General features: G+C 65.3%; 311 protein-coding genes, 4 tRNA genes, 1 other RNA gene, 7 pseudogenes and 2 riboswitches. Of the genes and pseudogenes, 135 read left to right on the top strand and 188 right to left on the bottom strand.

What is annotated here, in order from left to right; translation table 11 throughout:
* From AC5RUM_RS12080 to argS, 4 genes and pseudogenes are all read right to left on the bottom strand, one after another.
* Positions 1 to 154 (bottom strand): annotated as a pseudogene (locus AC5RUM_RS12080) (threonine synthase); the annotation flags it as partial.
* Positions 155 to 1,471, bottom strand: coding sequence for a homoserine dehydrogenase (locus AC5RUM_RS12075; protein ID WP_494035142.1), 1,317 nt, complete (start codon positions 1,469 to 1,471; stop codon positions 155 to 157).
* Positions 1,472 to 2,938, bottom strand: coding sequence for a diaminopimelate decarboxylase (gene lysA, locus AC5RUM_RS12070; protein ID WP_494035141.1), 1,467 nt, complete (start codon positions 2,936 to 2,938; stop codon positions 1,472 to 1,474).
* Between the two features lie 5 nt (positions 2,939 to 2,943).
* Positions 2,944 to 4,593 (bottom strand): arginine--tRNA ligase, encoded by a 1,650-nt coding sequence (gene argS, locus AC5RUM_RS12065; protein WP_494035140.1) that lies wholly within the window; start codon positions 4,591 to 4,593, stop codon positions 2,944 to 2,946.
* A 187-nt stretch (positions 4,594 to 4,780) separates the two neighbouring features.
* Here argS and AC5RUM_RS12060 point away from each other — a divergent pair, with 187 nt between their 5' ends.
* The 6 genes from AC5RUM_RS12060 to AC5RUM_RS12035 all read left to right on the top strand — a co-directional run bounded on the left by AC5RUM_RS12060 (position 4,781) and on the right by AC5RUM_RS12035 (position 9,425).
* Positions 4,781 to 5,245, top strand: coding sequence for an FMN-binding protein (locus AC5RUM_RS12060; protein ID WP_494035139.1), 465 nt, complete (start codon positions 4,781 to 4,783; stop codon positions 5,243 to 5,245).
* Between the two features lie 50 nt (positions 5,246 to 5,295).
* On the top strand, positions 5,296 to 6,168 hold the full coding sequence (locus AC5RUM_RS12055) for an FAD:protein FMN transferase (protein WP_494035138.1): 873 nt from the start codon (positions 5,296 to 5,298) through the stop codon (positions 6,166 to 6,168).
* A 10-nt stretch (positions 6,169 to 6,178) separates the two neighbouring features.
* On the top strand, positions 6,179 to 7,738 hold the full coding sequence (locus tag AC5RUM_RS12050) for an oxidoreductase (protein WP_494035137.1): 1,560 nt from the start codon (positions 6,179 to 6,181) through the stop codon (positions 7,736 to 7,738).
* 105 nt (positions 7,739 to 7,843) lie between these two features.
* Positions 7,844 to 7,916, top strand: a tRNA-Arg gene (locus tag AC5RUM_RS12045).
* A gap of 278 nt (positions 7,917 to 8,194) precedes the next feature.
* Positions 8,195 to 9,070 carry a M4 family metallopeptidase gene (locus tag AC5RUM_RS12040; protein WP_494035136.1) on the top strand — a complete coding sequence of 292 codons (876 nt, stop codon included), beginning with the start codon at positions 8,195 to 8,197 and terminating at the stop codon, positions 9,068 to 9,070.
* A 61-nt stretch (positions 9,071 to 9,131) separates the two neighbouring features.
* Positions 9,132 to 9,425 (top strand): protealysin inhibitor emfourin, encoded by a 294-nt coding sequence (locus AC5RUM_RS12035; RefSeq protein WP_494035135.1) that lies wholly within the window; start codon positions 9,132 to 9,134, stop codon positions 9,423 to 9,425.
* On the opposite strand, the gene AC5RUM_RS12030 is transcribed toward AC5RUM_RS12035, so the two are convergent.
* The 6 genes from AC5RUM_RS12030 to AC5RUM_RS12005 form a co-directional block, all read right to left on the bottom strand.
* Positions 9,422 to 9,841: an arsenate-mycothiol transferase ArsC gene (locus AC5RUM_RS12030; protein ID WP_494035134.1), complete on the bottom strand. Its 420-nt coding sequence runs from the start codon at positions 9,839 to 9,841 to the stop codon at positions 9,422 to 9,424. The genes AC5RUM_RS12035 and AC5RUM_RS12030 overlap by 4 nt on opposite strands.
* A complete protein-coding gene (locus AC5RUM_RS12025) occupies positions 9,838 to 10,509 on the bottom strand; it encodes an arsenate reductase ArsC (protein WP_494035133.1) in 672 nt (223 codons plus the stop codon). Before AC5RUM_RS12025 ends, AC5RUM_RS12030 begins: the two co-directional genes overlap by 4 nt.
* 36 nt (positions 10,510 to 10,545) lie before the next feature.
* Positions 10,546 to 11,937, bottom strand: a complete 1,392-nt coding sequence (locus AC5RUM_RS12020) for an FAD-dependent oxidoreductase (RefSeq protein ID WP_494035132.1) — start codon at positions 11,935 to 11,937, stop codon at positions 10,546 to 10,548.
* A 175-nt stretch (positions 11,938 to 12,112) separates the two neighbouring features.
* Positions 12,113 to 13,090, bottom strand: a complete 978-nt coding sequence (gene trxB / locus AC5RUM_RS12015; RefSeq protein ID WP_494035131.1) for a thioredoxin-disulfide reductase — start codon at positions 13,088 to 13,090, stop codon at positions 12,113 to 12,115.
* Positions 13,091 to 13,114: 24 nt separating this feature from the next.
* A complete protein-coding gene (locus AC5RUM_RS12010; protein ID WP_494035130.1) occupies positions 13,115 to 13,537 on the bottom strand; it encodes an arsenate reductase ArsC in 423 nt (140 codons plus the stop codon).
* 159 nt (positions 13,538 to 13,696) lie between these two features.
* Positions 13,697 to 14,371 carry a metalloregulator ArsR/SmtB family transcription factor gene (locus tag AC5RUM_RS12005; RefSeq protein WP_494035129.1) on the bottom strand — a complete coding sequence of 225 codons (675 nt, stop codon included), beginning with the start codon at positions 14,369 to 14,371 and terminating at the stop codon, positions 13,697 to 13,699.
* A 45-nt stretch (positions 14,372 to 14,416) separates the two neighbouring features.
* On the opposite strand from AC5RUM_RS12005, the gene AC5RUM_RS12000 reads away from it, so the two are divergent.
* Positions 14,417 to 15,157 (top strand): aquaporin, encoded by a 741-nt coding sequence (locus AC5RUM_RS12000; RefSeq protein WP_494035128.1) that lies wholly within the window; start codon positions 14,417 to 14,419, stop codon positions 15,155 to 15,157.
* A gap of 58 nt (positions 15,158 to 15,215) precedes the next feature.
* On the top strand, positions 15,216 to 15,563 hold the full coding sequence (locus tag AC5RUM_RS11995) for an ArsR/SmtB family transcription factor (RefSeq protein WP_494035127.1): 348 nt from the start codon (positions 15,216 to 15,218) through the stop codon (positions 15,561 to 15,563).
* Here the strand turns inward: AC5RUM_RS11995 and AC5RUM_RS11990 are convergent.
* Positions 15,506 to 15,855: pseudogene (locus AC5RUM_RS11990) on the bottom strand (HNH endonuclease); the annotation flags it as partial. The gene AC5RUM_RS11995 and the pseudogene AC5RUM_RS11990 sit on opposite strands and share 58 nt — an antisense overlap.
* A gap of 109 nt (positions 15,856 to 15,964) precedes the next feature.
* Here AC5RUM_RS11990 and AC5RUM_RS11985 point away from each other — a divergent pair.
* On the top strand, positions 15,965 to 16,288 hold the full coding sequence (locus AC5RUM_RS11985; RefSeq protein WP_494035126.1) for an SDR family oxidoreductase: 324 nt from the start codon (positions 15,965 to 15,967) through the stop codon (positions 16,286 to 16,288).
* 25 nt (positions 16,289 to 16,313) lie between these two features.
* Here the strand turns inward: AC5RUM_RS11985 and AC5RUM_RS11980 are convergent, their stop codons facing one another.
* On the bottom strand, positions 16,314 to 17,282 hold the full coding sequence (locus AC5RUM_RS11980) for a helix-turn-helix domain-containing protein (RefSeq protein ID WP_494035125.1): 969 nt from the start codon (positions 17,280 to 17,282) through the stop codon (positions 16,314 to 16,316).
* 81 nt (positions 17,283 to 17,363) lie between these two features.
* On the opposite strand from AC5RUM_RS11980, the gene AC5RUM_RS11975 reads away from it, so the two are divergent.
* Together AC5RUM_RS11975 and hrpA are read left to right on the top strand one after the other, a co-directional pair.
* Positions 17,364 to 17,531 (top strand): hypothetical protein, encoded by a 168-nt coding sequence (locus tag AC5RUM_RS11975; RefSeq protein WP_309986925.1) that lies wholly within the window; start codon positions 17,364 to 17,366, stop codon positions 17,529 to 17,531.
* A gap of 214 nt (positions 17,532 to 17,745) precedes the next feature.
* Complete coding sequence (gene hrpA / locus AC5RUM_RS11970; protein ID WP_494035124.1) at positions 17,746 to 21,717, top strand: ATP-dependent RNA helicase HrpA; 3,972 nt, start codon at positions 17,746 to 17,748, stop codon at positions 21,715 to 21,717.
* Between the two features lie 23 nt (positions 21,718 to 21,740).
* Here the strand turns inward: hrpA and AC5RUM_RS11965 are convergent, their stop codons facing one another.
* Genes AC5RUM_RS11965 through AC5RUM_RS11955 form a run of 3 tightly spaced genes read right to left on the bottom strand, consistent with a single transcriptional unit; the run spans position 21,741 to position 24,231 of the window.
* A complete protein-coding gene (locus AC5RUM_RS11965) occupies positions 21,741 to 22,169 on the bottom strand; it encodes an HIT family protein (protein WP_494035123.1) in 429 nt (142 codons plus the stop codon).
* Positions 22,166 to 23,347 carry an NAD(P)-dependent alcohol dehydrogenase gene (locus tag AC5RUM_RS11960; RefSeq protein WP_494035122.1) on the bottom strand — a complete coding sequence of 394 codons (1,182 nt, stop codon included), beginning with the start codon at positions 23,345 to 23,347 and terminating at the stop codon, positions 22,166 to 22,168. The genes AC5RUM_RS11965 and AC5RUM_RS11960 overlap by 4 nt, the downstream gene beginning before the upstream one ends.
* Positions 23,344 to 24,231, bottom strand: a complete 888-nt coding sequence (locus tag AC5RUM_RS11955; RefSeq protein WP_494035121.1) for a sulfurtransferase — start codon at positions 24,229 to 24,231, stop codon at positions 23,344 to 23,346. The genes AC5RUM_RS11960 and AC5RUM_RS11955 overlap by 4 nt, the downstream gene beginning before the upstream one ends.
* Before the next feature lie 89 nt (positions 24,232 to 24,320).
* Between AC5RUM_RS11955 and AC5RUM_RS11950 the strand changes: the two genes are divergently transcribed.
* The gene (locus AC5RUM_RS11950; RefSeq protein ID WP_494035120.1) at positions 24,321 to 25,403 is read left to right on the top strand and encodes a PLP-dependent cysteine synthase family protein; all 1,083 of its coding nucleotides are present in this window, start codon (positions 24,321 to 24,323) and stop codon (positions 25,401 to 25,403) included.
* Here the strand turns inward: AC5RUM_RS11950 and AC5RUM_RS11945 are convergent.
* Positions 25,400 to 26,056, bottom strand: coding sequence for an MBL fold metallo-hydrolase (locus tag AC5RUM_RS11945; protein ID WP_494035119.1), 657 nt, complete (start codon positions 26,054 to 26,056; stop codon positions 25,400 to 25,402). The genes AC5RUM_RS11950 and AC5RUM_RS11945 overlap by 4 nt on opposite strands.
* A gap of 94 nt (positions 26,057 to 26,150) precedes the next feature.
* Here AC5RUM_RS11945 and AC5RUM_RS11940 point away from each other — a divergent pair, with 94 nt between their 5' ends.
* The gene (locus AC5RUM_RS11940; protein WP_494035118.1) at positions 26,151 to 26,636 is read left to right on the top strand and encodes a Fur family transcriptional regulator; all 486 of its coding nucleotides are present in this window, start codon (positions 26,151 to 26,153) and stop codon (positions 26,634 to 26,636) included.
* A gap of 52 nt (positions 26,637 to 26,688) precedes the next feature.
* On the opposite strand, the gene AC5RUM_RS11935 is transcribed toward AC5RUM_RS11940, so the two are convergent.
* The 5 genes from AC5RUM_RS11935 to AC5RUM_RS11915 form a co-directional block, all read right to left on the bottom strand.
* Positions 26,689 to 27,564 carry a metal ABC transporter permease gene (locus AC5RUM_RS11935; RefSeq protein ID WP_494035117.1) on the bottom strand — a complete coding sequence of 292 codons (876 nt, stop codon included), beginning with the start codon at positions 27,562 to 27,564 and terminating at the stop codon, positions 26,689 to 26,691.
* Positions 27,564 to 28,379 carry a metal ABC transporter ATP-binding protein gene (locus AC5RUM_RS11930; protein WP_494035116.1) on the bottom strand — a complete coding sequence of 272 codons (816 nt, stop codon included), beginning with the start codon at positions 28,377 to 28,379 and terminating at the stop codon, positions 27,564 to 27,566. The genes AC5RUM_RS11935 and AC5RUM_RS11930 overlap by 1 nt, the downstream gene beginning before the upstream one ends.
* Entirely contained in the window at positions 28,376 to 29,302 is a 927-nt protein-coding gene (locus AC5RUM_RS11925) for a metal ABC transporter solute-binding protein, Zn/Mn family (protein WP_494035153.1), read from the bottom strand. Before AC5RUM_RS11925 ends, AC5RUM_RS11930 begins: the two co-directional genes overlap by 4 nt.
* Positions 29,303 to 29,477: 175 nt before the next feature.
* Positions 29,478 to 30,548: a hemolysin family protein gene (locus AC5RUM_RS11920; RefSeq protein ID WP_494035115.1), complete on the bottom strand. Its 1,071-nt coding sequence runs from the start codon at positions 30,546 to 30,548 to the stop codon at positions 29,478 to 29,480.
* Entirely contained in the window at positions 30,545 to 31,954 is a 1,410-nt protein-coding gene (locus tag AC5RUM_RS11915; RefSeq protein ID WP_494035114.1) for a hemolysin family protein, read from the bottom strand. Before AC5RUM_RS11915 ends, AC5RUM_RS11920 begins: the two co-directional genes overlap by 4 nt.
* Before the next feature lie 562 nt (positions 31,955 to 32,516).
* Here AC5RUM_RS11915 and AC5RUM_RS11910 point away from each other — a divergent pair.
* The 5 genes from AC5RUM_RS11910 (at position 32,517) to AC5RUM_RS11890 (ending at position 38,815) form a co-directional block, all read left to right on the top strand.
* Positions 32,517 to 36,326, top strand: coding sequence for a multifunctional oxoglutarate decarboxylase/oxoglutarate dehydrogenase thiamine pyrophosphate-binding subunit/dihydrolipoyllysine-residue succinyltransferase subunit (locus tag AC5RUM_RS11910; protein WP_494035113.1), 3,810 nt, complete (start codon positions 32,517 to 32,519; stop codon positions 36,324 to 36,326).
* 172 nt (positions 36,327 to 36,498) lie between these two features.
* Complete coding sequence (locus tag AC5RUM_RS11905) at positions 36,499 to 37,098, top strand: GDSL-type esterase/lipase family protein (protein ID WP_494035112.1); 600 nt, start codon at positions 36,499 to 36,501, stop codon at positions 37,096 to 37,098.
* An 88-nt stretch (positions 37,099 to 37,186) separates the two neighbouring features.
* Positions 37,187 to 38,014, top strand: a complete 828-nt coding sequence (locus AC5RUM_RS11900) for a DUF4097 family beta strand repeat-containing protein (RefSeq protein WP_494035111.1) — start codon at positions 37,187 to 37,189, stop codon at positions 38,012 to 38,014.
* Entirely contained in the window at positions 38,014 to 38,631 is a 618-nt protein-coding gene (locus tag AC5RUM_RS11895; protein WP_494035110.1) for a PadR family transcriptional regulator, read from the top strand. The genes AC5RUM_RS11900 and AC5RUM_RS11895 overlap by 1 nt, the downstream gene beginning before the upstream one ends.
* Before the next feature lie 109 nt (positions 38,632 to 38,740).
* Entirely contained in the window at positions 38,741 to 38,815 is a 75-nt protein-coding gene (locus AC5RUM_RS11890) for a 50S ribosomal protein bL37 (RefSeq protein ID WP_369299106.1), read from the top strand.
* Between the two features lie 92 nt (positions 38,816 to 38,907).
* Here the strand turns inward: AC5RUM_RS11890 and rsrA are convergent, their stop codons facing one another.
* Together rsrA and AC5RUM_RS11880 are read right to left on the bottom strand one after the other, a co-directional pair.
* Positions 38,908 to 39,168 carry a mycothiol system anti-sigma-R factor gene (rsrA, locus tag AC5RUM_RS11885; protein WP_205655327.1) on the bottom strand — a complete coding sequence of 87 codons (261 nt, stop codon included), beginning with the start codon at positions 39,166 to 39,168 and terminating at the stop codon, positions 38,908 to 38,910.
* On the bottom strand, positions 39,165 to 39,992 hold the full coding sequence (locus tag AC5RUM_RS11880) for a sigma-70 family RNA polymerase sigma factor (RefSeq protein ID WP_494035152.1): 828 nt from the start codon (positions 39,990 to 39,992) through the stop codon (positions 39,165 to 39,167). Before AC5RUM_RS11880 ends, rsrA begins: the two co-directional genes overlap by 4 nt.
* 378 nt (positions 39,993 to 40,370) lie before the next feature.
* On the opposite strand from AC5RUM_RS11880, the gene AC5RUM_RS11875 reads away from it, so the two are divergent.
* From AC5RUM_RS11875 to AC5RUM_RS11825, 11 genes are all read left to right on the top strand, one after another.
* Entirely contained in the window at positions 40,371 to 40,919 is a 549-nt protein-coding gene (locus AC5RUM_RS11875; RefSeq protein WP_494035109.1) for a DoxX family protein, read from the top strand.
* 6 nt (positions 40,920 to 40,925) lie between these two features.
* Entirely contained in the window at positions 40,926 to 42,320 is a 1,395-nt protein-coding gene (gene aroA / locus AC5RUM_RS11870) for a 3-phosphoshikimate 1-carboxyvinyltransferase (protein WP_494035108.1), read from the top strand.
* A complete protein-coding gene (gene rsgA, locus AC5RUM_RS11865) occupies positions 42,304 to 43,419 on the top strand; it encodes a ribosome small subunit-dependent GTPase A (RefSeq protein ID WP_494035107.1) in 1,116 nt (371 codons plus the stop codon). The genes aroA and rsgA (AC5RUM_RS11865) overlap by 17 nt, the downstream gene beginning before the upstream one ends.
* 66 nt (positions 43,420 to 43,485) lie before the next feature.
* Positions 43,486 to 44,298 (top strand): histidinol-phosphatase, encoded by an 813-nt coding sequence (gene hisN / locus AC5RUM_RS11860; RefSeq protein ID WP_494035106.1) that lies wholly within the window; start codon positions 43,486 to 43,488, stop codon positions 44,296 to 44,298.
* Between the two features lie 169 nt (positions 44,299 to 44,467).
* A riboswitch (SAM riboswitch) is annotated at positions 44,468 to 44,581 on the top strand.
* 34 nt (positions 44,582 to 44,615) lie between these two features.
* Positions 44,616 to 46,025: an aminotransferase class V-fold PLP-dependent enzyme gene (locus tag AC5RUM_RS11855; protein ID WP_494035105.1), complete on the top strand. Its 1,410-nt coding sequence runs from the start codon at positions 44,616 to 44,618 to the stop codon at positions 46,023 to 46,025.
* 93 nt (positions 46,026 to 46,118) lie between these two features.
* The gene (locus AC5RUM_RS11850; RefSeq protein WP_494035104.1) at positions 46,119 to 46,877 is read left to right on the top strand and encodes a class I SAM-dependent methyltransferase; all 759 of its coding nucleotides are present in this window, start codon (positions 46,119 to 46,121) and stop codon (positions 46,875 to 46,877) included.
* Between the two features lie 31 nt (positions 46,878 to 46,908).
* Positions 46,909 to 47,631 carry a metal-dependent transcriptional regulator gene (locus AC5RUM_RS11845; protein WP_494035103.1) on the top strand — a complete coding sequence of 241 codons (723 nt, stop codon included), beginning with the start codon at positions 46,909 to 46,911 and terminating at the stop codon, positions 47,629 to 47,631.
* Positions 47,632 to 47,674: 43 nt separating this feature from the next.
* Positions 47,675 to 48,124, top strand: a complete 450-nt coding sequence (locus AC5RUM_RS11840; protein ID WP_494035102.1) for a fluoride efflux transporter FluC — start codon at positions 47,675 to 47,677, stop codon at positions 48,122 to 48,124.
* Positions 48,121 to 48,501 carry a fluoride efflux transporter FluC gene (locus AC5RUM_RS11835; RefSeq protein ID WP_400578525.1) on the top strand — a complete coding sequence of 127 codons (381 nt, stop codon included), beginning with the start codon at positions 48,121 to 48,123 and terminating at the stop codon, positions 48,499 to 48,501. Before AC5RUM_RS11840 ends, AC5RUM_RS11835 begins: the two co-directional genes overlap by 4 nt.
* A gap of 37 nt (positions 48,502 to 48,538) precedes the next feature.
* Positions 48,539 to 48,901: a hypothetical protein gene (locus tag AC5RUM_RS11830; RefSeq protein WP_400578527.1), complete on the top strand. Its 363-nt coding sequence runs from the start codon at positions 48,539 to 48,541 to the stop codon at positions 48,899 to 48,901.
* Between the two features lie 112 nt (positions 48,902 to 49,013).
* The gene (locus tag AC5RUM_RS11825) at positions 49,014 to 49,151 is read left to right on the top strand and encodes a hypothetical protein (protein ID WP_494035101.1); all 138 of its coding nucleotides are present in this window, start codon (positions 49,014 to 49,016) and stop codon (positions 49,149 to 49,151) included.
* A gap of 104 nt (positions 49,152 to 49,255) precedes the next feature.
* Here AC5RUM_RS11825 and AC5RUM_RS11820 read toward each other — a convergent pair whose 3' ends face one another.
* The 14 genes and pseudogenes from AC5RUM_RS11820 to AC5RUM_RS11755 all read right to left on the bottom strand — a co-directional run.
* Positions 49,256 to 50,239, bottom strand: a complete 984-nt coding sequence (locus tag AC5RUM_RS11820) for a S1C family serine protease (RefSeq protein WP_494035100.1) — start codon at positions 50,237 to 50,239, stop codon at positions 49,256 to 49,258.
* A gap of 184 nt (positions 50,240 to 50,423) precedes the next feature.
* Positions 50,424 to 50,792: a transfer-messenger RNA gene (ssrA, locus tag AC5RUM_RS11815) on the bottom strand.
* Positions 50,793 to 50,869: 77 nt separating this feature from the next.
* Entirely contained in the window at positions 50,870 to 51,340 is a 471-nt protein-coding gene (smpB, locus tag AC5RUM_RS11810) for an SsrA-binding protein SmpB (RefSeq protein ID WP_494035099.1), read from the bottom strand.
* Positions 51,341 to 51,445: 105 nt separating this feature from the next.
* Positions 51,446 to 52,882, bottom strand: coding sequence for a peptidoglycan DD-metalloendopeptidase family protein (locus AC5RUM_RS11805; RefSeq protein ID WP_494035098.1), 1,437 nt, complete (start codon positions 52,880 to 52,882; stop codon positions 51,446 to 51,448).
* Positions 52,883 to 52,906: 24 nt separating this feature from the next.
* Entirely contained in the window at positions 52,907 to 53,821 is a 915-nt protein-coding gene (gene ftsX / locus AC5RUM_RS11800; RefSeq protein ID WP_400578534.1) for a permease-like cell division protein FtsX, read from the bottom strand.
* On the bottom strand, positions 53,818 to 54,576 hold the full coding sequence (gene ftsE / locus AC5RUM_RS11795; protein WP_494035097.1) for a cell division ATP-binding protein FtsE: 759 nt from the start codon (positions 54,574 to 54,576) through the stop codon (positions 53,818 to 53,820). Before ftsE ends, ftsX begins: the two co-directional genes overlap by 4 nt.
* 186 nt (positions 54,577 to 54,762) lie before the next feature.
* Positions 54,763 to 55,878, bottom strand: a complete 1,116-nt coding sequence (gene prfB, locus AC5RUM_RS11790) for a peptide chain release factor 2 (protein ID WP_494035096.1) — start codon at positions 55,876 to 55,878, stop codon at positions 54,763 to 54,765.
* A 79-nt stretch (positions 55,879 to 55,957) separates the two neighbouring features.
* Entirely contained in the window at positions 55,958 to 56,371 is a 414-nt protein-coding gene (locus AC5RUM_RS11785; protein WP_494035151.1) for a pilus assembly protein TadG-related protein, read from the bottom strand.
* A 65-nt stretch (positions 56,372 to 56,436) separates the two neighbouring features.
* The gene (locus AC5RUM_RS11780) at positions 56,437 to 56,883 is read right to left on the bottom strand and encodes a hypothetical protein (protein WP_494035150.1); all 447 of its coding nucleotides are present in this window, start codon (positions 56,881 to 56,883) and stop codon (positions 56,437 to 56,439) included.
* Positions 56,884 to 56,941: 58 nt separating this feature from the next.
* The gene (locus AC5RUM_RS11775; RefSeq protein WP_494035095.1) at positions 56,942 to 57,337 is read right to left on the bottom strand and encodes a TadE family protein; all 396 of its coding nucleotides are present in this window, start codon (positions 57,335 to 57,337) and stop codon (positions 56,942 to 56,944) included.
* A gap of 3 nt (positions 57,338 to 57,340) precedes the next feature.
* Positions 57,341 to 57,583, bottom strand: a complete 243-nt coding sequence (locus AC5RUM_RS11770) for a hypothetical protein (RefSeq protein WP_494035094.1) — start codon at positions 57,581 to 57,583, stop codon at positions 57,341 to 57,343.
* A 102-nt stretch (positions 57,584 to 57,685) separates the two neighbouring features.
* Complete coding sequence (locus AC5RUM_RS11765) at positions 57,686 to 58,627, bottom strand: type II secretion system F family protein (RefSeq protein WP_494035093.1); 942 nt, start codon at positions 58,625 to 58,627, stop codon at positions 57,686 to 57,688.
* On the bottom strand, positions 58,624 to 59,478 hold the full coding sequence (locus AC5RUM_RS11760) for a type II secretion system F family protein (RefSeq protein ID WP_494035092.1): 855 nt from the start codon (positions 59,476 to 59,478) through the stop codon (positions 58,624 to 58,626). Before AC5RUM_RS11760 ends, AC5RUM_RS11765 begins: the two co-directional genes overlap by 4 nt.
* Positions 59,478 to 59,732, bottom strand: a pseudogene (locus AC5RUM_RS11755) (CpaF family protein); the annotation flags it as partial. The pseudogene AC5RUM_RS11755 and the gene AC5RUM_RS11760, both read right to left, overlap by 1 nt.
* Before the next feature lie 40 nt (positions 59,733 to 59,772).
* Here AC5RUM_RS11755 and AC5RUM_RS11750 point away from each other — a divergent pair.
* From AC5RUM_RS11750 to AC5RUM_RS11705, 10 genes are all read left to right on the top strand, one after another.
* Positions 59,773 to 61,176: a recombinase family protein gene (locus AC5RUM_RS11750; RefSeq protein ID WP_494035091.1), complete on the top strand. Its 1,404-nt coding sequence runs from the start codon at positions 59,773 to 59,775 to the stop codon at positions 61,174 to 61,176.
* 524 nt (positions 61,177 to 61,700) lie between these two features.
* Positions 61,701 to 62,021 carry a hypothetical protein gene (locus AC5RUM_RS11745; RefSeq protein WP_494035090.1) on the top strand — a complete coding sequence of 107 codons (321 nt, stop codon included), beginning with the start codon at positions 61,701 to 61,703 and terminating at the stop codon, positions 62,019 to 62,021.
* Between the two features lie 176 nt (positions 62,022 to 62,197).
* Positions 62,198 to 63,157: an AAA family ATPase gene (locus AC5RUM_RS11740; protein WP_494035089.1), complete on the top strand. Its 960-nt coding sequence runs from the start codon at positions 62,198 to 62,200 to the stop codon at positions 63,155 to 63,157.
* Positions 63,158 to 63,281: 124 nt separating this feature from the next.
* The gene (locus AC5RUM_RS11735; RefSeq protein WP_494035088.1) at positions 63,282 to 63,464 is read left to right on the top strand and encodes a hypothetical protein; all 183 of its coding nucleotides are present in this window, start codon (positions 63,282 to 63,284) and stop codon (positions 63,462 to 63,464) included.
* Positions 63,461 to 63,607 (top strand): hypothetical protein, encoded by a 147-nt coding sequence (locus AC5RUM_RS11730; protein ID WP_494035087.1) that lies wholly within the window; start codon positions 63,461 to 63,463, stop codon positions 63,605 to 63,607. Before AC5RUM_RS11735 ends, AC5RUM_RS11730 begins: the two co-directional genes overlap by 4 nt.
* A gap of 190 nt (positions 63,608 to 63,797) precedes the next feature.
* Positions 63,798 to 63,968, top strand: coding sequence for a hypothetical protein (locus tag AC5RUM_RS11725; protein WP_494035086.1), 171 nt, complete (start codon positions 63,798 to 63,800; stop codon positions 63,966 to 63,968).
* A complete protein-coding gene (locus AC5RUM_RS11720) occupies positions 63,965 to 64,195 on the top strand; it encodes a hypothetical protein (RefSeq protein WP_494035085.1) in 231 nt (76 codons plus the stop codon). The genes AC5RUM_RS11725 and AC5RUM_RS11720 overlap by 4 nt, the downstream gene beginning before the upstream one ends.
* Positions 64,192 to 64,431, top strand: coding sequence for a hypothetical protein (locus AC5RUM_RS11715; protein ID WP_494035084.1), 240 nt, complete (start codon positions 64,192 to 64,194; stop codon positions 64,429 to 64,431). The genes AC5RUM_RS11720 and AC5RUM_RS11715 overlap by 4 nt, the downstream gene beginning before the upstream one ends.
* Positions 64,428 to 64,850, top strand: a complete 423-nt coding sequence (locus AC5RUM_RS11710) for a helix-turn-helix domain-containing protein (protein WP_494035083.1) — start codon at positions 64,428 to 64,430, stop codon at positions 64,848 to 64,850. The genes AC5RUM_RS11715 and AC5RUM_RS11710 overlap by 4 nt, the downstream gene beginning before the upstream one ends.
* Positions 64,851 to 64,861: 11 nt before the next feature.
* Complete coding sequence (locus AC5RUM_RS11705) at positions 64,862 to 65,473, top strand: hypothetical protein (protein ID WP_494035082.1); 612 nt, start codon at positions 64,862 to 64,864, stop codon at positions 65,471 to 65,473.
* Between the two features lie 33 nt (positions 65,474 to 65,506).
* Here AC5RUM_RS11705 and AC5RUM_RS11700 read toward each other — a convergent pair whose 3' ends face one another.
* Entirely contained in the window at positions 65,507 to 66,040 is a 534-nt protein-coding gene (locus AC5RUM_RS11700; protein ID WP_494035081.1) for a hypothetical protein, read from the bottom strand.
* 112 nt (positions 66,041 to 66,152) lie between these two features.
* On the opposite strand from AC5RUM_RS11700, the gene AC5RUM_RS11695 reads away from it, so the two are divergent.
* Positions 66,153 to 67,922 carry a right-handed parallel beta-helix repeat-containing protein gene (locus tag AC5RUM_RS11695; protein WP_494035080.1) on the top strand — a complete coding sequence of 590 codons (1,770 nt, stop codon included), beginning with the start codon at positions 66,153 to 66,155 and terminating at the stop codon, positions 67,920 to 67,922.
* A gap of 151 nt (positions 67,923 to 68,073) precedes the next feature.
* Here AC5RUM_RS11695 and AC5RUM_RS11690 read toward each other — a convergent pair whose 3' ends face one another.
* Positions 68,074 to 68,703: a DUF4760 domain-containing protein gene (locus tag AC5RUM_RS11690; RefSeq protein WP_494035079.1), complete on the bottom strand. Its 630-nt coding sequence runs from the start codon at positions 68,701 to 68,703 to the stop codon at positions 68,074 to 68,076.
* A 300-nt stretch (positions 68,704 to 69,003) separates the two neighbouring features.
* Here AC5RUM_RS11690 and AC5RUM_RS11685 point away from each other — a divergent pair, with 300 nt between their 5' ends.
* The 4 genes from AC5RUM_RS11685 (at position 69,004) to AC5RUM_RS11670 (ending at position 72,997) form a co-directional block, all read left to right on the top strand.
* Entirely contained in the window at positions 69,004 to 69,291 is a 288-nt protein-coding gene (locus AC5RUM_RS11685) for a terminase (RefSeq protein ID WP_494035078.1), read from the top strand.
* A 507-nt stretch (positions 69,292 to 69,798) separates the two neighbouring features.
* On the top strand, positions 69,799 to 71,223 hold the full coding sequence (locus AC5RUM_RS11680; protein ID WP_494035077.1) for a terminase large subunit domain-containing protein: 1,425 nt from the start codon (positions 69,799 to 69,801) through the stop codon (positions 71,221 to 71,223).
* Positions 71,224 to 71,486: 263 nt separating this feature from the next.
* Entirely contained in the window at positions 71,487 to 72,005 is a 519-nt protein-coding gene (locus tag AC5RUM_RS11675) for a DUF3761 domain-containing protein (protein WP_494035076.1), read from the top strand.
* Positions 72,006 to 72,271: 266 nt separating this feature from the next.
* Positions 72,272 to 72,997, top strand: a complete 726-nt coding sequence (locus AC5RUM_RS11670; protein WP_494035075.1) for a hypothetical protein — start codon at positions 72,272 to 72,274, stop codon at positions 72,995 to 72,997.
* Positions 72,998 to 73,010: 13 nt separating this feature from the next.
* On the opposite strand, the gene AC5RUM_RS11665 is transcribed toward AC5RUM_RS11670, so the two are convergent.
* The gene (locus AC5RUM_RS11665; RefSeq protein WP_494035074.1) at positions 73,011 to 73,523 is read right to left on the bottom strand and encodes a hypothetical protein; all 513 of its coding nucleotides are present in this window, start codon (positions 73,521 to 73,523) and stop codon (positions 73,011 to 73,013) included.
* Between the two features lie 135 nt (positions 73,524 to 73,658).
* Here AC5RUM_RS11665 and AC5RUM_RS11660 point away from each other — a divergent pair, with 135 nt between their 5' ends.
* Together AC5RUM_RS11660 and AC5RUM_RS11655 are read left to right on the top strand one after the other, a co-directional pair.
* Positions 73,659 to 74,015, top strand: a complete 357-nt coding sequence (locus tag AC5RUM_RS11660; RefSeq protein WP_494035073.1) for a hypothetical protein — start codon at positions 73,659 to 73,661, stop codon at positions 74,013 to 74,015.
* Between the two features lie 188 nt (positions 74,016 to 74,203).
* A complete protein-coding gene (locus AC5RUM_RS11655) occupies positions 74,204 to 74,575 on the top strand; it encodes a helix-turn-helix transcriptional regulator (protein WP_494035072.1) in 372 nt (123 codons plus the stop codon).
* A 59-nt stretch (positions 74,576 to 74,634) separates the two neighbouring features.
* Here the strand turns inward: AC5RUM_RS11655 and AC5RUM_RS11650 are convergent, their stop codons facing one another.
* From AC5RUM_RS11650 to galE, 4 genes and pseudogenes are all read right to left on the bottom strand, one after another.
* Positions 74,635 to 74,886, bottom strand: coding sequence for a hypothetical protein (locus AC5RUM_RS11650; RefSeq protein WP_494035071.1), 252 nt, complete (start codon positions 74,884 to 74,886; stop codon positions 74,635 to 74,637).
* A gap of 114 nt (positions 74,887 to 75,000) precedes the next feature.
* A complete protein-coding gene (locus AC5RUM_RS11645) occupies positions 75,001 to 75,240 on the bottom strand; it encodes a hypothetical protein (RefSeq protein WP_494035070.1) in 240 nt (79 codons plus the stop codon).
* Positions 75,241 to 75,295: 55 nt separating this feature from the next.
* Positions 75,296 to 76,288: pseudogene (locus AC5RUM_RS11640) on the bottom strand (TadA family conjugal transfer-associated ATPase); the annotation flags it as partial.
* A gap of 128 nt (positions 76,289 to 76,416) precedes the next feature.
* Complete coding sequence (gene galE, locus AC5RUM_RS11635) at positions 76,417 to 77,436, bottom strand: UDP-glucose 4-epimerase GalE (RefSeq protein ID WP_494035069.1); 1,020 nt, start codon at positions 77,434 to 77,436, stop codon at positions 76,417 to 76,419.
* A gap of 280 nt (positions 77,437 to 77,716) precedes the next feature.
* Between galE and AC5RUM_RS11630 the strand changes: the two genes are divergently transcribed.
* Positions 77,717 to 81,049 (top strand): GH25 family lysozyme, encoded by a 3,333-nt coding sequence (locus AC5RUM_RS11630; RefSeq protein ID WP_494035068.1) that lies wholly within the window; start codon positions 77,717 to 77,719, stop codon positions 81,047 to 81,049.
* Between the two features lie 45 nt (positions 81,050 to 81,094).
* Here AC5RUM_RS11630 and AC5RUM_RS11625 read toward each other — a convergent pair whose 3' ends face one another.
* The 11 genes from AC5RUM_RS11625 to AC5RUM_RS11575 form a co-directional block, all read right to left on the bottom strand.
* On the bottom strand, positions 81,095 to 81,616 hold the full coding sequence (locus AC5RUM_RS11625) for a hypothetical protein (protein ID WP_494035067.1): 522 nt from the start codon (positions 81,614 to 81,616) through the stop codon (positions 81,095 to 81,097).
* Positions 81,617 to 81,695: 79 nt separating this feature from the next.
* Positions 81,696 to 83,816 (bottom strand): acyltransferase family protein, encoded by a 2,121-nt coding sequence (locus AC5RUM_RS11620; protein ID WP_494035066.1) that lies wholly within the window; start codon positions 83,814 to 83,816, stop codon positions 81,696 to 81,698.
* 121 nt (positions 83,817 to 83,937) lie between these two features.
* Positions 83,938 to 85,173 (bottom strand): acyltransferase family protein, encoded by a 1,236-nt coding sequence (locus AC5RUM_RS11615; protein ID WP_494035065.1) that lies wholly within the window; start codon positions 85,171 to 85,173, stop codon positions 83,938 to 83,940.
* A complete protein-coding gene (locus tag AC5RUM_RS11610; protein ID WP_494035064.1) occupies positions 85,170 to 86,555 on the bottom strand; it encodes a lipopolysaccharide biosynthesis protein in 1,386 nt (461 codons plus the stop codon). Before AC5RUM_RS11610 ends, AC5RUM_RS11615 begins: the two co-directional genes overlap by 4 nt.
* Before the next feature lie 43 nt (positions 86,556 to 86,598).
* The gene (locus AC5RUM_RS11605) at positions 86,599 to 87,753 is read right to left on the bottom strand and encodes an aminotransferase class I/II-fold pyridoxal phosphate-dependent enzyme (RefSeq protein WP_400578557.1); all 1,155 of its coding nucleotides are present in this window, start codon (positions 87,751 to 87,753) and stop codon (positions 86,599 to 86,601) included.
* Between the two features lie 21 nt (positions 87,754 to 87,774).
* Positions 87,775 to 88,791 carry an SDR family NAD(P)-dependent oxidoreductase gene (locus AC5RUM_RS11600; protein ID WP_400578558.1) on the bottom strand — a complete coding sequence of 339 codons (1,017 nt, stop codon included), beginning with the start codon at positions 88,789 to 88,791 and terminating at the stop codon, positions 87,775 to 87,777.
* Entirely contained in the window at positions 88,788 to 89,846 is a 1,059-nt protein-coding gene (locus AC5RUM_RS11595) for a sugar phosphate nucleotidyltransferase (protein WP_494035063.1), read from the bottom strand. The genes AC5RUM_RS11600 and AC5RUM_RS11595 overlap by 4 nt, the downstream gene beginning before the upstream one ends.
* A gap of 5 nt (positions 89,847 to 89,851) precedes the next feature.
* A complete protein-coding gene (gene neuC / locus AC5RUM_RS11590) occupies positions 89,852 to 91,006 on the bottom strand; it encodes a UDP-N-acetylglucosamine 2-epimerase (protein ID WP_494035062.1) in 1,155 nt (384 codons plus the stop codon).
* 1 nt (position 91,007) lies between these two features.
* The gene (locus tag AC5RUM_RS11585) at positions 91,008 to 92,060 is read right to left on the bottom strand and encodes an N-acetylneuraminate synthase family protein (protein WP_494035061.1); all 1,053 of its coding nucleotides are present in this window, start codon (positions 92,058 to 92,060) and stop codon (positions 91,008 to 91,010) included.
* Entirely contained in the window at positions 92,057 to 92,758 is a 702-nt protein-coding gene (locus AC5RUM_RS11580) for a PglD-related sugar-binding protein (RefSeq protein ID WP_494035060.1), read from the bottom strand. The genes AC5RUM_RS11585 and AC5RUM_RS11580 overlap by 4 nt, the downstream gene beginning before the upstream one ends.
* 2 nt (positions 92,759 to 92,760) lie before the next feature.
* Positions 92,761 to 93,753 carry a hypothetical protein gene (locus AC5RUM_RS11575; protein WP_494035059.1) on the bottom strand — a complete coding sequence of 331 codons (993 nt, stop codon included), beginning with the start codon at positions 93,751 to 93,753 and terminating at the stop codon, positions 92,761 to 92,763.
* A gap of 94 nt (positions 93,754 to 93,847) precedes the next feature.
* Here AC5RUM_RS11575 and AC5RUM_RS11570 point away from each other — a divergent pair, with 94 nt between their 5' ends.
* From AC5RUM_RS11570 to AC5RUM_RS11560, 3 genes are all read left to right on the top strand, one after another.
* Positions 93,848 to 94,933 carry a Gfo/Idh/MocA family protein gene (locus AC5RUM_RS11570; RefSeq protein WP_494035058.1) on the top strand — a complete coding sequence of 362 codons (1,086 nt, stop codon included), beginning with the start codon at positions 93,848 to 93,850 and terminating at the stop codon, positions 94,931 to 94,933.
* Between the two features lie 72 nt (positions 94,934 to 95,005).
* Entirely contained in the window at positions 95,006 to 95,797 is a 792-nt protein-coding gene (locus AC5RUM_RS11565; protein WP_494035057.1) for an acylneuraminate cytidylyltransferase family protein, read from the top strand.
* Positions 95,794 to 96,588, top strand: a complete 795-nt coding sequence (locus AC5RUM_RS11560) for an SDR family oxidoreductase (protein WP_494035056.1) — start codon at positions 95,794 to 95,796, stop codon at positions 96,586 to 96,588. The genes AC5RUM_RS11565 and AC5RUM_RS11560 overlap by 4 nt, the downstream gene beginning before the upstream one ends.
* 61 nt (positions 96,589 to 96,649) lie before the next feature.
* Here AC5RUM_RS11560 and AC5RUM_RS11555 read toward each other — a convergent pair whose 3' ends face one another.
* Genes AC5RUM_RS11555 through AC5RUM_RS11545 form a run of 3 tightly spaced genes read right to left on the bottom strand, consistent with a single transcriptional unit; the run spans position 96,650 to position 98,516 of the window.
* Entirely contained in the window at positions 96,650 to 97,474 is an 825-nt protein-coding gene (locus tag AC5RUM_RS11555) for a glycosyltransferase (RefSeq protein WP_494035055.1), read from the bottom strand.
* A gap of 1 nt (position 97,475) precedes the next feature.
* Entirely contained in the window at positions 97,476 to 97,829 is a 354-nt protein-coding gene (locus AC5RUM_RS11550) for a DUF2304 domain-containing protein (RefSeq protein WP_205655362.1), read from the bottom strand.
* A gap of 3 nt (positions 97,830 to 97,832) precedes the next feature.
* Entirely contained in the window at positions 97,833 to 98,516 is a 684-nt protein-coding gene (locus AC5RUM_RS11545; RefSeq protein WP_494035054.1) for a glycosyltransferase family 2 protein, read from the bottom strand.
* A 95-nt stretch (positions 98,517 to 98,611) separates the two neighbouring features.
* Here AC5RUM_RS11545 and AC5RUM_RS11540 point away from each other — a divergent pair, with 95 nt between their 5' ends.
* Positions 98,612 to 100,675 (top strand): DUF6541 family protein, encoded by a 2,064-nt coding sequence (locus tag AC5RUM_RS11540; protein ID WP_494035053.1) that lies wholly within the window; start codon positions 98,612 to 98,614, stop codon positions 100,673 to 100,675.
* Between the two features lie 102 nt (positions 100,676 to 100,777).
* On the opposite strand, the gene AC5RUM_RS11535 is transcribed toward AC5RUM_RS11540, so the two are convergent.
* The 4 genes from AC5RUM_RS11535 to glf are packed head-to-tail and all read right to left on the bottom strand — an operon-like array spanning position 100,778 to position 105,566.
* Entirely contained in the window at positions 100,778 to 101,503 is a 726-nt protein-coding gene (locus AC5RUM_RS11535; RefSeq protein WP_309986771.1) for an ABC transporter ATP-binding protein, read from the bottom strand.
* A gap of 1 nt (position 101,504) precedes the next feature.
* On the bottom strand, positions 101,505 to 102,380 hold the full coding sequence (locus AC5RUM_RS11530) for an ABC transporter permease (RefSeq protein ID WP_400578582.1): 876 nt from the start codon (positions 102,378 to 102,380) through the stop codon (positions 101,505 to 101,507).
* Positions 102,370 to 104,382 carry a glycosyltransferase gene (locus tag AC5RUM_RS11525; RefSeq protein ID WP_494035052.1) on the bottom strand — a complete coding sequence of 671 codons (2,013 nt, stop codon included), beginning with the start codon at positions 104,380 to 104,382 and terminating at the stop codon, positions 102,370 to 102,372. The genes AC5RUM_RS11530 and AC5RUM_RS11525 overlap by 11 nt, the downstream gene beginning before the upstream one ends.
* Positions 104,379 to 105,566: a UDP-galactopyranose mutase gene (gene glf / locus AC5RUM_RS11520; RefSeq protein ID WP_494035051.1), complete on the bottom strand. Its 1,188-nt coding sequence runs from the start codon at positions 105,564 to 105,566 to the stop codon at positions 104,379 to 104,381. The genes AC5RUM_RS11525 and glf overlap by 4 nt, the downstream gene beginning before the upstream one ends.
* Before the next feature lie 159 nt (positions 105,567 to 105,725).
* On the opposite strand from glf, the gene AC5RUM_RS11515 reads away from it, so the two are divergent.
* Positions 105,726 to 109,862, top strand: a complete 4,137-nt coding sequence (locus AC5RUM_RS11515) for an FtsK/SpoIIIE domain-containing protein (RefSeq protein ID WP_494035050.1) — start codon at positions 105,726 to 105,728, stop codon at positions 109,860 to 109,862.
* Positions 109,863 to 109,890: 28 nt separating this feature from the next.
* Here the strand turns inward: AC5RUM_RS11515 and AC5RUM_RS11510 are convergent, their stop codons facing one another.
* Positions 109,891 to 110,388: a hypothetical protein gene (locus AC5RUM_RS11510; protein WP_494035049.1), complete on the bottom strand. Its 498-nt coding sequence runs from the start codon at positions 110,386 to 110,388 to the stop codon at positions 109,891 to 109,893.
* A gap of 235 nt (positions 110,389 to 110,623) precedes the next feature.
* Here AC5RUM_RS11510 and AC5RUM_RS11505 point away from each other — a divergent pair, with 235 nt between their 5' ends.
* The gene (locus AC5RUM_RS11505; RefSeq protein WP_003804966.1) at positions 110,624 to 110,872 is read left to right on the top strand and encodes a WhiB family transcriptional regulator; all 249 of its coding nucleotides are present in this window, start codon (positions 110,624 to 110,626) and stop codon (positions 110,870 to 110,872) included.
* 95 nt (positions 110,873 to 110,967) lie between these two features.
* Here the strand turns inward: AC5RUM_RS11505 and AC5RUM_RS11500 are convergent, their stop codons facing one another.
* The 4 genes from AC5RUM_RS11500 to AC5RUM_RS11485 are packed head-to-tail and all read right to left on the bottom strand — an operon-like array spanning position 110,968 to position 119,335.
* Positions 110,968 to 112,437, bottom strand: coding sequence for a sensor histidine kinase (locus tag AC5RUM_RS11500; protein ID WP_494035048.1), 1,470 nt, complete (start codon positions 112,435 to 112,437; stop codon positions 110,968 to 110,970).
* Between the two features lie 32 nt (positions 112,438 to 112,469).
* Positions 112,470 to 117,323 carry an NAD-glutamate dehydrogenase gene (locus AC5RUM_RS11495; RefSeq protein ID WP_494035047.1) on the bottom strand — a complete coding sequence of 1,618 codons (4,854 nt, stop codon included), beginning with the start codon at positions 117,321 to 117,323 and terminating at the stop codon, positions 112,470 to 112,472.
* Between the two features lie 57 nt (positions 117,324 to 117,380).
* Positions 117,381 to 118,694: a CpaE/TadZ family protein gene (locus AC5RUM_RS11490; protein ID WP_494035046.1), complete on the bottom strand. Its 1,314-nt coding sequence runs from the start codon at positions 118,692 to 118,694 to the stop codon at positions 117,381 to 117,383.
* Entirely contained in the window at positions 118,691 to 119,335 is a 645-nt protein-coding gene (locus tag AC5RUM_RS11485; protein ID WP_494035045.1) for a hypothetical protein, read from the bottom strand. Before AC5RUM_RS11485 ends, AC5RUM_RS11490 begins: the two co-directional genes overlap by 4 nt.
* 156 nt (positions 119,336 to 119,491) lie before the next feature.
* On the opposite strand from AC5RUM_RS11485, the gene AC5RUM_RS11480 reads away from it, so the two are divergent.
* The gene (locus AC5RUM_RS11480) at positions 119,492 to 119,707 is read left to right on the top strand and encodes a helix-turn-helix domain-containing protein (RefSeq protein ID WP_400578601.1); all 216 of its coding nucleotides are present in this window, start codon (positions 119,492 to 119,494) and stop codon (positions 119,705 to 119,707) included.
* 26 nt (positions 119,708 to 119,733) lie between these two features.
* Here the strand turns inward: AC5RUM_RS11480 and AC5RUM_RS11475 are convergent, their stop codons facing one another.
* Positions 119,734 to 120,306, bottom strand: coding sequence for a hypothetical protein (locus AC5RUM_RS11475; RefSeq protein ID WP_494035044.1), 573 nt, complete (start codon positions 120,304 to 120,306; stop codon positions 119,734 to 119,736).
* A 163-nt stretch (positions 120,307 to 120,469) separates the two neighbouring features.
* On the opposite strand from AC5RUM_RS11475, the gene AC5RUM_RS11470 reads away from it, so the two are divergent.
* Both AC5RUM_RS11470 and AC5RUM_RS11465 read left to right on the top strand, forming a co-directional pair.
* Positions 120,470 to 121,282: a LysM peptidoglycan-binding domain-containing protein gene (locus AC5RUM_RS11470; protein WP_494035043.1), complete on the top strand. Its 813-nt coding sequence runs from the start codon at positions 120,470 to 120,472 to the stop codon at positions 121,280 to 121,282.
* Positions 121,283 to 121,383: 101 nt separating this feature from the next.
* A complete protein-coding gene (locus AC5RUM_RS11465; protein WP_494035042.1) occupies positions 121,384 to 121,812 on the top strand; it encodes an Rv3235 family protein in 429 nt (142 codons plus the stop codon).
* A gap of 85 nt (positions 121,813 to 121,897) precedes the next feature.
* On the opposite strand, the gene secA is transcribed toward AC5RUM_RS11465, so the two are convergent.
* From secA to mtrA, 7 genes are all read right to left on the bottom strand, one after another.
* Positions 121,898 to 124,627 (bottom strand): preprotein translocase subunit SecA, encoded by a 2,730-nt coding sequence (gene secA / locus AC5RUM_RS11460; protein ID WP_494035041.1) that lies wholly within the window; start codon positions 124,625 to 124,627, stop codon positions 121,898 to 121,900.
* Between the two features lie 83 nt (positions 124,628 to 124,710).
* Positions 124,711 to 125,937 (bottom strand): winged helix-turn-helix domain-containing protein, encoded by a 1,227-nt coding sequence (locus AC5RUM_RS11455; protein ID WP_494035040.1) that lies wholly within the window; start codon positions 125,935 to 125,937, stop codon positions 124,711 to 124,713.
* Positions 125,938 to 125,966: 29 nt separating this feature from the next.
* Positions 125,967 to 126,692 carry a ribosome hibernation-promoting factor, HPF/YfiA family gene (gene hpf, locus AC5RUM_RS11450; protein ID WP_494035039.1) on the bottom strand — a complete coding sequence of 242 codons (726 nt, stop codon included), beginning with the start codon at positions 126,690 to 126,692 and terminating at the stop codon, positions 125,967 to 125,969.
* Positions 126,693 to 126,835: 143 nt separating this feature from the next.
* Entirely contained in the window at positions 126,836 to 127,792 is a 957-nt protein-coding gene (locus AC5RUM_RS11445) for a ComF family protein (RefSeq protein WP_494035038.1), read from the bottom strand.
* A gap of 130 nt (positions 127,793 to 127,922) precedes the next feature.
* The gene (locus AC5RUM_RS11440; protein WP_494035037.1) at positions 127,923 to 129,638 is read right to left on the bottom strand and encodes an LpqB family beta-propeller domain-containing protein; all 1,716 of its coding nucleotides are present in this window, start codon (positions 129,636 to 129,638) and stop codon (positions 127,923 to 127,925) included.
* Complete coding sequence (gene mtrB, locus AC5RUM_RS11435; RefSeq protein ID WP_494035036.1) at positions 129,635 to 131,731, bottom strand: MtrAB system histidine kinase MtrB; 2,097 nt, start codon at positions 131,729 to 131,731, stop codon at positions 129,635 to 129,637. Before mtrB ends, AC5RUM_RS11440 begins: the two co-directional genes overlap by 4 nt.
* Positions 131,703 to 132,377, bottom strand: coding sequence for an MtrAB system response regulator MtrA (gene mtrA, locus AC5RUM_RS11430; RefSeq protein WP_494035035.1), 675 nt, complete (start codon positions 132,375 to 132,377; stop codon positions 131,703 to 131,705). Before mtrA ends, mtrB begins: the two co-directional genes overlap by 29 nt.
* A gap of 111 nt (positions 132,378 to 132,488) precedes the next feature.
* On the opposite strand from mtrA, the gene AC5RUM_RS11425 reads away from it, so the two are divergent.
* Positions 132,489 to 133,235 (top strand): DUF4166 domain-containing protein, encoded by a 747-nt coding sequence (locus AC5RUM_RS11425; protein WP_494035034.1) that lies wholly within the window; start codon positions 132,489 to 132,491, stop codon positions 133,233 to 133,235.
* A gap of 59 nt (positions 133,236 to 133,294) precedes the next feature.
* On the opposite strand, the gene AC5RUM_RS11420 is transcribed toward AC5RUM_RS11425, so the two are convergent.
* Both AC5RUM_RS11420 and AC5RUM_RS11415 read right to left on the bottom strand, forming a co-directional pair.
* Positions 133,295 to 134,338 carry a uroporphyrinogen decarboxylase/cobalamine-independent methonine synthase family protein gene (locus tag AC5RUM_RS11420; RefSeq protein WP_494035033.1) on the bottom strand — a complete coding sequence of 348 codons (1,044 nt, stop codon included), beginning with the start codon at positions 134,336 to 134,338 and terminating at the stop codon, positions 133,295 to 133,297.
* Between the two features lie 3 nt (positions 134,339 to 134,341).
* Positions 134,342 to 134,794, bottom strand: a complete 453-nt coding sequence (locus AC5RUM_RS11415; protein WP_494035032.1) for a chorismate mutase — start codon at positions 134,792 to 134,794, stop codon at positions 134,342 to 134,344.
* 113 nt (positions 134,795 to 134,907) lie between these two features.
* Between AC5RUM_RS11415 and AC5RUM_RS11410 the strand changes: the two genes are divergently transcribed.
* On the top strand, positions 134,908 to 135,567 hold the full coding sequence (locus AC5RUM_RS11410; RefSeq protein ID WP_494035031.1) for an NADPH-dependent F420 reductase: 660 nt from the start codon (positions 134,908 to 134,910) through the stop codon (positions 135,565 to 135,567).
* Between the two features lie 25 nt (positions 135,568 to 135,592).
* Here AC5RUM_RS11410 and AC5RUM_RS11405 read toward each other — a convergent pair whose 3' ends face one another.
* The 5 genes from AC5RUM_RS11405 to mnmA all read right to left on the bottom strand — a co-directional run bounded on the left by AC5RUM_RS11405 (position 135,593) and on the right by mnmA (position 142,555).
* Positions 135,593 to 137,302, bottom strand: a complete 1,710-nt coding sequence (locus AC5RUM_RS11405) for an ABC transporter ATP-binding protein (RefSeq protein ID WP_494035030.1) — start codon at positions 137,300 to 137,302, stop codon at positions 135,593 to 135,595.
* Entirely contained in the window at positions 137,299 to 138,318 is a 1,020-nt protein-coding gene (locus AC5RUM_RS11400; protein WP_494035029.1) for an ABC transporter permease, read from the bottom strand. Before AC5RUM_RS11400 ends, AC5RUM_RS11405 begins: the two co-directional genes overlap by 4 nt.
* 7 nt (positions 138,319 to 138,325) lie before the next feature.
* Positions 138,326 to 139,417, bottom strand: a complete 1,092-nt coding sequence (locus AC5RUM_RS11395) for an ABC transporter permease (RefSeq protein ID WP_494035028.1) — start codon at positions 139,415 to 139,417, stop codon at positions 138,326 to 138,328.
* Positions 139,418 to 139,539: 122 nt separating this feature from the next.
* The gene (locus AC5RUM_RS11390) at positions 139,540 to 141,171 is read right to left on the bottom strand and encodes an ABC transporter substrate-binding protein (protein WP_494035027.1); all 1,632 of its coding nucleotides are present in this window, start codon (positions 141,169 to 141,171) and stop codon (positions 139,540 to 139,542) included.
* A 241-nt stretch (positions 141,172 to 141,412) separates the two neighbouring features.
* On the bottom strand, positions 141,413 to 142,555 hold the full coding sequence (mnmA, locus tag AC5RUM_RS11385) for a tRNA 2-thiouridine(34) synthase MnmA (protein WP_494035026.1): 1,143 nt from the start codon (positions 142,553 to 142,555) through the stop codon (positions 141,413 to 141,415).
* Between the two features lie 220 nt (positions 142,556 to 142,775).
* Here mnmA and AC5RUM_RS11380 point away from each other — a divergent pair, with 220 nt between their 5' ends.
* The gene (locus tag AC5RUM_RS11380; RefSeq protein WP_494035025.1) at positions 142,776 to 144,029 is read left to right on the top strand and encodes an NAD(P)/FAD-dependent oxidoreductase; all 1,254 of its coding nucleotides are present in this window, start codon (positions 142,776 to 142,778) and stop codon (positions 144,027 to 144,029) included.
* Here the strand turns inward: AC5RUM_RS11380 and AC5RUM_RS11375 are convergent.
* The gene (locus AC5RUM_RS11375) at positions 144,008 to 145,237 is read right to left on the bottom strand and encodes a cysteine desulfurase family protein (RefSeq protein WP_494035024.1); all 1,230 of its coding nucleotides are present in this window, start codon (positions 145,235 to 145,237) and stop codon (positions 144,008 to 144,010) included. The two genes, AC5RUM_RS11380 and AC5RUM_RS11375, sit on opposite strands and share 22 nt — an antisense overlap.
* A 38-nt stretch (positions 145,238 to 145,275) precedes the next feature.
* Entirely contained in the window at positions 145,276 to 145,950 is a 675-nt protein-coding gene (locus tag AC5RUM_RS11370; RefSeq protein ID WP_494035023.1) for a helix-turn-helix transcriptional regulator, read from the bottom strand.
* A 90-nt stretch (positions 145,951 to 146,040) separates the two neighbouring features.
* Here AC5RUM_RS11370 and AC5RUM_RS11365 point away from each other — a divergent pair, with 90 nt between their 5' ends.
* Positions 146,041 to 146,457, top strand: coding sequence for a hypothetical protein (locus AC5RUM_RS11365; RefSeq protein ID WP_494035022.1), 417 nt, complete (start codon positions 146,041 to 146,043; stop codon positions 146,455 to 146,457).
* A gap of 8 nt (positions 146,458 to 146,465) precedes the next feature.
* On the opposite strand, the gene AC5RUM_RS11360 is transcribed toward AC5RUM_RS11365, so the two are convergent.
* Positions 146,466 to 147,185 carry a hypothetical protein gene (locus AC5RUM_RS11360; RefSeq protein ID WP_494035021.1) on the bottom strand — a complete coding sequence of 240 codons (720 nt, stop codon included), beginning with the start codon at positions 147,183 to 147,185 and terminating at the stop codon, positions 146,466 to 146,468.
* A gap of 217 nt (positions 147,186 to 147,402) precedes the next feature.
* On the opposite strand from AC5RUM_RS11360, the gene AC5RUM_RS11355 reads away from it, so the two are divergent.
* The 4 genes from AC5RUM_RS11355 to AC5RUM_RS11340 all read left to right on the top strand — a co-directional run bounded on the left by AC5RUM_RS11355 (position 147,403) and on the right by AC5RUM_RS11340 (position 150,521).
* A complete protein-coding gene (locus tag AC5RUM_RS11355; RefSeq protein WP_494035020.1) occupies positions 147,403 to 148,350 on the top strand; it encodes a J domain-containing protein in 948 nt (315 codons plus the stop codon).
* A 42-nt stretch (positions 148,351 to 148,392) separates the two neighbouring features.
* Positions 148,393 to 148,860 (top strand): tRNA (cytidine(34)-2'-O)-methyltransferase, encoded by a 468-nt coding sequence (locus AC5RUM_RS11350; protein WP_494035019.1) that lies wholly within the window; start codon positions 148,393 to 148,395, stop codon positions 148,858 to 148,860.
* 217 nt (positions 148,861 to 149,077) lie between these two features.
* Positions 149,078 to 149,683, top strand: a complete 606-nt coding sequence (locus AC5RUM_RS11345) for a sigma-70 family RNA polymerase sigma factor (RefSeq protein WP_494035018.1) — start codon at positions 149,078 to 149,080, stop codon at positions 149,681 to 149,683.
* Between the two features lies 1 nt (position 149,684).
* Positions 149,685 to 150,521 carry an anti-sigma factor gene (locus AC5RUM_RS11340; RefSeq protein ID WP_494035017.1) on the top strand — a complete coding sequence of 279 codons (837 nt, stop codon included), beginning with the start codon at positions 149,685 to 149,687 and terminating at the stop codon, positions 150,519 to 150,521.
* Between the two features lie 45 nt (positions 150,522 to 150,566).
* On the opposite strand, the gene AC5RUM_RS11335 is transcribed toward AC5RUM_RS11340, so the two are convergent.
* The 4 genes from AC5RUM_RS11335 to AC5RUM_RS11320 form a co-directional block, all read right to left on the bottom strand.
* Complete coding sequence (locus tag AC5RUM_RS11335; RefSeq protein WP_494035016.1) at positions 150,567 to 151,343, bottom strand: PIG-L deacetylase family protein; 777 nt, start codon at positions 151,341 to 151,343, stop codon at positions 150,567 to 150,569.
* 4 nt (positions 151,344 to 151,347) lie between these two features.
* Positions 151,348 to 152,301, bottom strand: a complete 954-nt coding sequence (locus tag AC5RUM_RS11330) for an electron transfer flavoprotein subunit alpha/FixB family protein (RefSeq protein WP_400578653.1) — start codon at positions 152,299 to 152,301, stop codon at positions 151,348 to 151,350.
* A 15-nt stretch (positions 152,302 to 152,316) separates the two neighbouring features.
* Complete coding sequence (locus AC5RUM_RS11325) at positions 152,317 to 153,117, bottom strand: electron transfer flavoprotein subunit beta/FixA family protein (protein WP_494035149.1); 801 nt, start codon at positions 153,115 to 153,117, stop codon at positions 152,317 to 152,319.
* Between the two features lie 236 nt (positions 153,118 to 153,353).
* A complete protein-coding gene (locus tag AC5RUM_RS11320) occupies positions 153,354 to 154,982 on the bottom strand; it encodes a S1C family serine protease (protein WP_494035015.1) in 1,629 nt (542 codons plus the stop codon).
* A 297-nt stretch (positions 154,983 to 155,279) separates the two neighbouring features.
* Here AC5RUM_RS11320 and AC5RUM_RS11315 point away from each other — a divergent pair, with 297 nt between their 5' ends.
* The 3 genes from AC5RUM_RS11315 (at position 155,280) to AC5RUM_RS11305 (ending at position 159,771) form a co-directional block, all read left to right on the top strand.
* Positions 155,280 to 157,331: a TPM domain-containing protein gene (locus AC5RUM_RS11315; RefSeq protein WP_494035014.1), complete on the top strand. Its 2,052-nt coding sequence runs from the start codon at positions 155,280 to 155,282 to the stop codon at positions 157,329 to 157,331.
* A 110-nt stretch (positions 157,332 to 157,441) separates the two neighbouring features.
* Positions 157,442 to 158,242, top strand: a complete 801-nt coding sequence (locus AC5RUM_RS11310; protein WP_494035013.1) for a PspA/IM30 family protein — start codon at positions 157,442 to 157,444, stop codon at positions 158,240 to 158,242.
* A 104-nt stretch (positions 158,243 to 158,346) separates the two neighbouring features.
* A complete protein-coding gene (locus AC5RUM_RS11305) occupies positions 158,347 to 159,771 on the top strand; it encodes a cryptochrome/photolyase family protein (protein ID WP_494035012.1) in 1,425 nt (474 codons plus the stop codon).
* A 22-nt stretch (positions 159,772 to 159,793) separates the two neighbouring features.
* Here the strand turns inward: AC5RUM_RS11305 and AC5RUM_RS11300 are convergent, their stop codons facing one another.
* The 5 genes from AC5RUM_RS11300 to AC5RUM_RS11280 form a co-directional block, all read right to left on the bottom strand.
* Complete coding sequence (locus AC5RUM_RS11300) at positions 159,794 to 160,729, bottom strand: cytochrome b/b6 domain-containing protein (protein ID WP_494035011.1); 936 nt, start codon at positions 160,727 to 160,729, stop codon at positions 159,794 to 159,796.
* 160 nt (positions 160,730 to 160,889) lie between these two features.
* Positions 160,890 to 160,966: transfer RNA gene (locus tag AC5RUM_RS11295), tRNA-Met, on the bottom strand.
* 144 nt (positions 160,967 to 161,110) lie between these two features.
* A tRNA-Met gene (locus AC5RUM_RS11290) sits at positions 161,111 to 161,184 on the bottom strand.
* Positions 161,185 to 161,422: 238 nt separating this feature from the next.
* The gene (locus AC5RUM_RS11285) at positions 161,423 to 164,410 is read right to left on the bottom strand and encodes a UPF0182 family membrane protein (protein ID WP_494035010.1); all 2,988 of its coding nucleotides are present in this window, start codon (positions 164,408 to 164,410) and stop codon (positions 161,423 to 161,425) included.
* Between the two features lie 171 nt (positions 164,411 to 164,581).
* Positions 164,582 to 165,730 carry a YlbL family protein gene (locus tag AC5RUM_RS11280; protein WP_494035009.1) on the bottom strand — a complete coding sequence of 383 codons (1,149 nt, stop codon included), beginning with the start codon at positions 165,728 to 165,730 and terminating at the stop codon, positions 164,582 to 164,584.
* Between the two features lie 221 nt (positions 165,731 to 165,951).
* On the opposite strand from AC5RUM_RS11280, the gene AC5RUM_RS11275 reads away from it, so the two are divergent.
* The gene (locus AC5RUM_RS11275; RefSeq protein WP_494035008.1) at positions 165,952 to 167,475 is read left to right on the top strand and encodes a zinc-dependent metalloprotease; all 1,524 of its coding nucleotides are present in this window, start codon (positions 165,952 to 165,954) and stop codon (positions 167,473 to 167,475) included.
* A 104-nt stretch (positions 167,476 to 167,579) separates the two neighbouring features.
* Here AC5RUM_RS11275 and AC5RUM_RS11270 read toward each other — a convergent pair whose 3' ends face one another.
* The 3 genes from AC5RUM_RS11270 to nudC all read right to left on the bottom strand — a co-directional run bounded on the left by AC5RUM_RS11270 (position 167,580) and on the right by nudC (position 171,436).
* The gene (locus tag AC5RUM_RS11270; RefSeq protein WP_494035007.1) at positions 167,580 to 168,155 is read right to left on the bottom strand and encodes a M48 metallopeptidase family protein; all 576 of its coding nucleotides are present in this window, start codon (positions 168,153 to 168,155) and stop codon (positions 167,580 to 167,582) included.
* Positions 168,155 to 170,287 carry an ATP-dependent DNA helicase UvrD2 gene (locus AC5RUM_RS11265; RefSeq protein ID WP_494035006.1) on the bottom strand — a complete coding sequence of 711 codons (2,133 nt, stop codon included), beginning with the start codon at positions 170,285 to 170,287 and terminating at the stop codon, positions 168,155 to 168,157. Before AC5RUM_RS11265 ends, AC5RUM_RS11270 begins: the two co-directional genes overlap by 1 nt.
* 96 nt (positions 170,288 to 170,383) lie before the next feature.
* Positions 170,384 to 171,436, bottom strand: a complete 1,053-nt coding sequence (gene nudC / locus AC5RUM_RS11260) for an NAD(+) diphosphatase (RefSeq protein WP_494035005.1) — start codon at positions 171,434 to 171,436, stop codon at positions 170,384 to 170,386.
* Between the two features lie 153 nt (positions 171,437 to 171,589).
* Here nudC and AC5RUM_RS11255 point away from each other — a divergent pair, with 153 nt between their 5' ends.
* Positions 171,590 to 172,921 (top strand): macrolide 2'-phosphotransferase, encoded by a 1,332-nt coding sequence (locus tag AC5RUM_RS11255; RefSeq protein ID WP_494035004.1) that lies wholly within the window; start codon positions 171,590 to 171,592, stop codon positions 172,919 to 172,921.
* A gap of 90 nt (positions 172,922 to 173,011) precedes the next feature.
* Here the strand turns inward: AC5RUM_RS11255 and AC5RUM_RS11250 are convergent, their stop codons facing one another.
* The 3 genes from AC5RUM_RS11250 to AC5RUM_RS11240 form a co-directional block, all read right to left on the bottom strand.
* On the bottom strand, positions 173,012 to 176,536 hold the full coding sequence (locus AC5RUM_RS11250) for an ATP-dependent helicase (RefSeq protein WP_494035003.1): 3,525 nt from the start codon (positions 176,534 to 176,536) through the stop codon (positions 173,012 to 173,014).
* Positions 176,533 to 179,808, bottom strand: a complete 3,276-nt coding sequence (locus tag AC5RUM_RS11245) for an ATP-dependent helicase (protein ID WP_494035148.1) — start codon at positions 179,806 to 179,808, stop codon at positions 176,533 to 176,535. The genes AC5RUM_RS11250 and AC5RUM_RS11245 overlap by 4 nt, the downstream gene beginning before the upstream one ends.
* Positions 179,809 to 179,918: 110 nt before the next feature.
* Complete coding sequence (locus AC5RUM_RS11240) at positions 179,919 to 180,335, bottom strand: MGMT family protein (RefSeq protein WP_494035002.1); 417 nt, start codon at positions 180,333 to 180,335, stop codon at positions 179,919 to 179,921.
* 119 nt (positions 180,336 to 180,454) lie between these two features.
* Between AC5RUM_RS11240 and AC5RUM_RS11235 the strand changes: the two genes are divergently transcribed.
* The 4 genes from AC5RUM_RS11235 (at position 180,455) to AC5RUM_RS11220 (ending at position 184,177) form a co-directional block, all read left to right on the top strand.
* On the top strand, positions 180,455 to 181,165 hold the full coding sequence (locus tag AC5RUM_RS11235) for a 3'-5' exonuclease (protein WP_494035001.1): 711 nt from the start codon (positions 180,455 to 180,457) through the stop codon (positions 181,163 to 181,165).
* A 303-nt stretch (positions 181,166 to 181,468) separates the two neighbouring features.
* A complete protein-coding gene (locus tag AC5RUM_RS11230) occupies positions 181,469 to 182,536 on the top strand; it encodes a methionine ABC transporter ATP-binding protein (RefSeq protein WP_494035000.1) in 1,068 nt (355 codons plus the stop codon).
* Entirely contained in the window at positions 182,533 to 183,204 is a 672-nt protein-coding gene (locus AC5RUM_RS11225) for a methionine ABC transporter permease (RefSeq protein ID WP_494034999.1), read from the top strand. Before AC5RUM_RS11230 ends, AC5RUM_RS11225 begins: the two co-directional genes overlap by 4 nt.
* 130 nt (positions 183,205 to 183,334) lie before the next feature.
* Entirely contained in the window at positions 183,335 to 184,177 is an 843-nt protein-coding gene (locus tag AC5RUM_RS11220) for a MetQ/NlpA family ABC transporter substrate-binding protein (protein ID WP_494034998.1), read from the top strand.
* Between the two features lie 116 nt (positions 184,178 to 184,293).
* On the opposite strand, the gene hemL is transcribed toward AC5RUM_RS11220, so the two are convergent.
* Genes hemL through hemQ form a run of 7 tightly spaced genes read right to left on the bottom strand, consistent with a single transcriptional unit; the run spans position 184,294 to position 191,701 of the window.
* Positions 184,294 to 185,628 carry a glutamate-1-semialdehyde 2,1-aminomutase gene (hemL, locus tag AC5RUM_RS11215; RefSeq protein ID WP_494034997.1) on the bottom strand — a complete coding sequence of 445 codons (1,335 nt, stop codon included), beginning with the start codon at positions 185,626 to 185,628 and terminating at the stop codon, positions 184,294 to 184,296.
* 5 nt (positions 185,629 to 185,633) lie between these two features.
* A complete protein-coding gene (locus AC5RUM_RS11210) occupies positions 185,634 to 186,737 on the bottom strand; it encodes an LLM class flavin-dependent oxidoreductase (protein WP_494034996.1) in 1,104 nt (367 codons plus the stop codon).
* Entirely contained in the window at positions 186,737 to 187,717 is a 981-nt protein-coding gene (hemB, locus tag AC5RUM_RS11205; protein WP_494034995.1) for a porphobilinogen synthase, read from the bottom strand. The genes AC5RUM_RS11210 and hemB overlap by 1 nt, the downstream gene beginning before the upstream one ends.
* A gap of 10 nt (positions 187,718 to 187,727) precedes the next feature.
* Positions 187,728 to 188,744 carry a uroporphyrinogen-III synthase gene (locus AC5RUM_RS11200; protein WP_494034994.1) on the bottom strand — a complete coding sequence of 339 codons (1,017 nt, stop codon included), beginning with the start codon at positions 188,742 to 188,744 and terminating at the stop codon, positions 187,728 to 187,730.
* A gap of 22 nt (positions 188,745 to 188,766) precedes the next feature.
* A complete protein-coding gene (gene hemC / locus AC5RUM_RS11195; RefSeq protein WP_494034993.1) occupies positions 188,767 to 189,765 on the bottom strand; it encodes a hydroxymethylbilane synthase in 999 nt (332 codons plus the stop codon).
* The gene (locus AC5RUM_RS11190) at positions 189,762 to 191,003 is read right to left on the bottom strand and encodes a ferrochelatase (protein WP_494034992.1); all 1,242 of its coding nucleotides are present in this window, start codon (positions 191,001 to 191,003) and stop codon (positions 189,762 to 189,764) included. The genes hemC and AC5RUM_RS11190 overlap by 4 nt, the downstream gene beginning before the upstream one ends.
* The gene (hemQ, locus tag AC5RUM_RS11185) at positions 191,000 to 191,701 is read right to left on the bottom strand and encodes a hydrogen peroxide-dependent heme synthase (RefSeq protein WP_494034991.1); all 702 of its coding nucleotides are present in this window, start codon (positions 191,699 to 191,701) and stop codon (positions 191,000 to 191,002) included. The genes AC5RUM_RS11190 and hemQ overlap by 4 nt, the downstream gene beginning before the upstream one ends.
* A 158-nt stretch (positions 191,702 to 191,859) precedes the next feature.
* Here hemQ and AC5RUM_RS11180 point away from each other — a divergent pair, with 158 nt between their 5' ends.
* Positions 191,860 to 192,768 carry a hypothetical protein gene (locus tag AC5RUM_RS11180; protein ID WP_494034990.1) on the top strand — a complete coding sequence of 303 codons (909 nt, stop codon included), beginning with the start codon at positions 191,860 to 191,862 and terminating at the stop codon, positions 192,766 to 192,768.
* 121 nt (positions 192,769 to 192,889) lie between these two features.
* Here the strand turns inward: AC5RUM_RS11180 and AC5RUM_RS11175 are convergent, their stop codons facing one another.
* Positions 192,890 to 194,428, bottom strand: a complete 1,539-nt coding sequence (locus AC5RUM_RS11175) for a protoporphyrinogen/coproporphyrinogen oxidase (RefSeq protein WP_494034989.1) — start codon at positions 194,426 to 194,428, stop codon at positions 192,890 to 192,892.
* A 3-nt stretch (positions 194,429 to 194,431) separates the two neighbouring features.
* Positions 194,432 to 195,526: a uroporphyrinogen decarboxylase gene (gene hemE, locus AC5RUM_RS11170; protein WP_494034988.1), complete on the bottom strand. Its 1,095-nt coding sequence runs from the start codon at positions 195,524 to 195,526 to the stop codon at positions 194,432 to 194,434.
* Between the two features lie 157 nt (positions 195,527 to 195,683).
* On the opposite strand from hemE, the gene AC5RUM_RS11165 reads away from it, so the two are divergent.
* Positions 195,684 to 197,030: a glutamyl-tRNA reductase gene (locus AC5RUM_RS11165; RefSeq protein WP_494034987.1), complete on the top strand. Its 1,347-nt coding sequence runs from the start codon at positions 195,684 to 195,686 to the stop codon at positions 197,028 to 197,030.
* 179 nt (positions 197,031 to 197,209) lie between these two features.
* Positions 197,210 to 197,908: a DUF4352 domain-containing protein gene (locus AC5RUM_RS11160; RefSeq protein WP_494034986.1), complete on the top strand. Its 699-nt coding sequence runs from the start codon at positions 197,210 to 197,212 to the stop codon at positions 197,906 to 197,908.
* A gap of 44 nt (positions 197,909 to 197,952) precedes the next feature.
* On the opposite strand, the gene moeB is transcribed toward AC5RUM_RS11160, so the two are convergent.
* Complete coding sequence (moeB, locus tag AC5RUM_RS11155) at positions 197,953 to 199,152, bottom strand: molybdopterin-synthase adenylyltransferase MoeB (protein ID WP_494034985.1); 1,200 nt, start codon at positions 199,150 to 199,152, stop codon at positions 197,953 to 197,955.
* Between the two features lie 84 nt (positions 199,153 to 199,236).
* Between moeB and AC5RUM_RS11150 the strand changes: the two genes are divergently transcribed.
* The 3 genes from AC5RUM_RS11150 (at position 199,237) to AC5RUM_RS11140 (ending at position 200,518) form a co-directional block, all read left to right on the top strand.
* Positions 199,237 to 199,905: a TetR/AcrR family transcriptional regulator gene (locus AC5RUM_RS11150; RefSeq protein WP_494034984.1), complete on the top strand. Its 669-nt coding sequence runs from the start codon at positions 199,237 to 199,239 to the stop codon at positions 199,903 to 199,905.
* A gap of 77 nt (positions 199,906 to 199,982) precedes the next feature.
* The gene (locus AC5RUM_RS11145; RefSeq protein WP_205655431.1) at positions 199,983 to 200,207 is read left to right on the top strand and encodes a DUF3107 domain-containing protein; all 225 of its coding nucleotides are present in this window, start codon (positions 199,983 to 199,985) and stop codon (positions 200,205 to 200,207) included.
* An 8-nt stretch (positions 200,208 to 200,215) separates the two neighbouring features.
* Positions 200,216 to 200,518: a hypothetical protein gene (locus tag AC5RUM_RS11140; RefSeq protein WP_494034983.1), complete on the top strand. Its 303-nt coding sequence runs from the start codon at positions 200,216 to 200,218 to the stop codon at positions 200,516 to 200,518.
* A gap of 18 nt (positions 200,519 to 200,536) precedes the next feature.
* Here AC5RUM_RS11140 and AC5RUM_RS11135 read toward each other — a convergent pair whose 3' ends face one another.
* From AC5RUM_RS11135 to AC5RUM_RS11120, 4 genes are all read right to left on the bottom strand, one after another.
* Complete coding sequence (locus AC5RUM_RS11135) at positions 200,537 to 201,208, bottom strand: 4a-hydroxytetrahydrobiopterin dehydratase (RefSeq protein ID WP_494034982.1); 672 nt, start codon at positions 201,206 to 201,208, stop codon at positions 200,537 to 200,539.
* Positions 201,209 to 201,274: 66 nt separating this feature from the next.
* Positions 201,275 to 202,108 (bottom strand): thiazole synthase, encoded by an 834-nt coding sequence (locus tag AC5RUM_RS11130; protein WP_494034981.1) that lies wholly within the window; start codon positions 202,106 to 202,108, stop codon positions 201,275 to 201,277.
* A gap of 5 nt (positions 202,109 to 202,113) precedes the next feature.
* On the bottom strand, positions 202,114 to 202,350 hold the full coding sequence (thiS, locus tag AC5RUM_RS11125; RefSeq protein WP_494034980.1) for a sulfur carrier protein ThiS: 237 nt from the start codon (positions 202,348 to 202,350) through the stop codon (positions 202,114 to 202,116).
* Positions 202,347 to 203,750, bottom strand: a complete 1,404-nt coding sequence (locus tag AC5RUM_RS11120; protein WP_494034979.1) for an FAD-dependent oxidoreductase — start codon at positions 203,748 to 203,750, stop codon at positions 202,347 to 202,349. Before AC5RUM_RS11120 ends, thiS begins: the two co-directional genes overlap by 4 nt.
* Positions 203,743 to 203,863, bottom strand: a riboswitch (TPP riboswitch). (Overlaps the previous gene by 8 nt.)
* 27 nt (positions 203,864 to 203,890) lie before the next feature.
* Between AC5RUM_RS11120 and thiE the strand changes: the two genes are divergently transcribed.
* Positions 203,891 to 204,625 (top strand): thiamine phosphate synthase, encoded by a 735-nt coding sequence (gene thiE / locus AC5RUM_RS11115; protein WP_494034978.1) that lies wholly within the window; start codon positions 203,891 to 203,893, stop codon positions 204,623 to 204,625.
* 27 nt (positions 204,626 to 204,652) lie between these two features.
* On the opposite strand, the gene AC5RUM_RS11110 is transcribed toward thiE, so the two are convergent.
* On the bottom strand, positions 204,653 to 206,299 hold the full coding sequence (locus AC5RUM_RS11110) for an HNH endonuclease signature motif containing protein (protein ID WP_494034977.1): 1,647 nt from the start codon (positions 206,297 to 206,299) through the stop codon (positions 204,653 to 204,655).
* Positions 206,300 to 206,394: 95 nt separating this feature from the next.
* Positions 206,395 to 207,081 (bottom strand): ferritin-like fold-containing protein, encoded by a 687-nt coding sequence (locus tag AC5RUM_RS11105; RefSeq protein ID WP_494034976.1) that lies wholly within the window; start codon positions 207,079 to 207,081, stop codon positions 206,395 to 206,397.
* Positions 207,082 to 207,122: 41 nt separating this feature from the next.
* Between AC5RUM_RS11105 and AC5RUM_RS11100 the strand changes: the two genes are divergently transcribed.
* From AC5RUM_RS11100 to AC5RUM_RS11090, 3 genes are all read left to right on the top strand, one after another.
* Positions 207,123 to 208,622, top strand: a complete 1,500-nt coding sequence (locus AC5RUM_RS11100; protein ID WP_494034975.1) for an RNB domain-containing ribonuclease — start codon at positions 207,123 to 207,125, stop codon at positions 208,620 to 208,622.
* A 252-nt stretch (positions 208,623 to 208,874) separates the two neighbouring features.
* Positions 208,875 to 210,560 (top strand): DEAD/DEAH box helicase, encoded by a 1,686-nt coding sequence (locus AC5RUM_RS11095; protein WP_494034974.1) that lies wholly within the window; start codon positions 208,875 to 208,877, stop codon positions 210,558 to 210,560.
* 8 nt (positions 210,561 to 210,568) lie between these two features.
* A complete protein-coding gene (locus tag AC5RUM_RS11090; RefSeq protein WP_494034973.1) occupies positions 210,569 to 211,441 on the top strand; it encodes a DNA-methyltransferase in 873 nt (290 codons plus the stop codon).
* A 15-nt stretch (positions 211,442 to 211,456) separates the two neighbouring features.
* Here AC5RUM_RS11090 and AC5RUM_RS11085 read toward each other — a convergent pair whose 3' ends face one another.
* Positions 211,457 to 212,302: a PHP domain-containing protein gene (locus tag AC5RUM_RS11085; protein ID WP_494034972.1), complete on the bottom strand. Its 846-nt coding sequence runs from the start codon at positions 212,300 to 212,302 to the stop codon at positions 211,457 to 211,459.
* Between the two features lie 160 nt (positions 212,303 to 212,462).
* Here AC5RUM_RS11085 and AC5RUM_RS11080 point away from each other — a divergent pair, with 160 nt between their 5' ends.
* Positions 212,463 to 214,052 carry an aminopeptidase P family protein gene (locus tag AC5RUM_RS11080; protein ID WP_494034971.1) on the top strand — a complete coding sequence of 530 codons (1,590 nt, stop codon included), beginning with the start codon at positions 212,463 to 212,465 and terminating at the stop codon, positions 214,050 to 214,052.
* A 105-nt stretch (positions 214,053 to 214,157) separates the two neighbouring features.
* Here the strand turns inward: AC5RUM_RS11080 and AC5RUM_RS11075 are convergent, their stop codons facing one another.
* Complete coding sequence (locus tag AC5RUM_RS11075; RefSeq protein ID WP_494034970.1) at positions 214,158 to 215,153, bottom strand: YflT domain-containing protein; 996 nt, start codon at positions 215,151 to 215,153, stop codon at positions 214,158 to 214,160.
* Between the two features lie 76 nt (positions 215,154 to 215,229).
* Here AC5RUM_RS11075 and AC5RUM_RS11070 point away from each other — a divergent pair, with 76 nt between their 5' ends.
* The 3 genes from AC5RUM_RS11070 to AC5RUM_RS11060 are packed head-to-tail and all read left to right on the top strand — an operon-like array spanning position 215,230 to position 218,358.
* Complete coding sequence (locus tag AC5RUM_RS11070; RefSeq protein WP_078028204.1) at positions 215,230 to 216,513, top strand: magnesium transporter MgtE N-terminal domain-containing protein; 1,284 nt, start codon at positions 215,230 to 215,232, stop codon at positions 216,511 to 216,513.
* Positions 216,467 to 217,219, top strand: a complete 753-nt coding sequence (locus tag AC5RUM_RS11065) for a DUF1003 domain-containing protein (RefSeq protein ID WP_494034969.1) — start codon at positions 216,467 to 216,469, stop codon at positions 217,217 to 217,219. The genes AC5RUM_RS11070 and AC5RUM_RS11065 overlap by 47 nt, the downstream gene beginning before the upstream one ends.
* Before the next feature lie 11 nt (positions 217,220 to 217,230).
* The gene (locus tag AC5RUM_RS11060) at positions 217,231 to 218,358 is read left to right on the top strand and encodes an Mrp/NBP35 family ATP-binding protein (RefSeq protein WP_494034968.1); all 1,128 of its coding nucleotides are present in this window, start codon (positions 217,231 to 217,233) and stop codon (positions 218,356 to 218,358) included.
* A 57-nt stretch (positions 218,359 to 218,415) separates the two neighbouring features.
* Here AC5RUM_RS11060 and AC5RUM_RS11055 read toward each other — a convergent pair whose 3' ends face one another.
* The 3 genes from AC5RUM_RS11055 to sigE form a co-directional block, all read right to left on the bottom strand.
* Positions 218,416 to 218,823, bottom strand: a complete 408-nt coding sequence (locus AC5RUM_RS11055) for a twin-arginine translocase TatA/TatE family subunit (protein WP_494034967.1) — start codon at positions 218,821 to 218,823, stop codon at positions 218,416 to 218,418.
* Between the two features lie 69 nt (positions 218,824 to 218,892).
* Positions 218,893 to 219,957: an anti-sigma factor gene (locus AC5RUM_RS11050; RefSeq protein WP_494034966.1), complete on the bottom strand. Its 1,065-nt coding sequence runs from the start codon at positions 219,955 to 219,957 to the stop codon at positions 218,893 to 218,895.
* A gap of 8 nt (positions 219,958 to 219,965) precedes the next feature.
* Entirely contained in the window at positions 219,966 to 220,583 is a 618-nt protein-coding gene (gene sigE / locus AC5RUM_RS11045; RefSeq protein WP_494034965.1) for an RNA polymerase sigma factor SigE, read from the bottom strand.
* A gap of 309 nt (positions 220,584 to 220,892) precedes the next feature.
* Between sigE and AC5RUM_RS11040 the strand changes: the two genes are divergently transcribed.
* Complete coding sequence (locus AC5RUM_RS11040; protein ID WP_205655450.1) at positions 220,893 to 221,525, top strand: O-methyltransferase; 633 nt, start codon at positions 220,893 to 220,895, stop codon at positions 221,523 to 221,525.
* A gap of 137 nt (positions 221,526 to 221,662) precedes the next feature.
* On the opposite strand, the gene AC5RUM_RS11035 is transcribed toward AC5RUM_RS11040, so the two are convergent.
* From AC5RUM_RS11035 to AC5RUM_RS11020, 4 genes are all read right to left on the bottom strand, one after another.
* The gene (locus tag AC5RUM_RS11035) at positions 221,663 to 221,830 is read right to left on the bottom strand and encodes a DUF3117 domain-containing protein (protein WP_009357720.1); all 168 of its coding nucleotides are present in this window, start codon (positions 221,828 to 221,830) and stop codon (positions 221,663 to 221,665) included.
* Between the two features lie 231 nt (positions 221,831 to 222,061).
* Positions 222,062 to 223,309 (bottom strand): hypothetical protein, encoded by a 1,248-nt coding sequence (locus AC5RUM_RS11030; protein ID WP_494035147.1) that lies wholly within the window; start codon positions 223,307 to 223,309, stop codon positions 222,062 to 222,064.
* Positions 223,310 to 223,434: 125 nt separating this feature from the next.
* Positions 223,435 to 223,878: a DivIVA domain-containing protein gene (locus AC5RUM_RS11025; protein WP_494034964.1), complete on the bottom strand. Its 444-nt coding sequence runs from the start codon at positions 223,876 to 223,878 to the stop codon at positions 223,435 to 223,437.
* A gap of 32 nt (positions 223,879 to 223,910) precedes the next feature.
* On the bottom strand, positions 223,911 to 224,696 hold the full coding sequence (locus AC5RUM_RS11020) for an LOG family protein (RefSeq protein WP_494034963.1): 786 nt from the start codon (positions 224,694 to 224,696) through the stop codon (positions 223,911 to 223,913).
* Between the two features lie 105 nt (positions 224,697 to 224,801).
* Between AC5RUM_RS11020 and AC5RUM_RS11015 the strand changes: the two genes are divergently transcribed.
* The 4 genes from AC5RUM_RS11015 (at position 224,802) to AC5RUM_RS11000 (ending at position 228,079) form a co-directional block, all read left to right on the top strand.
* On the top strand, positions 224,802 to 225,557 hold the full coding sequence (locus tag AC5RUM_RS11015; protein ID WP_494034962.1) for an amino acid ABC transporter ATP-binding protein: 756 nt from the start codon (positions 224,802 to 224,804) through the stop codon (positions 225,555 to 225,557).
* 51 nt (positions 225,558 to 225,608) lie between these two features.
* Positions 225,609 to 226,493: a glutamate ABC transporter substrate-binding protein gene (locus tag AC5RUM_RS11010; protein WP_494034961.1), complete on the top strand. Its 885-nt coding sequence runs from the start codon at positions 225,609 to 225,611 to the stop codon at positions 226,491 to 226,493.
* 99 nt (positions 226,494 to 226,592) lie between these two features.
* Positions 226,593 to 227,243 carry an amino acid ABC transporter permease gene (locus AC5RUM_RS11005; protein ID WP_494034960.1) on the top strand — a complete coding sequence of 217 codons (651 nt, stop codon included), beginning with the start codon at positions 226,593 to 226,595 and terminating at the stop codon, positions 227,241 to 227,243.
* Complete coding sequence (locus tag AC5RUM_RS11000) at positions 227,240 to 228,079, top strand: amino acid ABC transporter permease (protein ID WP_494034959.1); 840 nt, start codon at positions 227,240 to 227,242, stop codon at positions 228,077 to 228,079. The genes AC5RUM_RS11005 and AC5RUM_RS11000 overlap by 4 nt, the downstream gene beginning before the upstream one ends.
* Positions 228,080 to 228,169: 90 nt before the next feature.
* Here the strand turns inward: AC5RUM_RS11000 and dapE are convergent, their stop codons facing one another.
* On the bottom strand, positions 228,170 to 229,294 hold the full coding sequence (gene dapE, locus AC5RUM_RS10995; protein ID WP_494034958.1) for a succinyl-diaminopimelate desuccinylase: 1,125 nt from the start codon (positions 229,292 to 229,294) through the stop codon (positions 228,170 to 228,172).
* Between the two features lie 59 nt (positions 229,295 to 229,353).
* On the opposite strand from dapE, the gene dapD reads away from it, so the two are divergent.
* Both dapD and AC5RUM_RS10985 read left to right on the top strand, forming a co-directional pair.
* Positions 229,354 to 230,382, top strand: coding sequence for a 2,3,4,5-tetrahydropyridine-2,6-dicarboxylate N-succinyltransferase (gene dapD, locus AC5RUM_RS10990; protein ID WP_494034957.1), 1,029 nt, complete (start codon positions 229,354 to 229,356; stop codon positions 230,380 to 230,382).
* A gap of 58 nt (positions 230,383 to 230,440) precedes the next feature.
* A complete protein-coding gene (locus AC5RUM_RS10985; RefSeq protein WP_494034956.1) occupies positions 230,441 to 231,295 on the top strand; it encodes a hypothetical protein in 855 nt (284 codons plus the stop codon).
* A gap of 8 nt (positions 231,296 to 231,303) precedes the next feature.
* Here AC5RUM_RS10985 and AC5RUM_RS10980 read toward each other — a convergent pair whose 3' ends face one another.
* From AC5RUM_RS10980 to fdxA, 5 genes are all read right to left on the bottom strand, one after another.
* Complete coding sequence (locus AC5RUM_RS10980) at positions 231,304 to 231,915, bottom strand: hypothetical protein (RefSeq protein WP_494034955.1); 612 nt, start codon at positions 231,913 to 231,915, stop codon at positions 231,304 to 231,306.
* 90 nt (positions 231,916 to 232,005) lie between these two features.
* Positions 232,006 to 232,635 (bottom strand): TetR/AcrR family transcriptional regulator, encoded by a 630-nt coding sequence (locus AC5RUM_RS10975; protein ID WP_494034954.1) that lies wholly within the window; start codon positions 232,633 to 232,635, stop codon positions 232,006 to 232,008.
* A gap of 114 nt (positions 232,636 to 232,749) precedes the next feature.
* Positions 232,750 to 234,033 (bottom strand): citrate synthase, encoded by a 1,284-nt coding sequence (locus AC5RUM_RS10970; RefSeq protein WP_400578770.1) that lies wholly within the window; start codon positions 234,031 to 234,033, stop codon positions 232,750 to 232,752.
* Between the two features lie 298 nt (positions 234,034 to 234,331).
* Positions 234,332 to 235,480 carry a succinyldiaminopimelate transaminase gene (gene dapC, locus AC5RUM_RS10965; RefSeq protein ID WP_494034953.1) on the bottom strand — a complete coding sequence of 383 codons (1,149 nt, stop codon included), beginning with the start codon at positions 235,478 to 235,480 and terminating at the stop codon, positions 234,332 to 234,334.
* A 9-nt stretch (positions 235,481 to 235,489) separates the two neighbouring features.
* Complete coding sequence (fdxA, locus tag AC5RUM_RS10960; protein ID WP_028269445.1) at positions 235,490 to 235,816, bottom strand: ferredoxin; 327 nt, start codon at positions 235,814 to 235,816, stop codon at positions 235,490 to 235,492.
* Positions 235,817 to 235,968: 152 nt separating this feature from the next.
* On the opposite strand from fdxA, the gene AC5RUM_RS10955 reads away from it, so the two are divergent.
* The gene (locus AC5RUM_RS10955) at positions 235,969 to 236,214 is read left to right on the top strand and encodes a putative acetyltransferase (protein ID WP_400578775.1); all 246 of its coding nucleotides are present in this window, start codon (positions 235,969 to 235,971) and stop codon (positions 236,212 to 236,214) included.
* Between the two features lie 18 nt (positions 236,215 to 236,232).
* Here the strand turns inward: AC5RUM_RS10955 and AC5RUM_RS10950 are convergent, their stop codons facing one another.
* Positions 236,233 to 237,513 (bottom strand): MFS transporter, encoded by a 1,281-nt coding sequence (locus AC5RUM_RS10950; protein ID WP_494034952.1) that lies wholly within the window; start codon positions 237,511 to 237,513, stop codon positions 236,233 to 236,235.
* 62 nt (positions 237,514 to 237,575) lie between these two features.
* Here AC5RUM_RS10950 and AC5RUM_RS10945 point away from each other — a divergent pair, with 62 nt between their 5' ends.
* A complete protein-coding gene (locus AC5RUM_RS10945; RefSeq protein WP_494034951.1) occupies positions 237,576 to 238,085 on the top strand; it encodes an ArsR/SmtB family transcription factor in 510 nt (169 codons plus the stop codon).
* A 2-nt stretch (positions 238,086 to 238,087) separates the two neighbouring features.
* On the opposite strand, the gene AC5RUM_RS10940 is transcribed toward AC5RUM_RS10945, so the two are convergent.
* Both AC5RUM_RS10940 and typA read right to left on the bottom strand, forming a co-directional pair.
* Positions 238,088 to 238,513 (bottom strand): hypothetical protein, encoded by a 426-nt coding sequence (locus AC5RUM_RS10940; protein WP_494034950.1) that lies wholly within the window; start codon positions 238,511 to 238,513, stop codon positions 238,088 to 238,090.
* 30 nt (positions 238,514 to 238,543) lie between these two features.
* Positions 238,544 to 240,472 carry a translational GTPase TypA gene (gene typA, locus AC5RUM_RS10935; RefSeq protein ID WP_494034949.1) on the bottom strand — a complete coding sequence of 643 codons (1,929 nt, stop codon included), beginning with the start codon at positions 240,470 to 240,472 and terminating at the stop codon, positions 238,544 to 238,546.
* Between the two features lie 271 nt (positions 240,473 to 240,743).
* On the opposite strand from typA, the gene AC5RUM_RS10930 reads away from it, so the two are divergent.
* Positions 240,744 to 241,589: an SGNH/GDSL hydrolase family protein gene (locus AC5RUM_RS10930; protein ID WP_494034948.1), complete on the top strand. Its 846-nt coding sequence runs from the start codon at positions 240,744 to 240,746 to the stop codon at positions 241,587 to 241,589.
* A 10-nt stretch (positions 241,590 to 241,599) separates the two neighbouring features.
* Here the strand turns inward: AC5RUM_RS10930 and AC5RUM_RS10925 are convergent, their stop codons facing one another.
* Positions 241,600 to 243,432 carry an ABC transporter ATP-binding protein gene (locus AC5RUM_RS10925; protein WP_494034947.1) on the bottom strand — a complete coding sequence of 611 codons (1,833 nt, stop codon included), beginning with the start codon at positions 243,430 to 243,432 and terminating at the stop codon, positions 241,600 to 241,602.
* Between the two features lie 79 nt (positions 243,433 to 243,511).
* On the opposite strand from AC5RUM_RS10925, the gene AC5RUM_RS10920 reads away from it, so the two are divergent.
* A complete protein-coding gene (locus AC5RUM_RS10920; protein WP_494034946.1) occupies positions 243,512 to 244,141 on the top strand; it encodes a PH domain-containing protein in 630 nt (209 codons plus the stop codon).
* A gap of 13 nt (positions 244,142 to 244,154) precedes the next feature.
* Here the strand turns inward: AC5RUM_RS10920 and AC5RUM_RS10915 are convergent, their stop codons facing one another.
* From AC5RUM_RS10915 to AC5RUM_RS10905, 3 genes are all read right to left on the bottom strand, one after another.
* Entirely contained in the window at positions 244,155 to 245,309 is a 1,155-nt protein-coding gene (locus AC5RUM_RS10915) for an ABC transporter permease (RefSeq protein WP_494034945.1), read from the bottom strand.
* Positions 245,306 to 246,847: an ABC transporter permease gene (locus AC5RUM_RS10910; RefSeq protein WP_494034944.1), complete on the bottom strand. Its 1,542-nt coding sequence runs from the start codon at positions 246,845 to 246,847 to the stop codon at positions 245,306 to 245,308. Before AC5RUM_RS10910 ends, AC5RUM_RS10915 begins: the two co-directional genes overlap by 4 nt.
* Before the next feature lie 168 nt (positions 246,848 to 247,015).
* A complete protein-coding gene (locus AC5RUM_RS10905) occupies positions 247,016 to 248,794 on the bottom strand; it encodes an ABC transporter family substrate-binding protein (RefSeq protein WP_494034943.1) in 1,779 nt (592 codons plus the stop codon).
* A 427-nt stretch (positions 248,795 to 249,221) separates the two neighbouring features.
* On the opposite strand from AC5RUM_RS10905, the gene AC5RUM_RS10900 reads away from it, so the two are divergent.
* The 3 genes from AC5RUM_RS10900 to AC5RUM_RS10890 all read left to right on the top strand — a co-directional run bounded on the left by AC5RUM_RS10900 (position 249,222) and on the right by AC5RUM_RS10890 (position 250,177).
* Positions 249,222 to 249,500, top strand: a complete 279-nt coding sequence (locus AC5RUM_RS10900; RefSeq protein ID WP_494034942.1) for a hypothetical protein — start codon at positions 249,222 to 249,224, stop codon at positions 249,498 to 249,500.
* A 27-nt stretch (positions 249,501 to 249,527) separates the two neighbouring features.
* Positions 249,528 to 249,737: a hypothetical protein gene (locus AC5RUM_RS10895; protein WP_494034941.1), complete on the top strand. Its 210-nt coding sequence runs from the start codon at positions 249,528 to 249,530 to the stop codon at positions 249,735 to 249,737.
* A 158-nt stretch (positions 249,738 to 249,895) separates the two neighbouring features.
* The gene (locus AC5RUM_RS10890; protein ID WP_494034940.1) at positions 249,896 to 250,177 is read left to right on the top strand and encodes a hypothetical protein; all 282 of its coding nucleotides are present in this window, start codon (positions 249,896 to 249,898) and stop codon (positions 250,175 to 250,177) included.
* 62 nt (positions 250,178 to 250,239) lie between these two features.
* Here the strand turns inward: AC5RUM_RS10890 and AC5RUM_RS10885 are convergent, their stop codons facing one another.
* Positions 250,240 to 250,734 (bottom strand): helix-turn-helix transcriptional regulator, encoded by a 495-nt coding sequence (locus AC5RUM_RS10885; protein WP_494034939.1) that lies wholly within the window; start codon positions 250,732 to 250,734, stop codon positions 250,240 to 250,242.
* Positions 250,735 to 250,753: 19 nt separating this feature from the next.
* Between AC5RUM_RS10885 and AC5RUM_RS10880 the strand changes: the two genes are divergently transcribed.
* On the top strand, positions 250,754 to 251,014 hold the full coding sequence (locus AC5RUM_RS10880) for a hypothetical protein (RefSeq protein WP_494034938.1): 261 nt from the start codon (positions 250,754 to 250,756) through the stop codon (positions 251,012 to 251,014).
* Between the two features lie 365 nt (positions 251,015 to 251,379).
* On the opposite strand, the gene AC5RUM_RS10875 is transcribed toward AC5RUM_RS10880, so the two are convergent.
* Together AC5RUM_RS10875 and AC5RUM_RS10870 are read right to left on the bottom strand one after the other, a co-directional pair.
* Entirely contained in the window at positions 251,380 to 251,799 is a 420-nt protein-coding gene (locus AC5RUM_RS10875; protein ID WP_494034937.1) for a hypothetical protein, read from the bottom strand.
* A 77-nt stretch (positions 251,800 to 251,876) separates the two neighbouring features.
* Positions 251,877 to 252,530, bottom strand: a complete 654-nt coding sequence (locus tag AC5RUM_RS10870) for a hypothetical protein (protein WP_494034936.1) — start codon at positions 252,528 to 252,530, stop codon at positions 251,877 to 251,879.
* Positions 252,531 to 252,606: 76 nt separating this feature from the next.
* Here AC5RUM_RS10870 and AC5RUM_RS10865 point away from each other — a divergent pair, with 76 nt between their 5' ends.
* Positions 252,607 to 253,236: a site-specific integrase gene (locus AC5RUM_RS10865; RefSeq protein WP_494034935.1), complete on the top strand. Its 630-nt coding sequence runs from the start codon at positions 252,607 to 252,609 to the stop codon at positions 253,234 to 253,236.
* A 31-nt stretch (positions 253,237 to 253,267) separates the two neighbouring features.
* On the opposite strand, the gene ychF is transcribed toward AC5RUM_RS10865, so the two are convergent.
* Positions 253,268 to 254,353: a redox-regulated ATPase YchF gene (ychF, locus tag AC5RUM_RS10860; protein WP_400578803.1), complete on the bottom strand. Its 1,086-nt coding sequence runs from the start codon at positions 254,351 to 254,353 to the stop codon at positions 253,268 to 253,270.
* A 157-nt stretch (positions 254,354 to 254,510) separates the two neighbouring features.
* Between ychF and AC5RUM_RS10855 the strand changes: the two genes are divergently transcribed.
* Positions 254,511 to 255,752, top strand: a complete 1,242-nt coding sequence (locus AC5RUM_RS10855) for a DNA recombination protein RmuC (RefSeq protein ID WP_494034934.1) — start codon at positions 254,511 to 254,513, stop codon at positions 255,750 to 255,752.
* Positions 255,753 to 255,772: 20 nt separating this feature from the next.
* Here the strand turns inward: AC5RUM_RS10855 and AC5RUM_RS10850 are convergent, their stop codons facing one another.
* Together AC5RUM_RS10850 and AC5RUM_RS10845 are read right to left on the bottom strand one after the other, a co-directional pair.
* Positions 255,773 to 256,849, bottom strand: a complete 1,077-nt coding sequence (locus tag AC5RUM_RS10850) for a 4-hydroxy-3-methylbut-2-enyl diphosphate reductase (RefSeq protein WP_494034933.1) — start codon at positions 256,847 to 256,849, stop codon at positions 255,773 to 255,775.
* Positions 256,850 to 256,938: 89 nt separating this feature from the next.
* Entirely contained in the window at positions 256,939 to 257,781 is an 843-nt protein-coding gene (locus AC5RUM_RS10845) for a hypothetical protein (protein ID WP_494034932.1), read from the bottom strand.
* Between the two features lie 185 nt (positions 257,782 to 257,966).
* Between AC5RUM_RS10845 and xseA the strand changes: the two genes are divergently transcribed.
* Positions 257,967 to 259,259 carry an exodeoxyribonuclease VII large subunit gene (gene xseA, locus AC5RUM_RS10840; RefSeq protein WP_494034931.1) on the top strand — a complete coding sequence of 431 codons (1,293 nt, stop codon included), beginning with the start codon at positions 257,967 to 257,969 and terminating at the stop codon, positions 259,257 to 259,259.
* A gap of 51 nt (positions 259,260 to 259,310) precedes the next feature.
* Positions 259,311 to 259,562 (top strand): exodeoxyribonuclease VII small subunit, encoded by a 252-nt coding sequence (locus tag AC5RUM_RS10835; RefSeq protein WP_494034930.1) that lies wholly within the window; start codon positions 259,311 to 259,313, stop codon positions 259,560 to 259,562.
* Positions 259,563 to 259,592: 30 nt separating this feature from the next.
* On the opposite strand, the gene AC5RUM_RS10830 is transcribed toward AC5RUM_RS10835, so the two are convergent.
* From AC5RUM_RS10830 to AC5RUM_RS10790, 9 genes are all read right to left on the bottom strand, one after another.
* A complete protein-coding gene (locus tag AC5RUM_RS10830) occupies positions 259,593 to 260,447 on the bottom strand; it encodes a PPK2 family polyphosphate kinase (RefSeq protein ID WP_494034929.1) in 855 nt (284 codons plus the stop codon).
* Positions 260,448 to 260,482: 35 nt separating this feature from the next.
* Complete coding sequence (locus AC5RUM_RS10825) at positions 260,483 to 261,703, bottom strand: pyridoxal phosphate-dependent aminotransferase (protein WP_494034928.1); 1,221 nt, start codon at positions 261,701 to 261,703, stop codon at positions 260,483 to 260,485.
* Positions 261,704 to 261,833: 130 nt separating this feature from the next.
* On the bottom strand, positions 261,834 to 262,790 hold the full coding sequence (locus tag AC5RUM_RS10820; RefSeq protein ID WP_494034927.1) for an ABC transporter substrate-binding protein: 957 nt from the start codon (positions 262,788 to 262,790) through the stop codon (positions 261,834 to 261,836).
* Positions 262,787 to 263,530: an ABC transporter permease gene (locus AC5RUM_RS10815; RefSeq protein WP_400578821.1), complete on the bottom strand. Its 744-nt coding sequence runs from the start codon at positions 263,528 to 263,530 to the stop codon at positions 262,787 to 262,789. Before AC5RUM_RS10815 ends, AC5RUM_RS10820 begins: the two co-directional genes overlap by 4 nt.
* The gene (locus AC5RUM_RS10810) at positions 263,527 to 264,240 is read right to left on the bottom strand and encodes an ABC transporter permease (RefSeq protein ID WP_494034926.1); all 714 of its coding nucleotides are present in this window, start codon (positions 264,238 to 264,240) and stop codon (positions 263,527 to 263,529) included. Before AC5RUM_RS10810 ends, AC5RUM_RS10815 begins: the two co-directional genes overlap by 4 nt.
* On the bottom strand, positions 264,240 to 265,340 hold the full coding sequence (locus AC5RUM_RS10805; RefSeq protein ID WP_494034925.1) for an ABC transporter ATP-binding protein: 1,101 nt from the start codon (positions 265,338 to 265,340) through the stop codon (positions 264,240 to 264,242). Before AC5RUM_RS10805 ends, AC5RUM_RS10810 begins: the two co-directional genes overlap by 1 nt.
* 191 nt (positions 265,341 to 265,531) lie before the next feature.
* Positions 265,532 to 266,683: a ribosome small subunit-dependent GTPase A gene (rsgA, locus tag AC5RUM_RS10800; protein WP_494034924.1), complete on the bottom strand. Its 1,152-nt coding sequence runs from the start codon at positions 266,681 to 266,683 to the stop codon at positions 265,532 to 265,534.
* A gap of 284 nt (positions 266,684 to 266,967) precedes the next feature.
* Positions 266,968 to 267,420: an NUDIX hydrolase gene (locus AC5RUM_RS10795; protein WP_494034923.1), complete on the bottom strand. Its 453-nt coding sequence runs from the start codon at positions 267,418 to 267,420 to the stop codon at positions 266,968 to 266,970.
* Between the two features lie 92 nt (positions 267,421 to 267,512).
* Positions 267,513 to 268,385, bottom strand: a complete 873-nt coding sequence (locus AC5RUM_RS10790) for an N-acetylglucosamine kinase (protein WP_494035146.1) — start codon at positions 268,383 to 268,385, stop codon at positions 267,513 to 267,515.
* A gap of 169 nt (positions 268,386 to 268,554) precedes the next feature.
* Here AC5RUM_RS10790 and AC5RUM_RS10785 point away from each other — a divergent pair, with 169 nt between their 5' ends.
* Entirely contained in the window at positions 268,555 to 269,613 is a 1,059-nt protein-coding gene (locus AC5RUM_RS10785) for a nitronate monooxygenase (protein WP_494034922.1), read from the top strand.
* Between the two features lie 9 nt (positions 269,614 to 269,622).
* On the opposite strand, the gene AC5RUM_RS10780 is transcribed toward AC5RUM_RS10785, so the two are convergent.
* Positions 269,623 to 270,636 carry a LysR family transcriptional regulator gene (locus AC5RUM_RS10780; protein ID WP_494034921.1) on the bottom strand — a complete coding sequence of 338 codons (1,014 nt, stop codon included), beginning with the start codon at positions 270,634 to 270,636 and terminating at the stop codon, positions 269,623 to 269,625.
* A 115-nt stretch (positions 270,637 to 270,751) separates the two neighbouring features.
* Here AC5RUM_RS10780 and AC5RUM_RS10775 point away from each other — a divergent pair, with 115 nt between their 5' ends.
* The gene (locus AC5RUM_RS10775; RefSeq protein WP_494034920.1) at positions 270,752 to 272,035 is read left to right on the top strand and encodes an MFS transporter; all 1,284 of its coding nucleotides are present in this window, start codon (positions 270,752 to 270,754) and stop codon (positions 272,033 to 272,035) included.
* Here AC5RUM_RS10775 and AC5RUM_RS10770 read toward each other — a convergent pair.
* On the bottom strand, positions 272,032 to 273,195 hold the full coding sequence (locus AC5RUM_RS10770) for a trans-sulfuration enzyme family protein (protein WP_494034919.1): 1,164 nt from the start codon (positions 273,193 to 273,195) through the stop codon (positions 272,032 to 272,034). The genes AC5RUM_RS10775 and AC5RUM_RS10770 overlap by 4 nt on opposite strands.
* 133 nt (positions 273,196 to 273,328) lie before the next feature.
* On the opposite strand from AC5RUM_RS10770, the gene AC5RUM_RS10765 reads away from it, so the two are divergent.
* A complete protein-coding gene (locus tag AC5RUM_RS10765) occupies positions 273,329 to 273,841 on the top strand; it encodes an Lrp/AsnC family transcriptional regulator (protein ID WP_494034918.1) in 513 nt (170 codons plus the stop codon).
* Positions 273,842 to 273,876: 35 nt separating this feature from the next.
* Here AC5RUM_RS10765 and AC5RUM_RS10760 read toward each other — a convergent pair whose 3' ends face one another.
* On the bottom strand, positions 273,877 to 275,115 hold the full coding sequence (locus tag AC5RUM_RS10760) for an MFS transporter (protein WP_494034917.1): 1,239 nt from the start codon (positions 275,113 to 275,115) through the stop codon (positions 273,877 to 273,879).
* Positions 275,116 to 275,257: 142 nt separating this feature from the next.
* Here AC5RUM_RS10760 and AC5RUM_RS10755 point away from each other — a divergent pair, with 142 nt between their 5' ends.
* The 4 genes from AC5RUM_RS10755 to zapE are packed head-to-tail and all read left to right on the top strand — an operon-like array spanning position 275,258 to position 277,779.
* Positions 275,258 to 275,785, top strand: a complete 528-nt coding sequence (locus AC5RUM_RS10755) for an Lrp/AsnC family transcriptional regulator (protein WP_494034916.1) — start codon at positions 275,258 to 275,260, stop codon at positions 275,783 to 275,785.
* A 9-nt stretch (positions 275,786 to 275,794) separates the two neighbouring features.
* Positions 275,795 to 276,220, top strand: coding sequence for a DUF1761 domain-containing protein (locus tag AC5RUM_RS10750; RefSeq protein ID WP_494034915.1), 426 nt, complete (start codon positions 275,795 to 275,797; stop codon positions 276,218 to 276,220).
* A gap of 25 nt (positions 276,221 to 276,245) precedes the next feature.
* The gene (corA, locus tag AC5RUM_RS10745; RefSeq protein ID WP_494034914.1) at positions 276,246 to 277,241 is read left to right on the top strand and encodes a magnesium/cobalt transporter CorA; all 996 of its coding nucleotides are present in this window, start codon (positions 276,246 to 276,248) and stop codon (positions 277,239 to 277,241) included.
* Between the two features lie 4 nt (positions 277,242 to 277,245).
* Positions 277,246 to 277,779, top strand: a complete 534-nt coding sequence (zapE, locus tag AC5RUM_RS10740; protein ID WP_494034913.1) for an AFG1/ZapE family ATPase — start codon at positions 277,246 to 277,248, stop codon at positions 277,777 to 277,779.
* 28 nt (positions 277,780 to 277,807) lie between these two features.
* On the opposite strand, the gene AC5RUM_RS10735 is transcribed toward zapE, so the two are convergent.
* Positions 277,808 to 279,823, bottom strand: a complete 2,016-nt coding sequence (locus AC5RUM_RS10735) for a glycogen debranching N-terminal domain-containing protein (protein ID WP_494034912.1) — start codon at positions 279,821 to 279,823, stop codon at positions 277,808 to 277,810.
* Positions 279,824 to 280,005: 182 nt separating this feature from the next.
* On the opposite strand from AC5RUM_RS10735, the gene AC5RUM_RS10730 reads away from it, so the two are divergent.
* The 5 genes from AC5RUM_RS10730 to AC5RUM_RS10710 all read left to right on the top strand — a co-directional run bounded on the left by AC5RUM_RS10730 (position 280,006) and on the right by AC5RUM_RS10710 (position 285,194).
* Positions 280,006 to 281,067, top strand: coding sequence for a LacI family DNA-binding transcriptional regulator (locus tag AC5RUM_RS10730; protein WP_494034911.1), 1,062 nt, complete (start codon positions 280,006 to 280,008; stop codon positions 281,065 to 281,067).
* A 477-nt stretch (positions 281,068 to 281,544) separates the two neighbouring features.
* Entirely contained in the window at positions 281,545 to 281,754 is a 210-nt protein-coding gene (locus tag AC5RUM_RS10725) for a hypothetical protein (protein ID WP_494034910.1), read from the top strand.
* A gap of 471 nt (positions 281,755 to 282,225) precedes the next feature.
* Entirely contained in the window at positions 282,226 to 283,425 is a 1,200-nt protein-coding gene (locus AC5RUM_RS10720; protein ID WP_494034909.1) for a pyridoxal phosphate-dependent aminotransferase, read from the top strand.
* Positions 283,422 to 284,381 (top strand): 2-hydroxyacid dehydrogenase, encoded by a 960-nt coding sequence (locus tag AC5RUM_RS10715; protein ID WP_494034908.1) that lies wholly within the window; start codon positions 283,422 to 283,424, stop codon positions 284,379 to 284,381. Before AC5RUM_RS10720 ends, AC5RUM_RS10715 begins: the two co-directional genes overlap by 4 nt.
* A gap of 450 nt (positions 284,382 to 284,831) precedes the next feature.
* On the top strand, positions 284,832 to 285,194 hold the full coding sequence (locus AC5RUM_RS10710; protein WP_494034907.1) for a hypothetical protein: 363 nt from the start codon (positions 284,832 to 284,834) through the stop codon (positions 285,192 to 285,194).
* A 323-nt stretch (positions 285,195 to 285,517) separates the two neighbouring features.
* On the opposite strand, the gene AC5RUM_RS10705 is transcribed toward AC5RUM_RS10710, so the two are convergent.
* The 5 genes from AC5RUM_RS10705 to galU form a co-directional block, all read right to left on the bottom strand.
* Positions 285,518 to 285,590: transfer RNA gene (locus AC5RUM_RS10705), tRNA-Ala, on the bottom strand.
* 46 nt (positions 285,591 to 285,636) lie between these two features.
* Positions 285,637 to 286,437: an SDR family oxidoreductase gene (locus AC5RUM_RS10700; RefSeq protein ID WP_494034906.1), complete on the bottom strand. Its 801-nt coding sequence runs from the start codon at positions 286,435 to 286,437 to the stop codon at positions 285,637 to 285,639.
* A 32-nt stretch (positions 286,438 to 286,469) separates the two neighbouring features.
* Positions 286,470 to 287,444: a hypothetical protein gene (locus tag AC5RUM_RS10695; protein ID WP_494034905.1), complete on the bottom strand. Its 975-nt coding sequence runs from the start codon at positions 287,442 to 287,444 to the stop codon at positions 286,470 to 286,472.
* Positions 287,445 to 287,555: 111 nt separating this feature from the next.
* Complete coding sequence (locus AC5RUM_RS10690; protein WP_494034904.1) at positions 287,556 to 288,176, bottom strand: GNAT family N-acetyltransferase; 621 nt, start codon at positions 288,174 to 288,176, stop codon at positions 287,556 to 287,558.
* A 6-nt stretch (positions 288,177 to 288,182) separates the two neighbouring features.
* A complete protein-coding gene (galU, locus tag AC5RUM_RS10685; protein WP_494034903.1) occupies positions 288,183 to 289,088 on the bottom strand; it encodes a UTP--glucose-1-phosphate uridylyltransferase GalU in 906 nt (301 codons plus the stop codon).
* An 89-nt stretch (positions 289,089 to 289,177) separates the two neighbouring features.
* On the opposite strand from galU, the gene AC5RUM_RS10680 reads away from it, so the two are divergent.
* From AC5RUM_RS10680 to AC5RUM_RS10670, 3 genes are all read left to right on the top strand, one after another.
* Entirely contained in the window at positions 289,178 to 289,789 is a 612-nt protein-coding gene (locus AC5RUM_RS10680) for a 5-formyltetrahydrofolate cyclo-ligase (RefSeq protein WP_494034902.1), read from the top strand.
* Positions 289,790 to 289,936: 147 nt separating this feature from the next.
* Positions 289,937 to 290,200 (top strand): FmdB family zinc ribbon protein, encoded by a 264-nt coding sequence (locus AC5RUM_RS10675; protein WP_494034901.1) that lies wholly within the window; start codon positions 289,937 to 289,939, stop codon positions 290,198 to 290,200.
* Positions 290,201 to 290,330: 130 nt separating this feature from the next.
* Positions 290,331 to 291,071 carry an RcpC/CpaB family pilus assembly protein gene (locus tag AC5RUM_RS10670; protein ID WP_494034900.1) on the top strand — a complete coding sequence of 247 codons (741 nt, stop codon included), beginning with the start codon at positions 290,331 to 290,333 and terminating at the stop codon, positions 291,069 to 291,071.
* A gap of 19 nt (positions 291,072 to 291,090) precedes the next feature.
* Here AC5RUM_RS10670 and AC5RUM_RS10665 read toward each other — a convergent pair whose 3' ends face one another.
* From AC5RUM_RS10665 to AC5RUM_RS10600, 14 genes are all read right to left on the bottom strand, one after another.
* Positions 291,091 to 291,306 carry a hypothetical protein gene (locus AC5RUM_RS10665; RefSeq protein ID WP_494035154.1) on the bottom strand — a complete coding sequence of 72 codons (216 nt, stop codon included), beginning with the start codon at positions 291,304 to 291,306 and terminating at the stop codon, positions 291,091 to 291,093.
* Entirely contained in the window at positions 291,303 to 295,286 is a 3,984-nt protein-coding gene (locus AC5RUM_RS10660) for an AAA family ATPase (RefSeq protein ID WP_494034899.1), read from the bottom strand. The genes AC5RUM_RS10665 and AC5RUM_RS10660 overlap by 4 nt, the downstream gene beginning before the upstream one ends.
* Positions 295,287 to 295,481: 195 nt before the next feature.
* Positions 295,482 to 297,071 carry a glutamine-hydrolyzing GMP synthase gene (gene guaA / locus AC5RUM_RS10655; protein ID WP_494034898.1) on the bottom strand — a complete coding sequence of 530 codons (1,590 nt, stop codon included), beginning with the start codon at positions 297,069 to 297,071 and terminating at the stop codon, positions 295,482 to 295,484.
* A gap of 79 nt (positions 297,072 to 297,150) precedes the next feature.
* Complete coding sequence (locus AC5RUM_RS10650) at positions 297,151 to 297,654, bottom strand: DUF3817 domain-containing protein (RefSeq protein WP_494034897.1); 504 nt, start codon at positions 297,652 to 297,654, stop codon at positions 297,151 to 297,153.
* The gene (locus AC5RUM_RS10645) at positions 297,651 to 298,493 is read right to left on the bottom strand and encodes an SURF1 family protein (protein WP_494034896.1); all 843 of its coding nucleotides are present in this window, start codon (positions 298,491 to 298,493) and stop codon (positions 297,651 to 297,653) included. Before AC5RUM_RS10645 ends, AC5RUM_RS10650 begins: the two co-directional genes overlap by 4 nt.
* Before the next feature lie 60 nt (positions 298,494 to 298,553).
* Positions 298,554 to 299,042, bottom strand: a complete 489-nt coding sequence (locus AC5RUM_RS10640; protein ID WP_400578872.1) for a PTS sugar transporter subunit IIA — start codon at positions 299,040 to 299,042, stop codon at positions 298,554 to 298,556.
* 50 nt (positions 299,043 to 299,092) lie between these two features.
* Complete coding sequence (locus AC5RUM_RS10635; protein ID WP_494034895.1) at positions 299,093 to 300,844, bottom strand: glycerol-3-phosphate dehydrogenase/oxidase; 1,752 nt, start codon at positions 300,842 to 300,844, stop codon at positions 299,093 to 299,095.
* Positions 300,845 to 300,933: 89 nt separating this feature from the next.
* Positions 300,934 to 302,070 carry a GuaB3 family IMP dehydrogenase-related protein gene (locus AC5RUM_RS10630; RefSeq protein WP_494034894.1) on the bottom strand — a complete coding sequence of 379 codons (1,137 nt, stop codon included), beginning with the start codon at positions 302,068 to 302,070 and terminating at the stop codon, positions 300,934 to 300,936.
* Positions 302,054 to 303,940, bottom strand: coding sequence for an ABC transporter ATP-binding protein (locus tag AC5RUM_RS10625; RefSeq protein WP_494034893.1), 1,887 nt, complete (start codon positions 303,938 to 303,940; stop codon positions 302,054 to 302,056). Before AC5RUM_RS10625 ends, AC5RUM_RS10630 begins: the two co-directional genes overlap by 17 nt.
* A 145-nt stretch (positions 303,941 to 304,085) precedes the next feature.
* Positions 304,086 to 305,597: an IMP dehydrogenase gene (guaB, locus tag AC5RUM_RS10620; protein ID WP_494034892.1), complete on the bottom strand. Its 1,512-nt coding sequence runs from the start codon at positions 305,595 to 305,597 to the stop codon at positions 304,086 to 304,088.
* Positions 305,598 to 305,791: 194 nt separating this feature from the next.
* Complete coding sequence (locus AC5RUM_RS10615; RefSeq protein ID WP_494035145.1) at positions 305,792 to 307,867, bottom strand: acyltransferase family protein; 2,076 nt, start codon at positions 307,865 to 307,867, stop codon at positions 305,792 to 305,794.
* 240 nt (positions 307,868 to 308,107) lie between these two features.
* The gene (gene groL / locus AC5RUM_RS10610) at positions 308,108 to 309,718 is read right to left on the bottom strand and encodes a chaperonin GroEL (RefSeq protein WP_494034891.1); all 1,611 of its coding nucleotides are present in this window, start codon (positions 309,716 to 309,718) and stop codon (positions 308,108 to 308,110) included.
* A gap of 84 nt (positions 309,719 to 309,802) precedes the next feature.
* Positions 309,803 to 310,096 carry a co-chaperone GroES gene (gene groES, locus AC5RUM_RS10605; RefSeq protein ID WP_214837451.1) on the bottom strand — a complete coding sequence of 98 codons (294 nt, stop codon included), beginning with the start codon at positions 310,094 to 310,096 and terminating at the stop codon, positions 309,803 to 309,805.
* Between the two features lie 229 nt (positions 310,097 to 310,325).
* Complete coding sequence (locus tag AC5RUM_RS10600; protein ID WP_494034890.1) at positions 310,326 to 310,736, bottom strand: hypothetical protein; 411 nt, start codon at positions 310,734 to 310,736, stop codon at positions 310,326 to 310,328.
* Positions 310,737 to 310,788: 52 nt separating this feature from the next.
* Here AC5RUM_RS10600 and AC5RUM_RS10595 point away from each other — a divergent pair, with 52 nt between their 5' ends.
* On the top strand, positions 310,789 to 312,018 hold the full coding sequence (locus AC5RUM_RS10595; RefSeq protein ID WP_494034889.1) for a THUMP-like domain-containing protein: 1,230 nt from the start codon (positions 310,789 to 310,791) through the stop codon (positions 312,016 to 312,018).
* A gap of 17 nt (positions 312,019 to 312,035) precedes the next feature.
* On the opposite strand, the gene AC5RUM_RS10590 is transcribed toward AC5RUM_RS10595, so the two are convergent.
* Both AC5RUM_RS10590 and AC5RUM_RS10585 read right to left on the bottom strand, forming a co-directional pair.
* Positions 312,036 to 312,854 (bottom strand): shikimate 5-dehydrogenase, encoded by an 819-nt coding sequence (locus tag AC5RUM_RS10590; RefSeq protein ID WP_494034888.1) that lies wholly within the window; start codon positions 312,852 to 312,854, stop codon positions 312,036 to 312,038.
* Positions 312,855 to 312,919: 65 nt separating this feature from the next.
* Complete coding sequence (locus AC5RUM_RS10585) at positions 312,920 to 314,356, bottom strand: glycoside hydrolase family 3 N-terminal domain-containing protein (RefSeq protein ID WP_494035144.1); 1,437 nt, start codon at positions 314,354 to 314,356, stop codon at positions 312,920 to 312,922.
* 448 nt (positions 314,357 to 314,804) lie between these two features.
* Between AC5RUM_RS10585 and AC5RUM_RS10580 the strand changes: the two genes are divergently transcribed.
* Complete coding sequence (locus tag AC5RUM_RS10580) at positions 314,805 to 315,956, top strand: glutamate--cysteine ligase (protein ID WP_494034887.1); 1,152 nt, start codon at positions 314,805 to 314,807, stop codon at positions 315,954 to 315,956.
* Positions 315,957 to 315,992: 36 nt separating this feature from the next.
* Here the strand turns inward: AC5RUM_RS10580 and AC5RUM_RS10575 are convergent.
* The 7 genes and pseudogenes from AC5RUM_RS10575 to AC5RUM_RS10545 all read right to left on the bottom strand — a co-directional run bounded on the left by AC5RUM_RS10575 (position 315,993) and on the right by AC5RUM_RS10545 (position 322,736).
* Positions 315,993 to 317,239 (bottom strand): annotated as a pseudogene (locus AC5RUM_RS10575) (HNH endonuclease).
* A gap of 133 nt (positions 317,240 to 317,372) precedes the next feature.
* A complete protein-coding gene (gene tsaD / locus AC5RUM_RS10570; RefSeq protein WP_494034886.1) occupies positions 317,373 to 318,485 on the bottom strand; it encodes a tRNA (adenosine(37)-N6)-threonylcarbamoyltransferase complex transferase subunit TsaD in 1,113 nt (370 codons plus the stop codon).
* Between the two features lie 146 nt (positions 318,486 to 318,631).
* Positions 318,632 to 319,060: pseudogene (rimI, locus tag AC5RUM_RS10565) on the bottom strand (ribosomal protein S18-alanine N-acetyltransferase); the annotation flags it as partial.
* A 44-nt stretch (positions 319,061 to 319,104) separates the two neighbouring features.
* On the bottom strand, positions 319,105 to 319,776 hold the full coding sequence (gene tsaB / locus AC5RUM_RS10560) for a tRNA (adenosine(37)-N6)-threonylcarbamoyltransferase complex dimerization subunit type 1 TsaB (RefSeq protein WP_400578894.1): 672 nt from the start codon (positions 319,774 to 319,776) through the stop codon (positions 319,105 to 319,107).
* Entirely contained in the window at positions 319,776 to 320,321 is a 546-nt protein-coding gene (gene tsaE / locus AC5RUM_RS10555) for a tRNA (adenosine(37)-N6)-threonylcarbamoyltransferase complex ATPase subunit type 1 TsaE (protein WP_494034885.1), read from the bottom strand. Before tsaE ends, tsaB begins: the two co-directional genes overlap by 1 nt.
* Before the next feature lie 41 nt (positions 320,322 to 320,362).
* Positions 320,363 to 321,583, bottom strand: coding sequence for an alanine racemase (gene alr / locus AC5RUM_RS10550; protein ID WP_494034884.1), 1,221 nt, complete (start codon positions 321,581 to 321,583; stop codon positions 320,363 to 320,365).
* A 58-nt stretch (positions 321,584 to 321,641) separates the two neighbouring features.
* Positions 321,642 to 322,736, bottom strand: a complete 1,095-nt coding sequence (locus tag AC5RUM_RS10545; protein WP_494034883.1) for a carbohydrate kinase family protein — start codon at positions 322,734 to 322,736, stop codon at positions 321,642 to 321,644.
* A gap of 141 nt (positions 322,737 to 322,877) precedes the next feature.
* On the opposite strand from AC5RUM_RS10545, the gene AC5RUM_RS10540 reads away from it, so the two are divergent.
* On the top strand, positions 322,878 to 324,335 hold the full coding sequence (locus AC5RUM_RS10540; protein ID WP_494034882.1) for a family 4 glycosyl hydrolase: 1,458 nt from the start codon (positions 322,878 to 322,880) through the stop codon (positions 324,333 to 324,335).
* On the opposite strand, the gene AC5RUM_RS10535 is transcribed toward AC5RUM_RS10540, so the two are convergent.
* Positions 324,332 to 324,730, bottom strand: coding sequence for a winged helix-turn-helix transcriptional regulator (locus AC5RUM_RS10535; protein WP_494034881.1), 399 nt, complete (start codon positions 324,728 to 324,730; stop codon positions 324,332 to 324,334). The genes AC5RUM_RS10540 and AC5RUM_RS10535 overlap by 4 nt on opposite strands.
* Before the next feature lie 99 nt (positions 324,731 to 324,829).
* Here AC5RUM_RS10535 and AC5RUM_RS10530 point away from each other — a divergent pair, with 99 nt between their 5' ends.
* The 10 genes from AC5RUM_RS10530 to AC5RUM_RS10485 all read left to right on the top strand — a co-directional run bounded on the left by AC5RUM_RS10530 (position 324,830) and on the right by AC5RUM_RS10485 (position 337,288).
* Positions 324,830 to 325,702 carry an SDR family oxidoreductase gene (locus AC5RUM_RS10530; protein ID WP_494034880.1) on the top strand — a complete coding sequence of 291 codons (873 nt, stop codon included), beginning with the start codon at positions 324,830 to 324,832 and terminating at the stop codon, positions 325,700 to 325,702.
* A 162-nt stretch (positions 325,703 to 325,864) separates the two neighbouring features.
* Positions 325,865 to 327,142 (top strand): D-inositol-3-phosphate glycosyltransferase, encoded by a 1,278-nt coding sequence (gene mshA / locus AC5RUM_RS10525; RefSeq protein WP_494034879.1) that lies wholly within the window; start codon positions 325,865 to 325,867, stop codon positions 327,140 to 327,142.
* A 46-nt stretch (positions 327,143 to 327,188) separates the two neighbouring features.
* A complete protein-coding gene (locus AC5RUM_RS10520; protein WP_494034878.1) occupies positions 327,189 to 328,868 on the top strand; it encodes a formate--tetrahydrofolate ligase in 1,680 nt (559 codons plus the stop codon).
* A 52-nt stretch (positions 328,869 to 328,920) separates the two neighbouring features.
* On the top strand, positions 328,921 to 330,012 hold the full coding sequence (locus AC5RUM_RS10515) for a LacI family DNA-binding transcriptional regulator (RefSeq protein ID WP_494034877.1): 1,092 nt from the start codon (positions 328,921 to 328,923) through the stop codon (positions 330,010 to 330,012).
* Positions 330,013 to 330,187: 175 nt separating this feature from the next.
* On the top strand, positions 330,188 to 331,474 hold the full coding sequence (locus AC5RUM_RS10510; RefSeq protein WP_494034876.1) for an extracellular solute-binding protein: 1,287 nt from the start codon (positions 330,188 to 330,190) through the stop codon (positions 331,472 to 331,474).
* A gap of 38 nt (positions 331,475 to 331,512) precedes the next feature.
* Positions 331,513 to 332,433, top strand: a complete 921-nt coding sequence (locus tag AC5RUM_RS10505; protein WP_494035143.1) for a carbohydrate ABC transporter permease — start codon at positions 331,513 to 331,515, stop codon at positions 332,431 to 332,433.
* 11 nt (positions 332,434 to 332,444) lie between these two features.
* Positions 332,445 to 333,344 carry a carbohydrate ABC transporter permease gene (locus tag AC5RUM_RS10500; protein ID WP_494034875.1) on the top strand — a complete coding sequence of 300 codons (900 nt, stop codon included), beginning with the start codon at positions 332,445 to 332,447 and terminating at the stop codon, positions 333,342 to 333,344.
* A gap of 34 nt (positions 333,345 to 333,378) precedes the next feature.
* Positions 333,379 to 335,358, top strand: coding sequence for a discoidin domain-containing protein (locus AC5RUM_RS10495; RefSeq protein WP_494034874.1), 1,980 nt, complete (start codon positions 333,379 to 333,381; stop codon positions 335,356 to 335,358).
* Positions 335,359 to 335,408: 50 nt separating this feature from the next.
* Positions 335,409 to 336,173, top strand: coding sequence for a sugar phosphate isomerase/epimerase family protein (locus tag AC5RUM_RS10490; protein ID WP_494034873.1), 765 nt, complete (start codon positions 335,409 to 335,411; stop codon positions 336,171 to 336,173).
* Positions 336,170 to 337,288, top strand: a complete 1,119-nt coding sequence (locus tag AC5RUM_RS10485) for a Gfo/Idh/MocA family protein (protein WP_494034872.1) — start codon at positions 336,170 to 336,172, stop codon at positions 337,286 to 337,288. The genes AC5RUM_RS10490 and AC5RUM_RS10485 overlap by 4 nt, the downstream gene beginning before the upstream one ends.
* 23 nt (positions 337,289 to 337,311) lie before the next feature.
* On the opposite strand, the gene AC5RUM_RS10480 is transcribed toward AC5RUM_RS10485, so the two are convergent.
* Positions 337,312 to 337,866, bottom strand: coding sequence for a DUF2306 domain-containing protein (locus AC5RUM_RS10480; RefSeq protein ID WP_494034871.1), 555 nt, complete (start codon positions 337,864 to 337,866; stop codon positions 337,312 to 337,314).
* An 88-nt stretch (positions 337,867 to 337,954) separates the two neighbouring features.
* On the opposite strand from AC5RUM_RS10480, the gene AC5RUM_RS10475 reads away from it, so the two are divergent.
* A complete protein-coding gene (locus AC5RUM_RS10475) occupies positions 337,955 to 338,605 on the top strand; it encodes a MerR family transcriptional regulator (protein WP_494034870.1) in 651 nt (216 codons plus the stop codon).
* 69 nt (positions 338,606 to 338,674) lie between these two features.
* On the opposite strand, the pseudogene AC5RUM_RS10470 reads toward AC5RUM_RS10475, so the two are convergent.
* A pseudogene (locus AC5RUM_RS10470) lies at positions 338,675 to 338,814 on the bottom strand (inositol-3-phosphate synthase); the annotation flags it as partial.

Here is a 338,814-nt window from a genome sequence, read left to right as displayed (position 1 = left end):
CCTTGAGGTACACCTCTGAGCCGGTCAGCTCCGAGAGCTTCTGCGCGTGGACGAGCGGCGTGCCGCCCTCACCGAGGGTAATGACCCTGGTTTTCTCCGTTACGGGCAAACGATCAGCGTATTCGCGGATGACTCCGCGCCATTGGTGAGCCACTTAGACTCCTTCTACCCGAAGTACGGATGTAACTGAATTGATGACGTCCAGGCCCTTCACTGCCTCGACGGTTGCTGCCAGGGCAGCTTCGCTTGCCCGGTGCGTGACGATCCGCAGTTCGGCCGATTCCACGTTGGATTCTGCGTCACGGTGGATGGTCTGGCGCATGGTCTCGATGGAAACGCCATGCTCGGCGAACAGCTGGGCGATCTTCGCCAAGACGCCGGGCTGGTCGGCAACGTCCAACCCGATGTAGTAGCTGGTGTTGACGGCGTCGATGGGCAGTGCCGGAACGTGGCCCGTGGTGGATTCGATGCGGCCCGGGCCGCCCAGGACGATCCTGCGGGCTGCCGAGACGAGGTCGCCCAGCACGGCCGACGCGGTCGGCGTTCCGCCGGCGCCCTGGCCGTAGAACATCAGTTCACCGGCGTTCTCCGCCTCAACGAAGACCGCGTTGAAGGCTCCGCGGACGGCAGCCAGGGGGTGTTCCCGGGGAAGCAGCGTGGGGTGCACGCGCACCGAGACGCCGTCGCCGCCGTCGGAATCTGTCAGCTGCTCGGCGATAGCCAGCAGCTTGATGACGAACCCGGCTTCTTTGGCCGCGGCGATGTCGGCAGCGGTGACACCGGTAATGCCCTCGCAGTGGACGTTCGCAAGGTCGAACCGCGTGTGGAAGGAGAGCGACGCGAGGATGGCAGCCTTTGCTGCCGCGTCCAGGCCTTCGATGTCGGCGGTGGGGTCGGCCTCGGCATAGCCCAGCCGCTGGGCCTCGGCGAGGGCGTCGGCGAACTGGGCGCCCGTGCTGTCCATCTGGTCAAGGATGAAGTTGGTGGTGCCGTTCACGATGCCCAGGACGCGGGTGATGCGGTCCCCGGACAGGCTGTCGCGGATGGGACGCAGGATCGGGATGGCGCCTGCCACGGCCGCCTCGTAGGACAGCTCGACGCCGGCCTTGTCCGCCTCTTCGTACAGGGCGGGGCCGTCGGCGGCAAGCAGGGCCTTGTTGCCCGTGACGACGCTGGCGCCGTTCTGGAGGGCCGCAACGATCAGGGAGCGGGCCGGCTCAAGGCCGCCCATCAGCTCGATGACGAGGTCGGCGTCCTTGACCAGGGTTTCGGCATCCGTGGTGAACAGTTCGCGCGGAAGGTCCACCTCACGCTCGGCGTCGATGTTGCGCACGGCGATGCCCGTGAGCTGCAGGTGGGCACCCGTGCGGGGGGCCAGGGTGTCGGCGTCGTCCATGAGAATCCGCGCCACCTGAGCCCCGACGTTGCCACAGCCCAGCAGGGCCACTTTCAGGGTTCGCAATTCAGTCATTCAGGCTCCCATGTCGCGGTTCAGCAGATCTTCTTCGGTTTCCCCGCGGACAATCAGCCGGGGAGACCCGTCGCGCACAGCGACAACGCCCGGCCGGGCCAGATAGTTGTAGTTGCTTGACAGGGCCCAGCAGTAGGCGCCGGTCCCCGGTACAGCGAGCAGATCACCGGCTGCCACGTCCTCGGGCAGATATACATCTCTAACAACTATGTCGCCGCTCTCGCAATGTTTGCCCACTACTCGGGACAGCTGCGGAGCTGCTGCGGAGGTTCTCGAGGCGAGGATCGCGGAATAATCCGCGTCGTAGAGCACCGGGCGGGCGTTGTCGCTCATGCCTCCGTCCACCGACACATAACGGCGGGCGTGCGTAACGTTTTTTCCGGCGGCTTCGGCGCCACCGGTGGCCGGGGCGTCCACGCGGACGGTCTTCCGGGTGCCCACTTCGTACAGCGTGAAGGTGCTGGGGCCCACGATGGCACGTCCCGGTTCGATCGAGATCCGCGGTGCTGAAATGCCCAGTCCAGCGCATTCGGAGCGGACGACGGCGGCCATCGCCTGCGCGATGTCGGCCGGCGGGCGCGGGGTGTCCACCGGCGTGTAGGCGATGCCGTAGCCGCCGCCGAGATCGAGCTCGGGAAGGCGGATCGAGTACTTTTCCTGCATCTGCGCCAGGAAGCCCAGGAGCTTCACCGCGGCCAGGGCGAAGCCGTCGGGTTCGAAGATCTGGGAACCGATGTGGCAGTGCAGGCCGAGCAGTTCGATGCCTGAGTAGCTTGTTGCCGCGGCAACGGCTTCCTCGGCCGCAGAGAGGCCGGCCTGGTCAGTGGAGTCTCCGGCCATGGACAGGCCGAACTTCTGGTCCTCGTGGGCTGTGGCGATGAATTCGTGGGTGTGGGCGTGCACGCCCGGGGTCAGGCGCAGCATGACCTTGGCCGTTTCGCCCCGTTCGGACGCTATTTTGGCCACTCGCTCCAGCTCGTCCAGGCTGTCCACCACGATGCGGCCGAGCTTCATGTCCAGTGCACGGTTGATCTCGGCGTCGGACTTGTTGTTGCCGTGCAGGCTGAGGGCGGCACCGTCAATGCCCGCTCGCGCGGCCACGGCAAGTTCACCGCCGGAACAGGTGTCCAGGCGCAGGCCCTCCTCGGCCACCCACCGGGCCACAGCGGAGCAGAGGAAGGACTTGCCTGCGTAGTAGACATCCACTCCCCCGCAGACGTCGGCGAAGGCCTCGTCAAAGGCATCCTTGAAGGAGCGGGCGCGGGCGCGGAAGTCCGATTCGCTCATGACAAACAGCGGCGTCCCGAACTGCTCCTGAAGCGTGCTGACGGGAATTCCGTCAACAGCCAGTTCGCCGTCGGAATTCCGCCCGACTCCGGCGGCCCACATGGGCTCGTGGAGCGCGTTCAGGTCCTCCGGCACGGCCAGCCAGTCCGGGGCGAGGGGGGAAGAGGCGTTTGCAGTCATTCCACTCACATCCGTTCCGGCGCCGATACGCCGAGCAGGTCAAGTCCGTTGGCAAGCACCTGGCTGGTGGCGTCGTTGAGCCACAGGCGGGTGCGGTTGAGATCCGTGACGGCTTCCTCGCCCAGCGGGGCAATGCGGCAGGCGTCGTACCAGCGGTGGTAGGCGCCGGCGATGAGCTCAAGATGGCGGGCCACCCGGTGGGGTTCCCGCAGTTCCGCGGCCTTGGCCACGATGGAGGGGTAGCTGCCCAGGTAGGAGAGCAGCTCGTTCTCGGTCGCATGATGCAGCAGCGAGGCGTCGAAGGCGCTGCGGTCCACGCCTGCCGCAACCGCATTGCGCGCGGCGCCGCGGGACCTGGCGTGGGCGTATTGCACGTAGAACACCGGGTTTTCGTTGCTGTGCTTCTTGAGCAGCTCCGGGTCCAGGGTGAGCGGCGAATCCGCCGGGAACCGTGCCAGCGAGTAGCGCACGGCGTCCTTGCCAAGCCAAGAGATCAGGTCCTTGAGCTCGATGATGTTGCCGGCACGCTTGGACAGCTTGGCACCGTTGACCGAGACGAGCTGACCGATCAGCACCTCGATGTTGACCTCCGGGTCATCGCCGGCGGCGGCGGCTATGGCCTTGAGCCGGTTGATGTAGCCGTGGTGGTCGGCGCCCAGCAGGTAGATCTTTTCGGTGTAGCCGCGGTCCTTCTTGGACAGGTAGTAGGCGGCGTCGGCGGCGAAGTACGTGGGCTCGCCGTTTGCGCGGATCATGACGCGGTCCTTGTCGTCGCCAAAGTCCGTGGTGCGCAGCCAGACGGCACCGCCGTCGTCAAACACGTGGCCCTGCTCGCGCAGGCGGGCTACGGCGCTTTCGATGGCGCCGGCGTCGTGAAGCTCCTGCTCGGAGAAGAACACGTCGAAGGAAACGCCGAAGTCGGCCAGGGTGTCCTTGATGTCCTTCAGCTGCGCCTGGTAGGCCGCGGCCCGGATCACGGGAAGGGCCGCCACGTCGGTGAGCTCGCGGATGTCCGGGTGCTGGGTCAGCACTTCATGGCCAAGGTCCCGGATGTACTCGCCCGGATAGCCGCCCTCGGGCACGTCACGGCCGTGAAGGCGTGCCAGCACAGAGTTGGCGAACACGTTCATCTGCGAGCCGGCGTCGTTGATGTAATACTCCGCGGTGACTTTCGCCCCGGAGGCACGCAGCACACGGGCGATCGAGTCACCGAGGGCAGCCCAGCGCGTGTGGCCGATGTGCAGCGGACCGGTGGGGTTGGCGGAGACGAATTCCATGTTGACCGTGTGGCCGGCGAGCGCCGAGTTGGTGCCGTACTCCGGCCCCGCTTCCACGATTGCCTTGGCAAGGGCACCGGCGGCGGCCGCGTCCACGGTGATGTTCAGGAAGCCCGGCCCGGCGGTCTCGACGGCGGACACGCCGTCGATCTCCTGCAGTCGGGCGCTGAGGACTGTTGCGAAGGCACGCGGGTTGGTTCCGGCCTTCTTTGCCAGCTGAAGGGCGATGTTCGTGGCCCAGTCTCCGTGCTCCCGGTTCTTGGGACGCTCCACCAGGACGGCATCCGGGACGTCCGCCTCGGACAGGGCGATCTCGCCGGCGGCAACGGCATCTTGCAGGCAGGCGGATATGGCGAGGGAGAGTTCTTCGGGAGTCACCTTCCTAGACTACCGGGGGGCCCGCCCTGCAGCGGAATCCGGGGGACTCGTGGCCCCCGCGATGGCCGCCTCGCCGACACAGGAAATACTAAGGACATTCACAGTTTGAACCTTTAGCCTGATTTCGGCGTCGTCCACGTCGTCCATCAGGTAAGTGCCCGTACCCGTACTAACGAAACGAGACACCGTGCAGCCTTCAATCCGCAAAACTGTATTCGCCGGAATCGCCGGCCTGTCCCTTGCCGGCATGGTGGCCGGCTGCGCGCCGTCGGCACAGCAGCCAGCCGCCCAGGAAACACCGTCCTCCACGTCGGGGACCGCAGCATCCGGTTCGTCAGCGCTCGCGACATCCGGCACCGGCTACAAGGACGGCACGTACAGTGCGGACGGCAACTACAAGTCGCCCAACGGAACCGAGACCGTGGGCGTGCAGCTGACGCTGGCCAACGGAACGGTTTCTGCTGTCGAGATCACCGAGCATCCGTCCAACCCGAACACCCGGAAGTTCCAAGGGCAGTTCGCCGGGGGAATCGCAGCACAGGTAGTGGGCAAGAGCCTCGACGAAATCAAGGTCTCCAAGGTGGCCGGCTCGTCCCTGACCAGCGGCGGCTTCAACCAGGCCGTTGAGGCGATCAAGGCCCAGGCCGTCTAGGCGGGCGCGGCGGCATGGACTCCACGACGGACAGCAGCAAAGGAGAGTCCATGCCGCACGCCGGCTGGCACGATTTCCGTTTTGACGGCATCGGAACAAGCTGGGAGATCTCCACTCCCGTGCCGTTGGATGCCGGACTGCGCAACCGAATACTTGCCGAGGTGGAGCGCTACGACTCAACATGGTCCAGGTTCCGCGGCGACTCGCTGATCAGCCAGGTATCCGCGCGGCCGGGACGCCTTGAGCTGCCCCCTGAATCCTCCGGCCTCGCAGACCTTTATCGGAACCTGTACTCGCTCAGCGGCGGGGCCATGACGCCGCTGATCGGCGAAAGCCTGGAACAGCTGGGCTACGATGCCGGCTATTCCCTGCAGCCACGCGGAGCAGCGGCACCGCCGCCGGCCTGGGACGACGTCCTTGAGTGGCGCGGGACATCGTTGAGCAACAGCGCCCCCGTGGTGCTGGACATCGGAGCTGCCGGCAAGGGCCAGCTCGCGGACCTCCTCGCGGGAGTGCTGCGGGACGGGGGGCTCACAGAGTTCTTTGTCGATGCCAGCGGCGACCTTTTGAACGGTGGAGAGACGCCCGTGACGGTGGCGCTGGAGCATCCCTATGATTCCAGCAAGGCGATTGGCACCGTGCCCCTCGGCCGAGGGGCATTGTGTGCCTCGGCCTCCAACCGAAGGGCCTGGGGCGACGGACTCCACCACGTCCTGGACGGCACCACCGGCACGCCGGTCCGGACCGTGGTGGCCACGTGGACCAGAGCCGAAACCGCCATGGAGGCAGATGCCTTGGCCACGGCACTGTTCATGCTCCCCGCCGCGGCACTGGAGCCCCACTACCGGTTCTCCTGGCTTAAGGTTTTTTCCAACGGCAGTGCGGAATACTCCGCGGACTTCGAAGGGATGCTGTTCACATGAGGCTGTTCACATGAGTGCCACCACCACCGGGTTGCGGACCTCGCCCGCCACGGCGCTGGACGCCTTCCTCGGCCGCTTCACGATGTACCGGCTGGTCTCCCTTGTCCTTGCCGCACTGGCGGCCTATAGCCTGCTGCTCGACGGCCTGGGCTGGCTGACGTTCGGCATTCCCAACATGATCGCCCACCTGGCGCTGTGCCTCGGACTGACCTACGCCTCCAACCGCGCCCTGGCGGCATTGTTTCGCGTCCGCCCGCATGCGGAGTCGTCAGTGATCACGGGGCTTTTGCTCTACTTCCTGTTTTGGCCCAGCCAACTGGGGCCGGGCTTCGCTCCGGTCGACCTGGCCGGCGTCGCCCTTGCATGCATCCTCGCCTCGGCGTCCAAGTACGCCCTGGCCTGGCGCGGACGCCACGTGTTCAACCCCGCGGCCGCCGGCGCCTTCATTACCGGTCTGACCGGGCTGAACATCGCGACCTGGTGGGCAGGCACACCAGCCATGCTGTGGCTGGTCGTTCCCGGAGTCCTGCTGGTGCTCTACCGGACCAGGAAAATGCTGCTGGCCGCAGTCTTCATTGTTGTGGCCACGTCCATCTCGGCCGGCGATCTGCTGCAATCCGGCGTGGACCCGGGCGGGGCGGTGTGGCAGCCCCTGGCCCAAAGCCCTGTGCTTTTCTTCGTCGGATTCATGCTCACCGAGCCGCTGACGCTGCCTCCGCGACGCTGGCAGCAAGTGGTGCTGGCCGCCGTCGTCGGACTGCTTTTTGCGATGCCCTTCAACTTCGGTTTCGTGGCGAACTCCCCCGAACTGGCCCTGCTTGCGGGGAACCTGCTCGCCTTCCTGGCCGGACAGCGGGGAAGCGTCCGGTTGTTGTTCAGCCACTCACGCAGGCTCACGCCGACGACGACCGAGTTCGTCTTCACGCCGCGCCGCCCTGTCCGCCACGAGCCGGGCCAGTATGTGGAACTGGACCTCCCCCTGGAGAAGCCTGACGGCAAGGGCCGGCGCCGGGTGTTCAGCCTGACGAATTCCCCGGACGCGGCCCACGTGAAAATCGGCGTCGGCACTGCGGCCCCCGTCTCGGCCGCCAAACGCAAGCTCCTGGCGCTCAAGCCCGGGGAGGAACTCACGGCCACCACGGTGGCCGGAGACTTCGTCCTGCCCAAGGGTTCGAACGGGCCGGTCCTGCTCATCGCTGCGGGTATTGGCATCACGCCGTATCTGGCGCATCTTTCCAGCGGGTTGGCCAGCCAGCGGGACACAGTGCTGCTTTATCTCGCCAGGAACGCGTCCGAACTCGCATATGCGGCTGAGCTGAAGGAATCCGGCGCCACTGTTCTTGCCCGGCTGGCCGACGGCTCCGCTCCCCCTGACTTCATCGAAGACGCCGGCGCAAGGCTGGACCCCGGTGCCCGGCTTGACGGTCCTTCCCTGAAGCTGCTCGTCCCCGACATCGCCCAGCGCAGGGTGTTTATCTCGGGTTCACCGGCCAGCGTGGGGTCGCTGCGGCGTGCCGCACGGCAGGCCGGCGCCCGTCGTATCCATGTCGATTCGTTTGCCGGATACTAGAAATGTGCAGCGCTCTGCCGGAAAGCACGGTGCCGGTTTTCCATTCGGCCCCACCTTCCTGCTAAGCTCTAGGACGTCCCGCCGGAAACGGCAGGATCCCTGACTGCCCTCGTAGCTCAGGGGATAGAGCGTCTGCCTCCGGAGCAGAAGGCCGTAGGTTCGAATCCTATCGAGGGCACAGACAAAACCCCGCCACTTCCTTGGAGTGGCGGGGTTTTCTGCATTCCAGAACGGCGCGGGCCAGTGCGCCTCCAGAGATTGTCGGGGGCCACTCGTAGGCTCATTTGCATGATCTGTTCAATCATTCCGCCGTACATGTTGAAGCGTCTTGCCGCGCAGGATTCTCCGCGGTTTACGGCCGTTCGCAGGGCCGCAAAAGAGGCCCTACTGCACGTGAAAGCCGTGCAGGCGGCAAGGACTGCCCCTGCGCCCGTAACGCCGCCAGCTTTGAGGCAAGTGCGGCCGGCTCCCCCGAACAGGTCCGTCTATGATGCCAAGTCGTCTGAGTCGCTCCCCGGCCAACTCGTCCGGAAGGAAGGCGAAGCCCCTGTCGGCGATCCCGCCGCCGACGAAGCCTATGACGGCCTGGGCCACACCCACAGCCTTTACGCCGACGTTTTCGGCCGGAACTCCATTGACGGCCAGGGCATGCCGCTCAATGCCACCGTCCATTTCGGCAGACTCTACGACAACGCCTTCTGGGACGGCCAGCAGATGGTGTTCGGCGACGGTGACGGTGAGATCTTTGAACGGTTCACCCGCTCCCTGAGCGTGATCGGGCACGAACTGGCCCACGGAGTGACGCAGTTCTCGGCCGGGCTCGCTTACCGGAACCAAGCCGGCGCCATCAACGAGTCCATCTCGGATGTCTTCGGCGCCCTGGTGGAACAGTACTTCCGGAACCAGTCCACCGCCGACGCCAGCTGGCTGATCGGCGAGGGCCTCTTCACCCCCCAGGTTGAAGGCTCGGCGCTGCGCTCCATGAAGGCCCCCGGAACCGCATACGACGACGACGTCCTGGGCAAGGACCCGCAGCCGGACTCGATGGACTCGTACGTCCGCACCAGCGCGGACAATGGCGGCGTCCACATTAATTCGGGCATTCCCAACCGTGCCTTCTGCCTTGTTGCCCAGTCGATAGGCGGCAACGCGTGGGAGGCCCCGGGACAGATCTGGTACGAGACTCTGACGGGCGGATCGCTGCCACCGACAGCCACGTTCAGCGTCTTTGCCAGGGCAACGGCGGCGTCTGCAAGGGAACTGTTTGGCGAGGAGTCTGCGGAGCATGACGCCGTGCGCGAGGCGTGGGAAACTGTGAAGGTAAAGCACTAACCCCACGCCGGGGCGCGGCCGCTCCGCGCGGCCGGCAGCCTCGTAGCACCAGGACCCTGCCATGAAAATCACAGTTGAGCGCAGCGGAGGGATTGCTGCACTGACGCGCACCTGGACAGTTCAGGCCACGACATCCAGCGACAAGAACCACTGGCAGCCCATCGTCGAAGCCTGCCCGTGGGACGCCGTCCCGGACTCCCGGAATGCCGGGGAGGGGCAGCCGGACAGGTTCATGTATTCCATCCGGGCCGGTCAGCACCGGGCCACGTTGCCGGAACGGGCGGTGACCGGACCGTGGCGGGTCCTCGTGGACACGGCCAGAGCCGCGGCAGAGCAAGCGCCCCACCAACGCTAGTTCCCGGCAAGCTCCGTGTAGAGCGTCTGGACCCGGGCCTTGATGTCATCCCGCACCAGGCGCATGCGTTCCATGCCCTCGATGCCGCGTTCGGAAGGCTCGTCCGTGTCCCAGACCTCGAAGCGCTTCCCCTCGATCGGTTCAAGCTTGGCCTCGGTGCCGAGGACGATGACGGCATCGACCGTGTCCAGGACCTCGTCGGTGACCGGTTTGGGGTGTTCGCCGGTGATGTCGATGCCGAGCTCGGTCAGGGACTCCACGGCCTGGGGGTTCAGGGACTTGCCGGGTTTGGTGCCGGCGGAGTAGACAGCAATGGCGTCACCCGCAAGGTGGTGCATGAGTCCTGCGGCGAGCTGGGATTTGCCGCCGTTCTTGCTGCAGACGAACAGCACGGCCGGAGTCTTTTCGTTGGTCATGAGTGCGTTGTTTCCTTTGGGAGGGAGGCGGTGAGCGAGTCGACGAGGGTTTTGACCCGATCGTGGATCTGGTCGCGGATGTCCCGGACTGTTTCGAGGGGCTGGTCAGCGGGGTCGGGCAGGTCCCAGTCTTCGTAACGCTTGCCCGGGTAGATCGGGCAGGAATCCCCGCAGCCCATCGTAATCACCACATCGGAAGCGCGGACGACGTCGTCGGTGAGGGGCTTGGGGTAGTTCCGGGTGAGGTCCAAACCCATCTCGGACATAGCCGTCACTACGGTCGGATCCAGCTCCGCGGCCGGCAAGGACCCGGCGGACCGGACGTGGATCCTGCCCTTGGCTTCGACGGTGAGCAGGGCAGCGGCCATTTGGGACCGTCCGGCGTTCTGCACGCAGACGAACAGGACATCGGGAACCTCGGACGCGACTGCTCTTTTGGATTTGGCAAGGGCGGCCAGCCGGTCGTTGGCGAAGTGTTCTGTGGTGGCGGCCAGGTAGGTGGTGATTTTTGCGGTGCGGGCCAGTGCAGTGTAGGACTCGAAGACGTAGCGTTCGACGGTTTCGGCGGCGAAGATCCCGGCGAACCTGTCGGCGAGCCGTTCACTGATGCGGTGCATGAGGTCGGTGTTGTCCTGCAGGCCAAGGCCGGTTTCGCGGTTTTCAGTCATGACAGCTCTCCAGGGGGTGGATTCGTTGAGCGGGGTTTAGTCGTTGCTGCCGGAACGGCCGTGGGCCAGACCCGTCGGGAACCCCACCAGCACCGGTTCGGGCGCGGCGCAGCAACCGGACGCTGAAGAGGCGGAGACGTTGACTGGCAGTGCCGTGGCGGGGACGTCGCAGCTTGTGCCGGCGTCGGTGGAGCAGACCCCGGTTTCGGGGAGCTCGAGGTGGACGGTGTCGGCTGATTCCTGGTCGCCGGCGAGGGCGGCGGCAACGGAGCGGACCTGCTCGTAACCCGTGGCCAGCAGGAAGGTGGGTGCGCGGCCGTAGGACTTCATGCCGACGATGTAGAAGTCCTTGTCCGGGTGGGCGAGGAGTTTCGCGCCGTGAGGCGGGACGGTGCCGCAGGAGTGGAATTCGGGGTCGATCAGCGGGCCAAGTTCCACTGGCGCTTCGACGGCGGGGTCCAGGTTGAGCCGAAGTTCGCGCAGGATGTCCAGGTCCGGGCGGAAACCGGTGCACGGGACGATGATGTCGGCCTCCAGCGTGCGGCCGTCGACAGCTTCGACACTTACCCCCGACTCGAGAGTCTTCAGCGAACTGATCCCGAAGCGGGTGTGCAATTGGATTTTTCCGGCCTCCACGAGCCGGCGCACCCGGCCGCCGAGCTGGCCGCGTGCGGGCAGCCCGTCGAGGTCGCCTCCGCCGTACACTTTCGCGGCCGAGTCGCCCCGGATGGCCCACAGAATCCGGGTGTCCGGCTCGTCCCTGGCGAGGTCAGCAAGGCTGATGAGGGTGTTGGCGGCCGAGTGCCCGGCGCCAACAACGAGGACGCGGCGCCCGGCGAAGGCAGCGCGTTCCCGTCCGGTGACGTCGGGAAGCGGCGCGGAGATCCGGTCCTGCGCTGCATCCTCACCGATGGCGAGAAGGCCGGAGGTACCCAGCGGGTTGCGCGTGGACCAGGTCCCGGAGGCGTCGATGACTGCTGCCACGGTGTGATCTCGGGTTTCGCCGTCCGTGTGGTCGGCCCGGACCACGAACGGGGCGGTGTCGCGGTGCCGGATGTGCGTCTTGTCCAGTCCCTGCCGGGTGACGGCGATGACGCGGGCCCCCGTCTGCAGGCGCGTGGAGATCTGGGGAAGCGCAGCCAGCGGCGCAAGGTAGTTGTCGATCAGCTCGCCGCCGTAGGGCAGTGCCGTGGGTCGGGGTGACTCCCAGCCGGTGGCTTCCAGGAGGCGGACGGCGGCGGCGTCGATGTTGAACCGCCACGGTGAAAAAAGACGGATGTGGCGCCACTGCTCAATGGCCGCCCCCGGCGAGGTGCCGGCTTCGAAGATCAGCGGTTCGATGCCCCGTTCGAGCAGGTGGGCCGCGGCGGCCAGGCCGACAGGGCCGGCACCGATCACGGCGACCGGGAGGTTCTTCGCTGAATCCATGCTGTCCTCTTTCATCCGTAGTGTAGTGCGCGTGTGTTCGGTTGGCACCCGCCGGCCAGGTAGGGCCGGCAGGTGCTGGGATAGGGCGGTCAGCAGCAGTCCTCGTCGTCGCAGCAACCGGAGTCGCCGCAGCATCCGTTCGTCATTGAGCTCACCCCCTCCCCTGTTCCGGGTTTCAGGCGTGGGTAGGTTCTTCCACCAGCGCGGTGGCGATGCTGTCCGCATCCTCAAGCGCGGCGAGGTAGCGCTCGGCGTCCAGGGCCGCAGCACAACCGGTTCCGGCGGCCGTGATGGCCTGGCGGTAGCGGTGGTCCACGGCGTCGCCGCATGCGAAGACGCCGGTCAGGTTGGTGACGGTGGTGGGTGAGTCGACCTTGATGTAGCCCTCGGCGTCCAGTTCGACCTGCCCGGCCACCAGTTCGGTTCGTGGCACGTGACCGATCGCGACGAAGATCCCGGTGGCGGACTGCTGCCGGGTTTCGCCGGTGCGGGTGTCCGTCAGGGTGACGCCGCTGACCTTGCCGTCGCCGTGGATGGCGGTGACGGCCGAGTTCCAGGCGAAGCTGATTTTCGGGTTGTCCTTGGCCCGCTGGGCCATGATGCGGGAGGCACGCAGTTCGCCCTTGCGGACGACGACGGTCACGGTCTTTCCGAAGCGGGTCAGGAAGGTGGCTTCCTCCATGGCGGAGTCCCCGCCGCCGACGACGACGATGTCCTGGTCGCGGAAGAAGAACCCGTCGCAGGTGGCGCACCAGGAGACGCCGTGGCCGCTGAACTTCTTTTCCTCCGCCAAACCGAGTTCCTTGTACGCCGAGCCGGTGGCCAGGATGACCGCGGGGGCCTCGTGCGTCTCGCCGCCGCCGGTGACCACCCGCTTGAGGTGCCCCGTGAGCCGGACGTCCGTGGCGTCGTCGAACACCACCTTGGCGCCGAAGCGCTCGGCCTGCTGCTGCAGCCCGTCCATGAGTTCGGGGCCCTGGATGCCGGCCGGGAAGCCGGGGAAGTTTTCCACCTCGGTGGTGTTCATCAGGGCACCGCCGGCGGTGACCGAGCCGGCCAGCACGAGTGGTTCCAGGCCGGCCCGGGCAGCGTAGATGGCAGCCGTGTAACCTGCCGGTCCCGACCCGATGATGATCAGCTGTTCGTTGCTCATGCCGCGCTCCTCAGGGGTCCCGGTCTACTTGGCGGCCGGGATCAGGGAGTCAATCAGACCCTCAATGCGGGTCTTGATCTCATCCCGGATGGGGCGGACGGATTCGACGCCCTTGCCTGCCGGATCCTCCAAGACCCAGTCCTCGTAGCGCTTGCCGGGGAAGTACGGGCATTCGTCGCCGCAGCCCATGGTGATCACCACGTCGGATTCCTTGACGGCCTCGGTGGTGAGGACCTTGGGGACCTCGGCGGACATGTCGATGCCGAGTTCGGCCATGGCCTCGACGGCGGAGGGGTTGATTTTGTCGGCCGGCTGGGATCCTGCGGAGCGGACCTCGATCTGGCCCCTGCCGAGGGTGGTGAGGAACGCAGCCGCCATCTGGGAGCGGCCGGCGTTGTGGACGCAGACGAACAGGACAGAGGGCTTCTTGGCGGTTTCGGTGCTCACGGGTTTCTCCTGGAATCGGTTGGGGTTGGTGGTGCGGTCTACGTGTAACGGCCTTAGCGAAGCTCCCAAAGTGAACATTGATGATGATCGATATAGAGAGTATCCGGCGGTAAATCGATGAATGTCAATATTCGGTCTGGTGAAGCTGTTCGGCCCTGGTCAGGCAGCGCTGACGCGGGGCGCGAGGTCGGTAATACGGTGGGCAATGTCATCAAAGGCCTTATCGAAGGCTTCCCTGGTGCCCAGGCGTAGGGGGTCGGGGACGGACCAGTGAATCCCGCCTATCCAGGGCAGTTCCTCGTGGGCGCTGTCGCAAACGGTCACGACAAAGTCCGCCTCCCCCGCGACATCATCCAGGGAGCGGGGTGCAACGTTGGGAAGGTCCAGGCCGCGGCGCCGGGCGGCATCGACGGCCCCGGGGGCGATGCGGTCCGCGGGATGCGTTCCTGCAGAGGCTGAAGGAACGCTGCTCGCTTGCCGCCAGAGAGCTGCGGCCAGTTGAGAGCGGGCACTGTTGCGCGTACAGACAAACAGGACGCGGCGGGCGCCATGAACCGCCCCGGGCACCAGTCCATCCAGGGCTCCGGCCGCCAGCCGGAGGTAGCTCCGACGCTTGTCCGCTTCCGAGCGGTGCCGGGTTGCCAGTCCGGCCTCTTCCAGCGTTCTGAGGTGATGCGAGAGCAGGTTTGAGGACATGCCCAGCTCCGCCTGCAGTTCCGTGGGAGAGAAGTCCCCCAGCGTCAGAAGGTCAACGATGCGCAGGCGTGCAGGGTCAGCGAGGGCCGCATGCTTGGCCACCCGCGCCTGAAATGTGTCAACTGCCTCAATATCCATTGATTCAATTTTGACTGAGTTAATTCTTTGCGTCAAGCTGGTGCCATGACTTCAAACCAGCCGCCTCTATGGCGCCGCGCTGTCGCTGAACTGCTCGGCACCGCCCTGCTCGTTGCCATCGTCGTCGGTTCCGGGATCGCCGCACAGCAGCTCTCCCCCGGTGATGTGGGCCTGCAGTTGCTCCAAAACAGCACCGCCACCGTTCTGGGCCTGACCGTGCTGATCCTGGTGTTTGGACCGGTGAGCGGAGCGCATTTCAACCCCGTGGTTTCTTTGGCCGACTGGTTCTTGGGCCGGCGCAGCGGCTCCGGACTGACTCTGCAGGACGTTGGCGCCTACATTGCAGCCCAAATTGCAGGCGGTATTGGTGGCAGCGTGCTTGCCAACGCCATGTTCGAAGTCGGGACGTCCATTTCCACAAAGGACCGGGCAACCGCAGGGCACCTGCTGGGTGAGGTCGTCGCTACCGCTGGGCTCATCTTGCTGATCTTCGCCCTGGCCGCGACCAACCGCGGTGCCCTCGCAGCACCCGCAGTCGGCGCATACATCGGCGCCGCTTACTGGTTCACCTCCTCCACCTCCTTCGCCAATCCCGCGGTGACCGTCGGCCGGATCTTCAGCGACACCTTCGCTGGCATCGCACCGGGCTCCGTGCCCGCCTTCAGCATCGCCCAGCTGCTCGGCGCAGCCATCGGCCTAGGCCTGCTGCTCCTTCTGTTCCCGACCGCTGCCCGCGCCGCGGACGACGTCGTCATCCCGCACGGTAGCCAGACAATCAAGCCTTAGACGCCGGCACGTCGCACTCATATATTGATGGATGTCAATATCGAGGGATAATGGGTAGATGACCTCACTGCCCCTGCTTGAACCAGCCACGGACACCGCCTGCTGCCCGCCGGCAGTGCCCACGCTGGGCGCTGCCGAAGCGCAAAACAGGGCGGCGGTGTTCAAGGCCCTGGCCGACCCCAACCGGCTGCGGCTGCTGTCCATCGTCAAGAGCGCCGAGAGCGGAGAGTCCTGCGTCTGCGACCTCACCGAGCCGCTGGACCTTGGCCAGCCCACCGTGTCCCACCATCTGAAGATCCTCGTCGACGCCGGGCTGCTGCACCGTGAAAAGCGCGGAACCTGGGCCTACTACTCGCTCGTTCCCGGCGCCCTTGAGCGCACGGCAGGGCTGCTGGAGAGCCTGTGACTCGAGCGGGCTGTCAGCGATGACAACCCGTTCCGCGCGTCAACCACCACGCTGGTTCCGGGGAGCGGCGGTGCCGTGGAGTGGTAACTGTGGCCGGTGGGTGTCCGGAGTTTGATGGTGTGCCGGGGGCCTGGCCGTGGGATCGCTTTCCAGCCAGGTTTTCTTTGGTGTGGTTGCAGGCTTCGCACAGGCCGGCCCCGTTGGCCAGGCTCGTGGTCCCGCCCTCGTGCCACGGAACAACATGGTCGTCGTGGCGGATCGGCGCGTCGCAGTACGGCGTGCGGCAGGTGTCCACCGCTACGGCGACCAAGGAGCTACCGGCGGCATGGGGATAGCAACGGCAAGACTCATGGGTCACGACCACCGGATCGTGCTGGCAGACTTGGACCGGACGCGCCTCGATGATGCGGGGCGCGTGCTGGCCATGGCCGGAGTTGAAGCAATCGTTCATTGCGGCCAGGTTCGGCGAGCGGGGAGCGCGGGTCGTGTCTGTCTCTCCAGGCAGCTTCGATACTGCGATGGGGCGTCTGGAGGAGAATCACGGAGCCGGCGACCTAGTGAAGTGGGCAGCAATCAAGCGATTCGGCAAGCCCGAGGAGATCGCAGCTGTTAGCGCGTTCTGCGCAAGTGAAGCGCCCGGCTACCTGACTGGGGTCGACATCTTGGTCGATGGGGGCACCAAGGCTGGGCAAGAGTCTGCAACGGCTCAGAAAAGGGCTCTGTAACATCCGCGCCGATATGGCGGCAGCCCTAGCCGGCCGTAGTCAACTGGCCGCGGAACGCCCTGCGGTAGGACTGCGGGCTGGTGTCCAGCACTTTGGCGAAGTGGTGGCGCAGCAGCACGGGGTGGCCGAACCCGGCCTGCCGGGCCACTTCATCGATGTTCAGTTCAGTGGATTCAAGCAATTCCTGGGCCCTCAATACTCGTTGGGAATTCAGCCATGCCGCCGGCGTGGCGCCCGTCTCGGCACGGAAGCGACGGGCGAACGTCCGGGGTGACATATGCACCCTGGCGGCAAGTTCGTGGACGGGGTGCTCCTCGTCCAGGTTCTGCACCATCCACCGCAGGAGTTCCTCCATCGGCTGCGATCCGCATTCCGGCATGGGACGGTCAATGAACTGGGCCTGTCCGCCGTCGCGGTGTGGTGGCACCACCATGTCCCGGGCTATGGCTGCCGCCACGGCTGCGCCGAGTTCCACACGGACCAGATGCAGGCAGGCGTCTATCCCTGCCGCGGTTCCGGCGCTGGTAATAATCCGGCCGTCCTGGACGTAGAGGACATTTTCGTCCACTTGGACGTTGGGAAACTTCGCTGCCAACTCGCCGGAGTAATGCCAGTGAGTGGTTGAGCGCCGCCCGTCCAGCAGCCCCGCACGGGCCAGGGCAAACGCGCCGGAGCAAATGGACATGACCCATGCACCCCGCGCATGCGCCGCCCGAAGGACCTCGAGCACTTCCTCGGGGACGTCTTCATCCCGGCCGTAGGGCGTCATGATCACAAGGTCCGCGTCCGCTGCGGCCTCGAGACCCAGGCTGACGTGCATGGTCAGACCGGATTTGAGGGGGATGTCCCCCGGCTCCGGCGCGCAGACTCGGAAATCGAATTTCGGGACGCCGGTGCCCCGGTCCGAACGGTCGATGCCGAACACCTCAAAGGCGGTGCTGAACTCGAAGATGGAGAAGTTGGGAACCACGATGACTGCCACTGACTTGAGCATGAATCCAGTATGGCAGAAATTTGTCCTTTATAGTCATTTCTGCCACTTTTTTCCTTACCCCTACAGGAGAACCATGGAGCTATGGAAATCTTCGGAATCGCCCTCGTTGTCCTGATCCTCATCTCAGTGGTTGCTTCCCTTACCGCCGTCGTGCGGGACGGTCGCGGACACACCCCGCCGGAATACTCGATCCGGGACTGGTCCGCACTCGACCTGCCCAGCCGCAACTACACGGTGCGCAACTTCTAGGTGCACACGCTCCCAATACCCGCCGCCAACAGCAAAGGACCCGGCTCATGCCGGGTCCTTTGCTGTTGCAGGGTGTTGCTGTTAGCCGAGGGCGATATCCGAGGGGTGGACCGCAGGGGGCGTTATGTCCATCGTCATGTAAGCCAGGCATGGGCGGCGACCCCGCCGGACGGTCCGTGAAGCCCGCGCCGGCCGCAGTAGACTGGTTCCAGCCATGACTTTTCATATCTCCTACCCCGCCGAGCTGCCGGTCTCCGAGCGCCGCGAGGACCTGATGGCCGCCATCGCTGCCAATCAGGTGACCATCATTGCCGGCGAGACCGGCTCGGGGAAAACCACCCAGATCCCCAAGATGTGCCTTGAACTGGGACTCGGTGAGAACGGCCTGATCGGCCACACGCAGCCGCGGCGGCTGGCCGCCAGGACAGTGGCCGAGCGCATAGCCTCCGAACTGGGGGTGGAGATCGGCCAGGAAGTCGGCTTCCAGGTCCGTTTCACCGGAGAGGTCAGCCGCTCCACGAAGGTCAAGCTCATGACCGACGGCATCCTGCTGGCCGAGATCCAGCGGGACAAGCTGCTCCGTAAGTACAACGCCATCATCATCGATGAAGCCCACGAGCGCAGCCTCAACATAGACTTCATCCTCGGATACCTCAAACGGATCCAGCCGCAGCGGCCCGACCTGAAGGTGATCATCACCTCGGCCACCATCGATCCCGAACGCTTCGCGAAGCATTTCGGCTCCGACGACGCGGCCGCCCCGATCGTGGAAGTCTCGGGGCGCACGTACCCCGTGGAGATCCGCTACCGGCCGCTGTCGCAGCCGTCCGGCGGCGCTGACGACGAGAACGCTTCCGACGACGAGCTCGAGGAGGACCGGGACCCGCTGGATGCGGTGTGCGATGCCGTCGACGAGCTCGCGCTCGAAGCACCCGGCGACATCCTGATCTTCTTCTCCGGCGAGCGCGAAATCCGGGACGCAGCGGAGGCACTGAACGCCAGGATCCAATCCAACCGGCGCCTCGCCGCCACCGAAGTGCTCCCGCTCTTCGCGCGGCTGAGCCTGCAGGAGCAGCACCGCGTCTTCAACCCAGGCAGCAAGCGGCGGATCGTGCTCGCGACGAACGTCGCCGAGACCTCCCTGACCGTTCCAGGCATCAAGTACGTCATCGATACGGGTACCGCCCGCATCTCGCGCTACTCCCACCGCACCAAGGTCCAGCGCCTGCCGATCGAACGGGTTTCGCAGGCCTCGGCAAACCAGCGCTCCGGCCGCTGCGGCCGTGTGTCGGACGGCATTGCCATCCGGCTCTACTCCGAAGAGGACTTCGAATCCCGGCCGCTGTACACGGACCCGGAAATCCTGCGTACCAACCTGGCCGCGGTAATCCTGCAGATGACAGCCATGGGTGTGGCACGCGGACCCAAGGACATCGAAAGCTTTCCGTTCGTTGAGCCTCCGGATTCCCGTGCCATCAACGACGGCGTCACCCTGCTCCGGGAGCTCGGCGCCCTGCGCACACCAACAGCGGGTACGCCAACAGCGGGCACGCCCAAGACAGGCGCAACCGCCGGCAACGGTTCCGACCGCAACACCGGCGGCCTGACCGCCGTCGGGCAGAAACTGGCTCAGCTGCCGGTGGACCCGCGGCTGGGCCGCATGATCGTAGAAGCCGGAAAACGCGGCTGTGTCCGCGAAGTCATGATCCTGGCGGCGGCTCTGACGATCCAGGACCCCCGCGAGCGCCCGACCGACAAGCAGCAACTGGCCGCGGAAAAGCATGCCCGCTTCCGCGATGAGAATTCCGACTTCACCGGCTTCCTGAACCTGTGGAACTACATCCAGGAAAAGCAGCAGGAGCTTTCTTCCACCCAGTTCCGACGGCTCTGCCGCAATGAGTTCATCAACTACCTCCGTGTCCGCGAATGGCAGGATCTGTTCGCCCAGCTGCGCCAGCTGGCCCGGCCCCTAGGCATCAGCCTGGACAACAAGCGGCAGGCCGACCCCGTCGGCAATCACGAGGGCGTCCACATCAGCCTGCTGTCCGGGCTGCTGAGCCATATCGGCATCCTCGATGAGCGCAAGCGGGAATACGCGGGGGCGCGCGGCAGCCGCTTCGCCATCTTCCCGGGTTCGGCCCTGTTCAAGAAGTCCCCCACGTTCGTCATGGCCGCGGAGCTGGTGGAGACCAGCCGACTGTGGGCCCGCGTCGCGGCGAAGTTTGAGCCGGCATGGGCCGAACAGGTGGCCCCGGACCTGGTCAAGCGCAGCTACAGCGAGCCGCACTGGTCCACGAAAATGGGCTCCGTCATGGCCTACGAGAAGGTCACGCTGTATGGCGTGCCCATCATCGCCCAGCGTCGGATCAACTACGGCAAGGTTGACCCCGTTCTGGCCCGCGAGCTTTTCATCCGGCACGCGCTGGTCGAGGGCGACTGGAAAACCCACCACAAGTTCTTCCACCGGAACCGTGCCCTGCTCCAGGAAGTCGAGGAACTCGAAGCGAGGATGCGCCGCCGTGACCTGCTGGTGGACGACGAAACGCTCTTTGAGTTCTACGACGCCCGCGTGGGCAAGGATGTTGTCTCGGAACGGCACTTCGACCGCTGGTGGAAGGAAGCCCGGCAGCAATACCCGTCCCTCCTTGACTTCGACCAATCGCTGCTTCTCAGCGAAGACGCCGATGCCCTGGACGAATCCGCCTATCCGAAGACGTGGCTGCACAAAGGCTTCGAACTGCCACTGAGCTACGAATTCCACCCGGTGGCGCCCGGATCGCCGCCCAACCCCTCCGACGGCGTCACCGCCGAGGTGCCGGTCCTGTTCCTGAACCAGCTCGAGGACGCACCCTTCCGCTGGCTGATTCCCGGCCAGCGGGTGGAGCTGGTCACCGCGCTGATCAAGTCGCTGCCGAAGCAGGTCCGGAAGAACTTTGTTCCCGCTCCGGATGTGGCGCGGCGGGCGGTGGCGGCCCTGGAAGCCGATTTCGATCCTGCCGAGGACGATCTTGAGTCAGCGCTCGAACTGGTGCTGCGGCGGCTGCGGGGGCACATCATCCCGCCGGGTTCCTGGAACTGGGAGGCTGTTCCGCAGCATCTGCGCGTGAGCTTCAAAGTGGTGGACAGCCACGGCAAGGTGCTGGACGAGGGCAAGGACCTTGAAGCGCTGCAGGAGCGGCTTGCACCAGCCACACGGCGTGCCATCGCAGAATCACTGGGAGCCACACCTGCCACCGCGGGGCCGCGCACCGCCAAGAAGGGCCCGCAGGCTTCAGCCCCGCCGGCCCGTGACGGCCGCCCGCAATCAGCGCACGGTTTCACGGAACAGTCCGGCCTGACCGAGTGGTCCTTCGGCACTGTGCAGCGCGAAGTCAGCGTGACGGTCAAGGGGCATACTGTGACGGGCTACCCCGGGCTCGTGGACGAAGGGAAGTCCGTGGCACTGCGGGTGTTCCAGTCCGCGTCCGAGCAGCAGGAGGCCATGCGCGGCGGCGTCATCCGCCTGCTGGCCCTCAGGGTGCCCTCGCCGGACCGCTATGTCCTGGAGCACCTCAACAACACGGAGAAGCTGACCTTCAGCCAGAACCCGCACGGGTCGGTGTCAGCCTTGATCGCCGACTGCGCGCTCGCGGCGATCGACAAGCTCACCCCGGCGGAATTGCCCTGGGACCAGGCCTCCTTTGATGCACTGTATGAGCACGTCCGCGCGGAACTGATCGACACCGTCTTCAGCGTTACCGCCGTCGTGGAGCGCGTTCTCGCCAGCACGCGGCGGATCGAAAAGCAGCTCAAGGGCACCACCAGCCTGGCGCTCATCAGCGCGCTCAACGACATCAAGAGCCAACTGGAGCAGCTGGTGTTTCCCGGGTTCGTTGCCCGGACAGGCTACGCCCAGCTGAGCCAGCTGCCGCGCTACCTCGCCGCCATCGAAAAGCGCCTCGAAAAACTGCCCGGCAATGTGCAGCGCGATGCCCTCAGCATGGCAGCGGTGCAGCGTCTGGAGGATGAGTACGACGACGCCGTGTCAGCCCTGCTGCCGGGCCGCCGGGCAGGGGCTGAACTCACGCAGGTGCGCTGGATGATCGAGGAACTGCGGGTAAGCCTGTTCGCCGTCGAACTTGGCACCGCCTACTCCGTCTCGGAGAAGCGGATCCGTGCCGTGCTGAACAAGGCCCTCGCAGCTTAGGTCGCTGTTCGGGCGTCGTTGTCCTAGGCGTCCGGCACGAACTCGCTGTAACCGGCATCGCGCAGCCCGGCACGGAGCTTTTCGGCGTTGGCGTCGAGCCGGGCAGGGTCCGGATTGTGGTCCGCTGTGCTGAAATCAAACTCCGCCATGCTGTTGGACGGCCAGACGTGCACGTGCATGTGGTTGATCTCGTAGCCCGCCACGATGAGGCCTGCCCGGGCTGCCCCGAACGTCTCCACCTGGACCGCGCCGATACGGCGGGCCACCTCCATGACCTTGGCCAGGGTCTCCGGTGATGCGTCCGTCCAGCGGTCCACCTCCTCAGTGGGCACCACGAGGGTGTGGCCGTCGGCGAGCGGGCCCATTGTCAGGAACGCCGAGACGTCCGGCTCGCGCCAGACAAAACGTCCCGGGATTTCCCCGTTGAGAATCTTGGTGAACAGCGTGCTCATGCGTCAGCCCTTTCCGACGGTTCCTGCAGGGTGGTTGTATCCAGGACAAAACGGTACTTGACGTCGCCCGCGACCATCCGGTCATACGCGTCATTGAGCTGGTCGGCCCCGACAATCTCGACGTCCGACACCACTCCGTGCTCTGCGCAGAAGTCCAGCATCTCCTGTGTTTCGGCGATGCCGCCGATCAGTGAGCCGGCATACGCAATGCGGCGCCTGATGAGTGCGCCGGGGTTCACGGGCGGCATGGCCTCGGAGGGCAGCCCCAGCTGGAACAGCGCCCCGTCCCGGCGCAGGGTGCGGAAGAACGGATTCAGGTCATGCGGTGCCGCGACGGTGTCGATGATGAGGTCGATGCTGCGGTTCGCTGCCGCCATGGCGTCCGCATCGCTGGAAAGGATGACGCCGTCGGCACCGAGCTCCAGGGCCGCGGAAACCTTGGACTCCGACGTGGTGAAGACCTTCACTTCGGCGCCCATGGCTTTGGCCAGCTTGACGGCCATGTGGCCCAAGCCGCCGAGGCCTACGACGCCCACCACATCGCCCTCCTCGACGCCGAAGTGGCGAAGCGGCGAGAACGTGGTGATGCCGGCGCACAGCAGCGGCGCCACCGCCGCGGTGTCGAGGTTCTCCGGGACCCGCAGGACGTAGCGGCGGTCCACCACCACGGATGATGCATAGCCTCCCTGGGTGACGGCATCGCCGTTGCGGGCATCCTTGGCCCCGTAAGTGCCGGTCATGCCCCGCTCGCAATACTGCTCGAGTCCGTCGAGGCAGCTATCACATTCGCGGCAGGAGTCGACCATGCAGCCCACGCCCACGAGGTCGCCGGGGGCAAAATCGTCCACATCCGAACCCACACGGCTGACCCTGCCCACAATTTCATGCCCGGGCACCAGCGGATAGTTCTGCGTACCCCACTCACCGCGCGTGGCATGCACGTCCGAGTGGCACAGGCCGCAGAACTCAATGGCAATTTCGACGTCGTCAGCCTTCGGTGCACGCCGGGCCACCGTGAGCGGCACCAGGCCGCCGGTGCTGGAGACGGCACCGCGGGCGGCCGCCAGGCGTCCCTGCCGGGGGTCCGCCGCTTCGTCGGGAGCCGCGTCCGGGGAAATCCCGTCGGCGCGCGGAATGTGCAGGGCAAGCGGAGGCGGTACGGGGCGTCCAGGAGTCATACTGCGACGCTACCCTCCGCAGACGGAACAGTGCCAGCCGGACCTGTGCCAGCCGGGGCACCGGTCTCGACGGGCAGGGAAGGATCGTTGGACCACTCCGAAAAGGACCCGGGAAACAGTGCTGCGGTGATCCCTGCGATTTCAAGTGCCGCGATCTGGTGGGCGGCGGTGACACCGGAGCCGCAGTAAACCGCCGTCGGCGTTTCCGCATCCGCGCCCAGCCGGGCGAACCGCTGCCGGAGGTCGCGTGCCGGAAGGAAGCGCCCGGCGTCGTCGAGGTTTTCGGTTGTGGGGGCACTGACAGCGCCGGGGATGTGGCCGGCGCGCGGATCCACCGGCTCCACCTCGCCGCGGTACCGTTCACCGGCACGTGCATCGAGCAGCACGCCCTGGTTGGCCCAGTCCGCCGCCTGCGCCCGGTCGATAACGGGCATGGCGCCGTCGGTGAGCGTCACATCGCCTGGGCCTGCTTCCTCCGGCCCGCCCTTCAGCGGCAAGCCGGCCCGACGCCAGGCGGCCAGGCCGCCGTCGAGCAGGCAGACGCTTCGGAAACCGGCGTTGCGGAGCATCCACCAGGCGCGGGCCGCGGACGTGTTGCCGGCGTCGTCATAGGCAACCACCACGTCACCTGTGCGGATGCCCCAGCGGCGGGCGGCAGCCTGAAGGGTGGGCAGCGGAGGCAGCGGGTGCCGGCCGCGGGCGGGCTCTGCAGGTTCGGCCAGTTCGGTGGGAAGGTCCACGTACACCGCACCCGGTATGTGGGCGTCGAGGTAGTGCCGGCGGCCGTCCGGATCGCCCAGCTTCCACCGGACGTCCAGCAGTACAGTGCGCTGGCCCGATGCAAGCCGTGCGTTCAGCGCAGGCACGTCCATGAGGGTTTCCACCAGGTCTCCTTCCGATTGGACCGGCACTTTGCCGGCAGGCAGCACCAACTCTAGCCGCCGATCAATCCGGCCGCCGGTAGGCTGATGCGGTGAGCAAAGTACCCAGCGGCGCCCGGGCATGGGCTGACGAGGCCGTCCGTAAAATCAATGCTGAGAACAACCGCTCGGCGGACACGCACCTTTATTCCGTGCCGCTGCCGGAGCACTGGGGTGTCCAGCTGTACCTCAAGGACGAATCCACGCACCGCTCCGGAAGCCTGAAGCACCGGCTGGCCCGGTCCCTGTTCCTGTTCGGCCTGGTGAACGGCTGGATCACGGAAGGGACCACCATTGTGGAGGCGTCCAGCGGCAGCACCGCAGTCTCCGAGGCCTACTTCGCGCAGATGTTGGGGCTGCCGTTCATAGCCGTCATGACGCGCACCACCAGCCCCGAAAAGATTGAACTGATAGAGCAGTTCGGCGGCGCCTGCCTGCTGGTGGATCATGCCTCCGAGGTCTATGCGGCCGCCGCGGAAGTGGCAGCGACCAGCAACGGCCATTACATGGACCAGTTCACCTACGCCGAGCGGGCCACAGACTGGCGGGGTAACAACAACATCGCCGAATCCATCTTCGGGCAGCTCGCGCTGGAAGAGCATCCTGTCCCCCGTTGGATCGTGGTGGGCGCCGGAACGGGCGGCACCAGCGCAACCATAGGCCGATACCTCCGCTACCACCGGCATGACACGGGGCTGACAGTGGTGGACCCCGAGAACTCGGCGTTCTACCCGGGCTGGCGCAGCGGAGCCGCAGACTTCAGTACCGGCCGCCCCTCGCGGATCGAGGGCATCGGACGGCCACGGATGGAGCCCAGCTTCGTGCCGGCAGTGATCGACCGCATGATCCAGGTGCCCGATGCCGCGTCCGTCGCGGCCATGCGCCACCTCCACGGGCTGGCGGGGCTCCATGCGGGACCCTCCACGGGAACCAACCTCTGGGGAGTCTGGCAGCTGATAGCAGAGATGATCGCCGATGGGCAGCGCGGCAGCATTGTTTCGCTCATGTGCGACGGCGGCGACCGCTATGCGGGTAACTACTACAGCCCGGCGTGGCTCGCCGCGCAGGGGCTGGACCCTGAGCCGCATGAGCGAACCATCCGGGAGTTTTTCGATTCCGGGGTCTGGAACGCTTAGACGTCCACCGATTCCCGGGCGGAGAGATGGGTAAACTCCGTGCCGTATTTGGCACCCAGCCGCTTGACGTGGCCTTCCACGAGCTCCAGGCCCGCGCCGTTGAGCAGCGCGTCATGGACCGGAAACGCCCGCGGCGCGCGTACTCCAATGACGAAGTCCACCACCTCGCTGACCTTATTCCACGGCGCATGGACCGGAACCAGGAGAGTCTTGACGCTGATGCCGTCCGGGATGATGAAGGAGTCGCCGGGGTGGTACACGTTTTCGTCCACGAGGTAGCCGATGTTGGCCACTATGGGAACGTGCGGATGAATCAGTGCATGCTGCCCGCCGAAGCTCCTGATCCCGAACCCCGCGGCGTCGAAGGACGTTCCGGGATCGACCGTGTGGATGCGGGACACGGCATCGCGTGCTTCCTTTCGGAGGTTTTGGGCCACACCGCCCGGTGCGAACAGCTCCAGCTCGCGGTTGTCCTTAAGCGCCGAGGTCACCGCGGCCACATCGACATGGTCCGGATGCTCGTGGGTGATGAGGACGGCGTGGGCGCCGTCGAGCGCTTCGGCGGATTCGGAATACCCGCCGGGATCGATGACCAGGACGTGTCCGTCTTTTTCCAGACGGACACAGGCGTGCGTGAATTTGGTCAGCTTCATCCGGCCAGCCTAGGGAACCGGCCGATAAGTGTCCACGGGCCTCCGGCTGGTAATCTTGAACACGCAAGTATCCCTTAGCGAAGCGAGTCCATTCATGCCACACGGCGCCAGCGCTGAAGGCAGGCCGCTGACCCCTCTGGTTGCGGCTGGCGGGAAAGAGCAACGGGTCACGAAGCAACGACTGGCGGTAAGTGCCGCACTGGATGAGCTGCATGACTTCGTGAGTACCCAGGAGCTGTACCGGATCCTGCAGAACCAAGGAGTCTCGGTCTCCCTGGCCACCGCCTACCGTATCCTGCAGTCCCTTGCCGACGAAGGCCTCGTGGACGTGCTCCGCAACGGAGACGGTGAGGCCGTCTACCGCCGGTGTGCCGTCACCGAGCACCACCACCATCTCCTCTGCAGGAGCTGCGGCAAGGCCGTGGAAGTGGAAGCGCCTGCCGTGGAGACCTGGGCCGCCAAGACAGCCCAGGAGCACGGCTTCACCGAGATGGCCCACACCGTCGAGATCTACGGCCTCTGCCCCGCCTGCTCGGCGCGGAAGGCCGACACCACGCAGAGCGAGAAACAGGCCGAATAACAGGGCGCTCAGCAGCTGGACGAGGGCTTACTGGACGCAGGCTTACTGGCCGTCAGGCAGTCCGCAGGACCCTGCCGTTGAGCCCGCGTTTCGCGCGGACGCTGCCGATGACCCGGCACACGACGTAGATCACGAAAGACAGCGTTGTCACGTAGGGGCTGATGGGAATGCGGCCGCCCAAGGCGAGGAGGATGCCGCCTACTGTCGCGACCATGGCGAACACCACGCTGAGGATCACTACCAGCCGCGGTGAGGACGTGACACGCAGGGCAGCCGCGGCGGGCGTAATCAGCAGGGCCAGTACGAGAAGCGCCCCCACGATCTGGATCGACAGCGCCACGCTCACGCCCAGAAGGACCATGAACACCAGGGCAAGCAAGCGGACGGGCACGCCGCGCGCCTCCGCCAGTTCAGGATCGACGCTCGCGAAGCTCAGCGGCCGCCAAATAGCGATCAGGCCTGCCATCACCACCATGGCGGTGCCGGCCAGGGCCTGCAGCTGCACCGTATCCACCGAGACAATCTGCCCCGTAAGCAGGCCGAATTTGTTCGCCGCCCGCCCTTCGTACAGGGAAAGGAACAGGATGCCCAGTCCCAGCCCGAAGGGCATGATTACGCCGATGATCGAATTCTTGTCGCGTGCCCTGACGCCCATGAACCCGAGCAGCAGCGCTGCCGCCACGGAACCGATCAGGGAGCCGAATACGACATCGGCCCCGATGAGCAGCGCGAAGGCCGCCCCGGCAAAGGACAGCTCTGAGATGCCGTGGACGGCGAAGGCGAGGTCGCGCTTCATCACGAACGTGCCCACCAGGCCCCCGAGCAGGCCGAGTACCGCTCCGGCCCAGAGGGAGTTCTGGACGAGAACCAGCAGCTCGCCGTAGTTTTCGAAGTTGAAGACCGACTGCAGAATGCTTTCCAGATCCATCAGACGCCATCCCCCGCCGCGGCGCGGGCATCGTCATGGTGGTGCGTAGTGGCGTCCGGCAATCCGACAACGACGATCCGTCCGTTCGCGTGGATCACGTCGACGTGGCTGTCGTACAGCTCCGACAGGACGTCGGTGGTCATCACCTCGTGGGGCGTCCCTACGCTGAACCGGCCGCCGGCGAGGTAAAGGATCCTGTCGACATAGTCGATGATCGGGTTGATTTCGTGGGTCACGAACACCACGGCGCTCTCTTGCTCGTGGCATTGGTCATTGATGAGCGCACTGACGGCCTGCTGGTGATGCAGGTCCAGTGAAAGGAGCGGCTCATCGCAGAGCAGCACTTTCGGGTCGGTGGCGAGGGCCTGCGCCACCCGCAGCCGTTGCTGCTCTCCCCCCGAGAGTTGCCCCACCGGGACCTTGCCATATTCGGCGGCCCCCACGAGCTCCAGCAGTTCATCAATCCGGCGGTCCGCCTTGGCGTTTCCGAGCCGGATCCCCCACCTGTGGCCGTCGACGCCCAGCCCCACAAGGTCCCTCGCCCGCATGGGCGTGTCCGGAGGAAAAGGCTTCTGCTGCGGGATGTAGCCAATAAGGTGGCTCCCCCGTTCCACCGGATGCCCGCCAAGGAAAGCAGTGCCGGAGTGCAGTTCCTGAAGCCCGAGCAGCACTTTGAGGAAGCTGGTTTTTCCGCTCCCGTTAGGCCCCAGAACCGCGAAGAACTCCCCCGGGTGGATGTCCAGGTTCAGGTCTTCCCAGAGTGCCCGCCTGCCAAACTTCAGGGAAGCTTCCCGCAGGCTGATCACTGGATTCAACGTTTCTTCGTCTCCAAGGCTTTATCGATGTTCTGAACATTGTCCGTCATCCACTCCAGGTAGGTCTTGCCGTCGGGCAAGGTTTCGCTGAACTGAACGACCGGGACACCGGCTTTTTCGGCCGCATTTTTCAGGGCCTCTGTTTGCGGGCCTTCGGTTTGTTCGTTGTAGGCGAGGAAGCTTACCTCCGGCGAAGCCGCCAGCTGCGTCGCGGCCCGCAGCACCGCCGGGGGCACATCGCTGCCCTCTTCGATGGCGGCCGTATATTCTTCCGGGGTGCGGTTTTCCAGGCCGGCCGCTTCCAGCAGATAGAGCGGGACAGGTTCCGTTACCGCGACGCGGGAGGCGCCGTGGGCAGCCTTGACCGCGGCGAGCTTGCCCTCCAGGTCGCTCAGCCGCGACTTGAAGGCAGCGGCATTCGCTGTGAATTCTGCTGACGAACCGGGCGCGAGCGTTGCGAGCCTGGTGGCGACGGCATCGGCCAGCCGGCCCATGGCCGGCACGCTGTACCAGACGTGTTCATTGAACTCGCCGTGCTCGTGTGCGTGGCTGTCTTTGCTGCTTTCCGAGTGCCCGCCGGCTTCCTCCGGCGCGAGGCCTGAAACTTCCACGGCACTGACAATGTTCTCGTGCGGGATCTTGCTGTCGTCCGCCATCTTGTGGATGAAATCGTCGTAGCCGCCGCCATTCTCCACGATGAGGTCCGCCTTGGAGATTGCGAGCCTGTCCTGGGCGTTGGCCTCATACGAGTGGGGGTCCTGGCTCGATTTCGTGATGATGGCCCTGACGTCTACCTTGTCGCCGCCAATGGCCTGGACGATGTCGCCGTACACATCCGTAGACGTGACAACGGAGACGCCATCCTCAGCCGGCGCCGAGGAGTTGGGAGAGGATGCTGCCGGGGAGCCGCAGGCTGTCAGCATCAGGCCGGCACAGGCTACGGCTGCGGTCAGGGAGGTACGGAGGACACGTCGGGTACGGCGCAAGGGAAAACCTCGGTTCTGGGTACGGCTTTGCGGGATCTGCAACCCCACAAGTCTAGCCCCTAAATAGGAATGATTCCTATTTAGGGGAGACCGAAGGAAACTTCCGCTCCTGCTATTCACCATCGGGCTGCCCCAGACGGCGTATGCCCTTAGCCTGGGTGGCGTCGCGGATCTCGCCCACCAGTTGCTCGATGACGTCCTCCAGGAACAGCACCCCCTCTGTCTGGCCGTCGGGGCCGATCACGCGGGCCAGGTGCGAGCCCGTACGCTGCATGACGGACATGGCTGTCTCAATCTCCGCGTCGCGCGGGAGGTTGGCCAACGACCGGATCCGGCTTTCGGCAATGGGATGCTGATAGCCGGATTCAGGGATCGAGAGCACATCCTTGATGTGCAGGTAACCGGACAGCATGTCGTCTTCGTCCACCATCGGGAACCTCGAGAACCCGGTACGGCTCACGGCCTTCTCAAACTCGCACGGCGTCGCCGAGGTTTTCAGCATGACCAGACGCTCCAGGGGAACCATGACATCCGCGGCAGTGTATTCCGAAAACTCGAGCGCGCCGGTAATGAGGCCCGCATCATCATCCACCAGTCCATGACGGGTTGACTCCTGCACGATGGACTGGACTTCCTCCAAGGTAAAAGAGGAGTTGACCTCGTCCCTGGGCTGGATCCGCATTAGCTTCAGGACGTGGTTCGCCGACCAGTTCAGCGTAACGATCACAGGGTTCACTATCCGGGCGATGAACATGAGCGGCGGGGCCAGGAGCAGGGCGGCCTTGTCGGCCACGGAGACAGAAATGTTCTTCGGCACCATCTCCCCGAACGTTACGTGCAGGAATGTCACCGCCATCAGGGCAACGCCAAAGGCGGCGACGTCGGCAAGTTCCTTGGGCACGCCGAGTGCCTCCAGTGGAACAGCCAGCAGGTGGTGGATGGCCGGTTCCGCCACCAGCAGGATCAGCAGGGAGCAGACCGTGATGCCCAGCTGTGCACAGGCCAGCATCAGCGAGACGTTCTCCATGGCCCGCAAGGTGGTGTGGGCACGCATCGAGCCGGCGTCAGCCAGCGGCTCGATCTGGCTGCGCCGTGCAGACATAACCGCAAACTCGGCCGCCACGAAGAAAGCGTTGCCGAACAGCAGCAGGACCAGCCAGAGAATTCCAACCCAGTCGCTCATACCGCTCCGCCATTCCTTGAGGGGCTGTGCCTGGACGAACCATTCCTGACCGAGCCCTTGCCGGAATGGCCGGTCTCCGCGGACGCGTCGACGGCGGAGCCCTCGCTGGGCTCGCGGTCCGGCTTGAAGCAGATGCGGTCGATCCGGCGGCCGTCCATGCGGGTGACGCTGAGGGTTCCACCGCCCACCGTGACCGTATCCCCCACTGAGGCTATGCGGCCAAGCTCGCTCATGACGTAGCCGCCCACCGTTTCATAGGCTGCTTCGTCCGGAACACTGAGTCCGGGAATCTGTTCAGACAGTTCATCCGGCCGCATCAGGCCGGGGAAGTACCAGTCTCCCGAAGCGCTCTGCAGCAGACCCGGCCGAACCTTGTCATGCTCGTCAGCCACTTCCCCCACAATTTCCTCGACGAGGTCCTCCAAGGTAGCGATGCCTGCAGTTCCGCCGTACTCGTCCAGCACCACCGCAAGCTGCAGGTTGCCTTCCTTCAGCTCTGCCAGCAGGGCGTCGAGGTGGATGGTTTCCGGGACGCGGAGAACGTCTGTCATGATCGCGCCGGCCTCCAGGTTCTGCCGGCGTTCGGAGGGCACCGCAATCGCTTTCTTCACATGGACCAGTCCGCGGATGTCGTCTGCGGAATCGCCGATGACCGGGAAGCGCGAGTATCCGGTGCGGCGTGCGGCGTCGACGATATCCGAGACGGGCTGGTCGGCGTCGATGGTTTCGACGCGGATGCGGGGGGTCATCACATCGGCCGCTGTCCGGCCCGAGAAGTTCAAGGTCCGGGCCACAAAGTTTGCGGTACCCGGATCCAGGGTCCCCATGGCCGCCGACCTGCGGACCAGGGAGGCAAGCTCCGCGGGCGTCCGCGCCCCTGAGATCTCCTCTTTCGCTTCAAGTCCGAAGACATGCAGCACCTTATTGGAGAATCCGTTAAGGAGAAGGATGGCCGGCTTGAAGATGGCGGTAAACATCAGCTGTGGCCGCGCCAATGCCCGTCCAATACGGAACGACAGGGCGATCGCCATGTTCTTCGGAACAAGCTCGCCAAGCAGCATGGAAAGCAGCGTGGCGATCACCATGGCGAGTACAAGGGAGACAGATTTGGCCACCGCTTCCGGGAGACCCAGCACAGCCAGCGGCGCATGCAGCAGCGCCCCGACCGACGGTTCCATGACATAGCCCGTCAATAGGGTGGTCATGGTGATGCCGAGCTGGCAGCTGGACAGTTGCGTGGACAGCGATTTCAGGCATTTAAGGAGCGGGACTGCCGCGACGTCGCCGGCGTCCACGGCGCGCTGCACCGTGGGCTGGTCAAGCGCTATGAGAGAGAATTCGACGGCGACGAAGAAGCCGGTGCCGAAAATCAGCAGGAAACCCGCTGCGAGAAGAAGCCACTCCATTTAGCAGCCTGCCTGGGCCGGCACGGCGCTGCGGCTCCGGGAGCCGGGGCGGCACTCAGGGCGCTTCGAACGGCCAGGCGGAGGATGGTCGGCCGAGGCCTGCGCTGCTTTCAGGGAGGTCCCGGCCAAGTGCAGCGACTGACTTTGACGGGATCGTGAACGGGGTTTGCCGGCACTGCGGGTGGGCTGTGCGGGAGCGCTGATGTTGCTCCGCTGACAGCCCCCAGGCCGGCACCTAGATTTACTGTCCATAAGAATTGCAGTCTACAGGAGCACAGGCGGGCTCGGCGGTGCGAACGGACCCCGGCCCGGCCCGCTGGCGGGATTCCGGAACAGCATCCACGGCCACTGCCAACGCACAGTTTCGGCCGGATTTTTGCCGGACCCACGCCACAAATCAGCGACAACATGATTTGGGTCACGCTTATTGGCGGTTAACCATCGAACGTAACTAGACTGGCAGAGGTCTGGGTTCATAGGACACAGAAACTGGTTCGATTGTTGTGCCGTGGCACCTTGGCAACCAGAGGGAATTCAAACTCATGGAAGAGGCGTATTTCAAGTGCCAGAGCAGCCTAGCCACCGTCTACCAGAGGAATTTGGCGGAAATGAGTGGCTCGTTGACGAACTGTACGAGCGTTACCAGCAGGACAAGAATACGGTCGATGCAAAATGGTGGCCCCTGTTCGAATCCTTCGACAGCAGCAACGGCCCGACGTCCAACGGCGCCCCCGGCGCGGCAGTGCCGCCGGCCCACCCAGCTACGCGCGAAATGCCGGTTGTAGCGCCCCCGGCTCCGGCCAAGGCCCCGGCTTCCGCAACTCCTGCTCCCCAAGCACCTGCAGCCGCGCCGGCAACGTCGCCGGCCGCACCTGCGAAGAAGGCCCCGGCGACGGTGGCCCGCGACGGCGCCAAGAAGGCCGAGGCGGGCACGGGCGCCCAGCCCATTCCGGCGCAGCTCCCCAAGAACGTGAAGGCGCCAACCGCGCCGGAGGAAGACGTTGTCTCCGTCCTTCGCGGTCCAGCCAAGGCCATTGCAACCAACATGGTCACCAGCCTCGAGGTGCCCACCGCCACATCCGTCCGGGCGATTCCGGCCAAGCTGCTGATCGACAACCGCGTCGTCATCAACTCCAACCTGGCCCGCGCACGCGGCGGCAAGGTCTCCTTCACCCACCTGATCGGTTACGCGGTCATCCGGGCGCTCCGCCAGTTCCCCTCGATGAACGTGTACTACGACGAAGTGGATGGCAAGCCCGTAGCCGTCCAGCCGGCCCACGTGAACTTCGGCATCGCCATCGACATGCCGAAGCCTGACGGCACACGCCTGCTTATGGTGCCGAACATCAAAAAGGCTGAGACCCTCAACTTCTCGGAGTTCTGGCACACCTACGAGGACCTCATCAAGCGTGCCCGCAACGGCAAGCTGACCGCTGAGGACCACCAGGGCACCACGGTCTCGCTGACCAACCCGGGCGGCATCGGCACCGTGCACTCTGTTCCCCGCCTGTCCAAGGGCCAGGCCGCCATCATCGGCGTCGGCGCCCTTGACTACCCTGCCGAGTTCCAGGGTGCCAGCGAGAAGATCATTGCGCACAACGCCATCAGCAAGGTCCTGACGCTGACGTCCACCTATGACCACCGGGTCATCCAGGGCGCAGGCAGCGGCGAGTTCCTCAAGCTGGTCCACCAGCTCCTCCTCGGTGCCCAGAACTTCTACGACGAGATTTTCGAATCCCTGCGCATCCCCTATGAGCCGGTGCGCTGGAGCCCCGACCTCCAGGTGGACCCGTCGGACCAGATCAACAAGGTTGCCCGGATCCAGCAGCTGATCCACTCCTACCGCGTGCGCGGTCACCTCATGGCGGACACCGATCCGCTCGAGTACGTCCAGCGCAAGCACCCGGACCTCGACGTCCTCACCTACGGCCTCACGCTGTGGGACCTGGACCGCGAATGGCCCACCGGCGGCTTCGGCGGCAAACCGCAGCTGACATTCCGCGACATCCTCGGCGTGCTCCGCGACGCGTACTGCCGCACCACGGGCATCGAGTACATGCACATCCAGGAGCCTGCCGAGCGCAAGTGGTTCCAGGACCAGCTGGAGCACCCGTACTCCAAGCCGAGCCGTGAAGAGCAGCTGCGCATCGTTTCCAAGCTCAACGCCGCAGAGGCCTTCGAGACGTTCCTGCAGACCAAGTTCGTCGGCCAGAAGCGCTTCTCCCTCGAGGGCGGCGAGTCCCTGATTCCGCTGCTTGACGCCATCATCTCCGATGCGGCCGACGACGGACTGGACGAGGTTGCCATCGGCATGGCCCACCGCGGCCGGCTCAACGTGCTCACCAACATCGCCGGCAAGACCTACGCTCAGGTCTTCCGCGAGTTCGAGGGCACCCAGGATCCCCGCTCCGTGCAGGGTTCCGGCGACGTCAAGTACCACCTGGGCACCGAGGGCACGTTCACGTCGGACAGCGGCAACGAGACCAAGGTCTACCTGGCCGCCAACCCGTCCCACCTCGAGGCCGTGGACTCCGTGCTGGAAGGCATCGTCCGCGCCAAGCAGGACCGTCTGGACCAGGGCGAGGCCTTCCCCGTGCTGCCCATCATGGTCCACGGTGACGCTGCCTTCGCGGGCCAGGGAGTCGTGGCTGAAACCCTCAACCTCTCCCAGCTGCGCGGCTACCGCACCGGCGGAACCATCCACGTCGTGGTAAACAACCAGGTCGGCTTCACCACCGCCCCGTCCGCGTCCCGCTCCTCCACCTACTCCACGGACGTCGCCAAGATGATCCAGGCACCGGTGTTCCACGTGAACGGCGACGATCCCGAGGCTGTGGTCCGCATCGGCCAGCTCGCCTACGAGTTCCGCCAGAAGTTCCACAAGGATGTTGTCATCGACATGGTCTGCTACCGGCGGCGTGGCCACAACGAGGGCGACGACCCCTCGATGACCCAGCCGCTGATGTACAACCTCATCGAAGCCAAGCGTTCGGTCCGCAAGCTCTACACCGAATCCCTGATCGGCCGCGGTGACATTACCGAGGAAGAGGCAGAGCAGCTGCTTCGCGACTACCAGGAGCGGCTCGAGCGGGTCTTCGCCGAAACCCATGCGGCGCAGACTTCTCCGATCCCGATCATCACGGCGGATTCCGCCGCTGTGTCGGACATCGAGCGGCCCCAGGCCCAGCAGTCGGACTTCGGCACCAACGCCCCTGCGTCCACGGCGATTTCGGCCGACACGCTGGCCCGGATCGGCAAGGCACACCTGGAAATCCCCGAGGGCTTCACCGTCCACGCGAAGCTCAAGCAGCTGCTGGAGAAGCGCGAGCAGATGTCCCGCGAAGGCGGCATCGACTGGGGCTTCGGCGAGATCGCTGCCTTCGGCTCGCTCATCATGGAGGGCGTGCCTGTACGGCTCGCCGGCCAGGACTCGCGCCGCGGCACCTTCGTTCAGCGCCACGCCGTCTTCCACGACCGCGCCAACGGCAACGAGTGGCTGCCTCTGGGCAACCTCTCCGATGACCAGGCCAAGCTGTGGATCTATGACTCCCTGCTGTCCGAATACGCGGCCATGGGCTTCGAATACGGCTACTCCGTGGAGCGGCCCGATGCCCTGGTGCTCTGGGAAGCGCAGTTCGGTGACTTCGTCAACGGTGCGCAGACCATCATCGATGAGTTCATCTCGTCCGCCGAGCAGAAGTGGGGCCAGCGCTCATCACTGGTGCTGATGCTTCCGCATGGCTACGAGGGCCAGGGGCCGGACCACTCCTCCGCCCGCATCGAGCGCTTCCTGCAGCTGTGCGCCGAGGAAAACATGATCGTGGCCAACCCCACGACGGCCGCCTCGCACTTCCACCTGCTGCGCCGCCAGGCCTACAGCCGTCCGCGCAAGCCGCTCATCATCTTCACGCCAAAGCAGCTGCTGCGCCTCAAGGCTGCCGCTTCGGCCGTGGAGGACTTCACCACCGGCGGCTTCCAGCCGGTCATCGGTGAGCATGAACAGCTGCAGGCGGACGCCGTCGAACGCGTCCTCCTCGTCTCGGGCCGCCTGTACTACGACCTGCTCTCCACGCGGCAGAAGACGGACGACAAGACGACCGCCATCGTCCGCGTGGAACAGCTCTACCCGCTGCCGCACGCGGAAATCGAAGCGGAACTGGCCAAGTACCCCAACGCCGAAGTCGTCTGGGCGCAGGACGAACCCGCGAACCAGGGTCCGTGGCCGTTTATGGGCCTGAACCTGCCGCAGGCACTGGACCGCAAGATCCGCCTGGTCTCACGCCCGGCGTCGGCGTCCACGGCCGCCGGTTCCATGAAGCGGCACGCTGCCGAGCAGGATTCGCTCCTGAAGCAGGCATTCGCGCGCAAGTAGCAGTACAGCTGCCCGGCCGGACGGTGACATACCGTTCCAGCCGGGCAGTTCTGTTTAATCGGCATGAGTTAATGGACACAGCCGGGGAAGCCCGAACAGTATCCGGATCAGGCCGTCGAGCAGGGATGCCCGGCACTCAGGGCAAGCCCTCAATATAAGTGAAGAGGTAGTAGTGGAAGACAGGAAGCTGCGCATCGCAGCTGTTGGAGATGAACTGCTGGCCGGCCTCGGGGATCCCCGCGCGCTGGGCTGGCTGGGCCGCGTCCTTGCCCGCACTCCACAGGACGGCATGATTCTTGAGAGCTACGCCCTCCCCTGTCCGCAGGAAGGCACCGAGGGCCTGGCGGCCCGCTGGCTGGAGGAAGCCGGCCGCCGGTTCAGCGACCTGCATGAGAACCGCCTGGTCATTGGCCTGTCGGGGCGCGATGTGGAGTTCGGCCTGTCCACTGCGCGGAGCAGGCTGAATCTGGCCAACATCCTTGATTCCGCAACCCAGAAGCGGCTTGAGGTTTTTGTCGTAGGACCGCCGCCCACCCTGGACCCTGCCCAAAACCGCCGGCTCGGAGAACTCAACACCGCGTTCTCGGATGTCACCACCCGGCGCAAGCATCTCTACGTGGACACCTTCACGCCGCTGCTCAACCATGAACAGTGGCGCCAGGACCTGGCCGCAAACGGCGGCACTCCCGGTCAGGCCGGTTACGGCCTGATGGCCTGGCTTGTTCTCCACCGGGGCTGGTTCCAGTGGCTGCGAGTGGACACTCCGGACTAAGGAGCCCCACTTGCGATATATCTTGATCGCGGCACGGGACGGATGTATGGTTGGCGCATAGTCACGATATATCGCAACTGGAGGAGTCATGGCAGACAGTTCCTGGACCGTCACCGGCCCGCAAACCATCGACGTCGACGGCGTCTCGTCGCTGAAGCTCGGTATTGTCCGCGGCCGGTTCGACATCGTCACCCATGCGGAAAACGTGGCCCGGATTGAGGTGTCGGACGTTCACGGTGACCCGCTGGCGGTGTCGGTGACAAATGGCCGGCTGGAGGTCAGGCACCAGCTGCATGGCCCGCAGGGCTGGTTCAAGAACCTGATGGGCGCCGTCAACAACAGCAGCGACAACTCGGTGGTGGTCAGCATCGCCCTGCCCGCCGGCGTCGACGTCGAGGCCGGAACCGTCAGCGGCGACGGACTGGTTTCGGGAATTAGCGGCCACACCAGGCTCAACACCGTCTCGGGCTCCGTCATGTCGGACGGCACGTCCGGTGACCTCCACGTCAACACAGTCAGCGGCGAAGTCATAGCCCGGAACCACCGGGGCGTGCTGACGGCGAAGAGCGTCTCGGGCGAGGTCACGGCGTCGGGCCGGTTCACCAACATCCGGGCCCACACCGTCAGCGGCGACATGAGCTTTGACCTTCAGGACTTCACCCACGATTTCGGGGCCAACTCGGTTTCCGGCGACCTCACCATTCGGCTTCCGCACGACGTCGGCGTCGACATCGTGGCCAAATCGGCCAGCGGGGCGGTAGTGATCGACAACCAAAATTACGTCCTGCCCGGAGGTACGGTGCAGACCATCACCGGTCCCGACGCGAAACTGATGCTGGTTAGGACCAACTCGGTATCCGGGAAGACGTCCATCTTCCACAGCCCGGCTCCGGCGGATGCAGAAACGGGGCTCTGATGCCACCGGTCTTTGCCCACGGGGCTCTGCGACTCTATCTGCTCGCCCTCCTGGAGTCCGGCCCCAAGCACGGCTATGAACTGATCAAGGCGCTCAGCGAGCGGTTTGGCGGCACATACTCCCCCAGCGCCGGCACCATCTATCCGCGGCTGGGAAAGCTGGAGGAAGAGGGACTGGTAGCCACGCAGTCGGAGGGCAGGCGCACCAACTACCGCATCACAGCCGCCGGCCTGGCCGAGCTCAACAGCCGGAGGGACGAGCTCGCTGGCGTGGAAAAGAACATTTCGGCCTCGGTACGCAGGCTGGCGGACGACCTCCGCGCTGACATCCGCAGTAATATGCGTGGCCTGCGGGCAGATCTGGCCGCCTCCGCGGAAGCCGCCCGGTCGGGAGCCGCGCCGGCCGGCGCCCGCGCGTCCGCCGCATCCCGGCACTCCCCTGATGCCCAGCGAATGCTCATGGAAGCGGAAATGCTGCTTCAGGCCTTCAGGGACGACCTGCGCGTGGAACTCCGCACGCAGGCAGTCACCCAGCCCATCACACCGGTGACGCTCGAGACCGTCAGGACGGTCCTCGACCAGGCACGTATCTCGATCCGGAATTCCCTCAAGGAATAAGCTTGCCCGGCGCCCCCACGTCCCATAATGCCGCCGGTTCGCGGCCCGTCCCCTGATGTGGGAGACTTGAGGGCAGCTCTTTCGAGTACCGATATTAAGGAGGCCAGCTATGAGCAAGCGTGCACGTAAACGTCGTGACCGTAAGCGTGGCGGCGCTAACCACGGGAAGCGCCCCAACACCTAAGCCACGGCTTGAACCGAAGCTTAAACGCAGTGCCCCCGCAACCTGCCGGTTGCGGGGGCACTGTGTTTAAGAAATTAGGGACCGGGCCTGCGTTAGGCGTCCACTGGCCGGATGTTGTGGATTCTGTCCAGGATCGCGTTTTTCAGATTCGCCGGAGCGGCTTCGGTGCACGACCTTTTGACCATGTTGCGGATGACGCACTCAAGGTCATACTGCTCCGTGCATTCCGGACACTCATCAAGATGATGCTTGATCTCCGCAATGTCACTGCGGGTCAGGGCACCATCCAGATACTCGTAGATACGTTGCATCCGGGCGTCGTCGCAATCGCCCAATCCCTGGCAGTCGCTCATTTCCTGTTCTCCTGTTTGTTGCTTTCTGCTGCTGCATTGGGGTCGGCAGCAGCTTTGAATCCCCGTTCGGCGGCGTAGTCAGCCAGCATGTCGCGCAACATCTTTCGGCCGCGGTGGAGCCGCGACATGACAGTGCCGATGGGAGTGTTCATAATGTCTGAGATTTCCTTGTACGCGAAGCCCTCGACGTCCGCGAAGTAGACGGCCAGCCGGAACTCCTCCGGGATCTCCTGCAGCGCGCGCTTGACATCGGAATCAGGCAGGTGGTCCAGGGCCTCGGCCTCCGCGGAACGGAGCCCGCTCGACGTGTGCGACTCGGCCCGGGCGAGCTGCCAGTCCTCGATGGTGTCCGAATTGGACTGCAGCGGCTCACGCTGACGCTTCCGGTAAAGATTGATGTACGTGTTGGTCAGGATCCGGTACAGCCATGCCTTCAAATTGGTGCCCGGCTTGTACTGGTGGAACGCAGAAAAGGCCTTGGTGTAGGCCTCCTGGACGAGGTCCTCCGCGTCGGACGGGTTTCGTGCCATCCGCATCGCCGCCGAGTACAGCTGGTCAACATACTGCATGGCGTCGCGCTCAAACCGGACCCGGCGTTCTTCCGGGCTTTCGGCGGCGACATCAATTTCCTCCGCCGGCGCCGCGGCCTGCGGGGTGCTGATGTCCTCGGCGCCGTTCCCGGCGTCCTCTTGCGTGGCCTCTACGGCCGGATCCACGGTGCTCATTGCCTTCAAGTCTACTGTCACCCGCCGGACCGGCCCGGAGCCGCTTCCGGAAAGGGATCCGGCGCCATAGGAAACAGCGGCTGACTCCCCCTGCGGCATGCCGAACTCACGCACCTCAAAGTCGGCCACGTCGATTGGTCCCCGCAAACCCACAGCGTCTTTCACCAAAGTCAAAGCTCCATCTCCACTTCACGTGTTCTGCATGGCCAGCGCAATCCTGCGTTCCGGACTCCGCAGCCGTCCGGCCCGGCGAAGCCGTTCCACTACCGCGGCGCGGTTTCACATTCCGCCGTACAGGGGCTACCCGGAAGGCACCCAGCCATGCTTTTCATCCCGGGAACAGCCTGGGACTGTCGTCCCGGCCATTTCGGACCTGCACAGCACAACGGTGTCCGGCGGGCAAATATTCCGCAAAAGTGCAAGACTAGAACCGACTCCGCCGCAGTCACCGCGGCTCGTCCATCCAGGAGGAAATTCATGTCCTTAGTCCGTTTTCTCGCCCGCCCTATGCTGGCTTCAAGTTTCGTCCTCGCCGGCGTGGACAAGCTCAGGAATGCGGACGACACTGTGGAACAGTTGTCCCCCCTGCTGCGGCGCGCTGCCGATGCACTTCCCTTCCAGACCAGCGAGGCTGTCCTTGCCCGGGTCATCGGCGGAACCCAGGTAGGCGCAGGCGTCCTGTTCGCGACAGGCAAGGCTGCCCGGTTGTCGGCCGGCCTCCTGGCCGTCATCTCAGCCCTGAACGCGTTCGTTGAATGGCGCAGCGCCGATATCAGCAGCAAGGAAGGCCGTGACGCCCGCCGCACCCAGCTGCTCAAGAACGTCACCCTGACCGGCGGCGTGCTGCTGGCCTCCGTGGACACCGCCGGCAAGCCGAGCCTGGCCTGGCGCGCCGAGCACCTCGCCGCTGATGCCCGGAAGACCGCGAGCCATCTGGCCTCGGACGCGCGCAAGACCACCGGGAAGAAGCTGCACAAGGCCGACAAAGCCGTCCGCAGGGCAGTCGACCATGCAGTGGGGGCATAGGCAGGAATGACTGGATCCATCACGGACCCGACCGCCGGCCACACCGGCGATGCTGAGCTCTGGCCCGCGCCCTTTGCGGAGCGGCCCGTTGACGCCACAGTGCGCGTCCCCGGCTCGAAGTCACTGACCAACAGGTATCTCGTCCTGGCAGCCCTGGCGGACGGGCCATCCCGCCTGCGGGCGCCGCTGCACTCACGGGACTCCGCCCTGATGATCGGGGCGCTGCGCCAGTTGGGAGCTGACATCCGTGAGGTGCCGGGCGACAGCCCCTTCGGTCCAGACCTCGAAGTGACGCCCATCCCGTCAGGTTCCGGTGCAGTGGACGCCGTCATCGACTGCGGCCTTGCCGGCACGGTCATGCGCTTCGTGCCGCCGATGGCGGCACTCCGCAAGGGTGTCTCCGTTTTCGACGGCGACCCGCACGCGCGCGAACGCCCCATGGGCGCCATCATCGACGCGCTGGCGGCGCTTGGTGTCACCGTCCTCGGCGAAGCCGGCGAAACGCCGTCGTCACTGCCTTTCCGGGTTGAGGGGACGGGAGAGGTCAGGGGTGGCCACCTCGTGATCGACGCGAGCGCGTCATCGCAGTTCGTTTCCGCGCTGCTGCTGGTCGGTGCACGTTTCTCCGAGGGCCTGCACCTGGAACACTCGGGCGACTCCGTGCCGAGCCTGGACCACATCAACATGACCGTGGCTGTGCTGCGCGGCGTGGGGGTGGAGGTGGACGACTCAACACCGAACCACTGGATTGTCAGTCCGGGCCCGATCCGCGCCTTTGACGAACGCATCGAACAGGACCTGTCCAATGCCGGGCCCTTCCTCGCGGCAGCCGTGGCGTCGGGCGGCACGGTGCGCATTCCGGACTGGCCTGCGCCCACCACCCAGGTCGGTGACCAGTGGCGGAGCATCCTCCCGAAGATGGGTGCCACCGTGACGCTGGAAGCCGGAACGCTGACCGTCACGGGCGGCAGGGAGATCCGCGGCGCGGACTTCGCCGACACCAGCGAGCTCGCCCCTACCGTCGCGGCGCTCTGCGCCCTGGCCACCGGCCCCTCCCGGCTCAGCGGCATCGCGCACCTTCGGGGACACGAGACGGACCGCCTGGCCGCGCTGGCGGCGGAAATCAACGGCCTTGGCGGCGATGTCCAGGAGACAGACGACGGGCTGGTGATCCGGCCCGCTAAGCTCCACGGCGGCGTGGTCCGCAGCTACGCTGACCACCGGATGGCCACCGCGGGCGCCATCCTCGGACTGGCTGTCAGGGGCGTCGAGGTCCAGGACATCGGCACCACCGCCAAAACCATGCCGGACTTCCCGCAACTGTGGGCGGACATGATCGCGCAAGGCAGCCACAGCTGGCACGGCAACGCTGCAGGGACCACCGGTGGCACGCAGTACTGAGTCCTGGGACGAATCCGACGTCCGCATCCGGCCCAACAAGAAAGGCACCCGGCCCCGCACCAAAGACCGGCCCAGCCATGACGACGCCGTGACGGGACGCATCATCACCGTTGACCGCGGCCGCTACACAGCGGTTGTCGGCGAGGACTCCGGCGACGAACGCACCGTCATTGCCGCCCGGGCCCGCGAGCTCCGCCGCTCCCCCGTGGTGGCGGGGGACTTCGTGTCCCTCGTGGGAGATGTGTCCGGAGCTCCGGACACACTGGCCCGGCTCGTGAAGATCCAGGACCGGAAGACGCTGCTGCGCCGCAGCGCCGACGATACTGACCCGGTAGAACGGGCGGTGGTGGCCAACGCTGACCAGCTGGTGGTTGTTGTGGCGGCAGCGAACCCGGAGCCCCGGACCGGTTTCATCGACCGTGCGCTGGTGGCCGCCTACGACGCCGGCATCGAGCCGCTGCTGCTCGTCACCAAGGCCGACGTCAAGGACCCCTCGGAACTCCTGGATAACTACCGCCACCTCGATTTCCCGGTCATCATCAGCCGCACCGCCGACTCGGCCGCCTCCGGCATTGACGCCCGCTCCGACGACGGACTGTCCGCCCGCCTCGACATAAACGCCGTCTCCGAGCTGCGCGCCCATCTGGACGGCAAAGTCACCGTCATGCTGGGCCACTCCGGCGTCGGCAAATCCACCATGGTGAACGCGCTGACCGGCGCGGAACGTGCCACCGGGGGCGTCAACGCCGTCACCGGACGCGGGCGACACACGTCGTCGTCGGCTCTTGCACTCAAGCTGGCGGATGCTCCCTCCGGGAGCTGGATCATTGACACCCCGGGCATCCGTTCGTTCGGCCTGGCCCATGTGGATCCGGACCGGATCCTGCATTCGTTCCCCGATCTGGAGCCCGGCACGGAGGCCTGCGAGCGGGGCTGCAAGCACGATGCCTCCGCTGTGAACTGCGGTGTGGACGCCTGGGTGGAGGCCGGCAATGCAGGACCCTCCGGGCCCGCCCGCCTTGCCTCCCTGCGCCGGCTGCTGGGCACCGATCCGCGCATGGAAGCCCAGGAAACAAAGGAACTCGGAAGCGTCAGCTGAGCCGCACGGCGCCTCCGGCCAGCGGACATCCCCGCCCCGCCGGTTCTTTGACGGTAGTTTGGAACCATGACCCAACCCGCTTCGAGCTATAACGACGACCTGCGCCTGGCCCATGTACTGGCGGATTCCGTGGACGACCAGACCATGAGCCGGTTCAAGGCGCTTGATCTTCAGATCGAAACCAAGCCTGACCTGACACCGGTGACGGATGCCGACAAAGCCGCCGAGGAATCCATCCGCGGACAGCTGTCCCGTTCCCGCCCCCGCGATGCCGTCCTCGGCGAGGAGTTCGGCAGTTCCGGCCACGGCTCCCGGCGCTGGATCATTGACCCCATCGACGGAACCAAGAACTTCGTCCGCGGAGTCCCTGTCTGGGCAACGCTGATCGCGCTCGTTGATGAAGGTGAGCCCGTGGTGGGCCTGGTGAGTGCGCCCGCACTCGGAAAGCGCTGGTGGGCGGCCAAGGGCGCCGGCGCCTATATGGGCCGTTCGCTGGCCGCTGCCACCCGGCTCAGAGTCTCCAACGTCTCAAAGCTCTCGGACGCTTCGCTGTCCTACTCCAGCCTTGGCGGCTGGAAGGAGCGGGGAAACCTGGATGATTTCCTTGCCCTCACTGAGGACGTGTGGCGCACCCGTGCCTTCGGGGATTTTTGGTCCTACTGCATGGTGGCTGAAGGCTGCGTTGACATTGCCTGCGAACCCGAACTGAACCTGTACGACATGGCTGCGCTGGTGCCCATCGTCACGGAGGCGGGCGGCCGTTTCACCTCCCTGGAGGGAACCGACGGCCCCTTCGGCGGCAACGCCCTGGCCACCAACTCGATCCTTCATTCCGAGGTTCTCAAGCGCCTCAACCCGCAGTTGGACGATCTGCTGTAGTTCGGCCCAGCGCGCTTTCGGGGAATATTCGACGTCGGACTCCGCCCTCAAGGTGGAGTCCGACGTCGTATGTTCGGCCACCTGCCCGAATTTGGGACGGCTGTAACAAACGGCTTAACAATTGCATCGGCTTTTTCATCGGCGGGCCGGTGTTCTACGCTTTTCTACAGGTCACGAGTGCCAGCGTAAAACCCCGGTTTGCTGGCCGGCAACCCTCCATTCGCGGTGGGGTGCCCCGGGTGACGACCAGGCCGGTCCGGAACGGACCCGGCAAGCGCGGATCCCCGTCACAAGGGGTCCTTTCACAGCGAGGTCCCATGACTACTGCAACCTTCTCCTCCAACACCGCTGCCGGCCTGCTCGACGATCGGTTTGCCGCTGCCGGACGGCCGCTGGCGGCAGTGACCGGCGCTGAGATCCAGGCCCCGCTCATCCAGGGCGGCCACGTGCGCTATGCCAACCTCGACTATGGAGCGTCGGCCCCTGCACTCTCCGTAGTCTCCGCCTACCTCAACGAGATCCTGCCGTTCTACGCCAGCGTGCACCGCGGGGCCGGCTACGCCTCGCAGATCAGCACCTCTGTCTACGAAAACGCCCGGAACATCGTCCGCGAGTTTGTGGGCGGCCGCCCGGACGACTCCGTGATCTTCACGCGGAACACCACGGATTCGCTGAACCTGCTGGCCGGCTGCCTCCCCGTCGAGGACCACGGCTACACCGGGGAAGTCCTGTACCTGGACATCGAGCACCACGCCAACCTGCTGCCGTGGCAGGGTGTGCCCCACCGCAGCGTGGTGGCGTCCGAGACCCTTGAGGCCACCATCGGCAGCCTTCGGGCTGAACTCGAGCAGGGCGACATCAGCCTGCTTGCCGTGACCGGCGCCTCCAACGTCACCGGTGAGATCCTGCCGATCCGCCGCCTCGCCGCCCTGGCGCACGAATTCGGCGCCCGGATCGTGGTGGACGCGGCGCAGCTCGCGCCGCACCGCCGCATCAACATCGCCGCGGACGACGTCGACTACCTCGCCTTCTCCGGCCACAAGCTGTACGCGCCTTTCGGCTCCGGCGTCCTGGTGGGGCGCACCGACTGGCTCGACGCCGGGTCACCGCACCTTGCCGGGGGCGGCGCAGTCAGTGAAGCCCGGCTCGACGGCGTCAGCTGGACCACCGGCCCCGCGCGGCACGAAGGCGGCTCGCCCAACGTCCTGGGCGCAGCCACCCTCGCCCGGGCGGCCCAGGTGATCGCCGCCCTGGACCAGGAGCAATGGCACACGCACGAGGCCGCCATCCGCTCCTTCCTCGTCGAGGGCCTGCAGAAGATCGACGGCGTCACTGTCCACCAGATCTTCTCGGACACCAACCCCGACACTGACACCATTGGCGTGGTCAACTTTTCGGTGGAGGGCTACGACGCCGGACTGGTGGCTGCCTACCTGTCTGCCGAGCACGGCGTCGGGCTGCGCGACGGCCGCTTCTGCGCCCACCCGCTCCTCAAGCGCCTGGGCCTGCCCTCGGGTTCCCTGCGCGCCAGCTTCGGCGTCGGGTCACGGCTTGAGGACGTCCAGCGCCTCCTCGCCGGCATCGAGGAGCTGCGCCGCAGCGGCCTCGGCTGGGACTACGTGGTGGACTCCGGGCGCTGGGTTCCGTCCAACGACACCCGCACCTACCCGCATTGGGCACCGAACACACCCGGTACCGCAGGCGCTGCGCCCTGCACTCTGGACTGAGCGGCACCCTCGACTGACGGCCGCCAGACGGCGCAGTCACAAATGCGGTAAATTCGAAGGGTCAATTTTTACCCTGCCCTAAGGAGACGGCGCGTGGCACGCGGTGGCCCTAAACTCGACCACGGGCGGCGGCAGGAGCTCGGTCAAAGCTTCCAGGACGGCGGCGAGCACTACCACCGTGTTCGGCCCGGCTATCCGGCTGAGTCCGCGGATTGGCTGGTCCCTTCCGGCGCACGGACGGCGGCCGATCTCGGCGCAGGAACCGGCAAGTACACGGAGCTGCTCGTGGCACGCGGCCTGCGTGTCAGCGCGGTTGACCCCTCCCCGGACATGCTTGAGCAGCTCCGTAACGCCTACCCTGCGGTGGAGGCGCTGGAGGGAACCGCTGAGGACACAGGACTTCCCGGATCGGCGTTCGACGTCGTCACTGTGGCGCAGGCATGGCACTGGTGCGACCCCCTGCGTGCCAGCACCGAGATCGCCAGGATCCTGCGGCCCGGCGGCGTGCTTGGCTTGGTCTGGAACCAGCTGGACACATCCGTGCCCTGGGTCCACAGGCTCTCGCGCATCATGCACGCCGGTGACGTGCACAAGCCGCACTTCCGGCCCCCGCTGGGTCCGGAATTCGCAGGGCTGGAAAGCCACCTCACCCGCTGGGAGGACCCGGTCACCACCGCCGACCTCCTTGAACTGGCGAAGTCGCGCAGCTACTACCTCAAAGCTAACGCGGCCAGCCGGGCAAGGGTCACCGCAAACCTGGACTGGTACCTGCATGAGCATCTGGGGCATACCGAAGGCGAGCTGCTGCGCCTTCCCTACCTCACTCAGACGTGGCGGGCTGTCAGGGCATGATGTCGTCCATGCAGCGGGTAGGCTTGGATCCGTGAAGACCAGTACGCCATCCTCCTCGATCGAGGACTACGTCAAGGTCATCTACTCTTTCACTGAGTGGCAGGACAAGCCGATTACGTCAACCCAGCTGGCACAGCGCCTTGGCGTGGCGAATTCGTCGGTCTCGGAGATGGTGCGCAAACTCAAGGACCAGGGGCTGGTGCTGCACAAGCCGTACAGCGCCATCACACTGACTCCGGAGGGAGTCCGCCTCGCCCTGGCTATGGTTCGGCGGCACCGGCTCATCGAGACCTACCTCGTCCAGGACCTCGGGTACAGCTGGGATGAAGTGCATGACGAAGCCGAACTCCTCGAGCATGCGGTGTCCGATACCTTCATCGAGCGGATGGCCGCCAAGCTCGGCAACCCGTCCCGGGACCCCCACGGTGATCCCATCCCCTCCGCGGACGGCACCGTGCAGGTACCGCTTGCCCACCGCATGAGTGAACTCGACGAGGGACACACCGGCCGGATCACCCGCATCAGCGACGAGAATCCGGAGCTGCTGCGCTACCTCGCCTCCGAGAAGATCAACTTGGATGCCGACGTCGAAGTCAGGGGCCGCCGGCCGTTCGGCGGCGCGCTCGTAGTGCGCATCGGCTCCTCGGGGCCGGGAGCAATCCGCGAGGTTGACCTTGCGGATGAAGTCGCCTCCGCCCTGTGGGTGCACAGCGACGACGTGCACCCGGGATGCCGGATGGCCGGCGCCCGATGAGCGGGCACTCCCTCGCCGGGGACCCGGTGGCGGACACTTCCGCATGAAGGCCCATGCCGCCGCGAGTCAGCGCGCGGCGACGGGCACCGGCCGCCACGGCTGGAGGGTCTGGGCCGCCGTCGCTGCGGGAGGACTGGCGGGCACCGAGCTGCGCTTCGGGCTCGGCGTGCTGTTTCCTGAGCAGTACGGCACGGTGCCCTGGACCACTCTGGGCATCAATATCGCCGGAAGCTTTGTCCTTGGCATGCTCACGACCATCTGGATCGCCCGGCCGCAGACTGCCTTCTGGCTCCGTGCCGGCATAGGACCGGGACTGCTCGGATCCTTCACCACCTTCTCGGCACTCGTCGCAGCGGTGGACCAGTTGGCACGCGGCGGGCTTCACACAGTGTGGCTTGCCTATCTTGCACTCTCTGTACTGCTGGGACTTGGCGCCGCAGCGGCCGGCTGGAAGGCCGGCAAGGCAATCGCCGGGAACGGTGGCCATCCGTGACCGCTGCCCTCGCTGTGCCCCTGCTGGTGGGGATCTTCGGCACCGCCGGTGCCCTCATACGGTTTACGGTGGACGGCTGGCTGGCGGGCCGTCCGTCACGCCGTCGCCACTGGCCGTGGGCCACGTTGCTGGTCAATATCGCGGGATCCTTCGTCATCGGAGTATCCCTTGGCCTGAGCAGCAGGCTCGGAGCTGAATGGCATGCGGCGCTGGCCACCGGCCTGGCCGGTGGACTAACGACTTTCAGTTCCTGGACCACTGCCACAGTCCGGCTGGTCAGCGAAGGCCGCCATGCCGCCGCAGCCCTGAACATCGGCAGCAATCTGCTGGCCGGTCTCGCGGCCGCCGCAGCGGGAATTGCGCTCGCTGGCGGGTAGGCCCCGCCGGTCATGGCTTACCGTATCGTGGACTGTGATGATAAGCAGACGCGATGCGGCAATTGCCCTTGATGTACCACTGGAAATGGCCCAGCGCCACGGCATTCCCAGCCGGATGACCGAGGCCGAGCTGGCCGAAATTCTCGACAATCCCCCGCAGTGGCTGCTCCAGTCCAGGGCAAACCGGACGGGGAAACGTCCGGTCTGGGTGCATCTGCGTTGCGATGTGTGCGGTTACACCGAGGCCGCCAGGCCAAAGAAATGGTGGCCCGAGTTCACGTACGTCAGCTGTAACCATCACAGTCCGGCTGATATCCCGGCGCCCGCCCCCGGGTGCGTGAGGAGCGAGTTCGACGGCGTGGGCAGCCGTTTCGTGGGAATCTCCGACGTTCAGGTGTAAGCCTCAGGCTTCAACCTCCACCGCCCTCTACGGGGCATTACATTCGGCATGAAACAGGCGTAATTTTACGTAGGAGGGGCTCACTCCTGCCCCTCGTACGAGGGAGCACGCCATGCCGGACAAGTCACCACACACGCATCAGCAGAAAAAAGCGGGCAAGACCATCAAGCAAAAACGCGCGGACAAGAAAGCGAAGGGGCCCATCGAGGGTCCCCCGGATCCTGTTGCGCACCTGAAGAAACGGTCATAGCCGACCATCATGCAATAGAAGAGCGGGACCGGATTCCGGTCCCGCTCTTCTGTGTCCCAGCCTCTTTGTGTCCCAGCCTCTTTCTGCCCCAGCCTTTTTGTGTCCTAGCCGGTTTCGGCCATTTCCGCCGGCACTGCTGTTATCTCCAGCTCGTGGCCGTCACGGAGGACCACGAGGGTCATGGGTGCGCCGATGGCGTCGGCAAAGAGGAGCTTCTGGAGGCTTTCGGCGTTACTCACCGGACGGGTGGATGCCCGCAGCAGCACGTCCCCGACCCTGAGCCCGGCTTTCTCTGCAGGGGAACCCGGCAGCACTTCGACCACCCGCAGGCCCTCGCGCTGCCCGGTGCGGACTACCTCATTGGGGCCGAGCCTGATGGGGGTGCTAACAACGCCAAGGTAGGCACGGCGCACCCGTCCATCCGCCAGGAGAGCGGAGATAATCCGGCGGGTGGTCTTGTTGATCGGTACGGCAAGTCCCAGCCCGGCGCCGGCAACCGCCGTGTTGATTCCGACGATCCTGCTGCGGGCATCCGCCAAGGCACCGCCGGAGCTGCCGGCGTTGAGGGCGGCGTCGGTCTGGATGACGTCCTCAATGACGCGACGATTACGGCCGGCCCAGACGGGAATCGCGCGGCCCAGACCGCTGACCACCCCAGCGGTCACAGAGCCCGCGAGGCCGAGGGGATTGCCCACAGCGACAACGAGCTGCCCCACGCGGAGGGATTCCGCGTCCCCGAATTCTGCCGGTGCAACCCGCGGCGCACGGCCGCGGACCACGGCCAGGTCGGACAGGGGGTCCGCTCCCACCATCTCAAGATCGGTACCGGAGCCGTCGGCGAAGACGGCGCGGCCCTTCTGGGTCCCGGCCACAACGTGGGCGTTTGTCAGCAGGTATCCGTCCTCGGTGAAGAGCACGGCGGAACCTGCTCCCACGCGGAAGCGACCGCTGCGCCGGGTTCCCGTCATTTCAATGGCCGCGACATGCGGTGTGACGGTACTGGCGACCCGGATCACCGTTTCGGAGTAGGAATCCAGGGCGTCGTCGCCCCTTTCAGGACCTGATGCCTTTGCCGGCGCCGTAGACATGGCGCGCCTCCCTTGCAGGTAGCTCTTGAGGATTAAGTGCTACTTCTCACAACTCCCCCGGCCACCGGGCTAGTCCCCGGAAGGCTACGCCCTCGGTGAACAGCCAGCGGAGGGGCCATCGGGCGGATGATTAAACAGCTACAGCCCGGACCGAAGTCCGGGCTGTAGCTGTTCGGTACTGAAACAGTGGAGATGGGGGGAATTGAACCCCCGTCCGATGTCGTGTTGTCAGGGCTTCTCCGGGCGCAGTTTGCGTCGGATTTTCTCGGCCCCAGCCGTCCTGCAAACAGGCGGCTGATCCGGGCCCAGTCATCTAAGAGTCCCGTTTACCCCGATGACGGGGGCAAACAGCAGTGGCTATCTAAATGACGCCAGGATCCGGGGCGATAGCAACCTCGGGCTGACGGACTGTCTTACTGCTTAGGCAGCAAGAGCGAAGTCAGTGCGCTTAGATTCGGCACTTATTGGTTTGCAGAAAGCGTTTACGAGATAATTCTGCATCCTCGGCCCGCTTCACCTGTCGCGACTAACATCGTCGAAACCGATCATCCCCGTATTTTGTTACCAAACCGGCGGGAACGGATTCCTACCGGACTACCTATCATAACGCATCCCCGCTGCTGATAATTCCTAGCGGCGGTTGCGTTCCCGCATCACCCGGAGGGCCTCGCGCTTGTCCTGCTGCTCACGGAGCGCCTGGCGCTTGTCGTAGTCCTTCTTGCCGCGGGCAATGCCGATCTCGACCTTGGCGCGGCCGTCGAGGAAATACAGCTGGAGCGGCACCACTGTGAAGCCCGATTCCCTGATCTTGTGGGAAATCTTGATGAGCTCCTCGCGGTGCAGCAGCAGTTTCCGACGGCGCCGGGCGGCGTGGTTGGTCCAGCTTCCCTGGTTGTACTCAGGGATGTGGATGCCCTCCATCCACAGCTCGTCATTGTAGAACGTGCAGAAGCCGTCGACCATGGAGGCGTGGCCTTCCCGGAGGGACTTCACCTCGGTGCCCATCAGGGCTATGCCTGCCTCATAGGTATCCAGGACATGGTAGTCATGCCGGGCCTTCCGGTTGGTGGCCACTACCTTACGGCCACTTTCTTTCGGCACGGTAGAACTCCTCAGATCTTAGAAATTTGGCTGCCCGGGTGACCCAGCGGACAGTCATTCCAGTGTACGGCAGTGGGCCAGGGCTGCGGATGCCCTGCCCGGCGGTCAGAGCAGGCGCATGGGGTCGACCGCTTCACCGTTCAACCACGTCTCGAAGTGCGAATGGCAGCCGGTGGAGTTGCCGGTGGTACCCGAGTACGCGATCAGCTGGCCCTGGCTGACCTGCTGCCCCACCGACACCACAACGCTCGAGTTGTGGTAGTAGATGGTAGTGAGTGAGTTGCCCTGGACCACGCCGTGGGAGATCTTCACGTTGTTACCGCCGCCGTCATCGCCCCATCCTGCGGAGAACACGGTGCCCGCCGCCGGCGCATAAACCGGCGTGCCGCAGGCCGCACCGAAGTCGATGCCGGTGTGCATGTAGCCCCCGGAGCCGTAAAAATCCACAGTGCCTGGCGGCGTTGCCCGCCAGCCGAATCCCGACGTGATCGGAACGCCGTCCGAGAACGGGTGGCGGAGGCCAAAGGCCGATGGCGGACCTGCCACGGGCGGCACGTACGGCTGTATGATCCGGGCACGCGCAGCGGCTTCGGCATCACCGCGGGCACGGGCTTCAGCTTCGGCGCGGGCACGGGCGGCAGCAGCCGCAGCTTCGGCGATGCGCCGCTGTTCAGCCAGCCAGGCTTCGCGCAGCTTCCGGTCCCGCTCGACGATTTCGGCCGCCACGGCCTGCTGCCGGGCCTTGACGGTTGCCAGTTTCTTCTGGATTCCGGGCTTGGCAGCTTCAAGCTCTTTGTTGAGGCGTGCTGTGTCCGCGATGAGCTTATCCACCTTGGCCTTCTTGGCGGCTGCCTCGTCGCGGGCGACCTTTTCCCTGGCCAGCGCCGCATCGGCTTTGGCTTTCAGGTCCTTGATCTCCGCTTCGACGGCCTCCAGGCGGGCCTGCGAATTCACGTTCGTGGCGTTCTGCTGTGTCAGCTTGTCCATGGCGGAGTTCTGGCTGCGCATGGCCTGGTCCGCCAGGTCAATCGTGTCGGTGAGGCTGCCCGTGTTGTTCGAACCGAAGAAAAGGGTCAGGTTCGACGGGACGCCGCCTGATTTGTAGGCCTGCGTTGCGATCTGGCCGATCAGCTTCCTGGTGTTGGCGATCTTCTGCTTGTCCGCGTCGAGCTGCTGGGTGATCTTCGCCTTGTTCTGCTGGGCAAGATCAACGCGGGCAGCCAGGGCCTCCACTTCCTTCACGGCGCTCGCCACGCGTCCCTGGGCCTCGAGCAGTGCCTGCTGGGCGCCGGGCAGCTGGCCACGGAACATCACGAGATCCGCAGCGGCTTTGGAGATCTTGGCATCCACGAACTCGAGGGACTGCTGGACGCGGGATGCTTCGGCCCTGAGGGCGTCCTGCTGGTCTTCCAGGTCACCCGCGAATGCCGGGGCTGAGGCTCCGAGCCCGGCAGCGAGCACTATCGCGAGGGCGGCGCTGATGAACCTGCGTTGGCTCCCCGCAGGGATGCTCGGCAGGGACCGGCCGGGCTTCGCGATCATGGGGATTCCTTTTAAGTTCATGTACTACACCCTCAAGTATCGGCGGAGTGTCAAGAGCGACGAAGTGCCGGCCAGAACCACGCCAAGTCCGACGAGGGCAGGGGCGAGCAACAGCGTCTGGGCCGGGGAAATGAACGCCGTGTCGGGGTACTGCTTGGACATGTATTCGCCCAGGAAGAAATGGGCCACCGCCCACAGGGTGCCCGATGCCAACGCTGCTCCAATCACCGCAGCGATGACGCCCTCCAGGATGAAGGGCAGCTGGATCACCGTCTTCGACGCGCCCACGAGCCTCATGATGCCCGTCTCGCGTCGTCGGCTGAACGCCGAGAGCCGGATTGTGGTGGCAATCAGCAGGATGGCGCAAACCGTCATGACACCCGCGATGATAACTGCAACGAGTGAGGCTGCGTTCATGACCGAAAACAGCCGCTCCAGGACCTGCCGCTGGTCGATCACGGTTTCCACACCCGGCTGGGAGGAGAAGGTCTCACTGATGATCTGGTACTTTTCCGGATCCTTCATGTTGATCCGGAAGGAGGCGGGAAGCTGGTCCGGGGTGACGGAGTCGACGATGGGAGAGTTCGAGAACTGTTCCTTGAAGTGCTTGTAGGCATCTTCCTTGGACTCAAACTGGAAGTCGTTGATGTACTGGGACACCGCCGGTGACTCAAGGAGCGTCCGTAGATTGTCCTGCTGCTCGGGTGTCGCTGATCCGGAAGCGCAACCGGCCGCCGTCGAACCTTCACCACAGAGGAAGATGGCCACCTGGACTTTGTCGTACCAGTAGCCCTTCATCTGGGTGATCTGCAGCTGGAGCATGCCCGCGGCGCCGACGAACGTCAGTGAGACGAAGGTGACCAGGATGACCGAAACCACCATCGACAGGTTCCGCCGCAGGCCGCTGCCGATTTCTCCGAGGATGAACTGGAGCCTCACAGCCTGCCCTCCCCCGCCTCGTCGCGTCCACTGGCATCCTTGAGCCTGCGGGACTGTCCGACCACGGGAATCATGGACGTATAGAGGGCACGGGCCTCGTCACGGATGACCACACCGTTCTGGAGTTCCACGACGCGCTTGCGCATCTCGTTGACTATGTCGTCATCGTGGGTCGCCATGACCACGGTGGTGCCATTCTGGTTGATCTTGTCCAGCACGCCCATGATGCCCATGGACGTGGTGGGGTCCAGGTTGCCGGTGGGCTCGTCGGCCAGCAGGATGCCGGGCCGGTTGACCACGGCGCGGGCGATTGCGACGCGCTGCTGCTCGCCGCCGGAAAGCTCGTGCGGCATGCGCTTCTCTTTGCCTTCCAGGCCGACGGTCTTGAGGACCTCGGGGACGGTGTCCCGGATGACGCTGCGGCTCTTGCCGATGACCTGCATGGCGAAGGCGACGTTCGCGAACACGTTCTTCTGCGGAAGCAGGCGGAAGTCCTGGAACACGACGCCGATACCGCGGCGGAGCCTCGGCACCCGCCAGCTCGAGATGTTGGCGACGTTCTGCCCCGCGACGTACACGGCGCCGGACGTGGCGCGGTCTTCCTTGAGCACCAGGCGCAGGAACGTCGACTTGCCGGATCCGGATGCGCCGACGAGGAAGGCGAATTCACCACGGTCTATCTCAAGGGTGACCGAGTCCAGCGCGGGCCGGGTTGTCTGGTCGTAGACCTTGGTGACATTTTCGAAACGGATCATGATCCTATGAACCCTGCAGGGCCTTGATGGCCTGGTCTGCAACCGGTGCGGGGGCTTTCGCTTGGGGAAGGAGAGCTCCGGCTTCTCGACTATACCTACGGGCAAAGGCGCTCCCGGGGGACTCCGGAGGGCGTGTCGCGGTATTGGGGCCGAATGTCCGCGGCGGAGCCGCGGGGTCAATGGAGCTTACTTTTCGGCGTTGCGGTTGTCGGTGCGCCAGCGGATGCCGGCTTCGATGAAGTCGTCGATCGCGCCATCGAACACTGCCGAGGTGTTGCCGACTTCGTGCTCGGTCCGCAGGTCCTTCACCATTTGATAGGGATTCAGGACGTAGGAACGCATCTGGTCGCCCCACGACGCCTTGACGTCACCGGCGAACGCCTTCTTCTCGGCGTCCTCCTGCTCCTTTTTGAGCAGCAGCAGCCTGGACTGCAGCACGCGGAGGGCGGCGGCACGGTTCTGCAGCTGGGACTTTTCGTTCTGCATGGACACCACGGTGCCTGTTGGGATGTGGGTCAGGCGGACCGCGGAGTCCGTGGTGTTGACGGACTGGCCGCCGGGGCCCGAGGACCTGAAGACGTCCACGCGGATCTCGTTGTCCGGGATTTCGATGGAGTCGGTCTGCTCGATGAGCGGGATGACCTCCACGGCGGCGAAGGACGTCTGGCGGCGGCCCTGGTTGTCGAAGGGGCTGATGCGGACCAGCCGGTGGGTGCCGGCTTCAACGCTCAGGGTCCCGAAGGCGTACGGCGCGTTGACTTCGAAGGTCGCGGACTTGAGCCCGGCCTCCTCAGCGTAGGACGTATCCATGACCGTGGTGGGATAGCCGTGGCGCTCGGCCCAGCGCAGGTACATCCGGAGCAGCATTTCGGCGAAGTCGGCGGCATCCACGCCGCCTGCCCCGGCGCGGATGGTCACCACGGCCTCGCGTTCGTCGTATTCACCGGAGAGCAGCGTGACGACTTCCAGTTCCTCCAGTGATTTGCGGATCGACTCGAGTTCCGCCGCGGCCTCACCCATGGAATCGGCGTCGTCCTCGTCCTGGCCCAGTTCCACCAGGACCTCGAGGTCGTCGATGCGCGAGGCCAGCCTGGTCAATCGCTCGAGTTCGGACTGGCGGTGCGAGAGGCGCGACGTGATTGTCTGAGCGGCTGCGGGGTCGTCCCAAAGATTCGGTTCGCCGGCGCGCTCGCTCAGTTCTGCAATGTCTTCCCTCAGCGCCTCGACATTGGTGACGTTTTCAATGGAGGTGTAGGTGGCGCGCAATGCGCGGATCTCTGCAGAAAAATCAATTTGAGCCATGGTGGTTTAAGCCTACGCTATCCGCCTCCTCCGGCCCGACGGTGCACGTACGCCTCTCCCTGCGGTGCGGCACTTGCCTTCAGCGCGTGAGCCTGGACCGCGCAGTGGACGACGCTTCGATCCTTATCCCGTCCGGCACGAGGAAATTCACCACCGGCGGATGGACTGCGGCGCTGAGAACCACGACGGCGGTGGAGCCGTCCGGCGAGCCCGTCGCCGGAGCCACGGAAAGCCCGGAATGCCGCGCAAAGGCGCCATTCCGGTTGAGGTAGTCGCTGGCCACGTTCCTGACGCGGTCTCCACTCAGTGCGGCGCTGGGAGTACCGCCGGCCGTTTCCACCTCGCCCAGGGTGAAGCTGCCCGCAGCAGCAACGGATGCGCCGTCGGCCAAGGACAGGAGCTTCTTGTGCTCGATGTAGAGACTGGATGCGGCCATCACCACGGTGCTGACCAGGAGTGACAGCATGACAAAGCCAATGACGAGCACGGTTATCTGCCCGTCCTCGGCGACCGCCTTTCCGGACGGGCCCGGGGATGGCGGGCGGCGTGCGCGGCATATCAACGGAATCTGCCCACGATCTGGGTTGCCGTGGCATTTAGTTGGCTGGCATTGAGATGGAATGCGTCAGTGAAGGGGACAAACGGCAGGGGCACACTGAGGTGCACGGTGACGGTCACTGCAGAGCCCGCGGCCATGCAGTCGCCACGGTCGCACCTCACTTCAACGCGGGCGTTTTCGGCAACATGGCCGTAGTCGGCGAGGGCCATCACGGCCGCCTGCTCTGCTGCTGCCCTGCCGGACGATTCGTCGGGCTGGGCCACGAATACCTTGGCCGCCTGGTCTGCTGCCCCGACCACGGCAAACGAACCTCCCTGTATCTGGCCGACGGTGATGATGAAGTACACGACCGGCACCATGAGGAGCAGCCCCAGAAAGGTGAACTCCACGACTGCACTCCCGCGCTCGCCTTGGTCGTCAGCCGGCGATGCCGTCTCAACGCCCAGTCCTTCGCCGGCTCTGTTCTCAGTTGGCTGCGCCACGGGAAGAGGCAAGAGCCGGGGCTCAGTTGTTGATCGCTGCATGTCCACTTACTTCCAGCAAACCGCGCGGACCGATCAACCCGATCACTGGCATTGGCGCCCTGACGGTCACTTCCAGGGCGCGCAGCCCCTGGAACGTGACCTCGCGTGTCTGAATGTCCTGGGCGAAGTCGGCGTTGAGTGCCGTGTGGATGAGCTCACCGGTGCGTTTGCGCGCGTCGGTGACGCTGCGGTCGGCCAACGTCCCGTACCGGGCGCCCGACGCCGCAGCATCGATCAGTGTATTCCGGACGTGCAACACGAGCGCGAGCTGGATGATGGCGAGAAAGAACATCGTGAGCAGCCCACCCACCAGGACAAAGTCGACGACCGCAGAACCTCTTTCGCGCTCGGAGCGGGCGGCGGCGACCGGCAACATCGCCTATTTTCCGACCGTGTCCATTGCCTGAGTGAACATGGCCTCAAGCGCCGGTCCGGCGAGTGCGAGCAGAGCCGCCACCAGCACCGCCGACATGAGGGTGATCATGACCCATCCAGGAACGTCTCCCCGCTCGGCGTGATCACCGCTGTGGGGCTCATCGTGGCGGTACTTCCGGACCAAGGCCGCAGCTCCCCCGACGCGCAGCCCCAGCGCGCGCACTAATGCAATTCCATGCCTGGCCATGTGTGTCATTTTGATTCCCGTTTCTTTCTTTGAGATGGCGAGTACTGGCTAAGGACAAGCGGATTTCCGCAACGGTCAGGGCTAACGGGCCCGCGGACCACGTCACAGGTTCAAACTCAGGGCGGCCAGGCCCGGGAACACCGCGAAGACCACGGTGAGCGGCAACACGCCGAAGACAAGGGGAACCATCATCGCGATCTCTTTCTTTCCGGCGGACTCCATCAGGTCGCGTTTTGCGGTGTCCCTGACGTCCTGGGCCTGGGCCCTGAGCACGTCGGCCAAGGGCGTGCCCCTCTCCACTGCGACGATGATTCCGTCCACGAAACGGACGAGCGGCCCGAGATCGGTCCGGGAGGAGAACTCCTGCAGGGCCTCCACGAGGGGTTTTCCCGCACGCGTTTCAGCGAGCACTTTCTCAAACTCCCTGGAGAGTTCCCCGCGGGCGCTTCTGCAAACCCTGTCCAAAGCACCGGTGGCGCTCTCCCCCGCGCCAACGGCGAGCGCCATCAGCTCAGCAAGGCTCGGAAACTCAGCCATCATCCGGCCCTCCCGTTTCCTGATCTGCACTCCCAGCCAATAGTCGCGGAACAGGAACCCGCCCGCCGCGCTTCCTGCCGCAATAACGACTGCCAGCACTGGGCTGAATCTCCCCGCCATGGCACCGAGAGCTATCATCCCGACGGTGGCCACGAAGGCACCCACGGCCCAGAGAAGCTGTTCGGCGCGAAAATGAACCGGCGATTTGCTGATTCCTGCCTGCGCCAGCCTGCGGGCCAGGGCTGAGGACCCCAGGTTCAACTTGCCCAGCTTTGCCAACCCGTCCCTGATCAGGGGACGCACGATGCGCTCGAGCGGCCCGAAGGGCGTGAGATTGTGGTCAGCTGCCCGAAGCAGCCTGGATTCCATGTTCTGGGCTTTGAGCTGCGGCTCTATCCGCTCCGCAAAGGAGACGGGCCGCATGAACGGAAGGCGGACCAGAAGTAGCCAAAGGCCGGCGCCGAGGAGCAGGCCGCACGCGATTTCGGCTGCAGGGAGGGTCGTCATCGCAGGACCCTCTCCTCTGCGGGAAGCGCCCCAATCCGCAGCATGATCGAGTAGCACACCAGGGAAACCACCAGCCCTCCGAGCAGAACTGCCGCACCTATGGGCGTGTTGTAGGCGGCCACTGCCTCCGGGCGGCTCACCAGCAGCACCATGACCAACCAAGGAGCCGCGACGGCGAGCCGGGCTGCGTTGACTGTCCAGGACTGCCGGGCTTCCAGTTCGCTCCGGGTTCTGGCACTTTCCCTGAGGAACTCGGCAAGTGTCCCCAGCAGCCTGCCGAGGTCTGAACCGCCCACTTCCCTCGTGAGCCTCAGCGCTTCGATGATGCGATCTGCCACTGGATCAGCAAGACGCTCCTTGAGCTTGTTCAGTGAAGCATCGAACTGGCCACCAGCCCGGTAGTCGGAGCCGAAATCACGAAAGACGTGACGAAGTTCCTCCGGCCCTTTCTCGCCCAACTGGATGAGGGCCTCCGGCAGCGATAGGCCCGCCCGGATCGCGGATCTAAGGTGATCAACAACGTCCGGCCACAGCCGCCGCAAAACCGCAGTCCGCCGTCGGGCGCGCCACCTGACCGCCACGATGGGAAGCCAGGCTCCGAACAGACCGAAACAACATGAAACCGGCCATGACTTGCTGACGGCAAAGAAGGCCAGCATCACGAAAAGCCCAAGCCCGAGGCAACTGCCGACGAGGCCGGCGCCCGTCACTTTTTCAACCCCGGCCGCAAGCAGCAGGTCGTGGAGGCGGCTGGTCCGCGGTTCCTGCCTGACGCTTTCCGGTTGTTCCCAGGCCGACCACCAGATGAGAAAGAGGCCCGCCCCTGCCAGCACGCCAAGCAGCGGGGCCATCAGCGCGACTCCAGCAGTGCCGCAACGTCGTAACCCGACCGGGCGAACTTTTCCGGCGCGGGCATCGAGCTGGCTTTCGGCTGCAGCTGTCCGTCGACGAGGGAAAAGACCATGGACGATTCGATGACGCCGTTCTCGACCCTCCTTCCCAGCGACAGGATCTCAGTCACCCGCCTCCGGCCGTTCACCTGCCGGCTGCAATGGACCACAAGGTCGATGCAGGAGGCGACGGTGGGCACAACGAACGCACTGGCGCTCTATGTCAAAGCACTACAAGGGAACTATGCTGACCACATGACTACTCGAGCAGCCATCTATTGCCGTATCTCCAAGGACCGCGAAGGCGCCGGCCTAGGTGTACAGCGCCAGGAACAGGACTGCCGCGAGGTTGCCCAAAGGCTCGGCTGGGAAGTCGCTTGTGTGCTTGTAGACAACGACATCAGCGCCTACAGCGGCAAGATGCGGCCCAAGTACCGGGAACTGCTGGAAGTCATGAAGTCCGGCGCCGTTAAAGGGGTCATCGCATGGCACACGGACCGGCTGCACCGGTCCCCCCTTGAACTCGAGGAATACATCGACGTATCCGAATCTCAGGGCATCACAACGCAGAGCGTCAAGGCCGGGGAAATTGACCTCAGCACCGCGTCAGGCCGGGCCGTGGCCCGCACGTTGGGCGCATGGGCTCGCTATGAATCGGAACACAAGTCCGACAGGATCACTAGGAAGAAACTTCAGCTCGCGCAGGCAGGCGCATTCACTGGCGGGCCTGTCCCCTACGGCTGGGAAATGGTCAACGGCGCCCCTGTGATTGTGGATTCCGACGCGAAAGAGATTAGGCAGGCCATCACGGCGACTATCGCGGGGGCAAGTATCGGCTCCATCGTCCGCGACATGAACGACCGCGGCGTTTTGACCCGCCGGGGGCAGAAATGGACATCAACGGCGGTTAGGAACATGCTCCTGCGTCCGACTAACGCAGGCCTGTCAGCGTATCGCGGGGAAATCGTTGGGCAGTCCACGTTCCCGGCGATCATCACAGAGGACCAATGGCGGACGGTTACGGCCATCATCACGAACCCGGACCGTAGGACCCAGACCGATTCTCGAGTCAGGCACGTACTAGCCGGCCTGCTTCGCTGCGGTGGTTGTGGTGCGCCCATGAAAACATCCTCACGCGCTGCCGGTAGCGGGCCACGCAGCTCGAGGTTCTACTACAAGTGCCCAACCCGCGGCACTGGGCACGCATTTCAGACAGCCGACCCTGTGGAGAATCTTGTATCAAGGATGGTAGTCGCCTGGCTTGAGGAGCCCGGCAATATTGCACGCGTTTCAGGCCCGCAGAACCAGGACAGGCAGCATGAATTGCAGAGCGAGGCTGTAGCCCTCCGGGGCCGTATGGATGAGGCCGCGAACAGCTTTGCAGACGGCCTCATCACGGCTAAGCAGATGGAATCCATCACGAGCCGAGTCAAGGTCAAATTGGGAGAAGTTGACAGGGACCTTGCTGCCGCGGCACGGGCTTCTGTAGTGCCAGCGTTGGCCGCGGAGAATGTGCGGGCATGGTGGGAGTCCGCCGGAATAGAGCGCCAGCGCACTGTTATTGACGCGCTGATGATCCCTTACGTTGAGCCGGTGAAGAAGTCGGCCCCGCGCTTTTTTGATCCCAACCGGATCCGCATCGAGTGGAAACACGACTGAGCGCGACGTAACAAAGAGAATATACATCGTAACATTGGAGAATAGAGGCGCCTTCCAGTGTGATCTTTGTCACACTTTATTGACTCTCCTCCTGTGGATTATGCCGGGAAAATGTTACTTCGTGATACCCTCCCAGACGCCGCCTAACATGCGCTTTTCTTGCCTGGGGTATGCGGGATCCAATCCCCCTATCCCCCCGATAAACCGCGCCAATTAAAGGGGCGGGCTTAATTCTGTGTTGACGGGAGGCCTTTTTACATGCCCCGACACGCCCAAATCCGGGCAAGTCGACACGCCGTGAACCGAGTATCCCCTAGTAACAATCCCGCCTGTGGATAGCGGCTTGCGGCCGCCTCGGAATGGGCCGCAAGGGGGGTGTTAAAAAGCGGAGGCCCGTGGGAATCTTGAATTAGCCGGAGGACACAAAAGAAACCCGCAACTCCTGCGAAGAGTCTGCGGGTTCGTCACGTCTGGCCAACACTGTTAACTGCCTTGCTCATAAGGCATGACCATAAGGTGCATAATTGGCTCACGCTACCCCGGAACCGGGCTCATACGGATCCGAAGATGAAATCACAGTACCGTCAAACCAGCCTAGCAAGCAAGCGGCGACACGTGAAGCAGAAATCGATGCCTACGTCGCCCGCGTTGTCAGCGAAGCTCCCAAGCGATCAGACGAGTTTCTAGACCGTATCGCTGTATTGCTCCGGCCACAGGCGCAACGCGCCAACGCAACCCCGTGGATCACCGAAAAGCAGTACCAGTCGCTCGAATACCGCCGCTACCTGGACAACGAAACCCCCGGGAAATTCGGATACTTCACTGCTGATGGTGAGGCTGCATGACGGCGGACCACGCAGAGCCCCCCGCCGGATACTGGGCAGAACGGCAAGCACAAGAAGCCGGGACCGTCCACGAATACACGCCCCCGTCTTGGAAGCCACTAGACCTCACCGCATACCTCAACGGAACGCACAAGGCCTTACAGCCGTCCCTCATGGCTCGCGCAGACGGACAATGCATGCTCTACGCCGGAATGGTTCACGCATTCAACGGTGAATCCGAATCCTGCAAAAGCATGATGGCCCAACACGAAACAGTGCGACAGATAAAAGCCGGCAAACGCTGCATGTATATCGACTTCGAATCAGACGCCGCATCAGTCACCAGTCGACTCCTAATGATGGGCGCCAGCCCGGAAGACATCAGCGAGAACCTGGATTACGTCAGGCCCGATGTTGATCCCGTGTCTTTTGCCGATGAAAACGCCGAATGGCACCACATTCTGCAAAACAAATACGCGCTTGTTGTTATCGACGGAGTAACAGAGGCTTTCGCCGTTTTTGGAGTGAAGTCCATTGACAATGACGAAGTGACGGCGTGGGGACGCAAGGTGCCCCGTCAGATCGCCGCAAAGACCGGTGCCGCCGTAGTCGTAGTCGATCACGTTACGAAGTCCTCGGAGGGCCGTGGACGGTTCGCTATCGGCGCGCAGGCCAAGATGTCTTACCTGACAGGCGCGGCCTACATGGTGGAGATCATCAGCCCGGTCGGTGTAGGGATGGTCGGCAAGGTCGCTATGAGAGTCGGCAAGGACCGTCCTGGACAAGTTAGGCCAGTGTCCGGCGAATGGCGCAAAAGTGACCGAACGCAGGAAACCGCAATCGTCACCGTCGATTCAACGATCCCCAATCGGATCCTCTGCACAGTCGATCCGCCCCGGAAATCGACTGACAGCAACGGCCTACCGCTGGAACTCATGGAAGCAATATCCAAGGCCATCGAAGACGCGCCGGCGCCACTCAGCTTCAGACGGATCAATGCGTTGGTTTCCGGCAAGGACGAGAGTAAGCGGGCGGCGATAGCGCTGCTTGAAGCAGACGGATTCATCAGCATCATTCCCGGCGCTCGAAACGCTCACGAACACCACTCCCTCAGACCGTTCAGAGCCTCCCCAGAACCTGAACTGCTCGCAGCGTGAGTGTCAGTGTGTCCCGTTCTAAAGAAACGGGACGGGACACACACACTCAAACACTTCCCAGTGTCTCGGGACACGGTTGGGACACAGTCGGACACGGTCACACACTCGGCGGAAAGAACCCGAATTGAACATCAACGAAAAACACACACTTGCAGAGTGGCGGAACCTCGCAGGCACACGCCAAGGACTCATCAACAAACTCGACAAGAAGGTACGCAGGCTTGAAGCAGAGCTAGCAGCCGTCAAGGCATCACGGGAAGCCGACGCCGCAAGGCTCGCCATGTACGACAGGCGGGAGGCCGCGTGAAGCTCACCAAGGCCGACCTCGAGCAGCTCTGTGACGCCCTAAAGGCCAAAGCCTTACACGAGCAGATGGAACGGCGCCGCTGGCAGCAAAGGGCTATAGAAGCCGAATCACGGCTCGCCATCTACGAAGGGGCACCCGAGTGACGCGCTCCGCAGATAGTTACGAGTCAGAAATCCGGTACTGGCGGGACATGGCCCAACGCCTCCACCAACAGCTACAAGCCGCCAACAACATCCCCGAACAGCACGACGGGGGCCGCGGACTACACCGCGACCCCACCGGCAACAGGGCATCCGCCCGGGCCGACCGCCACCGCAGAGGAAAGAGCTAACAATGCCTTACGATCCGTACCGCGAATCCGTAACTGACTCCTGGGACTGGGCGGCGCAATGCGCCCTATGGCGGTCCCGGGCCATCCACCAGGCCGAAAGAGCCGCACACTTCAAGGCCCTAGCTGAAGCACTCCGCAACGGCACCACCATCAAGCCCAAGGAAAACGCATGACCTATCGAAACGAGATCTTCCGCTCCCGCCCGGACATGTGGGAGAAGAACCATGAGAGGGGCGAAAACCTCCGTGTCGTACAAGCGGAACTCGCCAACCCGGACGGGATGCAACACGGTGTCGCCATATTCGCCGGGCACTACCTCATGGCAGCACTAACCGCAGAGCACGCCTGGAAGCTCGCAGACAGGCTCGCAGACGTGATCGACGGGCTGGATGCTGCGTGACGGCTGCTACCGGCAGGGCGGTTGACGCGGCACGCACCCTCATCACCGCCATAGCCGAGGACGAAACTAGGTCAGCATCGCTGGCCCTGAAACGGATCAAGCGCCAGCAGCTCGGCCCGCGCGTGCTGATCGTGTTGGCGATCATCGCAGCCGGCGCCCTGAAAGACGCCCACGGCGACGGGTGGAAGGACCACGTCACGGACTTCCCGGACAACCTGAACCAGGAGGACGTATGACCACGCCCCAAAGGCCCCCGACGGCTTACGTGCACGGTGTTGACGCTCCGGTCGTTGTCATCCCGGCAAGGGTTTGTGCGTGGCTCGAGCGGTACGCCCGTCTCAACGAGGTGCGGATCCGTGAACGCGGTGCTGACCCCGAGGTGGACGCCGTTCTCGTCGCCGTCAGGCTCGCTGCACTCACCTGGCGGACTACCGCAACCGGAACCTCAGTAGCGGCAAAACCGGAAGCCCCCACAGACTTAAATCAATGGCTCAGCACCACACAAGCTGCTGACATCCTCTACATCACAGACAGAGCAGTACGCCTCGCCATCAGCGAAAAGCGCCTGCCCGCGACGCTCGTCAACGGTCGCTGGCGCATCACCCGAGAAGACATCCAACACTTCGCCGCGGCCAAAGCCGCCCAAGCAGCATAGGAACAAGCACAATGTCCTACGACCTCTCCCGCACCCCGCAAGGCCAGAAGGCCGAAACCATCCAGTCCACCTTCCGCCAGCAGTCCGAATACGTCCGGGGCAACAAGAAGCTCACCGACGCTGGAAAGCGGCAGCAGCTCGCGCAGGTCTACCTGGAGGCGAAACGGCAGCTCGACGCACTCGCAGCCAACGTGCAGCAGCAACGTGAAACCCGCGTTTCTGCGCTTCGCCGTGACCTGTTCGGCGCGGCCGGCACCTCCGACCCGCAGCGGGCCATCAGCTTCCGCGACGCCCAAGAACGAGTCAACGCACTACAACACGGCGACTCAGCCAAGGCAGCCAAGCTGCTCGATCAGGCCGAGCTGTCCGGCGACGATGTCATGGTCAAAGCCGTCATCCAGCGGTCGCTCGAGATGTCATGGGCCGACGTAGCGAACCAGTACATCGAGAAGCACCCCTACTACGGCCAGAAGCTAGAAGAACTCTGGGGTCTGTCAGAACCGACGGACGGCATCGACACCGTTGGCCTCCTGAACGCGATGGTCTTCCGCGTCAGCAAGCCCGGCGAACTCGCACACCTCTGGGACGACAACCAGCTCGAAGCCGTAGCCAACGGCGACTAGCACCCGTCTTACGTGAAGCCAGCTCCGTCGGAACTATTCGACGGGAGGCAGTTGCGTGTATTCCCGATGCTGATGCTGGTTGTGGGGCTGTGCCGGGTATGCCGTGGTGCCCTGCGGGAACTGCTGGTGGGTTTGCTGCGGGGCAGGAGTTGGCTGCTGAGGCTGACCCTGCCCCAGAGTGAAGCTCCGAAACGCCGCGGGCAGCGAATCAATAATCCGCAAAGCACGGCTAGCGCCGATGCACATCATGATCAAACCAGCCACTGAGGCAGCGAAGCTAACGAACCCCAACCCGGCAGCGCCGGCGCCTGCACTGGAAGACGCCGAACCAGATATTCCCACTGCCATCCCTGCAAGAAGTGCACCGACGACAGACGTGACGAGGCCAGCAACGAAGATCCCGGCTGATGGTTTGAACTGCATGTTTCCCCCTAATTCCAAATGAACACCAGGCGCCAGAATATGGCACACGGCCCGTTCTTCAGAACAAGTCAAGTCAATAAGACCCAAGGACTCCCGCAGCCCGCTCATGGCGGGCTTTTTTATGCCCAAAAGAAGGACAACCAATGCCGCTTTATGCGTACGGCACCATGCCGCCCAACTCGCCAAACCCGCCCGAGCCCGTAACTGAAAACCAGTGCGAGGCAACCGAAACGAACGAACCAGAGGACGACAACTAATGGCCTTTACCTTTGAGCAGCTTTTCGCTGCTGACCCCACAAACCCGTCCAACGTGGCATCGAATACTTCAGTTCTGATCTTCGAACCGGGCGACGCCACTCAAACCCCGTTGGCGATTACCGACCCCACAGGCGGGCCATTGACCAACCCGATTCAGGTGAACGCCAACGGATTTGGGCCAGCCTTTGTACATGAAACCCTTGACCGGGTCGCGTGGGCAGGCGCCGGATTCACCGGCTTCGTAACTTCGTACGAGGGCATGAAGCAGGTCGCGGTTGACGCGCAGACCGCCGCCGAACAGGCCGCGGCCACTGCTGGGACTGACGCCGCCGCTGTCGCCACCGCCGCTATCGGGACCGCCACGAACGACGCGGAAGCAGCCGCAGCCAGCGCCGCAGTCGCAGCAACCGCAGCATCACAGGCAGCCGCACTGGTCGGCGCACCTGCTGACACCGCGATTGCCGCCGCTATCAGCGGAACCGGCACGTCGACAAAGACAGCGCTGACGACTGTGATCACGGCTCACGCTGACCCGGTTTACGAGAAGCTGGCGGTCACGGGCTCATCGCTGCCGGCTGCTGCCCAGCGTGCGGCCCGCCGCCGTGACCGTGGCATCGACGCGGCGGCAGAGTTCGGAGTTCCTATCGCGGCGGACACCGCATCAGCCGTGGACGCCTACAACGCTGGCCTAGCCTCAGCAGTGGCGGCAGTGCCCACGGGCGGCGGTGACTTGTTCCTCCGCCGTGGCGTGACAAAGACCGGGACCAGGTTGTTCACGAAGCAGGGCACCGTCCTTCGCGGTGAAGGTGTGGACGCCACAACGCTCTACATCACGGCTGCGGGGTTCAATGCCAACGTTTCGGATGTGCTCGTGAAGGACATGACCATCATGGGCGACAACGCTTCCGCACGCCAGGTCTTCCAGGCCATCGCTTCCAGCGGCGCGAAGAACTGGCGGTTCGAGAACGTGAAGTTCGTCAACATCGGCCTGACCATGGGCCGCATCGGTGCAGTGAAACCGGACGGCGTAGCGCTCACTACCGGCTGCGGCATCGACGAACACATAGAGTTCGATCACTGCGAGTTCCAGGGCTGGCTCGAGGATGGCATGGTGTGGTCGCAGGGCGTCAACCACGTCACGGTCAACCGCTCCCGGATCCACAACATCGGCACCAGCACATCCAAGGGTGACGCGGTGAAGTACTCCTACGGCGCGAAGCATGGCAGGGTCACAGACAATGACTTCTACGACCTCGCACGGGATGCTGTGGACCTCTACGACGCTTACAGCGTGGATGTCATCGGCAACAAGATGAAGAACACAGCCGTGTGCGCCGTCGAGGCCAAGTTTGAGAACGCCGCGCCGAACTCGACCTTCCGGATCCGGATCCATGACAACACCGCCACAAACTGCGGCACGTCGTTCAACAACCTCGCCCCGGTGTTCCAGCTCGCTGTGTCAGACCTAAGCGCGCGCGGCAACATCGTGGACGGCACACCTGGCATGGGCTTCCGCGTTGGGCCGGCAATGTCCACCTCATCAGCACGGGCCACTGACGGGGTATGGATGGACAACCGGGCCTACGGCTGCGGCGGTCACGGGTTCGCCCTCGCCGGCACCGACCGGCACATGATCCGCGGCAACGTCTCTAAGGGCAACGCGGGCAGCGGCTTCTATGTGCCCGCGTCCCTCAACTCAGCACCCATCGGAAACGCCACAGACAACGTCTCCACAGGCAACAGCTTCTCTGACACTTGGATGGCCTAGGCCGATTTGAAAAGCTAAGTATGCTGACGGTACTTTAGTCCGAGTGCCTCCGCGTCCCCCCATTCGCGGAGGCACCGACCTAGAAGAACCCCGCACTGCCCCACGGTGCGGGGTTCTTTGCCTCATTCGGATCCCGTAAGGCGATGTATCGTCAGAGGCCCTGGCGGACACGCTTAAACTCAGCCGCTGCCGCTCGGACGGATTTGAACAAGCTTGGCCTAGGCTGCCCTGCGATCTTGGCGTCAAGACTTAGCGCGTCAAAGTTGGACCAGTTGGTGGGGACGCCCAACTTCTTCCTGTGCGCAATGAAGTGTTTCCCAGGCTCCCTTGCCTTAGCGAGGTTAGGGCCCCACTCATCCAGGACCATCCGCTTGTCGACATACCGGCGCTGAACATACAGCCCCAGAACGTCGTACATCGCAAGTGCGCTGTTGATCTTCTTGTAGGTCCTAGGCTGTTTCTCTCGGAGAAGATCCACATCCTCCACGCTGTGGATCTTCTCAAACATCAAGCGCCTGCCATCCTGCAAATCAGGAGTGATAAGCCGCTCATGCAGTTGGAGGAACAGTTCGCGCCTAGTCTTCCGACGCGTGTGAATGAGCGTGCCGGCTGACACAACCAAGGCGAGCACGCCTATCAAGACGATCGCAAGGTCTTTCAACGTAGTCGAACTGACACCATCAGTCAGCCTGGCAAGCAACTGAATGTCATAGGCAAGAAAGACAACAATGCCACCAAACAACAGGCCGACGGCAAACACCGTCCACTTAATGGCCCTCACTATGAGCGACCAAACAAGAAGGTGCAACGCCTACCGACCGGCAGGGAATGATCTGGACCAATAAGTTTCACCGGATCACTTTATCCGGCTCGCGGCATGGTGGGGGCCAGACCCCGCCGCCGGGGGCCTGGATACCCCGGGGCATAGTCGGTCTGGCTCTGCCCACGCGCTGGTGAATCGGCTTTGTACGGGCCTCTGTGGCGCTCTACGCCCCTGTTTACAGGGAAACCGGCGGGATTCCACCCCTGATTTTTGATTTGATTTGTGGCCTTTCTGAGGCCTTTTGAAAGGACTTTATTTATGACACAGAGAACCCCGAACGGACTAGGTTCCGCGGGTAAGAAGCTGTGGTCTACGGTCACTGACGCTTTTGACCTTGGTGAGCATGAGCTTTTGGTGCTGCTCGAGGCGTGCCGGACGGCGGACACGCTGAATGAATTGGAGGAGGACCGGAAAACGCACGGCAGCGTCATTGATTCTCCGCATGGGAAGAAGGCTAACCCGGCGGTGGTGGAGGCCCGGCAGCAGCGGCTGGTGTTCGCGAAGCTCCTGGCTTCCCTGGCGATCCCTGCGGAGGTGGCGGAGTGATCCCCAAACGGAAGGCGGTCACGGATGTCCCGGCGATCCTTGCTGTTTTTGATCCTCAGCAGTGGGGATCTGTCTTGGAGTGGGTGGTTGCCCGCCGGGCTCACCTGGCGGGCTTGGCGGTGTCGGATCCTGGGCGGTGGGTGGAGTTGACGGCTGAGTCGCATCGAGTGTTGGCCGCGGTTCTGCGGCGTGGAGAACTGGTTTAGAGGGGTTCGTGATGGCAACAAATTCAAGAAATGACCGGCATTACCGGGAGTTGCGGGACAGGTTGAAGCGTAAGAGCGCCCGTGAGGGCGCGTCGTGCCATCTGTGTGGGCACCCGATTGATTATCTGCTGGAGTACCCGTCACCGATGGCGTTCCAAGCGGACCATGTGGAGGCTATCGGCGCCGGCGGGCACCTGTACGGGGAGCTGGCCCCGAGCCATGCGGCCTGTAACGGGCGGCGGCAGGCGAAGCCGCTGGATGAGGTGAAGAAGACGTTTGGGAAATTGAAGACTTCGAGGGAATGGTGAGCGTGAGGATAGGTTCTCAGAGGCCGCGCATTGAGCTGGTTCCGGACTCGGCGTATGACGCCGGGGTGGAGGCGGTGGAGCTTGCCCGTGTGGCTGGTTTGCATCTGGATCCGTGGCAGCAGCATGTCCTGAAGGGCTCCCTCGGGGTGAGGGATGACGGGAAGTGGGCCGCATCCACGGTCGGGGTAGTGCTCCCGAGGCAGCTGGGGAAATCTGTGGTGCTGGATGCCCGGCAGCTTGCCGGGTTGTTCATCCTGAACGAGCGGCTGGCGCTGTCAACCGCTCAGGAGTTCAAGACGACTTCTGAGAGTTTCCGCCGGATCATGGCCCTTATCGAGAACACTCCGGAGTTGGACGCCAAAGTCGCCAAGGTCTTCACGAGCCACGGCTCCGAGGGCATCGAGTTGAAGAACGGGAACCGGCTTCGGTTCATCGCCCGCAGCGCCGGATCGGGTAGGGGGTTCTCCGCCCAGGCCATCTATCTTGACGAGGCGTACGCCCTTACACAGGCTCAGATGGCTGCAATGTTGCCGACGCTGGCGGCTCAGACGATGACGGGAAACGTGCAGCTTTGGTTTGCGAGTAGCGCCGGCATGGAGAACAGCGAAGTGCTGGCGTCCTTGCGTGAGCGGGGGCGTAATCCGCTGTCTGAAGGCCTTGCCTATTTCGAGTGGTCGGCGCCGGATGATGCTGCCTCGGATGACCCAGAGGCTTGGTATCAGGCGAACCCTGGCCTTGGTGTGCGCATTTCGGAGGATCATGTGCGGACGGAGATGGCCACCCTTGGGGACGATGAGTTCCGTAGGGAAAGGCTAGGAGTCTGGATGAAGCTCGGTGGCGAGTCTGTCATCCCTGCCGGGGTGTGGGCTGCGGCTGCGGATGAGTCTTCAAGGCCGGGTAAGGCTGTTGCGTTCGCTGTGGACGTTCCACCAGGCCGCGAGTCTGCCACTATCTGCTCTGCGTCGTACCTGGAGGATGGCAGGATCCATTTTGAAGTTGTGGACCGCCGTGAGGGCACGTCCTGGGTTGCTACCCGACTGGCTGAACTCAAGGAGAAGTGGAAGCCCGTAGCCGTGGTGGTTGATGCCGGTTCGGCGGCTGGTGCGTTGCTTCCGGATTTGCAGCGGGCCCGTGTGCGCACGAAGCAGATCAGCCTCCGCGACTACTCGCAGGCTTGTGGCGCGTTCTACGACACGGTCATGCATGGCAAGGCCAGCCATATTGGGGAGCCGGTGCTTGATGAGGCTGTGGACGCTGCACGGCAGAAGCACATTGGCGAGACCGCGTTTTACTGGACCCGGAAGAACGTCGTCTCGGACATTTCCCCTCTGGTGGGCTGCACAAACGCCCTACACGGCCTACAGTCCAAGGCCCGTCGAACGGGTGAGCCCCGGGGCGGTCGCGTCCTCGTGTTGTAAACGTTCGTAATGTTTGATTCCGGCTACTCACGTACAGCTTCCATGATTCATTCTTAGTTGATTCGAGAGGGACGTGCATGGCAAAAAAAGTATGTGGGTTGCTGGTTTCGTTGGTGCTTGCGCTCACGGCTTGCAGTCAGCCGCAGATAATTACAGCGGCGACGGGTTCCCCAAGCAACGAACTCACAATCCCGTCGGCTGCTCCGGTAATACGACCAACGCCTCCTCCACGACCTCCCTTGCCGGACAGGCCGGTGACGTCGATGGCCGAGATAGTGGAGGGCGCGGTCATCGCGCGTTCTCAGCAACGCGGCGTCGAGATAACACCCGGCGAATGGCAAGGTCTAAGAGACTACATCTGCAACGACCTTGCATCGGGCGGAAGCGGCAGGTGGTTGAATGACGCGGGAAAGGTCGCTTCGGCAGAGATCCAGCAGGAACTAGCTGACTTGAATCTTGACGGCGCTACTATCTCTCAATGTCCCGATCTAAAGCCCGAACTGCCGCCGGGAGTTTATTCGACATCGAACATCAGCGACGACCTGGCCCGGCTCACCCGCCTGGCCTTAATGATGGACGACTATGAGTACGAAAAGCTTTTGTCGAAGTACACGGAGGACCTCGTTGCGTACGGGGAACTCTATGGTGTCGACGTTACGGGATATCTCGAAGTCCTTACTGAGCGGGGCGGGAGCGGCTACAGAACTTTGTGTGCGGATGGATGGGTGTCCTCGAGCGGAGGTGAGCAGGGAGCCTGCTCACACCATGGGGGCCTACGATGAGGGACGCGCTGTAACTATCCGTGGGCGTCTAAGGTGCGGGGACGGCCTCGACAGGGTCGTAGGCGCCAGCCGGGTACACCGTGACGCCGGTGAACTCGGCAGGTACCGCAGGCCCGGTGAGGACGAAGTCCTTCACACTCAATAGAAGGCCAGCATATTGCCTGATCCGATCAATTAAAAGTCCGTGCATGGAGGACATATGAGGGCCGATTGAGTGGCGCTCGTTAGGACGGCCCGGGCAAAACTCAGCGGGCTATAGTCAAGGAATGCAACAGCCCAACGAGGATCCTGCTGGCAGCTCCCTGGTCGAGTCCATGCCTGCTTCCAGCACAGCCGAAGACATAACTGCTGCCGGTTTCAATGCTGCCCTGAACGCCCTGCCAGTTTTCGGTGGGGTGATGTCGTCTATATTCGCGAGTGGTCTGGCGGCGTCAGATAAGAGGCGGCAAGAGGCCTGGTTCCGGCAGTTGGCGAGCGCTGTCGATGCCCTCCGGAGCCGTGAAAACCTGACTATGGACCAGGTTGTCTCCGATGAAAAGTTTGTGACGGCAGTCGTTAGGGGCGTACGCATAGTGCGCGAGACAGAAAATGCCGAGAAGCTTCGTATCGTTACCAATGCGGTCTGCAATAGCGGTAGTTGGGCCTCAAACGACGAGGCCGTACAGACGTTCTTTTTGCGCCTGCTGGAGCGGTACGAGCGAGAGCACATCTTCCTTCTCCAAGCTTTTGATGACCCGAAGAGCTTCCTACAGGCTAACGGCGTTCCTGCTGAAGATGGTCAGATGCATTGGATCTTCGCCAACATCGTTTACCAAGGGATCGCGCACTGGGAACCCCTGGCAGAGATGATTCTTCAGGACCTAGGTAACGACCGCCTTCTACAGCAGGGAGGGATCGGCCTCGGCTATCCGATAGGTGAGGCAGACCGTCGCCTCACCTCTCCTATGGGGCATGAATTTCTCATGTTCTGCTCAGAACCATCCGAAACATAACGGCGGCGTCGGCCTACAGGCCTTGCAGGGTATCGACAACCTTTTGGGAAACTTTCGATCGCGCCTTCCCGTGGCCGCTCGTTACTTCAATTTGCAACGTGGTCTTGGCGAGGCCTGACGATCGGAGTTTTTCACCCACGTCACCCGCCCCCAGATAACAGTGCGCTGTTTCGCCGGGCCCTACAGCCTTCGGAAATTGACTGTCCATCGGTGTCGGCGAAACGCTCGCCAGACCCCGCCCATCGCTCATCCTGAGCCCGATGTTCTGCACGACCGTGGATCCGGTGCGGCCTACGTTCGTAGCCTCTAGATGCAGGTACAGTCGCTTGTCGTCCCCGGATCCCAGCACGTACCCCAGCGAGGCCGACAGCTGTAGTCGGGCGTCATCCCTGAATTTGAGCCATAGGGTAACGCCGAGGGACGCCAAGGAGATGACGATCGCCAAAATTGGGAGTGCCGCACTCCACCAAGATTGCCCTGTCAGTTCGACTTTTATCACCTGGAATGCGACGTCCGACGAGTACATTGCCCAGCCTTTTCGATGGAGATAAGCGCTTTGTCAGCGTCCGAGTCTATCGTTCACTGCATGGTGAAGCAGGATCTGGCAGCGCTGGATGTTTTGCTCGAGAACAGCGGCAGGCGGCGCGGATATATTAGGGCCATGCCCACTTTCACCCTTGCCGGCGTCGCGTATGACTATCTCGCGCCAGAGTTTGAGGGCGACCCGGCAGACGTGCACTCCTGGGAGTACGGTAAATGGCCGAGGGTTGAGGCCGCGGTTCCACTCAAGGACGGCGGAACCGTGAGCGTCTACGGCGAAGCGATGCGCTGGACTCACGCGCTCATCCTCATCCGATGGCTTGACGACGAGGGCCACACTCACATGGCATGGCTCCCCAAAGACAACGCCCGCCGCCTCACCCCGTCGGAGTGGGACATCATCGAATACCACCACACCCCGCCCGAGCGGCGCCCTATCCGATGGGGCAAACGGCTCCCCGGATTCCTGCCCGAGTAGGGAAGCGGTGGCCCGCCCCGATGGGGTTTTAGGACGGGGCCACCTACCGGCGCCGCAGAAGGCGTGCGTCGTTGCGGCGGCGGATGCTCAGAGCGTAGGGACTGCAAATCAAGAAACGATCAACATTACGCTGTTGCTTCTTCCTGGCACTGGGTAGAGGCTGCGACCGGCCCGATACCATCGGTGGCATGAACGATGAGCCCATGCCGACCCCGTCTGAAGACAAGCCAGAACGGGTCAAGAACGACGACCGGCGGGCTAAGTACCCTGAGCACCTGTTGCTGTGGACCCTAGAGGATGTTGCGGCCATGTGCGGCATCAGCCGCAGCACCGCGTACCGGCACCTGAAAGAGAAACCGTGGCCGTATCATCACCGCATCGGCACCGAGCTGAGGTTCTCCGAAGCGGACATACAGGCAATACAAGCCATGTATCGCCAAGCCGCCAGTCCACCAGACAAGCGGGCCAGAAGCACGAGGATCGGGTCGGAAGCAGCCCGACGCAGAGCGCACGCCTACAACATCAGGAACGGACTCAAAGAGCCGCCAGCGCCTCGCTAAGGGGCAAAGAATAACCCCACCAGCCAGGGCCGCAAGGGTTCTTTGGCTCTTGAGGGGTTCTAGTCGTTGCTCTGCTTCAGAGCCATACCTGTTATCACCATCACGAGTCCTATGACCCCCAGTATTAAGGAGAAGATCGTAGGCATGAGGAGCGTCTCTACGCACGTGAGGTTTGATGACCCCCGAAACCAGGCAGTACCGCAGTAGGGTAAGAATTCTCCGTATGCGTAGACGGGAAGGACGCCGAGCACGAAAGCGACGGCGATAAAAGCAACTCCAACTTTCAATAGGAACTTAATTCGCGGCGTCATTGACATATCTTCGCATCCCACGCCTTTCATGTCAGCCGCGTATCCTGCCTTAAATCGAGCGCGCATAAAAGAACACCGCCTGCATTTGCAGGCGGTGTTCCCTTTTTGCGGCGTCTATGCGGCGTCTAGCGCCCGTACCTCTGCCCGCTTCTGCTCAATCAGGGCCAGCCGTGCGAGCTGCTCATCCGGACCCGCGTTCATCAGCCGGTTAATCTCCGCAACGTGGTCGGCGGTGAACCGGATACTGTCCGCGGTCGTGCCGTGGTGCGGCCAAGATGCCAGTTCCCGGTACGCCTTGCAGCTCGTAATCCCGAAGTGGCGTGCAACGTCGGACATGCTGAAAGTAGTGCTCATAATGTGTCCCCCCTGGACATTTGTTTTTGTACAGCTACGCCGCGACGGCTTGCTGTGTCCTCACACTAAACGCACTGGAAATGTTGTCCCCCGCCAGCAGCGGCAGGGTGCAGATCTTCGTCACGGCATCATGGGCCGAATTCGCATGGACCGTGCACATTCCGGGAAGGCCCGAATTCAAGGCGATGAGCATGTCGAGGCTTTCGGCTTCCCGCACCTCTCCGACCACCAGGCGGTCCGGGCGCATCCGCAACGCCTCCTTGACCAGCCGGCGCAACGGAATCTCCCCCTCGCCTTCGAGGTTGGGCTGGCGACATTGAAGTCCCACCACGTCACGCAGCGGAAACTGCAGCTCAAAGATTTCCTCCACCGTGATGACCCGCTCGCGGCTGCCGATGCTGGCGGCAAGGCAGTTCAGCATGGTGGTCTTGCCTGCCTGGGTGGCGCCCGAAACCAGGATGTTGAGTCCGCTGGCCACCGCGGCTCCGAGGAACCGGGCAGACTGCGGTGTCAGGGTTCCGAGGTCGACGAGGTGCTCGAGACGGCTCGCCTTGACGACGAACTTGCGGATGTTTATGGCCCAGTGCCGCTTGGTCACGTCAGGGATGACCACGTGCAGCCGGGAGCCGTCCGGCAGCGCTGCGTCGACAAACGGCGAGGACATGTCGAGGCGCCGTCCCGAGCTTTTGAGCATCCGCTCCACCAGGTCGCGCACCTGTTGGTCGGTGAGGCTGAGCGACGTGAGTTCGGATTCGCCGTTGCGGGCCACGTAGACCTCGTTTGGCGCGTTGATCCAGATTTCCTCGATGCCCGGGTCGTCGAGCAGAGGCTGGAGAACGCCAAATCCTGCCACGGCGTCAAAGACAAACCTTCGCGCGGTGTCAGCCGAGCCAAGCGGAGGCAGCGGACCCATCAGGGCGCGCTCGTCATAATCGCTGACAGCCGCGTCAACGAGCCGCCGGACCTCCCCGGCCTGCCGGAGCGGATCCAGGCCCCGCCGACGGATAAGCTCCCGAACTTCGTCCTCGACTATCCGCACAGCATCCATCAGGCCCCCCGTACCCCTGCCACCCCCAGCGGAGGCAGTGCAATTGGGTTAAAGCTAAGGGATCGGGATCACGAGGCATAGTCAAACAGCCAAGTTGTGGATAAGTCAGGGCGCGCCCCGGGCGGGGACTACTCTTCCCCGGCGTAGCCGAAGGGGTTGGAGCTTTGCCAGCGCCAGTGGTCCTCACACATCTGCGCGAGATCCCGGTGCGCGGACCAGCCCAGGTCTGCGAGGGCGGCGGAGGCATCGGCGTAGCTGACAGCTGCATCCCCCGGCCGCCGCGGTGCGAACTCGTACGGAATCGGGTGCCCGGCCGCAGCCCCGAACGCTTCGATGACTTCCAGCACGGACGAGCCGCGGCCGGTGCCGAGGTTCCAACGGAAGGACCCCGTCTTGGTCTCGAGGTAGCGAAGGGCGGCGAGGTGGCCAGCGGCGAGGTCCATCACGTGGATGTAGTCGCGGACGCCCGTGCCGTCCGGCGTGGGGTAGTCGTTGCCGAACACCATGACCTTCTCCCGCCGGCCCACAGCCACCTGGGCAACGAACGGCAGCAAGTTGTTGGGGATGCCGCGCGGGTCTTCCCCGATGCGTCCCGACTCGTGCGCGCCGACGGGGTTGAAATAACGGAGCAACGCGATGCTCCACCGCGGATCCGCGTCGCTCAGGTCAGAGAGGATGTCCTCTATCTGTTCCTTGGTGCGGCCGTAGGGGTTGGTGGCGTCCAGGGGTGACTTTTCAATCAGGGGAACGTGCTCTGAGGCGCCGTATACCGTGGCGGACGAACTGAACACCAGCCGGCGCACACCGGCCTTCTCCATGCTCTCCAGCAGGTTGAGCGTGCCGACGACGTTGTTCTTGTAGTACCACAGCGGCTTCTCAACCGATTCCCCCACCGCCTTCAGCCCGGCGAAGTGGATGACGGCGTCGAAGCCGCCTTCTGCAAAAACGGCGTCGACAGCGTTGGCGTCCAACAGGTCGCCTTCCCGGAATGCCGCTTTCTTGCCCGTGAGCTCTTCCACACGATGTACGGCCTCGACACTGGAATTCATAAGGTTGTCCAGCACCACAACCTCATGCCCGTCCTCGAGCAGACAAAGTACGGTGTGCGATCCGATGTACCCGGCTCCGCCGGTGACCAAAACCTTCATGGCCCCCAGTCTAGGACAGCCAGCTACTGCCGCTTGTCTATGACGGGGTGCCGGGGGCACAGATCGGGCGTTTCGCCGGCGCCTCAAACACGATCACATGTCACAGGACAACCAAGCGTCACAAAACGATCAGCTGCCACAACATACCCATTCGTCACTTCATTACCACAAATGCTAGGATTGATGCGAACATCGCTGCAGGTGTGAAGAGGGCTCAGCTCGGGGGAAGTCCAGCATCTGGGGCCACTTCGGCCCGCAGCTTCAGGCTGGGGGTAGAACAATGAACCGTTCCACGAAATGCAAGGAGTCCGCAGGCCTTGCGGGAGCCAGACGCTTGGGCCGCTTAGGCATCTCCACGCTGCTGTGCGCAATGCTGGGCATCGGCGGTGTCCTCCCCGCCCAAGCCGCCCCGGCCCCGGAAGCCGAACCCTCGAGCGGCGGCACCACTGCTGCCGGCGCGGGGACTGAGGGCACCACCGCATCTGCTGGCACCACCGCACCGGCCGAAGAACCCGGGGCCCCAGCTATAGACATGGATTCGCTCCGGGCTGAAATGGGACAACACGGCTCCTACATGGGCCAGGGCGCCAAGACCCGTGCTGCCAGCTACGAGAGGCAGCACGGAACAAGGTCGGCAGATACTCTGTCCACGCAGGCAACCAACACCTGGATGGCGCCGGGCATTCAGGGCCTGGACGTCAGCAGCCACCAGCCGACGGTCAACTGGGCAGCCCAGTACAACATGGGTGCCCGGTTTGCGTACGTCAAGGCGACTGAGGGAACTACCTACCGCAACCCGGTGTTCGGGTCCCAGTATGCGGGTGCGTCAAGTGCGAGGCTGATCCGCGGCGCCTACCACTTCGCCCTCCCCAACGTTTCCAGCGCAGCGGAGCAGGCAAACTACTTCGTCAACAACGGCGGCGGCTGGACCCCGGATGGCAAAACCATGCCGCCCCTCCTCGACATCGAATACAACCCGTATGCATCGCTCGGCAATTCCTGCTACAACATGAGCCAGGCGGCGATGGTCAGCTGGATCAAAGCCTTCTCCAATCAGGTTCTGGCACGAACCGGGCGCCTTCCGATGATCTACACCACCACGGACTGGTGGCAGACATGTACGGGAAACTCGTCGGCATTCTCCCGGCAACCGCTGCATCTTGCCGCATACTCCCGGTACGTGGGCGCCATGCCCAACGGCTGGGCGACATACAGCGTCTGGCAGTACAGCGCCACGGGTCCATTCGCCGGCGATTCCAATGCCTGGAACGGCACGCTGGCCACGCTGCAGAAATTCGCCTCGACAGCGGATGGCGCAATACCCGCTCCCTCCATAACATCGCTCGGGGACGTTGTGGCCGTGGACAGTTCGGGAATCCTCTGGGATTACCCCGCCACGGGAAACGGCACGCTCAAGCCCAGGAGGCAGATCGGAAGAGGCTGGACAGATGTCCGGTCCGTCAACGCGATCGACTGGAACGCAGACGGCGTCCTTGACCTAGTTGCCCAGTGGACGTCCGGCCGGGTCAATGTCTACCTCGGCGTGGCTGCAGGCGGATTTGCCACGGGCCCCGTTCTCGCGGCATCCGGCTGGAGCAAGTACCAACTGACCATCGGCTATTGGCTCCGGGGCAGCTACTTCCCCCACATCATTACCCGCGACGACTCCGGCGTCCTGAGACTCTGGCGGAACAGCTCAGGTTCCGGACTCGGCGCAGCAACCACGATCGGCAATGGTTGGAGCAACATCAACCTGACAATGATCGACTATGACGGCGACGGCAATCAGGACATCCTGGGCCAGGACCCGGCCGGAACCCTGCGCCTGTACCGTTCTGGCGGAAACGGCGCCTTCGTGGCGGAGCCGCGAAAGATACTGGGCGGCGGCTGGCACAAGATGACGAGCGTCACCGTCACCACCAATTTCAAGGGTTCCGGGACAAACGGCCTCATGGCGAGGAGCTCCGCGGGCCAGCTTACCTACTATCCTGTTCCGGGCAACTCCGCCTGGGGAGCGCCGGCGTCCATCGGTTCAGGGTGGACCGGCTACCTCATCGCAGGCGGCGAGAACATCAACCTCGAGGTCGCCCCGCCACCCGCCCAGCCGACGCCATCGATCCAGGCCTCCACCGACGTCGTCACGGTCACTGCAGCGGGTGACCTCTACCGGCACCCGACCGGCACGGGCACCGTCGGTGCCGAAACCAAGATCGGTGCAGGGTTTACGGGTCTCTCCTCCACCCACGTTACCGACTGGAACGCAGACGGGCTCCACGACCTGGCAACAGTCAGCACCGGCGGGGACCTGAGTATCCATTTCGCCCTGCCGGCCGGAGGCTTCGAAGCCCCGGTCCAGGTGCTCTCCGGGCTGGCAGGTGCCGTCGTCACCATCGGGCCTTGGCAACGGGCAGCAAAATACCCCGGCGTCATAGTCCGCGGGGAAAGTGGCACACTCCAGTACTATCCCAACGATGCCGGCAGAATGCTTGGCCAGCCAAGCATTGCCGGGTCAGGCTTCGTCCGCATGCACATTGTGATGACAGATGCGGACGGTGACGGCAACCAGGACATCGCTGCCGTGGACCACGCTGGGGTGATGCGGATTTACCGCTCCAACGGGACAGGCTCCGTCATCGATGAGGCCCGGACCGTCATGGGTTCCGGCTGGAACACCATGAGCAGTATCAGCCCGGCCCGGGCCTTTGCCTCGGCTACATCCAATGGCCTGCTCGCCCGGGACCGCTCAGGGCAGCTGTTTTACTATCCACTTGTTGCAGCCAAGTTCGGGACGCGGAGTTCTCAGGCCGGTAACTGGAACGACCGCTTGATATCCGGAAGCGCCAACCTCGTCGCCAAGCCCTCGCTGAACGGCACCTCTGACATCCTCACGATAGATGCCCAAGGAAAGCTCTGGAACAATCCGGCACGCGGCAGTGGGTCGGCGGCCAGCGCCTATCTGATCGGCGCCGGCTGGTCCGGTATCAAATCCCTGCACGTAGTCGACTGGAACTCCGACGGCGTCGCAGATGTGCTTGCGCAACGCGCTTCGGGTTCCTTGGCTGTCTACATTGGCGGGGCGTCTGGCGGGTTCGCTGGCCCTCAAACGCTCGCGGCCGGCGGCTTTGCCCAGACGAACATCGTTGTGGGTCCCTGGTTGAAATCCGGCACCTACCCGGGGCTGGTGGGCTATGGAGCTGACGGGGTCCTGCACTACTGGGGCAACAGGTCTGGCACCGTCCTTGATGCACCTGTAAGGATCGGCCGCGGCTGGAACTCACTGACGTTGGCCATGATTGACCTCGACGCCGACGGCAACCAGGACCTGCTGGCCGTCGACCCGTCCGGGGCCATGCGGCTGTACCGCTCCAACGGTCAGCAGGCCTTCATTGCGGAACCCCGGAGGGTGGTCGGGGCGGGCTGGCAGTCCTTCCGGCAGTACTCCGGAACGACGGGCCTTGGCGGCAGCGGGACTACGGGACTGGTCGCGGTTCAACCTTCGGGACTCACGTATTACTACCCTGTGTTGCCCGGAGGCACCTGGGGCGCCCGCACGCAGTCAGCGGTGCTCGGCCAAGCCACGACCGTGTCGATGACAACGCCCTCCAAAAGGTAGCTCCGACAGGTAGCCCCGAAAGCGGCAGCCCCCGGCAGCTGACGGCTACCCAGTTGGCAGTGACAGGACGACCGGGCCGGCTGTTGCCGGCCCGCCGCACTGTGCACTTCCTCCGACGCGGGTCCATGCAAGGTCCACGTCGCGTTCGGCAAGGAGCTCTCCGCCGGCGGACAACGCGCGTACGGTGGCCTGTTTCGGGGCGGTCATGACGGCGCTGAACTGCCACGTGCGGTCATCGACTTTCCTGCCGACATAAGGTGTGTATTTTGATGTTGCGGCAGGTGTCCCCGGTGTTGCAGGCGCACCGCCGTCTGCCTGCCCCGGGGCCAGGGGTGCCTCCGGGGTGACGGTCGTCTTCGGAGCGGTGGTCGGCTTTGGAGCAGGTATGGAGCAACTTCCGTCTGCGCAGAATTCGACAGAGCCCACGGTTTCTACCGGACCTTCGAGGATCACGGTGGCCGAGTTGCTCCATCCGATGGCCGGGCAGGGGGTGCTGGAAACGGAGCAGCCTGCTGTTCCGGAGGTGACCATCAGGATCAACGGGACGCGGAACAGCACGCTCTTCATGGACTCATGATGGCAGGTCCGGCGAAGGGGGTGCCGGCCTCCGCCAGTTTTCAAACATGACGGAGGCCCGCACCGTTCCCTATCGAAGGGAACGCTCGATGGCATCCTTCAAATACGGGGCCAGCGTCCGCGCGTAGGTCGACGTCATGTGATGGCCGTCGAAATAGACCACGACGTTGCCGATGACGCTCTGGCAGCGCCCGCTGGAACAGAAGTATTTGTCCATGTTCGCGGTGGCGATGGTTGGAAGTTTCAGTTTGGACGCAGCTTGGGTGAGAGGGTCGGGCTGGTGCCACTGCCCGACGGATCCGGAGCAGGCCGCGTAGTCAGGCTCATGGAGTGAGAGGCAGTCCGGCACAGAGCCTGTGGTGGCCTGGGGGTTGGGAGTGTCCTTGAGGACCAGTACGCGGGTGCCCGCCGCGGCCCACTTCTTCAGGTAGCTTTCATACCCTGCGGCGGCCGCTGCGAGGTTACCGGCACCACCGGGTGCCCCGTCCACCGGCCGGGCGACCCGTTCTGAAGTTACGACGAGATCGTAGGCGTCACCGGACGTCTCCCGAAGAACCCATTTTCCCCACTCCGCACAACCGGCCCCTGCCTCAGCCGTCGAGAACTTCAATTTGGCGTCGGTGGCGTTGCAGGCAGAAGCAAGATAGGTCGTAATCGTCCAGCCACGCTCATCTGCGAGGGCCTGAAGGGCCGGCAGCCAGTGGCCCGCGTGCGAGTTTCCAACCAGTGCCACACGCGTCGGTCCTGATCCGTAGGTGCATACCGGATGTTCTTCGAAAGTCGGTTCGAAGGACCAGCAATTGTCAGCGTAAGCGTCAGACTTATCGTTGATGGCGGCTTCAGGAGCCGGAGTGACCGGTCCGCTGGGTTCGGCCGAACAGCCCGCTGCGGTGTTTGCCAGGGCTGCTGCACCGAAGCATTGGTTTCCTTCTTGTGAAAGAGCTGCCACCTGGCCGGCCGATACGTCGCTGCGGTGCCGGACTTCAGCTATCTGTGCGGCCCCCAGCAGAACAACAACTGCCATGCCAGCCGCTGCCGCGAGAAAAGTGGTGCTGAGCTTCTGGCCGCGCGGGGCAGTACGGAAGCGATCCTCAACGAACTTCTTGGTCAGCCAGGACAAAACCAGTGTGAGGGCCAGGATGAGGCACTTGTCCCACAGGCTGAGGCTTCCTCCGCTGACATAGGGGACCAAAATGATCAGCGGCCAGTGCCACAGGTAAACCGAGTAGGACAGATCGCCCAGCACCCGAACCGGCGGCTGCTGAAGGATCACGGTTGGGGAATGCCGCTGCTGGGCATCAGCCCAGATGACAGCCGCCGTTCCAGCCACCGGAAGAAGGGCGGTGTAGCCAGGAAATGGCGTGCTGCCGGTATACAGGACTCCGGCGGCCACGATGGCCGCGATGCCGGCCCAGGCCACCAGCGAGTCCCGGGAGCGGGCGTCCCTCGCCGTCCGCGAGGCGGCGAACGTTGCGACGAGGCCGCCGGCGGCCAGTTCCCACATGCGCGTGGGGGTGACGAAGTAGGCGCTGGCCGGCGTGGCGGCGGTGGCATAGATGGAGTAGGCCAGGGAAATGGCGAAGACTCCGCCAACAAGTATTTGTGCCGAGGTTGTCCTGCTCCACCGCAGCCGGGCGGCGAGCCAGAAGGCTGCAAAAAACAGGATGGGCCAGACCAGGTAGAACTGTTCCTCTACCGACAGGGACCAGAAATGCTGTACCGAAGAGGCGGCGTTTTCCGCAGCAAGATAGTCCACGGAACCGGCGGCCAGGGTCCAGTTCTGGACATACAGTGCTGAGGAGATGATTTGGGTGGCGGTGTCTTCCCAGCGCGACGAAGGCGCAACGACCCGGGTTGCAACGGCCGACACCGCCAAGACGAGCAACGACGCGGGAAGCAGGCGTCGCACGCGGCGCCGCCAGAAAGCTACCAGGTCACGTCCACTCAAGGGGGGACTTGAGAGGATATGCGAGGTGATCAGGAAGCCCGAAATAACAAAGAAGACATCCACACCCACGAAGCCGCCCGTCAACCGGTTCGGCCACAGGTGGTAGAGGACAACCATGCCCACCGCCAAGGCCCTGAGTCCCTGGATATCAGCGCGGATTCGTCCCGGGGAGCCCGCGGCCTTACCGGACTTGGAACCCGCTGCAGGATCGGCTCGCTGGAGCGTTGCGGGATCTGCGGTCACGTGGGAAGCTCCTACTTTTGGGGTCGGGGTGGCTGTTTTCGGCCAAGGCAATCCCGTCTACGATACCCGGTGAGACCCTGCCCTCGCATTTCCGGGGCTGGCGCCGGCACCCAGGAACCCGTTATTTCTGCAGCGGCGCGGCATCCTTGCTGCGCGGGAGGAAGTGCCGCTTCAGCCATTTGCCGACCTTGTGGAAATGGCGCTCGACCAGCAGATAGTAAGCGTAAGCGAGGATGTTGCAGATGATCAGCGACAGAAGAATCAGCTGCCACGCCGACAGCACGGAATGCAGGTAGAACCAGATGTACGTAATCACGGAGAAGTGCACGAGGTACAGGGAGTAACTGAAGCTGGAAAGGAAGATACTGCCGGAGACGAACCACCTGCCGGCGGATGTCCGGAACGAACCGCGGGCAGGACTGTCCCCGCTGTCAGCAGTGCGCGCGGCCCTTCCTTCCAGCGCGAAGAACAGGTGGCAGAACGCCACCGCGGACGCCGCCACCGTCACGGCAGCATGGAGGTTTTGCCCGGTGTAGTGCAGTCCTGCCACGAACACGGCGGAAGCAAGGCCAAAGAGCCACAGGTGCGCTGATATGCGCATCCGGCGCAGGGAAGGGGCTGCGATGGCGTACAGCATGCCGATGATCCAGGCCAGCGATTCATAGGATCCGTGGGCCATGTAACCGACAGGGACCGCGATGGCGAACAGCAGAAGGGCAACCCGCAGGAACCCCATCCGCTTCCCGCTCAGCACAATGAGTGCCAGGATCCCGAACGCCACATAGATCCACCATTCCGCGACCACGGACCAAAGGGGCGCACCGGTCCCCACGGGACCGACGTCGATCCAGGACGTCGAGGTCCTGGCGGCAACCTCCTGGAGCACCGGGTGGTTGAACAGCATCGTAAAGCTGCCGGCAATCGCCTGGGGGCTGAGATCGATACTAATGAAGGGCAGCCGCCTGGAGCCGTGGAACACGAGGAAATCAAAGGCAACTATCAGTGCAACGGCAGGCAGAAGAGGGTAAACAACCCGCGCGACCCGGTCCATCAGGTAGTTCCCGAAGGTAAACCCCGCGTGGCTGCGTTTCTTGAGCAATGCACTGGTGATCAGATAGCCCGAGAGGACGAAGAAAATGACCACGGCGAAAGACTGGATGTAAAAGACACGCTGTCCGGGGACCATAAAAATGCCCGGCACGAAGATGTTGAGGGCGTGACCCAGCACGACGGCCTGGGCCGAAATGCCGCGGGCGAAGTCAAAGAAGACAATGGTGCGCGGGGCCGGCTTGGCCGCCGCATGTTCCGTGGCCGACTTCGGCGGAGCCGCAGTTTCCAGGCTGCTGGTGCCAGTCATTGTGAAGCCTTTCCCGTCCGCTTTGCCCTGCGCTGGTGCCATAGTGCCAGTCCGCACCCTGATGCCACGGCCAACACGCCTGCCGTGATGATGCCGGACACGATGTCCCGCGGCACCATCAAGAGCACCACGACATACCCCACCGCGGCAAGACAGCACAGCGCATAGGTGCGCATCGGCCACCCGCCGGGGGCCCGCCGTCGTGCGACCAGAAAGTAGACGCCGCCCAGCAGGAAAAACGAGCCGGCAGAAGTCGCCGCCATCAGCACCAGGTTGCCGCTGGAGGCCGGCCAGAGGGCCGCCAGGGCCGAAACGACCAGCACAGACGGCGTCACGACCGCCAGAATCCAGGTCATCTTGTCGGCGAACAGCAGAGAGGACGCGTTCAGGTACAGCAGGTAACCCAAGGCAATCAGGGGCATTATCTGCGCCACGGGAATGAGGTCTTCCCGCCCGACAGCCATGACATGGGTGACCACGTTGGCTCCGCCGCTCGCCACGACGACGATCGCAAGCCCGGCGAAACTGGCGGTCTTCATCACCGAGCGCACGCGCTCCGGCCTTTCACCGGGCTTGGCCGACATGATCGCAGGCACCCAGGCGTTGTTCAAAGCCCCCAGCAGCGTCACGGTGCCCAGGACAAAGATCTGCACCTTGCCGTAGTCGCCGGAGACGCCCTCGGCTGCCACGGCTGCCAGCAGGAACGCCGCGCCCTGAGTCAGCAGCATCATGGAACCGGTGTGTGGCAGGACCGGAAGGCCAATGAGCAGCGCCTCTTTGGCAGCGCCGTGAACAGAGAACGGCGGCGCCGGCGGCGCCACAAACAGTGACGCGACGGCTGTCAGGAAGACCGCGGCCCCGAAGCCGACCATGAATACACTGGCGGAAGCACCCACCAGGAGCATCGCAATCAGGCCCACGCCATAGGCGGCCACGGATGAACCGAGGCTCAGCAGGACAAACGCCACCGGGCGGCCCTGCGCCCTCAGCAGCGCCTGGGCGGCCAGCACTGTGGCAAGCAGGCCCATGGTCAGCAGCGCGATGGTGAAGCTGAACGCGCCGTCGCTGCCTCGCGCCAGCCCCCAGTAGGCAGCCGCCGCGAGGACGCCCACCACCGCGCCGAACAGGCTCAGGAAGCCGCTGATCGAGCGGGCTTTGGCTGCGCCGTTGTGATCGAACCACGTCTTGGTGATTGCCAGCGGAAGCCCCGCGGCTCCGAGCACCACGCCGACCTGGATGACGGAGACGGCCAGGAAGAGTTCCTGCCACTCGGCATCGTCGTTGAGCACACGGAGGGCGAACGGCTGCACCAGGAAGATGCCCAGCCCCTGCATGAGCGCACCGGCCAGATACAGGACGGAGTTCCTGCCGGTTCGTTCCATGGCGCTGCTGTTCCCGGACTCGGCAACATCTGCCCGCCCGGAGCTACTCACCGCTGAGTTTGAGCCACTCGTGGACCCGTTCGATCACGCGGGACTGATCGTCTTCCGTGAGATCGGTGGAGCACGGCAGTGAAAGGCCCCGGGCGAACAGGTCCTCGCCGATGGCGCCGTCAAGGGTCAACTCATGACTCAGCGGCGGCTGCATATGCAGCGGACGCCACAGGGAGCGTGATTCGATGTTGACCTCCGCCAGGAAGTCCTGCAGTTCGTCCCTGGCCCCGGCACCGCGCGATGCCGGAACGAGCACCGAGTACAGCCAGTACGTGGATTCCTGCCCCGGGAGCCTCGGCGGGGTTTCGATCTCAGTGCCGTCGAAGGCATCCGCGTAGCGTGCGGCGATTTCACGTTTCTTCGCGACAAACCCGTCCAGCCGTTCGAGCTGTGCCACTCCAAGAGCCGCGGCGATGTTCGTCAGCCGGTAGTTGAAGCCGATTTCGTCATGCAGGTAGCCGCGGTCCGGAAGCCTGGCCTGCGTCGACAGGTGCTTGGCCTTCGCCGCCAGTTCGGGATCATCGGTGGTGAACATGCCGCCGCCGCCGGTGGTCATGATCTTGTTTCCGTTGAACGAGAACGCACCCATGTGCCCGACGGTCCCGACGTGGCGGCCTTCCAGCGGCCCCTCGGTCCACATCGCGCCGAGAGCCTCCGCGGCATCCTCGATCAGGATGATGCCGTATTCATCCGCAAGTTCCCGCGCGGCCTGGGCGTCGGCGGGCTGGCCCAGGATGTGCACGATCTCGATGGCCTTGGGCAGCTTCTCCCCCGCCGCCGTCCTGCGCTCGATCTCCCGGCGCAGGCTTGCAACGTCCATGCACCAGGACTCGGCCAGCGAGTCCACGAGCAGCAGGTCGGCGAACTGGTAGGACGCCGCGTTGGAACTTGCCATGAAGGTGAAGTCCGACACGGCGACCAGGTCCCCGGGCTGAACGTCGGCCAGGCGCATCGCGATGTGCAGGGCCGCGGTTCCCGACGCGCATGCCACGGCGTGCTTGGCGCCGACGTAGTCAGCGAACTTCTGCTCGAATTCGGAGACGAACTGCCCCACGGAAGAGACAAACCCGCTGGCGACGGCTTCGTTCACGAGTTCGGCTTCACGCTCACCGATATTGGGTACAGCTAGGGGGATACGGCTCGCCACAATTGACCTTTCTGGCAAAAACTATCGGGAGTATCGTGCGGCAGCGGAAAGGTCCACGCCGCGGGCCTTGATCCATTCGGCGGATTCGCGCAGGCCCTCTTCGAGGCTGACCTGCGGTGCCCAGCCGAGTTCGGCCAGCGCCTGCGACGGGTCCGAAAGAAGGTGCATGACTTCGCTGGCTTCCGGGCGGACGCGCTCGTCCTGGGTGATGATTTCCGCCGTCGATCCGGTGACCTTGCGGGCCATTTCAACGAGTTCCCCGATGGAGACGTCATAGCCGGTGCCGAGCTGGATGACCTGGCCCTCCAGCGGGATGTCCGCGCTGGCTGCCTTCACGAATCCGTCGGCGGTGTCTGTGACATAAGTGAAGTCGCGGCGGGGGGTCAGCGATCCGAGGTGGATCTTGTCGGCGCCGGCCACCATCTGCTGCAGCACTGTGGGAATAACCGCACGTGCGGACTGCCGGGGACCGTAGGTGTTGAACGGACGCAGCACCACAACGGGAGTCTCGAACGAGCTCGCCCACGCCTCGCAGAGCTTGTCGGCGGCGATTTTCGTCGCGCTGTACGGGGACTGGCCGCGGAGCTCGTTTTCGATGGTGATCGGCACGGTCTTCGGGGTGCCGTAGACCTCGGACGTGGAGGTGTTCACCAGCCTCGGCACGTTGTGGCGGCGCACGCCCTCGAGGACGTTCAGCGTGCCAACGACGTTCGTCTCCACGTACGAGCGGGGTGCCTCGTAGGAGTAGGGAATCGCGATAAGGGCCGCGAGGTGGAGGACGACGTCCGAACCGGCAACGAGGTCGGAGACGTACTCCGCGTCGCGGATGTCGCCGAGGCGCAGGTCCACTGAGTCACGCTCTTCCGGGCTCAGGTCATCAAGCCACCCGTACGAACCGTTGGAGTTGTAGACGCAAAGGGCACGCACGTTGGCGCCCTGGGCGATCAGCCGCTGGGTGACGTGGCTTCCGATGAAGCCGTCCGCACCCGTAACAACCACGGTCTTGCCCGTAAGGTTCTGCTGATTCAAGGTGATCACTGGCCTTTCGCTGTTGCTAGGTCTTTGGGTGTTCCGACGTCGATCCAGTCGGATTCGATCGGCCATGCGGCCACCGTCTTGGACTGCTCAATGCAGGCCTGGACGAGGTCCGGCATGGAAAAAGGTTCAAGGTATGGCACCAGCGCGAGCGCCTCCGGCGATACGGCGTAAATCCCCGTGCTGATTTCGAATTCAATGCTCGGCTTCTCGACCACAGCGGAGATTGAGCGGTTCTCGCCGATGTCCAGGACGCCGAAGGGCACCTGGTGGACATACGGCCGGGCGGCAACGGTCACGCTGGCGTTCTTGGAAGCGTGGAAAGCGAGAAGCTCCGCAGCCGAGTAGCGCACCATGAGATCCGCGTTGGTGACCAGCACCGGCTCGGAGATGTCCGGCCGTTCGTGGTAGAGCAGCCCCAGGGCACCGGCGGTGTTGAGGGGCTTGGCCGGGTCCTCGTGCAGGTACTTGATCGTGCAGCCGAGCCGGGAGCCGTCGCCGAGGTGGTCCATGATCTTTTCCGCCAGGTACGCCACGGAGACGTAGATGTTCGTGACGCCAGATTCCACCAGCCCCAGGATGATCCACTCGATGATGGTCCGGTCGGCGACGGTCATCAGCGGCTTCGGGGTGTCCTTGGTCAGCGCGCCCAGGCGCGTGCCCTTGCCACCGGCCATGATGACGGCGATATTGCTCAGGGACGTCCGCCCCACAATGTCGTTCAGGGTGTGCAGTCCGACGAGTTTGCCGGAGTCGTCAACGACCGGAACTTCGCTTATCCGCAGGCTGCGCATCAGGTCCAGCACCGAGGCGCGCGTGGCATCGGGCCCAACGACGTGCGGTGCCCGGTTGGCGTACTCGTGGACGAGTCCGTCGAGTTCGGCCCCCTTCAGCAGGCCGCGGCGGATGTCGCCGTCGGTCAGCACTCCCTGGAGCTTGCCCGCCTCGTCGGTGACGAGGGCGATCGCGGACGCACCGCGGTCGATAGTCTCCAGCGCCTGCCTAACGGTGGCGTCCTGCCCGATGCAGACGTTGCCGAGGGGCCCGTCAATACTCATACGTGTCATTCTCCAGCGCCGATGTCAATGAAGGCCTTGGTCAGCGGCGTCCGTCCGCTGCCAACCACCACGCGTTCGATCCGTTCTGACGAATGCGAGTCCCCATACGGATTGACCACCTGACGGGACAATTCCTGGAACTCCGCGCTCAAAGCCTTTTCAATACTAGCGTGGATCCCCGGACGCTCGTCGCGGCAGTGGATGACGTTGGCGCCGCATTCGCGGCCCTTTTGCCGATCCCCGACGTTGACGACCGGCACCGAAAAGGTCGCAGCCTCAAGAATGCCCGAGGAGGAATTCCCCACCAGGGCATCGATGGTGGCCATGACGCGGGGATAGAGCGGCCCCAGGCTCTCACGGACAATCGCGGTTCCGGCGGCGGCAATGTCCTCCAGTTCGGCAACGATTTCGTTGCGTCCGGCGTCAAAGCCCGGATACGTCAGAATCACCGTGCCCGCCGCGGCAATGGCTTCGTCGAATACCTGCCGCGCCAAGGCACCGGCGTTTCCGGACATCTCGGCCGTGGGCGGGTGGTACGTGACCATCAGCAGCGGTCGGACCAGGGGCCGGCCAAACTCTGCGCGGAACTCTTCCTCGGTCAGGGGATCCGGCTTCCTGAAGCGGTCGAGCCCGGGGGCGCCTGTCTGGTGAATCCGATCCGGCGATTCGCCAAGCTGGGCCACGCGGCGCGCGGCCCCCGCCGTGCTCACGCAGTGCTGGTCCGCCAGTTTGGTCACCGCGTGGCGGACGCGCTCATCGAGCGCCCCTTCCGTGACTTCCCCGCCATGGAGATGCACGAGCCGCACGCCTGAGATGACAACTGCCGGCACCACGTACAGGAGTTCCCACCGGTCGCCAAGAACAACGACGGCGTCTGGCCGGTTCTGCTGCAGCAGTTCAGCCATGCTCGCGGACAGTTTCGGACCCAGTGCAAGCTGGCCCAGCGCGGACGCGTCGTCCAAGTGGAGCCCCAGGTCATGGTGCACGAACGCACCATCCTGCAGCCCTGCTTCCCGGAGCCGGCCCGCTGCTGTCCCGGCCGGGAACCCCACGGCCGTTGCCACGTGCAACTCCACGTCAGGATTTCCGGCCAGCTGCACCAGGACGGGGGCGAGTGGGAAGAGATCCGCCCGCGTCCCTACGAAACCCAGCACCCGCATGTCAGGCAAGGTCCTCTGCGGTCATCGGTGTTCCGGCTTTGATGGCACGGCCAGCGGAACGGCCCACGACGTGGGCAGATGGACGGAGCCCGCCCTCCGGACGGAGGATGGCGACGTCGGCCTCCGTGATCACTGCGCCTGCCGCGATGTCCCGTACGGCGTGGAACGAGCGCCGCACCAGTCCGGCGTTGGCTTCCTCACTGGGCATTCTGCGCTTGTTGCCGTCGCCAAGCGCCCGGTAGACGTCACGGACGGAGCGAACATAGTCCTCGAACTCGGCCCGCTCAAGTGAGGCGGAGTGGTCTGGACCGTTGCGCGTCTTGTCAGTGGTGATGTGCTTTTCCAGCAGCGTCGAGCCCAGAGCCGTGGCAGCGATGGCCGTCAGCGAGCCCGGCGTGTGGTCCGACCAGCCGACCTCGACGCCGAATTCCTTCCGCATCGCGGGAATGGCGAGCAGGTTGGCCTCATCCAGAGGCGCGGGGTAGGCAGAGACGCAGTGCAGCAGGACGGTCGCGGGTGCCTTGGCTGTCGCCTCGAGCGCCGCGGCGATCTCCTCCCTGGTCCCCATTCCCGTGGAGACGATCATCGGAATGCCAAATTCCGCAATGGCGGCGAGATAGGGAGTGTTCGTCAGTTCCCCGGAACCGATCTTCAGCCCCGGAACGCCAATGTCCGCGAGCATCCGCGCGCTGTCGTAGTCGAAGGGTGTGGAGAGGAAGGTGATCCCCCGCTCGGAGCAGTGGTCCCGCAGCTCAACCCAGGCAGTCTCGGGCAGCGTCAGGCGCCTCAGCATCTCGGACTGGGACTCCGCGAACCCGGCCTTTTTCTGGTAGGGCGTGGTATCTGCAGCTTCCGTGACCAGGGATTCAGGCTTGAACGTCTGGAACTTCACCGCGTTGGCACCCGTGTCGGCTGCCATGTCAATCAGTTCATGGGCAACTGCCACGTCACCGTCGTGGTTCACTCCCGCCTCGGCAATGATGAAGACTTCCTCGTCGGGGCCGATGCGGTGCGGACCGAACGTCACATGCTGGGCTTTGGATTCGATGGTCACAGGGTTGCGCCTTTCTTGGATGTCAGTTTCCGGGCCGGAACACCGATGTAGGTTGCTCCCCCGGCGAGATCACGCGTCACGACAGCGCCCGCACCGATGACAGACAGTCCTCCCACCGTGCAGCCGGGAAGGACACGGGCGCCTGACCCAACAAATACTCTATTGCCCACGAACGAGGCCCCCAAAAGGACTGAACCGGGGGCCAGGTGCGTTCCGGATCCGACCCCGGCCTCGTGTTCGACAATTGCCCCGGTGTTGACGATGACGGCTGAGCCGATATCCGCCAACGGGCCCACGTGGGCGTGCTCACAGACCTGCGAAAGAGCCCCGAGGCGGGCGGTCGGATCAACGGTGGCACTTGCCGCGACCAACGGAACGGTGAGATGGACCAGCTCCGGCGAAGCGATGATCGATTCCGCGACGCGGTTCCGCACGCCGTTGTCCCCAATGCCGACGGCGATCGACAGGGACTTTTCGGCGGCGAACCTCAGCGCCTCGTCGTCGTCGAAAAACACGGCCGGGGGGCGGCCGTCGGCCGCGGCGAACGGGCTGAGGCTCCGCTCAGATACTGCGGAGTCGCTGGCCGTTCCAGCCAGCCCGGCGTCAGAAACGGCGGCCACGTAGTCTCCGCGGCCGTTCACGATCGAGGCAAGGCTGCGTGCGTGCCCGGAGGCCCCGAGGATCAGCCAGGCGCCCACCCCTAGAGCCGGCCCGACTCTTTGAGCCTGACCGCCTCGACGGCTACCGCCGGCGTGAGCTTCGGCAGCGGGGACGGCAGGTGCTTGAGCGGGTGCCGGAGGAAATGGATCGGGGACAGGCCCGCTTCGCCGCTGTGGGCACCTTCGGGGCGTTTCCGCAGCCCGAGGACAGCCTGGGCCTTTTCCAGCGGACCACTGGCCCAGTAATCCCAGAACGCGCCGAAGGAGGGGCTGTTCCAGCCGAGCAGGCTTTTCAGTTCGTCCGGCGACTTCATGTCCTGCACACCGAGTTCCAGGTCTGCTATGCGCTTGAGCTCGGCGTTGTCCGGTGATGTCTCATAGAATTCCGGCCACAGCTCACGCATCCGAAGGCCGGGATCGGTTTCTGCGTTCTGGCCGAGCTGGAAGTCCGGCCCGTAGATCTCGACGTCAGCGCCGGCAGCGGCGGCGTAGAGAAGTGCCGTGGACATGCGGTTCGAGACCACTTTCTGCGCGGAAGCCATCATCCAGAGAATCCGCCCCAAAAACTGCGGGTCCCTGCGGTCGCCGGCGCTGATGACGTGGTGCCCTGCGTCCGTCCAGGCACTGTAGATTTCCGGATGCTCGAGGTCTTCGATGTGGAGGCACACCGTGGCAGGCCCGTCACGGCGAAGGACCTCCTGCGCGAACCCGTCGTGGTCGCCGCTGACTTTTACCAGTGCCGTGCCGTGGAGGGGCAGCACCAGGGGCCCCAGCGTGCGGTCCGGCAGCCCGCCCTTGTCCTGCACCGCTTTCTGGAGGTACAGGAACGGCGCTCCGACGGCGGTGATCATGCTGGATCCGTCCGGGAACAGGTTCTCTGGCCCTTCGGGCGAGTATCCCCGTGACGCCGAGGTCCAGACCAGCCGTTTCCGGTTGGCACCGCGGTCATTGAAGTCTGCAAACTGAGCCAGGACAGGCGACTTGACCGTCCATCCGTGCTGCACCAAGCCCGGAATGTGGTGGATCCTGTTCATCCCGCAATGGTGCGCGAATGCCGCAGAGTGACCGTAATAGTGATTCTGGATATCCATTTAGAGTAGCGGCGCCTTGAGCAATAGAGTTGAGCAGATGACGCTCACATCATACTTGGATGTCTCTCCGGCCCTGGCTCCGGTGCCTTCCGCACGGCTGGCCGGGCAGCGGGAGGGGGGCCGCAGAACCTCGGCTCTTGTGAGGGGCACGGGCTCCATCGGTGCCCGGCATTTGCGGGTGCTCGAAGAGATGGGTGTTGATGACATCTTCGCTCTCCCCGTCCGTCCGACCCCAAGCCTGGCCGCGAGGAGCGATATTCCCGCCTCCGTCACATTGCTCACCTCGTACCCTGAAACCGAGGTGGACGTGGTGATCATCGCCACCGACACAGCGCGGCACGTCGATGACGCTTTGGAAGCCCTTGACCACAGCCCCAAAGCGCTCCTGCTGGAGAAGCCGGTCAGCCAGGATGCGGCGAGTGCCCGCACCCTCTCTGCGCACCCGAGGGCGGACACCATCTCCGTGAGCGCGCCGCTGCGGTTCCACCAGGGACTTGCGGTCATGGCGGACCTGCTCCCGAACATGGGGCAGGTCACCAGCGCCCAGGTCCGTTCCCAGTCCTGGCTGCCGTCCTGGCGCCCCACCCGCGACTACCGCGACAGCTATTCCGCCCGCGCGGCGGAGGGCGGGGCCCTGCGCGACCTCGTCCATGACATCGACTACCCCGTCATGCTGCTCGGAGCGCCTTCCTCCCTCCAGGCAACGCTGGGGCACGGCGTGCTCGGCATCGAGGCCGAAGAATCGGCCGACCTGCTATGGGGCGACCACGGAGCGGTCCACATCCGGCTTGACTACGTCAGCCCCGTCAAGACCCGCAGCATCCGCGTCAGCACCACGGAGGGCGCGCTGGTCTGGGACGTCGTTTCGAACGAGGTCGCCGTCGAAATCGCGGCAGCGTCAGGCGTCCAACGCAGTTCCAAACGCTTTCCGGATGATGCCTCCGTCGATGTCGTCCTCGCCCGCCAGACGCTCTCCGTTCTGGAGCGCTCGGGCGTGTCCGCGGGCAACCTGATGGAGCGCTTTGTTCCGGCATCGCTAACGGACGGAATCCGCGCTGTTGCCATCTGCGACGCTGCCAGGGCGGCCCACTCCTCCGGTGGGAAAGAACCGATAGTGTTGTAATCAGCTTCAGCTGCAGCCAACTTCAGCGTCCGATCCGGAACGTTGTGCACGACTCCCGAGGGCAACAAAACCATGACTGATACTTCCATCCGCCCCCGCGTTCTGGCGGTCATCCCGGCACGGGGAGGATCCAAAGGCCTACCCGGCAAGAACATCCGCCCCCTGATGGGCAAGCCGCTGCTGGCCCACTCCGTTGCGCTGGCAGGGTTGCTGGGCGATTCTGTGCGCTGCATCGTGTCAACGGATGACGAGACCATCGCCGAAGCCGCCCGTGCTGCCGGCGCCGAGGTCCCGTTCCTGCGTCCCGCCGAGCTTGCGTCGGATACGGCACCCATGAGCGTGGTGCTACGCCACGCCCTGGCCGCCATGGAGGAAATCGACTCGGTGGCCTACGACATGGTGCTGCTGCTGGATCCGACAAGCCCGACGCGCACGCCCGAACGGGTGCGCGAGGCCATCGACACCCTCGTGGCCACGCCGGAGCTGGACGGCGTGGTGGCCGTCTCCGAACCCTTCTTCAACCCGACCTGGGTGGGCGTGCGGCCTGAAGCCGATGGCCCCGGCCTGGTGAGGTACTTCGAGGAAGGCACAGGAGTCGTCCGCCGCCAGGACGTGCCGCGGTACATGCGCATCAATGGAAGCTTCTACGTCTGGCGGGCAGATTTCATCCGCCGGCTGGAAACCAGCTGGTTCGACGAGGGCCGCCACGGGTTCGTGGAGATACCGGAGACGCATGCGTTCAGCATCGACGACGAACACGAGTTCCGCCTGGTCGAAGCGGTGGTCGGAGCCGGACTGGCCCCACTGCCGGGCTACACGCCTGCCGATATGTCCGGCGAACCCACCACGGAGCCCGCCAAGTGACCGGGCTGGACAGCCTCTTCAGTCTTGAAGGGCGCCGTGCACTGGTTACCGGAGGGGCCGGGCCGCTGGGACGGGTGCTGGCCGGGACCCTCGCTGCCCAAGGCGCCGACGTCGTCATATCCGACGTCGCCGCGGACGCCTGCGAAGAAGTCGCGGAGCAGCTCGCCCGCGAGCACGGCGTGCAGGCCACGGCGGTGGCCGTCAACCTCCTCGAAGACGGCGGAACGACTGAACTGGCCAGGGCCATCGACGGGCCGCTGGACATTCTGGTGAACAATGCCGCCTTCACCGGCACCTCGGGGATCCCCGGCTACGCCGTCCCCTTCGCGGAACAGACGGACGAGGCCTTTGAGCTGGCGTCGAAGCTGAACCTCCGCGTACCGTTTTCCCTCGCCCGCGAGCTCGCGCCAAAGCTCTCGGCGGATGGACGCGGCTCAATCATCAACGTGTCCTCAATCTACGGGATCGTCGGGCCAAACATGGGCCTTTACGAGGGCACCGTCATGGGCAACCCCGCCGCCTACGGCGCCACGAAGGGCGGCATCGTCCAGCTCACGAGGTATCTTTCCACGGTCATGGCCCCTGCCGTGCGCGTCAATGCCTTCGCGCCCGGAGGAATCGCCCGGGGCCAGGCCGCGGCGTTCACCGAGCGGTACGAAAAGCTGACCCCGCTGCAGCGGATGGCCACGGAGGACGACTTCCGCGGCGTTGTCGCCTGGCTTTCCTCGGACGCTTCCCGGTATGTCACCGGCCAGACCATTGCCGTCGACGGCGGCTGGAGCGCCTGGTAGGCCTACCTATGGGGTGGCCGCCCCAGCGCCCATGTGGACTGCAGGAGGCGCTTGCGGCGGACTAGCGGGAGGCCGCTGTGCGGATGCGGCGGATCAGGCCCGGCGGCAGGTAGTACATCATGTACAGCGCCGCACGGAACGCTGTGTTGCGAACCAGTTGGCTGCCCGCTGACTTCCCCAGCAGCTGGGCGAGGTTCTTGCGCCCGGCATAAACCGTCTTGACGTAGGACGCACGGGGATGGACCCCCCGGCTGGTTTGGTTGGGGTGGATGCGGTACTCCACGACGTCGGCATCGAGGACCGCCATGCGTCCGCGCAGGGCGAGCCGCAGCCAGAGGTCGTAATCTTCCATCTGCCTCATCGGGTTATACCCGCCTACCGCCCGATAGTCAGCCGCCCGGAACATGATCGCCGACTGGACCAGCACGTTCTGCTCCAGCAGTTTTCCGCGGACGTCAGCTCCTGATGCGTGTCCGAAGGCTCCGATTCGAACGCCTTCCTCATCAATCCACGGTGCCTGGCCGGTGACCGCCACCGTGTCAGGATGCTCACGCAGGTACGCCACCTGCCGGGCAAAACGGCCGGGCAGTGCGACGTCGTCGGAGTCCAGCCGGGCAATGAACTCGCCCCGCGCGTGCTTGCACGCCTCGCGCAGGGCATGCCCTACACCTTGGGAATTCGTGCCGTGGACCAGCCGCACACGCGGGTCGGAGGCCCATTCCTTGTCCGGGGCCAGCTCCACCCCGTCAAGGTAGAGGATCAGCTCGAAGCTGGCGCCCTCCTGCTCCAAAACCGACTTAACAGCCCGGTCCAGCCATCTGTGCATGCTGTTGGTCGGGATGATCAGCGAGACATCCACCGTGGGTTCTGCCGGTCCTGCGGCCATCCTATTTGCCGTCCGTTTCCCAGACTCTCGGAGTCTCGTCGATGGCGATCCGCCGCGACAGCTTGGTCAGCGAAATCTCTGTCTGGCGGAACCGCTGGTACGTGGTGGCCATGAAGATCAGCAGCCATACAACCACGCCGTATAGCACAAGGTCGGTGCCACGGCCGATCCCGAACCAGCCCGCGACGGTGGTCAGCAGCTGCGGAAAGAAAATGGACAGGGCGGCCACGAAGGTGAAGACCATCAGCATGAGGCGGCGAATCGCCAGATGCCTTGCGTTGGACCCGCCCCGCATCAGGATCATCGCGACGAGGACGACAGCGAGGACCAGGATGACCTGGATGACAATTAGCATTTATTACCTCAAAAACAGTTCCGCGAGAATGTTGACCGAGTTCAGCAGGGACTGGCCCTTGGCCTTCGAATAATCCGTGTAGATGATCTCCACGGGGTGTTCCACATAACGCGGCTTCAACGTGGCCAGCCTGTTCACGAGTTCCGAGGCGTGAGCCATGCGGTTCTGCGTCAGGTTGATGTTGCGGGCAACATACGGGTTGAAAGCCCGCAGCCCGTTGTGGGCGTCGGTCAGGTCCATGCCGGTGGAAAGCTTGGATTGCAGCGCGGCCGTTTTAAGCACGATCCGCTTCATGGGCGACAGCTTCGTCCGGTCATCCAGGAACCGGGAGCCGAGCACGATGTCGGCCTCATCGTTAAGGACGCGGTTCGCCATCGCGAGTGCGTCAGAAACTTTGTGCTGCCCGTCGGCATCGAAAGTCACAATGCACCCGAGCTCCGGATCCTGCAGCGCATACTCGATGCCGGTCTGGAGCGCGGCCCCCTGGCCGAGGTTGATGGGGTGCTGCACCACCACGGCACCGGCCTCACGGGCGATCTGCGCCGAATTGTCCGAGCTGCCATCATCAACGCACACCACGTACGGGAAAACGGGCAGGAGACCTCGGATTACATCGGCGACAACGGTGCCTTCGTTGTACATAGGAATGACAATCCACGTTCGATTCACTGGAATAGTCTCCCACATTGAGGAGAGGGGCCGGGGACGGCGCTGAGCACCCTGGCTGCTTACAGTATTGTTGGCCACTGGCCATATTTCCCTGAAACCGTCGAGGAGCGACCATGCCCTGGGTGACATTCGTGCCCGTTCTACTGCTTGCCGCAGTGATCTTCCTGGGGCCTGGGCTGCTGGTCATGCGTGCGGCAGGTGTAAGGGGTCTTCCGCTCTTCGCGGTCTCCGGTCCGACGACGGTCACTCTCGCCAGCGCCGTTGCCGTGGCGGCTCCGTACGCCGGCATCCGCTACGGGATCATCCCCGTCGCCGCTTGTGCGCTGATCCTCACTGTCACCGCTCTCGTGCTGCGCTACGTCTTGGCCATCCGCGGCCTTGTATTCGGGGCGCAGCCCCGTAAGTCGTTCAACAGGAGCGCGGAGAACAATGGCGCCACGGGGCCGACCCTTACGTCAGCACAGGAGTGGGTCAGGCGCGGTGCCATCGTTGCCGCCTTCGCCATACCGGCGGTCATCATCACGGTGCGGTTTGCGCGGATCATCGGCGCCCCCGGCAACATCTCGCAAACCTATGACAATATCTTCCATCTGAACGCCATCGGTCATATCTTGATCACCGGCTCGGGCTCGTCCCTGACGCTGGGAAACCTGACCGAAGCATCTGCGGCGTTCTACCCCGCTGCATGGCACGACCTGATCGCACTCGTCGCCTCAACAGCGTCAGTCTCAGTCCCGGAAGCCATCAGCGCCGGCAATATCGTCATTGCCGGGGCCATGTGGCCACTCGGAATGATGTACCTGATCAGCCGGATCTCCAGTGGACACGTCCTGCCCATGCTGCTGACGGGGGCTCTCGCCGCGGGTTTCAGCTCCTTTCCGTACCTCATGATTGACTTCGGGGTTCTGTACCCCAACCTGTTGGCGATCGCGATCATGCCCGTGGCACTGGCACTGACCATTGACCTTCTGGGCCTCAACCCAACCAAGCGGCGGATCGTGCCTGTGCTCTGTCAGGGGGCTCTCATCCTGCCCGGCCTTGCCCTGGCCCATCCGAGTTTCGTCGTGGCCCTGTTTGGGCTGGCCCTCCCGCTGCTGCTGACGAAACTGGTCCGCCTCGCCGCCGGCTTCAGGCGTAGAGAGACCACCGGCCGGCAGCTGATCGGCTTTGCCGTCCTGACAGCCGTATTCATTCCGCTCGTCTTCATCGTGTGGGACATGGCCGGCCAGAGCCTCACGTCTTCACGGTGGAAGCCTTATCAGACCGTTTCCCAGGCCATCGGTGAGGTTCTCGGCGCCGGCCCCCAGGGAAGGCATGTTTCCCTGGTGATGTTCGTGATGCTCGTCGCGGGACTTGTCGCCTCCATCGCACGGCGAAAGCTCGTCTGGGCGCTGGGCATGGCCTTTGTTGCTGCCGGACTCTTCATCGTGGCGTCCGCGCTTCCTCCGAGCGAGACCCGGCACTTCCTGACCGGAGTCTGGTACAACGACTCATACCGCCTCGCCGCGATGCTGCCCGTCGTCCTGCTCCCCCTGGCCGTGCTGGGCGGCGAAAGCATTCTCCGTGGAACTGCCGCTGCGGCCACGAGGCACCGGGTGGGCGAGACGGCCAGCAGGATACTGCGCCTTCCCGGCGCCACCGCCCTGGACAAGATTGCGCCCGCCGCCGTTCTGCTCGTGGGAGTCTTCGCCATTGCCGTGGGTGCGCAGTTCGGTGCCGTTGGAAAGGAACAGGTCCTTGCCTCAGCCAACTACAGGACAGGCCCGCATGTCCCGCTGGTGTCCAGTGACGAGCGGGCGCTCCTGGACCGCCTGCCCAGCCACGTTCCAGCCGGGGCCACCGTCTACGGCGATCCCTGGACGGGGGCGTCCCTTACGGAGGGACTGTCGCTCCGCCGCTCTGTATCGCCGCATATCGTCGGCCGCCGCACACCGGAAGAACTTGTCATCCTGAGCCGGCTCGACGAGGCAGGCGTCAACCCGGTGGTCTGCCCGGCAGTGAAGGCATTGAACGTGCAGTACGCCCTCATTTTCGACGACCACGAGGTCCACGGCGGAGCCCACCCCAACACCGCCATGGACAAGGCTGAAAGCGCCCCGGGCCTGAAGCTCGTTGATCAGCAAGGACCGGCCAGGCTCTACCAGGTGACCGGTTGCGGCCCGCTGGGCAATCCGTAGGAGTTCTACCGGCAGGAAAAGCCCCGTGCGTCCGATGGACGCACGGGGCTTTTCTTTGCTACCGCCCGGCCGGCCATGCTCCCAGGAGGGATGTGACCTTTATTAGGCCCGCAACGTGGCAACCGCTTGTTCGATCGGGCCGTCAAACGTGACGTTGCCCCGGTCGAGCAGGATCCCCCTGTCGCAAATCCGCGACACGAGATCCAAATCATGGCTCACCACGACCAGGGTTTTGCCTTCCGCGGCGAGCTCCTGGATCTTCGCGATGCACTTCCTCTGGAACGGCTCGTCGCCGACCGCCAGGATTTCGTCCACCAGGAACACCTCGGGATCGGTATGGACGGCCACTGAAAATGCGAGCCGCAGGTACATGCCCGACGAGTAGAACTTCACCTCGGTGTCAATGAACTTGCCGATTTCGGCAAATTCAACGATGGAGTCGAAGCGCTCCTTAATCTGTTCCTCGGTCATGCCAAGGATGGCCCCGTTGAGGTAGACGTTGTCCCGGCCTGACAGGTCATGGTGGAAACCCGCACCGACCTCAATCAGCCCCGCCACCCGGCCACGCGTCCGCACGGTCCCGTTGTCGGGCACCATGACGCCTGAAATGTGTTTCAGCAGAGTCGACTTGCCGGAACCGTTGAAACCAAGGAGGGCCACGGCCTCCCCCTGGCCGATTTCCAGTGAGACGTCATGGAGTGCGTGGAACTTCTCCGAAAGATCGCCTTTGCGGCCCTTGGCAAGCCAGACGATGGCTTCCTTGATGGACCTGGTGTGGCGCAGGACGAACTGCTTGTTGATGTTCTTGACTTCGATGGCGGTGGTCACGTTAGAGCTCCTGTGCAAAACGGCCCTCAAGCCGGCGGAAAGTCAGCTGGCCGATGAGCAGGATGCCAGCGGAGACAAGCAGCGCAACCGGCAGCCAGACAGACAGCAGGTGCGGAGGCAGCGGAGCGCTGCCGTCCGTCGTCGGAAGCCAAAAAGCGTAGTGGAATGATTCCACGCCCACCGTAATGGGATTGAACTGGTACACCGTGAACCAGAACTCCCCCAACTTGTCCGCAACCATCGTCCAGGCGTACATCACGGGCGAAGCCCAGGTCGCGACCATGAGGAGCATGTCGACAAAGTTCTCCGAGTCGCGAAAGTAGACGTTGACTGCGCCGAACAGCAGGCCGAGGCCTGTTGCGAGCAGGCCGACGATCGCGAAGCCGCCCAGTGCGGCGGCCAACTGCAGGAAGGAGGGGTGCCATCCTGCGTAGAGGCATGCGCCGACGAGAATGACGAGCTGCGGAAAGAAGTGCACGGCAGAGACCCATACCGAGGCGACCGGGAACAGCTCCCGCGGAAGATAGATCTTCTTGATGAGCCCACCGTTGTTCACGATGGAGCGGGAGGCGTTCCCCAGTGCCTCGTTGAAAAAGTTGATCAGCACGATTCCGGAGAACAGATAGATCGCATAGTTGGGAAGGCCGTCCGGGTTCCTGGGACTGTTCTCAAGTCCCAGGAACACACCGAGCGCAATGTAAAACACGATGAACTGCACACCGGGCTTCACGTAGGACCAGAGCAGCCCAAGCACGGACCCCCGGTACCTGACCTTCAGTTCCTTGCGGACCAGAAGCTTCAGCAGGAACCTCGTGCGAAAGACTTCAGCGAGCCCGCCGCCGACACCGGGGCGGGCCAGCTCCGTGCTAACGCTCATCTACGCGTTCACTATGTGCGTCAAAGGTCTTCTTCCACGTGTCAATCGACGTAATCTCAGGCAGCGCAGCCTTGTACTCGGCACTGAGCTTTTTCCAATCCTTCAGCAGCAGTGAGTGCAGGCGCGCACTCTCGGCAAGCATGGAACGGAGCTGCTTCGGGTCACGTTTGTACCATGCGGAGCCAGTGCCTTCGGCGTTTGTGACAACGGCGGAATCGTACTGGGACATGCGCCACCAACGGTTGTCCTGGTGAGCCACATTCGCCTGGGGACGGACCCTGCTCGACGGCGTAACGGGCTTCACCAGCTGGCGCAGCACGGTCTTAGCGGCGATGGGGATCAGGCCCAGTTTGTTTGGCTCGCGGACACCGTGCCCGTGCTTCGGGGGCTTGTCCAGTTTCGCGGCAGGGAAGGTATCCGGATCAGTCGCGATCACCGAGTCCGGGTAGTTCTTCATCATGTCCCGGATTTCAGGCAGCTTTTTGGCCAATTGCCCGTGAAGCTGCCCGGGTCCCCGCAGGAGGTCCCGCAGCGCCATGTTGCGCCCGCGTGCGGTGGCGTACTGCATGGACACCAGGTGCTTGATGTCTGCATAGTGCGACTCGCGGACGATCCGGCCGCCGAACTCGTAGGGGCTGTGAATCAGCGCCGCAATGAACCTGTTGCGGGCGTGGAAGTATGCCTGCCACCCCACGAGGTCGTCCTTGTCGATCCAGGAAACATGCCAGACCGCTGCGCCGGGCATGGAAACGGTCGGATAACCATGTTCCTTGGCCCGGAGGGAGTATTCGGCGTCATCCCATTTGATGAACACCGGAAGGGCAAGGCCGATTTCACGGAGGATCCGCGTGGGGATCAGCGACATCCACCAGCCGTTGAAGTCCACATCGGCCCGGCGGTGGAGCCAGCTGGTCTGACGGAGGTTGGTGGACTGGAAGTCGTGGCCCAGCAGCATGTCCTCACGGGACTGTTCCCAGAGGAAGCGCCAGGGGTTCACAACCTCACCGAAGGTGTGCAGCACCGTGCGGTTGTACAGGTCAAACATGTGCCCGCCGACGATGGTCGGGGTCTTGCACAGGTCTGCGAAGGTGAGCATCCTTGAGATGCTCTCGGGTTCCACTACGACGTCGTCGTCCATCAGCAGCACATAGTCGCTGCCGTTCTCGACTGCTTCGTACATGCCGCGTGCGAATCCGCCGGAACCGCCCAGGTTGTCCTGGTTGATGATCCTCAGCTTGCCGTCCAGCGCCGCGGCCACCTCGGCGAAACCGTCAGCATCGGACACTTTCTGCGTCCCCTGATCGACAACCACGAGCTCCTTGACGTGCTCCAGGGCATCCGGGTTTTCGGACAGCAGCTTGAGGTTGTTGATGCAGAATTCGGTCTTGTTGAGGGTGGTGATCTGCAGCGTCACACTTCCCTGCTGGCTGTCGTCGCCTTCCGTCAGCCACTCAGCATTCCGGAGGACCAGGGGCTCGGACCCGGCCACCAGGTCGAACCAGTACCAGCCGCCGTCGCCGAACGGGGCGAGGGTCAGGTCAAAGGTGCTGACCGAGCCGCCTTCGACCTTACGGGAATCAACGCGCTGGAGCGCACCGCGGGCGTTCGACTTGTAGACGATAACGGAGCCGGAACCGGAAGTGGAAACCGACAGCCGGACACTCTTGACGGTGGTCCAGCGCCGCCAGTAGCTCGCGGCGAACGCGTTGAAGTAGCTGCCGAACGAGACACGCTCACCCGGGCGGACCGACGTCGAATGACGTGTCAGGAAGTCTTCCACGTGCGCTTCCTTGCTCGGAGCGCTGACGGTCTGGGTCTTGGTCCTGCTGTTCGCCTCAAGGTTCGACGTCGGCAGCTGCACACCGGTGGCGGTTCCGGTGTCAAGGTACAGAGGCACAGTGTCCATCTGACTCTGGCTCGGCAGAATAACCCGCTGCAGGACCCGCCAGGACTGGCCTTCCTCGTTCATGTGCAAGGCCTCGGTCTTGGTAGCTGTGCTCATGCGTCCACGCCTCCGCTTTCAAGTTTTGTTCCGCTTTCGAAATGCGGACGGATCTTGTTGTCGAACATCGTCAGGGCCGATCCGATGGCCATGTGCATGTCGAGGTACTTGTAGGTGCCGAGGCGTCCGCCGAACAGGACATCCTTCTCGGCCGCTGCCAGGTCGCGGTACTTCAGCAGCCGCTCCCGGTCCGCGGGGGTGTTGATTGGGTAGTAGGGCTCGTCGCCCTTCTCTGCGGAGCGGGAGAATTCCCGCATGATGACGGTCTTCTCACTCTGGTAGTCCCGCTCCGGGTGGAAGTGCCGTGGTTCGATGATGCGGGTGAAGGCGACGTCCTCGTCGTTGTAGTTGACCACAGAGGTCCCCTGGAAATCGCCGACGTCGAGAACTTCCTCTTCGAAGTCGATGGTCCGCCAGGAGAGGTCGCCCTCGGCGAAGTCGAAGTAGCGGTCCACGGGCCCCGTGTAGATGACCGGGATGTTTCCGACGACCTTGTCCTTGCTGTACTCGTGGGAATCGTCGAAGAAGTCGGTGTTCAGCCGTACTTCGATGTTCGGGTGTTCCGCCATCTTTTCGATCCATGCCGTGTACCCGTTGGTCGGCAGGCCTTCATACTTGTCGTTGAAGTACCGGTTGTCGTAGTTGTAGCGGACCGGAAGCCGGGAAATGATGCCGGCCGGGAGATCCTTGGGATCCGTCTGCCACTGCTTGCCGGTGTAGTGCTTGATGAACGCTTCGTAGAGCGGCCGTCCGATGAGCTGGATGCCCTTGTCGTTCAGGTTCTGGGGATCCGTCCCCGCGAGTTCGCCGGCCTGCTCCTGAATCAGGGCCTTTGCCTGTCCCGGGGTCAGGTTGGCGCGGAAGAACTGGTTGATCGTGGCCAGGTTAATGGGCAGCGAATAGACCTCGCCCTTGTGGACGCCATAGACCTTGTGGACGTAGTTCGTGAAGGTCGTGAAGCGGTTCACATACTCCCAGACCCGCTCGTTGGAGGTGTGGAAGAGATGCGCACCGTAGCGGTGGACCTCGATTCCCGTCTGTTCTTCTTTTTCGCTGTAGGCGTTGCCGCCGATGTGGTGGCGGCGGTCGAGGACGACGACCTTCAAGCCCAGCTCAGTGGCGGCCTGTTCTGCGATTGTCAGACCGAAAAAGCCTGATCCTACGATGACGAGGTCAGCAGTCACTAAATCTCCTGGTTCGAATTCGGGCAGGCCAATGTTGTGCATTACCTGCTGCACTAGCCTACCCGAGTCTGGTCGCCTGGCCGTTTTGGAGGCCGCGGGAGCGGTTATCCACATAGGCCATTGCACCCGCACACCTGCGGCGTCTCCGGCGTTAGCGTGGTGCCTGAATTTCCCTCAGGAACGGAGGCCCGGCAGGTGGATCTGCACTTCACCCTGGTTCGCGGCCCCGGCTCCGGCGAGGCCGCCGCGCCGGAAGAGCTGACGGCGGCGGTCCCTGAGGGGTCTTCGGGAACAGTGCTGGACCGGGAGCTCGCCCTCCGCTTCCGGACCCGGCGGCTGACCGTGAATGGCCTGCCGCTTCCTTCCTTGACCGTGGGGCTGGCACCGCTGGTCACCGGCGCAGTCCTTGTGGACGGCGGGCACCACCCGGAAGGGCGCCGCAGCCGGTCTGCGCGCGTTGCCCCCGCCAGCCTGCTGCTGGCTGTCCACAGCGGCCCTGCCGCCGGAACGGTGCTGCCGCTGCGCCGCGGGAGCTACCTGATCGGACGCACCAACGCTGACCTGACAGTTCCTGACCCGGACCTGTCACGAGAACACGCACGTATCGAGGTGTCAGATACAGCCTTGACCATTGAGGATCTCGGCAGCGCCAACGGCACCGAAGTGGACGGCAAGGTTGTCCGGAATGCTGCCCTCTCCACCACCTCCCTCATCCGCTGCGGGCGGTCCACCCTGTCCGTTGTTGTGGCCGGACCGCGCGGTTCCCGGAACTCGTTCCTCGGTTCCGCCGGTCAGTCCGTAGCCGAACCGTTGACGGTACCGCGGCAGGCGGGGCAGGAAAACCGGGGACTGCTGTTGCTCAGCGCTGCGCTCCCAGTTGCTGTCGGGGTGGGCCTGGCGCTGCTGACCGGAATGTGGATGTTTCTGGCATTCACGGCAGTATCCGTGGTGATGCTCCTGACGCCGCTCCTAACGGGCCGCCGGCAGCGCCGCAGGGTGCGATCGGCAGTTGCCGAGGCGGCGGCCAAAGATCGGGAACGACGACGGCGGTCGGCGCCCTCGGCTGCACAGCTGGCCCTGGACGTCGCGGGGACGCTGATAACCGCCGACGCCCCGCCTGACGTCTCGGGCATCTGGCTCCGCCTCGGGCTGGCGGAGCAGGATGCGAATGTCCGGGTAGACCCACCGGATGCGGAGTTTCGGCCGCCGCCGCTGGGGTCAATTCCGCTGCTGCTGGACCCGCGGCTGCCCGTCGTCACCGTGCGGGGGATTGAAACCGAAGTGTCTGGACTGATGCGTTCGTTTCTCATGCAGCTCACGGGATATCCGATGGCCCGCGGAACGCGGGTCATCGTCTGCGGACCTGTGTCGTCGCTGCCACTGGCCGCGAGATACCTTCCCAGCGTCACTCTGCACGCTGCCCCCTGGGACGTTGAGAGTACCCTCGCCTGCGCTTCGGACGGGGACGGCGACGGCGACGCCGGAGCCTTCCTGCTCTCCTCCCCCGCAGGAACGGGCTGGCCTGACCAGCTGGTTGAAACGGCACGGCGGCACAGGTGGCGCGTCATCAGGTTCACAGATTGCGGTCCGGAGGCTTCGGCTGCGGCGACCCCAGCTGCCCAGGGACCGCCGGAGACGGGTATCGAGCTGGTCGGGCAACAGGCTGTTTTTCGCTCCGCCGCCAGCACTCAGGGTTTCATCCCCGACCTCGTACCTCCGGAGGTCTTTGACCGGTACTGCCGGCAGGCCAGCCAAACCAGACCCGCAACTGATGAGCACTCCATGCCCGCAGCATGCCCGCTCAGTGACATTCTTGACCTGTCAGCAGAGGCGGCCGACGTCAGATGGTCGAGGGGACGCCTTGCACCCGGGTTGGCCATACCCATTGGCCATGATGCAGATGGTCCGCGCATCCTGGATCTTGAGGCCGACGGCCCGCACGTCCTCGTTGCCGGCACTACCGGCTCCGGAAAGTCGGAGCTCCTGCGAAGCCTGACCGTTGCCTTGGCGCTCAGCTATCCCCCGGACCGGGTCAACCTCCTGTTCTTCGATTTCAAGGGCGGGTCCGGGCTTGGTCCGCTGACGCCGCTCCCGCACTGCGTGGGCATGCTGACGGACCTCTTAAGGAGCGAACTGGACCGGACGATGACATCACTGCGTGCGGAGGTCCGCCGCCGGGAGCACCTCCTCGCGGAGGTTCAGGCACCGGACCTCGCGGCCTACCGCCTGTCTAAGGCCCATGACTTGCCTCCTCTCCCGCAACTGATCCTCGTCATCGATGAATTCCGGATGCTGGTGGACGACGCTCCCGCGTCCCTACACGAGCTGATGAGAATTGCCACCATCGGCCGCTCGCTGGGAATCCACCTGATCATGGCTACGCAGCGTCCGCAGGGCGCACTCAACGCCGATATCAGGGCCAACGTCACCACCAGCATCGCCCTCCGGGTCCAGTCCGCCCATGAATCGGCCGACATTATCGGCAACGACGCCGCAGCCGCGATCAGGGTGGAAACGCCCGGCCGGGCTTATCTTGCCAGGGGGACGCAAGAAGCGGAGGAGTTCCAGGCTGCTGCGCTCTCGATCGCGGCCCCCGAGCCCGGGCACGGCACCGCCACTGTCCGCCGCACGACCGACGCCCTCCTCCTGGCCCCGACCCCGGCAGCGGAGGGGGTCGCCCCGCCCACACCCGCCGCGGCCGCCAATCCCTTGGTCGAGGTGGCGGCGGCATTATGGGCAGCCCGGGGCGGCGCTCCTGTCAGAAGCCCTGTCGCCCCGCCGCTGCCGGCCGTTCCGACGTTTCCCGGCAGAGCAGATGACCCCAGCGCCCCCTCTGCAGGCACCCGCCCTGCCTCCTCCGCACTGCCCGGAACCACCGCTTCTTCCAGCGGAGGCTGCTGCGTGGAGCTCGGCTGGCTCGACTTGCCGCAGCACCAGGAGATTACCCGGCTCTTCTGGCGCCCTGTCATCGATGGGCATCTTGCCCTGGTGGGCGGCACAGCCGGTGATGCCGCCCGCGCGTTGTCGCTGGCTCTGAACCAGTTAGCGGTGCATCCGGAGGAGTCCCATCTCTACGTCCTGGATGCCGACGGCTCGCTGGCCGGAATGAAGGCGTCGACGCGGACCGGTGCCGTGGTGGGGCTGCACGAATTGCGGCGGGGAGTGCGGGTGCTGGAAAGGCTCCGCCAGGAGATGTCCGAGCGGCTGGGTGGTGCGGGACCGGCTGAGGCCACTCCCCTGATTCTGGCCATCTCGGGGTGGGGATCGTGGGTCTCCGCCCTGCGGGCTTGTCCTTTGATGTGGGCTGAAGACCTGGTCCACGACATCGTCCGCGACGGATGCCGTGCCGGTATCGCTGTGGTCATGACGGGCGAGCGCGAATTGGCCATGTCGCGGTTCCTTTCCGCCATACCAAGCCGGGTCTACTTTCCCAGGGGCGCAAGTGATGAGAGCCGGTTTACATGGCCCAAGATGCCTGAGATCCCGGATGTCCCCGGACGTGCCGTGGCCTTTGGATCAATATCCGGCGGCGCTCCGGCAGTCTGCCAGTTCCACGCCGACGGCGGGCTGCTGCACCATCGCTCAGGGAAGCAGCCGGACCCGCAGGCCGCGCCTTTCCGGGTGGAAGCATTGCCTTCGCGCCTTCCGGTGGACAAGCTGCTGGCCCTGATCGGCAGTGGCACCAGCCCGGCTGCCGCGGAGACGGCCCGCCGACGGGAAGGCTCTCTGAAAAGTTTCAGCCGGTCCCGGCAGCTGTACATCGGTGTGGGCGGCGACGATCTTCGCCCTGCAGCTGTGCGGCTCCCATCCGGCGGCGCCCTCGCCGTCCTGGGCGGGCCGGGGTCGGGAAAAAGCACGTTGCTCGATGCTATTCCCGTCCTTAACCATTCAGCGGCGGCCTGGCTGTATCCCGACGCCGAGTCCAGCCCCGCCGAATACTGGGCGGAAATCCACCGCGAGGCACTCGCAGGACGGCTGGCCCGGGATGCTGTGCTGCTCGTTGACGACGCCGACCAGCTGCCCTCCTCCGTCAACCACCAGTTGCTTGACGTTAACGCCCTCGGCTGGGCCGTCATCCTGTCCGCGGGCTTCAGTCAGACTCTGGTGCAGCGGGTTCCCCTGGCCATCACCGCCCGCAGTTCCGGCAGCGGGATACTGATTGCTCCAAGAAGTCCCCTGGACGGAGACCTCTTCGGGCTGAGGTTCGAACTGGAACCCAATCCGCCTCCGGGACGGGCGGTCCTTCTCTCGGACGGCAGGGCGGTGCCGGTTCAACTGGCCGCTCCGCCCGACTGATCCGCCCCTGCGAGGTACCGGCCAGTGATCAGAGCGCGGGAGGCGAGCCTGCGGACCGGGAGGCGAACCGGATGACCCGCTTATCGAACAGCAGCACGATGACAACAACGGCGGGAAGGAGCATGGCTAGGCCCGCCAGCGGATAGCCGCCGGTAAGGGTCGGGAATCCTATGGTGAGCACGAACAATTGCGCCACCAGGGCACCTGCCCGTGGCCAGCGGAAGCCCCTGAACAGGAACACGGCAACGGCATACAGCCACGATGCGAAAGCCAGCAGTAAAGCAAGGGTAAAGACGGCGCCCCAGAACGACAGAACAGGGGCGGCGGTCAGAAGCTGGAGTCCGTACCAGCCGGCAGCGGCCAGCAGGGCGGTGGCTTCGGCCGCGACAACCGCAGAGATTACGGCGATCGGACGGGGACGCCCGCCGAAGGACGATGGCGGCTCCGGCGTCCGCTGATGTTGGAAGCCCCCGTTATCACCGGGCTCGGGGGACGGGTCGGAAGGGCTGGCTGGGGGTCTTGACACACTGGCACCCTACCGGACATAGTCGACACTCGGTGGGGGCGCTTGCCCGGTGTGATGCATCGCTCACGTTTCGGAGGCATTTCGTGGACCACTACCCCTTGTTTACACAGCGTTAACATGAAACGCTTGATCCAGATGACCAAGGGGGCCCCTCAGGGCCCCTTTCCTATGTAGGCCCTAGTGAATATTTTCACAAGTGGCGATTGACTTCCCAGGAATGGAGTGACTGATCAGCATGGATTGGCGTAACCGCGCAGCGTGCCTCGACAAGGACCCGGAGCTTTTCTTCCCGGTAGGAAACACGGGCCCAGCCCTGCTTCAGATCGAGGAAGCCAAGAGCGTGTGCCGCCGGTGCCCCGTGGTCGACACGTGCCTGCAGTGGGCGCTCGAGTCCGGCCAGGATGCCGGCGTCTGGGGCGGCATGAGTGAAGACGAGCGCCGTGCGCTCAAGCGCAGGGCAGCCCGCGCGCGCCGGGCCTCCTAGCTCGCCAGTTTCGGCCAAAGGCCGCGGACCTAGCGTCCGCGGCCTTTGCTGTTGCCCAAGGGCTTCCAGTGGTGCGTTGCCGTGCCCGTCTGCCGCTACCGGTTTGCCAGGCTCAGCACGATCTGGACAGCAGTACCGCCGCCCTCCCGGGGCTTCCACTGGATGGTTCCGCCCAGTTCGCTGGTAACGAGGGTCCGGACGATCTGAAGCCCAAGGCCCTCCACGTGGGGGCTGTCCGGAAGTCCCACGCCGTCGTCTGCCACGGTCACCGTGAGCAGCTCAGCTCCGTCGTCCCCCTCAGACCTGTCGGCCAGCAGCCAGACTGTTCCGGTCCGGCCTTCCAGCCCGTGCTCGACGGCGTTCGTCACCAGTTCATTGATCACCAGCGCGAGCGGGGTGGCAAAGTCGCTGGGGAGTTCGCCAAACTGACCCGATCTCTGGGTTTTCACCTGCTGGGAGGGCGACGCAACCTCGGCCGAAAGCCGGAACTGCCGTCCGATCAGCTCATCGAAGTCAACGCTCTGCGTGAGCCCCTGCGAAAGCGTCTCGTGGACCAGGGCAATCGTGGCAACGCGCCGCATGGCCTGTTCCAGTCCCTGTTTTGCTTCGTCGCTGACCATGCGGCGTGACTGCATCCTCAGCAGCGCGGCCACTGTCTGCAGATTGTTCTTGACCCGGTGGTGGATTTCACGAATGGTAGCGTCCTTTGTGACGAGCTCCATTTCCCGGCGCCGCAGCTCTGACACATCGCGGCATAACACCAGTGCGCCGAACCGCTGCTGTTCGTCGCGGAGTGGAATCGCCCGCAGGGACAGGCTGACGCCCCTGGACTCGATCTCGCTGCGCCACGGCATGCGTCCGGTGACAACCAGGGGCAGCGTTTCATCGACCATGCGGCGGTCCCTAAGCAGGCCGGCCGTGACTTCCGCGAGGGAACGCCCCTCCAGCGACTCGCCGTCTCCGAGCCTGCGGAACGCGGAGACACCGTTCGGGCTCGCATACTGCACGATGCCCTCGGCGTCGAGCCGGATGAGTCCGTCACCGACACGGGGCGCCCCACGCCGGGAGCCCGTGGGCGAGGCAAAGTCAGGCCAGAGGCCCAGCGTACCCATGCGCAGGAGGTCGTAGGCGCACTGGCGGTAGGTCAGCTCAAGCCGGGACGGCATGCGCGAACTTGAGAGATCCATGTGGGACGTAACCACAGCAAGGGTTCGCCCGTTCCTGACCATCGGCACGGCTTCCACCCGGAGCGCCATCTCACTGCTCCAGTTGGTTTCGCTGGAACGCTCGATCGTGCGGCTTGCCCACGCCTTGTCCACGAGAACCTGAAGGTCGGACCGGATGCCCTCCCCGACGAAGTCGGCATGGAATACCGTATGCGTCGTGGAGGGCCGCACGTGGGCAAGCGCCACGTAGCCATAGTCCGGGTGCGGAAACCAGAGGGCGAGGTCGGCAAAGGCGAGATCGGCCACCATCTGCCAGTCGCCCACCAGGAGGTGCAGCCACTCGGCATCCCCCGGCCCAAAATCAGCATGTTCCCTGATGGGGTCCGTAAAGATTGCCACTGCACCTCCAGATTTCGACGCGGACCGATGTCCTAGCGCCGGACGATTGACCTCAAGAGCCTCAATGCTACCGACAGCGAGGCCATGTCGTCCGCTTCGAGGGCGTTGACCTCATCGAACATGCTCTTCGCACGCCCCAGTTGCTCGGCATTGAGTGCCTCCCAGGCCTTGAGCCGATCCTCTGCCGGTGCCCCTGCATCAGTCGACTCCAGCACGGCCGTCGTCATGTCTGAAACGGTCGAGTAAAGATCGTCTCGCAAGGCAGCGCGGGCGAGTGCCTGCCACCTGTCCTGGCGCGGCAGCGAACTGATCCGTTCGAGCAGGGAGTCCGCATGGAAGCGGTTGAACACGGTGTAGTAGACGTGGGCGATTTCGCCCACGGGCTCCGTGCGGCTGTGGGTGATCTTCGCGATGTCCAGCAGGACGAAGCTCTCAAAGAGCTCAGCCCAGCGGTGGGCAATATCTTCAGGCAATCCCCAGGACCGTGCCTTTTCAAGCCACTCAGCCACCCGCTCGCGGTCATCGCCGCGCAGGTAATCCAAAAGGCGGGCACGCATGGGATCCATGAGCGGCTTGAATTCTGCAACGATGTCCGCGATGGGTCGGGAGGTGTTCCCCTGTCCAAGGACCCAGCGCACCGCCCGGTCCAGGAGCCTCCTGATGTCGAGGTGAACCGTGCTCCAGTGCTCCGTGGGGAACGACGCCGGAAGGTCGTTGAGTTCGGACACCATGTTGTCCAGCTCGTAAACCTCGCGGAGCGCCACGAACGCTTTGGCCACCGCCACTTCGCTCGCGGATGTTTCTTCCATGGTCCGGAAGACGAAGGTGATGCCGCCCATGTTGATCATGTCATTCGCGACCACGGTTGCGATGATTTCGCGGCGCAGCGGATGGGTGTCCAGCTCGGCATCGAACCGTTCCCGCAGCTGCTTGGGGAAATACTCGCGCAGCGTCTGCCGGAACCAGGGGTCGTCAGCAAGGTCGCTGTCACGCAGCGCCGTAGCCAGCTCGATCTTGGCATAGGCTGCGAGCACTGACAGCTCGGGCGAGGTCAGGCCCTGCCCTTGCTCCAGCCGTTCATGAAGGACAGCGGTGGATGGCAGAGCCTCCAGGTCACGGTTGAGGTCCGCGGCCTTTTCCAGCCAGTCCATCAGCCGCTCGTAGCTGGGACTCCACTCGGCTACACGTTGACGGTCGTTGAGCAGCAGGATGTTCTGGTCGATGTTGTCCTCCAGGACAAGCCGGCCCACTTCGTCGGTCATCGATGACAGGAACTCTGCCCGCTCTTCCGGATCGAGCTTCCCCGCAGCAACCATCCGGTCGACGAAGATCTTGATGTTGACCTCGTGGTCCGAGCAGTCGACGCCTGCCGAGTTGTCGATGGCGTCCGTGTTAAGGATGACGCCCTGAAGTGCAGCCTCGATGCGGCCGCGTTGTGTCATACCCAGGTTTCCACCCTCGCCCACCACTTTTACGCGGAGGTCGCGTCCGTCGACCCGGATGCCGTCGTTGGCCTTGTCCCCCACCATCGCATGGGACTCGGTGCTCGCCTTGACATACGTGCCGATGCCTCCGTTGTACAGCAGGTCCGCCGGCGCCAGCAGGATGGCCCGCAGCAGTTCGGGCGGGCTCAGCTGGGTGGTTGACTCCGGCAGGCCGAGAGCCGCCCGCACCTGGGGAGAGACGGCAATGGACTTGGCCTGCCGCGGGTAGACACCGCCTCCTTCACTGATGAGGCTCTTGTCGTAGTCGTCCCACGAGGACCGCGGCAATTCGAAGAGCCGCTGGCGCTCTGCGTAGGACTTTTCCTCGTCGGGGTTCGGGTCCAGGAATATGTGGCGGTGATCGAAGGCAGCGAGCAGCCGGATGTGCTTTGACAGCAGCATCCCGTTTCCGAAGACGTCACCGGACATGTCGCCGACGCCGACTACAGTGAACGGTTCCGACTGCGTGTCGAGGTCCAGCTCGCTGAAGTGGCGTTTGACCGACTCCCACGCGCCTCTGGCCGTGATGCCCATGGCCTTGTGGTCGTATCCAACAGAACCGCCGGAGGCGAAGGCGTCGCCCAGCCAGAAGCCATACTCTGCCGCAAGCGCGTTTGCGATGTCGGAAAATGTCGCAGTGCCCTTGTCCGCTGCCACCACGAGGTATGAGTCGTCGTCATCGTGCCTCACAACGTTTTCGGGCGCAACGAGCCGCTCACCGTCAGGGCCGGTTACAAGGTTGTCAGTGATATCGAGCAGTCCGCGGATGAACGTCTTGTAGCTTTCGATGCCCTCCGCCATCCATGCAGCCCTGTCCACAGCGGGATCGGGCAGCCGCTTAGCGAAGAAACCGCCCTTGGCGCCGGTGGGAACAATGACGGCGTTCTTCACGGTCTGGGCCTTGACCAGCCCCAGGATTTCCGTACGGAAGTCTTCCCGCCGGTCGGACCAGCGAAGACCGCCGCGGGCGACCTTGCCGAACCGCAGGTGGACGCCCTCGACCCGTGGCGAGTAAACCCAGATTTCGAACTGCGGCCGCGGGAACGGCAGGCCCTCGATGCCTGCGGGGTGCAGCTTGAAGCTCAGGTAGGGCTTCTCCTGGTAGAAGTTTGTGCGCAGCGTTGACTCGATCAGGTTCGTGAAGGTCCTGAGGGCGCGGTCGGCGTCGAGGGTCGCGACAGTTTCAATGGATGCGGCCAGCTCGGCACGGACCTTTGCCTGCCGTTCATCGCGTTCCAGCTCTGTCAGTGCCGGATCGAAGCGGGCTTCGAACAGCGCGCTGAGACCCTTGGTGACCTCGGGGTTGGCCAGCAGGGTATCGGCCAGGAACTCGAAGGAGTTTGTGTTGCCCATCTGGCGCATGTACTTGGCGTAGGCCCGCAGCACAACCACCTGTCGCCAGTTCATGCCTTCGCGCAGCACGAGGCGGTCAAAGCTGTCCGATTCCGCGGCTCCCGTCACTGCAGCACCGAAGGAATCAGCGAGCAGCTGGCCGGTGGATAGCGGGTCCACCCCGGCAGGGAATTTCAGCCCCAGGTCGTAGAGGAAAAAGTCGCGGTTGTCGGCCGTTTCGATTTCGAAAGGCCGCTCGTCCAGGACCTCAAGCCCGAGGTTATGGAAGTAGGGAAGGATCTGGCTGAGGCTCTTGGGCTCGAGCATGTAGAGCTTGACACGTGCATCCTCTTCGAGCGTTGCCCCCGCCCCCGCTGGAAGGTAGACATGCACGCCCGGGCGCTCCTGCTTCGCTCCTTCGCTTCGTTCGGCCGCTGCCCCGTACTTTTCAAACCTCTCAATGTCTTCCAGGGCGTCTTCCACCTCGTAGTCCACGCGGTAGCTCGCGGGAAAGGCCTCAGCCCAGAGCTCTGCAAGTTCTTTGGAGCCCTCGCCGTCGCCCCGGTCGCGCAGGACTTCGCTGATGCCTTCGCCCCATGACCGCGCTGCTCGGACGAGCCGCCTCTCCAGGTCCTCGGTGTTGACATTGCTGACGTCGGCGCCCTTGGGCAGCCGGATCCGGAAGAACAGCCGGGCCAGGGCTGACTCCGTCATCCTCGCCTCGTAGTCGATGGACTGGGCATGGAAGGTTTCGCGCAGTTCCTGTTCGATCCGGAGACGGACGTTGGTCGTGTACCGGTCCCGTGGCAGGTACACGACGGCGGACATGAACCGGCCGTAGATGTCCGGCCGCAAGAACAGCCGAGTGCGGCGGCGTTCCTGCAGCCTTTGGATGCCGGTGGCCGTCGCAGCCAGGTCGGGGATTTCGATCTGGAAGAGTTCGTCCCGGGGGTACGTTTCGAGGATGCCGAGCAGGTCCTTGCCCGAGTGCGAATCGGGCGGGAACCCAGCGCCCCGGAGGACGGCTTCCACCTTTTCCCGGACGATGGGGATGTTCCGGACTGAACCGGTGTAGGCGCTGGTCGCAAAGAGTCCGATGAAGCGCTGTTCCCCATTGACGTTGCCGGCCGCGTCAAAGCTTTTCACACCGATGTAGTCGAGGTACGCCGGGCGGTGCACCGTCGAGCGCGAGTTGGCCTTGGTGATGACCAGGGCCTTTTTCTCGCGCGCCTTCCGCCTGCCGGCGTCCGTGAGGTGCTGGACATGGGGCGTGTCACGGTGGGCGCGCAACAACCCGAGCCCGCTGTCCTCCCGGAGTTCCAGGACGTCTTCCCCTGCCTCGTTGATGAGGTCATACTCGCGGTAGCCAAGGAACGTGAAGTTGCCTTCGTCCAGCCACCGAAGCAGGTCCTGGGCCTGGCGCAGTTCGGCGATTTGAGAGGGATTGGCAACTTTGTCGAGGGATTCGGCTATTTGCCTCGCCTTGTTGCGCATTTTCGGCCAGTCTTCAACCGCTGCCCGGACGTCCCCCAGAACCCGTTCGAGGCCTTCCTTCAGGCGAGGCTTTGCCTCCTCGTCGGCGCGGCCAATCTCCACCGCGATCCACGATTCCATATGGGTTGTGTTGTCACCCTCGGCAATCAAGTGGGACAGGCTAGGGAGTGCAGCGGTGTCGCCGCTGGAAATGCCGACGCTGGACGGCACCCTGTTCACTTTGACAAGCTCATGGGTCTGGCGGTTGCGGGTGACGACGAACATGGGGTGGACAACGAGGTGGATGGCCGAGTTCTGGCGGACCAACTCTGCGTTCACGGAATCCACCAGGAAGGGCATGTCATCCGTAACGATGTACACGACGCTGCGGTCCGATTCATCAACAATTGAGATGTTGGCGGTGCCCGGCTCCCTGCTCGCCGCGACCTTCTTGTGCGTCTCGGCCCGCTGACTCAGGACGTCGTTCGGATAAGCACGAAAGTCCTCCTCTGCGAGGTGCTCATAGTAGTCCGCAAAGAAGCCCTCTTCGGCTCCGATCGGACGGGACTGATCCTCCACGCTGGACCCAGACGACATTGATAAACGCCTCCATCACAAGTTCATGGCCGCACCGTTGCAGCCCTAATCGTGAGCCTAGCCCCTCAGCCAACGCTTTGTTGTGGAAGAAAATACAGAGGATCGTCGGTTTTGCTGGCCAGGTGCACAAACCAGCGCTGCTATGCCGGAGCGAAGGGGCGAATCCGGAGCTGCCTCGAGCAGCAAAGACCCCGACAGCAGCGCCGTGTCACACGCCCCTGGATCGGATGGAAGGAACGCCTTGATGCCGGTTGCCGGGCCATAGCGCTCCCACGCTTCGCGGAGTTGCCGTTCAGGTGAGCGCCCCACCGCTGCGGCGCGCACCTTGTTCATAACAACTTCCGGCCGCAAGCCCGGCACTGCCGTATCCAGTTCGGCGAGACCCCGGACCAGCCGGGGAACCCCGATGGAATCCGCGGCCCCTACGGCGAAGACCGTGTCGGCCAGTTCCAGGCTCCTGAGCGTGGCCGCGTTCCGGCGGGGCGCCATGGTGTCAAAGCTGAGCTCCTCGTCAGCCTCAAGGCAGAATCCGGTGTCAACGACAACAACGTCTGCGACGTCTTTGGCCCGCTCAAGGACACGTGCCAGCGCGGTGGCCCGAAGTTCCGTCCAACGGTCTGCCCGGGTTATGCCGGTCAGGACACGCAGGCTTCCCCATTTCATGGAAACTGGCACTGCCACCCGAAGCAGTGATGCTGTGTCGAGCAGCCCCTGGTCCGCTAGCCGGCAGGCCTGTGCAAGGCCGGCCGCCTCGTCCAGGAGCCCGAGAACCGCGCCGACGCTGGCCCCATAGCTATCAGCGTCAACGAGCAGGACCGATTTTCCCTCCGCGGCAAGTTCGCCGGCAATGTTCACAGCGAGCAGGGTCCGTCCGGGCGATCCGGCAGGACCCCATACTGCGATGATCTGGCCGGTTCCAGGCGCGGCCGAAGGGTTTCCGGCGTCGTCGGTGTCGGGCCGCAAGACAGCCCCCGCATCTGCCAAACCGTGCTCCCCTGTTTCCATGGCGGCATTGACCCGGCCCGGGAACTGGTCAACTGCCTCGGAGATACGCTCGGCCAGTGCTGCGGATTCCACAGTCGAAAGGACAGCGGACACGCCAATGCCGCGCAATCGGGAGGACTCTTCCTCGCTGTCCGTCAGGGCGACGATGGCAACACCCACCGCGGCGAGCCTGTCGACCAGGGAGGCAGTCAGTTCCTCGCTCCCCTTTGCCACGACAGCGGCCCGGGCGAGCCCGCTTTGGCACGCAGCCAGCAGCTCCGTCAACTCAGTGCACCGCCGCACGACAGTGACGGGTCCATGAAGCCTCTCGAGGCCGCCGACCAGATCTTCCTGGGCCTGCCCGACGGTGACGACGGGAATGCTCATTTGGCGGCACCGCCGGGATTCCACACCACGGAAATCTTGGCATCGTTCGCCTGCGCCCCCAGGAGGGAAGGCATATGCTCATCGCCCACCAAGACCATCAGGACGGTGGATTTCGAGGATCCAAGAGCTGACGAACCGGGTGAGACCTGGGCGATTTCCGCGCCCGGAAGCAGGAGTTTCGGCTGGGCAAATCCGTTCCGCGCATCGGGCATGGACACCCAAACGTCAACACGGGTGCCGGCCACTGCCTGGTCGGGCAGCGCTTCCTGCACCGTAACGGCCACCGGCTTCCTGTCCAGCACGTCGACATTTCCCAGGCTTTCCCGGGGCAACAGTTGGTCCTTTCCGATGCGCTGGACAGCCACCGCGCCGTCTGGCATCCCGGACTCCGCCGTTATGTAGCGGGACTCCACGTCCCCCAGCCGCACTTTGACGCGGCTGACGTTATCGGGGGTGAGTTTCTCTCCGACTCCTATCGCTTCGCGGGCGGCGAAGACTTCAGTGGTCTTATCCGCGCTGCCGAGGAGTGAAATCACGCCCACCACCGAGGCGAGGATCAGCAGCACCCCCACAAGGAGCCTTGGATCCTTCCACGAAGGTTTCTTCAGACGGGCCCCTGTGGCTGCGGCGCTGGAAATCATGCGTACGTGCTCCCCCTTGACGCGTCAGGCGCGATTGGCTGCGCCAGTCATGATTATTGATACGGCATCCTTGGCCAATCGGGAAGTCCCGGGTCCAAACATCATCAAACTGTGGATAACGGCACCATCTGCATCCACTGGTGGCAGAATTGGGCTATGCCCCGTTTCCTCACCCTTGCAGATGTAGCCGAGCAGCTCCAGATCAATTCGCCTGCTGCCTATGCACTTGTGCGTAGCGGCGAACTGAAGGCCATTCAGGTGGGTGGTCGCGGTCAGTGGCGCGTCGAGGAGAAGATGCTCGAACAGTACATTGAAGAGCGTTATGCCGAGGCAAGCCGGATGATCGAAGAGTCAAAGTCCAAGTCGGACTGATCGTTCCTCCTCCTCCGACCGAAACGCTACAGTTCCCCGGAGCGCATTGAACGAAGTGCAAGCAAAGACCCAAAGGGAACGGTTGCAACGTCCACGACGTTCGATGCCCTGCGCGCTTCACCCGGCGGCGTCACAGCGAGGTCCAGAAAGTCCCGCCCCACGCGGTCGATGACGCCGGAAATCCGTACCTCGCCAGCCCTGCCTGTGGCCAGCAAGACCGTGAGCGGCACCCTGTCCCGGGCCAGGCTCCGAAGCGCGTTGGCCAAACCCAGCTTTCTCCGTACTGCCGATGGCTCACCCACGGCATAGCGGCCCATCCCCCTGTAATGGGACACCGCAGCGTAGGGAATCAGGACCTGGTGCGCTTCCTCATCGATGACCAGGCTTTCTGCACCCGCATGACTCAGGGTTCCCATGAAGTCCGTACCGGAGACCAAGTGAACGCCAACGCTCCGGCCAAGCGATCCGCGGAGCCGATCGGCCATGCCAATAGACGCCATGTCAACCCGTGACCGCTCCGATACTTCGGACTCCCGGCCCAAGACCGCGGCCTCCGCTATCTGCGCCTCGAGGTCTTCAAACAGGGCATTCCATCGCATGGCGCAACCCTAAGCGCGCTGGCAGCAACGGTCAATTCAATTGAAGGCAAATCAACTCTGGACAGTAGGCACCAAAATGGCGCAAACTGACTGGGTCAGTATCGAACCACATCAAACTGCATCAAATTACATCAAATTACATCAAACACTAGGAAGAGCAGCTATGGATTCCTCCAGCTCGAAGATCGTCCCCTCAGATGCAGCTTTGGCCTTTGTCATCCTGGGGCTAGGGTCCTTTCTGGCCTTCACGGGGGTAGGTCTCATGGGACGGTGGCAGCACTCCTCGTCCCGGCGGCAATCCATCGCCTTCGAGGATCTCCTGGGCTTCGTAGCGGTAGCTGCCGGGCTGGTCATCGTCGCCTGGTGGGTGCTGTCCCTCATGGCTGCGTTTGCGGCAGCCGTGTTGGCACAGGCCGGACGAAAGCACGCCGCGGCACTCGCCGGACGCTTCAGCCCGGCATTCATGCGCCGGCTCGCCCTGGGGGCACTGGGAATGCAGTTGATTGGGACACCCCTCGCCCACGCAGATGCGTCGCAGGGGCCGGGGCTGGTCCCAAACTACACGGTGGCAGTGGCTGCTGCGTGGGCACCCACCCAAGATCAGCGTGCAGACAGTCCGCTGCGGTCCTCTGTAAGCTTGGCGTTCGCCGCCGAGCCGGCGCAAGAAAATCTCACCGGCCCGCGGGTACCGCCCACGTCGGATGTACGGCCCCAGTGGCAACCCCACCCGCCAGTTTCAGCGCCCAAGTTTGTCACCTCAACGCCGGCCAGGGCCATGAACAACCAGCCACACCTCCCCCAGGTAGTGGTCAGGGCTGGTGACTCACTGTGGACGATCGCTGCCACACACCTAGGTCCGGAAGCCACCGACATCGAAATCGCCAGGGAGTGGCCCCGATGGTTTAGAGCAAACATCGCGACAATCGGCAGCAATCCGGATGTCCTCCTGCCGGGCCAGATTCTCAGGGCTCCGTGAGCACGGCGGGCACTACGGCGAGCCTCAGCATTCCCGCATTACAGCGTGCCTGGCATTCCCTGGCGTGCCCGCGCTTCCGTTCAAGCCCAAAGGACCGAGTCATGACTGCAGCACCCACCATCCGGAGCGCGGGCATCCCAGCGCCACAGGCCGTCCAGTCGATGGGGCTGGGCGCGACTGAAGAAATGCGGGAGATTTGCGCCATCACCATGTCCACCGTCCAGGCGGCCATAGAAGTCCTTGCCGGCACCAGGCCGATCAACCAGCTGGCGCGGCGGCTGGACCAAAGGTGCCTGCTGGCGCTTCAGCATCGCGCTAGCCTGACGCGGCGGGAGGCTGCCCGTGCACCCCGGAAACTGGGGCGCCTCCACCGGAACCCGACCGTACGCTCCGTCCGGGCATGCGAAATTACTCCGGACATTTTTGAAGCCAGCGCTGTCGTGATCGACGAACTGAGGGCCCGTGCGGTTGCCGTGCGACTCGAGCGAAGCAAACAGGTCTGGCGGGTCACGGCATTGGAAATCGGCTGAGCATCAGAGAGCGCAAGGACCAAGCACAGCAAGGGACCGGGCGGTTGCCCGGGTCCCTTGCTGCAGGTTGTCAGTGCGCTCGGCTCTAGCGCTTCTTCTTGCCGTCGCGGCGGTTCTGCGAAGCGGCCTTGGCCGGGTTCCCCGAGCGTCCTGCCGCCCGGCCCTCGACGCGGGTTTGGGTTCCGCCGCCCTCAGCGGGCGCCGTGTATTGCAGCTGCGCCGGCTTTTCCGGCGCTTCCAGGCCTGCGGCGCGGATCTGCGGCTCATGGTGCTCGGTGTGACCGCCGGCAGCATCGGCCACCACAACATCCTCGGCGGGGGTGACCTCAACCTCAAGGTTGAAGAGGAACCCGACGCTTTCCTCACGGATGGCCTCCATCATGGACTGGAACATGATGAAGCCTTCGCGCTGGTATTCGACCAGCGGGTCACGCTGCGCCATGGCACGCAGTCCAATGCCCTCCTTGAGGTAATCCATCTCATAGAGGTGCTCCTGCCACTTCCGTCCGATGACGGAAAGAACAACGCGCCGTTCAAGTTCGCGCATGCTTTCGGAACCGATGGCTTCCTCGCGGGCCTGGTACACCAGCTTCGCGTCCGAAAGGATCTCTTCCTTCAGGAACTCGACGGTAATGCGCGATTTTCCGCCCGCCTCGTCGATCACATCGTGCGGGGTCACCGTGACGGGGTAGAGCGTCTTGAGGTTCGTCCAAAGCTGGTCGAAGTCCCAGTCGTCTCCGTTGCCTTCGGCCGTGGCCTCGTCGATAAAGGCATTAATGGTGTCTTCGAGGAAGAACTGCACTTTTTCGTGCAGGTCGTCACCCTCGAGGATCCGGCGGCGGTCACCGTAGATGGCCTCGCGCTGGCGGTTGAGGACGTCGTCGTATTTCAGGACATTTTTGCGCTGCTCCGCATTTCTGCCTTCCACCTGGCCCTGGGCCGAGGCGATGGCCCGGGACACCAGCTTGGATTCGAGCGCCACATCATCTGGCACTGAGCTGTTCATCAGGCGCTCAGCAGCCCCGGAGTTGAACAGCCGCATGAGGTCATCGGTCAGCGAGAGGTAGAAGCGCGATTCGCCGGGGTCGCCCTGACGTCCCGAACGGCCACGGAGCTGGTTGTCGATCCGGCGTGACTCGTGCCGCTCGGTGCCCAGCACGTAGAGGCCACCCAGGTTCAGCACTTCCTCGTGCTCTTCCTTGACGGCCTGCTTGGCGGCGTCAAGCGCCTGCGGCCACGCGGCCTCGTACTCCTCGGAGTTCTCCTCCGGATCCAGCCCCTGCCGGGCGAGTTCAGCGATTGCTGTGAACTCGGCATTTCCGCCCAGCATGATGTCCGTACCGCGGCCGGCCATGTTGGTGGCCACGGTCACTGCGCCCTTGCGGCCGGCCTGTGCAACGATCGCCGCTTCCCGCGCATGGTTCTTGGCGTTCAGCACCTCGTGCCGGATGCCTTCCTTGGCCAGCAGCCGCGACAGGTACTCGCTCTTCTCGACGCTGGTGGTGCCGACCAGAACGGGCTGGCCCTGTTCATGGCGCTCGGCGATGTCCTTGACCACCGCATCGAACTTGACGGTTTCGTTCTTGTAGACCAGGTCCGACCGGTCGATCCGCTGCATGTCCCGGTTGGTCGGGATGGCGACTACCCCGAGCTTGTACGTACTCATGAACTCGGCGGCTTCGGTCTCGGCCGTACCGGTCATGCCAGACAGCTTCCCGTACATGCGGAAGTAGTTCTGCAGAGTAACGGTGGCGAGGGTCTGGTTTTCGGCCTTGATCTCGACGCCTTCTTTGGCCTCAATCGCCTGGTGCATGCCCTCGTTGTACCGCCGGCCGGCGAGGATGCGGCCCGTGTGCTCGTCGACGATCAGGACTTCCCCGTCAAGGATGACGTAGTCCTTGTCGCGCTTGAACAGTTCCTTGGCCTTGATGGCGTTGTTCAGGAAACCGATCAGCGGAGTGTTGGCGGATTCGTAGAGGTTCTGGATGCCCAGGTAGTCCTCGACCTTTTCAATACCGCTTTCGAGGACGCCGACGGTGCGCTTCTTCTCGTCGACCTCATAGTCCTTCTCGGGCTGCAGCCGCAGCACCACCTTGGCGAATTCGCTGTACCAGCGGTTCGTGTCCCCCTGTGCCGGACCGGAGATGATGAGCGGGGTCCGGGCCTCGTCAATGAGGATGGAGTCGACTTCATCGACAATCGCGAAGTGGTGCCCGCGCTGGACCAGCTCCGACTTGTCCCAGGCCATGTTGTCACGCAGGTAATCGAAGCCAAATTCGTTGTTGGTTCCGTAGGTGATGTCCGCGGCGTACTGCTGCCGGCGGACGGCCGGGTCCTGGTTGGCAAGGATGCAGCCGCTGGTGAGTCCGAGGAACCGGTAGACCCGGCCCATGAGTTCGGACTGGTACTCGGCGAGGTAGTCGTTGACCGTGACGACGTGCACGCCTTTGCCGGCGAGGGCATTGAGGTAGGCCGGTGCCGTGGCGACGAGCGTCTTACCTTCACCGGTTTTCATTTCGGCGATGTTCCCAAGGTGGAGTGCAGCACCACCCATGAGCTGGACGTCGAAGTGGCGCAGGCCAAGGGTGCGGGACGAGGCCTCGCGGACCGCGGCGAAAGCCTCGGGCAGGAGATCATCCAGTGTCTCGCCATCCAGGTGGCGCTCCCGGAGCCGGCCCGTTTCTTCACGGAGCTCGGCGTCGGAGAACGTTTTGAATGAGTCTTCAAGGGCGTTAATGGAATCGGCATAGTTCCGCAGTTGCTTCAGGGTTTTCTTATCACCTGTGCGGAGAAGTTTTTCGATTAGTGATGCCACGTGAAGTTGCTCCCAGTCTCATGCTGCCGAATTCTGGCGTGTTCAGTCTACGGGAGAGACGCGAAGCGGGTAGCCCTGTTCCCTCAGAGCGGATACCTGCTGTCGGCGCCGCTGATGGCTGCGCCCACCGCCGCGGCAAGGTCCCCTGACGGCGATACAACCACCTCCGCGAGCCCAAGCCAGTCGGCCATCAGCCGCAGTTCCGCGGCGAGTTCGACGGCGGTGTCCGCCGGGGCGTCCGGCTCGCCGAAGCAAGCCTTGGCCAGCAGTCTGCCGCCCGCGCGGTCGGTCTTCAGGTCAACCCTGGCCACGATTCGGTCCCGCAGCAGAAAAGGCAGGACGTAATAACCGTACCGGCGCTTCGACTGAGGGGTGTAGATCTCGATCCGGTAATGGAACCCGAAGAGCTCCTCCAGCCTCCGGCGCTCGAAAACCAGGGAGTCGAACGGGCTGAGCAGTGCCCTGCCCGTTGCGGTCCGCGGCAGCCGGGCCTCGACGTGGCGGAACAGTTTCCGCTCCCAGCCGCGGACAGTGACCGGCTCAAGCCTGCCGCTGTCCACAAGATGTTGGACAGACACAGCCGCCGCCTTCATCGGTGTCCTGAAATAGTCGGCAAAGCACCGCACTGCCCCGATGCCGTGTGCCTGCGCCGCAGCCTCGATGAGCCTGTCCATGGCCGACTGGGGATCTTGAGGCGCCTCCAAGTCCAGGGCCGGGAGGACGTGCCTCGTTAGCGCGTACCGGCGTTCGAACTGGTCGGTCCTCGATGCGCAGGAGACAACGCCCTCTTCAAACAGATGTTCCAGGACACGCTTGACCGCGTTCCAGTTCCATCCCCAGTTCACGTGTTTGCGGTCCTCTACATGGCCGATGGCCGCCGTAAGTTCGGCGGCGGTCATGGGTTTTCCGGCAGCCAGGGCGTCCAGCACGAGGCGCGTCACGCCTGAGCGCAGCGCTGGATCCATGGCTGACGCTCCCACCCAGGTGCGGTTCTGCCACGTCACGAGGTCCTGGAAATGCTCTGGCCGGATGAAACTCGCCTCATGGGCCCAGTACTCGAGCATCCGCCGGGGATGCCTGCCCGCCATCTGTTGCAGGATCGTTCGGTCGTAATTGCCCAGCCTGGAGAAGAAGGGGAGGAAATGGCTCCGCGCCAGGACATTGACGGAGTCGATTTGGACCAGTTGGATCCGGGCAAAGGTCCGGCCCACCGTCCGTGAAGTCACGGGGCCGGCGGGCCGTCCTTTGTCCAGTCCCTGGGCTGCCAGGGCGATCCGCCGGGCCTGTGAAAGGCTCAGCGTTGCAACCATGTCAGCCCTTTCGTTGTGAGGGCACTATCCTAGGCTGTTGCGGCCGCATCGTCGGAGCGGTACGCGTGGATCTTCTCCTCCAGGGTGTTCTCGCCGGGCTCGCAGTAGTGGTCCAGGGTGATGACGCCGTAGGTCCAGCCGCGGCGCCGGTACACCACTGACGGCGCGTTCGTGGCCTTGTCCACGAAGAGGTAAAAGTCGTGGCCGATAAGTTCCATGTTGTCCACGGCGTCATCCAGCGTGAGGGACGCCGCCGGAAAGATCTTGCGGCGGATCAAAACCGGAGAGTCTCCGGCAGGAATGTCATTGTCGACGTCGTAGCGCGACTTCTCCGCCGGCTCCTGCGCAGGCTCGTCGCGGTTGCTCGCCTCGACGTAGATGGGCTGGTTGGTGCTGGCGGGCTCCAGGGATGCGGTCGCCTCGCGTACGGCTTTGGGAGTGTGCCGCCCGTGGTGCACCTTCTTGCGGTCCTTCGCCCTGCGGAGCCGCTCCAGCAGCTTGTTGTAGGCGAGATCGAATGCGGCGAACTTGTCTGCGGCGCTTGCTTCGGCACGGATTACGGGGCCCCTGCCCAGGACGGTCACTTCAACTGTGAGCTGGTCGCCGGTCTGGCGTGCGTTCGTTTCCTTGGAAACCTTCGCATCCACCCGCTGGACCTTGTCCCCAAGCGATTCGATCTTAGAGATCTTCTCGCCGGCGTATTCGCGGAATCGGTCCGAGACCGTCAGATTTCGTCCGCTAATCATGAACTCCATGGTGCCCTCCAAATGACTTCGGTGACACGACAGCGGCACTTCATGGGGACGATCTGACTGACAGTCGAGCCCCTTTCCGAGCCGCTATCGAAAGGTACAACTGATCTTGGTACCCATAACCGACGTTAGTTCATAGCAACGAGTTATTCATCCTTTCGCCCTTTATTTTTTTCTATGACTCCTGTAGCCGGCGGGGCTGCCCCCGGAGGGGCCGGGGAGGAGCCGGGGAGGGGCTGCGGAGCTGCTGCGTCGGGCGCGCGGGTGGCTGCCAGGACTACGGCACCGCGGACCACGGCCCCGGCCTGGTGCAATGCCCGGGCGGCCTCCGCGAGCGTCGCACCGGTGGTGAGGACGTCGTCGACAATGATGCACGGGCGCCCTGCCAGCCCCCTTTCCCCCGCCTTCCAGGCAACCCGCATGGAGCCGCGCACCCTCCCGGCCCGAGCCCCTCGGCTCAGCCCCTTCTGTCCGCCGGACGTCGCCGTACCCGCGGCCACCGTGGGCGACCTGATCTTCCGAAGGACGTCATGGCACTCCAGGCCGCCCAGGATGCCGTGGCGGCGGAGATAGCGGACCAAGAGGTGTACCGGCGTGAATCCGCGTTTCCGGTACGCACCGCTGCTGCTGGGCACAGGCACCAGCCAGATGTCCCGGTCGGTGCCCACGGCGGCAAGGATCGCCCGTCCCAGAGCCTTTCCCAGCGATGCGGTCAGGGGTCCCTGGCCATGGCGTTTGAAGGAGAGTACAGACTGTGCCAGCTCCTCGCGGTAGATGCCGGCCGCCACCACAGGCAGAAGGACGGAGCCGTCCGTGCCCATCAGGGCGGGAGCTGCAGACTCGGCCCGGAACGGCCTCCGGGTCAGCAACCGGACCTGCCGCTCACAGCCGGAGCAAATGGCCTTGTCTTCGTTGCCGCAGCACACGCACTCGACGGGCACTGCCAGCGCCATGACCTCGGCCGTTGCGTCAGCCAACAGGTCCGCAGCCCGCAGCAGCCGCCGCCGGTATTCACTGCGGTGCTTCGCCCGTCTGAGCAGGTGGGGCAGCAGGTCAGGGTCCCCGGCAGCGCCGTGGACGGGTTGCGGGTGTCGGGTCTCCACGCAGCAAGCATCGCCCGGACGCGGCGACGGCGGAAGAGGCTCCCGTGCCGCTGTGGAAAACGCCGCCGCGAAAACGCCGTTATAAAGAACGCCCTGTGGAAAACGCCGCCGCCGAAAAAGCCAGGCGCAATCAGCCGGGGAATGAGGGATCCAAGGGCCCCTTCAGCTGTGGCGACCAGCCGTTCCCCAGCCTTTGGAAGATGCCGTCCGCGGACTGGGCGTAGATTTCCTCGGATCCGTTGCCGGCGCTGAGTGCTACCAGGCCGCGCCACGGCGCGAGCTTCTGCGGCTGGGTGGAAGTGAGGGAGAGCAGTTCCGGGGCGACGTTCGCCGAGGCCGCGCCCTTCATCACCGCTACCGTTGTGTCGGTGACCCAGACTCCTTGGTTCGGGCTGGCGCCCGACTGCAGGGTGATCGGCGAGGTCAGCTCCTTCGGGGTGCCGTCGGCGCTGCGGATGATGCCGGTCACCTGGACCCGGGTCACTCCGTTCTGTTCGGAAATAACCAGCGCCCGCACGCCCTCGCGGGAAACGCGGAAATCCTTGACAGTGCGTCCCGCCAGCCAAGACGGGGTCAGCGTCACGGCCGGCACCGTGGCTCCTTGCGCTACCCCGGTGGGGCGGAATGCGGTGACCTCGGTGACGCCCTGCGCACCTGGCCCCGCGGTCCAGACCCAGTCATGCAGGCTAAAGGACGGGCGGGAGAGCGTGCTCCGGGTGATCAGGGCACGCGGGGCCTGCCCCGGAACCATGGAGTACAGAGTGCTCCGGGTGCTGTCGAGAAATGCCACCGTCTGTGAGACGGGCGATTCAGCCGGCGCACGCGGCTTCAGCCCCGCAACGGACTGCATGTCGGGCAGCGGGGAAATTCTGTTGTTCTCATAGCGCACCAGCTCGTTGTTGCTGACGGCGATCTGGCGGGCCGGAACATTTCTGTTCTGCACGGGCGGCAGCACCGATCCGTTGTCCTCAACACGCACCAGATCCTGGTTGGCCCTAAGCTCCACGTTGATGACATCGGGCTGGCTGCGGAACGTCAGGGCCAGCTGAGTCTGCATCCTCAGCCTGTCTTCCGTAGAAGCTTCGGTGAGTTCCTTGGCGGACAGATCCACCTGGGCAGCTCCGGAAACCACCGGCACGGATTCCCGTGCCAGCTTCATCCCGGACGGGAACGCGCTGACGACGGCGCCCTTGAGATACGGAGCCGGCCCACCAAGCAGGGCGCTCGTCATCGACTTGACGGTCTTCTTCTTGATGAACCAGCGCACGTCGGGCACGGCGTAGGTGAACGTGGGGTCGTAGAAGTAAATGGGATAGGCGCCGTAGATCACCTTGAACGTCTCTTCAGGAATGGCGGTGCCGTCCGGAAGTTTGGATATCCGCCACTCCCCGTCCACCTGGGTCAGCGTGACGGGGATGCTCTCCTTGGTGCCCTCCGGCATCTGGGTGGCAACGCCGTCGGCATCCACGGAATACGCGACATCCAGTTCGTAGTTGAAAACCCCCTCGACGCCCGTCCGGACCACCCGCTCGGACCGGAAAACCAGCGTGCGCTGATCGGGCTTCCACGCAACGGACGATGCCTGGGTGAGGTACTGGCGCGCCACGGCGTAGTCATCCTCATAGCCGCTGCCCGCCAGATAGAAATCCTCGATGACGGCTTCAGGGCTGGACCCCGTGCGGGGCGCGACGGGGAAGAAAACCGGAGCATTGGGATTTCCCGCGCTCTCGTCGGTGCTCTTTCCCACCGGCCCGGACCGGGGAATCTGGGCGCACGCGGCCACCAACAGAAGTACGACGGCGATGAGCGCCGCCGCAGCGCGTCCCACCACCGGCCGCCTTCTCATGATCTCTCCCCCGTGGCGGCTGTTTCCGGTGCAACGTCACTTTCCGATGCAACGTCGCCCTCAGGCGCAGCTTCGGTTCCGCGAGGCTCTGCCGTTTCATGCGGGGCCGGCGTGGCCCCGTCCGCTTCCTGGTTCCCCAGAACGAGGACGGTGCGGTCGCCGGCAGCGGGAAGGGCTACGTCCGCAGGTTCAAGCTGCAGCGGTGACTTTGTGATCGTGCCGCCCTGTTTCAGGGGAAGGGTCAGCCGGAAGTTGGAGCCCACGCCCTTGTTTCCCCAGGCCTGGAGCCACCCGTTGTGGAGCTTGGTGTCCTCGGTGGCGATCGACAGGCCCAGGCCGCTGCCTCCTGTCGTCCTCGCCCGTGCAGGGTCGGCGCGCCAGAAACGGTCGAAGACCCTGGCTGCTTCGGCGGGGCTCATTCCTATTCCGTGGTCACGGACGGTGATGGCAACGGCCGTCGCATTGGACGCCACCGAAATGTTCACGGGCCTCCCCTCACCGTGTTCCAAAGCGTTCAGTACGAGGTTCCTGAGGATCCGGTCAATCCGGCGGGCGTCCATCTCCACCACGATGCTTCCCTCCGGGGCGTTCAGCGTCATGGCCGAACCGTACTCCTCGGCCACGGGCGCGGCGCCTTCCATGACGTGGGACACGAGCTGGACGATGTCCGTGGGCTCCGCATCCAGCATGGCAACGCCGGCGTCAAAGCGGGAGATCTCGAGCAGGTCAGCCAGCAGGGACTGGAAGCGTTCAACCTGGTTGTAAAGCAGCTCCGCGGACCTCTTGTTAATGGGGTCGAAATCGTCACGGGCGTCGTACAGCACCTCAGCTGCCATTCGCACGGTGGTCAGCGGGGTCCGCAGCTCGTGGGAAACGTCGGAGACGAAGCGCTGCTGCATCTGCGAGAGGGTGGCGAGCTGGGTGATCTGCTCTTGGAGGCTGGCGGCCATGTGGTTGAAGGATGCCCCGAGCCGGGCCACTTCGTCCTCGCCCTTGACCACCATCCGCTCCTGCAACTGCCCGGCAGCGAGCTTTTCGGACACCACAGCAGCATGGCTGACGGGGCTGACCACATTCCGGGTGACGTACCAGGCAATAGCACCAATCATGATGATCAGTGCCGCGCCGCCGGCCCACAGGACGTTTTGGATCTCGTCCAGGGTCTGCTGGGCCGTGTCCAGGTCGTAGATCAGGTAGAGCTCGTAGACGGTGCCGTTGAACGTCACCTTGTTGCCGACGGCGATGCCCGGACGGTCTTCGGTGCCTACGGGAAACTCCATGGACGCCCAGAACTGGTCTTTGCCGGAATCCTGGACAGCGGCCCTGAGCTCCTTGGGAATGACGCTGACGGTCAACTGGTCCGAAGCCCGGGACTCGACCCAGCGGTTCCGGGGCTTGGTTTGCTCGGGCATCGCTTCAAAGACGTAGCGCCGCTGGATTACGGATCCCCTGCCTTCGACCGCATTCAAGGTGTCGTAGACGAGGGTGATGACGCTGGACTGATCGGTGACCTGGGCGCCATCGAACGTATCCTGCACCTGCTTGACGTTGTACCGGGTCTCTGACTCCGCCTGCGTCAGCCGTTCCTGGAAGAGATTGTTGGCGATCTGGTTGGACAGGTACGCCCCCACGATCGCAAAGGAACTTATGGACAGCAGCAGGGTGGTCAGGACCGTCCTGAATTGCAGGGAACGGCGCCACCTGCGCTGGACGGAGTGCAGCAGGAACCGGATGCCGGGAAAGACCCTGTCCAGGCCGGTGCGCACGAGCCGCAGGACGCGCAGTGAAACGATCAGGGCGCGCCGTCTCCAGATCCGCGCCCGCAGCGGCAGCCGGACATATCCGCCCGAGAAGGCGTCGGTGTGCTCCGGAGCAGGGTGGGCGGCCGGCCCGTGCGGGCCATCGGTCCCGGGCGATACGCCGTGCACCACCCGCGGGCCGCCGGGGACAGTGTGGACGTCTACCTGTTGTGAATCGGGCGCTGGATCCGGCGCCGCCGCACCCGGCATGGGGGCGCCGACCGCCGGCCCTTTAGGGGCTTCGGAGGGATTCTGGCCCTGGGGTTCAGGAACCTGCTTTATAGCCGACACCACGGACCGTCAATACTACTTCCGGTGCTTCCGGATCACGTTCAATTTTCGACCTCAGTCGCTGGACATGGACATTGACCAGCCGGGTGTCCGCTGCATGGCGGTAGCCCCAGACCTGCTCGAGCAGCAGTTCACGGGTAAAAACCTGCCAAGGTTTGCGCGCCAGAGCGACCAGAAGGTCAAACTCCAGCGGTGTCAGTGAGATCCGCTCGCCGCCGCGGCTCACGGCGTGGCCCGCGACGTCGATGGTTACGTCTGCAATCCGGAGCGTCTCCGGTGCCTTCTGATCGCCTGGGCGAAGCCTGGCCCGCACGCGGGCGACCAGTTCGGCGGGTTTGAAGGGTTTCGGCACGTAGTCGTCGGCGCCGGATTCCAGCCCCCGGACGACGTCGGACGTGTCCGATTTGGCAGTCAGCATGACGATCGGAACATCGGACTCCGACCGGATCTGGCGGCAGACCTCGATGCCGTCCGTCCCGGGGAGCATCAAATCCAGCAGCACAAGGTCCGGTTTTGAAGAGCGGAAGATATCCAAGGCCTGCCCGCCATCCGCGCAAAAGACTGGCTCAAAACCATCATTGCGCAAAACAATGCCGATCATTTCAGCCAATGCCTCGTCATCGTCCACTACCAGAATGCGTGCCTTCATAGTTATATATTCCCTTATTGCCCTTGCTTTGTCCTATTGACGGCATTCTCGGCATGGCGGGCAGCCCGCTAGGATGCAGCAGGACAGCCCACGCCCTTCAGGAGGATCCAAATGACCATGCCGATTTACCAACAGGCTATGGGAGCAGGGTTCACCCGGTTGCAGCCTGAGCTCCAGGAGTACTTTTCGCTCGCACCGGGTTCAGGCATGTATGGGGTGGGCGAAGGCACCTTTGACGTCGCCGGGTGCCGGCAATCCTGGCTGCGGCCGCTGCTCCGGATGACGGCAGGCGAACAGGCATTTTTCCCTGAATACGGTGAAAGCGTGCCGTTCCGGATCGAAAACCATGCCCATCTGGATCCGTTCGGCCGTTCCAGCCTGACAGCCCGGCGGGAGATCTTCTTTCCCGGCCGTACCAGGATCTTTCAGGACACCACCAGTGTGTCTTCGGCGACGCACCGTGTTTCCGAAGGGTCTGATGGCTCCGGCGGACACGCCAGGCTCGTTGACTACGTGGGCAGATACCGCAGACTGGTCACCGACCTTAATCTGAGCGCCACCCCTGAGGGCAGGCTCCGTGGGGTCTCCGAAGCGTCCCGGCTGTTCCTGGGCCCGGTGCGACTGCCGCTGCCCGCTTCACTCGATGCAAAGGCCTACGCCGAGCAGTGGTGGGAGCCATCAGACGGGGACCGTGGCCGTCACCGCATCCAGGTGAAAGTGATCCAGCCGCAGATCGGATTGGTACTGGTCTATGCCGGGCATTTTGACTATCGGCTTGAGTCGTATGCGGAGGGCACTTCGACGCCGGGATTCCTCCCCGAGTACGCCGCCCCCGATCGCTGGGAACAGCGGAGCTGACGCTGCCCTTCAGCGCTTTCGGTGCCCGGTGAATCTTGCTGGGCCAGTTCCGGCAGTACTCAGCCCAGCGCCAACTGGTTCAGTGCGTCGGCAACGTGGGTCAGCCGCGTGAGCACCGCGGTGGCGCCGGAGGGGGTAAACCCGTCGAGCCCGCCTGTGGGGGTAATCCTGAGCGTACGCAGCTCTGTGGCAGGCAGACCGAGCTGTCGCCAGGGACGCCACACCGCGTCGGCAGCCTCACCCGCCTTGGCCAGCTCTGCCTCGGGGTTGTCCACTGCCAGGGCACCTGCCCACAGCCGTTTGCCAGCCTCTACGGCCTCAGCCAGCTGCTCCCACTGGCGTGACGTGAGCGCTTTGAGGGGAACGGCGATGCCGTCGGCGCCGGCCGCGAGGATCCGCTCAAAGGGCGCCTCGATTTCGGGCACCGAAATGACGACTTCGGCGGCGCCGGCAGCGTGGAGGGCGTCAACCACCACGCGCCAAAGCTCGGACACTTCCTGCCCGGGAACCGAACGCAGGGTCCGGTAGCCGCTGGCTGTTGGAATCGTGCCGGCAAGCACGGAAGCAATGTCCGGTTCGTCGACCTGCGCGACCAGCCGGGCGCCGGGAACGGCGCCCCCCACGCGGGCCAGGTGCTCCCCCAGTCCGGCGGCGAGGGAAGCGGCGATATCGCGCCGGGCGCCGTAGTCAATCAACGCCCGCTCACCGTTGTGCAGGTGCAGTCCGGCGGCCAGGCTCAATGGACCCCGCAGCTGCACCTTGAATTCCGATGCCGGGCTGTCTTCTTCCCCGGCAACGTCCGCGAGCACGTTGATGTCAGTGGAGAGCGCCGATTTAGCCCTGATCAGGTCCCGCCCGGGACGGTCCACCAGGCGCCAGCCGTGCGGCTGCACGTCCACAGCCATCTCAACGAGGAGGGATGCGGTGCGGCCTATGGCGTCGGCGCCCACTCCGCGGCCGGGCAGCTCGGCCAGGTACGGCAGGTGGGGGTCTCCGAGTTCACCGCGGATGCTGCGTATGGCCTCCAGCGGATCCTGCCCGGGCCATGGTCCCAGGGCCGTGGCCGTCACCTGGCCCTGCTGCGCCTCTTCTGCTGCGGTCACGGCTTAGGCGCTGAGCTGCGTGGTCGGTCCTGCGGCAGGGCTGGCCGGCCCGCCGCCACTTTGACTGCCGGGCCCCCTGCCGGCGCCGTTGTGGTGGTCCTCCGCGATGGCCTCGTGGTGGCGGATGACCTCGCCGATGATGAAGTTCAGGAACTTTTCCGCGAAGGCAGGATCAAGCTGGGCATCCTCGGCGAGCCGCCGCAGCCGGGCGATCTGGGCCGTTTCCCGGCCAGGGTCCCCGGCAGGGAGCCTGTGCGTGGCCTTCAGGAAACCCACCTTCTGCGTTGCTTTGAAGCGTTCCGCCAGGAGATAAACAAGGGTCGCATCGATGTTGTCGATGCTGGACCGGATCGACAACAGCTCCGCCATCACCGCGGGATCCACATGCCCGGCCAGCGAACTTGCGGCGGGATTGTAGGACTCACTGTCAGGCAGATCATGGTTTAGCTCGGTCATGATTCCAGTCTATGGGCACGGCCGGAATGTCCGCCGGTGTTAAGCTGCCGCACGCGCCGACAGCGGACGGACAATGTAAGTGTTCCGGAAAAGACCGACGGCGGAGGGTGACCATGAGGATCGCAGTGCTGGGTACGGGCGTCGCGGGCAGGACCCTGGCGGGAAAGCTCGTGGAGGTCGGGCACGCCGTCACCATGGGGTCCCGGACGGCCACGAACGAGGCGGCCGCGCAATGGGCTGCCGGCGCCGGCCCGCTGGCCAGGGCCGCCACCTTCTTCGATGCGGCTGCGGACGGGGAGGTGGTGATCAACGCAACACCGGGCACGGTGTCCCTTGACGTGTTGGCGGCCGCCAGCACCAGGAACCTCGACGGCAAGGTGCTGATCGACGTCGCAAATCCGCTCGATCATTCGGCGGGCTTCCCGCCGTCGCTCTCCATCGCGAATACAGACAGCCTGGCGGAAGCCATCCAGCGGGCCTTTCCCACCGCCAAGGTGGTCAAGGCCCTGAACACCATGCGCGCCGACGTCATGGTGGCTCCGGAGCGGCTGGCCGGCGGCGACCACGACGCCTTTCTGGCTGGCGACGATGCGGACGCCAAGGCTGTGGTGAAGGGGCTGCTCGCGGAATTCGGCTGGCGGCCGGAACACATCCGGGACCTGGGATCGCTCGATGCCGCCCGCGGAATGGAGATGTGGCTGCCGCTGTGGCTGCGGATCTTCCTCACCCAGGGCAACAAGGACCCGTTCAACATCAAGGTGGTTTCGGCTTAGGACCGCACGAACCCGCACGAACCCGCTAGATACCCAGCAGGGCCCGGTGGTCCTCCCTGCGCCTGGCCTGCTCGGCGGGATCCGGCACCGGGAGCGAGGCGATGAGCCGCTTCGTGTAGTCATGCCGCGGTGCGCCCATCACCTGGTGGCCGATCCCCTGCTCCACCAGCTTGCCCTTGTAGAGCACGCCCACCCAGTGCGACAGCATGTCCACGACGGCAAGGTCATGGCTGATGAACAGCGCCGCGAACCCGAACTCCTGCTGGATGTCCTTGAACAGCTCAAGGACTTTCGCCTGCACCGAAACGTCGAGGGCCGACGTCGGCTCGTCCGCGATCAGCAGCTTGGGGTTCAGGATCAGTGCCCGGGCCAGTGACGCCCTTTGGCGCTGTCCGCCGGACAGCTCGTGCGGAAAGCGGTCGGCGTACGACGCCGGCAACTGGACTGATTCGAGCAACTCCCCTACGCGTCTGCGCGCCTGGGCGGGGGTCGGGTTTGCGTGGATGATGAGCGGCTCCGCCACACAGTCCCCGATGGTCAGCTGGGGATTGAAGGATGCGGCGGGGTCCTGGAACACGAAACCGATTTCCTTGCGGAGCGGCTTGAACGTCCTCTCCTTGAGGTGCAGCATTTCGTAGCCCAGCACGTTCAGGCTGCCGCCGGTAGTGCGGTTCAGGCCCGCGATGGCCCGGCCGATGGTGGTTTTGCCGGAGCCGGACTCACCCACGAGACCAAAAACTTCCCCCTCAGAGACAGTGAAGCTGACACCGTCCACCGCCTTGAAGGCGGGAGTGCCGAGGCGGCCGGGATACTCGATGGTCAGGCCGCTGGCCTCAACCAGGATCTTCCCGCCCTGACGGGCCCGCTCCACCATCCCTTCCGAGGCCGAATGACGGCCCAAGTGGGGAACGGCTGCCAGCAGCTTCTTGGTGTAGTCCTGCCGGGGTTCGGCGAAGAGTGACTTTGCCGGTGCCTCCTCCACGACGTCGCCCTGGTACATCACCACGACGCGGTCGGCCAGATCAGCCACGACGCCCATATTATGCGTGATGAGCACTATGGACGTCCCGTACTTGTCCCGCAGATCCCTCAAAAGCTCCAGGATCTCCGCCTGAACGGTGACGTCCAGTGCGGTGGTGGGCTCATCCGCCACGATCAGGCCGGGGTTCAGGGCAAGCGCCGCGGCGATGACCACGCGCTGTTTCTGCCCGCCCGAGAACTGGTGGGGATAGTAGTTGACGCGTTGCTCCGGATCGGGGATCCCCACCTTCCGGAGGGCGTCGATGGCCCTGGCCTTCGCTTCCCTGGCGGAGACACGTTTGCCGCCGGCCGCGTGGGCACGGATGCCCTCGGCGATCTGCCAGCCAACAGTGAAGACTGGGTTCAGCGCCGTTGACGGTTCCTGGAAGACCATCGCCACGTCGCGTCCCCGGATCTGCCGAAGCGTGGCGGCGCTGACGCTGATGACGTTGTTGCCGTTGATCAGCACGGCGCCGCCGCTCGTGGCAGTCTCCGGCAACAGGCCGAGGATCGCTTTTGCGGTGACGGTCTTGCCGGAGCCGGATTCACCGACGATGGCGAGTACCTCACCGGCCCTGACCTCGAGGCTGACGTCCTTGACCGCATGGACGTCGCCGGCGTCGGTGGCGAACGTGACCTTGAGGTTGTCAATGTCGAGGACGGGCCGCCCCGCCGGCTTGGGTTGGTCCGTAAAGGGATCCAGGTTGATGGTCAAAGTACTCTCGATTCTGCTTGCAGGGCCGCCTGGGCGCCTGCGGTCGAGTCCCGGCCGCCGGTCCCGGAAGCTGCCTTCCTGCGGCCGCGCAGGCGGGGATCGTTCAGGTCATTGATGCTCTCCCCGACGAGCGTGAGGCCCAGCACCGTCCAGACGATCGCGAGGCCGGGGAACACGCCGGTCCACCAGATGCCGGAGGTCGTGTCCGCGAGCGCCTGTTTCAGGTCGAAACCCCATTCAGCGGCCGAGCTGGGCTCGATGCCGAAACCCAGGAAGCCAAGCCCCGCCAGCGTCAGGATCGCTTCGGAGGCGTTGAGCGTGAAAATCAGGGGCAAGGTCCGCGTGGCATTCCGGTAGATGTGCCTGCCCATGATGCGGATGTTGGAAGCACCCACCACCTTGGCAGACTCGACGAAGGGCTCCGCCTTGAGCCGGATGGTTTCCGCCCTGATGACACGGAAGTACTGCGGAATGAACACCACCGTGATGGAGATGGCCGCCGCGAGCACGCCGCCGAACAGGCTCGACTGGCCGCCGCTGATGACGATGGCCATGACGATGGCCACGAGCAGCGACGGAAACGCGTAGATGGCGTCCGCGACAACCACGAGGACGCGGTCCAGCCAGCCGCCGAGGTAACCGCTCACCAGGCCCAGGATGACGCCGGCAAAGATGGACAGGACCACGGCCACCACGATGACGAGCACAGCGGTCTGGGAGCCCCACACAACACGGGAAAAGACGTCGTAGCCGCCGACAGTCGTGCCGAGGAAATGCTTCCCGCCGGGTGCCTGCTGCGCAGGAAAACTGCCGGCGGCGTCGGACAGCTGCGAGTAGCCGTAAGGAGCGATAAGCGGAGCGAAGAGGGCTGTCAGGAGGAAAGCTCCGGTCAGGACGAGACCAGTGACGAGCATGCCGCGCTGCAGTCCCACGCTCTTGTTGTAGTGCGAAATGACGGGAAGCCTCTTGATCAGGGGAGCCCTGCGGTCAACGGTGGCTTGCACGGAAGGATTCATGCCCATCTCAGTACCTCACGCGGGGATCGATGAGCGCGGCCACAACGTCCACGATGAAATTGGTGACGGCCACGATGACGGCCAGGAGCACCACGATGCCCTGTACCGCCACAAAATCCCGGGCTGTCAGGTAGTTGACCAGCTGGAACCCCAGGCCTTTCCATTCAAAGGTGGTTTCCGTGAGCACCGCGCCTCCAAGGAGCACGGCGATCTGCAGCCCCATCACCGTGATGATCGGGATGAGGGCAGGCTTGAAGGCGTGCCTGGTGACGAGCCGGTATTCGCTGACGCCGCGCGACCGCCCGGCTTCGATATAGTCCTTGCTGAGCGTGCCTATCACGTTGGTGCGGACGAGCCGCAGGAAGATGCCTGCCGTCAGCAGGCCCAGGGCGACGGCTGGCAGGACTGCATGGGCCATGACGTCAGCCAAGGCGGCCATGTTCCCGCTGCGTATGGCGTCCAGCCAGTAGATCCCGGTGGGCGCCTGCAGCCCGGTGAGGGCCAGTTCACTGGATGTCTTGGCACGCCCTGCCACCGGAAGCCAGCCAAGCCACACCGAAAAAGTGAGCTTGAGCAGCAGCCCCGCAAAGAACACCGGGGTTGCATAGCAGAGGATGGCGAAGACGCGCAGCACCGCGTCGGGGGCGTGGTCCCGGCGATGCGCAGCAACCATGCCCAGAGGAATGCCGACGAGCAGCGCGACAACGAGCGCGTTGATGGTCAGTTCCAGTGTGGCCGAACCATAGGTGGCCAGCATCTCAGTGACCCGGCGGTTGTCCGAGAGCGTGGTTCCGAAATTGCCTGTGGCGAGCTGGCCAAGATACTCAAAATACTGGATGGCGAGGGGACGGTCATAGCCCGCGGCGGAAATGCGCTCCTGCAGTTGGTCCGGAGGCAGCCGGCCACCCAGTGCCGCCGTGATGGGATCGCCGGTGATCCGCATCAGGAAGAACACCATGGTGACCAGGATGAAAATCGTGGGGATGATCAGGAGGAACCTGATCATCATGTACTGCCCGAGTCCCCCGCCGGCAGTTTTCTTTTTTGACGGCAGCAGTCCGTCGGCGTCGCTGGGCGGCGCCTCAATGAGAGTTGTCATACTTCCCTAGGTCGTGAGCCTCTGTGGCCGCCGGCCGGGCGGCCATGTGTGCAGTGGCTGCAAGGCGGGACACCGGATTGGCGTCCCGCCTCGCTGGTTGACTGAATCCCGAAGGGACGGACCTACTTGGAGATCACGCCGAGGCGGGTCTTGAAGGACGCATCGAGCGTCTGCTCGACGCCCTTGACGTCAGCCCCGGCAACCATCAGCTGGGCGCCTTGGAGGAGCGGCAGAGTGGAGAGGTCCCTGGCCACAGCCGTCTGGGCTTCACCGAGGATCTTTTCGCGTTCGGCCTTGTCCACAGTGGTGAGCTGCTTCTTCACCAGATCCGTGACAGCCGGGTTCTCATAGTGGTTCTTGAGGAAGTTGCCCGGTACGAAGAACGGGGTGAGGTAGTTGTCGGCGTCGGAGTAGTCGGGGAACCAGCCCAACTGGTACACCGGGTAGGCGTCCGCCGTGCGGGCCTTGGAGTACGTGACCCACTCCGTGGACTGCAGGTCAACCTTGAACAGTCCGGACTTCTCCAGCTGTTCCTTGATCATGGCGTACTCGTCTCCGGAGGACTTGCCATAGTGGTCCGGGTTGTACTGGAGCTTGATGTTGACGGTGCCCGGAATCCCCGCATCGGCCAAAACCTGCTTGGCCTTGTCCAGGCTGGGCTTTCCGGTGCCGTCCCCGTACATCTCCTTCAGCGGCTGGACCGCTCCGGCGAATCCTTCCGGCACAACCGAATAGGCCGGCAGGTAGGTGCCCTTGTAGACCTGTGTGGCAATGGCTTCACGATCTACGATGTGCGCCATGGCCTGGCGCACCGCGAGGGCCTTCTTGGGATCGGCATCGGCGGTCTTGGCACCGAAGGGCATGGTGTCGAAATTGAACACGATATAGCGCAGCTCCCCGCCCGGGCCCTTGTGTACCTTGACCTTGGAGTCCTTTTCCAGGTCGGCCGCGTCCGTAGCCGTGAGACTACGGCCGGCAACGTCGATGTTGCCCTGTTGCACGTCCAGCTTCAGGTTGTTCGAGTCGGCATAGTACTTGATGTTGGCGCCGTCGTTTGCGGGCTTGCCCAGCAGGCCCTTGTAGTCCGGGTTGGCCTTGAGGCTGACGAGTTCGTTCTTCTTGTAGCTCTCGATGGTGTACTGGCCAGCGAACGGCCTGGCCTTGACGATCTCGTCATCGCCCATCACCTTGTCCGCCGGAAAGACTTCTTCGTCGACGATCGGTCCGGAGTTGGCGGCGAGAACGCCCGGGAAGACCTGGTCGTTGCCTGCCTTGAGCGTGAAGACCACTGTGGAATCATCCGTGGCCGCAACAGACTTCAGATTCCCCAGGAGGGAAGCGGGCCCATTTGGGTCGGCGATCTTGACCACCCGGTCGATGGAGAATTTGACGTCCGAGGACGTGAGGGCGTGGCCGTTGGCGAACTTGAGATCCGGCTTGAGCTTGACGGTGTATTCCGTGGGGCTCGTGAAGGAGGCCGATTCGGCGATATCAGGGGATGCATCGGCGCTTCCCGGCTTGGCATTCAGGAGGAACGGGTAGATCTGGTTCATCACCATGAAGGATCCGGCATCGTAGGAGCCGGCCGGATCGAGGGTGACGACTTTGTCGGTAGTGCCGTAGGTGATGGTGCCGCCGCCAGCCTCGCCGGTGGATGTGCCACCACCCGAGGGGCCCGTGCAGGCAGTCAGTGCGAAAGCGGACACGCCTGCGAGCGCGATAGCGCTCCGCACGGCCTTGTTGTTCATTGCCATCTGTGAACTTTCTGTTCGATGAAGACACGCGGAGCCTGCAGGATTGGTGCGGGCGGCGCGTTGGCCTGATGCCTTGATTGAATCAGACGGTTGCCCGGTGAAACGATGCATCTTGTGAGATGAGACACAAAATTTACCATAGCCAGACTCAAAACCTACTCGCGGGTACGAAAGACGGCCGGCGGAAAATCCGCCGGCCGTCCTGTGGTCCGAAAATCGGGTTTGGCTACGTCAAGATTGGCTACTTCAGTTCAGCGCGCTGCAGCGAGCGGGCGGCATCGATGGTGGCCTGGCCAAGGACCCGGCTGCCCTGGTACAGCACCACTGTCTGACCGGGCGCAACGCCCCTCAGGGGATCCGTCAGCGTCACCACGAGGCTGTCCCGTTCCACGCCGCTGTCATCAGCAGCGCGCTCAACCCGGGCACGTGCGGGCACGGGGTCGCCGTGCGCACGGACCTGCGCGTGGCAGTCGAAGTCGGCGCCTGTGCCCACCTCGCCGATGGGCAGCCCCGCCCAGGAGACCTTGATGCCGCGGATCTCGTCGATGGCCAGGAGAGCCTCCGGCCCGACCACCACCTTGTTCTCCTTGGGCCGGATTTCGAGGACGAACCTGGGCTTGCCGTCGGCAGCCGGCCGTCCGAGCTTCAGGCCGCGGCGCTGCCCCACGGTGAACGCGTTGGCCCCGGGGTGCTCGCCTACCTTGGATCCGGTCTCGTCCACGATATCCCCGGTGGTCATCTCGATCTTCTCCGCCAGCCAGCCGGCTGTGTCGCCGTCCGGGATGAAGCAGATGTCATGGCTGTCCGGCTTGTTTGCCACGGACAGCCCGCGCCGTTCGGCTTCTGCCCGCACTTCGGCCTTGGACGGAGTGTCCGCGAGCGGGAACATCGAGTGCTTGAGCTGCTCATGTGTCAGCACCCCGAGGACGTAGCTCTGGTCCTTTGCCCAGTCAGCGGCGCGGTGCAGCTCCGGGTTTCCGTCGGCGTCGTTGATCACCTTCGCGTAATGCCCCGTGCACACGGCATCGAAACCCAGGGCGATTGCCTTCTCCAGCAGGGCGGCGAACTTGATGCGCTCATTGCACCGCATGCAGGGATTCGGCGTGCGGCCCGCGGCGTATTCGTCGATGAAGTCTTGGACCACGTCCTCCTTGAACCGCTCGGAGAAGTCCCACACGTAGTACGGGATGCCCAGAACGTCGCAGGCGCGCCAGGCGTCGCGGGAATCCTCGATGGTGCAGCAGCCCCTGCTTCCCGTGCGCAGGGTGCCGGGCATGCGGGACAGCGCCAGGTGAACCCCGACGACGTCGTGCCCAGCCTCGACGGCGCGGGCGGCGGCAACGGCGGAGTCAACTCCGCCGCTCATGGCTGCTAGAACTCGCATGTAAGCTTTCTGTGGGCTGGTGTGTGGTGTCGGCAGGGTATCCCCGCCGGTCCGTGGGAGCAGGCGACCGAACCTGAAGTTGCACTGCCTGCGTCACTATTCTATCGCCCGGTGGAATCTGACTTAAATTGCCTTGACGGCCGCGCCGCACTCTTCTAACGTCAAAAGAACTGGTTTTAGAGTGCAGACCGCTTGGCCTGCCTGACGAATCGAGCGGACAATGTCCCCTGAGAGCATCGTTATTGCTGGCGCGGGACTGGCCGGGGCCACAGCAGCACGCACGCTGCGCACCGAAGGATTCCTCGGCCGGATCACCATCGCTGGAGCGGAATCGCACCACCCCTACATCAGACCGCCCCTGTCCAAGGAGTATCTGCTCGGCAAGGCCGCCGAGGATGCCGTGGAGGTCGTGCCGGAGAACTGGTACACGGAAAACAACGTCACGCTCCGACTGGGCGTTCCGGTGACCGAGGTGGACCCTGCCGGACACGCTGTCCGCTACGCCGACGGCAATTCCGAGGGCTACGACGCCCTGCTGCTAGCCACCGGCGCACTCCCGCGGCCCCTCAAACTGCCCGGCAGCGGACTCGACGGCGTCACCACATTCCGGACGCTCGACGACAGCCGGCGCCTGCGGGAGCAGCTCTCGGACGGGGGCCGCAATGTGGTCATGATCGGATCCGGCTGGATTGGCATGGAGCTGGCGGCCGCGGCCAGCAGCTACGGAAACCAGGTCACCCTCCTGGGACGGGAGGAGGTGCCGCTCGCAAGTGCCATTGGGCCCGACCTTGGCCGCTTCTTCCGGGCCCTGCATGAAGGCAACGGCGTGCGGTTCCTGCTGCCTTCCTCTGCGCGCGAGATCACCGGCCATGCGGGCAAGGCCACCGGGGTCCTCACCGATTCCGGCGAGCAGCTGCCCGCGGACATCGTGGTAATCGCCGTGGGCGTGGTGCCCGATACGGCCTTGGCCGGCGCGGCCGGCCTGGAGCTCCGGAACGGAATCCTCACCGACGCCTCGCTGAGGACGAGCGCACCGGACATCTTCGCTGCCGGTGACGTTGCAAACGCCCTGCACCCGTTCACGGGAGAACCTGACCGCAGCGAGCACTGGGCCAACGCCCTGAACGGCGGCAAGGTGGCGGGCAAAGCCATGCTCGGCCAGGACGCCGTCCTGGACGCCATCCCGTACTTCTACACGGACCAGTACGACGTCAGCATGGAGTATTCCGGCTTTCCCGCACTCACGGCAGGTGTCGCGCCGGTCATCCGCGGGTCCCTCGAATCGAAGGAATTTGTCGCCTTCTGGCAGCAGCAGGGACGGGTAGTGGCCGGAATGAGCGTCAACTGGCCCCGCTCCAGCAAGCCGAGCGCACAGAAGACCATCAAGGCCCTTATCTCGGCCCGCTCGGCCGTGCCCGCTGCAGCCCTGTCCGACCCGGCGGTGCCCTTTGATCAGCTGATGCCGGACGCCTGACGCGCCACGGTGCCGGCCGTCTGGATCGATGATTCATGGCCGGCCATGCCGGCCTGCCGGGCGCGGGCGTAGGCATCAGGCAGCGCGGCCAGGAGCGCGTCCACGTCCGCTTCGGTCGAGGGATGGCCAAGCGTGAACCGCTGGGCGCCGCGGGCAGTTGCTTCGTCCAGCCCCATGGCAAGCAGCACATGGGAGGGGCGGGGCACACCCGCGGTGCAGGCCGAGCCGGTGGATGATTCGACGCCGGCAAGGTCCAGCAGGAAAAGCAGTGAGTCGCCTTCGCAGCCCGGGAAGGTGAAGTGTGCGTTTCCGGGCAGCCTGCCCGGCCCGGGCGCCCCGCGCAGGACGGCTGCAGGGACGGCGTCGCGGACGCCTGCAATCAGCCGGTCCCTCAACCCGGTGATCCGCACGGACTCCGCGGCCAGGTTCCTCGTTGCGGCCTGGGCGGCGGCGGCAAATGCCGCGATGGAGGCCGTATCCAGGGTGCCGGAGCGGACGTCCCGCTCCTGACCGCCGCCATGCTGAACAGGCGTGAGTTTCACCGCCCGTCCCAGAAGCAGGGCGCCAACCCCCACCGGTCCGCCGATCTTGTGGCCGGAGATGGACATGGCGTCCAGGCCGGACTCCTTGAAATCCACGGGAATGGAACCGAACGCCTGAACGGCATCGGAATGGACAGGGACCCCTGCACGGTGCGACAGCTCGACGATTCGCCGCACCGGCTGAATGGTGCCCACCTCGTTGTTTGCCCACATGACGGTCACGAGGGCGATCGACTGAGGATCACGGCGGAGTTCGGCTTCAAGGACGCCGAGGTCCAGCACCCCGTTCGAGTCCACGGGCAGCCAGGTGACGTCGGCACTTTCGTGCCGCTCCAGCCACTCGACTGTGTCCATAACGGCGTGATGCTCGACGGCGGAGCAGAGGATCCGCCGTCGCGCCGGGTCTTCGGCGCGCCTGGACCAGTAAAGTCCCTTGACGGCGAGGTTGTCGGCCTCGGTTCCGCCCGAGGTAAAGATGACCTCCGACGGATGGGCGCCTGCGGCTGCGGCAATGATTTCCCGGGCGTCCTCCACGGAGCGGCGGGCCCGTCGTCCCGCTCCATGCAGCGATGACGGGTTTCCGGTCCGGGCCAGCTCGCGGGTCAGCGCGGCCAACGCCTCGGCGGCTATGGGTGTGGTGGCGGCATGATCCAGGTAGGCAGGCACGGGTTAATTCTACCTGCGGGGCATGGCACGGCCCGGCGTTATGGCCTGATCCTGGCGCAGCAGCGCCCGGCGGACCGGTCCTCTTGCACCTTCTCTTCGGGCACGCCGCAGGCGGAAGCGGCGCCGCTGAGAAAAGCGCCGTTCATCGCGCACACCACGTCCGTGTGGCCCTCAGCCAACCGATGGAACGGACAGTTCAAGAGGACGATTCCTCCCTGCCCATCGGGAGCGGGGCGGTATCCGACCTGGGTTAGCAGTTGCTCCAGTGGCCCTCCCCCGCCCGCGGCAGCCTGCCCGCGGGAGTATGCCGTGGCGAGGAGAGCCTCGCGGACGGAAGCACCCCCCGACATCGACGACTCGATCGCTGACGCCAGGAGTTCCGCCGCGAGATCGTAACTCCGGTCCGGGACGGACGCACCCACTTCCGCAAGTGCGGGACGGTACAGCTTGGCCGGGCGGCCGGAGCCAGGTCCGCCCTTGGCACCGAGCTTCCTGAATTCGACGGCGAGGAGACCATCGCGCACCAAGCGGTCAAGGTGGAAGGACGCCGTGCTTCGCGGGAGATCCAGAGCTCCTGCGGCATCGTCACGGCCCACGGCCGAGGGCGCCGAGGCGACGTACTCGAAGAGGCGCCGCCGGGTCGCATCCCCCAGCGACGCGAGCGCAGCCAACCGCTCCCCCCACGACAGCTTCGTATTTGATTCACGGGTCATGACTCCAGCGTATCTCTAAAAACAAGATTCATTGCTAAACCGTCTCAGGAGATCTAAAATCAAACTACCTACTTTTAGAAGGAGAGTGTCATGAAAACATCAGCATTGATCGGAAAGGCCCCCACCGGAACGTTGGTGCAGGAGCCGGCTCGCCAAGCATTCCTGCTGCTCCGAACCGTCTTCACCGTGGCACCGATCCTCTTTGGCCTGGACAAATTCCTCAACCTGCTCACCGACTGGACGATCTATCTCGCTCCTGTTGCGACGTCGGTAATCCCGGTGTCTGGGCAGACCTTCATGTATGCCGTGGGGGTCGTAGAAGTCCTCGCAGGGCTGCTGGTCGCATTCCGTCCCCGGATCGGCTCGCTCGTGGTGGCAGCCTGGCTGTTGGGGATCATCGTGAACCTGCTCATCCTGGGCAACTTCTATGACGTTGCCCTGCGCGACTTCGGCCTCTTCGTGGGTGCAGTCGCCCTGAACCGGCTTGCCGTGGCCTCGGGAAAGTAGCCCGGCAGCTACTCAGCAGGCGGCTCAACCGCCAGCCAGCGTCCAACATCCGCCCGGGCGGCGGCGAGAGCGGGAGCCGATGGGCATGCAAGCGTGACGAAAACGGATGAACCCGCCTGGCCGAAGACCCTGGCAAGCATGGCGGCCCTGCCCCTGGGCAGGGCCGCACGCTCAAAGACCAGCACATCAACGGTCGGTCCCGGCTTGCCAGCCTCCCCGCCCCAGCGCAGGACGTCCGCCTTCAAATACTTCGGCAGGATGGTGGGATCAAGATAGGCGAAAAGCCTTTCCGTCGATTCCCGGTCGTTGCCTGCCACAAGCGGCCACTGGTTGGTCCGGACCTTGGCCGCAGCCAGGCAGCCGTCGGATTTCCTGTACTCGCTGGCGCCTCCGGCCGGGGTCCCGGTCCGCCGCCAGCCAGGCGCTTCCGCCAGGCCCTCCGACACCTGCACGGGAACGCCACGGGCCAACGTGGAGCCGGCGGAAAACGGCATGCTGCGCGCGGCGACGGCGGCGGCGTCGTGACCGGGTGTAACGGTGGGGGCGGCCGGCTGCCGGCTGGCAGGCGCAGTCTCCCGGGCACCGGGATCGGGGACCCCCACGCTGCAGGCGCCCAGCACAGTGGCGGCCACCGCGGCCAGCACTGCCCGCGTGGAAAGCGCCAGTCCCCTCTGGACGGACCGCCCGCCCGCCGGGCCACTGCGGCGCGGATCGCTAAGCCCGGCCATCAACACCTCACAATTTCCTCCGCGAATGGGCGTCCGGCAGAAGCCCGGGCGCCATGGTCCTTCGAAGAGTCTAAACGCCGCCGGCCGGCCCTCATGGCCGGCCGGGAACCCGGGATACAGGCATGGACGTTGTCTGACTAGTCCGGCATTACCGGCCGATATGCTTGGCAGACCGGGCGGCGTGCGTGCGCTGGCAACATCAACCGAAGGACCGTGCTTGACCGAGGGAAACAGCTCCCACTACGAGGTACTCCGCGTCCCCGTGACCGCAACGGACAAAGAGATCAAGGTGGCCTACCGCAGGGCAGCACGGGTCTCGCATCCTGACCACGGCGGTGATGCCGCCGCCTTCCGGCAGGTCACCCTTGCCTATGAAACGCTGATCGACCCCCGGCGACGGGCTGCCTACGACCGCTCCTACGCGACAGGAGCCAGGCACCGGAGCAGGGAGGGAGCGGAAGAGGCCCATTTTGATGCGCCGGCCGCAGGAAGCCATGCCTCTGCGACGATCCACCGGCCCGGCACTCCGCGGAACACATCCGGTGACGATCCGGTCTACGTGCCTCCGTTTGATTCGCCCGGTGCTGCCCCGCTGATCCCCTTCGACGTGGCCAGCCGGCAGGTCCACGGGATGCCAAGGAAGCGTGGCATCTTCGGGGCCGAAGCCCGGATCCAGCGGGAAATGCGCACTGTCCAGCTCATCAGCCGGCAGGTTCTCCCGGCCATGCCGGCAGCCCGGCTGATCAACGGGCTGCAGTCTCCCGCGGACAACAGCCACATCGATCACGCAGTACTCTCGGGCTACCGGCTGGCCCTGATCGGGTCCATGCTCCTGCCCAAAGGCGCCTACGCCTGGGACGGGGCCACGCTGAGGCATGGCAGCCGGTCCATCGCTCCCCCGCAGCTGACCCATGTTGTCTGGGCGATGCAGGACATCTTCCCCGAACTGAACGTAACCGGCTGGACAGTGGTCCACAGCCCCGACGGCAACCTACACGAACCGGTCATCGACCACCACCGCCGGTCCCGCGCTTCCTCCGACGTGGTGCAGGTGGTCAACGCCGCAGGGCTCGCCAGGGGTCTCAAGCAATTCCTCGCTTCCGGCCCGGCCCCCAATACTGTCAACGTCCCGGTGTTGGCCAGGCTGCTGAGGGGGATGCACTGAACCAAAAACGGCCCAAGACTCACCCGGTACTAGGATTGAACAGTGTTCCGCATCCTCTTCCATACCCCTGAAATCCCCGGCAATACCGGCAACGCGATACGCCTTGCCGCCATTACCGGGGCCGAACTCCACCTCGTTGAGCCGCTGGGCTTCGATTTCTCGGATGCCAAGCTGCGCCGGGCGGGGCTCGACTACCACGACCTTGCAGTCGTGACCGTTCATCCGGACCTCGAGTCTGCATGGCAGGCCCTGCAGCCGGAGCGGGTCTTTGCCTTCACCTCCGACGGCGAAAAATCGTATACGGACATCGCCTACCGGCCAGGCGACGTGCTGCTGTTCGGCCCGGAGTCGGTGGGCCTGCCGGAACATGTGAAGAACGATCCCCACGTGACCTCGAGGGTGCGGCTGCCCATGCTGCCCTCCCTGCGGTCACTGAATTTGGCCAACGCCGCATCCATCGCGGTGTACGAGGCGTGGCGCCAGCAGGGCTTCGCCGGCGCCAAGGTCTGACGGGCCAGGTCTGACTCGGCCGCTCTGACAACGCCCAGGCGCACCCATCCGGTGCGCCACCCGCACCGAATCACTGCTGAGGTCAGATCCCAGGGATGAGGAGCGGCAGGTGAAAACATTACGTGCGGGCAGGCCAACACCGGGTTTTGCCCGCAACAGTGCTGCCGTCTCCGGGCGGGACCCACAGGGGACGTCCGGAGACCTATGCTTGACAGTGATGGAAACTCCGAACGCGCCGAACCTTGGCGCCCCAGCGCCGCCAGGCAGCGCCGTCGACCTGAACGGCCAGCTGGCGGCAATGCTGGAGCGCATCGCCACCGGCGACCAGCAGGCCTTCGCCGAGTTCTACCGGCTGACCTCCCGCCGGGTATACGGCATGGCCAGGCGCGTCCTGATCGATCCGGAGCTCAGCGAAGACACCACGCAAGAGGTTTTTCTGCAGGTCTGGCAAAACGCCGCCAAATTCGACTCCGCCAGCGGAAGTCCCCTGGCATGGCTCATGACCATCTCCCACCGGCGTGCCGTGGACAAGGTGCGGTCATCGCAGTCTTCCAGTGACCGTGAGGCCAGGTACGGCGCCAGCAGCCAGGACATCGACCACGATTCCGTGGCTGATGAGGTGGACAGCAGACTGGAAGCCGAAGCCGTGGCGCGGTGCCTGGGAACGCTGACGGAAACGCAGCAGGAATCCGTGCGGCTGGCCTACTACGGCGGACTGACCTACCGGGAAGTTGCGGAAAAGCTCGACGCTGCCATACCTACCATCAAGTCCCGCATCCGCGACGGACTGATCCGACTAAAGAACTGCTTGGGGGTGAGTTGAAATGAGCGAAACGAACGATACGAACGGCCGCCGGTTGCCTCGGGGGTTCGCTGCCGACATTTCCACTGACCTGACCGCCGGCCGCGCGGTGGAACTCGCCGAAGCTTATGCCCTGGATGCCGTGAGTGACGCGGAGCGGCGGGCCATCGAAGAGTACGTCAGAACTGCTCCGGAGTCCGAGCGCGAGTCCTTCAATGAACGGGTCCGCCAGGCCAGGGAAACACTGGCCATGGCGTTCACCGCAGAGGAGGAACCTCCGGCAGACCTGTTCGGCCGGATAGTCGCCCAGCTTCCGGTGCAGCCTGCCGCGGAGCACGCTGAGGCACCGGCCGCACAGCCACCTGCGGCGGATGATCTTGCTGCCGCCCGGGAACGCCGCAACGTCCGGCGCCGGCCCTCCGGTATGCGGGCCTGGCTCATTGGCGTTGCTGCCGCCGCCGTCATCGCCCTGGGCGGCGTGGGCGTCGGCGCGTACATGGCCAACCAGAGTGATCCGCTGACCCAGGTACTCCAGGCGCAGGACGTGCGCCAGGCGACCGTCGAGGTCAGCGGCGGCGGCACGGCCACCGTGTCCATATCGTCGTCGAAGGACGCTTTGGTCGTACGGATGAAGGACGTACCCGCGCCCCCGCCCGGCAAGGTGTACCAGATGTGGCTGATTCCAAAGGACGGATCCACTCCGGTTTCCCAGGGGCTCATGGACGAGGAAGCACTGTCAAAGCCTGCAGTGGTCAAGGGCATCAGTTTCGCTGCCGCGCTCGGCATCACCGTTGAACCGGCCGGCGGCTCAGCTGCCCCGACATCGCCCACGGTCGCTGACGCACCGCTCAACGCCTGAGCGGCGCGTCAGCATCCGGCAACGCCCCGGTGTTGGCGCCTTGGCCTAAAAGCCGGCGATCGTTCCCGGGCCGTTGATGGCTACGACGTGGAATGCCTCGGCGCTGCGCCCTTCGGGCAGGCCGGCACGCTGCGCGTTCAGCACCATGCCGTTCCGCACCGTGTTCTCCATGGCGGTGGCATCGGGATGCTGGCTGACGTGGACGTGGAGGGCGGCCAGTTTGCTCTCCACATGCTCAGTGACGTCAACGAAATGGTTTTCCCGCTCCTCCGGCCCGGCAAACAGCCAAAGCCACGGGACCTTGTAGGCGTCCAGCCCGGACTCCGCGAGTTCTGGATACGCGTGGGGGTTTTCCACGGCGGGGTAGATCGCCCGCGTCACCGCCTCGCCCACTGCCAGGTGATCGGGGTGGCTCTTCTGGATGCGGTTCCAGTTGCGCTCGGGATGCAGGGACAGCACGACGTCGGGACGGATTTCACGGATGAGCTTCACCACTCCCCACATCACCAGATGGTTCGGTTCGAGGAACCCGTCCCTCTCGTGGAGGTAGTGGATGTCGGTGACCCCGACGAGCGCTGCCGCACGCTCCTGCTCGGCCGCCCGCAGGGCAACGATTTCTTCCCGGTGGGCCGGGTCGAACCCGCCCGCGTCGCCGTCGGTCATGATGCAGTAGCTGACCTCGACGCCGGCGGCGGTCCAGGCAGCGATGGTGCCTGCGGCACCAAAGTCGATGTCGTCAGGATGGGCCGCGAAACAGAGCACCCGTTCAACCCGGTGCTTGTCCGGGTTGAACGGGCTCTGTGCTGGAGCTTGGGCGGTCAAGGAATCAGCCCTTGCGCTTCTTGATTTCTTCAGTGGCCTGCGGGAGTACCTTGAAGAGGTCGCCGACGATGCCGAAGTCCGCGATTTCGAACACCGGCGACTCAGCGTCCTTGTTCACGGCAACGATGACCTTGGCCGTCTGCATGCCGGCCTTCTGCTGGATGGCACCGGAGATTCCCGCTGAGATGTAGAGCTGCGGGGAGACGACCTTGCCGGTCTGGCCCACCTGGGCGTCGTGGCTGATCCAGCCGGCATCGGTGGCCGCGCGGGATGCTCCCACTGCAGCGCCGAGGGCGTCAGCCAGTTCCTCGACAGGGGTGAAGTCCCCGTCCAGGCCGCGGCCGCCGGCCACTACGATCCGTGCATCCGTGAGGTCCGGGCGTCCGCTCGCGACCTTCTGCTCGCGGGCGGTGATCCGGGCAGCCGTGGCGGCCGCATCGGCGGGAACGTCAACCGTCACGGTTTCGGGCGTTGCCGGCGCGGCAGCCGGCTCGGGGTTCACGCTGTTGGCCTTGACCGAGAACACGCTGACAGGCGTGGTAGCCTTCGCCGCGGTGGCGTAGGACCCTGCCAGCACAGACTTGTGGGCGGTGCCGTCGGCGTCGATTGCGACGACGTCGGTGATCACACCGGCGCTCAAGCGGATCCCGAGCCGCGCCGCGATTTCCTTGCCTTCGGGAGAGTTTTCCAGCAGCACCCTTGTGGCGCCGGACTTGTCGACCGATGCCGCCACGAACGCCGCTTTGGCGGCCACGAGGTAGTCGTCCAGGTCCTGCGCGGACGGCCGGTAGACGGCGGCGGCACCGTAGGCAGCCAGGGTGGCAGCGGCGTCGTCGTGCAGTTCGCCGTTGACGGCGACGGCGGTCTCCCCGAGGGAACGGGCGATGGTCAGGAGTTCCAGGGTGCTCTTCTTGAGGGCCTGGCCCGGGTTGTCAATGAATACAAGTGCGTTTGCCATGTGATGTGATCCCTCTCAGAGCAGCTTCTGGGCGGCCAGGAAGTCCACCAGCTTGATGCCGGCGTCGCCTTCGTCCGTGATGATGGTGCCGGCCGTGCGCGGCGGGCGTTCCTCGGCCGACGTCACCGTCGTCCACGATCCGGCGTGGCCCACCTGTGACGGATCGACTCCGATGTCAGCCAGCGAAAGCGTGGTGATGCTCTTGCGCTTGGCGGCGATGATGCCCTTGAAGTTGGGATAGCGGGGTTCGTTGATCTGGTCCGTCACCGACACCACAGCGGGCAGGGACGCCTCCACGGTTTCGGAGTGGGTGTCCGCGTCACGGCGCGCGCTGACCCGTCCGCCGTCGACCTCGAGGGAGGAAGCGAAGGTCACCTGGGGCAGTCCGAGGCGCTCGGCGAGCTGGGCCGGCACGAGGGATGTTTCACCGTCGGTGGAGGCCATGCCGGTGAGGACGAGGTCCACGGGGGTGTCAGCGCCGAGGTGCCGGACTGCTGCCGCGAGTGCGAGGGACGTCGCAGCGGCGTCCGAACCGGTGAGTGCTTCGTCCGTGAGGTGAACGCCCTCCGTGGCTCCGATCTGCAGGGACTTCTTGATGGCGTTCACGGCGCCTGCCGGCCCCATGCTGAGGGCGATCACCTTGTTGCCGGCCTTGCTTCCGCCGCGCGCCTCGATCAGCTGCAGCGCGGCCTCCAGGGCGTATTCGTCCAGCTCGGACAGGATGCTCTCGTCGCGGTCTGTCGTGTGGCCCTCGCCAGTGAGGTGCCGGTCAAACTGGGCGTCCGGCACATGCTTGACCAGGACGATGATCTTCAATGTCTCTTCCACTGTATTTACAGCAGCCTTCCATGCTTGTGGATAGCCAGCCGGGTGAGGTCATGGCCGCGGAACGCCCGGGGTACGGGTAGCTCCTAGCTAACCATATAGGGGCGTGCCGATGCCGCCCCGTGTTAACGCCTGTGTCAACCTGGCGCCCGGCTTGACGCACAACGACGGCGGGACCCACCTTTCCGGTGAGTCCCGCCGTCGGTAGCGCTTCTGCTGGGGTTACCCTACTGTTCCGCTGCGGCTCCCAGTGTCACGTCGAGCTGCTGCTCGCGGCCGTTGCGCTGAATGGTGATCTTGACGGAGGCACCTGCGGGTTGCTCGCGGACTGCCGCGGTGAGCTGGTTTGGGTCACTGATAGCAAGGTCATTGAAGCGTGTGACGACGTCGCCGACCCTGATGCCTGCCTTGGCAGCCGCGGAATTCGCCTCCACCGTGGCGACATCCGCCCCAATGGAGAAGCCGGTGCTCGAATCTGTGGAGGACTTCTCCTTGACGCTGACTCCGAGCTGGCCGTGGGTGGCCTTGCCATTTTCGATGATTTCCTGGGCCACGCGCTTGGCGTGGTTAATCGGGATGCTGAAACCGACGCCGATATTGCCCGTCCCGGTCGCCGCCGAGCTGCCGCCGGCCGATGCGATAGCCACGTTGACGCCGATGATCTCACCCTTGCTGTTCACCAGTGCACCGCCGGAGTTGCCCGGATTGATGGCGGCATCTGTCTGGATCACGTTGATGGCGATTGAGCCCTTGTTCGCCGAACTCTGGCCCTGTCCCTGGCCCGGAGGCGCGAACTCGAAGCCCTGGTCACCGCCCTGGGAGTTGTCCTGACCGCCCTTGGGCGCTGCCGACGAAGCGACGCTGATGGTCCGGTTGAGGGTGGAAACGATGCCGTCGGTGACTGTGCCGTTGAGGCCAAGCGGCGAGCCGATCGCCACCGCGGTATCGCCGACGTTCAGTTTGCTCGAATCGCCCAGCGTGGCGGGGGTAAGACCTGAGGGGTTGTCCACCTTGATCACGGCGAGGTCGGACAGCGGATCAGTTCCAACGAGCTTTGCAGACAGCACCCGGCCCTCGCTGGTCCGTATTTCTATGTCCGCGTTGGCGACGGTGCCGTCCAGCGTCACCACATGGGTGTTCGTCAGGATATGCCCCTGGTCGTCGATGATGACGCCCGAGCCGGTGCCGCCTTCGCTGCCGCTCGTGGCCTTGATGGTGACAACGCTCGGCGTTGCCTTGGTGGCCGCCGCCGTGATGGCGTTGACGTCATCCTTGTTGTTGACGATGACAGTCCCGGGCTGGCTACCCGTGCTGACCGTCGGCGCGGTCCCGCCGTCGAACAGATTTCCGGCGCCTACCGTTGCCACGCCGCCGCCCACGAGGCCTGCGGCGAGGATGCTGGCAACCAGGGTGCCCACGCCAAAGGTGGCCTTGCGTTTGGGGGCGTTGGCGCGGTTGTCCTGGAACGCGGAGTGGGCGGCGTACTGGGCGAGCACGGGCTGGTGGCCGTGCGCATCGGTGTGCTGGGGGGCATGCTGCGGCGCAGAAGCGAACTGCTGGGTCGCAGGACCGGAGTGCTGGCCATAGAAGGGAGCATGCTGCGGGTATTCGGGATGCGGTCCGGTGCTGGGCTGGTGCTGCCCGTTGCCAGGCTCGTGGGGTCCGTGGCTCCGGTTGTCCCCGGCTTCTTCCGGCCGGTCCAGCCGCAAGGTGGGGTTCTCCTGGCTGTCCTGGCTTTCCTGGTTTTCCCCCTGCTGGAGACCCTCCGGGCGCGCCGGCCGAGCCGTCTGATCAGCGGGCCGCCCTGCAGGATCTCGGTTCTCAGGAGCTGACCCCGGTATTGGGTTCTCAGTCATTGGACTTCCTTTCATCCTCGTCTGTATTAACTATGGACGATCTGACTGAAACTAGGGCGGACGTTTGCTGAGAGCTTCCTGAGCGCGCACACCCCCTGCGATTTTGGCGGTTTCCTAAGCGTGAAAGCGCTTTTCGCTGGTGGCATATTCCCGGCCGTGGACGGTCCCCTTGGTGCACCATAGAATCAAGAAGAATTGCCACAGCGACCTGCGGCTTTACACCCGGCGTGGGGGCGCTGCTGCATTCTGAGACGGCTGTTTCATCCTGAACCAGTCGCGGCGTGCTGAAGGGTTGCCATGCGGTCAATGTTGAAACGTGTATTCGCCGTGATCGGCCTGACTGGAATGCTGGCGCTTCCTGCCACAGCAGCCTGGGCCGAGAATCCGGTCACACTCGATCCTGTCACCAAAATTGTCGATACCGCCGGTGTACTCGGCGGCAAGAAGGCCGACGTCGAAACGGCCATCAAGAAGCTCGGCACGGACCACGCCATGACACTGCATGTCGTGTACGTCAAGAAATTCGAGAACCCGACGGACGGGACTGCCTGGACCGCCCAAGTGGCCCAGAAGGCAAATCTGCGCTCAAACGCGATGGTTCTGGCTGTTGCCACAGACCCAAGCGTCAGGCAATATCAGCTGAGCAAGCCCAGTGGCAGCAAGATCACCGACGCACAGCGTGACACGATCGTAAAGAGCGCCGTGGATCCGCAGCTCCGCAACGGTGACTACGCCCAAGCCGCCATCGACACTGCCGCTGCCATCGGCGACGCAGCCGGCGGCGGAAGCGGCAACGTTCCGTCGGGCGACGGTGCCGGCACAGCTGTGCTGGTTGGCGTGGGCGTTGTGGCCGCCGGCGGCGCCGGAACGTACCTGTACCTCCGCAACCGGCGCAAGAAGGCCGCCCAGGCCTCCAGTGCCAGCTACGGTCCGCAGGGCGCCGAGCTCGATCCCCTTGCTTCGCTGAGCATCGAGGAACTCCGCCGCAAGAGCGGTTCGCTGCTGATCGAAGCCGACGACGCCATCAAGTCGAGCGAGCAGGAACTTGGCTTCGCCGAAGCGCAGTACGGCGAGGCCGCCGTCGGAAACTTCACGAAGGCGCTCGAGGAGGCCAAAGCCCACATGTCCGAATCGTTCAAGCTGCAGCAGCAGTTGGACGACCACATCCCGGACACCGAGGAGCAGCAGCGCACCTGGCTGGGCGAGATCATCCGCCGCTCGGAAGCTGCCCTGGCGTCACTGCAGGAGCAGAAGGCGGACTTCGATTCGCTCCGCGAGCTCGAAAAGAATGCGCCACAGGCGCTGGCCGCCGTTGATTCCGGGGCGGCCGCTGCCGACGCGAAGATCACCACCGCTGAGCGCACGCTCGCGGAGCTGCGGGGCAAGTACGCCGAGAGCGCACTCGTCCAGGTGGCGGACAACATCACGCAGGCCAAGGAACGGCTCGCCTTCGTGCAGAACGCCAGCAGCACCGCGCGCGAGAAGCTGGATGCCGGCGAGGGAAGCCTGGCCGCTGTGGCCGTCCGCGCCGCTGAGGAAAGCCTGCACCAGACCAACGTGCTCCTCGACGCCATTTCGAAGGTGTCCGGCAGCCTGGACGATGCCCGGAAGGGGCTCGAGGCCGCCGTTGTGGACACCTCCCAGGACCTGGCCCAGGCAAAGGCACTGATCCAGTCCGGTGCACACCCGGAGCTTGCCGGTCCCGTGGCAGGCGTCGAGGCGGCACTCGCCCAGGTGAAAACCGAGATCCAGGGTGGCCGGATTGACCCGATCGCCACACTTGAACGGGTGGAAGCCGCCCACCAGTCGCTGGACCGTTCGCTGAGCGGCATACGCGACCAGCAGGAGCAGGCACGCCGTGCGCAGGCCTCGCTGCAGCAGACCATCATGTCCGCGCAGGCGCAGATCAGCGCCACCTCGGACTACATCACCGCACGGCGCGGCGGCGTGGGGACGGAAGCCAGGACCCGCCTGGCCGAAGCACAGCGGAACCTCGACTACGCTCTGTCCATTTCACGCAATGACCCCGTCACGGCTCTGACTTACGCCCAGCAGGCCCACGCCCTGGCTGCGCAGGCGGCGCACGTGGCTCAATCCGACGTCGACAACTTTGGCGGTTACGCCAACCAGGGCTACGGCCGCGGGGGCATGTTCGGCGGTGGCGGAGGCGGAGGCCTCGGCGGCGCCATCCTCGGCGGTATCCTCATCAACTCCATCCTGAACGGCGGAGGCGGAGCGGGCTGGGGCGGCGGCCACAGCGACGGCGGAGGCGGTGATGCCGGCGGCTTCGGAGGCGGAGACGGCGGCGGAGACTGGGGCGGCGACTTCGGCGGAGGCGGGGACTTCTAGCCGGCAGAGAGACTCCGCCGAACCGGGACCTTCCGGACGGCGGGTAGAAGCGGTATATCAACTGATCACTGGATTCAGTGGGAAAACTGAGCAGGACGAAAGGTAACACCATGGTTAAGCAGTCCATTTTTGGCCGCATGGCGCAGCTCGCAAAGGCGAACATCAATTCCTTGCTCGATCAGGCCGAGGACCCGCAGAAGATGCTGGACCAGATGGTGCGGGACTACACCAACAACATCGCCGAAGCCGAGTCGGCAGTGGCGCAGACCATCGGTAACCTTCGGATGCTGCAGCAGGACTACAACGAGGATGTGAAGAACGCCCAGGACTGGGGCAACAAGGCTCTGGCGGCGTCGCGCAAGGCCGATGAGTACCGCAGCGCCGGCGACACCGTTGACGCCCAGAAGTTCGACAACCTGGCCAAGGTGGCGCTGCAGCGACAGATCGCCTCTGAGAACGAGGCCAAGGCCGCCGAGCCCAGCATCGCGTCGCAGGCGGAAGTTGTGGAGCGCCTCAAGACCGGGCTGGACCAGATGAAGGGCAAGCTGAACCAGCTCACCAGCAAGCGCAACGAACTGGTGGCCCGCTCCAAGACTGCCGCCGCCCAGTCCCAGGTGCACGACGCCCTCAAGAGCATTGACATCATGGACCCCACCAGCGAAGTGGGCCGCTTTGAAGAAAAAATCCGCCGCGAAGAAGCAAAAGTCCTCGGCCAGCAGGAGCTCGCCGCGTCGAGCCTCGATGCCCAGTTCAACCAGCTTGAAGACCTTGGCGAGCAGACCGAGATTGAGGCCCGCCTGGCTGCGCTGAAGTCCGGCGGGGCCAAGCCTGCCATCGGCGCCGGGGGTGCGGCGTCCGATTCGGCAGCCGTCGGATCGACCGTCGACGAGGCCGACTTCGACAAGCTGTAGGAACCAAGAACAGCCTGGAACCCTGAGCAGGATAGTTGGTACGGAGAAGGCCGGGATCTGAGGATCCCGGCCTTCTCCGTTCCCGCGGCATGTAGCGTGGGGCCATGGCTTCAACGATTGTCTGGCTCCGGGACGACCTTCGCCTCGACGACAACCCGGCCCTTTCCGCCGCAGCCTCACGCCCGGACCGGACGACTGTGGTCTACATCCTTGATGAGGACTCCCCCGGCATCCGTCCGCTGGGCGGAGCGGCGAAATGGTGGCTCCACCATTCGCTGGCCCGGCTTTCCGCAGAACTGGAATCCAAAGGCTCCAGCCTGCTGCTCCGCCGCGGTGCCGCCCCCGCCGTGCTCCGTAGCCTGGCCGAGGAGACAGAAGCAGGGACGCTGCTGTGGAACAGACGCTACGGTCCAGGCGAACGGACCGTGGACGCCGGCATCAAGGAATGGGCCGCCGGGCAGGGCATCACTGCCACCAGCTTCCAGGCGAATCTCCTCTTCGAACCATGGACTGTCCGAACAGGAACGGGCGGGCCGTACAAGGTGTTCACACCGTTTTGGCGGTCCTGCCTGGCGGCTGCGGAGCCACGGAGGCCGGTGGACGCCCCCACGCGTCTCCCCGAACCGGCACATGGTGCCGGCGGTTCCCTGCCGGGCAGCGACAGTCTCGACAGCTGGGGGCTGCTCCCCCGGCGGCCCGACTGGAGCCGCGGGCTCGCCCAAACCTGGACGCCGGGGGAACGTGGCGGGCGCCTGCGGCTGGAGGAATTCCTGGACGGACCCGTCGAGGAGTACGGCACCGGACGTGATCTGCCCGCAGTGGAAGGCACCAGCCGGCTCTCCCCGCACCTGCGCTTTGGCGAAATCAGCCCGTTCCGGGTCTGGCAGGCGCTCCGCCAGCGCTTCCCACGGAACGCTCCTGCCGACGTCGGCATCTTCCGAAGCGAGCTTGGCTGGCGGGAATTCTGCTGGCACCTGCTTTATGAAAACCCCGGCCTCGCCACGGACAACTACCGCCGCGAGTTTGACCGCTTTGCCTGGCAAACACCGTCCGCCGCCGAGCTCGCAGCGTGGCATCAGGGGCGCACCGGCTATCCGCTCGTTGATGCCGGCATGCGTCAGCTGTGGCAGACGGGGTGGATGCACAACCGCGTCCGCATGGCCGCCGCGTCTTTCCTGGTGAAGAACCTGCTGGCCGACTGGCGCCTGGGGGAAGCGTGGTTCTGGGACACACTTGTTGACGCCGATGCCGCAAGCAACCCCGCCAACTGGCAATGGGTGGCCGGCTCCGGGGCGGATGCCTCGCCGTATTTCAGGATCTTCAACCCCGTCACCCAGAGCAAGAAGTTTGATTCCCGGGGCCGATACCTGCGCAGGTTCATCCCCGAGCTCGCCGGTTTGGACGACAAAGCCGTCCATGAGCCGTGGAAGAACGCCACAGCTGCCGGAGGCTATCCTGCACCGCTCGTGGGGCTGCAGGAGTCACGCGCACGGGCGCTGGACGCCTACCAGCAGCTAAAGGACGGCTAAGAGGCGCTTGCGGCGTCTGCGGTCAGCGGCTGGTAACCTTGCCCATCAGAGAAGCAATGGGGCGCAGGAACAGCGGCCTGGCCAGGAACCATGCCGCGACCATGACTGCGACTGACGCCGCGAAGATCCAGAAGCCGGCCCAGCCGGCGTCGTCGCTGGCGGCATACATGTGGTTCAGATTCCTCAGCGCGCCGGTCGCCAGCACGAGGAACACGTGCACCACTATGAACGCGACGAAGTAGACCATCACGGGGAAATGGATGGCGCGCGCCGCTTCGATCGGGAAGGCCCTGTTCAGCCCGGCCGCCTTCTTGGGCCAGGCCGCTGACATGCGCAGACCGGTGATGAAGGACAGCGGGGCCGCGATGAAGACCGTAGCAAAGTATGCCAGCAGCTGCAGGGCGTTGTAGTTCACCCAGCCGTTCTCGGTGGGCCAGTCCAGCGAGGCATACTGCAGTGCAGCCGACAGCGCGTTCGGGAAGACGTCCCAGCTGGTGGGCACGATGCGCATCCACTGGCCTGTGGCGAAGAGCAGGACCGCGAAAACGAGGCCGTTGAGGATCCACAGAACGTCGAGGGTCAGGTGGAACCAGAGCTCCAGGGAGATCTTCGTGGGTGCAGTCTTAGTCCGGATGAGGCCCTTGTTGTTCCGCGTCCAGTAGCCGCCCGGACGGGTGGTGGTCCGTACCTGCCAGCCCGTGCGGATGATGAGCAGCAGCAGGAAGGCGTTGAGGAAGTGCTGCCATCCGAGCCAGGCCGGGAAGCCGACCGGTGCGCCGCCGGGAAGTTCGGAATGTCCCGGGTAGTCCGACAGGAAGGACTGAACGCCGGAAAGGCCCGTGGCCCACTTTGCGAGCAGAACCACCAGCACTGCGGCCACGAGGACCGCCGGCACCGTCCAGTAGAGCCTGGACCGCTTGCCTTTCGCCGTGCCGGACTTGTTCTTCGTTGTGGACATCGAAACTACATTCCTCTCGAGAATGACTGAGACGGGCAACTGCCCCGGCCGAAACACTCCGGGCCCTGCGAAGAGAATACTAGGAAGTGCCAGAACGTGAACAAAAGCTACCGGGAAACGAAAAGCCCCGGCCGGTTCACACCGGCCAGGGCTTCGTCATTGGTTGCGGGGACAGGATTTGAACCTGTGACCTCTGGGTTATGAGCCCAGCGAGCTACCGAACTGCTCCACCCCGCGTCGCTTGATCAACTCTACCCTACTTTCGCGGCCGCCGACGCCACCCCCGGACCGCCCCCTGGCTGCGCCCCGGCACTCTTCAGCCAGTCCCCAGAGACAGCAAAAGACCCAGACCACCTGATGGTGATCCGGGCCTTCTCTCAGTTGCGGGGACAGGATTTGAACCTGTGACCTCTGGGTTATGAGCCCAGCGAGCTACCGAACTGCTCCACCCCGCGTCGCAAGAACAACTCTACCGGCCGGTGAACAGCAGGCCAAATCGAGGCGACGTGATCTGCGTCTCGGGCCGCTGCCCCTTCTACGGCAGGCAGACTTCAGGCCAACAGGAAAGGCCCGCCGCCGCTCCCTCACGGGAGCCGGCGGCGGGCCTTCACTACTGGTGACTCAGTTCAGCGTCCTGGCACCTGGCCGGCTGCCAGCCGGTCCAGATTCCCACTAGCTCAGCTGCCCACCTGCTCAGCTGCTGGGGGTCGGGGCGGGGGTGGCGGACGGGGACTGCTCCGAGGCCGGAGTGGTGGCGGCAATCTTCGCCTCGGCGTCGATGGCCTTCTGCAGTGCCGCGTTCAGCTTCTTCTGCTGCTCGCCGTAGGCCGCGAAGTCGCCCTTGGCCAGTGCTTCCTGCCCGGCCTTGATGGCTGCGTTGGCCTCTCCCAAGGCGGCCTTCAGTTCGGCGCGGGCGTCGGTTGTTCCCGGGGCAGGAGTCCCTCCTCCGCCCGGCGCCGGAGGAGTCTGCCCGTTGTTGGCCGAGTCACCGGCCGCGGCTCCGGAGTCACCGCCGAAGAGCTGGTTGAGGGCCTCGTCCAGGGTGGGGGCAAAGCCGATCTTGTCGCCGAAGGCAACCAGCACGCGCTGCAGTGTCGGGTAGGACGTTTCACCGGTGGAGCGTAGGTACACCGGCTGGACGTACAGCAGGCCTCCGCCGGCAGGAAGCGTGAGGAGGTTGCCGTTCAAGACATCCGAGGCGCCCTGGCGGAGCAGGTTAAGGGCCTGCGAAACGGTCGGATCGGAGTTGAACTTGTTCTGCGCCTGGCCCGGTCCGGGCACCTGTGCTTCCGGCGGCACCTGGAGGAGCCTGAGCTTTCCGTATGACTCTGCCTTCACGCCCTTCTGGCCGCCGGCATCCGAGTCGGCCGCCAGGAAGCCGTACAGGACGTTCCTCGCGTTGCCGTCAACCACTTGGGGAATGAAGGACGACGTCAGCTGGAATGCGGGCTTCTCCTGGCCGGGCATCTGCAGGGACATGTAGAACGGCGGCTGCTTTACGTCCTCCGAAACCGTGGGGTCGTTCGGAACGCTCCAGGCGTCGTCGTTCTTGTAGAAGCTGACCGGGTCGGTCACGTGGTAGCGGCCCAGCAGTTCGCGCTGCACCTTGAACAGATCCTCCGGGTACCGGACGTGGCTCATGACGGCGGCAGACATCTCGGAGTACGGCTTCAGTGACGTCGGGAAAACCTTCTGCCAGGCCTTCAGCAGCGGGTCCTTGTCGTCCCATGCGTACAGGGTGACCGAGCCGTCGTACGCGTCGACGGTGGCCTTCACCGAGTTCCTGATGTAGTTCACCGAGCTGTTGGGCAGGGCCACTGTGCGTCCCGCCGTGGTCTGCGAGTCGGTGGTGGCATCCGACAGCTGTTCCTGCTGGGAGTACGGGTAGTACTGGCTGGTGGTGTAGCCGTCCACGATCCACTTGACGCGGCCGTCAACGACGGCGGGATAGGCGTTCCCGTCGACCGTCAGGTACGGCGCCACCTTCTGCACGCGCTCGCGGGGATTGCGTTCGTAGAGGATCTGCGAGGCCGGGTTCACACCATCGGACAGCAGGAGGTCGGAGGACTGGAACTTGATCGAGTAGAGCACGCGGTTGAGGAAGCTGCCGACGTTCGGGCCGCCGTTGCCGGTGAATGTGTATTGGGTCTCGCCGCCCGTGTCCTTGCCAGAGGGACGGTCCTGCTCGCGGTGCGGTGCCCCTTCCGGGGCGCCCACGATCGAATATTCCGGCGAGTCCTCGCCAAAGTAGATCCGGGGCTCGTACGTTTCGTCCGTACCAAGGACACCCGTGGACGGAATGCCTGACTGCAGGAACTCCGGCTTGCCGTCGGCGGTGAACTTGTTGCCCTTCGCCGCCACCACACCATAGCCATGCGTGTAAACGACGTGGGTGTTCAGCCAGGACTGCTGGTCTGGGCTCAATCCCTCGGGGTTGAGTTCGCGCACGGCGATGACAGTGTCCTGGACCTTGCCATCAACCAGGTACCGGTCTACGTTCAGCGCGTTCGGGAACTGGTAGTACGGCCGGTACTGCTCGAGCTGAGAGAACGCATCCGAAATGAGGTTCGGGTCCAGCAGCCGGATATTGGCGGTGGTCTGCGCGTCCTTTGCCAGCGCACCGGAGGCGGCGTTGGTGGTGGCGTTGTAACGCTCCACCTGCACCTGGTCGAGGCCGTAGGCCGCCCTGGTCATGCCGATGTTGCGTTTGATGTACTCGTTTTCGAGGGTCTGCTCCGACGGGCGGACCTGGAATTGCTGGATGACCCAGGGATAGACACCGCCGGCGAGGATGGAGGTGATTACCAGCATCGCCGTTCCGATGAGCGGCAGCCGCCACCTGCCGATGACAGCGGCAACAATGAACAGGATGGCAACGAGGATGGCAGCAACAGCCAGGATCGCCTTGGTGGGAATGACGGCGTTGACGTCTGTGTAGAGCGCACCGGCCCACCTGCCGCTGTTGTTCTGGACGGCGGCGTAGCGGTCGAGCCAGAAGTTGATGCCCAGGAGCACCAGGAACGATGCGCCCGTCACGGCAAGGTGGATCTGCGCGGCGCGGCTGGTGAAGATCCCGCGTTCCATGATCCGGATGCTGCCGTACAGGTAATGGGTCAGGATGCCGGCGATGCCGGCAACGACCGCAACGCTGATGAGGAACCCGACGATGAAGCCCAGGAACGGCAGCGTCATGAGGTAGAAGCTGATATCCAGCCCGAATTCCGGGTCATTCTGCCCGAAGGACTCCTGGTTGAAGAACAGCAGCACCTTCTGCCACTGGCTCGAGGCGGCGCTTCCGGCGAAGAGTCCGAACAGCACCGGAAGGCCGACCATGACCACCCGCCGCACTGGTTCAAGCTGGGCCTGGTAGCGGTTGAGGTTGTCCCGGATTTCGGAATCCGGGGCGTACACCGGCCGTGAATGGTACGCGATCCGGATGGCGTAGAAAACGCCGGCGAACATGACCGCGAAACCCGCGGCAAAGATGGTGATTCTTGCCACGTTTTCCGTCAGGAAGACTTCAAAGAAGCCCAACTGCTGGTACCAGAGGACGTCCGTCCACACGTTGGCGAAGAAGATGAAGCCGACGACAACCAGCGCAACGACAATGAGCGTCGGCGTCAAGGCACCGCGCTTTGGCTGGAGTCTTCCGGGCGGGGTGGGGCTGGCAGGACGGGACAAACTCTGTACCTCATAGCTTTGTCATATTTTTGAGTTTCCGGGGACCAGCATGCATGGTGCGTTGCACCGTGGGCGCAGAGCACGTGTCAGCTTGCTCGGCCCTCCACACACCCGACAGCGGCTGTTATTTATTGCCACGAGCGGCGAGGGGCCTTAGTTCCTGCCTTTAGTCTAGTTGTTTGCGCAGGCGGGAAGACCCGATGTGTCCCCGCCTCTTGCGGCCAATTCCACAGCGCGCTTCGCCTCGTCCAGATTCTCGACTTTAACCACCTGCAGGCCCTCTGGAACATTCCCTGAAACTTCGGAGCAGTTTGCTGCCGGTGCGAGGAACATCGTGGCACCGTCGGCCCGGGCGCCGTGCATCTTGACCGCCACTCCGCCGATGGGTCCTACTACTCCGTCCGGCGTGATGGTTCCGGTTCCGGCGATGTGCTTGCCGCCCGTGAGGTCGCCGGGGGTCACGGTATCGATGATGCCCAGGGCAAACATCAAGCCGGCGCTCGGTCCTCCCACCTTTTCCAATGAGATCTTGACGTCGAACGGGAAGGTGAAGCGGTATTTGAGGAGGACCCCCAGGATGAACCTGCCGGAATCGCTCCGGGCGGGGGTTACCGTTTCCGTGATGGTCTTACCCTCGCGCTCTACGACGACGACGACGGGCTTGCCCGCTCCGGCAGCCAGTTCGTCCTGGACAACGGCGAGTGCGCTGATCGGTTTGCCATTGATCGAGGTGAAGACATCGCCGGGCTTCAGCTTCCCCTGCGAGGCGGAGCCCTCCGACAGGTCGGCGACCTCCAGCTTCTGCCCGAAGGGTATGTTGAGTTCCTTCAGCGCCGAGGCCACGGCATTCTCCTGCGAGGTGGTCATGGCCACTGCGCTCTCCTGCTGGGACTGCTCCTTGGTCAGGCCCGTGGGGAAGATGAGCTCCTGCGGATAGACGGCCTTTGAACCGTCGAGCCAGGCTGAGAAGGCTTCGAATACGCTGACCGGTCCGTTAGGGCCGCCGTCGACGTAGACGGTGGTGAGATTCAGGTTCCCCTCGGCAGGATAGGTGTCGCGCCCGGTGATGCTGATGACCGGCTTGCCGTTGTCCTTTCCCAGCGTGTTAAACGTGGGTCCCGGCGACTCGACGACGTACGGGACCGGCAGCACGGCGGAGGTGACTCCGAGGACGAGCGCAATGAGCCCTGACAGCATCATGGCGGAAACCCGGGGATCGCGCGCCGTAGAAGGGCCCGATCCGGCGGTACCCGCCGATTCGCTGCCCGCGGCAGGAGCCGCGGACTCGTCTGAGGGCTGATCGCCCTTGGTTATCGTCACTGAAGGACCTCTCCGCGCCAGAGTCAACGTCCGCGGCGCTGGGGCTGCAACAAGCGGACGGCCCGGTGCAGCCTGCAAACATTCCGACTACTAACACTACGCGTCCGGGCGCGGCTAAAGCTCTTTGCCTACAGCGAACGGACCGTCTTTCGGCAGACAGCCGCTCTCGCGCAGGGGTAGCGTGAAGGTGATCAATAGTCACACCGACGATCGGCGGGATCATGACCTCCAACCCACTCAATCCGTCCAACGGCGACGACAATCCCAAGGATCCGCTGGCGGAAATGCTGCAGAACCTCATGGGCGGCAAGGGCATGGGCGACATCGACCCCTCCGAACTGGCCAAGGCCGCGGGGCTGCCCGATGACCCCAACCTCCTGGCCCAGATGTTCTCGCAGGTCCAGGCCATGATGAGCGCGCCCTCCGAGGGGCCCGTGAACTGGAAGCTTGCCCATGACAATGCCCGGCGGGTGGCTGCCAGCAGCACCGACCCGTCCGTGACCCAGGCCCAGTCCAGGGAGGTGGATGAGGCCCTCCGGCTGGCCGAGCTCTGGCTGGACCAGGTGACGGATCTGCCGGCCACCGGCCTGATCGGCAAGGCCTGGTCCCGTGCGGAGTGGGTCGAGGAGACGCTCGGGACGTGGAAGCGCCTCACCGAGCCGGTGGCCAACAGCGTCGCCAACGCGCTGTCCAGCGCCATGACCGAGCAGATGCCCGAGGAAATGAAGTCCATGATGGGCGGCGCTTCCTCCATGCTCCAGAACATGGGCGGCGCCATTTTCGGCATGCAGCTGGGACAGGCCATCGGTGCGCTCTCCGCGGAGGTAGTCAGTTCCACGGACATCGGCGTCCCCCTCGCGGACCTGGAAATGGCACTTCTTCCCGGCAACGTGGCCAAATTCGGAGAGGGCCTCAGCCTGCCGGAAAATGACATCCGCCTGTTCCTTGCGGTCCGCGAAGCGGCCCACGCCCGCCTCTTCGTCCAGGTCCCCTGGCTGCGGGGGCACCTCTTGGGCGCGATTGAGGCCTACGCCCGCGGCATCCACATCGACACGTCCCGGATCGAGGAGCTGGCCCGGGACCTGGACCCCAGCAACCCCGAGGGCATCCAGGAGGCGCTGTCGCAGGGCGTCTTCATGCCCAAGCGGACTCCGGCGCAGGAGCAGGCCCTCCAGAAGCTGGAAACCGCGCTGGCGCTCGTTGAGGGCTGGGTTGATGAACTCACCGCGGCGGCCACGGAGAAGGTCCTCCCCTCCGCCGGCGCTCTCCGCGAAACGGTCCGGCGCCGCCGTGCCACCGGTGGTCCGGCCGAACATGCCTTCGCCTCGCTGGTGGGTCTCGAGCTGCGTCCCCGCAGGCTCCGGGAAGCGGCAACGCTGTGGGCCTCGCTCAAGCAGGAACGCGGCATCGAGGGCCGCGACGCCATCTGGAAGCACCCTGACCTGCTGCCCACCGCCGAGGATCTGGACGACCCCAAGGGCTTCAGTGGACGCCGCCAGCTGGCAGAGGCCAGCGACAGCGAAGTGGATGATGCCCTGATGAAGCTCCTGGATGGCGGCTTCGACACTCCCGAGGCGGGCGCTGCGGACGACGGCGGCGCGGCCGGCGGCGCGGCCGGCGGCGCGGCTGGCGGCGCGGAACAAGGCACGAAAGACGACGGCGGTACGGCGGACAGCGCCGGTACAAAGGACGCCGACGGTACACAGGACGCCGACGGGACGAAGAAGGACGACGGCGGCCAGTAAGTCGGCCGCTGCGTCCTCGCCTCGGGGGGGCCGGCCTCGGAGGTCCGGCCCGGGAGGGCCAGGGCGCGCCCGCCCCTCCGGGGCAGGACAGCACTGCTGACGGGTCAGTCCCCCGGGACAGCCCCGTCGGCAGTTATTCCCCGTGAGGTCGCAAAAGAGACACCTTCCAGGAAGGCCTTGGCCCGCGCGGTTTCGGGGTATGCCTCCAGGAGCCGCCAGAAGGACGCGTTGTGTCCGGCCACCAGCAGGTGCGCCAGTTCATGGAGCAGCACGTAATCGATGACCCACTGCGGCATGGGCCGGAGCTTGTCCGACAGCCGGATGGACCCGTCAGCAGGGGTTGCCGACCCCCACCGCGAGTTCTGGTTGCTGACCCAGCGCACCGACGTCGGCACGGCCCTTCCCCCGAGATACCGTGCCGAGAGATCAGCCGCGTGGCTGGCAAGGGCGGAATCGGTGGCGGGACGCCGCCCGCCTTTGGACTGCCGGTCCCCCTGGACCCTGAGTTTGTCCAGCATCCGGCGCACCCATTCGGCTTCCTGTGCCCTGCTGAAGTTTGCCGGGATGGCGACGACGGCGGTTCCGTTCTCCCAAAACGCGGCTACTGTACGGCGCCTCCTGGCCGACCGGCGGACGACGACGGGCGCGCCGTCGTGCGTTCTGAGCTGCACGTCCGCCATCAGAGGGCGTCGCTTTCGGCAAGGACTGTCAGGACTGCTTCGCCGTAGCGCTCCAATTTGGACGGGCCCACCCCTGCCAGCCGTGCCAGCTCTTCCAGGGATGATGGCCGTGCCTCGGCGATGGCGGTAAGGGTCGCATCGGTAAAGACGACGAAGGCCGGCACATCAGCAGACTGTGCAACGTCGCGCCGCCATTCGCGGAGGGCGGTGAAGGTCTGCTCCTCGTATGTTGGCGGGCACTGGCTGCAGCGACCCACCTTCCGCTCTGCTCCGGTGGACAGCATGCTGCCGCAGACCCGGCAGGACGCGGGAACAGCGGCCTTGCGGCGCGGCGCAGGACCTTTGCCCCTTGCGGCGGAGGTTGCCACGGAATCCGGCCGCAGTCCGTCCAGGAACCGGGAGGGTTTGCGGTTGGCCCGGCCTCCCGGCGTCCGCGCCGTGGACCATGACAGTGACAGGTGCTCTCGGGCCCGGGTGATGCCGACGTAAAGGAGCCGGCGCTCTTCATCCACTGCCTCCGGAGTATCCGCGAAGGAAATGGGCATCAGTCCTTCGCAGAGGCCCACCAGGAAAACCGCATCCCATTCGAGGCCCTTAGCTGCGTGCAGCGAAGCCAGCGTGACGCCCTGCACGGTGGGCGCGTGCTGGGCGAGCGACCGTTCCTGCAGTTCGTTGACGAAGTCCGCGAGGCTGAACGCGGTTCCCCTGCTCAGAACAAGCTCATCGGCCAGGGCCACCAGGGCCGCCAGCGATTCCCAGCGCTCCCGGAGCGCGCCGCCGCTGTGCGGGGCGGAGTCCGTGTAGCCGAGGGACGCCACGATGTCCCGGACGATCTGGCCCAGGGGCTGCGGCGACGATTCCGCCACTGCACGTGTGGCGGCCCGCAGCTGCAGGATGGCGTCGCGCACTTCCTTGCGCGCGAAGAAGCGCTCGCCGCCGCGCAGCTGGTAGCCGATGCCTGCTGATGCAAGGGCCTGTTCATACGCTTCCGACTGCCCGTTGGTGCGGAACAGAACCGCGATTTCACTCGCCGGAACACCGGAATCCAACAGGGCCCGGATCTTCTGCGCCACGGTTGCCGCCTCGGCTTCGTCATCCGAGCACTCGGTGAACTGCGGCAAGGGGCCTGCCTCCCGCTGGGCAACCAGCTTCAGCGGCGCGGCCCAGGCGGCATCGGCAACCGGCCCACCACTGCGGCGACCCGCGAGGAGGTCATTAGCCAACTGGACCACCTGCGGCGTCGAGCGGTAATCGCGGATCAGCTTCACCACGTTGGCGTTGGGGTAGATGGCCTTGAAGCCCAGCAGGTGCTTGGGCGATGCGCCCGTGAAGGAATAGATGGTCTGGCTCGCATCGCCCACCACACACAGCTCATCCCGGCCGCCGAGCCACAGTTCGAGGAGCCGCTGCTGCAGCGGGGAGACGTCCTGGTATTCGTCAACCACGAAGTGCCGGTACTGTTCCCGGACCGTGGCGGCCACCTTGGGATCCTCCTGCAGGATGCCGACGGTGATCAGGAGGACGTCTTCGAAGTCGATCACGTTGCGGTCGGTTTTGACGTCCTCGTAGGACTGGAACACCCGTGCCACGGCGGTGAGGTCGAAGCCGCCCGGGTTTCCCCGGTCCTGCGCGTTCTCGAGATAGTTGGCCGGCGTGAGCATCGAAACCTTGGCCCACTCGATCTCCGAGGCCAGGTCCCGGATGGAAGCACGGTCCGTACTCAGCCGGAGCCGGCGGGCTGCCTCTGCGATCATCTGCGCCTTGTGGTCCAGCAGGTTCGGCAGCGTCCCGCCAACCGCCTGCGGCCAGAAGAACTGAAGCTGGCGCAGCGCCGCGGCATGGAAGGTGCGGGCCTGGACGTTGCCTGCCCCGAGGTCGCGCAGCCTGCTGCGCATTTCCGCCGCCGCCCGGGCGGTGAAGGTCACAGCCAGCAGCCGCTGCGGACTGTAGACCCCGGAGTGCACGCCGTAGGCGATCCTGTGCGTGATGGCACGGGTCTTGCCGGTGCCGGCCCCGGCAAGGACGCACAGGGGTCCGGTCAGGGTGCTGGCGACTTCACGTTGCTCGGCGTCGAGGCCGCCAAGGATGCGGTCCTCCAGGGAGGCATTGCCGTCAGGAATTTCTGTAGTCAATTCTGCTGCTCAGTCGAAAGGAGGGATGGTGTACCGTACCCGCACAGGGCGACGGCGATAGCGGGCAGGCAAGCTGCCCTGACGCTGCACGCAGCGTCATTCGTCTGCGGGCCGGTCCTGGATAACTCCGCCGTACCAGTGCTCAATGAGCGACCGGGCGATGGACAATCTGCTGGAAATCACGATCTCCCCGCTCAGCACGGCCGCCTGGAGTTCTTCCCGGCTGAACCAGCGCGCACGGGTGACCTCGACGCCGTCGGGCCTTGCCTCGGTGTCATCCGTAGCAGCCGTGAAGCCGAGCATGAGGGAGGCGGGGAACGGCCACGACTGGGAGCCCAGGTACTGGCACGCCTTGACCCGCACGCCCACTTCCTCGTGGATTTCGCGGACCACCGCCTGTTCAAGGGCCTCCCCCGGTTCCACGAACCCCGCCAGCGTGGAGTAGTTCTTGGCGTCAAGGGGCCCTCCCCCGCCGAGCAGCAGCCGGCCGTCCGGGCCCACCACGGTGACGATGATCGCGGGATCGGTCCGGGGGTAGTGTTCGGAGTTGTCAGCGGGGCAGCGCCTGACCCAGCCGCCCGCCTCGACGACGGTGGGCGTGCCGCACCTGGGGCAATGCGTATGGGAGGCATGCCAGTTGGCAATGGCGCTCGCCTCGACGAAGAGCGCCGTATGGGTGGGGTCCAGCCGGGCGGCGACGTCCCGGAAGCCTTCCCATGAGCCATCCGCGGGCAGTCCGGCGGAGCCGGGATCCACCGGTTCGGGCAGGATGAAAAGAAGAATCGGAGTGCCTTCCGGCAGCGCACTGGAGCTGAGGGCGGAGCCCAGGTAGACGACCAGTGCTGGCCCCGAGTCGACGTCCTGCAGCCGTCCCCGCAGCTCCGCAGCATCCGCCAGCACCAGCGCATCGTCCCGGACCAGGGCCTGCCGGCCGGAGAGCACCATTGCCCGTGCGTGGCCTGCTGCCATCAGTTCGTCGACAAAGCCCGGTTTCATCCGCTCCACGGATCCGCGGTTCAAGAGGGCCGGACGCACGGGAAGCACGGTGTCGAACAAGTGGTTCGCCGGCAGATCACCCGCGGGGAGGTGATTTTCCCGCCGCCCGCCGGATGGCTGAATGACCGGCGCAGCGGCCTCCGCATGACTCATGTATCCACCGTACTGACTCGGGGTGACAATTCACATTTCCCCGGCCCGGTCCCGGGAACTGCACCGTCTCCGGAACGCTGTTATTTCCGCCGGATCTCAAGACTCGCCGCGGCACATCGTTGTCTTGGACGTGAGTCAATCTACCGTGGAAGCGTGAGAAGAGAACCGATCGAACTGGCAGCTGTGGCAACCGCGGCAGTCCCCGGACTGAGCCCGACCGCAGTGAGTTCCGCCCCGGACGACCCCGCGGACTTCGACTCGGCACTCCTCCTCGATTCTGAAGGCAAGCGCTGGCGGGTCCGCTCGCCCCGGCATGCAGAGGCCAGCACCCGGCTTGAGACGGAGTTCCTGGTACTCCGGGCCTTTGCCCCGGCCATCCGGGCCGAACTGCCTTTTCTGATGCCAACCGTCGCCGGGACGGTACGGCAGGAGAACCTGACCACGTTTGTGTATTCCCACCTGAACGGTGCCACGCGCACGGTCGAGGAGCTCACTGCCGGCCCGCAGGAGCTCGCGAAGGAGATCGGCACCGCACTGGCCGCCATCCATGATCTTCCCCGCGCGCTGGTCAGCAATGCTGATCTGCCCAGTTACACGCCGAATGAGTTCCGGCAGCGCAGGCTCAATGAGCTCGACATGGCGGCAACCACCGGAAAAATCCCTCCGCTGCTGCTCCGCCGCTGGGAACACGCCATGGAAGACGTCTCGCTGTGGCGTTTCAATCCCTGTGTGGTCCATGGCGACCTTCACGAAGACAACCTGCTGGTTGAAGAGGACCGGGTCACGGCCGTCACCGGCTGGACCGACCTGCGGATCGGCGACCCTGCCGATGACCTTGCGTGGCTTGTTGCCTCCAACGAGCAGGACTTCGTGGACGCGGTGGTGCGCCACTACAGCGAGCACCGGCGGGACGCCCCGGACAACCACCTGCTCCGGCGGGCGGCGCTCTCGGCGGAATTCGCCCTGGCCCAATACCTCGTCAAGGGGATTGCGGCCAACGATCGCAGCATGATCGTCGAAGCGGAATCCATGCTGGCCACCCTGGCGGACGATATCGCCGAGCATGGCGGACAGCCAATCAGCGTGGAGCCCCTGCCGCAGCCGTCGGCACCGCCTGTGCCGGCAGCTCCCCGGGCAGTCCCTGCCGGGCAGGCGGCGGACGGCCCGGCAACGGCGGGACGCGGCGCGGTCACGGTCGAACCCATCCCGGCACCGGCTCTGGCCGCCGTGCATGTCACGCCCATCCCCGTGGAAGAGTCCGGCCAGCAGACCGTGGTGCCCGACAGCCCGGGCACACAGGACCTGCAGGAAGAACAGGACAGCCCTGGCCCTCAGGAAGGGCAGGACAACCTGGGCACGCGGAACCACGATCCAGAGCGGGACAACGATCCAGGGCGGGACAAGGGGGAAGCGTCCCGGCCCGTGCTTTCGGCGGACGACACGTCCACCACCGCCCTGACGGTCGTCGACGCCAAGACCAACTGATTGGCAGAGCCGGGAGTCCCCGGCTCTGCCGTGTCGGGGGTACCTCCCATGGGCGCACCTCTTGGGATCGGCCTTTGCTTCCGGATCGGCCTACGCCTCCGGATCTGCCTGTGTTTCCGGATCGGCCAGGGCGGCTGTCACGATGGCTTCCAGTTCGTCGCCGGAAGCGAGATCGTGCGGGCGCACCACCTGGTTGTCTGCGACGTAGTAGAAAGCGGCCCGCACCTGTTCAACCGGAACGTCCTTGAGGCGGGCCCAGGCGAGCCGATACACCGCGAGCTGGACGCTCTTGGTTTTGAGCTGACCCGCTGAGGGTCGGCGCCCGGTCTTCCAGTCGACAAGATCCCAGCCGCCGTCGGCGTCCCGGAACACGGCGTCAATGCGGCCGCGGACCACGACGTCGCCGATCCGGGTTTCGACCGGCACTTCGATGTGGGCCGGCGACCGGTGCGCCCATTCGGATGCCTTGAACGTGGCAACCATGTCCTCGAGGCCATAGGCCTCGTCAATGTGGTCATCGGATCCGGGGGCTTCATCAATGTCCAGCATGCCGGACGTCCCGAAGTACTCCTCCACCCAGGCGTGGAACGCCGTGCCTTTTCGGGCGGACATGCCGGGTTCCCGAGGGACTGGCCTCCTGAGCCGCTGCAGTACTGCCGCGGAGTCCTCATCAAGGGCAACCAGAGTGGAAGCGGAAATGTGTCCCGGCAGGTGCACGTCACGGCTGCTTGCGCGTCGGGCCCGCCGCTCGAGCAGCAGGCCGGCTTCCCGTGACCAGCCAGCAGCCCAGGGCCGGAGTACGCGGCTGTTGCCAGTTTCGGGCTCCAAAGCGGGTGCGCCGGAGACCGCCTGCGTCCCCTGCCGGTCGACTTCCTGCAGCACACGGGCAGCGGCGCGGTCCATAGCGGCCCGCCGCCCCGGGACAAGCCGGAGCCGCTTCCCGGTTCGGGGGTCAGCAGGTCCTTCCAGCGGATCGTACGGCCAGATGGCCACCTCGAGGTCCTGGGTCAACGGGCTTTCCTGCGGCAGGGAAACCTCGTCCACCGAGTCGGGATGGATTTCCGCCACCCTGCCGCCAGCTGTGACTGAGCCGGCTGCCTCGCCAATGCCCGCCAAGGGTCCGAGTTCAGCAAGGAACGGCGACATCTCCGCCATTCCGCCGCGGGCACCGACCCAGGCGGCGCTGGAAATCCACAGGACATGCTTTGCCCGCGTGTACGCCACATAGGCGAGCCGCCGTTCTTCAGCTTCGCCGTGTGCCTGGACGGCGGCCTTGAAGTCCTTCTCAGCGTCGAGCCACCCTTTCTGGTCCGGCTGGTCCAAATCCCACTGGGGCAGGTCAGCTCGGTCACCGCGGAGCGGCCAGGGCAGCGCCGCCGAACCGCTGCTCCACCGGGAGTCACGGCTGCTCGGGAAGGACCCGGAGTTCAGGCCCGGCACAAACACGACATCCCACTCGAGTCCCTTGGAGGCGTGGACTGTGAGCAGCTGGACGGCTTCGTGGTTCACGTCAGGCGGCGGCACATCCAAGCCGCCCTCCTCTGCCGCCGCCGCCTCGAGCCACGCCAGGAAGGCGAGGATGTCCACGCGGTGCGACGTCTGAAGGAAGCCCGCGGCAGCGTCCTGGAAGGCGTCGAGGTTCCGCCGGGCCTGATGGATGCTGAGCCCGGGCCGGGCTGCGACCTCAATATCCAGCAGCATGGCGCGTTCCACCTCGCCGAGGAGAGTTGTGAGGTCGTCCCCGATGAGTCCGCGCAGATGCCGCAGCTCGGTAGCCAGCCGGCGCAGGCGTTCCAGGGCAGCTGCCGTCAGGGTCCGTCCGTGCGCGGAAGTCCAGCCGTCCCTGGGCAACCAATCCAGGGCTTCCACCAGGCTCGCCGCGTCTGTCAGGTCCCCTTCGATGACAACGTCGGCGGCGGAAGCTGGCTCCTCGTCCGCGATGGCCGCATCGGCTGCATTCTGGCCACGCCGGCGCGCGAGGTAGGACGACCAGTCACGGAACGCCATGAGGTCTGCCGGGCCGATCCGCCATCTTGCGCCGGCCAGCAGCCGCATCAGGGAATCTGACCGCCCGGGATCAGCAAGGACACGCAGCGTAGAGACGAGGTCGACGATTTCCGGAGTGTCCAGCAGGCCGCCCAGTCCCATGATTTCGTAGGGAATCCCGTTGGCCTCGAGTTCCCGTCGGATGCACTCCATCTGGGCCCGCCGGCGGCACAGCACTGCCATCGCGGGCGGGACCGGCGCGCCGGCTGACTGCTTTTCAAAGTCCGTAACCCGGAATTTCAGGAGATCGCGCGCAATCGCTGCCGCTTCATTTTCGTCAGTGTCAAACCGTCCCATGACCACCCGCCCTTGGGATGCGGCCGGGCTCGGCTGCAGGGGCGGCACTTCGACGGCGGCCGCCGACGTCCGCTGGCCGGCGGGTCCAGCCGCTGCGGCCGCAGCGCTCAGCGGCGCGGAAATGACGTTGGCCGCGGCGAGGATATTACGCCCGTTCCGCCATGCCGTGGTCAGGTAGGAGACGGGGGCCGGACTGAACCGGGCAGCTCCCGATGCCTGACCCGCAACCTTGACCGGGAACTCGCTCACGAAGTGGAACAGCTGGCCGGCTGAAGCGCCGCGGAATCCGTAGATGGACTGGTTGGGGTCGCCCACGGCGGTGACTGCATGCCCGTCGCCAAAGAGACGCGAGAAGAGCACCAGCTGCGCGTGCGAAGTGTCCTGGAACTCGTCCAGCAGCACCACCCTGTACCGCTGCCGTTCCGTGTCCGCGGCGAGCGGGACCTGCCGGGACACCTTCGCGGCCAGGGCGACGAGGTCGCCAAAGTCCAGTGCTCCCCGCGCCCTCTTGGCCTCGGAGTATCGGCCCACGAGTTCGGCCACACTGGCCCGCGTCCGGAGCATCGCGCCGAGCTCGCCGGCGGCCTGGGTGGGGTTCTTCTTCGCGCCGGCCACGTACGGGAGACCTTCGAAGTCGGCCAGCCGCTCCATCAGCCAGTCCTGGACCTCGGCTGGCTCGCGGAGGTGCTCAGCGCACTCACCCGCGAGCTGGATGACTGCTTTTACGAGCGTGGACTTGGCCGCCCGGAAGTGGGCGTACTCGCCGTCGTACGACTCGACGACTTCGCTTGCCAGCTGCCAGGCCTGGGCGCCGCCCAGCAGGACGACGTCGCGCTCGATGCCGAGCCGAAGGCCATAGTCGGACACGATACCGCTGGCAAAAGAGTGATACGTGGATACCTTCGGCTCGAGGGCGTCGGCGCTGAGAAGGCCCTCGGGAAAGAGTGAGCGGCCGGTGTCGGCGGCCGCGATGCGCTGCAGGGCCCCAAGCTTGGCCCGGATACGGCTGGCCAGTTCGCCGGCTGCCTTCCTGGTAAAGGTGACACCGAGGACTTCCTCAGGTTTGACCCAGCCGTTGGCTACCAGCCAGACAACACGGTCCGCCATGGTGGCGGTCTTGCCCGACCCTGCGCCGGCAATAACCAGCCGCGGGGTCAGCGCCGAAGAGATGATGGCCGATTGTTCCGCCGTAGGCAGGTTCTTCTCCCCCAGCAGGACCGAGAGTTCCTCGGGGCTGAACCTGGGCGCAGGGAGTTCGGGGAGGGCGGTCATTCTGTAACCTGCTTTCCCCGTGCACAAAGGGGGCAGACTTCCGGAAGCCTGCAGCCGTGGCCGCCGAAGCCGCCCTTCGAGGGATCGTGCCGAGCTTCGAATTCACGGCCGGACATGACGCCGGCGGCTTCCTTCACCATGTCCATCGCCCAGTTGTCCCCCGGATCCAGTGGATCCTGATGCTGGACTCCCGGGCTCTTCGCCGTGGTGCCCAGCTGCGCCAGCACGGCCCCTCCCGGCTGCGCGCCGGGAGGAAGATCCTGACGGTCGAAGCCCCCCGCGAGGACCGCCGCCTGGTAGGCGCCGAGCTGAGGGTGCCTGCCGAGCTCGGCTTTTCCCGGCTGCCGCTTGCCGGTCTTGAGGTCAACGATCACCAGACGTCCCTGGGAGTCGATTTCCAGCCGGTCCACCTGGCCGCGCAGGACGGCGGAACGGGCTTCCGGGCCAGCATCCGGCCCGTCCGCATCCAGTGTCAGCTGGACCTCAAAGTCCTGCTCCACACCGGCCAACCGCCTGCCTTCGCTGCGCATGACCAGTATGTACTGCGCAAGCTTGCGGACCATGGATTCAGCCCGCTGGAAGTCCAGTTTCCCTTCCCAGTTGTCCTTCATTCCCAGGGCGGGCCACCGCCGGACGAGTTCGGCGAGGTATTCGGCTCCCGAACCCTCAGGGATGTCCTGCGCGATGGAGTGCACCAATGTGCCCAGGCTTCTGGCGAAGTCGGTGGCTGCCTCGCCGCCGGCAGCCTGGACGAACCAGTCCAGGGGCGATTTCTGCACGGACTCCACCTTTGAGGGCGACACGTAGACGGTGCCGCCGGGCGGCACAATGCGTTCATCGGAAGTCAGCGGCGCCAGCCCCCACCAGCTGTGGGGGTGTGCCCCCGGAACGGGAGGATCGGCAGTAGCGAGGCGAGCAAGGACCCTGACGGCCTCGTCAGATTCAGCGTCGAACCTTCCGTCCAGCTGGGCGTACTGGCGCAGCTCCGCCACCAGTGCCCTGAGCGTCAGCGGCCGCTCCACGGAGGTGAATCCCCTTGCGTCCTGATCCGGCTGCAGCGGAGCGACGTAATCAAGGAATGAGGACGGCTGTTCATCTTCCGAAGCCACGGCTGTACAGATCAGCACATCCCTGGCGCGGGACACCGCCGTCGAGAAACTGCGAAGTTCGTCGTACCTGATCTCCCGGAGGCGGCTCAGCGGGCCACGCTGGAGCGCGTACTCCACCCCATGCTCCACGGCATCGGCGAACAGTGTGCTCCCCAACAGCTCGCCGCGCAGCCGGGTATTCGGCCAGACGCCTTCCTGAAGTCCTGCCACGATGACCACCGGCCACTCCCTCCCGGCGGCGCTGGCGGGAGTCATCAGTTCCACGGCATCATCAACCTGTGCACGCGCCGCCAGCGTGTCCATGGGCAGCTCCTGGCTCAGCAGGTACTCAAGGAACTGCACCGGACCGGAACCGGGCATCTGGTCGACGTAGCGTTCCGCAGTGTGGAACAGCGCCATCATGGCATCCAGGTCACGGTCCGCCCGCGCCCCCACAAGCCCTCCGGACAGTGCCGCCGCCGTCCAGGCCCCCGCCAGGCCGGTGGAATTCCACAGCGCCCACAGCACGGTCTCGGCGTTCGCGCCGGGCTCGGCCGCTGCACGGCGCCCCGCATCGATCATCCTCGCGACCCGCCGCGCCGACCGGCCTTCAATTCCCAAGGAGGCGAGCGCGCCGGGCTCGGTGAGCGCCTCCACAAGCAGGGAGTCGCTGGAGCGCCCGCCGCCGCCGAGGATTTCCTCCCGGCGCAGCGACTGACGGAGCCTGCGGAGTTCCAGGGAAGTTGCCCCGCCGATCCGCGAAGTCAACAGCGACACCGCGGATTCCGGCGTCAGCAGGTCAGGGTCAAGGGCCACGGCAAAGGCGTCGAGCAGCGGACGCACGGCAACTTCATCCCGGACAGCGGACTCCGCCACGGGAATCCGCACCGGAATGCCCTGGCCGGACAGATAGCGTTGCAGCTGGCTGAGTTGGCCGCCGTTGCGGACAATCACGGCCATGTCCGCGAAGTCGCGGCCACCATTAATCTGGGCTTCCAGTATCCGCTGGGCAACGTACCGCAGCTCATGAACGGCCGAGGGCAGCAGGTGTGCCTCGACAGTTCCGCCGCTATCCCGGCGTGCCTGCCCCGCCGCCTCCTCACCGCGGCGCTGGTCGGCGTCGGGTTCGTCGAGACGCCGGGCGAGCTGTCCTCCTGCGCGCAGCGAGATCCGGCTGGCTACGCCCAGCCAGGCCTGCGCCACCGCCGGCTGGTGCCTGTGGGCGTACCGGAGCGGCCGCTCCACAACTCCCCCGCCGCCGTTACCGCCCAGAAGGCTCGGCAGCTCTGCGACGAGGTCAGGCCGTGCCCCCCTGAATCCCTGGACGACAGTGTCCGGGGAGGACGTGACATAGACATCCTTGCCCCCGGCGATGTCTGCCAGCAGCTCAAAGACAGCAGGATTGGCTTCATGGATATCGTCGACGAGGATCAGCTGGAGGCGTTCCCGCTCCGCCGCCAGAAAATCGGGTGCGTCCTGGAACAGCTGCCGTGCAGCCGTGATGATGCCGGCCGGATCAAAAGCCTCAGGCATGCGGAGGTCCAGGACATCCCGGTACTCGGCATACAGGGCGGCGGCTGCAATCCAGTCGGGCCTGCCGCACTCATGCCCAAGCTTTTCCAGGTCCCGCGGCGTTCGGCCGGATTCAATGATCCGGTCGAACAGCTGCCGCACTTCCTGCCGGAATCCCCGGGTGGGCAGGGCGGCGGTCAGGTCCGCCGGCCAAGGCAGCCCCAGTCCGGGCAGGGCGTGGCCGTCCAGCAACTCCTTGATGATGAGGTCCTGTTCCGGGCCGGACAGCAGGCGCGGCGCCCGCGGCAGCGGCAGGATCCCTTCTGCTTTGGCCCGCCGGATCAGGTCGAAGGCGTAGGCGGCCCAGGTCCGTGCGGGGGTGGTGCTCAGGCTGCGGTTCAGCCGGGCCGTAAAGCGGTCACGAAGGGTGTCCGCCGCCAGTCTGCCAGGGGCAAGAATCAGGATTCGCTCCGGATCCGCGGCATCCATCTCCACCCGCCGGACTGCCGCTTCTATGATGACGGTCGACTTTCCCGTTCCCGGCGCCCCGGGGACCAGCACGGGACCCGAACCCTGCGGCACCTCCACGGCCGCGACTTGGTCCTCGGTCAGCAGCGGAACGGCGCTGTGGACCTGGCGCGGAGGCAAGAGACGGAGACCGGTCCCGGGCAGCGGCTGGGATCCTGCAAAGGGTTCCTGGTGCTCCGCCGCTTCGCCGAACGGCGCCTCAATGAATGGTGCAGCGGTGGTGAATGGTGCAGCGGTCTGCTGGATAGTTGCGGTCACTCAGACATTCCATCATTTGCCGCTGACAATTTACGCCGCGACGCTTCCAGCCGCTCGGCTATGGCGTCCAGCGTGTCGAAGTCAGCATCGGAGGGCGCCCACCGGGCTGCTGCCAAGTCAATCCGCCAGCGGCCCTCGCCCGTCCTGGCAAAGAGCAGGAAGTCCCCGTGCAACGGCGTGCCCTCCCGCATGTAGTACTGCAGCGCTTCCGCGGCCAACCCTTCCGGGGCCTGGCCACTTGCCCTGAGCACGCGCCACCAGGGCACGCCGCTTCCATAGTGGCTCATGACCGAACCCACCTGCCGCGGGCCCCCTGACCCGATCAGTTCTGCGACGTCCCCGTATGCAACGGCCGAGCCGGCCGGGATGAGCTCCACAACAGCCAGCACTGCCTCGACATACTCCGTCCGCATGGCTCCAGACTATCGGTGGGTGCCCCGTGCCGAAGGTCACGGAGCACCCGGCAGCCGGCGCCGGCGGACACGCACGACACCTGCAATAAACTGTCGGTGCCACCCGGTAGCGTGATCACATGAGCACTTGGAACACCCTCCCGCGGGCCGCCTTCGACCTTGAAACCACGGGCCGGAATTCCCGCGCCGCCCGGATCGTGACGGCATCGGTGACCGTGGTGGATGCTGCCGGGAGTGTCATCCAGGAACATGAGTGGCTGGCGGATCCGGGGGTCGAGATTCCGACGGAAGCCAGTGACATTCACGGGATCACCACCGAGCATGCCCGCAGCAATGGCCGGCCGGCCGCGGAGGTTACCCGGGAAGTCGCCGCGGTACTGCAGCAACTCTTCGACACGGGCGTGCCGGTGATCGCCTTCAACGCCAGCTACGACTTCACCGTCCTGGCGGCCGAATCAGCCCGTTACGGCGTTCCCCAGCTCAGCAGGTTTCCCGTTCTTGATCCCTACATCATGAACAAGCAGGTGGACCGCTACCGCAAGGGCAAACGCACGCTGACGGCACTGTGCGAAGAGTACGGCGTTGACCTCGAAAATGCCCACACGTCCGCCGCCGATGCACTGGCCACACTCCGGGTGCTGGATGCGATGGCCGGCAAGTTCCCGAAGCTGAAGCTGCCAGCCGCCCAACTTCATCAGCTGCAGGTCGATTGGGCCGTCAGCCAGGCAGCGGACTTCCAGCAATACCTCCGCAAGACCAAACCGGCCGCAGTCATCGAGGGCGACTGGCCCGTCCTGCCTCCGGAAGACGCCAGCCGAGGCGACTTCTAGCCTCACACCGCCCCGGGGGCTGGGAATAGCCCCGGGGACTGGGAAAAAGGGGCGCTGCTGCGACTAAGATCACAGCAGACCGGCCCTAAGCGGGCCACAGGCCACCCGGCTGCGATTCAGAGAGCCGCGGATATCTTGTGCATCCCACGGTCGCGTCGGTGGATCGCTTGCACTTATGCGTGAAAATACGCGGGCAGCCGAAGAACCTTCGGAAGTGGCTGCCATATCCTGGCGCTGACATAATTTAGTTCAGAAGCGGGCTTGTGCTATGCCCTGCCCCGTCCCCCTACCGCCTGAGGATACATGATCACAGTTACAGACCTGCGCAAGGTCTACCGTCAGGGGAAAAAGGAAGTAGTGGCCCTCGACGGGGTCTCACTTTCCGTCCCCAAAGGCTCCATCCACGGCATCATCGGCCACTCGGGAGCCGGCAAGTCCACGCTGGTCCGGTGCCTGACCCTGTTGGACCGCCCAACGTCCGGATCTGTGAACATCGACGGCACGGAGCTCAGCTCGGTCAAGGACTCCGAAATCCGTGCAGCCCGACGCCGGATCGGCATGGTGTTCCAGCACGCCAACCTGATGGATTCCCGGACGGCGGCAGCCAACGTCGCGCATCCGCTGGAACTCGTCAAGACTCCCAAGGACACGGTCCGCACGAAGGTGGCGGAGCTCCTAAAGCTGGTGGGACTTGAGGGTTTCGAAAACGCGTATCCCTCGCAGCTGTCCGGCGGCCAGCGCCAGCGCGTGGGCATCGCCCGGGCACTCGCCTCCGACCCCGACGTCCTGCTGTGCGATGAGCCGACGTCAGCGCTGGACCCGGCCACGACCGATGAAATCCTGGACCTCATCCAGGACCTGACCCGGCGGCTGCAGCTCACCGTGCTGATCATCACCCATGAGATGCACGTGGTGAAGCGTGTCTGCGGATCGGTATCACTTCTGGCCAAGGGCCGCGTGGTCGAGGACGGCGAACTGGCCGAGGTTGCTGCTGAACTCGACAGCAAACTGGCCCGGGCGCTCCTGCCCCTGCCGGCCTCGGAACCGATCCGGGGAGCCCTGCAGACCGGCCCCGTGCTGGAGATCCTGTTTTCCGGCGAAAGCGCCAAAGAGCCGGTGCTGACGAGCGTCGCGCGGCATTTCGACATCGACCTGAACGTACTCGCCGGAAGCGTAGAGACGCTCGGCGGGCAGCAGTTCGGGCATCTGCGGGTCCAGCTGGCCGACCATGCGGACTACGACGCTGTCCTTGGGTACCTCCGCGACCGGGGCATCAGCGCCAAGCTGGCAGACGCCGCCGTCCGGTCCGACGAGCCGGACTTCGCCTCTGACACGGCCGACTTCGCCCCCGAGACGGGAGACCTCAAGTGAACGACATCTTCAGCAACCCCGTCCTGGCCAAGGCACTGCCCGAAGCGATCATGGAAACCCTCCAGATGGTGGGAATCTCTGGCTTCTTCACCGTGCTGGTGGGGCTGCCGCTGGGCGTTTTCCTGCACACCACCACACCGGGCGGGCTCCGCCCCATGCCTGTGGTGAACCGGATCGTCAGCGACATCGTCGTAAACATCACGCGCTCCATCCCCTTCGCCATCCTGATGGTGGCCCTGATCCCGCTGGCCCGGCTGCTGGTGGGCACCAGCCTCGGACCTGTTGCGGCGTCCGTTTCGCTCTCCATCGGGACCATTCCGTTCTTTGCGCGCCTCGTTGAGGCCTGCCTGCGGGATGTCCACCACGGCAAGATTGATGCCGCCCAGGTCATGGGCTCCACGAGGATGCAGGTCATCAGCAAGGTGATGCTGCCCGAATCCCTTCCGGCCCTTGTCGCGGCCGCAACCACCACGGTTGTGACCCTGGTGGGGTACAGCGCCATGGCCGGCCTTGTCGGCGGCGGCGGCCTGGGGAAACTCGCCTACAACTATGGGTTCCAGCGGTTCGACGTCACGGTCATGCTCGTCACCATTGTGCTCATCATCGTGCTGGTCCAGGTCATCCAGCTGACGGGTGAATGGATCTCCCGGAGCCTCGACCACCGCTAAACCGGGACCACCCGCCAAATGGCGGGCACCCACCACATCTTCTCAGCAGCGAGTAGCCGCTCACTGCATCTGAACCGGATCCCTCCGCTCCGCCGTCGGGCTCCAGGCTATTTCGAAAGGAACGCATCCGATGCGTAAATCACTCACCCTCCTGGCGACGGGCATTGTCACCGCCCTGACGCTGACCGCATGCGGCGGTTCGTCCGCACCGAGCGCCGAGACCCAGACCCTGGACCCGGCCAAGCCCGCGACGCTCAGCGTCGGAGCCAGCCCGGTGCCGCAGGCCAAGATCCTCGAGTTCATCAACCAGGACCTCGCCCCGAAGGCCGGCCTCAAGCTGGACATCAAGGAGATCGAGGACTACCAGACGCCCAACACCGCGCTGAGCGACGGCTCGCTGGACACCAACTACTACCAGCACAAGCCGTGGTTCGACGACCAGGTCAAGACCAAGGGCTACAAGTTCGGCCATGGCGAAGGCGTCCACATCGAGCCTTACGCCGCCTTCTCCGAGAAGGTCAAGGACATCAGCGAGATCAAGGACGGCGCGAAGATCGCCATCACCAACGATCCCTCCAACCAGGTCCGTGCCCTCCGTGTCCTCGAAAAGGCCGGCCTGGTCAAGGACATCAAGGATGACACCTCGGTGATCTCGCTGACCGACGAGCAGAACCCCAAGAAGCTCAAGTTCTCCGAGAACCAGCCGGAACTGCTGATCAACGACCTCAAGGACCCGTCCGTGGACCTTGCGCTCATCAACGGCAACTTCATCCTCAAGGCAGGCCTTAGCACCAAGGATGCCTTGGCTGTGGAGTCCACCGAAAACAACCCGTACGCCAACTTCCTGGCCTGGCGGGAAGAGTCGAAGGATGATGCCCGCATCAAGAAGCTCGACGAGCTCCTCCACTCCCCCGAGGTCAAGGCCTTCATCGAGAAGGAATGGCCCAACGGTGATGTGACCCCGGCCTTCTAGCAAGGCCCGTCTCCGCCGGGAGACGACAAAAAACTCCGGATCCGCTGTCGCGGGTCCGGAGTTTTTTGTTGCCGCACTGCCCCGTTGTGCCTAAGCACCGGGACGGACGACGGCGGTCAGGCCTTCGAAGCGGCGGCAGCCGCCTCCGCTGCGGCCGGCAACGCATCGAAGATACGGTTCATGGCCGCGTCATCGTGGGCTGCGGACAGGAACCAGGCCTCGAACACGGACGGCGGGAGGTAGACGCCGGAATCCAGCATGGAGTGGAAGAAGGGGGCGTACCGGTAGGCCTCCTGCTTCTGTGCGTCGCTGTAGTTGTGGACTCCGTGCTCCGAGGTACCGAACGCCACCGAGAACAGGTTTCCGGCGCGCTGGATGGAGTGGTCGACGCCGGCGGCGTCCAGTGCCGAGGACAGGGCCGAGGACAATTCAATCGACCGCGCATCGATGAAGGAGTAGACGTCGCGGGTGGCATGCGTGAGGGTTGCAACGCCGGCCGCCATGGCCACCGGGTTGCCGGACAGCGTCCCGGCCTGGTAAACGGGCCCGGTCGGAGCGAGGCAGTCCATGACGTCGGCGCGTCCGCCGAGGGCCGCCGTCGGCATGCCCCCGCCGATCACCTTTCCGAACGTGAGCAGGTCCGGGGTCCACTGTTCGGCAGAATCCGCGGCGCCGCCGGTAAGGCCCCAGTAGCCGGCGTAGCCGGTACGGAAGCCCGTGAGGACCTCGTCCAGGATCAGCAGCGCGCCGTGGGCCGCCGTGATGCGGGACAACCCGGCGTTGAAGCCCTCGCCCGGGGTGACGACGCCCATGTTGGCGGGTGCCGCTTCCGTGATCACGGCAGCGATGTTGGGGCCGTGCTCGGCGAAGGCGGCTTCGACGGCGCCGAGGTCGTTGTACGGGAGGACCAGTGTTTCGGCGGCGGTCGCCGCTGTCACCCCGGCGGATCCGGGCAGGGCGAGAGTGGCAACACCGGAGCCGGCGGAGGCGAGCAGGCCGTCCAGGTGGCCGTGGTAGCAACCGGCGAACTTGATGATGAGGTTGCGGCCGGTGAAGCCCCGGGCCAGCCGGACAGCCGTCATGGTGGCCTCCGTGCCGGTGGAGACCATCCGGATCCGCTCCACGGCCGATACGCGTTCCTTGACGATTGACGCCAGGTTGGCCTCGTCCGGCGTGGAGGCGCCGAACGACAGCCCGCGGTCCACTGCGGCGTGGACGGCGTCGAGGACGGCAGGATGGGCATGGCCAAGCAGGGCCGGGCCCCAGGAGCAGACCAAGTCAACGTACTCGTTGCCGTCGGCGTCCGTCAGGTAGGGTCCTTTGGCGGAGACCATGAAGCGCGGGGTTCCGCCCACGGAGCCGAATGCACGGACCGGGGAGTTGACGCCGCCGGGCATGAGCTGGCGGGCGCGGTCGAAGAGTTCCTCGTTGTGAGGCATGCTGGAAGTCATGCGTCCTATTCTTTCAGGAGTTCGTTGACGCGGGGTGCCACGGCCATCCCGAACAGCTCAATGGAGCGCATCATGGCGGGATGCGGCAGTGACCCGCTGCTGTACTTAAGGTCGAAACGGTCCACGCCGAGGTTTTGTTTAAGCCGGACGATCTTCTGCGCCACAGTTTCGGGCGAGCCGACGTACAGGGCCCCTTCAGGCGTGCACATTGCGTCGAACTCACCCCGGCCGGCGGGACCCCAGCCGCGTTCGGCACCGATCCTGTTCCGAAGTTCGAGCCAGTGCGGGAAGTATTCCTCCCGTGCTTCCTCATCGGTGGCGGCCACGTGTCCGGGCGAGTGTGTGGCCATCTGCTGCATGGGATGCCCGTACTTCGCCATGGCTTCCCGGTAGAGATTGGCCAGCGGCGCGAAGGACCTCGGCTGTCCGCCGATGATCGCGAAGATGATGGGGTAACCGTACTCGGCGCAGCGCAGCACCGACTCGGGCGTGCCGCCCACGCCGATCCAGGCCGGTAGGAGATGGTGTTCGAGATGCGGATAGACGCTCAGTCCCTTCAGGGCCGGCCGGGTGCGGCCCTCCCAGTGCACGGGCTTCTGAGCGCGGACCCTGTGGAACAGCTCAAGCTTTTCCTCGAAGAGGACCTCGTAGTCCGCCAGGTCAAAGCCGAACAGCGGGAAGGATTCGACGAACGAGCCCCGGCCCAGCATCACCTCGGCCCTCCCGCCGGAGAGCGCATCCAGAGTCGAGAAGCGCTGGAAGACCCGGATGGGATCGTCGGAGCTCAGCACGGTGACGGCCGAGCCGAGCCGGATCTGCTCGGTCCGTGCGGCGGCGGCCGCGAGGAAGACCTCGGGTGCGGAGACCGCAAAATCCCGGCGGTGGTGCTCCCCCACCGCGAAGGCGTGAAGTCCGACGGCGTCAGCCAGCTCCGCCTGTTCGAGCAACTGCCGCAGGACCTGGGCGTGCGGCACCGGGCCTCCGTCTGCCCCTGCTCCAACGTCTCCGAAGGTGTTGAGCCCCAGGAGGATCCGGCCAGGCCCGACAGGATCAGTGGGGCCGGCCTGGGTGCCCGTCCGGGTGGACGAACTCTCCGGCGTTTCGCTCATCAGGATTCCTTCAGCCAGCCGGCCAGCTCGCTCGCCCAGTAAGTGAGGATCATGTTGGCACCTGCGCGGCGGATGCCCAGGACCGACTCCGTGATGGCTGCCCGGCGGTCGATCCAGCCGTTCCCCGCCGCCGCCTCGATCATGGCGTACTCCCCCGAGATCTGGTACGCGGCCACGGGGACGGGGCTCATCTCGGCAACGTCCCTCAGGATGTCGAGGTAGCTCATGGCGGGCTTCACCATGACCATGTCAGCCCCTTCGGCGAGGTCCAATTCCACTTCCTGGATGGCCTCGCGCCGGTTGGCGGCGTCCATCTGGTAGGTCCGGCGGTCCCCCTTCAACTGGGAGTCCACCGCTTCCCGGAACGGTCCGTAGAACGCTGACGCGTATTTGGCCGCGTAGGCAATCACCGCGGTGTTGACGTGCCCGGCGTCTTCGAGTGCCTGCCGGATGACGCCGATCTGGCCGTCCATCATGCCGGAGGGGCCCAGCACGTGGGCCCCGGCGTCGGCCTGGGCCACTGCCATCTTGGCGTAGATGTCCAGCGTGGCATCATTGTCGACGTAACCGTCGCCGTCCAGGACGCCGCAGTGGCCGTGGTCGGTGAATTCGTCCAGGCACACGTCGCTCATGACCACCAGGTCGTCGCCCACCTCGGCCCGGACGTCGCGGATGGCCTTGTTCAGGACGCCTTCCGGATCCAGGGACGCGCTTCCCTCGGCGTCTCGTTTCGCCGGAATGCCGAACAGCATGATGCCGCCCACGCCCAGTTCAACGGCTTCCGCTGCGGCACGTTTCAGGGTCTCGGTGGTGTGCTGCACAACGCCGGGCATGGAGGTGATCGGGTTGGGCTCGGAAAGGTCTTCGCGGATGAAGGCAGGGAGGATCAACTCCGCGGGGGCGAGCCGGTTCTCTGCAGTGAGCCTGCGCATCGCCGGAGTGGTGCGGAGCCGCCGCGGGCGGTGGTTCGGAAAACTCATGTCCTGTCCTTCACTGGGTGCCTGATGCTGTCGAATGGATGTCGGGGTTGCGTACGGCGTCGGGATGAACGGCGCGGATGACGGCAGCCACAAGGCCCTCAGGCGTGGCTTCGGTTGCCGTTGCGGCAACCGTCAGGCCGAGCGCTTCCGCTTCGGCGGCCGTTGTCCTGCCGATGGCGACAAACCGGCAGGCTCCCAGCGGGGCAAGCATCGTGCTGATGCTGCGGGCAGCGCTCGGTGAAGCGGCGACGACGGCGGCCAGCCCGCCGTCGGATATCCAGGCTTTGGCTTCCGCCGGCGTGAGGGACTTCGCCTCCGCGCCAGCCGCCGTCTCCTCGCCAGCGGGCACTCCCTGACCGGGCATTCCCTGCGCGGCGAGGCGCCGGCCCGGCTCCGCCGGGTAGTCCACCGTGTGATACGCCACGACTGTCCTCACGTCCGCCCCCTTGGCTCTCAGGCCAAGGGCGAGGGCGGGGGCCGCAATGTCCGCCTGGGGCAGCAGCACCGTGGCGGGGCTCTCGGGCCACTCCCCGGCAAGACCGGCGGCGGAATGGTCGTGGTGTGGTACCAGGTGCACTGCCAGTCCGGCGGCGTCAAGGGCTTTCGCGGTGGACGGGCCTACAGCAGCGACGCGCGTCGCTGCCGGAACCCACTGGTGCAGCGCCACCTCCCGCTCGGCGGCCTTGACCTGCAGCGCCAGGACCGTGGTGGCGCTGCTGACCACGAGCCAGGCAAAGTGCCCCGAGCCGAGGGCGTCGAAGGCCTCGTCAAGGGCTGCCTGGTCCAATGCACGTTCGAAGTCCTTGAGCGGAAGCAGGAGCGGATCCGCGCCGGCGAGACGCAGCTGCGTCACGAACGGTCCGGCACGGTCAGGGCTGCGGGTGACCAGGATACGGTCGCCCTCGAGAGGGCGCCCGCCCTGCGGCTCCGGCACCCTGGTGGCCGGCGCTCCGGAGTCCACCGCTCCGGAATCCGGCACTCCGGGGTCCGGCACTCCGCTGGCCGAACCGTCGCCCCTCAGTCCCATGACGTCGTTCCCTGCAAACCTCTCAGGACGCCGTCAGGTCCGCGATGTCGGCAGCCCCGGCAGCCAAAAGGACCTCGGCCAGCTCAATGCCCAGCAGAGTGGCTCCGACTTCAGTCAGGCCGTCCGTGGCCCGCTTGTCGCGCACCATCGCCGTGCCGTCGACAGCGCAGACCACGGCTTCGAGGTGCAGCAGGCTGCCCTTGCGGTAGGCGTAGGCGCCCACAGGGGCTGCACAGCCGGCTTCGAGCCGGGCAAGCAGTGCCCGCTCTGCGGTAATCGCCAGCCGGGTGTCCTGGTCATCAACGGCCGCAAGGGCCTGCGCGAGGGCGCCCTGCGACGCCTCGGCGGAGCCTGCCTGGCGGGGGGCCTCAGCCGTGCGGCATTCGATGGCCAGGGATCCCTGACCGGCGGCCGGCAGCATGATATCGGTTTCCAGGTATTCGGTGACGGTGTCCAGCCGGCCGATGCGCTCCAGGCCGGCAGCGGCCAGGACAACGGCATCCAGGTCACACGACTTTCCGGCCACGACTGCCTCGGTGGCGTTGCCCGGCAGTCCCGGGACGCGCCCCAGACGGGTGTCCACATTGCCGCGGATGTCCACGATGTCCAGGTCGGGACGGACAGCCCGGAGCTGCGCGGCGCGCCTGGGTGAACCCGTGCCCACCCGTGCGCCTTTGGGAAGGTCCGCCAGTTTGAGGCCGTCGCGGGCGCACAGGACATCGCGGACATCCACGCGCGGCGGAGTCGCGGCAAGGGTCAGCCCGGCAGCCGGTCCCGTGGGGAGGTCCTTCAGGGAGTGCACGGCGACGTCGCATTCATTGCGCAGCAGGGCGTCGCGGAGCGCGGCCACGAAGACGCCCGTGCCTCCCATTTGCGATAGCGAGCCCTTGAGGACGTCCCCCTCGGTCCTGATGTGCACGAGCTCGACGGGGAAGCCCCCGACGGCGGCCAGCAGGTCGGCGGTCTGCTGCGTCTGGGTGAGGGCGAGCTTGCTGGCCCGAGTGCCGATCCGGACGGTCACTGCGTGTCCTGACTTGATGAAGGATAGGGGCCGTGGCCGGTGCCCACGGTGGTGTCGGCGCCCGCAATGGTCGGCTTTTCGCCGCGGAAGTTGGCGCAGCAGCCGGGGCGGCAGATGTCGTACCAGGGACCCAGCTCTGTGGCTGCCGGGCGGTCCTTGATGTTGTTCGCCACGGTGCGTTCGCAGATCAGGTCCACCAGTCCATTGACGAAACGGCGGTGGGTGCCCGGCGTCGGAACGCGGGTGGCTGCGAGCCCAAGGTTCGCGCACGTCTCCAGCGCTTCCGTATCAAGGTCCCAGACCACTTCCATGTGGTCGCTGACGAAGCCCAGCGGAACAATCACGATGCCCTTGACGCCCTGCTTGGAAAGGTCCTCGATGGCGTCGTTGATGTCGGGCTCGAGCCAGGGCACGTGCGGGGCACCTGAGCGCGACTGGTACACGAGGGACCATGGGGCGGAAAGGCCGGATTCCTCTTCCACCCTGCGCATGACTTCGGTGCCCGTTGCCAGATGCTGCGCAACGTAGGCTGAGCCCTCGGCGAAATCGCGGGGCTCATCGGGGGACTTTCCGGCAGCGTCGGCGTCGCGCGTGGGGATGGAGTGGGTGGCAAAGAGAACGTGGATGGGGGCGTCCGGCGTTCCGGCTGCGGCGAGCTGGGCTCGGACGTCGGCGATACCGGCGGCCGTGCCTTCGATGAAGGGCTCGACGAAACCGGGGTGGTCGAAGTACTGCCGCACTTTGTCCACCTCGAGTTTGCCGTCGAGGCCTGTTTCTGTCAGCGCCATGCCGATGTCCTCGCGGTACTGGCGGCAGCTGGAGTAACAGGAGTAGGCACTCGTGGTGAGCATAAGCAGCTTGCGGTGGCCGGCGTCGTAGGCGTCCTGAAGGGTCTGCGGGATGTACGGATCCCAGTTCCGGTTGCCCCACAGCACCGGCATGTCGATGCCCCGGCGGGCCAGCTCCCCTTCCAGAGCGGCTTTTAGTTCGCGATTCTGCTGGTTGATCGGGCTGATGCCGCCGTTGGCACGGTAGTGGTGGGACACCTCTTCGAGCCGCTCATCCGGGATGCCGCGGCCGCGCGTGACATTGCGCAGGAAGGGAATGACATCGTCCTGCCCCTCCGGACCACCGAAGGATGCGAGAAGAACGGCATCGTACTCCTTGGGCGCCATCCGGCCAGCCTCGGTCACCGGGTTTACCGCAACGGCAGACTCCTGGGGATCCAACGGGCTCATGCCAGCACCTCGGCAATCTCCCCGGCGGTGATGCGCCGTCCGGTGTAGAAGGGAATTTCCTCGCGCACGTGGTTGCGGGCCTCCGTGGAACGCAGGTGGCGCATCAGGTCCACCAGGTCGACGAGCTCTGGGGCTTCCAACCCCAGGATCCACTCCCAGTCGCCGAGCGCAAACGAGGAGACGGTGTTCGAGATGACCTGGGGGAAGTCGCGGCCAAGCAGGCCGTGGTCCCGGAGCATCTTGCCGCGCTCTTCTTCGGGCAGCAGGTACCACTCGTAGGACCGGACGAAGGGGTAAACACAAAGCCATTCGGCCGGTTCCACACCGCGGGAAAAGGCCGGCGTGTGGTTCTTGGCAAATTCCGCTTCGCGGTGCACGCCCATGGCGGACCACACCAGTTCGGTTCCGGCGAAGAGCTTGCTGCGGCGGATATCGCGGATGGCCTGCTGCAGCGCCTCGGGCTTGGGCCCGTGCAGCCAGACCATGACGTCAGCATCGGCACGCATGGCGGAGACGTCGTAGCTTCCGCGGTGGGTCACCCCGCCCTCGGCCAGGCGCGCAATCAGGGCATCGAAATCGTCGGCAGCGTCTGCGCTGCGGAGGATGTCTGCGGAGCGCTTGAAGACGGTCCAGAGGGTGAAGAACTGCTCGGCTGATTCTTCGGTTTTGGTGACAGATTCGGCAGGAGTGTGGCTCATGGGTACAAGTCTGCCCGTTCCGTGCGTCCAAGTCGAAAAACCCCACTTCTACAGAACGTAGAAGTGGGGTATTTCACAGCACAGGCTTCTGGTGGACTGTTCGTTACAGAGCCCTGCGGATTTTGTATGCCACGAGTCCGGCAGCCCCGGCGAGCACGATGAGCCCGGCCCCGACCCAGACCATCGGCGAAACGGAGCCGGCCGGTGACGAACCGAGGACTGCGCTGCTTGGCCTGCTCACGGAGTACCGGGAATCGATTGTTCCCATGTTCATCGGGCCGACGGAACGGGACGAGCCCCACGCCCCGGAGGAAATACTCAGGGTTCCGCCCATCCTGCGATCCGCTGCGGAACTCCCGGCCGCAGCGGCCACCGGGCTTTCGGCTGACGGGCCGCTGGCCGGTGCTGCTGGCGCTGCCGGTGCGGGCTGTACTGCCGGTGCGGGCTGTACTGCCGGTGCCGGCTGGGCAGCCGCGCCGGGCTGGGTTACAGTTCCGGGCTGGGCTGCCGGCGGGTTCTGGACGGCAGGCGCGGGAGCCGTGGCCGCCGGTGAGAAGCCAGGCTTCGACGCGGTGGGCGCAGGCGACGACGCCTGGGACGGGCCGGACGTGGATGTGCTGGAAGGTGCGGGTGCCGGCGCTGTCGTCGGAAGAGGTGTTCCAGGCAGCGTCGGCACGGGAATACTGGGGACGGGGGTGGCGGAGGGTGAGAACGAGGGCCTCGTGGATGAATCCGTCGGCGCGGGCGAGGCTGACGAATCTTCGTCGTCGTCCTCGTCATTGCCCAGGACCGCACCTGCCCAGGCCTCGAGGCTGAGGGTGTCGGACACTGCCGTCCTGACCTGCAGTACGGACTGGTCAGCGTCGGCGGCCGGCTCCGTCGCGGTGTTCGCGTCGGTGCTTGACGGGGTGACGTCCCCCGCGTCCGCCAGCAATGTCGAGGCTGCAGCGTTGGATGCAGGGACGCCTGCGGATAAGACCAGTACCGCTCCGAGCGCAACTGCTGCCGTGCCGCGTCGAAGTCCCCCATGGTTACCGGTCAGCGTACGAAAGTTTTCGGACTTCTGATCGACCATAGTTACCGACCCTAGACACAAAACGCCGGGAAGAAAAACTTGCGGACGGCAGGGCGAGCGGGTATGAACGGCGCTGATTCCAAGGACCGTACTGTCCGTGCCGGAGCCTGGGATTACTGCAGAAAACCGCGCAGTTGCTTCCTGGTGTCTGCCACCACGGCAGCCAGTCCGTTTCCGGCGAGCCAGCCGCCCACCAGCATGAGTCTGTCGCTGTCCCCGCAGATCCGGCGGACGTCGGCAACCCGTTGGCGGTGCCCGACTGCGGCAAACGGGAGGGCCCCGCCCCACGAGACGACATCCCAGCCCACCAGGCTGTCCGCCGTCACAGGCACTGTGAGCAGGGCGGACGCGTCCTGCAGGGCGAGGGCCAGCAAGTCCGAGTCCTCCGGCAATGCGGTGGCGTTGTGCGATGCCCGGTCCGCCCCGTCGGGCACGCTGCCGTCGCGGCGGCCGTACGAAAGCCGCACAACATGCCGCCCCGGCCCCGCTTCCGTAGCCAGCCAGTCCCACTTGGCCGTCGCGTGGGTGAGTGCCTTGGCCCGGATTCCGGGAGTCTGGGGAGCCACCAGGATGCCCGTTCCGCGCGGGCGCCGGTCCAGTTCCGGGAGGTCGACGACGAGCGTCACCAGTTTCACTTCCGGCCCGGGGCCGGGCCGGTGGCCGGCCAAGGCCGGCACCGCGTCCTCAAGCAGTCCGATGGCTGCGGGTCCGTCGAGCGCAACCACCAGCAGGCCGGCGTCGTACGTCGTGGCCGCCGGGCCGTCGGGGTGGCTGCCTGTTTCATTACCAATTGTTGCGGCGTCCGCGACGATCCGCCAGCCATCCTGGGTCCGCGTGGCCGAACGGGCCCGGCTGCCGGTGACCATCTCCACGCCGCGCCGGCGGAGGTCCGCCACGAGCGCCGACACCAGGGTGTGCATGCCGCCTTTCAGCCCGGCGACCGCAGAGCCCGCCTTGGCGCCGCCGGTGGTTGGGGCGTCGGCGGCTTGGGCGCCGGCAGCCGGGGCGGGGGCGCGGCGCTGCGCTGCAACAGCGGCCGCCAGCGAACCGTGCCGGACGATTCCGGCGCGGAGGCCCGGCGCCACCATGTCCACGTCCAGGAGAGCAGGGTCGGCCGAGTGCACACCGCCAACCACCGGCTCGACCAGCCGCGTGAGGACGCGCCGCCCCATCCTGGCCAGGACCAGGGCAGAGACACTTGTGACGTCGGCAGCGGTCCCCACGGAAGCGGGCAGGATCCTGTCCAGCGACGCACGGAGCGATCCGGCGATCCCCAGCGAGCGGCGCGCCTCCGGGTCCCAGGGGTTTGCCGGTATCCCGAGGACGCCGGTCTTGGGAAGTTCGCGCGGCCCTTCCGGCAGCTGCACCCAGGCACCGCCCGGGTGGGGTGCCACGATGGCATCGCCGAGGCCCAGCTCGCGGGCGAGATCGGCCACCGCGCTCGAGCGCGTGGCGAACGATTCGGCGCCGCTGTCCAGGGCGAGCCCGGCAACCTCATGCCGGCCGACGCAGCCGCCCCACGAGCCCGTGGCTTCGAGCAGCGTGACAGCCACTCCGGCCTGCGCGAGTTCCCGCGCTGCAAGCAGCCCCGAAATGCCGCCGCCCACCACCAGGGCGGTCTGTCCGGGCGCCGGAGGGCTTCCCGCCTCCATGCCTTACTCCGGGGAGATGGAGTGGATCAGCGTTACGACGCGCGTCAGCACGTCCGGGTCCGTTTCCGGCGGGACGCCGTGGCCGAGGTTCAGGACGTGGCCAGGTGCCGAGGCACCGGATGCGATGACCTCCCGGACATGGGCTTCCAGCACCTCCCATGGTGCGGACAGGAGGGCCGGGTCGATGTTTCCCTGCAGGGGCACCGTCCCGCCCAGCCGGCGGTTCGCCTCCTCCAGTGGCAGCCGGTAGTCCACGCCGACGACGTCGACGCCGACATCGCGCATCGCGACCAGGAGCTCGGACGTTCCCGTGCCGAAGTGGATCAGCGGCGCGCCGAGATGCCGGACGTGGTCCAGCGCCCGCGCCGAGGCCGGCGCAACGAAGCGGGTGTAGTCGGCCAGGCCGAGGGACCCGGCCCAGGAGTCGAAGAGCTGCCCTGCCGAGGCTCCCGCTTCCAGCTGGGCCCGCAGGAACAGCCCCGAGGCGTCGGCGGCCCAGTTGGCCAGGGCCGTCCATGTTTCCGGGTCCGCGTGCATCATGGTGCGCGGGCCGAGGTGGTCGCGGGACGGTTTGCCCTCGACCATGTACGCGGCAAGGGTGAAAGGTGCTCCGGCGAAACCAATGAGCGGCGTCTTGCCCAGCTGAGCCACCGTCAGGCGGACGGCTTCGCGGATCGGTTCCAGCGCCTCCCAGGTGAGCGTGGGCAGGGCAGCGACGTCGGCGGCGGTGCGCACCGGCTTGCTGAGAACGGGGCCCACGCCCGGCACGATGTCCACGCCGACACCGGCCAGTTTGAGCGGAATGACGATGTCCGAAAAAAAGATGGCCGCGTCAACGTCGTGGCGGCGCACGGGCTGGAGAGTGATCTCCGAGGCGAGTTCCGGCCGCAGGCACGAGTCCAGCATGGCCACGCCCTCGCGCACCTTCAGGTATTCGGGCAGGGACCGGCCGGCCTGGCGCATAAACCACACGGGCCTCCGGCTGGGCTTGCCGCCACGGTATGCAGTAATAAGCGGCGAGTCGGCAGTGCGCCCGTCCATGAGCGGATGGCCTGCATCAAGAACCGTGCCATCTGATGTTGCAGCGCTAGAAGTCATCCTTTGATTGTGCCGAAAATCGCCTCCAAAAGATAACGACAGACTGTCATCCCGCTGCCCAGGCGACGCGGCGTGGCGGGAATCACAGGCGACCGGGCACGCCATCCCGGCCAAGGGTTGTTCTACGTCGCTGCGAAAAAGCTATGATTGTCCTGCTGTGGTTCTTTTTTCATTGGTGGCAACACACGCCGACATCGACCTCGAAACCGTCGCTCAACTTAGCAACGGTTCCTCAGGCATCGCTACATCCGCCCTCGCCGGATCGCCGGCAGTGACGGGTGCCGTTGTCCTTGCCACCTGCAACCGCTACGAAGTTTACGGCGAGGCGGCGCATGCGGACGACGTCGAAGCCGCCCGCGCCGCGCTGGTCGGGCAGATCAGCGAGATGAGCGGCCTCAGCGAACAGCTCGTATCGCGGTCCTTTAGTACGCGGACCGGCCCCGAGGTCAGCCACCACCTGTTCGCGGTCAGCTCCGGGCTGGACTCCGCTGTCGTCGGTGAACGCGAAATCGCCGGACAGGTGCGGCGTGCCCTGATCACGGCGCAGCACGAAGGCACGGCCAGCTCCGGACTGATCCGGCTCTTCCAGGCCGCGTCCAAGACGGCCAAGGACGTCGGCGCGCAGACCGCCCTCGGATCCCGCGGCCTGTCCATCGTCTCGGTGGCCCTTGACCTCGCCACAGATCTCTCCGAAGATCCCGACTGGAGCACTAAGAAAGTTGTGGTCTTCGGCACCGGCGCCTACGCAGGCGCCACCATGGCCCTCCTGCGGGAGCGCGGCTGCCGCGACATCTCCGTCTTTTCGTCCTCCGGCCGCGCGGCCACCTTCGTGGCAACGCGCGGCGGAACGGCGCTCGACGGCGACACCCTCCACCCAGCCGTTGCCGCCGCGGACGTCATGATCGGCTGCAGCGGATCGGACACCAGGGTTGAGGCAGCGGAACTGGCCGAGGTGCGTGCCGGATCCACCCGTCCCCTGATCGCCATTGACCTGGCACTCACGCATGATTTTGATCCTGCGGTCGGAGAGCTCGACGGCGTTGAGCTCCTCACGCTGGAATCTGTCCGCCTCGCCGCTCCCGAGGAGCAGGCCGAATCCCTGGCCCAGGCCAGCAGCATAGTCTCCAGCGCCGCGTCGGCTTTTGAACAGGAGCGCGAGGCACGGTCCGTGGACTCGGCCATCGTGGCACTCCGCCGCCACACCATGAATGTGCTGGACGCGGAGATGGAGAAGGTGCGCGCCCGTCACGGCTGCACCGCCGCGGCCGAAGAAGTTGAGTTCGCCTTGCGCCGCATGGTGAAGCAGCTGCTCCACGTGCCCACTGTCCGGGCGAGGGAGCTGGCCGCCAACGGCCAGCAGGACGACTATGTGGCCGCCTTGGAAACCCTGTACGGCATCACCGTGGAACAGCCCGCCGCCGCACCCAAGGCCGAGTGCCCGGTTGACCACATCCAGCTTGCCGCCGGGCTTCCCGAAGCTGAGGCCCAAAGGAACTCGGCCTAAACGGGGGGCCTCACCTCCATAGTCCGGCCCCTCCAGAATCCGCACTTCCCGGTGCCGGCTTCTCGCGCTGCCGCCGGTCTGCTGCTGCGCTGCCACGGCTTCCAAGGATCCTGCAAGGTTTCCACAGGCTCCATGCGGAGCATGGAAGTCACTTGTGAAACCTATTGGGGGTGCGAGCAGTGAATCCTGATTCCCGCACGATTTCCATCCCGGTCCTGAGCCGCCGCCAGTTCGGACTCATCGTCGGAGGCGGTGCCGTCCTGCTGATGGCCGGCGGGACCTACGGCGCGGTGTCCCGCAGCTCCCCCCTTGCAGCCACGCGCATGGACACAGCCTTTGGTTCCCTGTCCATCACCCGCGCGGGCCGCCTCGCCCGCCTGGATGCGCAGGGTCACCGGGCGTTCCGCTCCGTGGAGGCAGCCGCTGCCCGGCTCAGCGGGCCGGGTGCTCGGGCCGGGAGTGCAGCGGTGGCAGCGGGTGCCTTTCAGCCCGCCGCGAGCGTGACAGACGTCTCTGCGGACCCTCACGGCCACGACGGCGGAGCCCCGGCGGGCCCGCGGTGGCCACAGCCGGTGAACCTGACGTGGGGCGACGTGGTCCTGGTTGAGGTGGAGCTGGGTAACTCGAGTCCGGAGCCGGTGTTGTTCAGCCCCGGCCAGCTCCGGCTGAAACTGGCCCCGTCCGCCACCACTGTCACCCCCCAGGACGCCGGCCGCAACTCCGGGACGATCGCCCCGGGCGCAACGGAGCACCACTGGATCAGCTATCTGGCCCCCTCCGGCTCCACCGGCATGGAGCTGGAATACACCGATCCGTGGCAGGGCCGAACACAGGTGCTGTCGCTGCCGCCGCTGGCAAGCGGCGTGCAGCGGCCGTGAGCGTTTCTCCCCTGCCTGCCGCTCCCGTCAGTAAACGGGTTTCGTCAGTAAACGGGCTTCTGGGGCTCCACGTCCCTGACCCAGGCGAGGATGCCGCCGTCGAGATGGCTCACACGCCGGTAGCCGGCCTTCCTGGCCGCGGACAGCACCGCGGAGGACCGCGCCCCCGACTTGCAGTGGAAGACAATGTCCCTGTCCTGCGGCAGCTCTCCCCACGCCTCGCCGGACAGGATCCTGCCCTGCGGGATGAGGACGGAGCCGTTGATCCGGACGATGTCGAACTCCCCCGCCTCCCGGACGTCAACGAGCTCGAAGTCCTTCAGTCCCGCCTCGCGGGAGGCGAGCATCGTGGCCAGCTGCGTGGCCGTAACGGTGTGTTCCGTGTCGGTGGCTTCCGGCGGGGTGATTCCACAAAATGCCTCGTAGTCCGTCAGCTCGGTGATCGGAGGGGCTGCCGGGTCCTTCGCCACCCTGATTTCGCGCCAGCTGCCCCCCAGAGCGTCGTAGAGAGCCACGCGGCCGAGCAGGGAACGCCCGACGCCGGTGATCAGCTTGACTGCCTCCGTCACCATCAGGGATCCGACCGCAGCGCACAGCATCCCAAACACTCCGCCCTCGCCGCAGGACGGCACCGAACCCGCCGGCGGCGCCTCCGGATACAGGTCCCGGTAAGTGGGGCCGTGCTTTTCCCAGAACACGCTGACCTGGCCGTCGAAACGGAAGATCGAACCCCAGACATAGGGCTTCCCGAGGATGGCCGCAGCATCATTGACCAGGTAGCGGGTGGCGAAGTTGTCTGCCCCGTCAAGGATGAGGTCGTAGCCGGAGAACAGCTCCAGGGCGTTGGAGGAATCCAGCCTGACGTCGTGCAGGCGAACATCCACCAGCGGGTTCAGAGCCGCGATGGCATCGCGCGCCGACTCGATTTTGGGCCGCCCTACATCTGCGACGCCGTGGATGATCTGGCGCTGCAGGTTGCTCAGGTCAACGTCGTCGTCGTCGATGATCCCGATGGTCCCCACGCCGGCAGCGGCAAGGTAGAGCAGGGCCGGCGAGCCGAGTCCGCCGGCCCCGATCACCAGCACGCGCGCGTTCTTCAGGCGGCGTTGGCCGAGTGCGCCGATCTCGGGAATGATGAGATGCCGGGAGTACCGCTCCACCTCATCTGGCGAAAGGCCGGGCGCCGGTTCGACGAGGGGAGCCGGTAGGGTGCGGGTTGCATTTGCAGTGGACGGAGAAGCCATACTTCAATGTATGCCTGAAGATACCGCTGGGTCATATTACCTCCGGGTAAAGTGAAGTTAACTGAAACGGAAAGAAGGCCCACAGTGATTCACGATGCACCGGTTGACCGACCCCAGGGTACGCAGTCCCCTGCAGGCGCAACCCGCGCCGCCGGGCAGCGGTCAGCCAGGCTGCCCCGCGATGAACGCCGTGCCCAGCTGCTGAATGCAGCCCAGGAGGTCTTCGTTGCCAACGGCTACCACGGTGCCGCCATGGATGAGATCGCGGAAACGGCCCATGTGAGCAAACCGGTGCTCTACCAGCACTTTCCCTCCAAGCGCGAGCTGTACCTGGCACTCCTGGACAGCCACCTCGGTGTCCTCACCGACCTCATGATGGGGGCACTGAACTCCACCACCGATAACAAGGAGCGGGTCCAGGCCGTCATGCGGGCCTATTACCGCTTCATCGACAGCGACGACCAGGCGCATCGGCTCGTCTTCGAATCGGACCTGATCAACGATCCGGACGTCAGCTCCCGCCTGGAGACCTTCAACAAGACCTTTGCCGACGCCATCGCGCACGTCATCGCCGAAGACACCAAGCTGCCGCACCTGGAAGCGCAGCTGCTGGGCCGGGCACTGGCCGGAATGGCCCAGGTGAGCGCGCGCTACTGGCTCGAAACCGACGGGAACCTGGACATCGATGTGGCCAGCGACCTGATCTACCGTTTAGCTTGGCGCGGAATCTCTCGCTTCCCCAAGGAGACCTAGACTACAAAGGGAGAACTACCCTTTGGAATTGCATCAATTGGAATTGCATCAACCTTGATTGGCTGGGAGGCCTTGCTGTGGAAGTAAAGATCGGCATTCAGAACATCGGCCGCGAAATTGTGCTGGAATCGGCCCAGGATGCTGACGCTGTGGCCAAGGTCGTAGCAGAATCCCTCGCCAAGGGCACCGAGCTGCGCCTGAGCGACGAGAAGGGCCGCCAGATCATTGTGCCGGCCAACGTGCTGGGCTACGTCGAGATCGGCGCGGAAGAAGTCCGCCGGGTCGGCTTCGGCGCACTCTAGGACAGGACGTGCTGTCCCTCGTTATCGTCGTACTGGTCACCGTGGCTGCGGGCTTCATCGTCTGGGCCAATGACAGGCGCCACGCCAAATACGGCATGTTCCTGCCGGCCGGCGTGGCCACGGCAGTGGGGATGCTTGCGTGGATCATTTGCATGGCCGCCGGCCTTGGCTACCAGCCGGGCCTCACCTGGATTCCGTGGATTCTTCCGATGGTGGCTGGCGCAGCTGCGGCCGTGGTGGTGGCTGGCTACCTGGGCAGGGTGCGCGCAAAACGGGACACGCAACGGCTCACGGCAGCGCTTAAGAAGTAGCGGCTTGGGCCCCGGCGGTCACTCCCCGAGGTCCGGTCCGTGGCCTTCCTCGGTGCAGAGGCACAACTGGTTTCCTTGAGCATCAGTGACCACCACCCGATGCGGTGCGTGGTCACTGTTCGTTGAGGCGCCGGTCGCCGCCACCTTCTCCAGGACAGGGCCGGATTCGGCCTTGGACCGGTGGATGTCCACGTAGAGGCGGTTACCGTCCGGCGTCGGCCCCTGCCGGAACGACACTCCGGGGCCACGGCCGTACGGGTCCACGAGGTGCCCGAACCGGCCCTTGCGGTAGCCGAGCGCGACGCGCCAGACCTCAGAGATCTCGCCTGGGTCCGCCGTCTCGATGCCGATGTCCACCGTCCGGTACAGGCCCGGCTGGGCCTCCGCGCCTGCCGCAGCGGCAGCTTGACTGACCGACGCCGCGGCCCCGGTGTCTCGCGCCGTTACCTCGCCTCCGACGTCGTGGGAGCTGAACCGAATGAACACCCGGTTGTAGCGCCAGTCCAGGTCGGGATGGTGGTCACTTTCCTCGGCAAGGCGCCCGACGTCGGCAATCAGCCCAAGCGCGCCGGCCGCCGTGGGCGTTTTAAAGGCAGTCACCAGGCCGCCGAGGCGGTAACGCCAGTCCGGCAGGTCCGCGAGTGCCGCGTCGATCTGGGGGCGGGTGAGGATGTCGTCCCTGGCGGCCACGGCTGCCTCCTTGGCGCGGGTTCGTGGGGTGAGCCTGCCGTGCCGCGCGGCCTCCGGGTGTCCGGACTAGAGGAACTCTGCCCGGCCTTCCATGGCCGATGACGCCAGTGCATGCTCGCGGCGCGGGATCCGCCCGGCCGCTTTCGCCAGCCTACCGGCGATAACGGCGTGTTTGAAGGCTTCGCCCATGAGTGCCGGGTTCTGCGCCCGTGTCACGGCGGTGGCGAGGAGCACGGCATCGCAGCCCAGCTCCATGGCCAGGGCCGCATCCGATGCGGTGCCTATACCGGCGTCCAGGACTACCGGGACGGAGGCACGCGAGACGATCAGTTCAATGTTGTGGGGATTGAGGATTCCCAGACCGGTCCCGATGGGCGAGCCCAGGGGCATCACTGCCGCAGCGCCCAGGTTTTCAAGACGCAACGCCAGGACGGGATCGTCATTGGTGTAGGCGAAAACCTTGAACCCGCGGTTGACCAGCTGTTCGGTAGCGTCCACGAGTTCCACCGCGTCCGGCAGGAGCGTGTGTTCATCGGCGATGACTTCCAGCTTGACCCAATCAGTCTCCAAGGCCTCGCGGGCGAGCTCTGCCGTCATGACGGCGTCGCGGGCTGTAAAACAGCCCGCGGTGTTCGGGAGCACGCGGATGTTGTGGTCCAGGAGCAGCTGGAACAGGGACCCTGTTTCGGCCGGCGAATAGCGCCGCATGGCCACGGTGGTCAGTTCGGTGCCGGATGCCAGGAGCGCCGCCCCCAGTCCGTCCAGGCTCGGGGCGCCGCCCGTGCCCATGATGAGCCGCGAGGTCAGTTCGACGCCGTCTATGACGAGGCGGTCAGCTGCGTCCGCTGCCGTTCCGGGCTGATCTTCCGTTCCCGGCGGTGTTGCCTTTGTTTCAGTCATGGTCCTTATCCTCCCTGAACTGCCGTCACAAGCTCGATCTCATCGCCCTCGGCGAGTGACGTGCTGTGCCACAGGCTGCGGGGCACTACCTCCGCGTTGCGTGCCACTGCCACCCCGAGCCGCTGGCCGTCGGTGGCGTGCCCGTTTGCGGCCAGGTCCCGCCCGGTGACCTCGCTGACAAGCGTGGTGACGGAGGCGCCTGCCCCCACGGCGTGGGCGTTGCCGTTCAGTGTGATGTTCATGCGGGTTCCTTCTCCTGGTCAAATGTGACTGTGTTCGAGGCGGCGGTGCCCGGCGGGGCGCTGCCGACTGGGGCGGTCCGTTCGGTGGAGAACCGACCGGGACGGAAGGCCTCCCAGCGGCTGTCCTCCACGCCGTCCATCAGCTCCCGGCAGATGACGGCGGCGGCGGGCGTCAGCAGGACCCCGTGCCGGAAGAACCCGGTGGCGATGATCAGCCCGGGCACCGTTGTCCCGGGCCTCTGATCGCCGCCGGACGCTTCGGAGCCGGCCGCGGGTTTGGAGCCGGCGGCCACGCGGCCCAGCAGGGGGGCGTTGTCCGGCGTGCCGGGCCGCGCCCGGGCCGTCGCCTCAATGAGCTCCAGTTCGGCCACCGCGGGCACCAGCACTTGGGCATCCCTGAGCAGCTGATAGACCCCGCCGGCGCTGGGCGCGGCCTGTCCGTCTTCCCGCTGGGTGGCGCCGATAACCACAGTGCCGTCCTGCCGCGGAACAAGGTAGACGGGGATTCCGCGGACCATGCCCCGAACGGTAGCGGTCAGCAGCGGACGGAGCCGGTCCGGAACCTTGAGCCTGAGAATATCGCCGTACACCGGTCGCAGAGGCAGCTTCAGTCCCTCCGGCAGCCCGTCCAACGAGGCGGCCCCGAGACCGTTAGCCACCACCGTCTCAGTGGCCAGCACGGCGCCGCCGCCTGCAAGCCGGACACCCGTGACCCGTCCGCCGTGCTGTCCGTCGCTTTGGCCCCTGTCGTCCTGTCCGTCGTCCTGGCCCCTGTCCCAGAGGAGACCTGCCGCGTTGTCACGGACCGCGTAGCCGTTCTCGGCGCCGGCCACGGCAGTCCGCGAGCCGGGTTCATGACAGGCCAGGGCAGCTGCAATACTCGCCAGCAGCTTCCGCGGATCGACCTGATGGTCCGCCGGGATGTCCAGCGCGCAGGAAATGCCGGGGCTCAGCAGCGGCTCCCGCAGCCTCGCCTCACGGATGGTCAGCGGGTCGACTGCCAAGCCGGCGGCCAGCTGAACTTCACGCAGGTCCATCAGTGCGCGGCGGTCGGCAGGGTCCGCGCCCACGGCGATGGTCGGCGTCGCCAGATACCCGGTGTTGCGGCCGGCACCGTCACCGGTGAGCGCCGCTGCAAAGTCGGGCCACCGGGCCGAGGATTCGAGCATGAGCTCCAGGAGGTCCTCCTCCTGGTAATGCAGCTCGCTGACAGGTGCCAGCATCCCCGCGGCAGCCCAGCTCGCGCCTGTCCCGGGCTCCTTGTCGATGAGGACCACGGACCGTCCGGAGCGTCTCGCCTCCCAGGCGATCCCGTGGCCGATCACGCCGCCGCCAATCACGGCCACATCGGCGTGGATCAGCGATAAGGCAGAATTGTTGCCGCCGGTTCCAAGGTTCATGGAAATCCTTCCCTACGCCGGTACTAACCGGATCAGGTCAAGCGGTCGGCTCTTACGCCCTCTCAGCCCTGCGCCTTTTGTGACAGCTGCAGCGGGCTCCCGCGGTACCAGCCCAGTTTAGAGGAACTAGGCTGGTTGCCATGACCGTGCCTGACATCCATGAAGCCCGCCTGTACCTTTGCACCGATGCCCGTAAGGAGCGCGGCGACTTCGCCGATTTCGTCGATGCGGCCTTCGCCGGTGGAGTGGACATCATCCAGCTGAGGGACAAAACCATCGAGGCGGCCGAGGAACTCGAACTCCTGGCAGTACTGCGCCAGGCCGCTTCCCGGCATAACCGGCTATGGGCCGTCAATGACCGGGCGGACATCGCATCGCTGGCGGAGGCTCCTGTCTTTCACATCGGCCAGAAGGACCTGCCGCTGCCCTCGGCACGGAAGCTGCTGGACGACTCCGCGGCGATCGGGCTCTCCACCCACTCCCCCGACCAGATTGATGCCGCCATCGCGGCGGCACAGGCACCGGGCGGCCTCAACTACTTCTGCGTCGGCCCAGTGTGGGCCACCCCCACCAAACCCGGGCGGGCCGCCGTCGGACTTGATCTCGTCCGATATGCGGCCGGGGCTGTCGGCAGTGCCGACGCGGAAAGCCGCCGGCGTCTTCCGTGGTTCGCCATTGGCGGGATCGATCACAGCAACGTGGAACAGGTGGTCGCGGCGGGCGCAGAGCGCATCGTGGTGGTCCGGGCCATCACTGAGGCGCCGGACCCGGCGGCTGCCGCGGCGGAACTGATTGCTGCCCTGGACGCCGGAACGGCCGGTACTTTCGGAGCGGACGGCATGGACCGCCAGTCGTCGTCCTCTGCGCGGTCATGATCTGGTTAGGCCACTAGAAGGGTCGCTCTAGGCGGCCGTGAACTGTGCCCAGTCGGGAAAGGGATCCGCGGGCAAAGGTGGGTCGAGGCTGGCTGGGTTGTCTGGCTCTGGGTTGTCTGGCTCGGGGTTGCCGGGCTCGAGGTTGCCGGGCTCGGGGTTGCCGGGCTCGAGGTTGCCGGGCTCGGTGTTGCCTGGTCCCTCGGTGGTGTGGGGCCAGTGTGGTGGTTCCCAGTCCTGTTCTTCGCTGGCATAGGTCCGTCCCGTGGGTGAGATCCAGCCGGGCGGACTGTTCCGGGTCGCCGCGACCGGCCGCCAGGGCGCGGTGTGTTTCAGGCGGTGGTGCTTCCGGCACGGCTGGCCAAGGTTGCTGATACCGGTCCCGCCGCCCGCGGACCAGGCCAGCAGATGATCCGCCTCGTTATCCAAAGACTGGTTGCTGCAGCCAGGAAACGGGCACCGTCCGTCCCGCAGCCGCAGCCATTGCCGCATCGGCTTCGGCACCCGGTAACTGCTCCGGCCGATCTCCAGCGGCGCCCCGTCGCGCGGATCGATCAGCACCCGCAAAAACGACCCGGCCCCGTTCGCGACAAGCCTGCGGGCCATGGACGCCGGGATCGGCCCGTACCCGTCCAGCACCGCCGGTTCCTCACCTGCCCCCAGCAGCGAGAACACCGGCACCGTGACCAGGACCTGCGCCGCCGGCGACGGGATACCGTCCGCCACACCGCCCAGCAGCCAGGACGCGGCGACGTCCGCGCGCAGCTGTGCCAGGGTCCGGGATTCCCCAGGACCCTGCAGGGCGCGCCCAGCCTCGGTGGCCCGGGCCCAGATGCCCGCCGCGGTGGCCGCGGGCAAGTAGACCGACAGCCATGCCATGCCGTCCCGGTCCGGGACGAACTCCACGCGCCGGTCCCGGACACTCCTGCGGTGGCGTGCCTCGAGGCCCACCGGGTGGTGCCGCTCCCGCCAGGCGCGTGCCCTGGCCCGGAATCTGCCCGGCACCAACTCCCCGGCCAGGCAACCCCGTGCACGACCGGGCACGGGTTTGCCCGAAAGATCAGGATCCAGGAGGCCCCTGCCTAGGGTGCCCGGCCCCAGGGAGTCCGGGCCCAGGAAATGGGCTTCCAGGGCCGCCACGGCGGCAGGCTCCAGCCCGGAGGTTTCATCACACAGCACCCTGGCGTGCTGCCAGGAAATGCTCCCTGACTGCAGCGCGGCCAGCGTCAACGGCAGCCCGGTGGTCAGGGCGCGGGCCTCGGACAGCAGCGCACCGGCGCTGCGTTCGCCCACCGTCAGCACACACGCGACCTCAGCGGTCACCGCCATCTCCTGGGCGGTGCGCTCCTGCGGGGAACCGGCCGGCACCGCCAGCACCTCGGCAGCAGCGGCGTACCCGGCCGCGAACTGAACCTTCAACGCGGCCACCCGGGCTTCCAACCTGCCCACCTCCGCCAGACCATCCAGACACACCTCCGCCCGGTCCCGCACAGGATCAGCGCCCGCAAACGCGTCAGCACCGGCAAACGGGTCAGCACCGGCAAACGGGTCAGCACAGGCAATCGGGTCAGCACCGGTCGAGGCCACGGTGCCGGCGCCGCGACCTACGACAGCAGTCAGCGCAGCGACAGAGGCCTCGATGCCCTCCAACGTCTCCACCACTGCCCTGTCATCCATACCCACAGCATGACAGCAGGCACCGACAAAATCGCCGCGATGGAATGCATCGACAGATAACGCGTGGTGCTCCTGCCGGAGCACCCAATCACGCCTTAGCCGCTCAGCCCGAGCTGCACCATCCGCTTGGAATGGTTTTCCGCGAGTTCCCTGGTGAGTCGTTGCACCAGCTCCCTGGCCGCGGCATCGTCCGCGCCGCTGTCCGCTGCCGTGATCAGCTCGGTCAGGAACGCGTGTTCGTAGCCCACGCGCTGGGCCTGGGTGAGCGCTTCGCCCAGGAGCCGGCGGCCCCATAACGCCAGGCGGGAGGCCAGCCGGGGGTCATCGGCAAGGGCCACCCGCAACCGCTCCCTCAGCACGGCTGTTGCTTCCTCGGTCGCCTGGATCTGCTGGATCAGTTCCCGGGTCCCGGGATCCACATAGCGGGCCACGGCCTGGTAGAAATCGGCCGAGACTGTATCCACCACGTAGGCCTTCATCAGGGACTCGTACCAGTCGGCAGGCCGGGTCCGCTCATGAAAGTGGTCCACGGCGGCCTGGAACGGCACCATCGCGTCCTCGACGTCCACGCCCATGTCCGCCAGCTTTTTGCTTACCAGTTCGTAATGCTGGAACTCGATGACGGCAATCCGGCCGAGCACGGCGCGGTCATGGAGTGTCGGGGAGTAGCGGGCGTCTGACGAGAGCCGTTCGAAGGCGGAAAGCTCCCCGTACGCCATCACACCGAACAGGTCAGCGACGAAACGATCGTAGTGAGCGGTGTCAGCCGAGGATGTGCCCATAACCCAAGACTAACTGCGGAAATCGGACTAACCTGATTTTCGTGCCACATCATCGCCTGTCCCCCAGCGTCCACGAACAGACCAACGCCCTGGCCGCGGCCCTGAGCGCGCTGCGGACGGAGCTGGAGCTTCCCGGGGAGTTCGCCGACCACGTACTGCGGGAGGCCGAGGCGGCCGTGGCGCGGCGGCGGCTCCCGGAGCTGGACCTGACCGGCGTCGAATTCCTGACCATCGATCCGCCGTCGTCCACGGACCTCGACCAGGCACTCTTCATTGAGCGGTCCGCAGACGGCTACCGGATCCTTTACGCCATCGCTGACGTGCCGTCCTTCGTAGCTCCCGGCGGTGCCCTCGACGCCGAAACCCGCCGGCGCGGCCAGACTTTCTACGCTCCGGACGGCCGCATCCCCCTGCACCCGGAGGTGATCAGCGAGAACGCGGGCAGCCTGCTCGCCGGCCAGCTGTGTTCGGCGTTCGTCTGGGAGTTCAAACTCGATACGGAGGCCGAGGTTGTCTCCGTGCTGGTGCGGCGGGCCAGGGTCCGCAGCCGTGCCAAGCTCAACTACAAGGGTGTCCAGGCAGAACTGGATGCCGGGACTGCCTCGCCCGTGCTCCAGCTCCTGCGTGAAGTAGGGCTCAAACGCGTGGAGCTGGAACGGGCCCGCGGCGGCGCCAGCCTGAATATGCCGGAGCAGGAGATCGTGCAGCTTCCCGACGGCGGCTACCGGATTGTGGCGGCGCCGCAGCTTCCGGTGGAGGACTGGAACGCCCAGATTTCCCTGATGACGGGCATGGCCGCCGCCTCGCTGATGCTCGACGGCAAGGTGGGCATCCTCCGCACCATGCCGGCGCCGGACGAACGGTCCCTCGGCCACTTCCGGCGCCAGACGGCCGCACTGGGGAAGCCGTGGGACGGAACGGTCAGCTACGGGGAGTACCTGCGCACCCTAGATCCCACCGACCACCGGCAGTTGGCCATCATGCATTCGGCCGGAATGCTCTTCCGCGGGGCCGGCTACACATACTTCGACGGAACGGTGCCCGACGACGCCGTCCAGTCCGCCATCGGCACGGCCTACGCCCACACCACGGCACCCCTGCGGCGGCTGATCGACCGCTTCGTCCTGGTCATCTGCGAGGCGCTGAGCAACAACCGCCCCGTGCCGGCGTGGGCGCGGGAAGCACTGCCGTCCCTGCCGGAGATCATGGCCGCCTCCGACCAACTGGCCGCCAAGATGGAGCGTCTGGCACTGGACACGGTGGAGGCGGCGCTCCTCATCAACCACATCGGCCAGGAGTTCGACGCCGTGGTGATCTCCGGGTCCAAACCCACCAAGAACAACGGCTCCGGCGGCACCAACAACGGCAACGGGAACGGCAAAGGCCCCAACGGCGGTGGCCCGTCCGGCATCGTCCAAATCGCCGAGCCCGCGGTCACCGCCCGCTGCGCCGGCGAAATGGAACCCGGCACCCGGGTACGGGTCCGACTGCTTTCCTCGGACATCGCCACACGGGACGTGCATCTCGAGCTGGTCGGCTGAGTCTTGGGGCACAGGCTAGACTGAAGAGGTAGAAATGGATGCCCGGTCGTTGATTTCGTTTATTTTGAATCAACAAGCCCGCCCCTACGCGATCTTGAGACAGACCCGTTGGTCCCCAGTGCCAGCAATTAGATAGCCCGCGATCGGCTTCCACTGGAATTGCTTGCGCGCCTGAGTGTGCTCCGGATCGGCCCATCCGGCCGGCCGTTGAGCATGCGGCGCCAATGCCCAAATGAATAAGGAAACTCCACTGTGAGTGAATTGCATACCCACCAGCTGCTCTCCGATGACTCCGGAACCGAGACCATCGAGCCGGAAGAGACCATCATCTCGGACGAGAAACCGCACGAGATCGCAGAGAAGTCCTTCTCGGACTTCAACGTGCGCGCCGACATCGTCGAGTCCCTCGCCGACGCCGGCATCACCCATCCCTTCCCCATTCAGGCGATGACCCTGCCCGTGGCCCTGTCCGGCCACGACATCATCGGCCAGGCCAAGACCGGCACCGGCAAGACCCTCGGCTTCGGCATTCCCGCCCTGCAGCGCGTCGTGGGCCAGGACGACCCGGGCTTCGAGAAGCTGCCGGCCCAGGGCGCCCCGCAGGCGCTCGTCATCGTGCCGACCCGCGAACTCGCGGTCCAGGTCGCCAACGATTTGCAGACCGCTTCCCGGAAGCGCAACGCCCGCATCGCAACCATCTATGGCGGCCGTGCCTACGAGCCGCAGATCGAGGCGCTGCAGAAGGGCGTGGAAGTCGTCGTGGGTACGCCCGGACGCCTGATCGACCTCTACAAGCAGCGCCACCTGGTGCTGAAGAACGTCAAGATGGTCGTGCTGGACGAAGCCGATGAAATGCTGGACCTTGGCTTCCTGCCCGACGTCGAGACCCTGATCGCCGGCACGCCCCCGGTCCGCCAGACACTGCTGTTCTCGGCAACGATGCCCGGCCCCGTGATCGCCATGGCCCGGCGGTACATGACCCAGCCGACGCACATCCGGGCTGCCGATCCGGACGATGAAGGCCTCACCAAGCGCGACATCCGCCAGCTCATCTACCGTGCGCACAGCATGGACAAGACCGAAGTCGTCTCCCGCATCCTCCAGGCCCGCGGACGCGGACGCACCATCATCTTCACGAAGACCAAGCGCACCGCCGCCAAGGTGGCAGAGGAACTCGTTGACCGCGGTTTCGCCGCGGCGGCCATCCACGGCGACCTCGGCCAGGGTGCCCGCGAACAGGCACTCCGCGCCTTCCGCAACAACAAGGTGGACGTCCTGGTCGCCACCGACGTCGCAGCCCGCGGCATCGACGTCGACGACGTCACGCACGTCATCAACTACCAGTGCGTCGAGGACGAGAAGATCTACCTGCACCGGGTGGGCCGCACCGGCCGCGCCGGCAACAAGGGCACCGCCGTGACGTTCGTGGACTGGGACGACATGCCGCGCTGGGGGCTCATCAACAAGGCGCTGGGCCTGAGCGTTCCCGAGCCCATCGAAACGTACTCCTCCTCGCCGCACCTTTTCGAGGACCTGGACATTCCGGAAGGCACCAAGGGCCGTCTCCCGCGCAGCAAGCGCACGCTTGCCGGCGTGGACGCGGAAGTCCTGGAGGACCTCGGCGAGACCGGCAAGAAGGTCTCCCGCGGCGGACGCGACAGCAGCCGCTCCGGTGGCCGTGAGACGGCACGCTCCGGCGGACGACGCAGCGGCGAAACGGGCGGACGGTCGGGGGACCGCCGTCGTCGTTCCTCTGACGCGGCTGACGCCGGCACCGCACCTGCCGCGGCGGCAACCGCCACGGCAGCCGGAACGGGTGCCGAGCAGCCCACCCGCGCCCGGCGCACCCGCACGCGTACCCGCCGCCGCAACGGCGAGGTCGTGGCTGGCAGCGAGTCCACGTCAACCGGCTCACAGCCGGGCAGCACCGAGGCCTAACAGCCTCAATGACTGAACCTGTCTGGGCGCCGGACGGCAGCAACCTGGTGGTTCACGCGGACAACGCGGAATTCCTCCCCACGCTGCCGGACGGCGCCTTCACACTCATTTACGTGGATCCGCCGTTCAACACCGGCCGGGCCCAGCAGCGCCAGGAGACCAAAATGGTGCTGAACGCCGACGGCGACGGCGACCGGGTCGGCTTCAAGGGCCGATCCTACGACACCATCAAAGGCGCACTGCACCGCTACGATGACGCGTTCAGCGACTACTGGTCCTTCCTCGAACCCCGGCTGGTGGAGGCTTGGCGCCTGCTTGCCGACGACGGCACCCTGTACCTGCACCTGGACTACCGCGAGGTGCACTACGCCAAGGTCATGCTGGACGCCATCTTCGGCCGGGAGTGCTTCCTCAACGAGATCATCTGGGCCTACGACTACGGCGCGCGCGCCAAATACCGCTGGCCTACCAAGCACGACAACATCCTCGTCTACGTCAAGAACCCGGCGAAGTACCACTTCGACAGCGCCGAAGTGGACCGGGAACCGTACATGGCCCCGGGGCTGGTGACACCCGCGAAGCGTGAGCTGGGCAAGCTGCCCACCGACGTCTGGTGGCACACCATCGTCTCGCCCACGGGCAAGGAGAAGACAGGCTACCCCACGCAGAAACCCGAAGGCCTGGTGCGGCGGGTCGTCGCCGCCTCCAGCCGCCCCGGCGACTGGTGCCTGGACTTCTTTGCCGGATCCGGCACCCTCGGCGCAGTGGCCGCGAAGATGGGACGCCGGTTCGTATGCGTGGACCAGAACCAGCCAGCCATCGACGTCATGGCCAAACGGCTTGGCACGCACGCCGAGTTCAAGTCCTACCCACGTAACTAGCTGTATGGGGTGCGGTCAGCGGATGACTGCAGTGCCGGTACCGAGCTCCTCGATCCGCCCAAACACCTCGGGTGACGTGAGGTTCTCCCCCAGCCGGTTCGGTTTGCCGGCGCCGTGGTAGTCCGATGAGCCCGTAATGAGCAATCCGTGCCTGGCCGCGAGGCCGCGCAGAAACTCGCGGCCTTCCTCAGAATTGTCACGGTGGTCCACCTCGAGGCCTGCGAGTCCGGCGTCGATCATGTCCTGGTAGGTGCGCTCCCCCACGACGCGCCCGCGTGAGGACGCCACCGGATGGGCAAAGACCGGGACGCCTCCGGCTGCACGGACAAGCTCGACGGCGAGCGCTGGCTCAGGCGCGTAGTGCTGCACAAAGTACCGCGAATGCGAGGTCAGGATGGACGTGAAGGCTTCGGACCTGTCCGCCACCACTCCGGCGGCCACGAGCGCATCGGCGATGTGCGGCCGTCCCAAGGTTGCCCCTGGCGCAACATGGTGAATCACGTCATCCCAGCTCAACGGGTAGTCCTCGGCGAGCAGCGTCACCATGCGTTCGGCCCGCGTCTGCCGCGCATCCTTGGCCTTGGTGATCTCATCCAGCAGCCCGGTGTGGGTGGGGTCGTGTAAATAGCTGAGGAGGTGCACGCTGATTCCCTGCTCGGTCCGGCAGGAGATCTCCATGCCGGGGACCAGCGCCACGCCGTATTCGAGCGCCGCGCTGGAGGCCTCGGCCCAGCCGTCAGTGGAATCGTGGTCGGTCAGTGCGATGACGTCCAGCCCCGCCGCCGCGGCGGCAGCCATGACCTCGGCCGGCGCCTCCGTGCCGTCGGAAACATTTGAGTGGGCGTGCAGATCTATCCTCACCTGCCCAGCCTAGTAGATGGCGGGCCTTCCCCGGCCTGGACAGGCCGGTTCCCCCTCCGTTATGGCTGCGGTTCCCACGCCGTTCCCCCAGTTCTCGGTGTGGTTCTCCCTGCGGGGACGACGTTGGCCTCAGCTGCGGAGCTGGTGAGACGATGGGACGGTGAACGATGCAGAAGACACCTACAACGGTGAAAATACAGCCTCCCAGCCTCTCGAGGAGCGGGTCAACAACCGCTCGCAGCGGCCCAGTTCCGAGGCCTTCAAGGCCTTCATGGCCAGCAACTGGGCCCCGTCCCCGCAGGTGACCCCTGAGCGTGACGCCGTGGCTGACCACGCCGCCCGCCGCCGGCGCGTCATCTCCGGCCAGTTCAAAGGCGAACGCCTGGTGGTGCCGGCCGGTCCGCTCAAGGTCCGCTCCAACGACTGCGACTACCGCTTCCGGCCACACTCTGGCTTCGCGCACCTGACAGGCCTGGGCCTGGACCATGAGCCTGACGCCGCGCTCATTTTCGAACCGGTCGAGGAAGGCACCGGGGACGACGGCGGCAACCACCGCGTCACGCTCTACTTCCGCCCGCTGGCCGGACGGGACACCGAGCAGTTCTACGCCGATTCACGGTCCGGCGAGTTCTGGATCGGCGCACGGCCCACTCTGGCGGAGTTCGAAGCCCGCCTCGGCCTGCCGACGGCACACATCGACGAGCTCGAAATGGCCATCACCAAAAACGTGGGTGCCCCGGAAATCGGCGGCATCTCCATCCGTCTGGTGCGCAAGGTGGACGAGAACATCGACGCCCTCGTGGACACGGCCCGCTACAACACCGCCAAGGATCCGGACAACCTGGACCTGGGCGTGCTGGACGCCCTCGACGAGAAACTGTCCGAGGCCCTCTCCGAGCTCCGCCTGATCAAGGACGAATGGGAAGTGGGGCAGCTGCAGACCGCCGTGGCCGCTACGGTGGAAGGCTTCGTCGAAGTGGTCAAGGCCCTTCCCCGGGCACTGACCCATTTCCGCGGCGAGCGCGTTGTGGAGGGAGCTTTCTTTGCCCGCGCCCGCGAGGAAGGCAACGAGCTCGGCTACGACACGATCGCCGCGTCCGGCAACAACGCCACGGTGCTGCACTGGACCCGGAACACAGGCAAGATCCATGCCGGTGACCTCCTTCTCGTGGATGCCGGGGTCGAGGCCGATTCCCTGTACACCGCGGACATCACCCGCACCCTGCCCGCCACCGGTACGTTCTCTGACATCCAGCGCAAGATCTACGAAGCCGTTCTCGACGCCGCCGACGCCGGATTCGCTGCCGCGCAGATCGGCACCCGCTTCCGGGACATCCACACTGCGGCCACCACCGTCCTTGCGGAACGCCTTGCCGAATGGGGGCTCCTTCCGGTTTCCGTCCAAGAGGCCATCAGCGACCAGGGGCAACAGCACCGGCGCTGGATGCCGCACGGCACCAGCCACCACCTGGGCCTTGACGTTCACGACTGCGCGCAGGCCAAGCGGGAGCTCTACCTGGACGGGGTGCTCGCCGAAGGTATGGTCTTCACCATCGAACCGGGCCTGTACTTCAAGAACGAGGACCTCGGCATCCCGGAGGAATACCGCGGAATTGGCATCCGGATCGAGGACGACGTCCTGATGACCGCCGAGGGCCCCGTCAATCTCAGCGCCGCGCTCCCGCGCACTGCCGACGACGTCGAAGCCTGGATGGCGGGCATCTGGCAGGAGGCCAACGGCAAGGGTTAGCCCCGCCGGGTTTGCGGCCAGCCAGCCTCTACAAGCGAAAAGGGAGGGGCACCGGATTTCTCCGGTGCCCCTCCCTTTCGGTCTCACCTGTCGGCTCGCCAAGCGCTAACGCTTCTCGTCATCGCCCTGCGCCGGCTGGTTGGCGTCGGTGACGCGCACGCCGTACTGCGGCCGGCCATCAGGCAGGTCGGGGTAGCGAACAGCCGCTGGACGCTGGCCAGCGCGCTGCCCGGCGTCCGGGCCCTCGACGCCTTCCGGCGCACGGCCGGTCTGGCCGGCCTGGCCCTCGACGGCCCCGTACTGGGGTGCACCCGGAACCGGTGCGCCCTGCGCCTGGGAACCGGGAGCCTGGGAACCCTGGGGGTCATGCCCCTGGGCATCCTGGGTCCGCTGGCCGTACGGGTCGTTCCAGCCGGCGGGCCGTTGGGGCGCCTGGCCCTGGTGCCGGCCGGGCTGATCAGGCTGACCGGGCTGCTGGTACGGCTGGTTGTGGTAGTCACTCTGGGTGTAGTTGGAAGGCCCTGTGTAGTTGGAAGGCCCCGTGTAGTTGGAAGGCCCTGTGTAGTGCGACGGCCCTGCGCCGGCGGTGGCGTCGGACGGCGTCATCGGCAGCTGCTGCAGCAGCCGGCGGGCCTCGTGTGCGGCCTCGAAGGAGACCACGACGTCATAGCTGGTCGCCACCACCTGGCTCGTCGACGTAAAGTCACGCTTTCCTCGCTGCATCGCGTATGTGACGATCCCGAACAGCATGAAGAACGCCGCGCCCATGAGGACTGAGCTGATAATCGAGAACGTCCCGCCGGCCGGTGTGAAGAACGACAGCATGACACCGACGAAGAGGCCAAACCACATGCCGCTCAGGGCACCCGAGAGGGCCACTCGAGGGTAGCTGAGCCTTCCCGTCACCCGTTCCACCATCTTCAGGTCATTGCCCACGATGGACACCATGTGCACCGGGAACTGCTGATCGGCGAGGTAGTCGACAGCCTTCTGGGCGTCCAGGTAGGAGGTATACGTGCCGACGGTGTCCCCCGTGGGGACTGTCCGGGATTCGTCGGAGCCGTTCGGGACGCCCTTGGGACCACCAAAAATGTTTGACATACACCCATTCTTGCCCATAAGGATGTGTGCGAGCTGAAATTCAGCTAAAAGAGAGCAGACTCGGTAGCCTGTAGGGGTGAGCACAAATCCTACACGCGTCTTCGTGGCGCGACTTCTGGGACTGGACGTCTTCGACCCCCTGGGCGATCGCCTGGGGCGGCTTCGCGACGTCGTCGTGCTCTCCCGCGGAACCCGCGGTGCACCGCATGTGGTGGGCATCGTCGTCGAAGTGCCCGGCAAGAAGCGGGTCTTCGTTCCCATGACCCGGATTACGTCCATCGACCAGACGCAGATCATCTGCACCGGACTGGTCAACCTGCGCCGCTTCGAACAGCGCGGCGCCGAGACCCTCGTGGTCGCCGAGATGTTCGACCGGCGCGTGACGCTGCGTGACGGCAGCGGTGACGCCACCATCGAGGACATCGCCATGGACCAGCACCGTTCAGGCGACTGGTTCGTCAGCAAGCTGTTCGTCCGGCGCGGCCATTCGCTCGCCCCCCTGAGCAGGCTCCGGCGCAACGAAACCATGATCATCGACTGGGCGGACGCGCACCAGGGTGCCAAGACCGAGCCGCAGGCCGCCACCCAGTTCGTCGCCAACCACGAGGACCTCAAGCCTGCCGACTTCGCCGAGGCACTGCAGGAGATGAGCGACAAGCGGCGGTTCGAAGTGGCCAGCGAACTCCAGGATGAACGGCTTGCCGACGTCCTGCAGGAGCTGCCGGAGGACGACCAGGTGGAAATCCTCTCCGCGCTCGACGTCCAGCGCGCGGCCGATGTCCTGGAGGAAATGGACCCCGACGACGCCGCCGACCTCCTCGGTGAACTGCCGTCCGCACAGGCCGAAGAGCTGCTGCAGCTAATGGAGCCGGAAGGTGCAGAGGACGTGCGCCGCCTCCTCGAATACGACGAAGACACCGCCGGCGGTCTGATGACCCCCGTTCCCGTCATCCTGCCGCCCGAGGCCACGGTGGCCGAAGCCCTCGCCCACGTCCGCCGCGAGGAATTGTCCCCTGCCCTCGCCTCCTCTATCTTCATTGCCCGGCCGCCGCTGGAAACCCCCACGGGCAGGTTCCTGGGAGTGGTCCACATCCAGCAGCTGCTGCGGTTTCCGCCGTTCGAACCGCTGGGCAACCTGGTTGACAAGAACCTGGAACCGCTCTCTGACCAGGCCCACATCAGCGAAGTTGCCCGCACCCTGGCCACCTACAATTTGAACTCCCTTCCGGTGGTCAACCAGGCCGGCCGTCTGGTGGGCGCAGTCACCGTCGACGACGTCCTTGACCACCTGCTTCCGGATGACTGGCGGGCAAATGACGGCGAGGCCCCGATCAGAAGGCTTGGAGGCCGCATTGGCTGACATCACTCCAAAAGGCGCAAGCTCGCGGGGACGGGACAAGGCCGCCGGCAAAGGCAGCCTGGACACGCCCCTGAGCGGGCGTCAGCGCATCCTGCCGAAATTCTCGCCGGACCCGGACGCCTTCGGCCACGCCACGGAGGGCTTCGCCCGTTTCATGGGCACGCCGCAGTTCCTGCTCTACATGACGGTCTTCTGCCTGTTCTGGCTCGCCTGGAACACCTTCGCACCCACCGACTGGCAGTTCGACAGAGTGGAGCTCGGCTTCACGCTCCTGACGCTCATGCTCTCGCTGCAGGCCTCCTACGCGGCCCCGCTGCTGCTGCTGGCGCAGAACCGCCAGGATGACCGCGACCGCGTCTCCCTCCAGCAGGACCGCCAGCGTGCCGAACGCAATTTGTCCGATACCGAGTACCTAACCCGGGAGCTGGCGTCCCTGCGGATCGCGCTGCGGGAAGTGGCCACCCGCGATTACGTCCGGGCCGAGCTGCGCAGCCTTCTGGAGGACCTGGTTGAGGCGCAGGAGGAACTCCGCAGCCACGATGGGTCCGGGCAGGGCAGCCACGAGTCGCCGCGGGAGCTGGTCCGGGAGAAACTCAAGGAAAAGCGGCAGCGGAATCCGCGGACCCAGCAGATCCCCAAGATCAAGCCTGACAAGCCACGCCAGAGCCGGTCAGCCGAGCCGCGCCCCACCACCCCCGAAAGCTGAGTATCCACAGCATGAGCACGTCCCTCGCCCCGGCAGTAAACGCTGCCCTGGCTACCGTTATCGACCCCGAGCTGCGCCGTCCCATCACGGAGCTCGGCATGGTTGATTCCGTGGACATTTCCGACGACGGCGCGGTGCGCCTTTCCGTGCTGCTCACCATCGCCGGCTGCCCCCTGCGGGACACGATCACGAAGGATTCGGAGGCCGCCTTGCTGGGCGTTCCCGGTGTCACCGCCGTCGAGGTCGAACTCAAGGTGATGACGCAGGCCCAGCGCGATGCCCTCAAAGAGCAGCTTCGGGGCCCGGGCGGCCAGCGGGGCATTCCGTTCAACCAGCCGGGATCGCTGACCAAGGTGTTTGCCGTGGCCAGCGGCAAGGGCGGCGTCGGCAAATCATCGGTGACAGTGAACCTGGCCTGCTCGCAGGCCGCCCAGGGCCTGCGTGTGGGGATCGTGGACGCGGACGTCTACGGCTTCTCCGTACCGGGCCTGATGGGCATCACCCAGGCCCCCACCCGGGTGGACGACATGATCCTTCCCCCGGTGGCGTACGGCGTAAAGGTCATCTCAATTGGCATGTTCGTCGCCGGCAACCAGCCGGTGGCGTGGCGGGGTCCCATGCTGCACCGCGCACTGGAGCAGTTCCTTACCGACGTCTACTTCGGCGACCTCGACGTGCTGTTCCTCGACCTGCCGCCGGGCACCGGCGACATCGCGATCTCGGTTGCCCAGCTGCTTCCCAAGGCCGAAATCCTCGTGGTCACCACCCCGCAGCCTGCCGCCGCCGACGTCGCCGAGCGTGCCGGGGCCATTGCCACCCAGACCGGGCAGACAGTGGCCGGCGTCATCGAGAACATGTCCCACCTCGAAATGCCCGACGGCGGGCGGATGGAGCTGTTCGGAAGCGGCGGCGGGCAGCTGCTCACCGAACGGCTAAGTGCCACGACGGGCACGCCGGTACCGCTTCTCGGACAGATCCCGCTGGACATACTGTTGCGGGAGGGCGGGGATTCGGGCCAGCCGATCGTCCTCGGCCGCCCGGAAACACCTGCCGCGGCGGCGCTGTCCGCCATTGCCGGCAAACTGGCGTCAAGGCCGCGTGGCCTGACGGGAATGAAGCTGGACGTCCAGCCCCGGTAACGGGAGGCCAAATCCGGCTCCAGTGACTGGCCGTCGAAATCCAGGCCGGATGAGCCCCTAGGTGGCTTCCGTGTCGAACGGCGCGGCCTCGCCGTCGGGCAACCGTTCGACGGTTCGGCCCGGCCGCGGAACAGCGGCATGGTCCACGGCCCCGGACACGGCCGCGCCGGCGGCGGCAACTGCGGGCCCGCCGGGGCTGACCGCCTTCGTGGTGTCTTCGAGCAGGGCTTCCTTGATGATGCGGCGGGGATCGTACTGACGGGGATCGTACTTCCTCCAGTCGACATCATCGATGTCTATGCCGACTTCTTCCTTGATCTGTTCCCGCGCACCGGATGCCATCCGCCGCAGTTCCCGAACGAGGTTTGTCAGTTTCTGGGTGTATTCGGGCAGGCGCTGGGGGCCGATCACCAGAATGCCGATGAGCAGCAGAAGGAGAAACTCCGGGCCGTTGATTCCAAACACTTTAGGAAGATTACCCTCTCCGGAGAGGCGCTGACGATTTCGCCGCCGTCACGGCGGCGCAGCACCGCGTCACCGCGCCAGGTGCCCGGTCATCTTGTCCAGGTGCAGGGCGAGTCTGCGCAGCCCGCGTTCCAGTCTTTCCACGACTGATTCATCGCCTGAACCTCGCGTCTCCGGGCCGGAGTCTGCCGCCACGCCATGGTCCAAACCGACCTGGCTTACAGGGCGTCCGGCCGCAGCCAAGGCTGCGACGGCATCGTCAGCAGCGTCCGCGGGCAGGTCCGATACGTAGGTGAATGTTCTCTTGCCGGCCTGGTAAATGGCGCTCCACGGGGCGGTGGCCTTGATCCAGAGCCGTCCCGCCCCTGCGTCACCGGCCGTATTGACGGCAACGAACCCATCGCTGCTCGCGGGGTGCCCCGTCAGTGGGTTGACCGGCACAGGCGTCTGGGCGGACCCCGCGGGCAGCTCCGGGTTGCCGGCTGCCGGCGCGGAGCGCTGTTCGAGGACAGTTGCCGTATGCTGTCCGTCCGAGAGGCGCAACTCCACGGCCGGCCGCCCGGCGTAGACCTTTGACATGGCAGACACGACGTGGAAGCCCATGGCCTGGAGATCGGGGCAGGCCCAGCCGTGCGAACGCAGAACTGCCACGTTCGAGTTGCCTGACGGATCCGCGGACACATCCGCGCCGGAGCTGCCCCCGGCCTCCGTTCCGCCGCTGCCGGCAGCGTCCGCGGAACGCTCCGCCTGTCCCGAGAAAGCAGCGGCCGCATACTGCCGCGGTTCCCCGGCGGCGATGTACGCGCCCGCCATGACGGCACCCGCAGCCACAATGGCAACGCCGCCGGCGGCCAGGCCTGCCAGCCTGAACGGGTGTGCCTGCGGGGCCGGAGCGGCCGGAGCCATGGCCAGTTCCCGGGTGTTGAGCAGCAGCCGCGCTGTCAGCTCGTCGCTGGCCGCCGGGACAGCTGCTTGCCGAAGCCGTTCAAGATACTCGCGCTGGCGGCGAAGGGCAGCGGCGCAATCGGCGCACCGGCTGACGTGGTCAGGGGTGCCCGGATGCCGAGACCCTGCCAGGGGCAGGGATGCGGCCGATTTCTTGGCGTTATGCAGAAAGCGGTTCAGTTGATGCATGGCGCCGATCAGAGAACGCTGGCGATGCGGGGCAGCTTGAGCCGCGGCTTGCGGGCCTGCTGCGGCCTCGGATCGCGATGGGCAAGCTTTTCACGCAACATGGTGCGGCCGCGGTGAATGCGCGAGCGCACCGTACCGAGCTTCACGCCCAGCGCTTCGGCAACCTCGTCGTAGGACAGTCCCTCCAGGTCGCACAGCACAACCGCCGCCCGGAAGTCCGGGGGAAGCTCCTCCAGCGCAGCCTGGACGTCCAGGTCCAAATTGTTGAGCTCGAAACTCTGCTCGGGTCCAGGCTCGCGCCCCGGAAGGCGGGACTCGGCATCCTCCGCCAGCGCGTCGAAGCGGATCCGGCTCTTGCGCCGGGCCTGATCGAGGAACAGGTTGGTGGTGATGCGGTGGAGCCAGCCGTCGAGCGTTCCGGGCTTGAAATTCTCCAGGGAACGGAAGACGCGGACGAACACCTCCTGGGTGAGGTCCTCGGCGTCGTACTTGTTGCCGGTGAGACGATACGCAAGCCGGTAGACCTTTGCCGAGTGGTTGGTCACAACCTCTTCCCAGGTGGGCATGACCCAGTCGGCCCCGGACTCTTCAACTGCAGGGACAGGTGCCACAACTGATCCTGACATCGTCCACTCCCCTCGTGGATGTACTAACGCCTGATGCGGTTTACATCATTGGTTCGGCGCCGATCACCACTTGGATGAGCGGATAATTATCATTTCAAACTTCGCTGGGAATTTCCTGACTGTGGGGCCCCCTTTAGCCGTAGGCGCAACCGAAACAGAGCCGGCGCGCGTCCCGGGCACCGGACGGCTGCGGCCGGGCGCCCGTGGTATCCGGCATCACAGCCTGTCCCGCCGTCACCTTCCCGCGCCATGCCGCCGGACACAGTACTCTGTTAGAAACATCCACCTGCCGCCCAGAAAGCGAAACCCATGAGCGCCGATAAGTCCACGAGCTGGTCCTACGCAGAAGATCTGCCTGCCGAGGATGAGGTCCTGCTGCGCGCCCGGGAACGTTCGTTCGAACTGGGCGTCACGCCCATCGGGCGCGGGGTCGGGGCCGTGCTGACGGTTCTGGCCGCAGCGTCAAAGGCCCAGACGGCCGTCGAAATTGGCACCGGCGCCGGGGTGTCCGGCGTCTGCCTCCTTCGCGGCCTGGGTCCGCAGGCGGTGCTGACCACCATCGATGTGGATGTCGAGCACCTCAAAGCAGCACGCGAGGCCTTCCAGGAAGCGGGCAGCCCCGCGAACCGGACGCGCACCATTTCCGGCCGTGCTGGTGACGTCCTGCCCAGGCTGACAGACGCCGCATACGATCTGGTGTTTGTCGACGGGGACAAGCCCAACTTCCCGCGCTACGTGGACCAGGCCGTACGCCTGCTCAAATCCGGCGGCCTCCTGATCGTCAACGATGCCCTGGACAAGGACCGCGTCTCCAACCCTGCGGCCCGCGACGCCACCACGGTGGTGCTGCGGCAGGTGGGCAAGGCCGTCCGCGACGACGACCGGCTCGCGTCCGCGATGCTGCCCACCGGGGACGGCCTGCTGGTAGCGGTCAAGAAGTAAGGCCGCGGTTAAGAAGCAGGGCCGCGGTTAAGAAGCAGGGCCGCGGTTAAGAAGCAGGGCCGCGCTTAAGAAGTAAGGCAGCGTTTAAGAAGTAAGGCAGGGCGCGCACCTTTCCGGTGCAGGCCCTGCCTGGCAAGCTATTCCGTAACGCCTACGAGGCATTCCTTGAGGTTGGCCGCCTCGGCGGCATTGAGTTCAACCACCAGCCGCCCCCCACCTTCGAGCGGCACACGCATGATCAGGCTGCGGCCCTCCTTGGTTACTTCCATAGGGCCGTCGCCGGTGCGTGGTTTCATAGCCGCCATGAGGAATATCCCCTCCAGTAGTCCCAGGACTGAGCAGCCCGGATGGGCTGAGTCCGCATGGTCAAACAAGCCCTATGGCGGCCGGTTCGGCAGCCGCCATGACTGAACTCTTCGAATGCTTTTTGTCCTTGCTTAGCTCCTATTATCCTGTAATTACCCGTCTGTAGCTAATCGATGGATATTCGACGGGGCAAGGATTCACACGGCGGCGGCGCAGGTATGGCCAGGGCATCAGGGCGGATAGTCTCCGCCGCCGGGCAGCTCAGCCCAGGCCCACAGCCAGACCACCCAGACGATCTGAAGCAGGACGAACATGGTCAGGACGGCTCCGCGGTAGGCCCTCGACCGCGAGACCAAAGCCGCCCCCAGGGCCAGCGGAAACAGCGGCAGCAGCATGCGGAAGGTGCTGGTCTGCGGGTGCAGGAACACCAGCAGGTATCCCATGTAGCAGGCGCACCACAGCCGCAGCTCCACACCCAGCTGCAGCACAGGGCGCGAGAGCATGAGCAGGGCGAACACGGCAACAAAAACGAACGGCGCCACGATGCCCAGCACCGGGCCGAACAGGAGCACACCGGTATCGAACCAAGGTTTGAACGGCACAAGGTCGTGCCCGCGCCACACGGTTTCGGTCTTGGTATAAGCCTCCATGTCGCCGGTTGCTGCCCACGCGATGGCCGGCCACAGGACCGCTGCTGCCCCGCAGGCTGCGGTCAGCCCGGCCAGCGACCAGAGTTCCCGCGGACTGTGGGCCGCCGTTTGTGCTTGAAGACCGGCGGCAGTCTTCTCCCGGCCGCCCCGCCACGCCTCCCAGAGGCGGTAAAGGAAGAGGATCCCGGCCATGGCTGCGAACGGAACACCCGTGGGCCTGGACAAACACATCAGCACGGCCACAGGGATCGCCGCAAGGTAGTGCCGGCGGAGTACCAGCAGGAGCGCCGACGCCAGCAGGAGGATGTTCAGGGACTCGGCGTACGGAACCTGAAGTATCGGCGAGACGGGAAAGCAGGCAAAGAACGCCACGGCCCACAGCGACGGCACATGAGCCGCCCGGTGCCGGAACAAGGCGTAGACCACGAGGGACGCAGCGAGGCCTGCCAGCATTGCGATGAGCGTGAGGGCGACTCCCGGGTCCATGCCCGTGGCCGCCGAGAGGGTCCGCCCCAGCAGCGGGAAGAGCGGATAGAAAGCCCAGGCGTTTTCCTGGACGTTCCCCGCTTCGTCGACCGGAAGCTCTGAGGGATAGCCATTGGCTATGACCTCGCCATACCAGCGGGCGTCCCAGATGTTTATGAAGTGCCAGTAATCGGGCTTGGCCGGGAACCAGGGATTGACGCCCTGGTGCAGCGCAGCGGACATGAAGATGCACGCACTGACCAGCCTGGCCGCCGCGTAAATCACCACGACCTGGAGCCACCACGGCCATTGTGCAGCCGCCGCCCACAGACGTGCCACGGCTGCGCTCAACGCACCCGTCACTGCAGAGGGCCTGCGCACCTCGGGAGCGCCGGACGCTGTCCATTCATTGCTGTCTGTGGCTGGACGGGAGCCTGGCCCGCCGGATGCTCCGGCGGCCTGCGGGCCGTGACCGGAGGCGGAACCGGTCAAGACTGCTCCTCTGCCACACGCCGGTCTGCCTGCATGGGCGGCTCCGCCGTTGCCGCATGGTTCGTTGCTGGATGGTCCGGTGCCGCAGACTGCTCCGCGGGGACAACCCCGAAGCCCTGGCCTCGAAGATGGGCGCGCAGCCCGGCGATTTCGGCATCTTTGGAGGCAAGCTGGTCCCTCAGCTCGTCAAGCACCTGGTCTACCTGATCCATCCGGTACCCTCGCAGCCCCAGGGAAAACCGGACACGGTCGACGTCGGCCGGCTTGGCCTCAGCCGGCAGCAGGACCGGCGGCAGCGAGGCCGCAGGCTCCTCGAAGCCGTCGTCGAACACCATGCCGGTGGGGCGTTTTCTTCGGAGGATTCGAGCCCCGAGGTCTGTCCCGATGACAGCCGTGACCCCGATCAGGACGATCGCAAGGAAGACAAGGAAGAAACTCACATCACCCATGGTGCCAGACCCCGGCGCCGCCGCTACTCAGGCCGCTGGTCCCCGTTGGTCGACGGCGGGCGGACATGTCCGTGGAGGACCAGGCTGACGGCTTCTTCCGCGGTATCCACCACCTGGATCAGGTCCAGGTCCTTCTCGGACACCATGCCTTCGGCCACCAGGGTGCCCTTGATCCACTCGATCATGGGCCCCCAGAACGAGGTGCTCAGAAGAACGATGGGGAACGAAGTCACCTTCTGCGTCTGGACCAGGACCATTGCTTCGAACAGCTCGTCAAGCGTGCCGAGGCCGCCGGGAAGGACGATGAAGCCCTGCGCGTACTTGACGAACATGGTCTTCCGCGCGAAGAAGTAACGGAAGTTGATGCCCAGGTCCACCCACTGGTTCAGGCCCTGTTCGAACGGGAGCTCAATGCCGAGACCGACGGAGACGCCATTGCCTTCCACGGCTCCCCTGTTGGCGGCCTCCATGGATCCCGGACCGCCACCCGTGATGACGGCAACCCCCGCCTCCGCCAGCTTGCGTCCCACGTCGACGCCCATTTCGTAGTACATGCTGCCCGGTTTCGTGCGCGCCGAACCGAAGACACTGACGGCCTGGCCGAGGTCGGACAGCGCTCCGAAGCCTTCCACGAATTCACTTTGGATCCGCATGACACGCCATGGATCGGTGTGGATGAAGTGGCCCGGGCCTTTGGTGTCAAGCAGCCGTTGGTCCGACATCTCCACCGCAGCCTGCTTGCGGCGCAGCTCGAGGGGCCCTTTGCGGCGGGGCTGGGCGGATTTAGACGGATCTGCGTTGATGCTCATCGTCCAAGGCTAACCTGCTGACGTGCAGGTATCTCTTGAATTACGATCAGCAGGAAGTCGGAGTGATTGCGGTCATAAGTGCGTGATGTTCGATAGATTCTTTCCATGACTACTCAAGTGCCCGACAATGCGCTCGTCTCCCTGAATGCCGTGAACAAGCATTACGGCCAGCTGCATGTTCTGAAGGACATCAATCTCCAGGTCCGCAAGGGCGAGGTCGTTGTGGTCATCGGGCCTTCGGGCTCGGGCAAGTCCACGCTGTGCCGAGCCATCAACCGTCTTGAAACGATTGACGACGGCGATATTTCGATTGACGGGAAGCTGCTGCCCGAGGAAGGCAAGGAGCTCGCGCGCCTCCGCGCCGACGTCGGAATGGTCTTCCAGTCGTTCAACCTTTTCGCCCACAAAACCATCCTTGAAAACGTCACCCTCGGGCCCATCAAGGTCAAGGGCATGTCCAAGGCGGAAGCGGACAAGGAAGCCATGGCCCTGCTCGAGCGCGTCGGAGTGGGCCACCAGGCTCCGAAGCTCCCGGCCCAGCTTTCCGGCGGCCAGCAGCAGCGCGTGGCCATCGCCCGCGCACTCGCCATGAAGCCGAAGGTCATGCTCTTTGACGAGCCCACGTCGGCCCTGGACCCCGAAATGATCAACGAGGTCCTGGACGTCATGATCCAGCTGGCGAAGGAAGGCATGACCATGATCGTCGTGACGCACGAGATGGGATTCGCCCGCAAGGCTGCGGACCGCGTCGTGTTCATGGCGGACGGCCAGATCGTGGAGGATGCCACGCCCGAAGAATTCTTCACCAATCCCCAGAGCAGCCGGGCCAAGGATTTCCTGTCCAAGCTCCTCACTCACTGAACCCCCCGGGTTCGCCCTGGCCGCTATCGGCCGCCCAATGAAAGGAATGTCATGAAGGCATTTTTGACCCGAAGGAAATCCCTTCTCGTAGCAGCATCCGCAGCCCTGGCGCTGACTCTGAGCGCTTGCGGCGGCGGCGGCGGCACCGGCACCAACCCTTCGCCCGCGGAGAAACCGAGTTTTGCTGCAGGCTCCACCATGGAGAAGCTCTCTTCAGCCGGCAAGGTGACGATCGGCACTAAGTTTGACCAGCCCCTGTTCGGCCAGAAGGGCTTGGACGGCAAGCCGGTGGGCTTTGACGTGGAAATCGGCAAGCTCATCGCAGCCAAGCTGGGAATCCCGGCTGACAAGATCGAATGGGTCGAAACCGTCTCCGCCAACCGCGAGCAGTTCATCAAGCAGGGCAGGGTGGACCTGATCGTCGCCACCTACACGATCAACGACAAGCGCAAGACCGAGGTCGACTTCGCCGGTCCTTACTACGAGGCCGGACAGGCCCTCATGGTGAACAAGGACAACACGTCCATCACCAAGCCTGAGGACGTCAAGGGCAAGAACGTCTGCTCCGTGACCGGTTCCACACCTGCCGGCACGATCGTGGAGAAGTACGGCGCCGTCCTGGTTCCGGCAGCCACCTACTCGGCCTGCCTTGAGCCGCTGCGCAACAAGCAGGTGGAAGCCATCACCACCGACAACGTGATCCTGGCCGGCTTCGTCAACAAGGAGCCGGATGCCTTCAAGCTCGCGTCGGACGAGACCTTCACCAAGGAGCCCTACGGCATCGGCCTGAAGAAGGACGACACCGTATTCCGCAACTGGATCAACGACCAGCTTGAGGAATTCGCCAAGGACGGGTCCTACAAGAAGGCCTGGGAGGACACAGCCGGTGCGGTCATCAAGACGGCACCTGAACTTCCCGCCATCGACCGCTACTAGAGCAGGCGTGGCGGTCACCGGCGGCCGGGCATCCCCGGCACCGGTGACCGCCGCTCCTTTTTTCCGAACAATTTCCCCCAAACGCAGCTGAAGGACCCTATGGACGTCATCATTGAAAGCCTCCCGCAGTATTGGGACGGCTTTCTCAGAACCCTGTTCCTGGCCGTCGTTTCCGGCATCATTGCCCTCGTGGCGGGCACACTGCTGGCAGCAGCCCGCGTATCCCCCGTGGCAGCGCTCCGCGGATTCAGCATGGCCTATGTGGAGGTGGTGCGTAACACCCCGCTGACCATCGCCTTCTTCTTCGCCGCCATTGTCCTGCCCCGGCTTGGTGTCACGTTCCAGCAGTTCGAAATCGCCGCCATCATCGCACTCAGCGCCTATACGGCCGCCTTTATTGCCGAGGCAGTGCGCTCGGGCGTCAACAGCGTTCCTCTGGGCCAGGCTGAGGCTGCGCGCAGCATCGGCATGACGTTCGGCCAGGTGCTGTCCCTGATCATCCTGCCCCAGGCCCTGCGCACGGTGATTCCGCCCATGATCAACATCCTCATCGCGCTCGTCAAGAACTCCTCCGTGGCCGGCGCATTCTTCGTGCTGGAACTGTTCGGCTACGGCAAGCAGCTGGCCAATGACCACGGCGACGCCGTCATGTGGGTCCTCGCGGGCGTTGCATTCTTCTATCTCCTCATCACTGTGCCGCTGGGCTACATCGCTCACCAGGTCGAACGAAAGGTGGCGATCGCGCGATGACTTCCGTTCTCTACGACGTCCCGGGGCCCAAAGCCCGCAGAATCTCGCTGATCGGCTCGGTCGTCGGTGTCGTCCTCATTGCCGGCCTCCTCGCACTTGCCCTTTTCACGCTCGCCCAGCAGGGAATCTTCGAGGCGCGGAGATGGGCTATCTTTGGGCAGGCGGATGTCTGGACGCTGATCTTCGACGGCATCGGCGCCACATTGAGTGCTGCCGCCATCGCAGCGGTGATCGCGTTCCCGCTGGGGCTCCTGCTTTGCCTCATGCGCATCTCGGACGTTGCATGGATCCGGGTTCCCACCCGGATCGTGCTGGAATTTTTCCGCGGCATGCCCGTGGTGCTGATGATGCTGTTTGTCCTGCTGGTGTTCGCCACCAGTCCCTTCATCGCGGTCGTGGCCGGGCTGGTCCTGTACAACGCGGCGATCTTCGCCGAGATCATCCGTGCGGGTATCCAGTCCCTTCCGAAGGGGCAGCGCGAGGCCGGCCTGGCGATCGGCCTGACCAGCTTCCAGTCACGGCTCAGCGTCGAACTGCCGCAGGCCATCCGCCGCATGCTTCCGTCCCTGGTGGCCCAGCTCGTGGTCCTTCTGAAGGACACCTCACTGGGCTACATCGTCGCGTATGGCGAGCTCCTGCGTGCCGTACAGGTCATGGCTGACTTCCTGGGCCCGCAGTTCCTGTTCCCCGTGTTCTTCGTGGCTGCGGCGATCTACATCGCCATCAACCTGGCTGTGTCGCGCCTCGCCATCTGGATTGAGCGCCACGGCTCCAAGAAAGCAGCAGGCGGTGTGGCGAAGGCACCCACCGCCGGCGTGACCACCGTGATCAAGTAAATCGGCCGGTAATCCATCCGGGAGCTCCTACGAAACGAAGGCCCGCAACCACCAGGTTGCGGGCCTTCGTTTCGCAATGATGTGCCGGCGTCAGGCCAGCCACTTCTGCAGCGCCCGCAGGCAGGCACGCACGGCTTCGGCCTCGACGTGTTCGTTGTCCTTGTGCGCAAGCAAAGCGTCGCCCGGCCCGAAGTTCACCGCCGGCACGCCCAGTTCACTGAAACGCGCGACGTCGGTCCAGCCGTATTTGGGTTTGGGTTCGGCGCCCACGGCGGCCACGAACGAGGCGGCGGCCGGGTGGTTCAGTCCGGGCCGGGCTCCGGCCGCGCTGTCGGTGCGGACGACGTCGAACCCCTCAAGCAGTTCCCGCACATGGGCCTCGGCCTGGTCAGGCGTTTTGTCCGGCGCGAAGCGGTAGTTGATCTCGACGACGCAGCGGTCCGGTATGACATTGCCCGCCGTGCCTCCCTGGATCTTCACGGCGTTGAGGCTTTCGCGGTAATCCAGGCCGTCCACGTTGATGGTCTCCGGCTGGTAGGCCGCGAGCCGTTCGAGGATGGGCGCGGCGGCGTGGATGGCGTTTCGTCCCATCCAGGCGCGCGCTGAGTGCGCGGCCTCGCCCTGCGTAGTGGCCTGGAGCCGCATGGTGCCGTTGCAGCCTCCTTCCACGGTGCCGTCCGTTGGCTCCAGGAGGATGGCGAAGTCTCCTTCGAGAAGCGGTCCGTGGTTGCGCACCAGCCTTCCGAGGCCGCTCTTCACGGCCTCGACCTCCTCGTGGTCGTAGAAAACGAAGGTGACGTCCTTGGACGGCTCGGCACCGCCGTCAAACAGGGACGCCGCCAAGGCCAGCTGGACGGCTACGCCGCCCTTCATGTCGGTGGCACCCCGGCCGTACAGGACGCCGTCGCCGGCAACACCGGACGGCCAGGTGGACGGCACCGTCCCCAGCGACTCCCCGGTGACCGGCAGCGGAACTGTGTCCAGATGGCCGGCGAGGATGACGCGCTCGGACCGTCCGAGGGATGTGCGGGCGATGACGGCGTCCCCGTCGCGCAGCAGGTTAAGGCCGGGGAGCTGCCGAAGGGCCACCTCCACAGCGTCAGCAAGCTCCGTTTCGTTGCCCGACACACTGTTGATGTCGATCAGCGCGGCTGTCAGCAGCGCCACGTCCTGGCGGAGGTCGAGGGTTATGGGTGCGGTTTCGGCAATCACCATCCAACTCTATCCCCGGGGCGCGTTTCGGCGGGTGCACGTCGGCTCGATAGACTTGGGCCATGACTGAAACCGCTTCTTCCGCCGTGCCCGCTGCCCAGACACTGTCCGACGATTCCCGTTCGGCCTATGGATTCGGGGTGGCCACCATCGCCACCCGCAATGGGGACGCCACGGTGCTCGACGTCTGGTTCCCGGCGCCCGCCCTGGGCGTGGCCGCCGAAGCACTCCGCGCAATCGAGAACGCCGATGAGACGCTCGCCGACATCGCCGCCGCCGGCACCGACGCCGACCGCGGCACGGAACAGAAAGTGGTGTTCGTCCAGATCAACCTGGATGAAGCACCGGCCGACACGGCAGACGCCTACCTGCGCCTGCACCTGCTCTCACACCGCCTGGTCCGCCCCAACACCATCAACCTCGACGGCATCTTCGGCAAGCTCCCGAACGTCGTGTGGACCAACTTCGGACCGTGCGCCGTGGACGGCTTCGAGCTGACCCGCGCCAAGCTGCGCAAGCGCGGAGCCGTGACCGTATTCGGCGTTGACAAGTTCCCGCGCATGGTGGACTACGTTGTACCGGCCGGCGTCCGCATTGCCGACGCCGACCGCGTCCGCCTCGGCGCCCACCTCGCCGAGGGCACCACGGTCATGCACGAGGGATTCGTTAACTTCAATGCCGGAACACTGGGCACGTCCATGGTCGAGGGCCGCATCTCCGCCGGTGTCGTGGCGGGCGACGGCACTGACGTCGGCGGCGGCGCATCAATCATGGGCACGCTTTCCGGCGGCGGCAAGGAAAAGATTGCCCTCGGCCGGCGGGTGCTCCTGGGCGCGAACTCGGGCGTGGGCATCAGCATCGGTGACGACTCCGTAGTGGAGGCCGGGCTCTACATCACTGCCGGCACCCGCGTGCGCGTCGTCGGTGCCAAGGACGCCGACGGCGAGGACACCAGCCGGATCATCAAGGCCGTGGAACTCTCGGGTGTCCCGAACCTGCTGTTCCGCCGCAACTCCACCACCGGCGAAGTGGAAGTGCTTCCCCGCAAAGGCCAGACGGTGGAGCTGAACGACGCCCTGCATGCCAACTGACCGTCCAGAGTCGGCCGGCACTGCTGCCGGCCTACTCCGGTCTTAAGGGAGTACCCACGTGACACGCCGACGCAAGGTGCGCGGAGCGATCGTTGCGGCGCTCTCCGTCGCGCTTGTGGGCGGGGGCGTTTACACCGCCGCGGCCCTGCTGCAGAGATCGGAGCGGCTGATCACGGAAGGGTGCGTGGCCGCCGTCGGATCCCAGCAGGCGGAACTGGCCACCGACCAGGCAGCAAACGCCGCACTCGTCACCGCCATCTCTGTGCGGCGCGGACTGCCACCGCGAGCCGCCAGCATTGCCCTGGCCACCGCCATGCAGGAGTCCAAGCTGCGGAACATCGACCACGGCGACCTCGCAGGACCGGACTCCCGCGGTCTTTTCCAGCAGCGCCCGTCCCAGGGCTGGGGCACCACGGAACAGGTCATGGATCCGCACTACGCGACCAATGCCTTTTACGACGCACTGGTGAAGGTTCAGGGCTACGAAGACATGGATGTCACCGAAGCTGCGCAGCGTGTGCAGCGCTCGGCGTATCCGCGCGCGTACGCCCAGCACGAGGCGATGGGCCGCTCCTTCGCCTCGGCCCTGACCGGCCAGACGCACGCCGCGCTGGACTGCACCCTCCGCTCCCCTGAGCAGGCGGGCGATCCCGCGGCGTTCCTCGGCGAACTGCAGGCACAGTACGGGAGCCTTCCTGCCTCTGCCTCCGGCCAGACGTTGGTACTGGAGGCCGCAGATGACCTGGCATGGTCACTTGCGCATTGGGCAGTGGCAAACGCCAAGGAATTTGCCGTGGTGCAGGTCGATGTCGACGGAATGAGCTGGAACCGGCAGGCACGCAACGGGTGGCAGGAGTCGGCTGGCGGCGGCGGCACCGTAACGGTGACCTTTGCCGAGGCTCCGGCGGGATAAAGTCCCGCCTACACCAGCATTTCAACAACCGGCTGGACGTAGCTCCGGAACACTTCCGGTTGCTGCAGCAGGTCATGGCTCATGATGATTTTGTCCGGCTCCAGGAACCATGCCCGCTGCTCGTCGAGGGGCAGTTCGATGATGGTCAGGTCGAAGTCCCGCGAGTTCCTGCCCACTTCCAGCAGGCGGTCCTCCACGATGTCTTCCAACAGGTGCCCCGAGCCGCCGGCCACTCGCTCAGCCTCCAGCTCGGCATACTCACTGCGGCGTTCGCGCGCCCACGTCAGGGCGGCGCCGAAGTGAGCCTGCAGGACCCTCCGCAGGGCCGGGGAATTGGCAAAGGACCTGAAACCCGGCGGCGACAACTCCGGGGACATCTGCGGGTGCGCCTTCAGCAGCTGTTCCCACCAGGCTTCCCATTCGGTTTTCAGGGCGCTGATCCCGCCGACCTCTGCGGTCAAATGCGAATGGTCCGCATGCCTGATTTTCGGAGCTGCATGGGACAGCGCAGGGAAGCCCGCACCGTCCAACCCGGCGACATCTCGTATGTAAAGGGCGATGAGCATGGGCCCCGACGTGTCCATGGTGATCCGCCAGCCTGGACCGCCTGTGTGCTGCATCCGTATGCCTCCTTGGCTTCTTGATGTTCGCCCCGCTTGCCAACGGTTACCCGCTCTCCGGCTCCAGTCTATTCCCCCAGCCCGGGGACGTTAATGGCTGGCGGCTGCGGTCCTTTCCAGCCCCGCCACATGGGACTCCAGCACGTCCCGACACATTTCCAGCGTCATCCATCCCGGCTGCAGGAGCGCATGCATCGTCAGGCCGTCCAGCGTGGCAAGCAGCCGTTCCGCTTCGATGACCAGCCGCTGCCGGTCCCCGCCTTCTTCGTCCACCAGCCGGGTGATCAGCTGCCCGACGACGGCGGCCACCGTCCGGTGGCTTCTGTCCGCCTCCGCAGCCAGGAAAGGCCGGATCCTGGCGGCGTTTTTGAAGGCCAGCCAAGCGCAGGCGTCCAGTGCCCTCTCCTCGTCCAGCGGCAGGAATTCACCCAGCAGGGTTAAAACGGCCGCAAGGTGTTCTTCACTGCCGGCGGGAGTCTCGGCTACACGCGCGTACGCGCGGTCCAGACGTGCCACGATGCGGTCCACGACGGCCGCGAAGGAGAATGTCAGCAGCTCCTCGCTGCTCGCGAAGTAGTGGCGCACCGAGCCGACAGCGAGCCCCGCCTCGTCCGCGACCTCACGGAGGGAAGCCCGCTCCAGCCCGTCAGAACCAATGATCCGGCAGACAGCATCAACGATCTCCCGGCGACGGACGGCGGCATCTACAATTTTCGGCACTCCTCGTTTTAGCACGCTTGTGCTGGAGGCACCGGCAGGCCCGCCGGACACAAAAGCAGCGGCCGCCCACCTAAGGGTGGGCGGCCGCCGTCGTTCGTTGTATTGTCCGGGCCGTTAGCTGGCCGGGTAGTCGCGCTCCGGCGATCCTGTGTAGAGCTGACGCGGGCGGCCGATCTTTGTCGTGGGATCGCTGATCATCTCGCGCCACTGTGCGATCCAGCCGGGCAGGCGTCCGATCGCGAACAGCACGGTGAACATCTTCTCCGGGAAGCCCATGGCCTTGTAGATCAGGCCGGTGTAGAAGTCCACGTTCGGGTAGAGCTTGCGCTGGATGAAGTAGTCGTCGTTCAGGGCCTTCTCTTCGAGGCGCATGGCGATGTCCAGCAATTCGTCGTTGCCGCCGAGCTTGCCGAGGATCTCGTGTGCCGTGGCCTTGACGATCTTGGCACGCGGATCGTAGTTCTTGTAGACGCGGTGCCCGAAGCCCATGAGGCGGACGCCGTCTTCCTTGTTCTTGACCTTCTCCATGTAGTCCTCGGGCTTGGTGCCGTCGGCCTGGATCTGGCGGAGCATCTTCAGGACAGCCTCGTTGGCGCCGCCGTGCGCGGGGCCGAACAGGGCGTTGATGCCTGCGGACACGGATGCGAACAGGTTGGCGTTCGATGAACCCACCAGGCGCACCGTGGAGGTGGAGCAGTTCTGCTCGTGGTCGGCGTGCAGGATCAGGAGCAGGTCGAGGGCCTTGACGACCACCGGGTCCAGCTCGTACTGCTCGGCAGGCAGGCCGAAGCTCAGGCGCAGGAAGTTCTCCACGAGGTTCATGGAGTTGTCCGGGTACAGCATCGGCTGCCCGATTGACTTCTTGTGGGCGTAAGCGGCGATGACCGGGAGCTTGGCCATGAGGCGGATGGTGGAGACTTCCACCTGCTCGGCGTTGAACGGATCCAGGGAGTCCTGGTAGAACGTGGACAGCGCGGAGACGGCCGAGGACAGCACGGGCATGGGATGTGCGTCCCGCGGGAAGCCGCCGAAGAAGCCCTTCAGCTCCTCGTGCAGCAGCGTGTGGCGGCGGATCCGCTGGTCGAAGTCCTCCAGCTCGGCGGGAGTCGGCAGGTTCCCGTAGATCAGCAGGTAGGAGACTTCGAGGAAGCTGGAGTGCTGTGCGAGCTGCTCGATCGGGTAACCGCGGTACCGCAGGATCCCTGCGTCCCCATCAATGTAGGTGATCGCGGACGTTGTGGCTGCGGTGTTCATGAAGCCGGGGTCAAAGGCAACGGCGCCGGTCTGCTTCAGCAGTTTGGAAACGTCGTAGCCTTCGTTTCCCTCGACAACCTTGATGCGCGGGAGTTCGAGTTCGCCGCCTGCGTGGCGCAAGGTTGCGCTGGTGGTCTCAGTCATGGAGTCCCCTTCATGAGGCTTCTAGGCCTCTGTAGAAAGCTTGATCCAACATCAGGTGAGCCGCGCAGGGACCCCCGCACCGGCGGGACGTCCAACGGCCGTGCTGCCTTCTTGTAGAAAGCCACCATTGATAGTCAGTTAAAAAGTACCGCCACTTTCACCCTGCCACTAATCCGCGGGGCCCTGATGCCCCCTAAAACACCCCACTTGTGGCGCGTGTCACATGTATTGTTACGCGGCCATGGACGCCGGACCGGCTTTGCCTGCGGCCTTCATAGAACGCCCGGACCGGCGCCGGTCAGGCCGTTTCAGCCAGCCGGGCCACGGCGGCATCGATCCGTTCGTCGGAACCGGTCAGCGCCACCCTCACGTAGCCGTTTCCGGCCTCCCCGTAAAACACGCCCGGCCCGGCAACGATGCCGCGCTCAGCCAGCCGGGAGATCGTGTCCCAGGTGGCTTCCCCGGCCGTTGACCAGAGGTAGAGCCCGGCATGCGATTCATGGATTTTCAGCCCGAAGGTTTCAAGGGCCGGCACCAGGCGCTCACGGCGGCCGCGGTACAGGTCCTTCTGCGCCTGCACGTGCGCATCATCCCCGAGGGCAACCCGCATGGCTTCCTGAACCGGGTACGGCACGATCATGCCGGCGTGCTTCCGGCTGTTCACGAGACCGGCCATGATGGCAGGGTCACCGGCGACAAACGCGGCACGGTAGCCGGCGAGGTTGGACTGCTTGCTCAGCGAGTACACAGCGAGGAGCCCTTCATGCGAACCGCCTGAGACGCGCGGGTCGAGGACGCTGGGTACGGCTTCTCCGCCCCGCTGAAGGTCCCATTCGCCCCAGCCAAGCTCCGCGTAACATTCGTCCGAGGCCACCAGGGCGCCGATTTCGCGGGCCTGGTCGACGATATTCCGGAGCGACCGCGCGTCCCGGACGCTTCCCGTCGGATTGCCCGGGGAATTGACCCAGACCAGACGGACTTTCGCGCGGGTGGCGGCGTCCAGTTCGTCGAGATCGTCAGCCGCTACGGCGGTGGCGCCGGCGAAGGTGGCTCCGATGTCATAGGTCGGATAGGCGACCGTGGGGCGGACCACGACGTCGCCCGGCCGCAGTGCCAGCAGGAACGGCAGCCACGCCACCAGTTCCTTGGAACCGACCGTCGGCATGACATCGTGCGGGTCAAGGTCTTCCACACCGCGACGCCGAGCGAACCAGGCCGCGATGGCTTCCCGGAGCGCCGCCGTCCCGTGGACAGTGGGGTAGCCGGGAGCGTCCGCCGCGGCGCGGAGTGCATCCTGGATCACGGCAGGCGTGGGATCCACGGGCGTCCCGATGGACAGGTTGACCAGCCCGCCCGGGTGTTCGGCCGCCTTGGCGACATACGGCGCCATGGCCTCCCATGGGTAGTCGGGCAGGCTCAGGCCGAAACTGCGCACAGCTGTAGTCACTTACGCGCCTCAGTGATCCTGGTTCTGCGGGGGCAGCGCTGCAATCATGGGGTGGTCCGTGTGGGTGTTGCCGACCTTGGCGGCACCGCCCGGCGAGCCCAGGTCATCGAAGAACTCGACGTTGGCCTTGTAGTAGTCAGCCCATTCCTCCGGGGTGTCATCCTCGTAGTAGATGGCTTCAACGGGGCAGACAGGCTCGCAGGCCCCGCAGTCGACGCACTCATCCGGATGGATGTAGAGGGAACGCTCGCCTTCATAGATGCAATCGACGGGGCACTCCTCAATACATGCCTTGTCCTTGACATCTACACACGGCTGCGCGATTACGTACGTCACGTCCCTTGCCTCTCCACGTTGGTACCGGCGGCTGGCCGGCTGGTGCTTCCGGCCTGCATGCCGGTCTATCGACTTCAGAGCCTATTATCTCCCAGCCACGCTCCGCGAACGAAGCGGCGCGTCACACTCCGGACGCGGCATACGATGAACCCGTGAGTGTGACACCGCCTTCAGCCCGTGAATTCCTCGCCGCCGCGTCCCCCGGAACCCGGGTGGTGGTCCGCTACCGGATCGACGGCGGGTTCACGGACGCCCTCGGAGACCTTCTGGAGTGCGGCGTCACCGACTGTACAGTGCGCACCCGCACTGCCGACGTCGTTATCCACCTCGACCGGGTGGTCGCCGCCAAGCAGGTGCCGCCCCCGCCTGCGCGGCGCAGCCCGCGCACCGCCGGCTAAGACGCTGCGCGCGTCAGGTCAAGTGCCCTCGACCTGGCTGGGCAGGGTGCGCATTCCCAACAAGGGCGAGAACACCACCGGGGCCGCCGCGAGGAAACTGCCGGCCGTACCGATCCAGATCACCGCGATGAGGCCGAGATGCTCGGCGAGGAACCCGGACGCCAGGGCGGCCAGAGGCATCACCCCCCAGACAACAAACCGGATGGACGCGTTCATCCTGCCCAGCAGGCGGGGCGGACACACGCGCTGGCGCATGCTGAGCTGCATGATGTTGTAGATCAGGACAACAAACCCGAAACAGAGCTCCGACAGGAGCAGCAGTGCCAGCGAAACTCCCGGCTCGGAGGCCATGGCGGCCAGCGGCAGGGGCACCAGGAAAACCGAGCTGGCAACCGCGCAGAGCGGTATGACCGTGCCTTCGCCAATTCTGGCCGCCACCCGAGGTGCCGCCACCGCCCCGAGCACTCCACCGGCCGCGCCCACGGCCATGACAAGTCCCATCCCCTGCGGCCCGAATCCAAGGTTCCGCAGGATCAGCACCGGCATCATGGTGAAGATCACCATGCCGAAGAAATTCATGGCTGCCGTGCAGGCCGCTATCCGGCTGATGAGGGGATGCCGGATCACGAAGGCGAGCCCTTCTTTGATCTCGACGCGCAGCGGACGGCGTTCCCCCCGGGCGGCGGCCACCTCCCGGTCACGGGTGCGCGCGAGGAAGGTGGCGGACAGGAGGTAGCCGACGGCTTCGCCCACGAACAGCACAGGTGCCGTGACCACCGCCAGCAGCAGGCCACCCACGGCCGGTCCGCCGATCCTGGCGACCTGGGCCGTGCCTTCCAGTTTGGAGTTGGCCTGGTTGACCTGGCCGGGCGCGACGAGGACCGGGACGTAGCTCTGATATGAAACGTCGAAGAACACCGTGGCAGTGCCAACGATCGCCGCGATGACATAGAGGTGCCAGATCTCCAGCATCCCTCCCCACCACAGCAGCGGAACCGCTGCCATCGCGGCCATCCGGGTGAGGTCGGCCTGGATCATGGTCGGGCGCTTCAGCCAGCGGTCCACCCAGGCGCCGGCCGGGAGTCCCAGAATGAGGAATGCCGCGAGGCCCGCGGCATTCAGCACGCCAACCTCGAATTCCGAGGCGTGCAGCATGGACACGGCGAGGACCGGAAACGCCAGTTGCCCCAGCTGGGCACCGAACTGGCTCATGGCCTGCCCGGCCCAAAAAGTGGTGAAGTTACGGTCCAGCAACAGCGATCTGGATGCTTGACCTGTGGCGGTCCGGTCGGCTGTCACCGACTCAGTTTCCAGTGGTGATTGATATATGTCAATCACTTTTTGCTGGCTAGACTGGCGCTATGACACCCGCCCCGGAAAGCGATGATGCGGACCTGGTGGCGAAGGGCCGTGCGCTCAGCTCCCCGATCAGGCTCCGGATCCTCCGGCTGTGCCTCCACCAGGCACGCACCAACAAGGAAATCGCCGAATTGCTGGGCATCAACCCGGCTTCCAGCCTTCATCATGTTCGCACGCTGGTGCGGACCGGCTTCCTGCTGGCAGAGGAACGCCGGAAGGGGCGGCGGGGCGCAGCTGAGGTGCCCTACATAGCCAGCCGCAAGTCCTGGAGCACATCCGTGGATAACGTGGCCCCCATCCTCATTGAGACGTTCGTGCAGGAAACCCGGGACCTTCCGCCGGAGGACATTGAGGTGTGGCGGCTGGGCGTGAAATTCAACGCGGCCCGGCGGCAGGAGATGCTGGGTAAGCTCCGCGCGGTGCTGGACGAGTACATGGCCCTTCCGGCCGACGACGACGGCGAGGCCACGTCGCTGATGATCGCCCACCACCGGGATCCAACGGCAGACTAGCCCTATTCTTCCGTTGCCGCCGCCCGGACGGGCCCGACGGGGGTCTGCGCTGCCGGGCTCCGCCGGCGGTACCGCCGGCACCATGCCAGCATCAGCACGGTGACAACAGCGATCCCGTACACCCACATGTTTCCGGCCGGGTCCCCCGCGATCAGGCGCTTCCCGGCCGGCATGGTGGACCACCAGCCCGCCAGGACGTAGCAGAGGACCCCTGTGGCCGCCGTCGGCACCAGAGAACGGAAGGCCGCCCCCACCAGCAGCTGGAGGGATCCCAGCAGTACCAGCGCCGCTAACGCGCCCAGCGGGAGCACGACGTCGGCGGCCGCCAACTGCTGCCGGTGCAGGGCTGTACCGGCGAAGGCAGCAAAAAGAGCTGCCGGCACGGCGGCGGCCAGACCGCCTGCCATGCCGGCAGCTCTCTTATTCACGCGGTATCCGTACTTGCCGGATGGCTGCGGTTATGCCTTGGCGCGGGCGCGGTTGGCCTTGGCACGCTCGTTGGTGTCCAGGATGACCTTGCGGATGCGGATGTCCTCCGGGGTGACCTCCACACACTCGTCCTCGCGGGCGAATTCCAGCGACTCTTCCAAGGTCAGCTCGCGCGGCGGCGTCAGGTTCTCGAAGGAGTCCGACGAAGCGGCACGCATGTTGGTGAGCTTCTTCTCCTTGGTGATGTTGACGTCCATGTCGTCGGCGCGGGAGTTCTCGCCGACGATCATGCCCTCGTAGACCTCGGACGTGGGCTTCACGAAGAAGGAACCGCGCTCCTGCAGGTTGATCATGGCGAACGGGGTCACCACGCCGGCGCGGTCGGCAACCATGGAACCGTTGGTGCGGTACTCGATCGGGCCGGCCCAGGGCTCGTAGCCTTCGGAGATCGAGGATGCGATGCCTGCACCGCGGGTGTCGGTGAGGAACTTGGTGCGGAACCCGATGAGGCCGCGGGCCGGGACGATGAACTCCATGCGGCACCATCCGGTGCCGTGGTTGGCCATGTTGGTCATGCGACCCTTGCGCGCGGCCATGAGCTGCGTGACGGCACCCAGGTACTCTTCCGGCACGTCGATGGTCATGTGCTCCATCGGCTCGTGGATCTTGCCGTCGATGGTCCGGGTAACAACCTGCGGCTTGCCGACCGTGAGTTCGAAGCCTTCGCGGCGCATCTGCTCCACGAGGATGGCCAGCGCGAGCTCACCACGGCCCTGGACTTCCCAGGCGTCGGGACGCTCGGTGGGGAGAACCTTGATGGAGACGTTACCGATCAGTTCCTTGTCCAGGCGGTCCTTGACCTGGCGGGCCGTGACCTTGGCGCCCTTGACCTTGCCGGCCAGCGGGGAGGTGTTGATACCGATGGTCATGGAGATCGCGGGATCGTCCACGGTGATCAGCGGCAGCGGCTGCGGGTTCTCGGCGTCGGTCAGGGTTTCACCGATGGTGATCTCCTCGATGCCGGCGACAGCCACGATCTCACCGGGGCCTGCGGATTCAGCCGGAACGCGGTCCAGTGCCTTGGTGGCCAGCAGTTCGGTGATCTTCACGGTCTTCAGCTCGCCGTTGGCGCGGGCCCAGGCAACCTGCTGTCCCTTGCGCAGCGTGCCGTTGTAGATGCGCAGCAGGGCAAGGCGGCCCAGGAACGGGGAAGCGTCCAGGTTGGTGACGTGCGCCTGCAGGACACCGTCGGGGTTGTACGTCGGCGCCGGGATGTGTTCGATGATGGTCTTGAACAGCGGTTCCAGGTCCTCGTTGTCCGGGGCGGAGCCATTGGCCGGCTGCTCGAGGGACGCGCGGCCAACCTTGGCGGCGGCGTAAACGACGGGAACTTCAAGAACCTTGTCCAGGTCCAGGTCCGGAACTTCGTCCGCGAGGTCCGAGGCCAGGCCCAGGAGCAGGTCCATGGACTCGTGGACAACTTCGTCGATGCGGGCGTCGGGACGGTCGGTCTTGTTGACCAGCAGGATGACCGGCAGGTGCGCGGCGAGGGCCTTGCGGAGCACGAAGCGGGTCTGCGGCAGCGGGCCCTCGGAAGAATCGACCAGCAGCACGACGCCGTCAACCATGGACAGACCGCGCTCCACCTCGCCGCCGAAGTCGGCGTGGCCGGGGGTGTCGATGACGTTGATGGTGATGGTCTCGCCGTTGGAGGACGGACCGTTGTAGGCCACCGTGGTGTTCTTGGCCAGGATGGTGATGCCCTTTTCGCGCTCCAGGTCACCCGAGTCCATCACACGGTCTTCGAGGTGGTTGTGCTCGGCAAAGGAATTGGTCTGCTTGAGCATGGCGTCAACCAGGGTGGTCTTGCCGTGGTCAACGTGGGCCACAATCGCGACGTTGCGCAGGTCACTGCGCGATGCAGTGGCTACCGCAGTGTTGGTGGTGGTTTCAGACATGCGTTATTGCTCGATTCAGTGGTGAAGTCAGCTGTTGTATCGCGACATTTCCAACCGGAACGCACGACGGATTAGACCCTTTACACAGGGCACCTACTCCAAGTCTAAACGCTCCGCCATTTATTGGCCTAAAGCCGCAAAAAACCGCGGCCCTGCCGCGTTACCAAATCGTGAGTCGGCAAGCCGCGTCACGTGGGCAGGATCGCTGGCTTTTCCGGAACTGATCCATCACTATTGCCTGAACGCTATGCAACAGGCCAGGAGTCCACGGATGCTACAAGCCTCAACGCGGGCTGTCCTGATTGCCCCCGGCATTGCCGCATGCCTGGCGTTGGGCGCGTGCGGCTTGCCCTTTCAGCCCGATGCCGGGACAGGCGGCCCATCGGTTTCCCGGGCTGCTGCGGTGCCCGCGGCAGCGCCCGGCGAGGCAGTCGCCGCCGGCTCGCCGGCCACCGGCGAGTTCACGGCGGTGGATCCTTCCAGCCTGCCGGCGGGTGCCCTGTTCCGCAATCCTGCCAACGGCCGGGACGAAGTCATTACCGATAACATTGGCCGCACGGCGCTGCTGATCGGCGATTCACAGTCCGAGCCGGCGGCAAGCTGGCCGCGCCGTGCACTGGCCGGACTGGGCTACGACGTCTTCTTCTGCGGCAGGGGAGGAACGGGCTTTGTGGCCTCCAACGGGACCACAGGAAACTACGTCGATGCCCTGCAGCGGGGGCACTGGCACCTTCCCTACGGCTTCCCCCCGCTCGTCGTCATCGAGGGCGGCGGAAACGACGCCAAGCAGGGAGCCACCGACGCACAGATTGCCGCCAACGCCGGGAGCCTAATCACCACCCTGAAACAGCGCTACCCCGGCGCCAAGCTGGTAATGGTGGGAACTCTGGGCAAGGGCGCAGGAAACGGCGGCGGGCGGCGCGCCGAAGTGGATGCGCTGCTGGGCACCGTGGCGGCCGAGCGCGGCATCCCGTTCGTCAGTGTCGGCGACTGGCTCACCCGCTACGGGCTTGAGGACCAGCTCGCCGACTCAGTCCACATGAACGACGACGGCCACCGCGCCCTGGGAGTACTGCTGGGCGGCCGGCTTTCGGCCCTCGGCCTCGACGCCGGCTAGCGCCGGGACGTCAGTCCAGGCCGGCCGCGAGCAGCTGGGCGCGCAGTTCCCGGCGCTCACGCTGACGTTCAGGGTCCGGCAGCGGGACGGCCGCCAGCAGCCTTTGCGTGTACGGCTCCTGTGGGTTCCGGAGGATCTGGTCACGGGTCCCTTGCTCGACGATGCGTCCCCGTTGCATCACGCAGATCCTGTCGGCCAGCACGTCCACCACCGCCAGGTCGTGGGTCACGAAGAGGCAAGCGAAACCCAGCTCGCGCTGCAGGTTTTGGAACAGTTCGAGCACCTTTGCCTGGACGGACACGTCGAGCGCGGACGTCGGCTCGTCCGCCACCATCAGCTTCGGCTTCAGCGAGAGGGCACGCGCTATGCCCACGCGCTGCTTCTGCCCGCCGGACAGCTCGTGCGGGTATCTGTTGCGGTACGCGCGGGGCAGTTCCACCTGGTCCAGCAACGCCTCGATCCGCTTCTGCAGGTCCGCGCCCTTCGCAACGCCGGCAAGGTACATGGGTTCGCCGATGCTTTCGCCGATGGGCAGGCGCGGGTTCAGCGAGGACGACGGATCCTGGAAGACCATTCCGATGTGGCGCCGCACGCTGTGCAGCTGCCTGCCGTTCTTCTTCGCCGCGGAAATGTCCTGGCCAACCACGCGCATGGTGCCGGCCGCGACGGGCAGCAGGCCCACGGCTGCCCGTCCGACGGTGGTCTTCCCGGAGCCGGACTCCCCCACGAGCCCCACGACCTGCCCCGGGTAGATGGTCAGGTTGGCGCCTTCCACGGCTCGGAAAGCAGGCACGCGGCCCTGCTTGGGGTACTCGATGGCCACATCCGTGAGTTCAAGGACGGGCTCACCGGTGGGCCTGGCGGCCGCGGCGGCGGCCAGCGCGGCGGCATTCTCGCGCTCCCGCCGGACCAGTTCCTCGTGATCCACGGATTCGAGTTCAGCATGCGTGGCGGCCGCCAGCGCGGCAGTCACGTCCACGTCCGTCTCTGCCCCTTCACCGCCGCCCTGCCCAAGGTGCGGCACGGCGGCAAGGAGGGCCTGCGTGTAGGGGTGCTGCGGATTGTGGAAGATCTGCTCCGCGGTGCCCGTTTCGACGATCAGCCCCCGGCGCATGACCGCGATCCGGTCCGCGAGGTCGGCCACGACGCCCATGTCGTGGGTAATGAGGACGATCGCGCTGTCCAGCTTGTTTCGGAGGTTTCTCATGAGGTCGAGGATTTCGGCCTGCACCGTGACGTCGAGGGCCGTGGTGGGTTCGTCCGCGATCAGCAGTTTGGGGTCGCAGGAGAGGGACTGCGCGATCATGGCGCGCTGCCGCTGCCCGCCGGACAGCTGGTGCGGGTAAGACTTGAACGCCTTCTCCGGATCAGGCAGTTCCACGAGATCCAGCATCTGCAGTGCGCGTTCACGGGCCTGGTCCGGTGAGACCTCGTTGTGCAGCCGTATGGTTTCCACGATTTGCGCGCCCACGGTGTAGACGGGGTTCAGCGCGGTCATGGGTTCCTGGAAAATGACGGCCACATCCTTGCCGCGGACGCTGCGGATGTTGGATTCATCCGCCCCCAGCAGCTCCTTTCCGGACAGCTTCACGCTGCCGGAGACGCGGCTGTTGCTGGGCAGCAGTCCCAGCAGGGCCATGGAGCTCGCGCTCTTGCCCGACCCGGATTCGCCAACGATGGCCAGCACCTCGCCGGCGCGGACCTCATAGTCGAGGCCGACGGCGGCGGGCACCCACGTCTTCTCCACCCCGAAGTCGACGCTCAGGTTCCGCACCTCAAGGACCACCGGGCCTTTGTTGCCGGAACGGGTCGTGGCGGGGCCGGTGCTGATGTAGTCAGACATTTTGGGATTTTCCTTCCACCCGGGCCGGTGGCACAGCTGTAATTAGTGCCGCGGCTCGGAATCCTGAATTATGGGGGGCATGAGCACTGCGCCGCACGCCGAAAACGCTGCGATTTTCAAGGCCCGCACCAACAAATGGTTCGCCGGGCTGGCCTGGCTGATAGCGGGGATCGGACTCGCCAGCACAGCCCTGACGGGCGGAGCAGAAGCGGTGCCCGGCATCGGGCCGCTGCTGCTCATCGCGTACCTCGGCTGGCTCCTGTTCTGGCGCCCGTCCGTGGTGGTCCACGACGCCGGCGTCAGGCTCGAGAACCCGTTCCGGTCCGTGACCGTACCGTGGGCGGCCCTTGTCCAGGTGGACACGCGCTATGCCCTGACGCTGATCACGCCGTCCCGAAGCTACGGTGCGTGGGCGGCGCCCGCACCGGGGATCTGGGGCGGACGCAATGCCCGCCCCGAGGACCTCCAGGGCCTGCCGGGCAGCACCTATGGACCCGGGCTCTCCGTCCGGCCCGGTGACCTGAAAAGCACGGACTCGGGTCAGGCGGCCCAGCTGGTGCGCGCCCGCTGGCAGCAGCAGGTCGAATCCGGGGCCGTCGACGCCGGAAACGCCGGGGAGACGCCCGTGACAGTGACGGTGCGCTGGCTGGAGCTGGGCGCGACTGCAGCGCTCGTCGCGTTCAGCATCTGGGGCGTGGCCCTGCTGTAGGGCGCGGTTCACGTCAGGCTCCCCGGGTATCGCCGGGTGCCGGGCCGTCCCCGGCGGCCCTGTCCCCCGTGCCGGCATCCTGGGCGGTGACTGGAGACTTCTCCGGCACCATCGGGCTTCCCGCATCCCGGGCTTTCTTGGGATTGAACTTTTTCTGGCGGGGATCAAACGCGTCCCGCAGCCCGTCGCCGATGAAGTTGATGCTCAGGCAGATGAGGACGATGAACAGTCCGGGGAACCAGAACAGCCACGGACGGGTCGTGAAGGCCTCCTGGTTCTGTGAGATGAGCAGGCCAAGGGAGGTGTCCGGTGACTTCACGCCCACGCCGAGGTAGCTCAGTGCGGTCTCGGTAAGGATCGCCGCGGACATGGTCAGCGTGACGTTGACGATCAGGACACCGACGGCGTTGGGCAGGATGTGCTTGAAGATGATCCTCGCGTTGCTGGCCCCGGATATCCGCGCGGCGTCGACAAATTCACGTTCCCGCAAGGTCAGGAACTCACCCCGCATCAGCCTGGCCAGGCCCACCCAGCTGATGAGCCCAAGGAAGATGCCCAGCGCCAGCACGCCGTTGGTGCTCGCAAACGAGGCAAACCAGCTCCCTTCGTCCCTCCGGCCCGCGAACTGGGCCATGACGGCTGCCAGAAGCAGCGCCGGAATGATGATGATGATGTCGGTGAGGCGCATGAGAATGGCCTCGGTCCAGCCACGGAAGTAACCGGCCAGCGCGCCCACGGCCACGCCGATCAGGCCGGCAATGAGGCCGATGACCACCATGATCGTGATGGACTGCTGCGCTCCGCGCATGGTCATGGCGAACAGGTCCCGGCCGATGCGGTCCTGGCCGAAGGGATGTTCTCCCCAGGCCAGCGGCCACAGAGAAGCCGTCGGGGCGCCGTCGTTGACGAGCGGCGAAACGGCCACGTGCGTGTATTTCCACCATCCCGGGATTCCCGCATATCCCACGGACGTGAAGGCCGTAAGGAAGATGATGGCAAAGACAACCAGGCCCACAATCGCACCGGAATGGCCGAGGAACCGCTTGCGGACAATCTGTCCCTGGCTGAGTCCTTTGGCCTCGATAACCGGCTCGATGCCGGCGGCCTGCTGCCCTTTCAGGCCGGCCTGTTCAGCTACGATTTCGTCCTGCTGGCTCGGCTGGCTCATGATTTCACCCTTACTCGTGGATCCAGTGCGGAGTAGGCAAGGTCTGCGATGAGGTTGAACACCATCGCCGTGATGGCGACGCAGATAAAGACGCCCATGACGGGGTTCGGGTCCACATGCAGGATGCCGTCGAGGAACAGGAATCCCATGCCGCGAACCGAGAACACCGTCTCTGTGATGACGGCACCGCCGATGAGCCCGCCGATGTCGAAGGCGACGATCGTGGCCACCGGGATGAGGGCATTGCGGAAAGCGTGCCGCATGACCACGGTCCGTTCGGAGAGGCCTTTGGCCCGCGCGGTCCGGATGTAGTCCATGTTCATGATCTCCAGCATGGAAGCGCGGGTGAATCTGGTGTAGCCGGCCAGGGAGATCAGGATAAGTGCCGTGGTGGGCAGAATCAGGTGGGTGAACGAGTCGAGCCCAAGGATCCAGAAGTCACCCTCGATGTTCGGAGTGCCGGCGCCGATGGTGGCAATGGGGCGCCCTCGGACCCTGCTGTTGTTGAAATACGCCGGCCAGGCCTGCATAAAGCGGTCCAGGACGATGAGGATTCCCAGCAGGAAGGACGTGATCGCCGCGGCGCGCATGGATTGGCCGCGGTCGTACCCGCCCACCAGGTAGCCGATACCCATCCCGATGAGGACAGCGGCCACCGCAAGCAGCATGATCATGAGGAAGGTGGCCTGGTTGAGCAGTGGCTGGACGGCGAAGTAGGCAACAACGCCCGCGCCTGCGGCAATGAGCGCCGACTGCAGCGCTTTCCTGTTCCTCAGCCCTGCGGTCAGCAGCGTCACGGCAAAGGCCAGCCCCACTCCCGCGATGGCGATGACCACGGGGCCGAGCCCGGGCGTCTTGAACCAGAGGGTGACCGAAAAGTATATGAGCACGGCAGTTACAGCCGCGAAAACCGTACCGCCGATTACTGCCCGGCGCCTGGCATCACCTCCCGCGACGATGAGCGCCACCAGGCCGAACACCGCGCCGACGCCTATGGCCACAGGAACAGGTATCTCGGGATTCCTGAGGAAGTTGTTGAAACCGATGGCGCCAAATTCCTTCAGCAGCACGGCGACCCAGAAGATAGGCAGGGAAAAGAAAAGGAAAGCCATGAAGGTCACACCGTAATCCAGGCTGCTGTACTGCCGCAGAGCGGTAATGATGCCGAGGGTGATCCCGATGAGTATCGCCAGGATGGTGGCCGCGGTAACGAGCGTGAGGGTCTGGACCAGGGCGTGCCCCAGCGCGTCCGTGATGGGCTGGCCCGCGATGTTCTTGCCCAGGTCACAGGTGCCGGCAAAGGGTACGAGGCATTGGGCGGCACCGCCGAGCCACTTGAAGTACCGGAGCGGCGCCGGTGTCTCCAAGTCCAGGAGCGCGGCGCGCGAATCCATCAGTTGCTGTTTATTGGGGGCGCTGCTGGCCCGGAACTCTGCGAGCGGATCGCCGGACGCCGCGGTGAGCAGATACACCAGAAAGGATGCGCCCAGAAGAATGAGTGCAGCGGTGACTAGCCGCCGGACAATGTAGGTCACCATCGTGATAGAACCTCAGTATTCGGGCCCGGGGATTGCCCGGACCGGTCGCAGGTTTGGCCGTGCCCGCCTGTGTTGCCGGCACCGGCGGTGGATATCGCCACGAGGCGCCGGGACCATGGTGCTTGATCCCGGCGCCTCAGTTAGCTTGTTGCTGTTGTGGTCATCGGCTTACTTTTCGGCCCACTCCCAGAAGTTCCACCAGACACCCGTCTGGTTGGGCATGAACTTTACGCCGGTGATGCGGTCGCTGTACGCGTCCACGCCAATCGACTGGAACAGCGGAAGACCGTAGGCGGAGGCCCAGATCTTCTGGTCAATCTGCCTCGTGAGCTCGTCCTGCTTGCCGCGGTCCGTCGTGACAATCAGTTCGTCCATCAGCTTGTCGGCCTCCGGATCGGAGAACTTGTTGAAGTTGGAACCGTTGCCCGTGCGGAAGATCTGCGGTACGCCGGAGACGCCGACGCCCGGGTTGATCCAGCCGAAGATGGCGGCGTCGTAGCCGCCCTTGCCGAGCGCCTTGCCCCAGTCGGAGGCACCAAGTCCGCCGTCGACGATCTTGAAGCCTGCCTTGGTCGCGGATTCACGGATCAGCGAGAAGGCGTCCACGCGGTTCGGGTTGTCCTTGTTGTACATGATGCGGATTTCCGGAGTCTTGCCAGCGAGCAGCTGCTTGGCGCCGTCAATGTCCACATCCTGGTAGGCAGCCGAACCGTTTTCCTTCACAGAGTCGGCGTAGGAGGGCTGCGCGGGAACGAAGAGCTGTGAATCCAGCGGCTTTGCTTCCGGTTCCAGCTTCTTGATGATCTTGTCCACGATGTCCTTGCGGGGAACCGTCTTCATGAACGCTTCGCGCACATTCTTTTCCGCGAAGACGCCATAGAAGTTCAGGTCGACGTGGTCGTAGGAAAGCTGGTTGCCCTGCTCCACTGTTACGCCTTGGCTCTCGAGCGCCTTGAGCTGTTCAAGGGTGTCGGCGGACGCCTGCGGGGCGATGATGTCCGCCTCGCCGTTCTTCAGCGCCTGGACCTGTGCCGGTGCGGAGCCGATGTAGCGGACGGTGATCTCGTCGAGCTTGGCTTCAGGGCCCCAGTTGTAGTCCTTGTTCTTGACCATGGTCAGGGACTGGTCCTGGTTCACGCTTTTGACGATGAACGGACCGTTGGAGAGGAACAGGCTCGGGTCGCTCGGCAGGGTCTTGGAGTCGAATCCGGTGTTCCAGAGGTCGGCCATGGCCTTCAGCTTGCTGTCTACAGGCTTCGGCGCCTTGGCGTCACCGCGGGGCATGCCCTTGAGGTGGTCGATGAACTCCTGCGTGTCGGCCATGCCGGCCTTCTTCGCCAGAACGTGGGCGGGGATGTCGATCCCGGGGCCACCGAGGGCGATCTCCCAGTCGGCGAACGGCTTGGAGTACTTCAGAGTCATGGAACGGTTGTTGTCACCAATTTCCGGGAAGTCGGTGAGTGCGAGGCCCGTCGGGTCGCCGGCGTACGAGAAGTAAGACGTTCCCGCCTTGCCTTCCGCGTCGGCGTCGTTGTAGTACCCCGAGAAAGCGGCCCACTGCAGGAGCAGGTCCGCTGCGGTGACCGGTGTGCCGTCAGACCACTTGACGCCTTCGTTGATGGTGTATTTGACCGTGAGGGGGTCGTCAGAGGTCTTTTCCATCTTGCCGAACTTCTCATTGCGGACAACGTTGAGCTGGTTGTCGATGTAATAGAAGCCGGAGTGGGTCGCGTAGCTGACCTTGGAGTTGATGTCAGTATTGCCGTCCGCCGTGTTGGGGTTGAACGTGTTGAATGCGTTCACCTCGACAACGGTGGCGGTTCCCCCCTGCTTGCCCGCTGCGTTGCTGGTCGGGGTTGTCCCGGTGTTGGTGTTTGCGCAGGCGCTGAGTGCCAGCGCCGCAGCCGCGGCGACGCCTACTGCTTTGGAAATACGACCGAATCGCATTCCGCCTCCTATGTCTGTTTAGTGTGGAAAAGACCGCCGCTGTGTAGACGCCGGCCAAAACGCCACATCCCCCCAGTGAGTATGTGGCATGTCTCACATGGGAAGTAGCCTAGACCCGAAGGCATGGCTGGCGGTCAGAAAGTTGTCCCTCAGTAAAGGTTGTTATCGAGATGCAACCTAGCAGGAACTCCGGGGCGTTCCGCGGCAGTCTTTGCCAGGTTGGTTTGGGCACCGAGTTATCCATGCCAATCGCAACGAAAGCCCCAAGCCAAGGGATCAGGGCTTTTGATTGTTAATCCTCAATCACTGAAGAGCAGACCGGCCACCTTGATTTCCAAGCGGAATGCGCGCTCTTTTTGGTCCGAGGTCCCCTAGGCTGAGGACATCGGAACGGGATCCGGCAGCGTGTTACTGGAAGGCTCGCACAATGACCGACTCTTATCTCTCCCGGTTACGGGAACGGGCCGCCAATGGCGACCGTGACGCCGTCGGACAACTCATCGAACTCGCAGCAGAACGAGAGGATTTCGACGAGCTCCGCCGTCTCGCCGACAGCGGCAGCAATGATGCTGCTGATCAACTTGTGGAACTCGCCAGCGAAAAAGGTGCCCTGGACGAACTCCGCCGTCTGGCAGCCGCCGGCAACAGCGATGCTGCCGATATTCTGGCGGAACTGAATAACGAGGATGGCAGGGACGGCATGTGACACTCCCTGTTCATCCTGGTCCTGCTCGTGGTGCGCACGGACCTCGTCGGCAAGCTCGTACGTGTTTGTCCTGTTTCCGTCGTCACCATGGGGCTGGCGGCATGGCTCATCGAAGAGCCGGTGACCCTGCCTGCCGTCCTGGGCGCCGCGCTCGTCATGACGGGCGTCTGGTTCGGCGCCCTGTCAGGGACCACGCTAAGTGGAACCGCCCCCTCGACACGCAGCCAGTCACCGTAGCCCCGGGAGTGCACGTCTTCCGGATCGCCCTCAAACTCTGGCAGGACGTAGCCAAACCGGATAGGCGGATCCGCCTGAGTAGGCGAGTGCCCGCGCCGGGGAAAGACAAGTACTGAGTACTGATGTCTTGGTCTCCACCCCTCATTTACATTCGGGCTATGGGTGAAGACCGAGAAGACCGCGGAAGTGCCGGCATTCCTGTGCCTGTCGTGATGGGCTGCCGAGGAATGCTGCCGGCGGCGATGTTCGGTTTCAAGGACGGTGTGGCCTGGGTGGCTGATGACGTGTTCGTGACTCGTTGTAAAGGCGGGATCCTGCTGGTCGAGCGATGGGATGGGCGGAGTGTGAGGTCTGCCGTACTCCGTCCAGACAGCGAGGGTTTCCTCCGCGCACTGTGGGTGGCGCTCAACGCAGTTGCAGTGAACGGGTCTACCGAATAACCAGTAGAAGGGAACCTGGCCAGACTTAGGGTCCCTACACGTTGAAGCGGAACGTACCTTATCTACCAGGCAGGTGTTGAGGATGGTTGTATCCCTTGATTCCTAGGGGTTTTAAGTACTGGGAGCGATAGGTCATTTTGGTCCGTTTGCGGACTTTTTGCGGACTCGACGTTCCAAATCGAGCAGAGGCTCTCATCTCCGCGGCGGCTCTTTGAATCCGTTCCTGATGTTGTAGGCAGGGCCCTGCGTCGGGCCGCTTCGGACCCGATCCTGGTGCTCCTGGCCCGCTTTTCTGGTGGACTGGCGGCTTGGCGATACGTTGCTTGTATTGCTTGGATGTCCGCCTCTGAGAACCTAAGCTCGGTGCCGATGCGGTGATGATACGGCCACGGTTTCTCTTTCAGGTGCCGGTATGCCGTGCTTCTGCTAATACCGCACATAGCCGCGACATCCTCAAGGGTCCACAGCAGCAGGTGCCCGGGATACTTGGCGCGCCGGTCGTCGGACTTCAATAGGTCAGGAGTGGTTACTGAATCCACGGTTGGGTTTTCCGTCATGGGCGTAGATCGTAACGCCATGACCACAGATCAGAGATTGCAACTCCCCTTGGCAGCAGCAGCCAGACCCAGCTTCAACCGGACCTTCTGTGATGCAACATGGGCAGGGCTTACCGATGCGGGATCCGTCCATGCACTAGAGATGGCCCAACAGGGGGCGCCCCCCAAAGAGATCTCAAAGTTCAACAACAGTAAGAGCTACAACATCTGGATCAAGGGAATAGCAGTCTTCGCGATCCTGAACATTGGCATCTTCCTCGTGGCGCTAGATCTACCTTGAAGAACAGGGCACCGACATCATGAAAGACGGAGGCATCCCGATCAAGATGCTTCAGAAAGATGAATCCGGAGAAACCGCCATCCACAAGGATGCAGGTAACTACTTCCTTGACGTGAAATCAGCAAACTTCCAGTCTTGGACGATCACCGTCGAGGAAAAGAAGTAGTACCGCTGTAGTCCCTTAAAAGAACCCCCGCCGCCGCAAGGGCTGACGGGGGTTCTTTTTGTGTCTGGCCGTGCATGGGGGGACACGAGCGGACCCCCCAATGTTACTGGTAAGTAGGCTTAGCTTCAAAATCATGCAAGCAGCTTCGTGAGTGCGGCCTCAAAGAGCGGATGGCACTTGCCGCCGGCTGCGAGTGTTGTTAGAGGATCAGCACGCGGCCACCGCGGGCTGTCCCGTCACGCCGGGCCTTGACTGCAAGCCGTGCAGGGCGTTGGTGCAGCCCACCAACGGCGAAATGTCCCGCGATGACGCTCTTCCGCGTCCAGTAGAACGCCGTCTCCCCAATGTGCTTCTGCCGGGCCGCGTCCACAGCCTCATCAAGCACTGGCTCGCCGATGTGGCTGGCCTTGCCATGCATGACCGTGTCGTAGAACGCCCCGCACGCCTGCGCATAGTCGCGGAGGCTGATCTGCTTGGTACGGACGCGGGCGCGCTGCAAATCAGGCAACAGGGCACCAGCGGCGGACCCGGCGTCAACCACGATCGCTACCGGCTTCCACTTCTTCTTGAGTTCAGCGAGGCGGGTAGCAACCCAAGACGTGCCCTCACGCCGGTCCACAACCTCAAAATGGGTCCGGCCATCCTCGAGATAAGAGGCAGAGCAGATAGTCGCTGACTCGCGCCCTGGAGGGACATCTACAGCGAACGCAACTGAGGAGCCGGGCTTTGCGTTCTCGTTCTCCTCTTCTGCCCAAACGCCAGCGGGGATGACTGACTCGCCACCGAGCTTCGCCCAAACGGACAGCCTTTCCCGCCGAAATTCTTCATCCCCCAGCGTCGCCAGTTCCGTCCTGACGTGATCCTCCGAGATGCGCACCCCAAGGGCGGGATTCGCGTGATACCAAGCGTCCAGATCATCCGAGGCAACATCATCCGGCCAGACCACTCAAAGTAAGCCAGCCCCTCAGACAACGGGTTCTTGCCCCGCTCCCGCAACTGGGACAGCACCTCACTGTTCGGCATACCGGCGCTACTGGCGAACCACAGTTGCACATTCCCCGACATCGTCTGAGCCGCCATGCTCGGCAACAATGCACTCATCTGCCCCTGTGTGAGGGCGTAAGCCTCGTCCAGGTAAATAGCAGAGGCGGAAAATCCTCGTACAGAGTTCGCGGAACGGGCAATGAACCGCAGCCGGTTGCCGTTCTTCAGCTCGATACCCTCCGAACCGTGGCTCGTGAACACCTTGGAGACTTTCGCGTCCAGCTCGGGCGTGCCCTCGATGAGACCCATAATCCGGCGGAATGATTCGCTGGTGGTCTTGAACTCCTGGCTGCTCGAGATCGCCAAGCGCTCGTTCAGGATGCTCGCTACGGAGCCGGCTGATGGCGTAACACTGCCTCGTGCGCGGAAGAATGAGCACGCAATGGTCATCCCATCCCCCAGCGACGTGGGGCAGCTCCTGACGGCGGCTGAGGACTGGTTCCGTCCGTTCATAGCCATGTGCGCGTTTGCCGGCCTGAGGCTCGGTGAAGGTGCCGCGGTCCAGTTGAATGACGTTGATTTCCTACGTCGGACACTGAAGGTTCAGAGGCAAATCCAAAGAGCGGGCAAGGGCCAGGTGTCGATCACCGCCCCGAAGTATGGTTCGGAGCGTCTGGTGCATATCCCTGACGGCTTGGTGCAGATGCTTGCCCGCCACGTGGAACACGTCGGAGTGCACAGTGAGGAGCAATGGCTATTCCTTGGCGATGGCGGATTGCCGCCGCATCAGAACACCATCGGTTACTGGTGGCGGAAGACGCTCAAGGATGCCGGGCTACAGGACGTGCAACTCCATGACCTGAGGCATTTCTACGCTTCCGGTCTGATCGCTGCCGGGTGCGACGTAGTTACCGTACAGCGCGCCCTGGGTCACTCTAAGGCCACAACGACGTTTAACACGTGCGCGCACCTCTGGCCCACCGCGGAAGACCGCACAAGGGCCGCTGCCGGCGCCATGATGGATGACGCACTCAGCATTCTTGCGGACCCTGTGCGGACTGGCCTCGCCTGATCCCTTTGTCTGCAAGGGAAAACAGGCCACACTACACGTTGAAGCGGAACTCCACGACGTCGCCGTCGGCCATCACATATTCCTTGCCTTCGATGCGGACCTTGCCGCGGGACTTCGCCTCGGCCATGGACCCCGCGTCGATGAGGTCTTCGAAGGAGACGACTTCGGCCTTGATGAAACCACGTTGGAAGTCGGAGTGGATTACTCCTGCCGCCTGCGGGGCGGTGTCCCCCCGGTGGATGGTCCAGGCCCTGGCCTCTTTGGGACCTGCCGTCAGGTACGTCTGCAGCCCCAGCGTGTGGAAGCCGACCCGCGCCAGCTGATCGAGTCCCGACTCGTCCTGGCCGTTCATCTCAAGCATTTCGCGGGCCTCGGCCTCGTCCAGCTCCACGAGGTCAGACTCCAGCTTGGCGTCAAGGAAGATGCAGTCAGCGGGCGCAACCATGGCCCGCAGCTCCGCCTGCTTCTCAGGGCTGCCGAGGATGGCTTCGTCGGCGTTGAAGACGTATATAAAGGGCTTGGCCGTAAGGAGGCCAAGCTCCTTGAGGTGCTCCATCTCCAGCTTGTCGCTCTTGATGGAGGAGTAAATGGTGTCGCCGCGCTCCAGGACCGCCTGCGCGGCCTTGATGGCAGCGAGCTCAGCGGCCTCCCGCTTCTTGATCTTGACCTCTTTTTCGATCCGGGGAATGGCCTTCTCGATGGTCTGCAGGTCTGCAAGGATCAGTTCGGTGTTGATGGTTTCCATGTCCGAACGGGGGTCGACTTTGCCGTCGACGTGGATGACGTCGGGGTCGTCGAAGACACGCACCACTTCGGCGATGGCTTCCGCTTCGCGGATGTTGGCGAGGAACTGGTTGCCCAGCCCTTCTCCCTCGGATGCGCCCTTGACGATGCCGGCGATGTCTACGAAGGAGACGGCTGCGGGCAGCACGCGCTGGGATCCGAAGATCCCGGCGAGCTTCTGGAGCCGCGGGTCGGGCAGGTTCACGACGCCGATGTTCGGTTCGATGGTGGCGAACGGATAGTTCGCCGCCAGCACCTGGTTGCGGGTCAGTGCGTTGAAAAGAGTTGATTTGCCGACGTTGGGCAGTCCGACGATGCCAATAGTAAGAGCCACGGACATTGATTCTACCCGTTGCGCCGGCGCCGGCTGCTACGGGCCCGGCCGCGAGGCGTCACTCCCCTGCACGCGGCCCGGTTCTGTCAAGGCCCCGGCCGGCCACGGCGCCGCCGCCTTCGGCAAAAATGTCACACCTGCATGCCACAGTGAAGGCATGGATTCTTTTGCAGTCATTTTGGCCCTCCTGATGCTGTTGCTCGGCGCCCTCGCGGGGGCGGCGTTCGCCTACATGGTCTTGCGCCGCCGCACCGCGGCGCTGGAAGCGGATTTCGACGGCGTTTCGGCGCGGCTCTCGGCGGTCACCGCCCAGTATGCTGCTGCCGAAGCCGAGCGCAAGCTGCTTGCCGTGCAGAACCGGGAACTGGGCGAGTCACGCCAGCAGGACGGCAGTGTCCTGCGGGCTCTGGCGCCGGTCGCCGAAAAGCTGACGGCCGTTCAGCAGCAGGTTTCCCTGCTGGAACGTGACCGGCTGGAGCAGTACGGGCAACTGGCGCAGCAGCTGCAGGAGGCCAGGCTTTCGGATGAACAGCTGATGAGGTCCACGCATGCTCTCGAAGCGGCGCTGCGATCGAACAGCGCCCGCGGCCAGTGGGGTGAAGTCCAGTTGCGCCGGGTCGTTGAAGCCTCCGGGATGCTGCGCCATGTCGATTTCCACGAGCAGCTTCACAGCGCGGGAGCTGACGCATCGGTCCGCCCGGACCTCGTGGTGCAGCTGCCCGGTGACAAGCAGCTGGTGGTCGACGCCAAAGTGCCGCTGTCCGCGTACCTTGAGGCCCAGGATCTTGGCCACACCGACAGGGACACCGGCGGGAGCCGGTCAAACCAACAGGTCCTGCTGGCTGCGCACGCAAAGGCGCTCAAGTCCCATGTTGATGCCCTCAGCAACAAGAAGTACTGGGACATATCCGGCAACTCCCCGGAGCTGGTCATTTGCTTCCTGCCGGCCGAGTCCATCCTCGCGGCCGCGCTCTCTGCCGACCCCGGGCTCCTGGACCATGCGCTCTCCAGGAACGTGGTTCTGGCCTCGCCCGGCACGCTGCTGGCCGTCCTCAAATCCGTCGCGTTCACCTGGCGGCAGGACGTGCTGACCGACAGTGCCCGCGAACTGTTCGAACTGGCCCGGCAGCTCTATGAACGGATGGGAACCCTCGGGGAAAATGTCAGCAAGCTGGGGTCCTCGCTGAAAACCTCGGTGGACCGGTACAACTCCATGGTGGGCACGTTGGAGGCCCGGGTCCTCCCCACGGCGCGGAAGCTCAATGCCCTCGACGCCACCGGGCTTGCCACGCCGTCCGCGGTCCAGGTCACCGCCCGCGCCGTATCCGCTCCCGAGCTGCAGGCACGGGAACGGTCAGTGGCAGCACCGGAGGAGGCACCTGAAGAGGACGCCGCGTAGGCCTCACCCTTCCCTGCCGGCTAGTTTGAGCGTCTGCCGCCGAGGGCCCGGGAAACGTCGCCGGCTTCCTTGAGGGTTGCGCGGAGTTCCTTGGGCAACGAGAAGAGCAGGTCCTCTTCGGCGGTGACGACTTCCTCGACGGTGCCGTAGCCGTAGTCGGCCAGCAGGCGGAGAACGTCCTTGACCAGCACCTCGGGAACGGAGGCACCGGACGTGACGCCGACAGTGGCCACGCCTTCGAACCAGGCCTCGTCCACCTCGTTGGCGAAGTCGACGCGGTAGGAAGCCTTTGCCCCATACTCGAGCGCGACCTCAACCAGGCGCACCGAGTTGGAGGAGTTGGCCGAACCGACCACAATCACGAGGTCCGCCTGGGGCGCGATCTTCTTGATGGCCACCTGCCGGTTCGTGGTGGCATAGCAGATGTCGTCGCTGGGCGGGTCCTGCAGCGTCGGGAAGCGCTCCTTGAGCAGCCGGACGGTTTCCATGGTTTCGTCAACGCTCAGTGTGGTCTGCGACAGCCAGATGACTTTTTCCGGATCCCGGACGGTCACTTTGTCCACCTCATGGGGACCGTTGATGATCTGGATGTGCTCCGGTGCTTCCCCGGCGGTGCCCTCCACTTCCTCATGGCCGTCATGGCCGATCAGGAGGATGTCGAAGTCGTCCTTCGCGAAACGGACGGCTTCCTTGTGGACCTTGGTCACCAGGGGGCAGGTGGCATCGATCGTGCGCAGGCCGCGGTCGCCCGCGGACTGGACGACGGCCGGTGACACGCCGTGGGCCGAGAAGATGACCAGCGCGCCTTCGGGCACCTCATCGGTTTCGTCCACGAAGATGGCGCCCTGCTCTTCAAGGGAGCTCACGACGTGCACGTTGTGCACAATCTGCTTGCGGACGTACACCGGAGGCCCATAATGCTCCAGCGCCTTCTCCACCGCGATGACGGCACGGTCTACACCCGCGCAATACCCGCGGGGGGCCGCCAGCAGGACCTTTTTGGGGGCGGATACCGGTGCGGCTGCCGACACGTCCTCGGGCGAACGCCGCCGGCGCGGGACAGTTGGCATCGAAAGGGAGACTGCTGAGGAGGTCATTTCTCCATGCTACCGGGTGTGGCAGTGCGTCCCGGCAGCCCGGCCGGCCGGCCGAAAACCTCCGGACCGGGCATGGTCCCCGGAGGGCTTCAGCGCTTTCGGGCAGCGCCGCCAAGAAGACCGAACACGAGGCCCGCGCCCAGCAGCACGGCCCCGGTGACCGCGCCGGCCTGGATCCAGGACCCGAATCCGTTTGCCGAGGCTGCCACGAATTCCCGCTTAAACAGGTCTGCCACCTCGTTGCCGCTCGCTGTGCCCATGACCGCGTCGGTTGCCCAGCGGGCCCCCAGGCTCCACAGGCCGGCCAGCCCGAGGGCTCCGATCCCCGTGCCCACCAGCACTGACCACCGCCGCCGGGCCGCCACAAGGGCAAGGAGGAAGGCGATGCCTGCCCCGATGGCCAGGCTGTATCCAACCGGAGCGTAGGCGGCGACCTGCTCGATGAGCTGGCGCTGGCTGGACTGGCCAGCGGTCAGCAGAGTCTGCTCCGGGGCTTCCAGCGGCACGCCGAGACGCTCGGAGATCTGCTTGGCCGCGAGGGCCACAAGCGGCGCCACATCCAGGGTGATGGAGGTCGCAGTTTCGGAGGAGCCGCCACCCGCCGCGGCAAAGTTGAGCCGGTGGCTCTTCCGCAAGGTTTCTTCCCAGGCAGCGGGGTAGCCCGGGAGTCCGGTGAGCGACGCGGCAGCCGATTCCAGCAATGGCCGGACGGCCTCGGCCAAGGGGCCGGGTACCGCTCCCCCGGTGTCGATTCCGCCCACGGCGGCGGAGGCAAGCCGGTTCTGAAATGTAGGATCCTTGCCCAAAGGAGCGGCCAAGGCAACAAAGCCGTCCTCCTGCACGATGTTGCGGTCCGCCCACATGGCCGGGACGGCAAACGCGGCCAGCAGCAGGCCAAGGACAACGGCCAAGGCCGAAACAAAAGAACGCAAGGGATTCCTAGCTGGTTGGGGGGTTCCTGGCGGGTAGATGGGACACAGCCATCCTAGGGGCGGGGCCGCATGAGCAAAAAATGTCGCCGCCCGGTGATAAAGCTATGGATAGAGTTGATTAACCCACCGCGACGGCAAAGGACAGCCACTCATGCAACAGGGCAACGCCTCCACCCGGGCTGCACATGGCTGAAAATGCCACCGTGCCGGCCGCCGGGCGCACAACGGTGCCTCCCACCGCCGCAGACACCAGCCCGGACAACCCGTGGCCGCTGCAGTTGCTGTCCCAGAAACTCAAGGCCCATATCGAACGGGCTCCGGCGGCGTGGGTCGAAGGCCAGGTCATCGAACTGAACCGGCGTGGCACCAGCGCCTTCCTGACGCTCAGGGACGTAGACGCGGAGATTTCACTGCCGGCGTCCGTCTGGTCGAAGATCCTGGACCGCCAGGAGACCCCGCTCGAGCGCGGCAGCCGCGTGGTTGCCCTGCTCAAGGCCGAATTCTGGCTGAAGACCGGCCGGCTGAACATGTCCGTCAAGGACATCCGCCCGGTAGGCCTGGGCGACCTCCTCGCCCGGATCGAGAGGCTGCGCCACGCCCTCGCCGCCGAAGGCCTCTTCGCCGAAGGCCGGAAGAAACGGCTGCCGCTGCTGCCCCACCGCATCGGCCTCATCACCGGCCGGGACTCCGACGCCAAGAAGGACGTCCTCCGCAACGCAGCGTTGCGGTGGCCCGCCGTCGAGTTCGAAATCCGGGAGGTGGCCGTTCAGGGAAACACCGCGGTGAGCCAAATTGTCGGGGCGTTGAAGGAACTCGACTTCCGCCCCGACGTCGACGTCATTGTCATTGCACGCGGAGGGGGCGCGCTGGAGGACCTCCTGCCCTTCAGCAACGAGGAACTGATCCGTGCCGTCGCCGGTGCCGTTACCCCGGTGGTGAGTGCCATCGGGCACGAGGCGGACCGGCCCATCCTGGACGACGTCGCCGACCTTCGCGCTTCCACACCCACGGACGCCGCCAAGCGGATCGTTCCGGAAGTCTCGGAGGAGCTCGCCCGGGTCCGACAGGCCGAAGCGCAGCTGCACCGCTCGGTCTCCCAGCTTGTCGCCAGGGAATCTGACCGCCTCGCCGCCCTGCGTTCCCGACCGGCCCTCGCCTCACCGGAAGGCATGGTCACTGCGCGGGAGGAGGATGTGGAACGACTTTCCCGCCGCTCCACTGCGGCGATCAGCGCGGCTGTCACCAGGGCAGCGGACCAGCTCGCCCACCTCCAGGCCCAGGTCAGGGCCCTGTCCCCGCAACAAACCCTGGACCGCGGCTACGCCGTGGTCCAGCTCGCCGAAGCCAGCGGGGCGGCAGCAGGGACAGTCGTGCGCCACCCCTCGCAGGTTCCGCCCGCCACGGAACTTTCCGTCCGGGTTGCGGGCGGGCGGTTCGGTGCGACATCGACCGGTACCCGCCAGCCCGCCGGCGCCTGATGCATGACCGAGAAACCACCCAGTTCAACAAACACGACAGGTGAAACTGACATGACCGACCACACCAACGACGCCGCACCCGAAACTGCAGCGCAGGCACCCCTGCCGGCAGACATCGAGGCGCTGAGCTACGAGGAAGCACGGGAGCAACTGGTGGGCGTGGTATCCCGGCTCGAAGCCGGCGGGACAAGCCTTGAAGATTCACTCGCCCTCTGGGAGCGGGGCGAAGCCCTCGCCCGCCGCTGCGAAGAATGGCTGGAGGGCGCACGGAAGAGGCTGGCGGCCGCCCGCAAGGTCAGCTGAGGCAGCAGTAAATAGCGGCGGTTCCGTCCGTTAGGACCTTTCAACGAGGCGGCGTTCGGCGTCCACGTCGAACTCGGCTTTGGGCCACTCGAGATGCAGCTCTCCGAGCGCCTCCAGAAGCAACTGCTGCACGGCGATCCGCGCGTACCATTTCTTGTTGGCAGGCACGACGTACCACGGGGCATGCTCCGAGTTGGCGGCATCGAATGCCGCCTGGTACGCAGCCATGTAGTCTTCCCAGAATGCGCGTTGCTTCAGGTCTCCGGTGTTGTACTTCCAATGCTTGGCGGGATTATTCAGCCGGGCCAGGAGGCGCTCCTTCTGCTCCGCGTTGCTGATGTGAAGCATGACCTTGATGACCTTCGTGCCCACGGCAACCTGCCTGGCTTCGAACTCGTTGATGGCCGCGTAGCGGCGTTCAAGCTCCTTCGGGTCGGCCCAGCGGTGAACTCGGTGGATCAGGACGTCCTCGTAGTGAGACCGGTCAAAGACGCCCAGCATGCCGGCGGCGGGGACTTCCTTTTCGATGCGCCAGAGGAAGTCGTAGGCCTTTTCCTCGGGTGTCGGTGCCTTGAAGGACTTGAACTGGACGCCCTGCGGATCCATGGCGCCCAATACGTGCTTGACGATTCCGCCCTTGCCGGCGGTATCCATTCCCTGCAGGATCAGCAGGACCCGCTTATTGCCGCCAAATTTCGACTCGGCAAACAGCTTCTCCTGAAGTTCCGCGAGCTTGTCGTCGAGGTCCTTAAGGAGGGTTCCGCCGTCGGCCTTGTTCCCGGGATAGCCCGGGGTGGTATTAGGGTCAACATCCGCCAGCTTGAAGCCCTTGCCGACCCTCAGGGATCCGGAGGGGAACTTCGTGAAATCCACGACGCCGGTCATGTTGGCCTCTTTCCACAGTTGTGTGTGGGAACAGGCTAGTTCCCCTGATACCTGCTGAGGAAGTCTCCCATCCGGCCAATTGCTTCTTCGATGTCCTTCACGTTTGGCAGGGTGACCATCCTGAAATGGTCGGGCCGCACCCAGTTGAACGCCCGGCCGTGGGATACGAGGATTTTTTGTTCCCTGAGCAGGTCCAGGACGAACTTCTCGTCATCGCGGATGTGGAAAACCTCGGGATCCAGCTTGGGGAACAGGTACAGGGCTCCCCTGGCCTGCTGCGTGCTGACACCCGGGATGGCGTTGAGCATGTCATACGCTTTGTTTCGCTGCTCCAGCAGGCGTCCGCCAGGCAGGATGAGGTCGTTGATGCTCTGGTAGCCGCCCAGCGCAGTCTGGATGGCATGCTGCGCCGGCACATTGGCGCAGAGCCTCATGTTGGCGAGCAGGTTGATGCCTTCGAGATAGTCGGAGGCATCCTTCTTCGGACCAGAGATGGCCATCCACCCTGCCCGGTAGCCGCACACGCGGTACGCCTTGGACAGTCCGCTGAAGGTCAGGCACAGGACGTCGTCGCCGGTGAGCCCGGCCATGTTCACGTGGACGGCGTCCTCGTACAGGATCTTTTCGTAGATCTCGTCGGCGAAGAGCACCAGCCCATGCTTCTCCGCCAGGGCCACGATTTTCCGGAGCGTGCTTTCCGGGTAGACGGCACCTGTCGGGTTGTTCGGGTTGATGACCACGATGCCTTTGGTGCGCGGGGTGATCTTGGCTTCCAGGTCATCCAGGTCCGGCTGCCAGCCCGATTCCTCGTCGCAAAGGTAGTGGACCGGACGTCCACCGGCGAGGGCCACCGAAGCCGTCCACAGCGGGTAGTCGGGCGTGGGGATCAGGATCTCATCGCCCTCTTCGAGCAGAGCCATGAGCGACATGGTGATGAGCTCACTCACGCCGTTGCCCAGATAGATGTCGTCCACGTCGATGTTCTGGATGCCGCGGGTCTGGTAGTACTGCGAAACCGCCGTGCGGGCCGAGAAGATGCCACGGGAGTCGCTGTAGCCCTGGGCATGCGGCAGGTGGCGGATCATGTCCACCAGGATCGCGTCCGGCGCTTCAAAGCCGAAGGGGGCCGGGTTTCCGATGTTCAGTTTGAGGATGCGGTGTCCCTCTGCCTCCATCTGCTGGGCGGCCTGAAGAATCGGTCCACGGATGTCGTAAAGGACATTATGAAGCTTGGTGGACTGCTTGAATTCTGCCATCCATCAAATATGCCATATGCGGGATGTACTTCCGGGGAGACGTGGCTCACATGCGACGGCGGCTGCCGGCTTCGCAGGGAAGTCCGGCAGCCGCCGTCGTGGTTCAGTTCTTGAGTGTGGGTGGCTTGCCCTACTTGACGATGCCCTTGTCCTTGAGCCAGGCCGCGGCCGCATCTTTGGCATTCTGCTTCTGGGTGCCGCTGACTGCACGGTTGAGGTTGATGAGGTCTTCGGTCGTCAGGATCCGGGACACGCCGTTCAGGGCCTCCTTGGCCTTGTCCGTCATCTTGGCGCTGTTGTACAGGGGCAGCACCTGCTGGGCCTTGAAGTTGTTCTTGGGGTCTTCCAGGACCACAAGGTCGTTGTCGGCGATCGAAGGGGTTGTGGTGTAGATGTCGGCCACCTGGACTTCATCCGTCAGGAGTGCCTGCAGGGTCAGGTTGCCGCCACCGTCGTTGAACGGTTTGAGCGCCTTGAGTTCGCAGTTGTAGTTTTTCTTCAGCCCTGGGAACCCGTAGGCGCGCGTTTCGAACGTGGCCGGTGCGGCCATCGTGAAGTCCTTGCAGACCTTGGCCAGGTCCTCGATGGATTTCAGCTGGTGCTTCTCGGCCGTCGCCTTGGTCACGACCATGGCATCCTTGGACTCGGCCTTGGCCGCTTCCAGCACTCCGAGGCCCTCCGGCAGCTTCTCGGGCAGGGCCTTGTAGACGTCCTCCGCGGCGACTTCCGGAGCCTCGGCGTCCACGTGCGAGAGCAAGTTCCCCGAGTAGTCCGGCACGACGTCCACGGAGCCGTCCTGCACAGCCTTGAAGTAGATCTCGCGGGAGCCGATGTTGGGCTTGGTGGTGGTTGTGATGCCGGCCGCGTTCAGGGCCCCGGCGTAGATTTCGGCAATGACCTGGCTTTCGGGAAAGTCGGCAGAACCGACAACCAGGGAGCCGCCACCCGTCGCACCGCCTGCGGTGGTGGTCGGTGACGTCAGCGGATCGCCGCCGCCGCAGGCCGAGAGCGCCAGGGCCATGCCAACACCTGCGGCAAGGCCGCCCAGGCCGCGGCGGGTGACGGTCGTGCGGATGGGGTGCTTCATGGGGTACCTCCTTGAACAGCGGCCGTCGCGGGTGCGGCAGCCGAGCGTGTGGTGGCGGCCTTGCGGCCGCCCTTGGGACCGGTGGCCAGTCCGGGGGAAACCAGCAGCCTCTGCGCCGCTGCAAGCACGAGGTCGACGGCGATCGCCAGGCCGGCGATCAGCAGCGAACCGGCCAGCATCCGGGGGAAGTCCTGGAGGACCAGGCCGTCGAAGAGGTACCGTCCGAGTCCCCCGAGAGGCAGATACGCCACGACGGATACGGTGGCGATCACCTGCAGCACGGCCGTCCTGATGCCCCCGAACATCACCTGGAGACCGTTGGGCAGCTCCACCCGGAAGAGGATCTGCAGTTCCTTCATGCCCATGGCGCGCGCGGCATCCACAACTGCCGGGTCGACGCTGGAGATCCCGGCGTACGTGCCTGCCAGCAGCGGCGGGACCGTGAGGATCACCAGCGCCCACACCGGCGGCATGAGGCCGCTGCCGGCGATGAGCGCGAAGAGCACCAGCAGGCCCAGCGTGGGCAGGGCCCGCAGCGCTCCTGCCACGGCCACTGCCGCGACCCTCCCCCGCCCGGTGTGGCCGATGTAGAGCCCGACCGGCACGGCGATCGCCGCGGCGATGGCCAGGACGAGGCCGCTGTACTGCAGGTGCTCGAGCAGCCTGTTGGCGATGCCTGAGGTCCCCGTCCAGTGGCTTGGATCGGCGAGCCAGGCAAAAGTTTCGGTGAAGATACTCATGGCCGGGCCCCCGCATGGATCTGCGTCTCGGCAATGTACTCCGCACCCGTCACCGGCTCCGCGCGCGAGGGCGCAGCCGATACCCGGGTCCACGGCGTGAGCAGCCGCTCCAGGAGGACCAGGACGGCATCCATCAGGAGTGCCAGCAGGAGAATCGCAACGATCCCCACCACCACCTCCGTGACGAAGGTCCGCTGCAGCCCGTCCGTGAAGAGGATCCCCAGGTTTCCCACGCCCAGCAGTGCGGCAACGCTCACCAGCGAAATGTTGCTGACGGACACCACCCGCAGTCCGGCGAACAGGACAGGAAGGGAGAGGGGCAGATCGATGGACAGGAAGCGTGCCATGGGTTTGTAGCCCATCGCCACGGCCGCCTGCCGCAGGTCGTCATCGACCGAATCGAAGGCGTCCATGGCAGCCCGCACCAGCAACGCCACGGCGTAGATCGTGAGGGCAACGATGACGTTCAGCGGGTCCAGGATCCTCGTGCCCAGCAGGGGCGGCAGGATGATGAAGAGTGCCAGCGACGGGATCGTGTACAGCAGCGACGTCAGGGTGGTCACAAGGGACCTGAGCACAGGGTGGCGCCGCGAGACCTGGGCCAGCGGAATGGAAATCAGCAGCCCCAAAACCATGGGCACCAGGGCAAGGACCAGGTGCTGGCCTGCCCGCTCGAAGACGATGCCGCTGTTCGCCAGAAACCAGTCCATCAGAGGGCATCCTGGCGGACCCGGCGGGCGGATTCGATGACAGCGAGCACTTCCGCCGCCTCGATCACGCCCGCGACCTTCCCCTCGCTGTCCACCGCCACGCCCAGGCCCGACGGCGACGACAGGGCGGAATCCAGCGCGCGGCGCAGCGTATCCCCGGGCCGGAACAGCGAGCCTCCCGGGATGAGTTCGGAACCGGAGCCGGGGCCTTCCCAGCCCAGGGGGCGGGACTCCGCGTCCACGACGAGGCGCCAGTCACGGGCGTTTCCCGTCATGCCGGCGTCGGCGTCTCCGCCGCGGGTGACAGTCGCCACCGGCCGGATGGTCACGCCGTCGGCCGCCGTAAACCCAAGGTGCCGGAACCCGCGGTCGCGCCCCACGAAGGACGCCACGAACTCACTGGCCGGTGCGCGGAGGATTTCCTCCGGGGTGGCGTACTGGGCGAGCTTGCCGCCGACGGCGAAGACCGCCACCTTGTCACCCAGCACGGTGGCCTCGTCGATGTCATGCGTGACAAAGACAATCGTCTTGGCCAGATCGCGCTGCAGCCGCAGCAGTTCCCGCTGGAGCTCGTCGCGGACCACGGGATCCACTGCGCTGAAGGGTTCATCCATGAGCAGCACCGGCGGATCGGCAGCCAGGGCACGGGCCACGCCCACCCGCTGCTGCTGCCCTCCGGAGAGCTGGGACGGGTAGCGCTTCCCAAGCGCGGCAGCCAGCCCGACGACGTCGAGCAGTTCTTCGGCGCGCCTCCGTGCGTCCGCCTTGGAGACGCCGTTCAGGCGCGGCACCGTAGCGATGTTGTCCAGCACCGAGCGGTGCGGCATGAGGCCGGAGGACTGCATGACATAGCCCATGGACCGCCGAAGCTCGGCCGCCGGCACCGACGTGACATCCTTGCCGTCCACAGTGATGGTGCCGCTGGTGGGCTCAACCATCCTGTTGATCATGCGCAGGGAGGTGGTCTTTCCGCATCCTGATGGTCCGACGAACACCGTGATGGAGCCTTTGTCGATGGTCATGCTCAGGTTGTCCACCGCCGGCTGTCCACCCTGGTACTGCTTGGTGACGCTATCGAACTCAATCATGGCTTCGGCCATTCCCGGGCTTACCTAACTGTTGTCAGCAACATCGGACAAGCGAGCTGATCATAAGCACGCTGAATTTTGGGTGTAAAGCGCGCTTTGACAAAGCGTAACCAGTGCCTGCGGGAAAGTAACCGCAGACGCCCATACCGTAACCATTCGGAGACAACCGCCGGCAGGATGGGTTCCCGACCGAAAACGCCGGCCTAGCCGTTTCTGTACCGTTCCGCCGCGCGCTGGGTCCTTCCCGCGACCGCCACTTTCTGGTGCCATTCGCGCTGGTAGGCCCGCCGGGCCGCAGCGTCGTGACGCCGGTTCAGGGCGGCAAGTTCGCGCTGCAGCTTGAGATAGCTGGCCCACCGCCTGGTGTCCAGGGTTTCGTCGGCGAGCGCAGCCTGGACGGCACAGCCCGGTTCGCGGTCGTGGGCGCAGTCGGAGAACCGGCACTGCCGGAACAGCTCCTCAAGATCGCCGAACATTTCGCCCATGCCCTCGTCGGCGTCGAACAGCCCAAAGCCGCGCACTCCGGGCGTGTCCATGAGCACCGCGCCGCCCGGCAGTGGCACCAGCTCCCGGGACGTGGTGGTGTGCCGTCCCCTGCCGTCAGCTGCCCGTACCTCTCCCGTGGACTGGACCTCCCTGCCGGCGAGTGCGTTGATGAGCGTGGACTTGCCGGCGCCGGAGGGCCCCAGCAGCACGAGGGTTCCTCCGCTGGGCACGTGGGCGAGCACCTCGTCCAGGCCGTCCCCCTGCTCTGCTGATGTGGTCACCACGTCGACTCCGGCCGCCTGCAGGATGACCTTCCCGACGACGTCATCCGCGAGGTTGGCGAGGTCGGCTTTCGTGATGATCACCAACGGTGTGGCGCCTGAATCCCAGGCCGCAACGAGGGTCCGTTCCAGCCGGTTGTGGGTCAGCGGCCGGTCGACCGGAACCACCACGCCCACCACGTCGATGTTGGCGCCCAGAACCTGCGCCTCGGAGGACGCGTCGAACGCCCGTTTGCGGCTCAGCTCGGACGTGCGCGGAAGCACGGCGACGACGGCCGGCTCACCGGCGGCGTTGTGCCCGAGCCAGACCCAGTCGCCGCTGGCAGGCACGGGCGGCGAGGCCGGATACGGCACGTGCGCCAGGCCATCCGCCGTGGCGACGAGAAGGCGGTTGCGGTCAACCCGGACGACCCGGCCAGGCATTTGCCCGCCGGTTACCGGGTGGGCCGCGAAATGCGCGGCCACGGAGGCCGTGAAACCGTACTCGGCTGGTCCCCGCAGGTGTGCGGTGCCGGGCTTGTGGCTGGACTGGTTGTTTTCAGCTATTGCGTTGTTTTCGGCCATTGCAGGGCCGGAAGGATTGTTCACTGTGGACCTCTGGGTGGGGCCCCTGGGCACCACGCTTGCCATCCCCTACGAGCATGTATCGGGGCGGCGGCTGAGGATTAGGCGGTGCCGAATCGCGGGGCAGGATTAATGAAGGAGTCTTTGCTTATGCGCTCCGGGCGCAGGAAAGCTGCAATCATCAGGTCCACCTCCCCGCTGCGTCTCATGCCGGATGCCCTATCCGGTCGCTCCCAACAGGATAGCCAGCGGGTCTTTGCTTGGCTAGGAAATTCCGGGCTCAGCTAGGAAATTCCGGGGCAAAAAGCTCAGTCGAGCTTGCCGTTAACGGGCCGCTCCCTGAACAGCCGCAGCGCCGCATCCACCAGTGAGACGCGGTTCAGGGAGCCAACTTCATCCAGCGGGATCCAGGCAGCGTGGGTGGTAGTGCCGTCCACCTCATGGGTGAGTTCCCCGCCGGTGATCCTTGCCTCGTACACGAGCCGGAGCGCCTGGAAGTCCCGGTCGATGCCGTCCAGCCGTGATCCTGAGGGCCAGTGGCCGACGTCGATCCCCAGCATGGCACCGATCTCGGCGTGGTAGCCCGTTTCCTCGAAGATCTCCCGGACGCATCCGTCCACCGGATGTTCTGCGAGGTCCAGGCCGCCCCCGGGAAGCGTCCAGCCCTCCTTGCCGTCCTGTTTCCAGTACGCCAGAAGAATGGCGTCGTCGCGGAGGATCACGGCGTAGGCGGCGGGACGGGTGTCGAAGAGAACGCTCATGAATCCAGCCTAGCCCGGGCACCCCCGAGGAAGCCTCGGCAGCAGCGGCCCCGGGCCGGGGCTGCCCGCGGTCTGCCGCTAGTGCCGTTCGCCTAGTGCTGTTCGCCCACGAGCTGCAAAACCCCAAAGACGGGCTCCCGGTCAAGGACCCGCACGTCGGTGACGCCGGCCGCGCCGAGGTGGTTCCTGAAGGAGTCCTGCAGGCGGACAACGTTCATGCCCAGGCCGCTGCCCAGGATCACCGGGCCCTCCAGCCCAAGCTGCCGGAGAACCTGCGCGGCCATGCCGGCCAGGTCCTTGCCCGCCTGGTCGAGGAGCTCCTGGCTGACCCGGTGGCCGGCGTCTGCCGCCTCCACCACAAGTCTGGCCTGCTGGGCCCAGTAGCGCCGTCCCGTGCTCGGGGAATGGAACAGGGCGATCAGCTTGTTGGGGTCCTCAATGCTGCAGGAGGCCAGCAGGGCACTCGTGAGGTCATCGGGCTCCAGCCCCTGGTTCATGCGGCGGAGGCTGTGGCGGACGGCCTCCCGCCCAAGCCAGTAGCCGCTGCCTTCGTCCCCCAGAAGGTAGCCCCAGCCGCCGGCCCGGGCCTCTTGCCCCTGCCCGTTCCGGCCCCAGGCAGCCGATCCGGTGCCCGCGATGACAGCCACGCCGCTGGCCGCGCCGCCGGCCGCCAGCAGCAAGCGCGAATCATGGACCACGGTGACCGTTGCGCCGGGTACGTGGGGCCTGATGAGCGCCGCCAGCGCGGCGGCGTCCTCCTCGGTATCAATCCCTCCGGCGCCGGCATAGACGTGGGCCACGGGACCCTGGCCGATCTTTGCAAACAGTTCCGCCAGATGCGCCGCCGCTTCGTCGCGGGTGACGTTCTGGACGTTGGAACTGCCGACGGTTTCGTCGGCCACGGGCCGGTCGTTCTCGAAACGGACGCCCCGCGTCTTGGTGCCGCCGATGTCCAGGCCGATCACGGTGCCTGCAGCAGGAACAGCACGGGCCGGGCGGGCGTCCTCCGGGGGAAGGGCGGCGTCCGTTTGAGGCGAAGGGGCAGCCTTGCCGGCAGGAACAGCCGGGGCATCGGATAGGTTGTCAGAGTCAGTCACCCCACCAGACTACTGAAGTGCATCAAAGGAGCGAGCAATGTCCACAGGTCTGTTTGGCACCCGGGTCATCGCAGCGCCCATGGCCGGAGGAACGTCGACCACCCGCTTCGTTGAGGCTGTTCACCACTCGGGCGGCCTTGGTTTTCTCGCCGCCGGCTATAAGACCGTCGGCGCGATGAGGGATGAGGTGCAGGCCGCCAAAGCGGCCGGCATCAGGTTCGGGATGAACGTCTTTGTGCCGGATATGCGGCAGCTGCAGCCGTCCGCCGAGGCCTTGGCCGGCCTGGAACGGTATCGCCAGAGTCTGCTCAGGGACGCGTCCCGCTATGGCGTCGATGTTCCGCCGCTGACCGTGGATGACGATGATGCCTGGCAGGGCAAGATTGAGGAACTCCTGCTCGATCCGGTGGAGCTGGTCAGTTTCACCTTCGGCCTGCCAGGGGCGGACGTGGTGGGGAAGCTCCGCCGGGCGGGTTCAATGGTGTTGGCCACAGTTACGAACAGCGCCGAGGCAGGATTCGCCGCGGAACGCGGTGTGGACGCCCTCGTCGTGCAGCACGGCAGCGCGGGCGCGCACAGCGGCGCGTTCCTGGCCGCCGAAGCGCCGGCCGTCGGCCGGCCCGGTTCCCCCTCCGGCGCCCCGTCCACGACGGCGGAGCTGGTGCGGGAGGTGCGCGCCGCCGTCGGCCTTCCGCTGATAGCGGCCGGAGCGTTGTCCGACGCAGCCGCGGTGCAGTCGGTGCTCGCTGCCGGAGCCGAGGCGGCACAGGTGGGGACTGCCCTGCTGCGTACAGAGGAAAGCGGCGCCCGCCAGCTGCACAAGGATGCCCTGGGCTCAGACCGGTTCACGGAGACGCGGCCGACCCGGGCCTTCACCGGACGCTACGCCCGCGCCCTGGTCAACGAGTTCGTGCGGGACCATGACGACGCACCGCAAGGCTACCCGGCCATCCACCACCTCACGGCGCCCATTCGCGCCGCTGCGGCCGCCGCAGGGGACGCCGACCGCCTCAACCTGTGGGCGGGGACGGGATGGAGGTCGGCCCGCACCGGACCCGTCGCCGAGGTGATGGGGGGTCTCCTCGCCGGGGGCTGAGCCGTCCGGTCAGCTCCCGGAGCGCGCACGGACCAGGCCGGCCAGCAGCGCAGGTCCTTCCCCCAGCACGAGTTCGCGGAAAAGACGCACCGGCTCCGGTTCCGGCCCGCTGCGCTCACGCCACGCCAGGCCGATCTCCCGATAGGCCAGTGCCGACTCCAGCGGCACCTCCACCCACCCCAGATCCCCGCTGCGCGCGGCCCCGGCAGGCTGTGGGTTGGCGCCGGCCGGATGTGGGCTGGCGCCGGGGGGCTGTGGGCTGGCGCCGGGCGGCAGGATGCTCACTCCCAGGCCCGCCGAAACCAGGCCACGGACGGTATGGGAGTCCTGGCTCTCAAAGGCGATCCGGGGCCGGAACCCGGCCTCCCGGAACAGTGCGTCGGTGAGGGACCGGAGCCCATATCCTGGCCCCAGCGCAACGAACGGCTCCCCTTTGATGTCTGCCAGGGCGGCGGAGCGGCGTCCTGCGATCCGGTGTGCGTGATGCACCACGAGCCGCAGTGGTTCCCGGTAGAGGGCGGCCGATCCGATGGTCCGGCTGGCCGCCGCCACGGGGGCAGTCAGTGCAAGGTCGGCCGCGCCGGACGCCAACTCCGCAAGGCAGGTGTCCCTCGCTCCCTGGCTGAGCTGGAACTCGGTCTGCGGGTGGCGGTGCCGGAAGGCGCCGATCAGCAGCGGCAGCGTGGCCTCCCCGAACGTGTGCTGGAAGGCCACGGCAACCCGGCCACGGACCACCTCGGATTCATGGCGCACCAGGTCAAGGCCGGCGCGGAACTCCGCGAGCGCGGACTCGATGTAGGGCAGAAGCGCCTTGGCCGCCGGCGAGAGGCGGACGCCCCGGCCCTCACGGATGAGCAGTTCCGTGCCCACCACGGCACTGGCGCGGGCCAGCGCCCGGCTCACCGTCGACTGCGGAACACCCAGGAGTTCGGCAGTTTCCGTGATGTGCTGTGTGCGCCCCAGCTCAGCGAGCAGCGGCAGGATGGGCAGCAGCTGAACGAGCTGCCGATGCTCGATGTCCATTGATTCCCCGCCATTCCCTGCTGCCGCAGATACGGACGCTTTCCATCCATCAATGCATGATTCACTGCTGAATCATGCATTGGATACTAAATTACGGCAGTCCTACGCTGAAAGCATGCCAACGCCCGCCGTTCCCGGCTCCCACAGCCAGCCAGGCCCCGGCCTTCCCTGCTCCCGACCTCCTGAGGAGACGGGATGGGAGGGTCATGCGAAGGGATCGGCCGCCTACGGCAAGATCCTCGCGGGCCTGGCTTTCGCGGGCGTGGCGACTTTTGCTCAGCTCTACTCCACCCAGGCTGTGCTGCCCCTGATGTCCTCGGAACTCAAGGTCACGGCAGCCGAGGCAGCGCTGACCATTTCGCTGGCAACGGTGGGACTCGCCGTCACCGTCATCCCGTGGTCGTTCCTGGCCGACAGGATCGGACGTGTCAGGGCGATGACCTGGGGCATCTCGGCCGCCACCGTGCTGGGGCTGCTGGTTCCGCTCGCCACCTCGTTTCCTTTGCTGCTGGGACTCAGGATGCTCGAAGGCATGGCATTGGGCGGCATCCCCGCCATCGCCATTGCCTACCTGAACGAGGAGATCAACAAGGCGCATGCCGCAATGGCCGCCGGGAGTTACGTAGCCGGGACCACCCTGGGTGGACTGGCCGGACGGCTGGTGGCCGGGCCGGTGGGCGAACTCTGGGGCTGGCGTGCCGCCGCCCTCGCCGTCTCCATTCTCGCAACACTTGCGGCCGTGTTGTTCCTGGTGCTGGTACCGAGGGCCAGGGGGTTCAAACCCTCCCCGGCGAAGGGCCTTCGCGGCGCACTCCGGACACTGGGCTGCCATGTCCGCAATGCACGCCTGCTGGCCCTCTACATCCAGGCCTTCCTGCTCATGGGAGGCTTCGTTGCCGTTTACAACTACCTCGGTTTCCGGCTCTCCGGCGCACCGTTCAGCCTGCCGGCCACACTGATCAGCCTGATCTTCCTGGCCTATCTGTCCGGGACGGTGACCTCCAGATGGGCAGGCGGCCTCACCCAGCGGTTTGGCCGGCGGACCGTGTTGCTGGCGGGCATCCTGCTGATGACGGCCGGCCTCGCGCTCACGCTCACCCACCTGCTGGCGCTGATCCTGGTGGGGCTCCTTGTGTTTACGGGCGGGTTCTTCGCCGCGCACAGCATCGGGGCAGGCTGGACGGGCACCATCGCCTCCACGGGGAGGGCACAGGCCGCGTCGCTGTACAACCTCGCCTACTACCTTGGATCCAGTGTGATCGGCTGGGCGGGCGGCCTGGTGTTCCAGTCGCTGGGCTGGACGGCGCTCGCCGTCACCGTGATCGTGCTGGGATGCACGACGGCGGTGATCGCCGCCGTCGTGCATCCCGCCGGGGCGGAGGTTCCCCGTCGAGGTTAGAAAGTCCCCTCGATGGCCTGGACGAGGTCTCCAAGAATGTCCGTGGCGTCTTCCAGCCCCACTGAAACCCTGAGGAGGCTGGCATGCGGCTTCGCTTCAGCTGCCACCGGGCGGTGGGTGAGGCCGGCAGGATGCTGAATCAGGGTGTCCACTCCGCCGAGGGACACGGCATGGGTGATCATCCGGACGGCGGCCGGGACGCGCTCAGCGTGTTCTGCGCTGCGCAGTTCAAAAGCGATCAGGGAACCCGGCCCCGCCATCTGCGTGCCGACCAGCCCGTGCGGGTCGCATTCCGGAAGGCCCGGGTAGCGGACCGTTCGCACCAGTTCATGTCCGGCCAGTCCGGCGGCCACCTTGTGGGCGGTGGACTGCTGGGCCCGGACCCGGACGGGAAGGGTGGCAAGTCCGCGGTGGAGGAGGTAGGCCGGCCAGGGCGTGAGGATACCGCCCGTGATGGCCCGAACCTGCCGCAGACGGACGGCCCACTGCGGCGACGCCGCCACCACCCCACCCATCGCGTCGCTGTGGCCGCCCATAAACTTGGTCGCGCTGTGCAGCACGAGGGCGGCTCCGTGGTCCAGCGGCCGCTGCAGCACCGGGGTGGCAAAAGTGTTGTCCACGAGGACGGGAACGCCGTCCGCGGCCGCCACGAGAAGGGCTATGTCCACGAGGTCCAGGCTGGGGTTGGCAGGGGTTTCGACGACGACCAGTCCCGTGTCCGGCCGGAGCGCGGCGTGGACGCCATCCGGCGCCGTGAAGGTCACCTCGGTTCCCAGCACACCCGATGCGAGCACGTGGTCGCTGCCGCCATAGAGCGGCCGGACCGCCACGACGTGCTTCTTGCCTCCGGCCACTGCCGCAAGGAGCACGGCGCTCAGGGCCGCCATTCCTGTAGCGAAGGCCACCGCTTCCGGCGCCCCTTCCAGCACGGCAACGCCGGCTTCGAACCGCGCCACGGTGGGGTTCCAGAGCCGCTGGTAGACGGTGCTTTGCCCCTCCAGGCGGGGGCCGCCACTCGCCATCTGCTCGTAGGCGAGGCCGCCGTCCTCCACCGAGGGCAGCGGTGCCGTTGTGGAAAGGTCGACGGGGAGTGCGTGGACACCCTGGCCGGTGAGCCCGTCGCGGCCGGCATGGACTGCCATCGAGTCTCGAGAAAGCATGATGCTCCTTGTGAATTATTCGCCATTGAACGCCGCAAGTATCTGGCAAATATTCGGAGATCGACAGGTCAAATGAATGTTATGGGCGGAAAGTCGCGACTATGATGAATGGAGAACACCCCAAGGAGGATCCGTGAGCACCAACGCGAAGAATATTCGGCCCATGTCCGGACATGCCGAGCCGCTGGATGCGATCGACGAGCGGCTGCTGGCGGCGCTCGTCGACGACGCCCGGATCTCCAACAAGCAGCTTGCAGAACTCGTTGGCATCGCCCCTTCCACGGCACTGATGCGCACCCGCGCCCTGTCCGAACGCGGCATCATTCAGGGTTTCGAAGCCAAACTGAGCCTCTCGGCCATCGGACGCTCCGTCCAAGCGCTCATTGCCGTGCGGCTCCGCGCCCACGACCGCGAGCAGATCGACCGGTTCACTTCCCGCGTTCCCAAGCTGCCTGCGGTGCTGTCCACTTTCCATACCTCCGGCTCAGTGGACTACCTGCTGCACATCGCGGTGGCCACCACCGAAGACCTCCGGGACTGGGTGCTCGACAACCTGGCTACGGACCCGGTGGTGGGCCACACCGAAACCACGCTGGTGTTCGAGCACATGCCGGGCAACCACGGGCCGTTGCACGAGCAGGACTGACTGCGGCTGCCGCTCAAGGCGGGGCTGCGGTCCGCTCAGGCGGACCGCAGCGACCGGCGCAGCGCCACCATCGCGAGCGCCCCGGCGGCGATGCCACAAAGCACGAGGAATCCGGTAGCCGTCCCCTCAAGTCCATACACCGCTGCCGCTAGGCCCAGTCCGATCACCGGGACGGCGCTCCCCAGGTACGTGATCACATAGACCGTGCTGATGATCTGCGCATGGCGGGAGGCTTCCACCTTGCCAGCCACATCGTTGAAGGCGGTGCGGAACGCGATGCCCTGCCCGACGCCGGCGGCCAGGCTGGCAGCGACCAGCAGCCAGGGGCTGGAGTAGGCTGCGGCCGCGGCGATCAGGGTCATAGAGATGCCCAGCAGCGCCAGCCCGGCGGGAACGGCGAACCGGCTGCGGACACCAATGAGCTGGCTCAGGGCCGAGGCAGCAAGAGTAAGGCCGGCGAGGACCCCGATGAGCGGCCTGGAATCGACGCCTACGATCGGTGCGAAGTAGCCCGGAGCCAGGGACAGGCAGAAACCAAAGACGGTGAAGCTCAGGAACCCGACGGCGGCGGCCAGCCAGAAGGCGCCCCGTGCCGCGTGCGATACCGAGGGCCGCCGGGGCGCCAATGCCCTGAGCGGCCGCGGACCGTGGGCCGGCTGGATGGCCGGACGGGCGCGGAGCAGGTACAGCGGCACCAGAAGTGCCGCCAGGACCATCGAGTGGATGACGTAGGGCGTGGACGTGGGGTGGGGCAGCAGCGAGAGCACTCCCCCGATGGCCGGGCCGGCCGCCACCCCGCCGGCGGACGCCAGCAGGGTGAAGCGCGAGGCCCATTCCGGCCGCTCGGGAAGCAGCTCCCTGAGGGCGGCCGAGCTGGCGCCGGTAGCCAGGGCCACCGCGATCCCCTGCAGCGCGCGCCCCGCCGACAGCACGGCAAGGCTCTCCGCGTGGGCGAAAACGAAACCGCCCGCCAAGCCCGCCAGCACGGCCAGGAGCAGCGCCGCGCGCCGCCCAATGTGGTCCGACCAGTGGCCCGCGACCATGAGTGTGGACATGAGCGCCAGGACATAGGCCGAGAATGCCAGCGACACGTCAAGAGAGGTGAGGCCCAGCTCCGCCTGCAGCAATGGGTACAGGGGCGTCGCGAGATTGGCCCCCACCAGGAGCGTGAAGATCACCACGCCCGCCATTGCCAGCCGCGCGGTGTTGGAAGCGTCCCAACCCCTGCTGCCGGCCGTCGCCGGCCGCATCCGAAGTTCGCTGAAGACGGTCATGCCCGTACCCTTGCCTGCCCGGCAGCCCCCGCTCCTTGTGGGAGCTTCGACTGCAGATGAAGATTGATACCTCCAGAATGGGCCAGGTGTGACCAAGGAGGTTCTGTTTCGTGGAAATATTGATCAAAACAGTCAATCCTCGATGCCAGACGTGAACCGGAGTGATCATTTGAACAGCCTGGACCCCACCGACCTCCGCATCCTGCTGGAACTGGTCCGTGATCCGCGGATCCAGATCGGCGAACTGAGCGAGAAACTCGGGATCGCCAGGAACACGGCGCAGTCTCGCATGCGCCGGATGCTGCGTTCCGGCGTCCTCCGCGATGGCGGCCGGGAAATCGACCTGGAGTCGGTGGGGTACGACGTCGTGGCTTTCGTGACGATCGAAGTGACCCACCGCGAGCTCGACGGCGTCGTGGGCGCCTTGCGCCTTCTCCCCCAGGTCCTGGAGGTGCACGAGATTTCCGGGCGGGGCGACGTGTGGTGCCGGGTGGTGGCCACCGATACGCATAACCTGCAGGCCGCCCTCCGCTCAATCCTCCGGATCAAGGGAGTCATCCGGACGGAAACCGTGCTTGCGCTCCACACGCACATCCCGTACCGGACGGAGCCGCTCATCAGCCGGCTGGTGCAGGGCGCGTCAGTCCAGGCACCTGCCCGTGGGGAATAGGATTCAAAGATGGATTGGCTCTCGTACATCTCCCAGCTCAACTGGCTCGCCGTGCTGCTTGCCTTTATCGCCAGCATGGCCATCGGCTTCGTCTGGTACCTTCCGGCGGTGTTGGGCACGCGCTGGATGGAGGCCATCGGCAAGACGGAAGAGGACCTGAAGAACGCGGAGGGCGGTGCCGGGATCTGGTTGCCCATGATGGTCTATGCCGCGCTGACGGCCATCCTGCTCGCAGCGCTGATTGCCAGGCTGGGCATCGACAACGCGCTGGCCGGCGGCCTGTTTGCCCTGGTCCTGGCTGTGGTGTTCCGCGCCGGAGGCCATGTCATCCACAACGGCTTCGCCGGACGCGGGACAGCCGTGACCCTGATCGATTCCGGCCACGACGTGCTCGCCATGACCGCAGCCGGCGTCATCATCGGCGCGATGTCCTGAACGGCCACGCAGGGAACCGCACACCGTGACCATCATCGACAACGCCGTCTACGTTGACGGGATCCGCAGCGCCGAACCGGGAAACCTCGAGCAGACCTTCGAGACGCTGGCCGAGCACGGGGGCATGGCCTGGATTGGGCTCTACCGGCCGACCGAATCCGAAATGGCTGCCGTGGCCGCGGAATTCGGGCTGCATGAACTCGCCGTCGAGGACGCCATTTCAGCCCACCAGCGGCCCAAGCTGGAGCGCTACGGCGACAACCTGTTCACCGTGCTGAGGCCTGCCCGCTACCTCGACGACACCGAGACCGTGGAGTTCGGAGAACTGCACATCTTCACGGGCAGGAACTTCGTGGTGACAGTGCGGCACGCCGAGATGTCCGGGGTGGGGCAGGTCCGGCGCCGTCTGGAGTCGCGGCCCGACCTGCTTCGCCACGGTCCCGAGGCCGTGCTCTATGCCCTGCTGGACAAGGTGGTGGATGACTACGCGCCGGTGGTTGCCGGACTGGAAAACGACATCGACGAGATCGAGGACCAGCTGTTCTCCGGCGACTCCACCGTGTCCCGCCGCATCTATGAACTGGCCCGCGAGGTCATCCAGTTCCAGCGTGCCATCCATCCCCTGCCGGGAATGATGCAGCAGCTGAAGCGCGGCTTCGAAAAGTACGTCGTGGACACCGACCTGCAGCACAGCCTGCGGGACGTGGAGGACCATGTGGAGCGGGTCATATCCCGGGCAAACTCCTTCCGCGACCTCCTGCAGAACGCGCTCACCCTGGACGGCACGCTGACCGCCAACCGGCAGAATGAGGCCAGCGCGCAACAGAACGAACAGGTCAAGAAAATCTCCTCCTGGGCCGCCATCTTCTTCGCCCCGTCCTTCGTGGCAGGTGTGTACGGGATGAACTTCGACCACATGCCCGAGCTGCACTGGTCCTTCGGGTATCCCATGTCCATCGGGCTGATGGCGGGCACGGCGGTCCTGATGTACGTCATCTTCAAACGCAAGGGCTGGCTGTAGGGGCATGTCCAGGTTCGAGCGCGGCATCATCATCACGCCGGGCACCGACCGGCAGCTGGGCGCCTATGGCCTCTTTCGACCGGCGGCCTCCCAGCAGCGGGTCCTGGAACTGCCGTCACACACCCTGACGGTGAAGAGCGCCGATCCCGATCTCCTCTGGGTGGGGTTCGACGCACTGTGCGGCGGTCAGCTCGGGCAGGCCGACTACTTGACACTGGCGGGCATGTTCCCTGCCTGGGTGGTCGACGGCGTCCCGCCCCCGGGCGTGGAGCCCGCAGGGCACGCCGCCGCCGGTGCCGCCGCCCGTGCCGCGGCGGCGTGGCTCCGGTTCCTCCACGTGCTGGACATGCTCCGCGACCGGGACATCATGCTCGTTCTCATCAGCCGGAGCCCCCTCGATTGGGACGCCGCGTCACGGCCCGCTGTGCCGCCGTCGCCGGACGCTGCCGCGCTCGCCGGGATTGCGGACAGGCTTGCAGTGCTGCGCCGGGTCGAATCGGACGAGCAACTGCAGGACGAACAAACCAGCGGCTGCTGAGGCGGCGCTGGACTGCGTCAGCGCCGACTCAGCGCGCCGACACCAACAGCCCGTCGCGGGCGCTTGCCGTCCCGCCGGCCGGCCCTGGACCGTCCGGCCCTGGACCGTCCGGCTTTGGACCCAGGGCGGCGGCGATCACGACGGAGCTCGCCGAGGCCCACGCCTGTGGGCGGCAGCTGGCCGGGAACGGCACCGGAACACGCATGGTGTCCGAGCCGTGGCCGCCGAACAGCTCCGGCAGCCGCCAGTCATTGGCCTCCGCCACCTTCAGCAGCCCCGACGCCAGCTCTGCCGCCTCATCGGGGAAGCCGTCGGCCAGCATGCCGCTGATAATCAGGGCGGTGTCGTGGCTCCAGACGGCTCCGGCGTGGTAGCGGGTGGGCCAGTAGCCGCCGTTGGTGGTGGACAGCGTGCGCACGCCGTAACCCGAGAACATGGTCGGATCCATGATGCGTCTGACCACGATCTCCTGCTCCTTCTCGTTGAGGATCCCCGTACCCAGCAGGTGCCCCATATTGGACGTGACGCCGTCGACCGCTTTTTTGTCCGCGTCGAGCGCCAGCGCGGGATAAAGACCCAGCTCATCCTCACACCAGAACTGCGAACGGAACCTCTCCGCCATTCCTGCCGCGTAGTCCCGCCATTCCTGGGCGCCGGGGCGCCCGAACGCATCCAGGAGCTCAGCCCCGACCGTAGCTGCCTCAAAGGCATAGGCCTGCACTTCGGCCAACGCGATGGGACCCGTTGCCAATGAGCCGTCGTGCCACCGGATTGCGTCACCGGAATCCTTCCAGCCCTGGTTGACGAGCCCGTGCCCTGAGGTGTCGAGGTATTCCAGGAAGCCGTCCCCGTCCAGGTCGCCGTGATCCCGAAGCCATTCGAGGGCGTCCAGGAGGTTGGGAAGCAGCTCTTCAACCTCGGCGTCGGGCATTCCGGCCTTCCAGGCGTCGTGAAGGAGGCAGATCCAGAGCGGTGTGGCGTCGATTGTGCCGTAATAGACCGGCGGCAGCCGCAGGGCCTGGCCGCTCTCGGCCATGGTCAGGACTGTCCGCCGGACTTCGTGCAGGATTTTTCCGGGCTGCACCGCGGCGGTGTGGTCCGTTTCGGTTCCCTGCCGTCCGGCCAGCGCCCGCAGGGTGCCGCGGGCGATGGCCGTGTTGATCGGCAGCAGCATCCGGGCGGCAATGATGGAATCCCGGCCGAACATGGTGAAAAACCATGGCGCACCGGCGGCAAGGAAGGTGTCATCCGGGTGCGAGGAATGGGCGAGCCGCAGGCTGTTGAGATCGCTGGTTGAGCGCTGCAGGAGGTTCCTGAGGCGCGGATCCGCGAACATCGGGGCCTCGATGGGCGAGCCCTTGCCGGCGAGCATCGGCGAATCAGCGTCAGTCAGGTCCACGGCCCACTCGAGGACGACGGCGGCTCCTGGCTGCACCTCCACCGCCCAGTCGATGGTGACCGTGGTTCCCTTAAAGCCGACGGAGCCCGGCCCCGTCCCGCCGCTGGACCCCGTGGTGAGGCGCAGCTCCGTATCGGCGTCACGCCAGGCCCATGTGCAGGCAGCAGGCACAACCGGCCGGTGGGAGCGTTCTCCCTGCTTGATCTGCTCCATGGTGGTGTTGTCGGCAGCCAGGGTCAGGCGGACGTTGAGGGTGACGGGCTCGCGGAACGCCGACTCAATCGTCAGGGTCTCTGCCACGCGGCCGGTGCATCCGGTTAGGGATTCGCTGTCCTCTCCCGGCCGGATCCTGCCCGATTCAGCAGTGCGGGTCCGCACTAGCGAGAGCAGCGGGTCAGCCACCTCAGCGTCAGCACGGACGAAGTAGATGTAGTCAGTCTCCTTGGACGAGCGCAGCTGGGTTGATACCCACTCTGGCTCGCGGCCGTCCACGGTCAGCACAGCCCCGTTCAGCACGCGGTCATCGCCGCAGTAGATTCCCTGGGCACCCGCCCCGCGGATCTGCCCATGGGCGTCTGCCCATGCCTGGATCGGGGCGCTGAAGACGCCGGAAAGGTTATGCAGGTACGGCTGCTCAGAGGCCACGGAAAACTCCTCGAATTTAGGTGGGGCGGAGACCGGAAGAGTGCTGCGGAAATAGTGCTGCCAAATCAACGGAGCACGTTCCAGCAGGAATTTGATCGATCAAATTTATGGCGTTAAGATCGTCTCACAACAACCGTCAGAAGGAAAAGCCCCGCAGATCCTTCCCGCACTGAGGAGCATTCGTGGCCCGGCCCACCCTCGCAAGCCTTGCCGCTGAGCTAGGCGTGTCGAGGCAGACCATCTCCAACGTGCTCAACGCCCCGCACCGGGTGAAGCCGGCAACTCTGGAACGCGTCCGGGCGGCCATCGAAGCCGCCGGTTACCGGCCCAGCGCAGCAGCCCGGCAATTGCGAACCCGGCGCTCCATGAATCTCGGCATGAGGCTGATGCCGGTGACGGACGGTATTAACGGCTCCATCCTCGACCGCTTTCTGCATGCCCTCACCGAGGCTGCCCAGGGCGCGGGGTACCGGCTGACTCTCTTCTGCGCCGACTCGCACGAGGATGAAGTCCTCCAGTACGGGGAACTGCTCCATGTCGCGGGAATCGACGGCTTCATCCTCACTTCCAGCAGCCGCGACGACGTCCGCACGAAATGGCTGCAGGACAACGGCACGCCATTCGCCGTCTTTGGGCGGCCGTGGGAGGACGCTTCGGCGCAGCATCCGTGGGTGGACATTGACGGGGCGGCCGGCACTGCGGAAGCCGTCACCATACTCGCCGGGCAGGGCCACACCCGCATCGCGTTCCTGGGCTGGAAGGACGGCGGCCCGGTGGGAGATGACCGCCAGTCCGGGTGGGAGCGGGCCATGGGGGGTTTGGGCCACCGCGAGGATGGTTCCGGGCTCTGCATATCAGCCACCGACACTGTAGCCGGAGGCATTTCCGGCGGCCGGGAACTCATCGAGAGAGGCGCGACGGCGATTGTCTGCGCGAGCGACTCGCTGGCGATCGGGGCCGCGGAAATTCTTCGCGAGCTCCGCCCGGAACAGTTCCTGCCCGGGCAGCCCGCCGGCCCGGGACTCCGGGCTGCAGTGGTGGGGTTTGATGACACTCCCGTGGCCGCGGCGTTGGGTCTGTCCAGCGTGGCCCAGCCGGTGGAGGACGCCGCCCGGCACATCGTGCGCCTGCTGACATTCGAACTGGCGGACCTGCCCGGAGAGGGCATCGCCCCCGAGCAGCATGTGCTGCTTGCGCCCCACGTCGTAGAAAGGGTTCCCTTGCCGCTGGCGGCTCCGCACTGAGGCCCGCTCCGCATTTCCCAAGCATGCGGCTGTATCATCCGTCTACCGTTGCCGTAACGGGTCTCGAAGATCTACGGCTCCGGTAGGTGGCCCGCTCTGGTTCACGGGGAATGAGCGGGCCACCGCCCCCGCGTGCCCTACAGCGCCCGCCCCGCGTTGCTTCGTAGCCTGAACGGCGCCCGGCGGGCGCGCCTATGCTGCCCTGGCCCGGCGGCATGTAAAGTCTCGACAAAACACCTGACCGGAATGGGGACCGATGAGGCTTGAGGGCTGGCACGTTATGGTGCTGTTGTCGACGGTAGTTATGGCAGCGGCCGTCGTCGTTGCGGCCACACTCCTGGTCATGTGGACTGTGCGCAGGGCCAGGAACCGCAATACGGAGGATGGCCCGGCGGGGAATCCATAAGCCGGCTTTGATGTCTGGCGCTTTCGGTCCCCTACGGTAAGACTGGTCCGGGACGTGAAGGGAGACCCCGCATGGAACCTGGCATTCACTTCGCTGCGTCCACCTGCATGGTTCTCGCGGTAACGTGCTTCGCCGTCGGTGCGCTCATCTCCCGCCACCCACGACAACTGCGGATCGGGAATGGCCAGGGGACGGCCGCCGAGCATCTTCGGTTCGCCATTCTTGCCGGGACGGCCTTCAGCCTGACCGGGGCCGTGCTCATCATCAGAACACTCACCTGACGCCATGATGATGACAAGCGTCGCGCCCCGAACCAGGCAAGAGGGCGGGCCACCTGAATCATTGGTATTGCCCCGGAGAGCCATGCGCCCAACACGGCCAGCGCACTGATTCAGGTTGTTCTCTGCCGTTTCCGGCCCGCCACGTCTGGATGGAAGGTTGAACCTGAGGAGTTAAGGGGTTTTGAACCCTTGACTTCTTCGATGAGAACTCAGGATAACGCCGGTTCGCGCATTTTTCACTGAATCCTGTTCAGACCAGCCCGGATACGCGGAGCAAGGTTCTTGGCGCCTCGAACTGATCGACAGGTGATCAGCCATTGCTTCATGCTCCGCTCGACAGGTCCCGATTTCGCGACGATGGTTCCTTCAGAATTCGTAGGCATATTAGATTGCCCGAGTTGATATATTAGTCCTATACTGGGACCTGAACTGCACGGAACCGATCGTAAACTCGATGAGGAGTGGAACAGCATGCAGCAACTCGCGCACCGGCTCGAACGGCTGGGCACCGAAACCGCCTTCAGCGTCGCGCAAGCCGCGGCCGCCTGGAAGGCCAAGGGGAACATGGTCTACCCCTTCCACCTGGGCGACATCAACATCCCCACTGCCCCCAACATCGTGGAAGCGATGAACAAGGCGATCGCCGACGGCTACACGGGCTACTGCCCCGGCCCCGGCATTCCACAGCTTCGTGAAGCACTCGCCGACGACATCGGCTCGCGCCGCGGGATAGAGTTCTCCCCCGACAACGTGGTCGTGATGACCGGTGGCAAGCCCGTCATTACCAAGTTCCTGCAGGCGGTCATGAACCCCGGCCAGGAAGTGCTCTATCCGAACCCCGGCTTCCCGATCTACGAGTCGCAGATCGAGTACCTCGGCGGCACGGCCGTGCCGTACCGCTACGTGCCCACGAGCACGGGCTTCGCGATCGACCTCGAGCAGATCCGTTCGTCGATCACCCCAAACACGGTCGCAATCATCTACAACGACCTGCAGAACCCCATTTCAGCCGAGTCGACTGCAGCCGAACGCGAGGCCATCGCACAGCTCGCGATAGAACACGACCTCTGGGTACTCTCCGACGAGGCGTACTTCGAGACTCGCTATGAGGGAGTCTCGAGCTCGATCACATCAATTCCCGGCATGGCCGAGCGTACCGTCATCCTCTACACGTTCAGCAAGAAGTTCGCCATGACCGGCTCACGCCTCGGCTGCGCCGTCGCCCCGCGCGAGATCGCCCAGGTGCTCAGCACGCTAAACACAAATGATGAGTCCTGCACGACGCACTACGTGCAGTGGGCCGGCGTCGAAGCGCTCCGCGGCCCCCAGGATTCTGTGCAGCAGATGCTTGACGTCCTGCAGAAGCGTCGGGACACCGCATGCGAGCTCGTGAATTCCATCCCCGGCATGCACGTCGCCGTCCCGCAGTCGACCTTCTACCTGTTCCCCGACGTCACCGAGGCCATGGAGCGTATGGGGTATACGGCAGTCGGTGACTTCGCCTCTGATGCCCTGTACAAGACGGGCGTCTCCTTCTGCACGCGCGAGCACTTCGGCCGCCGCCTGCCCGGCGAGGAACGGCAGTACATCCGGCTCGCCTACTCGGGCATTGAGGTGCCAGACATCCTCGACGGCCTCGGACGCCTGCGCCAGTGGATCGAGACGGCATGAGCCGGGTCGTCGTCACAGGACGCATTCCTGACGCCGCACTCGAAAAGCTTCGTGCCGAGCACGAGGTCGATGCATGGACCGGTCCGGAGTCGATTGGCCGCGAGGAGCTCCTGCGCCGCGTGGCCGGCGCCGATGCGATCCTGAGCCTGCTTACCGAACGCGTCGACGGCGAGTTGCTCGACGCCGCGGGCCCCCAGCTCAAGGTCGTCTCCAATGTCGCCGTCGGCTATGACAACATCGACGTGCCGGCCTGCACCGCGCGGGGCATCGTCGCCACCAACACACCCGGCGTGCTCACCGAGGCTACGGCCGACATCGCGTTCGGGCTCATCCTCATGGCAACCCGCCGGCTGGGTGAGGGCGAACGGCTAATCCGCGCCGGACAGCCGTGGAAGTGGGGCATGTTCTTCCTGCTTGGCAGCAGCCTGCAGGGCAAGACGCTCGGCGTCGTCGGCATGGGCGGCATCGGACAGGCGACGGCACGCCGGGCGAAGGCCTTCGGCATGGACATCGTCTACCAGTCGCGCAGCGAGATCGACCCCGCGATCGGCGCGGAACTGGGCGCCCGCCGGGTCGATCTTGACGAGCTCCTGACTGTTTCCGATGTCATTTCGCTGCACTGCCCTTACGGACCGGCAACGCACCATTTGATCGGCGCGGAGCAGCTTTCAGCAATGAAGAGCTCCACGTACCTCGTCAACACGGCACGCGGACCGATCGTCGACGAGGCGGCCCTCGCCGCCGCGCTGCGCGAGGGCGTCATCGCCGGGGCCGGGCTGGACGTCTTCGAGAAAGAGCCGCAGGTCCACCCCGAGTTGCTGGACCTGGAGAATGTGGCACTCGTGCCGCACCTCGGCTCGGCCACCGTGGAGACGCGCACCGCTATGGCGGTACTCGCCGCAGACAACACGCTCGCCGTGCTCCGCGGCGAGCAGCCGCCCACTCCGATCGGTTAGTCAACGACACGACCCACGCAGAAACGAGTACGAGCCCCGTCCCGAAGGACGGGGCTCGTACTCGTTTATGTTCTTCACGCCGGCTTCAGGTGCCTGCTCAAACCACGAATGATGGCCCCTCGCCTCCGAGGAGGCGGTGACGGCGGCAGGGGACGACGAGGGCGGCCCAGCCGTCCGCGCGACCGTTGCCGCCCTCGACCGGGTGGGAAGCCAGGAACCTTACCTCGACCGGGACGAATCCCCTATGGCTGGGTTCAAGGAGTCGGAATACGCCTCGGTCCGATACCTGGAAGTCGGTCATAACCGGTCCCTGGGACAATATATTGGTAGCCAGCCAAAGGTCTGAACCCTGGCGACGTGGTCAGAATCAACGTGAAGTAGGAAACATGATTGAAGTTGAATTCAACCTGTTTACGGATTTTAACCAGTTCGTCGTTTTTGACTCCTCTCGTGCCAATTGGGGCAACGATCTCCTGGACTGATCAGGAACTCGAGGCCATGTTCATCCAGGGCGATGGGTATATCACCGTAGGCACGAGACGCAGGTTCTCCGCTCCTGTCACAGTCCGGGTTCTCGAAGGCGATGCTCCCGCCGTCAAGGCGGACAAAACTCAGCGAGGAACCCTTTCCATCCCCAGCGGAGTGCTTGAAGTCTCTGGAGTTTCGGATAACGGGCTCAGCGGCGGGAAGCTGACGGTAGAACCGGGAGAGTACAGCGTAAGGGTTGACTACCTGAACCTGGACTCCTTGGATGAGGACGAAATCGAAGGCGACGACCGGTACATTGTCACCTTGCAGCTACTTAACTCCTGATTCCGCTGCTGGTTAGCTGATTAGCTATGGGCCCGGCTGGCCATCGTCTGCTGCTGAACCGTCGGGGTCCCGAGAACCAGCCGTCGGTACCCACGCGGCAAGTGAGTGGCGGACCAAGCCGGCGAGGACAATGAGGCCGTCGAGCAGCTTCGCGATGCGCCGGTACTGGCCGTTGCGCTGCTCGGGAGTGGTGGATGAATCCTGAATGATGTCCAGGCGACACGAGCAGGAACTGGGCGATGCCGGAACTGACTCGGAACTCCGCGAGCCAGAAAGTCGGGCCCTTTCGGGGGACCCGAAGAGGCACAATCCCCTACGAATTGTGGAGCTAAGGGGATTCGAACCCCTGACCTCTTCGATGCGAACGAAGCGCTCTACCAACTGAGCTATAACCCCGGGGACGCTGCCCTCTGGGAGGAACCGCAACGCCGGTTTCCCTAGGCTACAAATTTTCCGGCCGGTTTGCCAACCAGGCCCCGAATGTCATCCTGCCGTAGGGCTCTCCGGGGGCCAGGTTGCGGCCCGCGCGCAGGAACTTTCCCATCGGGCCAGGCAGCGGCAGCGTGACTATCAGCCCGTTTGAACCTGTCGCCTGCTTCCACGTGTGCGCCATGGCCGCCATATCCGTGACGTCGGGGCCCCCGATTGTCCAGAGCCGGTCGCTCTCCTCTGACGGCGCCTCCAGTGCCGCTTCAAGCAAAGCGGCAGCAACCTCGTCAGGTGCGATCGTTTGGAACCGCGCCCCACGGATCGCCGGAACCAGCCCTACTTGGGCCCCCGCGGCGAAGATCCCGGCCAGGAGGCTGTGGAATTGCGTGGCACGCACGATCACGGTCTCCAGCTCCGAGCGTGCGTATACCCGTTCCTTGTCCGCTTTCGACCGATAGTAGCCATAGGTGCTTTGATCGCAGTTCACGATGGACAGCAGGACCGCTTTCGGCACTCCGGCCTCCAGGGCTGCGCCGAGCAGAATCGCGCCGCCGGCGGCAAACTGCTTGAGCGCCTTGCCGGTTTGCCCCTCCAGGCAGTCAATGACGACGTCGGCCCCCGCCAGCGCATCCGGCAGGCCTTCGCCGGTGGTGGCGTCCCCCCGGAAGTATGTGGCTCCGTCGTGCTGCCCGTGAGCACCCTCCTTAGGCGGGTTCCGGCTGAGAACCGCGACTGCGTGCCCTTGGCTCAGGGCCTGGCGCACAACTTCCCGGCCAATCTGGCCCGTACCTCCGGCAACGCAGATGCGGCTCATGCTTCGCAGCTACACTCGGGCGTCAAAAGAGGCTACGCGCGGCGGCGCTGCAGGACGTCGTCGAGGTTGCTAAGGGCGCTCTGCGCCTTGCCCTGCGGGCGCCCGGCGTTCGGCGAAGCGACAGCTGGCGCGGCCGCAGTGCCCTGTTTGAGCGACGGCTTGCCGGCGGCTTTGGGGGCCTCCGGAAGGTCGAGCGGTTCGGGGGCAGGGCGTTCCGCCTTGGCGGCCTCGACATAGGTGGGCTTGGGGACCTGGACAGGCTCCCAGCTGGCGGATTCCTCTTTTGCCGGGGCGGCAGCATCCTGCGTCGTCGATGCCAAGCCGCTCCTGTCACCCGCCGCGAGAGCCACCGCCAAGGCGGCCTCACGCAGTTCGACGGCGGTCAGCGGCTTAGGCTGGGAGGCTGCGGCTTCGGCGTCGAAAAGGGTGCTTTCGCGAAGTGTGGCCGTTTCCTCAGCGGCCTCTGGAACGGCAGGATGGGCCGCGGGGCGGGGACGATTCGCAGGCGCACCCATGGCCGCTGAGAAGGCAGCGTTTACCTTCCTGCGGCGGTCACGCACGGCGAGCCTGCGGAGAAGAACGACGGAGGCGGCACCAGCCAGAAATGACAGAGACGGAAGCCAGCCGGTTCCCACTCCAAAGACCGCCAGCACTCCGGATATCAGGGCACTGGCGAAGGACAGGAGCCCGGCCAGTGCGATGGCAAGACGCCCATAGCGGATGCGGAAGGCGCCTCCGTCCTTCGCGGCGGACTTGCCGGCGGGCGTGGAGCGTGCTCCGGATGCGCTGCTCTTCCTGGTGTCCATGGGATTCTCCTGCTGGACGGTCATGCGAAGGACCGTTCCGGCTTGCGGGTTTGCAGATTCGTGGTCAACGCTCTCCATCATCAGATCGCCGGCCGCCTGAAACTGGTGGCGGCCGCTTCGGAGCAGGTACGGCGCAACCCAAACAATCCAGAGCGCGACAGCGACCACAAGGATGACTGAGCTGCTGAGAGGGAAGTCCACACACAAAACCGTATGACAATCGGCGACCTGTTGTGGCATTCGTCTCGGTGTGTCGCTCCGCGCCTCTCAAATCATTGGACTTAACGCCGATAAGTCCCCGGCGGGCCCCGCTCAGGCCGGCCTCGAACGCAGCCACCTGTTGAGAAGTCCTTCCGGAACTTCCTCAGCCGTCAGGGCAAAAGTCCGGTGGTCCGCCCACTCCCCATTGATGTGCAGGAACCGTGGCCGGTAGCCCTCGTCCCGGAATCCGAGCTTTTCCACGACCCGCAGGCTGGGTCGGTTTTCCGGGCGGATGTTGATTTCCATCCGGTGCAGGCCCAAGGACTGAAAGCAATGGTCGGTGGCCATGGCGACGGCCGTCGGCGCGATCCCCTGGCCTGCCCGCGCCTCATCCACCCAGTAGCCCAGAGTGGCCATCATGGCAGAGCCCCAAATAATGGAGGACACCGTTAACTGGCCCACGATGACAGGATCCCGGAACCCCGGTGTCCACGCAGTAATGAGGAAAGGGAGGGCCGTGCCCTGGGCTGCCTGGGCGTTCAGCGACCGCACCATTTGCCGATAGTCGGGAAGGGCTCCGCCCGGGGCCGGATTGGAAGCCTCCCACGGGGCCAGCCAGTCGCTGTTGCGCGACCGGACCGCAGTCCATTCCTTGCGGTCCCGGTATCTGATGGGACGCAGGACGATGTCACCACACTCCAGTGTGACCGGCCAGATGTGGCTGACCCTCATGGGGAATTAGTGGGTCAGGCCGGCAGCGAACTTCGGCAGCCACTCGCGAAGGCCAGGTCCCAGGTCATCGCTGTCAACGGCCAGCTGGACGCACGCCTTGAGATAGCTGAGCTTGTCCCCCGTGTCGTAACGCCGGCCGCGGAAGACGACGCCGAACACACCGCCGCCTTCACCGTCCCTGCTGGCGAGTTCCTGCAGGGCATCCGTCAGCTGGATTTCGCCCCCGCGGCCCGGTTCCGTCCGTTCCAGGACATCGAAGACAGCGGGGTGAAGGACGTAGCGCCCGATGACGGCCAGATTGGAGGGGGCATCCGCGACATCCGGCTTTTCCACGAGCTTGTTGATCCGGACGAAGCCTTCGCCGTCGATCTCCGAGATGTCGGCGCAGCCATAGGCGCTGATCTGGGAGGGTTCCACCTCGATGAGGGCCACAACCGAGCCGCCGGTCTTTGCCTGGACCTCGATCATGATGCTCAGGAGTTCGTCGCGGGCGTCGATCAGGTCATCGCCAAGCAGCACAGCGAAAGGTTCGTGGCCGACGTGCTGGCGCGCGCGCAGCACTGCGTGGCCCAGGCCCTTGGGATCGCCCTGGCGGACGTAATGGATGTCGCCAAGGTTGCTGGCGGCTTGGATTGACTCGAGCTTGGCGGTGTCGCCCTTGGCTTCCAGCGTTGCTTCCAGCGCCGGAACCCGGTCGAAATGGTCCTCGAGGGCACGCTTGTTTCGCCCGGTAATCATCAGGACATCGCTCAGGCCCACCTGTACAGCTTCTTCGACTACGTACTGGATGGCCGGCTTGTCCACCACCGGGAGCATTTCCTTGGGCATGGCCTTGGTGGCAGGCAGGAACCTGGTGCCGAGTCCCGCTGCGGGGATGACGGCCTTGCGGACTGAAGGATTAGTGGAAGTCACTCGACTAATGTAACGGAGGGAACATTCATACAGTAAATGCTTCCGGCAGTGGCTTGGCCGGGATTCCGTGCAACAAAGGATGGCACACCATGTCGCAAACGACCCGGCAATCAAAGGATGAGATCCGTTCCCGGCACCGGAAAATCCGTCTGGGCCTGCAGCCTGAGGCCATGTCGGCAGCCGCCTCAGGGATAGCCAGCAACGGCCTGTCCTGGGCCGCCACCGTCGCGGACGGCAGGCCGGCGACGTTTACCGCATATCTGGGCGTGGCCCACGAGCCGCCCACCCTCGCGCTGATAACGGCGCTTCATGAATCGGGCCACAAAGTACTGCTGCCGGTGTGCGAGCCGGACCGCGGGCTGAGCTGGGTGTTGTGGAATCCGGACAGCGAGTTTGTCCGGAGCCGGTATGCGCCCATCAAGGAACCGGCCGGAGAACGCCACGGCTTGGAGGCCATCCGGGACGTGGCAGGACTCTTCCTGCCGGCGACGGCCGTGGACATGAGCGGAAACAGGATAGGCCAGGGCGGCGGGTATTACGACAAATTCCTGGCGGACGCCGAGGCCGCGGGTCTGCAGGCCCCAAGGGCTGCGGTCATTTACGACTCCGAGCTCCTGCCTGCGTCGAGCATTCCTGTTGAGGGGTTTGACCGTCCCGTTGATGCGGTACTGACGCCATCGGGCCTGGTCCAACTTTCCTGATGCAATCTGCGGGAAGATGCTAGAATTGGCACTCAGGCCCTGCGACTGCTAATGGAGCTGTTTCTGCACGGAGATCCCGCAAGGAATTCCGCGTGGTGGCACCCCGGCAGCACGGGACCTGTCGTTTGTCCAAGAGGAGGATCTTCAGTGCCCACGTATGCCTATGCCTGCAAGGATTGCAGCCATGCCTTTGACATCGTGCAGTCATTCACTGACAGCACTCTGACGGCCTGCCCCGAATGCGAGGGAACCCTGCGCAAGAAGTTCAACAGCGTAGGCGTGGTCTTCAAGGGCTCTGGCTTTTACCGGACGGACTCCCGGGACACGAAGGGCAGCTCGGTATCACCGTCCCCTGCCGCTTCCTCTCCGGCGCCGGCCCCTGCAGCCGCACCGGCCGCTGTCGCCAGCTAGACGTTCCCGTCCATTCCCACGGCTGACCGCCACGTTGCGGTTATCCACATACGGGCGTTTTGGCGGGCCACTTTCCACATAGGGCCGGCTTACACTGCCGCCCGGGGGCCGGGTTCCATAGCGTGGCAGCATGCCAGCTCTCGGACTGCCTCCCGTCAGAACCTCACGCCCTGCTGCCCGCCCCCGCAGGGGCACTTCGGCGTCCGGACCTCCCGAACGCCGCGGGCCGAGCCGTCTGCGGGGCTGGCTGAACCGCAACCGGCGCCTTGCCGTAGCGCTGCTGCTGTGTGCGGCGGCCGGTGTCACGGTCCATCAGCTGACCCCGGCACCGGCCCACACATCCCCGGCCCTGGCCGCAGCACGGGACTTGGCGGCCGGAGCCACTCTGGGGAGTAGTGACGTGGTAGCAGTTGATGTCCCGCCCCACATGCTCTCCACCGGCACGCTCACCGACGCAGCACAACTCAGCGGAAAGCAGCTGGCCGCACCGCTCCGGAAAGGACAGCTGCTGTCCGAGACCCAGCTTGTGGGGCCCGGCCTCCTGACTGGGTCGCCGCCGGGATCAGCCGCCGTCCCGCTGCGCATGGCGGACCCCTCATCCATCCAGCTCGTCTCCCCCGGCATGCTCATCGACGTCGTCCTGACCAGCGGGCCGGGCCTCGACCAGCAGTCCCCGTCCAAGGTCCTGGCCAAGGCGGTCCCGGTGCTCTGGACCTCGGCGCGGGAGGGGCAGGGCGGCCAATGGCTTGCCGCCGGGGATTCCGACGGCCTGATGGTGGTTGCTGCCACACCGGCGCAGGCAAGCGCTCTGGCGGGAGCTTCAACCCAGGGAAAACTATTCTTCGTCCTCGTGGGCTCCAAGGGCCGGTGACGCTGCCGGGCTGGGGCGGCTAGCCCCAGTGCGGGGGCTTCTGCTCCTTGAGCCAGGCGTCGTGGTCGTTGTCGGATTCCGGGTCACCCCAGGCCCGGGGATCGTCCTCGGAGGCCTTGTTGGGCACTGCACCGCCCGGCGTCACCGGAGCTGGGGTCTTGGCCGGCGGGGTGCTTTCTCCGCGAGCCGGGCCGTCGCCTGTGCGGGCATCATGGTCTGCTGCATCCGGGCTCACTGCGCGTTTTCCTTCCTGTCCGGCAGGGCGGCGTCGTAATCGTCCTCGCCGTCCTCGTCCTGGTCCCCATCCTGGTCCTGGCCATCCTCAACGCTGCGGTCTTCGAACAGGCCGTCGTCGAACTGGCCGTCCTCCTCCGGAGCTGGCCCGTAGGAGTCGTCGTCCAGGCCCGTGACATCCTCGTCGAAGAAGCCCGGTGAGGCCACGGCCGGGACGGGGCGGGCAGGCTTCTCGAGTCCGAGGTATCCACCGATCCGGTCGGCACAGGCCGAAGGATCCGTGAACACCTCAATTGTCCACAGGGGCATGTAGCGCCAGCCGAGACGCTCCAGAAGCTGCGGGCGGAGCCTGCTTCGTTCGCGGACGGTCATCTGGCGGTACTGCTCGGTGCCGTCGGACTCGATGGCCACGGGCCGGGGAATCTCGGCTTCGTCCTGGCCCATCGTGCTCAACGGGTCGGCCGCGGCCACGACGTCAATGACGCCGTCGTACTGGTGCCAGACGCGTGCACCGCGTGCCCTGAGCCGGTCTCCCAGGTCAGCCACGAGCGGATCCGCACCCAGCGCCTGCTCACTTGCCGCTGCCCGGGAAGCCGGCGTGCCGAGGTCGGTGTTGCCCGAGATCTCGCGGTCCAGCAGCTCGAAAAGGTCAACGGCGCCATGGGCCAGCCGGTTCCTGTCCAGGTCCTCCGGCTTGAAGCAGGTCAGAACATGCAGGGACTGCCGGGCGCGGGTCATGGCCAGGGCAAACTTGGCGCGGCCACCCTCGGCAGAGAGCGGACCAAAGTTGTGCAGGGCCCGTCCATGGGGCGTCCGGCCGTAACCGGGGGAGAAAATGACGTGGTCCCGGACCAGCCCCTGGGCCCGTTCCAGATCCACCACGCGGAATGATTCCTCGCCGGCCGTGAAGAATCCCGAGAGCCCCGGATAATTGGGAAGCTGCAGGCGGATTGCCTCGCCGATCCTCGCGGCATGCCGCAGGCTGGCAGTGACGACGGCCAGGGACGTGCGCGGACGGAGGCGGGCGTGCTCGAACACCAGCTCCACGACGCGGTTGACCTCAGCCACAACTGACTCCACGCCTTCGTGGTCGGCGCTGGGCAGCCCGGTGCCGTCCGGCAGGTACTCAACCAGCAGGGCGCGGTCCAGGCCCGTGGCGGACTGGCCCTCGGGCAGGCGGCGGAGACCGCCGTCGTAAAAGCCCTTGCTCAGCTGCAGCACCAGGTCTTCGTCCACCGCGCGGTAGACGGAGTGCAGCCGCCACGTCGGAAGGACCTCTGACAGGGCACTGAAGGCGCTCTCAACACTCTGGTGCGTCGGTTCGCCTGCAGCGAGCCGCTCCACCGCCACCGTGAACGTACGGGGGCTGGCGATCTTGTCGTCACCAAAGGCAATAACCTGTTTGGCGCGGGCCACGGCAGGCAGGACAGCTTGGAGCGAGGTCGCTTCGGCGTCCAGAATCACCACAGCGTCGAACTTCTGTTCGGCCGGGAGGAGCCCGGTCATCAGGTAGGGGCTCACCGACCAGACAGGCACCAGCATGGGGACCAGCGCGGGAGCCTGGGCTGTCAGCGCCGCAAGAGTGACGCGCCCGTCCTTGAGGAGGCTCCGGAGAAGGTCCGCTTGGCGCGGGTTCTCCGCGATCCCGGCACGCCAGCGCTCGGCCAGCTGCCACCGCAGGCGTCCGGCGCCGCTGGCGATGTGTGCGTTGTCCGCGAGCCGGTACTCGGCTTCGAGCTGGCGCAGGGCGTCGCCGTCGGACATCGCGAGGTAGTCATCGCCGCTGATCATCGCTTCGAGCGCTGACTGCCACCAGGCCAGGTCGAGCTCGGCGGCGACGGACTCGGCCGGAACCTCCCGTTCGGACAGGTCGGCGAGCAACTCGCCAAGGCCGTGCTCGCGCATGTTCTCGATGAGGAGTGTGCGCTCCGGCAGTGTCTTGAGGGTCTGGGAGTCGGCCACGAGCCGCTCGAGCCGCTCCATCAGTTCCGGATAGGCGGTTTTTTCGAGCGCCCCGCCGGCTGCCGTGTGCCGCAGCGCGTCCCCGAGCAGCTTCAGTTCCCGGGTGAGGCCGCGGTACATGATGCTGAGCTCGGCAAGGCCCGACGGCACCGCCGGATGCCGCTGCGTCGTGGCGTAGTCGGACCACAGCGCGCGCTGCTCCTGAACCAGCACCAGCGAGCTGTGAAGGTCGGAGATGTGCACGCCCGGGCGAACGTACTCCTTGGCCACCCGCCGCAGGCGCGACCGCTGCATGGAGGGCATGTCGATGCCGTGTTCCCGGCGCCAGGCCGAGGAGGCGGTGGCGGAGATGAGGTCATGGACGGGCCGGTCGAAGATGTCCGGGGTGAACTTGTCCAGGCTTTCGCGGACGGCCACGAGCAACCGGAGCTGGGCGCCCCACTCGGCGAAGTTCGTGCCAAGCCGGATCTCGGCGTGGTCCGCCACCTCCTTCATGCGGCCGTGCAGCACAGGCAGCTTTTTCTCCACCGCGCGCGCCAGGTCCTGGGCTTCTTCGGTCTCCTTTCGCGTCACGAGACGGGCGCCGTGCCACGGGCTCGACGTCGAGGACTTGCTGAAGCTGCCGAGTTCGGCAGCGCGCTTCAGCCTGCCGGCGAGTTCCTCGCGGTCCCGGATGCTGTCCAGCACGCTGCGCTTCAGGCGCACGGTCGTGGCCGGGGCGGGCTGGATGGATGTCAGCTCCGCGAGGGACTGCATCGCCTGGTAGGGCGAGCAGCCCCACCGTTCGCGGACGTTGTGCAGCGACGCCACGTGGTCCATCAGGGCGTGGCGGTGCTCCGTGAGGGTCCTGTGCAGGTTGCCCAGGTGCGGCTCGGCTGACTTCTCGTTCCGCATGATGGCCCGGACCAGCTGCCCCTTGAGCTGCTGCGGCGTTGCGCTGCCCGAGAGCTGGAACAGCACGGATTCCAGGCCCAGGCCTTCGAACTTCGCGGCCACTTCGTTGAGGCTGGCGCGCCGGTCCCCCACCACGAGGACGGTTTTGCCTTCGTCCACCAGCGCGCCGATGGTGTTGATGGCGGTCTGGGTCTGGCCGGTGCCCGGCGGGCTGCTGACCAGCAGCGAGTCCCCTGCCCGCACCGCGTCGATCACGTACTGCTGGTCGGCGTCGGCGTCGAGCAGCAGCAGTTCGTCGGCGGGATCCCGCTCGTCCACGCTCGGGAAGCGCCCCGGCTGCAGCTCAGGCACCTCCTGCACCTCGCCGGAAGCCGCCCGGGCCAGGGAGGCCACGAGGGCATTCTGCTGGTTGATCCAGGGGTCGTCCAGGTTGCCCGCAAGGTCCGCGAACGTGGACACCAGCAGGTTGTGCTCCACCTCCGCGCCGTGGATGGGTTTGACGAGCGTGCTGAGTCTGTCCAGCACCGGCTGGGGATCGAAGCGTGCCGTGCTGTAGGCCATCCTGGTGACGGCGTTGACGTCGAAAACGATGCCGTGGATGGTCTTCAGGTGACGGATGAGCGCCGGGTTAATGCGGGCCTGCTCGGTGAGCTGCAGTTCGTAGTCATCTTCCCCGGGCCTGATGGTCAGTGAGATGGCGGTCAGCATGACCGGCGCCGAGACGCGCTGCGGCTTGCCCCCGACGGCGGATGTCCACACCACCGTACCGGCGGACAGGTATCCGGCTTCGATGCCGCGGTCGTTGGCCAGCTCGAAAATCTTGGAGCGAAGGTTCCTGGACGCGCGGGCGGCAACGACGTACTGCTGCTGGTCGCGGATCAGCGTAGACAGCCTGGTGCGGCGTCCAGCCATGAGCTGGGCAAGGCCAGAGGGGTGGGCGTGCGTCAGGTCGATGGAACCCTCGGGGGTTTTGGTGAAGCGCAGCATCGTGTCCGCCCCGGTGACGGGCTTGAGCCCGGAGAGCCACTTTTTGAGCTCTTCCGAACCTTCAAGGTCGGCCTGACCAACTGACACTACTGCCTTCTTTTCTGCGCTTGCACGTGACGCCATGGACCATACGGGCATAGTTTCGAGCGTAGCCGGAAACCGCCGCCCGTGAGAGACCGCAACACTGGAACGGGCTAAGTTGCGGCGCATTTCACCCAGTGCTGGCCGTGGGCGGCAAGCGCGGGGTCGACAGCGGCCACATGGCACGGTCCCACGGCGTGGTCTCAAAAGCGGAGCGGCCGGCCTCCTTTCGGAGGCCGGCCGCTCAGACTGCTATTCCCACTCGATGGTTCCCGGCGGCTTGCTGGTGACGTCCAGCACCACGCGGTTGACGCCGTCCACCTCATTCGTGATCCGGTTGGAGATCCGGGCCAGCAGGTCGTACGGGAGGCGTGACCAGTCGGCCGTCATGGCGTCCTCGGAGGACACCGGGCGCAGCACGATCGGGTGGCCGTAGGTCCGTCCGTCACCCATGACGCCAACGCTGCGGACATCCGCGAGCAGCACGACGGGCATCTGCCAGACGTCGTTGTCGAGGCCTGAGGCAGTCAGCTCGGCGCGGGCGATGGCGTCCGCCTTGCGCAGCAGGTCCAGGCGTTCCTTGGTGACCTCACCGACGATCCGGATCCCGAGACCGGGGCCGGGGAACGGCTGGCGGCCCACGATTTCCTGCGGCAGTCCGAGCTGGGCGCCGACGGCGCGCACCTCGTCCTTGAACAGGGCACGCAGCGGTTCGACCAGCTCAAACTGCAGGTCCTCCGGCAGCCCGCCCACATTGTGGTGGCTCTTGATGTTCGCAGCGCCCTCGCCGCCGCCGGATTCGACGACGTCCGGGTACAGGGTGCCCTGCACCAGGAACTTGATCTTCTCGCCGTGGGCCGCGGCCTCGGCGATGATGGCCAGCTCGGCTTCTTCGAAGGCGCGGATGAATTCGCGGCCGATGATCTTGCGCTTGGTCTCGGGATCGCTGACTCCGGCAAGGGCAGCCTGGAAGCGCTCCTGCTCGTTGGCCACGTACAGCTTGACGCCGGTGGCGGCGACGAAGTCGCGTTCGACCTGCTCGGCCTCGCCCTCACGCAGCAGGCCGTGGTCCACGAAGACACAGGTCAGCTGGTCCCCGACAGCGCGCTGGACCAGCGCGGCGGCGACGGCGGAGTCCACTCCGCCGGACAGGCCGCAGATGACCCGGGCGTCACCGATCTGCTTGCGGATCCGTTCGACCTGCTCTTCAAGGATGTTGCCGGTGGTCCAGTTCGGTTCCAGCTTGGCGCCCTTGAACAGGAAGTTCTCCAGGACCTGCTGGCCGTAGGCCGAGTGCTTGACCTCCGGGTGCCACTGCACGCCGTACAGGCACTTCTCTTCATTGGCGAACGCCGCAACTTCAGCGCCCGCCGTCGTCGCGAGTACTTCGAAGCCCTCCGGGGCTTCGTGCACGGAGTCGCCGTGGCTCATCCACGTGTTCTGGTGCTGGGGCATCCCCTCCAGCACGGACCGGCCTTCGCCAAGGATGGTGGTCTGCGTCGACCCGTATTCCCGCAGGCCGGTTTTGTCCACCTTGCCACCCAGGGCATTGGCCATCGCCTGGAAGCCGTAGCAGATGCCGAAGACCGGGACGCCCGCCTCGAAGAGGTCAGCCCCGACGCTCGGAGCGCCGTCGGCGTAGACACTGGAGGGTCCGCCCGAGAGGATGATAGCGGCAGGGTTCTTGGCCAGGAGCTGCTCGGTGGTGTAGGTATGCGGAACCACTTCCGAATACACATTTGCTTCCCGGACGCGGCGGGCAATCAGCTGCGCGTACTGGGCACCGTAGTCAACAACCAGCACCGGCTTCTGGGAAGTCTGGGATGCAGTGGGAGTAGTCACCGTCCTAGACTACTTTGCGCCGTTGCCCCGACGCACCTTGAGAGGCCCCGCTGTGACGCACGAAACGTCACCCGCCGGCCTAGTAGCGGCTGGCCGCCTCCGGGTTGGCTGCGAGCTCGGCCTCCACCTCGGCGTGGAATTTCTTCTCCACGATGAAGGACAGGAACGGCACCACGCCGCCGAGCGCCAGCAGGATCATCTTAACGAAGGGCCAGCGCATGAGGGTCCACAGCCGGAAGTTCGACATGAGGTACACCACGTACATCCAGCCGTGGACGATCAGCACGGTCACGGACAGGTTCACGCCGCCGAGGACGCCCTTGGGTTCGGCGTCGGCAAATCCAAACCCGAACGGCTGGCCGGTCACGGCGTTGGTTCCGCCGGCGAACAGGTACTGGCCGAAGCCGTAGCGTGCCACCAGCTCCGCACAGAGCAGCAGCAGCATGGCACCGGTGAGGTAGGCCATGACCTTGTAGAACTTCAGGGCAGAGCGGATCTGCGCCTGCGTGCCGCCGAAGCGGCGCTTCTTCGCTCCCGCTCCCGTTGAGTTCGACGGCTGCACGGCAGGCTTGGGTTCAATCATGGCTGTACCTTTTGTTGGGTCTCGTTTGGTTGGGTGGGTTCCGGTCCGGCATGGCCGTGGTCCTCGTGCTCCTCGAGGCTGCGCTGGTAGTCGTCCTTGACCAGCCGCCACCAGATGAAGAGGGCGAAACCGGCGAAGACGATCCATTCCACGGAATAGAAGAGGTTGAGCCAGTTGACCTTTGCCGGCGGAGGCTGGGCGCCGATGTTGAGCGGTTCGAGGCCACCCGCTACGGCGGCAGCACCGACGTCGGATGTTCCGGAAATCTCGGCCGTGGCGGAAACGAAGGCAGGGTAGCTGCTGACGTTCCAGACGTTGATGAGCTCGGCCACGGAAACGGCGGATGCCTGTCCCTGCGCGGGGGCCTTCCCGGGAACAGGCGCCTCGGACGGCAGGAGCCGTCCGGTCAGGCGGATAGTGCCCGACGGCGGGTCTTCGGCTTCGGCTGGGTCAGCCACCCAACCGCGGGCCACCGGTATCCAGGTTTTCGAGGACACTGCCGCGCCCTTGAGTGCCGGGGCGCCGTCGACGGCGAAGGCCGACACAACCCAGTAGCCGGTCTTCCCGCTATGGAGCCGGCCCGGAATGATCACCTGCTTGGCGGCGTCATAGCTGCCCGTGGCCGTGACCATCTGATCGGCGACGGAGCCACGGAAGAATTCCCCGGGCTGCAGCAGCCCCGTGAGCTCCTTGACTTCCTCGGTGGTCGGGCTGACCGGCACCTCGGGCTGCGTGGATCTGCCGAACTGCCACTGGCTGAGCAGCACGAACACACCGGAGACGACGATCGCAAAGACCAGGCCTGCGATCCACCGGGGCTGGAGGGCTGTTTTCCACACCCCTTAACCGTACTTCGTCTCTGTGTAGAACAACGAAACGGCTGGTGGGGACTGGGACGCTCAGTGGTCGAAGAACACCAGGCTCGAGTTGATCAGCTCCGCGATCACTTCTGCGTCGTAGGCCCTGCGCAGCGAGTCCCGGAAGGATTCCTTGGAGAGGGACCTGGCGAGCGTGGCCAGCACTTCCAGATGGTCAGAGAACGAGCTCGCGGGCGTGGCGATGAGCAGCACCACGTCGGCCGGACCGTCGGCGGCGCCGAAATCGAGGGCCCTTCCGTACTTGGCAATGCCAATGGCGATGGACGTCCGCGAGACAAATTCGCTGCGGGCGTGGGGCAGCCCCACTCCCCCGGGAAGGCCCGTGGCCAGCTGGTGCTCGCGGGCGTTGACGTGCTCCAGGAAGCCTGCAAGGTCCGAGATCCGGCCGGCGTCGTAGAGTCGGCGGGCAAGCTGCTGTGACGCATCCAGCTTGTCCGTCGCGTCCATCTCCAGAATCACCATGTCCGGTGTGGTGAGCTCCGCATCGTAACGGTCCAGTGCTTCCGCCAAGTGGTGTCCCTTCGGTGAGGCGTGGGCCCCTTGCGCGGCGGATAGCGAAATCAGCGCAGCGGCACGATGTCCTCTACACCCAGGCGGGCAGCGTCTGCCGACTCGTCGTCCGGCTGCTGCTGGCTGAGTCTTTCGGCTTCCACCCGCGCAAGGTAATGCTTGATTTCGCTTTCCCGCTGCGCATCGCTCCAGCCAAGAATTTCTCCCATAAGTTTAGCGACTACCGGCGCAGCAGAAACACCACGGTCCCAGGACTCGATGGAAATGCGGGTTCTCCGGGTCAACACGTCCTGCACATGCCTGGCACCTTCATGGCTGGCCGCATAGACAGCCTCGGCCTGCAGGTAGTCGTCTGCTCCGGGCAACGGCTCCGCGAGGTCCGGGTTGTCGTGGATGAGTGCCAGCACTTCCGGCGTCATGGCCCCGTACCGGTTGAGCAGGTGTTCCACGCGCGCCACATGGACGCCGGTTTCCTCGGCGGTCCTGTTGCGCCGGTTCCACGCCGCCTTGAAGCCGCTGGCGCCCAGGAGAGGAATGGTCTCCGTGCAGCTCGGCGGCACGCGTTCGTCCATGCTCCGTGTGGCCTCGTCCACGGCGTCCTTGGCCATGACGCGGTAGGTGGTCCACTTGCCGCCGGCCACCACGACGAGGCCGGGCAAGGGATGGGCCACGACATGCTCGCGGGACAGTTTGGCCGTGGAGTCATTCTCCCCCGCCAGCAGCGGCCGCAGGCCCGCGTAGACGCCCTCCACGTCCTCGCGTGTCAGCGGTCGCTTGAGGACGGCATTCACGTGCTCGAGCAGGTAGTCGATGTCCTTGCTGGACGCCGCCGGGTGTGCCTTGTCCAAGTGCCAGTCGGTGTCCGTGGTGCCGATGATCCAGTGCCTTCCCCAGGGGATGACGAACAGCACGGACTTCTCGGTGCGCAGGATGAGGCCGACGGTGGACTGGAACCGGTCCCGCGGAACCACCAGATGGATGCCCTTGGAGGCACGGACCTTGAGCTGGCCGCGCTCGGTGATCATGGCCTGGGTTTCATCCGTCCAGACGCCGGTGGCGTTGATGACCTGCTTGGCCCGGATTTTGAAGCTGGAGCCGTCCTCATGGTTGACCACCTTGGCGCCCACCACGCGTTCGCCTTCGCGGAGGAAGTCGACGACGGCCATCTGGTTTACGGCATGGGCACCGTAATGGGCGGCCGTGCGGACGAGGTTGGCCACGTATCTGGCGTCGTCCACCTGCCCGTCGTAATACCGGATGGACCCCACGAAGGCGTCGTCCTTGAGACTCGGCGCCGCCCGCAGGGTGCCGCGCCGCGTCAGGTGCTTGTGGAACGGGACGCCGCGCTTGTGGCCTCCGGAGATGGACATGATGTCGTAGAGGGCGATGCCCGCCCCGACATAGGGCCGCTCCAGGAACGGCTTGGTCAGCGGATAGAGGAACGGCACCGGGCGGGCGAGGTGCGGCGCCAGCTCCGACAGGAGCAGCCCGCGTTCCTGCAGCGCCTCCTTGACGAGCCCAAAGTCCAGCATCTCCAGATACCGGAGCCCGCCATGAATGAGCTTGGAGGAGCGAGAGGAGGTGCCCGCCGCCCAGTCGCTGGCTTCCACGATGCCGACACTGAGACCCCGTGTGATCGCGTCGAGGGCAGCGCCGCAACCGACGATACCGCCGCCGACGATGAGGATGTCGAGTTCCTTGCCAGGCTGCGTCGTGGCCTTGAGTGCCGCGACGGAAGCTTCCCTGGCCTCCGGCCCCAGGGCTCCCCTGGGTGCGGTCGAACCGCCGGCGAAACTGGTCATGATGCGCCTCCTACCTCATCGAACGTCGTAGTTCACCAGACTACTTGTTACCCCTGCCGATGGGCAGGGCGCGCCGAGGGCCGGAGGGGTCACAACCCCGCGTAGGGCGACACAACGACGTCGACCCGCTGGAACTCCTTGAGGTCCGAATAGCCGGTGGTCGCCATGGACCGCCGCAGCGCCCCGATCAGGTTCGACGTGCCGTTGGTGTGGTGGCCGGGGCCGAAGAGTACCTCTTCGAGGGGACCCACGGTACCGACGTTGACGCGGTCGCCGCGTGGCGATTCGAGGTGGTGGGCCTCCTGGCCCCAGTGCCAGCCCCTGCCCGGTGCTTCGTCGGCCCGGGCCAGTGCGGTGCCGAGCATGACGGCGTCGGCGCCCATGGCGATCGCCTTGACGATGGCGCCGGAACTGCCCATTCCGCCGTCGGCAATCACGTGGACGTACCGTCCGCCTGATTCATCCATGTAGTCCCGGCGCGCGGCCGTGACGTCCGAAATGGCGGAAGCCATGGGCGAGTGGATCCCCAAGGCCCGACGGGTGGTGCTGGTGGCGCCGCCGCCAAAACCGACGAGGACACCGGCAGCACCGGTGCGCATGAGGTGCAAAGCGGGCGTGTAGCCCGCCGCGCCGCCCACAATCACGGGCACGTCGAGTTCGTAGATGAACTGCTTGAGGTTCAGCGGTTCGTGGTCTTTGGACACGTGCTCGGCGGAGACCGTGGTTCCGCGGATGACAAAGATGTCGACGCCGGCGGCCACCACGGTTTTGTAGTGTTCCTGTGTGCGCTGGGGCGTCAGCGATCCGGCGACCGTAACGCCTGCGGCCCGGATTTCTGCCAGCCGGGACGTGATCAGGTCAGGCTGGATCGGCGCCCGGTACAGCTCCTGCATCTTTCGGGTGACGGCGGGGCTGTTCCTTTCGTCGTCGAGCTCGGCGATCTGGTCCAGAACCGCTTGCGGGTCCTCGTACCGGGTCCAGAGCCCTTCGAGGTCCAGGACTCCCAGTCCGCCGAGCCGGCCGAGGGCGATGGCCGTCGCGGGCGACATGGCGGAGTCCATCGGAGCGGCGATGACCGGCATATCGAACTGGTAGGCATCAATCTGCCACGAGACGGAAACGTCCTTGGGATCACGCGTACGACGGTTGGGGACGATCGCGATGTCATCCAGGGAGTAGGCACGACGCCCACGCTTGCCACGGCCAATCTCAATCTCGTAAGTCACGTGACCACTTTACTTGACCGGTGCCGACTCCCTGGCTCAGCTGCGATTCGAACATCCTGAAGTAGCGTCCGTGCAGCGCCACGAGTTCCTTGTGCGTGCCCTGCTCCACGATCCGGCCGTCCTCCAGCATGTAGACGATGTCCGCTTTCTCGATGGTGGCAAGGCGGTGGCTGATGGCGATGATGGTGCTGCTCCGGTCCGAGAAGAGCCGGGTGAAAATGCGGTGCTCGGCCAGGGCGTCGATCGCGGAGGTCGGCTCGTCCATCACCATGAAGGAGGCGTTCCGGTAGAAGTTGCGGGCCATCGCCAGCCGTTGCCACTGCCCGCCGGAGAGGCCGCTCCCCTTCCGTCCCCGCGGATCCTCCATCCAGTTGCTGACGTGGTTGTCCAGGCCGTTGGGAAGCTTGTTGATGAAGTCGAGCGCTTCGGCGTCCGCGGCGGCCTGGCGGATCCGGGCGTCGTCGCGGGGTGAGTCGACATCGCCGAAGAAGATGTTCTCCGCTGCGGTGGCAAACTCATACTTCAGGAACTCCTGGCTCAGGACCGCCAGATGGCGGTGCCATGAGGTGACGTCGACGGCGGCGAGGTCAACGCCGTCGAGCAGCACCTGTCCCGAATCGGGCCGGTAGAGCCCCGCCAGGATCCTGATCAGGGTGGACTTGCCGGCGCCGTTTTCCCCCACGATCGCGATGTGCTGCCCCTCCCTGATCGTCAGGGAGATGCCCTTGATGACTTCCAGCTCACTGCCGGTGTAGGTGAACCGGATATCGCGCAGTTCAACTTTTTCCGGCGCGTTGAGGAGCGGCGGCGAATGGTCGGAGTGCACCGGCAGCGCCATGAACAGCTCATAGTCCTTGAGGTTGGCGAGGTCCTCGTCGATGGAGCTGAGGGAGGAGACCAGGCTATTGGCGGTGGACAGCGCACGGCTGACGATCTGCTGCACGTACAGAAACTGCCCCACCGGCTGGGCCCGGGCGATGATCTGGCCCACCACCCAGATCAGGGACACCACTTCCGCGCCGTACTGCAGGGCGTCCGCCGCCAGCTGTTTCGGGATGTAGCGCTTCTGGAAATCAAGCCGGCGCCGCTCGTCCGCGTCGCGCAGCCGGGAGCGCAAGTCCATGAGGTAGCCCACTATCCCGTACAGCCGCATTTCGGCGATGTGCTGCGGGCGCAGGAGGTTGGTCTCGATCATCCTGCGCTGGCGGCGGGAATCCACCTGGGTGTTCCAGTGGGCAATCTGCTCGCGGGACAGTTTGAACTGCAGGTAGACACTGGGCACGATGGCGACCAGGACGATCACGGCGATCCACCAGCTGACCAGCAGGAGGGCGCCCACCGCCAGGATCACGGAAACCAGCTGCGTGAAGATCGCGGCGATCCGGTCCAGGACCCTGGCATACGAATCAGAGAACCTCTTGGCGCGGTCGTAAAGGTCCACGGTTTCTTTGTCGTCGTAGCGCCAGAACTCCAGGGCCAGGAAGCGCTCATACATGAGGTCGCCCACGATGGCGCCCACCCTGAAGCTCATGAGCTGCTGGATGTAGCGGTCCACGCTGCTGAAGCCGCCCCAGAACAGGCCCAGGGCCGCCGTGATGATGACATAGACGACGGCCTGCTGGCCCGCGGCCGCGTCGCCGGAATACGCCGCGGCCAACGCCGTGGTGGTCAGGGCTGCGAAGTATGTTGTGACGAGGGGCAGCGTCGCGGAAATCAGCGAGCCCGCGACTTTCATCACGACCGCCGCCGGCGACGCCCGGAAACTGACCCGCAGCACCTGAGCCACGGCGCGGGCGTAGGGCCTTACCGCCAGCTTGCGCCGGGGCTCCCGTTTGGGGTTGAGTTCGGCGGGATGGCGTGGTGCGGACATGGCTTCAGCCTAGTCCGCACCACGGGTGGGCCCACGGCGCCCGGGTTCCCTGGCCGCAGCGAAGCAAGATCAGGGAGGCGCCGGTGGGCCCACGGCGCCCGGGTTCCCTGGCCGCAGCGAAGCAAGGTCAGGGAGGCGCCGGGGATTAGCGTGAGCCGTAGTTCGGCGCCTCGACGGTCATCTGGATGTCGTGCGGGTGGGATTCCTTCAGGCCTGCCGGGGTGATCCGGACGAACTTGCCGCGCGCCTTCAGTTCCGCGATGGACGGGGAGCCCACATAGAACATGGTCTGGCGGAGGCCGCCCACGAGCTGGTAGGCGACAGAGGCCAGCGGCCCGCGGTAGGCCACGCGGCCTTCGATGCCCTCGGGGATGAGCTTGTCGTCACCGGAGACGTCAGCCTGGAAGTAGCGGTCCTTCGAGTACGACGTGTTCTTGCCGCGGGACTGCATGGCGCCCAGCGAGCCCATGCCGCGGTAGCTCTTGAACTGTTTGCCGTTGACGAAGATCAGCTCGCCCGGTGACTCGTCACAGCCGGCCAGCAGGGAACCGAGCATCACGGTGTCGGCACCGGCGACCAGCGCCTTGCCGATGTCGCCCGAGTACTGGAGGCCGCCGTCGGCGATCAGCGGAACGCCGGCCGGAATGGCAGCCTTGGCGGACTCGTAGATGGCGGTGATCTGGGGAACGCCCACACCGGCCACTACACGGGTGGTGCAGATGGAGCCCGGGCCGACGCCCACCTTGATGCCGTCGGCTCCGGCGTCGATGAGCGCCTGGGCGCCTTCGCGCGTGGCTGCCTGGCCGCCGATGATGTCCACGTGTGCCGCGACGGGGTCCGACTTGAGCCGGCGGATCATGTCCAGCACGCCCTGGGAGTGGCCGTTGGCAGTGTCCACGAAGAGGGCGTCCACGCCGGCGTCGACGAGCTTCATGGCCCGCTCCCAGCCGTCGCCGAAGAAGCCGATGGCGGCACCGACGCGCAGCCGGCCCTCGTCATCCTTCGTGGCCAGCGGGTACTGCTCGGCCTTCGTGAAGTCCTTGGTGGTGATGAGGCCCTTGAGGCGGCCCTGCTCATCAACGAGCGGCAGCTTCTCGATCTTGTTGGTTGCCAGCTTGTGCGACGCTTCATCGCGGCTGATCCCCACGTGGCCGGTGACCAGCGGCATCTTCGTCATGACGTCGCTGACGAGTCGGATCGGGTAGTCCGATTCCGGCACGAAGCGGGTGTCCCGGTTCGTGACGATGCCGAGCAGCCGGTTGCCCTCGTCGACCACCGGCAGACCGGAAACGCGGTACTGGGAGCAGAGATCGTCGAGCTCCTGCAGCGTGGCCTCGGGGCGGATGGTCAGCGGGTTGGTGATCATGCCCGACTCGCTGCGCTTGACGCGGTCCACCTGGTCGGCCTGGTCATCGATGGACAGGTTGCGGTGCACCACGCCCAGGCCTCCCTGGCGTGCCATGGCGATGGCCATGCGAGACTCGGTGACGGTGTCCATCGCGGCGGACAGCAGCGGAGTCTGCACCGTGATCCGCTTGGAGATCCGGGAGGACGTGTCGGCATCGGACGGGATGACGTCGGTGTGGCCGGGAAGCAGCAGGACGTCGTCGTAGGTCAGGCCAATGAAGCCGAAGGGGTCATGCTCGGGCTGGGTCATGAGTGCGCCTCTTACCTTGGGTATGGGTTCACGGGTAGGGGTTGCAGCTGATGACCAGCCCGTCATTACGGGACTGGCCTGTGCAGAAGTGTTGAATAAATTCTAGAACCTCCGCGGCGATCCCCATATTCCGGAACGGCTTTGTGAGCAATGGCACGCTGCGGTGGTGGCCGCCGCCGGTTTCTCGGAGCCTGCTATTTCCAGCCCGTGGCGGCCAGCAGCCGCTTCTCGAACATCGGGATCATGGACTGCACGTACGTCTTGGTGAGGTGGTTGTCATCCTTGTAGACGTAGACGTTGCCGACCACCGCCGGGCAGGTGCCGTCGGCGCAGATGAAGTCGCTCATGTCCATCAGGTGGAGCCCGTCCACCTTGCCCCGGTAGTCATCCAGGGGTGATGACAATGCGAGGGACTCGGCGAGCGGGGCGTTGCACTCGGGCGCCTGGGCTCCATGCTTTTGGACGCATTCCGGCATGTTGATGGGGAAGCGGGGGTTGTCCCGGATGCCCACAACGTCGATGCCGGCGTCAGTGAACGGCTTGATGCCCTCCACGTAGCCGGGCACTTCGGTTTCGAACGGCGCCTCCTTGTGGGTCAGCGACGCCACCGTGAACACGGCATCCGGCCTGTGTTCCATCACGTAGGCGGCACTGGCCCGGTTGAACGCGTTGCACTCGGCATCGCGCTCCGGCGATTCCGCACCGAAACGGCAGTTGCCTTTCAGCAGCGTGACCACTTCCCAGCCGTGGTCCCGGGCGATCGGCCCCAGCGCGGCCATGTACTGCTGGGCGTGGGAATCCCCCAGCACCACAATGCGCTTCTTCACGTGCTCCGGCCGGCTGTTCTGCAGGCATCCCGAGAGGAGCGGGTCGGTGGGGACGTTTCCATCCGTGCACAGGCCGTCGATGTCGGCCCATTCGTTTTTCATGGCCGCGGGGGCAGGAATAACTGTGGCTTTCGGGGTGGGCTTCCCGGCGTTTTCGGGCGCGAGAGCGGCGGCGCCGGGGGTCAGTTCGCGCGGCTGCGCTGCGGCAGCCGCTTCGTCCGCCGTCAGCCTGGTCTGCCAGACGGCAACGGGGCCGGCCAGCAAGGCGCCGCAGGCAACGATCACGACGGCGGTCCGCCAGGCCCGCAACTGCGGCCAGTGCCATTCCCTCAGCGGCTTTTCCACGAAGCGGGTGGTGAGCACGGCAAGGACCACGGAGGCGGCCACGATGGCCAGGCCCTGCACCAGGTTGGGCTTGTCGATTCCAGTGCCGGCCAGCGCCAAAACCAGGAGCGGCCAGTGCCAGAGATACAGCGCGTACGAGTTATCCCCGAGTGCAACCAGCGGCCTGGAGCTCAGGACCCGGTCCACGCCGAACCGGCTGCCGCTCTGGCCCGCGACGATGATGGCTGCGGCCGCCAGCGTGGGCCACAGGGCGATGAAGCCTGGAAAGGACCGGTCCACGGTCAGCACCAGGCCGCAGGAGATCATGGCCGCCAGCCCGGCCCAGCCCAGCACCACGCGCATTGCCTTGCCCGGCTTCAGATATGGCAGGGACAGCGCCAGCAGCGAGCCGAGCGCGAACTCCCAGAGCCTGGTCCGGGTGTCGAAGTAGGCGTAGGCCTGGTTGGTGGCGGTCTGCTCGATGGAGAAGATCAGGGACGCGATGAAGATGCCGGCGAAGGCCACGAGCAGGATGAGCCGGTAGCTGATGTCCCGCCGGCGCCTGAGCAGACGCCACACGAGGGCGGCCCCGGCGAAGATAAGCGGCCACAGAATGAACACCTGGCCCTGGATGGACAGGGACCAAAAATGCTGCAGCGGGCTGGCCCCCGCGTGGTTCTGCGCGTAGTAGTCCACCGCGGTGTCCGCGAGCAGCCAGTTCTGCCGGTACAGCAGTGAGGCCCAGGCCTCGTTGAGGACGTCCGGCCAGCGGCTCTGCGGAATGACCAGCCACGTGCCCGCCAGGACACCGAGAATCACCACGACGGCGGCAGGAATCAGCCGCTTAAAGAGGTGCAGCCAGTGGCTGACCAGGCGCAGTGGCCTGCCGCTTTCGACTTTGCGGACAAAGGACAGCGTGAGCAGGAAGGCTGAGATCAGCAGGAAGATATCCACGCCGCCGGAGACGCGTCCCAGCCATACGTGGTAGGTGACCACCATGAGGACGGCGAGGGCGCGGAGCCCCTGGACCTCGGGGCGGTAGCCCTGCTTGGCCTTGACCTGAGCGGAGCGCGGAACCTCACCGGCATGATGGCGTGACTCGTTCCCCCGCCGGCCCATCATTCTCGCTACTGGCACAGACAACCCCTCAAAGCCGGTGGCACAAAACATCTATGTTACCAATTCGTGATCTTTGCGGCCAAACCGGCAGCTGCGTGCGGCGTGTCCCTCGCCGGGGCCGGCCGCAGAATCACCCTGAAGGACCGGGATTTCCACAGCAGGGATTTCCACAGCAAAAGAGCCGGCCCAGCGATGCTGGACCGGCTCTTTCCTGGCGTTGCCGCCGTGCGGGGCTGCAGCCTAGTGGCTGTGGCCTGCGTGCTCGTCTTCCTCGGCAGGCTTCTCGGCAACAAGGGTCTCGGTGGTGAGAACCAGCGCGGCAATGGAAGCCGCGTTGCGGAGGGCTGCACGGGTGACCTTGACGGGGTCGATAACGCCCGCTGCGATCAGGTCCTCGTACTCGCCGGACTTGGCGTTGAAGCCGTTGTTGGTTTCGAGTTCGGCAACCTTCGCCGTGACAACGTAGCCGTCGTGGCCGGCGTTCTGGGCGATCCAGCGCAGCGGCTGGACCAGGGCGCGGCGGACGATTCCAACGGCAGCTGCCGCGTCACCTTCAAGGGCCGTCACTGCCGGGTCCTCGTCGAGTGCCTTCAGGGCGTGGATCAGCGCGGAACCGCCACCGGCCACGATGCCTTCTTCGAGGGCGGCGCGGGTGGAGGACACGGCATCTTCGATGCGGTGCTTCTTTTCCTTCAGCTCAACCTCGGTGGCAGCGCCAACCTTGATTACGCCGATGCCGCCGGCCAGCTTGGCCAGCCGCTCCTGCAGCTTTTCCTTGTCCCAGTCGGAGTCGGTGCGGGTCAGTTCGGCACGCAGCTGGGCAACGCGTGCCTCTACGTCCTCGGCCGAACCGGCGCCGTCAACGATGGTGGTGTTGTCCTTGGTGACCGTGATGCGGCGGGCGGTACCCAGCACCTCAAGGCCGACGGAGTCCAGGCTGAGGCCCAGCTCCGGGGAGACAACCTGTGCACCCGTGAGGGTGGCGATGTCCTGCAGCATGGCCTTGCGGCGGTCACCGAAGCCCGGAGCCTTGACGGCAACGACGTTCAACGTGCCGCGGATGCGGTTGACGATCAGCGTGGACAGGGCCTCGCCCTCGATGTCCTCGGCAATGATGAACAGCGGCTTGGAGCTCTGCAGAGCCTTTTCGAGCAGCGGCAGGAATTCCTGCACAGCAGAGATCTTGCCCTGGTTGATCAGGATCAGGGCGTCCTCGAGGACAGCCTCCTGGCGCTCCGCGTCGGTGACGAAGTACGGGGACAGGTAACCCTTGTCGAACTGCATGCCCTCGGTGAGGACCAACTCGGTCTGGGTCGTGGAGGACTCCTCGATGGTGATCACACCATCCTTGCCGACCTTGCCGAACGCTTCGGCCAGCAGCTCGCCGACCTCGTCGCTCTGCGCGGAGATCGCTGCCACGTTGGCCACCTGGGTGCCCTCGACGGGACGGGCGTTCTCGAGCAGGCGTGCAGCAACGGCTTCGACGGAAACCTCGATGCCGCGCTTGATCTGGCCCGGAGCGGCACCTGCAGCAACGTTGCGCAGGCCTTCCTTGACCAGGGCCTGCGCGAGCACGGTAGCCGTCGTGGTGCCGTCGCCGGCCACGTCGTTTGTCTTGGTTGCTACTTCCTTGGCCAGCTGGGCGCCAAGGTTTTCGTAGGGGTCATCCAGTTCGACTTCACGGGCGATGGTCACGCCGTCGTTGGTGATCGTGGGAGCGCCCCACTTCTTGTCCAGCACGACGTTGCGGCCGCGGGGACCAAGCGTCACCTTGACCGTGTTGGCGAGCTTGTCGATGCCGGCTTCAAGAGACCGGCGGGCAGCGTCGTTGAACGCAAGCTGCTTTGCCATGGTTTGTCCTTTCAAGACAGAACCCCGTGCTGCCGACCGGTCTGATGAAAACAGACAGGATCAGCGGCACGGGGATCCAGAGAGTTACTTAACGACGATCGCCAGAACGTCGCGGGCAGACAGCACGAGGTACTCTTCGCCGCCGGTCTTGACTTCAGTTCCGCCGTACTTGGAGTAGATAACGACGTCGCCGATGGCTACGTCGACCGGAACGCGGTTGCCGTCTTCGAAGCGGCCGGGGCCTACTGCGACAACTTCGCCTTCCTGCGGCTTCTCCTGCGCGGAGTCCGGGATGACCAGGCCGGAAGCCGTGGTCTGCTCGGCTTCGAGCGGGCGGACAACAATACGATCCTCAAGAGGCTTAATAGAGACCGACACTCGGACCTCTCCTTTTCGTCAGCAAATTCATGGGCAGTAAAACTGTGGTGCCTTGACAGCAGACCGTCGTCGCGGTGCCGGCAGCAGCCAGGCTGGCAGTTCTTCTTGTGTTAGCACCCTCCTAGGGAGAGTGCTAATGATGACTCTATGTAAGGGGTTAGCACTCGGTCAAGGTGAGTGCCAGATGTTCATCTGCGGTGAACACGCCAAAGCGCCGAAAAGCCGCTGTTCACCGGCCGGCGAGGGCGTCGAACCCGACATCCTCTCCGCCGTCGTCGTCGCTTTTTGGCGAATTCTTACGCTGGCGGACCAGTACGACGGCGGCCCCCGCTGCGGTCAGGGCCGAGGCCACCAGGACCACCACGCCTCCGACGCGTGCGCCCGAATACAGGTCCCGGATCTGGCGGGCTTCGTCGGTCGCATCGTGGATGTCCTTGCCGCCCACCGAGTAGACGGTGGAGTTGAACGAATCCAGCAGGAAGATGATCACCAGCAGCACGAGGCAGACGATGGCCACAGCCACCCCGGCAATCAGCGCCGGGCGCGCATACCGGAACAGTTGCTGGTAGCGGGCGACATCGGCGGGGCTAGCGGGAGAACCGGCAGGCTGACCTTGGCTGGGAGTTGCACTGAAATCCATTCAGTCCACCCTATCGGGCAAGCGCGCCGGTCCCTCCACTAGGCTTGAAGGCATGTCTGACGCACCGCAGGACCAGATCGCACAGCTCCTCACCGAAGAAGGATGGCAGCTGCTGGCCTCGCTGGGGCCCTACCGCGAGGATGAGTCCTTCGCCCTTAATTCCAGCCTCCGGAAGGAGGGGCACTCCCCCGATCTGGTGTCGGCTGTGCTCACCCAGTCCAGGCTGCGGACCAGGGCCGAAGCCAAATTCGGCGAATTCGCCCGCCAGATGCTCTTCACCCAGGCCGGCCTCGAGCAGGCAACCAGGCTCAATGTGGCGGCCAGGCATGCCCAGCGCTTCGCTGAGGCGGGTATACGCCACGTGGCCGACCTCGGGTGCGGCCTGGGCGCGGATGCCATGGCGCTGGCGTCGCTGGATATCGCCGTCACAGCCGTGGAGGTCGACGAAACAACGGCGGCGTGCGCCACCATCAACCTCATTCCGTTTCCGCACGCCACAGTGGTGCATTCGGATGCGACTTCCGTTCCCCTCGGTGACGCCGACGGCGTGTGGCTGGATCCGGCCCGGCGCACCACATCCACGTCCGGGACCAAGAGGATCTGGGACCCGGAGGCCTTCTCGCCGCCGCTGTCGTTCGTGGAATCACTCGCGGCGTCCGGACTTCCTGTGGGCGTCAAGATGGGGCCGGGCATGCCGCATGATTCCATCCCGGCCGGCTGCGAGGCCCAGTGGGTTTCGGTGGGCGGCGACGTCACCGAGGTAGCGCTCTGGTTCAACGCCGTTGCCCGGCCGGGGATCCGGAGGGCCGCCCTGCTGCTCGGTCCCCAGGGTGCCGCCGAATTCACCAGTGCGGAGGATTTCGACGGCGGCCCTGCGGCGCCGGTCGGGCCGGTCCAGGGATACATCTACGAGCCCGACGGCGCCGTGATCCGAGCGGGTCTCGTGGCCGACCTGGCCGTGCAGTTGGGCGGGCACCTCGTGGACGAGCACATCGCGTACATCTGCGCGCCGGCAGCAGTGGACACCCCCTTCGCCCGCGCCTACAAGGTCCTGGAGGTCATGCCGTACAGCGTGAAGGGGCTCAAGGCCTGGGTGAAGGAGAACGGCATCGGCGTGCTGGACATCAAGAAGCGCGGCACGTCCGTCACCCCCGAGGAGCTCCGGAAGCAGCTCCTCCCGGCGGGCAAGGGCAGTGGAAAGAAGGCCGGCAAAAAGACAGCCACCCTGGTCCTCACCAGGATCGGTGACGAGCGGGTGGCCGTCTCCGTGGAACCGGTCTAGGGCTGCGGCGCCCGGTGCTACTGGGCGCGAACGAACGCCTCGGCGTCCCGCACCTGCTGGTCGGTGGGGCGGATACCGGTGTACAGGACGAACTGCTCGAGCGCCTGGATGGTGGCCACTTCCGCGCCCGTGATGACCTGCTTGCCAGCTTCCCGGCCGGCCTTGATCAGCGGCGTCTCTGGCGGCAGGGCCACGACGTCGAAGACGACCTTCGCGGCTTGGACGGCTTCGATGGGGAATGACAGCGAGCCGGCCTCGGCACCGCCGGCCATGCCAATCGGCGTGACGTTGATGATCATGTCGGCCGTGGCGTCGCCCAGCTCGGCACGCCACTGGAATCCGTAGAGGTCCGCGAGCGCCCGGCCCGCAGCCTCGTTCCGGGCGACGATCGTGACATTTTTGAAGCCGGCGTCCCGCAGGGCGGCTGCGGTGGCCTTGGCCATGCCTCCCGCGCCCCTGAGCAGCACCGAGGATTCGCTGGGAACGGCGTTGCGCTCCAGCAGCTGCTCGATCGCCGTGTAGTCCGTGTTGTAGGCGGTGAGGCGGCCGCCGTCGTTCACTATGGTGTTCACCGAGTCGATGGCCTTCGCTGACGGGTCCATGGCATCGACGAGGGCGATCACGTCTTCCTTGTAGGGCATCGAGACGGCGCAGCCCCGGATGCCGAGGCCGCGGACGCCGGCGATCGCCTGAGCGAGGTCGGTGGGCGCGAAAGCTTTGTAGATCCAGTTCAGTCCGAGCTGGTCATACAGGTAGTTGTGGAAGCGGGTCCCGTTGTTGCTCGGCCGGGCCGAGAGCGAGATACACAGGGTCATGTCTTTGTTCAGAATCGGCACCCCTCCATTAAACGGGCATTCGCCCCGGCGGGCGGGACGGTGAGGGAATCGCTGAGTGTCGCGTGTCAGCGGCAGCCGGTGCCCTGGCGGTAGCGCCCGACGGCGGCCGGCAGATTGCCGGGGGCCGTCGCCTTGCCGGCCAGCACGGCCAGCAGCGCCTTGAAGGCCCCCGGCGTCCGTCCGAAGAGTGCCACCTTCGTGGGCGCGGTTGAGCGGGCCAGCGGCCAGGGAGCATCGAGGGCCACGGCGATGTCTCCGCCCGCCGGGGCGCCGCCGTAACCGATGAGGCTCACCAGCGGGCCGGCACCAAGCGTGATGCCTGCCTCCCTAGCGGCCGCGGCAAAGTGTGCCCGGTCCTGGGCGGTGCCGCCGGACAGGCGGAGCCGGCCGGGCACCAGCGGCCCCCGGCACGGGCCCGAAAGAACGGTGACGGCAGCGGCAGATACCTTTGCCGAAACGCCCTCCGCGCTGCCCGGGGCGGCCCCGTGCTGCCGGGGAGCGGTGCGGGCGCGCCAGATCATCATGGTCACCACCCGGCGGGCGGCTTCCTCCAGCCGGGGCTGCGGAAGCCTGCCAGCCCCGACGGCGTTCACGATGGCGGAGTGGGCCGCGCTCACGTCGGCCGGCATCAGCAGGAGGTCCGCGCCGGCGGCAAGTGCTGCCGGGGCTTCGGATCCGCGGGGATACCGGGCGCTCACCGCCTTCATGTTCAGGGCGTCCGTGACGGCCACTCCTTTGAAACCCATCCCCCGCAGGGCTGCATAGCTTGCCTTGGACAGGGACGCCGGAACGCCCGGCTCAAGGGCGGGGACGGCGATGTGTCCGGTCATGATCATCGGGGAGCCGGCCGCGATGGCAGCCTGGAAGGGCCTCCAGTCCCGGGCCTTCAGCTGTGCCGTCGTCGCTGTCTGGACCGGCAGGTCCTTATGGGAATCGACGGTCACGGAACCATGACCGGGAAAATGCTTGACGGAGGACAGCACGCCGGTTGCCAGCATGCCTCGGGAGAAGCCGATGCTCAGGTTGCCCGCCGCCGTCGGATCGGACGACATGGAACGGGCGCCGATCGTGGGGTCGGCCGGACCGAGGGTGGTGTCCGCGGTCGGAGCGAAGTCCACGGTGAACCCAAGGCCGGCGAGTTCTCCGGCCAGGGCCTTGCCCGCCTCGGTCGCCAGCGGCACGCTTCCGGCTGCCCCGTAGCTCATGGGCGCCGGCCATCGGGTGAGAGGGACACCCAGCCTGGACACCATTCCCCCTTCCTGGTCCACGGCAATCAGCCCGGGCCACGTCCTGCCGCCGGATCGGGATGCCTCGCCCAGCCTCCGGGTGGCGGCCATCATGCCCCGCACGTCAACGTGCCCAGCGGCAGTGAGGGGCACGTTGTCGCCCATGATGATGGAGCCGGCAAGATGCAGCCGCTCCACGGTGGCGGCCTGGGTTTCGTGGTTGAGACCTGAGTAGAACGGCAGGAGCACCTGCCCGGCCTTCTCGCTCAGCGTCATTCGGCTCACGGCTGCCGCCGCCGCATCCTGATCACGTTGCTGCGGCCCCCAGCCCAGGGGCGCAGAACCCTTCCCGGCCGCAGTCTTCGGCGGGGCTGCCGGCCGCGGGGGTGCCGCCGTCGTCTGCTGTTGCCGGAAACTGGGCGTTGCCGGCGAACTGGGCGTCGCGGTGGAACCGGACGTTTCCGTTGGAGGCGACGGCGGTGCGGACGTGCAGGATGCCGACGCGAGCAGTACCGCCACAGCTGCTGCAGCCGCGGCTGGCCTGTTATTGGGTCTGTTGTTGGAGGGGTTGACGGAAGACGCTCTGTGAAAACTGTCACGCGCACTCTGTAGCCAGGCCATCATTCCGATGCTACCCCTGCACTAGACTTGAAAGACCGTTCGCCTGCCAGCCGTTCTGCCAGAAGCGGCCAGCAACCGGACAGCAGAAGAGCGAGAGGAACACATGAAGATTGATTTCGCTTCATCCCGGCAATCAACTCTTGGTGTGGAATGGGAACTCGCGCTGGTTGATGCGCAGACCGGTGAACTTGCCTCCGTGGCGAACCAGGTCCTGCGGGGAGTCGCTGCGAAGCACCCGGAACTGAACGAGGACGACGAGCACCCGCACATCAAGCAGGAACTGCTGCTGAACACGGTGGAACTGGTCACTGGGATCTGCGAAACCGCCGGCGAAGCGAAGGAGGACCTGAACAGGTCCCTTGCCGCCGTCCGTGAAGTCACGGACCCCATGGGCGTTGAGGTGTTCTCCGCAGGAAGCCACCCCTTCAGCCCTCCGCAGCTGCAGACGGTCACGGACAAGGAACGGTACGCCAAGCTGATCGACCGCACCCAGTGGTGGGGCCGCCAGATGGTGATCTACGGCGTCCACGTCCACGTGGGGATCGACCGGCGGGACAAGGTGCTCCCGGTCCTCGACGGCCTGGTCAACTACTTTCCGCACTTCCAGGCGCTGTCCGCATCGAGCCCGTTTTGGGGCGGCGAGGACACCGGCTATGCCTCCCAGCGAGCCCTCATGTTCCAGCAGCTGCCCACGGCCGGATTGCCCTTTCAGTTCCCCAGCTGGGAAGAGTACGAATCCTACGTCCAGGACATGTTTACCACCGGCGTGATCGACACACTTTCCGAGATCCGCTGGGACATCCGGCCGGTGCCGAACCTGGGCACCATTGAGATGCGCATCTGCGACGGCCTTGCGACCTTGGAGGAAGTGGGCGCCGTGGCCGCCCTCACCCAGTGCCTGGTCCACGAATTCTCCACCACGCTGGACAGCGGAGGCACCATTCCCACTATGCCTCCATGGCACGTCCAGGAAAACAAATGGCGTGCCGCGCGGTACGGGATGGAGGCCATCATCATCCTGGACGCGCAAGGCAACGAGCAGCTCGTCACCGACCACGTGCTCGAAACACTGAACCGGCTCGAACCCATCGCGGCAAAGCTCGGCTGCCCGGATGAGCTCGCCGACGTCGAGAAGATCATTAAACGCGGGGCCGGGTATCAGCGCCAGCGCCGTGTGGCCGCCGAAAACGGCGGGAACCTCCAGGCCGTGGTGCTGGACCTGGTGAAGCAGATGCGGAACGGCCCCACCGCCTAGCCAGGTCGTTACAGCTAAGCGGCGCCTCGCCCTAATTTAGGAGGCGCGAGGCAGCCGTTCTGATTGGCTGCTTCCCGGCAGCGGCGGTGCCGTGGAGTAGTAACTGTGCCCGGTGGGTGTCTGCACTTTGATCATGTGCCGCGGACCGGGCCGGGGCTGAGAGCTCCAGCCCGGGCTTTCTTTAGTGTGGTTGCACGCTTCGCACAGACCTGCGCCGTTGGCGAGAGTGGTCGTCCCGCCGCCGTGCCAGGGGAGGATGTGGTCGTGATGCCGGATCGGGGCGTCGCAGTGCGGGGTGCGGCAGGTGTCATCGCGGGCCTGAATGAACCGCCGCAGCCCGACTGGGAACAGCCGCGCCCGGGAGTCCATCGCGACCAGTTCCCCGTTCCGGGGGCGGTGTAGAGGCGGCGGAGCCAGACCGTGTGATCTCCTCCGGATCCGGATTTGCCCTTGTTGGACTCCTGCCCGCCCGCCAAGTCTCCTGCCTGGATCAGGGAGCGGGCCCAGCCCTGCGCGCCAGGCAGCAACGCGGTCAGATACGTCATCGTGTCCGGGGCCGGACGCAGGCTCACACACCGCTCCGCACTCGCGTGCCTGGCCCGCTGGGTCACCGAGCGGGGATCCCGCCGCTATGAGGCGGCCTGGGCCGCGGCCGCGATCGCCCGGTCCCCGACGCCATCAAAGGTTCCGGCGTCGGCGGCCAGTTCCTCATCGACCTCGCACCGGTCAGCCGCCGACAGGCAGGCCGTTTCCTTCACCAGCAGCGTGGCGCGCCATTCGTTCAGCCAGCCCGCCTCCAAGGCAGCCAGGGTGTGGTGCATCTCGGTCACCAAGGCTTTCGCCAGGCCCAGCAGCCGGGAGCCGCGGGCGGCCGGTGATTCGTGCCGTGCAAGCGCGATTTGCGCGGCCACGTCCTGGCCCCGCTCCGCTGCCGGGACCCCGGCGTCGGCCTGCGCGCGGCGCTGGGCAGCGTCGAAGGCGACAGCGATCCTCGCCTGCAAACCGGCGACCGCCGACTTCAGCTCTTCCAGCCCGCGCAACTGGTCGATCAGCCCGGCGCCGTCGGCCGCCAGCGGCACCGACCCCACCCCGGCAACCAGGTCCTCGACACTCAGACAAGAATCAGCGGCACCTTCGGCAGCGGCACGTTCAGCGGCACAGGACACGGCGGCACTGGGGAGAGGGGCAATCCGGTAAGTCGCAGCTGGAACGGCGGCACCGGGAAGGGCGCCACCACGTGGCGCCGCGGCCAGCTTCAACCGGGCTTCCCGATTGTCGTCCATAGACACAGTGTTCCAGCGACCCCTGACATTAAAGGGGGCCCGACATTCAAGACAACACCAGATACTCAGCGTGGACGGCGGGGACGGGCGCGACCTGGTCGTGGTCGGCGCTCCGTTCCCAACTGCTCCGGTGCTAGGCCCGGGCAACCGTTCTGACAGGCTCGGACGCCGGCGCTGACACGGTGGTCACAGGCATGGATGAATCCGGGGCGAAGGCGATGCCGCTGGGCTCAATCCCTGCCATCACCAGCTGCGCACCGAGGGCCGCCACCATCGCTCCGTTGTCCGTGCAGAGATCCAGCGGAGGGACGTGCAGCGTGATGCCTGCGGCGGAGCAGCGCTGTTCCGTGAGCTGGCGGAGCCGCGAATTGGCTGCCACGCCGCCACCCAGCAGGACGTTGGTGATGCCCTGCTCACGGCAGGCAAGGACGGCCTTGGACGTGATGACATCAACCACAGCTTCCTGGAACGCCGCCGCTATGTCCGCCACGGGGACGGGTTCGCCTTGCGCCTCGAACTGCTCCACACAGCGGGCGACGGCCGTCTTCAACCCGCTGAAGGACCAGTCGTAGCGGTGGGGGCCGGGCTCCTCGGCGGTGCCCATGTACTTGGGCTGGGTGAGTCCCCGCGGGAAGCGGATAGCCTTCGCGTTGCCCTCACGGGCGATCCGGTCAATGGCGGGACCGCCTGGGTACCCCAGGCCAAGGATCCTTGCCACCTTGTCGTAGGCTTCGCCGGCGGCGTCGTCAATCGTGGAACCGAGCATTTCGACGTCGTTAGTGATGCGTCCGATCCGCAGGATTTCGGTGTGGCCGCCGGAGACGAGCAGGGCGCCGAGATTCCCGGGCAGTCGGGCTCCGGCTTTGGCGTCCAGCAGGCCCACGCCCACGTGGGCCACGAGGTGGTTGATGGCGTACAGCGGCTTTCCCGTGGCCACGGACAGTGCCTTCGCCGCGCACACGCCCACCATCAGGGCGCCCGCCAGTCCGGGACCGGAGGTGACGGCGATGGCGTCGATATCGGCCAGGGTCACGTTGGCTTCGGCGAGCGCTGCCTGGAGCGTGGGCACGAAAGCATCGAGGTGGGCGCGGGAGGCGATCTCCGGGATGACTCCGCCGAACCTGACGTGTTCGTCCATGGAGGAGGACACAGTGTTGGTCAGGAGATCCGTTCCCCTGACGATCCCGACGCCTGTTTCGTCGCAGGAGGACTCAATGCCGAGCACGAGCGGCTGGGAACGGTTCATTGCTTGTCTGCCTCCGTGGGGGTGGTCTGGGCGTGCTGCCCGGCGTCAGGCTGTCCGGAGCCGGATTGGCTGGCCTCCCCGCGAACCGGGTCCTGGTGCACCGTGTCCTGGTGCACGATGTCCTGGTGCACGGCGAGGACATCGGCCAGCTCGAGCCTCATGATCAGGGCGTCGACGCCGTCGCGGTAGTACCTCCGCCGGACGTGGATCTGCTCAAATCCGAACCGCCGGTAAAGCTGCTGCGCACGGGGGTTGTCGGCCCGCACCTCAAGCAGCACGTCCGCTGCGCCGCGCCGCCGGCCCTCGCTGATGAGTTCCGTGAGCAGGGCGGTTCCGATACCCCTGCCTTCGTATTCCGGGACGACGGCGATGGTCTGGACGTCCGCGATCGGCTCGATGCACATCAGGCCGGCGTAGCCGACGATGCCGTCCGCTGCCTCTGCCACCAGGTAGCGTCGGGTCTCGGGCTGGGACAGCTCGTTCACGAACATCTCCAGCGGCCACGCGTCCACGGGAAAGAGCCGCACCTCCAGCGCATGGACTGCCGGAATATCGGCGGGCACCATGTCCCGCATCGATATGCCCGGGCCGATCAGCGGCTCCTGTCCGGACTGGCCGCTCACAGGGCACGCTTCCGCGGGCCGGGTACCTGTGCATCGGATTCACGGAGGTAGAGGGGCGTGGAGTCAGGGAGTTCCTCCCCTCCCGCCAGGCGCACCAGGGCGAACTGCCCCAGGTACAGCGCATCCGGCTGCTCCGCGCTGAAATCCGGGTCCGCCCGCAGGACGTCGGCGTAGAGGCCGGCACCGGCCCCGTAGGCAGGGAGGTCGGGAAGGTCCGAGGCGAAGCCCACGTGCGGTCCGTCCACAAGCCTGGGGAGCTGCCCCTCCTGCAGCGTGTACCGTGCCCAGTACACCTCTTTGCGCCGGGCGTCGGTGGCCACCAGGAACTCCCCCGGGGCGTCGGTGGACTCGGCCACTTCCAGGGCAACGGCGTCCAGGCTCATCAGCCCGTGCAGCGGCTTGCCCCAGGCAAAGGCAAGGGTCCTGGCGGTGGCGATCCCTGAGCGGAGCCCGGTGAAGGGACCAGGCCCGACGCCGACGACGATGGCGTCGATGTCCGCGCCCGTGACGTCGGCCTCGGCCAGCAGTTTCTCGATGCCCGGGGCGAGCACCTCGGCATGGCTGCGCGTGTCTTCGGTGGAAAAGCTGCCCACCACTCCTTCGAGTGCATCGTCGGAAACCAGTGCGGCACTCGCCACGGCGGAGGTATCGATCGCAAGGATGAGCATCAGGAGATCCCTTCGGATGCCAGGTTCAGGACCGGCTGGTCGGCCCAGCGGGGGCCGAAGCCGCGGATGATGATGGTGCGGGGCTCGTCGTCGTCCTCGGCGTCGAAGTCCAAAACGCCGTCCGTCTCCGGCGCCCCGACTGCCCCGTTTCCGGTTGAACGGTGAAGTTCCACCTCAAGGCGGCTGTCGCTCAGGTGCTCCACCCGGTCGCGCCCCCACTCCACCACGGTCACAGATGAGTCCAGCGTGTTTTCGAGGTCGATGTCATCAATTTCCGACGCCGATCCCAGCCGGTAGGCGTCCACATGGACCAGGTCGGGACCACCGGGATTCGGACCGTCGGGAAGGTTGGGATGGATCCTCACCAGCACGAATGTGGGCGAAATGATGCCCTCCCGCACGCCCAGCCCTTCGCCAAGGCCCTGGGTGAACGTCGTCTTCCCGGCGCCCAGCTCGCCGGTGAGGACCAGCAGGTCCCCCGCCCGAAGCACCTCCGCGAGGGCCGCGCCGAGCGCGTGGGTCTGCTCCGCCGTCGTAACTTTCATGTTCCGGACCCAGCGAGGCGGGTCAGAGGCTGCCGGCACGCTCACAGCGCCGGCGTTTCGTTGATGAACGTGCGGGGCACGCGGGGACTGATCCGGGTGACGATCTCGTAGTTGATGGTGCCCGCGGCGCGTGCCCAGTCGTCGGCGGTGGGGCCGCCGTCAGCACCGTCGCCAAAAAGCTGTGCCTCGGCTCCAAGGACACTGTGCCCGCCAGCGGAGACGTGCCGCGGACCGAGGTCGATCACCATCTGGTCCATGGCAATCCTGCCCACCACCGGGTAGGTCACGCCCTCCACGCGCACCGGGCCGCCGGTCGCCACGCGGGGCACGCCGTCCGCATAGCCGAGGGGGATGAGTCCCAGCGTGCTGGCACCGGAGGTGTGGTAGTTGAAGCCATAAGAAACGCCCTGGCCAGCGGGGACGTCCTTGCAGTGGGACACCACAGTGCGCAAGGTCATGGCCGGGCGGAGCCCCAGTTCGGCGGACGTCTGCCCCTCGAAGGGTGAGAGTCCGTAGATGCCCAGGCCCACACGGACGAGGTCAAAGTGCGTGTCCGGCCGGGACAGCGTGGCCGGGGTGTTCGCCAGGTGCCGGACTTCCGGGTCCACTCCGGCGTCCTCGGCGATGGCGAGTACCTCGCGGAAGGCCGCAAGCTGGTCGTCGGTTTCCGGCCGCTCGGGTTCATCGGCCACGGCGAGGTGCGAGAAGATGCCCACCACGCGCAGCAGGCCCTGGTCCTGGTATTCCACGGCTTCGCCCACGAGGCGGTCCCACACCTCCACGGGGGCGCCGTTCCGGCCAAGGCCGGTGTCCACTTTCAGGTGGACGCGCGCCGGGCGCTCCTGCTCCCGGGCGGCGGCAACGATCCGGTCCAGCTCCCAGCCCGAGCACCCAATGTCGACGCCGGCGGCCACGGCAGCGCCGAAGTTGCTTTCCGGCGTGTGCAGCCAGGCAAGCAGCGGCGCGTCGATGCCGGCCGCGCGGAGGGCGAGCGCCTCGGAGATGTGGGCAACGCCCAGCCAGCGGGCTCCCGCTTCAAGGGCGGCCCGGGCCACCGGTACGGCACCGTGGCCGTACGCGTCGGCCTTGACCACAGCCATGACGTTCGCAGGGGACGCGGCAGCGGCCAGCCTCCGGACGTTGTGCCGGATGGCCTCCAGATCCACGATGGCGGACCGTTCCTGGGAGGACCGCTCCTGGGAGAGCGGCGGCACCGGCCCTGCTGCCGGGGGGAGGTCTCCTGTTGCTGCGGGGTAATTCACTCTAGTGATTCTAGTGCTGGCGTCCGGGGCCGGATAATTCCTGCCCTGGGCGGCGGGGCTAGGCGTCGGACAGGTGCGCGATCGTGGCTGCCGCCCGCCGTTGGGCTTCCGGGGGCACATCCCGGACGATGTCGGACAGGAAGGCATAGCGGCGGAGCCACTGGCTGCCGCGGCGTTCCGGCCGGGCGTTCGCACGTTTCCACCAGTCGGCGATGTCACCCCAGCCCGGCGCGGCGAGCGAGCCGCCCACCTCCTGCACGGCGAGCGCGGCGCACAGGTTGGCGAAACGCAGCCGGTCCCCCAGCGGCCACCCCGCCAGGCAGCCGACGACGAACGCCGCGCCAAAGCAGTCCCCCGCACCGGTGGGGTCATACGCGGTCACCGGCAGTGACGGCACCCATTCCTCCTCGCCGCTCTCCGAGTCCACAGCCATGGCTCCCTGCTGCCCGAGCGTCACCACGGCCACGGGCACACGGTCCGCCAGTGAATACAGCGCGGCCCAGGGATTCTCCTTGCCGGTGAAGGCCATGGCCTCTCGCTGGTTGGGCATGAAGGCGTGGAAGTACTGCAGGTTTTCCAGGCGCGCCTGCGACCACTCGCCGCTGGGATCCCAGCCCACATCGCCGAAGAGCTTCACGCCCTCGGAGCGGGCCGCGAGCGCCCACGGTTCCATTTCGTGGCCCAGGTCCGCCACGGCCGCCAGCGCGGGTGGCGGCTGCTGCCCGATCAGCTCGGACGGCGTCACGGGAGCAGGGTGGCCGTGCGTCACCATGGAGCGGTCATGGTCCACGCTGAGGGAAACCGTCACCGGGGAGTGCCAGCCGGCAACGCGCCGGGACAGCGACAGGTCGACATGCTCCTGCCCGGCGAGGATCTTCCAGTTGTAGTCCCCGTAGCCGTCGTCGCCGAAGGCGGCCGCGAGCCCGGTCCGCAGGCCCAGCCGGGCCGCTGCGATGGCCTGGTTCGCCACGCCGCCGGGGCAGCTTCCCATTCCCTCGCTCCAGATTTCGGTCCCCGGCTGCGGCGCGTGCGGCAGCCCCGTGAAAATGATGTCCTGGAACACGGTGCCGGCCAGCAGCAGGTCAAAGCGACCGTCCGAGGGTGATCGGACGGCGGCGAGCGGATCGAAGCGGCCTGCGGGAATCGCATCCATGTTCGGCACACTACGCCGTGTGCTCCGGGGTTGGAACCCCGAAATCCGGGGGTACGGGGAGGGCCGGAACCGGCTGCCACACTCTCGGATTCCGGGGGTGGCCGAATTGCGTTGCCCGTGGCTGCGCATAGACTCCATTCCATGCGGCTCATGATCGCCGGCGGCGGCGGATTCCGGGTTCCCCTCGTGTACCGTGCGCTATGCTCCGGCCCTTACGCCGGGCTGGTCCGGGAACTGGTGCTGTTCGACGTCGACCCCGGCCGCCTCGCGGCCATCACCGCGGTGCTGCGCTCCATGCCCACGGCGGGCTCACATCGCTCCGCGGCGGACGGCAGCGCCGCCGTCGGGCATCCCCCCGCTGTCACCGCCACCACGTCGCTCCGCGAGGCCCTCACCGGCACCGAGGTGGTATTCGCGGCCATCAGGCCGGGCGGGACGGCGGGGCGCATAGCCGACGAACGCGTCGCCCAGGACCTGGGGCTGCTCGGCCAGGAAACCACCGGAGCTGGCGGCATCTCGTACGCGCTGCGCTCCATCCCCGCCATGCTGGAGCTCGCGGAATCGATGCGGACGCACTGTCCCGATGCGTGGCTGGTCAACTTCACGAACCCGGCAGGCATGGTCACCGAGGCGCTGCTGCCCGTGCTGGGACGGAAGGTCATCGGTATATGCGACTCCGCCAGCGCCCTCGTCCACCGCGCCGCCCGCGCGGTCGGTGCGCCGCTGCCGCCCGGAAGGCTCGACGGCGTGGGCTACTACGGGCTGAACCACCTCGGCTGGCTGTACCGGCTGGAGTCCGGCGGGCGGGATCTGCTTCCGGACCTGCTCGCGGATGCCGGCGCGCTGGCAGGGTTTGAGGAAGGCCGGCTGTTCCCCCAGCCCTTCCTGCAGGAACGCGGGGTCCTGCCCAACGAATACCTGTTCTACTACTACGAGACCGCCCGGGCAGCCTCGGCCATGCGGGCCATGGATGTCACGCGCGGGGAGTCGATCCACGGCCAGCAAGCGGAGCTGTACCCCAGGCTGGCCGCAGCCGGGGCAGAGGCGTTTGAGCTGTGGGACACCGTTCGCCGGTACCGCGAGGAGGGCTACCTGGCCGAAGCCCGCAGTGCTGACGAGGCACGCGACGCGGAGGACCTTGCCGGCGGCGGCTACGAACAGGTGGCCCTGGCCGTGATGCGGGGTCTCACAGGTCAGGCACCGGATCCCTACGCGGGGTCGGGCGGCACCCAACTCATCCTCAACACGCGGAACACGGCCGTTAGCGGGCAGGCTGCTACTGGGCCGGCTCCTACTGCGCCGGCGATTCCCGGGCTGCCGGCGGAGGCCGTCGTCGAAGTTCCCTGCACGGTGACCGCCGCGGGGGCGGAACCAATCCCCCAGGACCTGCCGGCCGGGCCGCAGCTGGAGCTCATGCAGCGGGTGAAGCGTGTGGAGCTCCTGTCCGTCCGGGCGGCGAGCCATGGCGACCGGCAAGCCGCACTGGAGGCCTTCGCGAAACACCCGCTGGTGGGGTCCGAGCAGCTCGCCGGCCGGCTGCTGGCCGGCTACGAGGAAGCATTCCCGGACCTGGCGAGGCTGTGGCAGGGGTCCGCCTAACCCCCTGCGCCTGCTGCTTTCCCGGACCGCCCGACAATGGAATCAGCGTGCCCCGCGATCCAGGAGACCAGCGGCAGCAGCAGCGCGGCAAGCTCCTGCCCGCTGCCGGTCAGGCTGTAATCGACCCGCGGAGGAATGATCGGCTGTGCGTCGCGGCGGACAAATCCATCGGCTTCGAGGGTCTTCAAGGTCTGGGCCAGCATTTTCTCACTGATCCCTTCAGCGCGCCGGCGCAGTTCGCTCCACCGCTGCGGCCCCTCGGACAGCGCCACCAGGATCAGGACACCCCACTTGCTGGTGACGTGGTCGAGGACGGTTCTGCTGGGACATCCCGCAGGAAAAATCCCGTCCGCGAACGGAAAAACAGGCGCCTTCTCCTGGGTACTTACTTTCATATCAGTACCTTACCTTAAAGTGCGTACTCTCTTTTGGGAAGTAAGCGGCACCTGGTCTGGTTGGCACAGGTGACAGTCATCCACCGTGAAAGGACCACCATGACCCTCGTCATCACCGGCGCCACCGGCCAGCTCGGCCGACTCGTCGTCGAAGCACTCCTTAGCCGCAATGTCCCCGCCGGGCAGATCGTCGCTGGCGGCCGTGATCTCAGCAAGATCGCCGATCTCGCCGAGCGCGGCGTCCAGGTCCGCCGGATCGACTATGACGACGCCGGTTCCCTCCGCGAGGCCTTTACGGGCGCCGAGAAGGTACTGCTGGTATCCGGGAGTGAAGTTGGCCAGCGTCTCCCCCAGCACCGGAATGCGATCGGCGCGGCGAAAGAGGCCGGCGTCAGCCTGATCGCCTACACCAGCGTCGCCAACGCCGACAGCACCGCGATGCAGCTGGCCGCGGAACATCAGGCCACGGAAGAGGCGCTCCGCGATTCCGGAGTCCCCTTCGTTTTGCTCCGCAACGGCTGGTATCTGGAGAATTACACGGATCAGGTCTCCGTTCAGCTCCAGCATGGAGCCGTGCTCGGCAGCGCCCGAGACGGTCGTGTGAGTGCCGCTGCCCGGGCTGATTACGCCCAGGCCGCCGCGGCCGTGCTGCTCAGCGAGGGCCAGGAAGGAAAGGTCTACGAACTCGGGGGCGACGTGGCATTCACCCTGAGTGAGCTGGCCGGCGAAGTCAGCGCGGCCGCCGGCCGGCCGGTGAAGTACCAGGACCTGCCTGCGGAGCAGTACACGCAGGTGCTGGTGGACGCCGGCCTGCCGGAAAACTACGCGGCCATTCTGGCGGACAGCGACCTCGGCATTGCCCGGGGCGACCTGCTCGTGACCAGCGGGGACCTCAGCCGGCTCATCGGCCGGCCCTCCACTCCTATGCGCGACGCCGTGCAGGCTGCCGTGCGAGGCCACCTGGGCGCATGAGCTGTGGCGGCGGGGCTTCGCTCGGAGCCCCGCCGCCCCAGGGCTCCCGTTTCAGCAGATGCAGCTCGACCTTGAGGAGTAGTGTTTTACCGGATGCAGTTCCCGGTTGGGCGCCGCTGTGGCACCGGGAAGGATGCGTTCCCGTAGACCGAGAGGAGAGCCATGACCCTGATCAAGCGGGTGGCCTTCCTGTCCCTGCACACCTCTCCGATGGAGCAGCCCGGTGCCGGTGATGCCGGCGGCATGAACGTCTACATCCGGGGCCTGGCCTCCGCCCTCGCCGAAATCGGCGTGGAAGTGGAGATCTTCACCCGGTCCACGGACGCCCGGCAGCCCGCCGTCGAACATCCGGACCCCGGAGTCTGCGTCCACAACGTCTTCGCCGGTCCACAGCGGAAGCTGCCCAAGGAGGAACTGCCGGAACTGCTCCACAGCATGGTCGCCGAAATCGAGCGGATCCGCGAGCGCCAGCCCCACGGCCGCTACGACATCATTCATTCCCACTACTGGGTGTCCGGGGTGGCCGGCCTGGAACTTTCCGGGCTGTGGAATGTGCCGCTGGTGCACACCATGCACACCATGGCCAAGGTCAAGAACCTCCTGCTGCAGTCCGGCGAAAAGCCCGAGCCGCGCCGGCGCGAAGTGGGCGAGCACCACATCGTGGACGGGGCGACAAGGCTCATCGCCAACACCACCGCGGAAGCCGCCGAACTCGTGTCCCACTACAACGCGGACTTCGACCACATCGACGTCGCTCCCCCAGGCGTCGACCTCTCGGTGTTCACGCCCGCCTTCCGCAGCCGCGCGCGCTCCGAGCGGGGCATCCGGCCCGGCATGTTCCATCTGGTGTTTGCCGGCCGGATCCAGCGTCTCAAGGGTCCGCAGATCCTGGTGAAGGCGGCCGCGCTGCTCCGCGAGCGCCGTCCGGACATCGACCTGAAGCTGACCATTCTGGGCGCACTGAGCGGCGCCAAAGACTTCAACCTGAAGTCGCTGGTCACCGCCGCCGGATTGGACGACGTCGTCACGCACCATCCGCCGGTTGCCCCGGCCGAGCTTGCGGCATGGTTCCGCGCGGCGGACGTTGTGGTGATGCCCTCGTACAGCGAATCCTTCGGTCTTGTGGCCTTGGAGGCCCAGGCCTGCGGCACGCCGGTGGTGGCCACCAGGGTGGGCGGCCTCTCCCGCGCCGTCTTTGACAGCCGCACAGGGCTGCTCGTGGACGGCCACCGTGCCCCCGACTGGGCCGATGCCCTCGAGGCCCTCTACGACGATCCCGCCACGAGGGAGGACATGGGCCGCGCAGCGTCCGTCCATGCGCAGAGCTCCGGCTGGCAGCGCACGGCGACCATTACGCTGGAAAGCTACCATGCCGCAGCCGAAGAATTTTCGGCCGGCCGCACGGTGCCTGCCGGCTATGCCCCGCGGCTCACCGGCTGAGCGCAGCCGGTACGCCCCGGTTTGGCCCCAACGATGAAGGACGACGATGTCTGACAGAACCTTGAGCGACCTCGAGATAGCCCGTAACGCCGTTCTGCGGCCCATCGAGGAGATTGCTGCCGCCGCCGGCATCGATGCCGGGGCAGTGGAACTCTACGGCCGCCACAAGGCGAAGATCGATCCGGCGAAGCTCTCCGCCGGGGCACCATCGGGGAAAGTGGTTCTGGTCTCGGCGATGTCGCCCACGCCGGCGGGCGAAGGAAAATCCACCACGACGGTAGGGCTGGCCGATTCCCTGGCCAAGGCAGGCCACAAGGTGATGATCGCGTTGCGGGAGCCGTCGCTCGGCCCGATCCTGGGCATGAAGGGCGGGGCCACGGGCGGCGGATACTCCCAGGTGATGCCCATGGACGAGATCAACCTGCACTTCACCGGCGATTTCCACGCCGTCACGTCCGCCAATAACGCGCTGATGGCGCTCGTGGACAACCATATCTACCAGGGCAACGAGCTGAACATCGACCCTCGCCGCATGACGTTCAAGCGGGTGCTGGACATGAATGACCGTGCCCTCCGGGAAGTGGTGATCGGGCTTGGCGGCCCCACCCAGGGCATCCCGCGCCAGGACGGCTTCGACATCACCGTGGCTTCGGAGATCATGGCGGTGTTCTGCCTCGCCGCGGACGTGGCAGATCTGCGCGATCGGCTGGGCCGCATCACCTTCGGGTACACCTACGACCGAAGCCCTGTCACAGTGGCGGACCTGGGGGTACAGGGGGCACTGACCCTGCTGCTGAAGGACGCCATCAGGCCCAACCTGGTGCAGACCATCGCGGGGACTCCGGCGCTGGTCCATGGTGGCCCGTTCGCCAATATCGCGCACGGCTGCAATTCGCTCATAGCTACGCAGACCGCGCGCAGGCTTGCTGACATTGTGGTGACGGAGGCGGGTTTCGGCGCGGATCTGGGTGCGGAGAAGTTTATGGATATCAAGGCCCGGGTAGCGGACGTGTCGCCCTCCGCCGTGGTGGTGGTGGCCACGGTGCGGGCCCTCAAGATGCACGGCGGGATTGCCAAGGACCAGCTCAAGGAGCCGAACGTGGAGGCCCTGGCAGCCGGCGTGGCCAACCTGCGCCGGCACGTCCGGAATGTTGAGAAGTTCGGCGTCACCCCCGTGGTGGCGATCAACAAGTTCGCCACTGACACGCAGGAGGAGCTCGACTGGCTCCTCGACTGGTGCGCCGGCGAAGGCATCCAGGCGGCGGTGGCGGATGTGTGGGGGCGCGGCGGCGGGGGCGACGGCGGCGATGATCTGGCGGCCAAGGTTGCGGCAGCGGTGGCCGGGCCCGGCTCGTTCCGGCACCTGTATCCGCTGGAGCTGTCTGTGGAGGACAAGATCCGGACGATTGCGCAGGAAATCTACGGCGCGGACGGCGTGGACTTCTCCGTGCCGGCGCTGAGGCGGCTTGCGGACATTGAGAAGAACGGCTGGGCGGGGCTGCCGGTCTGCATGGCCAAGACCCAGTACTCCTTCACGGACGATGCCTCCCGGCTGGGCGCGCCGAAGGGCTTCACCATCCACGTGCGCGACCTCATTCCCAAGACCGGCGCCGGCTTCATTGTGGCCCTGACCGGTGCCGTGATGACCATGCCGGGCCTGCCGGCCGTTCCGGCCGCCATGCGGATGGACGTGGGCGACGACGGCAACCCGGTGGGCCTCTTCTGATACTCCGCCTTTCACCTCCTATTGTTAAGCGCATAAGCTTTCATGGAGGGGAGTGATCGCAGTGGTCAAGAGTCCGACGGTTTATGACGTTGCGGAGCGGGCAGGGGTTTCTATCGCGACGGTCTCCTTTGCGTTCAGTCAGCCTCACCGCGTCAAGGAATCGACGAGGAACTCAGTCCTGGATGCTGCGCGCGCGCTCGGATACGTGCCCAGCGCCAGCGCGCGCGGCCTTGCCAAGGGCCGGACCGGCGCCCTTGGGCTCTTTTCGTTCGACTTCCTGAATTTTCTGCCTGACGCCGAGGGCACGAAGAAGGACCGCGCCGCCGCCGTCGTGGCGCCCAATGACGATTGCCGGCTGTTCCCCGTTTGGGTTGACGAGGTTCAGCGGGGTGTCGAGCTGGAGAGCTTCAGCCGGGGCTATGCGCTGATGATCGGCGGGGGAAACAAAGCCAGCAGCGAAAGGGCCGTGACTGATATTGCCGGCCGTGTCGACGGCCTGATCATTTTTCCGCGCACGATTCCTGCAGAAGTAACGCGGCGCATCTCTGCCCGCATTCCCGTTCTTGAACTCTCTGATCCCGCTGGGGAAGACAGGCTCCACCACGTGACGGTGGATAACGCGTCCGGTATGCAGCAACTCATGGAGCACTTGATCGGCTTTCACGGGTTCCGGAAGTTGATGTTTGTCAGCATCCCGAACGTCGAGACGGAAGCCAGGTACAACGCCTTCGCCGCGGCCCTGTCCGCTCATGGACTGGAAGTTCTTCCCGCTTTGGAAAGCCGGCCGGGCGCCAGCGCTGTGACTGCCGCCCTGATCGCAGATCTCCTGGACGCCGGTACCCTCCCGGACTGCTTCGTCTGCGCCAATGACGAGGAAGCCTTGGTGGTCATGGAGACACTCAAGGCCGCCGGGATCCCGATCCCGGGCCAGGTAGCTATCACCGGGTTCGACGGCGTAGTCGCGGGCCGCCTGGTCCGTCCCACGCTGACCTCGGTTCGCCAGCCGATGGAACTGATGGGGCGCACTGCAGTGGAAATCCTCGTCGAGGCCATCATCAACCCCGTCGCCGCCCCTGTGACGAAACAGCTGCCGGTGCAGCTTGTGGTGCGCGAAAGCTGCGGTTGCCGCCCCGACCGGCCCTAGACGGAACCTACACACTTCATCGGCACAAACTGTTGCCAATGTCACAGTAATGCGCTTAGATTAAGCCATCCGATCTAAGCGCATTGAGAATTCTTTACCCCTCTATCTAAGCGCATATATCAGCGAGCTTGTCTCGATAATCGGCGCCCGGGGCGTCTGACCGAAGGGAACAAAGATGATCCAAACCCCTATGGACACACGTGTCCGTTTCAGGAAGATCGCGGCGCTTGGGCTTGCTGCCGGGCTGCTGCTGACCGGCTGCGGACGCGACAATGCGGCTTCCAGCGGCACGGAGACCGGTAAGGCGATCGCGGGCGGAGCCGCCACGGGAACGATCAATCTCTGGGCCCAGGGCGGAGAAGCGGCCTTGCTTCCAGAGTTCGTGAAGGATTTTGAGGCTGAGAATCCTGGGGTGAAGGTCAATGTCACGGCCATCCCGTGGGAGGCCGCGCCCAACAAGTACCAGGCAGCCATTGCCGGGGGCACCACACCGGATATCGCCCAGATGGGCACGACGATGATGACTGACTTCGGTGACGCCTTCGATCCGAAGCCGGCCGAGATCGACACGTCCGGGTTCCTGCCGAGCTCGGTGAAATCGACAGAGGTCGCCGGTACCGCCGTGGGTGTCCCGTGGTATGTCGACACCCGAGTTTTCTTTTTCCGCAAGGACTTGGCGAAGCAGGCAGGTCACGCCGAATTCCCCACAACCTGGGAGGGCCTGAGGGACATGGCCAAAGCCCTGAAAGCCCAACCGGGCGTGGAATACCCCTTCCAGCTGCCGGTTGTGGACTTCCAAGGCATGCTTCCCTTCCTTTGGTCCAATGGAGCTGAATTCATCACCAAAGACAACTCCAAGTGGACCTTCGACACCCCTGAAATCGTCGAAGCGCTGAAGTACTACCAGAGCTTCTTCGCTGACGGGCTGGCCAACAAGAACCCCGCGACCGGGGCCGGCGCCGGTGAAGCGGCCTTTGTGAACGGCACCGCTCCGGTGCTGATCGGCGGTCCGGGCCTTCTAGGGCAACTCAACAAGGCCGGCGGCCCCGGTTTCGAGGACGAGTACATGGTGGCGAAGATTCCCACGAAGGTCACCGGAACGTCCTTCATCGGCGGATCGAACCTGACGGTTTTCAAGGACGCGAAAAACCGGGACGGCGCCTGGAAGCTGGCGCAGTGGTTTTCCAAGCCCGAGGTGCAGGCCAAATGGTACAAGGTCTCGGGAAGCCTGCCCGCAGTTGAGTCCACCTGGAAGGACCCCGTACTGGCCAGTGACAAGAAACTCGCAGTGTTCGGTGAGCAATTGCAGGACACCAACTTCCCGCCCACGATCCCCACCTGGATTGAGGTCGCCGGCGAAGCGGGCAGTCAACTGGAAAAGATCGTCAAGGCCGGCAAGGACCCCGCAGCAGCGATGAAAGAGTTGCAGGCGACCGCGGACAAAATCGGGACCGGCAAGTAATCATGGTCACCACTGAAACAAGACGGGCAGACAGCCATATGGCTGTCCGCCCGCCCAGTGCCCCCGACCGTCGCGGCCCGGCTGCCAAACGCCGTCGCCAATCGCTCGTTGCCTGGCTGTTCGCCTTGCCGTTCGTCCTCATTTTCGGCTTCTTCATGCTGGTCCCGCTGATTTCTTCGTTCGTGATGTCGTTCACCGACTTCACCAGCAAGGATGTCCGCAATCCGCTCGCCGTAGGATTTGTCGGCCTGGACCAGTTCGCCGAGCTCTTCGCCAACCCGCAGTTCCTTCGCTCAATGCTCAACACGGCGTATTTCGTCGTCGTCGGGATCCCGTTGACGATGGCCGTCGGCCTGGCTCTGGCAGTAGCGCTGAACAATGGCATCACCCGGTTCCGAAGCGCCTTCAGGGTCGGCTTCTACACACCCGTGGTGACCAGCATCGTCGCCGTCGCCGTCGTATGGAGGTTCATCCTGCAACCGGACGGCCTGCTGAACCTCATCCTGGGCTGGGTCGGTATCGCCGGACCGGACTGGCTGAACAGCACCGAATGGTCGATGCCCGCCATGATCCTGATGGCTGTCTGGCGCAACATGGGCACCCTGATGATCATCTTCCTGGCCGGACTGCAGAACGTCCCGACCGAGATCCTGGAAGCGGCCCAGGTTGACGGCGCGAACGCCTGGCAAAGGTTCGTCCGGGTCACCCTGCCCATCCTCCGCCCCACCCTGCTGCTGGGCGCGGTCCTGCTTTCCGTGGGTTTTCTTCAGTTCTTCGAAGAACCATTCGTGATGACCAAGGGCGGACCCCTGGACTCCACCCTCTCAGTCAGCTACTTCACCTTCAACCAGTTCGGATACGGAAAGTATGGCCTGGCCTCGGCCGCCAGCTACGTGCTGTTCGTGGTCATCGCGCTGCTGAGCCTGATCCAATTCCGTTCCCTCCGCTCCAAAGACTGAAGCGAGAAGCAATGACCGATACAAAAACCGCTCCCGCAGCGCCGCCTAGCGCTACCGCCCAAAGTACTGTCACACACCGCGGAAAACCCTCCACAAGGTTCGGAAAACAAGGCTGGGTGTATGGCGCGCTGATAGTGGCCGGAGCCGCGACAATTCTGCCCTTTGTCTGGATGCTGCTGGGATCCTTCAAAACCCAGGGGGAGCTCCTGCGCCGGCCGGTCACCTGGTGGCCGCAGGACCCCACCCTGGATAACTACCTGCGCTGGTTCACCGAACTGCACATCGACCGCTTCTTCATGAACAGCCTCATCGTTGCCATCGTCACAGTCCTGGGGAACCTGCTGTTCTGTTCCATGGTCGGCTATGCGCTGGCGAAGATGGACTTCGCCGGAAAGAAGGTCCTGTTCCTGCTGGTCATGGTGACCCTCATGGTTCCCGGCGTGGTGACGTTCGTGCCCCTGTTTGTCATGGTCAGCAAGCTGGGCCTGGTCAATACCTACCCGGCGCTGATCCTGCCCTTCCTGGTCTCCCCCCTGGGCGTCTTCCTGATGAGGCAATTCATGATGGGCATTCCGGACTCCCTCATCGAAGCAGCCAGAATCGATGGTGCAGGCGAACTGCGAACCTTCATGCGGATCGTCATGCCCTTGTGCGGGCCCCCGCTGGCAACGCTCGGGATCCTGACCTTCCTCGGTTCCTGGAACAGCTTCCTCTGGCCACTCGTGGCCGCCCAAAGCGAGGACAAATACACGCTGCCCGTCGCGCTTTCCCTGTTCTCAACCGGGGAGACGGCAACAGACTACGGCCTGCTGCTGGCAGGTGCCGTGCTGGTCATCGCCCCCATCGTGGCCCTGTTCATCTGCCTGCAACGGTTCTTCATCCAGGGCGTAGCCGCAACCGGGATCAAATAAGCAGTCCACCGCACCCCATCTAAGGAAGCAACTTATGACCATCCCCGCTGAATCTTGCAGCCGAACCTCCCGACGGTACGCCACCGCCCTGGCGAAATTTCGAAGTCGCTCCGTGGCGGCCGTCGCCGCTACGGCGATCCTGGCAGCGTCATCCGCCGGCAGCCCCGCCATGGCGAAGGAGGAGTCGCCGCAGGCGCGCGTGTGGCTCACGACAGTGGACCAGTCGCAGCTTCTCGCCGAGCAGGCGCCGGTAGCGTTCGGAGCCGCTGCCTCGTCGCATCCGACAATCGTGATCGATCCGGAAACGACCTACCAGACCATGGACGGCTTCGGTGCCTCCATTACAGACTCCTCGGCCGCCGTGCTCTCCGCCCTCAGCCCGGCCGAGCGGGACGCGACCATGCGCAAGCTGTTCGACCCAGAAACTGGGATCGGCGTCAGTTTCCTGCGCCAGCCCATGGGCTCCTCCGACTTCACTGCGGCAGCCGAGCATTACACCTACGACGACGTGCCTCTGGGCGAAACAGACTTCCCGATGCAGAAGTTCAGCATCGAACACGACGAGGCGCAGATCCTGCCCCTGTTGCGCCAGGCGAAAGAACTCAACCCCGCGCTCAAGATCGTCGCCACGCCATGGAGTCCCCCGGCCTGGATGAAGACCGGCGAGTCCCTCAACGGCGGCAGTCTCAAGGCCGGCCAGGCCTACGCGGATGCTTACGCCAATTACCTCACCACATTCGTGAGGGCATACACGGCCGCGGGTGTGCCGATCGACTATCTCACCGTGCAGAACGAACCACAGTTCCGGAAGCCGGATGGCTACCCGGGCACCGACATGCCCGTCGCCGACGAGGCCAGAGTGATCTCAGCCCTCGGGCCCATGCTCAAGCGTGAGAGCCCGGGCACGAAGATACTCGGCTATGACCACAATTGGGCGACGCACCCGGATGACATCGCGAAGACACCCGTCGGCCAGGACCCCGAAACCGACTACGCCGCGAAGTTGCTGTCAAGCAAGGCATCGAAATGGATCGCCGGCACCGCCTTCCACTGCTACTACGGCGACCCCAGCGCGCAGACGGCGCTGCACAACCAGTTCCCCAACAAAGACATCTGGTTCACCGAATGCTCCGGTTCGCACGGGATCGATGACGCGCCCGCGAAATTCTTCCGCGACACGCTCACCTGGCACGCCCGCAACATCACCATGGGCGTCACCCGCAACTGGTCAAAGACGGCGGTGAACTGGAACATTGCCCTCGACGAAAACGGCGGGCCTCGTCTCGGTGGGTGCGGTACCTGTACTGGCCTGGTCACAACACATCCCGACGGCACCGTGAGCACGAACGCAGAGTATTACACCATCGGTCACCTGTCGAAGTTCGTGAAGCCCGGTGCCGTGCGCATCGCCAGTACCTCCTTTGGCACAGCAGGGTGGAATGGCCAGATCATGGACGTCGCATTCCGAAACCCCGACGGCTCCACCGCCCTCGTCGTGCACAACGAAAATGACGAACCACGCTCGTTCGCCGTATCGGTCGGCTCACGGACATTCGAGTACACCCTGCCCGGTGGTGCACTGGCCACCTTCACGTGGCCGGATTCTGACGCACTCGACGACGACCTCGCACCGGTAGACCTCACCGGCGCGACGGCGAGCGCCACCAGCACGGCGACCGACGCACCGCTCGCCATCGACGCGGACGCCTCCACCCGCTGGTCAAGCGGCCAGGCGCAATCACCAGGCCAGAACGTCACCCTCGACCTGGGACAAGCCAGGAAGTTCAGCCGTGTTGCTGTGGACTCCGGCGGCAACCTCGGGGACTACGCCCGCAACTGGCAGCTTGAGACCTCCACCGACGGCACAAACTGGACGGTCCGTGCCAGCGGCACGGGCACCGCGCAGCTCACGAACATCGACGTGGCAAGCACAAATGCCCGCTATCTGCGTATCTCCTCCACGGGCACCGCCGGCAACTGGTGGAGCATCGCCGACGTGCGCCTGTACCGCTGAGCCAGGAATCACCCGTCTCTGCCCACCACAGCCAACTTCCAAGGAAACGCATGTCATATTCAATTCAGCTGTTCACCCTCCGCAACGCCATGCAGGACGACCTTCCGGGCACTATCCGCAAAGTCGCTGGGATCGGCTTCACCCAAGTGGAGCCCTACGACTTCGTGGCCACAGCCAAGGAGCTTGGCGCCGCTCTTGCTGAGAACGGTCTGTCGGCACCTTCAGGCCACGCACCGCTGATGAGTCAAGATCAGGACGGGATCTTTGCGGCTGCCAAGGAATTGGGCATCAGCACGGTGATTGACCCCTTCCTGCCGGCAGAGCATTGGCAAAAGGCCGAGGACATCCAGGCCACGGCCGAAAAGCTTAATGCCGCGGCGAAGAAGGGCGCCGCGTACGGCATCCGCGTGGGGTACCACAATCACGAGTGGGAACTGGAGTCGATGATCGAGGGCCAGACCGCACTCGAGTACTTCGCCGGGCTGCTGGACGCGGAGGTTGTCCTAGAGGTGGACATCTACTGGGCAGCAGTCGGAGGCCAGGACCCCGAAGCTCTCCTCCAGCGCCTCGGTGACCGGGTGAAGTTCATCCACATCAAGGACGGCCCGGTGACTGCCGACATCAAAGCCCAGCTGCCCGCAGGGCAGGGCAGGATCGCCGTCCTGGACGTCATTGCGGCGGCCAAGTCCATCGAGGTCGGTGTCATTGAGTTCGACGACTACTCCGGGGATATCTTCGAGGGCATCACGCAAAGCCTCCGCTTTCTGGAGAAGGCAGCAGTGAGTGCAGCAGCGAACGCGGGGGCTCGAGCATGAGCGGCGTCGGCACCGGCAGCGGGCCGGTCGGCGTCGCCGTGATCGGCGCCGGTAACATCAGCAAGCAGTACCTGGACAACCTCATGGTCTTCCCTGACCTGAAAGTCCACATTATTGCTGATCTGTTCGAAGAAGCCGCGCAAGCACGCGCAAAGGAGTACGTCATTCCGGAGTTCGGCGGGGTTGAAGCGGCACTGAACCATCCCGACGTCGAAATCATCGTGAACCTGACCATCCCGGCCGCCCACGTGGAAGTGGCCACCGCCGCGGTCCGTGCCGGCAAGCACGTCTGGACGGAGAAGCCCTTCTCGCTGGACCGCGAGTCAGGGCTTGGCTTGCTGAAGGCTGCCGACGCTGCGGACATCCGGCTCGGCTGCGCCCCTGACACGTTCCTGGGTGCCGGGCTGCAGACCGCACGGCGGCTCATCGAACGCGGCGACATCGGCACGCCGCTGACGGCGATGACCACCTTCCAGACGCCGGGGCCCGAATCATGGCATCCAAACCCGGCGTTCCTGTTCCAATACGGCGCCGGCCCGCTGTTCGACATGGGGCCGTACTACCTCACCGCCCTGGTCCAGACGTTCGGGGCCATCCGGAAAGTCGCCGCCGTCGGGTCCAAAGCCAAGGAAGTCCGCGTCATCGGGTCCGGGCCCAGGGCCGGCGAGGAATTCACCGTCCACGTTCCCACGCACGTCTCCGCCATGGCACACTTCGACAGCGGGGCATCCTCCCACAGTGTCTTCAGCTTCGAATCCCCCCGAGAACGGGTGGGCTTTGTGGAGATCACCGGGACAGAGGCCACCATCTCGCTGCCGGATCCTAACGAATTCACCGGGGAGATCCGTCTCTGGCAAGCCGGGGACGATGACTGGACCACGGTTCCGGCCACCGGCCCTGCCAACGGCCGCGGCATGGGTGTCCTGGACATGGCCAGGTCCCTTAGGGCCGGCGTCCCGCACCGCGCTAGCGGCGACCTGGCGTACCACGTCCTCGACACCATGGTCTCAATCACGGAATCCATCGACTCGGGCACGTTCATAGACGTAGAAAGCTCCGCGCCGAACTCCCCTGCACTCCCAGAGGACTGGGAACCCTCAGCCGAAACGCTGTAGGACACCCCGCCATGACTTCCCTGTCAGCCGGCCAAAACTGAGGGAGCGTCCCTGCCGGGCTCAGTTGTGTTTGAACCGGCCGCCGGCCCCGTTGGGTTCCCCCGCTTCCTTGCCGGAGAACCAGACCGGCCGCCGAGCTTCAGGGAGGCGAAGATGACGGCGACGCTGAGGACAACGACTCCGGCAACGTAAAGGGCGGTGGGCGCGTCATCGGCCAGGAGACGGGGAATGGCCCGGCCCGGCACTGCGACGGCGAAGACAAACGCCACGGCAATGCCCACGTAGCTGCCCACCATGTTCCCGAGGTGGGCAGGGATGTTGCCACGGATGGCGCTGACCAGTCCCAGGGTGACCGTTACCAGAGTGAAGGCGGACAGCCCGTGCAGCCAGGTGAAGTGTCCTTCGGTGACGATCCAGAAGCTGCTGGCACAGACGTAGTACATGGCAGCAACCCAGAGGTATCCCATGCTGCGGTGGATCCGGTCGCGGCGCCGCCGGAATATTTGCAGCGGCCCGATCGCAAGCACAAAAAGCGCGGCGATCACGTGACTGGCAAGCAGTGCGTTCCAGGACTCCATAGCTTAGGATAGGAGCACTATCCAACGCTTGTACATCAAGATAGTGGGCGCTGGTTTTGCTATCCAACCGGCAGGACGGGGAGGCAGGGTGCAGCTGAAGGAGCTAAGCGAGCGTGCCGGGGTTTCCGCGGCGACCATTAAGTTCTATCTCCGCGAGGGACTGCTACCCGCCGGCGAGTCGGTTCACGCCACGCGGGCAAGGTACTCCCCTCAGCATGTCAGTCGCCTAAGGCTGATCCAGGCCCTGCGGGCAGTGGTGGGGCTCAACATCGAACAGATCCGAACGCTGGTGAAACTGGCCGACGACGGCGCGCCCCGCCTTGAGCTTCTTGCTGCGGTGCAGCGCACGGTACTGGGGCTTACCCCGGTGAGCACCGGGCACGGCGACATCCCCACCCGTGCAGGTGACGCCGTCGTACGCCTGCGAAACTGGCCGGACGCGCCCAGCGACGCCAGAGCGGCACTGGACGCGCATGTCTCGCAGATGGAGAGCCTCGGCGTGCCGGTGACCACCGAACTATTGGATGCCTACAGCAAGGCGCTGGATTCGATCGCCGACCGGGACATTAATGCGACCGCGGCGCCGGAGGACACGAACGAGCTGATCCTGACGGCCGCCGTCGGCATGCACCTGCATAGTCAGCTGGTGCTCAAACTTCTTGCCTTGGCGCAGGCGAGCCACGCCATTGGGCGCTACAGGAAGGACGCCATAAAGCACGACGCTCCCCCACCCGTGTGAACTGGTCACGTGAGGTGAGGGAGCGTCGGGCCAAGCCCTGCAGGAAGTGAGGGAGGGTCGGAAAGCGGGTTAGCGCTCGATGTCGCCGCGGATGAAGGCCTCGACCTTCTCGCGGGCGAGGTCGTCGTTGAACTGCTCCGGCGGGGACTTCATGAAGTAGCTCGAGGCCGAGAGCAGCGGCCCGCCGATGCCGCGGTCCAGACCGATCT

It is taken from the genome of Arthrobacter sp. B2060, assembly GCF_059090445.1.
This window is presented reverse-complemented; position numbering and strand designations above follow the sequence as displayed.

Coding starts and splice junctions, on each gene's coding strand:
- AC5RUM_RS12075 (WP_494035142.1), bottom strand. CDS start 1,471: ATGACTGAATTGCGAACCCTGAAAGTGGCCCTGCTGGGCTGTGGCAAC.
- lysA (WP_494035141.1), bottom strand. CDS start 2,938: ATGACTGCAAACGCCTCTTCCCCCCTCGCCCCGGACTGGCTGGCCGTG.
- AC5RUM_RS12055 (WP_494035138.1), top strand. CDS start 5,296: ATGCCGCACGCCGGCTGGCACGATTTCCGTTTTGACGGCATCGGAACA.
- AC5RUM_RS12050 (WP_494035137.1), top strand. CDS start 6,179: ATGAGTGCCACCACCACCGGGTTGCGGACCTCGCCCGCCACGGCGCTG.
- AC5RUM_RS12035 (WP_494035135.1), top strand. CDS start 9,132: ATGAAAATCACAGTTGAGCGCAGCGGAGGGATTGCTGCACTGACGCGC.
- AC5RUM_RS12030 (WP_494035134.1), bottom strand. CDS start 9,841: ATGACCAACGAAAAGACTCCGGCCGTGCTGTTCGTCTGCAGCAAGAAC.
- AC5RUM_RS12025 (WP_494035133.1), bottom strand. CDS start 10,509: ATGACTGAAAACCGCGAAACCGGCCTTGGCCTGCAGGACAACACCGAC.
- AC5RUM_RS12020 (WP_494035132.1), bottom strand. CDS start 11,937: ATGGATTCAGCGAAGAACCTCCCGGTCGCCGTGATCGGTGCCGGCCCT.
- trxB (WP_494035131.1), bottom strand. CDS start 13,090: ATGAGCAACGAACAGCTGATCATCATCGGGTCGGGACCGGCAGGTTAC.
- AC5RUM_RS12005 (WP_494035129.1), bottom strand. CDS start 14,371: ATGGATATTGAGGCAGTTGACACATTTCAGGCGCGGGTGGCCAAGCAT.
- AC5RUM_RS12000 (WP_494035128.1), top strand. CDS start 14,417: ATGACTTCAAACCAGCCGCCTCTATGGCGCCGCGCTGTCGCTGAACTG.
- AC5RUM_RS11995 (WP_494035127.1), top strand. CDS start 15,216: ATGACCTCACTGCCCCTGCTTGAACCAGCCACGGACACCGCCTGCTGC.
- AC5RUM_RS11985 (WP_494035126.1), top strand. CDS start 15,965: ATGATGCGGGGCGCGTGCTGGCCATGGCCGGAGTTGAAGCAATCGTTC.
- AC5RUM_RS11980 (WP_494035125.1), bottom strand. CDS start 17,282: ATGCTCAAGTCAGTGGCAGTCATCGTGGTTCCCAACTTCTCCATCTTC.
- AC5RUM_RS11975 (WP_309986925.1), top strand. CDS start 17,364: ATGGAAATCTTCGGAATCGCCCTCGTTGTCCTGATCCTCATCTCAGTG.
- hrpA (WP_494035124.1), top strand. CDS start 17,746: ATGACTTTTCATATCTCCTACCCCGCCGAGCTGCCGGTCTCCGAGCGC.
- AC5RUM_RS11965 (WP_494035123.1), bottom strand. CDS start 22,169: ATGAGCACGCTGTTCACCAAGATTCTCAACGGGGAAATCCCGGGACGT.
- AC5RUM_RS11960 (WP_494035122.1), bottom strand. CDS start 23,347: ATGACTCCTGGACGCCCCGTACCGCCTCCGCTTGCCCTGCACATTCCG.
- AC5RUM_RS11945 (WP_494035119.1), bottom strand. CDS start 26,056: ATGAAGCTGACCAAATTCACGCACGCCTGTGTCCGTCTGGAAAAAGAC.
- AC5RUM_RS11940 (WP_494035118.1), top strand. CDS start 26,151: ATGCCACACGGCGCCAGCGCTGAAGGCAGGCCGCTGACCCCTCTGGTT.
- AC5RUM_RS11935 (WP_494035117.1), bottom strand. CDS start 27,564: ATGGATCTGGAAAGCATTCTGCAGTCGGTCTTCAACTTCGAAAACTAC.
- AC5RUM_RS11925 (WP_494035153.1), bottom strand. CDS start 29,302: ATGCTGACAGCCTGCGGCTCCCCGGCAGCATCCTCTCCCAACTCCTCG.
- AC5RUM_RS11920 (WP_494035115.1), bottom strand. CDS start 30,548: ATGAGCGACTGGGTTGGAATTCTCTGGCTGGTCCTGCTGCTGTTCGGC.
- AC5RUM_RS11915 (WP_494035114.1), bottom strand. CDS start 31,954: ATGGAGTGGCTTCTTCTCGCAGCGGGTTTCCTGCTGATTTTCGGCACC.
- AC5RUM_RS11900 (WP_494035111.1), top strand. CDS start 37,187: ATGGCAGACAGTTCCTGGACCGTCACCGGCCCGCAAACCATCGACGTC.
- AC5RUM_RS11895 (WP_494035110.1), top strand. CDS start 38,014: ATGCCACCGGTCTTTGCCCACGGGGCTCTGCGACTCTATCTGCTCGCC.
- rsrA (WP_205655327.1), bottom strand. CDS start 39,168: ATGAGCGACTGCCAGGGATTGGGCGATTGCGACGACGCCCGGATGCAA.
- AC5RUM_RS11880 (WP_494035152.1), bottom strand. CDS start 39,992: ATGCCGCAGGGGGAGTCAGCCGCTGTTTCCTATGGCGCCGGATCCCTT.
- AC5RUM_RS11875 (WP_494035109.1), top strand. CDS start 40,371: ATGTCCTTAGTCCGTTTTCTCGCCCGCCCTATGCTGGCTTCAAGTTTC.
- aroA (WP_494035108.1), top strand. CDS start 40,926: ATGACTGGATCCATCACGGACCCGACCGCCGGCCACACCGGCGATGCT.
- hisN (WP_494035106.1), top strand. CDS start 43,486: ATGACCCAACCCGCTTCGAGCTATAACGACGACCTGCGCCTGGCCCAT.
- AC5RUM_RS11855 (WP_494035105.1), top strand. CDS start 44,616: ATGACTACTGCAACCTTCTCCTCCAACACCGCTGCCGGCCTGCTCGAC.
- AC5RUM_RS11840 (WP_494035102.1), top strand. CDS start 47,675: ATGAAGGCCCATGCCGCCGCGAGTCAGCGCGCGGCGACGGGCACCGGC.
- AC5RUM_RS11830 (WP_400578527.1), top strand. CDS start 48,539: ATGATAAGCAGACGCGATGCGGCAATTGCCCTTGATGTACCACTGGAA.
- AC5RUM_RS11825 (WP_494035101.1), top strand. CDS start 49,014: ATGCCGGACAAGTCACCACACACGCATCAGCAGAAAAAAGCGGGCAAG.
- AC5RUM_RS11820 (WP_494035100.1), bottom strand. CDS start 50,239: ATGTCTACGGCGCCGGCAAAGGCATCAGGTCCTGAAAGGGGCGACGAC.
- AC5RUM_RS11805 (WP_494035098.1), bottom strand. CDS start 52,882: ATGATCGCGAAGCCCGGCCGGTCCCTGCCGAGCATCCCTGCGGGGAGC.
- ftsE (WP_494035097.1), bottom strand. CDS start 54,576: ATGATCCGTTTCGAAAATGTCACCAAGGTCTACGACCAGACAACCCGG.
- prfB (WP_494035096.1), bottom strand. CDS start 55,878: ATGGCTCAAATTGATTTTTCTGCAGAGATCCGCGCATTGCGCGCCACC.
- AC5RUM_RS11775 (WP_494035095.1), bottom strand. CDS start 57,337: ATGTTGCCGGTCGCCGCCGCCCGCTCCGAGCGCGAAAGAGGTTCTGCG.
- AC5RUM_RS11770 (WP_494035094.1), bottom strand. CDS start 57,583: ATGGCCAGGCATGGAATTGCATTAGTGCGCGCGCTGGGGCTGCGCGTC.
- AC5RUM_RS11765 (WP_494035093.1), bottom strand. CDS start 58,627: ATGACGACCCTCCCTGCAGCCGAAATCGCGTGCGGCCTGCTCCTCGGC.
- AC5RUM_RS11760 (WP_494035092.1), bottom strand. CDS start 59,478: ATGGCCCCGCTGCTTGGCGTGCTGGCAGGGGCGGGCCTCTTTCTCATC.
- AC5RUM_RS11750 (WP_494035091.1), top strand. CDS start 59,773: ATGACTACTCGAGCAGCCATCTATTGCCGTATCTCCAAGGACCGCGAA.
- AC5RUM_RS11740 (WP_494035089.1), top strand. CDS start 62,198: ATGCTCTACGCCGGAATGGTTCACGCATTCAACGGTGAATCCGAATCC.
- AC5RUM_RS11725 (WP_494035086.1), top strand. CDS start 63,798: ATGCCTTACGATCCGTACCGCGAATCCGTAACTGACTCCTGGGACTGG.
- AC5RUM_RS11720 (WP_494035085.1), top strand. CDS start 63,965: ATGACCTATCGAAACGAGATCTTCCGCTCCCGCCCGGACATGTGGGAG.
- AC5RUM_RS11710 (WP_494035083.1), top strand. CDS start 64,428: ATGACCACGCCCCAAAGGCCCCCGACGGCTTACGTGCACGGTGTTGAC.
- AC5RUM_RS11705 (WP_494035082.1), top strand. CDS start 64,862: ATGTCCTACGACCTCTCCCGCACCCCGCAAGGCCAGAAGGCCGAAACC.
- AC5RUM_RS11695 (WP_494035080.1), top strand. CDS start 66,153: ATGGCCTTTACCTTTGAGCAGCTTTTCGCTGCTGACCCCACAAACCCG.
- AC5RUM_RS11685 (WP_494035078.1), top strand. CDS start 69,004: ATGACACAGAGAACCCCGAACGGACTAGGTTCCGCGGGTAAGAAGCTG.
- AC5RUM_RS11680 (WP_494035077.1), top strand. CDS start 69,799: ATGGTGAGCGTGAGGATAGGTTCTCAGAGGCCGCGCATTGAGCTGGTT.
- AC5RUM_RS11675 (WP_494035076.1), top strand. CDS start 71,487: ATGGCCGAGATAGTGGAGGGCGCGGTCATCGCGCGTTCTCAGCAACGC.
- AC5RUM_RS11670 (WP_494035075.1), top strand. CDS start 72,272: ATGCAACAGCCCAACGAGGATCCTGCTGGCAGCTCCCTGGTCGAGTCC.
- AC5RUM_RS11665 (WP_494035074.1), bottom strand. CDS start 73,523: ATGTACTCGTCGGACGTCGCATTCCAGGTGATAAAAGTCGAACTGACA.
- AC5RUM_RS11660 (WP_494035073.1), top strand. CDS start 73,659: ATGCCCACTTTCACCCTTGCCGGCGTCGCGTATGACTATCTCGCGCCA.
- AC5RUM_RS11655 (WP_494035072.1), top strand. CDS start 74,204: ATGAACGATGAGCCCATGCCGACCCCGTCTGAAGACAAGCCAGAACGG.
- AC5RUM_RS11650 (WP_494035071.1), bottom strand. CDS start 74,886: ATGACGCCGCGAATTAAGTTCCTATTGAAAGTTGGAGTTGCTTTTATC.
- AC5RUM_RS11645 (WP_494035070.1), bottom strand. CDS start 75,240: ATGAGCACTACTTTCAGCATGTCCGACGTTGCACGCCACTTCGGGATT.
- galE (WP_494035069.1), bottom strand. CDS start 77,436: ATGAAGGTTTTGGTCACCGGCGGAGCCGGGTACATCGGATCGCACACC.
- AC5RUM_RS11630 (WP_494035068.1), top strand. CDS start 77,717: ATGAACCGTTCCACGAAATGCAAGGAGTCCGCAGGCCTTGCGGGAGCC.
- AC5RUM_RS11625 (WP_494035067.1), bottom strand. CDS start 81,616: ATGAAGAGCGTGCTGTTCCGCGTCCCGTTGATCCTGATGGTCACCTCC.
- AC5RUM_RS11615 (WP_494035065.1), bottom strand. CDS start 85,173: ATGACTGGCACCAGCAGCCTGGAAACTGCGGCTCCGCCGAAGTCGGCC.
- AC5RUM_RS11610 (WP_494035064.1), bottom strand. CDS start 86,555: ATGGAACGAACCGGCAGGAACTCCGTCCTGTATCTGGCCGGTGCGCTC.
- AC5RUM_RS11595 (WP_494035063.1), bottom strand. CDS start 89,846: ATGAGTATTGACGGGCCCCTCGGCAACGTCTGCATCGGGCAGGACGCC.
- neuC (WP_494035062.1), bottom strand. CDS start 91,006: ATGCGGGTGCTGGGTTTCGTAGGGACGCGGGCGGATCTCTTCCCACTC.
- AC5RUM_RS11575 (WP_494035059.1), bottom strand. CDS start 93,753: ATGAACAGGATCCACCACATTCCGGGCTTGGTGCAGCACGGATGGACG.
- AC5RUM_RS11570 (WP_494035058.1), top strand. CDS start 93,848: ATGACGCTCACATCATACTTGGATGTCTCTCCGGCCCTGGCTCCGGTG.
- AC5RUM_RS11565 (WP_494035057.1), top strand. CDS start 95,006: ATGACTGATACTTCCATCCGCCCCCGCGTTCTGGCGGTCATCCCGGCA.
- AC5RUM_RS11555 (WP_494035055.1), bottom strand. CDS start 97,474: ATGGCCGCAGGACCGGCAGAACCCACGGTGGATGTCTCGCTGATCATC.
- AC5RUM_RS11550 (WP_205655362.1), bottom strand. CDS start 97,829: ATGCTAATTGTCATCCAGGTCATCCTGGTCCTCGCTGTCGTCCTCGTC.
- AC5RUM_RS11545 (WP_494035054.1), bottom strand. CDS start 98,516: ATGTGGGAGACTATTCCAGTGAATCGAACGTGGATTGTCATTCCTATG.
- AC5RUM_RS11540 (WP_494035053.1), top strand. CDS start 98,612: ATGCCCTGGGTGACATTCGTGCCCGTTCTACTGCTTGCCGCAGTGATC.
- AC5RUM_RS11530 (WP_400578582.1), bottom strand. CDS start 102,380: ATGAGCGTTAGCACGGAGCTGGCCCGCCCCGGTGTCGGCGGCGGGCTC.
- AC5RUM_RS11525 (WP_494035052.1), bottom strand. CDS start 104,382: ATGAGCACAGCTACCAAGACCGAGGCCTTGCACATGAACGAGGAAGGC.
- AC5RUM_RS11505 (WP_003804966.1), top strand. CDS start 110,624: ATGGATTGGCGTAACCGCGCAGCGTGCCTCGACAAGGACCCGGAGCTT.
- AC5RUM_RS11495 (WP_494035047.1), bottom strand. CDS start 117,323: ATGTCGTCTGGGTCCAGCGTGGAGGATCAGTCCCGTCCGATCGGAGCC.
- AC5RUM_RS11490 (WP_494035046.1), bottom strand. CDS start 118,694: ATGAGCATTCCCGTCGTCACCGTCGGGCAGGCCCAGGAAGATCTGGTC.
- AC5RUM_RS11485 (WP_494035045.1), bottom strand. CDS start 119,335: ATGATTTCCAGCGCCGCAGCCACAGGGGCCCGTCTGAAGAAACCTTCG.
- AC5RUM_RS11480 (WP_400578601.1), top strand. CDS start 119,492: ATGCCCCGTTTCCTCACCCTTGCAGATGTAGCCGAGCAGCTCCAGATC.
- AC5RUM_RS11475 (WP_494035044.1), bottom strand. CDS start 120,306: ATGCGATGGAATGCCCTGTTTGAAGACCTCGAGGCGCAGATAGCGGAG.
- AC5RUM_RS11470 (WP_494035043.1), top strand. CDS start 120,470: ATGGATTCCTCCAGCTCGAAGATCGTCCCCTCAGATGCAGCTTTGGCC.
- AC5RUM_RS11465 (WP_494035042.1), top strand. CDS start 121,384: ATGACTGCAGCACCCACCATCCGGAGCGCGGGCATCCCAGCGCCACAG.
- AC5RUM_RS11455 (WP_494035040.1), bottom strand. CDS start 125,937: ATGGTTGCAACGCTGAGCCTTTCACAGGCCCGGCGGATCGCCCTGGCA.
- hpf (WP_494035039.1), bottom strand. CDS start 126,692: ATGGAGTTCATGATTAGCGGACGAAATCTGACGGTCTCGGACCGATTC.
- AC5RUM_RS11440 (WP_494035037.1), bottom strand. CDS start 129,638: ATGAGAAGGCGGCCGGTGGTGGGACGCGCTGCGGCGGCGCTCATCGCC.
- mtrA (WP_494035035.1), bottom strand. CDS start 132,377: ATGAAGGCACGCATTCTGGTAGTGGACGATGACGAGGCATTGGCTGAA.
- AC5RUM_RS11425 (WP_494035034.1), top strand. CDS start 132,489: ATGACCATGCCGATTTACCAACAGGCTATGGGAGCAGGGTTCACCCGG.
- AC5RUM_RS11415 (WP_494035032.1), bottom strand. CDS start 134,794: ATGACCGAGCTAAACCATGATCTGCCTGACAGTGAGTCCTACAATCCC.
- AC5RUM_RS11410 (WP_494035031.1), top strand. CDS start 134,908: ATGAGGATCGCAGTGCTGGGTACGGGCGTCGCGGGCAGGACCCTGGCG.
- AC5RUM_RS11400 (WP_494035029.1), bottom strand. CDS start 138,318: ATGAATCCTTCCGTGCAAGCCACCGTTGACCGCAGGGCTCCCCTGATC.
- AC5RUM_RS11395 (WP_494035028.1), bottom strand. CDS start 139,417: ATGACAACTCTCATTGAGGCGCCGCCCAGCGACGCCGACGGACTGCTG.
- AC5RUM_RS11390 (WP_494035027.1), bottom strand. CDS start 141,171: ATGGCAATGAACAACAAGGCCGTGCGGAGCGCTATCGCGCTCGCAGGC.
- mnmA (WP_494035026.1), bottom strand. CDS start 142,555: ATGCGAGTTCTAGCAGCCATGAGCGGCGGAGTTGACTCCGCCGTTGCC.
- AC5RUM_RS11380 (WP_494035025.1), top strand. CDS start 142,776: ATGTCCCCTGAGAGCATCGTTATTGCTGGCGCGGGACTGGCCGGGGCC.
- AC5RUM_RS11370 (WP_494035023.1), bottom strand. CDS start 145,950: ATGACCCGTGAATCAAATACGAAGCTGTCGTGGGGGGAGCGGTTGGCT.
- AC5RUM_RS11365 (WP_494035022.1), top strand. CDS start 146,041: ATGAAAACATCAGCATTGATCGGAAAGGCCCCCACCGGAACGTTGGTG.
- AC5RUM_RS11360 (WP_494035021.1), bottom strand. CDS start 147,185: ATGGCCGGGCTTAGCGATCCGCGCCGCAGTGGCCCGGCGGGCGGGCGG.
- AC5RUM_RS11345 (WP_494035018.1), top strand. CDS start 149,078: ATGGAAACTCCGAACGCGCCGAACCTTGGCGCCCCAGCGCCGCCAGGC.
- AC5RUM_RS11340 (WP_494035017.1), top strand. CDS start 149,685: ATGAGCGAAACGAACGATACGAACGGCCGCCGGTTGCCTCGGGGGTTC.
- AC5RUM_RS11330 (WP_400578653.1), bottom strand. CDS start 152,301: ATGGCAAACGCACTTGTATTCATTGACAACCCGGGCCAGGCCCTCAAG.
- AC5RUM_RS11320 (WP_494035015.1), bottom strand. CDS start 154,982: ATGACTGAGAACCCAATACCGGGGTCAGCTCCTGAGAACCGAGATCCT.
- AC5RUM_RS11315 (WP_494035014.1), top strand. CDS start 155,280: ATGCGGTCAATGTTGAAACGTGTATTCGCCGTGATCGGCCTGACTGGA.
- AC5RUM_RS11310 (WP_494035013.1), top strand. CDS start 157,442: ATGGTTAAGCAGTCCATTTTTGGCCGCATGGCGCAGCTCGCAAAGGCG.
- AC5RUM_RS11305 (WP_494035012.1), top strand. CDS start 158,347: ATGGCTTCAACGATTGTCTGGCTCCGGGACGACCTTCGCCTCGACGAC.
- AC5RUM_RS11300 (WP_494035011.1), bottom strand. CDS start 160,729: ATGTCCACAACGAAGAACAAGTCCGGCACGGCGAAAGGCAAGCGGTCC.
- AC5RUM_RS11275 (WP_494035008.1), top strand. CDS start 165,952: ATGACCTCCAACCCACTCAATCCGTCCAACGGCGACGACAATCCCAAG.
- AC5RUM_RS11270 (WP_494035007.1), bottom strand. CDS start 168,155: ATGGCGGACGTGCAGCTCAGAACGCACGACGGCGCGCCCGTCGTCGTC.
- nudC (WP_494035005.1), bottom strand. CDS start 171,436: ATGAGTCATGCGGAGGCCGCTGCGCCGGTCATTCAGCCATCCGGCGGG.
- AC5RUM_RS11250 (WP_494035003.1), bottom strand. CDS start 176,536: ATGACCGCCCTCCCCGAACTCCCTGCGCCCAGGTTCAGCCCCGAGGAA.
- AC5RUM_RS11240 (WP_494035002.1), bottom strand. CDS start 180,335: ATGCGGACGGAGTATGTCGAGGCAGTGCTGGCTGTTGTGGAGCTCATC.
- AC5RUM_RS11235 (WP_494035001.1), top strand. CDS start 180,455: ATGAGCACTTGGAACACCCTCCCGCGGGCCGCCTTCGACCTTGAAACC.
- AC5RUM_RS11230 (WP_494035000.1), top strand. CDS start 181,469: ATGATCACAGTTACAGACCTGCGCAAGGTCTACCGTCAGGGGAAAAAG.
- AC5RUM_RS11220 (WP_494034998.1), top strand. CDS start 183,335: ATGCGTAAATCACTCACCCTCCTGGCGACGGGCATTGTCACCGCCCTG.
- hemL (WP_494034997.1), bottom strand. CDS start 185,628: ATGACTTCCAGCATGCCTCACAACGAGGAACTCTTCGACCGCGCCCGC.
- AC5RUM_RS11210 (WP_494034996.1), bottom strand. CDS start 186,737: ATGAGCGAAACGCCGGAGAGTTCGTCCACCCGGACGGGCACCCAGGCC.
- hemB (WP_494034995.1), bottom strand. CDS start 187,717: ATGAGTTTTCCGAACCACCGCCCGCGGCGGCTCCGCACCACTCCGGCG.
- AC5RUM_RS11200 (WP_494034994.1), bottom strand. CDS start 188,744: ATGGGACTGAGGGGCGACGGTTCGGCCAGCGGAGTGCCGGACCCCGGA.
- AC5RUM_RS11190 (WP_494034992.1), bottom strand. CDS start 191,003: ATGAGCCCGTTGGATCCCCAGGAGTCTGCCGTTGCGGTAAACCCGGTG.
- hemQ (WP_494034991.1), bottom strand. CDS start 191,701: ATGAGCCACACTCCTGCCGAATCTGTCACCAAAACCGAAGAATCAGCC.
- AC5RUM_RS11180 (WP_494034990.1), top strand. CDS start 191,860: ATGAGCCCGGCCCCGACCCAGACCATCGGCGAAACGGAGCCGGCCGGT.
- AC5RUM_RS11175 (WP_494034989.1), bottom strand. CDS start 194,428: ATGGAGGCGGGAAGCCCTCCGGCGCCCGGACAGACCGCCCTGGTGGTG.
- hemE (WP_494034988.1), bottom strand. CDS start 195,526: ATGACTTCTAGCGCTGCAACATCAGATGGCACGGTTCTTGATGCAGGC.
- moeB (WP_494034985.1), bottom strand. CDS start 199,152: ATGGCTTCTCCGTCCACTGCAAATGCAACCCGCACCCTACCGGCTCCC.
- AC5RUM_RS11130 (WP_494034981.1), bottom strand. CDS start 202,108: ATGACTGAAACAAAGGCAACACCGCCGGGAACGGAAGATCAGCCCGGA.
- thiS (WP_494034980.1), bottom strand. CDS start 202,350: ATGAACATCACACTGAACGGCAACGCCCACGCCGTGGGGGCAGGCGCC.
- AC5RUM_RS11120 (WP_494034979.1), bottom strand. CDS start 203,750: ATGAACCTTGGAACCGGCGGCAACAATTCTGCCTTATCGCTGATCCAC.
- thiE (WP_494034978.1), top strand. CDS start 203,891: ATGACCGTGCCTGACATCCATGAAGCCCGCCTGTACCTTTGCACCGAT.
- AC5RUM_RS11110 (WP_494034977.1), bottom strand. CDS start 206,299: ATGGATGACAGGGCAGTGGTGGAGACGTTGGAGGGCATCGAGGCCTCT.
- AC5RUM_RS11105 (WP_494034976.1), bottom strand. CDS start 207,081: ATGGGCACATCCTCGGCTGACACCGCTCACTACGATCGTTTCGTCGCT.
- AC5RUM_RS11090 (WP_494034973.1), top strand. CDS start 210,569: ATGACTGAACCTGTCTGGGCGCCGGACGGCAGCAACCTGGTGGTTCAC.
- AC5RUM_RS11075 (WP_494034970.1), bottom strand. CDS start 215,153: ATGTCAAACATTTTTGGTGGTCCCAAGGGCGTCCCGAACGGCTCCGAC.
- AC5RUM_RS11065 (WP_494034969.1), top strand. CDS start 216,467: ATGACGGCGAGGCCCCGATCAGAAGGCTTGGAGGCCGCATTGGCTGAC.
- AC5RUM_RS11060 (WP_494034968.1), top strand. CDS start 217,231: ATGAGCACGTCCCTCGCCCCGGCAGTAAACGCTGCCCTGGCTACCGTT.
- AC5RUM_RS11050 (WP_494034966.1), bottom strand. CDS start 219,957: ATGCATCAACTGAACCGCTTTCTGCATAACGCCAAGAAATCGGCCGCA.
- sigE (WP_494034965.1), bottom strand. CDS start 220,583: ATGTCAGGATCAGTTGTGGCACCTGTCCCTGCAGTTGAAGAGTCCGGG.
- AC5RUM_RS11040 (WP_205655450.1), top strand. CDS start 220,893: ATGAGCGCCGATAAGTCCACGAGCTGGTCCTACGCAGAAGATCTGCCT.
- AC5RUM_RS11035 (WP_009357720.1), bottom strand. CDS start 221,830: ATGGCGGCTATGAAACCACGCACCGGCGACGGCCCTATGGAAGTAACC.
- AC5RUM_RS11020 (WP_494034963.1), bottom strand. CDS start 224,696: ATGAGCATCAACGCAGATCCGTCTAAATCCGCCCAGCCCCGCCGCAAA.
- AC5RUM_RS11015 (WP_494034962.1), top strand. CDS start 224,802: ATGACTACTCAAGTGCCCGACAATGCGCTCGTCTCCCTGAATGCCGTG.
- AC5RUM_RS11010 (WP_494034961.1), top strand. CDS start 225,609: ATGAAGGCATTTTTGACCCGAAGGAAATCCCTTCTCGTAGCAGCATCC.
- AC5RUM_RS11005 (WP_494034960.1), top strand. CDS start 226,593: ATGGACGTCATCATTGAAAGCCTCCCGCAGTATTGGGACGGCTTTCTC.
- AC5RUM_RS11000 (WP_494034959.1), top strand. CDS start 227,240: ATGACTTCCGTTCTCTACGACGTCCCGGGGCCCAAAGCCCGCAGAATC.
- dapE (WP_494034958.1), bottom strand. CDS start 229,294: ATGGTGATTGCCGAAACCGCACCCATAACCCTCGACCTCCGCCAGGAC.
- dapD (WP_494034957.1), top strand. CDS start 229,354: ATGACTGAAACCGCTTCTTCCGCCGTGCCCGCTGCCCAGACACTGTCC.
- AC5RUM_RS10980 (WP_494034955.1), bottom strand. CDS start 231,915: ATGCAGCACACAGGCGGTCCAGGCTGGCGGATCACCATGGACACGTCG.
- AC5RUM_RS10970 (WP_400578770.1), bottom strand. CDS start 234,033: ATGACTGAGACCACCAGCGCAACCTTGCGCCACGCAGGCGGCGAACTC.
- AC5RUM_RS10945 (WP_494034951.1), top strand. CDS start 237,576: ATGACACCCGCCCCGGAAAGCGATGATGCGGACCTGGTGGCGAAGGGC.
- typA (WP_494034949.1), bottom strand. CDS start 240,472: ATGTCTGAAACCACCACCAACACTGCGGTAGCCACTGCATCGCGCAGT.
- AC5RUM_RS10930 (WP_494034948.1), top strand. CDS start 240,744: ATGCTACAAGCCTCAACGCGGGCTGTCCTGATTGCCCCCGGCATTGCC.
- AC5RUM_RS10925 (WP_494034947.1), bottom strand. CDS start 243,432: ATGTCTGACTACATCAGCACCGGCCCCGCCACGACCCGTTCCGGCAAC.
- AC5RUM_RS10920 (WP_494034946.1), top strand. CDS start 243,512: ATGAGCACTGCGCCGCACGCCGAAAACGCTGCGATTTTCAAGGCCCGC.
- AC5RUM_RS10915 (WP_494034945.1), bottom strand. CDS start 245,309: ATGAGCCAGCCGAGCCAGCAGGACGAAATCGTAGCTGAACAGGCCGGC.
- AC5RUM_RS10910 (WP_494034944.1), bottom strand. CDS start 246,847: ATGGTGACCTACATTGTCCGGCGGCTAGTCACCGCTGCACTCATTCTT.
- AC5RUM_RS10905 (WP_494034943.1), bottom strand. CDS start 248,794: ATGCGATTCGGTCGTATTTCCAAAGCAGTAGGCGTCGCCGCGGCTGCG.
- AC5RUM_RS10900 (WP_494034942.1), top strand. CDS start 249,222: ATGACCGACTCTTATCTCTCCCGGTTACGGGAACGGGCCGCCAATGGC.
- AC5RUM_RS10890 (WP_494034940.1), top strand. CDS start 249,896: ATGGGTGAAGACCGAGAAGACCGCGGAAGTGCCGGCATTCCTGTGCCT.
- AC5RUM_RS10885 (WP_494034939.1), bottom strand. CDS start 250,734: ATGACGGAAAACCCAACCGTGGATTCAGTAACCACTCCTGACCTATTG.
- AC5RUM_RS10880 (WP_494034938.1), top strand. CDS start 250,754: ATGACCACAGATCAGAGATTGCAACTCCCCTTGGCAGCAGCAGCCAGA.
- AC5RUM_RS10865 (WP_494034935.1), top strand. CDS start 252,607: ATGGTCATCCCATCCCCCAGCGACGTGGGGCAGCTCCTGACGGCGGCT.
- AC5RUM_RS10855 (WP_494034934.1), top strand. CDS start 254,511: ATGGATTCTTTTGCAGTCATTTTGGCCCTCCTGATGCTGTTGCTCGGC.
- AC5RUM_RS10850 (WP_494034933.1), bottom strand. CDS start 256,849: ATGACCTCCTCAGCAGTCTCCCTTTCGATGCCAACTGTCCCGCGCCGG.
- xseA (WP_494034931.1), top strand. CDS start 257,967: ATGGCTGAAAATGCCACCGTGCCGGCCGCCGGGCGCACAACGGTGCCT.
- AC5RUM_RS10835 (WP_494034930.1), top strand. CDS start 259,311: ATGACCGACCACACCAACGACGCCGCACCCGAAACTGCAGCGCAGGCA.
- AC5RUM_RS10830 (WP_494034929.1), bottom strand. CDS start 260,447: ATGACCGGCGTCGTGGATTTCACGAAGTTCCCCTCCGGATCCCTGAGG.
- AC5RUM_RS10825 (WP_494034928.1), bottom strand. CDS start 261,703: ATGGCAGAATTCAAGCAGTCCACCAAGCTTCATAATGTCCTTTACGAC.
- AC5RUM_RS10820 (WP_494034927.1), bottom strand. CDS start 262,790: ATGAAGCACCCCATCCGCACGACCGTCACCCGCCGCGGCCTGGGCGGC.
- AC5RUM_RS10815 (WP_400578821.1), bottom strand. CDS start 263,530: ATGAGTATCTTCACCGAAACTTTTGCCTGGCTCGCCGATCCAAGCCAC.
- AC5RUM_RS10810 (WP_494034926.1), bottom strand. CDS start 264,240: ATGGACTGGTTTCTGGCGAACAGCGGCATCGTCTTCGAGCGGGCAGGC.
- AC5RUM_RS10805 (WP_494034925.1), bottom strand. CDS start 265,340: ATGGCCGAAGCCATGATTGAGTTCGATAGCGTCACCAAGCAGTACCAG.
- AC5RUM_RS10795 (WP_494034923.1), bottom strand. CDS start 267,420: ATGAGCGTTCTCTTCGACACCCGTCCCGCCGCCTACGCCGTGATCCTC.
- AC5RUM_RS10785 (WP_494034922.1), top strand. CDS start 268,555: ATGTCCACAGGTCTGTTTGGCACCCGGGTCATCGCAGCGCCCATGGCC.
- AC5RUM_RS10780 (WP_494034921.1), bottom strand. CDS start 270,636: ATGGACATCGAGCATCGGCAGCTCGTTCAGCTGCTGCCCATCCTGCCG.
- AC5RUM_RS10775 (WP_494034920.1), top strand. CDS start 270,752: ATGCCAACGCCCGCCGTTCCCGGCTCCCACAGCCAGCCAGGCCCCGGC.
- AC5RUM_RS10770 (WP_494034919.1), bottom strand. CDS start 273,195: ATGCTTTCTCGAGACTCGATGGCAGTCCATGCCGGCCGCGACGGGCTC.
- AC5RUM_RS10760 (WP_494034917.1), bottom strand. CDS start 275,115: ATGACCGTCTTCAGCGAACTTCGGATGCGGCCGGCGACGGCCGGCAGC.
- AC5RUM_RS10755 (WP_494034916.1), top strand. CDS start 275,258: ATGCCAGACGTGAACCGGAGTGATCATTTGAACAGCCTGGACCCCACC.
- AC5RUM_RS10750 (WP_494034915.1), top strand. CDS start 275,795: ATGGATTGGCTCTCGTACATCTCCCAGCTCAACTGGCTCGCCGTGCTG.
- zapE (WP_494034913.1), top strand. CDS start 277,246: ATGTCCAGGTTCGAGCGCGGCATCATCATCACGCCGGGCACCGACCGG.
- AC5RUM_RS10725 (WP_494034910.1), top strand. CDS start 281,545: ATGGAACCTGGCATTCACTTCGCTGCGTCCACCTGCATGGTTCTCGCG.
- AC5RUM_RS10720 (WP_494034909.1), top strand. CDS start 282,226: ATGCAGCAACTCGCGCACCGGCTCGAACGGCTGGGCACCGAAACCGCC.
- AC5RUM_RS10715 (WP_494034908.1), top strand. CDS start 283,422: ATGAGCCGGGTCGTCGTCACAGGACGCATTCCTGACGCCGCACTCGAA.
- AC5RUM_RS10700 (WP_494034906.1), bottom strand. CDS start 286,437: ATGAGCCGCATCTGCGTTGCCGGAGGTACGGGCCAGATTGGCCGGGAA.
- AC5RUM_RS10690 (WP_494034904.1), bottom strand. CDS start 288,176: ATGAGGGTCAGCCACATCTGGCCGGTCACACTGGAGTGTGGTGACATC.
- AC5RUM_RS10680 (WP_494034902.1), top strand. CDS start 289,178: ATGTCGCAAACGACCCGGCAATCAAAGGATGAGATCCGTTCCCGGCAC.
- AC5RUM_RS10670 (WP_494034900.1), top strand. CDS start 290,331: ATGCCAGCTCTCGGACTGCCTCCCGTCAGAACCTCACGCCCTGCTGCC.
- AC5RUM_RS10660 (WP_494034899.1), bottom strand. CDS start 295,286: ATGCCCGTATGGTCCATGGCGTCACGTGCAAGCGCAGAAAAGAAGGCA.
- AC5RUM_RS10650 (WP_494034897.1), bottom strand. CDS start 297,654: ATGATTGAACCCAAGCCTGCCGTGCAGCCGTCGAACTCAACGGGAGCG.
- AC5RUM_RS10635 (WP_494034895.1), bottom strand. CDS start 300,844: ATGACCAGTTTCGCCGGCGGTTCGACCGCACCCAGGGGAGCCCTGGGG.
- AC5RUM_RS10625 (WP_494034893.1), bottom strand. CDS start 303,940: ATGTCCGCACCACGCCATCCCGCCGAACTCAACCCCAAACGGGAGCCC.
- guaB (WP_494034892.1), bottom strand. CDS start 305,597: ATGACCCAGCCCGAGCATGACCCCTTCGGCTTCATTGGCCTGACCTAC.
- AC5RUM_RS10615 (WP_494035145.1), bottom strand. CDS start 307,867: ATGGGCCGGCGGGGGAACGAGTCACGCCATCATGCCGGTGAGGTTCCG.
- groL (WP_494034891.1), bottom strand. CDS start 309,718: ATGGCAAAGCAGCTTGCGTTCAACGACGCTGCCCGCCGGTCTCTTGAA.
- AC5RUM_RS10600 (WP_494034890.1), bottom strand. CDS start 310,736: ATGGATTTCAGTGCAACTCCCAGCCAAGGTCAGCCTGCCGGTTCTCCC.
- AC5RUM_RS10595 (WP_494034889.1), top strand. CDS start 310,789: ATGTCTGACGCACCGCAGGACCAGATCGCACAGCTCCTCACCGAAGAA.
- AC5RUM_RS10585 (WP_494035144.1), bottom strand. CDS start 314,356: ATGACGCTGAGCGAGAAGGCCGGGCAGGTGCTCCTGCCGTTCTACTCA.
- AC5RUM_RS10580 (WP_494034887.1), top strand. CDS start 314,805: ATGAAGATTGATTTCGCTTCATCCCGGCAATCAACTCTTGGTGTGGAA.
- tsaD (WP_494034886.1), bottom strand. CDS start 318,485: ATGAACCGTTCCCAGCCGCTCGTGCTCGGCATTGAGTCCTCCTGCGAC.
- tsaB (WP_400578894.1), bottom strand. CDS start 319,776: ATGCTCATCCTTGCGATCGATACCTCCGCCGTGGCGAGTGCCGCACTG.
- tsaE (WP_494034885.1), bottom strand. CDS start 320,321: ATGAAAGTTACGACGGCGGAGCAGACCCACGCGCTCGGCGCGGCCCTC.
- AC5RUM_RS10545 (WP_494034883.1), bottom strand. CDS start 322,736: ATGGATGCGATTCCCGCAGGCCGCTTCGATCCGCTCGCCGCCGTCCGA.
- AC5RUM_RS10540 (WP_494034882.1), top strand. CDS start 322,878: ATGCGGCTCATGATCGCCGGCGGCGGCGGATTCCGGGTTCCCCTCGTG.
- AC5RUM_RS10535 (WP_494034881.1), bottom strand. CDS start 324,730: ATGAAAGTAAGTACCCAGGAGAAGGCGCCTGTTTTTCCGTTCGCGGAC.
- AC5RUM_RS10530 (WP_494034880.1), top strand. CDS start 324,830: ATGACCCTCGTCATCACCGGCGCCACCGGCCAGCTCGGCCGACTCGTC.
- mshA (WP_494034879.1), top strand. CDS start 325,865: ATGACCCTGATCAAGCGGGTGGCCTTCCTGTCCCTGCACACCTCTCCG.
- AC5RUM_RS10520 (WP_494034878.1), top strand. CDS start 327,189: ATGTCTGACAGAACCTTGAGCGACCTCGAGATAGCCCGTAACGCCGTT.
- AC5RUM_RS10510 (WP_494034876.1), top strand. CDS start 330,188: ATGATCCAAACCCCTATGGACACACGTGTCCGTTTCAGGAAGATCGCG.
- AC5RUM_RS10505 (WP_494035143.1), top strand. CDS start 331,513: ATGGCTGTCCGCCCGCCCAGTGCCCCCGACCGTCGCGGCCCGGCTGCC.
- AC5RUM_RS10500 (WP_494034875.1), top strand. CDS start 332,445: ATGACCGATACAAAAACCGCTCCCGCAGCGCCGCCTAGCGCTACCGCC.
- AC5RUM_RS10495 (WP_494034874.1), top strand. CDS start 333,379: ATGACCATCCCCGCTGAATCTTGCAGCCGAACCTCCCGACGGTACGCC.
- AC5RUM_RS10490 (WP_494034873.1), top strand. CDS start 335,409: ATGTCATATTCAATTCAGCTGTTCACCCTCCGCAACGCCATGCAGGAC.
- AC5RUM_RS10485 (WP_494034872.1), top strand. CDS start 336,170: ATGAGCGGCGTCGGCACCGGCAGCGGGCCGGTCGGCGTCGCCGTGATC.
- AC5RUM_RS10480 (WP_494034871.1), bottom strand. CDS start 337,866: ATGGAGTCCTGGAACGCACTGCTTGCCAGTCACGTGATCGCCGCGCTT.